Source organism: Ruegeria sp. CF2 (assembly GCF_056537385.1).
The window spans coordinates 503,578-954,833 of the sequence record NZ_JBQFRL010000001.1; the positions used below are offsets into that span (position 1 = coordinate 503,578).

The window sequence follows — 451,256 nt, forward strand, 5'->3', positions numbered from 1 at the left end:
TGCCGTGTTTCGTGAAAGGGACATTGATTGAAACTGAAAGTGGCTGTCGCGCTGTTGAGGAACTCGCTGTTGGTGACAAAGTGCGTGCTTCCAGTGGTGAACTGCTACGCATCGAGTGGATCGGAGAGAAGACCCTGCAGGCAGAAGCTTTGAAGCGAAACCCCCAGTTACGTCCGGTTTGCATTCAGAAAGGTGCATTCGGAAAAGGACTGCCTGACCGAGATTTGTACGTTTCTCCACAACATAGGATTGTCGTGGAGGGTTGGCGCGCAGAGTTGCTGTTCGGAGAGCCAAAAGTTTTCGCCGCGGCAGTTCATCTCGTTAACGATCATACAATTCGCCAAGTAAATACGTATGATCCCGTTACATACTACCATATTGCTTGCTGTCGCCACGCGATACTGTTGTCGAATGGTTTGCCAACTGAAAGTCTGTTTTTAGGTGAAATGGCGGTGATGTCCTTCGATCGGGAGGATGCCGAGGAACTCCGTGTGCTATTTCCCGAACTGCGAAACGCGGCATCCGCTTTTGAGCAAACGCGCGTACGTTGCCTAAAACGCCCCGAAGCTGCTGCGTTACGCGATACGTTCGCGCACTAAAACCGCTATTTGAAGTTTCTGCTGTCCTTGATTTGATCCCAGGCCCAGACGACTTCCTGCAGCTGTTCTTCCTGGCTGCGGTCGCCGCCGTTCATGTCCGGGTGCAGCACCTTGATCAGCTTTTTGTAGGCTTTGCGAACCTCGGCCTTGGTCCAGGTGTCCTTGGCTTCGAGGATTTCGATCGCACGACGCTCAGTAGGCGGCAGACGACGGCCTGTTGCGGCCCGACCGGGGTTCTTGGTCGCGTTTTCGCCCAGAACCTGATGCGGATCTTCGATGCCAAGCCGGGCCCAAGCCCGCGCCTCGGGATCGCCCATCGGCTTGGTTTCGCGCTCCCACACTTTGTCTTTCGACCGTTGGGCGTTCAGTTCGGCCTCGGTGGTGCCGTCGAAGAAATTCCACTTCTGGTTATATTCGCGCACGTGCTGCTGGCAGAACCAGAAAAAGTCGTCCAGCACATCCGGTGCCTTGGGCGCCCGGAACTTGCCGGCTTCCTGGCATCCTTCGTGGTCACAGACCCGGGTCGAGGTCTCGGACGCGCCCGACATGCCCCGACGCCCGCGCGGATTTTTCTTCTTGGCGCTGGACACCGACATGTCGAATCCGAAGGGATCTGATTTCACCATATGCTCATCCTCATGAACGCGTCTTTTCGACTCGGAGGCAGCAGTTTAGTCTAAGTGATCGAAAGTAGAAGAGGGGCGCGGCAAAATATTTGCCGCTGAGCGTAAAAATGACCGTGACCGACGAAATCCGCCAACGACTGCAGGCCGAGTTCAACCCGCGTGAACTGGAGGTCGTGGATGACAGTGAACGCCACCGTGGCCACGCAGGGTTTCAGGAAGGCGGCGAAAGCCACTTCAACGTCCGAATCCGCGCGGCCGCCTTTCAGGGGCAGTCCCGCGTTGCGCGTCACAGGGCCGTTCACAAGGCCCTGGGCGACATCGTTCCGCGCATCCACGCCCTGGCTTTGGACATCGGTGACTGAAGCCTTTCGCCCGACGTTGTCGATTATTGTCGGCTTTTTTCAATAATCTGCTATGTTTCCCGTGATTTGCGCGGAGGAAACTATGGAACAGATGAGCCACGCCGTTCGTACGGTGCTGTCAAAATACGCAACCTTTCAGGGGCGCGCGCCGCGCTCCGAGTTCTGGTGGTGGGTGTTGGCGCTCTTTTTGGTGCTGGTTGTCACACAGTTGATAGACGGTGCGGTGGTGGCGCCTTTGCTGGGCTTCGATGCCTTCGCTTCGGAAGCCGGTCAACCGCTGTCGTGGCTAGTCTCGTTGGGCGTGATCGTGCCGAACATCGCGGTGGGTGTGCGCCGTCTGCATGACACCGGGCGCTCCGGTTGGTGGATCCTGATCGGTTTGATTCCGCTGATCGGCACGCTGATCCTTCTGTATTTCTACATTCAACCCAGTGAGCAGGCCGAAAACGCCTACGGTGCCGCGCCGGCCTGACGCGGCCTTCGCCTAGCTGTCGGGCTTTTCTTTTTCGTCCTCGGCATCCGCTTTGGGGGCATCTTCTGACTTGGCCGGCTTCAGCGTCAGCGGCGGGTCGGCATGGTCCTGCGCGATGCGGGCCGGAGCCTCGACTTGACCGGCCGCAGCCGCATCGTCCGGGCCAGGAACCGGTCGTGCCAGTGGAGTGTCATCCTCTTCTGGCGGGGTCAGGAGTGCGGCGACGTCGTCGTTGGCGACTTCGGTTTCGACCGCACGGCGAAACACCAGAACATTGCGCCAGTTTTCCGCGGTTCCGGTAAGGCCGACCCGCTCCTCGCTGGGCAGCAGCTCGGCGCGCTGGTACTCCCAGCCTTTCGCACCCAACTCGTTCAGCAATTGCTCGATGGTGACGGCAAACCGGCCCTCGGGTGTTTTGACCCCTTTGGCTTTGGTGCCTTTCTTGGGGGCCGGGACGACCTTGTATTCGTAACGCTGCATCAATGGTTCCTGAACTGGTGTTGGCGGGCAATGTATCGTTCCGTCCGGGACGGGGAACAGAAAACTTCGCGCCCCGGCGAATTTCAGCCTCGACTGTTGCTTTCCCCCTGCGTCGCCTTTGAGGCGATCTTCAGGCACAGCTCGGTCGCCACCGCCATGTCCTGGACCGAGATCCACTCCAGCGGCCCGTGGATGCATTGCATCCCGGTAAAGATGTTGGGGCAGGGGGTGCCGAACTCGGTCAGGCGCGACCCGTCCGTGCCGCCGCGGATCGGAACCGAGACCGGCTCGATCCCCATGTCGCGGCAGGCCTCGCGCGCCAGATCCACCGGTGTCATGTCCTTTTCCAGCCAATAGCGCATGTTGCGGTACTGGTGGCTGATCTTGACGCTGATCCTAGCGCGCGGTTCGCTGGCCTGCACCGCGTCGCAGACCTTGCGCACCAACTCGCCCTTGGCTTCCAGCCCGTCCATCTCGAAATCGCGCAAGATCAGCTTGATCTCCATCTCGGACGAGCCGCCGTTCAGATCGGTCACGTGGATGAACCCTTCGCGCCCGTCCGTGACTTCGGGGGTCATGGTGGCCTGCGGCAGCGTCTGCACGATCTTGGCCGCCAGGTGGGTCGCGTTCACCATCTTGTCCTTGGCCAGGCCCGGGTGAATCGAAACGCCTTCGATCCTGATCACCGCCCGGTCGGCCGAGAAGCTCTCGTATTCGATCTCGCCCAGTTGCTGCCCATCCAGCGTATAGGCGAAGTCAGCGCCCAGATCTTTGGGAAGCGCCTCGGTCACACCGCGGCCGATTTCCTCGTCGGGGGTAAAGGCGATGCGGATGGGTCCGTGCGCGACTGTCCGATCGGCCAGCAGTTGCCGGGCCATCGTCATGATGATCGACACGCCCGCCTTGTCGTCAGCGCCCAGCAGCGTGGTGCCCGAGGCGGTGATCAGGTCGTCGCCGACCTTGCTGGCCAGATAGGGGTGCTCGGCCGGGGACAGCACCAGTGACGGATCGTCGGGAAAGGTGATGTCGCCGCCATTGTAGCCCTTGATGACCCGCGGCTTGACCCCGGTCGCGTTGAACTGGGGCGCGGTGTCTACATGTGCCAGAAAGCCGATGGTCGGCCCCGGCGCGGTGCCCGGAATGGTGGCCAGAACGACGCCATAGTCCGTCATGGTCACATCCTGCGCGCCCATTTCGGTCAACTCCTGCCGCAGCAGGTTCAGCATACCGTATTGGACTTCCGTGCTGGGGGTGGTGGGTGAGTTTTCGTCGCTCTGGCTGTCGATGGCCGCATAGCGAACCAGCCGGTCCTCCAGCTCCTGGTCAAATCTGTTCTGCATGGCACCTCACCTCTCTGGCCAAGACAAAGGCCGCAACCGGCCGCCCGAGTCAAGCGCTGCCTCGGGCCCTGAAAGCGTCAACAACTCCGGGCAAAATCCGTACAAACCGGACAAACCCAGTTGCCCGGCCTGTACAAACCGAAAGACCTTATTGGCCCAGCTTCTGCGCAACCAACTGGTTGACCGCCTTGGGGTTGGCCTTGCCGCCGGTGGCCTTCATCACCTGTCCGACGAACCAGCCGGCCAGTTTCGGGTTCACCTTGGCCTTCTCGACCTGGGCCGGGTTGGCAGCAATGATCTCGTCTAGCGCGGCCTCAATGGCACCGGTGTCGGTCACCTGTTTCATGCCACGTTCTTCGACGATCTGCGCCGGGTCGCCGCCTTCGGTATAGACGATCTCGAACAGGTCCTTGGCGATCTTGCCCGAGATGGCGTCCGAGGCGATCAGGTCGATGATCCCACCCAGCTGTGCGGGTGAAACCGGCGAGTCGGTGATGTCGCGGTCGTCTTTCTTCAGGCGGCCAAACAGCTCGTTGATGACCCAGTTCGCGGCCAGCTTGCCGTTGCGGCCCTTGGCGACCTCTTCGAAGTACACGGCCGATTCAACCTCGGCGGTCAGCACCGATGCGTCATAGTCGGTCAGGCCGAAATCGTTGATGAAGCGGGCCTTTTTCTCGTCCGGCAGCTCGGGCAGCTTGGCCGCGATGTCATCGACCCAGGCCTGCTCGATTTCCAGCGGCAGCAGGTCGGGGTCGGGAAAATAGCGATAGTCATGCGCCTCTTCCTTGGACCGCATCGAGCGCGTCTCGCCCTTGTCGGGGTCATACAGACGGGTCTCCTGCTCGACCTTGCCGCCGGCCTCGACGATGGCGATCTGGCGGCGCGCCTCGACCTCGATGGCCTGCTGGATGAACCGCATCGAGTTCATGTTCTTGATCTCGCAACGCGTGCCCAGGTGCGAAAAGTCCTGCGTTTCCATGTATTTCTCATAGTCGCCCGGACGGCAGATCGACACGTTCACGTCGGCCCGCAGGTTGCCGTTCTGCATGTTGCCGTCGCAGGTGCCCAGATAACGCATGATCTGGCGCAGCTTGGCGATATAGGCGGCGGCCTCTTCCGGGCCGCGGATGTCGGGGCGGCTGACAATCTCCATCAGGCAGACCCCGGTGCGGTTCAGGTCGACGAAGGACATGTTCGGATCCATGTCATGGATCGATTTGCCCGCGTCCTGCTCCATGTGGATGCGCTCAATGCGCACCATGCGCGCGGTGCCGTCGCCCAGTTCCACCAGAACTTCGCCTTCGCCCACGATCGGGTGATATAGCTGGCTGATCTGATAGCCCTGCGGCAGGTCGGGATAGAAATAGTTCTTGCGGTCAAAGGCCGATTTCAGGTTGATGTCGGCTTTCAGACCCAGACCGGTGCGCACGGCCTGTTCCACACAGAATTCGTTGATCACCGGCAGCATGCCCGGCATGGCCGCATCCACAAAGGCCACATTCGAGTTCGGTTCGGCTCCGAATTTGGTCGATGCGCCAGAAAACAGCTTGGCATTGGACGAGACCTGCGCATGCACCTCCATCCCGATCACCAGTTCCCAGTCGTGCTTGGCACCGGCGATGGTCTTGGGTTTGGGCAGTTCATAGGTCAAGTCGAGCATGGCGCGCCTCATTTCCGCAGAAGTTCAGGCATGGGTATTATGCCCGGCAAGGCCAAGGGGCAAGGGGCAAAGGGCGCCGAGACGCAATTCTCAGTGGCTGGTCAGTTGCAGACCTGAAGGCGTGAAGGTCACGTCGGTCCCGTTGCGCAATTCCTCGCGGAACAGATCACCGATGGCGCGCAAGGCGTCACGCTGTCCACGTGCCGCGAACCGCTCGGGTGAGTTGACGCGGACCGAGTTGTTGAACCCGTTGGCCGCGTGGGCCCAGATCAGCGGGTGCAGTTCGGTCAAATGATCGCGGATCAGCCATTGGGCGGCCTCCCTGATCTGGGACCGGACCAGATCGGCCTTGTCGTCCAGACCGAACCCATTCTGCACCGTGATCGCGCAATACGAGGCCAGCAGGTTGATCGTTTGCTGGTCCGGCATCCGTTGCACGATGTCGCGTAGACCTTCCAGAAAATACTCAACGTCCAGCCGCGCGCAGGCTTGTTCATCCAATGCAATTGCGTCGAACTGAACCCATGTGTATCCGCCAGCGCCCCACGTGTCGCGCGTGTTCGCGGCATTGCGCAGGGCTTGTACCTCAAGCTCTTCATAGCTGCCGAACCATCGCGGCAGCAAGTGGCTGCCCATCGCGCGCATGTGTCGATGGTTTCGCGGATCCAGCGAAATAAGGCGTTCGTACTGATCCGCCACCCGGGCCCGCTGGGTGCGCTGACCAGCCAGCAGGGCACAGTCGGCGGCGGCGACCACAGGGCTGTCCGGCAGCGCCTTGCGGCACTCGGGCAGGATGGCTGCAGCCCGGTCAAAATGTGCAGCACAGCGTGAACGATGCAGCGGCGGCAGCGCCGCGTCCAGAGCCGTGCCACGCCACGCCCATGCCAGATCGATGTGGGCCAGGGCGACGATGAGAGCAATTATCGGATCATCGGGATGATCTTGTTTCACACCCTCAAGCTCGGAAATACCGCCTAGCAGGTCGTACTCGGCGATCGCACCGCCGTCGGACAGCGCGTGTTCGGCGGCCAGGACAACATCCGATCGCGCGCCAAACGCCAGAAGATCGGCGATGGGCAGCCCGTCCGGGGCTGTTGTCCGTGCTTGGTCCGCGGCCCGGATCTCGGCTGACAGTTCGGCCCAACGATCCTGCCGAGCAAGATGGCGCCCGCGTTCGATCATGTCCCGCCCGATCAGGTCAGCCGCACCCAGTTCCGCAACGGGAATATTGAGACGCCCGACATCTTCCAGACAGCGGGAACCCGCGTCCGAAACCGGAGCCACGTGACTTGATATGGGATTGATACGGGCAAGACCTGCCCAGAACGACCGGAACATCGAAAACACTCGAAACTGTACAAACTTGTTAACTAACGATGAATTCTGAACCGGAATTGTGACCAGTTCAAGGATTCTAACATTAAACTTTCTGCTTCAATGGATCAGACAGGATCAATCGACGCGGATTCCGAGAATCGTTTCAGAAAACCGTGAAATGGTGCCGATCAACCCGGAATCCAGCCTGTTCCAGCGCCTGTTCCAGCTGTTTGTGCGGCGGCAGTGCCTCGTCCGGGAGGCGCAGACGTTTGCCATTGGTCAGGATGATCGACACGCGCACCGAGAAGTCCCAGCGCGTGTCGAAGCGGAAGAAGTCGATCTCGGTCAGGTCGATCTCGCCTTGCCGCGCGCCCGAATGCCAGCTCAGTTTGGCCGGGTCCAGGTTCAGCCCGGCATCGGTGTCGCGCAGCACGTCCCACAACGCGGGCAGGGTGCCCAGCGCCAGCAACCCGATCAGCCACCAGGCCGCGTCGAAAACCAGCACAAGTGCCAGCAACCCCGCATAGACAGCGGCCAGAATGGCGATGCTGCGGGGCGACCGGTTGTGACGGGTAAAGCGGAACCCGGAGCCCTCGGGCGCCGTCATGCCCCGAGGATGCGCGAGATCATCTCGGTCGTGTCGCGCGACAGATTCGGGGTTTCGGCGATGCGGGTCAGTTGGGCGCGGATCAGGTCCTGACGGTCGGCGTCATAGCGTTTCCAGGTCTGGAAGGCCGTGCACATACGCGCGGTGGTCTGCGGGTTGACCGGATCCAGCCGGATCAGCCAGTCGGCCAGCAGGGCGTAGGACTCGCCGCTGGCATGGTGGAACCCGGCGTGGTTCATTGCCAGCCCACCCATCAGCGCACGGAACCGGTTGGGGTTCTTCCAGTTGAAATCGGGATGCTCGGACAGGGCGCGGGCGATCCGCGGCGCATCGTCCGGGGCGGCCAGCGAGGCCTGAAGCCCGAACCATTTGTCCAGAACCAGCCGGTCGTGGTGCCACTGGTCGTAGAATGCCGCCAGTTCCGCCTGACCTTTGCCGGCACGCAGCAGGTAGGACAGGGCGCTGAGCTGCAGGGTCATGTTGTCGGCCTTGGCATAGACCTCGGCCGCCATGGCACCGCCGTCCAGCCGGGTGGTCAGGGCCAGCGCGGCGCTACCCAAGGCGCGCTTGCCCGCCTGCTCGGCGTCGGGCGAATAGGGGCCGTCGACCAGCGCCTCGGAATGCAGCCGGGGCAGCAGGTCCTGCTTGTGCTGGGCGGTGGCCTGGCGCAGGGTCTCGACCGCGCGCCAGATCGCCATCGGGTCGGGCGTTTCGCCCTGTTCGTGCAGCGCGGCGGCCAGTTCCGATTGGGTCGGCAGACCCAGCATCAGCGCACGATAGGCCGGGTCCAGATCGGCGTCGCGCAGAACGGCCAGCAGACCATCCAGATATTCGGAATCGGGGGCCGCTTCCTGGGTGATCATCCGCAGCAAAGTGTCTTGCGCCAGCGTCCGTCCGGCCTGCCACCGGTTGAACGGATCCGTGTCATGGGCCAGCAAAAAGGCCCGTTCGGCGTTCGGGCGGTCGTGCTCAAGGATCACCGGCGCCGAGAACCCCCGCAGGATCGAGGCGACGGGCCGCGCGGCCAGCCCCTCGAAGGTGAAGCTCTGGCGCGCTTCAGTCAGTTCCAGCACCTCGGTCCCGCGCACCTCGTCGCCATTGGGACCCAGCAGGCCCACGGCCACGGGGATCACCTGCGGCAGCTTTTCGGGCTGACCGGGAGTGGGTGGGGTGCTTTGGGACAGGGTCAGGGTATAGGTGCCGCCGGCCCATTCCTCCTCGACCTTCACCCGGGGCGTGCCGGACTGGCTGTACCAGCGCTTGAACTGGGTCAGGTCGCGGCCGGTCGTGTCCTCGAACACTTTCAGCCAGTCCTCGATCGTGCAGGCCTGCCCGTCATGGCGTTCGAAATACAGATCCAGCGCCTTGGAATAGGCCTCGTCCCCGACCAGCGTTTTCAGCATTCCGATCACCTCGGCGCCTTTCTCATAGACGGTCGCGGTGTAGAAGTTGTTGATCTCTTGAAAGCTTTCGGGGCGCACGGGGTGCGACAGCGGCCCGTTGTCCTCGGGGAACTGGCGCGCGCGCAGGTCGATCACGTCATGGATGCGCTTGACCGGGGCCGAGCGCATGTCCGAGGTGAACTGCGCGTCGCGGAACACGGTCAGCCCCTCTTTCAGACACAGCTGGAACCAGTCGCGGCAGGTGATGCGGTTGCCGGTCCAGTTGTGGAAATACTCATGCGCGATGATCGCCTCGATCCGTTCGAAATTTGCATCGGTCGAGGTTTCAGGGCTGGCCAGCACCGCCGACGAGTTGAAGATGTTCAGCCCCTTGTTCTCCATCGCGCCCATGTTGAAATCATCCACGGCGACGATGTTGAACACGTCCAGATCGTATTCGCGGCCATAGACATCCTCGTCCCATTTCATCGACCGCTTCAGGGCCTCCATGCCAAAGGCGCATTTGCCCTCGTCCCCGGGGCGGACCCACAGGTTCAGATCGACATGCCGTCCCGATCTGGTGGTGAAACTGTCGGAATGGGCAACCAACTCTCCGGCGACCAGCGCGAACAGATAGGCGGGTTTGGGCCAGGGGTCGGTCCATTCGGCCCAGCCTTCGCCCTTACCCGTCGGGTTGCCGTTGGACAGCAGCACCGGCAGCTCGCCGTTGATGCGCACGGTGAACGTGGACATCACGTCGGGCCGGTCGGGGTAATAGGTGATCTTGCGGAACCCCTCGGCCTCGCACTGGGTACAGTACATGCCGTTCGACATGTAAAGCCCTTCCAGCGTGGTGTTGTTGCCGGGGTCGATCTCGACCTCCGCCTCCCAGACGAAGGGGGCATTGGGGACGCTGGCGGTCAGGCCTTTGTCGGTGACGTCAGGAGTGATCGGGGTGCCGTCGATGCTGGCGCGGATCAGCTTCAGCTCTTCACCGTGCAAAAAGAACGTGCGGTCGGTGGCCTGCGGATTGGGCCGGAACGCGATGCGCGATGTCACGCGCGTCGCATGCGGGGCCAGGCCGAAGGTCAGGTGAACGCTGTCGACCAGAAAACCGAAGGGCGAATAGTCGGACAGGTAGATCGTGGTGGGGGCGGCGTCGCGCATCTGGGGCCTCGTGTCGGTGTGTTCCCGCGCGACGTTAGGAGGATCGCCGTGGCGCTGCAAGCAGGCGGGTCAGGGCGGCATTACCTTGCACGGTTTGAAGCTGTTTCAGGCGGAATGGAAAGGCGGATTGATGCAGCGGCAAGTTGCCTATCGGAAACAATGCCCCTAATTGAAGACTGCATACAACGGCACACGATGGGCAGGAGATTCGAGTCATGAGCGGCAGAGCTATCCGGAGCGGATTGGACGTAGATCAGGTTCTGATCGATTTCATCGAGGAACGCGCGCTTCCCGGAACGGGCGTTGAGCCCGACGCATTCTGGGCTGGTCTTTCGCGGATGGTGTCCGAGTTTGGCCCAAAAAACCGAGATCTGCTTCAAAAGCGCTCGGATATCCAGGGCAGTGTCGACGCGTGGCACCTTGCGCGCAAGGGGCAACCCATCGACATGGCCGAGTATCAGGCGTTCCTGCGCGAGATCGGCTATCTGCTGGATGAAGGCCCCGATTTCCAGATCGACACGGCGAATGTCGACCCCGAGATCGCCGCGACGCCCGGCCCGCAACTGGTGGTGCCGATCACCAATGCGCGTTTTGCCCTGAACGCGGCCAATGCCCGCTGGGGCAGCCTGTATGACGCGCTGTATGGCACCGATGCGATGGGCGACCTGCCGCAGGGGGGCGGCTATGACGAGGCCCGCGGTGCGCGGGTGATCGCCTGGGCCAAGGCGTTTTTGGACGAGGCCGCGCCGCTGACCCAAGGCAGCTGGGCCGATGTGCCCGGTCTGAAGTTCGAAGGCGGCGCATTGGTGCCGGCGCTGGCTGATCCCGGGAAATTCGTGGGCTTCGGCGGTTCGGCCGAGGCTCCGGACTTCGTGCTGCTGAAGAACAACGGTCTGCACATCCAGATCATGATCGACCCGTCCAGCACCATCGGCGCCTCGGACCCGGCGGGCATTTCCGACGTGCGCCTTGAATCGGCCCTGTCCACCATCATGGACTGCGAAGATTCGGTGGCCTGTGTTGATGCCGAGGATAAGGTCGTGGCCTACGGCAACTGGCTGGGCCTGATGAAGGGCGATCTGACCGAAGAGGTCACGAAAGGCGGCCGGACATTTACCCGCAAACTGTCCGAGGACATCGCCTTTACCCGGCCCGACGGATCGACCAGCAGCCTCAAGGGCCGGTCGCTGATGCTGGTGCGCAATGTGGGCCATCTGATGACCAACCCCGCCGTGCTGGACGCCGACGGTAACGAGATCGGTGAGGGGCTGATGGATGCGCTGTGCACCACGCTGATCGCGATGCACGACCTGCAGCGCGATGGCGGCAACTCGGTCCACGGATCGGTCTATGTGGTCAAGCCCAAGATGCACGGGCCTGAAGAGGTGGCGTTCTCGGTCCAAATCTTCGATATGGTCGAGGATATTCTGGGCCTGCCGCGCAACACCGTGAAACTGGGCATCATGGATGAGGAACGCCGGACGTCGGTAAACCTCAAGGAGTGCATCCGCGCCGCGAAATCGCGCGTGGCCTTCATCAATACCGGGTTCCTCGACCGGACGGGGGACGAAATCCACACATCGATGGAGGCCGGGCCGATGCTGCCCAAGGGCGACATGAAGAATACGCCCTGGATCCAGTCCTACGAGGATCGCAATGTCGATATCGGGCTCGCCTGCGGGCTGAAGGGCCGGGCGCAGATCGGCAAGGGTATGTGGGCCATGCCCGACCTGATGGGCGAGATGCTTGCGGCCAAGATCGGCCACCCCATGGCCGGTGCGACCTGCGCCTGGGTGCCGTCGCCCACCGCAGCGACCCTGCACGCGACCCACTACCACAAGGTGGATGTTCTGGCCCGTCAGGATGAGATAGCCGCTGGAGGCCCGCGCGGCACGCTCGATGATCTGCTGACCATCCCGCTGCTGGGCGGCCGCAACCTCAGCGACGATGAAATCACCCGCGAGATCGAGAACAACGCGCAGGGCATCCTGGGCTATGTCGTGCGCTGGGTCGATCAGGGTGTCGGCTGCTCGAAGGTGCCCGATATCAATGACGTGGGTCTGATGGAGGATCGCGCCACCTGCCGGATTTCGAGCCAGGCGCTGGCCAACTGGCTGCATCACGACGTGATCGGCGCCGATCAGGTGATGGCCGCGATGAAGAAGATGGCCGCCGTGGTCGATCGGCAGAACGCAGGCGACCCGGCCTATCGGCCCATGGCACCGGGTTTCGACGGCATCGCCTTTCAGGCCGCCTGCGATCTGGTGTTCAAGGGGCGGGTACAGCCCTCGGGCTATACCGAGCCGGTCCTGCATGCGCGGCGGCTGGAACTGAAGGCCCGTCAGGGCTAGAACCGGGGCAGACCACCGCAGACAGAGGACAAGATCATGTCGGTTTCACTCAGAAAGGCCCGCACCATCATTCGCAAAACCCTTGAGAAAGGGCGCGAGATGGACCTGAAACCCCTGTCAGTGGTAGTTCTGGACGCCGGTGGCCATGTCATCGCCTTCGAGCGCGAGGACGGCGCGGCCCCCGGCCGCTTCGCGATTGCCCATGGCAAGGCCTATGGATCGGTCATGCTGGGCATGGCAGGCACCGCCCAGATGCAGCGGGCCGAGGCGCAGGCCTATTTCATGGCTGCGGTGAATGGGGTCTATGGCGGGCAGGTCGTTCCGGTTCCGGGCGGCGTGCTGCTGCGCGACCGCAAGGGCGCTGTGATCGGGGCCGTCGGGGTCACCGGCGACACCTCGGACAACGACGCCGCTGCCGCCATGGCCGGGATCGAGGCCGCCGGGCTGACTGGCGAGACCTGATCTGTAAAAGCGCCGTTCCGCCGCGGCCGCCTGTTTCGGGAAATTCGTCCAGCGCTCTGCGGAAATCGGGAACAATATGTGCGTATCTGAACACGTCCTTGCGCCATGGTGCAGGGCGTGTTTTCTTGCACGTTACTGAAGGGGCGGATAATTTCCGACCAGTTCAAGTAAAACAGCAAGGTAGCGCAATGTCCCGACCCGTCGTTGGCATCATCGGCAATTCGTATCTGATGAACGACCAGTACCCCACCCATGCCGGGGGGACGATGAATTCGGACGCGGTCGCGAATGTTGCGAACTGTCTGCCGCTGCTGATCCCGGCCGACCCGCGTTATGTCGACGTGGCCGAACTGCTTGAGGTTTGCGACGGGTTCCTGCTGACCGGTGGCCGCCCCAACGTTCACCCCGAAGAATACGGCGAGCCGGCGACCGATGCGCATGGCGAATTCGACCGGGCGCGCGATGCGATCACCCTGCCACTGGTGCGGGCCTGCGTCGAGCGCGGCCAGCCCTTTCTGGGCATCTGCCGGGGCTTCCAAGAGGTCAACGTGGCCATGGGCGGCACTCTGTACCCGGAAATCCGCGATCTGCCTGGACGGATGAACCACCGCATGCCGCCCGATGGCACGCTCGAAGAGAAATTCGCCCTGCGCCATGTGGTCAAGCTGACCGAGGGCGGGGTGTTCCACCGCCTGTTCGGTGCCAGTGAGGTGATGACCAATACGCTGCATGGGCAGGGCATCAAGACGGTGGGCAAGGGCGTGGTGATCGACGGCCACGCGCCGGATGGCACGCCCGAGGCGATCTATATCCAGGATGCGCCCGGGTTCACCTTGTCGGTGCAATGGCACCCGGAATGGGATGCGGCGAATGACCCGGTCTCGCGGCCCCTGTTTCAGGCTTTTGGCGACGCGGTGCGGGCTTGGTCGGCAGGTGCCATGCCGACGCCGGTGCGGCAATCGGCCTGACAATCAGCTCTCGGATTTCTTCAAAAGACCGGCGCGGCAACCTCCGCGCCGGTCTTTTTCGTTTCACACCAGCAGGTTGAACTGCTTGTTGAGCGGCAGGGTCCTAGCGCGCTGGCCGGTCAGGTCAAACAGCGCGTTGCCCAGCGCCGGCATCGAAGGCGGCGTACCGGGCTCGCCCGCGCCACCCATGAAGCGGTTGGTTTCCAGCACCTGAACCTCAACCTGCGGCGCGGTGTGCATGCGCAGCGCGTCATAGTCGGGGAAGTTCATCTGTTCGACCTCGCCATCGGCGAAGGTGATCTCGCCGTAACAAGCCGCCGACAGGCCATACATCATGCCGCCGAACATCTGAGCTTTGACGTTTTCGGGGTCCAGGGCCAGCCCCATGTCGCAGGCGATCCAGGCCTTGCTGATGCGGATGGTGCCGTCTTCGTCGACCACCTCGATCACCTGCGCGACGGGGGTGCCGAAGCTGTAAGTCAGGGCCACGCCGCGGCCCACACCATCGGGGGTCTTGCCCGTCCAGCCGGACATGTTGCGCACCGCCTCAAGACACCCGGCCGAGGGCGCATGTTCGCCACCCGCCAGTTCCAGCCGGAACTCCAGCGGGTCGCGGTCGGCCGCGTGAGCCATCTCGTCGATGAAGGTTTCGTGGAAGAACCCGTTGTGGCTGTTGCCGACCGAGCGCCAGAAGCCCACCGGGATCTTCAGGTCGGCGATATGGCCGCTCACGCGATAGTTGGGCACCGCGTAGGGCTGATTGAAGAACCCTTCGACCAGCACCTTGTCGGGGCCAGCGCCGGGCATTCCGGTATAGCGCTCGACGGCTTGCTGCGTGCAGGACTGCGCGGCAACTGCACCGTCGATCAGCACTGCTTTGCCATCCTGAACCGCACCGCGCATCCGCGCCATCGCACCGGGACGGTAGTAGTCGTGACGCATATCCTCTTCGCGGCTCCAGGTCGACTGGACCGGAGTGCCGGGCATTGCCATGGCCACTTTGGTGGCTATGTCGCCGAAATCCAGCTCTCCGCGGCGACCAAAACCGCCGCCCAGATAGGTGGTGTGGATTTGGACGGCTTCGGTGTCCAGACCGGCCGTGTTGGCAACGCGGAACTGGATCAGCGTGGGGGCCTGGTTGCCGCACCACAGTTCCAACGCGTCGCCGGTGAACAGCGCGGTGGCATTCATCGGTTCCATCGTGGCGTGGGCCAGGTAGGGGACAGTGTATTCGGCCTCGATCACTGTCGCGCCTTCGGGAACGGTGCTGACATCGCCATCATCGCGCATGGTCGAGTTCGGGGCGGTGTCGAAGGCCTTGGAGATCTCGGCAAAGATGGCGTCGGTTTCGGGCGGATAGGGGGCCTCGCCCCAATCGACGTCGATGGCCTCGACCGCCTGGTTGGCAAGCCAGGTGTTGGTGGCGATCACCGCAACACCGTTGCCCAGATCGACAACCTTTTCGACACCAGGCATTGCCTTGGCGGCGCTGTCGTCGAAGCCGTTCATCTGGCCGCCCAGCTTGGGGTTCATCCGGACGCTGGCGAATTTCATGCCGGGCAGGCGCACGTCGACGCCGAACTGGGCGGTGCCGGTGGCCTTTTCCACCATGTCCAGACGCGGCAGGGTCCGACCCAGATAGCGCCACTCGGACGGGTCGCGCAGCTCTGCCTCAATCGGTTCCATCTTCGCCACGTCTGTAGCCAGTTCGGTATAGGCGATCTTGCTGTCATCAGGCGCGATGACATGGCCCGAAGCGGTCTTCAACTGAGCCCGATCCACCCCCAGTCGGTCGGCGGCGGCCTGTTTCAGCGTCTCGCGGGCCGAGGCACCAGCCGCGCGCATCCGCTCGAACCCGTCCTTCATCGAGGTCGAGCCGCCGGTGACCTGCAGGCTGAGCGCCTTGCCGATCACGCCAAGGGCCTCGCCCAGATTGTGCTGGAAGTTCGAGACGTCATAGCCCTTGTTGGGCAGGCTCTCGCCGATCAGGGCCGAGTTGTAATAAGCCGCCGCCGCAGGTCCGTGCAGAACGGTGACCTGATCCAGATCCACGTCCAGTTCCTCGGCAATCAGGGCGGCCCATGTGGTTTTGACGCCCTGGCCCATCTCGGCGCGGGGCGCAAACAGGGTCACGCCGTTCTGGTCGATCAGGATGAAGGGGTTCAGGGCCGCTTCGCCGTCGCCCGGTTTCAGCGGGTTCTTGGCGGGGCGGTTGACGTAATAGACGCCGAAAGCCACGCCACCGACGATGGCGGCTGATCCGATCAGGAAGGTGCGGCGCAGGATTTTTCCGATGCTGGCCATGGATCAGGCCTCCTTCAGCTTGGCGGCGGCGTCGTGGATCGCGGCGCGGATGCGGGGGTAGGTGCCGCAGCGGCACAGGTTGCCCTGCATCGCCTCGTCGATTTCTTCGTCAGAGGGGGCAGGGTTTTCGGCCAGCAGCGCGGCGGCCTGCATGATCTGCCCCGACTGGCAATAGCCGCATTGCGCGACCTGATGGTCGACCCAGGCCTGCTGGATCGTGGCCAAGTTGTCGGGCGTCCCCAACCCTTCGATCGTGGTGACCTCGCCCCAGACATCGGACAGGGCAACCTGGCACGAGCGGACGGCCTCGCCGTCGATCTGCACCGTGCAGGCTCCGCAGGCGGCCACACCGCAGCCGAACTTGGTTCCGGTCAGGCCCACCTCGTCGCGCAGCACCCACAGAAGGGGGACATCGTCGGGCAGATCGACCTGATGTGGCTTTCCGTTGATCGTCAGCGTGGTCGCCATGGCGTACCTCTTTTGGCTGTGGCTGGTTTCTGACATAATTGATGAGAAATGTCAGTGCGTCAATTGACAATTTCGCGCGAAACTGTCAGAGGTCAATTCATGGCGGAAAAACTGGATGATACACGGGCAAAGGCGATCCTGACTTCGGCGTTTCAGGCCTTTTCCGCCTATGGGTTCCGCAAGACCTCGATGGATGACATAGCGCGTGGCGCGGGCATGTCCCGTCCAGCGGTCTATCTGCATTACAAGAACAAAGATGCCATCGTTCGCAGCCTGACACAGGCGCATTACGCCGAAAAGATCGCGGCGGTGGCACATGCGCTGCAGGGCGACGGAGCGGTGTCCGAGATCCTGGCGCGGGCGATTGACGCGCAGATCGCCGGGATGGCGGCCATACTGGCCTCGCCGCATGGGCTGGAGATGCTGGATACCAGCAAGTCCACCGCTGCCGACATCGTGGCCGAGGGCGAGGCGGCGCTGGCGGATCTCTACGCTGAATGGCTAAAGCGCGAACTGGCGGCCGGTCGCGTGCGCCTGCCGGACGGTCCGGCCGAGACCGCGCGGACCGTCACCGCCGCGCTGAAGGGGATCAAGATGACCGCCTCGAACGCCGAGGAGTTCGAGCAGCGCATTGCCCAGTTGTCCGCGCTGATCGGCGCGGGGCTTGAGGTCAGGTAACCCGCTGCCGGACCTTGAATTCCGGTCTGTCCCACAAACGGTTCTGCATGATGTCAGTCAGGATCTCGACGGCGCGCGACACGTCGCCTTCGTCGATATACAGCGGCGTGAAGCCGAACCGCATGATGTCGGGCGCGCGGAAATCCCCGATCACGCCGCGGGCGATCAAGGCCTGCATCGCCGCGTACCCGTCGGCAAACCGGAACGAGACTTGGCTGCCACGCATCGCGGGGTCGCGGGGGCTGGCCAGTTCCAGATCGGGGCAGGTGGCCTCGACCTGCTGGATGAACTGTTCGGTCAGGGCGATGGACTTGGCGCGCACATTATCCATGTCGGCCATGTCCCAGATATCCATCGCCGCGGCCAGCGCGGTCATCTGGATCACCGGTGGCGTGCCGACGCGCATGCGCTCGATGCCTGCGCCGGGGCGATAGTCCAGATCGAAGGCAAACGGCGCCTCGTGTCCCAGCCAGCCCGACAGGGCCGGGCGCGCGGTGTCCGCCCATTTCGGAGCGACATAGATGAAGGCCGGGGCGCCCGGACCACCGTTGAGGTATTTATAGGTGCACCCGACCGCGAAATCGGCGTTGCAGCCGGCCAGGTCCACCGGGATGGCCCCGGCTGAGTGGGCCAGATCCCACACCGTGATGACGCCGCGCGCATGGGCCAGCTCGGTCAGCGCCTTCATGTCGTGCCTGCGGCCGGTGCGATAGTCGACTTCGGTCAGCATCAGCACGGCGACTTCATCGGTAATGTGCTCGGCCACGGTCTCGGGGTCCACGACCCGAAGCTCGTACTCCTCGCCCAGCGAGCGCAGCAGCCCGTCAGCCATGTAGAGATCGGAAGGGAAGTTGCCATTGTCCGACAGGACCACCTTGCGCCCCGGGTTCAGCTCCAACGCCGAGGCAACCGCCTGAAAGACCTTGATCGACAGCGTGTCGCCGACCACGACCGTACCGGGCGCGGCGCCGATCAGGCGGCCGATCCGATCGCCCAGGTCGGTCGGCATGCCCATCCACCCGGCCTTGTTCCACCCGGTGATCAGCATCTGGCCCCATTCCTCAGTCAGCATCTTCTGGACCTTTGCGGCCGCCGCCTTGGGCAGAGGGCCCAGCGAGTTGCCGTCCAGATACAGCACTCCTTCCGGCAGGTGGAACATGGCTTTGGTGGCGGCGAAATCGGTCATGATAAATCCCGGTGTTTTCTTGTGTCCGACCCGGGGTATCGGATCGGTGCCGGGCTGTCTACGCCCGCCTGTTTGTGGCCCGGGTGCACAATATTCGACCGCAAGGCCAAGATGCTTTGCCATCGGGGTCTGAAAGCGGTAGGACTTGGCCCGGAAGCGACATGTGTCGGTGCATGTCGTCGTTCAAAAGGGATGCTCATGCGCCGTATCGACGTACCGCCACTGTGGCTTTTGGGCTTCGCGGTGTTGGCCTGGTTACAGGGCCGTTATCTGTCGCTCGGCCTGTCGCTGGAAGGCGGGTTGACCGACCTGCTAAGCGGGTTGCTGATTGGTGGGGGTATCCTGCTGGCGGTTCTGGCCATCGTAGAATTCCGCCGTCACCGTACGACGGTCATTCCGCATGAAACACCCACCGCAATGGTGCAGTCGGGCATCTACAAACGCAGCCGCAATCCGATTTATCTGGGCGATGTCCTGATCCTTGCCGGGTTGATCCTGCGCTTCGATGCCGTGTTGTCGCTGGTGTTGGTTCCTGTGTTCGTCTGGGTATTGGAACGGCGGTTCATCCTGCCCGAAGAGGACCGCCTGCGCCGCACCTTCCGTGCGGATTTCGCGCGTTACGAACGCAAAACCCGTCGGTGGATCTGAAATGCGCCGACCCGTGACACAACGTAATGAATGCTGCGCTTGCGAAATAATGTTGCGCAGGATAGATCTTTGCTTAACAAACAATACCGACCACCCGCTCGGTCAGAGTGAAAATTAGGGGGACTTGCCGGTGAAAATAGGCACGCCAAAGGAAATACTGAAAGGCGAGAACCGGGTCGCGATGACTCCGGAGTCAGCCGTGCAGCTGCAGAAATTGGGCTATGAATGCGCCATCGAGAAGGGGGCTGGTGCTGCCGCCGGTTTCTCGGACGAGGCTTACGAGGCCGTCGGGGTCGAAATCGTCAAGACAGCAGCCTCTTTGTGGAAATCGTCGGACATCATCGCCAAGGTGCGCGTGCCCACCGAGACCGAAATGAAACGTCTGACCAAAGGCAAGACGCTGATCTCGTTCTTCAACCCGGCAGGGAACGAAGAAGGGATGGAATTGGCGAAAGCCAAGGGCGCCAATGTCATCGCGATGGAAATGGTGCCCCGCATCAGCCGCGCGCAGAAGATGGACGCTTTGTCTTCGATGGCCAACATCGCCGGGTACCGTGCGGTGATCGAGGCGGGCAACAACTTTGGCCGCTTCTTCACCGGCCAGGTAACGGCCGCGGGCAAGGTGCCGCCGGCCAAGGTTCTGATCGTTGGTGCCGGCGTGGCAGGTCTGGCCGCCATCGGGACGTCGACGTCGCTTGGCGCGATCACCTATGCGTTCGATGTGCGCCCCGAGGTCGCTGAACAGGTCGAGTCGATGGGCGCCGAATTCGTCTATCTGGACTTTGAAGAGGAACAGCAGGATGGGTCGGCCACCGGTGGGTATGCTTCGGTTCAGTCCGAGGAGTTCCGCAATGCGCAGCTGGCCAAGTTCCGCAAGCTTGCGCCCGAGATGGACATCGTCATCACTACGGCCCTGATCCCCAACCGCCCGGCCCCCAAGCTGTGGCTTGAGGATATGGTCAAGGCCATGAAGCCCGGATCGGTCATTGTGGACCTTGCGGCCGAGCGTGGAGGCAATGTCGAAGGCACCGTGCCGGATGAAAAGGTCGTGACCGACAATGGCGTGACAATCATCGGCTATACTGACTTCCCCAGCCGGATGGCGGCTCAGTCCTCGTCGCTGTATGCGACCAACATCCGTCACATGATGACTGACCTGACCCCGGACAAGGACGGTCAGATCAATCACAACATGGAAGATGACGTGATCCGTGGCGCGACCGTCACCTACGAAGGTGAGATCACCTTCCCACCGCCACCGCCCAAGGTGCAGGCCATCGCCGCCAAACCCAAAGCCGAGGTCAAGGAACTGACGCCCGAAGAAAAGCGCGCGCAAGAGATCGCTGCCTTCAAGGCGCAGACCAAGCAACAGGTCACCCTGCTGGGCGTGGGCGGTGCGCTGATGCTGCTGGTCGGGCTGGTGGCTCCTGCAAGCTTCATGCAGCATTTCATCGTCTTCGTGCTGGCCGTTTTCGTGGGCTTCCAGGTGATCTGGAACGTCAGCCACAGTCTGCACACACCGTTGATGGCGATCACCAACGCGATTTCCTCGATCATCATCGTGGGCGCGTTGATGCAAATCGGGTCGGGGTCTTTCCTCGTCATTCTGCTGGCGGCGCTGTCGATCTTCATGGCCGGGATCAACATCTTCGGCGGTTTCCTCGTAACCCGGCGCATGCTCGCCATGTTCCAGAAATCTTAAGGAGGCCGGGCACATGGAATTTGGCTTCACCACTGCCGCCTATGTCGTTGCGGCTGTTCTGTTCATCCTTTCGCTCGGCGGCCTGTCGAACCAGGAAAGCGCCAAGCGCGCGGTCTGGTACGGCATCGTTGGAATGGCGCTGGCGGTTTTTGCCACGCTGGTCGGCCCCGGATCGGGCCTGTGGCTGCTGTCGCTGCTGCTGATCATCGGCGGCGGTCTGATCGGTCAATACGTGGCGCAGCGCGTCCAGATGACCGAGATGCCGCAGCTTGTCGCCGCCATGCATTCGCTGGTGGGTCTGGCGGCGGTTTTCGTCGGGTACAACGCCCATTTCGAGATCAAGAATGTCGCCGAAGTCTTTGCGATCGTTGACGCGGCCAAGGATGCCGACCTGTCGGATCTGGGCGCCTTCGCGAAACTGATCGCCAAGAAAACTCCGGCCGAGCTGGCCATTCTGCATGTCGAGCTGTTCCTGGGCATCTTCATCGGTGCGATCACCTTTACCGGTTCGGTCGTGGCCTATGGAAAGCTGGCCGGCAAGGTGACCTCAGCGGCCACCAAGCTGCCGGGCGGGCATGCGCTGAACGCGTCGGCGGCTGGCCTCTCGCTGATCTGTCTGATTTGGTACACCGCTTCGGGTGGGTTCTTCCCGCTGATCCTTATGACGCTGGCGGCGCTGTTCATCGGTTATCACCTGATCATGGGCATCGGCGGTGCCGACATGCCGGTCGTTGTGTCTATGCTGAACAGCTACTCGGGCTGGGCCGCGGCTGCGATCGGTTTCTCGCTGGGCAACGACCTGCTGATCGTCGTCGGCGCGCTGGTAGGCTCGTCGGGTGCGATCCTGTCCTACATCATGTGCAAGGCGATGAACCGTCACTTTGTCAGCGTGATCCTCGGCGGCTTTGGCGGCACTTCGGGACCCCAGATGGAGGTCGAAGGCGAACAGGTGGCGATCGACGCCGACGGTGTTGCAGCAGCGTTGAACGATGCCGACAGCGTCATCATCATCCCCGGCTACGGAATGGCGGTGGCGCAGGCGCAGCAATCGGTCAGCGAACTGGTCCGTAAGCTGCGCGCGAAGGGCAAGAATGTGCGCTTTGCCATCCACCCCGTCGCGGGCCGTCTTCCGGGCCACATGAACGTGCTGCTGGCCGAGGCCAAGGTGCCCTATGACATCGTGCTGGAAATGGACGAGATCAACGACGATTTCCCGGAAACGGATGTGGCGATCGTCATCGGCTCGAACGACATCGTGAACCCTGCGGCGCAGGAGGACCCGAACAGCCCCATTGCCGGGATGCCGGTTCTGGAATGCTGGAAGGCCAAGCAGGTGATCGTCTCGAAACGCGGGCAGGGCACCGGGTATTCGGGCATCGAAAACCCGCTGTTCTACAAGGAAAACACCCGTATGTTCTATGGCGACGCCAAGCAGTCGCTGGACAAGCTGCTGCCAATGATCGACTGATCTGTGGCTCATATCCTTGGAAAAGGCGCCCGCGAGGGGCGCCTTTTTTCGTTTCAGGGTATGATGCCGTATCAACCCCAATCGGCAGGAGGTGTTCCATGCATAAGGTAAACGGCATCGGCGGCGTGTTCTTCCGCGCCCGCGATCCGAAGGCTCTGTCGCAATGGTACGAGACCCATCTGGGCGTCAATCACTATGACCCGGTTCCGTGGAAGCAGCGCGAAGGCTACACCGTGTTTGCCCCATTCGCCGAAGACACAGACTATTTCGGTGATGCCGCGCAGCAATGGATGATCAACTTCCGCGTCGACGATCTGGCGGCCATGGTCGACCAGCTGCGTGCGGCTGGAATCGAGGTGGAGACCCGTGACGAATGGAACAGCGAGATCGGAAAATTCGCCCGCCTGCACGACCCCGAGGGCAATCCGATCGAGCTCTGGCAGCCAAATCAATGAGATAGCCGGCTTGTATACCGCGGTATCCATGTAAGTATATGAAATAAAAAGATAATTGATGAAATCCTCCGGTGTCGTATAGTGCCCGGAACACAAGGAGCCGCTCATGACGCCAATCGAGGATCATCCGCTGCGCTATGCGCTGGCCAATGAATTGCACGCGCGGCCGTTCCCCGTGGCGCAGGCGCCGTGCACGGTTGTATTCCTTGCGATCAAAAAACCGGTCGCCGCGGTGGCGCGCGACCGAGCCGAAGATATGGCCCACCTGATCGACCTGTTGGACCGCCACGGGGCGCAGCATCCGCAGCCCGATGCCACTCACTATGCCGGCCAGATCGGGCGGCATTGGTTGAAGTGGGAGCACCACACGGAATTCGTGACCTATACGGCCATCACTCAGAATGTCAGCGAGCGCGCGTTCAACCCCGCCGATTTCGAGGTTTTCCCCCCCGACTGGCTGTTGGCCAGTCCGGGCCAGCGCGTGACCTCGATCATGCTGCGGGTGGTGCCGCGCCCGGATGACGGGGCCACGCAAGCCGCGCTGGCGGATTGGTTCGAACCGGAAAGCCTGGCGGTGTCGCGGGTGCTGGACGAATCGGCGATTTGCGCCAGCGATTTTCGCATCGACCCGGCGGGCCACATGCGGTTTGCCCTGTTCGTGTCCGAGGGCACCGGGCGCAGGCGCACCGGCCGGGTCATCCAGCGCCTGTGCGAGATCGAGACCTACAAGGCAATGTCCATGTTGGGCTTTGCCCGGGTTAAGGCCCTGATGCCCCAGATCGGCGAGTTGGACCGGCAACTGACCCAGTTGATGGGCGAGATGACCAAGGATACGACCCATCCCGACGATCTGCTGCCGCAATTGCTGGCCACCTCGACCGAGCTCGAGACGCTGTCGGCGCGTTCGGCCTTTCGCTTTGCCGCGACGGGGGCCTATGAGGCCATCGTGCACCAGCGGATCGAGGCGCTGCGCGAGGATCGCTTCCACGGGCGTCAGACATTCGCCGATTTCATGATGCGCCGCTATGACCCGGCCATGCGCACGGTCAAGGCAACCGAACGGCGGCTGCAGGCACTTTCGGACCGGGCCATTCGCGCCGGCGACCTGCTGCGAACGCGGGTCGATGTCGAGCGCAGCGCGCAGAACCAGGCCTTGTTGGAGAGCATGGACCGCCGGGCGGATCTGGCGCTGCGATTGCAGCACACGGTCGAAGGCCTGTCGGTGGTCGCTATCAGCTATTACGCCGTGTCGCTGGTCAGTTACCTGCTGTACCCGTTGACCAATGCGGGGATCAGCAAGGGGATGCTGACCGCAGGCGTGACGCTGCCGGTAGTGGCGCTTGTCTGGCTGGCCGTGCGCCGCATCCGCCGCAAGCTGGAATAGCGCGGCTTGCCAACCGGCGCGCGGCCTGTATTGCTGCGAGGCAGATATTTCGCAGGCAGGGCAGGTTTCATGATCGGATTGGTTTCAGCCTGGCGGGCCGTGGCCGCCATGTTCATCCTGAACGGCGCCCTGTTCGGGATCTGGGCCTCGCGCATTCCGGCCGTCCGTGACCGTCTGGGGCTGAGCCACGAGGAACTGGGCTATGGCCTGCTGTTCATGGCGGCCGGGGCGGTGTGTTCCTTTCCAGTCACCGGACGCCTGACCGACAGGTTCGGCGCGGTGACCGTGACGCGGGTGATCGCGGTCCTGTACACGGCCTCACTGATCCTTCTTGCGGCCGCCGACAGCTTCGCCATGCTGGCTGCGTTCCTGTTCATCTTCGGGGCCTTCCACGGCTCGATGGATGTGGCCATGAACGCCTGGGCCGCCGAGGTCGAGCAGGCCTATGCCAAACCGGTGATGTCCTCGTTCCACGCGATGTGGAGCCTTGGTGCCGGGTTGGGTGCGCTCAGCGGCTATGGCGCGGTTCAGCTGCAGCTTGACGTGTTGCCGCATTTCCTGCTGGCCGGCGGGGCAACCGTCGCGCTGGCGCTTGCCCTGTCCTGGGTCCGATGGACGTCGCGGCGGGTGCAGTCCGACGGCAACGCGATCTTTGCCTTGCCCAGCGGCGTTCTGGTTTTGGTCGGGCTTACCGCGATGTGCGGCGCGTTGGGCGAGGGAGCGGTGGCCGATTGGAGCGCCATCTTCCTGCGGGATGTCACGGGTGTGGCTGAAAGCGTTGCGGCCTTGGGCTATGCCGTCTTTTCGGTGGCCATGGTCGCGGTGCGTCTGCTGGGGGGCCTCGTGATCGCCCGGTTCGGCCCGGTGCCGGTGGCCCGGGTCAGCGGAGCCTGCGCGGCCGTCGGCGTATTCCTGGTGGTATCGGCCGGCGGCGCGATCGGGGCGCTGGCTGGATTCGCGATGATGGGCGTGGGCTATGCGGTGATCATGCCGCTGGCCTTCAGCCGGGCGGCGAATGATCCGCATGTCCCACCGGGGCAGGCCATCGCCAGTGTCGCCACTTTGGGGTACGGAGGTCTGCTGATCGGTCCGCCGCTTATCGGGCTTCTGGCGGGGATCCTGTCACTGCGGCTGGCCTTTGCCGTCCTGCTGCCGCTGGCGGTGGTGATCGTGGTGTTGGCCGGCGCGCTCAGGCGCGCCGACTGACTTTGGATCAGCGTCCGCGGATACGCGGATCGAGCGCATCGCGCAGGCCGTCGCCCAGGTAGTTCACGCTGAGAACGGTCAGCGAGATCGCCAGGCCGGGCCAGAACACACGCTCGGGGTATTGCTGCAGATAGTCGACGCCATCGAACAGTAGCCGGCCCCAGGTGGGGAAGTCAGGCGGGAAGCCCAGCCCCAGGAAGGACAGCGCGCTTTCCGTGATGATCGCCGTGGCGATGCCCAGCGTGGCCGACACCATGATCGGCGACAGCACGTTGGGCAGGATGTGCCGTGTGATGATCTGCGTGTTGCTGGTGCCGATCGAGCGGGCGGCCAGAACGAACTCGCGTTCCTTGATCGCCAGAACGTCGCCACGCACGATCCGCGCCGTGGGCATCCACGAGGTGATGCCGATGGCGCAGACGATCAGGATGAAGATCCCACGTTCAAGCCCGAACGCAGCGGATAGAGGTTCGCGGAACAGCAGCATCATCACCAGCAGCAGCGGCAGCAGCGGCAGGGCCAGGAACAGGTCGGTCAGGCGCATCAGCGGCCCGTCCAGCCGTTTGAAGAACCCGGCAACCACGCCGATGAACGACCCCAGGAACAGCGCCAGCAGCATCGCGGTGATGCCGACCGATACCGAGGTCTGCCCCCCAGACATCATTCGCGCCATGATGTCCCGGCCCAGCTGATCGGTGCCGAACGGATGGGCCCAGCTGGGCCCCTGGTTGCGGGCACGGATGTCGATCTGGGTCGGGTCGATGGTCCACAGGAACGGGCCAAGGTAGACGGCCGCGACGATGAAGATGAACAGCATCGCGCCGATCATGGCGCCCTTGTGGGTCTTGAACTGGTCCCACACGTCGCGCCACTGGCTGCGGGGCGGGGTGGTCAGTTCTTCCATTACATCGGCAGTCGGCAAGGCCGTCGAGGCCGGCGCCAGGCCCTCATCAGGGACCAGCGTGTCTGATTGATTGTGATCAGTCATAGCGGATCCTCGGGTCCAGAATGCCGTAAAGAACGTCCGCGATCAGGTTGAACAGGACGATCAACACGGCAAAGATGAAGGTCAGCGTCTGCACCATCGGCAAGTCATTGGCCTGAATGGCGCCGATCAGCAGCTGGCCGATGCCGTTCACCTTGAACACCTGCTCGGTGATGATCGCGCCACCAAAGATCGCCGGAATACCCAGAGCGATCACGGTAACCACCGGGATCATCGAGTTGCGCAGGACATGTACCATGACGACGGTGTATTCGCTCAGGCCCTTGGCGCGGGCGGTACGGACGTAATCCTGGTTCAGGTTGTCCAGCATCGAGGCGCGCATGAACCGGCTGAGCTGCGCGGTGATCTGCAGCGCCAGCACCATCACGGGCATGATCATCTGTTTCAGCTGAACGACGAAGCTGTCCCAGTCATTGACCACATGCGTCGTGTCATAGATCGACGGGAACCAGCCCAACTGGACCGAGAAGATCACGATCACGAGCACCCCCGAGAAGAACGGCGGAACCGAGAAGCCGACCATCGACACGAAGGTGCCCATCTGGTCGAACCACGAATACTGGCGATAGGCCGAATAGATACCGATGGGCAGGGCGATCAGGATGGCGACCACATAGGCGGTGCCTACAACCCACAGGGTCTGCGGGATACGCTGAACGACGATGTCCATGACGGGCGAGCGGGTCTGCCACGAAATCACACGCAGGTCACCTTCGGAAAAGGTAGTGCCAAAGATGTGGTCGACCAAAACCTGCGGTTCGATCCAGAAGAACTGCACGATCCATTTCCAGAACCGGACATGCATAGGCTGGCCGAGGCCAAGCGCCTCGCGCATCTTCTCTTTGACTTCAGGCGGAACGGTAAGCGGAACCTGTGCCATCGGGTCGCCGGGGGCGAGCTCGAGCAACAGGAAGATGACGAGACTGATGAACAACAGCGTCGGAACGGCCAGGATCAGTCGTCGAATGGTGAAGTTGAGCATTAAGAGGCGCCTTTATATGCGTCTTCTTGTTGGTGGAACTTGCGAAAGACCGCGCCCCGATACAGATCGGGACGCGGCTGTGCAAGGCTAGCGCTTAGGAACCGGTCTTGCGGTACCAGTCAGCGATGTTCCACAGTTCGCTGTCCCACACGTTCAGGACGACACCGCCCAGAGTGTTTGCGTGGGCCGACAGACGACCACGGTGGACCAGCGGGATCATGCCGCCGTTCTGAACCATGATGTCGTTCAGCTGCTTCGCGATTTCGGCGCGCTGCTCCAGACCGGCGGTCTGCGCCAGTTGGGCATGCAGCTTGTCGAACTCTTCGTTGCAGAAGCGGCTGATGTTTTCACCCTGCCACTGGGTCTCGGGACGCGGTGCCTTGTCGCACAGGCCGTTGCCCAGATAGCTTTGCGGGTCGGTGCCGTTGAAGGTGTTGGCGTACATTTCAACGTCCGCATAGAACTTCTGGAACGTGTCGGGCGAGCCCGGGTCACCACCGAAGAAGACCGAAGCGTTGATGTTGCGCAGTTCGGTTTCAATGCCGATCTGGCTCCACCATTCCTTGATCAGCGCCTGGAAGTCCTGACGGACGGCGTTGGTCGAGGTCTGATAGACGATCTTCAGCGGAACGCCATCCTTCTCGCGGACGCCGTCGCCGTCGGTGTCGACGATGCCGGCATCATCCAGCAGTTTCTTGGCGCCTTCGATATCCTGCGTGTCGCAGGTCATCGAGGTCGAGTTGAACGCAGCCGGAGCCGGGACCCAGTTGCAGGTCACTTTACCCGCCTGGCCATAGCCGATCTCAACCAGCAGCGGGCGGTCGATTGCCATCGACATAGCCTTGTAGACCGCCGGATCCTGCAGGAACGGGTGCGGGTGCTTGGCCGTCGAACGCTCGCCTTCCGGTAGTTCGGGCGACGGGTTGGTCTGGTTCAGCATGATGCGCTCGACCAGCGGGCCAAAGCCTGCCACCGGAGTGCCTTTGCCGCCTTCCTGCATTTGCGCGATCACTTCGGGCGCCAGCTGCAGGTTCCAGGCATAGTCGAACTCGCCGGTTTCCATCACGGCGCGACCGGCCGCGGTCGCATCGCCGCCGCCCTTGAAGGTCACGGTTGCGAAGGCCGGTTTCGCCGGGTCACGATAGTTGTCGTTGGCCTTGAAGGTGATCACGTCGTTTGGCTTGAATTCGGTGACGACAAACGGGCCGGTGCCGATCGGGTTGAAGTTCTGCTCGGTGCATTCCGGAGCTTTCGCGCCCATGCAGTCCGCGAACTGAGCTGCCTGAATGATCGGGCTTTCACCGCCGACGAACGGACCGTAGGGGAACGGGGTCGGCTTGTCGAAAGTGACTTTGACGGTCAGATCATCCACAGCTTCGACGCTGGTGACGCCTTCGAACTTGGTCACCTGCGCACAGCCACCTTCGGGGTCCATGCAGTAGTCGGCGGTGAATTTCACGTCGGCCGAGGTGAACGGCGTGCCATCCGACCAGGTTATCCCCGGAGCGATCTTCCACGTGATCGAGGTGAGGTCCTCGCTCACGCCGCCGTTTTCGACGGTCGGGATTTCGGCTGCCAGATACGGCACCATGTTGCCGTCCTGGTCGTAGCGGGCCAGAGGTTCGATCACCAGCGAGGCCGCTTCGACGTCTTTGGTGCCGCCCGACAGGAACGGGTTCAGGATCGAGGGTGCTTGCCAATAGATGATGCTGACGTTGCCGTCCGATCCGCGCTCGGCCATGGCCATCGGGGCCATCGCCGTGCTTGCAATCGCACCAAGCAAAAGGGTTTTGATTTTCATCATACACTCCTTGTTGGACACATTCGTGTCTCGATTTTCTCCGCAAGGCCTGCGGATTTGGCGTTGCCGTGCCGGGCTCAAGCCACTGAAACAAAAGACAATTGCGCAAATTTCTGCGCACTACGCCCAATTTCTCGGCACGGTTACGCGGGGTATCGAAACAGAGTTTGCAGAAATTGCAAGCCTTGCCGCAGCGAAACTGGCAATGCGTTTGACTTTTCCTGTCAGCCCGCCTTAGCGTTCGGCAAAGAAAACACTCATGCAGCCAAGGGGAGCGCTCGCGTGCTGGATCAGCCTATCGCCCAGATCAGGGAACTTCGGGTCGAATTCCAAACCAAGGATGGGCCCGTCGTCGGGGTCGAGGACGTCTCGTTCGAGGTCCGTCCGGGCGAAACCGTCTGCATCGTGGGCGAATCGGGATCGGGCAAGTCCGTATCTTCGTTGTCATTGATGCGCCTTGTTGAATTCGGCGGGGGTGAAATCGCCGGCGGACAGTTGATTTTCGACCGCAACGACGGGACCGAACTGGATCTGGCCAAGGCCGATCAGGACCTCATGAAGCAGATTCGCGGCAACGAAATCGGGATGATCTTTCAGGAACCGATGACTGCGCTGAACCCTGTTTTCACGGTCGGGCGACAGCTGACCGAAGGGCTGCGGATTCACAAGGATATGTCCAAGTCCCAGGCCGAAGCACGCGCCTTGGAACTGCTGAAACAGGTCCGCATCCCCGAACCCGAGCGGCGGCTCAAGCAGTATCCGCACGAATTGTCGGGCGGGATGCGCCAGCGGGTTGTGATCGCAATGGCCATGGCCTGCGAGCCGCGCCTGCTGATCGCCGATGAACCCACCACGGCTCTGGACGTGACGATCCAGGCCGAGATCCTCGCCTTGATGGACCGGCTGAAGCGTGAAACCGGCACGGCGGTCATGTTCATCACCCATGACATGGCCGTGGTCGCCCAGATGGCCGACAGGGTCGTCGTCATGTACCGCGGCAACAAGGTCGAAGAGGGCACCGTCACCGAGATTTTCGAGAATCCTCAGCATGACTACACCAAGGCTCTGCTGGCCGCGGTGCCCAAGCTGGGTGAGATGCGCGGAAAATCCGCCCCCGAGCCGATGAAGTTGCTGGGTGTCGAAGGACAGAAGATCGCCCCGATTCCCGGAACCGAGGATGTATTGCTGTCAGTCCGGAACCTGACCACGCGGTTCCCGGTAAAAGGCGGGATCCTGCGCCGCACCATTTCGAATGTGCACGCGGTCGAAGACGTCTCGTTCACCCTGAACAAAGGGCAGACGCTGAGCCTCGTCGGGGAGTCGGGTTGTGGAAAATCCTCGGCCGGACGCTCGATCCTGCGGTTGATCGAGCCCATGGCCGGTGAAATCAGTCTTGATGGTGTGGACATCATGAAGCTGGACCAGAAGGGCCTGCGCAAGGCCCGCCTGGACATGCAGATGATTTTTCAGGACCCCTTCGCATCGCTGAACCCGCAGATGCAGTTGGTTGATCAGGTGGCCGAACCGATGCGCAACTATGGCGTGGCGTCGGGGTCGGAACTGCAAGACCGGGTCGCACAGCTGTTCGACAAGGTGCACCTGCCACGCAGCTTCATGCGCCGGTTCCCGCACGAAATGTCGGGTGGGCAGCGGCAGCGAATTGCGATTGCCCGGGCGCTGGCCCTGAACCCGAAACTGATCATTGCGGACGAAGCCGTTTCCGCGCTGGACGTTTCTGTTCAGGCGCAGGTTCTGAACCTGATGATGGAATTGCAGTCCGAACTTGGCCTGAGCTATCTGTTTATCAGCCACGACATGGCCGTGGTTGAGCGGGTCAGCCACCACGTGGGTGTGATGTATCTGGGCCGGATCGTCGAACTGGGCCCAAGGGCGCGTGTTTTCGAGAACCCACAGCACCCCTATACGCAGGCATTGATGAAGGCGGTTCCGATCGCCGATCCCAATCAGCGCAAAACGGAAAAAGATTTGAATTTCAAACCGATCCCGTCTCCAATTCACCCAATCGGCTATGAGCCTGCGCCTTCGGAATACCGCGAGGTCGAGCCGGGCCACTTCATCCTGACGACCGACAGCGGCTACTGACCCATATGCCACAGCGCCTGACTCCGCTTGAGATCATGACCAAGCTGATCTCGTTTCCCACCGTCAGCCGCGACAGCAACCTGCCGCTGGTCGACTGGGTCGAAGACTACCTGAACGGCCACGGCATCCGCGCCCACCGATGGCCGGATCCGGATCAGCCGCACAAGGCGGCCCTGTTTGCCCATGTCGGCCCCCGGGAGGAAGGCGCGGTCGTGCTTTCCGGTCACACGGATGTGGTGCCGGTGGACGGACAACCCTGGGACAGCGACCCGTTTGTCGTGACCGAACGGGACGGCAAGTATTTCGGACGTGGCACCTGTGACATGAAGGGCTTTGACGCCCTCGCCATCTGGGCGCTGGTCGAGGCGCAGTACGCCGACGTCAAGCGCCCGCTGCAATTGGCGCTGAGCTTTGACGAGGAGGTCGGCTGCACCGGTGCGCCGCCCATGATCGTCGCCATGCAGGAGGTTCTGCCCAAGGGCTCGGCCGTGGTGGTGGGCGAGCCGTCGATGATGCAGGCTGTCACCGGCCACAAGGGCGGTTTCGGCTACGATACCCACATGGTTGGATACGAGGTGCACAGTTCGATCATGCATACTGGTGTCAATGCGATCATGTATGCCGCGCCGCTGATCGACTGGGCAAATGCCCAGAACGACATCAACATGGCGGCGGACCCCAGCGACATCGCGGCAGTCTTTGATCCTCCTTGGACAACCTGCCACGTGGGCATGATCAAGGGCGGCACTGCGCACAACATAACGGCCAAGGATTGCCGTTTCATGATGGATTTCCGGGTCGTCCCCGGCGAGCAGGCATCAGCTTGGAAAGAAGCATATCTGGAACAGGTAAGAGTGGCGGAAGAGAAGATGCAGCAAGTGCATCCTGACGCCCATATCGAGGTGAAGGCCAGCTTTGCCGTTCCGGCGTTGGTCCCGGAAACCGATGGCGAAGCCGAGACGCTGGTGCGCGCCCTTACGGGCGACAACGCAACCCATGTCGTCAGCTATGGCACCGAAGCCGGTCAGTTTCAGGAAGCCGGTTACTCGGCCGTGATCTGTGGGCCCGGAGATATCGCCCAGGCGCACCAGCCGAACGAATACATCACGATCGCTCAGTTCAACGCCGGCCATGACTTCATGCAGCGTCTGGTCTACAAACTGGCGGCGTGACCCAAAAAGAGGCACTGGAAACTCAGGATTTCAGTCAGAAGCTCGGAGAGTTGAACATGCCGGTCAAAAACAGACTTGCTGAAATGCACGCCGAGATAACCAAGTGGCGGCGGCACCTGCATGCGCATCCCGAGTTGATGTACGACGTGCATGAAACCGCCGGCTTCGTTGTCGACCGGCTCAAGGCGTTCGGTGTCGATGAAATCACGCCGGGTATAGGCAAAACCGGTGTCGTGGCCGTGATCCGAGGGCGGACGGACACGCAGGGGCGGGTGATCGGGTTGCGGGCCGACATGGATGCCTTGCCGATCAACGAGGCGACCGGACTGGACTATGCCTCGACCGTGCCGGGCAAAATGCACGCCTGCGGGCATGACGGGCACACGTCGATCTTGCTCGGCGCTGCGCAATACCTTGCTGAAACGCGCAATTTCGACGGAACGGTGGTTCTGATCTTTCAACCGGCTGAAGAAGGCGGGGCCGGCGGTCTGGCCATGTGCCGTGATGGGCTTATGGATCGCTGGGGCATTCAGGAAGTCTACGGCTTGCACAACATGCCCGGCCTGCCTGTCGGAGAGTTCGCAATCCGGCCCGGCGCGCTGCTGGCGTCGTCGGACGAGTTCGAGATTGTCGTGACCGGCAAAGGTGGCCATGCCGCCGCGCCGCATGAAGCCATCGACACAACCTTGGTGGCATCGCATATCGTGGTTGCGCTGCAATCGGTTGTATCCCGCACCGTTGATCCAATCCGACGGGTGGTGCTGACGGTGGGGACGTTTGAAACTGACAGCGTCGCCTCGAACGTGATTGCGCACACGGTCCGGCTGCAGGGCACGGTTCGCACACTGGACCCGGAATACCGTGGCATCGCCGAGGAGCGCGTGCGCCGGATCGCCGAAGACACAGCCTCGGCTTTTGGCGCGAAAGCCCGCGTGACCTGGACGCCCGGCTACCCGGTGACGGTGAATTCCGAGGCGGAAACGGCCTTCGCCGCCGAAGCCGCCGAGGCGGTGGCCGGCAAGGTCAATGACGCAACGGATCCGATCATGCCGTCGGAAGACTTCGCCTACATGCTTGAAGAACGGCCCGGAGCCTACATCTTCTTGGGGAACGGCGACACGGCCATGTGCCACCATCCCGAATACAATTTCGACGACCAGGCCATTCCGGCCGGATGCAGCTGGTTCGCCGAGCTTGTCGAACGACGAATGCCCATCGCCTGAAACAGGAAAGACAGTCATGCCGATCAAGAACCGTTTTGCCGAAATGCACCCCGAAATCACCGGTTGGCGGCGCGACATACATCAACACCCCGAAATTCTCTACGATACCCATCGGACCAGCGCATTGGTTGCGGAAAAACTGAAAGAGTTCGGTTGCGACGATGTCGTGACCGGAATTGGCCGGACCGGGGTAGTCGGCGTGATCAAGGGCAGGACCGACACCCAAGGCCGGGTGATTGGTCTGCGGGCCGATATGGATGCGCTGCCAATGCAAGAGCAGACGGGAGCGGAATATGCCTCCAAGACTGCGGGCGCCATGCATGCCTGTGGCCATGACGGTCACACTGCGATGGTTCTGGGCGCCGCCAAATATCTGGCCGAGACCCGAAACTTCGATGGGACCGCGATCGTGATCTTTCAACCGGCCGAAGAAGGCGGCAACGGTGCTGAAGCCATGTGCCAGGACGGGTTGATGGACCGCTTCGGCATCCAGGAAGTCTATGCGATGCACAACGTGCCGGGCCTGCCGACCGGGCAGTTTGCCATTCGCTCCGGGCCTCTGCTGGCGGCGGCGGACGAGTTCGACATCCATCTTGAAGGCCGCGGCGGTCATGCCGCCAAGCCGCAGGAAACCGTGGATACTACGGTCATGCTGTCGCAACTGATCGTGGCCCTGCAGACCATAGTTTCGCGTAACGCCGACCCGATCTTGCAGGCCGTTCTGTCGGTCACTGCGGTCGAGACTTCGTCGAATGCGTTCAACGTGATCCCGCAATCGGCCCGGCTGCGCGGCACTGTCCGCACCCATTCGAACGAGGTGCGCGACCTGATCGAACTGAGACTGAATGAAGTTGTGCAAGGTGTCGCGGCGACCATGGGTGGCACCGCCACGGTGACCTACTCGCGCGGCGTTCCGGTCACGATCAACGCGGAAGAGCAGACCGGATATGCAGAATCCGCGGCAATTGCCGTCGGTGGCAGCTGTGCCGAGGCACCGATGGTGATGGGGGGCGAAGACTTCTCGTTCATGTTGCAGGAACGTCCCGGGGCCTTCATAGTCTTGGGAAATGGCGACAGCGCCGGGCTTCACCACCCCGAATACGATTTCAATGACGAGATCATTCCGATCGGATGCTCGTGGTTTGCAGAGATGGTCGAACGCCGGATGCCGGTGGCCTGAGATTTTTTAAGGAGAGAAGACGAAGATGCCAGTGAAGAACCGCTTTGCCGAATTGCAGGATGAAATCACCGCCTGGCGGCGTGATATTCACGAGAATCCTGAAATTCTGTTCGATACGCATCGCACCAGTGCGCTGGTTGCGGAAAAGCTGAAAGAATTCGGCTGCGACGAGGTGGTCACGGGGATTGGCCGCACCGGAGTTGTCGGGGTGATCAAGGGCAAGGCCGACACCAAGGGGAAGGTGATCGGATTGCGGGCGGATATGGACGCTTTGCCGATCCACGAGGCGACGGGTTTGGACTATGCTTCGAAAACGCCGGGTGCGATGCATGCCTGCGGCCATGACGGCCACACCGCCATGCTGCTGGGGGCGGCCAAATACCTGTCCGAAACGCGCAATTTCGACGGAACCGTCGTTGTGATCTTCCAACCCGCCGAGGAGGGCGGCGGCGGCGGCCGCGAGATGTGCGAAGACAACCTGATGGAGCGTTGGGGCATTCAGGAAGTCTACGGAATGCACAATTGGCCCGGTAAACCTGTGGGCAGCTTCTCGATCCGGCCGGGGGCGTTCTTCGCGGCGACTGATCAGTTCGATATCACGTTCGAAGGTCGTGGCGGCCATGCCGCCAAACCGCATGAAACCGTGGACACCACTGTCATGACTGCGCAGGCCGTTCTGGCGTTGCAGACCATCGCGTCGCGCAATGCCGATCCGATCGATCAGGTCGTTGTTTCGGTCACCTCGTTCGAGACTTCGTCGAAGGCGTTCAACGTGATCCCGCAGAAAGTGCAGATCAAGGGCACCGTGCGCACGATGAGCAAAGAGATGCGCGACCTTGCTGAGCAGCGCATCAACGAAATCTGCTCGGGCGTCGCCGCGACATTCGGCGGTACTGCCGATGTCACTTATATCCGGGGCTATCCGGTCATGATCAACAGCGACGAGCAGACCGAATTCGCCGCCGAGGTCGCCCGCTCGATCTCAGGGGCCTGCGAGGAGGCACCTTTGGTCATGGGCGGCGAAGACTTCGCCTACATGCTGGAAGAGCGTCCCGGTGCCTATATCCTGGTCGGCAATGGTGATACCGCGATGGTTCACCACCCGGAATACAACTTCAACGACGAGGCGATCCCTGCCGGTTGCAGCTGGTGGGCCGAGATTGTCGAACAGCGGATGCCCGCAGCCTGATACCGTGGCGGGGGCGCAGGCTCCCGCTGCCGTTAGCGGTCAGGGTCCTGCGTCCTCCAAACCCAGCTTGTCGCATAGCGTATCCACAACCGAATCCAGCGCCGATTTCTGGGTGTTCACGCAGGTTTGCGCCGCCGCTTGCGCCGCTGCCAGCGCCGATCTGTCCGACAGCCAAAGCTCGACCGCCTTGGCCAACTCGGGTGCCGAAGCGACTTCGACCGCGCCGCCGCTGTCCACCAGCGGGGCAAATGTCTCGGCGAAATTGTAGTAACCCGGCCCGGTGATCACCGCGGCCCCGGCCTGAGCAGGTTCGAACGGGTTGTGGCCGCCGATCTCTTTCAGAGACCCGCCCAGAAACACGATCGGACACAACGCGTACCACGTTCCGGTTTCGCCCAGCGTATCGGCCACATAGACCTGCGTGTCGTGGGTAACCGGCTGCCCGGCGCTGCGCAGGGCATGGCTTTGACCCGCGGCATCGATCAAGGCGCAGACCTCGTCCCGCCGTTCCGGGTGGCGGGGGATCAGCAGCAGCAGGAGATCGGGCCTGCGGTTCAGCAATTCGGCATGGGCGGCCAGAACGGTCTCCTCCTCGCCCGCATGGGTCGAGCTGGCGATCCAGACCGGCCGCGCGCCGATCTGCGCGCGGATCTGCGTCAGCGTGTCCTGATCCACCGGCAGCGGATCGGACATGGCCTTGAGGTTGGTTCCGGGCTGCACCAGATCGGCGGGTGCGCCCATGGCGATCAGGTTTGCGGCCGTGCGGTCGTTTTGCGTCAGGAACAGGCGGAACTGGCCTAGGACAAAGCGGGCGGTGTCGGGGCGCTTCTTCCACCCGGCCACCGATTTCTCGGACAGGCGCGCGTTCAGCAGGGCCAGAGGCGTTCCACGCTGGGCGGTCTCGACGATCAGTCGTGGCCAGATCTCGCTTTCGACGAAGACGCCGGCATCGGGCCGCCAGTGATCCAGAAACCGCGCCACCGGTCCGGCGCTGTCCAGCGGGGGGTATTGGTGGCGGGTGCGCGGTGGTAGACGTTTTTCCACCAGCGCCGCCGAGGTCGGGGTGCCAGAGGTGATCAGGAACTGCGCATCCTCGATCCGTTCACTGATGCGCTTGATCAGGCTCAGAACCGACAGGCTCTCGCCCACGCTTGCCGCATGGAACCAGATCAGCCGACCGTCGGGGCGGGGCTGGCTCGCATGGCCCAGCCGCTCGCGCTGACGGACCTCGGAAACACCCGCCGTCTGCAGCTTGGCGCGAACGGTGCGCCAGGCCAATGGCATGGCGATGGACGTCAACGCGCAGTACATACGGTACAGCGTCGTGGGTTGCCCCGACTGGTCTGCCATGTCAGCCGCCCGTGTGGCTCATGTGACGGCTCATCTGGCCATCGATCTTCTGGCGGGAATAGTCGAAATCATGGCCCTTGGGCTTGAGGGTAATCGCCGCGCGGATCGCCTGTTCCAGTGGCTCTTCACTGTTGGGGTGGTCGCGCAGAGGGGTGCGCAAGTCGGCCATGTCCTCTTGCCCCAGGCACATGTACAACTCGCCCGTGCAGGTCAGGCGTACCCGGTTGCAACTTTCACAGAAATTATGGCTGAGCGGCGTGATGAAGCCGATCTTCTGCCCGGTTTCCTCCAACCGGACATAGCGCGCCGGTCCGCCCGTGCGCTCGGCCAGATCGGTGACAGTATAGTGGTTTTCGTACTCGGCCCGCACGTCTTTCAGCGACCAGTACTGGTCCAGCCGGTCCTCGTTGCCGATGTCACCCATGGGCATGACCTCGATCCAGGTCAGGTCCATGTCGCGCTCGGCGCACCAGCGGGTGATCTTGGGCAGTTCGTCCTCGTTGAACCCTTTCAGGGCCACCGCGTTGATCTTGACGCGCAACCCGGCCTTCTGCGCGGCATCGATCCCGCCCAGGACCTGTTTCAAGCGACCCCAACGGGTGATCTGGGCGAATTTGTCCTCGTCCAGCGTGTCGAGCGAGACATTCACCCGCCGCACCCCGGAGGCATACAGGTCGTCGGCGAACCGGGCGAGTTGCGAGCCATTGGTGGTCAGCGTCAGCTCTTTCAGTGCGCCGCTGTCCAGATGCCGGGTCATCGAGTCGAAGAACCCCATGATCCCACGGCGCACAAGCGGCTCGCCCCCGGTGATCCGCAGCTTTTCCACGCCCAGTCGAATGAAGGTCGAACACATCCGGTCCAGTTCTTCCAGCGTCAGCAGCTCTTTCTTGGGCAGAAAGGTCATGTTTTCAGACATGCAGTAGACACAGCGGAAATCGCAGCGGTCCGTGACGGAGACGCGGAGATAGGTGATTGCGCGGGCAAACGGGTCGATCAACGGAGCAGTCATGCCCAATAGGTAAAGCGCACCGTGCCTTGCGACAAGTCAGAACTGCGCTTGAGGGGTGGAACGCGGGCGCGGGCAGGGGTAGGCTGGCTGCATGCGATACCTGTTTGTCATTATTCCTGCGTTTCTGACCGGCTGTGATGCGGTGCGGCAAAGCCTTGATCGCGCCCCGGATGCGGAACCTGCGCAGACGACAGAAACCGCCGCTGCGCTCGAAGAGGTGGAAGCAACGCCTGTTGCGGCTGTGAACACCGGATGGGCCGGCGCCAAGACAACGATTGCCGGACTGGGCGATCCGAACAAGCCCGGACGCTGGCTTGAAACGCCGTTGGTCGAAACTGAGATCAATGGCCGGGTGGTCGTACCCAAGACGGGCGCGCAGGCCTATATCACACTTGTACCGGCGCCGTCAGGCGGCAGCCGCCTGTCGGTTGAGGCGATGCGTGCGCTATTGGTGCCGTTTGACGAACTGGTTGAACTGGACGTTTATTCCAACTGATCTTTCAGGTACTTGCCGGCCTCTTTGCGGGCAAACGGCTTCATCGCGTCACCGTACGTGGCCAGAAACGCCCGGACCCGATTGGGATCGTGTTTGGACAGGTCGCGCAGCCACCAGGCCACCGCCTTCTGGATGAACCAGTCGCGATCGGGGACATACTTGGCGGCCCAACCCAGGATGCGGTCGCGGCGCTGTAGGTCCTCGGGCTTGGGGTGGTTTTGCTTGGTCCAGGGCAGTGTGGCGACCAGTGCCGCGCGTCGGGTCCACATGTGATCCGAGGTCGTCCAGCCTTCGACCTGATCCAGCCGCGACGGATCGGCCCACAGGCGCTTTTGCATGGCCATGCTGGCATGGTCGGCCACCGCCCAAGCGTCGAAATCGGACAGCCAGCTTTGCAGCAGGTCCCAAACCGCCTGATCGGGGCGGATGCGCGCCTGCGTCAGCAGCTTGGCGGCGGCCAGCCGCGCCTCGTGAATGTTGGTCTGCCACAGCTGATCGGCCAGCGCGACCCGGGCGCCCACGTCCATCTGTTGCCGCCAGCTTTTGGTCAGATCATTCAGCACCGGGTTCGGTACCCCAAGATAGGGGCGGTCGACCTTGTGATAGGCCGCCATCTGGGCGGCCCGGTCCGGGTCGGCATGTGCCTTGATCTGGTCCAGAGGGCTGTCCGGCATGGCGGCTTACTCGACCGTGACGGATTTCGCCAGGTTGCGGGGTTGGTCCACATCGGTGCCCTTGGCGACCGCCGTGTGATAGGCCAGCAGTTGCGCGGGCACCGAATACAGGATCGGCGCGACCGAGCCGTGGGCATGTGGCATGAGGATCGTGCTCCAGACCCCGTCCTTGGCATCTGCGATCCCGTCGTCGTCCGAGACCAAAATGACCTTGCCCTTGCGCGCCATGACCTCTTGCATGTTTGAAACGGTCTTGTCGAACACTGCATCGCGCGGGGCCATCACCACCACGGGCATGTGCTTGTCGATCAGGGCGATGGGGCCGTGCTTCAGCTCGCCCGAGGCATAGCCCTCGGCGTGGATATAGCTGATTTCCTTGAGTTTCAGCGCGCCTTCGAGGGCCAGCGGGTACATCAGGCCGCGTCCCAGGAATAGAACGTCGCGCGCCTCGGACAGGCGCTGGGCGGATTTCCGGATCGCCTCCTCCTGGTCCAGCGCGGCATTCAGTAGTGTCGGCAGGCCGCGCAGCGCGGCGGCGTGATCGGCCAGCGCATCGTCGTCCAGTGTGCCCCGGTCGGCCGCGGCCTTGAGCGCCAGCATCAGCAGAACGCTCAGCTGGCAGGTGAAGGCCTTGGTCGAGGCCACGCCGATCTCGACCCCGGCATGGATGGGCAGTGCCACGTCGCTTTCCCGCGCGATCGAGCTTTCGGGGACATTGACCACCGAAACGATCTTGTCGGCCTTGCCCTCGCAATAGCGCAGCGCGGCCAGGGTGTCGGCGGTCTCGCCCGACTGGCTGACGAAGAGGGCCAGCGTGCGGTCGGTGATCGGCGGTTCACGATAGCGGAACTCGCTGGCGATATCGACCTCGACCGGCATCCGGGCCAGTTGCTCGAACCAGTATTTGGCGGTCAGACAGGCATAGAAGGCCGTGCCGCAGGCCACCATGGTCAGGCGGTCCAGCTTGGAGAAATCAAGATCAGTGTCCGGCAGAACCACCCGGTCGCCGCCGGTGGGCAGGTACGAGCGGATCGCTTCGGCCACCACCACCGGCTGTTCGGCGATTTCCTTGGCCATGAAGTGCTTGTGCCCGCCCTTGTCGGTCCGGGTCTGATCCAGCTGGATCTTGCGGATCTCGCGATTTGCGATCTCACCGGCCTCGTTGCGGATCTCGACCGAAGTGCGGGTGACCACGGCGCGGTCGCCTTCTTCCAGATAGGTGATCCGGTCGGTCAGCGGCGCCAGTGCGATGGCGTCCGAGCCCACGAACATCTCGCCATCCCCGTGCCCGATGGCCAGCGGCGAGCCCTTGCGGGCGGCGACGATCAGGTCATCCTCGCCGTCGAACAGGAAGGCCAGCGCAAAGGCACCTTGCAGCCGGTCGATGGTCTTGAAGGCGGCCTCGACCGGGCTCAGCCCCGATTTCATGTAGAATTCGGTCATCAACGCGACGGTTTCGGTGTCGGTCTCGGTCTGGAAATCGATTCCGTTCTCGGCCAGTTCGGCCCGCAGCTCGCGATAGTTCTCGACGATGCCGTTGTGGACCACGGCAACCGGTCCGGCCTGATGCGGGTGCGCGTTGCTGACCGAGGGTGCGCCATGAGTCGCCCACCGCGTGTGCCCGATGCCCGACTTGCCGGGCAGGGGGTCATGCACCAGAAGGTCACTGAGATTGACCAGCTTGCCCACCGCGCGCCGACGGCCCAGCTTACCGCCGTTTACGGTTGCGATGCCCGCGCTGTCATAGCCGCGGTATTCCAGCCGTTTCAGTGCTTCGACCAGAATGGGCGCCGCTTCGTGCTTGCCCAATACGCCAACAATTCCACACATTTACTCAGGCTCCCTTGTCCCGGCGTGCCTTTTTCGCCTTCAGCATCTCGAACAGCTTGCGGGCATAGCCCGGTTTGTTTTCCTGTTTGGCACGACCCACCGCCAGGGCGTCGGGGTCGATGTCGCGGGTCACGATGGTGCCCGTGGCCGTCATCGCGCCGCTGCCCACGGTGACCGGGGCCACCAGCATGGTGTTCGAACCGACAAAGACATTCTCGCCGATCACCGTGCGGTGCTTCATCACGCCATCATAGTTGCAGGTGATGGTGCCCGCGCCGATATTCGTGCCTGCGCCCACCGACGCATCGCCGACATAGCTGAGGTGATTGACCTTTGCGCCCTCGGCGATTTCGGCATTCTTGATCTCGACGAAATTGCCGATACGGGTGTTCTCGGCCAGTTCCGCCCCCGGGCGCAGCCGGGCATAGGGGCCGACCACGGCGCCTCGGCTGACATGGCAGCCCTCGAGGTGCGAAAACGCCCGGATCGTCGCGCCGCTTTCGACGGTGACGCCGGGGCCGAAGACCACGTTGGGTTCGATCACCGTGTCGCGACCGATCACCGTGTCGGCGGCCAAATAGACCGTCTCTGGGTCCATCACGGTGACGCCCAGATCCAGCAGTTCGGCCCGGGCGCGGGCCTGGAACACGGCATCGGCAGCAGCCAGATCGGCGCGCGAGTTCACGCCCAGCGTCTGCGCCTCGTCGCACGAAACGGCGGTGACCTTCAGGCCGCGGTCGCGCGCGATCTCGACCACGTCGGTCAGGTAGTATTCGCCCGACGCGTTGTCGTTTCCGACCGCGTCGATCAGGTCGAACAGGGTGCCCGCGTCACAGGCCAGAAGACCGGAGTTGCAGAAAGTTATGGCGCGTTCTTCATCTGACGCATCCTTGAACTCGACGATCCGTTCCAGAGCATCTCCGTTCATCACCAAACGGCCATACCGGGCCGGGTCGGCGGCCTCGAAGCCCAGGATCACCAGATCGTTGTCAGCCCGCGCGGCGATCATGCGCTCCAGCGTGTCAGGCTGCAGAAACGGGGTATCGCCGTACAGAACGACCACGTCACCGGTGAACCCGTCCAGGGCCTCGCGCGCCTGGGCAACGGCATGGGCGGTGCCCAGCTGTTGGTCCTGCACGACGATGCGGGCGTCTTCATCCTCGGCCTGCGCGACTTTGGCCACCGCCTCGGCGCCGTGGCCGGTGACGATGGCCGTGCGTTCGGGTGCCAGAACCGACCCGGCGCGCATGGCGTGCACCAGCATCGGAACCTGGGCGATCGGGTGCAGAACCTTTGGGATATCCGAATTCATCCGGGTGCCTTTTCCGGCGGCAAGGATGACAAGGGCAGTGCTCATGAATGCGTTTTCTCTTTTGTTTTGTCGCGGTCCGTTTTATCCGCTGAGGGCAAAGGCGCAAGCCGTTCGGCCATCAAACAAGATTGCCGTTTGCAACACGACATGGCGGAAAACTGCCGAGCAAGGAGACAGAATGCGCACGGTCATCTTCGATCTGGACGGGACTTTGGCCGATACGTCGGGCGATCTGCTGGCGGCGGCCAACCATTGTTTCCGGCAGATGGGGCATGGCGACGTGCTGGTGCACGGGCAGGATGCGGCGGTGGCTTTGCGCGGCGGGCGGATGATGCTGACCCACGGGCTGAAACGCGTGGGCGCCTATGACGAAGAGACCGTGAACGCCTATTACCCGGTCCTGCTCGAGGCCTATGGGCAGGCGATCGACACCCACACCACCTTCTATCCCGGCGCGCTGCAGGCGGTCGAGGCGCTGAAGGCCGCCGGATACGGTGTCGGCATCTGCACCAACAAGCCCGAGGCGCTGGCCGAGCTGCTGATGACGCGGCTGGGAGCGCGGGCGTTGTTTGGCTCGTTGGTGGGGGCGGACACGCTGCCGGTGCGCAAGCCCGACCCCGCGCCGCTGCGTGAAGCGGCGCGCCGGGCCGGCGGGCTTCCCGACCACTGCATACTGGTGGGCGACTCGGATACCGACCGTAACACGGCCCGGGCCGCAGGGGTGCCTTCGATCCTTGTGACCTTCGGCCCATCCGGCGATGACATGGCCGCGCTGCAGCCCGAGGCGCTGCTGCACCATTTCGACGATCTGCCCGCAATCGTCGCCGAGCTTGTGAGCGCGGCGGTCTGATCCCTTGACCCGCGCTGCGACTGGCCCCACAAACGACGCCATGACCGAGCGATTTTCTGGCAGTTTCACCCAGCAGGAGCCGATCCCCGACGAGGCGATCGAGGCTGCGCTGGCCGTTCTGCGTCACGGGCGGTTGCACCGCTACAACGTGGCCCCGGGAGAGCTGAGCGAAACAGCTCTGTTGGAACAGGAATTTGCCGCGCAGATAGGCGCGAAATACTGTCTGGCCGTGGCATCGGGTGGCTATGCGCTGGCCACGGCCCTGCGTGCCGTGGGGGTCCAGCCGGGGGATGCGGTTCTGACCAACGCCTTCACTCTGGCCCCGGTGCCGGGGGCGATCGCCTCGGTCAATGCGCGCCCGGTATTTGTGGGCGTGACCGAGGGGCTGACCATCGATCTGGACGATCTGGCGGCCAAGCTGGACCGCGCCAAGGTACTGATGCTCAGCCACATGCGCGGGCATCTGTGTGACATGGACCGGTTGATGCAGATGTGCGACGCCGCCGGAGTGACGGTGATCGAGGACTGCGCCCACACGATGGGCGCCGCCTGGCGCGGGCAACTGTCTGGCCGTCAGGGGGCGATCGGCTGCTATTCCTGCCAGACCTACAAACATGTGAACTCGGGCGAGGGTGGTCTGCTGGTTACAGATGACGAGATGCTGGCGGCCAAGGCCACAATGCTTTCGGGCTCGTACATGCTGTATGAACGCCACCTTGCGGCGCCGGGTCCCGAGGTGTTCGAGCGGATCAAGTACACCACGCCGAACGTGTCGGGGCGGATGGACAATCTGCGCGCGGCGATCCTGCGGCCCCAATTGCGCGATCTGGATCGGCAGGTGCGGCGCTGGAACGAACGTTATGCCGAGATCGAGTCGGGCCTGCGCGGCACGCCCGGCCTGACCATCGTCGAGCGGCCCGCCGAGGAGAGCTATGTCGGCTCGTCGATCCAGTTCCTGCTGCTGGATTGGGCGCCTGAGCAAATCGCCGAGGTTTTGCGGCGCTGCGCAGATCGCGGGGTCGAGCTGAAATGGTTCGGCGGGGCCGAGCCGACCGGGTTCACCTCGCGCTATGACAGTTGGCGCTATGCCGAGTCGGAGCGGATGCCCGAGACCGACCGGATTCTGCGCGGGATCATCGACATGCGCGTTCCGCTGACCTTCTCGCTGGACGATTGCCGCCTGATTGCCGGCATCATCCGCGCCGAGGTCGGCGCTGTTTTCCAACAGTAAATCAATCGAGTGCGCCATGCGGCGCATGCTCGAACCCTGCAAAAGCCGCCTTGGGGCGGCTTTTTCATTTGGGTCACGCGATGATTGACCGCGCGGGGAAAGGTCTGTATCAGTTTATTGAACACCTGTTCATTAACGCGAAAGAGGAGAGCGCGGATGTTCACGGCGACAATGCAATTCGATCTGGGTGAAGATGTGAACGCGCTGCGCGAGATGGTGCACCGCTGGGCGCAGGAGCGGGTCAAGCCGATGGCGGCCGAGATCGACAAGACGAACGCGTTTCCTAACGAGCTGTGGAAGGAAATGGGTGAACTCGGTCTGCTGGGCGTAACCGTTCCCGAACAGTATGGAGGCGCCGAAATGACCTATCTGGCGCATACGATCGCGGTTGAAGAAATCGCACGCGCTTCGGCATCGGTGGCGCTGTCCTACGGGGCGCATTCCAACCTCTGCGTCAACCAGATCAAGCTGAACGGCACTGAAGAGCAGAAGCAGAAATACCTGCCGCGCCTGATTTCGGGCGAACACGTAGGTGCCCTGGCAATGTCGGAACCCGGCGCGGGGTCTGATGTTGTGTCGATGAAGCTGCGGGCGGAAAAGCGCAACGACCATTACCGCCTGAACGGCAACAAATACTGGATCACCAACGGGCCGGATGCCGATACGCTGGTCGTCTATGCCAAGACCGACCCCGAGGCCGGGTCCAAGGGCATCACGGCCTTCCTGATCGAGAAAGAGATGAAAGGGTTCTCGACCTCGCCCCATTTCGACAAGCTGGGTATGCGCGGTTCGAACACGGCCGAGCTGATCTTCGAAGATGTCGAGGTGCCTTTCGAGAACGTGCTGGGCGAAGAAGGCAAGGGCGTTGCGGTTCTGATGTCGGGCCTCGACTATGAGCGCGTGGTTCTGGCCGGGATTGGCACCGGCATCATGGCTGCCTGCCTGGACGAGATCATGCCCTATCTGGCCGAGCGCAAGCAGTTCGGCAAACCGATCGGAACCTTCCAGCTGATGCAGGGCAAGATCGCCGACATGTACACCGCGATGAATTCGGCCCGGGCGTATGTCTACGAGGTCGCCAAGGCCTGTGATCGGGGCGACGTGACCCGGCAGGATGCGGCGGCGTGCTGTCTCTATGCGTCCGAGCAGGCGATGGTGCAGGCGCATCAGGCGGTTCAGGCCATGGGCGGGGCCGGGTTCCTGGCGGATGCGCCGGTCAGCCGGATCTTCCGCGATGCCAAGCTGATGGAGATCGGCGCGGGCACCAGCGAGATCCGCCGGATGCTGATCGGCCGCGAATTGATGAACGAAATGCTCTGAAGAAAAACGCCTCGCCGACGAAGTCACGGCGAGGCGTATCCGATCGAAGGATCAGAAGCGATGGACGTAGGACACGCCAACCAGCCACGGATCGATCTCGGCCTTGCCGATGTCGGCTCCGTTGAGGGTGACGTCCGAGTCGATGTCGAACCAGCGGACGTTCAGGCGAACCGCGCCCTTGTCCGTGACCATGTAGTCCAGGCCGGCCTGCAGCGACACGCCGAACGAGTCGTCGACCTTCAGATCGCCCAGCGGCGATTCCTCGTCAAAGAACACGGTGTAGTTCAAACCGGCGCCGACATAGGGTTTCCAGGCGCTGCTGGTTGCAAAGTGGTAGTTCAGCGACAGTGTGGGCGGCAGGTGCTTGACGCTGCCCGCGTCGACACTTCCGCCCAGCGTGATGTCATGGCTGAACGGCGTTGCGGCCAAAAGCTCGATGCCCAGATTGTCACGAATGAAATACTCGGCGGTGAAGATCGGGCGGGTGTCCGAGTCGACGTCGGCGCTGAAGCCGGCGAGGGATCCGTTGTCGGATTTCGGGTCGAGGTAGCCGATACCGACACCAACGGTCCAGTCTCCCTGAGACTGGGCGAATGCGGGGGCCGAAACAGCGGCCAACGCGGTGGAAAGGGTGAGAATGGCGAGTTTGCTGGTCATGTTCTTGCCTTTGGTTTTGTGTGCAAGCCGACCATGCCTGCAGGACGGGGCGGCCACTCTGATCTGCATCAAGTTTCGTTGATGTTCGATATTCAATTTGGCGCGGCAAGTCGCTTAAATTTAAGGGAAAAACGCCATGCGTCCCGCTGAGGTCATACCGGGTTTGCGGTCTGGTGGCAGCTGGGACATTCCGCCCAGGCTGAACATGGCACGTCAGTGCCTGTCGCGGCCTACTGAGCAGGTGGCGATCCTCGATCTGTCTTCCGAGGCTACGACCGAGATCACCTATGGTGAACTGGAACAAATGACCGACCGGCTGGCGCGCGGGTTGCTGGGCAGGGTGCAACCCGGCGACCGGGTCGGCGTGCTGCTCAGCCAGTCGCCGTGGAGCGCGGCGGCGCATCTGGCCATCTGGAAGATTGGGGCAATCTCGGTGCCGTTGTTCAAGCTGTTCAAACGCGATGCCCTGGCCTCGCGCCTCGGCGATGCGGGGGCCGGGTATGTGCTGACCGACGGCGAGGGCGCGGATATGCTGGGTGATCTGGCGCAGCCGCTGATCGTGTCCGAGCTTGGGGCGGACGGGCCTGCCGTGGATTTTGCTGACACCGGTCCCGAGGATCCGGCGGTGCTGATCTATACCTCGGGCACGACGGGCAAGCCCAAGGGCGCGCTGCACGGGCACCGGGTGCTGACCGGACATCTGCCGGGCGTTTCGATCAGCCACAACCACCTGCGCGCGGGTGACTGCCTGTGGACGCCGGCCGACTGGGCCTGGATCGGCGGGTTGTTCGACGTGCTGATGCCGGGGCTGGCGCTGGGCATTCCGGTTGTCGCCGCGCGGCTCGACAAGTTTACCCCGCAGGCCTGCGCGGATGTGATCGCGCGCGGCGGCGTGCGCAACGTGTTCTTTCCGCCCACGGCGCTGCGGATGCTCAAGGCCGCGGATGTGACGATCCCCGGCCTGCGGTCCGTGGCTTCGGGCGGAGAGCCGCTGGGCGCGGAAATGCTGGCGTGGGGACAGCGGGCCTTTGGCCTGACGATCAACGAATTCTATGGCCAGACCGAATGCAATATGGTGGTTTCCTCCTGCGCCGAGGATTTCCCCGCGCGCCCGGGCTGCATCGGCAAACCGGTGCCGGGGCATGAGGTCGCGGTGATAGACGCGGACGGCAACCCGACCGACGCCGAGGGTGATGTGGCCATCCGGCGCGGTTCAGCCTCGATGCTGCTGGAATACTGGAACAACCCGCAGGCCACGGCCGAGAAGTTTCGCGGTGATTGGCTGATCACCGGTGACCGCGGCGTGTGGGAGGACGACTATCTGCGCTTTGTCGGCCGCGAGGATGACGTGATCACCTCGGCCGGATATCGCATCGGCCCGGCCGAGATCGAGGATTGCCTGCTGACCCATCCGGCGGTGGCCACCGTAGGCGTGGTCGGCAAGCCTGATCCGCTGCGGACCGAGATCGTGAAGGCCTATGTGGTGTTGAAACCGGGGTCCGAGGCCTCGGAACAAGAGCTGCAGGATTGGGTCAAGGACCGTCTGGCGCATTATTCCTACCCGCGAGAGGTGGCTTTTGTGCAAGACTTGCCTTTGACCGTAACGGGAAAAGTCATTCGCAAGGAATTGAAACGTCGCGCGTCCGAGGAGATGTGCCATGGCAGATAAATCCAGCGTCCGGACCGGAATTGAGTTCAGCGCGACCGTCATCGCGGTCATCGGGGCCGTGTGGGCCGGAAAGACCTATTTCGAAACGTGGATGCACGACACGATCGACAAAGCGGTCGAAGAAAAGATCGCCGTCATCGAAAAACTGCAATTGGCCGACCTTCTGGTTTTATACGGCTACCCGGATGAGGCCATATCGGAATTGCGCAAGATCGCCGATCGGGTCGCCAGGCTGGACGCTGAAGACAAACGCAGGATCGCGTTCTACGACAACTATCTGGATGCGGTGGCCGATTCCGACGGCACCCTGAAATTCGAACCGGAAATCCGGATGCTGCACAGCGTCTTCAGCAACGAGATGCAGACCGACGGCTGGCACGACGAGAAGCTGGCCTATGTCGCAATGTTCCTGCCCGAGGCACAGGCGGATGACGGGTATTTCGACCGTCAGGTCGTGGGGCGGCTCAAGCTTGCGGTCAGCCAATACGAGGCAGACGACGACTATGAGAGCCTCGGGAGCGCCTATCGTAACCTGTCGCTGGCCTATCTGTGCCGGGGTGAACAGGACCAGGCCGTCGAGGCGATGGAAATGGCGGCCGAGATGCAGCCGTTCGAGTATTATTTCATGGTTCCGATGTGGGACCTTGAGGACTTCCTCGAAGAGCCGGAAATCAAGAAGCTGGACACCGTCTGCTCCAGCAACGTGTCGCAGGGCTATGCGCGCATCATGCAGAGCTTTGGCGTCAGCGAAAACCCCGTTCGCGAATTTCTGAGAGAGTATACCAGATGAAGCTGCGATCTTCCGCTTTGCCCTCGTCCGATGGCTTCAAGCAAAACCGAGCCGCGCACCTCGACGCGCTGGCGCAGATATCTGAGGCCGCCGAGGCCGCGCGTATGGGCGGGGGCGAGAAATCGCGCGATCGCCATGTGTCGCGGGGCAAGATGCTGCCGCGCCGGCGGGTGGCGAACTTGCTGGACCCGGGGTCTCCGTTCCTCGAAATCGGCGCGACGGCGGCGCATGGCATGTATGGTGGCGCGGCCCCCTGTGCCGGCGTGATCGCGGGGATCGGCCGGGTGCAGGGGCAAGAGGTCATGGTGGTCTGCAACGACGCGACCGTGAAGGGCGGTACCTATTATCCGATGACGGTCAAAAAGCACCTGCGCGCGCAGGAGATCGCCGAGGAAAACCATCTGCCCTGCATCTATCTGGTGGACAGCGGCGGCGCGAACCTGCCCAACCAGGATGAGGTCTTTCCCGACCGCGACCATTTCGGCCGCATCTTCTACAACCAGGCACGGATGAGCGCCAAGGGCATCCCGCAGATTGCCGTGGTGATGGGCTCGTGCACCGCGGGCGGCGCCTATGTGCCGGCCATGTCCGATGTGACGATCATCGTCAAGGAACAGGGCACGATCTTTCTGGCCGGCCCGCCGCTGGTCAAGGCGGCGACGGGCGAGGTCGTCAGCGCCGAGGACCTGGGCGGCGGCGACGTGCACACGCGCCTGTCCGGCGTGGCCGACTATCTGGCCGAGGACGACGCGCACGCGCTGGCTCTGGCCCGCCGGGCGATTGGGTCGCTGAACCGACACAGGCCGCAGACGGTGGATTGGGCCAGCCCCGAAGACCCGGCTTATGACCCCGAGGAAATTCTGGGCGTCGTCCCGGCCGATCTACGCACCCCGTATGACATCCGCGAGGTGATCGCGCGCTTGGTCGATGGCTCGCGCTTTGACGAGTTCAAGCCGCGGTTCGGTGAAACGTTGGTGACCGGCTTTGCCCATGTCAAAGGCTGCCCCGTCGGCATCGTCGCCAACAACGGCGTGCTGTTTTCCGAGGCCGCGCAGAAAGGCGCTCATTTCGTCGAACTGTGCAGCCAGCGCAAGATCCCGCTGGTCTTTCTGCAAAACATCACCGGCTTCATGGTGGGCCGCAAGTACGAGAACGAAGGCATCGCGCGCCACGGCGCCAAGATGGTGACCGCCGTGGCCACCACAAACGTGCCCAAGATCACCATGCTGGTGGGCGGCTCTTTCGGGGCCGGGAACTATGGCATGGCAGGCCGCGCCTATCAGCCGCGGTTCCTGTGGACTTGGCCGAACAGCCGCATCTCGGTCATGGGCGGCGAGCAGGCCGCCGGTGTTCTGGCAACGGTCAAGCGCGACGGGATCGAACGGCAGGGCGGCACATGGTCGGCCCAGGAAGAGGCCGAGTTCAAACGCCCGACGCTCGAGATGTTCGAGGAGCAGTCGCACCCGCTTTATGCCTCTGCCCGGCTGTGGGATGACGGCATCATCGACCCGCGCAAAAGCCGCGACGTGCTGGCCCTGTCGCTGAGCGCCGCGTTCAACGTCCCGATTGAGGACACGCGCTTTGGCGTGTTCCGGATGTAGAAGGGGCGGTTTGATGCTGGAGAGCTTGAAAGAAAGATATCCGGGGGCCGAGACCTTTCAGTTCGGCGACAACCGCGCATTGTGCGACGAATTGCTGGCTCTGGTCCGCTCGGGACGCAAGACCGCGACCTGCGGCGCGTTGCGGGACTTTGCGGCGGGTGGCGAGGCAATGCCGCAGGCAGGTCGCCGCGACATCGCCTTGGACTGGGACGGACGGCCCGCGCTGGTCATCGAAACGGTCGAGGTGACGGTCCGGCGCTATTGCGATGTGGACGAGGCATTTGCCCTGGCCGAGGGCGAAAACGACAGCCTGGAAGGCTGGCGCGAGGATCATCGCAGATATTTCGAACGAAACGGCGGCTTCGACCCGAAGATGGAGTTGGTCTGCGAACGGTTTCGCCTTGTGGAAGATCTGGCAGGGAAAGGGTAACGGCCATGTTTGACAAGATCCTGATCGCCAACCGGGGCGAGATTGCCTGCCGGGTCATCAAAACCGCGCACAAGATGGGCGTGGCCTGCGTTGCCGTGTACTCGGATGCGGACGCAGCCGCCAAACATGTGCAGATGGCGGATGAGGCCGTGCATATCGGCGGAGCGGCTCCGGCCGACAGCTATCTGAAAGGCGACGTGATCATTCAGGCCGCACTGGATACCGGCGCGCAGGCGATCCACCCCGGCTATGGGTTTCTGTCCGAGAACCCCGATTTCGTCGATGCGGTGCAGGCGGCGGGCCTGACCTTCATCGGCCCATCGGCGGAGGCGATCCGCAAGATGGGCCTCAAAGATGCGGCCAAGGCGCTGATGGAGCAAGCCGGCGTCCCGGTCGTGCCCGGCTATCACGGCGACAACCAGGACCCCGAGCATCTGGCCGGCGCGGCCGATACCATCGGCTATCCGGTTCTGATCAAGGCGGTGGCCGGCGGTGGCGGCAAGGGGATGCGGCTGGTCGAGAGGCCGGCGGATTTCGCGGCCGCTCTGGACAGTGCCCGGGGCGAGGCCCGAACCGCCTTTGGCAATGATGCCGTTCTGGTCGAGAAATTTGTTGCCAAGCCCCGCCATATCGAGGTTCAGGTCTTTGGCGACGGCACCCATGCCGTGCATCTGTTTGAGCGTGACTGCTCGCTGCAGCGCCGCCACCAGAAGGTGATCGAGGAAGCCCCCGCGCCCGGCATGACCCCTAAGATGCGCGAAGCGATGGGCCAGGCGGGCGTGCGCGCGGCCGAGGCCATCGGCTACAAGGGCGCGGGTACCGTGGAGTTCATCGTCGATGCCTCGGACGGGTTGCGCCCCGACCGGTTCTGGTTCATGGAGATGAACACCCGCCTGCAGGTCGAACACCCGGTGACCGAGGCCATCACCGGTATCGACCTGGTCGAATGGCAGTTGCGGGTTGCGGCCGGGGAAAGCCTGCCCAAGCGGCAGGCAGAGCTTTCGATCAACGGCCATGCCTTCGAAGCCCGGCTCTATGCCGAGGACGTGCCCAAGGGGTTCCTGCCCGCCACGGGCACCCTGACCCATCTGGAGTTTCCGCACGGCTGCCGCGCCGACAGCGGCGTGCGTGCGGGTGACACGATCAGCCCATGGTATGACCCGATGATCGCCAAGGTGATCGTGCACGGCCCGACCCGCGCGGTGGCGCTGGAACAACTGCACCGCACGCTGCGCCGGACGCAGGTGGCGGGAACCGTCACCAACCTGTCTTTCCTGGGCGCACTCACCCGGCACGCCGGGTTTGCGGCGGGTGATGTCGATACCGGGTTGATCGGCCGCGATCTGGACGATCTGGTGCGCGAACCGGCCGTCACCCCGGCAGTGACCGTTGCGGCGGCGATGGCCGCGACCGGGCTGGACAAACCCTCCGAGGACACCGGGTTTACCCTCTGGGCCCGGCTGCACCGGGCGCTTCAGCTGAAGCGCGACGGCGAGGTTCTGGATATGGACGTCCAGGTCGCAGGGCCGGACCGGCAGGACTGGCAGGTCGACGGTACCAGCGTGATCGCCGAACGGGTCAACGGCCGCTGGATCATCGACGGCCAGCCGATGCCTCCGGTTGCGATTGCGGGCCACGATGTCACCGTGTTCGACGCCTATGGCGTCAGCTTCGAGGTGCTGGACCCGCTGGACCGCGATGTCAGCGCCGCCGGTGATACCAACGTGGTCGAGGCGCCGATGCCCGGGCTGGTCAAGGCGGTGTTCGCCGCGCCGGGGCAGGCGGTGAAGGAAGGCGACCGGCTGGCCGTCCTCGAGGCCATGAAGATGGAGCATTCGCTGTTGGCCGCCCGCGACGGTGTCGTGGCCGAGGTTCTGGCCGAGGCCGGATCGCAGGTCGAGGCCGGCGCGGCGCTGGTCCGGCTGGAAGACGACTGAAACCCTGAACTCCCGCCCTGAACGGGGCGGGCCGGGACTGAACAGGAGGGCACCGCCATGGCGGAACGTGTCGAGATTTTCGAAGTGGGGCCGCGCGACGGGCTGCAGAACGAAAAGCGCGAAATCCCGGTTTCCGAGAAGATCGCGCTGGTCGACTGCCTTAGCCGGGCGGGGTTCAACCGGATCGAGGTGGCCAGTTTCGTGTCGCCCAAATGGGTGCCGCAGATGGCCGGCAGCGCCGAGGTTCTGGCCGGGATCACCCGCGCCCCCGGCGTGCGCTACGCTGCGCTGACCCCGAACATGCGCGGCTATGAGGATGCGCTGGCGGCCGGGGCGGATGAAATCGCGGTGTTTGCTTCGGCGTCGGAGGGGTTTTCCAAGGCCAACATCAACGCGACCATCGCCGAATCCATCGAGCGGTTCGTCCCGATCCTCGAGGCGGCGCGCCATATTGATCTGCCGGTGCGCGGCTATGTTTCCTGCGTGACCGACTGCCCTTATGACGGGCCGACGCCGCCCGCCAATGTGGCCGAGGTGGCCGACCTGCTGTTCTCGCACGGCTGTTACGAGATCTCGCTGGGCGACACGATCGGGCAGGGGACGCCCGACAGCATCGCACGGATGCTGCTGGCGGTGCGTGAATATGTGCCCGCGACCCGCCTGGCCGGCCATTTCCACGACACCAACGGACGCGCGATCGACAATATCGATGCTTCGCTTGCGCTGGGCGTCCGGGTGTTCGACGCGGCCGTGGGCGGATTGGGCGGTTGCCCCTATGCGCCGGGGGCGGCCGGGAATGTGGCCACCGAAGCCGTGGCCGCGCATCTCGAGCGGCTGGGCTATGATACCGGACTGGACGCCGCTGTGCTGAACCAAGCGGCGGAAATGGCCCGCGCGATGCGGGCGGGATAAGAGGCTGACATGTTTGAAACCATCTCGATCTCCACCGATTTGCGCGGCGTTGCTACGCTGACGCTGAGCCGGCCGGAAAAACACAACGCGATGTCGGCGCAGATGATCGCCGAGCTGAGCCAGGCCGCCGCGCAATTGGGAGAAACCAACGACGTGCGCGTCGTAGTTTTGACCGGCGCGGGCAAAAGCTTCTGCGCCGGGGGCGACCTGGGATGGATGCAGGCCCAGATGGCCGCCGACCCCGAGACCCGCTTTGTCGAGGCGCGCAAGTTGGCCGAGATGCTGAACGCTCTGAACACCCTGCCCAAGCCGTTGATCGGCGCGCTGCAGGGCAACGCCTTTGGCGGCGGTGTGGGCATGGCCGCGGTCTGCGACGTGGCCATCGGCGTGGACAGTCTGAAGATGTGTCTGACCGAAACCCGGCTGGGGCTGATCCCGGCTACCATCGGGCCCTATGTTATCGCCCGCATGGGTGAGGCCCGCGCGCGGCGCGTGTTCATGTCGGCCCGTCTGTTCGACGCGGCCGAGGCGGTAGAACTTGGCCTGTTGGCACGGGCCGTTCCGGCGGACGAGTTGGATGCCGCGATCGAAGCCGAAGTGCAGCCCTATCTGTCCTGTGCGCAGGGCGCCGTGGCCTCGGCCAAGGCGCTGGTTCGGGACCTCGGGCCGCGCATCGACGACGCGATGATCGACCACACGATCCGGGCGCTGGTCGACCGATGGGAAACCGACGAGGCGCATGAGGGAATCAGCGCTTTCTTCGACAAGCGAAAACCTTCATGGAATAGTAAGGTTTGACCGCCCGCGACCATTTGAAGCCAAGGGCTTGCGCCTAGTGCAGCGCTGGGCGTTGGCAAGCCGAATATTCGGTGCCATGCGCGCTTCTGCTCGGTTGACCCTCTGACCCCGCGCGGATAGAGAATGTCCAGTCAACACGCCAATTGACGGCGCGTCTCGTTCGGGATGCGCAGGAAAGGAGCCACTCGTGGAAGAGCTGTTGCGGGAATATCTCCCGATCCTGGTGTTTCTGGCCGTCGCCGTGGGCCTTGGAATCGTCCTGATTCTGGCCGCCGTCGTTCTGGCTGTCCGCAATCCCGACCCCGAAAAGGTCAGCGCCTATGAATGCGGGTTCAACGCGTTCGACGATGCTCGGATGAAGTTCGATGTCCGATTCTATCTGGTGTCGATCCTGTTCATCATCTTCGACCTCGAGATTGCGTTCCTGTTTCCCTGGGCCGTGGGCTTCAAGGACATCAGCGATGTCGGCTTCTGGTCGATGATGGTGTTCCTGGGCGTTCTGACCATCGGCTTTGCCTATGAATGGAAGAAGGGGGCCCTGGAATGGGAGTGATGACGGGTGCAAACACCGCGGGCGTCGACAAGGAAGTCGCCACTCAGGCCCTGAACGCCGAGCTGCAGGACAAAGGGTTCCTGCTGACCTCGTCCGAGGATATCATCAACTGGGCGCGCACCGGCTCTCTGCACTGGATGACCTTTGGTCTGGCCTGCTGCGCGGTCGAGATGATGCACACCTCGATGCCGCGCTACGACGCCGAACGGTTCGGCATCGCGCCGCGCGCATCCCCGCGCCAGTCGGACGTGATGATCGTGGCCGGTACGCTGACCAACAAGATGGCCCCGGCGCTGCGCAAGGTCTATGACCAGATGCCCGAGCCGCGCTATGTGATCTCTATGGGCTCCTGCGCCAATGGTGGTGGCTACTACCACTATTCCTATTCCGTCGTGCGTGGCTGCGACCGCATCGTTCCAGTGGACATCTATGTGCCCGGCTGCCCGCCGACGGCCGAGGCGCTGCTGTACGGTCTGCTGCAGTTGCAGCGCAAGATCCGTCGCACCGGCACCATCGTCCGCTGAGGAGGGACCGAGATGAGCGAAGCACTCAAGGAACTCGGCACGCATATCGAGCTGAAGCGCACGGACTGTGTTCTGTCATGGACCGTAGCCCATGACGAGCTGACGGTTGATGTTGCGCCCTCGAGCCTGGTGGAATTTGTCGAGTTTCTGAAAACGGATCAGAACTGCAAGTTTTCGACCTTGGTCGACATCACCGGAGTTGATTACCCCGAACGTGCCAAACGGTTCGACGTGGTTTACCACTTTCTTTCGATGTACCAGAACCAGCGCATCCGGATCCGGATTTCGGTGCGCGAGGAAGACATGGTTCCGTCGATCGTCGATGTGCACCCCTCGGCCAACTGGTTCGAGCGTGAAGTGTTCGACATGTTCGGCATCCTGTTCTCGGGCCACCCGGACCTGCGTCGCATCCTGACCGACTATGGGTTCCGCGGCTATCCGCTGCGCAAGGATTTTCCGACCACCGGGTATATCGAAGTCCGCTATGACGAAGCGCAGAAACGGGTCGTATACGAACCGGTCTCGCTGGTTCAGGAGTATCGCCAGTTTGATTTCATGAGCCCGTGGGAAGGTGCGAACTATGTTCTGCCGGGGGATGAAAAACAGGAGACCTGACAATGGGTGGCATCTGGTGGCTGATCCTTTCTGCACTGACCATCATTCCGATGGTGAAGATTTTGCCGTTTTTTGGGATCAACAAATACTGGTGCCTTCTTTGCCTGGTCCCATTCGGCACGATCGCGTTGCTGTGGTGGGTCGGGTTGAAACTGCAGGAACTGGAGCGCCGCTGAGATGGTCATGCTGCTGGGGGAACTGATTGCGTTGGGTGCGCTGGGGGTCCTGCTGGCGGGGGCCGCGGCCAAGGCGCTTGAGGCGGAAAAGGTCCGGGTTCGGGCCGAAGCGAAAAAGAAACGAGGGCGTTGATGGACGGCTCAAGATACGATGACGGCAGCACGGACGCGCTGAGCGGAGAACAGAAGATCCGCAACTTCAACATCAACTTCGGCCCGCAGCACCCTGCGGCGCACGGAGTTTTGCGTCTTGTGCTTGAGCTGGACGGCGAGATCGTCGAGCGTTGCGACCCGCATATCGGCCTGCTGCACCGCGGTACCGAAAAGCTGATGGAAAGCCGGACGTATCTGCAGAACCTGCCGTATTTCGACCGGTTGGACTATGTGGCGCCGATGAACCAGGAACATGCCTGGTGCCTGGCCATCGAAAAGCTGACCGGCGTCGAAGTTCCGCGCCGGGCCTCGTTGATCCGGGTCCTCTATTCCGAGATTGGGCGCGTTTTGAACCATCTGCTCAACGTGACCACGCAGGCGATGGACGTGGGCGCGTTGACCCCGCCGCTGTGGGGCTTTGAAGAGCGTGAAAAGCTGATGGTGTTCTACGAGCGTGCCTGCGGTGCGCGCCTGCACGCCGCCTATTTCCGCCCCGGTGGTGTGCATCAGGACCTGCCGCCCGAGTTGCTGGATGACATCGAGACCTGGAGCCACGAATTCCCCGCCGTTCTGGACGACATTGACGGACTGCTGACCGAGAACCGCATCTTCAAACAGCGCAACTGCGACATCGGCGTGGTGACCGAGGAAGATATCCAGCAATACGGCTTCTCGGGCGTGATGGTGCGCGGATCGGGCCTGGCCTGGGACCTGCGCCGCGCGCAACCCTATGAATGCTATGACGAGTTCGAGTTCCAGATCCCTGTCGGCAAGAACGGGGACTGCTATGACCGTTACCTGGTGCGGATGGAAGAAATGCGCCAGTCGGTGTCGATCATCCGGCAGGCCATCGCCAAGCTGCGCGACTGCCCGGGCGACATTCTGGCCCGCGGCAAGATCACGCCGCCGAAACGCTCGGACATGAAGACCTCGATGGAGAGCCTGATCCATCACTTCAAACTTTACACCGAAGGCTTCCACGTCCCCGCAGGCGAAGTCTACGCCGCCGTCGAAGCGCCCAAGGGCGAGTTCGGCGTCTATCTGGTGGCCGACGGCACCAACAAGCCGTACCGCGCCAAGCTGCGTGCGCCCGGGTTCCTGCACCTGCAAGCCATGGACCACGTCGCCAAGGGCCACCAACTGGCCGACGTCGCCGCCATCATTGGCACCATGGACGTCGTATTTGGAGAGATTGACCGCTAATGCTCCGCCGTCTTCATCCCGAACAACCCGAAAGCTTTGCCTTCACCGCTGCCAACCAGCAATGGGCCGAAGCGCAGATCACCAAATACCCCGAGGGCCGTCAGGCCAGCGCGGTCATCCCGCTGCTGTGGCGCGCGCAAGAGCAGGAGGGCTGGCTGAGCCGTCCGGCGATTGAAACCGTCGCTGACATGCTCGGCATGTCGTACATCCGGGTGCTCGAAGTTGCATCCTTCTACTTCATGTTCCAGCTGCAACCGGTTGGGTCCGTCGCGCATATTCAGGTCTGTGGCACCACGTCCTGCATGATCTGCGGGGCCGAGGATCTGATTGCTGTTTGCCGCGAAAAGATCGCGCCCAAGCCGCACCAACTGTCGGCGGACGGCAAGCTGAGCTGGGAAGAGGTTGAATGCCTGGGTTCCTGCACCAACGCGCCGATGGCACAGATCGGTAAAGACTATTACGAGGACCTGACCGCCGAGAGTTTTGGTCGGATCATTGATGAACTGGCCGCTGGCAAGGTTCCGGTGCCCGGTCCCCAGAATGGTCGCTTTGCGGCCGAGCCTCTGGGCGGGGTGACCAGCCTGAAGGATTATCAAGGTAGCAAGGCAAAGCACAATGCCAGTGTACAACTGGCCACGGAATTGTGCGATACCGTCAAGCGCATCGACGGAACCGAGGTTCCGATACTAACGCCATGGTTGGGCAAGGATGGCAAGGCCGCCGGAGCGAAAGCCGCACCCAAGCCGCCGAAGGTGCCAGAGCAGGGCAAACCAGCCGCCCGTCAGGCCGCGCCCAAGAAATCCGCCAAGGCCGAGCCATCTTCGCCCGAGGGTGCTGCGGCCAAGCCAGAAGCGACTGAGGCTCAGCCCGAAACGCTGAGCGGTGCGCGTGAGGGCAAGCCCGACGACCTCAAGCTGCTGAAAGGTGTGGGGCCGAAGCTCGAGCAGACGCTAAACGAGCTCGGGTTCTACCACTTCGATCAGATCGCGGCCTGGACGCCAGAACATGTGGCCTGGGTTGATGCCCGGCTGAAGTTCAAGGGCCGGATCGAACGCGACGGCTGGATCGAGCAGGCGGCCAAGCTGGCTGCTGGCGAGGAAACCGAATTTGCCAAACGTGCCAAGCAAGACGGCACCTACGAAGACTGAGAGACGGTGCCCGATAAGGGCGCCGGAGTGTGATGGACAAGGACAAGGAACAGGCCATCGCCCGCAAGGGCCGACATATCGGCGTGGTCATCGCGGTGACCATGCTGTTGTGGCTTGCCATGACCCTGTTCATCGGCCCGGCGCTGGAGCTGCCGGGACGCTTTGCGCTGCTGCTTGATTTCGCCGCGATCGCGGCGTTCATCTATGCGGGCGTCAACATATTTCAACTCTGGCGCATGCGTCAGGACAGCTGAAGGTAACACGCGATGCTGAAGGATCAGGACCGGATCTTTACCAACATCTACGGGATGCACGAGCGCACCTTGAAGGGCGCTCAGGCCCGGGGGCATTGGGACGGCACTGCTGGCCTGATGGAGAAGGGTCGCGACTGGATCATCCAGACGATGAAAGACTCAGGGTTGCGCGGGCGCGGCGGTGCGGGCTTCCCGACCGGCCTGAAATGGTCGTTCATGCCGAAGGAAAGCGATGGCCGCCCGTCCTATCTGGTCGTAAACGCCGACGAATCCGAACCGGGCACCTGCAAGGACCGCGAGATCATGCGCCACGATCCGCACACGCTGATCGAAGGCTGCCTGATTGCGTCTTTCGCGATGAATGCGCACACCTGCTACATCTACCTGCGCGGCGAGTACATTCGTGAGCGCGAGGCGCTGCAGGCTGCAATCGACGAGGCCTATGATGCGGGCCTGCTGGGCAAGAACGCCGCTGGATCGGGATGGGATTTCGACCTGTTCCTGCATCACGGGGCAGGCGCCTATATCTGTGGCGAGGAAACCGCGCTGATCGAAAGCCTGGAAGGCAAGAAGGGCATGCCGCGAATGAAGCCGCCGTTCCCGGCCGGGGCGGGTTTGTATGGCTGCCCGACCACGGTGAACAACGTGGAATCCATCGCCGTCGTGCCCACGATCCTGCGCCGCGGCGCCGACTGGTTCGCCGGTTTCGGTCGCCAGAACAACGCGGGCACCAAGTTGTTTGCAGTCTCGGGTCACGTCAATACTCCCTGTGTGGTCGAAGAGGCGATGTCGATCAGCTTTGAAGAATTGATCGAGACCCATTGCGGTGGCATCCGCGGCGGCTGGGACAATCTGTTGGCCGTGATCCCCGGTGGCTCGTCCGTGCCCTGCGTGCGGGGTGAGAACATGCGCGACGCGATCATGGATTTCGACTATCTGCGCAACGACCTGGGCTCGGGGCTTGGCACGGCGGCGGTGATCGTGATGGACAAGTCCACCGACATCATCAAGGCGATCTGGCGCCTGTCGAAATTTTACAAACACGAAAGCTGCGGCCAGTGTACGCCCTGCCGCGAAGGTACGGGCTGGATGATGCGGGTGATGGATCGCCTGGTACGCGGCGAGGCCGAACTGGAAGAGATCGACATGCTGTTCGAGGTGACCAAGCAGGTCGAAGGCCATACGATCTGTGCGCTGGGTGACGCGGCCGCATGGCCGATCCAGGGTCTGATCCGCAACTTCCGCGAAGAAATCGAAGACCGCATCAAGGCTCAGAAATCGGGCCGTATGGGTGCGATGGCGGCGGAGTGACAACGATGGAAGCCTATGCAGAGTATTCCCACGCGATTGCGTCTTTGGTGATTTTCACACTGGTCGTTTTGTTCCTGTCGCCGTTTTCGGCACTGGCGAAACAGGGCAAAGGGCTGGCTCCCGGCGCGACCCCCGACCAGGACTATGCCGACAAGGCCTATCGCCTGAACCGTGCCTATCTGAACGGCACCGAGACTTTGCCCGCGTTTCTGACCGTTACTGTGGCAGCCATTCTGTTGGGCGCTAGCCCGTTCTGGGTGAACTGGCTGGCCGCGATTGCCTTGGTCGCTCGGCTGGTGATGCTTGTCGTACACATTCAGGGCGTTGGCAAACCGCATAGCGGTATTCGTTCAGTCCTGTATGTGGTGGCCTGGGCCTGCATGTTTGTGCTTGGGATACTTGCATTGGTGGCTGCGTTCTGATGGCCGTCACACTTGTTAATATCACCGCGAACCTGCGTCGCCCGGCTGTCGGTGTGCTTGTTCTGCTGACGCTGCTTTCGGCCTGCGGGACGGCGCCAACAAGCGACCGGATCCTGTTTGACGGCAAGTCGTTTCGGGCCAAGGCAAAGCCGGTCGACAAGAAACGGTCGCCTGCGGATTTCACCGTGACGATCAAAGGTGTGTCAGCCTCGCTGGATGGCGCGCGCGAAGCTGGTCGGTACGAGGGCACCCGGTTCTGCATTCAGAATTTCGGTTCCTCCCGCATTGCGTGGAAGGTTGGTCCTGACACCGAACCGCAGAACCTGCGCATCGAAAACGACAGCCTGACATTTGCTGGAGCCTGTCAACGACCATGAGCTGCGCTATTGCATATCCTGCGCTGATCGGGCGGCCGTTATTGCATAACAGCCGTGCCGCGGGACGTCTTGGGGAACCCAAGACGAAAGGATATGTCATGAAATTTGTGAAACTTGCCGCATTTGCCTGTGCGACGGCGTTGCCCGTCTCGGCGGACGCCAAGCCGCCCTTGCGCGAAGTCAAGGAAATCGACAACGAGCTCTACTACATCGCCATCGCAAATGAGATCTCGGAATACTGCCCGTCGATCAGTGGGCGGCGAATGAAGGCAATCGGTGTGATGTGGAGCCTGCGGTCCAAGGCCAACAGCCTGGGTTATTCGGACGGCGAGATCCGGGCCTATGTCGAGTCGGATTCCGAAAAGGCGCGGATGCGGGCCAAGGGCGAGAAGTACCTCTCGCAGAACGGCGTGAGCTACGGAAAAGCTGAAACATTCTGTGCCCTGGGGCGCAAGGAAATCGAACGAAACAGCGCCATTGGCGTGTATTTGAGGGCGAACTAGACCATGTCTGACCTCCGCAAGATCGTAATCGACGACAAGGAAATCGAAGTCGATGGCGCGATGACCTTGATCCAGGCCTGCGAGCAGGCCGGGGTCGAGGTGCCGCGGTTCTGCTATCATGAACGCCTGTCGATTGCCGGCAACTGCCGCATGTGCCTGGTCGAGGTCGTGGGCGGGCCGCCCAAGCCCGCCGCCTCGTGCGCGATGCAGGTGCGCGATCTGCGCCCTGGACCGGAAGGCCAGCCGCCGGTGGTCAAGACCAACTCGCCCATGGTCAAGAAGGCCCGGGAAGGGGTCATGGAATTTCTGCTGATCAACCACCCCTTGGATTGCCCGATCTGCGACCAAGGCGGTGAATGCGATCTGCAGGACCAGGCAATGGCCTACGGTATGTCGGCCAGCCGGTTCAAAGAAGCCAAGCGGGCCGTGGATGATCTGGATCTGGGTCCGCTGGTTGGTACGGCCATGACCCGCTGCATCAGCTGCACCCGCTGTGTGCGTTTCACGACCGAGATCGCGGGTATCGACCAAATGGGCCAGACAGGCCGGGGCGAGGATGCGGAAATTACCTCCTACCTGAACCAAACGCTGGATTCGAACCTGCAAGGCAACATCATTGACCTGTGCCCGGTGGGGGCGCTGACTTCCAAGCCTTATGCCTTTACCGCACGCCCGTGGGAACTGACCAAGACCGAAACCATCGACGTGATGGACGCCTTGGGATCGAACATTCGTGTCGATACCAAGGGCCGCGAAGTGATGCGCATTCTGCCGCGCAACCATGATGGCGTGAATGAAGAGTGGATCTCGGACAAGACGCGTTTTGTCTGGGACGGTTTGCGCCGTCAACGTCTGGACACGCCTTATATCCGCGAAAACGGTCGCCTGCGCGCCGCCAGCTGGCCCGAGGCTTTGGCCACCGCCGCAGCGGCGATGAAGGGCAAGAAGGTTGCAGGTCTGATCGGCGATCTGGTTCCTGTCGAAGCCGCCTTTGCGTTGAAGCAGTTGATTGAGGGGCTGGGTGGCAAGGTCGAATGCCGAACCGACAATGCCCGCCTGCCTATCGGTAACCGTTCGGGCTATGTCGGCAATGTGACGATCGAGGAGATCGACACGGCGAAAGAGATCATTCTGATCGGCACCAACCCGCGCGACGAGGCTCCGGTGCTGAATGCGCGCATCCGCAAGGCGTGGCTGGCGGGCGCCGATGTCAAATTGATCGGCCCGGCCGTTGATCTGACTTATGATTACGAGCACCTCGGCACCAACCGCGATGCGCTGGCCAAGGCCAAGGCCAGCAGCGAAGCCGTTGTGATCGTCGGACAGGGTGCCGTGTCCGAGGCAGACGGTCTGGCCGTTTTGGCCGCCGCGCGCGCGCTGTCGGGTCGGATGCTTGTTCTGCACACTGCAGCGGCCCGCGTTGGTGCGATGGATGTGGGTGCCGCGACGGAGGGTGGCCTTGAGGCTGCAATCGGCGGCGCCGAGGTGATCTTCAACCTGGGCGCGGACGAGGTCGATATCGACGCGGGTCCGTTCGTCATCTATCAGGGCAGCCACGGTGACCGCGGTGCCCACCGCGCCGACGTCATCCTGCCAGGCGCAGCCTATACCGAGGAAAACGGTCTGTTCGTCAACACCGAGGGTCGCCCTCAATTGGCGATGCGCGCCGGATTTGCGCCGGGTGAAGCCAAGGAAAACTGGGCGATCCTGCGGGCGCTTTCGGCGGAGTTGGGCGAGAAACTTCCTTATGACACGTTGGCCCAGCTGCGGCAAAAGCTGATCGAAGCAGTGCCGCATCTGGCCGGGATCGACCAAGTGCCCGAGAACGAAGAACAGGCAATCGAGGCCGGACCTTTGGGGCAGGCCGATTTCCGGACCGTGATCAAGGATTTCTATCTGACCAACCCGATTGCAAGAGCCTCGCAGTTGATGGCCGAGCTTTCGGCGCTGGCCAAGGCGCGCGGTGACCAAAAGATTGCCGCGGAATGAGGCTTGCAACGACCATAAACCGCAAAGCGGGCGGAAGCCCGAGCTCGTTTTTCCCAGAGGAGATACGAGGGGCGTGGTCGTGTGTTTTGCCGAATGAAATGAAGGAAAAAGGTGGCGTGCGGGCAGCGGATGCTGTTTACACCAACTCGCCAAACCAATCGCAGGCGACGCGAGTCTCCGACCGGCCGGTCGGGTCGCGTGATGGCAGCGGAAAACGGAATACCCACGGTGTGAGGACCAATGGCTGAATTCTTTGACACCCCAGGCGGAATAGCCCTGATCATATTGGCGCAGGTGCTGGCCGTCGTGGCCTTCGTGATGATCTCGCTGCTGTTTCTGGTCTATGGCGACCGCAAGATCTGGGCCGCGGTCCAGATGCGTCGCGGCCCCAACGTGGTTGGCGTTTACGGCCTGCTGCAATCGGTGGCGGACGCGCTGAAATACGTCGTCAAAGAGGTGGTGATCCCTGCAGGCGCGGACCGGACTGTGTTCATCCTGGCGCCGCTGACGTCCTTCGTGCTGGCCATGATCGCCTGGGCGGTCATTCCGTTCAATGACGGCTGGGTCCTGTCCGACATCAACGTGGCTATCCTCTATGTGTTCGCGGTGTCCTCGCTCGAGGTTTATGGCGTGATCATGGGCGGTTGGGCGTCGAACTCAAAGTACCCGTTCCTGGGCTCGCTGCGCTCGGCCGCGCAGATGATTTCCTACGAGGTTTCGATCGGCCTGATCATCATCGGTGTGATCATCTCGACCGGCTCGATGAATTTTGGTGACATCGTGCGTGCTCAGGACGGCTCGTTCGGGTTCTTCAGCTGGTACTGGCTGCCGCATTTCCCGATGGTGTTCCTGTTCTTCATCTCGGCCCTGGCCGAAACCAACCGCCCGCCCTTCGACCTGCCCGAGGCGGAATCGGAACTGGTCGCCGGTTATCAGGTCGAATACTCGGCCACGCCTTTCCTGCTGTTCATGGCAGGCGAATACATCGCGATCTTCCTGATGTGCGCGCTGACCTCTCTGCTGTTCTTCGGCGGCTGGCTGTCGCCGATCCCGGGCCTGCCCGATGGCGTGCTGTGGATGGTCGCCAAGATGGCGTTCTTCTTCTTCCTCTTCGCGATGGTCAAGGCGATCACGCCCCGCTACCGCTATGACCAGCTGATGCGGCTGGGCTGGAAAGTGTTCCTGCCGTTCAGCCTGGTGTGGGTGGTATTCGTGGCCTTTGCGGCGAAGTTCGACTGGTTCTGGGGTGCATTCGCCCGTTGGAGCGTAGGAGGCTGACAATGGCAAATATCGACTATACCCGCGCGGCCAAATACTTCCTTCTGCAGGATTTCTGGGTCGGCATGAAGCTGGGGCTGAAGTACTTCTTCGCGCCCAAGGCCACCGTGAACTACCCGCACGAAAAGGGCCCGCTGTCGCCACGGTTCCGCGGTGAACACGCCCTGCGCCGTTACCCCAACGGCGAGGAGCGCTGCATCGCCTGCAAATTGTGCGAAGCTGTGTGCCCCGCGCAGGCCATCACAATCGACGCCGAACCGCGCCAGGACGGCAGCCGCCGTACCACGCGATATGACATCGACATGACCAAGTGCATCTACTGCGGCTTCTGCCAAGAGGCCTGCCCGGTCGATGCCATCGTCGAAGGACCTAATTTCGAATTCGCCACGGAAACCCGCGAAGAGCTGTTCTATGACAAGCAGAAGCTGCTGGACAACGGTGAACGCTGGGAAGCCGAGATCGCCCGCAATCTGGAACTGGACGCGCCCTACCGATGAGCGATCCGACGAAAAACCCATTCGAGCAGATGCTCAGACAGGCGCATGACATGGCCAAGGCGTTCAACCCGGCGCTGGAGAGCTATTCGCCCGTCGACGCGATGCGCGGCTTCGAGGCGCTGTGGCCGACCATGCCCAAAGAGGTCATGGAGATGATGTTCGGCAACACCGTCAATCCGGGCGGACTGGATGCCAAGACCCGCCTGTTGCTGACGCTGGCCGGGCTGACCTGTCAGGGCGCACAGGCCGACACGGCCCTGCGCCAGACGGTACGCCATGCCATCGAGGCAGGGGCCAAGAAACAAGAGATCGTGGAAACGATCGGTCAGATGTCGGTCTTTGCCGGCATCCCGGCCATGACCCGGGCGCTGGAACTGGCGCAGGAGGCCATGGGCGAAAACGAGGAAGATGACCAATGAGCGTATTTGCCTTTTACCTCTTTGCCATCAGCGCCATCACCGGCGGGCTGTTCACCGTGATCAGCCGGCAGCCGGTGCATTCGGTGCTGTGGCTGATCCTGGCCTTCCTTTCGTCGGCGGGACTGTTCGTGCTGCTGGGGGCGGAATTCGTCGCCATGCTGCTGATCATCGTCTATGTCGGCGCGGTGGCGGTGCTGTTCCTGTTCGTGGTGATGATGCTGGACGTGGACTTTGCCGAGCTCAAGGCCGAGATGGCGCGCTACATGCCTCTGGCCCTGCTGATCGGTCTGGTCATCCTGATGCAGTTCGTCATGGCCTTTGGCGCCTGGGACAGCTCACAAGGCGCGGCGGCCAACCTGGCCCAGCCGATCCCTGCCGACCGCCACAACACCGAGGCACTGGGTGTCATCCTTTACGATCAATACTTCCTTCTGTTCCAACTGGCGGGCCTGATCCTGCTGGTGGCCATGATCGGCGCCATCGTGCTGACGCTGCGCCACCGCAAAGACATCAAGCGTCAGGACATTGTCGGTCAGATGATGCGTGACCCGGCCAAGGCGATGGAGCTGAAGGATGTGAAACCGGGGCAGGGACTTTGAGACGATGATCGGACTTGAACACTATCTTACCGTCGCGGCAACGCTGTTCGTCATCGGCATCTTCGGTCTCTTCCTGAACCGCAAGAACGTCATCATCCTGCTGATGAGCATCGAACTAATGCTGTTGGCCGTGAACATCAACCTCGTGGCGTTTTCCAGTTTCCTCGGCGATCTGGTCGGGCAGGTGTTTACGCTGTTCGTGCTGACCGTGGCCGCGGCCGAGGCTGCCATCGGGTTGGCCATTCTGGTCTGCTTCTTCCGCAACCGCGGCACCATCGCGGTTGAAGACGTCAACATGATGAAGGGGTAAGGGATCATGGAAACCACAATCCTCTTTGCCCCGCTCGTGGGCGCGCTGATCTGCGGCTTTGGCTGGAAGTTCATCGGCGAAAAGGCCGCGCTGTGGACGGCCACGGGCCTGCTGTTCTTGGCCTGTTTGCTGTCGTGGATCGTGTTCTTCAGCTTTGACGGACAGACCCAGCAGATCGAGATCATGCGCTGGATCGAGAGCGGCTCGCTGTCGACCTCGTGGGCCATCCGTCTGGACCGGCTGACCGCCATAATGTTGATCGTCGTCACCACGGTTTCGGCGCTCGTGCACCTTTATTCGTTCGGCTACATGGATCACGACCCGCAGTGGCGCGAGGGCGAAAGCTACAAACCGCGCTTCTTTGCCTATCTGTCCTTCTTCACCTTCGCCATGCTGATGCTGGTGACGGCCGACAATCTGGTGCAGATGTTCTTCGGCTGGGAAGGCGTGGGGGTCGCGTCGTATCTGCTGATCGGTTTCTACTATCGCAAACCTTCGGCCAATGCGGCGGCGATGAAAGCGTTCATCGTCAACCGTGTGGGCGACTTCGGCTTTGCGCTTGGGATATTCGCGCTGTTCTTCCTGACAGACAGCATCAACTTCTCGGATATCTTTGCCGCTGCACCCCAGCTGGCGGAAACGCAACTGACCTTCCTGTGGGGCGAATGGACCGCGATAGAGGTCATCTGCGTGATGCTGTTCATCGGTGCGATGGGCAAGTCGGCGCAGCTGATCCTGCACACCTGGTTGCCGGACGCGATGGAGGGCCCGACGCCCGTGTCGGCGCTGATCCACGCGGCCACCATGGTGACGGCCGGTGTGTTCCTGGTTTGCCGCATGTCGCCGCTGATGGAGTTCGCGCCTGGAGCAACCGGCTTCGTCACCGTTCTGGGGGCTGCCACCGCTTTCTTTGCCGCGACCGTGGGCTTGGTGCAGACGGACATCAAACGCGTGATCGCCTATTCGACCTGCTCGCAGCTGGGCTACATGTTCGTGGCCGCGGGTGTGGGCATGTATTCGGCGGCGATGTTCCACCTGTTCACGCATGCCTTCTTCAAGGCGCTCTTGTTCCTGGGGGCGGGTTCGGTGATCCACGCCATGCACCACGAACAGGACATGATGAACTATGGCAACCTACGCAAGAAGATCCCCTATACCTTTTGGGCGATGATGATCGGCACGCTGGCCATCACCGGTGTCGGCATCCCGCTGACCACGATCGGCTTTGCCGGTTTCCTGTCAAAGGATGCCATCATCGAAAGCGCCTATGCCGGCGGATCGGCCTTTGGGTTCTGGGCGCTGGTGATCGCGGCCGCGATGACCTCGTTCTACAGCTGGCGTCTGATCTTCCTGACCTTCTATGGCGAGGAGCGGGGCGACAAGCACACGCATGAGCACGCGCATGAAAGCCCGATGGTCATGCTGGTGCCGCTGGGTGTTCTGTCGCTGGGCGCCGTGTTCGCGGGCATGATCTGGTACAACAACTTCTTCGGTCACGCCGATCAGGTGGGCAAGTTCTATGGCATTCCGGTGGCCGAGGCGCATGCCGAGGCCGGTGACCATGCCAAGGCCGATGACCATGGCGACAACGCGCATGCCACCGAATCCCATGGCGAAGAAGCTGCGCACGACGATAAGGCCAAGGGCGGAGATCACCACTATGCCTTTGTCGGCAAACCGGGCGAGGGCGCGCTGTACATCGCGCCGGACAACCATGTTCTGGACGACGCGCATGCGGCGCCGAAATGGGTCAAGGTCTCGCCGTTCATCGCAATGGTTCTGGGCTTTGGGCTGGCTTACCTGTTCTACATCGTGAACCCGGCGCTGCCGGGCCGCCTGGCCGAGAACCAGCGTCCGCTGTACCTGTTCCTCAAGAACAAGTGGTACTTTGACGAAATCTACGACGCGATCCTTGTCAAACCGACCGTGGCCTTGGGCCGGTTCCTGTGGAAGGGCGGTGACGGCAAGACGATCGACGGTTTCCTGAACGGAGTAGCAATGGGCGTCGTTCCCTTCTTCACCCGCCTCGCAGGCAAGGCGCAGACGGGCTACATCTTCACTTACGCCTTCTGGATGGTTCTGGGGATCGCCGCCCTGGTCACTTGGATGTCGATCGGCGGAGGCGCAAACTGATGGACAATATCCTATCCATTGTAACGTTCATTCCGGCCATTTCCGCCGGTCTGATGGCGCTGTTCCTGCACGGGAACGATGTGGCCGCACAGCGCAATGCCAAGTGGATCGCGCTGGTTGCGACCACAGTGACCTTCCTTGTTTCGATCGGGATTTACACCGAGTTCGACCCATCGAACACCGGCTTCCAGATGGTGGAAGAGGGTCAGTGGCTGCTGGGCCTGAAGTACAAGATGGGCGTGGATGGCATCAGCGTTCTGTTCGTGCTGCTGACCACCTTCATCATGCCGCTGACCATCTTGGCCAGCTGGAACGTGACCGACCGGGTCAAGGAATACATGATCGCCTTCCTGCTGCTGGAAACGCTGATGCTGGGCGTATTCATGGCGCTGGATCTGGTGCTGTTCTACCTGTTCTTCGAAGCCGGGCTGATCCCGATGTTCCTGATCATCGGGATCTGGGGCGGCAAGGACCGGATCTATGCCAGCTTCAAGTTCTTCCTCTACACCTTCCTCGGCTCGGTTCTGATGCTGGTGGCGATGGTGGCGATGTATGCGGATGCAGGCACCACGGACATTGCCGCGCTCATGACGCACCAGTTCTCGTCCGAGAGCTTCAGCGTGCTGGGTGTCCACATTGTCGGTGGTATGCAGACGCTGATGTTCCTCGCGTTCTTCGCGTCCTTCGCGGTGAAGATGCCGATGTGGCCCGTGCACACCTGGCTGCCTGACGCGCACGTTCAGGCACCGACGGCGGGCTCGGTCGTGCTGGCGGCAATTCTGCTGAAGATGGGTGGCTATGGCTTCCTGCGCTTCAGCTTGCCCATGTTCCCTGTCGGGTCGGCGGTGATGACCGATCTGGTGCTGTGGCTGTCTGCCATCGCCGTGGTCTACACCTCGTTGGTGGCGCTGGTGCAGGAGGACATGAAAAAGCTGATCGCCTATTCCTCGGTCGCGCATATGGGTTTCGTGACCATGGGCATCTTTGCGGCGAACCAGCAGGGCATCGACGGGGCGATCTTCCAGATGCTTAGCCACGGGTTCATCTCGGCCGCGCTATTCCTTTGCGTCGGCGTGGTCTACGACCGTATGCACACCCGCGACATCGAGGCCTATGGCGGCTTGGTGATCCGCATGCCGGCCTATGCGCTTGTGTTCATGCTGTTCACCATGGCCAATGTGGGTCTGCCGGGCACCAGCGGGTTCATCGGCGAATTCCTGACGCTGATGGGCACCTTCCAGGTCAACACCTGGGTGACCGCAGTGGCGGCCAGCGGCGTGATCTTCTCGGCAGCTTATGCGCTGTGGCTGTATCGCCGTGTGGTCTTTGGCGACCTGATCAAGGAAAGCCTCAAGTCGATCACCGACATGAGCACACGCGAACGCCTGATCTTTGCGCCGCTGATCGTCATGACCATCCTGCTGGGGGTTTATCCGTCGCTGGTGACCGATGTGATCGGCAATTCGACCGCCGCGCTGATTTCGAACTATGACACGGCTCTGGCCGCGGCCGAAGCCGCGACCCAGGTCGCTTCGCACTAAGGGAGCTTTGGAGACATGATCCAGGCTGATCTCACTGTAATTCTGCCGGAAATCATTCTGGCGATCTATGCGATGGCGGCGCTGATCGGAGCTGTCTACACCAGCAAAGATGCACTGGCTCCGGTTCTGGTCTGGACGACGGCCGGACTGATGGCGGCGCTGTCGTTCTGGATCGCGTCGAACGGCTCGGGGACCAATGTGGCCTTCAACGGCATGTTCATCGACGACGGGTTCGCCCGGTTTGCTAAGGTCGCAATTCTGCTATCTGCCGCAGCGGTTCTAGTCATGAGCCAGGAGTACATGGCGCGCCGGAACCTGTTGCGTTTCGAGTATCCGTTGCTGGTGGCTTTGGCAGCGGTCGGCATGATGATGATGGTCAGCGCCGGCGATCTGATGTCGCTCTATATGGGGCTCGAGCTGCAGTCGCTGTCTCTGTATGTCGTGGCGGCCCTGCGCCGTGACAGTGCCAAATCGACCGAGGCGGGATTGAAGTATTTCGTTCTGGGTGCGCTCAGTTCGGGATTGCTGCTGTTCGGCGCATCTCTGGTCTATGGGTTCACCGGCACGACGCTGTTCTCGGGCATCATCAACACGGTCCATCACGGCGATGTCTCGGTTGGGCTTCTGTTTGGCCTTGTTCTGCTGATTTCGGGCCTGGCATTCAAGATTTCGGCGGTTCCATTCCACATGTGGACACCGGACGTTTACGAGGGCTCGCCCACTCCGGTGACGGCTTTCTTTGCAACCGCACCCAAAGTTGCAGCGATGGCCTTGTTCGCGCGCGTTCTGCATGATGCGTTCGGGGGTGCAATCGCAGACTGGCAGCAGGTGATCGTGCTGCTTTCGGTCCTGTCGATGTTGCTGGGGGCTGTGGCTGCCATCGGGCAGCGCGACATCAAGCGGCTGATGGCTTATTCGTCAATCGCACATATGGGGTATGCGCTGATCGGCCTGGCCGCAGGCACCGAATTGGGTGTCAAAGCGATGCTGATGTATCTGGCGATCTATGTGACCATGAATATCGGCACCTTCGCCTTCATCCTGATGATGGAGCGCGACGGAAAGCCGGTGACAGACATCGACGCCCTGCGCCAGTATTCCAAGCGGGACCCGGGCAAGGCGCTGGCCGTGCTGATCCTGATGTTCAGCCTTGCCGGTGTGCCGCCAATGCTGGGGTTTTTCGCCAAGTTCGGCGTCTGGCAGGCCGGTGTGCAAGCTGACCTGATTGGGTTGGTCATCGTATCGGCAATCGCCTCGGTGATCGGTGCCTTCTACTATCTGCGGATCGTCTTCTACATGTATTTCGGCGACGAAAACGAAGATCCGATCGAAACCCGCTCGACCCCGGTATTGTGGGTCGCTCTGATGGGGTCGGCCGCATTGATGTTGATCGGTGTGATCTACCAGTTCGGGATCGAGGGCGCAGCGGCAGCCGCGGCGACGACGCTTGTCAACTGACCGTTTCAACAAAATCTGGAAAGGGGCTCGGCCATCAGGCCGGGCCTTTTTGGCATGAGCACCTGGCCCCAAGGATACGGTCTGCATATCCTGCAGGAAGTTGACAGCACCCTGAATGAGGCCGCGCGGATCGCACCCACTGCAACAGGTCCGGTCTGGATCATGGCGCATCATCAAACCGCCGCGCGTGGCAGGCGCGGCCGGGCGTGGTCCAACCCCCAGGGCAACCTGGCAGCAACCTTGTTGCTGCGGCCCGAGGGCAATCCAGAGCAGGCAGCCCTTCGCAGCTTTGTTGCCGCGCTGGCGCTTTTTGATGCCTGTGTTTCGGTCACCGGTCGCGCACAGGGGTTCGCATTGAAATGGCCGAATGACGTGTTGTTGAACGGCGGGAAACTGGCCGGCATCCTGTTGGAAAGCACGGGGCAGGGGCGCGACGTATCCCACCTTGCGATCGGCATCGGGGTGAACCTCGCAGACGCGCCTGATCCTGAGACAGTTGAGCAGGGAGCTCTGCGGCCCGTTTCGTTGTTGTCGGAAACCGGGGCTCAGGTGTCCGCCGAGGATTTTCTGACTGAACTCGCCGACGCTTACGCGAAGCTCGAAACCCAGTTTGTTACCTACGGGTTTGAACCGATCCGCAAAGCGTGGCTGGCCCGAGCCGCGAAGCTGGGCGAGGTGATTACCGCGCGCACAGGTGCTTCGGAAACCGTCGGGACCTTTGAAACGGTGGACGCGGGCGGCAACCTTGTCCTAAACACCGCCAAGGGCCGCGTCAGCATTCCGGCGGCAGACGTTTATTTCTGAAAGGGGCGCATATGCTTCTGGCCATTGACTGCGGCAACACGAACACCGTTTTCTCGATCTGGGATGGCGAGAAATTCCTGTGCACGCTGCGCACCTCAACCCACCATGCCCGCACGGCCGATGCCTATTTCACCTGGTACTCGACCCTGGTGAAACATTACGGGATCGAGGCTGACATCACCGACGTCATCATTGCCTCGACGGTGCCGCGGGTGGTGTTCAACCTGCGCGTCTTTGCCGACCGGTTCTTTGGATGCCGGCCGTTGGTGGTGGGCAAGCCCGATTGCGAGTTGCCGGTAGCGCCGCGCGTTGATGAAGGGACGATTCCCGGTCCGGACCGTCTGGCGAATGCGGCCGGTGCCTTTGATCGGCACGGCGGGAATGTCGTGGTGGTGGATTTCGGGACCGCCACGAATTTCGATGTGGTCGCCGCTGATGGCGCCTATGTCGGAGGAGTGATCGCCCCCGGCGTGAACCTCAGTCTCGAGGCCTTGCACCAGGGCGCTGCAGCTCTGCCGCATATCGACGTGACGCGTCCCGAGAAAGTCATCGGCACAAACACGGTTGGATGTATCCAGTCAGGTGTGTATTGGGGGTATTCCGGCCTCATCGAAGGTTTGATCGACAGGATCAAGGCGGAATACGGAATGCCCATGAAGGTCATAGGGACGGGCGGTCTTGCACCGCTGTTCGACCAGGCCGATGTGGGCTTTGATGCAATTGAAGACGATCTGACGATGCACGGGCTTACCGTGATCCATCGCTACAACAAGGATACTGGCTCGGCATGAGCAGCGAAAGACTGATCTACTTGCCGCTCGGCGGCGCGGGCGAAATCGGTATGAACGCCTATGTCTACGGCTATGGCAAACCCGGTCAGGAACGTCTGATCCTGGTCGATCTGGGCGTGACCTTTCCCGACATGGATACAACGCCGGGCGTCGATCTGATCTACGCCGACATATCGTGGTTGAAGGAACGTGCGGATCGGCTTGAGGCGATCTTCGTCACCCATGCGCACGAGGATCACGTCGGCGCCGTGGCCCATTGTCATGAGGCCCTTGGCGCGCCGGTCTACGCGCGTGCTTTCACCGCAAATATCGCCCGCCGAAAAATGGAAGATGTCGGACATCCGCCCGAAGCCGTGCGCACCGTGTCCGCCTGGCCCGAGCAGATCAAGGCAGGTCCGTTTACGGTCGGATTCCTGCCCGTTTCGCATTCGATCCCCGAGAGTGCGGCGCTGGTGATCGATACACCGGCCGGCCGTGTCGTGCATACCGGTGATTTCAAACTGGACACCAATCCGGTTGTGGGCGAACCGTTTGATCCCGATCTTTGGGCCGAAGTGGCCAAGCCTGGGGTCAAGGCGTTGGTTTGTGACAGCACCAACGTGTTTTCCTCGCATCCCGGTCGCTCGGAGTCGGAGGTTGGGCCGGCCATCACCCAATTGGTCGAGGACGCGACCGGTATGGTGGTTGCAACGACCTTTGCGTCGAATGTCGCGCGGGTCAAAACGCTGGCCGAGGCCGGGCATCGGGCGGGTCGTTCGGTGGTTCTGTTGGGCCGGGCCATGCGCCGCATGATCGAGGCTGCGACCGAAACCGGTATCCTGTCTGATTTTCCGCGCGTGATCAGCGCTGAGGAAGCCTTGGATCTGCCCCGCCAGAACCTGATGCTGATCGTCACCGGCAGCCAGGGTGAGCGCCGCGCGGCCAGCGCGCAGTTGGCGCGCGGCAAATACCGGGGGATCGAGCTGAAGGATGGCGACCTGTTCCTTTTCTCCTCGAAGACCATTCCGGGGAATGAACGCGGTGTGATCCGCATCATGAACCAACTGAGCGAAAAAGGCGTCGACGTGGTCGATGACAGCGCTGGCCTGTACCACGTTTCCGGCCACGCCAACCGCCCCGATCTTGAGCAGATGCATGCCTTGGTCGATCCTCAGATCGTCATTCCAATGCACGGTGAACACAGGCATCTGCGGGAACACGCCAAGCTGGCCGAGGCCGCAGGTCGTGCCGGAGTCCTGGCGGTCAATGGCACGATGCTGGATCTGTCGGGGAACGCGCCCGAGGTCGTGGATTATGTCGAGACCGGCCGGACCTACCTGGACGGATCCGTCAAGATTGGCGCGCTGGACGGTGTGGTGCGGGACCGCATCCGCATGGCTCTGAACGGGCACGTGACCGTAACGGTCATCCTGGACGAAGACGACGAGCCGCTGGGCGAACCTTGGTGCGATACCATGGGCCTGCCGGAAACCGGCGTGTCGCGTGCCGGATTGATCGAGGTGCTGGAAGAGGACCTGAACCAGTTCCTGATGCGGGCTGAGGTCAAAACGTTGCGGGACGATGACAAGCTGGAAGAAGCCATGCGTCGCATCGTTCGACAAAGTGCGCAGATCGAAATCGGCAAAAAGCCCGAAGTCACAGTTGTAATAAGCCGAATGAAATAAGGCGGCTCAGTCTGTTTCGGGCATCGGGTGGCCATTGAGGCGCTGGAACAGACTGGCTTCTTCGTTGTTCAGAAAGAACGGCACAGAGTCGGGGGGCGTTGTATCTGACACGCGCGCCTCGACTTCCGACAGAACAACCTCGGTGATGAACGGCAAGTCGAACTCCCGCGCCTGTTCCAGCGGAATCCACTGTAGATGTGACAGTTCATCCGAGGCCTGGCTGAAATCGTCCAGATCACCGGCGATGGCATCTGCGTCCAAAAGAAAAAATCGGGCGTCGAACCGGCGTGGACGTCCGGGCGGGGTAACCGCGCGGAACACGAACTGCAGCGCTTCGGCCGACGGAATGTAGCCTCTTTCCGCGAAGCCGGTCCAGGCATGTGGAACCGGACCCGGCCAGGTGTCGCGGACACCGAGGATAAGGCCGGTCTCCTCCCACAACTCGCGAATTGCCGCTGCCGCCAATGGCACATGCAGTCCGGCAGGGGCCTGATCGCTCAGCCTTTGTTGGCAAATCTCGGGTACCGGAGTGGCCAGCGGAACTTGCGCGTCCTCAGCATCCACGGCACCCCCCGGAAACACGAACTTGTTCGGCATGAAGGCCGCCGCGGCACCACGTTGGCCCATCAGAATCGACGGGGTTCGAAAACGGTCGCGCAAAACGATGATCGTCGCGGCGTCGCGAATTGCGGATTTGTCCACGGTCATGAGAAGCTCAGCTGCATTGACGGGTCACTTGCTGTCGTCGAACCCGTGCATCTTCCGGGCCCATTGAAAGCCGACGACCGCTCCTTTGAGCCTGGGAAGAAGGAACAGCGACAGTGCAACGCAAGCTATCGAAAAGCCGATTGCCATGGCCCACGGAGACGGGCGCAGGCCGACGTAAGTGACATGCAGCGCCGGAGCCAAAAGGTGTCCGACCAGCAGAATGGTCAAGTAGGCCGGCCCGTCATCTGCCCTGTGGTGAAACAATTCCTGACCGCAGTCTGCGCAGGTATCATTCACCTTCAGGTAGCTGTGCAACAGCTTGCCTTTGCCGCAATTGGGGCATTTGCACCGGAACCCTTTGACGATGGCGGGCCACGTGGGGCGTTCCTCCTGAGAGAGGGTGTCGATGGTTTGATCTGTCATCTTGATACTCGCGCTCGGATTTCGGGGATATTGCGCTTGTTTCATCCCGCAGAAAAGGGGGGTGCGTCGCTTTGCACCGACCCTCTCGAAAATATTGACCGGAAATGCAGGTTTCAATGCCGGAAAAAAATTTGCGGACAGCGACGGAAACTTTGCCGGGCTGCGTTTGAATGAATGTAAGCAGCGGCACAGGGCCGCGACAACAAAGGAAACGAGCAATGAAGAGCGCAAAATTTATCTCGGCCATCATTCTGTCTGCAGTTGCCGTCACCGGGACGGCTGCGCTGGCCAAAGGACCTCGCGACCGTGAACCGGTCAGCTTTCAGGAGCTGGATGCCAACGGTGACGGCCAGGTGACCAAGGCCGAGATGGAGACCCATCGCCTGCAGAAGTTCACCTCGGCCGATACCGACGGTGACGGAAAGATCAGCGTCGAAGAAATGCAGGCCGAGGCTCAGAAGAAGGCAAACGACCGCGTTTCCGACATGTTCGAGCGTCATGATGCCGACAAAGACGGCTTTCTGACTGCGGACGAGTTGCCGAAACCGCGCCGGGCTGACAAGATGTTTGACCGCCTTGATGCGGATGGAAACGGTTCGCTGTCCGAGCAGGAGTTCGCCAATGCACGGGATGGTATGGGTCGGCACCACAAGAAGGGTGACCGCCCGGACCCAGACAACAACTGACGCAGGATGAAGGACGTGCCGTCCTCTGCGCATACTGTCCGCGGCGACACGGTCGCCGCGGATGCCTGCAGCGACGACGTGTTGCTGAAACGGTTTGCCGAAGGCGACGCTCAGGCAGCACGCCTGCTGACCGATCGGTTGGGGCCGCGGTGTTATTCGGTTGCTCTGCGTATGTTGAACAACAGGGCAGAGGCCGAAGATGTAACCCAGGAAGCGATGCTTCGGCTTTGGAAGGTGGCGGCGGACTGGGTTCCGGGGCAGGCCAAGATCTCGACCTGGTTGTACCGCGTGGTCTTGAACCTGTGTGTCGATCTGCGGCGGAAGAAAACGGCAGGCACATTGGACGATGTCCCAGAGCCTGAGGACGACCAGCCCAGTGTCGTGGACCGAATGCAGCAAAACGCCCGCGTGGATGCGTTGCAAGCGGCCTTGGCACAATTGCCCGAACGGCAGCGCGAAGCTGTCATTCTCAGGCATATCGAGGAGTTGTCCAATCCGGAAATCGCGGGAATCATGAGGATTTCCGTAGAAGCGGTAGAAAGTCTTGTTGCCCGCGGAAAGCGGTCTTTGACGGCCATACTGTCAGGCCGTCAGGAAGAGTTGGGGTATGACCATGTCTGACCAAGATACAGAACTGGATCTCTTGTTTGCCGAGGCACGGCAGGCACATGTTGATCTGCCCGACGATTTGGCGGTTCGTATCCTGACGGATGCCGAGGCCATCCGGCTTGCGGCGACAAAAACAGCGAAACCCAAGTCACAAGGGTTTCTGGGCAATCTCGTTGCCGGTCTCGGGGGCTGGCAGGCGCTCAGTGGGCTTGCGGCGGCCAGCGTGGTTGGCGCATGGGTCGGTTTTGCCGCGCCGTCCTTTCTGCCGGACCCGGCGAATTACATAATGACCCAGGATGCATCCTACATGGTCGCCAATCTCGGTCTCGAGGCCGCGTTTCTGGAGGAAGCGGAATGAATGAAGACGTCAAACCCCCACGACGCTGGGTGCCTGTGCTGCTGGTCGTATCCCTTGGTCTGAACCTGCTGGTCGCTGGAGTGATCATCGGGACTGCGCTGCGGTTTCATGGTGTGCGGGACGATGTTCCTCCCGGATTTGGACCTGCCCTGTACCGCGCTCTTCCTGATCCGGAACGCAAGGCGTTGAGAGGCGATCTGGCCGACAAGCATCGGCGCGGGGCCGAGAAAAGGTCTCGTGATTTCAAGGCGCTTGGCAAGGCGCTGCGGGCCATTCCGTTCGACCGCGATGAAGTCCAGAACCTGCTGGAAGAACAAGCCCGGGCGAATGACGAAATCCAGGCGGCTCTGCAAGAGCAGTGGCTGGCTCGGGTTTCGGCCATGTCCGACGAAGAACGAAAAGCTTATGCCGACCGCTTGGAAGACGTGTTGAAGCGGCGCCCGGATCCCAAGAAACGCAAGGACTGACCCGCTTAGGCCGCGTTCTGTTTCATCCACACCTGGTTCCGGCCTGCCTGTTTTGCCGCATAAAGCGCGTTGTCCGCGCATTTAATCAGGCTTTCGGCCGACAGTGAGCCGTCTGGAAGTGGGGAGAAGGGTGGCTCGCATACCTTCAGCCCGATGCTGACCGTCACCGGAAGCCGGGCAGGAATGTCCGGCAGGACGATCGGTACGCTGCTGACGCCGCTGCAGATATCGGCCGCCTTCCTGAGCGCCTTTTCGCGGGTCGCGTTTGGCAGTCCGAACAGGAATTCCTCTCCTCCGATGCGGGCGAGGAAGCCGTCAGGTCCGAAAGCGCGCTTCATCCGTTTTCCGGCCTCGACCAAAACCCTGTCACCGGCACTGTGGCCGTAACGGTCATTGATGGATTTGAAGTGGTCCAGGTCGGCCAGCATGATCGCAAAACCCCGCTGTTTGTGCACCGAACTGTGCAGCAATTGGTCCATCGCGGTCTGTGCGAAACGACGGTTGTTCAGGCCCGTCAGCGTGTCGATCCACGATTCCTCAAGCCCACGGCGCAACGAGTCGCGCATTTGCTCGTCATGCGCCTTGCGTGCAATCAACGCCTCGACCCGAAGCGATACTTCGTCAGGGCAGAACCCTCCGAGGCAAATCGCATCGGCGCCGCGATCCAGGGCCTCGGCGGCAAGAGTGGCGTTGTCATCGGGAATGATTCCGATCAGAGCAGTCCGCCGAGTGCCGGTGCGGGATTTGAGGTCGGCCAACATGTTCAGGCCGGATGGATCGCTGTTCAATTCGACAACAATCGCGTCAGGTATGGTGCCGGACAAGACTCCGCTGAGGTTGGGCAGGGTATGGCTGCACACCGAATGCTGCGTTCGTCCGTTCAGGGCCTTGTGCCACAGCGTGCGAGTACGTGCGGTGTGGGCCAAGACGGCGATCTGACCATGCCGCGCGGGCGTGATCATTGCTGCGGGGGCTTCGGCAAATCCCACGGATTGAGGGTTGCCACTGTTCTTCAGATCCTGAGTTTCCGCACGGGCGCGCAGCAGGCTTCGCACACGCGCCAGCAACAGCGTATCTTTGAACGGATAGGCCAGAACGTCATCCAGCCCCTCGGACAGGTTCCGCAGCCGGGCGGTCCGATCGTTCTGAGGCGCAATCGCGACCACAGGGACATCCTGCAGGGCCGGAACGGACAGCATCAGTCTTTTGACGTCGCCCGCGTCTCCGTCGGGTAGTGTCTGGGCCGTCAGCACCAGATCCGGCCGGGTCCGCCGCAGCAACGCCCCAAGACCAGCCAGCTTCTCGCCCTGCACGACATGATACCACGCCGCCATCAGCTGCACCTTCAGCATGATGCGATTGGTCGAGACCCCGTCGAGGACAAGGATGGTTCCCTGCACGGACATTGTTTTCACCGTAGATTGCATGCCTTGTCAAAGTGTTTATGAGTCTGGTTAACAAACCCTTTCCAAATCTTCGAACCGGGGCCTGATCATGCCGATCTCTGCCGAATTCGCCGAAACTCTGGCCTTGAAAGCGCTTGGGTGGCTTGTTGGGAACGATGAATTGTTGCCTGTTTTCCTTGGTTCGACCGGCGCGTCGACGGATGACCTGAGGGACCGCGCCACAGAGCCCGAGTTTCTTGCTTCGGTGCTGGAATTTCTGATGCTTGACGATTCGTGGGTGTTGGCCTTTTGTGACGCAAACGCTGTCCCTTACGATCAACCGGCTCAGGCCCGAAGCGTCCTGTCAGGCGGCGCGGATGTTCATTGGACCTGAACGGGTCCGCGCAGGAGCAAGAATGCATGTCGATTGATGCGCTGGTTTTTGACAAGGACGGAACCCTGTTTGATTTCGCCGCCACCTGGGGGGCGTTCGGCAAGGCGGTGCTGCTGCGTCTGAGCGAGGGCGACAATGCGCGTGCGACCGTGCTTGGAAAGAGCATTGGCTTTGACGTTGCGACAGAGACCTATTCCGAGGACAGTATCGTGATCGCTGGCACCGTCGACGAGGTCGCCGACGCGTTGTTCCCGGACCTTGACGGCTGGTCCCGCGAGGATCTGATTCAGACCTTGAATGCGGCCTCTGCCCATGCGCCTCAGGTCGAGGCCGTTGCGCTTGCACCGTTTCTGCAATCCTTGAAAGACGCCGGCAAGAAGCTGGGTGTTGCGACCAATGACGGCGAGATGCCGGCGAAACGGCACCTGGCCTCGGTCGGAATCGAGACCTATTTCGATTTCATTGCGGGGTATGACAGTGGCCACGGGTTCAAGCCCGGGCCCGGACAGCTGTTGGCCTTTGCCCAACATGTTGGCGTCGCACAGGACCGGATCGCCATGGTCGGCGACAGTCTGCACGATCTGGAGGCCGGTCGCGCCGCCGGCATGACCACGATCGGTGTTCTGACCGGATTGGCCAGGGTTGAGGATCTTGCACCGATGGCAGATGTCGTTCTTCCCGATATCAGCCACATCCCAGGCTGGCTGAACCTTCGTTAAAGCGCCTTGCCTGAAAATCGGCGGTTCATGAGTTGAAACCGACCTTGGCTGTCGCAGACAGAGCGGCCAGAGGCCGGACTTCGGGTCTTGTTTGAGAGTAACAAACGCCGGAGGAACAGATGGCCGACACGAATACTCGCAAGCGCAGGGGTGGTGGACGCGCAGGCGCTGCAGCGCGCCGAGGTGCGGCAGTCATCGACCAGATGCCATGGAATCCGCCGATCAACATCGACCGGCCAACCGAACCGTTGGGCCCCGAGGGCGTCGAAGCCATCCATGACGGTGCCATGCGTATTCTTGAGGAAATCGGCATCGAGTTCTACAATCAAGAAGCCTTGGAGATCCTGCGTGACGCCGGATGCATCGTCAACGGCGACAACGTGCGCATGGGCCGAGACTTCGTTATGGAAATGGTCGCCAAGGCGCCGTCGACCTTTACCATCACGCCGCGCAACCCGAACCACACGATCGAGATCGGCGGCAAGACGATGTTGTTCGGAAATGTCTCGTCACCGCCGAACTACTGGGACATGGAGATCGGCAAGAAGGTACCCGGCAACCGGGAAATGTGCCGGAACCTGTTGAAGCTGACGCAGTATTTCAACTGCATCCACTTTGCCGGAGGCTACCCGGTCGAGCCGGTTGACCTGCACGCCAGCGTCCGGCACCTGGATGTCCTGTATGACAAACTCACGCTCACGGACAAGGCGATGCATGCCTATTCGTTGGGCAAAGAGCGCGTAGAGGATGTCATGGAAATGGTGCGCATCGCAGGCGGTCTCGGCCACGAGGAATTCGAGGCGTCGCCGCGCATGTACACCAACATCAACTCGACCTCGCCTCTGAAACACGACCACCCGATGATCGACGGGTGCCTGCGGCTGGCCCGGCGGGGGCAGGCCATTGTCGTCACGCCGTTCACTTTGGCTGGGGCCATGGCCCCGGTGACGATGGCCGGGGCCGTTGCGCAGTCGTTGGCCGAGGCGCTGTGTGCGATTGCCTTGTTCCAGTACGTACGACCCGGCATCCCATGTGTCATCGGGACATTCACCTCGAATGTCGACATGAAGTCCGGTGCGCCCGCGTTTGGCACGCCTGAATACATCCGGTCGACCCAGATGACCGGCCAGATGGCGCGGTTCTATGGGCTGCCCTTGCGCTCGTCCGGTGTTTGCGCGGCCAATGTACCGGACGGCCAGGCCGTCTGGGAGACGTCGAATTCACTCTGGGCGGCGGTACAGTCGGGGACCAACATGGTCTATCACGCCGCCGGATGGCTGGAGGGCGGCCTGATCGCGAGCCCGGAGAAGTTCATCATGGATTGCGAGATATTGCAGCAAATCCAAAGGTATATGCAGCCTGAGATCTGCGCCACAGGCCCAGACGAAATCGCACTGGAAGCCATCCGCGCGGTCGGGAACGATGGGCACTTCTTTGGCATCCAACACACCCAGGATCGCTATACCACCGCGTTCTATCAACCCTTCCTGAGCGATTGGAAAAACTACGAGGGCTGGGAAGTTGCGGGCGGGATCTGGACAGCCGAACGGGCGCATCTGATGTTCAAGGAGATCATCAACAGCTTTGAGGCTCCGCCCATGGATGAGGCGATCCGAGAGGAACTGGCTGACTTCGTCGCACGTCGCAAAGCCGAAGGGGGCGCGCCGACCGATTTCTGATAGCGCACCACCGGGCAGGCAGCCGGAATGGCAAGATGTCTCAGCCTGAGATTTTCGTGAATTTTCCGCATCTTTAACTGCCGCATTTGGCCTTTGTTAAGATCTTTGAGGTGGGATCGGGCATGAAACCTTTTTGAGGGCATTCATGCACGGATTGATCAACAGGGCCGTTCAATCGTTTGTATGCGCGACCTATGGGCGTGAGCGCTGGCTTCGGGCGACCGAGGCCGCTGAACTTGGGTTCGCCGAGTTCGAAGCGATGCTCGTCTACGACCGGGAAAAGTCATATCGCCTGCTGGACGTGGTCTGCGATCAATTGAACCGTTCGCGGGACGAGTTCCTGGAGGATCTCGGAACCTATCTGGTCTCACACCCAAACATGGAAGGATTGCGACGCCTTCTGCGCTTTGGTGGCGTTACCTATGTCGAGTTTCTGCAGTCTTTGGATGATCTGGCCGACCGGGTCAAACTGGCGGTCTCTGACCTTGAATTGCCTGCCCTGGAACTGCGGGAGTGCTCGCCCACCGAATTCGAATTGCGCTGCCATCCCGGGCTGGATGGGTATGCCAATGTCATGATCGGGATTTTGCGAGCAATGGCGGACGACTATGGCGCGCTCGTGATTCTGACGCATGCCGGGCAGAGGGGCGGGGTGGACGTCATCTCGATGGTTTTGGTCGAAAGCGCCTTTGCCGAGGGTCGTCACTTTGATCTGGGGGCGCGGAACTGATGATGGATCTGGATCAACTGGGCAGGATGTTGGAGACGTTGTGCCCGATGTTCACCTTGGTGGATCAGGATGGGCGTATCCTTCAGGTCGGGCCGACACTGCAAAAACTGCGCCCGGACCAGCCGATGGTCGGCAGCGGTTTTCTGGAAATTTTTGAACTGGTAAGGCCCAGAACCGTAACGACTCTGCCGGCGTTGATGGCGACGGCCGGTACCAAGCTTCATCTCAAGCTTCACGATGAACCGCGCACAGCATTGAAGGGTTTGGTGGCACCGCTGCCTGACGATGCAGGCGCGGTTATCAACCTGTCCTTCGGGATCTCGATCCTGGACGCTGTACGGGATTATGCCCTGACAAGTGCGGATTTTTCGGGAACCGACCTCGCGATTGAATTGCTCTACCTGGTCGAGGCCAAGTCTGCGGCGATGGAGGCTTCGAGATCGTTGAACCTGCGGCTTCAAGGGGCAATGCTTGCGGCCGAGGAACAGGCCTATACGGATACTCTGACCGGCCTCAAGAACCGGCGCGCGATGGACCACATTCTCGAGCATTTGGTTTCAACGAAATCCACTTTTGCGTTGATGCATCTGGACCTGGATTTCTTCAAAGCCGTGAACGACGAATTGGGGCATGCCGCGGGCGACTATGTGCTGTCCCAGGCCGCCCGGATCATGCTGGAAGAAACCCGCAGCGACGACACGGTCGCCCGGATCGGCGGCGATGAATTTGTTCTGATATTCAAAAGCCTGTCGAGCAGGGCTCAGCTTGAACGGATCGCCAATCGCCTGATTGGCCGCCTTCAGAAACCGATGGTTTTCGAGGGCGAGACCTGCGCGATTTCGGCGAGCATCGGGACCGCACTTACGTCACAGTTTCTGTCCCCGAAACCGGCTGAGATTCTGCACGCGGCGGATTTGGCCCTTTACGAGGCCAAGCGAAACGGTCGGTCGTGCCATCGCTTCTATTCCGAAGACGCGCGGGCAGCGGAGTAGACCGGTGCGTCGATAGGCTGGTTGCTTTACTACTCAGCGAAAGCCCCGTCCAATGTCCGCGCGATGTGCGACTGGATTTCGTCCAACTCGCCGACCACAGGCAGCACCGGGCCACGAAATGCGGCCTTGCCCAGCTCGGCGGGAATATCATCCAACACGTGGCCCCCGGTGCAGGCAAAGAACGGCAGGCAGATCGCATGATCCCCGGTCATTTTCGCAGCGTCACTGATCGATGGTGGTTCTTCGACAAATCCGCAGTGGATTGATTTCAGAGATATCAACCCGGCCAAACGGTCAGCGAATTCGTGGGTGACAGCTGCCGGGTTGCGGCTGCGGCCTGAGCCGTGTGCGGCAATCAGCAGATCCGTCGACGTGGTGCTCCAACCTTGCTCGTCGATCAAGGGTTGCAGGGCGCGCGCCACCAGGTTGGGTAGCTGTGGGTCAACGCCCAGCGGGTCTAGTTGCCGTACTGCACGCCCTTCAAGGCGTTTGGGAAGCGCAGAAGTCACGAACCACCCTTTCGCCATGAACAATGGATAAATCGCGCTGCCGTCCGGAATGTCATCAAGGACCTTTTCCAACGCGCCCGGCGCGGCGAGGGTCGCCGATCTGACTGTGACTCTATCCGTCAGTTTATCAATCCGAGCGGCCAGTCTGGCCAGGGATGCCTCGGCCGGGTCTGGGTCGGAGGGTTGGCCATGCGCTACGATGACGGCAGTCGGCATGCTGGAGCTTCCTTGTTCTGTTTCGGGATAGGTGTGGCGCCCTCCCGCAAAGTCAATTCGTCTTTATCCGAGCAACGTCAACCACATCCATACCGTAAGAATGGACACGCCTGTGCCAATCAACACCGAAGAGGCGGCAACTCGTTTGGCCCGGCCATACATGTTGGCGAAGATGTAGGCGTTGAAACCGGGCGCCATCGCCGCGTTCAGAACGCCCGAGCGGAAAAGATCTTGCGGCAGGGCGGTCGCTGTACCGAACAACCAGACCAGGCTTGGATGCAGAACAAGTGAAACGCAGCAAACATAGCCGATTGTCCGCAGGTCGCCTTCGGGCTTGTATTTGACCAGAACTCCACCCAGGGCGAACAGGGCGCCGGGCAATGCGGCGCGGGTCACCAGACTCAAGGCCTCGTCTGCCACTGCCGGAATGCCGACGCCCGTGAGATTGACGATGAAGCCCAGAGCGATGCCCAGGATCAGCGCGTTCTTGAACATTGCCGAAAGCACCGATCGAGCCATGCGCATACCGCCATTGCCTCGGTTGCGGATGACCTCCATCACGGTAATGCCGACGCAGTAGCAGAACGGCGAGTGGAACGCGATGATCGCATAGTTTCCGGTCAGGTTGTCGGGCCCATAGGCGCGTTCGGTGATCGGCAGGCCCAGCAGGACCGAGTTCGAGAACAGGCAGCAGAACCCGATTGCGACGCAGTCTTCCCATTCGCGCTTGAATATCAGGCGAGCGCCGAAAACCCCCGCAAGGAAACACAGAGCTGCGGCGGTATAGAAACTGCCCAGAAGGCGCGGGTCAAAGCTGGCGCTCAGATCCAGATGGGCGATGGCCAGAAACAGCAGGCAGGGGATTGCGAACCCCTGCGTGAACTTCATCAACCCGTCAATATGAACTTCTTTGAAGTAGCCCGTCAGCGTCGAGACATAACCAGCCCCAATCACAAGAAAGACCGGAAGGATGACGTCGATCAGGCTTTGCAACATGTCACGACCTCAATCCAGGCTGTTCGGTCAGAGCTGGGGGAAGCGCGTGCAATCCGATGTCCTAAAATGGCTGCCGGATCACCATGCCGTCATAGGCAGGCTCGACATGGTCCGGGGTCTCGGCATCGACGGCTGCATAGTCCAGATCGATGTGCATATTGGTCAGAACTGCCCGAGCCGGCTTTAGCTGTTCGATCCAGCCAAGGGTCTTTTCCAGGTGGGCATGGGTCGGATGCGGGTTCCGGCGCAGCGCGTCGATCACGAGGCAGTCCAATCCTTGAAGCTCGGGCCAGGCATCATCGTAGATTTCCGCAACATCAGGCAGATAGGCCAGGTTATTCATACGAAAACCAAGCGCATCGATCGATCCGTGGTTCACCTTGAACGGGCGAAACGGGATTGACCCTCCTGGACCGTCTATCGCGAACGGGCCGTCAATTGTCTTCAGGTCGAGGATCGGTGGATAGGGCGAGCCTTCGGGTTGAATGAACGCGTAGCCGAACCGCCCCAGCAATGCGTTTTGCGTGTCGCCATCCGCCCAAACGGGCACCCGCGCGCGCATGTTGAAAACGATCATGCGCAGGTCGTCGATGCCGTGCACATGATCGGCATGTGAGTGTGTGTAGACAACGGCGTCGAGGCGTCCGGTTCCGGTGTCCAGCAGTTGGCTGCGCATGTCCGGGGTCGTGTCGATCAGAACCGAGGTCGTGCCGTCCGGCCCGTCCCGTTCAACCAGCATCGAGCATCGGCGGCGGATATTGCGCGGATTTTGCGGGTCACAGTCTCCCCAATGCCCACCCAACCGGGGGACACCGCCAGAGGAGCCACAGCCCAGGATCGTGAACCGCAGCATGCTCATGCGGCAACCGGGTAGGCGGCCGCCTTCGCAAACAGTCGATCAAAATTCGCTTGGGTCTGCGCGGCGAAATCCGGGTAGTCCAGGCCGAACAGTTCGGCGCCGACCCGGGCCGTGAAAGTGGTATAGCCGGGCTCGTTCCGCTTGCCCCGGTGCGGTGGCGGGGCCAGGTATGGTGCGTCGGTCTCTACCAGAATTCGATCGACGGGCGCCGCCGCAAAGATATCCCTCAGCTTTTGGCTTTTTGGAAAGGCCGCGATGCCGGATATGGAGAGGTAGAACCCCAAATCCAACGCCGCCCGCGCCAGTTCGGCCGAGGACGAGAAGCAATGCATCACACAGGAGTAAGGTGCGTTCCGAAACTCGTCCTGCAGAATCGTCGCCATGTCCTCGTCGGCTGCACGGGCGTGAATGATCAGCGGCAGGCCTGTACTTTGGGCGGCCTGAATGTGAACCCGCAACGAGCGTTTTTGGATTTCGGCGCTGTCGGCGGTGTAGTGATAGTCCAGCCCGGTTTCGCCGATGCCGACAAATTTCGGATGTCGGGACAATGCGACAAGTTCGTCGACGCTCGCCAGTGGCTCTTCGGACGCGCTCATGGGGTGGGTGCCCGCAGCGTAGAAAACCGGGGCATGTGTTTCGGCGATCGCGCGCACGATCGGCTCATTGCGCAGTCGAGTGCAGATCGTCACCATGCGTGTCACGCCCGCTTCGGCTGCACGAGCGATGATTGCGTCCAGTTGGCCTTCGAAATCCGGGAAATCCAGATGGCAATGGCTGTCAGTGATTGCGGGAGGTTGGGGCGTGTCGCTCATCTGCTCGGACCGGCGGTTTCCTGAATCTTGAACACCGTATCTAGGACGACGGCGACAGGGTCAAGGTTCACCGCCTGCCCGTGCCGCGCACGGGCCGTGATGATGGATGCGGCCTCGGCCCAGCCCAAGGCTTGTGGGCGCGAGGATGACAGGCGCAACAGCACTTCGGCTTCGTTTGGCGCAGCTTCGGGCTGCGGAGGCGCGCCGGTCGCACCTGTCAGAGCAAGGCGAGAAAGGGCGATGTCAATCAGATTCAAAAGCAGGTCATAGCGCTCGGCTGCTCCGCGCTGCGCGGCCGCTTCGGCCAAAGCCAGCGCGCGCTGGCGGTCGAGGCGGGGCAGGGTGCCAAGTATCTGGATCAGCTCGGCATAGATCTCCATTCCGCCCAGATTGATCAGCCGTACCGCGTCGCCTACGGAACCGGCGGCCAAAGCCGCGAGGTGGTCGGATTGCGGTGGCAAGTCGGCGCCGGTCTGTGCCAGCGCCGATTTCATGTCCTCGGGCGACAGCGGTGCCAGGCGCAGGGTGCGGCACCGCGAGCGGATCGTCGGCAACAGCCGTGACGGCTGATGCGAAACCAGCAGCAGTGTCGTGCGGGCAGGAGGCTCTTCGAGCATTTTCAACAACGCGTTTGCGGCGCTGACATTCATTTCGTCCGCCGCATCCACGATAACCACGCGGCGCCCTCCGTCCGCGGAACTGAGGCCGAAGAAGCGCCCCAATTTTCGGATGTCATCGACAACGATCTCGTTGCGCAGGCGGCCCTGATCATTCAGGGATCTGGTGATCGCGGCCAGACCGGGTTCGGCCCCGGCCAGCATCCTTGCTGCAACCGGGTGGTCCGGAGCGATGTCGAGTGTCGTCGGAGCCTCGGGCGCGCCGAACAGCCCGTCATCCTGTAGCGGCGGCGTGGCCAACAGAAACCGCGCGATGCGCCATGCCAGGGTAGCTTTACCCACACCACGAGGGCCGGTGAGAAGCCACGCGTGATGCAGCCGGTCAGACGCAAATGCGGTCAGGAAGGCTTGCTCGGCCGCATCCTGTCCAAACAGCCTGGGTGTCTCGCGCGGGTGAAACGCGCCGGGCGCCTGGTCCGGTGTGGGTGTGTCGTCGCTCATTCGTGAATTACCGCAGAACCTTCAGGACGGTTTCTCTCACATCCACGGCCACGCTGTCCACGTCGCGATTGCCATCGATCACACGGAACCGGTCCTTGAACTCGTCCGCCAGCGCAAGGAAACCCGAGCGCATACGTTTCTGAAGGGCCGGGCCAAAATCCTCGAACCGCTCTTCGGTGCCTTGCCGGCCTTTGGCGCGGGATAGCCCGATTTCCGGATCCATATCGATCAGCAAGGTCAGATCTGGCTCGCGGCCGATCATCAGGCCGTGGAGTTGGTCCACCAACGCGCGCAGATCTCCGCGCGACAGGCCCTGATACACTCGGGTGCTGTCGGCGAACCTGTCGCAAATCACGATCTTACCCGCATTCAAGGCCGGCTCGATCGTGCGCTCCAAATGATCGCGTCGTGCGGCCGTGAACAGAAGAATTTCGGTTTCCGCCGACCACCTGTCGGGGTCGCCTTCGAGGACCAACCGGCGAATTTCCTCGGCCCCGGGCGAACCGCCCGGCTCACGCGTCAGAACAACGTCATGTCCGGCCGCCTCGAGGCTTTCTGCCAGCCTGCGGGCCTGGGTGGACTTGCCCGAACCGTCGATCCCCTCGAATGTCAGGAACAGACCGCGCGGACTCACATCGACTCCAGTGGAGTGTTGATCATGTCTTTCAGGACGATGCCGCCCACGGTCATCAGCCGCACCAGGAACCCGCCCATCGCCACATCCTCGGCCGCGACCAGGGGGCGCCGGATTTCCGGCAGACCTTCGGGCTGGATCACAAGTTCGGCCAGTTGTTGGCCCTTGGCGATCGGAGCGTTGATCGGGCCTTGATACACGACTTCGGCCTGCACGTTCTGATCGCCCAGAACGGGGAACAGAAGGGTGAGGTCACCGTCGGGCACAAGCCCAACCGTCTTTTGCGCGCCCATCCACACTTTGGCCTGTGCTATCGGCGTCTCGGCGTTGGCAACTGTCCTCTCGATAAAATTTCGAAACGACCAGTTAACCACGGCCTCAGCCTCCTCTGCCCGGCGAGAGATGCTGTCGAGCCCGGAAAGAACGAAGACCACCCGGCGATCGCCTTGCTTGGCCGATCCGACAAGGCCATAGCCCGCCTCTTGCGTGTGGCCGGTCTTCAGGCCATCGGCACCGATATCCAGTTTCAGCAGCGGGTTGCGGTTGTTCACGTTCGACGGGGCGCGGCCGTCAAATTCGAAGGTTTCCTCGGCAAACAGCGGATAATATTCGGGAAAATCGGTGATCAGCCTGTCGGCCAGCACAGCGAGATCATGAACCGACATCATGTGACCTGCGGCAGGCCAGCCGTTCGAGTTGGTGAAGTTCGAGTGGTTCATGCCCATCTGCCTGGCGCGTTGGGTCATGTAGCGCGCAAAGCCGGCCTCGGTACCGTCCGGGCTGAGCGCTTCGGCGATCACGACACAGGCGTCATTGCCGGACAGGACGATGATGCCTCGCAGCAGGTCCTCGACCCGGACCCGGTCCTGCGTGTTCAGGAACATGGTCGAGCCGCCATAGCTCATCGCATGTTCCGAGACCGGAAGCGTTTCATCCAGCGTCAATCGACCGTCGCGCAGGGCTTCGAATGCCACGTAGAGCGTCATCAGCTTGGACATCGATGCCGGTGGGAGCGGTTCATCGGCATTCTTCGACAACAGCACAGTGCCTGTCGTTTGATCGATCACGTAGGCCGCGCGCGCGGACGTGTCGAAGGCGTGAACCGGCAGGGCCAGCAGGGCAAGGCCCGCGGCCAGAACAGCCGATTTGAATGAGGTCAGCATTGGACCCTCCTGTTCAGTTCTTCACGATAAAGGCATCGGTAAAGCCCAGGTCTTTCATATCTCCGAGGATCGCTTTGCGTTCGGCGCGGGTTGTGGCAGGGCCGACCAGTACGCGCCAGACCGACTTGCCCGCCGACTCCAGTTCCAGAACTTCGGCCGCCAATCCGTTCGTGCGGACTTTTTCGGCCGCGGCTTTTGCGTTCGCTTCAACTCCGAACGTTCCGATCTGAACATAGGGTTTGGTCAGGTTCGACGATGCGGCTGTGGCACTGGCCGCCGCAGCCGGCGTCGGCTCGGATGCGTCAATAGCGGCCGCGGCACCTGCGATCGGGTCCAATGGCGTCTCGGTAATTTCATTGGGATCTTTCTTCTGCCACCACTTGCGTTTTTTCTGGGCGGGTGGCGGTGCGACGACAGGATCCGTCAATGCAGCGGTCGCGGACGCATCTGCCGCTTCCTCAATTGCGGGCGCAGCTTCTTCGGCAGCGGCGCTTGCGGCCGCTCCGGCCGCGGCAGCACCGGCGACCACGGCACCGGTGTTTTCAGGTGTCTTTTTCTGCCACCATTTCCGCTTGGCCGGCTTTTCTTCGGCACTTTCGTCGGGCCCGGCCGTTGTGGCTTCTTGGGCTGCGGTTGCTTCGGCGGCGTCTGCGGTTTCTTCGGTCGGGGCTGCTTCGGGTTCCGGCGCAGGCTCCGGCTCGATCGTTTCGCGGCGGAGTGCAACCACCTGCAGACGGGCAGGAGCGCCGGCAAGCATTCCCAGTTTTTCAGCCGCTGCCGAGGACACCTGAAGGGCCGGCCCGGGCAGGTTTCGTTCCCGGCGGAACAAGGCGCCCGTTACGGTCTTGTTGTTGCTTGTGTTCTTGATGGCGACCCGCTCGGGCTGAGACGCGCTGGGGTGTGCCACCCAGATGCCACCCAACGAAGGACGCCCATCCCAGAGCCCGGCCTCGGTCACTTCGAAGACCTCCGGCGCTTCAACATCGCGCTGAGAGCCGCTGGCGACTTCGGGGAACAGTTCCGTGGTGTCGCTTTGGGTCTGCCCATCGTCACTGGCTGCCTCCGAGGAAGACTTGCCTGCGTTCAAAGCTTCGTCGCATCCCGTCAGCGCAGTCATTGCAACAACCAGCACCGCCAACGGCCGCGGTCCAAAGCGTGTCTCTGTCGCTCGCTTCATATTGTGTTATCCCTTGCCTGTAGGGCCTTTGCGTGGCTGGCCCCAACCGCGGTTCGACCGGTTCTTTTGCCAGCCTCCTGCAGTCATTGCGCAAATCATAACCTGCGGGTTGTTTCAAGGAAAGACCGCGGGTCCGGCTTCGGCAAGAAATCCCTCTTTTGGACTTGCCACCAACCGATGTTCGTCCTAGACCGCTGCCTGCGCCGGGGAGGTGGCAGAGTGGTCGAATGCGGCGGTCTTGAAAACCGTTGGGCGTGAGAGCGTCCCCAGGGTTCGAATCCCTGTCTCCCCGCCACTCATACCTGTCTCACTTCAGTTGTATTTTCTGATCCGGAATTGTTACGCAATTCCCGCGCGTTGGCGCATGCGCTTTCAATCAGAGACGAAGCAAACCGTACATTCAGAGGACAATTCAGGCGCGAGTCTCAGTGTCGCATTTTAGCGGGGTCGCTTTGGGCTGGATTTCCCTGATAACCTGCAACTTACAGGGAATATTCGCAAACCGGGACTGACTTCCGTCATTTCTTCTATCAGAACTGTATGTTTCTCAGAGGTTTATGTTGCAAATTCCCTAAAAGGTGGAACAGGGAATTTCCTCGTGCGAACAGGGAATTGTTCCGCCGGATCAGGGAGGGCGAAGTCTGTATCAGGGACGCAGGAGCTGGAGATGTCAGAAGCCGAACAGGCGTTCCTGTTCGGACCATTCAAGTGGGTGGGTCACGCTGACCAGACGCTTGAGTGTGAGTTCGGGCGGCTGGCTCCCGTCGAGAATCGCCGGTTGAATCTTTGGTGAGAGAAAGGCGAGCTGAGCACGGGTGCGGATGAAGGCGTCAGGGACGCTTTCGCGGCGGGCAATCTCCATCAGTTGAACTCCGGCCTTCAGATCACGGGCCCAGCCATGGGCGCGGATCAGCATGGACCGGAGGTGGGGATCAGGTTGGGGTGCCATGTCTCCGGCGATGACCTTGGCCTCGACGCCGCGGCGGCACAGATCGAAAGATGCGGTGACGTGGGTGAGATCCGGGTGCAGATGATCGGCCGCGATGCCAAGTGCGCTTGCCAGAGTTTTGGGGTTAAATTCGAGGTCGATCTGTCCTCGTGCAAGTTTGCCTTTGGCCAGAAGAGCAGCGCCGATCTGACAGCCATGGCCTAGAAGCCGGGTTACTAAATCCGCAACTGAAGTCTGAACTGCCTCGGCTGACCCGGCCTCCGGCTGCGCCAGTACTTGGTGCGCCGCGGCGGCGTCTTGCAAATGTCTGACGATGACATCAATGACCGCGTTTTCCAGCGCTGGGCCGGGCAGTCGCCAGCCAGAGATATCCTTGCCGCCTGAGATCAGTCGATTGGAGATATAGTAGCGCAACCGTCGGCCTTTGCGCGTGGTGTGGGTCGGCGTCAACCGATCACCAGTTTCGTCATACAGCAGACCGGTGAGCCAGGCCCCGGGGTCAGTGGAGTGTTGGCGCGCATCGGAGTCGCCGCGTGCCCGCGAGCGGTTGGAGGCCTGTCGCATTTTTTCCTGCACCCGGTCCCAGATGTCCTGATCGATGATCGCCGGATGTTGTCCGTCCCAGATCTTATCCTTGTGGCGGATTTTTCCGAGATAGACCGGATTGCGCAGCAGGTAATAGATTTGACCCCGTGACAGCGGACAATCCCCCTTCACACTGCCATCTGTCCGAACAACCCGTTTTGACCGCAGGTCTTCTGCCGTTGCCCGTTCTTCTACTTTGCGCAGGCAACCAAGCTCGTCATAAAGCCCAAAGAGATGCCGGACCGTTCTGGCCTCCTCTTCATTCACCACCAGCGTTCTTGCCTTCGGATCGGGGTGGCGATCATAGCCCAGAGGCAGGTTGCCACCCATCCAAAGCCCCTTCTTCTTCGACGCTGCAATCTTGTCGCGAATACGTTCGGCGGTGACTTCCCGTTCAAACTGAGCAAAGGACAACAGCACATTCAGCGTTAACCGGCCCATGGAAGATGAGGTATTGAAGGCCTGCGTGACGGACACAAAAGAACAGTTTGCCTGTTCCAGCCGGTCGACCAGCTTAGAGAAGTCGGCAAGCGACCGGGTCAGCCGGTCAATCTTGTAGACCACCACCATGTCAATACGCCCGGCATCGATCTCTTCAAGAAGGCGCTGAAGGGCGGGTCGCTCTAGGGTGCCGCCCGACAGGCCACCGTCATCGTAGCGCCCGGACAACAGGGTCCAGCCTTCATGTCGCTGGCTTGCGACATAGGCCGCGCAGGCCTCATATTGCGCATCCAGCGAATTGAAGTCCTGATCCAGACCATCTTCTGAGGACTTGCGCGTGTAGATGGCGCATCGGATTTTACGGCGCGGGCTCATTTGGCCGCCTTGCCGGTGAGCCCAAAGAAACGCGGCCCTGACCAATGCGCGCCGGTAATCTCTCGGGCGATGGCCGAGAGTGAGCGATAGGACCGACCGTTCCAAGTGAAGCCGTCTTCTGTAACGTCGACTACATGGGTCACACTATTCCACTCGCGTAGCAGGCGCCCGCCGGGTTTTAGGGCAGGGCATGTAGGCTGGGGTTTCTTCCCAGAGCCCTTTTCCAGCGTGGCTTTGACCTGGCGGGGTAGCCTGCCATGACGGCGGGACTGCATCTCAAAGGCGATAAAGCGGCGCAGAAAGGGTTGGCTGAGCATGGCGGGGGCGGGTTGATCAAACAGTTGCTGCCAAAGCGTGACCAGATCCGATCGACCCATGGCGGCGAGATCGGCGACATCGCTCGTCTTGGTCATGACGCTTCTCCAGTTCCCGCCGCCAGATGATATGTGGATGGTCCATTTGGTTTGTCGGATGTCCGCCGTTCAATTGTGACGCCTTTTTTCCGCAGACCGCTTAGAGCTGCTCGGACCGAATGAGGCTGCCATCCCGTTGCTTTGCAGAGCGCCTCAAGGCTGGCGCCGCTCGGGCGGCGCAACAAGTGTTGCACTTTGTCAATTTTGGTTTGCTTCCGCTTGGACATGTATTGTCTCCTCTGATTTGGGGCTGGCTAGATGCCGAACCCCGGTACCGAGGAGCGCCCGAATGGCTCGGGCGTGGGTTCAGTGATGCGTGGTTGACGGCAACAGTCCAGCTCTTTCTGAAGCGATTACTTGAGGCGTGTGTTTTGAAGGGCGTTGCTGGCGTACCCCCGATTATTCGTCAACAATCTTAATTGGTTACTTTTAGTTTGGGGGGTTGCGTCTCGTATTGATGGCACCTACATTCGACCTAATCGCCCGGACTATCAGGGCGGGAAACTGCTCCCGCAGGCAGCACTCATTGGAAACACAGGTTTCCGCAGAGAGCATTCAAAGGAGCAACGTCTCGGATCGATTGGTCCGGGGAGTTGCGATTTGTGCTCTCTCCGATTTTCCAGCGCGATCCCTCCATCTCGACGTCCGCGCGGCGTCACGCAAAAGGAGGCGGTTATGCCTGCCAAAAACACACACAGCGACGTTCGGGCGTCCAATACGCCTACCTGGATGGCCGAAAAAGTTATCCAATCCCAGATCGGCCAGATCAAGCCCTACGCCAACAACAACCGCGTGCACGCGGCCAAGAATGTCGACAAACTGAAAGCATCGGTGGCCCAGTTTGGCTTTGTCACTCCGATCCTGTTGGATGGTTCGGGCACAATCATCGCGGGTCATGGCCGCTATGAGGCCGCTAAGGCCCTGGGGTTGAATTCCGTACCGACTGTTGTCGCGGATCATTTGTCAGAAGCGGAAGTGCGCGCTCTGCGCATTGCGGACAATAAGCTGGCGGAATTGTCGGACTGGAATGAAGCGGCGTTGCAGATCGAATTTGCCGAGCTGATGGACCTCAGCCTTGATGGCGAGTTGAACTTTGATCTGGACATCACAGGGTTCGAAACACCGGAGATCGACATCATTATCGACAGCGTCGGTGAGGTGACGGTATCTGTAGCGGAAACTGTTGAGACGCCGGACCCTGCGGCACCCGTAGTCACGGAGCCGGGCGACCTCTGGGTTCTCGGAGATCATCGCATTTTCTGCGGGGACGCCCTTCAAGCCCAGAGCTACGACACCTTGCTGGAAGGCGAGACCCCGCAGATAGTCTTCACCGATCCGCCTTACAACGTGCCTGTCAATGGGCATGTGCGGTCCGGCAATAGCGCCGAATACCGCGAGTTTGCCATGGCGTCGGGAGAAATGACGGATAGCGAGTTCCGCGGCTTTCTTTCAGGCGCGATCACGCAGTTGTTTGACTGCCTGCCGAACGGAGGCATCGCGATGATCTGCATGGACTGGCGTCATATCGAAGAACTGATTACGGCGGGCAAAGCAGCTGGATTGGACCTCATCAATCTCTGCGTCTGGAACAAGACGAACGGAGGCATGGGCAGCCTTTATCGCTCAAAGCATGAGCTGATTTGCATTTTCAAGAAGCCTGGTGCGCCGCACATCAACAACGTCGAGCTGGGCAAACACGGGCGCAACCGGACCAACGTCTGGGATTACGCCGGTGTGAACAGCTTTGGGGCAGGGCGCGAGGCGGATCTCGCGGATCATCCCACGGTGAAGCCGACAGCTCTGGTTGCAGATGCCATCATGGATGTGAGCCACCGCGGCGATGTCGTGCTGGACGCCTTTGGCGGGTCCGGCGCGACTCTGCTGGCAGCTGAGAAAACCGGGCGCCAAGCGCGGCTTATTGAGCTCGACCCGACTTATGTCGATGTGGCCATCCGCCGTTGGCAGGAGATGACCGGTGAGAGCGCCGTGCACGCGGTAACAGGCCAGACGTTCGATGCGCGTTTTGCGGCCAACGATACCACTTCAGAACAGGAGGTGGGTCATGTCTGACGATACAAAAGAGTATGAGGTCGGCTACGGCAAACCGCCCAAAGCGACCCAATTCAAAAAAGGCCGATCCGGCAATCCGAAAGGGCGGCCGAAAGGTGCCAAGGGGGTGAATGCCAGCTTGAAACGTGAATTGGAAACCAAGATTACGGTTCGTGAAGGCAGCCACGAAATCCGGATTTCCAAGGCTGAGGCAATTGCCAAGCGGTTCACGGCAGGCGCGTTGAAGGGCGACACGAAATTGTTGATGGCGCTGCTTAAGCTGGACACAGATCTGTTCAACGCAAGTGAATTGGACGCGCAAGAAAGCGTCCGTACGGTTGAGCCCGACGCTGTCGACTACGACATCCTCCGGGATTTCTTTTCCAGCCAACTGGACGGTGACGGTGATCTGGAAAACGAGGAGGCGGAAGATGACGACTCCTGATCCAAAAATCGTCGTGCAAGCCGCTCGCGAGGTTTGCCGGGACAATTTATTTCCCTTCGTCTGGCGTGTGTTTGGCACGCTGCACCAGGGAACTGACCGCAGCTTTGATCCGGCCTGGCATGTGCGGGCCATGTGCCATGAGTTGGACAATGTCCGTCGAGGCGAAAACAAGCGACTGATCATCAACATCCCGCCACGTTGCCTGAAATCGGTCACCGTGGCCGTTGCATATGTCGCTTATCTTCTCGGTCAAAACCCCAGCGCCAAGATCATCGTTGCCAGCTATGGGTTGGATCTGGCGCGCAAACATTCCGAAGATTGTCGTCGGATCATGTCTGCGCGCTGGTACCGGGAAATGTTCCCTGAAACGGTCTTGGCTAATAAGGGCAACACCTCAGAAGAAATCCGCACCACAAAGGGAGGCGGCCGTAAGGCTGTCTCCATTGGAAGTTCTGTCACCGGTCATGGCGCCGATTACATCATCATCGATGACCTGCTGAAAGCCGGAGATGCCGGCTCCGAAGCCGAGCTGGTCAAGGCGCAGGAGTTCATTGAGGGGACCTTGTTGTTGCGCTTCGACAATCCGGCCGAAGGGCGTGTGGTTATGGTTGCGCAACGGTTGCACGAGATGGATCCGCCGGGTTATCTGCTCGAACGCGGGACCTACCGGCATCTGAATCTGCCTGCCATCGCAGAAGGCCATGAGGTGGTTCCTCTTGGGCGTGGAAGGGTCATGCGCCGCAAACCGGGTGATCTCCTGTGCCCGTCCCGTTTGGATCAGCAAACGCTGGATACCAAGCGTCGCGAAATGGGCGCGGCCGTGTTCAATTGCCAGTATCAGCAGAACCCCATTGCTCCCGACGGGTCGCCCTTGCGCTGGGAGTGGTTTGGCACCTACGAGACCATCGAAGATCGCCGCTGGTTCCAACTGGTGGTTCAGAGCTGGGATACGGGCATGTCGGCAGACCCCCGGTCTGATTTCTCTGTCTGTACAACCTGGGGGTTCCGCGAAAATGCGTGGCATCTTATCGACGTCTGGCGCGGGCAGGTAGACTACCCAGACCTGAAAGCCAAGGCACTGCAACTTGTCGGCCGTTGGGATCCCGATCGTGTCCTGATCGAAGATGCGGCCTCCGGCAAACCTCTTTTGGACGAATTGTTTCGTGATGACCGTCGGCGCTACGAACGCATTAAACCCGACAAGGACAAGGAAACCCGGTTCCAGTCCGCTTGCGGTCCTGTCGAAGAGGGCAAGGTTTATCTGCCTGCAGATGCACCCTGGCTGCCGGTATTCAAACGGGAGCTTCAGTCCTTTCCACGCGGACGCAACGACGATCAGGTCGACAGCTTTGCCCACTTTCTGAACTGGTCCAAGGGACCGGGCTTCTACCGGGCATTGGGCCGCGACCACCGGATCAACATCGAACGTCGGGAGCGTAATCGAGAGAGGGTCAGGCGACGGTAGGATCTCGGAGTTGAGCTTGAAAACTCGTTGAATAGTACTGGGAGGGCCGAAGTCGGACCAATCCTGAGAGCGGCCCCAATGACCGCTCGCAACCACAAACCGGTCTAATCGCTAATGCCGTCGGATGACGGCTTTGAGCCCAGATTACCCATTGGCAAGTTCCGCAGAAACTGTCGCGATGGGCGGCAAGCGGGAGTTCGCTGCGGATAGCATGGAGGTCTCCTTTCCCATCGATTGCTCCCCGCGAAGGGCTCGCCGGTTCATGCATCTCTTCGGCATTACCATTGGCGACCGAGGTTCCAAGAGATTGCGGTAGTCGAGAAGTCGCAGCGGGGTCAGGCTAATCTGCAGGCGCTCCGGCAATTTGGGCCTCTTGTGCCTCCTTATTGCGCCAATCTTTCGGGGATATGCCGAAGTTCCGCGTGAAGGCTCGGGTGAGTGCCGATGTTTCGGACAAGCCGACCAATTGGGCGATCTCCTTGATCGAATGATCAGATGTGGTGAGCAGTTCGGAGGCCTTTTCCATCCGCAGCCGGTTGATCACCTTGGACGCCGTTGTTCCGTAGGAGGACAAGCGCTTGTTCAGCACCTTGGTGGTGATGCTGCACATCCGGGCGGCCTCGCTCACCGTCAGCGCCGGATCGGACAGCCTTGATCGCACGAGAATTTCGAAGCCTTCGAGGTAGTCCAGGGGCACATCGACCTGAACCGGTTCTTCGATATCATTGTCGTGGTTCACGAGGAGTTCGGGGTTGATTGGAAGCGACAGCCAGGCCGCCGGAAAGCGGATGGAGAATCCCCTGTTGTTGCACTTGATGCCCCGCACGCCATGAAACTGCTCCGGCAGCAGGGTCGGGTCGCAGAGGCGCAGAACAACCTGGGTTGGATCCCATCGGAAATCGAGAACACGGTGCAGCAGGGAGATCCAGATCCCGACGAGAAAGGCGTCCGAATGGCCCGGCGACACCTCGGGTTCGAAATTGCGACTGGTGGTGAAGTAGGCGTGTTCCTCCTCGATCAGGAGCCGGAAGGACACCGCGTTGCTTTCCTTCGAGACGATCTGGGTGAACCGGGTGAAGAAATCGCCAAGGGTCACCGACTGGCCGAGGAGCGCCCCACGCGGCAGGAACTTCAACAGGTCTGTCTGTTGTCCCGCCAAGGCGCAGATATCCGGCCGGGTGATGTCGGCGATGGAGGCCAGCGCCGCATAGACCGTGTCATGCGGGATGAACTCGGCCGGGTTCAGGACCTGTTCCTCGCTCAATCCATGCAGCCCGAGCGCAAAGGCCGGATCCGCATCGAGCCGCCGCATCATCGCTACGACGGGGCCGAGGACCGTAGCACGTACGAGGGACAAACCGTCCTTTTGTTCTCCTTGCGGCATCCACATCACCCTTTCGCTCTCCGACACGCTACGGGCGCGGGCGCCTGACGGCCAAGCAGAAATTGGCTGAAATTGACCGGATCGGGTCAGAAAAATGCACCACGGGATCAGCGGGTCAAAAGAATCTCGGGGCACATGTGCATAGTGGGAGGATCGGTCCGCAGGAAGACCGACCCCTGGGAGGACACCGAATGACAACACTCAACCTGAAGGCGTTGCTGCCGGCCATGTCAATGGCAATTGCGCTCACGACGCCTGCCATTGCGCAGGATATCCCCAACATTCCCTCGGAGGTCACGCTGTTCAAGAACGTGATGGTCTTCGACGGGGTGAATGACGGCTTGAAAGATGTCGACGTGCTCGTCGTCAAGAACAAGATTCACAAGATTGCAGAGGACATTCCCGAATCCGGCACGTGGGAAGTCGAAGTTCGAACGGGCGGAAGCAAGCGCCTGCCCGATCCTGTTGGCGGTATCGACGGCTATTCTTTCACCATCCAGACCGAACGCGGTATCGAGACCAAAGAGGTCGAGGTCAATGTGATCGACGGCGGCGGACGCACCTTGATGCCGGGACTGATCGACAGCCATGTGCATGTGAATATGTACAAGGATGGCACGATCCCGGGCCTTCAGGACACGACATGGGAGGAGATCGGCGCACGTTCTGCGGCCTTTGCGCAGGAAATGCTGGCGATGGGCTTCACAACCGTGCGCGACATGTGCGGTGCACATGGTGGACTTCGTGCGGTAATCGACGAGGGTTCGCTTCCGGGCCCGCGGATATACTCGTCCGGCGCCTGCCTCAGCCAGACCGGTGGTCATGGCGACTGGGGGATCGCCGGGCAACGCAAGAACGAAAGCAATCTTGAACGGCTGGAGATCACGCGGCTTGTCGACGGCCCTGCCGAAGTGCTCCACGGCGCGCGGCGGAACTTTGCGCTTGGGGCCAACTACCTCAAGATCATGGTCAGTGGTGGTGTGACCTCCATCAAGGACCCGATCTACCAGTCCGCCTTTACAGACGAAGAAATCGCCGCTGCCGTCGAGGTGGCCGGGGACATGGATTCCTATGTCGCCATGCATGTCTTCATGGATAGCGACCTGTCGCGCGCGCTCGATCTCGGGGTCAAAGTGGTGGATCACGGCCTGACCATAACGGAACCGACGATGCAGAAGCTGGTAGAGAAGGAAGCGTTCTTCTCGCCCAACCTGACCGCGTTGGCGCCCGAGGCGCTTGAGCATCCGATGCACCAGGACCCGACCTTCCCGCCGACGGCGAAGTTCCTCTGGTTGCGGAAAAACAGCGAGCAGTTGTTTGATCTGGTGCGGAAGTACAAGCCGAAGATGGTGTTCGATTCCGACTACGTGCTGCTGACCGGTGTGCCGTACCGGCAGTCGATGGACTTCACCAAGGCTTTCATGGCGCGTGAGTTCGGCAACCTCTGGGCCTTGCAGATGATGACCTCGAATGGCGGCGAACTGGCCGCACTGACGGGACGCGGAAACCCCTATCCCGAAGGCAAGCTCGGCGTGATCGAGGAAGGTGCCTATGCCGATATCCTCATCGTTGACGGAAACCCGCTCGAAGACATCACTGCCATCGGCGCTGTCGATACATGGTTCGATGCCGAGCCACGCGGGCAGGACGTGCCGAGCATTCGCGTCATCATGAAGGACGGCAAGTTCTACAAGAACACGTTGAACTGAACTTTCGGCGCGGCGCTGGCCCCGCCGTCAACATTGCGGAAGGGCAAACTTATGAAGCATCTTTTCAAGTCCACATTACTGGCGGGCGTGGTGTCGCTCGCTGCCGGCATGTCCTCTGCGCAGGACGAAGCGCTGCCGCAGACCCTGTTCACCAATGTCCATGTTTTTGACGGCGTGAACGAGGCGCGGATCGAAAACGCCAGCGTTCTGGTCGAAGGCAACCTGATCAAGGAAATTTCGACGGACGGGATCGAAGCGCCCAACGCAACCATGATTGACGGCGGCGGGCGCACGCTCATGCCGGGGATGCATGACCAGCACGTGCATTTGCTGGTGTTCAACCCGCTCAGTGACGGGTTGCGCCAGAACATCACGCCCTTCCATCTTGGTGGCGTTGCAACGATCCGGTCCGAGCGCATCCTGATGAACGGGTTCACGACGGTTCGTGACCTCGGCGGACCGGCAAAGTCCATCGCGCGGATCATCGATACCGGTATGTTCCCCGGCCCGAGGATCTATTCCTCGGAGGCCTTCATCACGCAGACATCGGGCCATGCCGATTTCCGCAAGCTGAACGACCGGCATCCAACCCTGTCGGGGCAAGGCCCATCGCATTGGGTCGACACGGACATGAGCTTCATCGCGGATGGCCCGGAGCAGATCCGCATGGCGGTGCGCGAGAACCTGCGGCGCGGGGCAACCCAGATCAAGGTCATGGTCAGCGGTGGGGTCACGTCCGAGTTCGACCCGCTGCATTCGCTTCAGTACCAGGCGGACGAGATCCAGATGGCGGTCAAGACCGCCGAGCAATGGGGCACCTACGTCACCTGCCACGTGTTCACCGAGCAGGCGATCCGCAACTGTATCGACAACGGTGCAAAGACCGTTGAGCACATCCCGTTCCTGACCAAGGAGGCCGCCGAGATCATGGTCGAAAAGCAGATCATGTTCGCGACGGCGGTAGCCCCGGTCTACTCGGTGACGACCGAACAGGCGGAAGCCTTCTACACGCCAGCCTCGTTCGCCAAATGGAAGAGTGTCCGTGACGCCGCCGCCAACATGATCGAGGTGATCCAGACGACACCGGGCATGATCGACCTCTACACTCTGGGCACCGATCTCATCAACAACTGGGACCAGACGCTTGAGCAGGACAAGAAGATGAACGACGAGTTCAAATACCTGCACGAGGCCAAGTTCAAACCCTTCGACATTCTGCGCATGGCCACATCGAACGGCGCCCGCATGAACCGGCTTACGGGCTTGAACAATCCGTATCAAGACGGCCCGCTCGGCGTGGTCGAGGAAGGCGCTTACGCGGATCTCCTGCTGGTCGATGGCAACCCGCTCGAAGACATCCTTCTTCTGGCCGATCCTGATCCCAACCTGAAGGTCATCATGAAGGACGGCGTGATCTACAAGAACACGCTGGACTGAGGAGAGCGCGGGGCGGTCTCCCTCGTCCGCCCCGCGTTTTTTTGCCCGACGCAATCATCCCGGAAGGACTGACCGTGAAACACCTCACTCTTGCCACTCTCATGGCCCTCTGCAGTTCGATGGCGGTTGCTCAGGAGTGCGACGTCGCGCTTCTCAACGGCCGCGTCATGGACCCGGAAACCAATCTTGATGCCGTGCGCAATGTCTGCGTGACCGGCGACAGGATCACCGCGATCACCGAAGATGCCTTGACGGGCAAGCGCGAGATCGACGTTTCCGGGCATGTAGTCGCGCCGGGATTCATCAACACCCATTCGCATTCCTTTGGCGGCTTCGATCAGAAGATGATGGCCCATGATGGCACGACGACGATCCTCGATACCGAGAGCGGCGTGGCGGATGCCGACCTGTTCTACGACAAGTACGAGGGCAATTCCTTTCTCAACTTCGGTTCCGGGATGGGGCACGAGGAGATCCGGCGTGTCGTGATGGATGGGGTTTCAGTCGAGCTGGCATCCGATCCGACCTACATCCTCAAGTCACGCGGTGCAGCCGAGGAAGAAGACGGACATGCCAGCTGGGCGCTGGATATTCCGACTGCGGATCAGCTCGTCGAAGTCATGACCATGTATGAAAAGGGTCTTCGCGCCGGGGCGATCACCGTCAACACGACGGTGGGATACATGGGATACAACACCTATCCGAAGGAGATTTTCGCGCTTCAGAAAATGGCGAAGAAGTATGACCGCTTCTTTGGCGCCCATACCCGTTTCGGTCCGACCGAGAGCCTGCCGCTCTACTATTCCCTGGGCGCAAACGAGGTGATCGCAAACGCCGTTGCGCTCGACGGGGCCCTGATCCTTTCCCACATCCAGAACCAGGGGTGGGAAGAAATCTACGAGCTTGCGCGCCGCCTGCAAATGCGCGGAATGACCATCTTCGCGGAATACTACCCGGCCATCACCGGCAATCCGAACATCGCGACACCGCAACTGCTGCCGGACAAGATCGAGGCGAACAATATCGTTCCGACCCGCGATATCTTCGATACCAGCACCGGCGAACTCTACGAGTCCGACGAGGAGTTCTTCCGGCAGCAGAAGGAGGATCCGAGCAAGCCGATTTTCATCACAGTCCGCCCCGAAGCAGACCTGGAGCGCTGGATCCACATGAAGGATATTGCGATCGCCAACGACATCGTCGGCTTCACCGTCGATGGCGAACCGCTGCCGATCGAGGCCGATTTCACGGAGTACGGGGGGCACCCGCGCAATGCCGGCACCTATGGCATCGTGTTCCGCGAGGCCCGTGAACAGGGCATCGCGCTGATGGAGATGGTGAACAACGCCTCCTACATTCCCGCGAAGTACTTTTCCAAGGTGGGCCTGAAGGCGATGCAGGAACGCGGCCGGATGCAGGAAGGCATGATCGCGGATATCACGATCTTCGACCCCGACACGATCACCGAAACATCATCGATGAAGAAGGGCATGAACGGCTCCTTCACCAAGGGAATCCCCTACGTTCTGGTGAGCGGGCAGGTCATTATCGACGACGGTGTCGCTAATATCGACCTGCGGCCCGGGCAGCCGATCCGTTACCCGGTCATCGAAGGGGGCGAGATCGATCTGGACCTCGGGGACAAGGAATTCACCTGGCACGCCGACATCGAAACGCCAGAGGATGAGCATTCCGAGTTCCCGCTCCGCCCTGCCGAGCTGGAACACTCCATTCCCGGAGCTCCGGGGCATTGAATGCACAAGAACGGTCAGGGCAGCCATGCTGTACTGACCACAACATCGAAGCAATTCCGGGTGGCAAGATGAACAGGATCCTTCTTTCGACAGCCCTTTGCGTCTCTGCGACAGTTGCAGCGGCGCAGGACACAAAAGACATGCGCACCTTCCTGTTTATCGGCGCATCCAACAGCGCCGCCTGGGAGATGCAGATCGCCAATCCCGGGGACCGCGCGGCCTCGGTGAAGGGTGGGATCGAGGCGCTCGGCGGCGAGCTTTTGAGCTACTATTGGGGGCTTGGGAACGGGAAGAACTACATCACCGTCGCCCTGCCGGACGACCCCACCTTCATCCAGGCCTTCTATGTCAGCCGTCTCGGTGACGGGTTGCTGGAGGATTACCAGATGATCGAGTTGATGAGCAGCGCCGACATGGCCGAAGCCCTCGCCCGTGTGCCGGAGATCAAGGCGCAGGACGATCTCAAGTAACCGGACTGCACACTCGGGACGATCCAGAAGGGAACATCAAATGAACTTCAGCCCTGTGTGTCGGCGGAGTCGTATTATGCAAATAGTTGCCATTGGCCTGCTGTCCGCCTTCTTTCTCTTCGCCAGTTCGATCAAGATCCTTGGCTGGCAGAAGCTCATCTTCGAAACGCAACCGGCGATGTTCGTCAAATACGGGCTGAACCGTCAGATCATGGCGCTTGTCGGTGGTGTCGAGCTTTTCGGGGCGGTGGCGATCTGGTTTCAAGGCAGCTTGCTCGGGCCGCTCGGGGCCGCTGCCCTTCTGGGCACGTCGCTTGGCGCAATCGGTTGTCATCTGATCTGGGACACTTGGAAAGACGGTGTGCCTGCCATGATCACGGCTACGCTTTCGGCCTTCGTCCTCTGGACGGGCCGGGATGTCGTACTGGCGATACTTGCATGAGCGGGCCGAAGAAGAATCAAGAGCAACAAGAGAGACCTCATATGGGACAGGCAAGGCTTCTCGGTACGGTCATCGTCGCTGGCTTCTGGTTATCAACCGGAGCCTTGGCGCAGGAAAGCCGGCCAACGTCCGCCCTGGAGGCCGCCGCAGCGGTCTCGCTCGGTGGCCCGGCATCCACGCAGGCCCAACTGGAACAAGACCGAGTGCGGCGGTTGCAGGACTCTCGCTGGCCGGGGCTGGATGCGGCATTGGACCCCTTGGAGGCATCGCGGCAACGCTTTGCCGAACGCACCGGCCTGAACCTCTCCTTCGACTACCAGGCCTATTACCAGTCCGCGACCGAGAGCCTGACCGATATCGACGAGGCCGCCTTGGGCCAGGCGCGCATTCTGGGCCAGTGGACGCTGCTCAATCGCGGCGGCGAAAATCCCGGGCAATTGGTCTTCACATTGGAGAACCGCCATCTGCTCGGCACGGACATCGCGCCAAGCGGGCTTGCCGGGGAAATCGGCTATGCGGGCGTCACCGCAACGACATTCAGTGACACCGACACGACCCTCTCCGTCGCCTACTGGTCCCAGACGCTCGCTGGCGGGAAGGCCGGTTTCGTGGCCGGCCGGATCGATCCGGGAGACTACTCGGACATCCTCGGCTACGTGAACCCACGCACGACTTTCTCCAATTTCTCGATCCTGTTCAGCCCGGTCCTGCCGATCCCCGATCCCGGCTTCGGCATTGCGGGGGGCGGTTTCCTGACCGACCAGATCTATGCCCTCGGTGTCCTGTCGGATGCAAACGGCTCGCTGACCGATGTCGAGTGGTTTCCCGGTGGCCCCGAGTTCTACAAATACGCCGAGATCGGATGGACGCCCGAACGCTCGAAGCGCTTTCTAACCAACGTTCACCTCGGGGTATTTCACGTCGATGAACGCACCGAGGCAGGCGTGCCGGAGAGCTACGGGGCGATCCTGTCTGCCAACCACACGATCAACGAGGAATTCATGATCTACGGACGCCTCGGCTGGTCGGAGGGTGAGGCGCCGATCGCCCGACGCGCAGCCAACGCTGGACTTCTATGGCGGCCGGGCCTCTATGACGACCTCTTTGGGTTTGGCGCGACCGTTGCGGACCCGGTAGATGAAACGCTCGACACCCAGACCACAATGGAGGCCTTCTATCGGTTGGACCTGTCGGACAATGTCGCCCTGACGGCGGACGTCCAGCACATGATCAACCCGGGCTTCAACGATCAGGACACGACCGTTTTCGGCTTGAGGCTGCGGATCAATCTTTGACCTGAGTAGCGGCGGATAGAATGCCGTCTGGTTGGGAGTGTCGTGCCTGCGCCGGAACGGCCCATGCAGCCATCGCGGCCAAGGAGGCGACCCCTTGGATGATTGGCATTGCGTCAGGCGAAAGTCATGACGGCAGAACAACCGTCGAATTTGGCTTGTTGCTCTGCAATGTCAGCCATTCCAATGAAGCTGTCGGATGCTCTCAAGCGGGGGCATGGCGGTTCGCTTAGATCTTTCCACAGAAGGCGGCCACGGAGGTCGCCACCGTCAGAAAGGTTGGAACCGATGACAAACACCCTCAAGAACACCGTATTCGCCGCCCTTGCCGCCTCACTCGCCCTCGCTGCCCCGATGGCCGCCAATGCCGGTGACATCGGTGAGAAAGCCCTCAAGGGCGCTGTGGCCGGCGCCGTGCTGACCGAAATCACCGGCGGCGACGCCAAGGACGGCCTGGCCCTCGGCGCAGCCGCCGGTGCGCTCGGTGGCAAGATCGCCGAAGACCGGGATCGTCAAGATCGCAAGGACGATCGCAAGAAGTGTGGCAACAAGCACAAGCGCTGATCCCGCAACGAGACAACCGGAACGGTTTACCCCTTCCAACCGACGCTGGAGAGATCCGGCATCTGCTTCAAACCCGTCAGGCCTCATGCCTGCCGGGTTTGTTGCGTCAGGGTGGTTCAGGAAGACGGAGAAACGTGAAAGTGCGGGCCTATGATCCGAGCAGTCCGGCCTCTACTCAGATCGTTCGCCCTATGCCAGGGGCGCTTCTGTTGCTGGCTGCTCCCTGAAGTCGCTGGGGGGCTGTCCGTACCATCTTCGGAATGCCGTGCTGAAGGTACTGGCGTCGCTATATCCGAGAAGATAGGCGATCTCGGTGAGCGGAAGCGTGCTGTTGAGCAGATAGTCCCGGGCCAGAGCCTTTCGCAGATTGGCGACGACCGCTGCGAAGCTCGTGCCCTCGTCGGTCAGTCGGCGGGCCAGCGTTCGGGCGCTCATCCCAAGTTCCGCCGCAATTGCGTCCTGCTGGGCCGTGCCGGCTGCAAGACGCGCCGTGATCTGCCTCTCAACAACCCGGGCCACACTGTTGGGTGTCTGCGGCATCCGAGCCAGCGTGTTCTCGCAAATGACCGAAAGCGTCCGCTGCAAGTTGTCGTCGGCCGTCAACAGCGGCACATCCATATCAGCCGCCTTGAAGGCAATGCTGTTCTCCGCGGCACCAAACAGGACATTGCAGCCAAAGAACCTGTCGAGGGCCTCGGTGCCGGTCAGCCGCTGATGCGCGAACCGAACATGCGTCGGACGGATTTGCCGATTGGAGTAGTCCCGCAGGGCGAAGACCGTGCCAACGGCTCCAAACTCGGCATATTGCCCGGTCGGAATGCTTGCTGGCACATCGTAGTGCCAGGTCAGCCGGGTGGTTTCCGGGCCTTCTTCCATGGCCGTCTTGCTCGCGTCACCGATCACGCGCTGAAAACGGGTGATGTTTCGAAGGTAACCGCCAACGGTAGGTGCCGAAACGCCGACATAGGCGAGCAACCCGGCCTTCCTGACCAGGTCCGGCGACTGTGCCAGGCGGTATCCGACAAGGTCGTCCCTGGTCAAAGCGCTCGCCTTTTCAAACAACCAGGCAGTCTTGTCGAAGGACCAGCGAGCATCCGGGTCTTCGAGTTGAGATCTGGTTATCCCGAACTCCTTTCGGATATCCCGCTCGGAAAGGCCTGTTTTCTTCAACTCACCGACAATGATCTGTCCCCAGATTGCGCTGTGTTTTGGAATCTCGGATTTCATTTCTGGTCCGTAGTCTCGGTGTCTGACGTGTTGCGCCACGTTAAGGCCCGTCTGACCTTCTTGCCAGTTGCCAAAGCCAACGTTCGAACAACGCAACGCCCGTTTCGTTCAATACCCGCAGTGCCTTTCACACACTCGCCACCAAGGTAGGCGCGACGTCGGTCGCGAGTAACTCGAGATCCGTGCGGTGTGACACACCGAGTAGCGGCGCACATCGTCCGGGTTGGGCAGCTTGCTTGTTCGCTGTGGCTTTCGAAGCCGCCATTCTCGGCGCGCTACTTAAAAGTCCGCTCTGGGCCGGAGGCGTCAGGAGGCTCCACCAAGGTGGTCACGCGGCCCGCCTCAGCGCCGCATGGCTGCTTTGAACCCAAAGCGGTGTTCTTGCTGCGAAGGATTACCTTCAGTTTAACACCCTAAAAAATCTATACCTTACGTCACCCCCTTCATCAGGTTTGCCAGATGGTTTTACAGGCGAGCCTGAGGTAGCCTTCAATAACTTCTTCGCCATCTTGAGGGTTAAGATATGATCTCCAAACGCGCATTTTTATCCGGTCTCGCATCGACCACTGCGCTGGCGCTGGTCCCGGCGCGAGTTCGTGCTCAAGCCCCAGATGCCACACTCTTCACGAACGTGCGTGTCTATGACGGGATGTCCGATGAATTGACCGAACTCACGAACGTTCTTGTCGAAGGGGAAATGATCAAGGATGTCTCGCCCGCAGCTGATGCCGCGCCAGAAGTGCCGCGCATCGATGGAGCTGGACGGACCTTGATGCCGGGGCTCCTCGACATGCATGTGCACCTCCAGTGGAACCAGGACCCTGCTGGCTTCCTGACAGCACGTCCAGATTACATTGCTGCATTGGCATTGAGCGAAAGTGAAGCCACCCTGATGCGTGGCTTTACCAGTGTCCGTGATACTGGTGGCGGCATTCTCGGTTTGGCGCGCGCCATAGACGAGGGCCTCCACCCCGGTCCGCGCATTCAGGCGTCAAACGCTGCGATTTCAATGACCGCCGGTCATGGCGATCTTCGGCCGCGATCCGTGCGTCCGAGAGCCTTCGGCGGGCCGCCGTTCACAGAAGCGGAGCGGCTTGGGATCACACTTTTCGCAGACGGGGTTCCTGAAGTTCTGGCGGCTGCACGCGAGCAGTTCCGGCAGGGTGCGCACTTCATCAAAGTCTTTTCAGGCGGCGCCGTTACTGGCCTCTACGACCCATTGGATATCAACGAGTATTCGCCGGCAGAACTCGAAGCGGCAGTAGAGGAGGCCAAACGTTGGAACACTTACGCGACCTCGCACGCATACATGGACACATCGGTTCGGGCCGCCATTGAGGCAGGTTACCAATGTATTGAACACTGCAACCTCATGACGCCTGAGTCGATGGAGTTGGCCGTGGAAAAAGGGGTCTGGCTTTCAACCCAGGTTGGCTTTTTTGCAGCAGACATTCCGGCAGGGTTCACGCCCGCCCAGGCAGAACGCCAAAAGATGGCGTTTGATGGTCTCGACGCCATGCTTCGATTAGCGCGAGAGTCCGGCGCTAAGATTGCACTCGGAACAGACTTTGTCGGATCGAGGCAAACGAAAGCAACGCAGTTGGAGGAATTGCAGCTCAGGACGCCATGGTTCAGCAACGCCGAGATTTTGCGGCAGGCAACAGGTCTGAATGGTCAGCTTTGGGACTTGACCGGCCCGCGTAATCCCTACCAGGCTGGTCCAGTCGGTGTCATCCAACCCGGAGCCTACGCAGATATTCTGCTCGTGGACGGAGACCCGATTGCCGACCTTACGGTCATGGCCTCTGCGGACAATTTTGATGTGATTATGAAGAACGGCAAAGCGCACAAGAACAATCTGGCCTGAGACATTTCCCGAGGGTCAAGATAGACACTTGAACCGCCCCGGGTTTTCCGGAGGCTGATTACTCCGTTTCAGGCGACTTTATCGAACTCGTTACGCTGTTCATAGAACTTCTCCTCGGCTTCTGCTGGCGGGATGTTTCCGATGGTCTGCAGCAGGCGGCGGTTGTTGAACCAGTCGACCCATTTCAGGGTTTCCCATTCGACGGCATCGGCGGTCAGAGGTGGTTCGGTTCGTTTGAACAGTTTCGAGCCCGGCAGTCTCAAAGCCTCTGTTGTTAGCCAATGCATCAGGGCTTGTATCGTGCGTATCCAAAGTCCATATATACGTGGCTTACGTTTTTCTTTTTCGACCTGCTGTCTCCTCAATTCGGCGTTCAGTCCCTCGATTCAGACCGACCACGCCGAGTCGCTGCAATGATGCGGGCGACAAGCATTAGGAGACTTCCACCATGGCAAATGGCACAGTAAAATGGTTCAACTCAACCAAAGGTTTTGGCTTTATCGAGCCTGAAGATGGGAAGCGCGACGTGTTCGTGCATATTTCCGCACTTGAGCGTTCCGGCATTAGCGAATTGAAGGACGGCCAGAAGGTTACCTTCGACGTCGAAGCTGGCCGTGACGGACGCGAAAGCGCTTCCAACCTGGCACTCGCATAGCCTGCTACGGGCATCCTTCTGGGGTGCCCGTTTGTTCAGAGGGTTCCCAAGAGCCGTTGGAGAAAAAGTCAGTTGCAAAAGCAGGAATTGACCCGGGCGCTCGTTCAATACCGCGTACCCGATAACAAGCGTAGTGTTTTTGAACTGACAATTACTGTTATCCCTTTTTTCGCACTATGGGGCGCAGCGTGGTTTGCGCTTTCCCTTGGTGTCTGGGTCGCTATTCCACTGGCAATCCTTAACGCTGCATTTCTGGTGCGTCTCTTCATCATCATGCATGATTGTGGTCACGGATCATTTTTTAAAAACCGTACCGTTTGCAATTGGACAGGCCGGGTCTTGGGTGTTCTCGCCCTCACACCTTATGACGTCTGGCGGCAAAGCCACGCGATTCACCACGCCTCAACCGGCAACCTCGATCGGCGCGGGATGGGCGATATCCCTACGTTGACTGTAGAGGAATACCTGAAGCGCAAGCGGGCCGGTCGTGCCGCTTACAGGTTAATCCGGAACCCCTTCTTCCTGTTCTGTATCGTGCCTGTCTACACGTTCTTTCTGCAAAATCGCTTACCCTTTGGTTTCATGCGGTCAGGCTGGCTGTATTGGGCAAGCGCAATGGGAACAAACGCCGTGATTGCGGTGGTCCTGGCCCTGATTTTTTGGACCGGAGGCCTGGATGTGCTGGTTTATGTATTCCTGCCAACCATGATCGTCGCCGCCTCGATTGGTATTTGGCTTTTCTATATTCAACACCAGTTTGAACACACGACATGGGAACGGGAAGAAGAGTGGAACCTTCAGGACGCCGCATTCCATGGAAGTTCTCATTATGCCTTACCAGGCATCCTGCTTTGGTTCTCTGCAAATATTGGCGTTCACCATGTTCACCACCTTGCCAGCCGCATACCGTTTTATCGGCTAAACGAAGTTTTGCGGGACCATTCCGAGTTGGAAAATTGCCAACGTATTACTCTATATGAGAGCCTTCACTGTGCACGATTGCATCTTTGGGACGAAAAAAGCCAGCGCTTGCTGACATTTTCCGAGGCTTTGTCGAACGCCAATAACTACTCAGTGTAGTCTGGCGCGCACCAGATATGCCTCCACAGTGTCACCGCCTAGGGCGCGAATGGCCTCCAGTCGGTGAAGGCCTTCGATCAGCACGAACCTCTTGTTGTCCGCGCGTATCTGGATCGGGGTCCTCTGGCCGTTCTTCAGGATATCTTCGGCCAGCGTCAGAACTTTTTGTTGATCAAGCGTTTTTGCCCGTTTCACAGGTACATAAATCAGGTCGAGCGGATATGGTCGTTTCTCCAACATAAGCTACGTGACCAACCTTTCGTGCATGTGTTCCGATTTAGAGCTCACTTCAAAAGCGGGGGCTGGAACGTGCGTCATAGAACCGAACGAACAGCGTCGCGCAGTTCCTGATGCATAATCCAAGTTGCGGGCTCGTCGTCACTTTCGATGTGAGAAAATGCCAGAACCTGTGCGGCTCCATCATTCTGTGCCGATCCGGCTTCGGGAAGATCCAGCTCCAGATATTCCGCAATCAATAGCCCGATTTTCTTGAAGACCTTGATAGAGGCTTCGCGCGATTTGTAGCCGGCCGCCTGAGACAAGTTACCAATGGTCAGACCGTCCTTGCCCGCGATTGTAAGTGCTTTCAGCAACCTGACCTGCGCAGGGGTGAGCCTGATCTGGCGCAATGCCTCGGCATATTCTCTTTCACTGGGAACGAGGGTTCCGGAGTTTCCCTCCAAACGGCGTTGACCGCTACGCTTCCTGTCTCGTTCTGCGAGAATTTCTTTCAAGGCTTCTATAGCCAATGCTGGTGTTTCTCCAACTGCATCGGCAATCATTGTCTGCGTTTTGGCCGGCGGTTTGGGAAATGCCCGTGCAACACTATCGCCGCTCAGAACGCCGGCCTTGATCAAGTACTTTCCAAACTCTTCCTCAATCACTCCTGATACGTCAGCGTTCCGCGACTTACGAACACTGCGGTCCTGAAATGCTCGTTGTTCCAGACCTCGAGCTGACATCTTTGAACCGGAAAGGGTAATTTGAGGGGTATTTTTGCGCATCAGAGAAACACCACTACAACTATCGCTGCGACAAACACCGCCGATGCAATAGATATCTTTATCCCATTGGACCGGCGACGCGCCTTTTCAGCCTTGATGCTCTTGCCCAGGTTTTCATCAATCGAGTCATTGTTCACGGCTTTGTCCTTCCTGATTTCTCATGCGGCATAGGTTTCCACCAACGCATTGTTATGGCACATTTTCCGTGCACGTATCGTTCTGTCTTGTGAATGGACGATTACATTCCCAACCGTCACCTCTTCGGTTCAAATGAGCGTTGGAAGGAACTTGAATCTTATCGCACCTGTTCCGGTTTGCGCGAAAACCACGTTCGCATTTCCATCCAAAAAAAGTCTCAGGGGCGAGATATGCATCCTGTGGAATTGCCACTGGTTCACAGCTGCTCTCCGCCGCCCTGTAACCTCTGAGGCACACCCATCCATCCGAGCTTCTTTTGTCGCTCAGACGACCGTTTTTTGGGACATCTATTGCAACACAATCCTGGTTTTCTTTACGAAATCCCCAGTTGCAGTGTATTTCCTGCACGCCAAACCGAGTTTCGACGTACCCATTTTGGGGCGAAATCACTTCTTCACACTCTTCTCCGGCACGCTGGAACAGCCGATTGCACGTCCACTGATCTCCGGTTGATGCCAGGTAGGCATTTTCAGGAACTCTTATTTTCTCACAGAGTTCTCCGACATTCTTAAAACCGTGATTGCATTCCCACCCGCTGCCATAGGAGCTACCCGTTAAATATGCGTTTTGGGGTACGTTTGTTCTTTGGCACGATCCATTCTTGTTTTCGAAACCTTCGTCACAAACCGATCCATCGGCATTGCCTCCGACTTGGGCAGGAAGCTGCGTTCCTGAGAGCAACACCAAGAGTGTCGGGATTAGACAAAGAATGCAGCGCGTAAACACGATTAACGACTGATTGAAACTGAGCCTGAGACCTGATCTATCGGGCATCAAGCACGCAATTTATGAGCCTTGTGCTGTTCATACGGCGCCTTCTTTCATGGGTCACGCAATGACTGGTGCATGTCAGGTGACAATTGCGAATGCTTGCGAGGAACGAGCTCATCGCGAAGACCCCAGCGAAACCCGTTCCTATGCTGGGGCACATGCTACAGTTAGTCTGAAGGCCATTGGATCATCGAAGCCGGCAGCATCGCGGCGTCGAGTAATTTTTACCAATGCACGTTTGTGGTCCTTAGCCAGAATAGAGTCAAGGAAGTTTCCCTCGTCGCAACGCTAGTACTGCCAAGGCAGGTGGTTTTGAAACAAGCACGTGACCAAGTAGCCTGGTGAACCGCCGAAAGAAGTTACTTGGCATTAATCTGTTGTTGTAGGGTTTTGGGGTCGGACCAGCAGCGAATGGCAGCTTGAGTCCGCGTCTCTCTTGTCGAGCCTGAGTGCGGCGAAAGAGCGGTACGTGATCAAGGTTCCCTCGTGGCTATGAATGACTGGCCTGACGTCATCAGCAGCAACGCATCGACATTCGTGCCGCTCCTGTGAACTGATGCTGCGCAAGCACTCGCGGCGCGAGCAAATGGTTGATCTGCTACGCTTCTCGGGAATTGCAAAGTCTAATTGCGAATGTCCGTTTTGGGCTGTCTGCGGTCCTTTGGAAAAAAATGCGGATGGCAGCGTTGTCCGCAATTCAGTCATTGAGCGTAGGTGAGCGAACGTCTGCCTTGAGCCCGAAGCGGACATTCGTAAAAAGATTTTGCAATTTCCGAGACTGGGTGTAGGTGCGTTTAAACTTCTACATGTATAAGATTGATTTTATAAATTAATATGCTGAAACTTCGCCCAAAGTTTGCATGCTACAGAGAACCCATCGAACAAACAGGCTCTCAGGCTTCTATACGGTGCCCAATTGCAGTTTACTCCCAATCACCAGCAGACGAGCGCCACGTTTTAGCGTCCGCGTCCCAAACACTGGCCGTAACGCAAGGCGTTGGGTTTATTCCGTCGCAATCGGATCCATGAATACCTGCCACAACAACGCGTTGGCGCCCAAAATCAACGACTGTCCAGCCTTGATTGAGCAAGGATTGCACCTCTTCACCAACCCAAAAATGCGACATGCATCCGCCAGTTCCGCAATAAAGAGATGCGGCGCTTGAACACGCGAAACCAGACTCATTCAGAACCCAGTCGCGTCGTAGATCTCCGTCGAGATCGACCCTCTCAACCGCACCCCAGTCTAAGTCAAACTGACCGTCGTTGAACTCCGCGCAGGCCTGTGCCGCCAGATCAACCTTCGCCTGCAAACCGGGCGGAAGTTGCGATACATCAGCCGCGACAGCTGGTGAGTTCCATACTAGACCAGAGACCAGCACAAACCTGGAAACTAAACCTTTCAATTGACGCACTATTTGGGAAGCTGTTTGGAAGGTGGCATCAATTGCACTGATCATATCTGTAGTCCCCGTATTCCAGCCAGTTTACCGAGCCTTCGCTAAAAATCAGAAACTCGGACCTGTCTTCCCCAAGCAGGGCGACGACAAATCCGGCGGGCGGCTCATAGTTTCCGAAGTAACTGTAGGCCGTCATGGCTCTGATCGACTCGCCGTTGACCGTTACTCGCGCGTCCCACTCCCCCTCTGGATTGTCCAGAATTACATATTCGATTTGGCGTTTTTTCGCTCCGCCACCACAATAGACGATGCCTTCGGGTGCTTCGTAGGAGGTCCCTTGGCTAGCATCTGAGTCGCAGGCGGAACGAAGGGACCGAATTGCTGCGCTGGAACCCTTCAAGTCAAAGATTCCGTAGCTGACATCTTGATCAATCATCGACAGATTAACCGATGCATTGGCCGCAAGCTGGTCCAGTACAAAACCATAGTCCTCTTGACTATTGAAACTGACCTCGACGGGATAGTTGTCGACGATCTGCACGGCAGCGTTTTCTGCGCCAACCTGAAATGCCCCAACCTCGGTAGTGCCGTTCTTCAAAAAACGAATGGAAAGCCCTTGCTTCTCCACAATGTCCTGGCTGTCCTCATATCCAGCTGGAGCGAAGCGGATACGGTTACACTGAAGTTCCAGGGTCATGTTTCCGGTTTGATTAAATGCATTGGGATTAGGCCCGGAGTTGAACGACCACTCCGCTGATGCTGTGGTCGCTCCTGCCATCAGTAGCATTCCAATGGAAATGGTTTTGAAGCTCATTTTTTCTCTCCATTGAGTTACGGTTCGCACTGTCATTCAGCAGAAATTCCGGCCCGTTGCCCGGACAACCAGGTCAGGAAACAGGCTCGCCGTATTCGTTTGCGCCTTCTTCCGAAGGGCGCGTCAACCACCAGATCATCAGAATGGACAGAACCAATTGAAGAATTGAGACAACAACAATACCGGTCACGCCCAGGACGGCCGCAGGTCCTCGCAATGCATCGGGGTTGTCCGTCCCTTGCTCCAATACCGAAAAGAACGCCACCCCACCCAGCATAACAAAGAGCGTTGTAATGCTGAGCGCCATCGGCAGCAGCAAATACCAGCCAGGTCGTCCTGTATCATGCAGCCTTCGCCAACCGGCGGCCAGCATAGGTATGAGAACAGCCAGTTGGAAAACAGAGGACAGGACCCGAGATCCCTGGCCTGTTTCGGGGTTGGTCCCGAATATGATCGTATCCAGCACAGCTAAAGCGGCACTCACGAGAACCACAAACAAGAAGAACCACCAGTATTCTGAGCGTATAGCCCGACCGGAGAACTGGAAGTATTTCGAGAAACACGTCTTAACGGCTTCACCAAATCCCATCTTTCAATCCCTTCATTGTTTTTGTGCGGCCTCAAATCGCTTCGCCGCTCAGGGGAACACACTCTTAGCTCCCAGTTACCTTTTTTGTTTGAACGCAGAGGCCTATCGTACGAGAGCGTAGAGAAATTTACGCGCGGAAAAAATATTGATTTATTAAAAATTAGATTCAAACATGCGAATTCGACACAACTATATTTTACCTCCGTTGTTGTCGGCCCCGGCAATCAACTCAATATCGTTCCCCCGACCAATCCGTTGGCGACAAATCTTTGAGATAGGTAAGCACCGGATCGAGCTGTGCTCAATTGGCTGAGTAGAAGCGGACGCTTCAAAAAGGAGCATCCAACTTCACTAGATTCGATGGACCCTGATGGAGAAGAAAATGACCAAAAAGACAGTGATGATTGCAGGCACAACTTTGTTTGCATTGCTTGCGGCATGTGACGAAACGAGTACGTCTAGCGCGTCCGCCGAACTCACACCCGCTCAGCAGGCGTGTTTGCGAGATGTAGCCAAAACAACGAACAATTCGCAAGTCGTTGTGCTCTCATCCGCGTTTAGCGAAGCTGGAACACAAGTCACTGTCGGTGTTGGTGAGGACCGTGCTCCTTGGAATTGCATTGCTTACAGTGATGGCGCGACAGCTGGTATCGAGTTCCTGGGCGACGAAGGCGCACTGTAATCTGGTCGCTGTGTATCTCGAAAGCACCAGTCGTGATCAAATTTGAGTACCGGTAAGCTCAGACATTCAAACCTCGTAATAGGATTGGGTTTTAACATGCTCAATCATGCTAAGGTTGTAGAAAATGCCCGTAACCAACTCGGTTGTAATTGCGATCATTTGCACTTTTTTGGCTATTGTATCAGTCCCAAAATACAGCATGGCCCAAACTTGGGACATCGCATCCCAGCACTCTGTCAGTGGCGTAACGGTGTATGATACCGATGAGCTGTTAACGTTTGCCGGTCAGTTGGCCTTTGACCGGTCGGGGCGCATCACAGCGGCGGATGTCGCATCAACGATTACGCAGATCTACCGAGAAGACGGTTACTTCTTGGCTGAGGCCTGGCCTGGACCCGATGGGCAGAGCATAGTTGTGGATGAAGGACGCATTCAAACCATCGAAATTGAAGGGGTAGATACGCGCACGTTCCAAACCTTGGAAAAGATCTTTCGCCCACTCACCACCGCATACCCGATAACTCTCAAACAATTTGAGCGGGCAGTTATGCTCGCCGAGGACATACCCGACTTGGACGTGTCGACCGAACTTGATTACCCGGATCAGGCTGGTGCTCGGCTGAGAGTATTGGGAGAGCCACTGCGAAAACAAGCCGGTAGTGCGACACTCGACAACCCTCCGCGTGAGCTGGGAGAAGCGCTCAGCTTCTATGTCGTGCAAGAGTTTTATTCGACGCTGACTGTCGGGGATTTGCTGCGATTTGAGGGGTCTGGCAACTACAATTGGGACAAAGACGACGAACACTCTTTGTGGGGCGCTGTTACCTATCGCACGCCGCTAAACAGCGATGGTCTATACGGTGAGGTTTTCTACGGAAACATAAATGCAAAACGTGACCTCTCGGGGGAGTTTGCAAGAACAGATGTTGATGGCGAGAACTTCACCGTCGCGTTGGGCTACCCCGTGATCCGCGATGTGGCCCGTTATGGATATCTTCTGCTGGATTATCGCCTTTCCGAGGCGGACTCAGTCAGTGGCGGCGTGCCATTATCCAGTGACGCAGGTGTCGTCGGCCTAACGTATCTCTATGGGCAAAACTATCCAAAAGGGCAAACTCTGGAGGCTGGGTTAACTTTATCGTTTGGCAACAATAATACGACGGACGCGAATTTTGACGACGGCGACTCCTCGTTCTGGCATCTACGGGGCGGCATTGGATACGAAAGCCCGCTAACGGGCTTGTCGCCCAACACAGCTTGGCGCACTGAGATCTGGGGCCAGTTCACAACCGACCGGCTGCCCTCGGTAGAGGAGTACTTCCTTGGTGATCGTTATGCTTTGCGCGGATATCGTTTTGACGAGGTAGATGGTGATTCCGGGATCTCCGCGATTTTCGAAGTGTCTCATTCCTACTTCCCTAGGTCCCAGAGCATACATCGCTTAACACCCTTTGCTTTTTTCGACGTGGGGTACATCTCGAACAATGACCCTGCGAGTTTTGAAGTTGAAAGTGCTACACTGGCATCGACAGGTCTGGGTTTGGACATTGAGTTTAAGCAAAACCTATTCTTGTCCGGATATGTCGGTGTTCCTTTGAGGGACGGTCCTTTGACCGACTCTGGCGATCCTGGCGCGTATCTTGCTCTGACAACAAGTTGGTGAGGATGTTATGAAACGGAACCGCATTGCTTTACTTTCCGCAGCTTGTTTGATTGCTGGACTGGCCGCTACGCAGGTCTTTGCCCGCGGAAATCACTACGGGTGGTGTCGAGGTGTAGGGAACCCACACCAGTCCGGCCAAGGATGCGGGCAGACCGGTGGGCAAGGGCCAGGCAATCAAATTACCGGCCCAACGCAGCCGGTGGCAAATCAGTTGCCACCTCGAGGAACGCCGCAAACGCCGACGTCCGTTACAGTGCCGGTCCTTGCACCGGGCGCGGTCCCGAACGCAATTCCCGGGCGGGTTCCTATCGCGACGCCAATAGCGGTTCCCGGTCAGGTTCCAACGCCGATCGTAGCGCCGACACTAGCTCCGCCATTGGTGCCAAACCCGACACCAAACCGGGTTCCGACAGCCGTTCCCAATCAGGTTCCGCCGTTGGCTACCGGACCGACTGCTGTGCCGCCGCAAGTTCCGACTGCGACTCCCAATCAAGTTCCGATAGCTGTCCCTGGCCAGGTTCCGCCTCAACCCAATGTGCCGCCCTTGGTGCCGACAGCAACACCTAACCAAATACCAGTCGCTGTCCCTGGCCAGGTTCCGCCTCAACCCAATGTGCCGCCCCTGGTGCCGACAGCAACACCTAACCAAATACCAGTCGCTGTTCCTGGTCAGGTTCCGCCTCAACCCAGCGGTCAAACTGCTGTGCCACCGCTCGTTCCAACCGCGACTCCCAACCAGGTTCCCATAGCGGTTCCTGGTCAAGTTCCACAGTTGACACCAAAACCTACGGCAACTCACGTGGCCGTCCCAGGACATCCGAAACCACAAGGCGTCGTGACAGTTATGCGCCCAAAGCCAAGGCCGACGACCGGTACTGTCCGGCCAACTGGCACAACACAGGTGACCCACCATTTGACCCACCAAAGCAATTCAAAGAAGCACGATCATGTCGCAGCAACACCTGGACGGCATGACCCGCACGAATTACCCAGGTTCCGCAACGCAGCGGCCAAGGAAAACTGGGAATGCGTTGCCAGCGGATTTGGACAGCGCCGTTACGATGCAGGGCGTGGTGTATTGCTGAACAGCGGAGCGTTGCGGCACCTCGGAAACGTGGACGCTATGGCACGAGATGTCCCTGCACGGCATCCAAAACACTCTGGATGCATTATTTCGGTTAAACGAAAGCAGCGCTGAAGCTCACTTGGTGGGTTTTGCTCGGACAATGAGATTAATCGACCAAAAGTTCCTCAATTGTCATCTGGGTCTTGTCAGAAGAACTTGTCTTGAGGCAGGCAGGACGGTTGCGTAGCTTTTGCCCATGACCAAACCTGCCTCTTTCAAGTACTTCAAAACCAGTCCCGAGGTCATCCGCCTTGCGGTGATGCTGTACATCCGTTTCCCGCTCTCGCTTCGAAATGTCGAAGATCTGTTGCACGAGCGAGGCATCGACGTGAGCCACGAAACCGTCCGATATTGGTGGAACAGGTTTGGTCCAATGTTTGCAGCTGAGATCCGACGGAAGCGTGTGCAGCAGCTGCGCGCATTCTCGAAATGGAAGTGGCACGTGGACGAGGTTTTCGTAAAGGTGAATGGCAAGCGACATTATCTGTGGCGTGCAGTAGATCACGAAGGTGAAGTGCTGGAAGCAGTTGTCACCAAGCGCCGAAACAAGGCTGCAGCACTAAAATTCCTCAGGAAATTGATGAAACGGCACGGTTGCGCCAAGGAGGTCGTCACAGATCGCTTCGCTTCCTACAAGGCTGCGCTCAGAGAAATAGGCGCGTTCGAAAAACAACAGACGGGCAGGTGGCTCAACAACCGCGCCGAGAATTCACACCTGCCGTTTCGACGACGCGAACGCACGATGCAGCGTTTCAGGCGCATGCGAAGTCTACAGAAATTCGCCTCCGTCCATTCCTCCGTCTACAATCACTTCAACCAGGAAAGATCGCTAACCATGGGGTTTCTTGTTACATACCGAAGCGGGCCTAACGAGTTCCATGCAACTTGTTGGCCGCCTCTCAGAACAATTATCTTTGACATGAATTATGATTCATGTTTCATTTTCGACGGAGGAAAACGGGAGGAGCCTTTATGTTGCGCATGCTCGCACTAACCGCTGTCGGCGCGTTGATTTCGTCTACGGCGATTGCGGAAATAAGAGTTGCCCATGTCTACGGCAAAACTGGACCTTTTGAGGCCTATGCAGCCCAGTCCCACAATGGTCTGAAGCTGGGGTTGGAATACGCCACGGATGGCACGATGGAGATCAATGGGGAGAAGATCGTCATCATCGAGAAAGACACACAGTTGAAGCCGGACATTGGCCGTGCGCAACTGGAAGAGGCTTACGGCGACGATGACGCCCATATCGCGGTTGGCCCGGTCAGTTCTGGTGTTGCTTTGGCGATGCTGCCCGTTGCCGAGGAATACGAGCGTGTATTGATCGTAGAGCCCGCGGTGGCGGACTCGATCACTGGTGAAAACTGGAACCCATATATCTTCCGTACTGGCCGCAACTCCTCTCAGGATGCGATTGCGAACGCTGTTGCTCTGGGCGGTGAGAACGTCACGGTTGCAACTCTGGCGCAGGACTACGCGTTTGGTCGCGACGGCGTGGCGGCTTTCAAGGAAGCTTTGGAAGGAACAGGTGCGACACTGGCACATGAGGAATATGTGCCGACCGACACAACGGATTTCACCGCAGCCGCAGAACGCATTTTCAATGCGATGGCTGATATCGAAGGCGAAAAGAAGTTGTTCATCATCTGGGCCGGTGGCGGCAATCCGATGAGCAAGATCAACGCGATGGAGCCTGGCCGGTTTGGGGTCGAGATCGCCACAGGCGGAAACATCCTAGCGGCTCTTAAGGCGTACAAAGAGCTGCCTGGAATGGAAGGCGCCACCTACTACTACTATGAGATCCCCAAGAACCCGGTGAACGACTGGCTTGTGAAAACGCATTTTGAGCGTTTCGACAGCCCGCCGGATTTCTTTACAGCCGGCGGCATGGCGGCAGGAATCGCCATTGTTGAAGCGATCAAAAAGGCTGGAGGCGCTGAAGACACCGAAGCGTTGATTGCTGCGATGAAGGGGCTCACTTGGGAAACTCCCAAAGGCACGATGATGTTCCGCCCAGAAGATCATCAGGCAATGCAGACCATGTACCATTTCCGCACCGAAATTCAGGACGGCAAGGACTATGGTGTGCCGGTGCTGGTCCGTGAGATCGGCATGGACGAGATGGAAATTCCCGTTCGCAATCAATAAGCTGCGGCCTCAGTTTGTCGCATGAAGCCGGGGCGGTTTGTCTTTTGCCGCCCCGGGGACATTAGGACTTCATCCAATGACCCAGATACTTTTGGAAACTGACGCACTCACTGTGCGGTTTGGTGGGCATGTGGCCGTCGATACGGTGACCTGCCGATTTCCAGCCGGAGAGCTGACGGCAATTGTCGGACCCAACGGCGCAGGGAAGACGACCTACTTTAACCTGATCTCAGGTCAGATTGCGGCGACCGCGGGAACAGTGACCTTGAATGGTCAGGACATCACCCGCCTCGGTGTCGCCGAACGCTGCCGTCGAGGCCTGGGACGTGCGTTTCAGTTGACCAACCTGTTCCCCGACCTTTCCGTTCTTGAAAACCTTCGACTGGTGATCCAGTCGCGTAAACACAAAGGCTTTGGGCTATTCTCGATGGCAGACAGCCACACCGAACTGACTGCGGAAGCCAGCGGCATTCTGGAGCGGGTTCGCCTCGATACGCAGAAAAACCAACTGGTGTCCGAACTGTCGCATGGCGATCAGAGAAAGCTGGAGGTGGCCATGCTTATTGGCCTCGACCCGCTGGTATACATGTTCGACGAACCAACAGCAGGCATGAGCGTGGATGAGGCTCCGGTGATCCTGGACCTGATTGCAGAGATCAAGGCCGATACCAGCAGAACAGTGCTGCTTGTCGAACACAAGCTCGACGTGATCCGAACTCTGGCTGACCGCATTATCGTTTTGCACAATGGCGCGTTGGCCGCTGACGGTCCACCAGCCGAAGTCATGGCCTCGGCCGTAGTGCAAGAGGCTTACATGGGTAAGGAAATGGATCATGTCTGACCCAATCCTGACGCTGAAAGGTGTCTATACCGACATCGCGCAATACCACATTCTGCAAGGTGTCGACTTTGAGGTGCCCCGTGGCGAGGTGACAATGCTTCTCGGCCGCAACGGCGTAGGCAAGACCACGACGCTGAAGACTATCATGGGGCAATGGACCGCAAAGTCGGGCGAGATACTCTATGACGGCCAAGACCTGAAGCGCCTGCCGGTCTCTGCCCGCGCCCGCGCCGGCATTGGCTTCGTGCCCGAGGACATGGGTATCTTCAGCGATCTAACGGTCGAAGAAAACATGGTTTTGGGTGCGAGCTCCGGTCCGCTTGACCTGAAACGGAAGGAGTGGCTGTTGGGCGCGTTTCCGGCACTGGGCACCTTCTGGAACAGCGAAGCGGGAAACCTGTCGGGGGGCCAAAAACAGATGCTCTCCATTGCCCGTGCTATGGCCGAAGACCGCGAACTGTATCTGATCGATGAGCCCACCAAGGGACTGGCGCCAGCCATCATTGCGACCATGGCCAACGCTCTGCGCGAACTAAAGGCACAGGGCCGCTCGATCCTTCTGGTGGAACAGAATTTTTCAGTCGCCAAAGCCCTCGGGGACAGCGCGGTTGTCATGGATGACGGGCGCGTAATCTGGACCGGGGCCATGGCGGAACTTGCAAGCAATAAAGACCTTCAGGAAAACCTGATGGGTCTAAGCATGGAGGCGCACTGAATGACCGCCGCTCCTGATCACAGGCCAACCTTCGCGGACGTGTCGCTGGGTGAGCGTCTGGACAAGGCGATGCCGTTTCTATTGATCCCGATCCTCGTGGTGCTTGGGTTCTTTGCGATCGGCGCTCCATCATCCTGGCTGACTTTGACCGTGTCGGGCCTCGCCATGGGGATGATGATTTTCATCATGGCATCCGGGCTTACGCTGGTGTTTGGCCTGATGGATGTCATCAACTTTGGCCACGGTGCATTTGTGTCCGTCGGGGCCTTCGTCGGGATCTCGGTCCTGATCGCGCTTGGCGACTGGACCGGAGCGACCTCACTGCTGCTCAACATGTCGGCAGTTTTTCTTGCGGTTGTGGCTGCCATGACTGTGACTGGTGCGTTGGGCTGGGTGTTCGAACGGGTGATCGTCAAACCCGTCTACGGCGCACACCTAAAGCAGATCCTTGTTACCGTTGGCGGCCTGATCGTGATCGAACAGTTGATCCATGTGATCTGGGGCCCGGATGAGATCTTTATCAACCGCCCCGAAATGCTGAAAGGCGCGATCACCTTTGCAGGCGCCGCGATGGAAAAATATCGCCTTCTCGCCGTGGGGATCGGAGCTGTTCTGTTCATTGCCATGCGCATGATCCTGCGCCGTACCAAGATCGGATTGATCGTTCGGGCAGGCGTCGAAAACGGCCCGATGGTCGAAGCGTTGGGATACCGACTGCGCGTGGTTTTCGTCGGCGTTTTCATCGCCGGATCAGCGCTTGCTGGCTTGGGCGGTGTGATGTGGGGCCTTTATCAAGAGGTTATCACTGCCGGCATGGGCGAACGCATGATGGTCCTTGTTTTCATCGTGGCAATTATCGGTGGTCTTGGCTCGGTCGAGGGCGCTTTCATTGGCGCGCTCCTGGTCGGGCTTTTGCAGAACTACGTGGCATTCCTCGAACCCAAACTGGCGCTTGTGTCCAACATCGCGCTGATGACTGCAATCTTGATGTGGCGGCCACAAGGCATGCTGCCTGTAGTGAAGGCCAAGTGAAATGATTGTACGTCTGATATCTGGCGACACGCCCCGTTCTCCCATTCTGACGGCGCTGCTGCTACTGATCCTGATATGCTTGGCCGGTGCGCCGTTCATTTTTGAAGGCGTGCGCGCCTTGGACACCGCTGCTCGGATCTGCATCTTTATCGTACTGGTGGCAGGCTATGACCTGCTTCTTGGCTACACCGGGATCGTGAGTTTTGCCCATACAATGTTTTTTGGCATGGGCGCGTATGGCGTCGCGCTTGCGTCCACACATATGGGGCGCGGGTTTGATGCCCTTCTGGTCGGCTCGGTTCTGGGCGCGTTGGCAGCAATCGTTCTGGCGCTGCTGATTGGCCTGTTCAGCCTCCGAGTACGTGCGATATTCTTTGCGATGATTACGCTTGCCGTTGCATCTGCCGTCGCAGTTCTTGTGTCGCAGTTTTCTGACATCACCGGTGGTGAAGACGGGCTGACCTATAAAATCCCGCGCGTTCTGACCTCTGCCAACAGGATGGGCGAGGTGATGGGGGTCAAGTTCACGGGGAAAATCCTGAACTACTACCTGATCTTCTTCAGCTCGCTGGTGCTGTTCCTGCTTCTTCTGCGTATCGTGAATTCTCCTTTTGGTCGCGTCCTGCAAGCCATACGCGAGAACGATTTTCGAGCCGAGGCAATCGGCTACCGGGTCGTATGGTATCGCACCGCAGCAACCTGCTTGTCGGCGGCCACCGCTGCGCTTGCCGGAAGCTTGTTTGCAATTTGGCTACGGTATGTTGGACCCGACACAACGCTAAGCTTTGAGATTATGCTCGACATTCTGCTGATGGTCGTCATTGGCGGCATGGGCACGATGTATGGAGCGGTGCTGGGTGCGGTGCTTTTCGTACTGGCGCAGACCTATCTGCAAAACCTCATGGGCGCGGCATCTCATGCCACCGAAGGCTTGCCACTGATCCCCGAGCTTGTTGATCCCGATCGTTGGCTGATGTGGCTAGGCATCCTGTTTATTCTCAGCGTCTATTTCTTCCCAACCGGCATCGTCGGTCGCCTGCGCGGGCAGCGTACCGCATGAGCGTTCCGCTAGTTTTTTTACACGGCTGGGCCATGAATGGTGCGGTTTTTGATGGGGTCAAAACACAGCTCGGGCCGGGTTTCGACTGTTATGCACCAGATTTGCCCGGACATGGTTCCCGGGAAATGGATGAGCCCAGCCTTGCAGGCTGTGTCGAGGTTGCGAGCGAAATCATCAATCAGTTGGATCATCCTGTTTTGGTCGGCTGGTCCATGGGGGCCGCCGTTGCATGGCAGTATCTCGTGCAGGAAGGCACCCAGAGCCTGAGCGGGCTGGTTACCATCGACATGAGCCCGCGATTGCTGCCTGACGATCAATGGGCGTTTGGACTAGGCGGCCAAAATACTGACGCTGTTCTATCCACGTCCTCGAAGATCGAATTTCAATGGCGCAGCATGGTCAACAACATTCTGCACAACATGTACGCGCCCAACGGTGTCCAGGAGGCGAATAAGGACGCGATGAGGGCGCTTCTTTTGAAGCAAGACCCAACAGCGCTGCGCCCGATTTGGGACGATTTAATTGCAATGGATGCACGGCAGAGCATCGCCGCGATCGATATTCCGTACTTGGTTTGCGCGGGGGCGCATAGCAGGCTTTATGATCCGGAAGTGGCCTATTGGATCGAACGGCATTCACCTATGGCCGAGGTGCGGGTTTTCCAGAACTCCGGGCATTCTCCGCATCTCGAAGAGCCTGACGCCTTTTGCGATGCCATCCGGCGGTTTGTCAGGACATTGGAAAGCACAAAGACTGAGCGCAGGAGGACACTGACGGAATGACGAAATCCTCTGCTTCCCAACCAAAAACCAAACGCGGGGTTGAGCGCCGCGCAAAGCTCCTTGCAGCTGCTGAGCAGGTGATCGGTGAAAAGGGTTTTGCAGCCGCTTCAATCGCCGACATTACACGTACGGCGGAAACGGCACTTGGCACGTTCTACATCTACTTTTCCAGCAAGGAAGCACTGTTTCGTGAGCTGGTCGAGGACATGGGCCGCGCCACAAGAACGCAAACGACCGAACAGATCGTCGGCGCGCCAAACCGATTGGAAGCAGAGCGTGCCGGGCTCGAGGCCTATTTGCGCGTGGTTCGTGACCGACCGTTGCAATACCGCATTGTCGAAGAGGCACGGTTCGTTGATCCCGAAGCCTACCGCACCTACTACACAGAGTTTGGCAAGGCTTACGCCGATCAACTGGAGCACGCCGTACTCAAGGGCGAGATTTCTCAAGGGGACGCGGAGGTCAGAGCCTGGGCCCTGATGGGGATTGCGAAGGCTTTGGGCGAGCGCTACGTGCTTTGGGACGACAACGTCGACATCGACCGCGTTGTCGCCGAGGCACATAAGTTGATCTGCAACGGCTTGGCCCCATGAGCAAGTTGGTCGCCTGGCACATAGAAGACCTGCCAAACTCCGAGCCCTGCTGTCTGATCCGTTTGCAAGCGCCTCGCTCAAATGCTCTGGAGCCCGGCATTCTCGACGAACTGCACCTTGCTTTCGATGCGCTGGAGCAATCCGATGTGAAAAAAGCACTGATCTCAGGCGGGCGCAATTTTTCGACCGGTGGTGATGTAGGTCGGTTTGCCGAGGCAACGCGGGTTGGGCAGGTCGAAAGCTATACTGCAAAGGTCGTACCCGTACTGCAGGCGCTGGTATTGCGCATGGTCGAGATGCCCGTAGTCTTAGCTTCGGCCGTGCGCGGTGCGGCAACTGGTGGGTCAGCCGGAATGGTGTTTGCCTCTGATCTGGTGGTTGCATCGCCAGACGCGTTTGTTCAGCCCTATTACGGGGTGGTGGGTTTTGCCCCGGATGGCGGATGGACCGCCCTTTTGCCGGACTTGATTGGCGGCGCAAACGCAAGGGGCTGGATAATGGCCAACCATCGGCAGGGTTCACAGCAGCTGAGAAGCCTTGGGCTTGTTCAGGCTGTTGATCAAGATCCCGAAACGCGCACCGCGAAGCTGCTTGCCCAGATCGAAACCGGCACGGCGCTGGCAACAAAGTCCCTGTTCTGGGACGACAAGCGCCGGGCGGTCGTCAAAACACGGCTCGAGGCCGAGACCGAGTCCTTCAGGGCCATGATTGGACGACCGGAAACTCTGACCAAGATGCAAGAATTCCTTCAGCCAAGGGATGAAAGAAATGTTTGACCAGATCCCTGACATGGCCGCGAAAAGGGCGGAGCTTTCGCCCAATGCACTTGCGTTTCATGACACTTTGTCGTCGCGCAATTGGAGCTTTGGCCAGATAAATGATGCCGCCAATGCAGTTGCGGCCGGTCTCTCTGGCCTTGGCCTTTCCGAGGGCGACCGAGTGGCCATCCTGTGCCAGAACTCTGCCGAGTTTTTCATCACCCTTTTTGCCTGCCAAAAAACAGGCATCATTCTCTGCCCCCTAAATTGGCGTCAGCCCGCGCCGGAGCTTGTCGAAACTCTGGAGCAAGTTGGTGTCTCGGTTTTGCTCACAGACGCCGAGTTCCAAAAGGTTGCAGCCGAAACGGCAAGAGGGGTCGGGGCACCGCTCCTGACGATAGAAAACGATCTTGCAGGATGGATCGAGCAAGGTGGCCCCAAGTTGGCGGCTTCGATCCCCTCTGATCGACCTTGGTATCTGCTCTTCACGTCTGGAACGACGGGCTTGCCCAAGTCCGTCATCCAAACCGCAGGAATGGCATGGGCAAACACCATTAACATCGGGCAAGCCATCGATATCGCATCGACTGACCGCTCCGCGTGTTTCTTGCCGTTGTTCCACACGGCGGGGATCAACCTATACACACTGCCCATTTTTCTATCCGGCGGTTCATCGACAATCTTTCCAAAGTTCGATGTGGACGAGATACGCGACCTAATCGCGTCCGGTCAGATCAACCAGTTCTTCGCCGTACCCGCAGTATATCAGGCATTGTCGCTTGCCCCCTGGATTGACGAACTTGATTGGCACAACATCCGTTGCGGTTGCGGCGGTGCCCCCCTCTCGGAACCGTTGATCCGATTTTTTGCGGGTCGCGGTGTGAAAGTCCTGAATGGCATGGGCATGACTGAAACTGGCCCAACTGTTTTTCTGATGGATCCCGCCCATGCCGAGCAAAAGATCGGTTCGGTCGGTAAACCGCAAAGTCTGACGCGAGTACGATTGAGCGGAGTACCCGATGGCAGGGAAGGAGTTGGCGAATTGCTCATCAAAGGCCCCGGTGTGACGCCGGGCTATTTTGCCAATCCAGAAGCTACGGCAAATACCTTCACCGAAGACAAGTGGCTCAAAACCGGAGACATCGCGCGTCGCGACACAGACGGGTACTACTACATCGTCGACCGCATCAAGGACATGTACATCTCAGGCGGCGAAAACGTCTATCCGGCTGAAGTTGAGAAGGTTTTGTATTCCCATCCCGCCGTTCTCGAGGCAGCTGTGATCGGTGTGCCCGACGATAGATGGGGAGAGGTTGGCGCCGCGTTCATTCTATTGCGACCGAAACAAACGCTTGATGCCGAAAACCTGCGTTCTTGGTGCCGCGAACGTTTGGCCGGCTACAAAATTCCCGCATATGTGAGAGTTGTCCCGGATTTCCCACGCACCGCGGCCGGCAAAATTCGCAAGCCCGCTCTGATCGAGGCTTTTGGTCATGATTGACCTCCAACAACGCTGGACCGCGACGCAAGATGACTTTGATGCCTTTGCGCGCGTGTCCGGTGACGACAACGCGATCCATGTGGACCCGGATTTCTGCGCCGACACGACATTCGGTCGGACGGTGTCTCACGGCATGCTGCTCTACGCCAAGCTCTGGGGCATGCTGAAGAAAAACGACCCATCCCTCAACACGTCTTCACAGAGTCTCATGTTTCCAAATCCGGCATTTGCCGGAGAGCCGCTGGATTTGTCCATCAAACAGGAGACGCAAGGACGCTTGATAATGCGTGCCGTTCGGGTTGCCGACGGCGCAGAATGTTTGATCGGGAAGGCAGAAATCCGATGTTGAAAGTTGGACAATCCGCTCACATCGCTCGGCGGTACACCGAAGAAGACATACGCGCCTTCACTTCGCTGAGTGGGGGCAAATCTGAAGGCGTCCCCGAGCCGCTGCTCGCCGCTCTGTTTTCTTACCTACTTGGTGTCGAGCTACCAGGTTCAGGCACCAACTACCTAAAACAAGATCTAAAGTTTAATGCTGCAGCACCACTGGACACAGTCCTGACAGCGCAAGTCTCGATTACGAAACTGCGCCCCGAAAAACATCTGGTGGATCTCTGGGCGAGCTGTACGACCCCCGACGGCACCGTGATTTGCGAGGGCCGCAGCCTGGTAAAAGCCAAAGATGTATGTGGAGCCTTTCGTGAACAGACATAGGTCTGCAACGATCCTAAAAAGAAAGAGCAGTCCTTCCCTGGCATTCACTTAACAATAGGATTGCCTATAGAACGGACGCTCCCGGCAAGCGCAGCGAATAACCGCTTGTAAGCCCAAAGCGGTGTTCTTGCTGCGAAGGATTACCTTCAGTTTAACACCCTAAAAAATCTATACCTTACGTCACCCCCTTCATCAGGTTTGCCAGATGGTTTTACAGGCGAGCCTGAGGTAGCCTTCAATAACTTCTTCGCCATCTTGAGGGTTAAGATATGATCTCCAAACGCGCATTTTTATCCGGTCTCGCATCGACCACTGCGCTGGCGCTGGTCCCGGCGCGAGTTCGTGCTCAAGCCCCAGATGCCACACTCTTCACGAACGTGCGTGTCTATGACGGGATGTCCGATGAATTGACCGAACTCACGAACGTTCTTGTCGAAGGGGAAATGATCAAGGATGTCTCGCCCGCAGCTGATGCCGCGCCAGAAGTGCCGCGCATCGATGGAGCTGGACGGACCTTGATGCCGGGGCTCCTCGACATGCATGTGCACCTCCAGTGGAACCAGGACCCTGCTGGCTTCCTGACAGCACGTCCAGATTACATTGCTGCATTGGCATTGAGCGAAAGTGAAGCCACCCTGATGCGTGGCTTTACCAGTGTCCGTGATACTGGTGGCGGCATTCTCGGTTTGGCGCGCGCCATAGACGAGGGCCTCCACCCCGGTCCGCGCATTCAGGCGTCAAACGCTGCGATTTCAATGACCGCCGGTCATGGCGATCTTCGGCCGCGATCCGTGCGTCCGAGAGCCTTCGGCGGGCCGCCGTTCACAGAAGCGGAGCGGCTTGGGATCACACTTTTCGCAGACGGGGTTCCTGAAGTTCTGGCGGCTGCACGCGAGCAGTTCCGGCAGGGTGCGCACTTCATCAAAGTCTTTTCAGGCGGCGCCGTTACTGGCCTCTACGACCCATTGGATATCAACGAGTATTCGCCGGCAGAACTCGAAGCGGCAGTAGAGGAGGCCAAACGTTGGAACACTTACGCGACCTCGCACGCATACATGGACACATCGGTTCGGGCCGCCATTGAGGCAGGTTACCAATGTATTGAACACTGCAACCTCATGACGCCTGAGTCGATGGAGTTGGCCGTGGAAAAAGGGGTCTGGCTTTCAACCCAGGTTGGCTTTTTTGCAGCAGACATTCCGGCAGGGTTCACGCCCGCCCAGGCAGAACGCCAAAAGATGGCGTTTGATGGTCTCGACGCCATGCTTCGATTAGCGCGAGAGTCCGGCGCTAAGATTGCACTCGGAACAGACTTTGTCGGATCGAGGCAAACGAAAGCAACGCAGTTGGAGGAATTGCAGCTCAGGACGCCATGGTTCAGCAACGCCGAGATTTTGCGGCAGGCAACAGGTCTGAATGGTCAGCTTTGGGACTTGACCGGCCCGCGTAATCCCTACCAGGCTGGTCCAGTCGGTGTCATCCAACCCGGAGCCTACGCAGATATTCTGCTCGTGGACGGAGACCCGATTGCCGACCTTACGGTCATGGCCTCTGCGGACAATTTTGATGTGATTATGAAGAACGGCAAAGCGCACAAGAACAATCTGGCCTGAGACATTTCCCGAGGGTCAAGATAGACACTGGTGTTGCATGCGAATGACCGAAGAGTCCGCAATGCAGTCATTGAGCGTAGGTGAGCGAATGTCTGCCTTGAGCCCATTTTGACCAACGCTGCGTAATGTTCGAATGGCAGGAATTCGAATGAAGCGGACATGGTGCAATTACTGAGCATTCGGTCTCAATGCCGTTGATAGAAACTCAAGCGGTCGCAATGCGAAATCACACTCCTAACTTGGTGGAATCCAATTGGCTTGTCTCATGGCGTCACCGAGGTCTTGCCCATATTTCGGATTTGCAAAAAGTTTCTTAAACAGTGCATCCACGCGACTGTCCGGCCACTCGCGTGACAGTTGTTCTGATAGAGACTGAGCTTGAGCCTTATTCCCCAACATCTGATGTGACGCCATTAGGTAAGCAACGGAGACAGGTCCGACAGGGCCGCCTTTCTCCGTTACTTGTTCAAAGGCTGACACAGCACCTTCATAGTCCTTCAGATGGAATTTTGCTGACCCCATCGCATTCTGAAACACATAAGCCCGTTCTAGCTCAATTTTTGAGAGTGCGTCCTCGCTAATTACTATGACTTGTTCGAATGAACCAGAATAAAGCAGGACTAGCGACACGAACTCCAACACATGTACGTCGTGTGGTGCCAAACGTTGCGCTCTTTGTGCAAATTCTATTGCCTCAGGCCAGTTTCCCTTGGCAAAGTTGACCCAGGCCATTGCGGATTGGCTCCAACCCGTTTCCGGAGCCAACTCGATGGCCCGTTTGGCTTGAGCATCGGCATAGTTCAACATGTCCTGAGCCAAGTCGGTATCGGATGTAAGTACAGCAATTGTCGCAGCGACCTGAGCAGTACCTGCATAGCCGCCGAAATAGCTGTCGTCGTTTTCAATTGCCCCCTTGAATATGGTCAGGGCCGCTTCAAGACGCGCAGGTTCCAAAGCCGGAAAGATCAGGTCTCGACCAGTATTGGCTAGATTTACAGCCTGTAGACGCATTGGGGATGCGCCAAAAATTGCGCTGCGCTCGTCACGGCTCAGGCCATCTACGGATAAATCAGTCGGAAGATCCTGCTTTGTCGAGCTCAACCAAAAAGCAACAGCAACATAGCCTAAAATGATAATCCCGATAATCCCAACACCTGGCCGAGCCCATGCGCGCGCACTGGTTTCCAGCTCTGAGAATTCGGGCTGTGCCGGTTCGAAGCCGCTTCTCAAAATCCGAGGTGCGTAACCACCCTTTGGCAGTTCAAACACCGTTTTCTCGTCCTGCCCGTCGGCAGCGTAATATTCAGCAAGCTTTCGGCGCAGGCGACCAGCATCGACCCGAACCACGTTTTCACGGCGCGACATCTCTGACAGGGTCCCACCATAAACATCCATTGCGATGGTCTTGGCACGAATATCATCGGCCCGACCATTTAGCGACTCTTCAACCACATACACCAGAAAGTCCTGCAAGCGCTGCGAGCCCGTGAAAGTCGAAGACCTGATAAGCCGCTGAAGTGCCGCCCGAACATCTTTTGCAGCAGGTGACCCGCTCTCATTCAGTGGAGAAGATGTGTCTTTGGTTAAACCCATATTTTCAGTAAGTTACGCATCTGATTACACCGTATTATGCCCCGATACACCTATTGTTAAAAGTGAATTCGTCCAACACTCCCCTAAACCAGTTGATCCATTGAACGAGCTCCGAAATGAAAGGCATCGCCCTTGATATCCTGTTTCCCAACCATCGGACCGCGATTGCGGACCTAAGGCGGGCGGACACCGTTTTCGATGAAATCTGCCGAGACTATCAGCTTCTCAGTGACGAGTACCTCTCCGTGAACACTGAGCCGAGAAGTCGGTCGTACCCGATTGCCCGCGACATCCGCGAGTCTTTGGATGGTCTTCGGGATGAAATTGCTGAATCGCTGCGGCGTGCAGGGAAGATATAATTCAAATAGGGGAAGGGAAACCGATGAGATCAATATTGAAACATGCCACAGCCATGGTGCTGATTTCTGGCGCGGGTTTTGCCCAAGAAGCGCCTATCATACACGACGGCGAGTTCGAGTTTCTCCGCGCGCAGTTTGGCGAGCAATGGGATGCTCAGGATGCGGAGATAGAAGTTAAGCTTGCCGAGATCCGTGGCGCGAATGGAGGACAACCACCCAACATTCTCTACATTCTGATTGACGATGTGAGTTTCGGTCAAATGGGCAACCGGACGATGAACTATGTCACCGGTTTCGATACGCCCAACATCAATGACTTTGCCACAGAAGGCATGTCTTTGATGCGAATGTACACGGAGCCATCCTGCACACCGACTCGAACGGCGATGTTGACCGGTCGACATCCGGTGCGCGCGGGCGTGGAAGAGGTCAAGGTCGCCCTGGTCGGCGAAGGTCTTGCGTCCGAGGAAGTCACCATCGCCGAAATCCTCAAGGAAGTAGGGTACAACACCGCGCACGTCGGGAAATGGCACCAAGGCGATATTGAACAGGCCTATCCGCACAATCAGGGCTTCGACTGGGCGGCTTTTCCCTTGCATCAGCAGGTTCAGCTGAGCTTGATGACACGTGATGCGATGGTCGCCAACAATATGCTTGGTTACCATTGGTCAGGGCAGTCCAACCAATTTCAATTGGACGAGCGGTTCAAACCCTATGGCCTTGTGACCGGCGTAGAAGGTGAAGCGGGTGGTCTGGCTCGCGAAGTCGAAATGGAGCCCGGCGAAGAATGGACCCAGGCGAAATACGAGGAAATGAACTTGCGCTATCAGCTTCAAGCATTGGAGCAGCTGGAGCGGCTGGCTTCGCAGGACGCGCCATTCTTTATGCAATACTGGCCACTCTATCCGCTGAACTTTGCTTATCCTGAGCAGGCCGTATCTCGCAACGGCGGCTTTCATGCGGACAAATTGCAGGTTCTAGACGGTTGGATCGGCGAGGTTTTGGCCAAGCTGGATGAAACCGGCAAGGCGGATAACACCGTCGTCATGATCATGGCTGACAATGGCTTGATGTATCATTATGAGGGGACTTCCGGCCTAAACCAACTGATCTATCGCGGTGGAAAGACACAGCACCTTGAAGGCGGTGTGAGAACTGATGCGTTCATCCGGTGGCCCGGTGCAATCGAAGCGGGCAGTGCGGCAGGTGACATCGTTCATGTCTCGGATTTGTTTTCTACATTTGCCCGGATCGCAGGCGCGACAGACCACATTCCACGCGACCGGGTGATTGATGGCATCGATCAGACGGCATTGTTGCTCGAGGGAGAAGGCAATTCGCGCCGCGATTACGTCTATGTGTACGAAGGGCCAGTATTGCGTTCGGTGGTGAAGCAAGAGTTCAAGATGCATCTGCCAGCCCCCGGTCAGCCAGGCGCGGCGGCCCCTGTCTTCAATGTCTATCGCGATCCCCGTGAAGAACATCCGCTTGTCGGGTATTCACTGTGGTCCGGGGCGTCTTTCCAAGACATGGTAAAGCGCCATCAGAAAACCATCGTGAAGCACCCTCACAAACAGCTCGGCAAGGGTGTCCCTTATGAAGGAATTGAAAACCTCAGGCCCGAAAGCGAATTGGCCCGAGAAGTCTTTTCAAGCTGGCAATGACGAACTTGAGACGGCGGTGCCGATACACCGCCGTCTGACTGGTCGCATGAATTTTTCCAAGGTGTACTATGACCCGCATCACCTTTCATCTGGCAGTCTTATCCTTGGCGATGCTCGTAGTGGCTTCTACCACCAAAGCTGAGGAAAACGCGTCAAATCCACTGGCGGCGGTTAACAACACGGACATTCGCTATCAGTATTTCGATCTGGAAGGGGGGGGCAGACCGTCAGGACATGTTCATCGATGGTGCATACATGCTGCGCCCCGATCTGAAGCTAAAATACGAACTACATTACAATTCAACGAATGTGACGGGACAGAGGTTCAATGGGTTCGAGAAGACCAGCTTCAAGCTGATCTACTTCCCTTCCCAAAACCCCTTGAATGACACATGGGCTGTAAAATCCGCGCTTGGTTTGGAATGGATACTTGATTTTGGCGACCCCGATGAAGGCATAGGCATCGGGTCTGATCAAATTGCTCCGTTCGGAGGCTTCGCTTTTGCAAACACAAAAAGTGGGCTGACACTGATCCCGCTGGTCCAGCATTTCGCATCTTACAATGGACCGATCGATGTCAACCAAACCGCGATGCGCCTAATTGCACTTCAGCCATTTGGTGAGGGGTATTGGATCAAAGCGGATATCAAAGCGCCCTATGATTGGGAGAATGACGCCTGGCCCGCGACCGCAGAATTCCAGATCGGAAAGAACCTCAGCCCCGGAGTAGCCCTCTATGCAGATGTGCTGATCGGGATTGGTGCTGATCGACCCTATGACCAAGCCGCCGGGATCGGTCTTAGATTCAATTATTAAGTCGCAATTTCCTTATGGCAGCAGTTACTCCCTGTACCGCATCACAAAACGCCATGGTACTTGAGGCAAGCCTAATGACTCTGCCAGCGGTCGTATCTGCTCAATCTCTACCAACATCTGGTCAAGACGAAACCGGTGGGCGTCATGGAGCGTCTTTCTATTTTTATTATCCCTCTATCCTGCGCGACTCGCAAATATCCAAGGGATGTGAAGTGTCAATCTTTCGAGTTCTGTGAAACGTCGGAAAGCGATGTCAGCTTTGAGTAGCTTGCTGTCCTTGGTGGACGGATGAGACGCGGCCGCTTTGTCCGCAAAGTAGACGTTCTAGCAAGTTACAACAAACGAACGCATTGATACCAAAGCGGACACTGCGGGTATCAGTTTCCAATAGAAAATTCGTTTCTAAAAATCAACGTTGCGCTTATGCGGGTAAGCCCGCCAAACGCAGAGACTCGCAGTCTTTTTCCAATCGTTCTAAGCCAGAGAAAAGCTGAGTTTCTGCCCAGTCCGATATGGAAAACTGAGGACGGTATTTCATCACATTCCGCGCCTCATCGCGAGCGGCCTCAACGTTATCCGTTTCCATATGTACGATAACGAGGTCGAGGTGCCCAAAACCTTCAACCCTTTGACTATACTCGGTGAATGCCTCCTTGGCTTCCTCGTATTGACCGTCGAGCCGAAGGGCCAAACCCAAAACACCAGCATACCAGCCCGGATAATGAGGGTTGAGAGTAATGGCTTGCCGCGCCACGCGGATAGCTTCTTTCGCCTGTCCATCGAACGCTAGTGTAATCGACAACCTTGCAGCGACGTCCGCGTGATTTGGATTTAGCTGAAGCGCTTCGTTGAACTTCTCGATAGCCGGTTTCAGCTTGCCATCGATTGCATCCGCGAAACCCGCAATTGCATGAGCCTCTGGGTTGTAACTGTCTATTTTCAGAGCGCGTCGAGCGCAGTCGCGCGCCTCTGCCAGCGCCGCATTTCGGTCTGCTACAAAGCCATGCCTTGCTTCCACAGTACAAATGAACCCCAAAGTGCAATATGGAGCAGAGTAACCAGGATCCAGAGAAATTGCCTGCTGAGCAAACCGGCGAGCGTCAGCCTGTGCTTCCTTTGTTATTCTGCGAGAAGCCTCCACAGCTTGCAGTTGAGCAGTCCAGGCATCCAGACTTTTGGTCCCCGAACCCCTGAAACGGGCCATCTCGCCTGCCAGCAATTCGACTTGAAGTTCAGTCGCAATTCTCAGAGCAATTTCATCCTGAACCTCGAATACGTCTTCTATCAGGCGATCAAACCGGTCTGCCCAAATATGCATGCCGGACTTCGCATCTATTAGCTGCGCGGTAATTCGCACACGACTACCGCTTTGGCGGATACTTCCCTCGAGAACAAGATCGACTCCTTGTTCCAGTCCGACCTGTTTCACATCCACGGAACGCCCCTTGTAGACGAAAGTGGAATTCCGCGCGACGACCAGTAAGTTCGGGAGTTTTGACAGGGTGGTAATTATCTCTTCGGTAATGCCATCGGAAAAAAATTCCTGATCGGGGTCGGAAGAAAGATTGTCAAAAGGTAGGACGCCGATCAGCAATGACTTCGTATGACTCGCGGGCGTCACTCGCGGTGGAGCTGAGCCAGGTGGCGACCATTGGAATACTTCGACTGGTGACGGGGCATTTTTGAAATGCCGTTCGCCAGCGCGCTGAAATCGCTCGGCGAGCCTCTCATCAAGGCTGCGATGGACGACATCGGAAATCAACACAGCCGCTTCGTCGGAAGCCTCTTGTAGCCGCGCAGCTATGTTGATCCCATCGCCGAAGATGTCATCTTCGTCGAATACGACATCTCCAAGATGCACGCCCACTCGCAGTTTAAGTGAAGACTGGGCTGACACTTGGCTTTGAAGATCGAGGGCGCATCGCACAGCGCCCGAGACCGAACTAAACTCGACGATCCATCCATCGCCCATCCTCTTTATGGTATTGCCGCGATGATCACTGACCAATGGATCGAATATCTTTCGACGCAGGACACGGAGTTCACTGAGAGTTCTGTTCTCATCCGCCTTTATCTGGCCCGAGTAGTTTACTACATCGGCCGAGAGTACTGCGGAAAGTCTGCGGTCTCCGTTCATGTCTCTTCGTAACGCATAATAGGTTTCATGGAAAAGACATCTTGTTTTGGAACCTTCTCACGAACTTCGACCGGCCGCATTGCCGCCGTCGGTCGATCCTGCAGCTTCGGTCACTGAGGGCTCCGTGCTGCGGTTAGGGGACATTCAGTGAATTTTTGCGGCGCGGGCGAAGTCGACATTCACTTTTGCAAAAAGATTACGACGGCGAGTGCGCCAATATCCGGTATCAAAAGTTTGCAGAAACAGGCTATCCCGAGCGCTCCCGCCTAAAGATGGGCGTGAACAACCGAAAGCGCGTGATTGAGAGTGTTCACTGCGAACTCTCTTTGGCTGTCCGGATCATTTAGAGGCAAACGTGCATCTTCCTGTTGTGGCTTGTCGCCCACAGGAAACTTTTCGCCTTCCAATACCGTTCCCCAAACCTGAATATCCTTGATTGCCATGGGATCCACCGTCAATGGGTTGTCATTCAAAATAGTGAAGTTCGCACGCTTGCCAGGTTCGATACTGCCAAGGTCCCGCTCAAGACGATGAGAATAGGCGGCGTTGATTGTCACTCCACGCAAGGCCTCTTCGACCGGGACCGTCTGATCCTGTCCTGCTACCCGACCGGAACTCGTCACGCGGTTCACCGCACACCACATTAGGAACAATGGATCACCGGGCGCCATCGGCATATCGGAATGCAATGACCAGGATACGCCCGCTCGATCCAGATCACCAAGACGGACCATCTGATTGGCGCGTTCAGGACCAAGACCAGTTTTACTGTATTGATCCGCAAGTGCCGTCACGTAGTAGGGATTTGCTGAAACAATCGCGCCCAGACGTTTGATACGAAGGACCTGATCGGGCGCACTCACAGCAAAGTGCACGATCACCGTTCTATGATCGAAACGCGGGTTTCTGCGCAAGTTCCGCTCTAAGGCGTTCAATACACGGTCCAACCCGGCGTCACCGTTGACGTGAATATGAACTTGGTAGCCCGCGTCCCAATAGGTTTGAAACGCGCGCTCAAAGGCCGGCAGGTCCATCATCCACTCGCCATGGTAATCGCCAAGCGGATCGTCCCTCAGTTGAATGGCAAGGGAATATATCGCACCGTCCGCAAAAAGCTTGACGCTGCCTTTGGACATACTGGTCTTGCCTCCATACCAGTCCACAAGTGCTTCTGTCTGTTCGATCACATCTTCAGCATTGTCATATTTAGCGATTAGGCTTTTTCCATCTGGAATGAAGCTCCACCGGAACGGCATTGAGGGTGCGGAGAATACAGCGTTCACCGCATCCTGAACCGGGCGTGCGAGAATGCCGCCGGGCTCGTTGCCGTAGGTCACGCCTTTCGCATGCATGTAATCGCGCATGGTCTCCAAACCAGCGCGAAACTTTTCAGGGGTCGCCACGTATGGCGCAATCAAAGGCAGAACTGCAAACAAACCCTGTTCCCAGAAGTGCCCATGCTCAAAGCTGGATTGCATCTTTTCTGTTTCGGACCAGGCGTCCATGACCTCTTCGGTAACGCCTGCGGCCTCCATTGCAGCTGAATTCAGGATGAATTCGTGGCAAGAGCGGGCCCACACAAAGATAGGTCGTTCGCTGCTGATCTGGTCAAGGTCCGACCGTGTCAGCGGACCATAAAATGCAGCGTGGTATCCCCATGTCATGACAGGGGTGTCCGGGTCTTGCTGACCATCAACAGCTTCGGACAACCGTGCAAGAAAGTCATCCTTGTCCACAACGGCGCGCGATAAACCCTGTGGCAAGTCCCAGTCCTCTATCGAAAGAATAACGGACGAAAGGCTCAAGCCGCCCAAAACTGGGTGATCATGCTGGGCGATAAAGCCGGGAACGATGATGTGGTCGGCGAATGTGTCATCAACGGTGAAGGGCTGTTCACCAATCGCCTCTTGAACTTGCTCTCTAGTGCCGGTCGCCAAAATCCGACTGTTTACAACAGCAACGGCTTCGGCGCTTGGAAGGTCGGGATCAAGTGTGACGATCTCGCGCGCCGTAAAAATCGTGACTTCATCAAGATCGAGTATCGCTCCGCCAAGATCGGTCAGCGTGCCTTCTTGCCCGAACAATGTACTCGGAGCAACGAGGATCGTCGTGCTCGTCAAGAAGGACCTAATAAATGCCCGTCTGGAGGTGTTTCCCATGGTGGATGCCTCTCCCTAATGCACTTAATTAACACAAAATACGCAGATGTTTTCATTGCGGTTAACCAAAAGACGCCCTTAAGCCGCACCAGAACACACGCTATTCAGAGTTTTGCTGACTTGGAGTCCTTCGAACCGCAGTTCTTGATGGAGGCCAATCGAAGCATTCAGCCTCTGTCTTCCCCAAGCTGTCTTTGGGTTTGATCCGGTTACTCGCTCCATTGCGACCAATGTCTGTTTTGTCCGCAGAGCAGTCATTCGTCCAAACTCTACGAGCACTGCTCGGAGCCATAATCTGACACTCGCCATCGAGTATGCTAAGCTGGATCGTGTGAGGCACACATACATTCAGAAACCGCATCTTTTGGAGGACGGATGTATGATCATGCGCATTTTTCAGGTGACAACGCGGCCGGGAAAAGAAGAGGAGTTTGGCCGCTTTTTTCGCGACACTGCGATCCCGTTGATGAAAAGCACCCCTGGAATCGTGTACCTTTTTCCGGGTGCGCCGAGAGAGGATGCGCCACGAGAGTTCAGTTTCGTTATGGTTTGGGAGAGCCTGGAGGCACTGAAGTCGTTTGTGGGCGAAGACTATCAAAGCCCGCACATCGATCCAATAGAAGCAGAACTCGTCGAGTCTCGATCCATCAAGCACTATGACTTGGTCGACGGCTAATCGCGAACGGGAGGATCAGGATGTCGAAGGGTAGGGGGGAATCGCTGCCAGAACGCGTCCTTGATCTGAACGAACCGAAGGCTGAGGACTTGGCGGCCTTGGAACTCCGGTTGCGGGAGGCGCTGGATCGGCAAAGGGCGACTGCCAAAATCCTGGAGGTCGTCAACAGCTCTATCAAAGACCCTCAGCCTGTCTTCAACTCGATTGTTGAAGCGGGTCAAACGCTTTTCCCAAAGTCGACAATCAGCATTGGATTACAGGACGGCGACAAACTGATATTGGGAGCAATTTCTGGTCCCGAACCGGCTGGCGTCGAGGCTTGGCGGCGGCGATTTCCGGCGCCACTTCATCCAGAGACAATCCATGGACATGTCATTTTGAACGGCGAGGCGATTGATTTGCCGGACGTCGCCGCATCGAAAGACAGGTTTCGCATTGGGGCTGGAAACTTCCTCGCCTCAGGGTTTCAGGCAGTCACCATGGTGCCGATTTCACAAGGAGGACAAACCGTTGGAGCTCTAGCCGTGTTGAGGCATTCAACCGGAAAACTTCAAAAAGAGCAGTTCGATATTCTCACAACATTTGCGGCACAAGCGAACATCGCCTTGGACAACTTACACTTGCTGAGCCAGATGCGTGAGGCGAATGACACTTTGACACACGTGTCCAAACAGCTTGCCAAATACATGCCACCCCAACTCTACGAGTCAATCATTGCCGGCGACCAACAAGCGGCCATCGAAAGCCGCCGCCGAAAGCTCACGATCTTCTTCTCAGACATCGTCGACTTCTCCGAAATCACAGATCATCTCGAAGCCGAGGAGCTGACTACTTTGTTGAATGAGTATCTGTCAGCAATGTCCGAAATCGCCCTGAAGCACGGCGCATATTTCGACAAGTTTATCGGTGATGCCATGATGCTGTACTTTGGCGAACCCGAAAGCCTCGGGGTAGAAGAAGATGCCGCTGCATGTGTGCGAATGGCAATAGATATGCAACGCCAGCTTGGCCACTTGCAAACGGAATGGCAGCGCAAAGGATTGATCGATCGACCATTTCGCGCTCGCATGGGCATAAACACTGGTTACTGCACTATTGGAAACTTCGGTTCGGAAGACCGGATGGACTACACTGCTATCGGACGCGAAGTGAACCTTGCTGCGAGACTTGAGGCCGAGTGTGATCCAGGAGGTCTCTTACTCGCTGCCGAAACCTATTCTTTGGTAAAAGACTGGCTTCCGGTCGAGGAACGAGAGCCTGTTCGAGTGAAGGGATTTCAGAACCCCATTCGGACGTATGCTGCGACCGCTATTTATGAAAATGCCGACCGCGATAGCCGCATTATTCACGAGGAAGATGAAGGCTTTTCTCTTACAGTTGATCGGGCTCGCATAAGCAAAGGGGCAATTCTCCGACTAAAGTCCCTTGTTTCAGATCTGGACGACTAGTCAAATTTTCGGTCACGGCAGCTCAGTCCAAAACCTGTGACCTCACATATTAAAAATGGCTGCACGACAATCGAAAGGCCAGTTTCCCGCCACGCTGCGACGCCAGGACGGGCTTCATTGAGAAATCGCGTGTGCAAAAGACCGCTTTCACGCGTGCAAGTGGGAACCAATGGCCAAGCCAACCACACTTCACAAGATGTTGAGTAGCAGGCTTGGCAGTCCAGAGAAATGAGTTGCACTAATCGCACCGTGTACTGTGCTAAAAAAGGGCGAACTCGTATCACTTACAGCATCGGAGCATTCGTCATGCGCTTTTCTCTCACCATCGCAACGCTCGTTGTCTTGGCCACTCAGTCTTTTGCGCAAGACTCCGTTCTTATCGGGGACGCCCCGCTTCCTGCCGACATTGCAATTGATGTAACGCCAGATTCTCCTTTTCGTGGAATTTGGACGGGGAGATGGGACTCTCGGAGAAGTCATATCCTCGTCGTCGAAAGCCGAGATGAGGATGGGTTGTTCAATGTTGTTTACTCGGTCGGACGTGGCCAGCATGGCCGCGGAAACTGGTTCCGGAGCAAAGCACGTTTAGACGGAAGCACGTTGGTGTTCACCGACAATGACTTCGGGGCGCGCTATTCAATTTCGGGTACGGGGCGACTGCGGGGCATCTATCCAACCGAGGACCGCGTCGCAATACTCGAGCGACAAACCCTCTCAGAAGTCCTCGCGACGGCGACCCGCCAGTGGTTTGAGGTTGGAACGCGAGACTTCCTTGCGACGGAACTCCGAGAAGACGGCGCAACGGTCGAGCTTGCTGTGGCTATCTACCGACCTCCTGGTGATGGGCCTTTCCCGTTGGCTCTCGTTCATCACGGCTCAACCGGCTCTGGAACCGATCCGCAGGCTTTTGATCGGTTCTTTTCCAACGACTGGCTTGCAGACGTTTTGAACTCACACGGTTGGATCGCTGCGTTCCCACAGCGCCGCGGTCGGGGTGGGTCCGACGGATTGTATGACGAAGGCTTTGCTGAAGATCGGAGCGAAGGCTATTCGACGGAGGCCCGGCTATCTTTGGCAGGGGCGGAACGTGCGCTGATGGATGCGAAAGCAGCGCTGCATGCGTTGCAGGAACGACCGGATGTAAAAGATGGATCGGTTCTACTGATTGGTTTCTCGCGCGGGGGCATTGTTGCCCTTATGCAGGCCGGCGACGATCCGGGAAACACCGCTGGTGTGATCAACTTCGTTGGGGGATGGATGGCAGAGGGCTCCGGTGATCCTCAAATAAATCCGACGCTCTTTCGACGTATAGGATCATTCGATGGGCCGGTGCTTTCCATCTATGGGGAAGATGACATGTTCTACAGCATCGAGCATTCCCTATCCAACCTCACCGCAATGGAAGCGATGGGTGCCAAAAATGAAACTCATATCGTGGCCGTTCCTGGCTACAACAAAGGTCATTGGGTATTGTGGTGGCCGATACTCTGGGAAGAGATCGTCAGCGACTACATCCGGCGTCTCCAGGATCAACGTTAAAACAATGAATTGGACTGCGACCCTGTTAAGTCCGCGTTTTTACCGGATGCTTCGGTGAATTTCCGTTTCTGTCTGGAAGCAAGTTTTACCGATATGATTGGAATTGCAGCTTCTGTCCGCCGAGAAGCCGGACACCGAGTCTTGCGGGAACACCGCTACGAGCCCGAAGCAGACCGTTGTCATTCTAGTGCCCGCACCTCAAAACGCACCTCAACGCATGTTTGCAAAAGGCTCATGCAATTGAGCTTTACGTGACAATTCCGTAGGAAAAGACCTCTAAGTCTTCATCAAAACCCCGCAATGAATGCCGCCCCAATTTATGCGGCTCTTCAGATACCAATCTGACAAAGTCGCCAGTTGCCAAAAGCCGCGCCCCCAGTTTTCGTGTCAAGCCTTCTAACCTGCTAACTATCGCAACTGATGTGCCAGTTACCGTAAAATCCAAGCGTTTTTCAGTGCCAACATTCCCGTATACAGCCGCGCCAGTGTGCAAACCAATCCCAAACTCAGCACGGTCTGATGGATCAAGCTCTTTGTGCCTTTGGAACGCTTCTCGCGCCGCCGACAGGGCAGCTTCGCACATGTCTTCGGGTAGTCTTCGTTGGCCATCAAAAGGAAAGATCGCAAGCAACCCATCGCCAACGAATTTCAGAACCTCTCCGCCGTGGTCGTGTACCGCCCCGCCGACGCAGTCGAAGAATTGGTTGACGGTCGCGACATATTTTTCCGGTGACAGGCGCTGGCTCAAAGCCGTAGACCCGTGTATGTCACTGAACAATAGAGCGCAGTCAATTTTGCTGACATCTCCCCGGGCTATTTGACCGTTCAATACAGAACGACCGGACACCTTGCCTAGGTAAACCTCCATCAACTCAGCTGCAAGGAACTGCTCTGACAATACACGCGCTGTACCAAGCAAAGGTAGAGACAGTCGCGACAGACCATCCACCTCACGGTCTGTGAAACCAGAACGACGCTTTGTAGCAAAAGAGACTGACGCCCCCAAAGCCCACTCGACCTTGCCGTCAAATACAACGGTACGATTGCCGAATGGTGCACTGAATACGACGTAGTCGGTGACACCTGCCTCAGCGAGTTTTTGGAATAGCGGAAATCTGTCACGGATCGCTTCGTCAGTCAGATCTGCTCGCATGAAAGGAAACTTGATCGAGCCGTTCGTAAGGTCGTCCGCCAAGTTCCAGACTTCTTTGTTGAAATGCTGTTTCGCAATCTCATTGGCCAATTTCGAGTTCTCTCCGAAGGGTGCTTTGTCGAAGAGATCAGTCGTTACCGAGCTTCGTGGAAGAACAGTCCATTCAATTCGATGGTTTGCAGCATCCCATGTTGCGTCGAGCAATCCAATTACAGGGTGCATCATCAGGCGGCCCAAGGAAACACGCGAAACCGGCACGCCACCATCGATCAGCCTGTGACTTAGCTGCTCGACTAGCCCGCCAAGGTCGGCATCAAAAAAGGCCAGCTTCTGCAACCAATCTGCAATGCGGTCGAAAACATCCGCCATAACCTACACCTCTGCCACCATCTTGTTACAGCCGGAGGCTCATGTCATTGGGTTTGTCTTCGAACTCTCATTTCTCTTGCAATGGGTTTGCAAATTCTCACACGCGTACGCTCACGATTTTCAGACGAACGTCAGGTTCGAGCCCTCCTCAGACCTTGATCGCGTGCTCAGCATAGACAACGATTGGCTTGGTCTCTCGGCTGCATTCGACGACAAAGCAAAAGCATGTTTAAGGTTGTCAGCCCGCTTCGCACAATGGAGAATCAAATGCGTCGATCGAACCTGATGCTGCAAATAACTATGGGGGTAATGGGCGGTGCTGCATCTTCCCAACCGCTCTTTGAGGATTCCAGGGCCTTCAATCCTTCCAGCGAAACGGCAATGGCGATTACCGGGCCAGTAATCTTGTCTACCAAGCGGATAGTCTTCGAGACCGGCGCTTCTCTTGATCTCGAGGTTCATGACGCCAAGAGTTCAGGTAATTGGGGCGCGTCTGGTGACGTGCCTTTTGCTCAGGTATTCCGGGTATCAGGTGGCGTCGGACCGTTGCGTCAGGGAAACACGCTTTGTGGAGACCAGCCAATCACATTTATGGCGGCCTGGAACGAAGAAAGTTCTGGGTTCGACTATCTCGGCATCGCGATGTTTACGGGTGCGGCAGCGCCTACAAGCGTTGATGACCAGACTATTTGTGCGACCTATTTCTACTCGATGGATGTTTCGGGCTAATTCAGAAGTTGTCCGAGGCTAGCCACTTCGTCCGCAAAGTAGTCACTCAGTGAAGACGCAGCGAACAGAGGATGTGAGCCCCAAGTGACCGATGCTGCGCGATCGACCGACGGCGGCTGTGCACAGAAAGTTGACTTTGCAAAGTTTCGCGCTCGTCCTTTCGAGGATGAATATCAACTGGCAAATTTCTGCCGGGGATCCGGCTGGGCTCTTTTCATTACCCATTAGATCGCCTTAAAACTATCCGACCCCTCAAACCGTCAATGTAATGTCTTGAAGAACAGCGACAGCAAAGCGAATACGAAACGGCCGTGCCTGCACGGTACTGCTCGCGCTGCGTTTGCGATGGGGCTTTTTGCTCTTGTTTCTGCCTGCGCTCAGGCCCCAAGCGGCGCGGATCTCGATCCAGAACGTCAGGCCATGGCGTTGCGCGAGGTCTCTCAAAAACAAGCTCGAGGGCAAAGGGTATGGTGCGTACCCTACGCACGTAACCTCAGCGGTATCGAAATTCGCGGAAACGCCAAGGACTGGTGGGGCAAGGCGCGCAATACTTTTGAGCGAGGCAATGAACCGGTTGTTGGTGCGGTCATGTCATTTCGAGCAACCCGAGGGATGCCGCTTGGTCACGTGGCTGTCGTATCCGATGTCGTCACTGACAGAGAAGTCATCGTGAACCACGCCAACTGGCACCGCAACAAGGTATCATTGAAGATGGGCGTCAAGGATGTATCCAAAAACAATGATTGGACATTGGTCCGAGTTGAAAGTCATCCGGGCCGGTATGGCAGCTTCTACCCGGTGAACGGGTTCATTTATCCCAATGTTGGGGAATAACTTAATTCAATTGTGAACCGCACACTGTGCGTATCCGACGGATGGGTCACAAGCGGCTCAGTAGTTCACGCGGGCCAGTGACGGAAAAAGTCCGCAAATCGGATAATTGTGGCGGTAGAGCGAGTGACCGCATCGAGCCCTCCGTGGAAGTGAAGAATTTACGCAGCGAGCGCTCGCAGCAAGATTACCCACCGCATCGCCGAAAATCACCCGCTGCATGACAGAGGAAAATGCGGACGTTCAGGCAGAACGCAGCGAGATTGCGATCCGGTATGACCGGGTCACGGACCAAAACAACCGTTCTCGAATTACTATGCAGCCAGTAAGTCGGATGCAAAATTGCAAAAGCTCGCGGCCGTTCACTCCGCCCTCTAAAATCACTTCAACCTTTAGCAATCTCTTACCAATCGAGACACCTTGAAGCTGACATGCAACGCTACCCTCGGCGAATGGCGCGAGCTTGGTGCAGCAAAAAGGCAGCTATTTGGGGCTGGCCGAGAATGCTTTGAGTTTGTTTGATGACGCTCTCTCGAAGTTTTTGAACACCGAAGCGACGACAGATTTTTTGCCGTCGCTTCGCCATTCCGCGAACTCAGTTCAGGACTTTAGGTAGGTGTCAAACCAATCAATGGTGCGGTCCCAGGCCAAGTTTGCCATTTCCTCGTCATACCGAGGCGTACTGTCGTTATGAAAGCCGTGGTTGGCATTCTCGTAGATGTAGGCCTCGTAAACCTTATTGTTGGATTGCAGCGCAGCTTCGAACTCCGGCCAACCTGCGTTGATGCGTTCATCAAGCTCTCCCATCTGAATCAGTAGCGGTGCCTGAATTCTAGCCACATCCTCGGAGGCCGGTTGGCGGCCGTAGAATGGCACGCCGGCTGCCAATTCGGGGTAGGCCACGGCAATTGCGCTGACCACACCACCGCCATAGCAGAAACCTACAGCGCCAACTTTCCCAGTACAGTCTTCCCGGTTCAACAGGTATTCGAAGCCATTGAAGAAGTCATTCATCAGCTCGACCCGGTCGACTGTCTTCTGCAACTCGCGCCCATCTGCGTCGTTGCCGGGGTATCCGCCAACCGACGTTAGGCCGTCAGGAGCCAGTGCCATAAAGCCTGCTTTCGCCAAGCGTCGCGCCACATCTTCGATGTAGGGATTCAGACCGCGGTTTTCGTGTATCACGAGCACCCCGGGCAGGGGTTCTTCCACACCAGCGGGACGAACAAGGTAGCCTCGGACACCACCCGTTCCGTTCGGAGAAGGGTAGGTTATGTAGTCTGCGTGGATATCGGGATCGTTGAACGACACCTGCTGTGCCAGCGCATAGTTCGGACTGAGCATGTTCAATAACGCGGCAGCCGTTAAGCCGCCAACCGCGAATTTTCCGGCGCGGTCCAGAAATTGGCGTTTGGTGATCTTTCCGTGCGCATAATAGTCGTACAGATCCAGCAGTTCCTGATCGAAGTCTTTTGCCGTCATGCGAGTCATGGTCAATCTCCTGATGAGGTGGCGATTCAATCCGAGGGATACTATCAGTTCCCAGGGTTATGGTTTGTTCGAAGTTCTAGGCAGGTCGGCTAAGATATTGCCGTAGCGGGTTCCTTCTTCGTGTGCTGATCGCGCAGAACGTTCTTTTGGACTTTTCCCATGGTGTTTCGTGGCAACTCTTGGACGAGTTCGTAGCGACGCGGATGTTTGAAGCGCGACAGCCTTTCCCTGATGATTGATGCAATCTGATCCGTGTCGAGTTCTACGCCTGGCTCAGCAACCAGAGCGGCAATGATCTCTTCCCCGAAGTCGTTGTCAGGGACGCCAAAGACTGCCGACTCCAGTACGCCATCGATGTCGTTTAAAACGTCTTCGATTTCCTTGGGGTAGACGTTGTAACCGCCAGTAATGATGAGGTCTTTTGAACGACCTACAATCGACAGGTAGCCATCCTCGCTGTATTTGCCCAGATCCCCGGTGATAAAGAACCCATTCTCGCGAAGTTCTGCAGCGGTTTTTTCGGGCATCTGCCAATAGCCTTGGAAAACATTAGGGCCGCGTATCTCGATCATTCCAACCGCCCCTCTGGGCAGTTGCTCACCGGTTTCAGGATCAGTGACGATCACCTCGATGCCGGGCAATGCCATGCCAACAGTTCCTGCGCGACGTTCGCCAGTATAAGGGTTCGAGGTGTTCATGTTTGTCTCGGTCATACCGTAGCGCTCCAGGATGCGGTGGCCTGTGCGCGCTTCGAACGCCTGATGGGTTTCGGCCAGCAATGGGGCAGAGCCCGACACGAACAACCGCATGTTCGCCGCCGTCTCTTTGGTGAAACCGTCATCTGCCAGCAATCGAGTGTAGAAAGTTGGGACGCCCATTAGAAGGGTTGAATGCGGTAATTCCTCCAAGACCATTCCAACGTCGAATTTTTCCATCAGCCGAACCTCGGACCCGGCGACTAGTGACGTGTTCATCGCCACGAAAAGCCCGTGCGTGTGAAAGATCGGCAACGCGTGAACCAAGCGATCGTTGTTTGTGATACCCCACAAATCCGCGAGAGCTTGCGCATTGGTCAAAAGGTTCTGGTGGCTCAACATTGCGCCCTTAGAGCGACCCGTGGTTCCCGACGTATAAAGCAAAGCCGCAAGGTCGTCCGGGGCGCGATCAACGGTTTCAAACTCGCGGGGCTGCGCGTCAGCTTGGCGGCTTAAGCTTGATATTTCACCGCCAAGGGTAAGCAGCCTTGCGCCATACCGATCCGCCAATGTTTTGATCTCAGCTTCGTCGTTGTCGTCGCAGACGATCACCGCAGGCTGGGCGTCAGATGCGAAGTAGTCCAATTCTGCCATTGTGTAAGCAGTGTTTAGCGGCAAATAGACAGCACCTGCCTGAACTGAAGCAGCATAGAGTGCAACCGTATCGGCCAACTTTGGGGCCTGCACAACGATGCGGTCGCCAGGAGAAACTCCACTTTTCCGCAAAACATGCGCGATCTGCGCAGCGCGTTTCAGAAACGCGTCATATGACACTACTTTTCCGTCATCGAGTAGCAGGAACGGAGCCTCGTTTCCCGCGTGGTGGGCAAACAAGCTGTCATAAAGTGTGTTAGTCACGCTGGATTTTCCTCTGGTCTGGGCGCAAGTACTGCGGTTGAAGCCGCGCGCACGGAACGCGAGGTTTCGATTGTGGCGTGCGTCACAAATTCTTCGTGGTGACGTTCAGTCTTTTTCAAGTCGTAGAGGTAATTGACCATTGCGCCGCCGGATTGGGATCGTCCGTTCTGTGACGGATCGGCCCCGGCATGCAGTTCGTGAAGCTCGGCTCCATTGCCCAGATGAAAGCGGGCCACTGGGTCCAGCGGCATCCCATCTTCGCGCTTGGCGTGTAACAGGTATCGGGCGGCCATCGCCCGCACGTCCTGCGGAGGGGCTGTTCCCGCAATTACGGCTTCGGCAGCATGGCCATGCTCGGAATGTCCTGTTTCGCCAGCTAACCACCGGTTCATACCGGGTATCGGAGACAAGGTCACAAATGTGTCGAGGCCCGGAAGCTCTCGCGAAAGTTCGGTCACAACCTGTTTGATCAGCAGGTTTCCAAAGCTGATTCCCGTTAGCCCCCTTTGGCAGTTTGAAATTGAGTAGAATGCGGCGATTTTGGCCTGTTCTGGTTCGATCGGTTCTCGAACTTCGGACAAAAGCACATCAATCGCGTTCGGAATTTCAGTCGTCAAAGCAACTTCGACAAAAATCAGCGGTTCATCCGGCATTGAGGGATGAAAAAATGCAAAACAGCGACGGTCGGGCGGGAAAAGCCGGCGCCGCAAGTCGTCCAGATCATGAATCTGATGGACGGCCTCATACGCGACGATCTTGTCCAGAACGCGGGCTGGTGTATCCCAACTGATTTGTTTGAGGACCAGAAAACCCCGGTTGAACCAGCTTCGCAGTAAATGCACGAAATCTACATCTGTGCGCTTGAGTTCGGGGTTGGATTTGAGAAAACGCAACAGGTCAACGCGCATTGCCACAAGCTCTTGCGTCGCGCCGGAGGGTTGATTCAGACGGCGCAGCAATTCTTGCCGTTTGGGTTCGGCCGCCTCGCTAAGCCTTTTATAAAGATCGACACTTCTACACTCGGCATAACGACGCGCCGTCTCAGACAGTTGATCCGCGTCTAACTCAAGCTGGTCATTCAAATAAACGAAGAAGTCCAGTTTTTCCGGGTCGTCCAAGGTCTGGTATCGATCCAGTATCGTTGATGCGAGTGCGAAACCTGATACTTCACCTTCCGCAGACAAGAGTGCTTCACATAGCTCCGAGATGGATCGCTTGTCATCCTTGCCCCGCTTTTTGCCGGGGCGGTCGAACAACTGATCAAGCAAATCGCCCAGAAACCAGTTCCGCTGCATTTCACGACTCCATCTGACTGCTCAGATACTCACCTGTTCGACGGTAATGATCGATCAAATGCCGCGTTGCGCTATCTGCATCGCGATCCAGTGCTGCGTCCAGTATTTCCTGATGCTCTGCGTTGATATCGCGCTTTTTGTAACTCGACCCGCCAGCCGCCAGATATCGATAGCGGATGTTCAGGTCGTAGAGCTGCGAGCAATACCGCAAGAGTAAAGGAAGCCTCGCATTATCCAACAAGGCCATGTGAAACGCCTTGTGTGCGTCTTCAAAGTCGTGTGCCCCTTTTGGGCTCGCCTTTTTCATATGGTGGTGCCGCAAAACAAGCCTGTCTTCCCAGGCTGAGTCTGCATTGGCGATGGACTTGCGCAACGCGGATTCTTCAAGACTGCATCGCAACATAAGGATTTCCTCGAAGTTGCATTTGCTTACTGGTGCAGCCCTGAATCCGCGCTGGTCAATTCGTTCCACCAACATATCCGATGTCAAAAGGCTTAGAGCTTCACGAACCGGGCTTGCGCCGGTCTCAAGGAGCCCACGGAGCTGTTCAATCTTGAGCTTTTGGCCTGGCGGCAGCTCGCCAGTCAGGATCATTTCGCGCAGCTTTCGATACGCACCATGAGTGGCGGATGTCTCTTTAACCTCGGTATCAAGCATGGCTTCCATGTCTGGCATTCCCTTCTACGTGGTGCAGTCTGCTGGGAGCTCTTAGCTGAGCGTGCTCGTTCCAGTCGATAGCCCGATTGAGATGTTCAGCGAGCCCTCGTTTATCAGCCATCGCCGAAGTACAAAGCTGCGTGCACCGCTTTTGTGCATCGGGTCATCTTCTGCCAGCTTTCGGGCGGCTTCGAGACTGTCGGCCCTATAGATGATGAGGCCAATCCCTTGCATATGCTCGCCGGTTTCATCCGACATGGGGCCTGCAAAAGCCAACTGCCCCGAATGTTCAAGCTGCGCCTGATACGCCAGGTGATCTGGCAGTGAAGCTTTTACATCTTCGGGCGCTTTGGCTGGCGTGCTCAGCGCGACGTAAAGCTCCAACGCAAGCGCACCGCGGCTTTTCGCATCTGATTTGTAGTCTGCCCAAGCAACCATTCGCGGCCTCCAAAAATATCGATATTATTTGACATATTGCAAAATAGTCGGCAAAAATCAAGCAAGCTAACATGGAAGGTGACAATGAAATACCTGGTGGGAGAGACTTCGGAAGGCACAGCGGTTTTTGCCGTGAACGGTGAAAACGCAGTGAATCTAACGGCTTTGGACCCTGCCGTCGGTTCCGATTTGATGGGTTTGATTGGCCAGCCAGGTTTGGCCGACTCGCTGGCTGAAAAAATCATCTCGGCGGAAGCTGTGCCGTTATCCTCAGTCACACCGGCGTTGCCCGTGGCGTCACCCGGCACAATCATTTGCATGGGTTTGAACTATACGGATCACATCAAAGAGGGCGGCTACGACATCCCCGAATATCCAACGCTGTTCATGCGCGGTAAGAATTCGATCATGGCGGCGGGCCAACCCATGGTGCGGCCTGCGTGTTCGGAAAAACTCGACTACGAAGCCGAGCTTATGCTGATCGTTGGAAAACGCGGCCGCCATATCTCGGAGCAGGACGCGCTGGATTATGTCTTTGGCTACACTGTATTCAACGATGGTTCGCTGCGGGACTATCAGCGCAAAACCGTTCAGTGGACGCCCGGCAAAAACTTTGATGACACGGGCGCGATCGGTCCTTTCACCGTGACGCCGGATGAGCTGCCCGAAGGAGCATCAGGTCTGAAGATCGAAAGCCGTGTGGGCGATGAAATCCTGCAAAGTTCGAACACGGCCAATATGATCTGGGGTGTCCGGCAGGTAATTGCGACGATCTCGGAATATACTACTCTGGAGCCGGGGGATCTGATTGCTCTGGGCACGCCACCTGGTGTGGGACACGCCAAAAAGCCCAATCCCCGTTGGTTGAAGCCCGGCGAAACCGTCGAGGTCGAGATTGAAGGCATTGGAGTTTGCGCCAGCCCAGTGATTGACGAAAAAGACGCCAAGTCAAAGGTCGCCGCAGCATGACCGCACCAACCGGGGCAGAGCTGGAAGCACTTCGCGCCAAGGCGCAGCAAGATCATCGTGATCTGCGCCAGCGCATTCCGCGATTGTCCGAAGATGCAATTGCCTTGATCCTTCGCGAGTCCAGGTCTCACTATGCCTGGACCGACCAGCCGGTTTCTGACGATCTGCTCGAAGAGATTTACGACATCACGATCAACGGCGCGACCAGCATGAATACGCTGCCCGCCCGCTTCGTTTTCGTGAAAAGTGCCGAAGGAAAAGAGCGGCTTGCCAAATCGTTGAAGCCGAAGAACGTGCCAAAAATGATGGATGCGCCGGTCACGGCGATCATTGCCTATGACATGGACTTCTGGAGGGAATTGCCTTTTCTTTTCCCGCACGAAGACCGACGGCCATTGTTTGAGAACAATCCCGAATATGTGGCCGATACAGCTTTTCGCAACGGAACGCTTCAGGGCGCTTACTTCATGATCGCCGCCCGAGCTGTCGGGTTGGATGTCGGCGCGATGTCCGGCTTTTCGAACAAGATCGTCGACGAGGAGTTCTTTGCAGGAACAACGCTCAAGTCGAACTTTTTGTGCAATCTGGGCTACGCAGATGAAACGGGACTGTTTCACAAGCTGCCTCGCTTCCCATTCGAAAAGGTTTGCTCTTATGCATGAGGAGGTGACCCAGTGGCCATGAAAGTGAAACCTGTCGTCACGTACCGCACGACAGCTCAATGCCCGACGCACGCGCGGACCGAGATTCCCATTCGTGATTTAGATGTTGTCGTAGACGAACCGGTCGAACGGGGCGGAACAAATCTTGGCCCGTCTCCGACCGAAACCGCAATGGCAGCGCTGATCGCCTGCACCAACGTCATCGGGCACAAGAATGCGCACCGTTTGGGAGTTGATCTTGGCACAGTGACGATAGACGCGAAATGCAGGTTGGATCGCCGTGGTGTCCTAATGGAAGAAGAGATCGATGTTCCGTTTCCGGAAATTGAACTCACCGTGAATTGTGAAACGCCCGCCAGTCAGGAGGAGCTGACACGCGTGGGTGAGGAAACGGCCAAATACTGTGCCATCGCAAAGCTGTTCGAAGCGGCAGGCACTGACCTGACCGTCAACTGGGTCAAAACAAGCAGCTAAAAGTCAACAGACCCGACTTTCTGGGAGGAGAGAAATGAAAAACTGGACCAAACGCAGCCTTGTTGCGGCTGCTGTGGCAAGCGTCATGGCGATGCCTGGTATGGCGGAAGAGACCATTTCAGCCGTTGTGATTGATGGGTACCCAGATCGGGCCCTTTGGGTGAAGGAATTCACCAATTTCTTCATTCCAGAAGTGGACAAGCGGCTGGCTGAGTCCGGTAACTACAAGATGAGCTGGCAAGAGAACTATGGCGGTTCGATCGTCAAGCCGAAGGGTGTTTTGGAAGGTGTCCAGCTTGGCCTTGGAGATATTGGGATCGTCACAACGATCTTCCATTCTTCAAAACTTCCTAGTCAGGGTATCTCGGGTTCGACCCCCTTCGTTGCATCCGACGCCCGTGCTGTGGCCAAAGCCGTGGATGAAATCGCGCGTGAGTTCCCGGCGATGCAAAATGAGTTTGCCGCGCAGAACCAGGTTTACCTGGCAACAGGTGTGGTGCTCGATACCTATCAGGTTTTCTGTACAGAGCCGGTTTCGGCTGTTTCAGATCTGGAAGGCCGCAAAGTGGCCGGAGCTGGACTGAATCTCAGATATCTTGAAGGCATCAAAGACGCGGCAGGGGTACGTGGTGGCCTGACCGATTTCTACAATATGCTTCAAACTGGCCTGGTCGATTGTGCGATGCTTTGGCCCGAGGCTGCCAAAACATTCAAGATCGCCGAAGTCGCTCCTTACATGCTCAAAGCTGACTTGGGTGCGGTGAATTCCAAGACGATAACTGTGAACTCTGACTATTGGGCAAAGTTGCCCGACGAAGTCAAAGACGTTCTTAAGGCCGTTGCCATCGACTACCGTGATCATGTGGCCGGTATTGCTATGGACCGCGCCGCGGCCTCAAGGGATGCCTATACCGAAGCCGGCGGAATGATTGTCGAAGTTTCGGACGAAGAACGAGCGGCTTGGGCCAACGCCATGCCAAATGTTGCACAGGAATGGGCAGCCACCCTGAATGAAAACGGAGAACAAGGCGACGCGATTTTGGCCGCTTACCTCGGCAAGCTGCAGGACGCGGGTTTCACCGGAGTTCGTGACTGGACGGCCAAATAACTGGCTGGCGATCCACGAAAGGGGCCTTTCATGCTGAAGACCGCAGTTGCTGGCTTGTCGCGGGTCGCCAATTCGCTTGCAATCGCCGCCAACGCATTGGGTACGCTTGTCGTCTTGGCGTTGGTGGTCATTCTGAATGTTGACGTCATTGCGCGGGGCCTGTTTTCGGCCCCACTGCGCGGAACCTATGAGATGGTGCAATTCTCGGTCGTGATGATCGTGTTCCTGCAGCTGGCCGATGTGGTCAGAGTGGATCGATTGACGCGCTCGGACGGGTTTTTGAACCTGCTACACCATCGTCGCCCCGGTCTGACAGCCAACCTGAGGCGCATCATCAACGCGATTTCCGCAATCTTCATGGCCCTGATCGCTTATGTAACCTTCCCGGAATTTCTTCACATGTGGGAGACACAAGACTACTTCGGAGTACCGGGTCTTTTCACATTGCCTTGGTGGCCGGTCAAACTGGTCATCGCGTGCGGTACTGCGCTTGCCTGCGTGATCTTCCTGCTCAAGGTCGTCACGGCGCAGGACCGCCCGCAACTTGTCCGCACCCCAGAGCATGACGAGGCCGCGGAATGACCCCGATCGAGATTGGCCTGATCTCGGTCATCGCCATCGTCTTTCTGATTTACGCGGGCGTTTACATTCCTATCGCTCTGGGCGTGGTCTCGTTCGTGTCGATCTGGCTGATGCGGGACAACTTCACGCTTGCGCTCAACCTGTTGAAAGTGGCGGTTGGCGATAGCGCGATGGAGTATAGTTTTGCGACCATCCCGCTGTTTACCTTTATGGGGCTCATCGTTTCAAAAGCTGGACTAGGCAGGGATATTTACGAGGTCATGACCATGCGATTTCGCAAGGTCAAAGGCGGTATCGGAATGGCGACCGTCGGAGCAAATGCAGTGTTTGCGGCCGTTACCGGGTCGTCCATTGCGTCCGCATCAGTGTTCACCAAAGTCTCGGTCCCGCAAATGATGGCGCAGGCTTATAACCCGCGCTTTGCGGTTGGGGTTGTAGCCGGGTCTTCGGTCCTGGGGATGATCATCCCGCCGTCGGCAATGCTGATCATCTATTCCTTCGTGGCCGAACAATCCGTTGGGGACATGTTCCTGGCGGGGGTAATTCCGGGGATTATGCTGGCAATCGCTTATGTCGGCGCGATTTGGATCATGGGGCGCTTCACCCCAGCTTTCGTCGGTGGTCGTGTTGTTGAAGACACCGAGTGGATGTCAGAACGCGAGATCGCCTCCAAGACACTGCCGACACTGTTCATCATTGCCATCGTGCTTGGTGGTATCTACACGGGTTGGTTGACGGCAGTAGAAGCAGGGGCCGCCGGGGCTTTCGTTGCGCTAATCATAGCGGTTGCCCGCAAGTCGATGTCTCCCCGCGCATTCTGGGACGCATTGCTGGAAACCGGTCACATCACGGCGGCGATCCTGTTCCTGATCACAGCCGCTTCAATCTACAGCCGCATGCTGGGACTGGCCGGGCTGCCCAATCAACTGCAGGATCTGCTCGCGGGGAATTCCGCATCCTTTTGGTCGATCATGCTGCTCTATGTTCTGTTGATGCTGTTTCTGGGAACACTGCTCGACACGGCGTCGATCATTCTAATCGTTGTTCCGTTGTTTCTACCTATGGCCGAGGCGCTGGATATGTCGCTGATCTGGTTCGGCATTATCACCGTGGTCGGAGCCGAAATCGGGCTTTTGACACCGCCTTTGGGCATATCCTGCTTCGTTATCAAATCTACGATCAACGATGACCGCATATCACTCAAAGACGTGTTCATGGGCGCACTTCCCTTTGCGTTCGTGATGCTGATCGTTCTGTTCATTCTGATCGAGTTCCCAATCCTCAGCCTTGCCCTGATTTAAGGAGGCCAAGATGCGCTCTGTCACCAAAGACAATATCACTGACGTCTTCATGGGGTACCTGTCCAAAGACTCCGATCCACGGATGCGCGAAATCATGGGCTCCCTGGTTAAACACCTGCATGATTTCGCTCGGGAAACCAACCTGACTCATGACGAATGGCGGGCCGGGATTGCGTTTCTGGAAGGCTGCGCCGCGGTGGAAACCGAGGATAGGCATGAATTTGTGCTCGCCTCGGACGTGTTGGGCCTTTCGTCATTGGTTGACATGCTGCATTCCAGCCCTGACGCGACCAGTTCGTCTGTGTTGGGGCCGTTTCACGTCTCTGGCGCACCCCCGCTGCCGATCGGTGGCGATATGAAACGTCACTACGGCGGGCCGGTCCTTCTTGCTGAAGGCGTGATCCGGGATACCGAAGGCAACGCGATTGCCGGTGCAGAGCTGGATATCTGGCAAACGGCGCCAAACGGCCTTTATGCAAGCCAGGACGAAGAGCAAGACACCTTTTCATTCCATGGTCTGATGACGGTCGGCTCAGATGGCCGTTACGCTTTCACCACAGTCAAACCAGTTGAATATACGGTGCCATCTGATGGGCCAGTCGGAGACATTCTGCGAGCCTGTGGTCGCCATCCCTGGCGACCGTCGCACCTGCATTACATCGTCAAGGCTCCCGGTTATCGCACTTTGGTGACCGAGATATTTCCCGACGATGATCCCTATCTGGATGAAGACACGGTGTTTGGCGTGCGCGACGATCTGGTGATGACATATGTTGAACGTCCAGCTTCTGAATTTCCTGATGGCATGGAGCTTTCTGGTAAGATCAATGAACCTTTCTTGCATGTGAATTTCGACGTGACGCTTGCCAAGGACTGATTGATAGATTGGAGGCTTGAGGTGCTGAAACGTATCTTCATTTTGGGCGCTGCCCTGTTTTGCAGTGCTGCCATCGCACAAGAGCGGCCCATCTTCGACGCGCATATTCATTACAGCCACGACGCCGTCGAATTGGTGCCACCAGAACAGGTGGCTAAAATCCTTCGGGATGCGGGCGTGCGGAAAGCGCTAGTTTCCAGCTCAGACGACAATGGCACTCAGCTGTTGTTGGCCGCGGCACCGGACATCGTCGTTCCAGCGTTGCGCCCGTACCGTCGTCGCGGTGAAATCAACACCTGGATGCACGATGAAACTGTAATTGATTATCTGGAAGAAAACCTGGCCAAAAACGACTACGAAGCTATCGGCGAGTTTCACGCTTACGGCGACGATATCAAAACGCCGGTCATCCAGCGTATGATTGCACTGGCCAAAGAGCGGAACCTCATTTTACACCACCACGGTGATCGCAAGGCAGTTGACTTGATCTTCGAGACTTGGCCAGAGGCGCGGGTTTTGTGGGCGCATTCTGGCTTTGACGACCCGGCCAGTGTGTCTGATGCTTTGGACACTTATCCCAGGCTTTGGGCGGACTTGGCTTTTCGGTCGGATATGGTTTCACGCGGCCGTTTAGATCCGGATTGGAAGGCCGCGTTCGAGGCGCATTCCGAACGGTTCATGGTTGGGACGGACACATTTGCGCCTGAACGTTGGTACTATGTTGGCCCGCACGCAGATTTTTCGCGTGAATGGCTGGATCTGCTGCCGGATCGGATCGCAGACAACATCGCCTATGCCAACGCTGAACGTTTGCTGGCATCAGAATGATCCGCTGGGTTGCCTGGCTTCTTGCTTCACCGGGCGCAGCAATTGCTTGTGACGCTGTGGGGCAACGCATGGGGTCGGAAGCCCCTGATGCGCCTGCGGTTTATTTGGGTGTCAGCGAAATTCCGTTGGCCCAACCGTTTTCCGTTCTGATTTCAGTCTGCAGTGAAGCAACGGCACATGAGGTGCGTGTTGATGCAATCATGCCCGCTCATCGGCACGGTTTGAATTACGTTCCCGAAGTTTCGGCATTGGGCGATGGAATGTTCCGGGTCGATGACTTGCTGTTTCACATGCCGGGACTCTGGGAGCTGCAGGCTGACGTTCACATCGGAGGGCGATCGCTGTCCTACACGTCAGAGATTACGCTCAAATGAAGTTCTGGGCTTTAACCGCGCTTTTGACGCTTCCGGTTGCGGTACACTCAGAAATTCTATTGTCCGAAGAGGAAATACAGCAAACGCTTTCCTTCGGGCCGTGGCCGCCAACATACCAGTCAGACCCCAGCAACCGCGTTTCAGGTGACACAAGAGCTATTTCGCTCGGCGCGGCTTTGTTCAACGATCCGGTGCTGTCGGTAGACGGCGCTTTTTCGTGCGCGAGTTGTCACGACCCCGAACAGGCATTTGCAACATCCGAGGCACGGGCGCTCGGCCGTGTCAGGTTGGATCGGAACACCCCATCCCTGAGAAACCTTGCGGGTCTGCGCTGGTACGGTTGGGGAGGCAAGAGCGATAGTCTCTGGGCGGCAAGTCTGCATCCGATCATCGAAGAACAAGAGATGGCTCATAGCAGCGAAAGTCTAAAGGCGGCAATCTCCGAGAGTTCTTATGCTGCTGATTTTGAGTCCATTTTTGGCAATATCCGAGATCAAGACCCGGATTTGGTGCTGGTCAACACTGCCAAGTCTTTGTCAGCCTATTTGGAGACGCTTAGAACCGAGCGGACACAATTTGACAGTTTCCGCGATGCGCTGGAACGCGGAGATCTGTTGGCGGCTGCGAACTATCCCGAAGCTGCTCAGAGAGGTCTAAAGCTCTTTCTGGGGCGCGGGAAATGTGCCCTTTGCCACAATGGCCCGGCATTTTCCAACAATGAATTTCACGACGCCGGTGTGCCTTACTTCCTAAGCGAAACCGAAGTCGATGAAGGACGGTTCGGCGGGTTGAACTTCCTATTTTCAAGCGTCTACACACTGGACGGGGAATGGAACGACGATCCCGCCAAGCAAGGTGCGTGGGCGGTTCGCAGTGTGCATAGGCGTCATTCTGATTTTGGGACTTTTCGTACGCCAAGTTTGCGGGGTGTGGTTGAAACTCCGCCCTATATGCACGACGGCAGTTTGATCGACTTGGACGCGGTGGTCCGGCACTACAGCGAGCTTGATACCGAAAGGCTGCATGCCGACGGTGAGGCCATACTCTCAGAACTGAGCTGGTCCGAGCAGGAGATCGCTGATCTCATTATGTTTTTGGAGACTTTGTCCGGCGTTACATGGCCCTGAGATACTCCAATTCGGCCAAAGCGCCGCCTGAGTTATGTGGCACGCCGAATTTGGCTGACCTCATCTCCAGGTCAGAGGATGTGGTCATTGGCCCATCCCGGTCACCTTCAGGCTAATCCGCCCCGCTGGTTCAAGCGAGGAGAGTCAACCTTGTTCCGGATCGGTTCGTGGTTGCCGAGGTAAACTGAGACTGGTTCGAATGCGCCTGACAGCGCCGCCACTCACTCCCGCCTTTCTCCGCTGATTTTTTCGCCACGGGTTTCTGTGGGTGGTACCTTGGGCTGTGCCGCTCTACCTTGATCAGAGAAGGCGCGATATGGAGACTGCGGCCGTTTATCCGAAGCGTGCAGTGTTTACCTAAATCCTCCGCCGTCCATTCATCACTCTGCAGCAATTTCAAGCAGGAGCGTCATCTTTACACACGAGTGAATTTCAAGCGTATCCGCAAGGCCGCTCTCGCCGAGCGGCCTCAACGTTGCATGGCCAAAAAAGGGCAGCGCCATGGACAATGTGGAGTCCGGTGCTCATCCGCCTACACCTCCATGCACCCTGTTCAATTGAACTTATTAAGTATGAACTCTGCTTCCATCATGTTGACTGAAAGATAGGATCGTCCATCTGGACAATGGCCAGACAGGAAACCTTTCGCGATCACTACTCAGACAACACTGCTCCATTCAGGTCAAAGTGCTTTGGGAACATTGCGCGCAGAAACCGGAAAACAATTCTCATTGCTTCGTCGCGGTCAAATGAATCCGGGTGGAGTAGGTAATCAGTCCACATGCCTTCGAGCATTGCGAGTGTGCCGTGCGTGGCGTCCCTGGCAACTTGATTAGGGTGGTCCGTGCCAGATTCTTTTGCAATTCGAGCGAAAGCGTTGAAAACCAAGTTCCGAAGCTTGGCGTCGCGGGTATCTGAAAACGCAGCGATTGCTGCTCTGTTTCGGGCTTCGCCTCGAAATGCGTACCAAATAGAGACGTTTTTCTTGTTGAGGATGGTTTCACTCAAGTCACCCCGAACAATCATCTCAATATGTTCCTGCCCGGTTTGTCCGGTCGTTTCCAACAACTCATAAATGCCATTGTAGTATTGTTCGGATGAATAGCGGGCGGCTTCGTCGACCAAGTTGTCTTTCCCACCAAAATGAAGATGAATCATGCCGCGGGACAGATTGGCGCGTTGGATGATTTCGCTGACTGAGGTCTCGGAAATCCCTTTCTCTGCCACCGAGTCGAGTACGGCCTCGATCAGAGAAAGGCGATTTCGTTCGCGTATTTCTTGTCGTCTTCCGGTCATATGATTAGGCGGCTCTATTTGTTTTCAGTCTCTTGCGGTGGCGTCTAGTGGCCGATGCGAAATTGGCCAGCCTCTATGTCGAAATAATCAGTTGACACAACTAGTGCAAAAATCCCAGATTTAAATGGACGATTGTCCATTTTGTGATCGACTGTTGTCACAGCATCGAAAACGACATTCAGCAGGGAAGCATGGCAGGAGCACTACGAAGTGAGACGGGCAAGGGCCTGGCACTTAGCGCGCCTGCGACGCTCTACGTGGGGCTGCTTGTAGCCGTACCGCTCTGTATTCTTGTCGCCTACAGTTTTTGGACCCAGACATATGTTCAGATTGACCGGACAGTGACTTGGGCGAACTACCAAGAGGCGTTTACTGACCCCTTGGTTCGACACCTAATGATCCGTTCGGTTGCAATTGCGGGTGCGGTGACCTTGGCAACGGTTTGTCTGGCCTATCCGATTGCCTACTTCATTGCTTTTCGTACGCAAAAAAAGACCCTCTGGCTGTTGTTGATCACTATTCCTTTTTGGAGCAGCTACCTTCTGCGCGTGTTCAGTTGGAAACTCATTCTTGGTTTCAACGGGGTGTTGAACTCGGCACTGATTTCATTGGGTTTGATACAAGAACCACTGACATTCCTGCTCTACAATGAGTTTGCTGTGGTCCTTACGCTCGCCCACGCCTGGGCACCGTTTGCCATCCTGCCGATCTATGTATCGCTGCAAAAGATTGACCGCAGCCTTTTGGAGGCCGCAACAGACCTTGGCTGCAGTAAGTTGGAGCGCTTTGTACGTGTGACACTGCCCCTGACGGTGCCGGGGATCATCGCGGCCTGCCTGATCATTTTCATCCCAACCGTCGGCGATTACGTCACTCCGGCCTTGGTCGGTGGATCTCAGGGAAAAATGGTCGCGAACTTGATCCAGGTGCAGTTTGGCGCCGCCAATAATTGGCCGTTGGGTGCAACTCTGTCTCTTCTCGCCATGCTTTCGGTCGGCTGCGTTGCGATCCTGTTCGTGGTGGTCGTCACCGCATTGGGTCGGAGGATCAGATGACCAGGGTATTTCGCATCTCATGGTTGCTGGTTTACGCGATCGCCTACCTGGTGTTTCTCTATCTGCCGGTTTTGCTGTTGCCGCTGTTTTCGTTCAATGACGGAACCATCGTGGCGTTCCCGCTCAAAGGTTTCACGTTGAAATGGTACGCGCAGTTGGGTCAGCAAGACACGCTGTTGCAAGCCATGGTGAATTCGCTGATCGTCGGCAGCGTGACTGCCCTGATGGCAACTTCGCTGGGTCTCTTTGCAGCTCGCGCCTATGTCCGTTATCGCTTCACGGGGCGTGAGTTGTCCGAGGGATTGGTCATGCTTCCACTGGTCATTCCCGGCATCATCGTTGCCAGTTCAATGCTGGTTCTGTTTATCAGCATCGGGCTGAAACCATCGCTGACCACCGTGATCCTTGGGCATGTGTTTGTGGCGCTGCCCTTTTCCGTGTCGATTATGAAGTCTGCGTTTGACGATTTCGACCAGTCTTTGGAGGAGGCCGCGTTCGATCTTGGTGAAAGCGTTGTTGGAACGTTTCGACGTGTTACCCTGCCAATCGTCGCGCCGGGTATCATTGCCAGCCTATTGGTCACCTTCACAGTGTCGTTTGACGAGTTCGTCTTGGCCTTTTTCCTATCCGGAAACAGCCCAACACTGCCGGTCTATATCTGGAGCCAGATCCGCTTCCCGGCAAAACTGCCCAACACGTTGGCGCTTGGGTCGCTGCTTTTGCTGTCGTCCGTTCTGCTGCTGTTGATTGCTGAATATTTCCGCCGCCGATCCATCCAGTCCTCAGATTGAAGCCAAAGGAAACAAGTAAGATGAGCGAACAGAACATCATCGAAATTCGGGGCGTAGAAAAACGCTTTGGTTCCTTTGTGGCTGTGTCTGATCTGAACCTGATCTTGAAAGAAGGTGAGTTCTTTTCGTTGCTTGGCCCTTCAGGCTGCGGCAAGACAACGGCTTTGCGCATAATCGCGGGTTTTCAGGATCACGAAGAAGGCGAGATCCGGATCGATGGCCGAACGATGGGAGAGGTGCCTGCCAACAAGCGCCCTACAAATATGGTGTTCCAAAGCTATGCGATCTTTCCGCACCTGAACGTCGGCGACAATGTTAGCTTCGGATTACGCAAGACCAGGCTTTCGCGGAAGGAAATCAAAGAGCGCGTTGCCGAGGCGCTTGAGATGGTCGAGCTTGGCGGCCTGCAGGACCGAAAAGCCAACGAATTGTCAGGAGGTCAGCGGCAACGTGTGGCACTCGCCCGGGCACTCGTTTTGCGGCCCAAGGTATTGCTATTGGATGAACCGTTGTCTGCGTTGGACAAAAACCTGCGCGAAACGATGCAGTTGGAAATGCGACGCCTTCAACAGAAGCTTGGAATTACTTTCGTCATGGTCACGCATGACCAGTACGAGGCGATGACCATGTCCGACCGCATCGGCGTCATGTTCGCCGGGCAGCTCAAGCAGGTGGATAAGCCAGAGGTCCTTTATTCCCAACCCTGCAACCGGGAAGTGGCTTCTTTCATCGGTGGAATGAACTTTCTGGATGCCGAAGTGAATTCGGAGAATTCTGAAACGCTCGAAGTCAACGTCAAGGGCTTTGGAAAGATGGAAATCGGGGTGAACCCCAACGTCCAGGTGCATGACAAGGAACTCCTTGTCGGGGTTCGGCCTGAGCAACTGGAAATCAGCTCGCAAAAGCCGGATGGCTACGATGCTCTTGTTCAGGGCGAGGTTTCGGACGTCGCCTTTTATGGCGAGAGTGTCCACTACTATGTGCGCGTCGATGGTCTGAAAGACAGCATTGCCGTCGCAGTACCAAACTACTTTCACACGGTCGACCACACGCGCGGCGATACCGTCTGGCTTGGCGTTCAAAGCGCCTCGGTGATTGACTTGGGTAAACGTGAATCTTTGGGAGGAGAACAATGATTAAAACAGCATCACTTACGGCAGCAGTAGTTGCCACCTTTACCGCGGGCCAAGCTCTGGCGAACGCCGCTGACCTGACCGTTTTTGACTGGTCCGGATATGAGGATCAGGGTTTCTACGGCGATTATGTCGAAAAGTACGGTGGGGCGCCCAGCTACACCTATTTTGGCAGCGTGGAAGAAGCGTTCACCAAGCTTCAATCCGGGTTTGAAGCCGATTTGGCTCACCCTTGCACAGATGCTCTGAGGAAATGGGTGGCGGCAGATTTGATCAAGCCAATCGACACCAGCAAGCTGGAGAATTGGGACAAGTTGATGCCCAAGATCAAAGAGGTCGATGGCATCACGATCGATGGGCAGACCTACATGGTGCCGTTTGAGTGGGGCAACACTGGCCTGATCTATCGCACCGATATGATTTCGGCAGATGATGTTTCGCTGCAATTGCTTGCAGATCCCGCCTATCAGGGCAAAGTCGCCATTCCGGACGCCGCTTCCAGTGCTTTTGCAATGGCAGCCTTGGCGACTGGAGCGTCCAGCTATACCGATATGAGTAACGAGGAATTCCAAAAAGCGGCGGACTATCTGCGCGCGGTTCATCCGAACGTGCGCTTTTATTGGTCTGATGCCGGCCAACTGGATCAGGCAATTGCCAGCGGTGAGGTCACGCTGGGTTGGGGATGGAACCAATCGGAACTGAACCTGATCTGGAACGAAACCCCAGCAGTCATGATGCGTGATGTGGACAAAGGCATCGCGACCTGGGTTTGCGGTTATGTACATCTGAAATCTGCGAACCAGTCGGATGAGCAGGTCTATGACATGCTGAACGCGCTCAGCTCCGCGGCAAGTGGGAAGTACATCATTGAAAGCTGGGGGTACGCCCACGCCAATGAAGACGCTTTTGCACAGGCAGACCCGGAGTTGATCGAAACTTACGGGTTCTCGGATGTGGACAGTTTCTTTGAAGGCAGCCTGTTTTTCGACGCCGTTAACCCCGAGTTGGAGGCCAAGATGTTGAAGGAATTCGAGCGCATCAAAGCGGGCTTCTAAAGGCGCCCTTACAACACAGCCGGGAATGGTGGGGACGTAGTAACCCTTCCATTCCCACGAGACTATTTCCGATTTTCTTGGAGGAAGCGCGGCAATGTCAGGCGCTGACGGATATTCTGTACTCTTTGAACCGGTTCAAATTGGGCCAGTGACAGCCCGAAACCGGTTCTATCAAGTGCCCCACTGCAACGGCATGGGGCACTTGCGACCGCAGGCCGAGGCCGCCATGCGGGCGATGAAGGCCGAGGGTGGTTGGGCCGTCGTCTCCAATCAGGAGACGGAAATTCACCCGACTTCTGACCTGTCCCCGTTTGCCGAAAACCGACTTTGGGATGAGCGGGATATCCCGGCGCTCCGCCTGATGACCGAGGCGGTGCATGGAAAGGGGTCTTTGGCGGCTATTGAATTGGCGCATAACGGTCACCATGCGCAAAATCATCTGAGCCGGGCCCCTTTGCTGGCGCCTTCAGAACTTGCCTTGCAAACTGCTTATCCCAAGCAAGCCAGGGCGATGGATAAGGCGGACATTCGCGAATTTCGCAAGTGGCATCGCGCAGCGGCTCGCCGCTCGCGCGAAGCCGGGTTCGACATCGTGTATGTATATGCCGGGCATCACATGACCTTGCCTCATCATTTCCTGCTGCCACAGTTCAATGATCGAACGGATGAATATGGAGGTTCATTGGAGAACCGGGTGCGGCTAACCCGCGAGCTTCTCGAAGAAACCAAGGAAGAGGTTGGAGATGATTGCGCCATTGCCCTGCGATTTGCGGTTGACGAAATGCTCGGGGCAGACGGCATGCAAGCGCAGGAAGAAGGCCGTGCTGTAGTCGAATTGCTGGCCGAGCTTCCAGACCTTTGGGATGTTAACGTGGCAGATTGGAGCAACGACTCTGCGACGACCCGGTTCGAGCCCCGCGACGGCTTTCAAACCTCATATATCGAATTCGTGAAACAGGTGACTTCCAAACCTGTTGTTGGCGTCGGGCGTCTTACCTCGCCGGATTTGATGGCGTCACTGGTCAGGAAAGGCATCCTTGATTTTATCGGCGCGGCGCGGCCATCCATCGCTGATCCGTTTCTGCCCAACAAAATCAAGGAAGGTCGCATCGAAGAAATCCGTGAGTGCATCGGGTGCAATATCTGTGTTTCATCCGACTCTCTCGGTGTCCCCATACGCTGCACACAAAACCCGACCATGGGCGAAGAGTGGCGGCGGAAATGGCATCCAGAGTTCATTGAGCGTCGGGGGAAAGAGAAAACCGCGCTCGTTGTGGGCAGCGGACCAGCCGGACTTGAATGCGCCATGCAATTGGCGCGGCGGGGATACGAGGTAACTCTGGCGGAAGCCAAGCAAGAGCTTGGCGGCCGTGTCTTGCAGGAGTCTGGTCTGACCGGGCTATCCGCTTGGAAACGCGTCACAGATCACAGAATTTATGATCTTAGGCAAAGAGGGAACGTTCAACTGTTCACCGACAGCCTGTTGTCAGCAACCGAGGTTGTCGAGCTGGGTATTCCGAACGTCTTTGTTGCAACTGGCGCAAAATGGCGCCGAGACGGGCGCGGGAAATCTGGATTTCACGGCGTATCAATAAGCGCCGGCGCTCAGGTATTTACGCCGGATGACATCATGTCAGGGACACTGCCGGGGAGCGGTCCGGTTTTGGTCTACGATGATGAACAGGCATATCTCGGTGGTGTATTGGCGGATCATCTGGCTCGGGCTGGACATGAGGTCGTCTTTGTAACCCCGGCTTCAATGGTTTCGCCGTTTACTGAACTAACGCTGGAACAAACTCGAGTACAACGCAGCCTTCTGGAGGGCGGCGTTCAACTGGTCCTGTCTCATATATTGGACAACGTGGCGCCGGGGCAGGCGACCGTGCGATGTGCGTACACGGGGCGAGAACAGACCAAAGAATGTGGTTCAGTTGTGTTGGTGACGCAGCGCGCGCGCGAAACCAACCTCTACGATGAACTGCGCAGCTTGGCCAACAACCCGCTGACTACGTTGGAATTGATCGGGGATGCAGCTAACCCCGGCTTGATCGCGGACGCAGTATATTCGGGACACATGGCTGCTCGGAGTTTCGAACGCGAGGCGGGCGAAATTGACCGCGAATTCTTCCGTCGGGAACTCGTTTCCCTTGAACTTGTATGAGGTGCGCCATGCCAAAAGATGATTTGCAAGTTATGCGCGACTTGATGGGCTCGCAACGTGAAGGGTTCGCCTTGCCTCGTCACTTCTACACCTCTCAAGCCGTATACGAGAACGATATCAGTGCGTTCTGGAACCGAAACTGGATCTGGGTCGGCCATGTTAGCCAGGTCCCTGAACCGGGTGATTATTTCCTGTTCGACTATGGTCCCGAGTCCATTATTATCGTTCGGGATCGGGAAGGCGAAGTGCGCGGGCATCTGAACGTATGCCGCCATCGTGGATCGCGGGTTTGCATCGAACGGAAAGGCAAAGCCCGCAACTTCATATGTCCGTATCACGCGTGGACTTTCGACTTGAACGGCAAACTGCGGAACGGTCGATCAATGGGATCGGATTTTGATCCGGGCCAGTATGGGTTGTTCCCGGTTCAGGTGAAGATATACCAAGGCCTTATATTCGTCTGTGCAGCCGCGAATGCACCACCTCTGGATGCCGCGTTGGAGCGACTCGCCCCACTTTCAAAGCCGTTTGACTTTGAAAATCTGAAGGTCGCACGTGAAGCCTCGTATCCGGTTCCCGCGAACTGGAAACTGGCCTTGGAAAACTATCTGGAATGCTATCACTGCGCCCCGTCTCATCAGGACTATTCGCGCAGTCACTCGTTGAAAGATCCTGCTCAAGTTCTTGAGTTCAGCGGCGCTCTTCGCGAGCGGATGGACGAAGTCGGAGTTCCCTTGGAGGAATTGGACCTGACCGGAGAAAACGCGCTCGCGCCGGGTGCAGATGTCTATTGGCGGCGCTACCCGCTGTTTCCCGGGTATTTGACGGGCAGCAAGGATGGTACGCCTTTGGCTCCCCCTCTGGGAGAGCTAAAGGGTCACGACGGCGGTGCCACCGATCTGGGGATCGGGACTTTGAACTACTTCCTCGTTTATGCAGATCACATGGTTGGCTACCGGTTCGTTCCGCGCGCCGTGCAGGAAACGGATATTCAGATCGTCTGGTATGTGCGCGGCGATGCTCGAGAGGGTCGTGACTACGATAAGGACGCGTTGACATGGCTCTGGCATGTCACGTCGCTCGATGATGAGCGGATCATCCGTCACAATCAGGAAGGCGTGAACTCCCACCATTTCGTGCCGGGACCGCTGTCCGAGATGGAGTGGAGCATTCCTGGCTTCTATCGCAACTACTTCAGCATGATCTGACAGGCTCAGAATTCGGAGAAACACCATGACAGAGTTAACGAAGCGCAGATCAAGACGGCGCGGGGGCGGGCGTGAGGCGCGCGCGGCCGTGCGAACCAGCAACGTCGCTTCGCAGGCAATCTGGCCGGGCATTCCCGGAGGAAGATACAAGCCCCTTTCAGACGCTGACATGGCCCGCATTCATGAAGCCGCCCTAAGTATTCTGGAGCGTACGGGCGTCGGTGATCCAACACAGGAAGTTCTTGATCTCGTGCTGCCCAAAGGGGCGACGGTGAACGAGCACGGCAGGCTGTGTTTTCCTCGCGCCTTGATGGAAGACCTGTTGGCCAAGGCCGCCAGCGAATTCTATGTCCATGCGCGCGGATCTCGGGCCGGTAAGGACGACATGCACTGCACCAAGGACAAGGTGTATTACGCAAATTCGGGCACGGCGGTGACCACGTTTGACGCGGAAACGCGCAGTTACCGACCATCGACGCTCAAGGATATCTACGATTTCACCCGTCTTGTAGACCGGCTCGACAACATTCACATGACCGGTGATACGGTTCTGGCTACGGATGTCCCGCAGGACTACGAGCATGACATGAGCATGCTATACGCCATTCTGGCGGGAAGCGAGAAACCGTCCTGCCTGACATTCCGCACGCGCGAACACATACAAGACGCCATTCATATGTTCGATCTGGCATCGGGCGGGGAGGGAAAGTTCCTTGAAAAGCCCTCGGTGATTTTTGGAGGCTGTCCCATCGTCTCACCGCTTCGGTTCGGGCGGGAAAACCTGGAAATCCTGATTGATACTGCGAAAATGGGCCTTGTCTGCGACCTTGCCGTTCCGCCACAAGCCGGAGCCACGTCACCTGCGCCATTGGCCGGCACGCTCGCGCAGGCGGTGGCCGAGACCCTTTCCTGCGTGGCCATTGCCAACCTGATCAACCCTGGTACGCCCGTCGTCTTTGCGGCTTGGCCGTTCATTACCGATCTGCGCACTGGATCGTTTACTGGCGGAAGTGGCGAGCAGGCTTTGATTTCAGCCGCGGCTATTCAGATGGGCAACTTCTACAACCTACCAACCAGCGTCGGATGTGGAATGACGGATTCCAAGATCCCCGATGCGCAATATGGTCTGGAAAAGGCGCTGACGTTTGCTTTGGCGGCGCATGCCGGTGCCAACCGGCTCTGCGAGTTTGGTGGAATGCTCGGCAGCCTGATGGGCTGCAGCTTTGAATCGATGGTCATCGACAACGAGGCGGCGGGTATGATCTCTCGAACACTGCGCGGGATCGAGGTGAGTGACAGTACGCTTTCGGTCGACGTCATCCATGAATGCGCAATAGATCCCGGTCATTTCCTTGGTAATGCGCAGACCTTGCAATACATGGAGACCGAGTATGTCTATCCAACCTTGATGGATCGGGAGCTTACCGACACTTGGGAGAAGGCAGGCCGTCAGGATATGTTCGAGCGGAGTAGGTCGGTTGTGAACGATATCCTCTCCAATCACTACCCGAACTACTTTGGCAGCAAGGCTGATGAAGAGGTTCGATCCAGGTTTCCGATCAAGTTGCCGCCTGAAGTAATGCGGGCTGAGTGAGCTTAGTAGGTCGCAGTAGGGGCCTGCCACTTGCAAGGTTGCGAGGCCACTCCGAAGCCATTCCTAAGTTCTCAACGCATTCTGGCGCGTCAGGTCCTCGGTCGCCAGCCGGATGCCCGTTTCAAGGATGTCGAACATCTGGTTCAACTCGTCTTCCGAAATGATCAACGGCGGAGAAAACACACACATATTGATGATTGGCCGCAGGATCAGTCCGTTCTCCTGACAATGATGATCGATCAATGCGCCAACTGATTTATCAAGATCCAGCAAGTTATCGGCTTTGGCGTCCGCAACACACTCAACGCATCCAACCAGCCCCACACCGCGGGCATCACCGACGAGCGGCAATTCAGCTAGGGCCTGAAGGCGTTCTGCGAACAGCGGCGTGATCGCGCGGACATGCTCAAGAACGCCGTCACGCTCCATGATTTCGATCGTCTTCAAACCGGCCGCCGCGCTTACTGGGTGGCCCGAATAGGTGAAGCCATTAGAAAAGGTAGCGTCCTGGGCGTGTTCGCCGCTTATTTCTGCTATCAGCCGATCAGAAATGATGCAGGCCCCCATCGGCACATACCCTGAAGTCATTCCCTTAGCGCAGGTGATGATATCCGGCTGAATACCGAAGACGGCTTCGGACGCAAACCAATGCCCAAGCCGTCCGAACCCAGTCACAACCTCGTCCGAGATATACAGGACATCGTACTTTCGGCAGATTTCCAGACAGCGCAGATGATATCCCGGTGGAGGTACGATGACACCTCCAGAGCACAAGATCGGTTCAGCGATGAAAGCTGCGACCTTGTCTGCTCCGGTCTGCAGGATCATGTTTTCCAGATCCGCTATTTTTTCGTCCAGAAAGTCGTCGACTGTCTGCTCGGGGCGACGCGTATAAGGATTCACATTCGGCAGGAAGCGCGTCAGGTGACTTGCCTGGTCCAGCCAACCTTTGTCTCGCTCTTTTCCGGACACTGAGGCCGCCAGGTAGGTCGATCCGTGATAGGCTTTCTGCCGCGATATCACGATCTTCTTTTCAGGCTTGCCCAGAAGGTTGTTGCGAAACTGCACAAACCGAAGAGCGGAATCCACGGCGGTTGAGCCACCTGTCGTGAAGAACACATGGTTCAGGTCGCCCGGCGTCCTCTTGGCGATCTCATGCGCCAACCGGGCGGGGGCTGAGTTGGCATTGTTGAAGGGCGAAAAATACGCCATCTCTTTCGCCTGCTGGGCCATGGCATCGGCAATTTCAGTGTTTCCATAGCCCAATTGCATACACCACATGCCAGCAGGGCCGTCTATTAGGCGCTTTCCGTCCTCAGTGAAGACGTGAACGCCCAGGCCGCTTTCTGCAAAGGTGCGTTCGTTTTGGCCCAAACATGACATTCCCTCCCACGGGTGCAGGAAATGTTCGTTATCCCACTCGCGAATGGACCGAAAGTCAGAGTTGGAAAGGGTCATGCAGCGTCTCGATGAAATGGAAATCACAAAATGAACAAACATTTATTCAATGTCAATTCTTGAACTCTCGCTCTGCTAAATGCGAGAAGACAAAGGGCGACCACCCAGCGGAGGACAAACAAGATTACTCTCGAGCCCGATATCCCAACCAATGCCCGTGATCTGGGTAAGCTGCAGAACCGAAAGCAGTTGATCCAAGCGGCTGCAGAGGCCATCTACAAGTACGGAATTCGCGGCACGACCTCGGCAAGAATCCAAGAGTTGTCAGGACTGTCGCAAGGGATGGTAAACCTACACTTTGGCTCCAAAGAAAAGCTTCTGCTTGCGGTGGCTGAGGAATTGTCAGTCCGCTACGCGGAGCAGTGGAAGGTCATCGCAGCCAATCCCGAGTTGGACCCGGCAGACAAGTTAATCTCTTTCATTAAGGCAGACTTCGATCCCTTGGTCCTAAATGCACGGGACGTCGCAATTTGGTTTTCCTTCCGGGCCGAAGCGCTCTCGAACCCGAAGGTATATCCTTTCATCGACTCGCGAGACAAAGGTTTCAGGGCGGCGATACTGGAGCTGTTGGAGCAAATAAAGGTTGAAGGCCAGTACGATGACGTAGACGTCAATCTTGCAACAGACGCATTGGTTGCTTTGCTGGAAGGGCTCTGGACCGACTACCACTTGCACTCAGAGATCTTCAAACCTTCGGAGGCTTTGAGGATCTGCCTGTTTGTACTGCAATCGATGTTTCCAAAACACTTTAGCAACCAAAAGATCTAAGGATGAAGGTGGCTTTTGAAAATAGGAACCTACCGAGGTCAATCCCTAATCCGTCCGTGTCTCGTGAATGAATCGCCGCAAGTCATTATTCATTGGTTGGGCCCATAAGACGCACATGAGCAATGCAAAACACCAAATAGCAGCGCGCCGATGATCAGCGAACTAGCCGAAGCTTCCAACCCGCGGCCGCGCGCGATCAGCAAGATTCCAATAACAAAGTCAGTAAAAATCCCGAGATGATAGTATGAGCTGCGCCGGCATCTTCAATCCCACCGGTTATGACCGTTTTCACAACAACGACATCAGCGTCGGCATATGTAGCAAGAAGTCTCATGGTTGGGGGCAGGACCGCCAAACTGGCACCAACCTCATTGGCTGCTCCTAACGGTGTCGGACGTTCGTCAGAACTGCCGCTATGACCGGGTCACGGACAAAGTTCTAGGATTCTTCAAACAGATCGGTCATCCGTAGGATTGCACTACACGGCCGTCGAGAGTGGGAAGGAGTACTTTTCTTCTCTTCCGAAAGTGTAGTGACTCAATTCAAGGCCTCCCTACATGCTGAGAAGGCCGTTACGGCTCACCGGTGTCCAGAAACCCTCCGGTGGAGCCTTTCTGTGTGTCTGACGGTATCGTTTCCAAGGCTACGTTGCTGGATGCTCGGGTGCGTCACCCAAAGCCAGTAGTAAAAGGATGGCCAAAAGCGGTGATCCAACCAGACCGATCAGGAACCAGATCAAACCGGATCGGTTACGCCGCCCCGCCATCGTGATCGGCAGGATATAAAGCCAGATCACGCCAAGCAGCAAGGCTAGCATAAATATCAGTTGGATAACTGGTGCGTCCATTAAATTTCGCCTTTCGTATCTTGACGCCATGTATAGCACGGCTGATCAAGTTTGACAGACGGTGGCCCGAATGCGCTCTTGGGAAAAATTAAGTCGCGACATTGGTCCCGGGCGTCCTGGCACTCTCCCGGTGGCCTCCTTGGCTATTAATCGTTATAATCCCAAGGGTTGGGGCGTTCCGGATAGCAAAGTAGATAAGTCGGGAATGCCGACAAACTTTCTGTGCGTTGGGGGAACTCTCTAAGTCTAGCCAAAATCTGCAGGTTGGCCAAAAATCAGTGGTTTTCTGCCAAGACGTTTAACTGTTGGTCACGTGACTAAAGAAAAGACCGCTTTCCGATCTGAACTGCCAATCTCGCTCAAAGCTTCACCCGCAGCACTGCTGGGCTGGGTGATAGCTAGAATAGTGGTCAGTGCGACGACGGACTCCTTGACTTTCACACTCTACTCAAAATCCTTGCAGTCGATGAGGGAGAGAGTTTGTGCAAGCTGAGGGATTTGTCAAAGGGCGGCCGATTGACCTGGCAGTATTGGACTACGGGCTGTTCAAGGTTCATTCCACTGGTCGCATCATTGGGATCTGCGGCTTTCTGATCCGGACGGATCTGGGAGAAGCCATACTCATCGACACCGGGTTTCCCGAAAAATATGCGACCGATACCGAAGCCGCGGTCAAAGAAGATCTTTTGTACGAGTTTGGCGAAGTCCTGAAATGTGAACCGGAAAATCTGCCACGCGCGCAACTGGCAAAGCTCGGTCTCATTCCATCAGACATTACGTTGCAGATTTGTACCCACACTCATATCGACCATATCGGGGCATTGGGCGACTTTCCCGGCACTCCGATACTGATCTCTTCCGTCGAGCGGGCACTGCCTCGTCCATTGTATTGGGGCGGTGTGCAGCCTTTGGAGTGGCCCGATCGGGATTACCTCTTGGTTGATGGCGACGTAGAGATTGGACCAGGTATCCTGGTATTGGCGGCACCCGGTCATGCACCTGGCCAGATCGCCCTGATGGTCGATCTTCCCTCGGGTCCGGTTTTGCTCACCAGTGACGCGATATCCCGACCGTCAGAAATCGATGAGAAATTTGCAGGGTCATGGGACGAAGAAGCCGCGATTGCCAGCGCAGACAGGTTGATGCGTCTAGCATCCGAGCGAAACGCCTTTGTGATCTATGGGCATTGTCCAAATCAATGGCCAGTTCTGAAGAAAGCACCAGAGGTCTACCGTTGACCCCAACCGGTGGTCCACCTTTCCCGAAATCGATTGATCTTCCTGAAAACTACCTGACGTCCCGCCCTTGATTCAGAATGATTACATTTCCACTGGAAACGTCACCGGCCGATGAAATGAGAAAACTGACCCAAGAGGCGACTTGCTCGGGCTGCATCGCATGACCATGCGGCATGGCGCCAACGGCTTTCTCCAAGACTTCCTCAGACAAGACATTGAACAAGGGCGTCTCGGTCATGGCTGGCGCCAGCGAGTTCACACAGATTTTTTCCTTTGCGTATCGACGGGCTAGGTCTTTCGTAAGGGTATCCATCGCCGCCTTTGATGCCCGGTAGTGCGGAGGGTCAAATACATCGAAATTGTAAGCTCCGTTTGATGAGATATTCACAATCTTTTTGACGCCCTCGCGTTCCAACATCAATCGGACAGCCTGCTGGCAACAATGGAACGCAGAGTTGAAATTGATTGCCATCTGCCTTTCCAGTTCCTCGGGCGGTATATGCGGGAAGTCGGACATGAAGCAGGTGCCAGCGTTGTTTACCAAAGCATCGAGGCCGCCATAAGCTGACTTTATGCCATCAAACGTCTGCGCGATTGCAACTGGATCCGTCAAGTCAACGCAGAATTGTGTGAAATTTGAACCTAACTCTGCCGCCAGTTCATCCAAGCCCTCCTCGTTGAGGTCCAGTCCAAGGACGTGGAACTCACATGTCCGCAATTGGCGGCAGATAGCCTGTCCCATCCCTCCCGCGGCACCAGTCACAACGGCTGTTTTCATAGTAACTCCTCGAACCCTGGCGAAACAGTGGATATCTTGAACTACAGAAGGAAACCCGCAACGCAGGTTTCTGCAAGTATGGATAGTCAATCTCTAAAAAAATTCGGTGAGCGTCTGGTTTGGGCTCGGAGTTAGACCTTGCGATGTCATTCCACCGCGCTTTGGCGCCGGATGTGCTTTTCGACGTTGCAACTGAAGCAAACGGCAGCATGGTCCGCAATGCAGACGTTCAAGCAAGTTGCAGCGAATGACCGCTTTGAGCCCATACCTACCCGGTGTGCTCCCCGCAGCGAATGTCAGCTTGTCCGGGCTGCTCCATGCTCGTGCGCGGCGTCCTCGCGCCGCTCCTCAAGTGCCTGTCGGACAATTTGGTACGAAGATGACAAGAATAGGCTCGCCATGATCGCAGCGACAATGAGGTCAGGCCAGCCCGTTGCGGTGCCCCAGACACCCAAAGCGGCAATCATCACGGCCACATTGCCGATGGCGTCGTTCCGCGAGCATAGCCAAACCGACCGCACGTTGGCGTCTCCATCCTTGTAGCTGACAAGCAAGAGTACGCTCGCAAGGTTTGTTGCGAGAGCCAGCGCACCGATGATCCCCATGATTTCGGCCTCTGGAACACCCACGTAGAACACCCGATAGACGGTCGAACCAAACACCCACGCGCCCATCAGGAAGAGGCTGATCCCCTTCGCCAAGGCTGCGTTCGTTCGAGCGCGAACAGAAGCACCGATCACGGCGAGGGAAATACCATAGGTGAGCGCGTCCCCAAGGAAGTCTAACGCGTCTGCTTGAAGTGCCTGAGACTTTGCATAGTGTCCGGCGGTCATCTCGACCACGAACATTGTCGCATTCAGCGCGATGACGATCCATAACCGGCGTTTGTATTCGTTCGACATCCCGTCAAACTTCACGTCGCTACCGCAGCATCCTGCCATTTTTGAAACCTCTTCAGAATCGCCTCGGTTCTAATGTAGTCTCTCTAGTGACTAGAGGTTCAAGAGGGTTTTCGCATGTTCTCAATTGGAGAGCTTTCGAAGCGGACGAAGGTCAAAGTGCCTACCATCCGCTACTATGAAGAAATGGGTCTCCTGGCTCCACCGGAACGTACAGCAGGCAACCAGAGGCGTTACACAAACGATGGTCTGGAACGCCTGAGCTTCATCCGTCATGCGCGTGATCTTGGCTTCTCCATCGACGCGATCTCATCTCTGATCGAGTTGCAAAACCATCCAGACCGATCATGCGAAGCCGCCACCGAGATCGCCGAAGGTCAGTTGTCCGAAGTGCGAGCCAAGATCAAACGACTCAAAGCGCTTGAGAACGAACTGAAGCGTATTGCTCAAGGATGTGATGGTCGCGGCGTGGCAGAGGACTGTTATGTCTTGGCCTCGCTCGCAGACCATGACCTATGTGGCCGGGATCACTGACCCTCGAAAGCTGACATCTATTCGGTAACTCCGAACGGCAGCTTTGTCCGCACAGCAGACGTACGTCGCAAGTCTTTTCAATGTCTACCGTGCGGACCTAATATTTCGGTGGTGTGATCTGCTCAAACGACCGCTTTGTGCGCATTGCAAATGAGCGAAAGCACCTCGGGAGGGTTGGAAATCTGGCGGCGGGTCCAAAACAGCGTGGCAATCGCTTTAAGAAGCGGACAATTATCCAGTGTGTGAGCAACGCAGTTCCCGTCAACGCTATCTGGATTTACTTACCGGACTATGAAGCTTGATTATTGCAGTTTGTGTTCGTCTCGTCTGAGTAATAGACACTTGATGCGGTGTTCTTTGGGAGAGTGGCTGTCCTCCTGAAGACCCCTGTCGCTTGTGTTTAGCAAATCAATACCAGGTTGAACGATTGACATGCATTCGCAGTTGGTATGCTATCCGCAACCATAACGTTAACAGAAATTTGCGACACGGTATCGTGAATTCAATGCGGTTAAACGGCTGCAACATGGGAGAAAATAATGAAAAATCCAATACTCGTACTGACGCTTTTGATGACGACGACGTCTTTGGCCAGTGCCGAAACTCTGCGTTGGGCGCGCTCGGGGGATGCGCTGACGCTTGACCCGCATTCGCAGAACGAAGGGCCGACGCATACCGTGCGCCACCAGATGTATGAACCTCTGATCATTCGCGATACGAGCGGTGCTTTCGAGCCTGCGCTGGCGACCGATTGGGCCCCCAGCGAGAGTGATCCGAATGTCTGGGTGTTCAATCTGCGTCAGGGCGTGAAATTCCACGACGGCGCCGATTTCACTGCAGAAGACGTGGTGTTCAGCATCAACCGTGCGAAGCAGCCGAACTCGGACATGAAAGAACTGATCAATTCGATTGTCGAGGTGCGCGCTGTCGACGACCACACGATCGAGATCGAGACGGACGGTCCGAACCCCATTCTGCCTGCGAACCTCACCGACCTGTTCATCATGGACAAAGGCTGGACCGAGGCGAATAACGCGGTCAACGTTCAGGATTTTGAAGGCGGTGAGATCACCTTTGCGACCGTCAATGTGAATGGAACCGGCCCCTACAAACTGGTCAGCCGCGAACCGGACGTTAAAACGGTGATGGAGCGGAACGAGGATTATTGGGGGCGCGATCAGTTCCCGATGGCGATCAGCGAAATCATCTATACACCGATCCAGAATGATGCGACCCGCGTTGCGGCGATGTTGTCGGGCGAGGTGAACTTCCTTCAGGATATGCCGGTGCAGGACCTGGACCGGGTGAATGCCGTCGACGGTTTGGTCGTCAAACAAGCGCCGCAAAACCGGGTGATCTTCTTTGGCATGAACCAGGGCGCGGATGACATCGAGGCGGATAACGTCGATGGCAAGAACCCACTTGCCGACGTCCGCGTTCGTCGGGCCATGTCCAAAGCGATCAATCGAGATGCCATCCAACAGGTGGTCATGCGCGGTCAGTCGCAACCCGCCGGGATGATCGCCCCGCCGTTCGTGAACGGCTGGACTGCCGAGATGGACAGTGAAAGCAGCACGGATGTTGAAGGCGCAAAGGCGCTTTTGGCCGAAGCGGGTTATCCGGACGGTTTCTCGATCCGGCTGGATTGTCCCAACGACCGGTACATCAATGACGAAGGTATCTGTCAGGCCGCTGTCGGGATGCTGGGTCAAATTGGCATCACTGTGAATCTGGATGCCAAACCGAAAGCACAACATTTCCCGCTGATCACGGACGGAAAGACCGATTTCTACATGCTGGGCTGGGGCGTTCCGACGTATGACTCGGAATACATCTTCAACTTCCTGGTCCATGGCCGTGAAAGCGACATCGGGACGTGGAACGGCACCGGGTATGACAATGATGAGTTGGATGCCAAGATCAAGTCACTGGCCTCGAACACGGATCTCGTCGCGCGAGATCAGGCTATCGCCGAGATTTGGCGGGTGGTGCAGGATGAACAGCTGTATATTCCGATCCACCATCAAGTGCTGAACTGGGGTATGGCTGAAAACCTGGACATCAACGTTGATCCCGAAGATCAGCCTATGGTCAAGCATTTTGGCCTGAAGTAAGAAACGTGGCCGGGCCTCGGGATGCGAGGCCCGCCACCAAAGAGTGGGAGCTATCATGAAACGTCTGACCACTGCCGCGCTATTCTGCGCGCTTGCCTTGCCCGTCGCAGGCGAAGAGTTCACGTTTGCCGTTACAACGGACCCGCAAACAATGGATCCTCATGCTGTCAACTCTGCCCCGGTTCTAGGTTTCTTGAACAACGTCTACGAAGGGCTTGTGCGCCGGGGCAAGGACATGACCATTGAACCGGCGCTGGCCACGAGTTGGGAAACCATCGGGGACGGAGCTGGATGGCGGTTCAAACTGCGCGAGGGCGTAACGTTTCATGATGGTTCTGAATTCAATGCGGATGACGTGATCTTCTCGTACCAGCGGGCGTCTGACGAAAACTCGGACACACGCAGCTGGTTCGCGCCCGTCAGCGAGGTGGTGAAGGTTGACGACTACACCGTCGATGTCATGACCACCGCGCCGAACCCGATTTTCCCGGACAGCATTGCCAACTGGATGATCATGGATAGCGGCTGGGCCGAGGCAAACGACGCAGCACTGCCTGACAAAGAATCGGGCAACTATGCGACCCTGAACGCCAATGGCACCGGTGCTTTCCGAGTTACCGCTCGAGAGCCGGGCCTGCGCACTGTTCTGGAGCCGTTCGACGGCTGGTGGGACACAGCAGAACACAACCTGACCCGCGCTGAATTGGTGCCAATCCAAAACCCGGCAACCGCTCTGGCGGCTTTGTTGTCCGGAGATGTCGACTTCATCAACCCGGTCCCAATTCAGGATGTGGCTCGGTTGCAAGGCAATCCGGATGTGAAGGTCATTCAGGGCGTCGAGGCGCGCGTGATCATGCTGGGGTTTGATCAGCAGGAAGGCGCGAGCGAAGCCGGGCAGGGTGGCTCGGACCTTTTCCGAGATGTGCGCGTCCGCGAGGCGGTTGCAAAGGCAGTCAACGTTCCAGCCATCCTGCAAACCATCATGCGCGGCAATGCTGAGGTGGCGAGCCAGTTGGTCAGTCCTGCGATGCGTGGCTATTCGGCTGCGAATGCGGACCCCTATGTCTACGATCCCGAGGGTGCCAAAGCTTTGCTGGCTGAGGCTGGCGCTGAGGGGGCCGAGATCAGCTTTAAGTGCCCCAACAATCGTTACCTGAACGACGAAGCTGTTTGTCAGGCGATCACCGCCATGCTGTCTCAGGCCGGGCTGAACGTGACGCTCGATGCGATGCCGGTTCAGAACTACTGGCCTGAACTGCGGGCCGACAACTTTGATATGTATCTGTTGGGTTGGTCACCCGGTACGTTCGATGCCGAGCATCCCGTGCGTTTCCTCGCTTCGACCCCGAATGAGGAAAAGAAGCTGGGATCATGGAACTTTGGCGGCTATTCGAACGCTCGCGTGGATGAATTGCTGCCGCTGATCCAGTCCGAGATTGACGAACCCAAACGTCAGGCAATGCTGGACGAGGTGGCAGGTATCCTGCACGACGAGGTGGCCTATGTACCGCTTTACGTTCAACCGCTGGTCTGGGGCGCGCGCAGCAATATCGAGCTGACACAACGGCCCGACAACTTCTTCCTTCTGCGCTGGGTAACGGTCAACTAAATGCTGTCATACATTATCAGGCGTGTGGCTCAGTCGGCGCTGGTTCTGTTCGTCGTGGGCCTGGTCGCCTTTTCCATGTTCCGCTTTGTCGGAGATCCGATCGACAACATGCTGGGGCAAGAGCGGACCATGGAAGATGTGGAACGTCTGCGGTCGCAGTTAGGGCTCGATCAGCCGTTTCCGGTGCAATATGTGAAGTTTCTGCAGGAAGCGGTACAGGGCAATTTCGGCGTCAGCTTCCGTCAAGGGCGTCCGGTCGCGGAAATCCTGGCCGAACGCGCTCCGGCAACGTTGGAACTGGCGCTGGTCTCAGCCGTATTTGCCATAGTCTTGGGCATCGCGCTGGGTGTGTTCACCGCAATCCGGCGAGACGGGTTTGCAGCGAATTTCATCATGTCAGCTTCTCTGATCGGGGTGTCCCTGCCGACGTTCCTGATCGGAATCTTGTTGATTTACATCTTCTCGGTCGAACTTGGCTGGCTGCCTAGTTTTGGACGCGGAGAAGTCGTAGATCTGGGCTGGTGGAACACCGGGTTGCTGACAAGCAGTGGACTCAAGGCGCTGATCCTGCCCGCGATTACGCTGGGTCTATACCAGATGACCCTCATCATGCGGCTGGTGCGCTCCGAGATGCTGGAAGTACTCCGGCAAGACTATATCCGCTTTGCCCGCGCCCGTGGGCTGAGTGACCGGACCATCAATTTCCGCCATGCGCTGAAGAATACTATGGTCCCGGTCATCACGATTATCGGCCTGCAACTGGGGGCCATCATCGCCTTTGCCATTATCACCGAGACGGTGTTCCAGTGGCCGGGCCTGGGCCTTCTGTTCATCAATGCAATCCAATTCGTGGATATCCCTGTCATGGCAGCATACCTGATGATGATCTCGGTCATCTTTGTCACCATCAACCTTGCGGTCGATATCCTTTACGCCTTCATCGACCCGCGCCTGAGGGTCAGCGCATGAACCGTGTGAAACGCATTCTGGACAGCGACCAGTTCTACGCCTTCCGCCGCTCGCCTGTGGCCATGGTGTCGGCGACGGTGGCATTGATCCTGATCCTGGCCACGATCCTCGCACCACTGATTGCGCCGACAAACCCGTTTGATCCGGCCAGCCTGAACCTGATGAATGGCTTCACTCCGCCGATGGAGCCCAATGCCTTTACAGGCGAAACCTTCCTGATGGGCACAGACGATCAGGGGCGCGATGTGTTCTCGACCATCCTCTACGGAATGCGGATCTCGCTATTCGTTGGGGTGGCGGCCGTTCTGTTCGCGATGGTTCTGGGGATCATTCTGGGCCTGCTATCGGGCTATTTTGGCGGTTGGACCGAAACCATCATCATGCGCACGGCGGATGTGCAGCTGACTTTCCCCTCGATCCTTCTGGCCATGCTGATCTTCGGTATCGCCAAAGGCATTACCCCGGTGGAGTATCGCGATCAGATGGCGATCTGGGTGCTGATTCTGGCCATTGGCCTGTCCGATTGGGTGCAGTTTGCTCGGGTGGTCCGGGGTGCAACGCTGGTTGAGAAGAACAAAGATTACGTCGCCGCCGCTCGCATCATCGGGCAAAGCCCGCTGACCATCATGCTGCGCCATATCCTGCCCAATGTACTGTCACCGGTGCTGGTGATCGCGACGATCTCATTGGCGCTGGCGATCATTGCCGAGGCCACGCTCAGTTTCCTTGGCGTTGGCGCGCCACCGACACAGCCTTCGCTGGGGACGCTGATCCGCATCGGGCAGGGTTTCCTGTTCTCGGGTGAGTGGTGGATCCTGTTCTTCCCGGCTTGCACCTTGCTGGCACTTGCGCTGAGTGTGAACCTGCTGGGCGACTGGCTGCGCGACGTTCTGAACCCGAGGCTGAAATGACCGATCCCGTTCTTTCGATCCGTAACCTGACAGTGGAAATCCCGACACGCCACGGTATCTTCAAGCCGGTCGAGCATGTGACCTACGACCTGCATCCTGGCGAGATCCGGGGCGTTGTCGGCGAAAGCGGTGCCGGCAAGTCCATGACCGGCAACGCCGTGATCGGCCTTTTGGATCCCCCGGCCCATGTCTCCGAAGGGGAGGTCTGGCTGAACGGTCGCCGGATTGACGAACTGGACGCCGAGGACAAACGCCGAATCCGGGGCAAAGAGATCGGGATGATCTTTCAGGACCCGCTAACCTCGCTGAACCCGTTGTTCACAGTGGGTGAGCAATTGGTCGAGACTATCCAGCTTCACCTCGGCCTGTCCGCTTCGGAGGCCAAAAAGCGCGCTATTGCGCTGCTGGATCGCGTGTCCATCCCGGACCCGGCGGACCGTTTCAACCAGTATCCGCACCAGTTCTCCGGAGGGATGCGTCAGCGGGTGGTAATCGCGCTTGCACTCTGTACCGAGCCCAGCGTTCTGATCGCGGACGAACCCACAACGGCCTTGGATGTGTCTGTCCAAGCGCAGGTGCTTGATCTGATCAAGGAACTGGCGAAAGAGCGTCAGGTCGGCGTGATCCTCGTTACCCACGACATGGGCGTTATCGCCGACACCACGGACTCGGTGACTGTGATGTATTCCGGTCATGTGGTTGAAAGCGGAACGACCGATCAAATCCTCGGCGCACCGAAACATGAGTATACCAAATCTTTGATTGCCGCCGTGCCGCGCCCGCACACCAAAGTAGAGCGTTTCCCAGTGGTCAATTATGGCGAGCGGGAAAGAACCTTCAAGATCGACGATCTGGCGGCCCATTGGGAAAAGACCGATCTGTCGAAATCCGGCAAACTGCTGGAAATCGAAAGCATTACTAAAACGTTCCTGCAAAAAGGCGGGCTACTGCCCTCGCAACGCAAGTACTTCACTGCCGTCGATCAAGTGAGTTTCGACATTCGCGACGGTGAGGTTTTCGGCCTTGTCGGCGAAAGTGGCTCTGGCAAGTCCACAGTCGCCCGGATGATTGGAACACTCTATCCCGTAGACGGTGGTCGGGTGATCTTTGATGGCGAAGACGTCACAGTGATGGAGGCAGAGGCCCTGCAAGCCTACCGCCGCCAGATCCAAATGATCTTTCAAGATCCGTTCTCCAGCCTTAACCCCCGCATGAGGGTCGGGGACCTCGTGGCCGAGCCCATCCATCATCACAAAATCCTGCCCAAGCCTGCTATTGAACCGCGCGTGCGCGAACTTCTTGACTGGGTTGGCCTGGCCAAGGACGCGTGGCGCAAGTATCCACACGAGTTCTCCGGTGGACAGCGTCAGCGCATTTGTATTGCTCGCGCCCTCGCAACTCAGCCCCGTTTTCTGATCTGCGATGAGCCGACCAGCGCCCTAGACGTATCCATTCAGGCGCAAATCCTGAACATTCTCAAAGACCTGCAGGAGCATCTGGGCCTGACCATGCTCTTTATCAGCCATGATCTTCCGGTCGTACGTCAGATGTGTGACCGGGTGGGCGTTATGCGGCATGGGAAGCTGCTTGAGGTTCAGGAGACGGACTCGTTGTTCGAAGCTCCAGAACATCCGTATACACGGGAACTTTTGGACTTGATGCCACGGCTGAAGCAATTGGCGTAACCTTAACGGTTTGGTCTTTCATAGGCTGTTTCAGAAGAAGTTGTTTGAGAGGTACATGCGCAAGCGATCAACGGTAGTTTGAACTCAAACACTGACTTGAATTGGCTCCATCGCAAAGCGTCTGGTACTTGTTGTCGACCCGATTTCGGACCCGGATGAAGCTAAATGAAATGCAATCTCGATCAATGAGGTCTGCGTCGAGGTCGCAGCCGACGGCAGCAATGCGGTTTGCGACTTCAGAATATCCCTTGAAAGACAGCTTTCCACGCCTCACCACACATCTCGACACGGCCGTACGCGAGACTTGTTAGGGACTGGGTGTCGGCCATTGGTCTCAAACCGAGCGACTACGGCGCACGCTCCCTGTGCCGGACCAAAGCACCCGAGAACTGACATCAGAAACAAGTCGGCGGCTGAATCCCGACCAATGCACTGTCCAATAGCGCGCATGAGCGCTGAGTTCCGGACCCTGCAGAGCGGAAAATATCCGCTCTGCAGTTCCTGAGTGGAATTTGCCAGCGGCTAGGAGGGGTTTGTCTGCTTGCCGCCGAACGCAAACGGCACTCCGTCTGGATCACATAGTATGGGGATTTGAGCTTGAACGGTTTCGCTCACATTCAAGGAGGCCGGACGTGCGCCTCTGGTTTCAGCAACACGGATGGGGTCGGGGACTGAAGTAACTTTGAGGCAAGGGACCCAAGATGCGTTTGAGGGAGTTGACCAAGTCGCGGCATGCTGGATTGCAACAAGACGGCCCCGAGGCCCGAGGATTGTGGCGCAATCCTGGTCCCGATCGGGAGACACCTGCCATCCGAAGAGTTCGATGTAGAACGCCTGCGGAAAGTCCTCACCGTTGCTGATATACACTTCAGGGCCAAACTGCCGTCTCGGCACGAGGAAACTGTGCCGAGACAGCGAAATCCCCACCAAAGCGCCGAGCGGATCGCGAACGAGTGCGTTGCGCCCGACGCCCGGCACCTCGAATGGCTCCCGAACTATTTTGCCTCCGAGCGTGTCGACGCGCTTGGCCGCCAGGTCCACGTCGGGGACCTCGATGTAGGCGACCCAGCCCTTCGCTTGCTCCGGAGGCGTCTCGATCAATCCCGCGCCCGCTTCGTCACCGGAGAGGGCGAGGACGAAATCCTGCTCGCCGCCACCCCATGCAAAATCCGATGCCCGCTCGACTTCAAAAGACCAGTTGGCGACGTGCTGGTAGAATGCCATTGAACGCGCCCTGTCCGGTGTGAATAGGTCATGCCATACGATTTGACCGGCTTTCGACTGTGTCATTGCCTTACTTCCTGACATCTTTGAGTTTTTTGACTCCGCGGACCATCTTCCCGAACGCCTTGTCGCGCGACCTGCGTTCCGCAAGACTCGCCGAGTTAAACGCATCTTCGGCCATGAGCTTGCGCCATCTGCGAAGCCGATCGCCATCAAGAACACCCTCATCGATAGCCTTCAAAACAGCGCATTCCGGCTCAGAATCGTGCTGACAGTTCTTGAATCGACACTGTGCGGCCAACTCCTGAATGTCGGCGAAAAGATCATTGATGCCTTCCGCTGCGTCGGTGAGCTGCAGTTCCCGCATGCCTGGAGTGTCCAGGACCAGACAGCCATTGGGCATCGCATGAAGCTCGCGCCGCGTTGTCGTATGCCGCCCCTTTGCGTCGTCCTCACGAATGGTTTGGGTTTCAATGGACTGACTCTTGAGCAGCGCATTGGCCAACGTTGATTTACCAACACCAGATGAGCCGAGAAACGCCACCGTCTTGCCGGGGTTGCACCAGGGAAGCAGTTTTGTCCGGGGCGCGTCTCCGCGGGCGTCAAGGGCGACCACGTCGATCATGTCCGATACCGCGCGGGCAGCGTCGATATAGTTCTGCGGGTCTGTCACGAGGTCGGTCTTTGTGACGACGATGACGGGTGTCATCCGTGCCTCAAAAGCCAGAGCTGCATAGCGTTCCAGCCGGGCCACCTTGAAGTCCAGATTGCAAGACGTGACGATAAAGGCCGTATCAATATTCGCCGCGATCAGTTGTTCCTGCCGGTCGGTTCCGGGCGCACGCCGCTTGATGAGGCTTGTGCGCTCAAGAACCCGACTGGATCGCGGACGTGTGGAGTCCAGCATCAGCCAGTCTCCGACAGTTGCGTCGGCTCCAGGCGGAAGTACCGTATCGATGCCGTCACCGACGACATGCAGCCCATTGCGATGCACTTCGACAACGCGAACGGGAGGTGTCGCCGACAAGTCTTCAACGCTGATCTGTTGGGCGAAAAACGGTTGCCATCCCAATGCCTGAAGAGGGCTGAGATTGGCGTGCGATCCGGCGTCGCTTGCGCGAAGCGGAAGGAAGTCGGAGTAATCCCTTGTCATAGGGTGTTCACTTTCATGTCTCTGGCCCAGGTCAGATTTGGGCGCTGATGGTAGGAAAGAGTGCGCACATCAAAACACTCCGTCGGCAACAAAGCGACGGCGGTGCTTCAGATCTTGAATATGCTCCGGGAGGCGCGCTGCCTCCCTTCCTTACCGGGACATAAAATCTCCATTTCCGATGAAGTGCACATAGGATGACGGCTGGCACAACACAACAGTTGACCGGTGAATTGGCGCACTTCGTCAGTTCTTTGTAGCGACCATTCAACACGAAGAAGACTGTGTGAACTTTACCCGCGTAGCAGCCTTTTGTGCTGGAAACAGCAGTTGACGACACCGGGTCAAAAATTCCCCAAGGTCCTCCTTGGGCCGTTACCACACATCCCAACAATCTGAATATTAGGCGGCTTCGTGCGCAATGCGCCTGTCGAATTGGACTATAAGCGACTGCTCCGAGCCCTGAACTGAAACTCGGTATCGAGTATGCTAAGCTGGATCGTGCGAGGCACACATACATTCAGAAACCGCACCTTTGGGAGGACGGATGTATGATCATGCGCATTTTTCAGGTGACAACGCGGCCGGGAAAAGAAGAGGAATTTGGCCGCTTTTTTCGCGACACTGCGATCCCGTTGATGAAAAGGACCCCTGCAATCGTGCACCTTTTTCCGGGCGCGCTGTGAGGGTGGTCTTGACCCCTGAAACTGGTCCGAACCGAGTGCGAAATTTTGGGTATATTTCTGGCAACGAGGGAGTGTAGCGATACCGAAGAAACGATTCAGCGACGAACAGATTGCCTTTCGATTGTGGACAAGGCGCTTCGTCAGCCGAAAAAAATTTCAGCCGTAGCCGGCTGACTGGCTTCGAACCGCAATTCCTCTGGAACGACACTACTTCAGGAAACCTCCTGACCTTTCTCGGAACATACTTGCATTCTTGCCTCTTGGCGTAGTCACCTATGGGTGACGAGCGGAGGAAGTCGATGAAGCCTTGGACAATCATGTTTTGTGCGTTCTGCACATTCGCTCTTGTCGCTTGTGCCCCAAAAGTTCGTACATATGAGAAAACCAATTCGGTTTCATTCTCGGCAAGGACAAACAGCACACTTGGGCAGACGGCGACCCGGCTTGGGGACCCCAAAGACGGCCGGTCCGGTGTCAAATTGATCAGCGACGGTGAACAAGCCTTGGTGTCACGGCTTCTACTCGCTGCAGCGGCTGAACAATCGATCGACGCTCAATACTACCTTTTGCATAACGACCCGACAGGTCAACTCTTTGCAGCCAGCCTTTTGCAGGCGGCGGATCGAGGCGTACGTGTTCGCCTGCTTTTGGATGACATGGACACATCCGGATACGACGCGATGACAGCCGCTTTGGACTACCACGAGAATATTGAAATCCGTCTGTTCAATCCTTTCTGGCGCGACCAAAGCCTGATCATTGCCGGGCTCACGGATTTCAAGCGGATCAATCGCAGAATGCACAATAAGTCGATGACCGCAGACAATGTGTTCACAATTGTCGGTGGCCGGAATATCGGCGCCGAGTACTTCCTGGCACGGGAGGAGATGAACTATGCGGATCTGGATGTTCTGGCAGCCGGTCCCGTCGTAAATGAAGTTTCGCAAAGCTTTGACGAGTACTGGAACAGTGAGTTCGCGGTTCCGGCCCGCGTGGTCGTCGGGCAACCTGAAGAATTTTCGCTTGGCCAAGCGCGAAGCAGATTGAATGAGCTCGTGGAGGCGGCAAAGCAGACCCAGTACGGCGAAGCTCTCAGAAAATCTGCAAGGGAGAGTTTTGCAGACGGCACGCTTTCCTTGGATTGGGTGCCCGCAAAACTCTACGCTGATCCGCCTTCCAAAGCCGCAGGGCTCGATAACTCAGATCCAATTCTTGCGTCGCAACTGCTGCCGTATTTCGAAGGTGCTGACAGGGAGGTCAATATCGTTTCGGCCTACTTCGTGCCACGCAACAACGGCGTGAAGTGGATGACCGAACTGGAAAACCGAGGTGTCGACGTCAAAGTCGTAACCAACTCGCTTGCTTCGAACGACGTAGCACCAGTCTATGCGCACTATGCCAAGAAACGCCGGGCGTTGCTGCGTGGTGGGGTCGAGCTTTATGAATTGCGGCCTGACGCTTATCAGGTCCAACGTCGTGGAATAAACTGGGCTCAATCTCGGTCAGGTCTTCATTCCAAAGCGTTCGCTGTCGATGACAGATATCTGTTTGTCGGTTCGTTCAATTGGGACCCGCGTTCAGTCAACATCAACATGGAAATGGGCATTCTCATCGACTCTCCGGCGCTGACCGCACAAACCATGGGTGCTTTGGACGATGCGCTTCCAGCATATACATATCATGTGACGCTGGAGAGTGCTGGCCAACTCAAATGGAGAACCCGGGGCGAGAACGGAGAAATCCTCGAATATGACTCTGAACCAACGGGTTCGGCTTGGGATCATATCGTGGCTGGGTTTTTTAGTATTTTGCCAATCGGCTCTCAGCTTTAGTAGCGTGGGAGAAGATCCGTTCTTCTACTGTGCTGTTGACGTTCTATCAATTGCATCGCGCTTGTGGCAGTCTTCTTCGCATTTGAAGAAAAGTGGATAAGCAGGAGGGGCACATGGAAGTTCGAACCACATCCGGGCGCGGCCGTCTATACAACAGCGTCCTGGACACGGTCGGCAACACGCCGTGCATTCGCATCAACAAAATCGCTCCGGCCAACGTGACGGTCTACGTCAAGTTTGAAGCCTTCAATCCCGCGGGCTCGGTCAAGGACCGCCTTGCGCTGAACATCATCGAAGCTGGCGAAAGGGAAGGTCGGCTGAAACCCGGGCAAACGGTCGTCGAGGCTACCTCGGGAAATACCGGGATAGGTCTTGCGATGGTATGTGCCGCAAAGGGTTATCCGCTTGTGGTCACTATGGCTGACAGCTTCTCGGTGGAACGCCGCCGGTTGATGCGGTTTCTTGGGGCCAAGGTTGTGCTCACGCCTCGCGCGCTCAAGGGTTTCGGGATGTACTCCAAGGCCAAGGAGTTGGCCGAGGCAAATGGCTGGTTTCTCGCCAGCCAATTCGAGACAAGCGCCAACGCCGACATCCACGAGGCCACGACAGCGAGGGAAATACTCAGCGATTTCGAAGGAGAGCGGCTTGATTACTGGATCACCGGTTATGGAACAGGCGGCACCGTTTCGGGCGTGTCGCGCGTGCTCAAGCGCGATCGCCCTGACACCAAGATCATCCTGACCGAGCCTGCAAACGCTGCGATTGTCGGGTCTGGCTACGTGAACACCCGCAACGAGGCCCACCAACCGACTGAGAGCCATCCGGCCTTTGAACCGCATCCCATTCAGGGTTGGACGCCCGACTTCATCCCGTACGTGCTTCAGGAAGCTCTGGACAATGCTTATTATGATGAACTGCTTCCCGTCGCCGGAGCGGACGGTATCGCCTGGTCCAGGCGTCTGGCCGCAGAGGAGGGGATTTTCACTGGAATTTCAGGGGGATCCACATTTGCCATCGCAATGGAAGTGGCTAAAAGCGCCCCGGACGGATCGGTGATGCTGGTGATGCTGCCCGACACAGGCGAACGGTATCTTTCGACACCGCTCTTTGACGGGGTTGCCGAAGATATGACGGATGAGGAACGAGCGATTTCCATGTCGACACCAACGGCGCAAATGCCGACTGAGTGAGTCCGGTCTCGTTGCTCGTCGATGCAGGTATTGCACCGTTCGATCTGCGGCGTTGATACCGTCTGAAATTCTGCCAACAGCGTGGTTGCGGCACTGCTTGGTTGGACGATCTAACGCTCCGGTTGGGTCGCGTTGCAGGCGTTGAACGGACTTTTTTGAATGCCGCGTGTCCTTATTCAAGCTGCGCCTGGTCGGACAAGTGTCGCAATGAAGTGCCGATCGAGAGTGCCAGAACGTTATCCAACGATTTCATGGTCTTAGCCGTGAGTGAACACCGGCCGTCAACTGAGCAGTGCCCACGCGCCCTTCCGCAGGGCGGAGTGGGGGATCCAGCACCTCCGCGATCTCAGGCTGGCGTGGCATCACCTTTTGGGGCGCTTGATGGGCGGCACGATCTCTCAGGAAATCGCCTGCCGCAACCGCCCATCGGATCGCTGCAACTTGGCTCTGGATCGTGCAGCCCGACAAGGGTTTGAGCACTGCGCCGCCGTTGCCGCGCAAAGCGATCTGGCTGCAATAAACGCCGGCCTGGACGCGATGTACTCTTGGTCCGGAGAGCAGAACCTCAGCCAAATTCGGCAGGAAACACTTGTGCTTTGGGGCGATCGGGATCGGACTTATCCGTGGAGCCAGACGCATATGCTTTGGCAAGAAATCCCCAAGACCTCGCTTGCGGTCGTGCCGGGTTGCGCCCATGCGGTTCATGCCGAGAAGCCTGAACTATTCCAGCGTCTGGTCTCCGACTTTCTTGAGTGATGGGCACTGCAGGCGGCAGGGCGCTCTGCAGGAAACAGCCGAGTTCGGGCTGTTGAAGGTTCATTGGCGTTTATTCAAGAGCCAAGCGGGTTTATCTTCGTGCCAGTCGCAGCGCACGGGTTTCCCGCGCAGGGCCAGAAAGACCTATGTGAACCGCTCGTGGCTTGATTTGACGGCGACACGGGGCCCACACTCAAGTCTCACGAAACGCTTTCGCAAAGTAGTCGCTGAACGGTTTGATCAGGTAGGCAATCGGTGTTCTGTCCTGCGTCCGTATGAAAGTTTCGACCGGCATTCCAGGAACCAGAGGTGTTTCCGCGGGCAGTTTTTTCTGCTCGCCGGCGTTCAGTGCGATCTCGGCCGTATAGTAGGTCTGGTTTGTCGAAGCTTCCTCGAACGCATCCGCAGAAACCAGGGTGACCCGTCCTGTCAATTCGGGCGTCTTGCGCTGATCCATGGCCGAAAAGCGCAAAACGACATCTTGTCCGACGAACATCTGGTCGACGTGAATGGGGTCGACGCGGGCACTTATGATCAGCGGACGATCCTGCGGAACGAGGTACAATACCGGTTCAGCCGGTTTCACAACCGCGCCAAGGCTGAAGATGTTCAATCCGTGTACGACCCCAGAGACCGGCGCCGTGATTTCAAGATTGGCGATACGCTCTGCGATATTCGTCGTTTCCTCGCGTAATTCCAGTTCCCGATACCGCAGGTCCCTGAGGCGGGTAATGGCATCTTCGCGGCGTTTGCTTTGCAACTTGAGGATTTGAATCTCGATTTCGGTCTTTCGCCCTTCGGATTCCGCGATACGGGCTGTCAGGTCACCCATCGTGCCGCTCAGGCGTGCTTCTTCCCGCTGCAATGACAGGACGCGGGATGCGGGGGCCAATCCGCGTTCGAACAAGGACTCCTGATCCGTCAGTTCCTTTCGTATCAGGTCCAGCTGGGTGGCAAGCGCCAGTTTTTGAGCATCAATCCCGACAATCTGGCTGTCGATCTGACCAACTCTTTTGAGTTGCTGATCGATCTCCTGCGCGATGGATTGCTTGCGCGCCACAAACAATCGTTCCTGCCCATAGACCAAGTCCGCGATGTCGATGTCCAAAGATGCGGCTTGCTGAAGTACGGGATCAAAGCGGATTTCTTCGGTTCCGTCTCTTTCCGCCTCAAGCCGGCCGCGGCGGGCCATGAGTTCGTAAAGCTCTTTTTCGGCGATCGCCAATTTGGTGGCAAGGTCATTGGATGCCAGCTTGATCAGGACGTCACCGGCCTCGACCAAGGACCCTTCGTCAACAAGTATCTCGGCGACCACGCCGCCATCGGGGTGTTCCACAACCTGTTGATTTTGATCGACTTCAATTCGACCGCTGGCAACGATTGCCCCGGCAATATTGGTCGTGAAGGACCAATATCCAAAGCCCCCAAGCAACAGCATCAGGCCCACGAGACCCACGACCACTGGTCCGCGCGCTGACCAGGAAACAGACGAGTTTGCGTCGGACCGTTCCGGTTTCATTTCAGGCCTCCCTGTCTGGCGGTTCTTGCGATTTTCTCGTGGTTGATAACGAGTTTCCGAAGAACGTCTTTCTTGGCGCCGAAGTCCCGGACGGTGCCGTTTTCAAGCATTATCAGCTTGTCGCATTCCTGGATTGCGGCCGGCCGGTGGGCCACGATCAACACGGATTTTCCGTTTGCCTTGAACTCTTCAATTGCGCGATTGACCGCGGCACTGCCTTCGACGTCGAGGTTTGAATTAGGTTCGTCCAGCACGAGCAGAACGGGGTCTCCGTACATGGCGCGGGCAAGGCCGATACGTTGCATCTGACCGCCGGACAGCTGCCCTCCGTTCGCCGACACGTAGGTGTCATAGCCATCAGCGAGCCGCAGTATCATCTCATGCGCATCTGCCTTCTTTGCGGCGGCCACGACGGCTGTATCGTCCGGCTCGGGCGCCATTCGGGCAATGTTTTCGGCAATCGTGCCGTCGAACAGCTGAAACCGTTGCGGAAGATAGCCGATGAGGCCGCCAAGTTCGGTTGAGCCGTATTGATCCAGCGCGGCGCCATCCAGCCGGATCGTGCCGCTGTGCGGACGCCATACGCCAGTCAAGGATCTGGCGAGTGTGGACTTCCCCGCGCCGGATGATCCAATCAAACCAACCGCTTCACCGGGGTTCACGTTGAACGAAACGGATTTCAGAGCGGCTTGCCGTGAGTTCGGCGGAAAGACGGTCAGGTTTTGAACCACCAACTTGGCTTTGGGTTTCGGCAGTCGCGTATTCACACGCTCGGGCGGTACGGTGCCGAGCAGTTCTGCCAGATTGTCCCAGCCTCTTTTAGCGGTCTGAACCAACTGCCATTGCGCCACAAGCTGCTCCATCGGTGCCAGCGCCCGGCCCAGCAGGATTGAGCTGGCAATCATTGCGCCTGCAGTCAGTTCCCCCTGAAGCACAAGAAATGCACCAACGCCAAGGATGGCCGACTGCAAAAACAACCGGAAAGTCTTTGTTACGTTGGCAAAGCTGCCGCTTACGTCAGCCGAGCGGATCTGCTCCTTCAGCGCCCGGTCGCGCAATTTCTTCCACCGCGTGTAGGTCGCATCGCGCATACCCATCGCCTCAACGATTTCGGCTTCGTTCCGCAACTGGTTGGACATCGCTTCGGACGAGGCGACAGCGTGGCTGGCATTCGACATGGGCCGTGCCGAAAAAAATCGGTTCAAGCCCGTCAGTGCCAAGATGACCAAGCCACCCAGCGCAGCGACAGCACCAAGCCAAGGGTGGAATATCCAGATGCCCAAGAGGAAGACGGGAGTCCAAAACACGTCGAAAAAGGCCATTGGAACCGGAGAAGACAAAAGCCGCTGAACAGCCTCAAGATCGCGCAGGCCGGTTTCCGTTTGATCGTCTGGAGCGACTGAGGCCTTGCGCTGCACCGCCTCGAATACCCGACGGTCAAGGCGTGCCTGGAAACGCGCCGCGACGCGTCCGAAAATCCTTCCCCGAGCATATTCAAGCAGGCCCAGAATGCCGTACAGGAACGCAACAAGCATCGAGAGAGCGACCAGCGTTTCCACCGATCGGCTGCCCAAAACCCGGTCGTATACTTGCAGCATGTACAATGGCCCGGTCAGCATCAGAAGGTTGGTGAAGCAACTGAGAACACCGACAAAAACGTACAGCCGCCAGCTTTCCCGACGCACTTCGCGAAGTTCCTGACGCCCCGTTTCAACTACGAATTTGGGTTTTCCCATTGGCCGTCACCTTTGCTCTCAACTGTTGATCGATACGCTGATCTGACCCGGTTGGATTTGTTTTTGGTTTCGGCCTTAGCGGGCCCAGGAACGATCTACGCGCCACCGCCGGGGACATATCGTGATTCAGAAATATTTGATCCGAACGACCTGTGCGCTCCGTACCAGCGGTAAGCCAATCGTTGGCTTGAAAAACTCAGGTGGAGGAAATTATGACGACAATTGCAGGAATTGCCGCAGGAAATCCAAGCTTTAGCATTCTTGTCGCAGCAATAGGTTTTATCGATGACCAGAAGGGGACTGACTACCTCGGTGTCCTCAGTGGAACAGCCGGTGACCCTTCTGCGACCTACACGGTTTTTGCCCCGACAAACGCGGCATTCGGGCAGCTCGCAGCTGATCTGGGTTTTGCGGGCGACGTTACTGACACCGCAGCCGTAACCGCATTTCTGACCTCTCTGAACGAAGATCCGGTCGAAACCGCAACGCTGCTTGAGACGATCGTCACCTATCATGTTGCAGCTGGCGCCCAAGGGTCGTCCGAGATTGCGTCGGCGGGTTCGGTGACCTCACTTCAGGGCGGCGTGATCGACGCGTCCGAACTGCCGACACTTGGCGATCTGGAGCCGGACCTCATCAATCCGTCGCTGGTGCAGACAGACATCCTGGCGGACAATGGCGTGGTCCACGTGATTGATCGCGTTCTGCTGCCGATCGATCTGCCAGGCAATGACGCCCCGACGATTACGGAAACCGTTCTGGCGGTAAGCGGCGCATCCGGCTTTGACGAAAACGGAGGTGATTTCGACATTCTCCGAGAAGCTCTGATCGCGGCTGATCTGGCGGGCGCCCTTAATGACCCGAATGCCGACCTTACCGCCTTCGCGCCGACCGATGACGCGTTTATCGCGCTCTCGAACTCACTGGGATACGAAGGCAGCGATGAGGGCGGAGCGTTTGCATACCTTGTTGACGCACTGCGTTTGCTCAACGGCGGAAACGATCCCATCGAGCTGTTGACGACGGTGCTGACATACCATGTCTCGGGTGAAAGCCTGCAGGCCAGCCAGGTTCTGGCGTCTGAGGAAATCGAAACGCTCCAGGGCGGAACGATTGGTGTGGATGCCGAGACCCTTACCCTAGTCGATGCCGATCCGGACGTTCAGGATCCAAGCCTCATCGAGACCGACATTCAGGCGTCTAACGGTGTGATCCATGTGTTGAACGGCGTTCTGCTGCCCGCCGATCTACTGCAATCTGACGGTTCAGGGGCAGTCGATTTCGTCATCGGAGACGACGGTCGCGAAGTTATCCGCACAGGTCGGGACAATGACCTGATCGATGCCAAAGGCGGCAACGATATCGTTTTCGCAGGAAGTGGTGACGATCTGGTTCTCGCCGGTGACGGTCGGGACAAAGTTTTCGGCGGTAAGGGTGACGACACCCTGAACGGCGAGGGTGGAAACGACATCATCTTCGGCGGCCGCGGAAACGACGAGATCGCGGGCGGCGCCGGAAACGACAAACTCATCGGCGGCTCGGGCTCTGACAGCTTCGTCTTCGAACAAGGCGGCGGTCATGACACTGTGTTCGGCTTTCGCGCAGGTCGCGACAAGATCGACCTCAGCGCCTATGGCTTCACAGGTTACGAGGAAGTCGAGGATGCGATCAGCGGCCGTTTCTTCAAGACCAAGATCGATTTGGGAGACACGGAAATCTCGTTGTTCGGCGTCCGCGCAAGCAGCCTAGACGAAGGTGATTTCATTCTCTGATAGGCAAGCCCGCCTGGACCGACCAAAACTGTTTGGGCGGGCTTTTCTTGTTGAAACGGCTTCACAATATTTTTCGGGAACAGTGTTTTGGCGTGTGTGTGGCGACAGCCCGGGCAAACGACGTTACTCGCCTTAAGTTATTATTTTTAAATACTTTAACTATTTGGGTCCGCGTGCATCCTGCAAGGCACAGGCACCCAATCAAGGTCGAAAACTTGTGATTACGGCGGTGCCGGGCGAGGTCGGGCCACGCATCGCGCGAAGCTCACCGCTGGCATCCTCAAGGCGGACCTCTCGGGCCACCATCGGCTGTATGTCAACGTTACCCCGCTCGATCAGTCCAAGCAGACGCGGGTACTTCCAGGACGGCATGCCCCGGGTGCCATAAACCGAGAGCTGTTTGGAATATATCGCGCGCATGTTCATGCGCATCCAACCTTCACCCGACGGCATCCCAATCTGTACATGACGGCCCAAGATCGCGAGGCACTCCAGCGAAGCGTTCGTCGTTGTTTCGATGCCCAGAGCTTCGATGGAAACCTGCGCTCCTCCACCGGTGATATCCAGGATCGCGGTCGCCGCATCCTCTTTGGATGCATTGACCGTCGCGTCCGCGCCGTGGAGTTTTGCGTGCTCGAGTTTCTCATCGACCACATCCACCACGACAACCCGGCATCCCAGCATTTTCGCAAGCAAGAGAACGGACAGACCAATTCCACCGGTTCCATGGACGGCAACCCATTCGCCCGCAGCAACATCTGCTCGGTCCGTCAAAGCATGCCATGCGGTGGTGACGCGGCAGCCCAGGCCGGCGGCGAGGGCAGGGGAGAGTGTGTCTGGCAAGTGAACCAAGTTATGGTCAAAGGGCACCGCAACATATTCCGCATAGGCGCCCGGTGCGCCAAATCCGGGAACGATCTGGTTGGCGCAGGTATTCGACACTCCGGTTTGACAGGCATGGCAACTGCCGCACCCTAGGATGAATGGGGCGATGAGGCGATCACCCACTTTGTGTTTCGCATTGGACCCGGCCTCGACCACGGTGCCACAGTATTCGTGCCCTAGGATGGAGCCGTTTTGAACTTTCGGGTGGGCACCGGACCAGCCGTGGTAGTCCGAGCGGCACACGCCGCAGGCGGCGACCTCCAAGACCACTCCGTTGTCGGGGCAGGTTGGGTCCGGGACCGTTTCAATCGAAAGGTCCTCGTTGAACTCTCTGACGACTGCAGCTCGCACTTCGCGCTCCCAAAATGGTTTCTTCGACCGTGAAATCCCGTCCCGTCAGAACTAGACGGGTCGGTCGCCTTTCACGGTTACACGCCGCCCCTTTCGTTCCGCGGGCCAATAGTCCCAGATGGCACGATGCATACAGCAACGATTGTCCCAAAACGCCATATCGTTGAGCGACCACCGGAACCTGATTTGATAGTTGATCTGTTCGGCATGCTCGAAAAGCATGTTGAGGATCGCCTCACTTTCCTTGTCCGACAAGCCGATAATCTTCGTTGTGAACGTTCGGTTGACGAACAGCGATTTTCGTCCTGTCTCGGGGTGAGTTCTGACGATCGGATGAATTGCTTCGGGGCAATCAATATCGGCGTCCTTTTGGCCCCGGTCGCTGTACCGGCCCTTGTATATGTGCTCGGAGCTGTGGAGGGCGGACAGGCCGCCGAGCATGCTTTTGATCGGTTCGGACAGATCATCGTAAGCCGCATACATATCGCTGAACATGGTGTCCCCGCCGCAAGGAGGGGCAATGTGGATCTGAAGCATTGTTCCCAATGGCGGCGTCTCATCACATGACACGTCCGAGTGCCAGAACTCACCGTTGGCTACCTTTGAATTTTTGGTGGCATGGATCTCGAATATCTCCGGATACCCTTCCATCGTTGGGGCTGCGGGGTGTGCGTGGAGCGGCCCGAAGCGTTTCCCAAACTCGATGTGCTGCGCAGGCGGTATCTCTTTCTGCTCTTTGAAGAACAGAACCTGATAGGTGTGAAAGGCATCGCGGATTTCGGCGAACTGTTCGTCGGGCACAGGCTGGCTCAAATCGACCCCATAGATCTCGGCCCCGAGGTTCGGGGCGAAAGGCTTGGCAACGATGGACGTGTAGGTGTTGGACTTTGGGGCAACCATGGGGACCTCGGGGCGCTGTTTCATTGAGCATGTTTCGCGCAGGGTACAGATCAAAAAATGTGAACAAAAACGAAAATGATTTGATCCATCGGTGAAAATCTCTCACCTATTGTGGACCCGGACAAAGGTGGCGAGGTCTTTGAGATGAGCATTCGAGCGTTGCGAACTCTGATCGCAATACATCGGCATGGAAGCTTTCGAGCCGCATCGGAGGCCGAGCATCTGACGCCGTCGGCGGTAAGCCATCAGATGCGGAACCTTGAAGTCATGTGGGGGCTCGACTTGTTTGACCGGTCGGCGAAGACACCCAAACTGACCAGTGCGGGGCTCATGCTTGTCGAAGAAGCGGCGGCGGTCGTCGCCGCCTATGACGGCCTGACCGACAAGGTGAGATCAGACAAGGAACTTGCCGGCGAGATCATCTTGGGTGCAGTTCCAACGACTTTGACGGGTTTGGTGCCTGCTGCGTTATCAAGGCTGAAGTCAGAACATCCTGACGTGCGTGTCAGACTTGTTCCGGGCTTGACCAATCAACTGCTGTTGCAGCTGGACCGCAAGCAGGTTCACGCAGCAATCATCTCACGCCCGGATATCCTGCCGAAGTCGCTGGAGTTCTCGGAAATCGTGACCGAGAAACTGGTCCTGCTCGTCTCGGAAAATACTCCGGACCTTTCTCCCGAAGAACTGCTCGGCGCGTTGCCGTTTATTCGGTTCACTCGCGACGCGGTTGTGGGGAGGCAGATCGAGACCTGGTTGCAAAGGATGGGCATAGAAGTCAAAGACGCCATGGAGCTTGAAGGCCTCGAGGCAATATCAAGCATGGTCGCCGCTGAACTCGGAGTCTCGATCATACCTGACAATCGTCTGGCGTCTTATGACCATTTGCGGCTCAGAAAAATTCCTCTGGAGCAGTTCGGACCCCGACGCATCGTCGGTCTTGCGAGTGTGGCAATGTCACCCCGTGCCAGAATGGTAGACGCAGTCCGGGGCGCGCTGCTGGATGCGGTGGGCACCTAGTCGGTTCTCAGGCGGAGCCGTAGCCCCTGATTGCTTTCGAGGATTGCTTTGGTGGCTGCACGTCATTGAAGCCAGAAGCCGGTAGAGTGGCGGCGATGATTTTTGCTGCACCCAAAACAAGTTTCGTCATCGACGGCCGGGCTGCTGTTCGCTCGAAAACTGTGCATTTCTTGGTAGGCCGCCAACTGGAAAAGCCCGTACAACTTGCAAAGTTTGAATTGATCGTCACACTTCTCGTATGAGCGAGTATTTTGATGAGATGTTCAACGGCGACGGATCTCTCAGAGGTCCGTACGAAGAGATCGGACGTTGGTTCAATGCGGAAGATGTCTCACGGCTGAGGGCCAAACAGCGCGAAGCCGAAGAAGTATTCAGGCTGACGGGGATTACTTTCAACGTCTACGGCAAGACCGAGGCCGAAGAACGTTTGATCCCATTTGATATCGTTCCGCGCGTGATTTCAGGGCGCGAATGGCAGCGTCTGGAACGCGGCATCGAACAGCGGGTTCGGGCGATCAATGCGTTTCTTCACGACATCTATCACCGACAGGAAATCGTGCGTGCCGGTCGCGTGCCGGCAGAGATGATTGCCAGCAACGAAGCCTTCCTGCCGCAGATGCTGGGTGTCTCACCGCCAGGGCAGGTCTACACCCATGTGGTTGGCGTCGATCTGGTGCGTACCGGGCCAGACGAGTTCTTTGTATTGGAAGACAACGCCCGTACGCCGTCCGGGGTCAGCTACATGCTCGAGAACCGGGAAACCATGCTGAAGATGTTCCCCGAGCTTTTCAGCGCCACGAATGTGCGCAATGTATCCGATTATCCCCGCAATCTGAGACGCTCGCTTGCGTCCAGTGCGCCGGCCTGCGCGGACGGCGAGCCGACCGTCGCGGTATTGACTCCGGGGATCTACAATTCAGCCTATTTTGAACATGCGTTTCTGGCCGATCAGATGGCCGTGGAACTGGTCGAGGGCCACGACCTGCGGGTTGTCGATGGGCGCGTCTGCATGCGCACCACGCGTGGTTACAAACCAATCGACGTTCTTTACCGCCGGGTTGACGACGATTTCCTGGACCCGCTGAATTTCAACCCGGACAGCGCGCTGGGCGTACCCGGCATTCTGGACGTCTATCGGGCCGGGGGCATCACGATCGCCAACGCGCCGGGCACGGGCATTGCCGATGACAAGGCAATCTATTCCTACATGCCTGAAATCGTTGAGTTCTACACGGGCGAGAAGCCTCTGCTCAAAAACGTTCCTACGTGGCGCTGCAGCGACCCGGAGTCGCTGTCCTACGTATTGGACAACCTGTCGGATCTTGTCGTCAAAGAGGTGCACGGCTCGGGCGGCTATGGAATGCTGATCGGCCCGACCGCCAGCAAGAAAGAGATTGCGGCCTTCCGTGACAAGCTCAAGTCGCGGCCGTCGAACTATATCGCGCAGCCCACGTTGTCTCTCTCGACGGTGCCGATCTTCGCCCGTTCGGGACTTGCCCCCCGGCATGTCGATCTGCGGCCGTTTGTTCTGGTGTCCCCGGATGGGATCGAGATCACTCCCGGCGGCCTGACGCGCGTTGCGCTGAAAAAAGGGTCCCTGGTCGTGAATTCAAGCCAAGGCGGCGGGACCAAAGACACCTGGGTTCTGGAGGACTGACCATGCTGGGAAAAACTGCTGGCGGGTTGTTCTGGATGTCCCGGTATCTTGAGAGGGCGGAAAACACGGCCAGACTGCTTGAAACAGGCCAGAGGATGGCGCTGACCCGGACCAAGAACTCCGATGCGGAATGGGGCTCGGTTCTGAAAACCGCCGGCGTTTTCGGCGGTTACAGCGCCAAATATGATGAGATTTCAAAAGACAATGCCGTGGATTGGATGTTGCGAGATGCCGACAATCCATCCTCGATCAAGTCGGTCATCAAGCAGGCGCGAGACAACGCGCGCCTTGTTCGAACCGCATTGACCCATGATGTCTGGAGCGCGGTGAACGCCACGTGGATGCAGATTGATCAAGCCATGAAGCGCCGCGTGAACGAGAGAGACCTGCCGGGGACGCTGGAGCTTATTCGTCAACAGGCGGCTCTGGTTCGTGGTGCGACGCTAGGGACCATGCTGCGCAACGATATTTTCGACTTCACCCGGATCGGCACCTTTGTCGAGCGGGCCGACAATACCGGGCGCATCCTGGACGTGAAGTACTATGTCCTTCTACCCACGGCCTTTTCGGTCGGTTCGTCACTGGACAACATCCAATGGGAGAGCATCCTGCGGTCCGTGGGTGCGGGTGGTGGCTATCGCATGACCCACGGCCAGAATACCCGGCCGTCGGAAATCGCTCAGTTTCTGATCCTCGATCAGCGGATGCCACGCAGCCTGCATTTCTGCTGCAGGAAAATCCAAGAGAACCTTTCTTATCTCAGCAAAGACTATGGCTTTGCGGGGCCGTCGGTTACGGCGGCCAATGCGCTGTCCGAGAAGTACCTCGACCGGCAGATTTCCGATATCTTTGACCTTGGGCTACACGAGTACATTCAGGATTTTTTGAAGGATCTCGGAGACTTGAGCCGCCAGATTGAAGTTGACTACCGGTTCTATGAGTGACCAATGAAACTGCATATTCGCCACGAGACACGATACGATTTCGACGCGCCGGTTCCCTTTGGCCTGCAGCAGCTGAGAAAAACTCCCAAATCCTTCCGCAATCAGAATATCCTCTCTTGGAGCACCGAAGTGACCGGGGGGCGCAAGGAGCTGAGCTTTGAGGACTACCATCGCAACACGGTGGAACTGATCAGTTTCGAAGCGAATACCCAAAGCATCTCATTAATCTCCGAAGGTGTTGTCGAGGTTGAAGACACGCATGGTGTGTTGGGACGTCACGAGGGCTCGACGCCGTTGTGGCTTTTTCAGCGGAGCACGCCTTTGACAACGCCGGGCAAGGGTGTTGCAGACGTGATTGCCGCTTTGCCGGATGGTGAGCCGCTTGAGCGGATGCATGCCCTGTCCGAAAGCGTTCGGGCTCAGGTCTCCTACGAAGTGGGAGGCTCGCACCCGGACTGGAGGGCAGAAGACGCTCTCAAGGCCGGGCGCGGCGTGTGCCAGGACCATGCGCATGTGTTCATCACCTGTGCGCGGAAGATCGGTGTGCCGGCCCGCTACGTCTCGGGTTACCTGATGATGAACGAAACCGAATTGCAGGATGCCACTCACGCGTGGGCCGAGGTTCATTTGGACGGGCTTGGCTGGGTTGGATTCGACGTGTCCAACGGGATTTCACCCGATGATCGATACGTGCGTGTCGCAACCGGTCTGGACTATGCCCAGGCGGCCCCGGTAATAGGAAACAGAATTGGGGCAGCGGGCGAGCAGTTGACGGTTCAATTGCAGGTCGCACAGCAGTAACGGAGAACCTGATGACCTATGCTGTGGGCATGCGGCTGAACCGCGGACTGGTTTTCATGTCGGACACGCGCACGAATGCAGGTGTCGACAACGTGTCCACTTTCAACAAGATGTTCAATTGGACCGTTGAAGGCGACCGTTCGATCACCTTGTTGACGGCCGGCAACTTGGCGACCACCCAAGCCACCATAAGCCTGCTGGAAGAACGCACAAAAGCCCCGGAAGACCGGTCGCCGTCGATCCTTGAGGTGCCGACGATGTTTCAGGTCGCCCAATTGGTTGCAGCAACGCTGAACGACGTCATCGAGGGGCATTCCCGAGCGGGCCAACAGGCAGACAGCGCCTTTCACGCAACCCTGATCCTGGGGGGGCAGATCAAAGGCGGCCCGTCGCGCCTGTTTCTGATCTATCCCGAAGGCAATTTCATCGAGGCCGGTGAGGATACCCCGTTCTTTCAGATCGGTGAGACGAAATACGGCCGCCCCATACTGGTACGTGCGTTTGATCCGGACATGAGCTTTTCCGAAACGGTAAAGCTGTTGCTGGTCAGTTTCGATTCAACGATCAAGGCCAATTTGTCCGTCGGTGCACCGCTTGATCTGCTGCTTTATGAGGAAGACAGCCTTACGGCCGGCACGCGTTCAAGGTTCGAGCCTGACGATCAGTACTTTCGGACCATATCCGAAGGGTGGGGCGATGCGCTGAAGGTCGCCCTGTCAAAGCTTCCGGCATACGAAGCCTGAGGAGCGAAATCTTGTGCTCCCGCAGGGCGCAGGTTTCAGGCTGCCAAACCCTCAGCAGCCATTTGACTCAGGGTCACTCAGATAGGCGATCATCTGGTCCAAGTCGCGGCGAATCCCGTGCAGGTCTTTGATCTTTTGATCCACATCGGCCAACTTGCTTTTTAGGTTCGCGATCACCTCGGGCCGCGGGATAGTGATTTCCGGGTCTTCCGGAAGGAAGCGCTTGATTTCCGACAGAGAAAAGCCAAGCGACTTGCTCATTGCGATGGTTTTGATACGGGAAATCATTGCGTCGGGATAGTCGCGATAACCGTTCTCTAGGCGCTCGGGCGGTGGGATCAGGCCGTGTTTTTCGTAGAACCGAATGCTTGACGCTGACACGCCCGTGGCTTCTGCCAATTTTCCGATCTTCATGCCCTTGACCTTCAACCATTATCGAAGGTTTATATCACCTGGGATCGAGAAGAAAAGGATCCCAAGATGACTGTTTCACCGCTGTTCGAACCGCTCACATTGCCAAATGGCGCGGTTCTCAGAAACCGTCTGGCAAAAGCTGCAATGGAAGAAAGTCTGGCGGCTTTCGGGCAGGTGCCAGACGAGAAAATTCACCGGCTTTTCCGCCGCTGGGCCGCGGGCGGCGCGGGCCTGTTGATCACTGGAAATGTAATGGTCTCGGCTGATGCGCTGTCCGGCCCCGCCAGCGTGGTTCTGGAAGACGGAACTGATCTTGCGCCTTTCCTGGAATGGGCCGAGGCAGGGCAGATGCGCGGCGGAGCAATCTGGATGCAGATCAATCATCCCGGTCGTCAGGTCCTGGCGAGCCTGGGAGAAGAAACGGTGTCGGCGTCCGACGTTCCGGTCGAGATCCCCGGTATGTCCAAAAATTTCAACCCGCCGCGGGCCCTGACCGAGGCCGAAATTCAAGACCTGATTGCCCGTTTTGCTCGAACAGCCGCGTTGGCCGAAGAAGCAGGATTTGACGGCGTTCAGATACATGCCGCCCACGGCTATCTTATCAGCCAGTTTCTATCGCCCTTGACCAATCGCCGTACCGACCATTGGGGCGGCTCTTTGGAGAATAGGGCGCGCTTCCTTTTTGAGGTCGTTCGCGCGATCCGGGCCAGCGTGTCCAGGAGTTTTACCGTTTCGGTGAAGCTGAACTCGGCTGATTTTCAGGAAGGTGGATTTGGGCAGGATGATGCCAAATGGGTGGTCAACCAACTTGGCGATATGGCTATTGATCTGGTCGAATTGTCCGGCGGTTCCTATGAGAGTCCGGCCATGCAGGGCAGGCAGGAGGATGGCTCCAGCACGGCCCGGCGCGAAGCCTATTTTGTAGACTTCGCGCGGGAGATCGCTGCTGACGCGAAAATGCCGATCATGGTGACCGGCGGCATTCGCTCTCGGGCTGTTGCCGAGGATGCATTGGCCAACAACCGGGGCGGGATTGGCGTCTCGGTTCTGGGAGTGGCTCGCGCGATGGCGTTTGAACCTGATCTTGTCGAAAACTGGCGGAATGGCAAATCAGAGTCGGTCAATATCCCGGAAGTGTCTTGGAAAAACAAAAGGCTGGCGGGGTTCGCCTCGATGGTGCTGGCGTATTTCCAGCTTGAACGACTGGCAAATGGCAAGCCACCGAAAGTACCTCACTCGGCATTTCTCGCGCTGATGCGAAATCAGATGCGGGCGAAGCGATGGACGAAACGATACCGTTCCTGGCGCGATGCCCGGGCATGATGTGGTCAGGGACGCCTAAAGCAGGGAGCCAACGGCGTTTGTGCGGGTAATCACCGTGTGGCGGCACCTTTGACGCTCGGTTTCCGGCGCCGACCGCAGGTGTTTCTTCCGTTGCCGCCAGAGTTGGAAATGGGCGCAACCTTACACAGGTTGCGCCCGAATTTTTGCGTGCTCGCCCTTTCTATCCAAGCAACCCTGGCAGGGTCAGCGAGATTGCGGGCACAAAGGTGATCAGCATCAGAGCGACCAGAATTGCCAGGTAAAAGGGCCATATCGTCCGAACCGCCTTTTCCATCGGCAGTTTGCCAACGGCGCAGCCGACAAACAGGCAGGAGCCAACCGGAGGGGTGCACAGTCCCAAGCCCAGATTCACCAGCAAGATCATTCCGAACTGCAGGGGATCAATGCCAAGGCTGTTGGCAACCGGCAGGAAGATCGGCGTGCAGATCAGGATCAGGGCAGCCATGTCCATGATCATGCCCAGAAGCAACAAGACCGCATTGATCATCAGCAGGATAAGGATCGGGTTTTCCGTCAGGCCTGTCAGCAGATCCACCGTTTTGTCCGGCACTCTGTAGAAGGTCAGCATGTAGGCAAAGGCGCCCGCGCAGGCGATCAGGATCATGACCATGGCCGTCGTACGTACGGCCGACGCAACCGCGATGCAGAACTTGTCCCAGGTGATACTCCGGTAGACTACGAGCGTGACGACAAAGGCATAAATTGCGCCGAACGCTCCGGATTCGGTGACCGTGAAAATGCCCGACAGGACACCTCCGACGATGATCACGGCAGTCAGCAGCCCGGGGATCGCGCTGAGAAAGCTGATGACCAGAGCCTTCCAGCCCGGAAAGGTTTCGGCCTGATATCCACGGCGCACCGCAACAAGATACGCGGCGACGGCAAGGCAGAGGCACATCAACACTCCTGGAACTACACCCGCGAGGAAAAGCTTCGAGATCGAAATGCCGCCGCCCGCCGCAATGGCGAAGATGATCATGTTGTGGCTGGGAGGGATGATGATCCCTGCGATCGACGACGTGACCGTCACATTGACCGCATAATCCGCGTCGTAGCCTTTCTCTTTCATCACCGGAACAAGGATGGAGCCCAAGGCAGAGATATCGGCAATGGCCGATCCGGAAATTCCACCAAACAACATCGAAGAAAACACATTCACGATGCCCAAGCCCCCGCGAACTGCGCCGACCGCGGCTGACGCGAACCGCACCAGACGCATGGCGATCCCGCCGTGGAACATCAGTTCGCCGGCGAAGATGAAGAACGGGATTGCCATCAACGAGAAAACGTTGATGCCCGAGATGATCCGCTGGAACCCGATCATCAGCGGCAAACCTTCGAACCAGAAGGCCGAGATGGCGGCAATGCCCAAGGCGAAGGCCACGGGTGTTCCGATCAATACACACAGGGCGAATACGCCAAGCAAAAGTAGAATTCCCATGATCCGCCTCTATTCGATGCTGTCTTTTCGCTCGTCAAAACCGACGCAGAGGCGGATCAGGTGACCAACGGAAAACACAAGGATAAGGCCCCCGCCAATGGTCAGGGGCAATGACCGCAAGCCTTCTGGAACCTGGATCAAGGGGATGAGCGACCCCCATTTGAACATCGTAAGCCGCGCCCCGAACACCAGCATCAGAGCACCGAATCCGGCCATGATCACATCCGTGCAAACGACCAGAGCCGCCCTGACTCGCCGCGGAACGGCCGAGCGCACGAGGGACACGGACAAATGCGTGTTGTCGTGCACACCGACCGCCGCGCCGATGAACGCGATCGTCATGACCAGCAGCAGGGCGACCTGCTCGACCCACGTTGGCGTTGCGTTCAGGACGTAGCGGCCAAAGACGAGCCAGCCGAATATGACGGTGACCACGACCAGCGCGACACCGGTCACGATCCGGCATGCATCGGCGATGCGGTCGAGGATCCGGACCATAGTGCGCACTGAAGACGGGGGCGGAGATGTATTGCTCATAAGCCTGAAACTCTTGATCGGATGTCCGGCCCCGCATTGGCAGGGCCGGACTGTATCAGATCCGATACGGTTCGATCACTCGGTCGCCTGGATGGTTTCAACCAACGGGCGGAGGTCAGGGTTGGTTGCGAAATAGGCCTCGTAGACCGGGGCCATCGCGGCCTGGAACGGCGCTTTGTCGGGCACTTCGTTGACTACCACACCCGCAGCCTCAACCGCCGCGCGGCTGGCCGCTTCACGTTCGGCCCACAATTGCCGCTGCAACTCGGCGGACTCTTGCGCCGCCTCTCTGACTGCGGCCTGCAGTTCGGGCGACAAGGCGTTGAATTTGTCGGTGTTGACGCAAACGCATTCAGGAATGATCAGGTGCTGGGACAGCGAGTAATAGCCGGCAACCTCGAAATGGCCGGTCGACTCGTAGGACGGCCAGTTGTTCTCGGCGCCATCGACGACCCCGGTCTTCAGGGCCTGATAGACCTCGGCGAAGGCCATGGGCGAGGGGTTGCCGCCAAGTTCGGCAATCATGCCGGTGAACAGATCGTTGTTCATGACCCGAACTTTCATGCCCTGGACATCGGCCGGGGTATTGATCGGCTTGGTGCCATTGTAGAAGGATCGGGCGCCGGCGTCATACCAGGCAAGCGGGGTCAATCCCTTGGCTGCCATACCGGCCGCGATCGCGGCACCGCCCTCGCTGTCCAGAACGCGAAACATGTGAGGGACGTCCTTGAAGATGAAGGGCAATGAAACGACATTTGCCTCGGCGACAATCGGTCCGATTGGACCCAGGTTGAAATTTCCGACCTCCAGAGCGCCAGCGCGGACCTGTTCGACCGCATCGGGCTGGCTGCCCAATGTGCCGCCGTGGAACATTTGCAGGTTGATTTCACCGCCGGTCTTTTCGGTGACCAGTTCGGCGAATTTGTCCATCGCGACAGTATTCGGGTAGCCGTCTGCGTGGATGTTCCACCCGCGCCAATCCTCGGCCAAAGATGCGCTGCCGGTCGCGACGACCATGGCTGCGGCGCCGATCAGTGTTTTTGTAAGTTTGATGTTCATGCTTTCCTCCCTAGAAGCAGACAGATGTTTTTGGTGATCGGTCGGAGCCGGCTATGAAAAGAGCAGGCCTCCGTTGATGTCGATGTTCGCGCCCGTAATGAATGCGGCGGCGTCCGAGGCCAGAAACGCGACGAGGTTTGCCACATCCTCGGACGTGCCTTCGCGTTTCAGCGGTGTGGCGCTGGCCACGTTGGTTCGGACTTCGGTCTTGGTGAAGACATTGTGGAAGTCTGTGTCGATCATGCCCGGGCAAACCGAATTGATCCGGATCTCGGGCCCCAGTTCCTTGGCCAGCCCACGTGTCATCGTCATGACCGCCCCCTTCGAGGCCGCATAGGCGACCGCGCCCGGACCACCGCCGTCACGACCCGCCTGACTGGCGAACCCGACGATCGCGCCGCCTTTTTTCATGTGCGGCAACACCGACTGAACGGCGCGGGCAAAAGAAGTGGTGTTCAGGTCCATAACGTAACGCCAGTGGTCCATGTCCATCTCTGACAGGGTCTTTCGGGCCACCAACCCTCCGGTCACGTGGACAAGAATGTCGATCCGGGGCCCGAAGGCGGCAATCGTTTCTGAGACCAGCCTGTCCACATCTGCGCCTGACGTCATGTCGCCCTGTACGGCAATCGCCTGACCGCCGGCAGCCGTAATCTCCTGGACCGCCGTCTCTGCACCCGTAGATGAGCTGTGATAGTTGATTGCGACCGACGCTCCTGCCTCGGCCAGTTTCAGAACGCAGGCACGGCCGATGTCCCGCCCCCCGCCGGTCACGATCGCAACCTTCCCTGCAAGGTCCCGGTTCAGGCCAATCTGTTCAGCGTTCAATTCGGTCATTCTCTTGTCCCTTTGGATCCCCGGTCAGCCTGCCGGCGCGCCCGTTCCGATCTTTGAGTTCGAACGGGCAAGAAGCAGTGTTGTGTATTTTAGTCGACTAGGATACTAGTATTGTCAACAACTTTGTTTGAGGATCACAAAGGGCATCGCACGGCGCGTGCCAAATCAATTGGCTGGAGATACACTGACGAGTATCGAGGGAGGGGCCTCGAGCCACGGAAAACCACCCGAGTTGGCCACGCGCAGAAAAAGGCAGGAAATGCATAGTATTACGGACAAGATCGAGCGGCGCACAACCACCGATATCGTTTATGAGAGCCTGTACGAGGCGATCGTGTCGCTTGAAATTCTGCCGGGGACGAAGCTGTCCGAAGCAGACATCGCAAAGAAATTTGAGGTGTCCAGGCAGCCCGTCCGCGATGCTTTCAACAGGCTCGAGGCGCAGGACTTGCTGCTGATCCGGCCTCAGAAAGCCACGCGGGTCCGCAGCTTTTCAATGGAACGGATCGGTCATGCACGCTTTGTTCGCCTGGCCGTCGAGTTGGAGGTGGTGCGCGCTGCGTGCCAGGTTTGGAAGCCCCAATACTCGAAGCTGCTGGAGGACAACCTCAAGCGGCAGAAAGACGTGGTTTCAAGGAACGAGGCCGAAGAGTTTCATCAACTCGACTATGACTTTCATCGGTTGATATGCGAGCTGAGCGGCAACCCGCTGGCCTTTGACACGATTCAGGAATGCAAAAGAAAGATCGACCGCCTGTGCGTTCTGAGCCTTGGGCGCGAGAGCGAGGCCGAGACTCTGGTTCGGGATCATGTGGCGCTGGCCAAGGCGCTTGCAGACCGCGACGAGACGAAAGCGAGCGAAACCATTCGCCGTCATCTGGGCCGTATCGACAAGACCATCGAAGAGGTTCACGCGAAACATGCCGAGTATTTCGAGTGAAATGAACGCCGCCACCTGACCGAGGACACTGCATCATGACCAATAGCTATCCGATTGTGTCGCCCGCCCCGGGCGTCGCGCGCCAGGTTTTGGCAGATCACGAAGACCTCATGATGGTGTCGTTCCGCTTTGAAGAGGGTGCCGAAGGCGCGTTGCACGACCACCCGCATGTGCAGTCGACATTTGTGCGGTCAGGGCGGTTCAATTTCGTCATCGGAGACCAGGAGCGAGAGCTGGGACCCGGTGACAGCCTGATCATTCCATCCGGGGTTAGCCATGGTTGTGTTTGCCTAGCGGCCGGAGAGTTGATCGACTGTTTCACGCCCAGGCGGGACGACTTTCTGTAAGGCGCATTTCGCGAGCGACCTTGCCTCGGGCTGCGATTATCTTGAAGCCTTGCGGCTGGTTAATCTGTCTTTTGGCGAGACGGGCGAGGCAGGGGGCATCTCATTGCGCCGGAAACCGGATCAACCGACAGCGGCCCCGCAACTTGGGTTAGGAATTGCGGTCCTCACGTGCTGATCCAATGCCAAGGATCAGGTCAGCGCATCGTTCGCCCAGCATCATGGCGGGTGCGTTTGTGTTGCCTGCGTTGATGTCCGGCACGGCGGACATGTCGCACACCCGCAAGCCCTCGATTCCGCGCACGCGCATTCTGGGGTCCAGCACGGCCATACCATCACCGTCCCGGCCCATTCTGGCAGTGCCCGCCGGGTGATAGTTGGTTTTCACGAACCGTTTGCAATGTGCTCGCAGCGTCTGGTCGTCGTCCGCTGTCGGAATCACGATTTCGCGGATCCTTTGCGCAAGCGGGCCCGAGGTGAATGCCTGGCGAAAGAAGCGCTGCCCTCGGATCATCTCCTGCATATCGTCTTCATGCTTCAGAAGATTCGGCGAAACCACTGGCATGGCGTCGGGGTTTGCCGAGCGAAGCCGAACCTCTCCGCGTGATTTCGGTTTGACCACGACAGTCGTGACGGTCAGGCCAAAGTCATCCTGCACCTCGTCCAGCGCGTCGCGATCCAGATAGACGATGGGAACGCAAAAGGCCTGAATGGTCGGCTCTCCATCGGGGTTCGACGGATTGACGAAAGCGCCGGCTTCTACCCCGGCCGAAGTCACCGGGCCGCTGCCGAACAGCTTGAACTGGATGCCGTTGCGCAGCATCCGCCAGCCCTCACCTTGCTTGAAATATCCGTAAGGGCCGTTGGCAAAGGCGGTGATCGGAACTTCGGGGTGGTCGATCAGGTTCTGGCCAACCCCGGGCAATGAGCAGACCACGGGAATATCGTGTTCGGCAAGATGTGCATCCGGTCCGATACCCGACAGCATTAGAATTTTCGGCGTGACGAGGGCGCCAGCCGCAAGCACAACCTCACCATCACATCGGACGGTGTGGGACCCGCGTTTGTCTCGATACTGCACGCCGACGGCCCGATCGTTTTCGATGATGACTTTGCTGACTTTTGCGCCCAACCGGATGGTCAAATTCGGGTTCGCCTCAAGTGGAGCGAGGAAAGCGTAAGCTGACGAGCTGCGCTTTCCGGCGCGATTGGTGAACTGATAGAACCCGACGCCGCGCTGCGTTGCGCCGTTGAAGTCCGTGTTGAATGGTTCGCCAAGGGCCTGCACCGACTGAACGAACCAACGGGACATGTCGTCGATATGCCCCGGATCCGAGACCTGCACCGGACCGTCGCTGCCATGCAGGTCGTTGTGCAGCCTGTTGTTGCCTTCCATCCTGCGGAAATAAGGCAGCACATCATCCCATCCCCAGCCGACCCCGTCGTTGGTCTGTCTCAGCAGGTCGTTCCATGCGTCATAGTCGGAAGGCCGACCGCGCATATAGACCTGCGCATTCACCGACGACCCGCCGCCCAGCACGTTGGCCTGCGGAATGTCATGCACGCGGCCGTCCAGGTGGTCCTGCGGTTCGGTCTGGTGGTAGGTCATGAACTTGGACCCGTTGATCATCTTGAAGATACCCGGCGGCATGTCCAGCAGCGGATGGCGATGCGAATGCCCCGCCTCCAGCACCAGAACCCTGCACTTGCCTTTGTTGACCAGCCGCGCTGCTGCCGCGGCGCCGGCCGAGCCGCCGCCGATGACGATGTGATCGAAGGTTTCCGTCATGATTTCGCCTTCAGGTCCGGCGTTTGGGCTCGCTGATCGAGTCGCGCTCGACCAGTTCGCATTCCAGCTTCACGAGTGGATGCCGCTGACCGTCCGTCGGTCCATGGAACAGCTGTTCGACGACCCAGCGTCCCATCGCCCGGGTGGGAAGGATCATCGACGTCAGGGGCGGCGACAGGTGCCGCGCGGTTTCGTCATCGTCAAATCCGATGACTGAAATGTCCTCGGGGATGGACAGGCCAAGTTCCTTGAGAGCCTCATAGCAGCCGATGGCCATGCGGTCATTCTGGCAGAAAATGGCGGTTGGCGGAGAGGGCAGGTCCATCAATTCGCGCGTGGCGGCGTAGCCTGCGCTGGGCAGCCAGTTGCCCTCGATGACCAAATCCTCGTCAAATGGAATGTCGGCGGAAGCCAGGGCGTTTCTGTACCCGGTCGTACGCCCGGCGGCGCATTCCATGAACGGCTCGCCGGTGATGGTGGCAATTCGTTTGTGCCCGGCCTTGATCAGGGCGTTGGTCGCCGTATGTCCGGCAGCGACTTCGCCGGGGATCACCGCAGGAAAAGAGAGGTCGTCGCAGAAGCAGTTCAACAGCAGAACCGGGGTGGCCGTCTGCCTGAGGATATCCGGCACGACCACCCGCCGCGTAAAAACGGTCGCGTAGATGATGCCTGCAACCTGTTGGTCGAGGAAATACCTCAGCGTTCTGGGCTCGACCTCGGGGTCGTTTTGTGTTTCGGCCAGCAACACAAGGTTTCCGGTGTCCCGAACGGCCTGTTTCACCCCGTTGAACGCGTTCACCATCTCGGGGCTCGACGCCAGATCATCCACGACGAAAGCTATGGTTCCGTCCAGCGCCGCGGGCCGGCGCGCGCTGTCCTGGGGTTTCCTGAGTTGAGAGGGCATGGCGTATCCAAGCGTGTTGGCGGCATCCAGGACCCGTTGCTTGGTATCCTCGGAGATCTTGACGGAATCATTCTTGTTGAGAACCAGCGATACTGTCGTCTGCGAACACCCGGCGACGCGCGCAATGTCGTGCATCGTCACGCGCTGCCGGCCCGCGACTCGTCCTACACCCCTGTGCTGCCCGGCTTTGTTCGCTTGATCGTTCATCGCTCAACCTTTTTGTTCGCATCCTTTTTATCGACTATGCGGAGGGTGCGCAACTAATATTAGTAAGTGATAATTAATATTAGTGTTGACGAAATAATATTATTAGTGTTTTGATCGGCGGTGCGGTCGCCATTGTGGTCTGGCCGAGCAAGTGCGGGAGGCGAAATTGCGGTCTGTAGTGGGGGAGTTGGGTCAAGTCGTTCGCCATTCGATGTTCATCGATGGCCGCTTTGCCGACTTTGACGCGGACGCGGTCGATGTCGAAAACCCTGCAAATGAAGAGATCGTAGCACAGGTTCCAGATGGTGGTGCCATGCATGCCGATGCGGCGGTCGAGGCGGCCCGCAGGGCTTTTGGCGCGTGGTCTGCGCGCCCGGCGATCGAGCGGGCGCAAATGGTCCGAAAGCTCGCCGAGGCCATCCGGGTCGACGCCGCGCGTCTGGCTGCTTTGATCACAGCCGAGCAGGGCAAGCCGATCTCGCAGGCCCGAGGTGAAGTGGATGCCGCCGCTACCTTTCTTTGCCATGCAGCTGAAGAGGCCCGGCGGATTTCGGGTGACATAGTGGCCTCGGACAACAGGTCCGAAGAAATCCAGATTCGGCGCCATCCCTATGGGGTTGTCGTTGCGCTGACGGCCTGGAACTATCCCTTGGCATTGGCGGCCAGGAAAATCGGGCCAGCGCTGGTCGCGGGCAACACCGTTGTTTTGTTGGGACATGAAATCACGCCGCTTTCCGGTCTTGCGGTTGCCGAGCTTGCGGACAAGGTAGGGTTTCCGCCCGGTGTTCTGAGTGTTCTGACGGGGAGAGGGCCGGTGGTTGGGCAGCGGTTGGTCGAACACCCCGATACGTCGCTGATCACGATGACCGGCAGCACGCGCGCCGGGAAAGAGATTTTTCGCACAGCGGCCGACCGGATCAAGGTTGTCCGGCTCGAGCTTGGGGGCAAGGCTCCGTTCATCGTGATGGAGGATGCGGATGTTGACGCCGCCGTTTCGGCCGCCATTGCCGCCCGGTTTGCCAATTGCGGCCAGATCTGCACCTGCAACGAGCGTATGTATCTGCATCGCGGCATTGCAGACCAATTCTTGGAAAAATTCGTGTCAGAAGCCCGCGCGTTGTCGATCGGGGATCCGATGGAGGACTGCGACCTGGGGCCCAAAGTCAGCAAGGTCGAAGTGACCAAGGTCGCCGAAATCATCCAACGCAGCATCGCAGAGGGTGCCACGGTGCATCTCCAAGGTGGGCCTTTGACGGACGGCGCGCACGGCAAAGGGCACTGGATGTCCCCGACCGTTCTTGAGGTCTCCGACAACGGCAATGCCGCGATGCAGGAGGAGGTCTTTGGCCCCGTGGCGACAGCCATGCGAGTCGATGATTTTGATCAGGCGATAGCCTTTGCGAATGACACGTCATTCGGGCTGTCCGCCTATCTCTTTACGGCATCGCACCGCCGACTGATGGAGGCCCCGAGCCGTTTGAAGTTCGGCGAACTGTACCTGAACCGTTCGAATGGCGAGGCCGTGCAGGGGTTTCACACTGGTTGGGGGCTGTCCGGGGTTGGGGGCGAAGACGGCGCCTATGGCTTCGATGGCTATCTGAGGAAACAGACGACTTACATGAATTGGGCATGACCTGAAAACTCGCGGTCAAAACGGAGGCGACCGCACCAATGGAGGAGGAATAACCATGAAACGCAGAACTCTTTTGATCTCGACGGTTGTCGCAGGTGCGCTGTTGGGCACCACGGCGATGGCACAGGATCTGCCGCCGCTTGAGCAGAAGGATCGCTACAAGGTCGGCTTTGCGCAGATGGAGTCGAACAATCCCTGGCGCATTGCCGAGACGAAATCGTTCCATGACACGGCCGAGGCCTGCGGCTGGGATCTTATCGCGACGGATGCGGCCGGATCTGCGGCCAAGCAGGTTGCGGATGTGGACAGCATGATCGCCCAAGGCATCGACGTCCTGTTCCTGCCCCCGCGGGAAGAAAAGCCGCTGATCCCGGCCGTTATGAAGGCCCGTGCCGCCGGCATTCCGACCTTTCTGGTGGACCGCTCGGTTGATCCAGCCGTCGCCAAGCCGGGCGAACATTTCGTGGCATTTCTTGGATCGGACTTCATTGATCAGGGCAACCGGGCCGCGCAATGGCTGATGGAGAATTTCGAGGGCGACAAAGGCATCATCGTCCAGTTGGAAGGCACGACAGGGTCCTCGCCTGCAAATGACCGCAAAAAGGGTTTCGACGACGCGATCGCAGCGGATGACCGTTTTGAGATCGTGGCTTCTCAGACCGGGGACTTTGCGCGCGACCTGGGTCGTCAGGTGATGGAAACCCTGCTGCAGGCGCATCCTGACGTGAACGTGGTCTACGCCCACAATGACGAGATGGCGATCGGCGCGATCCAGGCTCTGGAACTGGCCGGCCGCAAACCCGGCGAGGACGTGACTATCGTTTCGATCGACGGGACACGCGATGCGCTTCAAGCCATCATCGACGGCAAGATGGGCGTCACCGTCGAAAGCTCACCCTTCTTCGGCCCACTGGCCTGTGAAGTCATGAAGAAATACGCGGCTGGCGAGGCGATCCCGGAATGGGTGAAAGTCGAAGATCGCATCTTTACCAAGGACAACGCGGCCGATCACATCGACGAAGCCTATTGATTCTCCCTAGTGGGTGGTGCTGGCCTGTGGTCGGCGCCGCCTGCAAGCAATCGGAGGAAGAGATCTCATGAATGCGCTCGTCTCGATGTCGGGAATTGAAAAGTCCTTTGCCGGCGTACCGGCACTCAGCCAGGCCAGCCTGGAGATCGCACCGGGCGAGGTTCATGCGCTGATCGGTCAGAACGGTGCCGGCAAATCGACGATGATCAAGGTCCTGACCGGAGTTTACGACCGGGATGCCGGCGACGTGCATCTGGCGGGTGTGCCGAGCCGCATCTCCACTCCGCGCGAAGCGCAGGAATCCGGAATTGCCACGATCTATCAAGAGCTCAACCTGGTGCCGCTGCGGTCAGTGACCGAGAACATCATCATGGGGTACGAGCCCAAACGTCTTGGCTTTCTGGTCGACTGGCGCGAAGGCAACAGGCGCGCACGCGAGGTTCTTGCGCGCTTTGGCATAGATATCGACGTGACCGAGCCGCTGGGAAATTTCTCGACAGCGATCCAGCAGTTGGTTGCGATTGCGCGGGCTGTGTCATTGGACGCAAAGCTGGTCATCATGGACGAACCCACCTCGTCATTGGATGCCAGCGAGGTCGAGGTTCTGTTCGGTGTGGTGCGCGAGTTAAAGAAACAGGGTGTTTCCGTTCTTTATGTCTCGCATTTTCTCGATGAGCTGTTCCAGATCTGCGACCGGGTCACAACGATGCGAGACGGGCGTACCGTCAGCACGCGCAACGTGCAGGACACGACCAAACTGGAAATGATCGCGGACATGCTGGGCCGCAACAAGGACGAGATCGCGGCAGACGGGCTCACGGACTTCGCCGGCGCTAAGGCCAAGAAAGGCGATATCGTTTTGCGGGCTGTCTCTGTCTCGACAGGCCCGCGACTGACGCATTTCGACCTCACGCTCCACCGCGGGGAGATCGTTGGGCTGGGCGGGCTTCTGGGCTCTGGCCGGACAGAGGCTGCGCGCGCGTTGTTCGGTGTGGACGGGGCCCGCAGCGGCGCAATCGAGCTGCACGGTGCGGTCGGGCAACCGTCCGGACCGGGTGACGCGATCGCAAACGGGGTCGGCTTTCTGACCGAAGATCGCAAGGCCGAAGGGATCATTCCTGACATGTCCGTGCGCGAGAACATGACGCTGGCCCTGCTGCCGAAGCTGGCCAGCCGTGGTCAGATCGACTTTGCCCGCGAGCGCGAGATCGTTCAGGCCTTCATCGACGATCTGGGCATCAAGGCGGCGCATATGGACCAACCCATTCGCGAGTTGTCCGGCGGCAACCAGCAGAAGGTTCTGCTTGCCCGTTGGCTGGCGACACAGCCCGACATCCTGATACTCGACGAGCCGACCCGAGGCGTGGATGTCGGCGCCAAGCGCGAGATCCAATCTTTCATTCGGTCTTATGTCGAAAAGGGGTTCGGTGTTGTCCTCATCAGTTCGGAATTCGAAGAACTGGTGGAAGGCGCTGACCGCATCGTGGTCATGCACGAGGGGCGCTCGGTCAAGGAACTGACCAACCCCGGGATTACCGAGAATATACTGGTGCGCGCGCTTGCGCATCATGAAGAAGGAACTGGTTCATGGACCGCGCAATGAAGTTGCCGCAACGGGTCGCATCGATGCCCTTTCGCTTTCATGGCGGCATCGCCGCGTTGGTCGCCCTGCTGGTGTTCAACGCGTTTTTCACCCCCAATTTCCTGCAGTTGCAGACCCTGTTCGTGAATATCAGCCAGGTTGCCACGATCGCCATCGTGGCCATGGGCATGACGCTGGTCATCGCCACAGGTGGGATCGATCTGTCGGTTGGCGCGGTCATGGCTTTGGCCGGGGCGCTGGCCCCGCTGATCTTTCTGTCGGATCTGGGCGCCGCCAATCCGATGCTTGGCGTCACTTTGGCCATTGTCCTGCCGCTGTTCGTCGCGGGTTTATGCGGGGTATTCAACGGCGTGATGGTCGCCGTGTTGAACGTGCAGCCCATTGTCGCGACGCTCATTCTTTTCATCTCGGGTCGCGGAATTGCTCAGGTTTTGACGAACGGGAACCTGCAGACATTTTCCAACCCTTCGTTCAGTTATCTTGGAACCGGCAAGGTGCTTGGCTTGCCTTTCCAGGGTTGGTTGGCGCTGGCTATTGCCTGTGTGCTATTTTGGGTGATCACCAGAACCACTTGGGGCCGCTACCTGCTGGCGATCGGCGGCAATGAACGTGCGGCCTATCTGGCGGGTGGTCCCGTCCGGCGGGTCAAGATCGGGGCTTATGTCATCTGCGCGGTGCTTGCAGGCCTGGCCGGTCTGATCGTGGTTGCGATCAACTCGGCCTCGGACGCCGCGCGCAACGGCAATCTGATGGAGCTTGATGCCATCGCGGCGGCCGTCGTTGGCGGGGCTCTTTTGCAAGGCGGGCGGGGGCCGATCTTTGGCGCCATTCTGGGTGCCGTGATCATCCAGCTGGTCAAATATACGTTGTTGGCCAACGGGGTAGAGGACGAAGTTGCACTGATAGCCAAAGCGGTCATCATTATCCTGGCCGTCTGGGTCCAGCAGTTCCGGAGGGCTTGATCGATGTTGGATGAAACGGCTTTTGACCTGCGAAAGTACCTTCGGCGCAATTCGGCCTCGGTGACGGTGTGGATCGCACTGCTGGCTTTGATCCTGTTTGGGTTGATGCGCTACGACAACTTTGGCAGCGCCTACAATTTCTCGTCTTTCCTGAACTACAACGCGATGTTCATCGCGATTGCGCTGGGCATGTGCTTCGTGATCATGACCGGCGGGATTGATCTGTCGGTTGGATCCGTGGCGGCCTTTACGTCGGTCGTTGCGGCTTATCTCAGCCCATACGGGATTCAGGTTGCGCTGCCGGGGGCCGTGCTTGCCGGCGTGGGCTTCGGGGCGATCAACGCCTTTTGCATCATCATCCTTCGCATCCCGCCCTTCATCGCCACGCTGGCCACCATGCTGGCCGCAAAAGGCGGCGCATTGGTGATTTCGGGCGCCCAGACAATTTCGGTTGATTGGGGGTCGAACTTCACCAAGCTTGGCATGGGGCAGGCGTTCGGCTTGTTTCCATGGGCAATCGTCATCGTGGCCGCACTGACGCTGGTACTGTGGCTGGTGCTGGAAAGAACAACCATCGGGCGGACCGTCTTGGCGATCGGTGGCAGCGAGGATGCCTCGAACCTCATGGGCCTGAAGGTGAATCGCGCCAAGGCTTTCGTCTACCTGCTTTCGGGTGGCTGTGCAGGGCTGGCTGGCGTCTTTCTGGCCTCGGGTTTTGGAGCAGGACAACCCCTTGAGGGTATTGGCTGGGAATTGTCGGCCATCGCGTCCGTCGTTGTGGGCGGCACCTTGTTGACAGGTGGGATGGGGTCGATCCCTGCGACTGTGGCCGGAGCGCTTTTGCTTGGTCTGGTGTTCAATGTTCTGAACTTTGAAAACGGTCAGGGGACCATCAGTTTCAGTGCCTATTGGCAGATGGTCATACGTGGAGGCTTTCTTTTTGCGGTCATCCTTTTACAGTCTCGGGTTATTGCCAGGCAGCAGAAGGTCTTGGGTTCGTGAATCGCATAGAAAGTGTTTCAGCGCGGCTGTTCAACGTCCCGCTCGCCGAAGTCCTGGTCGATGCCAAACATGGGGATCACACGTTCTTTCAATTGATCACCGTCACCATTCAAACGTCGGATGGGGTCGAGGGAGTCGGGTACACGTATACGGGCGGCAAGGGCGGTCATGCCATCTTGGCGATGATCCAGCATGACCTTGCGCCGTTCCTCGTTGGACAAGACGCCGAACAGATCGAAAGCCTGTACGATGCCATGCAATGGCATGTGCACTACGTTGCGCGGGGCGGGATCGCCTCGTTCGCCATCTCGGCCGTGGATATTGCCCTTTGGGACATTCGTGGCAGAGCGCAGAATGCGCCGCTGTGGCAAATGTCTGGTGGAGCGTCCAAACGGTGCAAGGCCTACGCCGGCGGGATCGACCTGAATTTCTCGCTGGAGAAACTGCTGCGCCAGACCGAAGGCTACCTTGCGCGCGGGTTCAACGCGGTCAAGATCAAGGTTGGGCAACCGGATCTGGCCGACGATCTGGCGCGAGCTCGGGCGGTGCGCGAGATGCTGGGGCCGGACCGGTTCTTCATGGTCGACGCGAATTACTCCATGAGCGTCGAGCAGGCCATCGTAGCAGCCCGAGGGTTCGCCGACTGCGATATCCTGTGGTTCGAGGAACCGACAATTCCAGACGATTACAAAGGCTATGGCCGAATTGCCGAAGCCACGGGCGTTCCCCTTGCCATGGGTGAAAACCTGCACACGATTCACGAATTCGAGTACGCCTTCGAAGACGCAAAGCTGAGTTTCATCCAGCCCGATGCCTCAAACTGTGGCGGGATTACCGGCTGGTTGCGCGTGGCCGCGCTGAGCGCCCAGCACGGCATTCCGGTTTGTAGCCATGGTATGCAGGAGCTGCACGTCAGCCTTGTTTCTGCGCAACCCAATGCGGGGTGGCTGGAAGTACACTCATTCCCGATAGACCAGTACACGACCCGTCCGCTTGTCGTGGAAGACTGCCTGGCCGTGGCCCCGGATACGCCGGGGACCGGAGTGGAATTCGACTGGGACAAACTGAATGCGGAACACAGGGAGATGCATACATGACGACCCAGACGATCTCTGCGGCGTACTACAGGGGCAACAAGAGCTTTGCCGTGGAACAGTCCCAGGCGACAGCTCCGGGCCCCGGCGAGGCCGCCATTCGCGTAGCCTATTGCGGGATTTGCGGGACGGATATGCACGTCTACCACGGCAACATGGATGCCCGTGTCGGTCTGAACCGGGTAATCGGGCACGAGATGTCCGGTGTCGTCGAAGCGGTGGGCGCGGGCGTCGATACGGTAAAACCCGGCCAGAAGGTCGTGGTCCGACCGCTTGATCACTGCGGCGAATGCCCGGCCTGCAAACGGGGGCATCAGCATATCTGCCAGAACCTTAAGTTTCTCGGCCTCGATACCGATGGTGCCATGCAAGAGATCTGGACCGTTCCGGCCCACACCTTGCACGTTCTACCGGATGACTTGCGCATGGATCACGCGGCGCTGATCGAGCCGGTCGCCGTTGCTTGCCACGATGTGCGGCTGTCTGGACTGCAGCCTGGCGAGGACGTCGTCGTCATCGGCGGTGGCCCGATCGGCATCCTGGTTGCCATGGTTGCGCGGGACGCGGGCGGAAACGTCGTGATTTCCGAAGTGAATCCGAACCGTCTGGCGATCGCAGAAAAACTTGGCTTTGATACGATCAACCCAACCGAGACCGATCTGGTGTCCACAATCAACGCGCGCACGGGCGACAAAGGGGCGGATGTGGTTTTCGAGGTATCGGGAACGCAGCCCGGTGTTGATGCGATGACCGCCGTTGCCGCGACGCGGGCCCGGATCGTGATGGTCGCGATTCATGCTCAAAAGCCCCAGATCGACCTGTTCCAATTCTTCTGGCGAGAGCTGCAACTGATCGGTGCTCGGGTCTATGAGCCGGAGGACTACGAGAAGGCGATCGCAGTTGTCGCCTCGGGCGGAGTGGACGCGGATGTCGTGATCACTGACGTCAGCCCTCTGGCAGACATTCAGGCCGCGTTCGAAGCACTGGATCGCAGCCCAACCGCAATGAAAAGCCTGATCGAAGTAGGACCGCGTTCATGAGTGTTTTGCAAAGTTTCGACCTGACGGGAAAAACGGCCCTTGTGACCGGGTGCAAACGCGGCATCGGGCGCGGTATGGCCGAGGCATTGGCATCGGCCGGAGCTGATATCATCGGAGTGTCGGCCTCGCTTGAACTGTCCGGGTCAGAGGTCGAAAAAGCCGTCACGGCGATGGGGCGCAGTTTCCGGGCTTACCAATGCGACTTCTCGGACCGCTCCGCGCTGCACGGGTTCATTGATCAGTTGAGAGCCGACGGACAAACTCCTGATATCCTTGTCAACAATGCCGGTACGATCAAACGCAAACCTGCTGCCGAACATCCGGATGACTGGTGGGACGAAGTGATTGAGGTCAACCTGTCCTCGCAGTTTGTTCTGTCCCGCGAGATCGGCAAGGACATGCTGGCGCGCGGCTCGGGCAAGATCATCTTCACCGCATCGCTGCTGACGTTTCAGGGCGGCATCACCGTTCCCGGATATGCGGCCTCGAAAGGTGGGATTGGACAGCTGACCAAGGCCTTGGCCAATGAGTGGGCCGGGCAGGGTGTGAACGTGAATGCAATCGCCCCCGGCTATATCGCGACCGACAATACCCAAGCCTTGCAGGACGATCCGGTTCGGTCGAAGTCGATCCTGGAACGAACACCCCAGGGCCGTTGGGGTACGCCAGGTGATTTTGCCGGACCTGTGGTCTTCCTGGCTTCTGCAGCGTCGGACTACGTCAACGGTGAAATCCTTGTTGTCGATGGGGGTTGGATGGGGCGATAGCGCCGTTAACTCTCCATGTGACCCAAGGACTCAAGTCCCGATGTAGTGCACCTTCAATCGCCGTTTCTTGGGTGCCTCGCGATGTTCAAACAGGTACAGGCTTTGTACGCGGCCCAGCGGAAGCTGTCCCTGTTCTACCGGTATGGACACCTGCGTTTGCGTCAACAGCGCCCGCAGGTGCGATGGCGCGTTGTCGTCTTCGCTCGGGCGGTGGTGATACTTGCCTGGTGACTTGGGGACCAGTTCTTCGAAGAACGTCTCGATATCCTTGACCACCTCGGGATCGGCGTTGGCCTGTACCAACAGCGCGGCACCTGTGTGGACGCACCAAACGGTCAGCAGGCCCGAGACAAACTCATGTTCGGAAACCGCACGCTGAACAATCCCGTTGATGTCGGTCAGGGATTTGCCGGGCGTTTCAATGGACAACTCAAAAAACTCTTGCTTCATCCATCAGATCCTTTCCTTGATCTTGCGGGAATGCGCCCAGCTTTCCGCACCCCATTCGGCATTCAACTTACAGGCTTAAGTATCTGATTTGTAAAACTCTAGAGCTTTCATTCATGCAAACAGGTTTTTGAACCGGTCTATGCACAGACGAAACCCATCTTCGAAATTTCCGTTTCCGGGATGATAAACGCTTTCGAAGGAAATCACGCCATCATAGCCGTCGGATCTGAGCGCGTCCGCGATGGGTTGGAACAGAGGCGCAAGCTGACCTTCCCCCATGCGGCGCACTTCCAGCGTTGCCCGCGGTGTATCTACCTTTACGTCCTTGATGTGAATGTGCCCCAGATAGCCGCCGCGCAGTTCTTCGTAACCGTCCGGGTATGCCAGTTCATGGCACCAGCAGTTGTTTCCGGGGTCCCAAAGAACTTTCAACGCATCCTTTGCATCCAACTCGTCGATCAGTTTGCGGGCGGTATAGTTCGAATTGACCAGCGTGCCGTTTCCGGTTTCCACGACAAGCGTCACGCCCTCAGCCCTGGCCAGTTCAACCGCCGGCGCGATCAGCGGTGGCATCGAGTCCCATACCCCATGCGCGACGTTCCACTTCTCGGCGCCGTTTTTTCCCCAGAGTATCTGCTCTTTTCGTTGGGTCATGATCCGAACCAGCGGAGACCCCACGACATGCGCCATGTCGATCACGCGTTTCAAGGCGTCCATGTGTCGGGTGTGCAGCTCGTCACCGGGCCTGTTGGCAGCTGTCATCCCCGCGAAGATATGGCGCGACAGACAGGACACAGGCTTGCCCCGGTCGCGCAAGAGCGCGTCGATCTCGGCAATTTCCTGCGGGAAATGGTCCCCGACCTCGGTGTCGCCTACGAACTGAAGTTCTGCATAGTCCAGACCGAATTCGTCCATAACGTCCACGGCATGCCGCAGATCGCGGGAAATGCCGTCGCAAATTACACCTAATTTCATGTCCGGCCCCCTCAGCGATGCAATTCTGCGCCAACGATCTCTTCGATGACGCGGGTACACACCCAGTTATCGCCGTTCGGGTATTTGGTTTTTCCGGCGTGAAAGATCTGCATAGCGGACGAGGCGGTATGCATTGGAACGCCCAACGCACCGGCCAGCGCCAGAGAGATCGTCAGGTCCTTGTGCATCGTTGCGATATGGCTGCCGGTGGCTTCGAACTTGCGATCAATGATGTTTTCAAGGGCGGTGTTCACGACACCGCACCCAGCACTGGAGGATGAGAACACGTCAAGCAATGCTTGACCGCTGACACCTGCTTTGGCCGCGAGGGCCGCAGCCTCGAATGTGGCGGAAAAGATCGATCCGATAAGGGATTGCAGGCAGGCTTTCACGGTTTGCCCGTCACCGGCGTTTTCTCCGACCCGGTGTATGGTTGCCGACACTGCCTGCATGACTTCGGCATTTTGGTCCAGCACATCCGCAGCACCGGCAGCCATCATCGTCAATGTGCCGTTCTGCGCGCCGGGAAACCCACCCGAGACCGGGGTGTCGATCAGGTGGATGCCCGAGCCCTCCATGTCTAGCCCGATAGCGCGGGCTTCGGCCGGAGTAATGGTCGCCGACAGGATGACCGTTCCGCCTTCGGCCATGTTCGCAACCAGTCCGTCTTCACCCAGAATGACATCGCGGGCCTGATCTCCGTTCATCACCATGACGAACACGCTGGCGGCATGACTGCCGACCTGTCCCACGCTGTCCTTGGCCAGGCCGCCCATGTCGGAAAATGCGGTCATGCGCGTCTCGCTCAGGTCGAAACCGGAGGTTTCAAAGCCATTCTTGATCAGGTTCTTGGCAAGGCCGCTGCCCATGTCGCCAAGACCGATTACGCCTGCAGTTTTCATTTGGAGTTCTCCCGTTTTTTCGCCATTTCCGTATGGCAGACGTTTCGAAAAATGATGCCCAATCGCATCGGTTTTCGCGGGAGTTTCACGCGTCTTAAACAGACGTCGGGCGAGTCCGGAAGACACCCCGCTGCCCGTTTACGTGCCGTAAGTAAACGAAGAACGCGGCGTTCAGGCAAGCAAAGAAGTGTTCCGGCGGGAATAAACCGCCTGACCGGACGCGTTATGAGAACGCCGCCATAATGCCGCGCAGTTCCGCCAGCCCGCGCATGCGTCCGATCAGTGGATAGCCGGGAGTGCTGTGTCCGCCCAGATCGCTCAGCAGCTCTTGTCCGTGGTCGGGCCGCATTGGAATTTTCCAGTCGTCCCGCCCTTGAGATATGCGGCGGCGCTGTTCGTTCATCAACTCGCGAATGGTGCCGACCATGTCGGTGTCGCCCTCCAGATGCGGAGCCTCATAGAAATCCGGCTTCTGGCTGTCTGACCCCGCGATGCGCCGGGTGTTTCGCAAGTGAACAAAGTGAATCCGGCCGCCATGCCTGCGCACGAACTCCGGCCCATCGAATTCAGGGGAAACACCCAGCGATCCGGTACACAGGGTTGCGCCGTTCGCGGGCATATCAACCGCATCCAGTACGGCGCCGTAGTCCTCGGTACTGGACATGACCCGCGGCAGACCGAGCAGCGAGAAGGGCGGATCATCGGGATGACAGCACAAGCGCAAACCCAATTCTTGGGCGACCGGGGCGACTTCAGACAGGAAGTCGATGAGGTTTGCGCGCAGCCGGTCACGGTCTATCTCGGCATATGTCTGCAGCAAGCCGCGCACGTCCTCTACGCTCCACTGATCGTTGGCGCCGGGCAGCCCCGCGGTGACATTGTGCTGCAACTGGGCCTTGGAGACATCCGACATGCGCATGAAGCGATCCTTGGCCGCTTGGCGGACGTCGCCGGAATAGTCTTCGGACGCGCCCGGACGTTCGAGAATATGTATGTCAAAAACTGCGAAATCGGTCAGGTCGAACAGCATGGCCGTTCCGCCATGCGGCTGTGGGGCACGAAGGGCGGTGCGCGTCCAATCCAGGATCGGCATGAAGTTGTAGCAAACAACTTTGACGCCACGGACGGACAGGGCCCTGAGGCTGGACTTGTACGCCTGCAGATGCTCGGCCATGTCTGCCGACTGCGTCTTGATCGCCTCCGATACGGGCAGGCTTTCGACAACGTCCCAACTGTACCCGGCCGCGGCCAGAACGGCCTGCCGGTCGGCGATGCTCTGTTCATCCCAAGGCTGTCCGGGCGGGATGTGATGCAGCGCGGTGACGATTCCCTGAACCCCGACCTGATGGAGATCGGCCAGGGCGATCGGATCCTCGGGTCCGAACCAACGCCAGCATTGTTTCATGGCAGCCATCCTTCATACAGCGGGTGATCGGGCCTGATGGGAAGGGCAACGCGCTGCCCGGTGCGCGCCGCGTGATAAATCGCCGTAACAAGGCCGATGGACGCAGCGCCATCCTTCAGCGTAACGGCCGAATTTGCCTCGGACCGCAGCGCTTTGCCGACTTCGGCAAAAAACCCTTCGAACCCCGTTGGCTCGGCAGCGGCGGCTGCAAGAGCCGCGTCGATAGCGGCTTGATCCGCCGGGTCCCGCGCGACGAATGACCAGGGCGTTTGACCCGGGGCATAGGGTTCGGTGCCAGAAGTGGCGGTCAGTTTTTCAAAGACGAACCGCAGGCGGGTTTCGTCCGTGGCAGCGCCCAGGGTGATATTGCTTGTGCACAAGGCTCCGGAAGCCATGCCAAAGCAGATTGCGGCACAGTCTTCGGTCTCGATCGGGTTGACCCGCGTTGTGGTCATTGCAGACACCCAGGCGATATCGCCCGCGATATGTGTCAGCAGATCATGGTTGTGGATGGCATGGCCCAGAACCGCGCCGCCGCGTTCACCGGCCCATGTTCCCCGCCACGGCACCGCGTAATAGTCCGCCCCTCGGGACCAATGGGTTTCAAGCGCGGCAGTTTGGACCGCTCCGGTCAGGCCTGCGCGCTGCAGGTGGCGCAATTGGGCCAGTGATGGGCCCCACCGGTATTGAAAAACCGGAAACACATGCTTGCCAGCGTTGCGTGCGGCTGCCGTGATCCGATCCACATCCCGCATCGAGGTCGCAAGAGGCTTTTCGCAGACAACGTGTTTTCCTGCGGCCAGTGCCGCAAGCGTGGTTGGTACATGCAGATGCGGCGGCAGGCAGATGTCGATGACATCAATCGCCGGATCATCCAGAGCATCCTGAATGTTGGTCAATGCTCGAAAACCCGAGTTCTGCCGTATCTGTTCGATCCGGTCCGTGTTCTGGTCGACCACGGCGGCTACGCGAAAGGTGCCGTCAAGTTGTTCCAAAGCGTCCAGATGTTGCGCACCGATACCTGCGCCGAGGATCGCAACGTTGATCATCCGCGTTCCGCCATTTCCTGCGCGCGCAGTGCCAGTTCCATGACTGTAAAGCAGTGGGTCTGCGTCATTGCGGTTTCAGTCCGGTTGCGAATGTCATCGGCCAGGCGCGCAAAGTAGGGGAGGCCGGCGTCGGATGCGTCGATCTTTTGGCAGGTTTCTCCGTTGACGAGGATCAGATGATCTGTCCCCGTGGCTCCACCCACGTCGACGTATTTCCGCAACTCGACATAGCCTTCGGTGCCCAGGATCGTCAGACGACCATCCCCCCAGTTTGGCAAGGCATCCGGCGTAAACCAGTCAACCCGGATGTACCCGGTTCCATTCTCGCTGCGCAGATTGATCTCGCCGAAATCCTGCAATCCGGGATCGCTCGGGTTTGCGTAGTTCGCCACATAAGCGTTTGTGATTTCAGCGGTTTCCGAACCTGTGTAATGCAGAAATTGGTCAATCTGATGCGAGGCGATGTCGGTCAGAATACCGCCGTAGCGGTCGCGCTGAAAAAACCACTCCGGCCGGGTTGCCCGGTTCAATCGGTGCGGGCCAAGTCCGACCGTCTGGATCACGCGCCCGATGGCACCGGCCGCGACCAGCTCAGTGGCCCGGGTGCTGACGGGCGTTTCGAACCGCTCCGAGAAGTTCACCGACCAGATCCGACCGGTGTCTGCGACCGCTCTTTTGATCTGGTCGAGTTGTTCCAACGTCGTGCAGCCCGGCTTGTCGCTCATGACATCCATGCCGTTCTGTATCGCGCGGACCGCCAACGCCGCCCTATCTGCCGGTATAGCTGAAATCAGCGCCAGATCCGCCCCGCAGGTCAGGGCGTCTTCCAGTTGGGCCAGCCGCGGAATATCGGGAAACCTTTTTACGTATCCCGCCAGCGTCTCCGGATCGCCCTGTGTCCAATAGCCAATGCAGTCCACGCCGATTTTGCGCATGTTTTCCGTCATGCCATAGATATGGCGGTGGTCGAGACCAAGGGCGACGCAGGTCAGGCTCATGAGATGACTCGTGTTTTCTGGCCGGTTCGATTGGCGATCTGCATCGCGTCGATGACGGCGTGGGTCAAAAGGGCACTGCGTCCGGTGGCCATAGGTTTTGTTCCACTGGAAACGGCCTTGGCGAAGTCCTCGATGACCGCCTGGTGCCAGGCATGTGTGAACGCCATGGGATCGGCCCCTCCGCCTGTGGCGGCGGTTTCGCCGACCGTGGATTTCCGGCCGTCGAAAGTGGTCACGGTCAGGACACCGGACTCCAGATGCGCTTTGGCTAGGGTGCCCTGGATCGTGATGGACTCAGCAGCCCCGGGATATTCGGCGGTAGTTGCCATCAACGTTCCCACCGCGCCGTTGTCCATTTCAAAGACTGCACCCGCCCAATCCTCGGCCTCGAGATCGTGTAGAGGAGTTCTTCTCATCACGGCCTGAATGTTCGAGATCGGCCCCAGCAGCCACATCGCAAGGTCAAGCGTGTGGATCGCCTGCGAGATCATGACGCCGCCTCCGTCACGTGCGTAAGTGCCGCGACCCGGCTCGTCATAGTAGCTCTGACCACGCCACCAGGGGACACGGATCTCCACTGTGGCGATCGCGCCCAGCTCACCCTGTTCAATGACTGATTTCAGCGCCTGCGAAGCGGCGCGGGCGCGGTGCTGAAAGACGATGCCCAGCGGCACGCCCGACACCTCGCACTGCTCGACAATGGCTTTCGCGGCGCCCAGCGTTCTTTCGATAGGCTTTTCCATCAGGATCGGTTTCGACGCGGTCGAAAGAATCCGTACCAACTCTGTGCGCTGATCGGGTGGGGTTGCGATGATCGCAAAGTCGACCTTTGGGTCGTTTGCGATTTCCTCGACCGAGACGAATGCGCGGGTTTCGTTTCGCCGCGCGAACGCAGCTGCCTTGTCGGGATTGCGCCCGAGGACTCCGGCAAGACTGAGGCCTTGATCCGATGCCCGAATGGCGGCGACATGCGTGCCCGAAACCATCCCCAAACCAATCAGCGCAATATTCATTCAATCCCCCGGATCACCCGGTCAGTCTGCGGGTTCGAACGGGAAAGATGCAACCATTAAAAACTGTGTTAACAATTGACGGTAGCAGTATCGGAGGCAGAATTGACTGGCAATTTGAATGGGATGGCAGAAGACCTGTACCTGGGCATCAAGGACCTGCCGATCGTATCTCCGCATGGTCACTGCGATCCGGGGTGGTTTGCATCCGATGCGCCGTTTCCCAACCCGGCAGAGCTGCTGGTGGTTCCCGACCATTACGTGTTCCGTATGCTCTATTCGCAGGGCGTTCCCTTGTCGGAACTCGGCGTTGGGGAAGAGGGGCGAAAGAAGGATCCTCGCGCCGTTTTCCGTACCTTTGCCGAGCACTGGCATCTGTTTCTGGGAACGCCTTCCCGGATCTGGATGAACTACGTGCTGCATGAAACGCTGGGCGTGTCCGAGGAGTTGTCGTCGCGCACCGCAGATCTGATCTACGACAAGATCGCGGAAAAGTTGGCGCAAGCCGATTTTCGCCCGAGGGCTTTGTTCGACAGGTTCGGGATCGAGGTTCTGGCCACTACGGATTCGGCTCTCGACACTCTCACACAGCATCAGGAGATCCGTGCAAGCGGTTGGGGCGGGCGGGTTGTTCCGACGTTCCGCCCGGACGGGGTTTTGGATGGGGCGGACCCGGAGTTCGTGCAGAACCTGAACAAGTTGGCCGAGCTGACAGGCTGCGATCTGGACAGCTATGATGGCTATCTCAACGCACTGCGGATGCGGCGAGCTTATTTCATCCAACTGGGCTGTACCGCCACCGACCACGGTATCGAACGTGTACAGACCGAGTGGCTGGAGGACCCGGATGCGCTGTACCAGCGGTTGAGACGGCGGGAAGGGACCGAACAGGACGCCCGCCGTTTCTATGGGCATATGCTGATCGAAATGGCGCAGATGTCTGTCGATGATGGTCTGACCATGCAGATACATGCAGGCAGCAAACGCAACACGAACGACGCGGTAATGCGGAACTTCGGACGTGACAAGGGGGCCGACATTCCAATCGCGATGGATTGGGTCACGGGCCTTGAGGCGCTGTTGAACCGGGTCGGAAACTCGCCCGAACTGCGCATCATACTCTTTACATTGGACGAAGGCACCTACGCCCGTGAACTGGCCCCTATGGCGGGACATTGGCCGTGCCTTCGGATCGGGCCGCCTTGGTGGTTCCATGACAGTCCGGCCGGGATTGCGCGGTATTTTGATCAGGTCGTTGAAACGGCCGGATACTACAATCTGGCCGGATTCAATGACGACACGCGGGCTTTCCTGTCCATTCCTGCACGACACGACCTTTGGCGGCGGGGCGTGGCGATTCATTTGGCCGAGCAGGTTGCGCGTGGTTACTTCGGTCGGGACAGTGCCGAGCATCTTGCTCGGTTGCTGGCGGTCGATCTGGCGAAACAGGTTTATGGATTGCAAAGCTAGATGGGGACAATTCTTCACTTCGGCCTCGGCAACTTTGCCCGGGCGCATTTGCTGGACTACACCGATCAAGCGGGCGGATGGGACGTTGTCGGCGTCAGCCTGCGTTCATCCTCGGTTCGGGATGGATTGGCCCGACAGGGTTTCGAGTACGATCTGTGCGTACAGGGGCAGGGCGTCCGGCGCATCAAAGCTCTGCGCGACGTTCTGGTCGCGCCCGGGGATCGCGCAGCGATTTTTGATGCGATTGCGGATGCCGAGATCATCTCGGCGACCGTGACCGAGAAGGGCTATCACCTGGATGCTGCGGGTAAGCTGAACCTTCTGGACCCGGCGATTGCCGCCGATCTGGCAGGGCAGGGGCCCGCGACTCTGATCGGGTTTCTTGCCTTTGGTCTGGCGGAACGGCGCAAGCCAGTGACGGTGCTGAGCTGCGACAATCGTATGGAGAACGGAAAAACGCTCGAAACGGCCGTTTTCGATTTCGCGAAAGCAGCCGGTCTGGACGTCAATTGGGACGCCGTTCGCTTTCCCAACGCGATGGTCGACCGGATCACCCCGGCCACCACGGACGCAGTTCGCGCAATCAGCGGCGATCCCATGGCCGTTCCGACCGAGGCGTTCTCTGAGTGGGTGATCGAAGACAATTTTGCCGGACCGCATCCGGATTGGCCGGGCGTGCAACTGGTCGATGACGTGGCCCCGCACGAGATGCGAAAGCTGCGCATGTTGAATGGGGCCCATTCTCTGTTGGCGTATGCCGGGTTGGAGCGGGGCCTGACCTACGTCCACGAGGCGGTTCGAGACCCGGTTCTGCGCCCGCTGGTTTCCGAGTTGATGAAAGATGCGGGCGCAACGCTGCCGGCTGCGGTGCAAGCACAGGTTCCGGACTATGCCGAGGCTCTGTTGCGCCGCTTTGAAAACCCCGAGTTGGCGCATCGTCTGGACCAAATCGCGATGGATGGAAGCCAGAAGCTGCCCTATCGGTTTGTTCCTACACTTCGTGAGACCGGCTCTCAGGCGGTGATCGCGGGGATGCGGGCCTGGGTCTCATATTGCATGTCCGAGACCGCCAAAGGTCGGGCGCTGAACGATCCTTGCGCGTCGGAAATCGCTTTGGCTGCCAAGCAGCCAGATCCGCTAGTGCCGCTTTTGCGTCTTGTCGGAGCCGAGGATCTCGCGCCGCTTATCCGGGAATGATCGCGCCGCGGAACTGAACGACGGTGGATGCCAGATTGTGTCCAGCCATCAGGGCCTCGGCCTGTGTTTTTCCCGTCAGCAACGCCGCGAGGTACCCACCGTTGAAACTGTCGCCCGCCGCGGTCGTATCCAGCACGTTTTTGGCAGGCTCATAGGTTTGGTCAATGCTCTGACCAATGGACAGGGGGCCATTCTCTCCGCGCTTCAACGCGCCGATTCCGTGATGACCCGCAAAGCGCGCCGCCACCTGTTCGGCGCTTTCCCCGAACAGTGCCATCTCGTCGTCGATGGATGGCAGGGCGATGTCCGCACGCCGCCAAAGCCGTTGGTTGATCTGCCGGGCGTGTTCAACGCTATCCCAAAGACGTGGACGAAAGTTGCTGTCATAGACCAACCGGACTGAAGCGCCTTCGAGCCAGTCCAGAAGCGCAAGCCTTACCGAATGCGGAAGAATGGCCACGGAAATCCCCGACAAGTACAGCACGTCATAGCCGTTCAACGAGCTGAAATCGTGATTGGCAAAAAGCTGGCGGGCGGCCGCTTCACTGCGCCAATAGGTAAAGCTGCGTTCCCCATCCGCAGAGGTCGTGATCGCGTACAGGCCCGGAGAGGCGTTCGGAATGATGCGGATGCCGGATGTCCCGATGCCATGACTGGCGATGAAGTCCGCGATGCGCCCCGAGAACGGGTCGTCGCCCAAACATGTCACATACTCCACCTGCAGGTCAGGCGCTGCGCGGTGCATGTAGATGGCCGTGTTCAGCGTATCGCCCGCGACACCCACCTTTGCGCCGGTTTCCAGCATGGACAATTCAATCATTGCTTCGCCGATGCAGGCAATTCGCGTCATTTCTTTTCTCTTTTCCAGATGATGAGACCGGCAACCATGATCAGAGCAGCCCCTGCCAACGTGAATGTGTCCGGTACCGTGTCAAAGAACAGATAACCCCAGATCGCAACATAGATCAGGAACGAATAGGTAAATGGCATCAGCTGGTTCGCCGTTCCGAACCGATGCGCGTTCGTCAGCAGTTGATGCCCGCACCACCCAAAGACGCCAAGACTGATCAGGACGATCAGGCTCCAGGTGTTTTCCGGTTGGATCCAAAACCAGATGGCGAACGGCAGCAGGACCACCGTCCCAGTAAGCCCGAGGTAGAATTGCATGGTGTCCACGGCAACAACCCCCGACAGCCTGCGCGTCATGATCGAGTACAAGGCCAACGCGGTGGCATTGTAGACGATCAGCAGCATGGTCGGATGAAATGCCGAACCAAACGGCCGCACGACAACCAACACCCCTAGAAAACCGAGGATGATGGCCGCCCAACGCCATGGGCCCACGCTTTCTTTCAACACAAAGACGGACAGAAAACACACAATGACCGGGCTGGAAAACATGATTGCCGACACGACAGTCAGGGGCAAAAACCGCAGGGCATAAAAATTGAAAACGGTTGCTGAGATCAGCAGTAAGGCCCGGCTAATGACCTGCCATGGATGGTCGGTCTTGAACCGGCTGGCCTCAATCCCGCCCTTGGCGATCACGCCCACTGAGATCACGAAGTGCCCTGCATAACGCATGAAAGCCAACTGAAATGCCGACACGCCGGCCAACGCCAACCATTTGGCCCCAAGGTCCACCAGCGAAAAGAACAGCCACGCCGTCAGCATCAGCACGATGCCAAGGCGCGGCAGGTCCGCGTTGGGGTTGGCGGTGACGGCCATAGATCAGGTGTTGAAACGTTTGACGTAGTAGTCAACCATCTGGCTGACCATGTCATCCGCCTGACCGTGGTCGCGCGCGTCGTTCAGCGCGGAAAGCGCGCCCTGCGACATCACGCTGGTAACACCGGCCTCGCGCGCCATTCGATCATAATACCCAAGGTCTTTTGCCGCGTTCTTGATGGCGAAGGCCAGCTGGTTTGGATCATTCTCGACACCGTAGGCTTTGACGAAATCCATCATGCCGGAATGCAGCGGCCCTGCGGCCATAACGTCATACAGCTGCTTGCGGTCAACGCCGGTGATGTCAGCCATGGCAAAGGCTTCAGCCATCGCGTTCGCGACCGTCATTCCGAAGAAGTTGTTGATCAGCTTGATCGTATGTCCCGATCCGACAGGGCCCAGGTAAAAGACGTTTTCGCCCAAATCCTTGAGTGTCGGCTCGGCCTTGTCGAAGGCAGCCTTGTCGCCGGACGTCATGATGTTGAGCTTGCCTTCCAGCGCATGCGACGGCGTCCGGCCAAGTGGCGCGTCAAGGTAGCTTCCGCCGGCTGCGGCAACCTCCTCGGCCAGGGCGCGTGTACTGCCCGGAAGCGAGGTGCCAAAGTCGATGACGATCGCCCCGGGCTTCAGTCCCGCGATCACTCCATCAGCACCGCGCATACGGCCTTCGACCTGCTCGGACGTTCCCATGCACAGCATCACGATGTCGCTGGCCTGAGCCAGTTCCCGCGCGTTTTGCGCCTCGCGGGCGCCCCGGTCAATCGCGGCGTCCAGATGTGTGCGGTCGCGGTTTCCCAACACCGTGACCGAGTATCCCTGGTCCAACAGCCGGCTCACCATGGCTCCGCCCATGAGTCCCAGGCCGATAAACCCGATTGATGGTTTGCTCATTGGTTTCCCTTTCCGTGAATATGTCTGGTTTTCATTCTTGTGTCTGTCGCGGGCGGATTTGCAGTCTGATTGCTCATATTGCCCGGGGAATAGTCATTGGTTTTTTGACTGTGCCGATATTTTGCCCTGCCGCGCCTCAGTCAGGCCGGCGCCCGCGCTCGGGCCGTTCGCGCCTTCAGCTCCTGTTCGATGCGTGATGTGACTTCGAGCGTCCGGGCTGCATCCTCGACGTCGATCAAAGGTGGGGCGCCATCGATCACGTCAAGGAAGTGATCCAGTTGCGCCTCCAGCGGTGTGCGTGTCTGGCCCGGCCTTGGAAGTTGGTCTTTTTGGGCCGCAGTGCCCCAATCCTGTCCGCGCCACAGGGTCATGGATGGAAAACTGAAGGCGCCTCTGGTTCCCGTGATCCACATCATGTCCTGGCGGGTCGTGCCAATGTTCGGATTTTCGCCGGTTCCGGCTTCAAACCCCCAAGGGCTGGGCGCGGTGTCGGCAAAGCTGATGGTACCCGTCGCGCCGTTTTCGAATGCGATCGCGACAGCGCCGCTTTCGATCCGATCCGATCCGCGGATCGACGCGCCGGGCAGGGCGACAACCTCCGAGATTTCTCCGATCACAAAGCGCAGGACATCGATATCATGCACGAGATTGATCATCACCGGGCTGCCGTCGGAAGTCCGCCAGTTCTGTTCAAAATAGCTGTCGGGTTTACGCATGGCCCACAGCAACGAGACGTTGATGACTCGTCCGATCGTACCTTGCGCGATCACCTCCTTCAGGTACTGCAAGTTTGTGTGGTACCGCCTATGATGGCCAACCAGGCTGCGGACATTGGCCTCGCTCACGGCCGTCTTAAGGCGCAGGGCATCATCGACCGATGCGGCAACCGGCTTTTCGATCAGCATATTCCAACCGCGGGATGCGGCCAGAATGCCATGTTCGGCATGCAGGCGGGTCGGCGTCGCGATGATGACACCATCCACTGTGTCCTGCACCTCGTCCATACTGGCAAAACGCGGCGCGTCGATCTGGATCGAGCCATCCGGATCGGCCAACCCGACCAACGTGCAGCCGGGATGCTCAATGACGGCGCGGACGTGGCGGATACCGATCAATCCGCCGCCGGCTACGAGGATCCGTTTCACATCACCGCTCCGATTTGCCAGGGAACGAATTCGTAGTCACCCAAGCCCTGCGCCTCCGACTTGGTTCGCGCGCCCGAGGCGACTTGGAGCAGCCGTCGGTATATCTCCTGTCCTTTTTCTTCGACGCTGACGCCTTTGGTCAGGATGTCGCCCGCGTCCACGTCCATGTCTTCGGGCATGCGCGCCGCCAATTCGGAATTGGTGGCGATTTTCAGCGTCGGTGCCGGTTTGGACCCAAAGGCCGACCCGCGCCCCGTGGTGAAACACACAAGGTTGCACCCGGCCGCGATCTGCCCGGTCACCGAGGCCGGGTCGTATCCGGGGCTGTCCATGAAGGTGAAGCCTTTGGTGGTGATGGGTTCGGCGTATTTGAATACACCGGTCAGAGGGGTGGTTCCGCCCTTCGCCGCTGCCCCCAGCGATTTCTCGAGGATGGTCGTCAGACCCCCTTGCTTGTTGCCGGGGCTGGGGTTGTTGTCCATCGAGCCGTGATTGCGGGCGGTATAGTCCTGCCACCAATCGATCAGTCCGATCAGTTTTTCCCCAGTTGCGCGGTCAAGGGCACGGCGGGTCAAAAGATGTTCGGCTCCGTAGATTTCGGGCGTCTCCGCGAGGACACCCGTGCCATCTTGAGCGACCAACAGGTCGCAGGCATGTCCGAGCGCCGGGTTCGCCGTCACACCGGACCAAGCGTCCGATCCACCACATTGCAGCGCAACCATCAGTTCAGACGCCGGGGCTTCTCTGCGCTTTGCCTCATTGGCAATGGGCAGCATCTGGTTGATCTTGCTGATGCCCATTTCCACGGTCCGACGCAACCCGGCAACGTTTTGGATGTTCATCGTCTGGAAGGTTGGGCTCTGCTTCAACCCATATGCGTCCAGCAGCCAGTCGATCTGGTTCATTTCGCAGCCCAGACCGACCATCAGAACGGCAGCGTGGTTGGGATGTTTTGCAAACCCCCACATGACCCGTTGAAGAGCTTCGAAACCGTCGCCGGAATCTGCCATTCCGCAGCCCGTTCCGTGGACAAAGGCCACCACGCCGTCGACATTCGGATACGCGGCAAGCTTGTCCGACGTGAAGTGGTTAGCGATCATGCGGGCCGCCGTAGCAGAACAGTTCACGGTGGTCAGAACCGCAATGTAATTGCGCGTGCCGACCCGACCGCTGTCCCGATGGTAGCCCATGAACGTATCGACCGAGGTGGCGGGTCTCATAGGCCTGTGATCCGTCGCAAACTCATAGTCCACGCTGGTGTTTCGGAACTCGACATTGTGGGTGTGTACATGATCGCCGGGTTCGATCGGTTGGGTCGCGTAACCAATGATCTGGGCGTATTTTCTGACCGGATCGCCGGGTGCAAGGGTCGCCGTGGCGATCTTGTGGCCCGATGGGATGCGCGCATTGGTCGTGACGCCTTCAACCACACTGCCGGCCTCCAGCAGCCGAGTTGCAACCACCACACTATCCGTTCGATCTAAACGTACAAAAGTCATAATCAGCTTTCCTGGCGGCTGCAGCTAGGCGCAGAACGGCGAGTCCGATGTCCACCGGTGAATATCTATATGCGGCTGTCCGGACAGCCTTGCTCGCGCCGCCTCCCAATTGGATTTGCAGACACGCCAATCCCGCAGCTCGGTTTCGGGGCGCGATCTGGATCTTGCGATGAAGCTGGGGAAATGGTCTCGACCGGTGGGTTGGCCTGCCGCACTGAAGCGGATGTCGAACGACCAGCGGAACCGGTCCGTTTCGTTGACCAGCGACGCATGTGGCGTCAGCGGGTGAAACAGGATGACCCCGCCCGCCTTGACGGGCAAGGGCACGGCTCGGTCTTCGTCAATAAACCCGTCGGCAATGCCTGTCTGCGTGCGCGCGCAATGCGGCAGGATGGATTGGTCCTGTGCCTTTGGCAGCACTTGCAGGCAGCCGTTCTCGATCGTTGCATCGTTGACGGCAATCCAAACCGTGACCATGTCGGTCTGGTCCGCATCCTCCAACGCAACTGCCCGGTCTTGATGCCAGTCCGTTGCGGTTATGTGCGCCCGCACCTCGTCCTTGGACAGCTTGAGGGCAGGGGGCTTCAGCCGAACGTGCTGGATCGGATTGCTGACCAACTCTGGCCCGATCAACTGCTCGACGATGTCAAGCATGGGCTGGGCCGTCAGCAAGTCGAACACTGCGGGTCCAATATGGAACGGTGTGTCAGCCATGATCCGGTCGCCGGGCAATGAGATGTCCAGCGGCTGGAAATAGTCGCAACCGGCCTGATAGGCGGACAGAAGTTTGTCCCAGAAAGTCATTCGTGAAGGTTCGTCCTTGACCAGCCCTTTTTCGTACCAACCCTCATAGAGCCGGTGCAGGACATCCGAGTATTCGGCTTGCACCCGATCAAGGACGTCACCGGGAATTACATCCTCGACCACGAGGTATCCGTCCGTCTGGAACTTGCCAATCTGATCTTGTGTCAGCATGGGTTCGACCTCACAACAACAGCGCGATGATGCCCGGCCAGATCAGAAGAACGGAAAGTGCCAGCAGCTGGATCCCGATGAATGGCAGGAAGCCGCGGAAGATATCCGTCAGGCTGATATGCGGCGGGGCCACCGATTTCAGGTAGAACGCAGCCGGGCCGAACGGGGGCGACAGGAAGCTGACCTGCATGTTCATACAGAACACGACGCCAAACCAGATCGCGACATGGCTGGGCTGCAACTGACCGATGAGTCCGATTTCCTCGATGGGAAGGCGCAGGACGATCGGCAGAAATACCGGGATGATCAAAAGCACAATGCCGACCCAATCCATGAATGCGCCCATGAACAGCAGGATCAGCATCATCACCAGAATGACCAGCATGGTCGGCAGGTCCTGCCCGACGATCAGATCGGCCACGTATTGGGGTCCGCCAGCAATGGTGTAGGCACCCGCCAGCGCGGCGGCCCCGATCGTAACCCAGATGATGGTGCCTGTGGATTTGAGCGTCCGCATCAAGCTGTCCCAAACCAGTTCGAACGATCCTTCGCCGCGTAGGATGGCGATGATCAGAACGGCGAAGGCGCCCATGCCTGCAGCCTCGGTGATGCCTGTGATCCCGCCATAGATCGAGCCGAGTACGACGCCGATGACGACCAGCGGCGCGACGAGGCCTTTGCCCATTTCCCAGCCGATTTTTGCACGCTGTTTCCCAAAGACAAAGAAGATCAGCAGAAGGGCGACGATGGTGATGCCGGCAAACCAAGGCAGGTAGTCAGCGGTACCCAGCCGTGCGGGCTCGCCCTGGCTGGCAGCGTTCGAGCCGGAAAGCTCGAAAAACGCGGCCCGGATAAACAGAACGGTGGAAAACCCGGCGACGACGATGCTCATGAAGGCGGCAAACAGTTTGCGTTTTTCGGCCGGTTCGGGGTCGTTCGGATCCGGTTCCGGCAGCGGAGCGTGATGAGGATTCAACTGCGTGCGGATGATGATGTACAGGATGATCATCGAGGCCAGCATGAAGCCCGGAATAAAAGACGCGGTGAACAGCGATTTGATCGAGGTTTCGGTGATCAGCCCATAGATGATCAGAACGATCGAGGGCGGGATCATGGTCCCCAGCGACCCCGAGGCGCAGATCACACCGATCGCGAGGTTCTGATCGTAGCCGAGGCGCAGCATCTGGGGCAGAGCGATCAGGCCCAGCAGGACAACCTCACCACCGATGATGCCGGACATGGCCGCCATGATCACCGCCATGATCGAGGTTACGATCGCGATGCCGCCACGTGTTCTGGACAGCCAGACGTTCAGCGACGAATACATGTCGCGCGCGATCCCAGACCGCTCCAGCAGCGATGCCATGAAGATGAACAATGGCACGGATATGAGCACGTAGTCCGTTAAGAGCCCATATATCTTCTGCGCCAGAATATAGAGTGGCCCAGTCCCCGGGCGTCCGGTTAGAATCCCGTCGCCGAATGAAAACGGGTTCAAAAGAAGTGTCGGCTCGAACTTCAGAACAAGAACCAGAACCGCAAGCGAGGCCGAGGCCAGACCCAAGGGCATCCCGATCGCCAGAAGCACGATCAGGGCGACCATCAGGATGAGTGAGATCGTTCCAATATCCATCAGTCTTGTCCCACCGCTCGTTTGATCATTTCAATTTCGTCTTCGTCCGGTTCATCCGTGTGGATTTCCGGTTCTTTGTTCCAATCCGCGATCAGGTTCAGAACGGCCTGCATGGCGACCAGGGTGATCACGATCAGGACCATGGGCTGCAGTGTCGCCGGGATCGGCGGGTTGAAGGCCGAGCCGTAAAGCTCCCATTTGTAGAGTTTGTTGACGAAGACCTGCTGATAGCTGCCGTAGACCAGAAAGAAGGCGAACATCACGATCAGGATGGTCGAGATCGTGTCGAACACGCGCTGCAACCAGCGAGGAACCGCATCATACAGCAGAAAGATCCGGATATGGCTGCGTTGCTGCATGGCATAGTAGCCGGACATCAGGAACACGAAGCTGGCGAACCACAGCGTCATCTCGTTGGCCCATTCGGTCGGCTTCTCGAGGATGTAGCGCATGAAGACTTCGTACAGCATCACCACCGTCATGATGGCGATCATCATCATCGTGACCCGGCCGATGAACAGGGCGAAGCGGTCCATCGCAGTCGTACCCTCGTATTCCATCGCGGCCGGCTGGACGGTCTTGGTTCCGATCACCGCAAGGATCGGCAGCAGGATCAGCGCACCGATATCGACAATGTCGACAAATCCGCCGAAAACCCCGGTCATTTCGGGCGTCACGTCGCTGCGCAGATATATTTCCGTTACCTGGCTTTTCAGAGATTCGGACGTGTAGGGCAGCCAGTCCAACAGGAAGGCCGGCAAATGCCAGACGAGCCAACTGGCCGTCGCGACGAAGGCGAGCGGGATGAGCCACTCCAGTATTCCGCCTGAGTTTTTTTGCATCACGTAGCCCTCGTCCTTATCCGTCGATCCGGTAGTGATCGATAAACTCCAGGTCCGGCTCGACGCCCAATCCGGGGCCGGTCGGGATCGTCACGCGGCCGTTGTTGGCCTTGACCTGTTTCTGTATCTCCAGCGGAACGGTCAGCAGATCGTCGCGGAACTTGTTGTCCGTGGTGTCGAATTCCAACATCGGTTCCCACGGGTGCAGACCGCCCGGCATTGCCGGCATTGCCGCGAGCAGATGCAGGTTGGTGGCCACAGCAACCGCACTTCCCCAGACGTGATTGACGACCGGGGTGAAGTGCGCGTGGCACAGCGCAAGTACCCGCAGATACTCTGAGATTCCGCCCAACGCGCATACTTCGGGCTGAGCGATATCGACACCGCGGTTTTCGAGAAGCGCGCGCCATGCCCAGCGATTGAACACAGCCTCGCCGCCGGAGATATTGACCTTCAGCCCTGCGCGCAGTTCGCGATAGCCGTCAAGATCCTCAGGGGCCACCGGCTCTTCGAACCAATAGGCGTCAAGCTCTTCCAAGGCACGGCCCACATGAAACGCGTCCGAGGTCGTGTAGGCATGATTTGCGTCGACCATGAAGGGGAAGTCTTCGCCAACCCCGCGACGCACCGCCTCGCACAGCTGTACGTCCGGTTTGGGTCCGAACCCGGTCTTCATCTTGGTGGCGACAAACCCCATGTCCTTGATCGTTGCGGCTTCGTCCTTGAACCGGGCGGCAAGGTCGGCGATCGGCTCATCCCGCAGCATCATCCCGTAGCCGTAGCAGGGAACGCTTGTACGATGCGCGCCGCCGATGAGTTTGTGCAGCGGCAAACCGGCCACCTTGCCGACGATGTCCCAAAGGGCGATGTCCACGCCGGACAGCGCCTGTATCGGCATTCCGCCTTGCCCATGATCTCGCAGAAGGTTGTACACCTTGTGCCAGATCACGTCCTTGTCCAAAGGGTCCAGCCCCAGAACCATCGGCTGAATGACCTGTTCAACGATGGATTTGTTGGCACTTGCTACGTTGCCGGGGCCAAAACACTCTCCCCAGCCGGTCACGCCATCGTCGGTTTGAACCTCGACCAGATGGGTTGTGCGCTTGTCATAATACTGCTGCGAATACCCTAGGACTTCGGGCATCTCGTACTGCAGTACATGGCTGGTGATCTTGGTGATTTTCATGAAATGCAGGGTCCCGGGCACATTCGGAGAGGCCGTCAGCACGGCCTTTCCGATTGTCGTTGAGTGGCCGAAGCCCGATTATTGCATTGCGCCCAGATCGCGCAGGAAGTTGATGTGGCTTTCCAACAGCGCCTTGGCCTCTGGGGTCGTAGCGAACTCGGTCCACCCGACCTGAACGGCTGCGCGGTAGGCGGCCAGATCTTCCGGCGTCCACTCATACAGCTGAACGCCTTTGGCCTTCAGGTCCTTGGCGGTCTGAGCGTTCTGCACTTCGTTGATCGTCGCATTGTGCAGCGCCAGACTGTCCATCGCGACTTCCATGATCTTTTTGTGATGTGCAGGCATCGCGTCCCAAACGTCCTTGCGGCAGGCCAGGTGGTCTGCGGGCATCGAGTGGAAGCCGGGATAGTTCGTGTGACCGGCGATTTCGTACAGACCCAGACCCACGTTGTTGGTCAGGTTCGCAGCATCCGCGCCGTCGATGATGCCGGTTTCCAGAGCCGTGAAGATTTCGTTGAAGTCCATCACGATCGGCGATGCGCCCAACTCGGCAAAGACCTTGGTGGCCAGGCCCGGGGGCGAACGGAATTTCCAGTCTTTGAAGTCATCGACCTTGGCAATCGGCTTGGTAGAGGCCAGCGATTCCGGTCCCGGGATCCACCAGCCGATGAATTCCATGTCGTAGCCGTTGTACAGGTCATTGACGGCATCTCTGCCGCCACCGTGCAGCAGCCATGCCATTTGCTGATAGGGGTTCTGGTAACCGCCCAGCAGATCGCCCGCGAACTGGAAGGCCGGGTTTTTGCCGGTCTGATAGCCGCCGCCGGTCATGTCGCAGTCGAGGATGCCTGTCGCCGCGGCATCGAAGGTTTCGACCGATTTGACCACCGAGGACGAGTAGAACATCTCGACTTCGATCTCGCCGTTCGACATTTCCTGGATGTCTTCGACGTATTTTGCCGCCATCTGCCCGGACAGCGTCTCGGGCGAGAAATGGGTTTGAATTCTCAGCTTGGTCGTTTCAGCCACCGCGAAACCGGCCGCCATCGTCGTTGCTACGGCCGCAACAGCCGCTGTCTTGACTATTTTCATATTGTCCTCCCAGACGTTGAGCAGTGCGCCGGGTAGGAGATCTTGCCGCCTCCCTTGTCGACACGCTGCTAGACGTTAAGCGGTCGAATCGAATGCAACAAGTAAAATATGAAATTTTCAAGAATTTCGAGATTCTTGCAATAAATCGAAAATATGATTAGGACACTAAGTGGCCAGACCTGAAAGGTGCAAACCGGAATGAATGAAGAAGTAGATATTTATCAGCACCTTAAAATGCGTCTGATCTCGAACGGATTCGAGCATGGTGCCAAGGTTCGGGCCGAAGAGTTGCGCAAGGACTATGGGTGCTCGGCCAGCACGGTTCGCGAAGTTCTTTTTCGTTTGTCATCGGTGGGTTTGGTGGACTTTCAGGAGCAGAAGGGCTTTCGCGTCCCGAAGCGTTCGCCGAAAAAACTGATCGAGCTGACCCACATCCGCGTTTTGCTGGAGGGAGAAGGCACCGCAATGTCGATCCGCAACGGCGGGGTGGATTGGGAAGCCAGGCTGACCGCGGCGCATCACAAGCTGAGCCATATCGAAAAGCGCATTCATGCCACCGACGACCCCAGCGAGCTGATCGAGATCTGGTTTGCCTCGGAAAAGGAATTCCATCAAACGCTGATCTCGGCCTGCGGATCGGAAACGTTGAAGCAGATGCACGGCCGAATTTACGCGCAATTCCGGCAGCAGCTGATGGTGGCGGACCGGCGGTTCGAGTTCATCTCAGAGAACATCCGGCATCACGCCGACATCCTCGAGGCCGCATTGTCCGGCGATGAGCAACTGACCAAGCAGAAGATTCATGACCACCTCAAGCGCCATCTGACAGGCAAGACGATGGGCGATTAAACGCGGAAGTCATCCTCAAGATAAGCGCGGATGATGTCTTCAAAGCTCGACTCTGCGCGGAAGCCCAGCTCAAGCGCGCGGTCGGTTTGAAAGTCGCGTGGCCAGCCTTTGACAATGCGCTCTATGTCCGGGTCGGGAACATGCTTTATCAGGTTGACCGCGTCTTGACCGGCGACAGTGCGGAGAGCTTCGATCTGTTCGGCGACCGTACAACTGATGCCTGGCATGTTCAGGGCGCGCCGGTCGTTCAGCAGCGTCGCATCAAGATCGGCCGCGTGGGTCAGGAATCTTGCCGCTGCCCGAGGGCTGGCGTGCCAGTGGCGAACGGTGTCGTCGACCGGCAGAACCGCCTCGAGCCCGTTCAGGGGCTCTCGTATGATACCCGAAAAGAAGGAGGACGCGGCGGCATTTGCCTTGCCGGGCCGCACGCAGAGCGTCGGCAGCCGCAGGGAGATGCCGTCGATGTATCCTTTTCGACTGAAGTCGGAAATCATCAACTCGGACGCAGCCTTCTGCGCCCCGTAGCTGGTCAGAGGGGCGCACAGGAATTCATCGTCGATCCTTGCGGGGAAAGGGGCGCCAAAGACGGCTATGGACGAAGCGAAGACCAGCCGCGGGCGGTAGGTGCCGCTGGTGGCGTCATGCTCGTCTTTCAATGCGTTCAACAGTGCCCAGGTCGTCATCAGGTTGACGTCCCAACCGAGGTCAAAGTCAGCTTCTGCCTGACCTGAGACAATCGCGGCCAGATGAAAGATCACGTCAGGGCGCTGAGCGGCCAGAAGCTTGGCCGAGTTCGGGGCCGCGATGTCGCCAACGGTAATTTCGCCGGGTGCACCCTCGACCGGAAATGAAAGGTCGAACAATGATACACGGGCGTCCGGGCTAAAGGTCTGCTCGGCCGAAATGTGATGCGCCAGTTTCTGACCCAGCATTCCACCGCCGCCGATGATGAGGATATGCGTCACTACATGCCATTCCGTTTTCTGAGCTCGAGGTAGAGCGCAGAGTGATCCAGCTCGGCCCCATCCATTTCGTTTATCAGGTATTCGAACCGGTCGCGTACGGCTTGCGTATTGGGCAGTTCCAGGCCGAGACCGCGTGCCTCATCCAAGGTGTTGTCCAGATCCTTCAGCTGAAACTTCGAGAGCCCGCCGGGAACGAAATCCCGGTTGGACATGCGTTCTCCGTGCTGTTGCAGGATCACGCTGTCGGCAAACCCACCGCGCAGCGCGGCGCGCAAAGCAGCCGGGTCTGCGCCACCTTGTTCGGCCAGCAGGGTTGCCTCGGCAACGGCGGAAATCGTGACGGCAACGATCGTCTGATTGGCCAGTTTGCACAATTGACCGGCGCCGCTGGGGCCGACATGCACAGGCCGCCCCATGGCGGAGAGGATTGGCAGTACCTCCAGCATGACCTTCTCGTCGCCGCCCACCATGATCGCCAGCGAGCCCGCCTCGGCCCCCTTGGTGCCACCGGAGACCGGGGCATCCAGATGCCGCAGGCCGAGGGTTTCGAGTTGGGCCGACTGCGCGCGGGCATGTTCAGGCTTGGCGCTGGACATGTCGATCCAGACGGCACCAGGTTTCAGCTGGTCGTAAAAGGAAGGGTCTTCCAGCAGCGCGCCGGTTGCGTATCCGTCGGCCAGCATGGTCACGATCACATCGGCTTGGGCAACCGCGTGGGCCGGGGTGTCCGCAACCGTGGCACCTTGGTCCGCCAATGGTCGTGCCTTTTCGGCGCTGCGGTTCCAAACGGTCACGGGAAAGCCTGCCGCAAGCAGGTTTCGTGCCATCGGCGCCCCCATTAGGCCGGTGCCCAAAAGGGTCACTTTGCGCTGTTCGCTCATACTTGCTTATCCTCCTTCGGGCCGCACCACGCATGGTTATAGCCAAACCAAAATCTCTGTCATACGCTAACGGCATCAAGTTCCTGCGCCAAAGCCTGTTGCGTTTCCACGCAGAATTTTTTGGTGCTGCCCGGTCGCACTCGGGCCCGGGGTCGTGGTGTTTGATCGCAAGTAGTGAAAGGTAAATTTTACATATGTCAGAAAGACTTGTGGGGAAGCGCGTCCTTGTGACGGCTGCCGGACAGGGTATCGGGCGTGCCAGCGCAATCGCAATGGCGCGCGAAGGGGCGCAGGTGTTTGCGACGGATATCAACCTCGAAAACCTTTCTTCGATTCGGTCCGAGAATCTCGAAAATATCGAAATTTTCGAGATGAACGTCACCGATGACGCCAGCGTCTCTCAGGGGGTTGAGCGGGCAAATCCGGACGTGTTGTTCAACTGTGCGGGCTTCGTGCATCACGGGACCATCCTGGACGCCACTGATGAGGAGTGGGATTTTGCGATGGACCTCAACGTGCGGTCCATGATGCGCACAACGAAGGCTGTGCTGCCGGGGATGGTCGAACGGGGCGGCGGCTCGATCATCAACATGTCTTCCGCTCTGGGGTCGATCATCGGCGCGCCCAACCGCTTTGTCTATGGTGTGACCAAAGCAGCGGTCGTGGGGCTGACGAAATCGGTTGCGGTTGATTTCATCACGAAGGGCATTCGCTGCAACTGCATCTGCCCCGGAACGGTCGACAGCCCCAGTTGGCGCGATCGGGTCGAGGCCTTGGCCCAAGAGCTGGGCAGCAGGGAAGAGGCCATGGCGCAGTTCGTGGCCCGCCAGCCCATGGGCCGCGTCGCCAAGGCGGAAGAAATAGCGGCACTGGTCGTCTACCTGGCAAGCGATGAGAGTGCTTTCACCACAGGACATACACACATAATCGATGGGGGGTGGTCAGGCCAATGACGAAGATAACAAAGGACGATCTGCGGTCGCGGAAATGGTTCATGAACTCGGACAACCTCGAGATGACCGCGCTGTATCTGGAACGGTATCTCAATTACGGCCTGACCCGCGCCGAGCTTCAATCCGGCAAGCCAATCATCGGCATTGCGCAAACGGGTAGCGATCTCAGCCCGTGCAACCGCCACCACCTGGAATTGTCCAAACGTGTGCGCGACGGGATCATCGCGGCTGGTGGCACGTGCATCGAAATTCCGGTGCACCCGATTCAGGAAACGGGTAAGCGGCCCACTGCCTCGCTGGATCGCAATCTGGCCTATCTTTCGCTGGTCGAGAGCTTGTTTGGTTACCCGATCGACGGCGTGGTGCTAAACATCGGTTGCGACAAGACCACGCCGGCGCTGTTGATGGCGGCCGCCACCGTCAATATCCCCGCAATCGCTCTGTCGGTCGGCCCGATGCTGAACGGCTGGTGGAAGGGTGAACGCGCGGGGTCGGGAACCGTGATCTGGAAGGCTCGGGAAGACCTTGCTGCCGGTGAGATCGACACTGATGAGTTCATGGAAATCGCGGCGGCTTCGGCGCCTTCGGTTGGCTATTGCAACACGATGGGAACGGCGACCACGATGAATTCCCTGGCCGAAGCCTTGGGAATGCAACTGCCCGGGTCCGCCGCGATACCAGCCCCGTACCGGGAACGCGGACAGATCAGCTATGAAACCGGAAAGCGCATCGTCGAGATGGTGTGGGAGGATCTGCGCCCAAGCGATGTCATGACGCGGGCGGCATTTGAAAATGCGATCGTCATCAACTCGGCGATCGGTGGATCGACGAACGCGCCGATCCATTTGAATGCGATCGCCCGGCATCTTGGCGTTCCTCTCAACAACGATGACTGGCAAAGCCTGGGTCACGACGTGCCGCTGCTGGTCAACATGCAGCCGGCCGGGAAATACCTAGGAGAGGACTACCAGCGCGCCGGCGGTGTCCCTGCCGTGGTCGGTGAGTTGATTGATGCCGGATTGCTGCCCAACCCCGATGCACTGACGGTCAACGGCCAGTCGATGGGCGAGAACTGCGGGACACGCCGGTCGCTGAACGACGACGTGATCAAGCCGGTTAGGAATCCGGTCAAGCATCAGGCCGGGTTCATCAACCTTTCGGGCAACCTGTTCGAAAGCGCGATCATGAAGACATCGGTGATCTCGTCCGCTTTCCGCGATGCCTACCTGTCGAACCCGGATGACCCCAATGCCTTCGAGGGCCGAGCGGTCGTGTTTGACGGGCCTGAAGACTTTCATCACCGCATCGATGATCCGGCAGAAAACATCGACGCAGACTGTATCCTGATCATGCGCGGCGCAGGGCCCAAAGGTTACCCGGGCGCGGCCGAGGTAGTGAACATGCGGCCGCCCTCATACCTGTTGAAAAAGGGGATCGAAGCGCTGCCCTGCATCGGTGATGGGCGCCAGTCCGGCACTTCCGGAAGCCCGTCGATCCTGAACGCCTCGCCCGAGGCGGCCGAAGGCGGCGGGCTGGCGCTGGTGCGAAACGGCGACCGGCTGCGCATCGATCTGGGCAAAGGGACGGCGGATATGCTTGTTCCGCTGGAGGAGCTGCATGAACGTGCCCGCGAACTGGAAGCCGCAGGTGGCTACTCGGTCCCGCCCGACCAGTCACCCTGGCAGGAGATCTTCCGCGAGAAGGTCGATCGTCTGGATCGCGGCATGACGCTGAAGGGCGCCGACAAATTCAGGGACATCGCGCGGCAATTCCTGCCGCGGGACAATCACTAAAAGGAACCGAAATGAAACTTGTTCGCTACGGAGCCGCAGGGTCGGAAAAGCCTGCGTTGGTCGACTCAGCGGGTCAATTGCGGGATTTGTCCGCCCATGTCACCGATATCACCGGTGAAACGCTGGGCGACGCAGTGCTGGACAGGCTGCGCGCAATTGATCCCGAAAGCTTGCCGATTGTTGAAGGGGATCCGCGGATCGGAGCTTGCGTCGGCAAGATCGGCAAGTTTCTGTGCATCGGACTGAACTACTCGGACCATGCTGCCGAAACGGGCGCGGATATTCCCAAGCATCCGATCCTGTTCTTCAAGGCAAACTCCGCCATCGTGGGGCCTTATGATGACGTTGTGATGCCGCGCGGGTCCACCCATACCGATTGGGAATGCGAGTTGGGTGTGGTGATCGGGAAAACGGCGAAATACGTCTCCAAGGCTGATGCTTTGGACTATGTCGCCGGTTATTGCATCGTCAATGACGTGTCCGAGCGGCATTTCCAGACGCAGCTGACCGGACAATGGACCAAGGGCAAGTCCTGCGACACGTTCGGTCCGACCGGTCCGTGGCTGGTCACCCGCGATGAGATTCCCGATCCTCAGGCGCTGGGCATGTCCCTGGATGTGAACGGTCAGCGGATGCAGACCGGAAACACGGCCACCATGATCTTTTCCGTTGCCGAGATCATCGAGCATCTGAGCCAGTTGTTCACCCTTCATCCCGGTGACGTGATTTCGACCGGCACACCGCCCGGGGTCGGCATGGGGATCAAGCCCGATCCGGTCTATTTGAAGAAGGGCGACGTGATGGAACTGAGGATCGACGGGCTGGGCTCGCAGCGGCAGAAGGTCAGTCAGGATGACTGAGCTGTTGCAGATCGGCGGGATTACCGACCGGATGAAAGATCGGCTGTCCGCCGCGTTTGATATTCGCCAGCTGGACGATTTTGATGCCGCGCGCATCACACATGTGGTCACGAACGGACATGACGGCGTGCCGCCCGACCTGATGGCCCAACTGACAAACCTGAAGATGATCAGCGTCTATGGGGTGGGATATGATGCAGTCGATGCAACGGCTGCTGCAGCCCGCGGAGTTGTCGTAACGCACACCCCGAATGTGCTGAACAACGAGGTCGCAACCACCGCCGTTATGCTGATGCTGGCCTGCTACCGAGAGCTTGTGCGCGACCATGAATATGTCCGATCGGGCCGGTGGGAACCAGAAGGCAATGCTCCTTTGACCCGATCAGCCGACAATCAAAAGGTTGGAATTCTGGGGCTTGGCCGTATCGGCCAAGCGATTGCAGATAAACTGGCGCCGTGGTCGCCCGAAATCTCCTATCACACCCGCAGTTCCAAGGATGTGCCATACCGGTATTTCGACAATCTGGTCGACATGGCCGAACACGTGGATGTGCTGATTTGCATAACACCCGGCGGGCCGTCGACCAACAAGCTGGTCAACGCCGAGGTGATGCGGGCGTTGGGGGGCGGGGGCACGCTGATCAATGTCAGCCGAGGGTCCGTTGTTGACGAGGCGGCTTTGATTGAAGCGCTGCAAAGCGGTGCGCTTGGCTGGGCAGGGCTGGATGTTTTCGAGGATGAACCTCGCGTTCCACAGGCGTTGCGTGAATTGCCAAACGTGGTTCTGTTGCCACATGCGGGCAGTGCTACTGTCGAAACGCGTGCCGCCATGGGTGATCTGACGGTGGACAATCTGTTGCAACATCTCGAGGACGGATCGGTTCTGACCGCCGTGCCGGAATGCAAAGATCTGTGAATTGACCGCTTGGGCGCTCAGAACCCGTTGACCCGCTCGATCAGCCAATAGAGCGATATGCACCCGATGGCATAGCCTGTCACCGGGGTGGCCAAGTGGGTCACCCAACCGGCGTTCCGTGGCGCGATAAGGCGCCACATCGCAATCAGAAGCGCGAGCACTGCGATAAAGGCAAGCTGACCGGCCTCGACGCCGATGTTGAAAGCCAGCAGCGCCGCAGGGATCTCTTGCGAAGGCAGGCCGATTTCAGCCAGAGCACCGGCAAAGCCAAGCCCATGCAGCAGGCCGAAACTGAAGCAGACGATCCACGGGTATTGCTCGGATAACCGCAGCTCGCCCTCTTTGTGCCTCAGGATTTCCAGAGCAAGGAATACGATGGACAAGGCAATAACGGCTTCGACGGGGCCGGCGGGCACGTTGAGAAACCCAAGCGTCGCCATCGCCAGCGTCAGCGAATGCGCGACTGTGAACGCGGTTATCGCACCGACCAACCGCCATGGGTTCCGCACCAGAACAAAAAGCGCAAAAACGAACAACAGGTGGTCCCAGCCGCCCAAAATGTGTTCGAACCCAAGCAGAAAGTAGCTGCTGAAAACCGACCAGATCGTAGGCTCCGCCGGAACCATCAATTCGGCCTCATCAGGCGTAAATCTGAGCGTCACGGGTTCAGTGTTCAGCGGTCGAACGCGCAGCAAGACATCGTTCTGCTGGCGCTCCAACCCGTCTATGGCCACAACATGGCCCGCGATTTCGGCATCACATTCTGCAATCCAAGAAGACACCCAAGCCTGGTTTTCCGCTGTTGGCTCCGGGCCATTTTCCGGCGCGCAATGGTTGGGCAGAACCGCATCGATCTCCATGGGTTGTCCGTTCACGTCGGGAATACGCCAAAGGATTCTCCAGGTGCCCGGCGCCAGTTCGTTCAGGTCCAGATAGCCGGGGTCAAGCGCGTGTGCTCGGCCGAATTGCGGAACCATGCCCAGCCAGAAACTCAGCAGAACAAAGAAGACCGTCTTCACGAGCCGCCCTCTGCGGATTCGGGTGTCTCGACACGGTACTGGGCGGCGAGGCTTTCGTATTGAGCCTGCGCCAGATCCTGAGCCGTCGCCCTGCGCCAATCGTTCAGAACAGAATCGTAGATCTCTTCCAGTGGCGGAAGATAACTGGGCTTTGCTTCGGTCACACGGACAAGATGCTGTCCGTATCCCGAGTTGATCGGACCGACCCAGATCATCGGCTCGCTCCCGTCAAGCTGTGACGCAAACCCGCGACCAAAGGTTGTGTCGATTGCACCCTCGGCTGTCAGTGGCATCGACCGCGCCAGCAAGGACGAAACGCCAAGGCTGGACCAATCCGCGCCACCGTTCAGCGCCTGCAGAGTATCGTCGACGACGTCCGGGTCTGGGGCATCACCCAGATAGATCTGATCAAACGCGATCAGGGTAGGCATCGTGAAGCGGTCTGCGTTCTGGGCCAGATGCTCTTCTAGAACAGCCTCCTCGGGGGCGACCGAGGATGCAATTGCGGTGGTCAGAAACTCCATTTTTCGGGCAAGGCGGGCCCGGATCACCTGATCACCACGGTCCAAGCCCAGCTTTCGGGCCTCGCGCACAAGGATTTCTTCGCGGGTCCAGGAATCGATCAGGGCCTGCAGCTCGGCATCGGTGGGTTGCCGTTTCCAGCTGGCCTCGAACCGTGTTTTCAGAAGCGCGATGTCGTCGCTGTCAATTGTGATCGTTTCGGCTTCTACCGGGGGCTCGGTCTCGTCGGATACAAGATAGAACCAGCCGAAAATGGCCAGCCCGATCAGAATGAAATGGAACAGCGGTTCTTTGTAAAAGCGCATGAAAGATCTGACCTGCTGGCAATTCGATACCCGATCGTTGATCCCAACGGCCCGTCATGTCAAATCGCCGATTTCAACTTGGGTGAAGATGTTGCAGCAACGACCCCGGCCCAAGGGCGCGATCCCGCGCCCCCGGTTTCGGTCTTGGTTCATTCGCCGGCAGGCGTGTACCAGATCGGTGACGAATACGCACGTTCCTGATGGATCAACTGGGCCTCGGCCGGCAGATCGATTCCAAAACGAAGCTTGTCGTACAGCACCCAGCGCGGGGTCGGGATTTCCAGAACCCGCACGTAGTAGAATGCCCGCGCGTTGGGATCGAAGTCGGGATCCGTCCAAACGGTCACCAATTCCGATGCGCCGATCGAGTTGCTCCAGCTGGCGGTATCCAGATCGACGGTATTGCCGACTTCGGGAAGGTTGCCATTGGCATCCAGCGCACGATCGTCGGACCAGGCTACGTTGTAGACCTTTTCCTGAAGCGCGCCGTCTGCATCCAACCAGCCCTTGACGACCTGAACTCGATCAAGGTTTGCGCCGACGGGGTCACGCAGTGCGCCGATCAGGAAAGTCGGTGCGCCTTCGCCCTCGGGCGGACGCAGGTCACCGCCCATCGGCACCCCTTTGGTGTATCCCACATCGGCCACCAGACGCGTCAGCAGGTCGGACTCATCGAAATCCCATCCGCCGAAGAAACGAAGCCCGATGCGAGGCCCGGTCGTGGCGTATGTCTCGCGTCGCTTGAACGCGTCGAAAATGGCCGAGCGCGTATTCTCGGACGCCCAGACTGCGGTATAGCCCGATGCGACCAGCGTATGCCCCTCAAAGGCGCCCAGATCGCTTTCGACAAACGGGTGCAGAACGCGTGTGGCCGACGGCTCGGCGCTCACGGATTTGCCGAAATAGTTGTCTTCCTCGGCCGTTGCCAGCGACGTATGGCTGTCCGTCGCGCCGCCCATCCCGAACTTGTAGGGGTTCACGCCAAATTTCTCTTCAAGCATCAGCCCGCGCTTCAGCGCCTCGCGCGCGTATTCGCCGGCCAGCATGTCATCGGTTTTCAGCTCGGAGATATCGAGGTTCCCGACATCCCAGTTTTCATAGTCGGCAAATGGGTCGTCGGGGCTGAGATAGGGATGGGCTTCGCCGTCCCCCTTGATCTGGGTGACCTCGTAATGGGGTTCCCACTTGGCGCGGTTCTGTACGTATTCCTCATCCACCTTGCCGCCGTGATAGGTGTCTTCGGTAGGGAACATCCAGCCGTTCGACAGATTGCCGTTATGCGCGAAGGCAACGGCACGGCCTCCGGTCTTGGCCTGGTACTCCTCGAGCCACGCATAAAGTGCCTTCGGATCCGTATTCCCATAGGGCGGCTGCGTGACCGGCGGCACCATCTGCAGCGCACGGATCGGGCCATCGCGCAGCATGACGTTTCGATGCAGGTTGAATCCCTTAGGCACCGAGGTCCATTCGAAACCGATGAACGCTGTGAAATTGCCCGGGTCGTTGTGCCGTTCTGCGGCCATCACGATATGTTCCCAGGTAAACGCAAAGGCGTCCGCTCCGGGGCTGTATGATTCAAGCAGGTCTTCCGGCAGGGTCATCTGCGAGAAATTGGAAATGATGTCGAAAGCCGCTTTGGCAGCTTCGTCCCCGCCCGCAGAGTATCCTTCGTACCATTCCAGACCCTTGGGATGTGCCAAGACCCCCGGCTTTCCGGCCTGCAGGTCCGGGGCAAACCCCATCAGGTCGGTGTGATCCGTGAGAACCATCCAATCCAGTGGGCGCGCAAGCCGAACCGGTTGTCCGGTCGACGAGATGACCTGTTGGCCTTTCGCAAATCGCCAGGCGTCATCCGGCAGCAGCGTGTTCCCGAACGTTCCGGCGTCCAGTGACAACCCGGTGTGCAGGTGCGTGTCCCCCCAAAGAGGGCGCTCTGGGAATGTCCGGTTGGCATAGGGCGAGAACGGACGCTCGGCAAAGGTTCCCTCTGCAGCTTCCTTGGTCGGCACAGCGTCGGCGAGAACGCCTGCCGGGCCGAGTGTCAGCAGCATTGAACAGACGTAGAGTCGCAGCATGAGAACCTCCCAATTCAACAGCTTCGAATTCAAAGAAACGGATTTATGTCATAACATTCTGATATGACGATAGCATGCGAGTGGGGCCGACTGTCAATTCTGCCGGGTTCAGGAAGCCAGAAAAGCCTTGTAATCACGGAAAGGCGGGAGCCATCGCCGCGGGTCTGTTATAGTGCGATCCGAAGAATGCTGTGACTAAGGTGCGTCCGAGATTATGCGCGGTTTGGCCAGGCGGCTTTCCAGAAGATCTCCCGTCTCTTCGGCGATCGGGTAGGCGACAAAGGCCAGCGCCGCGTTGATTTGCTTCAATAGGCGCAGTGTCTCCTGGTGAATATTGGTTGTCTCGATGCTGGCCGGACCCCGACTTTGAAGGCGCTTCAGGTGGCGCTCCTGCAGGTATTGCTCTTCGATCCGGATGCGATCCTTTTCGGCGACCAATTGGCGGGCCGCCTCAGCGTCGCCGGTGGTTAGAATGCTCAGAGCCAACTGGCCGTTCGTTGTGATCTGATCGTGGAATTGTTCAATGTCGGTCAGACCTTCCTTGGAAAAGGTGATGCCCTCGTCAGCCATTTTTTTCGCCAGGGCCACAAGGTTGACCGCGATCCGGTCGGCGGCCTCTTCAAGGTTGTTGGCCATCGACACCAGCTCGAGTGTCTTTTTCTCCTGCTGAGGTGTCAGATCGCCTTCCCGCAGACGCGAGACGTAGATTTTGATGTCAAAATGCATGCGGTCGACATCGTTTTCCCGCAATTCGACGGTGCGGGCTAGTTCGGGGTCCCAGTTCCGGAACAGATGAATGGTTGGCACTAGCATCGCCTGAACCGTTTCAGCCATGCGCAGCAGTTCGCGCTGTGCGCAGGCCAGCGCCAGAGGCACGTGGTCCAGTGCGCTGGGGTCCAATGCGGTCACGTTGTCGGCGGTGATGCTGGAATGGCGGGGAACGAACGCGTCGGCCAACCGGATCAGCAGGTTGGTGAACGGCAGCGCAACGACCAGAAGGGCGACATTCATCGCAATGTGCAGCATCACCACCTGTTGACCGGGCGCTGTGCCGAACACGGATATGTTCAGCACCCCGGTCAGCAGCAGGGCCAGCGCCACCAAAGTGACGCAGGCCCGAGCCACCAGGTTGGCAAGGACGACCAACTTGGCCGGGCGCTCCTGCGACCAGAGCAGGGCGAATGAGATCACGGCGCCACCGAGATTGGCACCGATGACCAGTGCGGCGGCCACCGTGCCGCCAACCAGTGCTGACGCCGCGAATGTGGCAAAGGTCAGCACCGCGGCAAGGCTGGAATGCATGAGCCACGCCAGAATTGCGCCGACCACATAGGCGCTGATCAAGTCACTTTGAAAATATGCGGCAATGCTTTGAACGATTGGGCTGGCCCCGATTGGCACTGTGGCTTCGCGGATCATTCCAAGCGACAACAGCACCAGGGCAAAACCGATGGTGATGCGCCCAATTTGTTTCGTCCGCCGTCGACCGGCTTTCAAAAACACCACGACGCCGACCAGCAACGCGAATGGCATCACCGCCTGGACGGGCAAGGTCAGCACCTTTGCCATCAGGGCGGATCCCACCTCTGCCCCCAGCAGCAGCGCAAGGGCCGAGGGTGGGGCCAGCATGCCCGATACCGCGAATCCGGCTCCGATCAATGCAACTGCAGTCGAGCTTTGCATAAGCATCGCTGCCATACCGCCACCCAATGCAGCGGAGATTCGGTTTTCAGACAGGATTTTCAGGCCGCGTTTCAACTCGGGCAGGAACGCTCGTTCCACTCCGGTCCGGATCAACCGGACAGACCACAAAAGCAGGGCGACGCCGGCCGCCAGATGGGTGGCCAGCACGATCATGCGTTCAATACCTTGTTTGCGCTGCGCCGTTGCATGGCCAACATTTTGCCTTCCACAATGGGGTGAGTCCGACGATTTTCATCACCAGTTTGAGGGCAATGCAACAAAATATTTGCAAAAATGAGGTAAACGCCACAGAAATTGAATGTCGTCTAGCCGGGGCAATAGGATGTCAAAGGCCAAAACACGTCAGAAACACAGCAAGAAAGGGCGGGATCGGCTGAAAAAGTCCGATCGTCGCCAACGTATCCTGCTTGAGCTCAAGCTGCGCCCGCACGTGCGCATCAGTGATCTGGCCCGCAGTTTCGACGTATCCACCGAGACCGTCCGCAGGGATTTTGACGCGCTGGCCGAAGACGGCCTGATTGCGCGTGCGCACGGTGGCGCGTCGGCGCCGGTGCAAGGGCATTATCTCAGCCTGGACGAGCGCAATGCGGCCCGGGTTGCCGAACGCGAGCGGATCGGAAACGCCGCCGCTGGCCTTGTGCGTGAAGGTGAGACGGTCATGATCGACTCGGGCTCGACAACCGCTCAACTGGCGCGCTCATTGGCATATCGCGACATACGGTGCACTGTCATCACGAATTCTATTCCGGTGGCCGTGACACTGGGCGGCAGCGCGGCCGAGGTGATTGTTTGCCCCGGTGCTTATCTTGCCGCCGAGGCTGCCGTCGTTGGTTACGAAACGCTGGAGTTTCTGGGCCGGTTCAACGTCGATCGCTGCATGATCGGCGCGTCGGGATTGTCCGATGATGGCCCCAGCGAGCCGATCGGTGATATCGCCGCTGTCAAACGCGCGATGCTGGGCCGTTCTGCGGAACGTCATCTTCTGCTGGATGCCCAGAAGTTCAATCAGAAGCAGTTGCACAAAGTGTGCGAACTGTCGGATTTGGACACGTTGATCGTCGACACGGTCCCGCCAAGCCAGTTGGCTGTGGCGCTGAGCGTGGCAGATGTCGAACTGTTGATCGCCGATCCTGCGCCCGAGCAGGCTTTGGCCTGAACCGTTGAGGTCCAGCCCGGGCCGGAACCGGCAGCGCAGAGGGCCAGGGGGCGAAATTGCGGTCTAAAACCTTGGCGCTGCCTTATCCCTAAGAAGCGTAGTCCGGCCGGGATCATCCCGACCGGATTGCGTGGGTATCAGGCCTCTTGCAGTAACCGTTCGCTTATGTCCCACAGCTTTTCGGCTGATGCGTCATCGCAGGCATGTGCGTTGACCCCAAAATATCGGGCCGTCGGGCTGTTGGGGTCGGTCGGGGCAGCAATGTCGGCGTCCTCGCAATACACTCCTGGTTTGCCAACCAGCTTTGGCGAAGTCGCCGCCCAAACCGTTGTTGACGCGCCCTGTTCGGGCGTCTTGAAACCCTCCTTGGCCAATGCGGACGGCTCGCCATCCTCGTTCAGCCAACCCAGTGCGATCATCTCTTCTTTCGGCAGGTGCCGTTGCAGAGGGGTGAATATCCCACCGGGATGTACCGAAAACGCCAACCCGCCGGTCGCTGCCAAACGGCGGGACAGAGCGTTGGCAAACAACGCATTTGCGGTTTTTGCTTGGCCATAGGCCTGCCATTTGTCGTAGTCCGTCTTTTCGAACTGGATATCATCCCAATGCACGTCGCAAATCTTGTGTGCGGTCGAGGAAAGAGCAACGACCCGCGCGCCCGGCGTTTGCTCCAAAAGCGGCAGCAGCAATTTGGTCAGGGCAAAGTGGCCCATATGGCAGATACCGAATTGGGATTCCCAACCGGGTCCAACACGGGCCTCGGGGCACGCCATGATCCCGGCGTTGTTGATCAGCAGATCCAGGTTTTGCAGGTCGCTGGATACCGTTTCGGCAAACCGTCGGACCGAACCAAGATCCGCCAGGTCCATCGGTGCGGTTTTGACATTGCCATCCACGCTCGCCAGGCTCTCTTGCGCTTTGGCTTCCGAGCGTACCGGAACGATCACCGCGGCCCCCTTGTCGGCAAGGGCGCGGACGGTTTCGAGGCCAATACCGCTGTAGCCACCGGTTACGATTGCGGTCTTTCCGGTCAGGTCGATATCGGCCAGCACTTCGGCCGCCGTGCTTTTTGCGTGAAATCCAGAATTTGTAGGAACTTGGTCGGGAACTGCCATCAGGTATCCTTGCGAATTCGGGGGCAACATCGCCCGGTTGCATCATGGATGAACCTAACCTGTCCGCCTCGGGTGGGACACAGAGCTTCCTCCTCAAATCTTGCTCGATTCTCCGAAACCCAAGAGCAAAGCGTGCAGCTCAGGTCACGTGATCCCGGGTCAGTTCTCGGGGCGGAACGCCAAATTTCTTGGCGAACTCACGGCTAAATTGGGCCGGGCTTTCATACCCAACTGCATGTGCAACACTCGATACAGGCGTTCCCGTCTGCTGAAGCAGTTGGAAGGCCTCGGTCAGGCGCAGGTCTTTCTGGAACTGCAGCGGACTGTTGGCCGTCACCCGTTTGAAGGCGTCATAGAATACCGACGCGCTCATGCCCGAGATCGCGGCCAAGTCCGAGGCTTTGATCGTCGAGCGGTACTCTTTGCGGATATGCGCGATTGCCTTGGCGACCTGGTTGGCCTTGCTGTCCGTGCGGATGATACGGCGCAGCGCGCGCCCTTTGTCGCTGCGCAGAACCCGGAAATATACCTCGCGGACGGCGGCGGCCCCCAGCGTTTGATCTGCGATCGGATCTCGGCGCAGACGGAAAAGACGTGTAAATGAATCAATAACTTCCGCGTCGGCCTGACCGCTTTCCAAGGCCGGACCCGCATCGTCCAGCGAGGTGCCGCCCATGTCGGTGTAGACGCCCCGCAATACGCGCATGTCGATGCCGATATACAGGGCGATGTAGGGGTGTTCGGGCGAGGCATCCACAAGGCCCGAGACCATTGGCAGGGCGCTTCCCACGACAATGACGTCCCCTGCGTCATAACGGACATGCTCGGTTCCGTACTGCACCGACTTGCTGCCCTGAAGCACCAGCCCGATCATGGGCTCAACGACCGAGCATGACGGGCGTTTGGATTGGCGCGTCTGGGCCAATACCATGTCCCGCACACCACAGGGCCAAAAGCCGTCATCCAGCTGGGCCTCGGTAATCAGCGCCTTGGCGTCGTCAAGGAGTCTCTGCAGTTCCAATGGGGTCTCTCCGGCCAGTCTGCCAAGACTACAACCTGCATTTTTCCGCACAAGAGTTTTGGTCTGACATTCGGAGGATCAGGCAAGTCCGCCGGAGAAACAGCTGACTGAATTTCCAGAGGCGTGCGGTCGAACACCGTTTCTTATTCTTTGATTGGGGCCAACTGATCTGACCGGTCTAAGCACAAAGGTAACAGTGGTCGCAGCCTGATTGGTTCTAAGAGAACCCAGGCGAATTGTCCGAAGGGGCAGACCAGCTGCTATTCCGCCGCCGAAATCTCCCACGGTGGGCGATAGATGCAATCAGCCAGTGTTGCCCGGTTCAGGTCGTCAAAAAACGCTTGCTCGGCTTGCTTCAGCCGATCCTTCAAAAGGCAGCTTGGAGTCAGAGTGCACGCACTGCCATCGGCCGAGAAACACTCAACGATTGGTTGCCCAGTCTCCAGAGTGCGCACTACGTCGCCCAAGCGGATGTCCGACGCCGGGCGAGACAGGACGGCCCCGCCGCCACCGCCCCGCCGCGTTTTGAGGTATCCGGCATTGGCAAGCGCTGAAATGACCTTGGCGAGATGGGCGCGTGACACCTTGAATTCATCCGCAAGTTCGCCGGTTGAAAACGGGCGGTCCGGGCTGCCAGCCAGCCGCATCAGAATGCGGAGACCATAGTCAGTGAATGAGGTGAGGCGCATGGTCGCGTTTTCCAATCGGTATTTTCTATGCGTATTAGCAAAACAGAATGCGCAAATCAAATTCCGATTCGAGATGCTCGGGTCGTGAACCTGAAAGCACGGACCATGACGAACTTCGATATGCACGAAGCTGATCTTGAGACAGGCGCCCTGATCGATCACATCCTCACACGGTATCACGAAACACACCGGACCGACCTTGAACAGCTTCAACATCTTGCTGAACGTGTGGCATCGGTTCACCGAGACGATCCCCAAGCCCCCCGAGGGTTGGTTCGCGCGCTGGCCGAACTGGCAGCCGAAATGGAAACGCACATGGCAAAAGAGGAGATCGTCCTGTTTCCCGCCATGCGCATGGGCGGCATGGAAGGGATCGAAAACCCGATCCGGGTTATGCGCGCCGATCACGATGGCCACGCCGAGAGTATCGCACTGATCCGGCATATCACCCGTGACCTGACACCGCCCGCACATGCCTGCGGGTCTTGGCGACGGCTATACGACGGGCTGCGGAACCTTCTGACGGATCTTGACCGGCATATGATGCTTGAAAACCAGGTCCTGTTTCCACGGTTCGAACGGTAGAGGGGATCAATCATGCTTCTTGCAGGTGTCGACGCAAGTGAGGCAGGCGGAACGGATCATTTGCTGGCGACAGTGGCCGCGCGATTGCAGGAAGAAGGTCTGCGCTTGCTCGGAGCGTTGCGTGTGAACCTTTCGGATACTGGCACCCAGTTTTGTGAGACAACGCTTGGACTGCTGCCGCATGGCCCCAATATCCGGATCACGCAGGATCTGGGTTCGGGCTCAGGCGCGTGTCGCATGGACGCCGGTGCGATCGAAGACGTGGTCGGCATCGCGACCGCTCGGTTGCGAGATGACGGTTGCGATATTGTTCTGCTGAACAAGTTCGGACTCAGCGAGGCCGAGGGTCGCGGATTTCGCACCCTCATTGCCGAGGCCTTGGCGCGGGATGTTCCGGTCCTGATCGGCGTGAGCAAAACCCATCGCGCCGCCTTCGATCAGTTTGCCGGAGGAACCGCTAGACTCCTGTCGCCCGTCGAGGACGTTGTGGTCGAATGGTGCCGATGCTCCATCGCGCGAGGCCGAAACACGGCGGCACCGGGTTGAACCCGCACAAATACAACAGCCAAACGGATGAGGCAGTACATGCAGCATATGGTGAGCCCAACACAGACATCGAACAGGCCAAGACCGCCGGGACAGGTAGTTGTCTCGCGTTTGGCTTGCTTGGCGGTTCAGCCCATTCTCGCGCGGGTGGTCCGTAGGGTCGCGCAGGAACATCCTGCGCTGTTCGCCCGACTGGGCCCGTATCAAAGCGCCGATTTCCTGATCGACCCGATCGAGCTGCCGTTCGCGCTGCATCTGCGTCCGAATCCTCAAAACCTGAGCTTTCGCGCCGTGCCACGGTCGATGCTGCCTGACGCCACAGCCATTATCCGAGGGCAGTTCCTGCTGCTGTTGGAACTGGTCGATGCGGAACAGGACGGCGACGCGGCCTTTTTCTCGCGCGATTTGGAGATCACAGGAGATACCGAGGCCGTCGTCCGTTTGCGCAATGCATTGGACGACATGGACGGATCCATCGCTCAGGAGGCTGCGGACATGTTCGGCCCGCCTGGCCGCGCGATCCTGTCCCGGTTGCGCCGAAATTACCAAGAAGTAGAAGGAGCGACCGCTTCATGAGCCTCGCCGAATTGATATGCCCCGCCGGAACTCCCGCTGCCCTGCGCACGGCAGTCGATGCCGGGGCCGACGCCGTCTATTGCGGCTTTCAGGACGCCACCAACGCCCGAAATTTTCCGGGGCTGAATTTCACGCCGCAGGAATTGGAGGAGGCGGTCGCCTATGCCCATGCCAAGGGCGCCAAAGTCCTTCTGGCACTCAACACCTATCCCCCGGCAGGCAAGGTCGACCTTTGGCGGCACGCTGCCGACACCGGTGCGCGGATCGGCGTTGATGCCTTTATCGTGGCTGATATGGGCGTGGCCGACTACATCGCCCGAACCCATCCACAGGTACGCTTGCACCTGTCGGTACAGGCTGCGGCGTCGTCACCCGAGGCGATCCGTTACTACTGCGAGAATTTCGGTGTCAAACGCGTGGTCCTGCCCCGTATTCTGACCATTCCCGAGATCCGGCAGATCCGAAAAGAAATCCCCTGTGAGATCGAAACCTTCATCTTCGGAAATCACGGTCTGATGGTCGAAGGGCGCTGCAGCCTGACGAACTATCTGACCGGGCAGTCCACGAACCTCGATGGCGTCTGTTCGCCGGCGTCCGACGTGGAGTACGTGCGCGATGCCGATGGTTCGATGTCATCGAAGTTGGCTGGTTTTACCATCGACCGGTTCGGGCCAGATGAGAAGGCTGGTTATCCGACGATTTGCAAAGGCCGCTATCAGGTCGCACATCGTCCGGACGGGTACTATGCGTTCGAGGAACCGATCAGCCTGAACCTGGCCCGCCTTCTGCCTGAGTTGATCGATGCCGGGGTGCATGCGTTCAAGATCGAAGGGCGGCAAAGGTCCAAGAGTTATGTCCGGTCCGTGGTGTCGGCATTTCGGAACGCCGTCGATGATATCCGGGCAGGTCGCGATGCGGATATCGCGAACCTCGTCGCGCTGACCGAGGGTCAGAAACAGACGCAAGGCGCTTTTGCCACAAAGAAATGGCGGTGAAATAATGACGAAACTTACATTAGGTCCGATCGCATATCACTGGTCGGCTGACCAACGCCGGGATTTCTATGCGCGTGTCGCCGACGAAGCTTCGGTGGATGAGGTCTATCTGGGCGAGGTTATCTGTTCAAAACGCGCCCCCTTTCAAGAGGCTGACCTGCCGTCCATCATCGAAAGGCTCGAACGGGCGGGCAAGAAGGTGATTTTGTCCTCCTTGGCTGAAGTGATGCTGAAACGAGAGCGCAATGCCACCGAAGATCTGGCAGAAATGGATGCGCCTGAGATCGAAATCAACAACGCCGCAGGACTGTATGCACGCGGTACGCGGCCGCATCGCATCGGCCCATTCATGAATGCCTATAACGAGGCCACAATCCGCTGGATGGCGTCCAAGGGGGCGACGCATGTCTGCCTGCCCACCGAGTTGCCAGCGCCCTCGATCGCCGTCGCGGCGCGAATGGCGCGCGACATGGGCCTTGGGGTTGAAGTGCAGGTCTTTGGGCGGGCGTCGCTGGCCGTTTCGGCGCGGTGCTATCACGCGCGCTCGCACGGGCGGACAAAGGACAATTGCCAATTCGTCTGCGAAGAAGACCCCGACGGGATGCCACTGCGTACAAGGGATGAGCAGCCGATCCTGCGCATCAACGGGATCCAGACCCAATCCGAAGGGTATCTGATCCTGCTGCAGGAACTGCCCCAACTGGTTGCCGATGGTGTGAGCCATCTGCGATTGATGCCGCAGGCCGTGGACATGGTCGCCGTCGCTGAGGTTTACCGGGCGCTGTTGGATCAAAGCATGTCGACCGAGGCGGCCGAAGCCCGGTTGCGGCAGGTTTGTGCAGATACGCCGTTCAGCAATGGGTTCTATCACGGTCAAGCCGGCTATCGCAGGATAGCCCAGGCGTCCCTTGCATGATCGGAAACCATGCTGTCCTCGCCTCATCGGATAATGTTTCCTGCGGCGGGGGCGGCTGCCCTTCTGGGGGTGAGCGGCCTGTTTCTGGGGCAGGATTTCATCACCCATTGGTCGCCGTTGCCGGGGCTGTACGCCTGGCATGCGCATGAAATGCTGTTCGGCTTCGTCGGTGCGGCATTCGCGGGCTATTCGCTTACGGCGATGCGCAGCTGGCCTGGGAGCTATATTGTCACGCCGACCGGCAGTTTGTTGCTGTTCGCGCTTTGGGCGATGTCCCGATTGGCCGCCATCGGCGCGCTTGGAAGCGAACCCATGTTCATCGTCCCAACGGGCACGGCGTTCTTGCTCTTTCTCGCCGGTCGTCTCGCTTGGGCTGCACTGCGCGCGCGCGCGGTTGCCGGAGGGCTTCAGGCGCTTTTCGCCCTTTTGTTGTTCATCTGCCAGATTGCCTTTCTAACTGGGTCTGCGCCGTCCTTCTCCTCAGTTTTGCTTGTGGCACTTTTGGTGTCGGTTGTCGGTGGGCGCATGATCGCTGCTTTCACATGGAATTGGACGCACCAAAGCCCAACCGCCGCGCAAAAGTTTCGGTGCGCGAGGGCAATGGGGGACGCTTCGGCGGCAGCTCTGGCTTTGACTGCGGTGCTTTTCGGACTTGTTTCCGTCGCCGATGGTCCGCTTATCGCCGTCCTTCTTGTGATCTGCGCGGGGTGCGAGGGTGGGCGTCTGTGGCTCTGGCATTCAGCGGCAGTTCTTCAGGATGGATTGCTGGCGATGCTTCATATGGCCTTTGCGTGGTTGCCCGCTGGTCTGTCCCTGTTGGCGGCTTCGCTGTACTTCCCCGACTTGCTGGCGGCGCATGATGCGTTGCACGTTCTGACCGTCGGAGCGGTCAGCTGCGCGATCTATGCCGTAGCTGCCCGTGCGGTCGCGCGACGTCGCGACGGACTGCGCCCCAGCGCGATCGATGGTATCGGATTTGCCTTTTTGTGCCTTGCCGCGGTTTTGCGGACGTCCTCTGCAGACGTGCCCGCGGCCCTGGCTTGGGGAGCATGTTGGGCCGTGTTCCTCTGCCGGCACGTCCAAGCGTTGGGCCGCCCGCTCGAGCGACCCGTTTTCAGCGGTCGGGCCAGCAACAGGATGGATCCGAGCGTCGCCGATCAGTTGCCCTGATTGCGTGCTTCGAGCCGTTCAAGGTTCACGACGGTCGACAGCATCAGCCGGTCATGGCTCCAATCCTGAGTCTGGCGGATCGTGGCGGCACCCAAGGCCAGCAGAACAGCGAACAGCAGGGCCGAACCCATGAAGATTGCCGGCAACGGTGCCGAGAACGAGGGCGCATCGGCCAGCGCGATCACACGCTGTTTCAGAACCCGTTTGGCCTTGCCACCCGAGACCAGCGCCACGTTCAAAACCAGTGGCCGGCCTTGTGCGACGGTGCGGGCGCAATAGTCCAGCAGGCAGTCGGTATAGTCGCGCGCGTCGATCCCACGCCGGGTGACGACGGACTGGTCGCAGGCCAGTTCGCGCAATCGGCTGAACTGGTATTTCAAAACCCAGTAGGCAGGGTTCCAGAACAGCAGCGGTCGCACGGCCTCAAACGCAATCTCCCATTCGACATCCCGGGCGCGAACGTGCTGCAATTCATGCGCCAGGGCAAATCGAAGTTCACGGGGGGTGTCCAACAGATGGCTGGGCAGAACAACGTGGCGACGACGCGCCCCGCGCACGGCAAATGGAACCGTGATCCGATCGGACAAGCGAATGTCCACGTTGGCCGAACGCCGCCACAGGAAGCTTGAAACCACCGTGTCGCGGATTGCCAGCGCATCCCGGACGGTGCGGACCAGCATCCGGAGGGCGGCCAAGGCCAGCAGCACGAGCACGGCCGTCACAAGGGCGCTTTGTCCGGACAGAACCGTGTCGACCCAACGTTCGCGCGTGTTTAGCAGAGCTTCGAATTGTGTAGCCGGCATCGCGATTTCACCGCGCAAATAGGCCGCTACTGCAATATCTCCGATGGAAACGGCCTGACCCGGCCAGAAAAAACCGGCGGCTGCCGTGACCCCAAGGGCCAGAACAGGGCTGAGCATGACGCAGACGCAAAGAACCTTCAGCACGCGCAGCTGTGTCATGTAGTCGTGCCGCAGGCGCGTTCGGGCTACGGCCATGCGGGCGCCCAACCAGATGAGTGCCGAAAGAACCAGCACCACGTTCAGGTCGAGAAATACATCGAGAACCGGTTTAACCGCTGTCATTTTGCAGTCTCCTCTCTACCAGTGCTCGAATTTCCTCCAGATCAGCTTCGGTCAGGCCGGCGTCATCGACAAGACGTGCCACCAGCGAGGCCGGGGTGTCATCGAACAACGTGCGGGACAGGTTCTGCAGCGACCGCGCCTGATAGGTGTCCTTTTCAAGCAGCGGGCGGTAGATCAGGGTTTTGCCGTCCTTGCGGCTTTGGACAAATCCCTTTTCATCCAGGATACGCAGGATCGTCGCGCCCGAGGTGTAGGCCAGGTTCCGCTCGGGCGGCAGCCGGTCCAGCACGTCGCGTACCGAGCCTTCGCCAAGTGCCCAGAGCTCGTTCATGAACTCCAGTTCAACCTCGGTCAGCAGATTTCCTGTCTTTCTCTTTCGCATCGGTCTCGGTGTCACCATTTTGCCTGTTATGCTTGCCAGACAAGCATCCTTTCGCGGTTACGCAAAGCCTAAACTTTCCAGAAAACGAAAATGCCCCAGCCGATCGACAGGAAAAGCGGGGTCCAGACCGGTTGGCCGACCAGCCCCAGCCAGGCCAGAAAGATGTAGGCTGAGCCCAGCAGGGTGATGAACAGCCGGTCGCCCAACGTGGTGGTCAGGCCCAGAACGCCCCGGCGTTCGATCCCGTCACGGAACTTGACCACCTCGAGCACGCCGATCAGGGCGATGGCCGAGAAGATGCCCACGAAAACCGCCAGCGTTGCCGGGGTCCAGGCCATCCAGAAGTCGGGCCACAGCGGGTCGGTCCAGGAAAAGCCCTTGGGTTCTTCCTGACCGACATTGCCCCAGCCGGCCTTGGCTTGCGCCAGCGCCGATGACGGGGCGAGCAGGGAGAGGGAGAGAAGGAGTTTGCGCATGTCGAACCTCATACACGTCCCATCGCGAAGCCGCGCGCGATGTAGTTGCGGACAAACCAGATGACGATGGCGCCGGGGATGATGGTCAGGGTGCCGGCGGCGGCCAGCAGGCCCAGCTCGTAGCCGGCGCTGGACGCGGTGCGGGTCATCACGGCGGCGATGGGTTTGGCCTCGACCGCTGTCAGGGTCTTGGCCAGCAGCATTTCCACCCACGAGAACATGAAGCAGAAGAACGCCGCCACGCCCACGCCCGCCTTGATGTTGGGCAGGAAGATCGTGACGAAGAACCGCGGGAAGGAATAGCCGTCGACATAGGCGGTTTCATCCAGCTCTTTCGGGATGCCGCGCATGAAACCTTCCAGGATCCACACCGCCAGCGGCACGTTGAACAGCGTGTGCGCAAGTGCCACCGCCAGGTAGGTGTCGAACAGATGGATCGACGAATACAGCTGGAAGAAGGGCAGGGCGAACACCGCAGCCGGGGCCATGCGGTTGGTCAGCAGCCAGAAGAACAGCTGCTTGTCGCCCAGGAACCGATAGCGCGAGAACGCGTAGGCCGCAGGCAAGGCTACGCAGACCGAAAGCACCGTGTTGATCGTCACATAGGTGATCGAGTTGATATAGCCCCAATACCACGTCGGATCTGTGAAGATGGTGATGTAATTCTCCAGCGTAAAGGTCTGGGGAAACAGGGAAAAGCCTGAAAGGATCTCGTTCGTGGTCTTGAAGGACATCGCCACCAGCCAATAGATCGGCAGCATCAGGAACGCGATATACAGGATCGGGATGAGGGACCGCTTCTTCATTGCGCGTCATCCTTTGTCATGAGGGTGTAGAAGACCCAAGAAACCAGCAGCGTGATGGCGAAATAGATCAGGCTCATCGCGGCCGCGGGGCCAAGGTCGAACTGTCCCAGCGCGATCTTCACCAGGTCGATCGACAGCAGGGTGGTCGAGTTGCCGGGGCCGCCCCCGGTCAGAACGAAGGGTTCGGTGTAGATGTTGAAACTGTCCATGAACCGCAGCAGAACTGCGATGGTCAGAACCGTCTTCATCTTGGGCAGCTGGATATAGCGGAACACCGACCAGGGGCTTGCCCCGTCGATCTTGGCCGCCTGGTAATAGGCGTCGGGGATCGAAACCAGACCGGCATAACACAGCAGCACCACCAACGAGGTCCAGTGCCAGACATCCATCACAACGATGGTGATCCAAGCCGACAGCGGCTGTTGGGTCATGTCATAGTTGATGCCCAGCACGTCGTTCAGGAAATACCCCAGCAGGCCGATCTTGGGCAGGGTGAAGATGTTCCACATCGAGCCGACCACGTTCCACGGGATCAGCATCGGCAGGGCCATCAGGACCAGGCAGACCGGCACCCAAAAGCCCTTGCGCGGCATCGACAGGGCCACGATGATGCCCAGCGGCACCTCGATCATCAGGATCAGCGCGGTGAATAGGAACTGCCGCCCCAGCGCCGCCTGGAACCGGTCGGACCGCAGGATCTGTTCGAACCAACCCAGCCCTTCCCAGAAGAACTGGTTGTTGCCAAAGGTTTCCTGCACCGAATAGTTGACCACCGTCATCATCGGCACCAGCGCGTTGAATGCCACCAGCGCTAGCACCGGCAGGACAAAGAACCACGCTTTCTGGTTTTCCGTTCTCATCGGGCGCGCTCCTCGGTTGCGATCCAGCCGTCGCGATAGACGCGCGTCTGTTCAGGTTTGAATTGCAGAAAGACTTGGGATCCGGGCTCGGGGGCCGCGTGTTCGGTCACTGCCTTCAACGCGGTGTTGCCGACCATGGCACTGACCACAAAATGCCTGCCGATATCGGCCACTTTAGTGACATGGGCCGGAATGCCCTCGGGGCCAAAGCCCACATATTCGGGCCGGATGCCCAGATCGGTGCGGCCACCACTGCCCGCGACCGGACCTTCCAGCGCCACCTCGTACCCTTCGAACAGGGCGCGATCGCCGCGGGCCTCGCAGGGCAGTACGTTCATGCCGGGCGAGCCGATGAAATGGCCCACGAACGTGTGCTGCGGGCGCTCGAACAGCTCGACCGGAGTTCCGATCTGGACCACTTCGCCTTCCTGCATCACCACCACCTCGTCGGCGAAGGTCAGCGCTTCGGTCTGGTCGTGGGTGACATAGATCATCGTCGCCTTGACGCGCTGGTGCAGCTCTTTCAGCTTGGACCGCAGCTTCCATTTCAGATGCGGGTCGATCACGGTCAACGGCTCGTCGAACATCACCGCGTTCACGTCGTCGCGGACCAGACCGCGGCCCATCGAGATCTTCTGCTTGTTGTCCGGGCTGAGGCCGCTGGCGCGGGTGTTCAGCATGTCGGTGACATCCAGCATCTCGGCGATCTCGTCGACGCGGCGCTTGATCGTCGCCGGATCGACGCCGCGGTTCTTGAGCGGAAAGGCCAGGTTCTCGCCCACGGTCATCGTGTCGTAGATCACAGGAAACTGGAACACCTGCGCGATGTTGCGCTGATCAGGGGGCAGGGCGGTTACGTCGCGGTCGTCGAACAGGATCTGCCCCTCGGACGGGGTCAGCAGGCCCGAGATGATGTTCAGCAGCGTGGACTTGCCGCAGCCCGACGGCCCCAGCAGAGCATAGGCCCCGCCATCACGCCAGGTTACGTCGATTTCCTTCAGCGCATAGTCCTGTGGGCCTTGCGGCGATGGCATGTAGCTGTGTTTGAGGTTTGCAAGCTTGATCTGTGCCATGTCAGGCCACCCTTTTGCCGTCTTGGCCGAAATACCGGCAATGGGCCGGGTTCATGTAGAATGTGTGGTCCTCGCCCACCTGATAGGGGTGGACCCCTGCGGCCAGAGACACCCAGGCTTCCTCGCCATGTTGGAAATGCGCGCTGGAGTCGGACCCGGAGAGCTCGGTCACGATCACGCGGCCGGTCAGTTCAACGTCGGCGTCAGAAGCCTTGAGCGGAGTAACACGGTGCGGACGCACGGCGACCATGTATTCGCCATCGGCAATTCCGGACACAGTCCATCCACCTCCGCCAGCCAGGCGCGCTTGGGCACCGGCGACCGTGACGCGGGCCACGTTGATGGGCGGGTCGGAAAACACCCGCGCGGCGGCGAGGTTTTCGGGATTGCGATAGATGTCCGCCGTCGGGCCGAACTGGGTCACGCGGCCGTCTTCCATCAAGGCGGTGTAGCCGCCCAGCAGCAGCGCCTCTTCGGGTTCGGACGTGGCATAGACCACCACGGCGCCGCGCCCGGCGAACAGCTCGGGCAACTGCTCGCGCAATTCCTCGCGCAGCTTGTAGTCCAGGTTGGCTAGTGGCTCGTCCAGGAACACGGCGCGGCTGTCCTTGGCGATGGCGCGGGCCAGTGCGGTGCGTTGCTGTTGGCCGCCTGACAGTTCATGCGGACGACGGTGCAGCATCGGGCGCAGTTGCAGCAGGTCGGCGGCCTCTTCCACGCGGCCTTCGATCTCGGATCGCGCCATTCCGGCCACGCGCAGCGGCGAGGCGATATTGTCGAATACAGTCATATGCGGGTAGTTCACGAAGAACTGGTGCACGAGGCTGATCTTGCGTTTCTGAGTGTTCAGCCGGGTCACGTCCTGCCCGTCCATCAGGACCTTGCCCGAGGCAATCGGATCCAGGCCGGCCATCATCTTGATCAGAGAGGTCTTGCCCGACCCGGTCGCGCCCAGCAGCACGTTGAAATGGCCGGTCTGCAGCGTCAGGGACGTGGGTTTGATATGGGTAACGGTGCCGACCCGCTTGGTTGCGTTTTGTAGTTCGATCATGTCCGTGGGTTCCGATCCCGCAGCGCGTGGCAACGCTGTTTGGTCTTGGTTGGTAAGGGGCGCCGGTACCGGCGCCCCCCGGGGAGTAGTGGCTTACTGGGACTGCCAGCGTGCCACCAGTTCGTCGTAGTTGACGGTCTGGCCTTGCGGCTTCTCGTTCTCCAGCTTGGCTTTCGGCGCGCCCGGCTTCTCCAGCCAGAAGGCCGGATCCTGCGGTTCGTTCAGGCGCGGACCACAGCCGCCGTAGACGCCGGCGCTTTCATCCGCGGCCTGCATGCGGGCCATGGTGATGTCCATCTCTTCAGCCAGACGGTCCATCGCCTCTTGCGGGGTGAAGGCGCCCGAGTTAACGTCACCGATCTGCTGCCACCAGATTTGGGCCAGCTTCGGATAGTCGGGAACGTTGATGCCGGTCGGCGACCACGCCACGCGGTCGGGCGAGCGGTAGAACTCGACCAGGCCACCCAGCTTGGATGCGCGTTCGGTGAACGACTCGTGGTTGACCGAGCTGTCGCGGATGAAGGTCAGACCCACATGGGACTTCTTCACATCGACAGTCTTGGACGTCACGAACTGAGCGTAAAGCCACGCGGCCTGTGCCCGATCCGACGGGGTGGACTTCAGGAAAGTCCACGATCCCACGTCCTGATAGCCAACCTTCTGGCCTTCTTCCCAATAGGGGCCATGCGGGCTGGGCGCCATCCGCCACAGCGGGTTGCCCTCATCATCGACGGTATTGTTGCCTTCGGACTTGGGCTTGACCATGTCGGCGGTAAAGGCCGTGTACCAGAAGATCTGTTGGGCCACGTTGCCTTGCGACAGGGCGGGCAGCGACTGGTAAAAGTCGTAGGACGCCGCACCCGGAGGCGCATAGGCCCGCAACCACTCGTCCCATTTGCGGATCGCGTAAACGGCCGCCGGGCCGTTTGCGGCACCGCCCCGCGACACCGAGGCGCCGACCGGGTTACAGGTGCCCGCTTCCATGCGGATGCCCCATTCGTCGACGGGTACACCGTTCGGCTCGCCCTTGTCGCCGGCACCGGCCATCGACAGCCAGGCGTCGGTCATCCGCCAGCCAAGGTCAGGCGCGCGCTTGCCGTAGTCCATGTGGCCATAGATCGCGACACCGTCCACTTCCTTCACGTCATTTGTGAAGAACTCGGCGATATCCTCGTAGGCAGACCAGTTGACCGGAACGCCCAGATCATAGCCGTATTTTTCCTTGAATGCGGCCTTGTTGGCTTCGTCATCGAACCAGTCCTTGCGGAACCAGTACAGGTTGGCGAATTGCTGGTCGGGTAGCTGGTACAGCTTGCCGTCGGGACCGGTGGTAAACTGGATACCCATGAAGTCATCCAGGTCCAGCGTCGGCGAGGTTGTCGCCGCCCAATCACCCGCCATCATGTCCGACAGGGGATAGGCCAGTTGCAGGCGCGAGTGCGTGCCGATCAAGTCACTGTCGTTGACATAGCCGTCATACAGGTTCCGTCCGGTCTGCATCTGCGTCTGAACGGCCTGAACGACCTCACCTTCACCCAGGATCTGGTGGTTGACCTTGATGCCGGTGATTTCCTCGAACGCCTTCGTCAGAACTTCGGATTCATAAGAGTGGGTCGGGATACCTTCGGACAGAACGTTGATCTCCATCCCGGCATACGGTTCGGCAGCCTTGATGAACCACTGCATTTCCGCCATCTGCTCGTCTTTCGACAAGGTGGATGGTTGGAATTCGTCGTCGACCCAGCGCTGTGCTGCGGCTTCGTCGGCCCAAACAGGACCGTGCCCCGCAATGACGGCAGCCGCCGCCACTGCGGACAAAAGATGTTTCCGCATCTTTCTCCTCCCAAAATTTATGGTTCTCCGGCGCGAACCGGATGACGAACAGCATCAGCGATTTTTCGCGAGTCTGTCAAACTAAAAAATTAGTAAATGGCGAAATTGGCCTGTTCGACCCAGCGAATTCAACGACTATAGCCTTGAAAATATATGGTTTTTAACCCACTCGACGTGGCGTCATCGGCTAGGTGAAAAGAGCATGCCGATGACCCTTCACTATGGGTTTTTCAGCGTCACCGCTTGGTCGAGCTGCAAATTTCGATGCATAAAGGCGCCGCAGTGGTAGCGCGCGATTTGCGTTTCTCGGGGGTGAAAATGGCAGCCCGTAGGGGAATCGAACCCCTCTTTCCAGGTTGAAAACCTGGCGTCCTAACCGATAGACGAACGGGCCACGTCAGCATTGCCCAAGCACAAGTGGCAGCCCGTAGGGGAATCGAACCCCTCTTTCCAGGTTGAAAACCTGGCGTCCTAACCGATAGACGAACGGGCCACGCTGGCTTGTGGAGGGCCTTTTACGGATTACGCCCCCCACCCGCAAGACGAAAAACGCACCGCCAGGAAACTTTTTTGCGGGTCAAAAAAGGCAGTGGCGTCAGCGGTCAATTTGCTTCGGCCGCGTCTTCTAGGCGCAACTGCACGCTTTGCCTGCCACCCCATGTATTGACCTCGAGCCGACCGGCAAAATGGAACCGCGCGCCACCGTGATTTGACAGCCTTTCGCCCAACGGTCCGTCAAAGGCACCAAATGCAATCGCGTCCAGCCCACCGCCCATTCCGTCGGAGAGCGACAGCTTCAAATGGGTTTCTCCGACCCGCTTGGCAAAGCGAACCTGCAGGTCGGGCATTGCAAATCGAGGGGCAGGGGCCCCGGCGCCAAATGGGCCGGCCTGCTCGATCTTTTCGATCAGATCAACCGAGGCCGCCCCTGGCATCAGCGCGCCATCCAGCTTGAGGTCGGCCGGACCGGCTTGGCCCGCCCCCTGTTTTGCCAGCAACTCCGAGAGCCGCTCCATCGCCGGTTCCCACTGGTCGCGCATCACGGTCAGACCTGCGGCCATCTTGTGACCGCCGCCCTTGACCAACAAACCCTCGGCGGCCAGCCGGTGGATTGATGCGCCAAGATCGACACCCGAGACCGAACGGCCCGAGCCTTTGCCTTCGTCACCGTCGAAACCAATCACGACGGCGGGACGGTTCGACGCTTCTTTAAGGCGAGCCGCCACGATCCCTACGACGCCGGGATGCCAGCCGTCACCTGCGGCCCACACCAGCGGCGCATCCAGTCCACGTTCTTCGGCCTGCGCCAGCGCCGCGGCTCGGACCGCGTTCTCGATGTCGCGCCGTTCGGTGTTCAGGTCATCAAGGCGCCGGGACAAGGCCTCGGCCTCGGTCACCGAGTCGGTGCTGAGCAGCCGCGCGCCGAGGTCTGCCTGCCCCACCCGACCGCCGGCATTGATGCGCGGCCCAAGCAGAAAACCCAAGTGGTAACTGTTGGGCGCCGAATCCATGCGTGCCACTTCGGACAGCGCAACCAAGCCGGGGCGTTGCCGCTGCCCCATCACTTTCAAGCCCTGCTGAACTAGCGCCCTGTTGACCCCGATCAGGGGTGCGACGTCCGCCACGGTCGCCAGCGCGACCAAATCCAGCATCGCCATCAGGTCCGGACCTTGGGCGTTGGCCTCGCGCAGTTGGCGCCCGGCCTCGACCAACATCAGAAAGACAACGGTTGCAGCACACAGATGGGCCAGGTCGCCGCTTTCATCCTGGCGGTTGGGATTCACCACGGCCACGCAATCCGGCAGCGTTTCGGCGCCCAGGTGGTGATCGAGAACGATCACATCGGCCCCCTTGGCTGCGGCAATTGCTTCGTGGCTGAGCGTGCCGCAGTCCACGCAGATGATCAGATCATGCGTTTCAGCAAGCTGGCTCATGGCGGGGGCGTTGGGGCCATAGCCCTCGTCGATACGATCAGGCACATACAAGGTCGCCTGACGCCCCATCTGCCTGAGCCAAACCAGCAACAGGGCTGCCGAGCTTCCACCGTCGACGTCATAATCGGCGAAAACGGCGATGCGCTGGTTGTCCCGCACCGCTTTCAGGAACCGCGTTGCGGCGATCTCCATGTCGCGCAGGCTGCGAGGATCGGGAAGAAGGTCGCGCAGTTTTGGAGACAGAAAGCTCTCGGCCTCCATCGGCGGGACACCTCGCCGTGCCAGCACCTGGCACAGGGGGCGGGGCAGGTCGGTCTGCTGGGCCAGCATCTCGGCGGCCCGGTCCAATTCAGGCGATGGACCAATCCACCGGCGGCCCGTCAAAGACTGTTCAACACCCAGAAAGCTCAATCCACTTCTCCTGAAAAGGGCCGAATCCTGTCGGACCCGGCCCTTGAACGGTTGTGTCTGCGGGGCCCCTCAGCCTTCGACATGCGGCCAAATGGGGGTGCGGTAGGACATGCGCCGCACCGATCCGGTTTTCGAGCGCATCAGCAGGGTCGTCGTCTCGACCCAACCCGGTTCTCGCTTGATCCGCGGCAGCAGCGACCCGCCGGTGACACCGGTCGCCGCAAAGATCACATCTGCGGTGACCATCTCGTCGCGGGCATAGACTCGATCCAGATCGGTAATACCGGCTTTGGCCGCCCGACCGCGTTCGTCATCATTTCGGAACATCAGACGTCCAAAGATCTGGCCACCCATGCATTTCAGCGCGGCGGCCGCCAGAACGCCTTCGGGCGCGCCACCCTGGCCCATGTACATGTCGATGCCGGTCGTCTCGGACTCGGCACAGTGCATGACGCCTGCAACGTCACCGTCGGTGATCAGGCGGATCGCAGCGCCGGTTTCGCGCACCTCGGCGATCATCGCCTCATGGCGCGGACGTTCCAGTATGCAAACGGTAATGTCCTCGGGGGTGCATCCTTTGGCCTTGGCCAGCGCCTCGACCCTTTCCCGTGGGGACATGTCCAGTGTCACCACGTTCTCGGGGAAGCCCGGGCCGATCGCCAGCTTGTCCATGTAGACGTCCGGTGCGTGCAGCATCGAACCGCGCGGACCCATCGCGATGACGGTCAAGGCGTTGGGCATATCCTTTGCGGTCAGCGTCGTACCTTCGAGCGGGTCCAGAGCGATGTCTACGCCGGGGCCGTTGCCGGTGCCGACCTCTTCGCCGATATACAGCATCGGCGCTTCGTCGCGTTCGCCTTCACCGATGACTACCACGCCAGCGATATCCAGCAGGTTCAGCTGTTCACGCATCGCGTTGACCGCTGCCTGGTCGGCGGCTTTCTCGTCTCCGCGTCCGACCAGTGAGGCCGAGGCCAGAGCGGCCTGCTCAGCCACGCGCGCAAGTCCAAGGGACAGAAGGCGGTCGTTGAAATCGATTTTGGCAGCGCTCATGCGATGTAATCCTTTGGTAAAGCGAAGACGTCCTGACTGGCATAGCCTGCCCGTGGCGCAGGCCGCAAGGGTTCAAACCTGCTCGATACGCAGAGCTACCGGTTCGCCCGCAACCACATCCGTGGTGCGCAAGTCCTCCAACGCAACGTCCAGCGTGGCGCGTGTGGTCTTGTGCGTAACGATCAGTACCGGCGCCGTATCCTCGGCATGTGCGTATTGGCGCATCCGGTCGATCGACACGCCGGCATTGCCCAGAATGGCGGCCACCTTGGCCAGCGCACCTGGTTTGTCCAGCAATGCAAGGCGCAGATAATATGGGGCGGGCAGGCCGGTGATTGCGGGTTTGGAGTCGACCAGCGACGTGGCGGGTTGACCAAAGGTGGAAATCCGCAGGCCCCGCGCCAGGTCGCAAACATCCCCCATCACCGCACTGGCCGTCGGGCCTTCGCCCGCGCCGGGTCCCCGCAAAACGATCTGTTCGACGGCGTCGCCCTCAATGACCACCATGTTGGTGCCGCCCTCCAGCTGTCCCAAAGGCGAGTCACTGGGTACCAGGCATGGCTGCATCCGCTGTTCAAGCCCGCGCGGCGTGCGCTGCGCAACGCCAAGCAGCTTGATGCGGTAGCCCATATCGTCGGCCTGATGGATGTCGTCCAGGCTGATATGCTGAATACCCTCGATCTCGATCCCGTCGAAATTCGGCTTTGTTCCAAACGCGATCGAGGCCAACAGCGCCAACTTGTGCGCCGCGTCGATGCCGCCAACGTCAAGGTTGGGATCCGCTTCGAGATACCCCAACTGAGCGCATTCCTCGAACAGGGCGTTGTAGCCCAGACCCTGCGACTGCATTCGGGTCAGGATATAGTTGCAGGTGCCATTCATCACGCCCATGACGCGCTTTATGTCATTTCCGGCCAGCCCTTCGGTCAGGGATTTTATGACCGGAATTCCTCCGGCCACGGCGGCCTCGAACCGGATCACGCGGCCCGCGGCCTCGGCCTGTTCCGCCAATGCCTGGCCGTGAATGGCCAGCAGCGCCTTGTTTGCGGTGACCACATCCTTGCCGGTAGCCAATGCCGCCTCGACCGAGGCTTTTGCCGGGCCATTTTCACCACCCATCAGCTCGACGAACACATCGATGTCGTCGCGCTTGGCCAAGGCCACCGGGTCGGTTTCCCACGCGAAGCCGGACAGGTTCACCCCGCGATCTTTGGCGGCATCGCGCGCCGAAACCGCAACGATCTCGATCGGTCGACCAGTGCGCGCTTGCAGCAATTCGGCATGACGGCGCACGATCTTGACGACGCCCACACCCACGGTTCCCAAGCCAGCAATTCCAAGCCGCAGCGCCTGTGTCATTCCGTGGGTTCCTTTCCGCTCGAAGTCTGCCTGTTGGACGCAAGGTCCTTTGTCGGCTGCCATAGCTGGTTCAACGCGGCGGTGCAATCCGTCAGGGACAGAGTTGTTGCGCGGCGGGCCAGCGTACGGGGCTTACTGGGTCTCGGCGTTCTGGAGTGCCTGTGCCTTTTGCGACAGCCGCTCGGCCCGTTGTTCCAATTCTTCTTCCACGGCGGCGGCCTCGTTCACCGGGTCGACGGGCGGCACGTTGACCTGGGTCAACGGGATCAGCTTGGGGTAGGGCGCGGCCTTCACCGAGGCTGCTTCGCTTCCCTCCAACTCGGGAATATCTGCGCACGCGGCCAAGAGGAGCAGCGGCAGGATAACGGAAACAGCTTTCATTTCGCGACCCGAACAGTGAGGAACCTGAACGTGATGCACTTTTTGCATGAACGGTTCAAGCGGGGTTCTATATGAACGTACGTTCATATACGATGGATCCATGGCACGTACTCAAGGCTCTCATTCCGATATCACCGGGCCCCGCATTCGCGAGGCTGCCCTGGGATTGTTTGCACGGCATGGCTATGCCGCTGTTTCCATGCGTCAAATCGCGGGGGAGGTCGGAGTGCAGGCCGGCGCGCTCTACAATTACACTCCGGACAAGCAAAGCCTTCTGTTCCGCCTGATGCAGGACCACATGCAAGAGCTGCTGGCGGCCTATGAAGCGTTGGATTCACAGGCGGATGCATTGGGCGCCCTGCGGCAATTCGTGGGTTTCCACATCCGGTTTCACATGCAGCGACCGGACGAAGTGTTCATCGCCTACATGGAACTGCGAAATCTGACGCCTGAAAACTTCGCCGAAATCGAAAAGCTGCGCCGACGGTATGAGGATGCGTTACAGAGCATCCTGCTGGCCGGCCAGAAGGACGGTCTATTCTCTGTTCAGGATGCGAAGATCGCGACGCTAGCGGTGATTGCCATGCTGAATGGTGTCATGACGTGGTACAGGGCCGGTGGACGGCTTTCGCTGGACGAGGTCGAGCAGATTTATTGGGATATGGTGCGCAAGGCGGTCGCGGCCTGATTGGCCGCGCCACGTTACCGGTTGTCTGGAGTCAGTGCGCCGGCTTGATGAAAGTACCGTTGCGCAACTCCCGAAACGCCTGCTCGAGTTCGGCGCGCGTGTTCATCACGATCGGGCCATGCCAGGCTACAGGTTCATTGATCGGCGCACCCGAGATCAACAGGAATCGCACACCTTCAGGTCCGGCCTGAACTGTTATTTCGTCTCCGGTACCAAACCGCACCAGCGTCCGGTTGCCCGACATGTCGCGGATGTTCAGCTCTTGCCCGGCAACTTCCTTCTCAAGCAGAACGCCGGTCGGTTGCGAGGCGTCGGCGAAAGCGGCCCGCCCATCGAAAACATAGGCAAAAGCACGGCGATAAGTATCTATCTTGAAAGTCTTTTTCACCCCTGCAGGAATCGATACGTCTAGGTATTGCGGGTCCGCGGCGATACCATCCACGGGCCCGGTCTTGCCCCAGAACTTGCCGACGATGACCCGCACCGTGGTGCCATCATCATCGATCACTTCGGGAATGTCCTTGCCCTGAACGTCCTGGTACCGAGGCGCCGTCATCTTTTGAGCTGAGGGCAAGTTGCCCCACAGTTGAAACCCATGCATCTGCCCGGATGCGTTTCCCTTGGGCATTTCCTGATGCAGAATTCCGGACCCTGCCGTCATCCACTGGACGTCTCCGGCACCCAGTTTGCCGCTGTTGCCCAGCGAGTCGCTGTGATCGACGGTTCCTGACAATACGTAGGTGATGGTTTCAATGCCGCGGTGGGGGTGCCAGGGAAAGCCGGCCTGGTAGTCCTGCGGGTGCTCGTTGCGGAAGTCATCAAACAACAGGAAGGGATCCAGTTCGGACGGATCCTGAAATCCAAAAGCGCGGTGAAGCTTTACACCAGCGCCTTCCATCGTCGGAACGGCCTTGCGGGTCTCGAGTGTTGGTCTGAGCGACATTTGGATCTCCTGTCTCTGGACCCGTTATCTAATTTTCGCTGAAGTACGGTCAATTCGCGAGAAAGCACTGCTTCTGTGCAAAATTGCGCCGGGTGAGTCTTGGCCTGTTGCTTGTCGCTGAAAGCGGGTATGGGGGGCGGGCAAAGGCGGAGTTGGAAATGCAAGAAGACGTACTGGCAACGATTCAGGCTTCATCGGCACGGCGGTGGATGGGGGTGGGAATGCTCGTCACCGTGGGCGCGTTCGTGACATATGTCGCCCTGGCCGCACCGCCCGCGCCGGAATGGCAGCTGTTCCTGTTCGTGGTCGGAGGTGGCGCGCTTTGGCTTGCGCATCGCGTCTGGCATGCGACAGCGGACCGGATCGAGCTGACGCGCACGGAACTGAGGACAGGCAGCGGCAAGCTGATTGCCGAGGTTGGTGAAATCGAAGGGGTGGATCGGGGTGTGTTCGCCTTCAAACCGTCAAACGGCTTTCTGCTGACGACCCGTAGCAAACGGGGCAGGTCTTGGGCCCCGGGCCTTTGGTGGCGCGTCGGGCGACGTATTGGCGTCGGCGGCATGACGTCCGCCGCCGAGACCAAGTTCCTGTCAGAAATGCTTTCCGCGATGCTGGCCGAGGCCGAATAGCTCTCAGCACCCGCCCGGTGCGTCGATCTTGTCGTAGACGCGCGGGTGGGTGAATACGAAATTGTCCATGGCAAATTCGTTTTCGCCGTATCCGATGCGGAAGGGACGGCGATAGAAGTCCTTCACTTCGACCAGGATCATCTTGCCGTTGTCCGGCATGATGGGCAGCTTGTCACGGATTTCGCTTATGGTGCCATCGGTCCACGCCTCAAAGCTTTCGCCGCGAATACAGGACCACTGCACATAGTGCCGGTCATCCGGCAGGTCGAAGCGAAGGAAAGAGATGCGCATCGACACGTCGGAGCGGTCCGACATCATCTGCTGCAGCAGGTCGTACAGCGTATCCATGTAGGTCGCGTTGATGTCATTGCGTTCGCGGGAAATGACGTCGGCGATCGCATAAGACGCCTTGAGATTTCGCGAGCTCTGCTTGTACCCGTCGAAGAACGTATAGGACGCACACATGCCCCAGAAGAGCAGGGGATAAATCATCACGGCCTCGACACTGATCACGCCGGATTCCTTGCGGGAAAACCGTTTCAGATACCGGACAGCCAGCGGGAAGATTGAGCGATCAGGTCGGTTCATAGACAAACACCGTTGTTGCGTGCAATTCGTACCTACCGTTGGGCTTTTTCCGCGCGATGGTCCCCAAAACAGTTCCCCACCACAGTGGCTTGACCTCGACGCAGGCGCGGACAATCATCAGTTCGTCTGACGTGCCAGGCTCGAAGATCTGGCTGTTGCGGATCGTTGCCGGAGTATCGATGCAGTAGGGGTTGGGATCCAAAGTGTTCCCCACAAACGGGTCGACGCGGGTCAATTCTAGGATCAGGTTCTCCTCACACTTCGGGATATAGCCTGCCTTGTCGCAGACGATGTCCTTCAACAGAGTGTGGGTCCAGCCGTCCTGAACGTTGGTGGAATACTTGTCTAGGTTGTTTAGGCGAACGTCGCGGATCGTTTCGTCCAGACCACGCTCGAGATTGGCGTGGTTGAAGGCCCCGATCCCGACTTCGACGGCCGAATAGGTCGTCATGATGAAGATGGGGAACCAGAAGACGAACTCGATCGTCGCCATCCCATCTTCTTTCCGCCGGAACGTGCGGAATTTATGAAGCAAACGCTTGATCATTGGGTCAGCCTCAGATTGCGGATGGTCGATCCGATCGATGCAAATACGTCAACGATTTCGTCACCGGTCGCCTCGTAATAGGCGCCATCATCGCTTTTGCAGTCTTTCAAAAGGGCTTTACCCTGGCTGGGCGCCTCGAAGGCAATAGTGAAGACTACGATGCCATTGGCGCGAGCGGCGGCACACATTGCGCGCGCGCGCGGGTCCTTGGTGCCCGACCCGATCGAAGTGACCGCGTTGTTGTACCAGGTGTTGCCTTTCGTGCTCCCCAGCGCTTCGCGGAACAGGTCGCGGATCGCGCGACGGGTCGTGCGTTCCCAGACCTGAGCCCAGGTCAGGTTGACCGATGTCGCGGGGTCGCCATTGTTGTCCAGAACAGTGCGGGTCTCGCTTCTGCTGTAGTCAAAGTTGTAGCAGACGCCGCCGGACCGGTAGGTGCACCGATATACAGTATACTCGTCGTTGCCATAGGGATCGTCCTGCCAGATCTCGCGACCCCAGTACCAACCCTTGCTGCTGTCCCACTCGGTATAGTCGACATCGTGCCAGAAGTACTTCTCGGTCTCGTAGTCATAGGTCGAATAGGTGGACTTTTTGGCATTCCACCACAGAATAGACGTACCCTCACGGTAGGGGTCGTTTACCATGTACTGAGTGGTGTTCGCGCCGTCCGTCATCAGCACCAGAACCTTCATCGAGTCGTTGCTGGAGTAGCTGTTGGGACGGGTGGCGAACTCTGCAGGCACTTCGTCACCCGCTAGGCGTGCGATCACCGGCTGAATGCTTTCGTCAAGCAAGGCAAGGCCCCATTTCAGACCGACGTCGATCGAAGTGTTGCCGCCGGCCGTAAAGCTTTCGATGTGATCTTTGAGAACCTGCGGGTCCTTCTGCAGGACCGAGACCTCACGGTTGGCGAGTTCGTCACAGACTTCGCTGTAGACGTAGCCGTTGCTGGGGCGCCGGTCATAGGTGCTCCACGGCGTGAAGTGCAGTGTGCGTTGGCGGATCGTATCGGGGTCCAGCGCGGTGGTGTTGAACTCGCTGCTGGTGAAGTTGATGCAGTTTGCCCGGTCATTGGTGCCGGTCGTGCTGAATTCGTCCATCAGATAGTCGGGCAGCGACACCTGAGTTGCATAGGGGATGATCGAGATCGACAGTTTCCCGTCCTCGGTCTTGTCCGCCATCTCTTGCACGAAGTTCTTGGCCGCCACTTTCAAGTTGGCCAGACGATTGTAGCTGTTCATCGAGCCAGAGACGTCGAGGACCAAAGAAATCTCAACATCATCAATGGCTTCTTCGGCGACGCTGGTTGCCGCGCTCGCGATCGAGTCAACATCCCACCACTGCATGAAGTGCATGCCGACATCCATCTGGGCGCTCGCTTCGACCTTGCGGTAGCCTTCGATCGTAACGGCAGTCGCGCCGCATACGTTCGGCGTCACGATGGGTTCACCAACGAGGTACTGATCCAGGCCTTCTTTCTTAAGATAGTCGACGACCACGTCCTTGGGGCAGAGGTCCTGGTCGAGGTCCGCCGCCGCCAGAACGGCGCGATCCAGCGCGTATTGCAGGCGCGCACGTTCGCGATCGTACCGCATAACGTCCACGGCGAAGCCCGCCGCGGTGAAGATGATCATCATCAGGAAGAGGGCGAAGATGGTCATCGTCCCGCTTTCCGAGGTCACGAAAGACTCGACGGCGCCCCGGCAGCGGTCTGCCTGGCGCGGTTTCCCCGACCGTGTCGATGTCCATTCAAAATTGCGCATAACGAAATCCTTTTGCCGGCCAAAAGCAGCGAAGCCAGTTCTTCGGAACTTTAATAATTTAGATGTGGATCGTGGCGAGAATTGGGCGTGATCGTCACTATGGTGCTCTTTTTGAATGAAAATCGGCGGCAGTCTGGCCGGGAAGGGCATCTTTGTTTCGTTGCTCGGGACAATTTCTGGAAATCGTAAACGTCCGCGACTCGGCTCGGTTGGTCGAAACGCGCTGTTCATAAATTGATGAAAAAAAGTGCAAATCGCGATTGCAGCTGCTTGCCAAGGGTGCGACAAAACGTCATGACGCTCGACGTCAACCGGCATGGAGGATTTTATGACGGCCATCAAGGAACCCAGCTTTCGGGAGAGTGTAGATCTGATGTTCAACAGGGCGGCTGCCCTGATGGATCTTCCGCCCGGGCTTGAGGAAAAGATCCGGGTCTGCAATGCGACCTACACCGTTCGGTTTGGCGTGCGTCTGCGGGGGCAGATCCATACTTTCACCGGCTATCGCTCGGTTCATTCCGAGCATATGGAGCCGGTAAAAGGCGGTATCCGCTATGCGATGGCCGTGAACCAGGACGAGGTCGAGGCGCTTGCTGCGCTGATGACCTACAAGTGCGCCTTGGTCGAGGCTCCGTTTGGCGGGTCAAAGGGCGGCTTGCGCATCGACCCGCGCAAATACGAAGAGCATGAGCTGGAGCAGATCACACGCCGTTTCGCCTATGAGCTGGCCAAGCGCGACCTGATCAACCCGTCGCAGAACGTCCCGGCCCCCGATATGGGGACCGGCGAGCGCGAGATGGCTTGGATGGCTGACCAGTATGCGCGGATGAACACCACAGACATCAACGCGCGGGCCTGTGTGACCGGCAAGCCGTTGAATGCCGGCGGCATCTCGGGCCGGGTAGAGGCGACGGGGCGTGGCATCCAATACGCGCTGCGCGAGTTCTTCCGCCATCCCGAGGACGTCAAGAAAGCTGGTATGTCAGGCTCGCTGGACGGAAAGCGGGTCATCGTTCAAGGCCTCGGCAACGTGGGCTATCACGCGGCCAAGTTCCTGAGTGAGGAAGACGGCTCTCTGGTTGTGGGCATCATCGAACGTGACGGTGCGATCTATAACCCCGAGGGGATCGACGTCGAAGCGGTTCACCAGTGGATCGTCAAACATGGCGGCGTGAACGGCTACCCGGATGCGACGCACACCGCCGAGGGCACTGCTGTGCTGGAAGAGGAATGTGACATTCTGATCCCGGCCGCGCTGGAGGGCGTGATCAACCTGTCCAATGCCGAGCGCATCAAGGCGCCGTTGATCATCGAGGCCGCGAACGGTCCAGTGACCGCAGGGGCGGACGAAGTGCTGCGCAAGAAGGGCACCGTGATCATTCCAGACATGTATGCGAACGCTGGCGGTGTGACGGTATCGTATTTCGAGTGGGTCAAGAACCTCAGCCACATCCGTTTTGGCCGGATGCAGCGCCGTCAGGAAGAGGCGCGGCACGAGTTGATCGTGAAAGAGCTGGAGCGGTTGGACCGCTATCTTGGCGATGCATGGTCGATGTCTCCGGACTTCAAGGCCAAGTACCTCAAAGGCGCGGATGAGCTTGAGTTGGTGCGCTCGGGCCTGGATGACACGATGCGCATCGCCTACCAGGCCATGAGCGAGGTCTGGCACGATCGCGACGACGTCGATGACCTCCGCACCGCGGCATACATCGTGTCCATCGACCGTGTCGCCAAGAGCTATCGGGCCAAGGGCCTCTGACGTCTCGGAAACCGGGCAATCGGGCTTTGACAAAAAGTCCGGTTGCCGCACATCCTGCGCTGGAGTTCAGGCAGCGAAACCAGCGAGGATCTCATGCAAATTACCCGTTCTGTAGCTTGGGCCGCGGCGATTGGGTCCGCGACCCTGGCGCTTGCGACTGCTGCCATTGCCCAACCCCGGCAGGGATGGACGCCGACTGTGGAAGGGTTGGCTGTCTATCAGGGCAGCGCCGATCTTGAGGACGGCGGTGATTTCAGCGCATCGCGTGCATTTCTGCGGGCAGGCGGCATTTACAGCTATGGTGACGGGTCCTTTGTGGGTTTGCTGGCGAGTTTCGGTCAGTTTTCCTACGATTTCGGGTTGCCCGGAAACCAGCCGTGGGACGACATCCGCGACATTCGCCTGAGCGTTCCATTGCGTTTCACTCTGGACAACGGGGCTGCGGTGATCGTCTCGCCCCAATTGAGATGGGACTATGAGACCGGCGCCAGTGCCTCGGACGGCTTCACCTATGGTGCTTTCGCCGGCATTTCATGGGCGGTGAACCCCAATCTGCGCATCGGCCCGGCATTTGGCGTGTTCTCCGAGGTTGGAACCAATGATCTCGAAGTCTTTCCCGCGCTTCTGGTCGACTGGACCTTTGCCGAGCGCTGGCGTCTGAGCACCGGGCGCGCGTTGGGGGCCACTCAAGGCCCCGGGGTCACGCTGGAATACAAGGCTTCGGAAAGTGTCAGCGTGGGGCTTGCCGTTCGGTCCGAGAGGGTCCGCTTTCAGTTGAACGATAACGGGTTGGCACCGGGCGGCGTAGGCGAGGACAGCAGCATCCCGGTTGTTCTGTCGGTTGAATACGCGCCAAACCCCGGAGTTTCGCTGTCGGCATTTGCGGGCGCCGAGTTTGACGGCGAGTTGCGCCTGGACAACGCAGCAGGGCAAGAGGTCAGCCGGCAGGGCTATGATACCGCTCCGATCGTGGGCGTTGCCTTCCGTCTGCGGTTCTGAAGGCGAATTCGTTTGCGACCGGTTTGGTCGCGCGTTGACAAGTTCTTGTCGAAAACGGATGCGGAGCCCCGAGCCCGGATTGCTACTCCTGTTGGAAGTTGGTTTGATGCCAGCAAACCCGCAGGGAGATCTGAATGCGCTTTTCCGGCTTTCGCGTCCTGAAGGAAGGACTGACGGGCAACAAGGGTTGGACGGCGCATTGGCGTGATCCCGAGCCCAAAGCCGAGTACGACATCGTCATCATCGGCGGTGGGGGGCATGGTCTCAGCACCGCGTACTATCTGGCGAAAGAACACGGCCTGACAAATGTCGCCGTGCTGGAAAAGGGTTATATCGGCGGCGGCAATGTGGGGCGCAACACGACGATCGTGCGCGCCAACTATTTTCTGCAAGGAAATTCCGAGTTCTATTCACATTCCCTCAAGCTGTGGGAGGGGTTGGAAGAGGACCTGAACTACAACGTGATGCATTCGCAGCGGGGCATCATCAACCTGTTCCATTCGGACGGGCAGCGGGACGCGGCCGCGCGCCGGGGCAACATGATGATCAGCCAGGGCGACGATGCCATCCTGCTGGACCGCGATGCACTGCGCGAGATGCTGCCCTATCTGAACTATGACGATCTGCGCTTTCCCATCTATGGCGGTCTGTACCATCCGCGTGGCGGCACGGCCCGGCATGATGCCGTGGCCTGGGGCTATGCCCGCGGGGCGGACCAGCGCGGGGTGGATCTGATCCAGAATTGCGAGGTCACCGGCATCGACATCGAAAACGGCGCCGTGCGCGGGGTGCAGACGACGCGCGGGGCGATCCGGGCCAGGAAGGTAGGGATCGTGGTTGCGGGTCGTTCGGGGCTAGTTGCCGGCATGGGCGGGATGCGCTTGCCGATCGAAAGCCACGTGCTGCAGGCCTTCGTGACCGAAGGGCTGAAGCCTTGCATCGACCACGTCGTGACCTTCGGCATGGGGCATTTCTACATCAGCCAATCCGACAAGGGCGGGCTGGTGTTCGGCGGCGACCTGGATTTCTATGCCTCCTACGCTGCGCGGGGCAATCTGCCGACGGTCGAAAGCGTGATGGAGGCCGGAGTGGCCCTGATGCCTATGATCGGCAAGGCCCGGGTGCTGCGGTCCTGGGGCGGGATCATGGACATGTCGCCGGACGGGTCGCCGATCATCGACCGCACCCATATCGACGGGCTGTATCTGAACTGCGGCTGGAACTACGGCGGGTTCAAGGCGGTTCCGGGCTCGGGCAACGTGTTCGCCCACCTGATGGCCACCGACCGGTACCACGAGAACGCGACGGGGTTCCGGCTGGATCGCTTCCGCACCGGGCGCGGGATCATCGATGAAGAGGGCAAGGGCTCTCAGCACAATCTGCATTAGGGGCGGCCGGGATGTTTCTTTCGAAAATTTGTGAAAGCCAGGAGGCGCGGCCATGAGGATCACCTGCCCGTATTGCGGTGAGCGCGACCGCCGCGAGTTCTACTATCGCGGGGCCGCCGTCGATCTGGACCGGCCCGCCCCGGATGCCGGGCCTGACGTTTGGGACGATTTCGTCTATCTGCGCGACAACCCGGCCGGCGAGACGCGGGACCTGTGGTATCACGAGGGCGGCTGCGGCGCATGGATCGTCGTGACACGCAACACGCTGACCCACGAAATAGCGGCGACCGAGCCTGCCTCCGGGGGCAAACGATGAGGGTCGCGGGCAGGGGGCTGATCGACCGCGGCTCACCGGTCGAGTTTTCCTTCGACGGAATCCGGTATTCGGGTTTTCAGGGTGACACGCTGGCCTCGGCGCTGCTGGCCAATGGCGTGCGCCTGATGGGGCGGTCGTTCAAATATCATCGCCCGCGCGGCGTCCTGACCGCCGGCAGCGAAGAGCCGAACGCTTTGGTCACCATCGGCCGAGGCGCCGTGCAGGACCCCAATGTGCGGGCCACGGTGCAAGAGATCTATCCGGGCCTCGAGGCGCGCAGCCAGAACCGCTGGCCCAGTCTGAGCTTCGACGTGATGGCGGTGAACGATCTGGCCGCGCCCTTCCTGGGGGCGGGTTTCTACTACAAGACTTTCATGTGGCCCCGCAGCTTCTGGGAGAAGCTGTACGAACCGATGATCCGCCGCGCCGCGGGGTTGGGCGCGCTGTCCGGGCAGGCCAACGCCGACAGGTATGAAAGCGCCTATGCCTTCTGCGACCTGCTGGTGATCGGGGCTGGTCCGGCGGGTTTGATGGCCGCCTTGACGGCCGGCCGGGCCGGGGCGGATGTCATTCTGGCCGATGAAAGCAACCAGATGGGCGGGCGGCTGCTGGCCGAGACGCTCGAGGTGGATGGCAAGCCGGGTCACGTTTGGGTAGACGAGGTTCTGGCTGAACTGCGGGCGATGGAGAATGTGCGGCTGATGACCCGCACGACCGTGGCGGGTGCCTACGATCAGGGCACCTTTGCCGCGCTCGAGCGGGTCTTGCACCATACGAGCGACCGCCCCGCCGGTGCGCCGCTGGAAACCTATTGGAGGATCGCCGCCCGCCGCTCGGTTCTGGCAGCCGGGGCGCTGGAGCGTCCGGTGGCGTTTCGCGACAATGATCGGCCCGGCATCATGACCGCCGGGGCCGTTCGGGCCTATCTGAACCGCTGGGGCGTCGCCGCCGGCCGGAGCGTCACGATTTTCGGCAACACCGATGAAATCCACCGGACGGCCCGCGACCTGCTGGCCGCCGGTGTCCACGTTGCCGCCGTGATCGACAGCCGCCATGACGGGCCGGTGGCAACCGACTATCCGGTGTTGCATGGGGCGCAGGTCCGCGGCACTTCGGGGCGAAAGGGCTTGGAGTCGATCACCGTGCGCCGCGCCAGCGGAGAAGAGCGCATTCAGACCGACTGCCTGGCGATGACCGGCGGATGGAACCCCTCGGTCCACCTGACCTGCCACATGAACGGGCGCCCGACCTGGCGGCGTGACATTGCCGCCTTCGTGCCCACGCCGGGCGCCGTGCCCGGGATGCGCCCGGCCGGGGCCTGCAACGGCGCGTTCTCGACCGCGGCTTGTCTGAGCGAGGGCATTTCGGCTGCGACCGAGGCGCTGGGTGATCTGGGCCTTAAGGCGCCCAAACTCGAGCCGCCGCAGGCCGAGGATCAGCTCTATGAAATCGCGCAGCTGTGGGCGGTGCCGGGCAAGGGGCGCGCGTGGCTGGATTTCCAGAACGACGTGACCGTCAAGGATGTCAAACAGGCCGCGACCGAGAATTTCCGCTCGGTCGAGCACATGAAGCGTTATACCACGCAGGGCATGGCCACCGATCAGGGCAAGAACTCGAATGTCGCGGCGCTGGCCATTCTTGCGGATGCCACCGGGCGGGCGATCCCCGAGACCGGAACCACCACCTTCCGCCCGCCTTACGCGCCGGTCGCCATCGCCGCGCTGGGCGCGGGGGCCGAGGGGGCGGGTTTCAAGCCGCAGCGCTTCACCACCTCGCACAAGGCGTCAGTGGCGCGCGGGGCACCGATGGTCGAGGCCGGGCTGTGGTATCGGCCCAGCTATTTCCCGCAGCCGGGCGAAACCACGTGGCGCCAGTCCTGCGACCGCGAGGTGCAGATGGTGCGCACGGCGGTCGGCGTGTGCGATGTCTCGACCCTGGGCAAGATCGACATTCAGGGGCGCGACGCCGCGCGATTTCTGGATTTCGTCTATACCAACACTTTTTCGACACTGAAGGTCGGGCGCGTGCGCTATGGGCTGATGCTGCGCGAGGACGGGTTCGTCATGGATGACGGCACCACCGCGCGTCTGGGTGACAGTCATTTCCTGATGACCACCACGACCGCCGCCGCCGGTGATGTGATGAAACATCTAGAATTCGTGCGCCAAGGGCTGCGGCCCGATTGGGACGTGTCGCTGGTTTCAGTGACGGAACAATGGGCGCAATTCGCCGTGGCCGGCCCCAAATCGCGCGAGGTGCTGAACGGCGTTCTGGACACTCCGCTGGATGATGCTGCGTGGCCGTTCATGGCCTGCGGGCCGGTGTCGGTTCTGGGGGTGCCGGGGCGTCTGTTCCGGATCTCGTTCTCGGGCGAACACGCCTATGAGATCGCCGTGCCTGCGCGGTATGGGGCCAGCCTGTTCGACATCCTGACCCGACGGGCCGAGGCGCTGGGTGGCGGTCTCTATGGGATGGAGGCGCTGAACGTCCTGCGGATCGAGAAGGGGTTCATCACCCATGCAGAAATCCACGGGCGGACCACGGCATATGATATCGGGATGGGCCGGATGGTGTCGCAGAAAAAGGACTGTATCGGCAAGACCATGTCCGAACGCCCGGGGCTTGAGGAGCCGGGGCGCGAGCGGTTGGTCGGGCTCAAACCCATCGGGGAAAGCCGCCAGTTGCTGGCCGGCGCCCATCTGTACAAGGAAGAAGACGCGCCGGTGCGCACCAACGATCAGGGCTATGTGACCTCGGTCTGCTATTCGCCGACGCTGGGCAGCATGCTGGGGTTGGTGTTCCTGGCCGACGGTCCCGACCGTCATGGCGAGATCGTCAAGATGGTCGATCACCTGCGCGGCGTGACCACGCTATGCGAGGTGATGGACCCGGTGTTCTTTGATCCAGAGGGAGAGCGTGTGCGTGGATAAGCTGATTGCCCAGACCCCGTGCGACGGGCTGCTGCCGCTGACCATCGGAACGGTCTCGGTCACCGAGGTCGACCCGGGCGCGATACATGCGGTTTCGGCCTTTCAAGGGCAGGCCAAATCACTGTCCGAGGCGATGAAGGCGGCGCATGGCATGGCCCTGCCGGCCCCGAACCGCGCCACCGGGAAGTCGGGCGCGCGTGCGGTCTGGTTCGGCCCGGGTCAGACCATGTTGATCGGCCCCACGCCGGACCCGTCGCTGTCCGCCCACGCCGTGGTCGTCGACCAGTCTGATGCCTGGGCCGTGGTGCAGCTTGAGGGCGACGGGGCCGAGGATGTTCTGGCCCGTCTGGTGCCCATCGATCTGCGCCCGCAACAATTCAAGCGCGGACATACGGCGCGCACGCTGCTGTTTCACATGACGGCGTCAATCACTCGGGTTGGCGAGAAAGCCTTTCAGATCATGGTGTTCCGGTCGATGGCCACATCGTTGGTGCATGATCTGCAGAGGGCAATGGAAGGTGTGGCAGCACGCGGTTAGACTGTTGCAAAGAACTGATTCCAAGGGGACCTTATGCTGCGCATCGCACTTGCCGCCACACTGCTTGCCACACCGCTGGCTGCCGCTGAAACCAAGGAGCAAAGCTGCCGCTATCAAGCAGACGTTGTGGCGGCGGTACAAAAAGCCCGTCTTGATCGCGTGAAAGAACGGGACGTTCCGGAAGCGGTGGCCGAGGCCGGCCCAACCTGGCCCGAGAACTACAACGCTGCGATCCCGTTGATCACACCGTGGGTCTATGAGCAGAAGATGCGCGACATCCGCAAAAAAGACCTTGGCGCCGCCTGGATGGAGCTGTGCTTGCAGCAGTAATCCACAGGGCCGCGAATTGGCTGTGGACAAACGCCTGCCGCGCCCTTGGCGGGCGGCCCGGTTTCTGCCATGTATGAAGCATGTCATTGCCCCCTGGATTTCTGGATGAGCTACGCACCCGTCTGAGCCTGTCTCAGGTCGTCGGGCGCAAGGTCATGTGGGACAACCGCAAGTCCAATCCGGGCAAGGGCGACATGTGGGCACCATGCCCGTTCCATCACGAAAAAACCGCCTCGTTCCATGTGGATGACCAAAAGGGGTTCTATTACTGCTTCGGGTGCCATGCCAAGGGCGACGCGATCAGCTTTGTGAAGGAAACCGAGAACGTCTCGTTCATCGAGGCGGTCGAGATCCTGGCGCGCGAGGCCGGATTGCCGATGCCCGCGCGCGACCCCAAGGCGCAGGAAAAGCAGGACCATCGGGCGCAATTGGCCGATGTCATGGAGCAGGCGGTGCAATTCTTCCGCCTGCAACTCAAGACCGGGGCAGGGGCCGAGGCGCGCGCCTATCTGGACCGTCGCGGTCTGGACGCTCAGGCGTTGGACCGCTGGGAAATCGGGTTTGCGCCCGATGGCTGGCAGGCATTGTGGGACCATCTGCGCGGCAAGAATGTGGCCGAGGACCTGATCCTGGGCGCCGGTCTGGCCAAGCCGTCGAACAAGGGCAAAAAGCCCTATGACACCTTCCGCAACCGCATCATGTTCCCGATCCGCGATCCGCGCGGCCGGTGCATCGCGTTCGGCGGGCGGGCGATGGACCCCAATGACAACGCCAAATATCTGAACTCGCCCGAGACCGCGCTGTTCGACAAGGGGCGAAGCCTATACAACCACGGACCGGCCCGTCAGGCGGCGGGCAAGGGGCAACCGCTGATCGTGGCCGAGGGCTATATGGATGTGATCGCCCTGTCCGAGGCAGGCTTCGGCGCCGCCGTCGCGCCGCTGGGCACCGCGATCACAGAACACCAGCTGCACATGCTGTGGCGCATCTCCGACGAGCCGGTCATCGCGCTGGACGGCGACACGGCCGGCCTGCGCGCGGCGATGCGGGCCATCGACCTGGCGCTGCCGTTGCTGGTGGCCGGCAAGTCTCTGCGGTTCGCCCTGATGCCCGAGGGCAAGGATCCCGACGATCTGCTGCGCGCCGAAGGCCCGGAGGCGGTTCAGGCGGTGCTGGACGCGGCCATTCCGATGGTGCGGCTTTTGTGGCGGCGCGAGACCGAGGGCAAGGTGTTCGACAGCCCCGAGCGCAAGGCGGCCCTCGACAAGGCGCTGCGCGAAAAGATCCAACTGATCCGCGATCCTTCGATCCGGTCGCATTACGGGCAGGAAATCAAGGACCTCCGCTGGCAGCTTTTCCGCCCGCAGCGGCAAGGGGCAGGGGCTCGAAACTGGCAGCCGAAAGGCAAATGGCAACCGCCAAAACCGTCGGCAACTCCGGATGCGCGGGCCTCGTTCCTTGCGTCCTCGGAGAATGCGGATATCCAACTGCGTGAAGCGGCAATCCTGGCGATTGCAATCCTGAACCCTGAGGTGGTCGTGCAATTCGAGCACCAACTGGAAGAGATGGAATGCCTGAACCCCGATCACGCGGCCCTGCGCGATGCGATCCTGCGGCACGCGATCGACGATCCCGACAACCTCAAAGAGCACATTGTTCAGTCTTTGGGGCCGGCCCCTCTTGAAAACCTGCTGGCCCTTCGCCATGTCGCTGTAATCCCCTGTGTGCACAAACCGGGCGACGTCGAAAAGGCACAGATGACTCTGGCCGAGGAACTCGCAAAAATCAAAGCGCTCCGGGGGCTGGATGCCGAGATTGCTGAAGCCGAAGAGGAGTTGTCCGAACTGGCGGACGAAGCGTTGACGTTCCGGTTGGCCCAGGCCGCCGAAGAGCGCAACCGCGCAAGCCGCAGCCAGAACGAGGACAGGGCCATTTTCGACATTGCGGACAACGGGGCGCGAATCAATCGTGACGAGAAAGACGCGTTTCAGGCGATCATGTCCGGTATCAAGTTCGAGCGGAAACGCCGCTGAAGTGGTGTTTTCATAAAGCACTGGAAAAGAAAAACGGGTAAACGGGTGGCCGAATCACTTCTACGCGCTAATGATTCGGTCTCATCGAATCACCCATCCCTGCAGGAGCACTGAATGGCCGCCAAGGATACCAACGAGGAACGGAAGTCCGACGACCAGGAACAGGAAATCTCGCTGGACATGAGCCAGGCCCAGGTCAAGAAGATGATCGCCGAGGCTCGCGAGAAAGGCTACATCACTTACGATCAGCTCAACCAGGTCCTGCCGCCGGATCAGGTCAGTTCGGAACAGATCGAGGACGTGATGTCGATGCTGTCCGAGATGGGCATCAACATCATCGAAGACGAAGAGGCCGAAGAGGAAGAGCAGAAGGGCTCGACCGATCTGGTCACCACCGACAGCAACCGCGAGGTTGCGCTGGCCGGTGCGCAAACCGAAAAGCTGGACCGGACCGATGACCCGGTGCGCATGTATCTGCGCGAGATGGGGTCGGTAGAACTGCTGAGCCGCGAGGGCGAAATCGCCATCGCGAAACGGATCGAAGCCGGTCGCAACACCATGATCCTCGGGCTTTGCGAAAGCCCGCTGACCTTCCAGGCGATCTCGATCTGGCATGACGAACTGTTGTCCGAGGACATCCTGCTGCGCGATGTCATCGATCTGGAAGCGACGTTCGGCAATCAGATGGACGAGGATGGCGACGTAGAAGAGCCGGTGGTGGATACTTCGGCTGTCACGGCCGCCAAGCCCGCCAAGGACACGGGTCCCGAACTGGATGCCGACGGCAACCCGATTGCCAACGACGATGACGATGATGAAGACGATCAGGCGAACATGTCTTTGGCCGCGATGGAAGCGGCACTGAAAGATCAGGTTCTGACTCAGCTTGAGCGGATCTCGACGGATTTCGCAAAGCTCTCGGAGATGCAGGACAGCCGGATCTCGGCAACTCTGAACGAGGATGGGTCGTTCAGCGACAAGGATGAGCAGACCTATCAAAAGCTGCGCGCCGAGATCGTTGAACTGGTGAATGGCCTGCATCTGCACAACAACCGGATCGAAGCCCTGATCGATCAGTTGTACGGCATCAACAAAAGGGTGATGTCGCTGGACAGCGCCATGGTGAAGCTGGCCGACCAGGCCCGCATCAACCGCCGTGAGTTCATTGACGAGTATCGCGGTCGTGAACTTGATCCCAACTGGCTGTCCGACATGGCCCAAAAGCCGGGTCGCGGCTGGCAGATGTTCATCGAACGCTCGTCCGACAAGGTCGAAGAACTGCGCAACGACATGGCGCAGATCGGTCAGTATGTCGGTCTGGACATCAGCGAATTCCGCCGCATCGTGCAGCAGGTCCAGAAAGGCGAGAAAGAGGCGCGTCAGGCCAAGAAGGAAATGGTCGAGGCCAACCTGCGCCTGGTGATCTCGATCGCCAAGAAATACACCAACCGTGGCCTGCAATTCCTTGATCTCATTCAGGAAGGCAACATCGGCCTGATGAAGGCGGTGGACAAGTTCGAATACCGCCGTGGCTACAAGTTCTCGACCTATGCGACCTGGTGGATCCGTCAGGCGATCACGCGCTCGATCGCGGATCAGGCGCGCACCATCCGTATTCCGGTGCACATGATCGAGACGATCAACAAGCTGGTGCGGACCGGCCGCCAGATGCTGCACGAGATCGGCCGCGAGCCGACGCCGGAAGAACTGGCCGAAAAGCTGCAGATGCCGCTGGAAAAGGTCCGTAAGGTGATGAAGATCGCCAAGGAGCCGATTTCTCTGGAAACTCCGATCGGGGACGAGGAAGACAGCCAACTGGGCGATTTCATCGAGGACAAGAATGCCGTGCTGCCGCTGGACAGCGCCATTCAGGAAAACCTCAAGGAAACCACCACGCGTGTACTGGCCTCGCTCACCCCGCGCGAGGAGCGTGTTCTGCGGATGCGTTTCGGCATCGGCATGAACACCGACCACACGCTGGAAGAGGTTGGTCAGCAGTTCAGCGTGACGCGCGAACGTATCCGGCAGATCGAAGCCAAGGCCCTGCGCAAGCTGAAACATCCCAGCCGAAGCCGAAAGCTGCGGTCCTTCCTGGATCAGTGATCAAAAAGGCGCCTCGACCGAGGCGCCTTTTTTCATTTGAGCTGCGGTTTGGTTCACGACGGCCAAACGTGAATTCAGTTTGGCGGGAATTCGCAAGTGGTCAGAGCTTTCGCGGACCATATCGCTTGTGTCCACTCATGGGACAGGTCGGGGCGAGGCGGCAACGCTGATGACCCCCGGCCGCTTGTCAGGCAAGCATTCTGCGCCGGGACTTATCCTTGTACGCGCTGGGAGATTGCCCGGTCCAGCGTTTGAAGGCAGTCGAAAACGCCGCCTGGTCTGCGTAGCCAAGGCTGTATGAGATCTCAGATAGGCTCATGTCGTTCTTCAGAAACGTTCTGGCGAGGTCACAGCGCAGGTCGTCGACAATTTCGCGAAAGCTGGTGCCTTCCTCGGTCAGGCGCCGACCGAATGTCCGCGGGCTCATGCCCAGATCCTTGGCGACCTGTTCGGCGCGGGCGATGGCTCCCGGAAGCGATTGGGTGATCCGCCCTTCGACCCGCGACCGCAATGTCTGTTTTTCGTCACTGTTTTCACGCAGAAGACGGTCACCATATTCCATCAGGTGCTGTCGCAAGCTGGGGTCGTAGGTCGGGACAGGCACGTCGAGCGTTGATTGCGGCAAAATGATCTCGAGCTTTTCCGCGCCAAACACCACCGGGAATTTGCCGAGTTTGGAATAGTCTTCCTCTCGCGCGCCGACCTTGTGCTGAAACCGTAGTTCGATCGGTTGGATCGGGATCCCCGTCAGAGCACGCAGGCGGGCAATGCAGGCAAACATGAGGAACTCGGTTCGCCGGTGGTACCGCGAAAAGCTTGGGTCCTTCCACCTGGCCTCGATGGTTGCCGAATTTCCAGACTCATGCAGCCTCACGGCGATGGCCGGATCAATCAGCCGGTGGAAGTGGTTGGCGTTCTCCAGTACCTGCCGGAGATCCCGGGAATACTTGCTGATATAAGCGGTCAGGCTAGAAGTTGCGCTGAACTGCAAGCCCGTTCGCGCGCCGAACAGGATGTCGTTGAGTTCATCGCAAGCGTGGCGGGCAAACAAGGCCTCGCTATGGGCACTGTACAACTTTGCAGGCGGCGCGAGGTCTTGCGCACTCAGCCCGCTTTTGGCGAGGACTCGAACGACCGTATCAGTATTCCCTGCCTGATCCTGCAACGCGGACGCCAGCAGCTGAATTCTGGCGATATCGACTTGCATGCCACGCTCCGGAACCCACTGAATTGGCCGGATTATGTAGCGAATTTTGTCATTTGCATAGTTTTTGTGAGGTGACCGTTTCCACACAGGGTCAGACACGGCGCACTTACGTGCACCGGAAATGGCTTCAGATCACAAAGACGTGGCCGGGCAAAGAAAGACTCGATGGTACGGCCGTCATAGATCAGCCGCGTGCCGGGTCAGTCCCGTGGGGATCGGGCAGAGCCGAAGGATTTGGTTACACCAACCGATCTGTGGCTCCCCGGCACACATTGAATGCATGTCCCAGTTCCCCGGACGCAAGGCACCACTCGCGTGCGCACTGTTCCTGAAATCATCGTGAACGACGCTGTTCTGGGCTTGGTGAAAAACTAGGCTATGATGCGTGTCGAAATCAGGGAAGATATTTGCAATGAAACATATTCTGACATGCGCCGCGTTGGCGGCAATGGTTGCAGCCGCTCCGGTCGAGACTGACGCCGCCCCGAACGGGTACCGGACCGAGCCGATGAACAGCACCGATTTTGAGGTCATCCCCCGCGCCCGGCAGGACGTTGATGGGTATTGGTGCGCGGCGGCGGATTTTGCTCGGCGCAAACTGGGGGCCGGCTGGCAGCAGCGGATTTACGTTTTGCGCGGCTATGGGCCCAGTGTGACAACCGGGCGTCGGACCGCCGTGCAGTTTTCGATCAAACCGCCGACAGGCGGCGTGCCACAGCAACCCAGCGTAGTGGTTTCTGGATTTCAACCGGGCTACAGCATGTCGGTCCAAGGTGCGAATGCCCGGTGCAACGTGCGCCCATTCTTCAACTGACGCAAACAGGGCCACCCGGTTGATGCAGGCCGAATTCACCATCGAAACCCGAGGGCAGGGGCTGTACGAGTTCACCTCCGACATCCGTGACTGGCTGTCCTCAAGTGGGGCCGACGGATTGCTGACGCTGTTCGTCCGCCACACATCCTGTTCACTCTTGATACAGGAAAACGCGGATCCCGAGGTTCAGACGGACCTGCAGGCATTTTTCTCGCAGCTGGTTCCGCCCACAGATCATCCGTCGATGTCTTATCTGAAACATACGTATGAAGGGCCCGATGACATGCCGGCCCATATCAAGGCGGCTATGATGCCGGTCTCGCTTTCGATCCCGGTCCGACGTGGGCAACCTGCCTTGGGAACATGGCAGGGTATCTACCTGTTCGAACACCGGACCGCGCGCCATGTTCGCCGAGTTGCGGCGCATTTTGGGTGACCCTGCATATAGCGGTTGAAATTTCCGACTACCCAAACTCTAGCGGCTGCCCTATAGTTGTGGATAAGTCGGCCACAGCGCTGACAAAAAGAGGCGGAACAAGGGACGAGGAGACGGCGGATGCGCTGCCCGTTTTGCGGAAATATCGATACTCAGGTCAAGGACTCACGTCCGGCAGAAGATCACGTGGCCATCCGCAGGCGTCGGTTCTGCCCCGCATGCGGGGGCCGTTTCACCACCTATGAGCGGGTCCAGTTGCGCGACCTCGTGGTTATCAAGACAAATGGCAAACGCGAGGATTTCGATCGGGACAAACTGGAACGGTCAATCCGAATTTCGATGCAGAAGCGCCCGATTGATCCGGACCGCATCGACCAGATGATATCCGGCATCGTGCGGCGCTTGGAAAGCATGGGTGAGACCGACATTCCGTCCAACAAGATCGGCGAGATCGTCATGGAAGCTCTGGCGCGGATCGACACCGTCGCCTATGTTCGCTTTGCGAGCGTATACAAGAATTTCCAGGCGGCCGATGATTTCGAGGAGTTCGTCCACGAACTGCGCCCGCCGCAGCCATCGACTGACGAGTGACCGAAACAGACAAGCGATACATGGCGCTGGCCCTGTCCTTGGGGCGGCGCGGACAAGGATCTTGCTGGCCCAACCCCGCGGTTGGATGCGTTCTGGTGAAAAACGGCAGGATCGTCGGGCGCGGTTGGACGCAGCCCGGCGGTCGCCCTCATGCGGAAACCGAAGCTCTGGCCCAGGCCTGCGAACAGGCGCGTGGCGCGACCGCTTATGTCTCGCTGGAGCCATGTTCGCATCACGGCAAAACGCCACCTTGTGCCCAGGCTTTGATTGACGCCGGAGTGGCCCGTGTGGTTTCGGCGATCGAGGACAGCGATCCGCGCGTCGCGGGGCAGGGGTTTGCCATGTTGCGCGATGCCGGGATTGAGGTCACGACCGGGGTTCTGAGCGATCAGGCGGCAATGGATCACGCGGGCTTTTTCATGAAGACCGAGCAAGGCCGACCCTTCGTGACGCTGAAACTTGCCAGCAGCTTTGATGGACGGATCGCAACCGAGACCGGGCAGAGCAAGTGGATCACCGGCCCCGAGGCCCGCCGGGCGGTGCATGCCATGCGTGCGCGGCACGATGCGGTGATGGTCGGCGCGGGCACCGCGCGGGCCGACGATCCTTCGCTGACGGTTCGTGATCTGGGTATCGACCGGCAGCCCGTGCGTGTCGTGGTTTCACGTCACCTCGAATTGCCTTTGCTCAGCCAGTTGGCCCGAACTGCCTCGGATATTCCCGTTTGGCTATGCCATGGCCCGTCGCCCGATCCCGAGCGTGCCGCGGCGTGGCAGGGACTGGGCGCGCGGCTGATATCCTGCGCGTTGCAGGATCACCGGATCGACGCTGCAGACATACTCCACCAATTGGGGCAGGCCGGTCTGACCCGGGTGTTCTGCGAGGGGGGCTCAGCATTGGCCGCGTCCCTACTGGCAAATGATCTGGTCGACGAGTTGGTCGGTTTCAGCGCGGGCTTGGCCATCGGGGCCGAAGGCTTGCCCGCCATTGGCGCCATGGGGCTTGAGGAACTGGGCGACGCGCCTCGCTTTGCGCTGGTCGAAACCCGGGACTTGGGTGGCGATGTTCTGCATGTCTGGCGCAGGCCGGTCCGCTAGCGGCGAGCCCTAGCGCCACAGGTTCGCATGTGTTGCAAAAGCCCCCTGAAGCTTGGCCAGCAGCCGGATTTCCGGCCCAGCAGGTGAAATCGGGCCCTGCGCCAAACGGTCTGCGACAACCTCCGCCGGGCAGGCATCGCGAGTGATTGGATCAAAATACCGTGGATAGTCGATGAGCGTGGCGTAGGCCAGGCCCAGCACCGTCGGTCGCGCGCCTCGTCGTGCCGGGACCGATCCAAGGTCCGTCGTCAGACCCCAGCCGGCGTAGAACGGGGCCCCAAGCGTAGTGACCTGTATCCCGCGCAGCAGAGCTTCGAACCCGAGCAGTGAGGTCATAGTCCAGACCTCCTGAACCTCCGGCAGAACCAGTGCCGGGTCGACCTCGTAGAGGACGACATCGGCCAAACCCTCGGCGTCTGTTCGACCGTCCCGAAGCCCGGCCTCAACATCCGGATGCGGTTTGTAGATCAGAACTGCGTCGGGATTGGCCGCGCGAGCGGTGCTCAGCAGCTCGAGATTTGTGCGGACCGTGCTGGTGCCCAACCGGATCGAGGCGTCATCCTCTACCTGGCCAGGTACAAGAATCCGGTGCCCGTCCGGCAAGGGCGGGCAACTGCCGCCCGTATTGTATTTGCTTAGCCCCGCCGCGGTGAGTTGCGTCACCAGGCGGCGTATCCGTATCTCCTGATCGGGTCGCAACTCTTCGCGAGCGGTGATCAGTTCCTCCAGACGGCTGGGTCGGGTGGGGTCGTAGTAAATTCCAAGGTCGTCGGTCACCAGTGAAAGCGGCGGCACAAGGTTGGCCCCCAACCCGCGCGAGCGCAGAAAACCGTCTTCGACGCGGACCACATCTTCGGCTTCCAGATCACGATTGGCCCAGACCATATGCGGCCTGTCGGACGCCGAAGGCGGTTCTGGCACGAAACGGACTTTTTTCCACTTCCCGAAGGTTTGCTGAATATGCCTGCGTTTCCACAGGCGCATTCCAGACGCTGTCCAGCCGTGCCTGTCCTGTCGCCAGGCGCGGCTCTGGGCCTCAAGCGTATCCAGCACCGTTTCAAGTTCACACAGCTGGTCGCGATAGGGATCGTACCACGTCGGGTACAGTATCATGGCGGCAGCGAATAGTTGAGCGCGGGTCAGATTGCGCTGCCGGCGCGGCAGAGGCATCTCGTCCTGCGTCAGACCCCACCCGGCATAGAAGGGTTGCCCAAAAACCCTAGGTTTGTGACCGGCCAGAATGGCCTCAAACCCCAGTTGCGAAGACAGGGTATAGACGCCAATCGCGCCTTCCAGCAACGACCAGGGGCTGATCTGATCCGCCAACAGGGAAACACGATCAGTTTCATCATCCTCCGAGAAGAAACCGCGCCGATGGCCCTGCAGCGTTTCCGGGTGGGTCTTGATGATCACACGCGCGCCGGGGTTTTCTTCTTGGGCCATGATCAGCATTTCGAGAAACCGCGCGGGGTCGCCCCGGCTTGCCGTAACCGCCGCATCGCCCTGTATCTGATCGACAACGAGCACATAGCCCGGATCCGGGGGTGCGATATCCGGGTCGCAGGCCGAATACTTGCTCAGATGCGATTCCTTCAGCCGTGCGATCGCGCCGCGCGCCCGATCCAGCAGGGCGGTGTCATCCAGCGGGTGCGTGGCCAGCAGAGTTTCGAGGTCCGACGGCTGTGACGGATCGAAATGCATCGCACGTCGTTCCAGAAGCAGGCCCAGTGGCGGCTCGTGATCGCGCCCCGGCAGCAGGGATCGCAGGAATGCATCTTCGACCCGCAACAGCGGGATATTCCGGTCTTTCGCTACTCGGGTTCCGCGGTGCGCGGTCGGGCTTTCGCCCCAGATGCCCACCATGTCGCCCGAACGCGGAAGCCCAACGCGAATGTCGAATCCTGCCAGCGACAGGATGCGTCTGACCCTGCGTTGGGTCAGAAACCCGCCATTGTAGACATACAGGCGCGTTCGATCCTCGGCGTCCGCAGTGTCGGCGCCGGGTTTCATGCCTCAGTTTCCGGTCAGCGTGGCGACGTTTGCAACGGGTGTCAGACCGCCGGCAATCAGCGAAATCGACTTGGTCCACTGTGCATAGGGGGCTTCGGTCACGTAAATCGTGTCGTCGTCGCGGATCACGAAATCACGTGCTACAAACAGACCGTTGGGCGCCGTGAGGTTCAGCAGGTAGATCACGCGTTGTTCGCCCTGAAGGTTCGGCTGGCCCAGCACTTTGCGTGCGATATCTTCACGTTCGTCCCTCAGAACGAAGATCCCTGTGGGATCTGAGGACAGCGATTGCAAGCCGCCGACCTGCGCCAGTGCTTCCAGCGCGGACAGATCCTGACTGTCGAAGGCGACCCGGGATTGCCCACCCGTGGCCCCCAGCGCGATATACGACCGGGTGTCCTGTTCGACCAGGATGCGATCACCGCCGCGCAGTGCGATGTCGGTTTCAGGATTGCGGAACAGATCGTCATACCACACGGTGCCACGCTGATTGCCGCGGATCACCGTGACCAGCGCAATATCCGGGGCGACCGCCACGCCGCCGGCCCTGGCAAGCATCGTCGAAAGCGTGCGGGTCGGGCGCTCGATCGGGTAGATGCCAGAGGCGCCGATCGTACCGGTTACCGAGACCGTCGCACCGTCACCCGCCACGCGGCGGATCTGAACCTGCGGATCAGGCGTTTGCTCGCGCAGCTTTTCCGCAATCAGCGAGCGTAGCTGCTCGGGCGTGTTGCCCGAGGCGCGCAAGCGGCCGGCATAGGGCACGAAAATAAAGCCTTCGCTGTCGACCTGAACCTCATCGAGATTGGTCGATGGGCCGGTTTCACCAGCCAGCAGACCGTCGTCGACGTTTTCCCAGATGGTCAGGCCAAGCACGTCGCCGGGACGAATGGTGTCGGATGTTACGCTTTGTGCTGACCGGAAGGCAGGGGGAAAGCCAAACTGTGGAACCGCAGAGGTGACGTGGGCCACCCGGTCATCAACTTCGACCACGTGGGCGTTGCCGCCATTGACTGTCGAGCCCGCCAGAATTTCGGTTTTGTTCGGCCCTGCCTTGGGCAGTTGGCACGCTGTCAGTAGACCAATGGCTGCAACGAGGGAAAACCCTCGTATCCATCGAGTAGGGAAACGCTGCACTGCCGAAATACCTCGAGTTTCGTATGTAGTCTTTTGGTTTGAGGTCAAACTAGCGGTTTCATACTTCAAGTTCCAGCCAGCGAAGCACCGCGTCACTCAACGATTTTCAACTGTGGCGTGATGGTCGCGATTCCGGTCAGCGCGGCCTGATAAGGGTCGCGAGCCTGCAACATCATGTCAGCAACCCGCCGCAGCAACTGGCGCCGTCCGCCGCGCGAGTAATAGCCGCCCGGCACTTGGCTGGTTTCCAACAGGAATTGGCGGTATGCCCGATAGGCTTCCGTGTCCGGTTTTTGCGGGTGCCTGAAGAATTCGTCAATCGGTTGATGCGAGACCAGTTCAGGCTTGTCGTAGACCGACTTGCCGAAGACACGCAGAGGGATGCCGCGCCACAGAGCCTGCTGTCCGGCGGTGGAGTTGATGGTCAGGGCCGAGCTCGCGTGATCCAGAAGTCGCGCCAGCTTTCCCCCGGGCACGTATTGCACGCGATCCGAAATGCCCAGTTCGCGCGCAAGTGCTTGGACGCGTCTTCTTAGCGGCTCGCGCTGGTTCTCAAGGGGATGTTCCTTGATGACAAGGCGGTGGTGGGACGGAGCGCCCTTGGCGAACCCCTCCATCACCGGGGTGATAAAATCGGCCATGCATGAAAAGTCTGAATGCGCCTGGACCGAACTGTCGTGCCCCAGTTGCAGCAGCACCAGATGATAGGGGAACCCGCCGCGCCTTACGCGCCAGGTGGCGAGAACGCGCTGCAGTCGATGGATCGGCATGAGCGCCAAACGTTTGAAATACAGTTTGAATTCCTTTGAGACAGGCACTTCTCGGTGCGGGCGGAAATTACGGTACCCACGGTTCGCACACAGAACGAACCAGTGGTACAGTGCGCCGTAGAAAATGTGTTGCCGCATATCCCCCCAATGTGACGGGGGTGGGGGCGTTTTGGCGCCCGAGCTTTGCAACGCTTGCTGCATCTGGGCGATTTCCAGATCCATCAGGCGAGAATGTCCGTTTGACCCATTGCGTTCATAGGTGACCCACCAAGGTCGAAGGTACCCTTCCTCGAACACATGAACACGGATGCCGTGGCTTCGCGCCGTACGGATCGCGTCGGCGTGTACCGAGCGAACATCGCCATAAAGCACGATGTCGGTTACACCGCGCGACAGGATGATGTTCGTCAGGCTTTCCGGCCAGTTTTCTAGCCCGCCGCGATAGGGGATATAGCTGGCGCGATCGAACCAAAAGGCCTGGTCCCCGGCGTTGAACCCGACACGCCATACCTGCGCGCCAGCCGCGCGCAACATGCGCCCCAGGCCGCTGAAGAACGGCCCATGCGGCCCCTGCAGAAACAGGAATACGCGACTGTCGGAGTTGTCCTTCGGTTGCCTCATGCCAGATGCTCGAATTCTTGTTGCCCGTGTTTTGTTGAGCAAACTATGCCTTTTTGCGGCCAGCCGGGCAAGGCAGGGCTTGCTCCGCCCGCCACTTGGCCTTACCTCGGCGTGGATTGCATGGCACAGCTTAGGCGCAGAGGGTTAACGGAATGTTTACTGGGATCGTCACCGATATCGGCACAATCATCGAGTTGGAGCAGCAGGGCGATCTGCGTGCGCGCATTCGGACAGGCTATGATACATCCGGCATAGATATTGGTGCGTCGATCGCCAGCGACGGGGTTTGCCTGACCGTCATCGCGCTGGGTGATGACTGGTACGATGTTCAGATCAGCGCCGAGACCGTTTCCAAAACCAATCTGGACGGCTGGAAGGTGGGCTCAAGGGTCAACCTTGAACGGGCCTTGAAGGTGGGTGACGAATTGGGTGGCCATATCGTATCGGGACACGTGGATGGCGTCGCAGAGATCGTCGCGATGGCCGAAGAAGGTGACAGCACCCGCGTGACCCTGCGCGCGCCCAACGATTTGGCGCGCTTCATCGCGCCCAAGGGCTCGGTTGCTCTGAACGGCACTTCGCTTACGGTCAACGATGTCGACGGGTGCGATTTCGGGATCAACTTCATTCCCCATACCAAAGAGGTGACGACCTGGGGTGCAGCGAAGGTCGGAGATCGGGTCAATCTGGAAATCGACACGCTGGCCCGGTACGTGGCCCGTCTGGCCGAGGTTTCGTGATCGCCAGCGAAGAAATTGCGTCGCGTTAGGTACGGCCCACTTCGTTTGCGGACTGGCCTTTGCGCGCGCGCTGGTCTATCCCGCGATGCAACACCTGCTCTGTGAAAGGCTGCCCCATGAGCTTTGAAACACCCGGACCGGTCGAGGCCCAGCTGCGCGACGCGATCAGCCCGATCGAAGAGATCATCGAAGAGGCGCGCCAGGGCCGGATGTACATTCTGGTCGATCACGAGGACCGCGAAAACGAAGGCGACCTGGTGATCCCGGGGGAATTCGCCGATGCCGAGGCGATCAATTTCATGGCCACCCATGGCCGCGGGCTGATCTGCCTGCCGATGACGGCCGAGCGGATCGACCGGCTGGGCCTGCCGATGATGGCCGTGAACAACTCGTCGCGGCACGAAACCGCCTTTACCGTCTCGATCGAGGCACGCGAAGGCGTCAGCACCGGGATCTCGGCCGCCGACCGGGCGCTGACCATCGCCACCGCGATCAACGAACAGAACACCATGGCGCATCTGGCCACGCCCGGCCATGTCTTTCCGCTGCGCGCCAAGCGGGGCGGGGTGCTTGTACGCGCCGGCCACACCGAGGCCGCCGTGGACATCTCGCGTCTGGCCGGGCTGAACCCTTCGGGCGTGATCTGCGAGATCATGAAGCCCGACGGCACCATGGCCCGGCTGCCCGATCTGGTCGAATTCGCCAAGGAGCATGGGCTGAAGATCGGCACAATCAGCGACCTGATCTCGTACCGTGCGCGCCACGACAATCTGGTGGTCGAGACCGCGCGCCGGATGGTCACGTCGGAATATGGCGGTGAGTGGGAGATGCGGATCTTCACCGATCAGACCCACGGGATTGAGCATTTGGTGATGATCAAGGGCGACATCAGCACGCCCGAGCCGGTGCTGACCCGCACCCATGCGCTGCACGAGGCTTCGGACATTCTGGGTCTTGGTCCGAAGTCGCCGCAGGAACTGCCGCGCGCGATGGAAAAGATCGCCGCCGAGGGGCGCGGCGTGGTCTGCCTGTTCCGCAACCCGCGCAACTCGTTGTACGCGGCCGAGGACGAAGGCCCGCGCACCATCAAGCAAACCGGTCTGGGCGCGCAGATCCTGTCCAAGATGGGCATCAAGGAACTGGTGCTGCTGACCGACTCGCCGCAGACGAAATACCTGGGTCTGGACGCCTTTGGCCTGTCCATCGTCGGGACCCGCTCGATTCTTAAGGATGACTGAGCATGGCTGAGCAAGACAAACACGGCGTTCTGCCGACCCCGAAATTCGACGACCCGGTCAAGCTGCTGATCGTCGTGGCCCCGTTCTATCGCGCCATCGCCGACGACCTTGTTCGCGGCGCCAAGGCCGAGATCGAGGCCGCTGGCGGCCGCTGCGAGGTGGTCGAGGTGCCCGGTGCGCTCGAGATTCCGACCGCGATTGCCATGGCCGACCGCCAGTGCAACTTTGACGGCTATGTGGCGCTGGGCTGCGTGATCCGGGGCGAGACCACGCATTATGAAACCGTCTGCAACGACTCCAGCCGCGCGATCCAGTTGATGGGCCTGCAGGGGCTGTGCATCGGCAACGGAATCCTGACGGTTGAAAATGACGCGCAGGCCGAAGTGCGCGCGAATCCGGAAAAGATGAACAAAGGTGGCGGCGCGGCGGCTGCGGCCTTGCATCTGATCGCACTCAGACGTAAGTGGGGCGCTTCAAAAAAGGGTGTCGGATTCAAGCCGCCGTCCGAGTCCATCCTCGTGGCGGGCGACAGCAACGGATCAACGACAGCATGACCCAGACAGATACGCCGAAACCGGCAAACCGGAAACGTCTGATGAAATCCGCCGCGCGGCTGTATGCCGTGCAGGCGTTGTTCCAGATGGAGCAGTCGGGCCAGACGACCGAGCAGGTGGTCAACGAGTTTCTGGATCACCGGTTCGGCGCGGTCTACGAGGGCGACGAGATGCTGGAAGGCGACAGCTCGGTCTTCCGCAAGCTGGTGGATGACGCGGTGAACTATCAGGCGCCGATCGACCAGATGACCGACCGTGCGCTGGTGGCCAAGTGGCCGATCTCGCGCATCGACCCGACCCTGCGGGCGCTGTTCCGCGCGGCCGGCGCCGAGCTGAGCCAGAGCGACACGCCGCCCAAGGTGGTCATCACCGAATTCGTCGACGTGGCGCGTGCCTTCTTCCCCGAAGGAAAAGAGCCGAAATTCGTCAACGCGGTACTGGATCACATGGCCCGCGAGGCCAAGCCCGAGGCGTTCTGACGCGCCACGGGCGATTTTACCCGGCATAAAATTGCGCTAGACTCCTGTCGTGTGAAGGAGGTGCGTCATGCCGAAACTGATCCGTCTTTACATCACCCAGGTCGCGCTCGGCTTTGTGATCTCGGCTGTGTTTGTCGCGGTGCTGCTGCTTTTGAACGTGGCCAACCTGCGTCACCTCATCACCGGGTCCGACATCGGTTTCGTCGCGCTGATCATGATCTGGTTCATGAACGGGATCGTCTTTGCGGGTGTTCAGTTCGCCTATGCGATCATGAGCATGGCCGAAAAGCCCAAAGGCCCGCGCGGCGGTACCTCGGTCGCGGTCAAGTTGGAGCACGTGCGCGTTGAAGCGCGCCGGTCGTGATGGGCCAGAGCCGCTTTGCGCTTGTTTTGACCAATTTGTCGACAGGCACAGCCCTTTGCGCGTGAACACTTTCGCATCTATAGAGCCGGAACTGTCGCAATCGAGTGCTTAATTGTTCCCGTAAGAAGACTAAGGAAACCTCTCAACGGCGGGACTTCTCGAGCGTCGGATTCGAGGACAATCCTCTGATCGGAAGGCGGCGGGACCACCAGGCAACCGTGCGGTTTTGATTCCCGAGGACCTGTATGTACAGGTGGGCGCCAGGTAAACGGGCCAGGACCCGAACAGAGCCAGCTCCCTCGGAATTGCTTAAGGCCACCGGAATGCTACCAGTCACGAGAAGGGCAGAACCCGCCAAGGGCGTAAGTAGGGCGCAACACTGAGTTTCACAAGGGGCTTGCACAACAGTTTTTGGTCTGGGTCGTGAGGAAGCTGAATGTGGGGGCAAATCCTGGGCATGGGGGCCGGGTAAAATCCGGGATGATGATCAACACCTGCCAACTTGACAATTTGTTCACTAATTGTTCACACTCTGCGCATGACAGTTGAACTTCAGCCCGGACAAAGATTGGCTAGGGGTGTCTCTAGACACCTTGTGACGCACGGCTTTGTTTCGATTGAGGAATTCGTCCCGACCCGCGGGTTGCGCGTTGACGTCATGGGGTTGGGGCCCAAGGGCGAGCTTTGGGTGATCGAGTGCAAGTCCAGCCGGGCGGACTATATGTCCGATTCGAAGTGGCAGGGTTATCTGGATTGGTGCGACCGCTTCTTCTGGGCGGTGGACACGGACTTTCCCACCGAGCTGCTGCCCGCTGAAACCGGACTTATCATTGCGGATGCTTATGACGCCGAGATCGTACGCATGTCCCCCGAGACCAAGTTGGCCGGGGCAAGACGCAAAAAGATGATCCAGAAATTTGCCATGGACGCCGCGCGGCGGTTGCACGGCCTGCGTGATCCGCGGCTTTGATTTCAGCCTTTGACGGCGCGTGCGGCTTGTGCTGCGGCGCGGATCTCGTCGGCGATTTCCTCGGCTTCTTCCGGGTCGAAATCCATGGGGATTTCCAGCTCGCCCGCCTCGATGAACAGGCGTACCATTCCATGGTCGGTCGGACCGATCTGAAGGTTCGCTTCGATGTCACGTTCGGTATTGATGCCCATTCTCGCCTCCGGGGACTGAGCGTTTCTGCTAGCCTGCAACGCAATGGGAATCAAGCGGAGTGTGTGGCCGATGCTGCAAGGGGACAATGCTGAGATCCGGCCGTTTCGCGAAGATGACCGCGATTGGCTGGTCGAGCGCCACGGAACACTTTACGCGCGGGATGAAGGATTTGACGAGAGCTTCGCTCCGCTGGTGGCCCGTATTCTGGACGAATTTGTCGCCGGGCATGATCCCCAACGCGAGAGGGGATGGATCGTTGAAAGTGACGGAAAGCGCCTTGGTAGTATTTTCTGTGTCGCGCAGGATGAAACTACCGCCAAACTGCGCCTTTTTTTGCTGGAACCCGACGCGCGGGGCAGGGGACTTGGGGCGCGGCTTTTGATGACATGCATGGATTTTGCACGATCCGCGGGCTATGCGTCGATGGTGTTGTGGACCCACGAAAGCCACAGGGCTGCCTGCAAGCTGTACCAAGCGTATGGATGGCGCCTGACCAACAGCAAACCGGTTCATTCCTTCGGCGTCGATCTCATCGAACAAAGCTGGTCAATTCGACTTTAAGGCTCTTGCAATCCCCGAACGCGTTCGTTAAATCGCCCCTCACGAGTGCCGCCTTAGCTCAGTTGGTTAGAGCGCTGGATTGTGGATCCAGAGGTCCCCTGTTCAAGCCAGGGAGGCGGTACCATCTCCCCTCGACAAGACTGCTCGTCCGCCGCTTTTGACGTGCGCTGTTTTTCCGTTAGTAGGGTTGGGATTAACGAGGCCGGTCGCAAGAGATTTGCGGTGCAACTGGCGGAATTAGTTTGGTTTTTACTGGTCCCTTTTACGCCGTAACCCAAAATTCTGGGATTATTTGAGAGGGCAATCGACTCCAGATGGGACCTGTTGTCTGCTTCCGTGGTGCTTAGGGCGCTTGCGTCCGAAGGTCGGTTACACGTGTAGCGGTGCACCAGTGGGCCCAGACATTCCCCCGTACGGAATTCGACCCTCGCAGCATTGGTGCGCTTTGTGTAAGAAGAAGGTCAAAGGCAGTTCGGGAACAGGCGTAAATGTCTCAGACCATTACCGTATTCACGACGATGAAAAACGAAGGCCCCTACATGCTGGAGTGGGTCGCATTTCATCGGACTTTGGGCGTCGATCACTTTGTGATCTTCACCAATGACTGCGAGGACGGTACCGACAGAATTGCACAACGGCTTGAGCAGATGGGTTTGGCCTCCCACGTCCCAAATGCTGTGCCTGAGGGTGGAAACCCCCAGCACCAGATGCTCCGGCGGGCACGGCGACATCCCAAGGTCAAAGAAGCCGATTGGCTGATGTGCCTTGATGTCGATGAGTTTTGGAACATTCGATGCGGCGACAACAGCTTCGCGGCCTTGATTGATGCCGTTGAACAGAAGGCAGGACAATCGGTGGACGCCATTTCGTTCGCATGGCGGTTGTTTGGGACGTCGGGCAATATCAGTTTTGACGACACGCCCGTGACACGGTCATTTTGCATGGCGGATCAGGAGTTTCCCTATCATTCGGGTCGCGCATATGGTCTGAAAACGCTGTTTCGGAACAATGGCAAGTTCACTCGGTTCGGACCGCACAGACCCAAGGGCATTGAAGAGGGCAAAGAGGCCGAGGTCGCATGGTCGGACGCGGGCGGAAATCTGTTTCCGGCCGAGAATGTCGGTTGGCGCGCTTGGCGGAATTTCGACCATTCCTTCGGACGGCTCCATCATTATTCCGTTCGATCTCTGGATGGCTTTCTTATCAAGCGGGACCGGGGGCGGACCAACCACGTAAAGGTGGATCAGGGGCAATCCTACTGGTCGGACATGAATGCTAACAAGGTTCAGGACACCTCGATCCAGCCGATCGCCCAGCGTGCAGCACCGTTGCTCGACGAGCTCAAATCGGACCCCGAACTGCGCGAATTGCACGAACAGGCCTGCGTCTGGCACCGCGCCAAGATAGCCGAGATCAAGTTGCGCCCCGATTGGGTGGAGTTCCGGTCTTGGCTGGCCGACAATCTGGTGTGACGGCCATGGCGGACGATCTGACCAAAGCGCAGCTGCAACCTGATCACCCGGATCGGAAGACCGGCTATGAACGCATTCTGACCGATCCGCCTCCGCCTTGGTTTGTCGAGATTTATCCCGGCGGGGACGGGACGGGGTTTCTGCAAAAGCTCGACCGCCATTCGGTTCTATTCCACCAGCGTGACCCGGCGCGGCTGGTCATCAGTTTTGACAATATTGCAAATGCCAATGACCTGTCCTTTGCCCGCGAGCCGTGGGGCTGGAAGTTTTTCCGGGACGAGGGGTGGTCCCATCTGGGCGTGATCGCCCGCACAAAGGCATGGTATCGCGACCCCGAAATCATCGGTTATTTCGAGGACAAGGCGCGCGAGGGTTTTTTTGACAAGTTCGATCAGGTCGTGTTTGCCGGGGCGTCCATGGGAGGGTTCGCCGCGTTGACCTTCTCAGCACTGGTTCCGGGTGCGATCGTCATTGCTTTCAATCCTCAGACCACATTGGACGAGCGGCGGGTCCCTTGGGAAACTCGCTATCGATTCGGTCGTGTCCAGGACTGGGATCTGCCGCTGAGTGACGCTGTCGAAACCGTTCAGGCCGCCGCCCGGGCCTATGTGTTTTACGACCCGTTCTTTGACTTGGACAGGCAACAGGTCACACGGCTGCAGGGCGGCAATGTCGTTCTTCTCAAAACCTGGTTCGCCAACCACTTCGCCGCACCCATGCTGCGGAAACTCAATCTTTTGAAGCCGGTGATGCAGCAGGCGATGCGTGGGACCCTGGAGCCGTCCGAGTACTACAAGATGATGCGTGCCCGACGGAGACTGCCGATCTACATGCGCGGTATTGAAGCCGTGGGCGAAGAACGTCACCCAAAGCTGGTAATGGCCGCCCGCCAGCGGTTCCGGGCCATGCGCCGGGCTATGGCGGCAGGGGACGCGTCATGACGCCCAAACGGGGCGTGTTCATCGGCCAGCGCAAAGACCGCATGGGTGCCCGACTGCTGATGATGCTGACCTGCATACGCCTGGCCGAGGATTTCGGCGCGGATTATCGGGTCAACTGGTTTCCACCGGGGGCCGATGCCCCAGAACTGGACAACCCGGAAGAGCTGTTCGATCCCGAATGGATCAAATCTCACTTTCTGGATCAGAAAACCCACGATAGGCTGTCGAAGAATGCGCTGCCGGTCTGGAGCTTTTTGGGCGACGCGACGCCCGATCGGCTGATGGCGCATCTGGCCGCTGGCCGCTCGGTCTTGGTCGAAGAGGGATTCGAGGTTCTTGCCTTTCCTTGGGAGGATATTGAAGCGATCCGCCCGCGCTACCGCGAGTTCATTCACCGTATCGGGTTCACTCCGCAAATCCGGCACATCATGGAGCTTGCCGATGCAAGGCTCTCGGGGCAGGGCGTTTCTGCCTACCATATCCGGCGCGGTGACATCCTGAACGCGCTGCCCTGGAAGCACACCACCTGGCCGGCAAAGGTCGAGCCGGAAGAACTTTACGATATGCATCTTTCCAAGAGGCTGGACCGGCCCGCGATCATGTTCTCGGACCAGCCCGAGCTGATTGCGCGGTTTCAAAAGCGTTATCCGAACCTGATGCAGATGTCCGACATTGCGGACCTGTCTGGAATGACCCGAGCACAGCGCGACTTTCTCGAGCTTTTTGCCATGTCCCGGGCCGAACAGGTGATCGCTCCGTTCATCTCGGCCTTTTCCATGGCGGCTGCACGAATATCGGGGCAGCAAAGACTGGTATTCCGCGATGTCCTGACTGAGGCCGAATTGGACGAGGCGAACGAAACCGTCATCCGGCGCGTCGCGCAAGGACCCGAGACTTTTCTGAACCCGTCCGAGGCCGCCCATGTCTATGCCAAGGCCGCGCAATACCTGTGCGCCCAGGATCGGTGCCAAGAGGCTTATGATCTGGGCCAGCCGATCCTCGATGCCGGGGCGGACAACGCTTTTCTGCCCCTGTTGCAGGCGTTGAACGCGTTTTACCTGGGCAAGTGGAAGGAAAGCGAGCAGCTGGCCCGGGACGGGTTGGAAAACCCGCATCTTTGGCCCGAAGATCACGCGGTTCTGACTGCATTGCGGGGGGCCATCCTTGGCGCCAGAAAGAAACGCTGGGCTGCCGGGCGTCACTTTGCAAAAGCGTTTTGGGCCAAGCCCTTGCGACCCGATGTTGTGGTTTTGGGTTCGCGCATGCTGTACCGCGATCAACTGCCCGTTCGACTGTTTCCGCCCGTGGATTGGTCCCTGCAGCGCAGGCTGCGCCAACGTCGGTTTCCGCCGTTCAACAACCTGTACCTTGTCCAGCACAAGGTGATCGTGAGGGCGCCCTGCAATTTCGACATGATCCTGCTTGATTGGTCCGATCTTTCCCTGGACCAGCGCGCCAGGCGGCTGCAGGACAGCGGTCCGCGCCTGCAAGCTTTGTGGGCCGGGCTGACTGCGATCGACGACGTGCCGGAACAGGACCTCGCTGTGGAAAGCCTGTCATCGTTGCTGCAATGGCGCATGGGTGAGGTTGCCGTCGAGACGGCAATTGATGCCGCCCGGGACGTGGTTCTGCGGTGCCCTGACAACCCCTTGTACCACAAACGTCTTGCCGAGCTTTATGCGGATGCAGGTGACCGACGTCAGGCGCGATTGACTATGGCCGAGGCGCTGGCTTGTGACCCTGACAGCGCGTTTCTGGTTTTCGCGATGGGGCAACTCTTGGCGCGCATCGGCGCCGAAGAGCAGGCCGAGGCGCAGATCCTGCACGCGGCCGAGCTGGACGACATCACCGCCGCCATTCAAGGGGCCGCGGGTCAGGTTTGCCTGAAGCGCGGCGAAAAACAGCGGGCGCAGGTGTTTCTGCAACGGGCCAAGGCGTTGTGTCCAACCTACAAACGTTTTTCCAACCAGCTCAAAAGGGCAGAGGGGTAACATGCGGGCCTTTCACGATATCCAGCACCATTCAGGGTCATCTGTGTGCAAACACGCCCAAGGTTTCGGCTTGGTCATCGCCTGCAATGGAATTATTCTGGCGGGCAAACACTGGTCTTGCGTGCCCGCGTCCGGCCTGCATGGCACCAAAAACTGAGGCAAAAATGGTCGATCAGCCCCCCCGCTTTGTCAGCGTTACCCCGATGAAGAACGAAGGCCCGTTCGTTCTGGAATGGGTCGCGCACAATCAGGCTATTGGCATCGACCAGATGGTCGTGATGACGAATGACTGCACGGACGGGACGGATGCGCTGCTCGAGCGGCTCGACCAGCGCGGGGTTCTGATCCATGTCGACAATAACTCGAATAGACGGCGTACCAGCCCACAGCGGCGGGCCTATCGGAAGTTTTTGGAAATGGAAGTGGCCGGCCCGAAGGATTGGGTTATACCCATCGATGCCGACGAGCAGATTTTTGTCAAAACAGGTGGCAACACATTGCGGGATTTGACGGGTGCGATTCCGCAAGCGCGCATGATATCAATGACATGGCGGATATTTGGAAATAGCGGCATTATTAAGTACGAGGATGCCTTCGTTTCGGAACAATTCCGCATGGCGGCTGCCGAGGGCTCACACAAACCGCCGCAGGCTTGGGGGATGAAGACTATGTTCCAGCTAGAACTCTGGGGCGTGCTGGGTGTTCATAGACCGAAGCTACCAAGGGTGGAAACCTTTGCAGAATGCCATTGGTACAATGGGTCAGGGCAATTGATGCCTGATCGGTATTTCAACGGCAGTTGGCGGTCGGCCCGCGATTCAGTTGGCTATGATTTGGTACAGCTAAACCACTACGCGCTGAAATCGTGCGAGAGCTATCTGGTCAAGAAAATGCGCGGCCGTTCAAACCATATTGGTGATGAAATGGGGCTAGATTATTGGAACACCATGAACCTCAATCACGTCGAAGAAAAGGGTATTGATGCTATTCTGGAGCGGAAAAAGCAGTGTTTCTCGGAGTTGCTATCCGACCCAACCACAGCAGAGTTGCACCATAATTGCTGCAGTCTGCATAGGCGGATCATAAAACAAATTCGGAAGACTCCGGATATCGAACAGCTTTGGGCTCAGATGACTATTAAATAACGACTAGTGTTCTTTGCGCAATGCAGTGAAATAGGGAAAGAAACATGAGCAGTATTTCGCCACGAAGTACACCGGCGTTGCTCTGGATCGGCAATCGATTGAGCTTCTTAGACCTCCTTTGCCTAAAGTCTTTCGCCGACATAGGGCAGCCTATAACCCTTTACACGTATGGTGATGTTGGAAACCTACCCGACTATGTCATCCATGCGGATGCTCGCGAAGTGTTTGATCCTCCGGAAGTACTGCGCCAGAAAGTGGGAAGGCGACATCTTGTTGGCAGCCCAGCAATTCATGCAGACATATTCCGAATCCGTCTGCTGGGCATGACCGATCAATTTTTGGGTCGATACTAACGCGTATGCAGTTAGGCCCTTGAAACCTAACGAGAGGTATCTGTTTTCGAGAGTTGGCGGGTACGTGCCAAATGGTGTATTGTCGCTTCCAAAGTCCAGCCCTGCATTGAGAAAGTTTTCAGACTTCATTTCGCAACCGGGCTCGATACCCTCTTGGTGGGGCGAAGAAGAAGAACTTAGTATTGTAAGATCGGGTGCGCCTTTGGACTTTTGGTTCATGAAATGGGGTACATTGGGGCCCATCGCTCTTGGCTACTTTTTGTCGGAAACTGGGGAGGTTCGAAAATCGTCAAGTGCAGACGTACTTTACCCGATTCGAGCTCGCCACAAACATCGGTTTTTTGAGCCCGGATGGATCGATCTTCCATCGCACATTCAATCAATCCACCTGTACGCATCAGGACTGAGGCAGATTCTGAAAGATGATTATTGTGGCGTGCCGCCAAAAAACTCTCTGTTGGCCGAGATGTGAATCAAACACCAGATTGATCCGCTGGCCTCGGCTCTAGAGTAACGACTGCGTCATTCGATTGGAAAGTCTTGGCGGAGGCTACCCGTAGTCTTGTCGAAGATCAGGATGCGGTTGTCATCGGTCACCACGGCGAACCAATTGTTTCCGATGGTCACGGCTTGGGCCTTTGCACCGTCCGGCAGTTCGATCTGATCGGGCAGGGTGGGGGTCCGGTCGGATAGACGGATGACAATCAAGGCGAATGTCACTAGAACCCCGCCAATCATCACCGCGGTCAGCAGCATGACCATGCGGCGCAGAAGGCGCAACTGAGGCGTTTCCTGCGGTTCTTGGGGATCTGAAGGGACAGTCATGGGCACCCGGCAAATAGACTTCGTTATCGCGGACGCTCCGCCGCCCCGCCTTGATAAGGCGCTTTCGCGGGATGTTCCAGCAGATGAAAACCTGTCGCGTACCCGGCTGGCCCGGCTGATCGAAGAGGGCGCGGTTCTGGTCAACGGCAAGGTCGTGATCGACGCCAAAGCCAAAGTGCCGGAAGGCGCCGTTGTGTCCATAACCGTCTCCGAAGCGGACGAGAGTCACATCGGGGCCGAGGACATTCCGCTGGACATCGTGCATGAAGACGCTGACCTGATCGTGATCAACAAGCCCGCGGGCATGGTCGTCCACCCGGCACCGGGGTCGCCTAACGGCACTTTGGTGAACGCCCTGCTGCACCACTGTGGCGAGGAATTGTCGGGGGTAGGCGGGGTCAAGCGGCCGGGCATCGTGCACCGGATCGACAAGGATACCAGCGGGCTGCTGGTGGTTGCCAAATCGGACGCCGCCCACCAGGGGCTGGCGGCCCAGTTCGAGGCGCACAGCGTCGAGCGCTACTATCGAGCGGTCTGCTATGGCGTTCCGGATGCCAATGACCCGCGGCTGCGCGGTGTCAAAGGCGTGAGTTTTGAGCCCGGCAACGTGATGCGCATCACAACGCAACTGGCCCGGCACAAACATGATCGGCAGAAACAGGCGGTGCTTTTTCATGGCGGGCGCCATGCCGTGACGCGTGCGCGCGTCGTTGACGTGTTCGGACAACCCGGCGCGGTATCATTGATCGAGTGCTGGCTGGAAACCGGACGCACCCACCAGATTCGGGTGCACATGGCACATGCAGGCCACGGCTTGGTGGGCGACCCGGTCTATGGCGGCAAGCGTAGACTGTCGGCCCGGTCGTTTGATGCAGACGCTGCGGAGGCGGTGCGTGCGTTCCCGCGCCAAGCCCTGCACGCGGCCGTCCTGGGCTTTGTTCATCCCGTTTCCGGCGAGGAAATGCGTTTTGAGGCAGCATTGCCGCGAGATATCGAGGCACTCATCTCAGTTCTGAAACAACCTGCAAAGTCTCGTGACTAAGACTTTCTTAGCTTTCCTTTATCGTTCCTTAATCCCAGACTGTTAACACCTGCTCTTGAATGGTCCTGAACGTGGCCCCATATCCATGTTAAGGGCGTAAACATTTGTCCAAGGGACGTGATACATGGCAAATTACAAAAATCTCCCCGTGCCTACGCCAGAAGGTGGGCTGAACCGGTATCTGCAGGAAATCCGCAAATTCCCCCTGCTGGAGCCGGAAGAGGAGTACATGCTGGCCAAACGTTGGGTCGAAGAGCAGGACACCGAAGCGGCGCACAAGATGGTGACATCGCATCTGCGACTGGCCGCCAAGATCGCCATGGGCTATCGCGGCTATGGTTTGCCGCAGGCCGAGGTGATTTCCGAGGCCAATGTGGGCCTGATGCAAGCCGTCAAGCGGTTCGATCCGGAAAAAGGCTTCCGTCTGGCGACCTATGCGATGTGGTGGATCCGCGCCTCGATCCAGGAATACATCCTGAGATCCTGGTCGCTGGTGAAACTGGGCACCACCTCGGCGCAGAAAAAGCTGTTCTTCAACCTGCGCAAGGCGAAAGCACGGATTGGCGCGTTGGAGGAGGGCGACCTGCACCCGGACAATGTCAAGCAGATCGCCAATGACTTGGGTGTGACCGAAGAAGAGGTCATCAGCATGAACCGCCGCATGTCGGGTGGGGATGCGTCGCTGAATGCCACGGTCGGGTCCGAGGGCGAAGGCACCATGCAGTGGCAGGACTGGCTGGAAGACGAAGATGCCGACCAGGCCGGCGACTATGAAGCCCGCGAAGAGCTTGAGGTGCGCCGCGAGTTGCTGACCGAGGCACTGGACGTTCTGAATGACCGCGAAAAGGATATCCTGACCCAGCGCCGGTTGATGGATCAGCCCGTGACGCTCGAGGAACTGAGTACCCAGTACAATGTCAGCCGCGAACGCATCCGTCAGATCGAGGTGCGCGCCTTTGAAAAGCTGCAGAAAAAGATGCGTGAGTTGGCGCGTGAAAAGGGCATGCTGGCCACCGCCTGATCACGGCAATCCGATGAACAAGCGGCCCGGGGAACCCGGGCCGTTTTTTCTCGCCACGTCCTACTGCAGCTGTTGGCGGAATACCCGTACCATGTTTTCGCCCATGACCTTGCGGATCTGAGCTTCGGTCAGGCCCTCGTCCAACAAGGCCGAGGTCATCGCCGCCAGTTCCGATGTGTCGAATGCGGTCTCGACCGAGCCGTCATAGTCGGACCCCAGTGCCACATGGTCTTCCCCGACCGCCTCGATGGCTGCCTTGATCATTTTGGCAATTCCCGCCGGGGCGATGTCGCCGCAAGTGACGTCGGCCCAATATCCCATCCCGATGACACCGCCGGTCGCGGCGATTTCCTTCATCAGGTCATCGGGATAGTTGCGCTTGACCGGGCAGAACCCGTGAAGACCGCCATGGCTGACGATCAGCGGCTCGTCGGTCATAGCCAGCACGTCGCGCGCCACTTGCGGGCTGGAATGGGCCAGGTCGATCACCACCGGGCGCTTGGCCAATTCGGCCACCACCTGCCGCCCGAATTCGGTCAGGCCCGTGTTCCCGGTGCCGTGCAGCGAGCCGCCCAGTTCGTTGTCAAAGAAATGCTGAAGCCCGAACACCCTGTGGCCCGCCTCGAATATCGGGTCGAGATTGGCCAGATCGCCCTCCAGCGGATGGGCGCCTTCGATCCCCAGAATGCCACCCACGACCTGTTCGCCGCGCGCGCGGGCGTCGAGCACCGCATCCAGATCCGCGCGGGTCTTGATGACCTTGAGATGTCCGCTTGAGGCGGCCTCGAACCGGTGCAGTTTCTCAGCCTGATAAATCGCGCGTTCTTTCAAGCTGTCCCAGGTGCGCAGCGGCCATAGCTGACCGATGGCCAGCAGGGTGATGTTGTCGAACGCCTCGGCCGAGTTTGCCTCGTAATTCTGCCCGGCCGGTGATTTGGTCACGGCGGTGAACACCTGCAGGGCCACGTTGCCTTCGATCAGCCGGGGAATATCCACCTGGCCGCGGGTTCCGCGCTCGGTCAGGTCGCGGCTCCACAACAGCGGATCGGCGTGCAGGTCGCCCACGATCAGGGTTTCGTGCAGGGCAGCGGCAGTGTCGGACACCGGATATGGGTCGTGGTCGATCACGTTGTTGCGCGCGTTTTCGACATATGGCGGCACTACCACGAAAAATATCACGGCCCCGATGACGACCACAGCCGCCGTGAGGCCTGCCAGCCATTTCAGAAATCTTCTCACGTTAGTCCCTCCCGTTTGTCATGCGCAGATTACGGGTGTCCCGCGCACAGAAAAGCCTGACTTGGCGTCGCTTGGCTGATACAGAAGGCGCAACAGATGTTGGCGCAAACACTTCAGCGCGGAACATGGTCAAATACGGAGGAAACCATGCACAATCCGGTTCAATGGGGCATTCTGGGGGCGGCGAAATTCGCACGCCAGTTCATGGGTCCAGCGATCCATGCGGCCTCGGGCGCGCGTTTGTCTGCTTTGGCGACTTCGGATCCGGCGAAAGCCGGTCCATTCCAGGACTTCTGCCCGGACCTTACGGTCTTTGACGACTATGACGCGCTACTGGCTTCGCCCGAAATCGAGGCGGTCTATATCCCTCTGCCGAACCACCTGCATGTGGAATGGAGTCTGAAAGCGCTGGACGCTGGCAAGCACGTTCTGTGTGAAAAGCCGATGACCATGCGCGCCGAGGAGTTCGACGCTCTGATCCACAAGCGCGACCAGACCGGGCTGCTGGCGGCCGAGGCCTATATGATCGTGCACCACCCGCAGTGGCAGCATTTGCGCGACCTGATCGCCGACGGCGCCATCGGTGATCTGGTGCACGTCACGGGCGCATTCAGCTTCGACAACAGAGCCGACACCGGCAATATCCGCAACCGCGCCGAAACCGGCGGGGGCGGGCTGCGCGACATCGGCGTCTATGTCATCGGGTCGGCCCGTTTTGCGACGGGGCAGGAACCGGACGCCGTGCAATCGGCCATCCGCTGGGAGGATGGCATCGACGCGTTCACGGAAATACGTGCGCAATTTCCGGGCTTTACCTATTCAGCTTACGTCTCGATCCGCATGCATCCGCATCAGGAAATGGTCTTTCACGGCGAACGCGGCCTGATCCGCCTGACCGCGCCGTTCAACGCGCGAGTGTTTGGCGAGGCCCGGGTCGAGCTGCATCGCCCGGGGCTTGAGGTTCTGGTGCGGCGTTTCCCGGCCGACGATCACTACAAGCTGCAGGTCGAGGCGTTTTGCCGGTCCGTTCGCGCGGGCGACGAATACCCGTGTCCGCTCGAATTCTCGCGCGGGACGCAGGCGATGATCGACCGGGTGTTCGACGGCGCAACACCGCTCTGACTTGCGTGATCAGCCGCCCCGCGCCTAAACTGGTGAGCACCTGAACAGGAGGGGGCCATGGCCGGAGGCTGGGCGCGCGACGGCGCTGTAAGTGAACAGATCGAGGCTTCGATTTCAGACGAGCTGGCACGGATGCAGGCGAAAAAGCGTCCGGTCGGTGAAAGCCTGACCCATTGTGCAGAGTGCGAAGAACCGATCCCCGAGAAGCGCCGACTGGCGATCCCCGGGGTCAAGCTGTGTCTGGATTGCCAGCAAGAGCGTGATGGTGCTTTCAAGGCCCGCGGCGGTATCAATCGGCGCGGCTCCAAGGACAGCCAGCTCAAGTGAAGGGGCCCGGCAAAGACGGCGGTTCCTTTTCTCAGAGTGGTCTGTTTCTTGGGTTCCTCGCCGCATTTCTTTGGGGCACGCACAGCGTCATCGTGCGTTACTTGACTGGAGATCTAGGTGGCATGCAAATTGCCACAAGCAGGCTGTTCATAGCTGCTTTGGCCATCTATGGCATGTTGCGTGCGATGAATGCGCCGGTTTCCGTCCAGTTCCGGGATTGGAACTTCCGTCTTGCCGTGTTGGCGACCGTCATCAACTATATTCTGTTCCATATTGGGCTTGAACACACCGGTGCAGGCAGCGCGATGGTGTTGGAAAATACCGCGCCGTTCTTTGTTCTGGTTTTCTTGTATTTCTTCGCCGACACCCCTGTTGGAAGAACCGATGTTCTGGCGACCCTTCTGGCCATCTTCGGGGTCTTTCTCACGGTTTTCCGCGATTTCGAAGGCGGCGGGGACCCGGTTCTGGGGGATATGATGGAAATTGGGGCCGGGGTCAGCTGGGCCGTGTTCCTGATCGCCAGCAGCCGGGCCATGCGAGCGTCGAAATCGACGGCCGAGCGTCTGAATTTCCTGTTTGGTGTGTTCCTGTGCTCGGCCGTAATTCTGCTTCCGCTGTCCGTTTTTGCGCTGCGGATGCCATCCGGCAGCGATCTGGTGTTTTTGGTTTTGCTGGGCGTTTTCCCGACTGCGCTGGCCTATTACCTTTGGTACGAGGCCGCCGCGCGAGTGTCGACGTTGACCGCGACCCTTTTGTTCGCCACCTCGGTGGTGTTCACCTTCGTCAATTCGGCAATTTTTCTGGGGGCACCGATCACCCCAATGGCTGCGATTGGGGCTGGATTGATCGTATTCGCGGTGTTCCTCACGACCAGAAAAAACTAGGCGACAGCCGGAACAGGGTTATCGGCGGCGCCACCAGCGCCGCAGCAGGTTGACGTCCATGGCGGCAACCATGATGCCCAAGGGGATCATCCAAAACCCCAGAACCGGAAGGAAGCCGAAGACGCCTGCGACGATCAACAAAAGACCCACGAAAAACCGCAGCCCCCGCGGGACATTGCGGCGGATCCGGGCGAGAACAGGGCGCAGGCGGTCCTTGATGGCCCGCCAGCGCCCCTTGTCGGTTGGGTCTGTCACCCCTCCAGGGCCTCCAGTTCGTTTATCATTCCCGAGATCATCGACAGGCCCTTGTCCCAGAATTTCGGGTCGCTGGCATCCAACCCGAACGGGGCCAGCAGCTCTTTGTGGTGCTTGGAGCCGCCCGCGCGGAGCATCTCGAAATACTTGTCTTCGAACCCGTCCGCGCCGCTTTCATAAACCGAGTACAGCGCGTTCACCAACCCGTCGCCGAATGCATAGGCGTAGACATAGAAGGGCGAATGAACAAAGTGTGGGATATAGGCCCAGAAGGTCTCGTACCCGTCCATGAATTCAAACGCCGGGCCAAGGCTTTCGGCCTGAACGCTCATCCACAGGGCGTTGATGTCGTCCGGCGTTAGTTCCCCCTCGCGGCGGGCGGCGTGCAGCTTGCATTCAAAGTCGTAGAAGGCGATCTGGCGGATCACCGTGTTGATCATGTCCTCGACCTTGCCGGCCAGCAGAACCTTGCGCTGCTCGGGCGTTTCGGCCTGATCCAGCATCTTGCGGAAGGTCAGCATCTCGCCGAAGACGCTGGCGGTTTCAGCCAGCGTCAGGGGGGTCGAGGACAGCATCTCGCCCTGACCGGCGGCCAGCACCTGATGCACGCCGTGGCCCAACTCGTGCGCCAACGTCATCACGTCGCGCGGTTTGCCCAGGTAGTTCAGCATCACGTAAGGGTGCACATCGGTCACGGTGGGGTGCGCGAAGGCGCCCGGAGCCTTGCCCGGTTTCACTGCCGCGTCGATCCAGCCTTTCGAAAAGAACGGCGCCGCGATCTCGGCCATGCGGGGATCGAAGGCGGCATAGGCCTCCATCACCGTCTTCTCGGCGTCCTCCCACGACACGGTGCGGGTGTCTTCCATCGGCAGCGGCGCGTTGCGGTCCCAGACCTGCATCACATCCAGACCCAACCATTTGCGCTTGAGCTCGTAGTACCGGTGGCTGAGCTTGGGGTAGGCGGCCACCACCGCCTCGCGCAGGGCTTCGACCACCTCGGGTTCGACATCGTTCGCTAGGTGCCGCGCGGTCTGCGGGGTCGGCATCTTGCGCCAGCGGTCGATGATTTCCTTTTCCTTGGCCTGCGTGTTGTGGACGCGGGCAAAGGTTTTGACGTTGTCTTGGAACACGCGGGCCAGTTCGCGGGCCGCAGCCTCGCGTTTGGACCGGTCCTGTTCGGTCAGCAGGTTCAGGGTACCTTCGATGTTCAGCTCTTCGCCGTTCACGGTAAAGGTCAGCCCTGCAATGGTTTCGTCGAACAGACGTTCCCACGCGTCGCCGACCACCCCCAGATCATGCAGGAATTTCTCCAGCTCGTCCGACAGTTGATAGGGCTTCATCGCGCGGATGCGGCGGAAGACAGGCTCGTACCGGGCCAGGCCCGCGTTGGCCTTGAAATGAGCGGCCAACACGTCATCGTCGATGCGGTTGATCTCGAGCGTGAAGAACACCAGCGGTGTGGTGAACAACGTGACCTTTTCCTGCATGTCCGACAGGAACTTGGCGCGCTCGGCATCGGTGGTCAGCTGGTAATAGCGCAGCCCGGCAAAGGACATGATGCGCCCGGCGATGGCGTTGATCTTTTCGTTGCGCTGGACACAGGTCAGCAGGCCCTGCGCATCCAGATCGGCCAGCTTGCCTTCGTAATCGGCGGCGAAACCCGCGCATTCCTGTTCCAGCCACTCAAGATCGCGGGTCAGTTCCGGCGCGTCCTGCCCCTTGTACAGATCGTCCAGGTTCCATTCCGGCAGGTTGCCAAGGTTGTCGGCGCCGCCACCGGCATTTGCGTCTCGGACGGGGAAGGGAAGCTCGTGCATGGAACACCTCTATTGTCTGCGTCGGATCACATCTAGGCGCAGGGCGCGCGGATCACAAGCAGCCGAGGTGTCAGCGCGTCATCGCAAGTTCGGGTGTCTGACCGTTGGCGGCGGCCGAGAAATGCGCGGCCATCTCCTCGAATACGGGGCCGCGGACCTCGGGCGGTTCCATCATCACCTCGTGTTCGCCGTCAGGGATCTCGACCAACCGGCCGCTGGGCCAATTCGCCATCCGCGCCCGGATCGCCTTGCGGTCCACGATCTGCTCGTGGCTGCCAAGATAGGTCAGACAGGGAATGTCGGGGGCGGTCTGCGCCATCAGCCAGGCGCACTCGTCAAGCGCCTCGCGCAGCCAGATGGTGGACGGCGCGCCCAAGGCCAGTTCAGGATGCGCTTTCAACTGATCCTGCATCATCCGGTACATCCCAAGATCGCGGGTCAGCGCGTTGCCCTCGAAAGGTTGGATCAGAACATAGCTTTCCAGTGACGTGGTCGGGGGCGTCTTTTCGCCCAGCCCGATCCGCGGCCCCCAATAGGCGGTCAGACGGCTGAGCGGTTTCATGAGTGGGGTGAAGAAAATGCCCCACATCGGGCCGGTGAAGGCACAAGAGGCAAACAGGCCGGTTTCCAGAACCGCGCGCATCCCGATTGCGCCGCCCATCGAATGGCCGATCACGTGCCAAGGTTTCGGCAGGCCAAGCTGCTCGGCCAGTTTCAGCGTTTCGCGCACGTCCTGCTGATAATCGGTAAACTTGTCCACATGGCCAACGCGCGGATCTTCCAGCAACCTGTCGGCCAGACCCTGTCCGCGCCAATCCACGGCCAGTACAGCAAAGCCGCGTTGTACGAACTCACCCGCTGCATTGCCATATTTTTCAATATATTCCGTGCGGCCGGGAAAGATCATCACCGTCCCGGTCGCCTCACCCTCGGGGCGCCAGTGGCCCACGCGAATGCGTGTGCCGTCGCTTGTGGTCAACCAATGCGCGGCGCCGCCGGCGGGACCGCCGGCCACATCTTCAAAGAAACGGGCCGGCGACAAATCCATTAGGCCAGCACCGAGGCAAGCTTCATGGCAACACCCATGTCGCCGTCGACGCTCAGCTTGCCGGCCATGAACGCACCCGTGGGGTTCAGCTCACCGCTGAGGATCTGCTCGAACGTTTCCGCGTCGGCGCTCAGGGTGACTTCGGCGTCCTCGTCGCTGACCCGCGCACCGTTTTCATCCAACACGATCGAGCCGAGGTCGGCGATGGCGAATTTCGCCGACGAATCGAAATCGCCGCCCGACAGTTTTTCGTTCAGCGCGGCTGCCGCTTTTTCAAGAGTGTCGCTCATGGTCTTCCTCATTTGTTAGTGCGCCGTGAATGGACATCCGCGGTCGCAACGCTACACTGAACATTGTTATGAGCATTGCAATCAACAATCTCAAAGGTACCGTTGCGGCATTTGCCCTCCTAGTCATGTATTCCACCACTGGGATTGCGCAACAGGCCGATTTGCGTGACGAAGCCGAGCTGCTGCGGCAGCTTTCCGAAGCGTCGCCCGAGCAGGCAGCCGGTCTGGATCGGCAACTGCAGTCGCTGTGGTCGCAATCAGGGTCTGCCTCGGCTGACCTGCTGCTTGAACGCGGACGCGAAGCACTGGACGAGGGCAATGTCGAAGCCGCGTTGGACCATCTGACGGCACTGACGGACCATGCGCCCGATTTCGCAGAAGGTTGGCACGTGCGCGCCTCGGTGTTTTTTGGGCTGGAGCGGTTCGGCATGGCGGCCGCCGATCTTGAGCACGCGCTTGCGTTGAACCCGAACAATTACGAAGCCATCTACGGGCTTGGCCTGATCTTTGAGGTGCTGGGTCAGCCCGAACAGGCCTATGACGCCTATTCCCGCGCGCTGGCTATACATCCTCATCACGAAGAAGTAACCAATGCCGTGAATCGGCTGAAACCGCAGATTGCGGGCAAGGCGCTTTAAGGTCCGGGCAGGGGGCAAAGGTGAACGGGGCATCCCGAATCGTGGCCGTACTTGGCCCGACCAATACAGGCAAAACCCACTATGCCATCGAACGCATGCTGGGGCACCGGACCGGTGTCATCGGCCTGCCGCTGCGGCTGCTTGCGCGCGAGGTCTATGACAAGATCGTCGCCATCCGCGGCCCCTCGGTGGTGGCTCTTGTGACGGGCGAGGAACGCATCGTTCCGCCGCGCACGCAATACTGGGTCTGCACGGTCGAGGCGATGCCCGAGGGAATGGGCACCGATTTCGTGGCCATCGACGAAATCCAGCTGTGCGCCGACCCCGAGCGCGGTCATGTCTTTACCGACCGGCTGCTGCGGATGCGCGGCACGCACGAGACACTTTTTCTGGGTGCCGACACGATGCGCGGCCCGATCGCGGCGCTGGTGCCGCAGGCGCAGTTCGTCCGGCGCGAGCGGATGTCGCAACTGGTCTACACCGGGTCCAAGAAGATCAGCCGTATGCCGCCGCGCAGCGCGATCGTCGGGTTCTCGGTTGAGAACGTCTATGCCATTGCCGAGCTTCTGCGGCGGCAAAAGGGTGGGGCGGCCGTGGTCATGGGCGCGCTCAGCCCGCGCACGCGGAATGCGCAGGTCGAGCTGTACCAGAATGGCGAAGTCGACTATCTGGTCGCCACCGATGCCATCGGTATGGGTCTGAACCTCGATGTGAACCATGTGGCGTTTTCGTCCCTGTCCAAATTCGATGGCAGGCGTATGCGGCCGCTGGCTCCGAACGAACTGGCCCAGATCGCCGGGCGCGCCGGGCGCGGCATGTCGGATGGCACCTTTGGCGTGACGGGCGAGGCATCGCCACTGGACGAAGGCGTGGCGCAGGCCATCATGGACAGCCGATTCACGCCGATGAAAAAGCTGAACTGGCGGAATGCCGCCTTGCGGTTCGGCTCGGTCGATGCGCTGATCGACTCGCTCGAGGCCAGCCCGGACAACGAGCATTTGGTCAAAGCCCGGCCCGCAGACGACCTGAACGCGCTCAAGTCGCTGGCCCAGGTGCCCGAGGTTGCGGCCCGTGCCAGCGATGGTCCGTCGATCCGCCTGTTGTGGGATGTTTGCCGAATCCCCGATTTTCGGGGCATCAGCCATGCGGAGCATGCCAACCTGCTCGAATCGATCTTCGGACATCTGCACGAACGCGGCACGATTCCCGAGGATTATCTGGCGCGCCAGATCCGCCGGATCGACAGAACCGACGGCGATATTGATGCACTGTCCAAAAGGTTGGCATATATTCGCACGTGGACATATGTTGCGCAACGAAACGGCTGGGTGCGCGACGAATCCCATTGGCGCGCGGAAACCCGCGCTGTAGAAGACAGGGTGTCAGACGCTTTGCATGAACGTCTGACGCAAAGATTTGTGGACCGGCGTACATCTGTTCTGCTGCGCCGGCTCAAACAGAAGGAGGCCCTTTTGGCCGAAGTGAATGACAAGGGTGAAGTGACCGTCGAAGGCGAATTCGTCGGTCGTTTGGAAGGGTTCCGGTTCATCCCGGACAAAAGCGCTCAGGGAACCGAGGCGAAAGCGCTCAAATCGGCCTCACTGCAAGCACTCGCGCCGCAATTCCATCTGCGTGCCGATCGCTTCTACAATGCGCCCGATACCGAAATTGATTTTACCGATCAGGGTGGCCTGATGTGGGGCGAATATGCCGTCGGCAAACTGGTTGCCGGGGCCGAACCGCTCAAACCGATGGTCGAAGTGTTCGTGGACGAGGCCGCGGGGCCGGAGGTTGAGCAGAAGGTGCAGCGCCGCCTGCAACACTTCATCGACCGCAAGATCGCGGCGCTGTTCGAACCCTTGCTGAACCTGTCGCGCGACGAAGAACTGACCGGGCTGGCCAAGGGATTTGCCTTCCGCATGGTCGAGGCGTTGGGCATCCTGCCGCGCGCTGGTGTCGCACAAGAGGTCAAGGACCTTGACCAGGACGCCCGCGGCGCGCTGCGCAAGCACGGCATCCGTTTCGGCCAGTTCACCATCTTCATGCCGCTTTTGCTGAAACCTGCCCCGACGCGCCTGCGTCTGGTGTTGTGGGCCCTGGCAAATGGACTTCAGGAGTTTCCTGAAGCGCCGCCGCCGGGCTTGGTGACGGTGCCCGTCGCCAAGGGCGCGCCCGAGGGCTATGACACCATGTGCGGCTACCGCAATGCGGGCGAGCGTTCGATCCGTATCGACATGTTGGAGCGTCTGGCCGACATGTTGCGCGCCGAAGACAGCCGGGGCGGTTTCGAAGCCAAGGCGGACATGTTGTCGATCACCGGCATGACGCTGGAACAGTTCGCCGACCTGATGCAGGGGCTGGGCTACAAGGCCGAGCGCGGTGAACGGACCAAGATCAAGCCGGCTCAGCCGACCGAGCAACCACCGGCGGCAACTGCCGAAGCTCCGGCCGAGACCGCCGAAGCAGAGGCGCAGTCGGATGTGGCCGTCGCCACCGAGGCGCCAGCCGAGGCTACCGACAGCACCGAGGCAGAAGCCGAGGCCACGGCCGCAGACCCGGCATCGGACGAACCCGAAGTCGAGGTGTTCTACACCTTTACCTGGGGCCGTCAGGCCAATCGGGGGCCGCGTGGTGACCAACGGCAGGGTCGGGGCAAACCGGGCGGGAAGCCTCGGGATGGTCGCGGCAAGCCGCAGGGCAAGAAGGGCGGCAAGCCGCAAGGGGCCAAAACCTTCTCGTCCCGGCCGCCCAAAAAGGAAAAGGCGATTGATCCCGACAACCCGTTTGCCGCTGCGCTGATGGGTCTGAAGGACGGCAACTGATCGCTGATGGCCGACGCACCGGCCAAGCTGCGGATCGACAAGTGGCTGTGGCATGCGCGGTTTTTCAAGACCCGCAGCCTGGCCGCCAAACAGGTCAGCGGCGGGCATGTGCGCATCAACGGTGACCGGGCCCAGAAGCCGGCGCAAACCGTCGGGCCCGGTGACGTTCTGACATTCGTTCAGGGGCGCGTTATTCGCGTGGTTCAGGTCGAAATCCTGGGCGCGCGACGCGGCCCGGCGACCGAGGCGCGGACGCTGTACACGGATTTGACTGAAGAGAAGGATAATCCGCCACAAAATCCGGGTTTCGAAGGAAAAGGTCGTCCGACCAAGAAGGATCGGCGCGCGCTTGATCTTTCTCGCACCCCCAAGGGCTGATCTTCTCTTGAAGATGGGGGCAGACTGAATTAGCTAGTCGCCCAAACCTCTGACGGGAATTGGACCATGACCTACGTTGTCACCGAGAACTGTATCGCCTGCAAATACACCGACTGCGTCGAGGTATGCCCGGTGGATTGCTTCTATGAAGGTGAAAATACCCTGGTCATCCATCCGGATGAATGCATCGATTGCGGCGTGTGCGAGCCGGAATGCCCGGCGGACGCCATTCGCCCCGATACCGAGCCGGGAATGGAGCAGTGGGTCGAATTCAACCGCAAATATGCCGAACAATGGCCGGTTATCGTAACCAAGAAAGACCCGCTTCCGGGCGCCGAGGAGCGCGACGGGGAAGAGGGCAAGATGGAGAAATACTTCTCCGAGGCACCGGGCGAGGGCGGCTGAGCGATTCGGGTCGCAAAACCCGAAAGACTGCCGTAAGTTTTTGCCTTAATGCGCTGAAAAAATTCACAAATTCCGAACCGAAGGCCCCGTCCGCTTTCAGGTGTCTTAATTTTGTGATATACTCTTATGGCAAATGATGATCGAGATGGGGACGACTCCGTAAGTATGCTCACTTTGGAGTTCTGAGTTTTTGACATGTAATCAGCCTGACAGGGGTCGCGGGTGACCCCGGTTAGGTTTTTTGTCGCTTTTTTCCCGCTCTGCAACCAAGGAAACACGTGCATGACAAAGTCGAAGAAGCTTGAGTTCCGTCCGAACGACTATGTTGTCTACCCTGCACATGGGGTCGGGCAAATCATATCGATTGAAGAACAGGAAGTCGCTGGATACTCGCTCGAGCTGTTCGTCATCTCATTCGAGAAAGACAAGATGACCCTGCGGGTGCCGACCAACAAGATCACTGAATCCGGCCTGCGTTCGCTCAGCTCGCCCGATGTGATCAGCCAGGCGATGAAGACGCTGAAGGGCAAAGCCAAGGTAAAACGTGCCATGTGGTCGCGCCGGGCGCAGGAATACGAACAGAAGATCAATTCGGGTGACCTGATCTCGATCGCCGAGGTGGTGCGTGACCTGCACCGCACCGACGACCAGCGCGAGCAGAGCTATTCCGAGCGTCAGCTCTATGAAGCTGCGCTGGAGCGTCTGACGCGCGAAGTTGCGGCCGTATCCGGTTCGGACGAAATCGCAGCGGCCAAGCAGGTGGACGAAGTCCTGACCTCGCGCGCGGCCTGATCGGGCTTTAAAGCAACACCAAAGGGCCGCTCTGGTTTCAGAGCGGCCTTTTTCATGCCCGATCGCTTGGTTCGCGCCGCCTTTCCCGCTAATTTCCCAGTCATTGGAACCGTGTACGGGTCAGTCATGAAGCAGACGGTCAAGGCACTCTATATCGGCAGAGGGGCGGTTTCGGTCTGGTTCCGGTACTGTCTGATCCTGTTCGACCTTGCCTCGATCGTGTTTTTCGTGGCGACGGCGAACATTCCGCACGGCCCAGGATTGATTGCAGTCAGCTGGGCGGTGGGGCTGATCATTCTGCTGGATTTCTCGGCTCGGATGTGGATCGCGAAAGACCGCAAGAAGCTGCTGTTCAAAATCTACACGCTTGCGGATCTGGTCGTGATCGCCTCGCTGATCCTGGACCCTTTCCTGACCGGCAGCCTTGCGTTCCTGCGGATTCTACGCGCGCTACGGCTGATCCATTCCTATCACCTGTTGCATGATCTGCGCCGCGACAGTGAGTTTTTCCGAACCCACGAGGATGCGGTCATCGCGGCCGTGAACCTGCTGGTGTTCATTTTCGCAACATCCACCGCCGTACTGGTTTTCTATATCCCCGAGGACAGCCAGACCCCGTATATCGATGCGCTGTACTTCACGATGGCGACACTGACCACGACGGGATTCGGCGACATCACACTGAACTCTCCGGGCGGCAAGCTGTTTTCCGTGTTCATAATGGTGGTCGGTGTGGCGCTGTTCGTGCGGCTGGCTCAGGCCATTTTCATGCCACAGAAAGTACGCCACAAATGTCCCAATTGCGGCCTGTTTCGGCACGACCCGGATGCTGTACACTGCAAGCACTGCGGTGAGACACTGCGGATCAAAACCGGCGGTGTCGGCTAGAGCAGGGCGGAAACGGCCAACAGGAAAGCAACCTCGGACAGCTGTTGCGATGCCCCCAGGATATCACCGGTCTGACCGCCAATCTTGGTTTTGGCTATGATTGCCAGACCCACGGTTGCAGCTGCCGCACAGGCGACGGGCAGAAGGGCGGTCCAGCCCAGAAGGGTCAGAGAGAAAACGAAAGCCAGCCCGAGACCGGTTGCAACCGACAAAGGCGGAGGTGCACCGACGCTATGGCTCAGCCCGCTGCCGCGGGCGTTCGGCAGGCCCGCCATCAATGCTGGCATCACCGCACGGGAAAACACAGCCGCCGCCAATATTCCGGCCGGACTTCCTGCCGCCAATAGTGTTGCGACCGCCAAGATCCTGAGCAGTTGAATGACCAACAAGGCCAACACCCCGTAGGTGCCGATATGACTGTCCTTCATGATCTCGAGTCTGCGTTCGGGTGTATATCCGCCCCACAGCCCGTCCGCGGTGTCGGCCAGCCCGTCCTCGTGCATGGCTCCGGTCGCAGCGATCAGAACGGCGACAGCAAGGACAGCGCTGACTGTCCCGGAAAGGCCCACGGCCATCGCAGCCCAGCCTACGGCACAGCCCAAGCCGCCAACGACCAGCCCGGCCGCAGGATAGGCCCAAGCGGCGTTGGACTGTCGCTCGAAGAGCGATTTGCGCAGCACGGGCAATGGCAGCCGCGTCAAAAGAACCAGAACCAGCGGCACGTCCCATGGCGAAAAGGTTCGAGTGTCGTTTTTGTGCACTTGCGCGCCTTTCGAGGGGTTGTTGCTTTGCCTGCTTCGGTTAAACACGCAGGACCACTCCGATGCAACGAGGCTTTGAATGCTGCCTGAACTCAATGATCTGAATACCTTCCGCGACGCCCTGCGCAATGCTCCGGGGCCGGATGAGGCTGCAAGGCAAGGGGCTGCCGACCGCAACGGACAGCTGACCAAGCCGCCGGGTGCGTTGGGCCGGCTCGAGGATCTGTCGATCTGGTATGCCGGTTGGCGTGGGGATGCCCGGCCACAGATCGAGGCACCTCAGGTGATTGTATTTGCCGGCAATCACGGCGTGACGGCGCAGGGGGTCTCGGCCTTTCCGCCCGAGGTTACGGTTCAGATGGTCATGAACTTCGAGCACGGAGGCGCGGCCATCAACCAATTGGCCAAAGCGGCCGGGGCCAAGATGACGGTACACGCGCTGGACCTGGATCGGCCGACGGCCGACTTCACAATGGCCCCGGCAATGTCCGAGGACGAGCTTCTGACCGCTTTGCAGACCGGCTGGAACGCCATTGATCCCACCGCAGACCTTCTGGTCGTGGGCGAAATGGGCATTGGCAACACCACCCCTGCCGCGGCCATCGCCTGCGCGTTGTTCGGCGGAGATGCCGCTGATTGGACTGGGCGTGGAACCGGTGTGGACGATGCGGGCCTTGCCAACAAGACGCGCGTCGTTGCCGAAGGTGTTGCGCTGCACGGATCATCTGACGACGGGCTTGAGATCCTGCGGTGTTTGGGAGGGCGCGAGATCGCGGCCATGGCAGGGGCCATTGCAGCCGCCCGAATTCTGCGCATCCCGGTCATTCTGGATGGGTTCATCTGCACCTCGGCTGCGGCTTGCCTCGATCGTCTGGCGCCGGGAGCGCTGGACCATGCCGTTGCTGGCCACCAGAGTGCGGAAGGTGCGCACGCGGCCATGCTGACCAAGCTGGACAAAGCGCCCTTGCTGAGCCTCGGGCTGCGGCTGGGCGAAGGGTCTGGGGCCGCGCTGGCCATCAATATCCTGAAAAGCGCCGTTGCTTGCCATTCGGGTATGGCCACCTTTGCCGAAGCCGGTGTGTCGGACGGTTAAGCTCGGCTGACCCGGGATATCCCCGGGTCAGGCTGACTTCTTTTCGTTCTTTTCGGCCAGTTCCAGCAGGGCGGTCTCGAGGTCCTTCTCCAACTCGCGCGCGCGTTCGATGTACTTTTTGTTCTCGGCCGTCGGCATGCCGGGAACCCAGAGTTCAGCCAATTCGCGAATTGCCTGCCGATCGTGGTGATAGAAGGTCTGCTGTGCTTGCGCGGCCTCGTATTCGCTCAGACCAATGTTCTCCAGCACATAACGCCCGGCCCGCAGAGAGCTGTCGAACAGCTCACGCACGATGTCATCAGCGCCGGCCTGATACAGCTCGTACACATGGGTCCGGTCATGCGCGCGGGCGACGATGTGAAGGTCGGGGCGCTGCCGGCGGGCGTAGCCGACCAATCGGGTCACTTCCTTGCGGTTGTCCATCGCGGCCACCAAAACGGAAGCCTTTTCAAGGCCCGCAGCCCGCAGCAATTCGGGACGCGTCGGATCCCCCAAGAAGCCTTTGACGCCGAACCGACGCATCAGCTGGATCGTTTCGATATTGTGGTCCAGCACCACCGTCTTGAACCCGCTGGCGCGCACGAGCCGGTTGACGATCTGTCCGAACCGCCCAATTCCCGCAATGATGACGGGACCTTTTTCGTCTATTTCCTCGGGTTCAACCTCGGGTGAGTTGTCGCGGATGTGGCGCGAAAGGTAGTCATAGATGATGAACAGAAGCGGTGTGATCAGCATGGTCAGGGCAATGATCATCAACAGCTTCTGCGACAGGGCCGGGGGAATGACATTCTGCTTGGTCGAAAAGGCCAGCAGCACGAAGCCGAACTCACCCGCCTGAGCCAAACCCAGCGTGAACAGCCAATGGTCGCGGCCGCGCAACTTGAATGCACGACCAACGGCATACAGGATCAGGCCCTTGACCAGGATTACCAGCAGGGCCAGCCCGATCAGGTCGAACGGGTCGTTGAAAAAGTACCCGACGTCGATCCCGGCCCCGACCGTGATGAAGAACAGGCCCAGCAGCAATCCCTTGAACGGCTCAAGGTCGCTTTCCATCTCGTGCCGGAACTCGGAACTGGCAAGAACGACGCCAGCAAGGAAGGCGCCCAACGCCGGTGACAGGCCCACCAGCGTCATCAGGAACGAGATCCCGACCACGATCATCAGGGCCAATGCCGTGTACATCTCGCGCAGGCGGGTGGTGTGGATGAACCGGAACAAGGGACGGGTCAGGTAGACGCCGACCACGATCACGAATGCGATCGCGCCCAATGTCACCAGCGTCACCGCCCATCCGGGCAGGCCATCGACCAATGACAACGTATGGTGCGCGTCGCCGTGCCCGTCGCCGCCGCGCGTGATTGATCCGTCATCCTCGATGAAGATGCTGGCCGGCATGGCCAGCAGTGGTAGAAACGCCAGGATCGGAATCACGGCGATATCCTGAGTCAGAAGGACCGAGAACGTGGATCGCCCGCCGTTTGTGCGCATCAAGCCCTTTTCCGACAGCGTCTGCAGCACGATGGCGGTTGATGACAGGGACAGTGTCAGCCCCACGGCCAAGGCAACTGACCATGGTTGACCCGTGTAGAAGGTAACTGCTGCAATCACGACCGTAGAGAGCGAGATCTGCAGTCCACCAAGCCCCAACAACCGGTGCCTCATATCCCATAGTGCGCGGGGTTCCAGCTCGAGCCCGATCAGGAACAGCATCATGACGACGCCAAATTCCGCGACATGTTGCAAGTCCTTGGTTTCCGCGCCCACGAGCCCAAGGATCGGACCGATGGCGATACCGGCGGCGAGATATCCGAGGACAGACCCCAGCCCAAGCCGCGCCGACAGGGGGACGGCGATCACGGCGGCTGCCAGATAGATCGAAGCCTGGTACAGGAACTCGTTCATCTTCTTCCTTTCCTTGCCGTCAGGTCGGCAGCGGAGCGTCGCGTTTCAGCTGGTCCATCACGATCTGGCTTTGCACCCGTGCTACCGCAGGATGGGGCAGTATCACCTCGTGAAGCAAGGTGTTGAGCGCGGAAAGATCCTCGCAAAAGACATGGAGCAGATAGTCTGCCTCGCCAGTCATCGTCCAGGCGCTGGTGATTTCCGGGCGGGTTTCCACCATGCGCGCAAAACTGGATGATTGTTCGGGGCCGTGGGTGCCGAGGTGAACTTGAACGAAGCCCTGGACCTGCAGGCCAAGTTTGCGCGGGTCAAGCCGCGCCGCGTAGCCAGTGATATAGCCCTCGGCCTCCAGCCGCTGACGGCGGCGCCCGGCCTGGCTGGGGGACAGGTTCAGCATTTCGCCCAACTGATGCGCGGTCAGGTGCGCGTCTTTTTGCAGCGCGGCCAGAAGGCGAGTATCGGTTGCGTCCAGCATGTGCGGAGATTCTCACAATTTTCGGGTTCTGGTGCGGAGATTTCGCAGGCTTCTATAGTTTACATGAAAAGAATGCGCAAAAACAGCGCTGAAAAAGGCGTATTCTTGAATCAGCAAAGAATTTCCTGTTTCAAGAGGACAAGCCATGGGCCCTTTCCCGCACAACGCCCCGAAATCGGTGATCAGCGCCGAGAACCCCGCCGGTACCGATGGGTTTGAATTTGTCGAATTCGCGCATCCCGAACCGCAAGAGCTGCGTGACCTGTTCGCCAAGATGGGTTTTGAAAAGGTTGCGCACCACAAGAGCAAACCGCTGATCGAGCTGTGGCAGCAGGGCGATGTGACCTACATCCTGAACGCGGACCCCGACAGCTTTGCTGCGAAATTCGTGGAAGAGCATGGCCCCTGTGCCCCGTCGATGGGCTGGCGTGTCGTGGATGCGCAAAAGGCCTATGACCATGCGGTGTCGAAGGGGGCCGAACCCTATGATGCGGCCGACAAGACCATGGACGTGCCCGCGATCAAGGGCATCGGTGGGTCGCTGATCTATTTCATCGACCAGTATTACGAAACCTCGCCCTACAATCAGGAATTCGAGTGGCTGAAGCAGTCCAAACCGCGCGGCGTCGGTTTCTATTACCTCGATCACCTGACGCACAATGTCTTCAAGGGCAACATGGACAAGTGGTTCAAGTTCTACGGCGATCTGTTCAACTTCCGCGAAATCCGCTTCTTCGACATCCAGGGCAAATATACCGGCTTGCTCAGCCGTGCATTGACCTCGCCCTGCGGCCGTATCCGGATTCCGATCAACGAAGACCGCGGCGAGACCGGTCAGATCGTATCCTACTTGAAGAAGTACAAGGGTGAGGGCATCCAGCACATCGCCGTCGGCAGCGAGAACATCTATGACTCGACCGATGCAATCGCCGAACGAGGGCTGAAGTTCATGCCCGGTCCCAACGATGCCTATTATGATATGTCCTTCGACCGCGTGAAGGGCCATGACGAGCCGGTGGATCGCATGAAGAAGCACGGCATCCTGATCGATGGTGAAGGCGTGGTGGACGGCGGCGAGACCAAGATCCTGCTGCAGATCTTCTCGAAAACCGTGATTGGTCCGATCTTCTTCGAGTTCATCCAGCGCAAGGGTGATGACGGCTTTGGCGAGGGCAATTTCAAGGCTCTGTTCGAATCGATCGAGCGCGAACAGATTGAATCCGGAGAGATTTCTGCCGCCTGAAGAAGACCCAGCATTTGGAACCCGGCCCGCCGGGTTCCATTTTTTCGAAACGCGGCGCGCCTTACCCGCGGGGCATCTTCAACGTGACGTTGCGGCCGCCTTTCTGATAACGAAGCTCGCTGTCGCCAATCGCGACGACTTTGCCGCCGTCAATCCGATCTCCCACTTTCAGCTTCTTGTACCGACCGCTTGGTAGCCGGACCAAGGCACGCCGATTGGCCGGCGTACCGTAAACGCCGATCAGGTTCAGACGCCGCAGGTTCAGTGCATTGTCAATCGTGGCCTGGCGCGCCACCGAGGCCCGGCTGGGTATCTTTGGTGCGACGGTTGTGGGTTTGAACGACTCCGCTTCATCGTCATCCGCCTTTGCTACCGCTGCGGTCGACCCCAGAGTGGCCGAGCCGGTTGTTGCTTTTCGGGCTGCCAGAGCGGCCACGGTCGACGGACGAACGCGGGGGCGGGGGACGCGCACCACGGCCAATGCGGTTGGCGTGCGGTCCACCGCCGCACGCTCTTGGATCGACGCCGGCCTGGATTTCGGGCGAATGACCGCCAGCTCGTCCACCGTCCGGCCGCCCAACTGCCCACGCTCAAAGTTCTCAACCAGCGTTTCCGGGCGCAGGCGCGGACGCAGGCCGGCCAGCCTTGTGTTGTCGTCTGTGGCGGTCGGGTCGGTTTCGAACCTGACCGGCACCTCGGGCGGAACCGACGACGGGCGGCCGAGGAACACAAGGATTCCGTCAGGGTTCAACGTCCCCTCGGGTGTCGGAGTGACAAGGCCACGGTCATCAAGGTCAAAACGACTGCCCGCGACATTGGGCAGACCGACCGTCGCCACCGGCTCGTCGGTATCAAAGCTCTCTTCGGCAGGAAGCGCCACGGCATCCTGCGACAGCTCCGCCTGATCAACGGACGACAGGTATACGTCCTCGGGCACCTCGGGGTCTGGCACCGGCAGCGGATCGGGCGCGGTGATCGTCAGGCCAGAGGCTTCTTCGAAATCCTCGACACTTTCCGGATCGCGTTCGACCTGCTCGACGGGCGAGGGCGCAACATTCAATGCTTCCAGAATTGCCTGATCCGTCGGCGTCAATTCGGGGGGCGTGGGTGTCTCCGGCTCGACCAGGGGCGTGCTGGCTTCAAACGTCAGGTCTTCGTCGGCCATTGCCTCGGGGTCGGGCGTGTCCTCGGGCTCAGGAGCGACTTCTGCAAGTCCTTCAGCTTCGGTCTTGGTCAGCGGTGGGGCAGCGATAGAAACTGGCGCAGGTGCCGTTTCGACGACCGGCGCAGTCGCCACAGGGCTGCCAGTTTCGTCTGACCCCGACCAGATCAATGCGACAACGGTCAACGCGACGGCGCCCGCCGCAGCGGCACCAATGTAGCGAACCGGTATGCCGGAGTTTGATGCCGCAGGATTCTGTGAGGCGGTTTCAGTCGCTTCTATCGGCGATACGAATACGTCCGGCTGAGCCGGGTCAGCAATCGGATGCGCCTGAGGCGAGGGGGCCGGATCGGGTTCCGATGCCTGCGAAGCTTGAGGCGCGGGATCTGCGTCTTCGGCCGGCGCGACAGTATCAATCTCCTCGGCCGGTGGCTCGGGCGGTTGTGTGACGGATGTCGCGCGCTCAGCAAACTCGAACTCTCCGGTACCGGTCCAAGGCGCATCGGGGGCCAGTGTTGCAGCGAACCGAACAGGCACGAACCCGTAGCGACTGGCAAAGGCTCGGGCCTCTTCTACTGTCTCTTTCGCCACCGCAGCGACCAGAAGATCCGACCCATCCGCACGGAGGTCATACATCAACTCGGCAATCTCACAGCCCGTGGCCTGAGCCAATTCCGCCTCGACCACTTGCGTCACGTCGGAGTCGTCTGTGCTGGTGACCGTGAGGTAGCGCACGTGGTCCGAGGGAATCACGACCGTACAGCTGAGATCATTGGCCAGCGCGAAACCTCGACCGCGAAGCTCGTTCAACTGTTCGGAAAAATCCGGCGCGTCCAGTGATACGGTGCCGATGCCAAACCATTCGTCATCCGAATAGTGCAGCAGAGTGATCCCGTTATCCGAAAGAGACAGCGCAAAAGCGGGTTTCATTATTCAATGGTGCCGTAATTGTCTGAACCAAAGCAAACGCCCTTGCGTCCGCGCACCGAGATTAAAGCAGGAACCCGCCGAGGGAAAGGAAAAGGCAAAATCTCCCCTTGTCCGGCGAAGGCTTGCCAACCCATCTTTGATCTCAGAAAACAGGAGAGATCACATTGAAGACATTTGCTTTTTTGGCGGCGGTATTGGCGGCGACAGTTGCCGTGGCCGCCCATGCGGAAGAACGTCGCATCCAGGTTTACGGAACCGGAACAGCCGAGGCCGCGCCGGATATGGCAACCATCACGGTGGGGGTGACAAATCAAGACGCGCAGGCTTCGGCAGCAATGCAGGCGACCTCGGACGCGGTTGCCAACGTCCTGAGCCGCCTGAGTGAGATGGGGATCGAATCGCGCGACCTGCAGACCCGCGATCTGTCCCTCTCCCCGGTCTGGTCCGGGCGGGGCAACGCGGATGGCGAAGCACCGAGGATCACTGGCTTCGTTGCGTCGAACCGTGTGTTCGTGCGGGTCAGAAATCTGGATGATCTGGGGCAAATCATGGATGCGGTCATTCAGGATGGCGCGAATGATTTTGGTGGTTTGACCTTCACGGTTCAGGATCCCAAGCCGCTTGAAGCGAAGGCGCGCGCCCAAGCCGTCGCCGATGCGAGAGCCAAGGCCGAACAATTGGCTCAGGCCGCCGGTGTCACCTTGGGTTCAGTCGTGTCGATCAACGAGCAGGGCGGGGGCATTCGCCCAATGCCCCAGATGCGCGAGATGGCCATGGCCGATTCGGGCGGGGTGCCGGTCGCCGGTGGCGAGGTTTCGGTCTCGGTCACCGTGTCGATGGAGTTTGATATTTCCGAGTGATGTCAGCTTTAGCTGCGGGCCATCAGCGGTTTACGTTGTTGGCCTGCGGCATCGAAATTCTCGGGTGACAGCCAGGTTTCGAACGCCTGCCGGATGCGTGGCCAGTCCGTGTCGACGATCGAAAACCACGCCGTGTCGCGGTTGCGCCCCTTGTAATGGGTGGCTTGCCGAAATTCGCCTTCGAAGACAAAACCCAACCGTTCGGCGGCCCGGCGCGACGGGGCATTCAGCGCATCGCATTTCCATTCGTAGCGGCGATAGCCCAACTCATCGAACACGCGGCGCATCATCAGGAACATCGTCTCGGTCGCGACCGGCGTGCGCTGCATCAACGGCGAAAAGTGGATGTGTCCCACCTCGATCACGCCGGCATTGCCGTCGATACGCAGGTAGGACGCCATCCCGACGGGCTGTCCGTCTTGGTCCAGAACCGTGTGGAACAGCGGATCGTCCCCCGTGCAGGTCTGGGCCAGCCAGGCGGCGAACCCCGCTTGCGAGTCGAACGGGCCGTAGGGCAGGTAGGTCCAGTTGCGCCCGTCGGTATCGGCAACAAACGCCCGGAACAGGCCGGGCGCATGCGCATTCACATCCAAGGGCACCACGCGGCAAAACCGCCCGTGCATGGGCGCGCGGGGCGGGGCCGGGCGCGGGAACTCCCCCGCAACCGGCAGGCCCACGGGCTGGCCCAATGCGTTGATCCTGTGCCCCGGCATTTCTGACTAGGCGCAGGCCTTGGACAGCGCCTGATCGAGATCGGCGATCAGATCGTCGGCATCCTCGATCCCGATCGACACCCGCACCACGTTCGGCCCGGCGCCGGCGGCCTCTTGCTGCTCGGGGGTCAGTTGCCGGTGCGTGGTCGAGGCCGAATGGATGATCAGCGACCGCGCATCGCCCAAATTGGCGACGTGGCTGAAGATCTCGAGCGCGTTCACCAGCTTGACGCAGGCGTCATAACCGCCCTTGACCGCAAAGGTGAACAAGGCCCCGGCGCCTTTGCGGTAATGCTTCTTGACCCGGTCGTGATAGGGCGACGAGGGCAGGCCCGCATAGGTCACATAGTCCACGCGGTCGTCCTGTTCGAGCCAGGCGGCGATCTTCTCGGCGTTTTCGACATGGCGCTGCATACGCAGGCTGAGCGTCTCGATCCCCATCAGCGTGTAATGCGCCGCCTGCGGGTTCATCGTCATGCCCAGATCGCGCAGGCCCACGGCGATACCGTGGAAGGTGAAGGCCAGCGGGCCGAAGGTTTCGTGGAACTTGAGGCCGTGATAGGCAGGCTCCGGCGCGCTGAGCGAGGGAAACTTGTCATTGGCGGACCAGTCGAACTTGCCCGAATCCACGATGCAGCCGCCGGTCACCGTGCCATTGCCGGTCAGGTACTTGGTGGTCGAATGCACGACCAGCGTGGCGCCATGCTCGATCGGGCGGCACAGATAGGGGGTGGCCGAGGTGTTGTCGACGATTAGCGGAATACCGGCGGCATCGGCCACATCGGCCAGTGCGCGGATATCGGTGACATAGCCGCCCGGATTGGCGATGGATTCGCAGAACACCGCGCGGGTATCGTCGTCGATGGCGGCCTTCACCGCATCCAGATCATCGGTATCGACGAACTTGGCTGTCCAGCCAAAGCGCTTGATGGTCTGGCTGAACTGCGTGACCGTCCCGCCATACAGCCGGGTCGAGGCGACCACGTTGCAGCCCGGCCCCATCAGCGGGAACAGCGCCATGATCTGCGCCGCGTGCCCCGAAGAGCAGCATACCGCGCCAACGCCACCTTCCAGCGTCGCCACCCGTTCCTGAAGGACTGCAACGGTGGGGTTGGTCAGGCGCGAATAGATATAGCCGACCTCTTGCAGGTTGAACAAAGCGGCCGCGTGATCGGCATCGCGGAACACATAAGCCGTGGTCTGATAGATCGGGGTCTGGCGCGCGCCGGTCGCCGGATCAGGGCGGGCGCCCGCGTGAATTTGCAGCGTATCAAAGCCATAGGTGGGGCCGTCGGACATCCGTCACTCTCCTGTTGGGTATATGCGTTGCAGAATCTCTAGGCGATTGCCGGGCCCGGCACAATGTCCGCGTCAGCGCAGCCACAGCCCCTTGTTCTTTATGACCTTGCGGATGGCCTGCTCGCGCTGGGGCAGGTTGTCCCGGTCGAACATGGCGCGGATCTTGGCGCCCTTACCCTGATAGACCAGCCGTTTCAGCGGGTCATAGTTCTTGAGCACCTTCTTGACCTTGTTGGGCGCGGCGACGGTTTCCAGCACCTCGACCACCCGGTCGCTGTCGCGCGCATAGAGCAGCGGGAACAGGCGATAGTGGCAGCTGACCGAGCCATCCAGCAGGCCCGAGGGCAGAACATCGCGCCCGCCGCCAAGCGCGTGGATGACCAGCGGCAGCGCCGCCTGGTCCAGCCACGGGTCCAGGTTCTGGCCGGTCAGGGCGGGGATCTCTTCATCCCGGATGGTGCGGGCATAGTCCAGAAACCGTGCGCCGAATTGGCGGGGGCATTTGTAGAAGAAATAGCCCGCATTGAAATACAGGTACCGCCTCCAGTATTCTGCCGGTTGGGTCGGGTCGATCGAGCTTTGGAAATCCAGCCCGAACCGATCATAGAGCGCCCGCCAGATGCCATCGAACCCCGGCCCGTACAGGGTTGGCTTGGGCCAGGTGCCCTCGACCTTCTGCGACGCGCCGGGCCGGTCGAAATCGAACGGCACCGCGGCCAGGTCGCCGGTGATCAGCGTGTCGGTGTCGAAGAACACGAAGGGCTCACCCACGGGCAGGGCGGCCAGCGCTTCGATCTTGTTGCCATAGGGATAGCTTTCGCCGAACACCTCGGACGAAAAGGGCAGGATCTCAGCATCGAGCTGTTTCAGCGCCTTCAGAACATCCTCGTTGCGGATGCTCGGGTCCTGGCTCCAGCGCGGGCCGGGTTGTGGAACGCCCACGAACAGGCGGCCCGAAAATCCGGGCGCGGAATGGCGCAGCGAGGCGGCGAACAGAACGGATTCGTATTGTAGGCGGTTGTTCTGCCCGATGATCAGGATGTTGAATTTCTGCCGGTCTGCCTGCATCTGCGCCTTCCGTTCGGGGCGCTTGCCCGCCCCTTGCCGTTGGTTTCGACCTACAGCATCGCTGAACCTGCGTCAAAACCGTTGACGCCGCGTGTTTGAAATCGGGCCCGGCACGCCCATGTTGATGGAGAGGACCAGACAGGAGCGCGACATGCGGATCAATGCGGATTTCACCCAGCGGGTGGCGGTGCACTTCGACCAGACCGAATGGGTGGCCTCGCCTGCCGCAGGGGTCGAGCGCAAGATGCTGGATCGGATTGGGGACGAGGTGGCGCGCGCCACCACCATCGTGCGCTTTGCCCCCGGCAGCGCCTTTGCCGCCCACACCCATGACGGGGGCGAGGAATACCTGGTTCTGGACGGCGTTTTTCAGGACGAGACCGGAGATTTCCCGGTGGGCAGCTATGTTCGAAACCCGCCGACCTCGTCGCATACGCCCTCTGCCAGCCAAGGCGCGACGATCCTGGTCAAACTGCACCAGTTCGACCCGAACGACCGCACCACCGTGCGCCGCTCGATCAACGGTGCGGACCAAGTGCCGCTGTTCAAGGACGACTATGAAATGGTCGAAATGCGCAGTTGCCCGCCCGGTCAGGTCGTACCGATTGACGCACCCGGCGGGGCCGAGGTCTTTGTGATCGATGGCGGTTTCACCGAACAAGGCGAGGATTTCGCCCGATGGGACTGGCTGCGTCTGCCGCCCGGAACGCGCACCGAATTGCGAGCAGGACCGGATGGCGCCCGTGTCTGGATGAAATCAGGGCACCTGTCCGGTATGGTCTGAGGCCGGTTCCGCCTGAAAAACGGGCAAATGCCACCAAAAAACCGAGTCATTCGGCCCGGTTTTCGCTTTTTTGACCAATTGGCAAATTTTACCAATTGATAAAATTTTTGTTTGTGGCAAGCTGGTCTCAATAACAAACATATCTACAGGGAGTAGAGTGATGGCACAGGGCCAGATGGCACCCGGCATCGTCGCCGGGCGGCTTTCCAGCGATGAGCTGACCTCGAATTTCACCGATCTGCATCCGCCTCTGGCGCCGCACGAGGCCGCCGTGGCCGCCGATCGGTGTTATTTCTGCTATGACGCGCCGTGCGTGACGGCCTGTCCGACCGACATCGATATCCCGCTGTTCATCCGGCAGATTCAGGCCGGACAACCGGAGTCGGCGGCGAAGACGATCCTCGATCAGAATATCCTGGGCGGCATGTGCGCCCGTGTGTGTCCGACCGAAACGCTGTGCGAGGAAGCCTGCGTGCGCGAAACGGCCGAGGGCAAGCCGGTCGAGATCGGGCGCTTGCAGCGGTACGCGACCGACACGCTGATGCAGGCCGGTGTGCATCCGTTCACACGCGCGGCCCCCACCGGCAAGACCGTGGCAGTGATCGGGGCAGGGCCGGCGGGGCTGGCCTGTGCGCATCGTCTGGCGATGCTGGGCCATGACGTGGTGATCCACGAGGCGAAACCCAAACCCGGCGGGCTGAACGAGTACGGGATCGCCGCATACAAGGCGACCAATGACTTTGCCCAGGCCGAGGTGGACTGGCTGCTGAAGATCGGCGGCATCGCGATTGAAACCGGATCGGTTCTGGGCGACACGATCTCGTTGGACGGATTGTTGGAGGCCTACGACGCGGTCTTCCTGTCAATCGGCCTTGCAGGCGTCAACGCCTTGCGCGCGCAAGGGTCGGACAAGGACGGCGTCAGGAATGCTGTCGACTTCATCGCAGATGTTCGGCAAGCATCCGATTTGGCAAAACTGCCGGTAGGCCGAAATGTGGTGATTATCGGCGGTGGAATGACGGCCGTGGATGCCGCGGTGAAATCCAAGCTGCTGGGGGCCGAACATGTGACCATCGCCTATCGCCGCGGCCGCGACGCAATGGGCGCCAGCCGCTACGAACAGGATCTGGCCGCATCCCACGGCGTCCGAATTTTGTGCAACGTTCAGCCGGTGGCAATTCACGGAAACGGAGCGGCGGCCGAGATCGAATTGGAGTATACTGCCACCGTAAATGGCACGTTGACCGGCACGGGCGAAACCATTCGCCTGCCTGCGGATCAGGTTCTGAAGGCGATCGGTCAGACCTTGGATGGTGCGCCGGAAGGTTTGGAACTCGACGGCAACAAGATCGCCGTTGACGCAACCGGGCGCACCTCGGTTCCCGGGGTCTGGGCCGGCGGAGACTGTGCCGCAGGTGGCGAGGATCTGACCGTGACCGCCGTGGCCGAGGGCCGCGATGCCGCGATGGACATTCACGCCAGCCTGAGTGCCTGAGCAGGGCGTCGGCGCGTGAATATGTGTGACAGAACGAAGATGCATCTTCGCATCAGGGAGGCCGGATAAATGGCTGATTTGAAAACGAACTTTTTGGGTATCGAAAGCCCCAACCCCTATTGGCTGGCCTCGGCGCCGCCGACCGACAAGGAATACAACGTTCGCCGCGCCTTCGAGGCCGGATGGGGTGGCGTCGTGTGGAAAACGTTGGGGTCCGAAGGGCCGCCGGTGGTCAACGTGAACGGCCCCCGGTACGGGGCGATCTACGGGGCCGACCGGCGTCTGCTGGGCCTCAACAACATCGAACTGATCACCGACCGGCCGCTCGAGGTGAACCTCGAGGAGATGGCCCGCGTCAAAGCGGATTACCCGGATCGCGCCCTGATCGCCTCGATCATGGTGCCGTGCGAAGAGGAGGCGTGGAAAGCCATCCTGCCGCGCGTGGCTGAAACCGGCGCCGACGGGATCGAGCTGAACTTCGGCTGCCCGCACGGGATGAGCGAGCGCGGCATGGGCTCGGCCGTGGGGCAGGTGCCCGAATACATCGAAATGGTCACCCGCTGGTGCAAGAAATACTATGACCGCCCGGTGATCGTGAAGCTGACGCCCAACATCACCGACATTCGCAAGCCGGCGGCTGCGGCCAAGAACGGCGGGGCCGACGCGGTGTCGCTGATCAACACGATCAACTCGATCACCAGTGTCAATCTGGACACGTTCAGCCCCGAACCTTCGATCGACGGCAAGGGCAGCCACGGCGGCTATTGCGGCCCGGCGGTCAAGCCGATCGCCCTGTCGATGGTCTCCGAGATCGCCCGCGCCGAGGCGACCCAAGGCCTGCCGATCTCGGGCATCGGCGGGGTGACCACGTGGCGCGACGCGGCCGAGTTCATGGCGCTGGGCTGCGGCACGGTGCAGGTGTGCACCGCGGCGATGACCTATGGGTTCAAGATCATCGACGAACTGACGGCGGGTCTGTCGCAGTGGATGGACGAGAAGGGATACTCCAACGTCTCGGAAATCGTCGGGCGGGCCGTCCCGAACGTGACCGACTGGCAGTATCTGAACCTGAACTACGTCGCCAAGGCCAAGATCGATCAGGATCAGTGCATCAAGTGCGGCCGTTGCTATGCGGCCTGCGAGGACACCAGCCACCAAGCCATTTCCATGTCGTCCGACCGCGTGTTCGAGGTGATCGACGAGGAATGCGTGGCCTGCAACCTGTGCGTGGATGTCTGCCCGGTCGAGGGCTGCATCTCGATGGTGCCAATGGCGGCGGGTGAGGTCGATCCGCGCACCGGCAAGGTGGTTCAGCCGGACTATGCCAACTGGACGACCCACCCGAACAACCCGATGGCCAAGGCCGCCGAGTGACCGGCGTCAGATCACCAAAAGGGGCCGCGCTGCGGCCCTTTTTTCATGGGGTCAGCAGTTTTCGGTACAGGGTATCGATGAAGGGCGCAGCCCCTTCGAACGGGTCTTCGTCGCCCAGGATCGCGCGCACCTGAACATCGAAATCCGCATAGTGCTGGGTCAGCGCCCAGATCGAAAAGATCAGGTGATGTGGGTGCAGGCGGGCGATTTTGCCCTGGTCCATCCAGTGCGTCAGAACGGCCGCCTTCTGATCGACCAGCGCCTTCAGATCGTTCGACAGGGCGTCATGGATGCGGGGCGCGCCCTGCACCAACTCATTCGCGAACAGGCGGCTTTCGCGCGGCAACTCGCGGCTCATCTGCAGCTTGCGCTTGATGTACGAGAGGATCTCCTCCATCGGCTCGCCGTTTTCATCAAGGTCGTGCAGCGGCGCCAGCCAGGTGTCCAGCAGGCCGGACAGAAGCGCGGTGTGGATCGCCTCTTTGGACGGGAAATAATACAGAAGGTTCGGCTTGCTCAGCCCGGCCTCGGCCGCGATCTGATCGACGGTCGCCCCGCGAAAGCCGTGGGCCGAGAACACGTTCAGCGCGGCCTCGAGAATCGCGGCGCGGTTCTTTTTCTGAATTCGGGTCGGGGCGCGGTCTTTGGGCATGTATGCAGGGCGTCTCTTTTTCGAACAAGCAGGTGTTGAATATGCCGATTTTTGCATCGGCGCGATGCAATTTCTTGACTGATATCGAACCCGTGATAGCGTGAGTTTGACCAGATGGTCAAATCAAGACACCAAAAGCGAGCCAAATCGCAAGCAACAGGGAAGACGAACATGGCAGCTCCGGCGCAGAATCTCAGGATCAATGGCGACAGGTTGTGGGATAGCCTGATGGAGATGGCCAAGATCGGTCCGGGCGTTGCCGGCGGCAACAACCGCCAGACCCTGACCGACGAAGATGCCGAAGGCCGCGCGCTATTCCAGAAATGGTGCGAAGAGGCCGGCTGCACAATGGGTCTTGACCAGATGGGCAACATGTTCGCCATGCGCCCGGGTGCCGATCCCGATGCGCTGCCGGTCTATGTCGGCTCGCACCTGGATACGCAGCCGACGGGCGGCAAGTACGACGGGGTGCTGGGGGTTCTGGGCGCGCTCGAGATCATCCGCACCCTGAACGATCTGAGCATCAAGACCAAACACCCGATCGTGGCCACCAACTGGACCAACGAAGAGGGCACGCGCTTCGCCCCCGCCATGCTGGCCTCGGGCGTGTTCGCGGGGATGCACACCCAAGACTGGGCCTATGACCGCGAGGATGCCGAGGGCAAGAAATTTGGCGACGAGTTGCAGCGCATCGGTTGGCGCGGCGATGAAGAGGTCGGAGGCCGCAAGATGCATGCCTTCTTTGAGCTGCATATCGAACAGGGCCCGATCCTCGAGGCTGAGGGCAAGGATATCGGCGTCGTCACGCATGGCCAGGGCCTGAGCTGGACCCAAGTGACCGTGACCGGCAAGGACGCGCATACCGGATCAACCCCGATGCCGATGCGCAAGAATGCCGGGCTGGCGATGGCGCGCATTCTTGAAAAGGTGGACGAGATCGCCTGGTCGCACGCGCCCCATGCCGTGGGGGCTGCCGGGCATATCGACGTCTATCCGAACTCGCGCAACGTGATCCCGGGCAAGGTGGTGTTCACGGTCGATTTCCGCTCGCCCGAGTTGGACGTCATCAAGGACATGGAGAACCGGCTGCGCGTCGCAGCCGAGGACATCGTGGATGAGATGGGCCTGCAGGTCGCGTTCGAGAAGGTCGGCGGGTTCGACCCGGTGAAATTCGACGAGACCTGCGTCGCCGCCGTGCGCAATGCAGCCGAGCGGCTGGGCTATTCGCATACCAACATCATTTCGGGCGCGGGGCACGATGCCTGCTGGATCAACCGCGTGGCGCCGACCGCGATGGTGATGTGCCCCTGCGTGGATGGCCTGAGCCACAACGAGGCCGAGGAAATCAGCAAGGAATGGGCAACCGCCGGGGCGGATGTCCTGTTCCACGCGGTCGTCGAAACCGCCGAGATCGTGGAGTAGCCGGGGCCGCGCGCCCCCAATCCGCTGGAAAACCAATAGAGGCGCAACAGACGCGCCCGCAGGGAGTTGAACATGAGCACAGTCATCAAGAACGGAACCGTCGTTACCGCGGATCTGACCTACAAGGCCGACGTCAAGATCGAGGGTGGCGTGATCACCGAAATCGGGCCGGATCTGAAGGGGGATGAGCAACTGGATGCGACCGGCTGTTACGTCATGCCCGGCGGGATCGATCCGCACACGCATCTGGAAATGCCGTTCATGGGAACCTATTCCAGCGATGATTTCGAAAGCGGCACCCGCGCGGCGCTGGCCGGCGGCACGACCATGGTGGTGGACTTCGCGCTGCCGAACCCGGGCGAAAGCCTGCTGGATGCGCTCAAACGCTGGGACAACAAGTCGACCCGCGCCAATTGCGACTATTCCTTCCACATGGCCGTGACCTGGTGGGGCGAGCAGGTGTTCGATGACATGAAGACCGTCATCGAACAGCGCGGCATCAACACGTTCAAGCATTTCATGGCCTACAAAGGCGCCCTGATGGTGAATGACGACGAGCTCTTCGCCTCGTTCAAGCGGCTGGCCGAGCTGGGCGGGATCGCGATGGTCCATGCCGAAAACGGCGACGTGGTGGCCGAGTTGCAGGCCAAGCTGCTTGCCGAAGGCAATACCGGCCCCGAGGCCCATGCCTATTCGCGCCCGCCGCAGGTCGAGGGCGAGGCCACCAACCGCGCCATCATGATCGCCGACATGGCCGGTGTGCCGCTCTATGTCGTGCACACCTCGTGCGAAGAGGCGCATGAAGCCATCCGCCGGGCCCGGATGCAGGGCAAGCGCGTCTGGGGCGAGCCGCTGATCCAGCACCTGACGCTGGACGACAGCGAATATGCGCATCCCGATTGGGACCACGCCGCGCGTCGGGTGATGAGCCCGCCGTTCCGCAACAAACAGCACCAGGACAGCCTTTGGGCGGGGTTGCAGTCGGGCTCGCTGAGCGTGGTCGCCACTGATCACTGCGCCTTCACGACCGAGCAGAAGCGGTTTGGTGTGGGTGATTTCACCAAGATCCCCAACGGAACGGGCGGCCTGGAGGATCGGATGCCGATGCTGTGGACCCACGGCGTGGCGACCGGGCGGCTGACGCCGAACGAATTCGTGGCCGTGACGTCAACAAACATCGCCAAGATATTGAATTGCTATCCGAAAAAGGGTGCAGTTCTGGTGGGCGCAGATGCCGATCTGGTGGTGTGGGACCCGGACAAGACCAAGACCATAAGCGCGGCGACGCAGCAGTCGGCGATCGACTACAACGTGTTCGAGGGGCACGAGGTCAAAGGCCTGCCGCGCTTTACTCTGACCCGGGGACAGGTCGCGGTGCATGATGGCGAGATCCGAACGCAGGAAGGCCACGGTAAATTCGTCGCGCGCGAGGCCAACACCACGGTGAACAAGGCGCTGAGCACCTGGAAAGAGCTGACCGCCCCGCGCCCGGTAGAGCGGTCAGGCATACCGGCGACGGGGGTGTGATGCGCGAAGGTTACCGAACGGGCGAAAAAGCCAAAACTTCAAGGCAGTAGGATGACATCGGAAAGCAATACCCAGCCCGTGATCGAGGCAAAGAATCTCGACCTGACCTTCCAGACCAATGACGGACCAGTGCACGCCCTCAAGGACGTGAACCTGGCGATCGACAAGGGCGAATTCGTCAGTTTCATCGGCCCTTCGGGCTGCGGCAAGACAACCTTTCTGCGCTGTGTCGCTGCGCTGGAGACACCTACGGGCGGCACGCTGACCGTCAACGGCATGACCCCGGACGAGGCTCGCCGAAACCGGGCCTATGGCTATGTGTTTCAGGCGGCGGGCCTGTACCCGTGGCGGACCATCGCCAAGAACATCAAACTGCCGCTCGAGATCATGGGATATTCGGCGCAGGAGCAGGAAGAACGTGTGAATAACGTTCTGGAACTTGTTGATCTTGCAGGTTTTGGTGGAAAATTCCCCTGGCAGCTTTCGGGTGGGATGCAGCAACGGGCCAGCATCGCCCGGGCACTGGCCTTCGACGCCGATATTCTGTTGATGGATGAGCCTTTCGGCGCACTGGACGAGATCGTGCGCGATCACCTCAACGAACAGCTTCTGGCGCTGTGGGCGCGCACCGGCAAGACGATTGGGTTTGTCACCCACTCGATCCCCGAGGCGGTGTATCTGAGCACCAAGATCGTGGTGATGAGCCCGCGCCCCGGGCGGATTACCGATGTTATCGACAGCCCGCTGCCTAGGGAACGGCCGCTGGACATCCGCGACACGCCCGAATTCATAGAGGTCGCGCATCGCGTGCGCGAAGGGCTGCGCGCCGGGCACGGGGACGATGTGTGATGGGCAGGGATGACATCAGACGCGCGACCGAGGCGGATGTGCCGGCCTGCGCGGCGGTGGTCTCGGCCTGGGTCCGCCAGACCGAGTGGATGACGGATGAATTGCCCCAGCAGGAATTGGTGTCGCTGATCGTGCAGGCCTTCCCGGACCGCGAGATGTGGGTCGTGGGCGAACCCGTCGATTGCTACATGTCGGTAGATCCCGCGGCGCAGAAGGTCGGGGCGCTGTATTGCCTGCGGACCAGGCAGGGCATCGGCAAGCGCCTGCTGGACCGGGCAAAACAGGGGCGCAGCTTTCTGTGGCTGACGGCCCATCAACCGAATGTCGCCGCGCAACGGTTCTATCGCCGAGAGGGTTTTGTCGAAACCGGGACCGAGGCCGCAACGCCGCCCGAGACCGTCCCCGTGGTGCGGATGGAGTGGCACGCATGAAGCAGCTTGTTGCCGTTCTGACCGTTCTGTTGGCCATCGTCGTCATCTGGTACGCGGCCTGCATTCCGATGAACATCAAGGGCGTTCTGACCGAACAGGAACGGGCCGGGGCCGAAGTGGTTCCGCCCTCGGCCAAAGACCGCCGCGACATGGGGGAAATCGGCCTGGCGCTGCGCAACAGCTTTGCCATTCCGGCGACCTGGGCGCAGGACCGGCCGCGTCTGCCCGCGCCGCATCAGGTGGGCATCGAGCTGTTGGAGACCACGGTTCAGAAGAAGATCACCTCGAAACGGTCGCTGGTCTATCACGGCTGGGTGACGCTCAGCGCGACGATTCTTGGCTTTGCCATCGGCACGGGGCTGGGCATCCTGCTGGCGGTGGGGATCGTGCACAGCCGGGTGATGGACCTGTCGGTCATGCCCTGGGCCATCGTCAGCCAGACCATTCCCATCATCGCGTTGGCGCCGATGATCATCGTGGTGCTGTATTCGATCGGCATTCAGGGGATCATCCCCAAGGCGGTGATCTCGGCCTATCTGAGCTTCTTCCCGGTGGTCGTGGGCATGGTCAAGGGCCTGCGCAGTCCTGACGCGATGCAGTTGGACCTGCTGCGCACCTATAATGCAAGCAACGGGCAGGCGTTCTGGAAACTGCGCCTGCCGGCCTCGATGCCCTATCTGTTCGCCTCTCTCAAGATCGGGATCGCCGCGTCGCTGGTGGGGGCCATCGTCGGCGAACTGCCGACCGGCGCCGTGGCGGGGCTGGGCGCGCGTCTGCTGGCCGGCAGCTACTACGGCCAGACGGTGCAGATCTGGTCGGCGCTGTTTGCCGCGGCCATTCTTGCGGCCTGCCTGGTGGGCCTGCTGGGCCTGATCGAGCGGGCGGTGTTGAAACGCATGGGGATGGCGCAATGATGATGGTCGGTCTTGCAATCCTTTTGTGGCTGGCCGGTTGGTGGCTAAACACCCGCCTTGCCAGCGGAACCTATGCCGACGCGGGGGCGGTGCGCATTCTTGCGCCGCTGATCTTCGGCCTGACCGTCATCGGGGTGTGGGAATTGCTGGTGCGCGGGCTCGAGGTGCCTCTGGTCATCCTGCCCGCGCCTTCGGTGATCTGGGACCGGTTCTGGGACAGCCTGCCGATCCTGTGGGCCGATTTCGTGCAGACCATCATCAAAGGCGCGCTCAGCGGCTATGTCATCGGGTGCGGCGCCGCCTTCCTGATGGCAATCGCCGTGGACCGGTGGGACTTCCTGCGCCTGGGCCTGCTGCCGGTGGGCAATTTCGTGGCCGCGTTGCCGATCGTGGGCACCGCGCCGATCCTAGTGATGTGGTTCGGGTTCGACTGGCACTCGAAGGCTGCCGTTGTGGTGGTGATGGTCTTCTTCCCGATGCTGGTCAACACGGTGGCCGGCCTGCGCGAGGCCACTGCAATGCAGCGTGACCTTATGGAGACCTATGCCGCAACCTATTGGCAAAGCTTTCTGAAGCTGCGGCTGCCTGCGGCCATGCCGTTCATTTTCAATGGGTTGAAAATTTCCACCACGCTGGCCCTGATCGGCGCTATCGTGGCAGAGTTCTTCGGCTCGCCCACTTTGGGCATGGGGTTCCGGATTTCGACCAGTGTCGGGCAATTGTCGCTGGACATGGTCTGGGCGGAAATCGTGGTCGCGGCACTGGCCGGGACCGCCTTCTACGGTCTGGTCGCCATGATCGAGAAACTGGTGACCTTCTGGCACCCGTCACAACGCAGTTAGGCGGAACAACAATTCAACAGACCCCGAAAACGGGGCAGCACTAGCAACTAGGAGAAGATGAAGATGAACAAGCTACTAACCGGGGCCATAGCCGCCCTAGGATTCGCCGCAAGTTCGGCCTTGGCCGCGGACGAGGTGACGCTGCAGTTGAAATGGGTCACGCAGGCCCAGTTCGCGGGCTACTACGTCGCCAAGGATAAAGGATTCTACGAAGAAGAGGGGCTGGACGTCACCATCCTGCCCGGCGGCCCCGACATCGCGCCCACGCAGGTGATCGCGGGCGGTGGCGCTGACGTCACCGTGGAATGGATGCCCGCCGCGTTGGCCGCGCGCGAAAAGGGCCTGCCGCTGGTCAACATTGCACAGCCCTTCAAAAGCTCGGGCATGATGCTGACCTGCTGGAAGGACGCGGGCATTTCCTCACCTGAAGATCTGAAGAACCGCACGCTTGGCGTCTGGTTCTTCGGCAATGAGTTCCCGTTCATGAGCTGGATGAGCCAGTTGGGCATCGACACCGGCGGCAAGAGCGAGAATGGAGTCGAGGTTCTGAAGCAGGGCTTCAACGTCGACCCGCTGCTGCAGCGCCAGGCCGACTGCATCAGCACCATGACCTACAATGAATACTGGCAGGTGATTGACGCCGGCGTCAGCCCCGACGAGTTGGTGACCTTCAAGTATGAAGATCAGGGCGTGGCCACGCTGGAAGATGGCCTTTACGTGCTTGAAGAAAACCTCAGCGACCCGGCCTTCGTCGACAAGATGGAACGCTTCGTGCGCGCTTCGATGAAAGGCTGGAAATACGCCGAGGAGAACCCGGACGAAGCCGCTGAAATCGTGTTGGAAAACGATGCGACCGGTGCCCAGACCGAGGAACACCAGAAGCGCATGATGGGCGAAATCGCCAAGCTGACCGCAGGTTCGAACGGCACGCTGGACCCGGCTGATTTTGAGCGCACGGTGAACACGCTGCTGGCCGGCGGCTCGGACCCGGTGATCACCAAAAAGCCGGAAGGCGCGTGGACCAGCCAGATCACGGATGCAGCCCTGAACTGATTGGTTGTAACATGACAACAATTCAGCGCGGCCCCTGTGGGCCGCGTTTGTTTTTGCGGATGTCGGAATTTAACTGTCTTCAGAAGCAGTTTCCTCTATTATTCCTGTAAGATTTTGCGATCCCTACGAAATTCGGTGGATGCGGGAATAAAATGCAGGATTTTGCATCACAATTCAGCCAAGCGGGCCACCTGATCCTGACAGGGGATCCGGACCTTTGGGCGATCGTGATGCTGTCGCTGCAAGTTTCGGTGCTGGCTGTGTTGATTTCAGCCGTGATCGGGATGCCGGTTGGCGCGGCCTTGGCGGTGGCCCGCTTTCCCGGACGGCGCGCGTTGATCATTCTGATGAACGCTCTGATGGGCTTTCCCCCGGTTGTCGTCGGCCTGCTGGTCTACCTGATGCTGTCCCGTTCGGGTCCGCTGGGCGTGCTGGAGCTTTTGTATACGCCGACCGCCATGATCATAGCCCAAACTGTGCTGGTGACCCCGATCGTCGCGGCGCTGACTCGGCAGGTGATCGAGATGCTGGCCGAGGAATATTCGGAACAGTTGCGCTCGTTGGGAGTGTCGCGGCTGGCATCGGTACCGGTGCTTTTGTGGGACGCGCGTCTGGCGTTGGTGACTGCCTTGCTGGCCGGGTTCGGACGAGCCATCGCCGAAGTCGGCGCGGTGATCATCGTCGGCGGCAACATCAACCACGTGACGCGGGTCATGACGACGACGATTGCGTTGGAGACCTCGAAGGGAAATCTGGCCTTGGCGCTGGCCTTGGGGACGATCCTGATCGGAATTGCCGTGGCCGTGAATGCGGCAGTCAGCGCCCTGACGCTTCGGGCCGAGCAGGAGGGGTTGCGCCATGCGTGATCTGATGCCGGACATGCCCAATTGTCTGCAGGCCGATGGTCTGCGAGTGGAACGCAATGGCAAGCTGTTGCTGGATGTCCCGCAGCTGATGATGGATGGTCCCGGGCCGACTTTGATCCTTGGGCCGAACGGTGCTGGCAAAAGCCTGCTGCTGCGTTGCCTGCATGGTTTGATCAAGGCCGATGCGGGGCAGGTTCTGCAGGATGGCGGAGTTCTGAATGCGGCCCACAAGGCCCGGCAGGCGATGGTGTTCCAGCAACCGGTTCTGCTGCGCCGTTCGGTGTCTGCCAATCTGGACTTTGTTTTGAAACGGCTGGGGCTCGGCAGGGCTGCTCGGAAAAACCGGATCCAGGAGCTTCTGGCCGAAGGAGGGCTTGAGACCAAGGCCCGGCAGTCGGCGCGCTCGCTGTCGGGTGGCGAGGCACAGCGTCTGGCCATCCTTCGCGCGCTTGCGCTTGGCCCCGAGACCCTGTTCTTGGACGAGCCCACCAGCGCCCTCGATCCCGCGGCGACCCAAATGATCGAGGCGATGATCCTGCGCGCCTCGGCCCGGGGGGTGCGGATCGTGATGGTCACCCACGACGTTGGGCAAGCCCGTCGGTTGGCGGCGGATATCGTGATGATGCAGGGCGGACGCGTGGTCGAGCATGGCGCCGCCAAACAGGTGCTGGAAGCGCCACAATGCCAGGCATCGCGCCAGTATCTGGCGGGCTGGCTGGTCACATAACAACAACCGGAGGCAATCCATGTTTCGCGCAGCAATCAAAAGCGCAATGATCCTGTTCGGGCTGTTCGCAGGTCCGGCAGCGGCCGAAGAACCATTCATTGTCGTGCAGTCCACGACATCGACGCAGAATTCCGGCCTTCTGGACTTTATCCTTCCGGGGTTCGAGGCGGAGAGCGGGATCGATGTCCGTGTTGTGGCCGTGGGGACGGGGCAGGCGATCCGAAACGCGATCAACGGCGACGGTGACGTTCTGCTGGTGCATGCCAAGCCAGCGGAAGAGCAATTCGTAGCAGACGGCTGGGGTGTCGAGCGGCGGGACGTGATGTACAACGATTTTGTCTTGGTAGGCCCGAAATCGGACCCGGCCAAGATCAAAGGTGGCGACGACGCAGTGGCCGCGTTGGCAGCGATCGCGCAGGCCAAAGCTCCGTTCGCGTCGCGCGCGGATGACAGCGGGACCCACAAGGCGGAGAAGGCTCTTTGGAGTCTGTCCGGAACCGACCCGACCTTGTCTTCGGGCGAGTGGTACCGCGAGACCGGATCGGGCATGGGTGCAACGCTCAACCTGGCTGCGGGCATGGATGCCTATGCCTTGACCGACAGGGCCACATGGCTGTCGTTCGGCAACAAGGGAAACCTTGAGGTTCTGGTCGAAAGCGATCCACGGCTGTTCAATCAATACGGAGTGATCCTCGTGAACCCCGAAAAGCATCCGCGGGTCCGGGCGGCCGCGGGAAAAAGGTTCATCGACTGGCTCACTGGCCCCGACGGTCAGGAAGCGATCGCAGCGTACAAATTGAACGGTGAGCAGCTCTTTTTTCCGAACGCGCGGCAATAGGGCCAGTCAGTCACTTGCGCCGTTGTGATGGATCTGTCCCAAGCCGGACAGATCGTATCCGCCCAATTCATCTGCGCGACGCCTGAATTTGTCCGTTCCCAAAAAAGTCAGCAGTTTCTGCATCGGCGGATCGAAACAGGACCGCCGCCAGATGGCGAGGTCGAGACGTTCGGAATGGGTCGGAATGAAGCCCAACCCGTAGAGGCGCGCCAAGGCTCCGATGCCGAATCCTGCCTCGGCCTTCCGGTCATGCAGAGCGATTGCCAGTTCCTCTTCGGTGCGGGCGCAAGTCGGCAGGGCGTCAAGATCGGCGCGGCTCAGACCGCAGCTTCGCAACTGGGCATCGAACAAGTGCTGACTGGCGGCACTGTCCTGGCGCAGCACGACACGGCGGCCTTTCAGATCACCAAAATCGGAAATTCCCTGAACCTCGGGGGCCAGCAACAGGCCGCGCTGGCGGCTTGCGACCTGGTACAGAACCACCGGCGCCTCTCCCAGCGCATCGCGGACGGAATCGACGTTGAACCCGCCCGGTTCATGGATGTGCAGTACCGCGGCTTGTGCGTCACGTCGCGCAAGGCGGTTCAGCCCATCGAATGAGCCGTCGTAATAGGTGGCCAACCCCGAGCCGCTTTCGCGGAGGGCCCAATCCAAAAGAGGGTCATGGCTACCAGCCACGATGTCGGGCAGGGGCGGTTTGACCGTGTTCGGCCCGGTACGCGACGCATTGAGCCAGGACAGTACTTCAGCCCGGGGAAAGAGAAGTTTGCCCATCGCTTTCACGCAGGGTACTTCGCCCGAAGACGCCAGATCATAGGCCTTGCGTTCGCCAATGCGCAGCAGGTCCGCCAACTCTCGTGTGGTCAGGAATTCGGACATTCAGTCTAGTCGCACTGAGGAGCCGGTCTGTGTCTCGGCCGCTGAGTGTCCGAGTTGCTTCAATACCATCGGTGCGGCGGCAGTAATGACGACCATTGCGGCGGCAGCTGCAAGAAAGGCTTTCATCTTATCCTCCGGCTTAGTCTGCGGGCGCTGTCGCGCTGCGCAGAAATTCAATCAGGTCGGTGCGGTCCTGCGCCTGCGCGATCCGCTGCATCGGCATCTTCGATCCTGGAATGTAGTGGTCCGGTCCCTGATCGAAAAGAGCGTTTATCGTCTGTTCGTTCCAAATGATATCAGACCCTTGCAGCGTTTCCGAGTAGATGTAGCCAGGCAGTGTCCCGGCCTGACGCCCGAATACGCCATGCAGGGTCGGTCCGGCCCGGCGCTGATCGTCCGGCGTCAGGCTGTGGCAGATCGAGCATTTCCGGGCGAACTGCCGTTCTCCGTTTTGCATTTCTTCGGGGTCCTTCAGGAAACTCGGCTCTTGGCTGGCCATCCGTTCCTGTGACCCCAGCGCGGCCACCGGCCAGCTGTACATGGCCTGATCCAGCCCGCCTGCGTGCAGGTTCTCTCCATCGGGGGAAAAGGCCAGTGCCCAGACCGGGCCGCGTAGCGTTGCCCGGAAATCCTGCGCAATCCGCCAGTTCTGCGTGTCGATGACCATGATGTAGCCCTCACCATCGCCCACCGCCAGCAGTGACCGATCCGGGCTGAGGGCGAGCGCAAGGATCGGGCGGCGGTCCAACGTGAAATCACGCTCGGCCCCGGTGGTCAGGTCCAGAATGCGGGTTACGCCATCGACCGCGCCATATGCGATCCAACCGTCTTGCGCGTTCAGGACCAGTTCGTTGATGCCGAAACCATGCTCGACCAGTCGCGCGGTTTCGGCCCCGGTCGTCACGTCCCAGACCCGCAAGCTGCCGTCGACCCCGGCGGAGTACAGCGACCGTCCGTCCGGCGCGAAGGCCACCGCGTTGACGCCGCTGCCCGTCGGGCCCAGCAGCTTGGCCGCACCGCCTTGGGTTGGCCACAGGCCGATGGTCCCATCCCAACTGGCAGTCGCCACAAGGGTCTTTGAGGCAGCAAGGCCGACGACCTTGCCCTTGTGCTGACCAACGACCTGTCCACCGGGCCAACGGCGCAGGGTAAAGTCGTCGCCGGCCGAATAGATCGCGGTGCCGTTGAAAACCACCGCGTTCACGGCAGCCTCGTGACCTTCCAGCCAGTCCGGCTGCTGCCCGGACCAAAGGCCCACGGAATTGTCGAAACTGGCGGTGGCAATGCGCCCGTCCGGGGCTGCGGCGATGTCCATGATCGGCCCGCCATGGCCCTTGAGCGTGTAGAAATCCGCCGCCAACGGCAGCGGCAGCAGGGCCAGCGCCAAAGCCAGCCCGCGCATCTATTCGGCAGGCGAGGCCGCGCCGTCGCTGGCCTCCTGTGCCTTTACCTCTTCCAGCCACAGCGAATGGTGCTCGCGCGCCCATTGCTCTTCGACCTCGCCGGTGCCCATGGCGTCAAACGCGCCCTCCATGCCGACCGAGCCGAGGTAGATATGGGCCAGAATGATGGCGATGAAGGCATAGGCGACCATGACGTGCCAGATCTGGGCATATTGCATCTCTTCCTGCGGAGACATCTGCGTGGGCAGGTCCAAGCCCATCAGTTGGGGCAACCCGGTCGCGTTGGCGATCGAAAACGTCTTGGCGAACATCGGAAGCTCGAATGGGAACAGCAGCGACAGACCCGACAGGCTGATCGAGACGCCAAGCAGAATGCACAGCCAGAAAATGATCTTTTGACCGGCGTTGAATTTCTTGGCCGGGGGGTGGCTGCCTTTGGTGAACAATCCGCCGCCCGCCGCCAACCATTTCAGGTCGGTCCGGTTGGGGATGTTGTGGGCGATCCAGTTCACGGTGATGATGACCAATCCCAGCATGAAGGCCCAGGCCAGATTGTTGTGCAACCACTTGCAGCCTTGCGCGATGGTGGCGAACCCTTCCTTGCCGAACAGTGGGATCAGGAAATCCCGGCCATAGAGCGTCAGCAGACCGGTCAATCCAAGTATCAGGAACGAGCCGGCAAACAGCCAGTGCCCGAACCTTTCAAATCCTGAAAACCGGGTGACCGTGCGGCCTGTTTTCTCGCCGTCGATGCGGATGCGGCCGCGGATCAGGAAAAACAGAAGCAGAACGACCAGCATCCCGCCCAGAATGTAGGTTCCGTATTCACGCAGCGGACCGGTGCGGAAAGTCCACCACCACATGCCGCCATCCTGGATCAACACGCCGGCAGCCGGCCCTTTGGTCGACACGGTGACATCCGCCGAGCCATAACGGATGGCGCGATAAACATCACTGTCCGAGGCGACGCCGCGCGTGCCCAACTGACCCAGCAGCCCTTCGGCATTGCCTTGCCCGGTATTCTCGGAGCGATAGCTGTTGTCGACCTTCTCGCCGCGTTGCCGGGCCAGAATATCCTCGAGCGTCGTGGCGCCACCGGTCTGCGCGCGCGGGGCAGCGGTTGGTTCGTCTGTGCCGGTCGTGTCCTGTGCAAGCGCGCCGTGCGCGATCCCAAGTGTCAACGTCAAAGCCAGAAAAATGCGCAGCATCGGAACCTCGGTATCAATCCAAAATCGGGTGACCCACCTGCGCGGGTCACCCGTGTTGTCAGGCTGAGGTCTCAGCCGTCCTTCTGGTCGTAGGCCGTGCCCCAACCCCAGGCGCCCGAGCCGAACCCGCGAGCCACGACGCGTTCGCGGTAGATGGCCGAGACCACGTCACCGTCACCGGCGAGCAGGGCTTTGGTCGAACACATCTCGGCGCAGATGGGCAGTTTGCCCTCGGCGATCCGGTTGCGGCCGTATTTGGCGAACTCTGCGGTCGAGTGCGTTTCCTCGGGACCGCCGGCGCAGAAGGTACATTTGTCCATCTTGCCGCGCGATCCGAAGTTGCCGGCCTGCGGGTATTGCGGCGCGCCGAACGGGCACGCATAGAAGCAATAGCCGCAGCCGATGCACAGGTCCTTGGAGTGCAGGACGACGCCTTCTTCGTTCTGATAGAAGCAGTCGACCGGGCACACCGCCATGCAAGGCGCATCCGAACAATGCATGCAGGCAACCGAGATCGAGCGTTCACCCGGTTTGCCGTCATTGATCGTCACCACCCGGCGGCGGTTGATGCCCCACGGGACCTCGTGTTCGTTCTTGCACGCGGTCACGCAGGCGTTGCACTCGATGCAGCGTTCAGCGTCGCAGAGAAACTTTGCTCTAGCCATTGTCGTCCTCCTTACGCTGCCCAGATCTTGCAGAGAGTCGCTTTGGTCTCCTGCATCTGGGTCACTGTATCATAGCCATAGGTCTGGGCGGTGTTGGTGCTTTCACCCAGCACGTACGGGTCGGCGCCTTTCGGGTATTTCTCCCTAAGGTCCGCGCCCTGGAAATGGCCGCCAAAGTGGAACGGCATGAAGGCCACGCCGGCACCGACCCTTTCGGTCAGCATCGCCATCACCTTGACCTTGCCGCCCTCGGGACCTTCGACCCAGACCTGCGATCCGTCGCGAATGCCAAGGTTGTTGGCGTCACGCGGATTGATCTCGACGAACATGTCCTGCTGCAGCTCGGCCAGCCACGGGTTCGACCGTGTCTCGTCGCCGCCACCTTCATATTCGACCAGACGACCTGACGTTAGGATTATCGGGTAATCCTTTGAAAAGTCGTTCTTCTGGATCGAAGCATACAAGGTCGGAAGGCGATAGGCCTGGCGGTCCTCGTAGGTGGGATAGTCAGCCACCAGATCGCGCCGCGGCGTGTACAGCGGCTCGCGGTGCAGCGGGATCGGATCCGGGAAGGTCCAGACCACGGTGCGGGCCTTGGCGTTGCCGAAGGGCGCACAGCCATGCTTGATGGCCACCCGCTGGATGCCGCCCGACAGGTCGGTCTTCCAGTTGGTCTTGGGCCCGGCCACTGCTTCGATGGCCGCGCGTTCCTCGGCCGTCAGGTCGCCATCCCAGCCCAGATCCATCAGCATCTGCATCGTGAACTCGGGGTATCCGTCCTGGATTTCCGAGCCGACGCTGTAGACCCCTTCGGCCAGCAGGTTCTGACCGTCACGCTCGACGCCGAAACGTGCGCGGAAGGTCAGGCCGCCCTCGGCCACCGGTTTGGACATGTCATAGAGGTTTGGCGTTCCCGGATGCCCCATCTCGGCGGTGCCCCAGCAGGGCCACGGCAAACCGTAGTATTCGCCATCATTCGGACCGCCCACCGCCTGCAGCGTGGTTCTGTCGAACGTGTGCTGGTTGGCCATATGGCTTTTGATCCGCTCTGGCGACTGACCGGTATAGCCGATTGTCCACAGCCCCGCGTTGAACTCGCGCGTGATGCTTTCGACATTCGGGGTTTCGGGGTCCTCCATCTCGATATTGCGGAAGAACCGGTCCGCCCAGCCGAACTTGTTGGCGAACTTGGCCATGATGACCTCGTCCGGCAGGCTTTCGAACAGCGGATCGACCACCTTGTCGCGCCACTGCAGCGAACGGTTCGAGGCCGTGACCGAGCCACGGGTTTCGAACTGTGTGCAGGCCGGCAGCAGATAGACGCCATCGGTCCGGTCATGCAGGACCGCGGAAACGGTGGGATACGGGTCGATCACGACCAGCATGTCCAACTTTTCCATCGCCGTCTTCATTTCGACCATCCGGGTCTGCGAGTTGGGCGCGTGGCCCCACAGAACCATGGCGCGGACGTTGTTGGGCTGATCCATGTTCTCGGGATCTTCCAGAACACCGTCGATCCAGCGCGAAACCGGGATGCCCCGTTCGTTCTGCAGCGACTTGTCCTTGCCGTCCTTGTCCTTGACCATTGCGAACTGGCCAGCCAGCCACTCCGGCTCCTCGCCCCAGACGCGGGCCCAATGACCCCATGCGCCTGCGGACAGGCCGTAATAGCCGGGCAGGGTGTGGGACAGAACGCCCAGATCGGTGGCGCCCTGCACGTTGTCATGGCCGCGGAAGATGTTGGTGCCGCCGCCCGAGGTGCCCATGTTGCCCAACGCCAGCTGCAGCACGCAGTAGGCGCGCGTGTTGTTGTTGCCGTTGGTGTGCTGGGTGCCGCCCATGCACCAGATCACGGTGCCGGGACGGTTGTTGGCCAACGTCCGCGCCACGCGCTTGAGCTGCGATCCCGGCACGCCGGTGACGCGCTCGGTCTCTTCGGGGGTCCAGTTGGCGACCTCCTCGCGGATCTGGTCCATGCCCCAGACACGGGTGCGGATGAACTCTTTGTCTTCCCAGCTGTTGTCGAAGATGTGCCACAGGATACCCCAGATCAGCGCCACGTCGGTGCCGGGGCGGAAGCGGACATATTCGTCGGCATGGGCCGCGGTGCGCGTAAAGCGCGGATCGCAGACGATCAGCGGGGCGTTGTTCTGCTCTTTCGCGCGCAGGACGTGCAGCAGCGAGACGGGGTGCGCCTCGGCCGGGTTGCCGCCGATGATGAAGATCGCCTTGGAATTGTGGATGTCATTGTAGCTGTTGGTCATGGCGCCGTAGCCCCATGTATTCGCAACACCCGCAACGGTGGTCGAGTGGCAGATCCGCGCCTGGTGGTCCACGTTGTTGGTGCCCCAGTAGGCCGCGAACTTGCGGAACAGATAGGCCTGTTCGTTGTTGTGCTTGGCCGAACCCAGCCAATAGACGCTGTCAGGTCCGCTTTCCTCGCGGATGCTCATCATGCCGTCGCCGATCTCGTCGATCGCCTGTTCCCAGCTGATGCGCTTCCACTCGCCACCCTCTTTCTTCATCGGGTATTTCAGGCGGCGTTCGCCGTGGGCGTGTTCACGGACAGCGGCCCCCTTGGCACAGTGAGCGCCCAGGTTGAACGGGCTGTCCCAACCGGGTTCCTGCCCGATCCAGACGCCGTTCTGCACTTCGGCAACCACGGTACAGCCGACCGAGCAATGCGTGCAGACGGATTTGATGTTCTCCACAGCCGTGTTGGCTGCGGTCTGGGCGCTGGCGGGCGACACGGTTCCACCCGTGGCGCTGATCGCGGCCAGGCCGCCGATCGTCAGGCCCGAGCCACGCAGGAACGCGCGGCGATCGACGCTCTTTTCGCCGATTTGGGACAGGATACTTGTCCGCTGGGGGCGTCTCGCAACCCCGTTGGTCTTTTTCCTAAGCATTTCCTTCCTCCCTTGCTGGCCATGTTGACCATGGCTGGCTTGGTGTTTCGAAATCGACGTCAGGGCCAATCGCAACCGTCAGCCGAGTGTGACCACGTCCGGACCTGCGCCGGGCGTCGCCGGGGCGGCCTAGAAGCGCGCGCTGTCGAAATAGGCGCGGGTATGCGCCGTGTCCTGAATGCGGGTCTCGTCCGAGGGTTGCTCGGCCGCTTCGGCTTCGGTTCCCAGGCTGGCCGCTGCAACGGCTGCCGGGGCCGCGGTGCCCGCCAGTTTCAGGAAGTCGCGGCGGCTGGCGCCGGTCTCCTTGGTCTTGCTCATGGGATCCTCCTTTCCCATTTGCGGTTCAGCGCCCGCCGGGGCGCCAGCGAATGACGGCCGCCTAGTGCGTCGTCATGCGGAAGGCCTCGCGTTCGATCTCCATGAAGACCCGGCCGGCTGTGCCGACCGAGGCATAGAGAACCGAATGTTCGGCTGCTTCCAGGTCCGAGAAGAAGTGCTCGGCCCAGGGGCCGATGTGCTTGTTCCAGAACGTCTTTTGATCTCCCAACGTGGCCGGGCCGCCGAAACGGCCGACGATCATGCCGCCCATCATCTCCATCAGCGAGGCGATGTTGTCTTCGGGTTCGAACACGTTTGACGCCCGGGTGATGCCCCGCGCGGCCATGTCGTTGCGCAGCTGCGCCAGCGGTTTCTCGTTCAGGAAACCGGTCAGGTAGAAGCTGGCATAAGGCAGCAGTTCTCCGCGCCCCAGCCCGATGAACAATGCGTTGAACTCGCGCTCGGCCGCTTCGGGCTTGGTCACCTTGGCCACGCGGGCCATGGCCTGAATGGCCTGGCCCAGATCGGTCTCGTCCCCCGACAACGCCGCGATCTGGCTCAGCAGGGTCTGGTCGGGCGGTGTGGCCAGAAGCAGGCCCAGAAAGTTGTAGAAATCCGCGCGCAGACGGTCCTCGGGGGAAATCTCGAACGTCTGCGGGTCGCGAATGTTCATCGTGTCATCCTTCGAATTCAAATTTCATGCGCCGCGGGGCCGGGGGGCGTTCGTCCTCATCCGGTTGGATGGCGTCTGCCACTTCGACAGGGGGCGCCGGCTCGGCTTCAGGCTCGGGCGTTTCGGTTTCCGGCTCGGCTTCGGCCTCGACCGGGTGTTCCTCGGCTTCCTTCTGCTCGGCCAACGCCTCGATATGGCGCAACATGCCTTTGCCCACCTGATAGGCCGTCTGCAGGTTTTCGACCACGCAGGCGGCGTCGGTGTAATCCTCGCCGTAATCGACCAGCCCATCCACATTCGCCAGCACCGGGTTCAACCGCCACAAGCGCCGCAAGGCGCGGCGGCGCAGACGGTCCGGCACGGCCTTGGCCATGAAGCCCGAAACGTCGTCGCCCGCCTGCAGCAGGTCCGGGTCGGGCAGGTCAAGCTCGGCCAAAATCTCGGCGTCGGTCTTTTCTTCCAGTTCGGCCTGCTGTGCGGCGATCTCCTGCGCGGTCAGGGCCTCTTGTTCGGCATGTGCTTCGGCCTGCACGGCGGCCTTGCGGCGAGACCAGAAATCCTGTCGGGCGCTCATTGCAGGGCCCTCCGGGGGGCGCGGTAGACATCCGAGGTCTGCCGGATGCGCGCATCGCCCTTGCCGTCTTCCACAAGATCCACCCGTTTCTTGTCGCGGCGGCGTTTGACGAACACCTCATCGCGGTGATGGGCCAGAGTGAAATCGCGCACCCAAGCAATCAGGCCTTCGGTCATCGGGATCTTTTCCACGATCTCTTCGCCGGTATCGGCATAGTCCTGCCCTTCATAAGGTGAAGCGGTGATCAGAAACGCGTTCAGCGGGCGGTCACCTTCGGCATCGTCACGCAGGACAAGATACAGCGATGGCTGGCTGTCCGAGAGATTGGCCATATAGGCCTCGGTTTCATCGGACCAGAGTTTCAAGGGCAGGGTGGCGGCGTGGTATTCGACCGCATCGCCCTCGCGCCGCAGTTCGACCCAGTCAGCCGGTGGGGCGCCGGGCAGCACCGCGACCGCGCGCCAATTCCACCGGGCCCAGCGCGTGACCCCCGGTGTCTTGCGCACGACGACGCCAACCGGCATTTCGATCTGTTTTGCGGCCTCGGCCACTTTGATCCTCCCCGGAAAAGCTCTCCCCTGCTTTCCCTCAGGTTCACTATGGTACACAAATGGGCCACGTGCCAAGTCCGCAGCGGCCTGAAATGGTCGTGATCTGGAAAAAAATCGTCGCAAATGGGTCGCGGCGACGATCAGCCGACTTTGGCGGGCGAGGCAGAGTTTCTGACCAGAACCGGCCGCCACACGTTGCATGGGCGGCGTTTGGGTCTAAGGTTAGGGGCAAGGAAGAGATGCGGGGGGAACATGGTCACCAAATTGGTCTTGTGCGATTGCGCCGGAAGTCAGGCCCAGGACGGGCAGGGGATATCGGACGCCTGCGGTGCTGAATGCAGCAGGGTCCACACGGCGCTGTGCACCTCCGAACTGACCGCTGCGGCCAAGCTGATGCAGTCGGATGACCAGATCGTCATCGCCTGCGGTCAAGAAGCCCAAGTGTTTCAAGAACTGGCCGAGGAACTGGGCGTGGATCACCCCGGCTTTGTCGATCTGCGCGACCGGGCCGGCTGGTCCGAGCAAGGGCGGTCGGCGATGCCCAAGATGGCGGCGCTGGCGGCCGAGGCTCTGTTGCAACAGCCGATCACGCCCAGCGTGGATGTCATCAGCGAAGGCACCGCCTGCATCATCGGGCCGGGTGAGGTTGCGTTTGACCTTGCACAGCGACTGTCGGACACGATGGCGGTGACGGTGGTCGTCACCGATGAGGCGCAGCCTGACAGCCGGGCCTATGACGTGGTGCGCGCGCGGGTCCGGTCGGTCTCGGGGGCGCTGGGCGGGTTCAACCTGCGGTTGGATGCGTTGCAGCAGATTGATCCGGCAGGGCGCGGTGCGTTTGCCTGGACCCCGCCGCGCGACGGTGCGGCGTCGGCCTGCGATGTGCTGATCGACCTGGCGGGGGGTACGCCCTTCGTGACGGCCCCCGACAAGCGCGAAGGTTACCTGCGCGCCGATCCGCGCGATGCGGTGGCGGTTGCCCGGTTGGCCTTTGACGCGGCGCAGCTGGTCGGGACCTTCGAAAAGCCGCTGTATGTCCGGCTCGAAGAGACCCTGTGCGCCCATTCGCGGGCCGACCAGGTGGGCTGTTCCAACTGTCTGGATATCTGCCCCACCGGGGCCATAACCCCGGCCGGAGACCACGTGGCCATAGACCCGATGGTCTGCGCGGGCTGCGGTGAATGCGCGGCCCTGTGCCCTTCGACCGCGATCAGCTACGAGGATCCGCCGGTGGCGGCCCTGCTGGCGCGGATGCAGACCCTGGCGGCGACCTTTCGTCAGGCCGGAGGGCGTGCCCCGCGCCTGTTGGTGCATGACGCCCACGGGGCCGAGATGATCCGGCTGACCGCGCGGTTCGGGCGCGGGCTGCCTGCCGATGTGATTCCGCTGGAACTGGGTGTGGTGTCCGGCTTTGGACATGCCGAGATGCTGGCTGCCTTGGCTCATGGCTTTGCGCGGGTGGACATCCTGCTGGCCCCGACGACCGAGCGGGATGCGTTGCAGCGCGAACTGCCGCTGGCGCTGGCCATCGCCGGAGCGGACGTCGTTGGAGTGATCGACGACTCCGATCCCGATGTGCTGGCCGATCTGCTCTACACGCAGGACGTGCCGCAGCCACTGGCCCAGCCAGTTCTGCCGCTGGGCAACCGGCGCCAGATTACGCGGCTGGCGGCGCAGGCGCTGCGCCCTGATGCGTCCGAGTCGCTGCCTCTGCCGGAACACGCGCCCTATGGCGCGGTGGCGGTGGACACCGAGGCCTGCACCCTGTGCCTGAGCTGCGTGTCGCTGTGCCCGTCAGGCGCATTGATCGACAACCCCGACATGCCACAGCTGAACTTTCAGCAGGATGCCTGCCTGCAATGCGGGCTGTGCAAGACCATCTGTCCCGAAAGCGCGATCACCCTAGTGCCAGAACTGGACCTGAGCGACCGCGCGTTGTCGCCGCGTGTCCTGAACGAAGAAGAGCCCTTTGCCTGCATCGAATGCGGTGCTCTGTTCGGGGTGAAATCTACGGTCGAGCGGATCATGGAAAAGCTGGCCGGCAGCCACCCAATGTTCGCCTCGTCCGAGCAGGCGAAGATGATCCAGATGTGTGACGATTGCCGTGTCCAGGCGCAGTTCCACAGCGAGAATAATCCGTTTACCTCCAAGCCCAAGCCCAAGGTCGTTACCACCGATGACTACTTCAGCAAGCGCAAGGATCACTGAAGCTTGAGCGGCGCCCCCAGATCGGCCGCGCGGATGACCGAGACATACGCGAGGATCGCATCAAGCTCGTCTTGCGTCAGCATCAGCGGGTGAATGGGCGGGGGGCGTTCGGGGTCGAAAGGCGCAGTGATCCCTTCGATCTGGGTAAAGGACGGATGTGGGTTCAAGGCGAAGAACGCCTGGAACCGGTTCGACCAGTCCGGCATCGCGCGCAGCACCGCAAAGGACGGCGTGGAGCCCAACCCGTTCATCCTGTTCTGCGGGCCAATCACATGGCAGCGCCCGCAATGGGTCAGCGACAGCTTTTCACCCAGCAAGGCGTCGCCTTCGATGGTATCCGACTCGGGCGCAGCGACCGTTTGGAAACTGGCCGAGAACGGGCCGCCCTCGGTCGGTGCAAAGCTTTCGACGGTGCGCTTGCCCACATCGGACATCAGCCAATCCTGAAAACGGGCCTGCCGCGTCTCGTCCTGAATGCGCAGGTGATAGATGTCGCCGCCGCGCTGAAACACCGGCTGCCCCGGCGGTCCGACCGCAAGAACCATCGCGCCCGCATCATCCGCGACAACGCGGATTCCGGTCTTGAGCGAGAAGCGCGGAAGAATATGTTTCAAAAGACCCGAGCGTGCGACATCTTCCGGCGCGGCCAGACCAATCTCCTCCTGCGACCAAGAGGGGCTGGCGAAGAGCGTCAGGCTCAGGCACAAAAGAACAAAGCGCATGGCCCAGCCTAACGGTGACAGGGCGAATGCGTCAAATGAACGAACAAGACGGAGACAACGGCGATGAGCGGCGATTACAACATGTCGATGCGCAAATTCCTCAAACAGGTTGGCGTGACCAGCCAGCAGGCCATCGAAGACGCGCTGCGCAAGGCGGGCGATCCGGCAGGCAAAAGCTTTGAGGCCAAGATGGTCCTGACGATTGACGGCCTAGACGTCGAACATGTCGTGACCGGCCAGATCAAGGACGGCGACGCATGAGCATCCGCGACGCTGTTCTGGCGAACCTGAAGAAGATCACCGACCCGGTTTCGGGGCAGGACATCGTCAGCGCGGGCGTGGTCCGCGCGCTGAATGTCGAGGGCGATACCGTGCGCTTCGTTCTCGAAATCGACCCTAAGAATGCCGACAAGATGGAACCGGTGCGCGCCACCGCCGAAAAGGCGGCGCAGATGGTCGACGGGGTTTCCAAGGTCTCGGCCATGCTGACCGCGCATTCCGACAAGGCGCCGCCGGATTTGAAACCCAAGCCCAAACCCTCGCAGACCGGGCCGCAGGCGGTGCCGGGGGTGGACCGGATCATCGCCGTGGCCTCGGGCAAGGGCGGGGTCGGAAAGTCGACCGTTTCGGCCAACCTGGCCTGTGCGCTGGCGGCCGAAGGGCGGCGCGTTGGATTGCTGGATGCCGATGTCTACGGCCCTTCGCAGCCACGCATGCTGGGCGTGTCCGGGCGGCCCGCCAGCCCCGATGGCAAAACCATCCTGCCACTGCGCAATCACGGCGTCACCATGATGTCGATGGGGTTGATGACCAATGAAGGTCAGGCGGTGGTCTGGCGTGGCCCGATGCTGATGGGCGCGCTGCAGCAGATGATGAGCCAGGTGCAATGGGGCGCGTTGGACGTGCTGATCGTCGATCTGCCGCCCGGCACCGGTGACGTGCAGCTGACGCTGAGCCAGAAGTTCAAGGTGGACGGGGCGATCGTCGTCTCGACCCCGCAGGACGTGGCCCTGATCGACGCGCGCAAGGGCATCGACATGTTCCGCCAGTTGAAGACGCCGATCGTCGGCATGATCGAGAACATGTCCACGCATATCTGCTCGAACTGCGGGCACGAGGAACATGTGTTCGGTCATGGAGGCGTCGCCGCCGAAGCCGCCGAACTGGGTGTGCCGTTGCTGGGGGAAATCCCTCTGCATCTGGATATCCGCGTGGCCGCCGATGGCGGGGCACCGATCGTGGTTAGCAAACCCGACAGCCCGCAGGCCGAGGCCTTCCGCAAGATCGCCCGCGATCTGATCGCCGCGGGCAAGGCATGACGCAGCCGGTCTTTCCCCCATTGCTGTCCGGGCACCCGGTGCAGGGTGGGGAAGACCCGTTCGACCATGCGCAGGCCATGGCGGCGCTGGGCTGCGATGCGGGCAGCGTCGTCTACAACATCCAGGCGGATCGCCTGCGCGCGGCCATCGTATTTGCGCCCGAGGTGCCCTTGCAGGACGCCATGGCCATGCTGCCGCTGTGCGCCGTCGGGTTCCAGAACGCGCTGGGCGCGCTGGCTCCGCCCGAGGTGGCGGTTCATCTGGGATGGGACGGGCCGATTTTTGTCAACGGGGCCCGCTGTGGCCGGTTTCGTGTGGCCGCGTCGACCTCGGATCCGGAAACCTATCCCGACTGGCTGGTCGTCGGCTGGGAACTGGCCTTGCTGCAAACCGGGGACGAGCCCGGCAAGTCGCCCGATGTGACGGCCCTGTATGACGAAGGCTGCGCGGAAGTGTCCCCGGTGCAGCTGGTCGAAAGCTGGTCGCGTCACATGCTGACCTGGCTGAACCGCTGGTCCGAGGATGGCAACGCGCCGTTGCACGGGGAATGGATGGGCTTGCTGCAGGGCGTCGGAGAGCCCTATGGTGATCGCGGCGTGTTTCTCGGGGCCGATGAGCGGTTCGGCATGCTGTTGCGGAACGGTGCGGATACGCAGCTTGTTCCCTTGACCCGTCTGTTGGAGGACGCCCATTGAACCTGGCCCGCGCCATTCATTTCGACGCAAGCGACCTGAACGTCTTTCACTCACCCGCCCGAACGGGCGAGTGGTGCATCTCGGGCGGGTTCGAGTTTTCGAACTGGGGCGAGGCAGACCTGGCCGGCAAGGCGCGTCAAGCCTTTGCCAACGGGTGGCTGGGGCTTGAAACCTTCGGGCGCGTGACCTTCGTGGCGGTGACGCAGATCGAACCGGCCGAGATGGAGCGGCTGGCCACCAACCTGGCCGAGCATTTCGTGCGCCTTTACGGCGCGCCCTCGGTCGAGGCGGCGCTGGACGTGGCCCGGGCCGAGCTGGCCCATATGTCCGAGATGTGTGACGATCATGCCCCCAACACCCTGCTGACCGTTGCCCGCAGCCTGACCGAGTCCGGCGTTCACGAGGCGTTTCGCGTGATCACGCCGCAAGAGGCCGAGTTGGAGGCCTTTGCCGTGCACGGGTCATTGGACGAGTAATTACAAAAGGTCGGCAAAACCGCCGAACTGTCCGCGCTTGAAGATCAAGCCTTTGCCGGTGCGGTACATGACCTGTTCGACCTCTCCCACGAGAATCAGATGATCCCCGGCCTCGTGGCGGGCAGACATTGTGCAGTCAAATCGGGCCAGACACTGGCTCAGCTGCGGCCGACCTTTGTGATCCGGGGACCAGTCTGCATGCGAGAAATCGAGGCCATTGCGGGCAAAACGAAGGGCTAGATCCTGCTGATCCTCGGCCACGACATGGATCGAGTAATGTTGCGCTGCTTGAAAGGCCCCGTAACGGTTCGACTCTTTTGCCAGACACCACAGGACCAATGGTGGATCCAGCGACACTGATGCAAACGAGTTGACGGTGATGGCCGAGGGACCGTCCGGGGTGCTGGTCGTGACGACCGTCACACCAGTGCCAAAGCACCCGAGAGCCTCGCGGAAGGCCATGCTTTGATCGGGTCCGGGTTTGAATGTTCTTTCGGTCATCGCGCGCTCGTTTGGTGGCCGGGCACGGGGTGCCATGCCGCAGCAGAATTGTCCACGAAAAGCTGTATCGCGATCAATAGGCTGATTCAGTTCAGGTCTTCCAGCAGCCGACCGTGCTTGCGGGTTTCTGCGATCACGTCGCCGAATGTCTGCATACCGCGTGCAGCCAGCATCGGCAGCATCCGCACCAATGCTTCAGCCGTCGCAACCGCATCCCCCAAAGCCGTGTGGCGGAGCGTCTCGGGGATTTCCACGCCCAGTCTTTCGCACAAAGCGTCGAGCGTATGGGTTTCGCTGGCTCCGAAAAGGACCGCTGACAGCAGAACCGTGTCCAGGATGGGGTGATCCCAAGTCACTTCCATGCGCTTGGCATGACGGCGCAGAAACGCCATGTCGAAAGGTGCGTTATGGGCCACGATCACGGCATCACGGGCGAAGTGGTGGAACATGCGCCCGGCTTGCGCGATGTCGGGTGCGTCCTGCACCATACGGTCACTGACCTTGTGAACCTTGGTCGAAGCGGGTGGGATCGGAATGCCCGGATTGACCAGCGTGTCCAGCCGCTCGCCCTCGACGATGCGCCCCTTGACGACACGGACGGCGCCGATCTGCACGATCTCGTCCTTGTGCGGCAGCAAACCGGTGGTTTCGGTGTCGAAGACCACAAAGCACAGTTGCGATAGCGGGCGGTTTTCGAACGCCTCGTCGCCTGGGGTGTCCAGAAGATCGAAATCATAGACCAGAGGGCGCGCGGCCTCTGGCGGAATGCGGGCGACGCTGTCCTCGAAGATCAGCATGTAGCCCGGCGCGTCGCCCAGCGGTTTCATGCGCGCGGTATAGGTCTGCCGCCCGTCCACGCTGGCTAGAGTGCAGTACACATCCATGCCGGTTTTCGACAGCTTTTCGTAAGCGTCCAGCAAGGGTTTGCGTTCGAGATAGTCGAACAGCGAGGCGTTCAGGCGGGGATGGGCAATCTGCGCCAGAACCTCGGCGGCCTGCGCGTCGTACAGAACGATCTGGTGGTTTGGCCCCGCCAGCAGCATCGCGACCGGGATCTCGGACAGAAGCGCGGTCAGACGTTCTTTCTCTGACGCCAGATGCGCGGTTTCGGCGGCAACGGCTTCGGCGGTGGACAGGGCGGTGGTGGCCAGTCGTTCGGCAAGGCTGGCGGCGGCGGGGGCCAGATCACCCAGATAGCGTGCCGCCTGCAGGTCAAGATCGGTATCCACCCCCGCATGTGCACGTGCGCGCAACTGCGCCGACAAGCGTTCGATCGGTTTGGCCACGTTGTCGTCGAACAGCAGCCAGACACCGGCGACCAGCCCCAGCAAGCCAAACGAGATCAGCAGGCCGCTGAACACGAAGGCGCTGGTTATGTCCGCGGGGTCGGCCCGGCGCAGGCCAAGCCAAAGGGCGATCAGGGTGATGGCGATGCCTCCCGCGGCAAGCAAGCAAAAGAACAGAAAAATTCTCAGGCGCAGGCTCAGGCGGGTCAGCATGGTCAGGCCTCACAAGTGGCTGAGACCACCGGATCATCCGCGCCAACCGGCACCCAATCGGCACCGACCAGACGCCCGTCATCCGAGAACTCGGCCCCATCCGCCAGACTTGCACGGCTGTGCTCGGCGCAGTTCACAGCGATCGGCATCTTGGATACCGGCGCCCAGCGGCCAAAGAAGTACAGGTCGATCAGGCGCTGATCCGGCACCTGCGCATTGGTCCGCAACGAGGCCGTATCGACGGCCGCGAACCGGTCGACATACGGCACCGCATAGGTCCAGGGGCGATAGAGCGCGCGGCTTTCGACCTCCTGCACGACGGTCAGGCCCTCGGGCAGGGCATCCCGGGTGCGGTCGTACCAGGAATACTCGCTGATGATCGTGACCGCGATCATGCCCAAACCGGCCGCAACCGGAGCCGACCATTTCGGCAGGCGGCCACCGGTCAGCCGGTTCAGCCCCATCACGAGGCCCGCGATGGCAAAACCAGCAAAGATCGTGCCGATCAGCTCAAGAAACATCTTCCTCCTCCGTTCTTATTGGCCGGAGCCTTACCCCAGCATTCCCTTGCCGTGCCCGACCGCGGATTGCATCGTCTTTACCACGACAAACGCGTCCCGAAGATGACTTCGCTCAAAGTCCGACAATTCAGACGGCGCAAGATAGTTGTCTGGCTTGTCGCCATTCCTGATCTGTTTGACCTGATGGTTCAACCGGGTTTCCGCGATCAGGTCGTAGGCATCCATCAGGTCGCGCGCGCCCGACGGGCTGAGCACCCCTGCGGCCTCGGCGGCCGTGAGGCGCGCGCGGGTGTTCACCTCGGTCAATTCACCCTGCAGGCTGTAGACGCGGCCCAGATCGACCACGGGAACCACGCCGTTGTGCTTGAGGTCCAGCGTGTTGCGATGCTCGCCCGAGCGGATCGTGGCGATCCCGCGCAGCAGGCCCAGCGGCGGCGTGTGCTTCAGCGAATTCGAGATCAAGTGCGCCACGAAGATCGAGTTCGCCCGGGCCGCGCGCAGGGTTTCGGCCTGCAGGTCTGAAAACAGCTCGAACCGGCCACCGATGGGGCGCAGGTCGAACATGACCGAGGCCAGCATCTGCGCCTCGGGGTTGGGCTTGGCGATCCAGCCATTGAAATAGTCGCGCCAGACCCGGACCGGCTGCCGCCAGCGCGAGTTGGTCGCCATCATGTCGCCGGGGCAATAGAAATACCCGCAAGCGTTCAGCCCGTCGGACACGAATTTGGCCAGCGCCTCGAAATAGGGCAGGTCGGCATCGGTGACGCTGTCATCCAGCATCAGGCAATTGTCCTGATCGGACACGCCCGTCTGCTCTTGCCGGCCTTGCGAGCCGCAGGCCAGCCAAAGATAGGGGACGGGCGCCGGGCCCAGTTTCTGCTCGGCCAGCGCCAGCAGCCGGCGCGTCGCGGCGTCGGCGATGTCGGTGATCAGGCGGGTGACGATCTCGTGCCGGTTGCCCGCCGCCACCAGTTGCACCAGCAGGTTCGGGATCTCGGCCGTGACCGCGGCCATCTCGGTCGCCGACCCGGCCTGCGCGATGCGGCCGACCAGCTCGGCCGAGCTGACGGCCTGGAACCGGGTCAGGTCGGTCTGGGTGACCATTCCGACCAGACGCCCGCCCTCGGTGATGGGGATATGACCGATACCGCGTTCCAGCATCGCGTGCAGCACGTCCGAGCCGATGTCGCCGGGCGACAGGGTCAGCGGGTCCGGGGTCATGATCTGTGACACCGGGGTCGTCGGGGGCAGGGCGCCCGCCACGACCTTGCCCGACAGGTCCCGAACCGTGGCAATGCCGCGCAACGCGCCGCGCTCAGTGATGCAGACCGATGAAATGCCCCGGTCGCGCATCAGGCGCGCGGCTTCCTGAACGGTCGTGTCCGGGGTGCATGTGGCCGGCTTGCGCGCCATCAGGGTCTCGACACGGGTGGTGGCCAGTGATTGCTGTTCAGGCCGTGCAGGGCGGGCCCGATTGAAGAATTTGGCGACGACGACGTGACGCTGGAGCAGGTCTGAAAACAGATCGGTGGGGATGATCAGCAGAACCGACGGCGCGTCAGCCGTTGCCGTGGTCACCGCGCGCCCGTCGCGCATCAGACCACGCTCGCCGAACGAGTTGCGCAGGCCCAGATGGGATACGACCGCGCCGTTTTCGTCGGTGATCTCGACCTGGCCTTCGTAGATGATGAACAGTCCGGGCAACTGCGCGCCGCGGTGATAGATGACGGTGCCCTTTGGGATTGCGCGCGCTTCGATCCGGGCGGCGATGTCGGCCAGTTCCTCGACCGGCAGCGCGTCATAGGGGTGCACGGATTTCAGGAACCGGGTGATCTGTTCAGGTGAAAGCGCCATGGGGCCGCCTGTCCGCTTGAATGAAAAGCCCCGCCCGGGGTTTAGCCGGGCGGGAAAAGTTGGTCGAGGGAAACGGCCCGTGATGCATCATCGCGGACCGCATCCGGCTCAGTGATCCTGAGCCGCGCCCGCACCACGGGGAATGCGCACGCTTTCGACCAGATCCTTGATCTCCTGCGGGGTTTCCTTGGTCATGCCGGCCACCACATAGGCGACGCCGAAGTTTACCATGGCGCCGATCGCACCGAACGAGGTCGATTTGATCGGACCCAGCAGCGGGTCTGCATCGGTGAACGAGTTGGTGCCAGGAATGAACAGCCAGCCCTTGTGCAGGAAGATGTAGACCAGGGTGACGGTCAGACCAGCCAGCATGCCCGCGACCGCGCCGGTGTTGTTGATGCGGGTCGAGAAGATCCCCATCATCAGCGCCGGGAAGATCGAGGCCGCCGCCAGACCGAAGGCCAACGCCACGGTTTGCGCCGCAAAGCCCGGAGGGTTGAGGCCCAGATAGGTGGCAACCACGATGGCCACGGCCATTGCGATCCGCGCCGCCAGAAGTTCGCCCTTTTCCGAGATGCTCGGGTTGATCGAGCCCTTGATCAGGTCGTGCGACACTGCCGACGAGATTGCCAGCAGCAGGCCCGCAGCGGTCGACAGCGCAGCCGCAAGACCGCCGGCCGCGACCAGACCGATCACCCAACCCGGCAGGTTGGCGATTTCGGGGTTGGCCAGAACCAGGATATCGCGGTTGAACTTGGTCAACTCGTTGCCGACCCAGCCTTTTTCTTCGGCAAGCGCCTGCATGTCGGCGTTCTGATCGTTGTAGTACTGGATCTTGCCGTCGCCGTTCTTGTCTTCCCAGTCCAGCAGGCCGGTTTTCTGCCAGGTGGCCATCCAGTCATAGCGCGCGTCGTTGTCGATCTGCTCCAGCGATACAGCGCCGCCTTCGATGCCGCCGTTGGGCCACATCATGTCGGTGATGTTCAGACGGGCCATGGCGCCAACCGCAGGGGCGGTCAGGTACAGCAATGCGATGAACACCAGCGCCCAACCGGCCGACCAACGGGCGTCCGACACTTTGGGAACGGTGAAGAAGCGCATGATGACGTGGGGCAGACCGGCGGTACCGATCATCAGCGACAGGGTGAACAGAACCATGTTCAGCGTGTTCGCGTGATGGGCGGTGTATTCGGCAAAGCCCAACTCGGCCACGATGGCATCCAGCTTGGTCAGCAGCGGCTCACCGCCGGCGGTGTCGCCGAACAGGCCCAGGGCCGGGATCGGGTTGCCGGTCAGCTGCAGCGAGATGAAGATCGCCGGAATGGTGTAGGCGGTGATCAGCACGCAGTACTGAGCGACTTGGGTATAGGTCACACCCTTCATGCCGCCGAACACCGCATAGGCGAACACGACGCCCGCGCCGATCAGCAGACCGGTGGTGTTCGACACCTCCAGGAACCGTCCAAAAGCCACGCCCACGCCGGTCATCTGGCCGATCACATAGGTGACCGAGGCCACGATCAGACAGATCACCGCCACTACGCGCGCGGTCTGGCTGTAGAAGCGATCGCCGATGAACTCGGACACGGTGAACTTGCCGAACTTGCGCAGATAGGGCGCAAGCAGCAGCGCCAGCAGCACATAGCCGCCGGTCCAGCCCATCAGGAACGAGCTGTTGTCATAGCCGGTAAAGGCAATCAGGCCCGCCATCGAGATGAACGAGGCCGCCGACATCCAGTCGGCCGCCGTGGCCATACCGTTGGTGACCGGGTGAACGCCGCGACCGGCGGCGTAGAATTCCGACGTGGACCCCGCGCGGGCCCAGATCGCGATGCCGATGTAGAGCGCAAAGGACGCGCCCACAAACAGCAGGTTGATGGTAAACTGATCCATTGTCCCCTGGCTCCCTTATTCTTCGTCCACGCCGTATTCGGCATCCAGTTTGTTCATGCGCCAGGCGTAGAAGAAGATCAGCGCCAGAAAGACCAGGATCGAACCTTGCTGCGCGAACCAGAAGCCCAGATCGGTGCCGCCGACGGCGACGCTCGACAGCAGCGGGCGCAGCAGAATGCCGAACCCGAACGACACCAGCGCCCAGATGACCAGGCTGATGTAGATGAGACGCAGGTTTGCCTGCCAATAGCCCTTGCCGGCTTCGGCAGTCTGCGCGGAGTTTGTTGAATGATCCGCCATTGCGGTTTCCTCCTTGCTTCCTCCTGGGTGGTCCGTTGCCCTTGTCCTCCGAAACGCCGGGCCACCCTTCGATTGGGCCTGACCGCCGGGGGCGGCGGCAGGCAAAGCTCCTCTGGTCCGCCAGGGCGGTGCCAGTGAAGAAACGTAATTCGGGGGCTTGCCTTTCCCCTCTAGCGCATCGCCTCCCCCACGATGCCTTCCAGACCGCGGGCGATCTCGTCGATCTGACCCATGGCATTCAGCCGCTTCAACACGCCCTGACGTTGGTAATAGTCGATCAGGGGCGCGGTCTGTTCGTGATAGGCCGCCAGCCGCGAGGCGACGGTTTCCGCGTTGTCATCGGCACGCCGGCTGAAGGCAGTGCCTCCGCACCTGTCGCAGACGCCTTCGACCTTGGGCTGCTTGAACTGGTCGTGATAGCCCTCGCCGCAATTGGCGCAGGTATAGCGGCCGGCGATCCGGGCCACCATCTCGGCGTCTTCCACGTCGAGGCTGATGGCCGCGTTCACCTTCTGACAGTTTTCCGACAGCAGCTTGTCCAGCGCCTCGGCCTGAACCGTGGTGCGCGGAAAGCCGTCAAGGATGACGCCGCGCGCGCAGTCGGGCTCGGCCAGGCGGTCGCGCAGGATCGCGATGACGATGTCGTCACTGACCAGGCCACCGGCCTCCATCACCGCCTTGGCGGCCTTGCCGGCCTCGGTTCCGGCGGCCACGGCGGCGCGCAGCAGGTCGCCGGTGCTCAGTTGCACCAGACCGAATTTTTCCTCGAGCATGCGCGCCTGCGTGCCCTTCCCGGCGCCCGGAGGGCCGAGAAGGATCAGGACAGCGGGCTTTGTGATTGTTTCAGCCTGCATCACGCCCTCACTTGTTGGCCCGGTTGGCGATCAGATCTTCGACGACGGACGGGTCGGCCAGGGTCGAGGTATCGCCCAGCGAGCCGAAGTCGTTCTCGGCGATCTTGCGCAGAATGCGGCGCATGATCTTGCCCGAACGGGTCTTGGGCAGGCCCGGAGCCCACTGGATCACGTCGGGGCTGGCGATCGGTCCGATTTCTGTCCGGACCCATGTGCGCAGCTCTTTCAGCAATTCATCCGAGGGCTCTCGGTCATTCATCAGGGTGACGTAGCAATAGATGCCTTGGCCCTTGATTTCATGGGGATAACCAACGACGGCCGCTTCGGCGACGGCGGCGTGAGCCACCAGTGCGCTTTCGACTTCGGCGGTACCCATGCGGTGGCCAGACACGTTGATGACGTCATCGACGCGGCCGGTGATCCAGTAATCGCCATCTTCGTCGCGGCGGCAGCCGTCACCGGTGAAGTAATACCCCTTGTAGTCCGAGAAATAGGTCTTCTCGAACCGCTCATGATCGCCCCAGACGGTACGCATCTGGCCGGGCCAGCTGTCCTTGATGCACAGCACGCCTTCGACTCCGTTCCCGGTAATCTCGACGCCCGACTGCGGATCCAGCACGACGGGTTGAACGCCAAAGAAGGGTTTCATCGCCGAACCGGGCTTGGTCGCATGCGCGCCGGGCAGGGGGGTCATCATGTGGCCGCCGGTCTCGGTCTGCCACCAGGTGTCGACGATCGGGCATTTCCCCTTGCCGACCACCTCATTGTACCAGTTCCAGGCCTCGGGGTTGATGGGCTCGCCCACCGTTCCAAGGATGCGCAGGCTGGACAGGTCGCATTTCTCGACGAACTCGTTGCCCTGACCCATCAGCGCGCGGATCGCGGTGGGGGCGGTGTAGAACTGGTTGACCTTGTGCTTCTCGCAAACCTGCCAGAACCGCGAGGCGTCGGGATAGGTCGGCACGCCTTCGAACATCAGTGTGGTCGCGCCATTGGCCAGCGGGCCATAGACGATATAGCTGTGGCCGGTGACCCAGCCCACGTCCGCCGTACACCAGTAGATGTCGCCGTCATGATAGTCGAAGGTGATTTCGTGGGTCATCGCGGCATAAACCAGGTAGCCGCCGGTGGTGTGCACCACGCCTTTCGGCTGTCCGGTCGAGCCCGAGGTGTAAAGGATGAACAGCGGATCTTCGGCGTTCATCTCGGCCGGCGCACAATAATCGTCGGCCTCCAGCGCCATTTCGTTGTAGTCGTAGTCGCGCCCGTCGATCCAGGTGGTCTGGCCACCAGTACGCTTGACCACCAGACACTTTACCGTGTCCTTGCAGTGCAGCAGGGCGGCGTCGGCGTTCGATTTCAGCGGAGTCTTGCGGCCGCCGCGCGGGGCCTCGTCGGCGGTGATTATGACCTTGGCGTCGCAACCGTTGACCCGAGCGGCCAGCGCGTCGGGCGAGAAGCCGGCAAACACGATCGAGTGGATCGCGCCGATGCGGGCACAGGCGAGCATGGCATACGCGGCCTCGGGGATCATCGGCAGATAGATGACGACCCGGTCGCCTTTGCGCACGCCCATCGATTCCAGAATGTTCGCCATGCGGCAGGTGCGGCGGTGCAGCTCGGCATAGGTGATGTGCTGGGCTTCGTCGTTCGGATCATCCGGTTCCCAGATGATCGCGGTCTGATCGCCGCGGGTCTTCAGGTGACGGTCCAGGCAGTTGGCCGAGACGTTCAGCGTGCCGTCGGCATACCAGTTGATCTTGACCGAGCCGAAATCGTAGTTGACGTCCTTGACCTGGGTGTAGGGCTTGATCCAGTCGATCCGCTTGCCATGCTCACCCCAGAATTTCACGGGGTCGTTGACAGATGCCTCGTACATCTGGGTGTATTTTTCGGCATCGACATGAGCGCGAGCAACGGTTTCTGCGGATGGCGGAAATACCTTGGCTTCTGCCTGGGCAGCGGTGGTCATTCTGAGGCTCCTCCCTCTGACTGGACTTCGGGTGGACCGAGTTTGCCCAATTGATTGGCATTGTCGATCCGTTTCCTCCCCGGTCGGGATAATACGCCTTCGAGAAAAGAAAGAAATAAATTGCCGTAATCCTTGGATTTGTTTGTAAACAACTTTCCGTTTATCGGGGTATTTTGTAAATTCGACCGAGTTGAGTTTGCGATAACACGATAAAAAACAATTATTTACAGATCTAATGATTGTTAACGGTCTAGAGTGACACCTTTTCTCCTGTGGGTCGACCGTGTCGGCGGGGCTTTCTGAGCCGTGCAGAAATCAGCGCTTTCACGGGTGCAACATCCGGGCGGCGGGGCTTGGCACATGTCGATGTTGGCGCTAGCTTGACTCGCAAGCGCCCCGGGAGGGGGTGCACCAATGGGAGAGATCATTATGAAGAAGATGTTGAGCGGAGCGGCCATCGCCGCCCTTGGCGTTGCTTTTGTCACCGAGGCGGCTGCGACCGAGTGGAATGCCTCGGTCTGGGGCAAGCGCCGCGCCTTCACCGAACATGTTGAGAAACTGGCCGAACTGGTCAGCGAGAAAACCGATGGCGCGTTCACCATCAACGTCAGCTATGGCGGCCTTTCCAAGCCCAAGGAAAACCTGGACGGCATCGAAATCGGCGCTTTTGAGATGGCCCAGTTCTGCGCTGGTTACCATCGCGACAAGAACCGCGCGATCACCGTCCTGGAACTGCCGTTCCTGGGTGTGAATACACTGGATGAGGAAGTGGCAGTCAGCCACGCGGTCTATGATCACCCTGCGGTCAAGGAAGAGATGGCTCAGTGGAATGCTCGTATCCTCATGACCTCGCCGATGCCGCAATACAATCTGGTCGGGACAGGCGAGCCGCGCGACGAACTGGCCGAGTTTGAAGGTATGCGCGTTCGTGCGACCGGGGGCCTTGGTCAGGCGTTCGAGGCCGTTGGTGCCGTTCCGACATCGGTTCCGGCGACCGAAGCCTATAATGCGATGCAGTCCGGTGTCGTGGACACAGTCGCATTTGCTCAGCACGCACACCTGTCGTTCGGCACCATCAATGAGGCCGACTGGTGGACCGCGAACCTGAACCCCGGCACGGTGAACTGCCCGGTGGTCGTGAACATCGACGCCTATGAAGCACTGCCGCCCGAGCACCGTGAGGCGCTGGACAGCTCGATCGACGAGGCGATTGACCACTACCTGACCAACTACGGTGAGCTGCTGAAAAAGTGGGATGGCGTGCTCGAAGAAAAGGGCGTTCAGAAAGTCATGATCGATGACTCGGTTCTGGACGAGTTCCGTGCCAAGGCGGCCGACCCGATCCGCGACCAGTGGATTGCCGACATGTCCGCCCAAGGCCTGCCGGCGCAGGATCTTTATGACCTGGTGCAGGCAACGCTGAAGCAGCAGCGCGGCGGTAACTGATAAAAAACAGCCGGGGGCTGAAACGCCCCCGGAATCATCTGGAACAGGGGACAACCGGATGGCAGGACACGCCACGGTATTGGAGGACGGCAGCCTCCTGAGCCGTCTCGACCGGCAATTGCTGCGACTTGAACGATTTCTGGCCCTTCTCAGTGGCATCGCCGTCTTCGGTTTGATGGTGTTGGCTGTTGTGTCCGTCAGCGGACGCAACGCGATCAACGCCCCATTACCGGGCTATGTCGACTGGATCGAGCAGGCCATGCCTCTGATCGCGTTTCTTGGCATTTCCTACGTGCAGCGAGACGGCGGGCACATCCGCATGGACATCGTGATTGCACGGCTGCACGGGCGCGCAATGTGGTTGTTCGAGCTGATTTCGGTCGTGTTGATCCTGGTCCTGATGTTGGCGTTGGTCTGGGGCAGCTGGTCCCATTTCGATCGATCGTTTGATTTCGGCGCACCGATGTGGAGCCGTGACAGCTCGATCGACATCGGTATTCCGATCTGGCCCGCCAAGCTGTTGGCGCCAGTTGCCTTCTCCGTCTTGTGTCTGCGGTTGTGTCTCCAGATCTGGGGGTATGGTCGTGCGTTCCTGTTGGGGCTGGAAACTCCGGTTGCGGTGCCGCTGATCCAGGACGCCGCCGCGCAGGCCGCGGCCGAAGCCGAGCAGTTTGAGAGGCAGGACTGACAAATGGACACGATTGAAATCGGCCTGTGGGTCACGGGCGGCCTGCTGGTTCTTGTCGTCGCGGGCATGCGCGTTGCGTTTGCCGCAGGCCTCGCAGGGCTGGTAGGGCTGGTCTGGATATTCTGGGCCAAGTTCGGATACGACCCGGATCAGTTTGGCAAGGCTTTGACCGTTGCCGTCAAGACGGCGGGGCAGGTGCCGCATTCCAAAGTGGCCTCGCACACGCTCAGCCTGATCCCAACTTTCATCCTGATCGGATACCTGGCCTATTACGCGGGATTGACCCGGGCGTTGTTCGAAGCGGCCAAGCGCTGGGTCGCCTGGGTGCCGGGTGGTTTGGCAGTGTCCACGGTTTTCGCGACGGCCGGCTTTGCAGCCGTGTCAGGCGCGTCGGTGGCTACGTCGGCCGTCTTTGCCCGCATTGCCATCCCCGAGATGCTGGACGTCGGCTACAACAAAAGGTTTGCCGCAGGAGTCGTGGCCGCAGGCGGTACTTTGGCGTCGCTGATCCCACCTTCCGCGATCCTCGTGATCTATGCGATCATCGTCGAGCAGGACGTGGGCAAGCTGCTGCTCGCCGGGTTCATCCCAGGTGCGTTTTCGGCGGTGATCTACGGACTGCTGATCATCGGTATAGCGGTTTTCTTCAAAAACGTGGGTCCTCCGGTGCGGGGCTTTACATGGAAACAACGCTTTGCCGCGTTGCCCGGTGCGCTGCCGATCTTCGCGGTAATCCTGATCATCATCTGTTTTGTCTACAACCCATTCGGTGACAAGGCGTGGGGAACGCCGACCGAAGGCGGCGCAATCGGTGCATTCATCGTGTTCTGCTTTGCTCTGTTTCACGGCATGCGCTGGACCGAGCTGAAGTCGGCGCTGTTGGAAACCGCCAAACTGACGGCGATGATCTTCTCGATCATCTGGGGTGTCTTGATCTACGTGCGCTTTCTGGGTTTCGCCGACCTGCCTGGGGCGTTCTCGGATTGGATCACTTCCCTCCATATGTCACCCATGCTGATCCTGATCTGTATCCTGTTGGCCTATGCCGTGCTTGGCATGTTCATGGATGCAATCGGGATGCTGCTGCTGACTCTGCCGGTGGTCTATCCTGCCGTCATGGCCCTGAACGGGGGCGAGGCGGTAAGCGCGGCCGACAGCACATTCGGCATGTCCGGACCCATGTGTGCGATCTGGTTTGGTATTCTGGTGGTCAAGATGGCCGAGTTCTGTCTGATCACGCCGCCAATCGGCCTGAACTGCTTCGTGGTCGCTGGCGTGCGCCCGGACTTGAGCGTTCAGGATGTGTTCAAGGGCGTGGCCCCGTTCTTCGTCGCTGATGCGGTGACAATTGCGCTGCTGGTCGCGTTCCCGGCGATCGTTCTGTATCTGCCATCGCTTGCCGGCTGAGGTTTTGGGCAATCCGGGCACGGACAGTGATGCATGGTTCTGCCGCGCGCATGGAAAATTCGGGCGGCACGAAGTCTCGGTGCCGCAGTGGACCCAATACCTCAGTCCCACAATGGCTGAACGGGAGCAGCGCCCCCATCCGGCCTAACCGCAAAACGGGGCGATACGGCTCACTTGGCCCGCATGAGCATGCCAAACAGGTCGCGCGGATCGTCCGGGTCGGCCAGCATGTCCAGGGGCTCGAAGAACTCGGTTCCCTCGATCGCGTGCTTGACGTAGCGCAGAGCCGAGAAGTCCTCGATCGCGAAACCGACGCTGTCGAACAGAGTGATCTGCCGGTCGTCACGGCGACCTTCGGCCCGGCCGGTGATGACCTGCCACATCTCGGTGACCGGGTGGTCAGGGTCCAGAGCCTGGATTTCACCTTCGATCCGGGTCTGCTCGGGGTATTCCACGAAAATGTCAGACCGCAGAAGTATGTCGCGATGCAATTCGGTCTTGCCGGGGCAGTCGCCTCCGATCGCGTTGATATGCACGCCCGGACCGACCATGTTGTCAGTCAGGATGGTGGCATATTTCTTGTCGGCGGTGCAGGTGGTGATGATCTGCGCGCCCTCGATCGCCTCTTCAGCCGAGCGGCACGAAACCACGTTCAACCCGGTCCCCTGCAAGTTGGCCGCGCATTTCGCGGTGGCGGCGGGATCGATGTCAAAAAGGCGAACGGTATCGATCCCGCACATGGCCTTGAAGGCCAGGCACTGGAATTCGGACTGCGCGCCATTGCCGATCATCGCCATCGTGGACGCATTCTTGGGGGCCAGGTACTTGCCGACAAGCGCCGAAGTGGCCGCGGTGCGCAGCGCCGTCAACATCGTCATCTCGGTCAACAGGGTCGGATACCCGGTGTACACGTCCGCAAGCAGGCCGAACGCGGTGACGGTCTGCAAGCCCTCGGACGTGTTCTTGGGGTGGCCGTTCACATATTTGAACCCATAGGCCTCGCCATCCGAGGTCGGCATCAGTTCGATCACGCCATGCGGGGAATGGGCCGGGATGCGCGGGGTCTTGTCGAAGCTCTCCCAGCGTTTGAAGTCGTCCTCGATCTGGGCGGCGATCTCGGTGATCATTCTTTCGACACCGATGTGGTGGATCAGCCGCATCATGTTGTCGACGGATACGAAGGGAACAAGCGCCTTGTCGGAAGGTTGCATGGGGTCTCTCCTAGCGGCGTGACAGGTGGATGCCTGCGATCATGCAGCGCACCGACCCGCCGGCGGTTTCGATGGTGGGGACGGACAACGGCAGGGGCGTCGCGCTGTCCTGGATGATGTCGATCTGATCCGGCCGCAGCGCGGCCAAAGCCCGGCTGGACAACGCCAGAACCAGCCCGTCGCGGCCCGTCAGTTCGATGGCGTTGCCGGCAAATTCAGCGATCTGTGCGTGGGTCAGGTCGATCACCGTGCGGCCGGACTCCTCGAGCCGCGCCTTCACGGTCGCGCGCCGCTCGGGGTCGGTGATCATGTCCAGACAGATCAGGGCGTAATGCGTGCCGATCCCCATCAGCACATTGGTGTGATAGACATCGCGGCCTTGCGCGTCGCGGGCCTCGAAGGCGATGGGCTCGTAGTTGAAATGGGTGCAGAACCGTTCCAGCAGCACCGGGTCGGCGCGGTTGGATTTGACGGTATAGGCAATGCGCCCGACGTGATCGAGCACCATCGCACCGGTGCCCTCCAGCGCGAGGTTGTCCTGCTCGAACCCGGAATAGTCGATCACGTCCTGTACGCGATAGTCGCGTTTCAGCATCTTGATCACATCCATCCGCCGTTCGCGCCGGCGCGAGGGGACGAACATCGGATAGATCGCCACGTGTCCGCCCGGATGGGTCGAGAACCAGTTGTTCGGAAACACGCTGTCGGGCGTGTCGTTGTCACCGAAATCGTCGAACACATGCACGGTCACGCCGGCGTTGCGCAGTTGCTCGACCGCGCGGTCATGCTCGTCGCGGGCTGCGGCCGAGGTCGCCTCGGCCGAGCGGTTGGCCAGCGTCTGGAACGCATTGTCGTCACGGGTCTCGGGGTTCGAGGCAAAGGCGTGTGGCCGGATCATGACCACCGCCGAAGGGGCCTGAAGGGAATGCATCAGAAGCTCCGGGTAATGCGGTCGAAGATGCGGCGCCCAAGCAGCGAGGCGGCCAGATCGACCATCAGTTTCGCGGTACGGCCGCGCTCATCCAGGAAAGGATTCAGCTCGACCAGGTCCAGCGAGCAGACCAGCCCGCTTTCGTGCAGCAGTTCCATGGCCAGATGCGCTTCGCGTTCGGTCGCGCCGCCGGGAACGGTGGTGCCGACGGCCGGCGCGATGGCGGGGTCAAGGAAATCCACGTCCAGAGAGACATGCAGAATACCGTTCGCGGCACGGACGCGTTCCAGAAAGGCCATCAGCGGGGCCTTGATGCCGTGTTCGTCGATGCTGCGCATGTCGGCCAGCATGGCGCGGTCTTTCTCCAGCGCCGCGCGCTCGGCCGGATCGACCGAGCGCAGGCCGATCATGCCGACGCGGTCAGTGGGTATCGGAGCATCCAAAGCGGGGAAAGCGTCGAACCCGGGCTGACCGGTGAAATAGGCGACCGGCGTGCCATGCAGGTTGCCGCTGCCGGTGCTGTTGGGCGTGTGGAAATCGCTGTGCGCGTCCAGCCAAAGCACGAATAGTGGGCGCCCGATCTGCTGCGCATGGGCGGCCATGCCAGAGACCGTGCCCATCGACAGGGCGTGGTCCCCGCCCATGAAGATCGGCAGACCTTGTTGGGCCGCCTGTTGCGCGACCCGGATCAAAGCCCGCGTCCAACCTACGCATTCGGGTAGGGCAAAGAGGTGATCATGTTGCGGCATGTCGACTGTGTCCGGGCGGGTGTCGCCAAAGTCTGTGACCGTGTGCCCGAGGTCTGACAGCGCCTCGGCGATTCCGGCCACCCGGTACGCGTCGGGTCCCATCCGGCAACCCTGTCGCCGCTTGCCGACGTCCATGCCGGCACCAACGAGAATGACTGATTTGGTATCCATACGTTCATTTAGCGGTGCAATGCGGGTTGCGTGAAGGAGGCAAAATGCTCAAAATGAAATCTGAGAATCCAAAATGGAAACACGGAATGGACGATCTGGACAGCCGCTTGCTCAGCGCCCTTCACCGAGATGCTCGCGCGTCCCTGTCAGAGCTTGCAGAAGTGCTGGGTGTAACGCGGACGACCGTGCGCAGCCGGCTGCAGCGGCTCAAGCAATCGGGTGAGATTGTGGGCTTTACTGTCCTGACCCGTCGGGACGTCGCGCAAAGCCCGGTGCGCGGGCTGATGATGCTGGAAATCGAAGGGCGCGGGACCGAGCGCATCATGGCCCGGATCGCGGCGATGCGGCAGGTGCGGGCGGTGCATTCCACCAATGGCGGATGGGACCTGATCGCCGAGATCGGGACCGAGACGCTGGCCGAACTGGACGAGGTTCTGTTCCAGATCCGCCGCATCGAAGGCGTGACCCGCTCCGAGACCAATCTGCTTCTGTCCACCCGAAAAGGCCGCTTTTGAACCGCCCGCCATTCACCAGCGCGGCATAGCTTTGAATACCAAACGATTTGTGCAAGAGTTTTCCCGCAGGCTTGATCAAGCCCATGGGCAGGGAAATCAATATGAGCACAGCAGACCCAGGCGAAAACTCGCGGGCGGAAATCCTGATTGCCCGGGTGACCGGTCTGTTGGAGCAGCCGATCGTCAGGTTGGCGATACCTGTTGTGATAACGCTGATCGCGTTGACGGTGCTGCACGACCTGTCGAGCCATGTGAAATGGTCGGACGTTCAATCTGACATTGCCGGAACACCCTGGCGGGTGATGTTCCTTGCCGTGTTCTGGACGGCTTTCAGTTTTCTGTCTCTGTCCTTCTATGACGTCTTCGCCGTGCAGAGCGTGGCGGGGGGAACGGTCCCCCTTCGCATCGCGGCCATGGCTGGTGCCAGCGGCTATGCGGTGTCGAATTGCCTTGGTTTTTCGTACATCACGGGCACGGCGATCCGCTATCGGATCTATGCGTCGCTGGGGTTGGATCTGGGACGGGTCGCGGGCGTGATCGCCACATCATGGGTGGCCTTCTGGATGGGTCTCATCCTGATCCTCGGCGGAATGATGACGCTTCATCCGGACGGGATCGCCCAAGCGCTGCCGATCAGTGGAACGCTTGAAACGGTCATCGGGGTTGCCCTGCTGGTCGGTCTACTGGTGCTGTTTGTATGGCTGGCCAAAGGCGGGCGTCGGCTTTCCTTTGGCGGGGTGGGATTTGACCTGCCCGGAGGCAAGTTGGCCAGCCTTTTGACGCTGGCGGCAATCGGGGATCTGTTCGGCGCGTCGATGGCTCTTTATGTTCTGATGCCCGACGATCTGGGCGTCGGTTATCCCTATTTCTTCACCATCTATATCTGCGCAATCGCAGTTGGGATTCTCAGCCACGCCCCGGGCGGAATCGGTGTGTTCGAGGCCACGTTGATCGCCGGGCTGGGGGCCTCGGGCCGGTCGGACGTGATTGCCGCCTTGCTGCTCTACCGGGTTGTCTACACGTTTTTGCCATTTGCCATCGCAAGCCTGTCGATCGCCGTCGCTTCGGCGCTGGCACATCGGCATCACATCAGCGGCGCGGCCACTTGGTTTTATCGGGCCGTCCGGCCAATCGTGCCGATGGTGGCTGCCGGTATCGCGGCAGTGGCCGGTGTGGTTCTTCTGGTGTCCGGCACCTTGCCTGCCAGCTCGACGAAGCTGGGGATCCTGCGCGAGTTTCTGCCCTTGTCCTTCGTCGAGGCATCGCATCTGGCCGGAAGCGCCATTGGCGTTCTGCTCCTGCTTGTGGCGCGGGGGCTGTACCGCAAGCTGTACCGGGCATGGATCGTTGCCATGATCCTGATGCTGGCCGGGTTCTTTGCGTCACTGGCCAAGGGGCTGGATACGCATGAGGCCATCGGAATGCTTGCAGCCATCGGTTTGTTGGCGCTGTTTCGGGGGGCTTTCTACCGGGTCAGCGGCGCCTCTATCTTCCGACTGAACATTCCCTGGCTGGTCAGTCTGATCGCGTTGCTGGCGGTGATCTTCTGGATCGGGTTGTTTGCCTATTCCCATGTCGAATACGAGAATGCGTTGTGGTGGGAGTTTGCATGGAATGGCGATGCCTCGCGGTTCCTACGCTCCAGCATGGTGGTGGCGGTCATCGTCGGGGTGGTGGCCGTGAACTCGTTGTTCGGACGCACGATCCCCGCACGTCAGCGCACCGAGATCCCTGCGGCGGTCGAACGTCTGGCGCTGGCCAGCGAAGACACAGAGGCGCAGATCAGCCTGACCGGCGACAAGCAGTTCCTGATCGCGCCAGATGAAAGCGCCTTTCTGGCCTATGCCGATTCCGGCAACGCATTGATCAGCAAGGGCGAGCCTGTCGGCGATGAGGCCGCCGGCCAGCAACTGATTTGGCAGTTGCGCGAAATGGCCGATGCCGAAGGCAAGCTCTGCGCTTTTTACAGCGTGTCCACCAAGTATCTGCCTACGTTTCTGGACCTCGGGCTGTCGATCCTCAAGATCGGTGAAGTCGCCCGCGTTCCGCTGAAGGACTTCACGCTGGACGGAAAATCCCGCAAGCGGTTCCGTCAGGCCCGGAACCGGGCCGAGCGTGAAGGGTATGTCTTCGAGATCATTCCCAAAGAACAGCTTGCACCGGTCCTGCCCGAGCTGCGCCAGATCTCGGATCACTGGCTGGAAGGCAAGGCGGGCGCGGAAAAGGGTTTTGCCCTGGGCGGGTTCGACGAGCAGTATTTGTCCTATTTCGATCATGCGGTTCTGAAGAACGGCGAGACTGGCAGCATCGTGGCTTTTGCCAACCTGTTTCAGGGCGGCAACAAGTCGGAATTGTCGCTGGATCTGATGCGGTACGAGCCCGACTGCCCCAGCTTTGTCATGGATGCTCTGTTCGCCGAGATGATGAACTGGGGCGCCGGCCAAGGGTTCCATTGGTTCTCATTGGGGGCCGCGCCGTTTTCCGGGATCGAGAACCGGCAACTCGCCTCGCTCTGGAACCGGATCGGCGGCTTCGTCTACGAGCACGGCGAGCAGTTCTATCACTTCGAGGGGCTGCGCGCCTTCAAGCAAAAGTTCGACCCGGAGTGGAGCCCCAACTATCTTGCCAGCCCAGGCGGTCTGGCCGCGCCGCGCATCCTGTACGAGGTGAACATCCTGATCTCTGGCGGCCTGACGGGCCTAACGAAATAGCGCCTAGTTCAGACTTGCGCGTGTTGGGTCCTGCTGCAGCAGGTCCCCCCAATCGGTGCGATAGGACATCTCGGCCAGTACGGTTTCCGGCAGAAACTCCTGATTCTGACGGATCTGCCAGCCCCCGCCCAGACCCTTGTAGACCGCGACCAGATTCGACGACACCTGCTGGCGCGCCTCGATCAGGTTGGCTTGCGAGCGCAGTAGCGCGGTCTGCGTGTTCAGCACGCGGGAATAGTCTGCGATGCCGTCGCGATACTGGCTGACGGCAATGTCGGCGGCCTTGCGCGCTGCGTCGACGCTGCGTTGGTAGAACGTCACCTGCTTGCGCGCCTGGGCATAGGCAACCATGGCGCTTTCGACCTCGGAATAGGCGGTCAGCACGGTGTTCTGATAGTTGGCGATCAGCGCCTGATAGGCGGCGTCCTGCGCGCGCACGTTGTTCTTGATCCGCCCATAGTTCAGAACGTTCCAGACCACGCCGGCGCTGGCCAGACCTGTGGTGCTGTTCGAGCTGAACAGGTCGCGCCCGCCCGACGCCTGCAGGCCGATCGAGCCCGACAGGATGAACTGCGGATACAGGTCCGCCATGGCAATGCCCACTTGCGCCGATTGCGTGGCTGCGGCCAGTTCGGCCGCGCGAACGTCGGGGCGGCGGCGCAGCAGTTCGGCCGGAACGCCGACTGCGACGTCCGATCTTGCTGACGGAATCCGCCCGGACGTTCCCAGCAGACCGGTCATGCGTGACGGTGTCGTGCCCAGCAGAACCGCCAGCGCGTTCTTTGCCTGCTGCAGATCGCTTTCCAGCGTCGGCACCAGCGCCTTGGTGTTGTTCAACAGGGCGGTGGATTCCTGCACATCCAATTCCGTCGTCACACCATTGTTGAACCGCAACTGGGTCAGATCATTGGCTTCCTGCTGCAGCTTGATGTTCTCGCGTGCGACGGCCAGCGACTCCTGCAGCGCGCGGATGTTGATGTACAGCGCGGCCACATCGCCCGTCAGCGTCACCAGCGCATCGTCATAGTTGGCGACCTGTAGCGCCAGGTTCGATCGCGCCGCCTGCACGCCGCGCCGCTGCGCGCCCCAGACGTCCAGTTCCCACTGGGCGTCAAACCCCACCTGTGAGGTCGAAAACTCGGTATCCAGCGGAATGATCCGGTTGATATCGGCAATGGGACCGAGGTTGTCGCTGATCCGGCGCCGCTCCAACGCGCCGCCCACGGCCTGCGATTGCGGATAGAGCTCGCCGAAGGCGATGCCCAGTTGCGCGCGGGCCTGCAACACGCGCGCGCCTGCGACTTGAAGGGTCAGGTTCTGGGCGTAGGCCTCGGCCACCAGCTTGTTCAGGGTCGGATCATTGAAGCTCTGCCACCATTTGACCACGGGGGCGCTGCGTGATGTCAGCCCGCTGGCTTGGCTGGCGCTGGGGCTGTTGGCCTCCATCCACTGTTTCACGACCGGCGAGTTGGGGCGCACGAAATCCGGCCCGACCGGGGTGCATGCAAACAGCAACGCGGCGCTCAGCGCGGTGCCAACTAACATGCGGCGGCGGTTTCGTGGCCTGCGCGGATGGTCCGGGTTCATGTGTGTCATGCTCAGATATCCAACGGTCGGATGAAGTTGGCGAAGGAATAGAGGCGGATGTTGATGCGGCGCAGAAACTCGAAGCTTGTGCCTTGCCCGGTATAGATGGCCACGGCCGCGTGCCCGCCAGCGGGGAAAGTATGCCCTTCGGGGACGTCGACTGAAATCTGCACCGCGATGCGCCCGGGAATTTTAGGCAGCTCGAACCCCGGCAGGCGGCCAGAGGGCAGGTATTGCCCTTGCCGTGTGGCCCACCAGATGGCCTCGACCTTTCCGGTCAAAATTTCACCCGGATAAAGATCCAGCGCGACTTCGACGGGCTGACCGGGTTCGACGAATTTCAGGTTCTGCTGGCGGTATGTGGCCAGGATATAGGGCGAATCCTCGGTCACGAAGCTGGCGATGGCCCCAAGTCGGATATCACCGACCACAAGGCCGGGACGGGCCTGTTGCGAGACGATCATGCCGTTTTCAGGGGCGTAGATCGTTGTATTGTCGAGGAAATACTGTGCTTCGGCCAGCTGCGCCTTGGCCTGAAGGATACCGGTGTTCACTCCGTCGATCTGTGATTCCTGCGCAAGTTGCGCCTTTCTTAGATTGGCCTCAGCCTGTTTGACCGCAGCCTGATCTTCGGTCACTTGTTCGTTCCAGCGATCCAGTTCGTCCTGACGCGCACCCCCGGCAGGCACCAGGTTTTCATAGCGCGCCTTCTGCGTCATCGCATAAGCCAGCTGGGCATTGGCACGCTCCACCGCCTCGGTCGAGGCGATCACGTCCTGTTCAAGGATTTTGGCGTTCTGCTCGGCAGCCACCAGTTGGGCCTGCGCGTTCTCGACGGCCAGCTTGAACACCGTGTCATCAAACCGGTACAGCGGATCGCCCTTGGTGATGGGCGTGTTGGGTTCGACCAAGACCTCGGTCAGGATGGTCGGTTGGGTCAGTTTCGGGACGATCTGGATGGTGGACCGCACCACGTGGCTGTCGATCGAGAAGGGTTGGAAGAACCGGAGCGCGACGAGGAAGATCAACAGCAGATGGGCGCCGACCCAGAACGACACGATCCCCCAGACAATGTTGAACTTGAGCCATTGTGCTTTGAAGAAAATGAACCAGACAAAAATGATGTAGAAAAGCGTGATGCCGAGGGCGACGAACATAGTGGTGGATTTCCTTCGGCGTCAGGTTTTCTGTGGGTCGTCTGCAGCAGGGGCCCGGTACTCGTCCTTGACCTGCCCGCCAAGGCGCTCGATCTCCTTGCGGATCGCTTCGCGCTCGCCCTCGGGCAAGCGGCGGATGTCCACGGTCATGCCATCATGGTAGGCCCAGATAAAGGCGTGCACCCAAGGGATGATCGCCAGAAACCCCATCCATCCCATCAGTTTGACCGCCTCGGCATGGGGGTGGTTCCGTTTGATTGCGATCCGGCCGGGCAGGCCCATGATGAACAGAAACAAGGCCATGACCGCCGCCAGCAGCAGGATCAGCGCGACGAATGTCAGGTAGTCATAATAGCCCAGCGGCTGCCCCAGTAGTCCCATCGTCGCGCCTCCTGTCTGGACGGTTGCCCCATCCTCAGTTGTTGGTGTCCAGTTCGTCAATCAATTTGTAGCTGGTCGGCGGGTCGGCGCAGATGCCCGGACCGCATTCCAACAGCGTCGAACCGGCGTTCAGCACCGCAAGACCCAGCATGATGAAGAACGCCACCTTTGCCAATGTGCTGCCGCCAAAACGTGGTTCCGCGCGCGTGTCCGAAACATACTGCTTCTCGAACATCAGCATGATCGCGGTGCCCAACAGGATCAGGAAAAAGCAGATGGCAGCCCAGGTATAGTAGTGCAGGCCCAACACCGGAGAGCCATAGTGCCCGGTTCCCGGCACTATGTGCAGAAGGATCTGCCGCACCGACACGCTGCCGCCGTAGAGGGCCGCAATCAGCATGATCGCATAGTGTTGGGGCCGCGGGCCATAAAGCAGGTTCAGGCCCAGACCAACACCAACCGCAACGAAGCCAACTCGCTGCAACAGGCAGAGCGGGCAGGGCAGTTCGTACAGCCGGAGCTGGTAGACATAGGCCAGCAGCAGAACAAGGCTGACGGCCAGCATTCCTAGGGCATTCAGAGTACGGGACAGTTCAGGTGTCATGATCGTCCCTTTCTACAACTGAATTGTCAGTTGGCTGGTGGCGTGAAACTTGAGCCAATAGACGCTCAACGCCAGCGTGAGAAAGAAAACCACGTTCCCGGCCTTTGTCCGTCCAAAGTAATTCAGCGCCATAACGGCTGTAAGTAACGCAAATAAAAGCGCGATCATGGCTCGGTCCTCCCCTCCCGTGCAACGATTGCAATGGTGGTGATACTGTCAGGCCCGCTGCCATCTGGCAAGTTTTGGGATCGTCCGTTCGCCTTAAGTGCGAGCGAACCCTAGCCGCACACCACCAATTGGGTCTGCCATTCGCGGCAGCGCGCCGCCAATTCGGATGTGACGGGTGCGTCTGTGTAGAACGTGTCGATTTCGGACAATGACGTGATGCGGGCCGGGGCCGACCGCTGGAACTTCGAGTGATCGGCAACAAGGCTGGTATGCCGCGCCTGCGCGATGATTGTCTGGCTGACGTTCACTTCCTGAAAATCGAAATCCAGCAGATCGCCTTCGCTATCCAACGCAGAACAGCCTATGACCGCGTAGTCGAACTTGAACTGACGAATGGTCGAGACAGTCAGGTTTCCGATCAGGCCCCCATCTGATCGGCGCAGAACACCACCAGCGACCACGATCTCGCATTCAGGGTTTTCGACCAGAATGTTGGCCACGTTCATATTGTTGGTCACGACCATCAGGTTCTTGTGGGTCAGAAGTTGCCGCGCCACGGCCTCGGTCGAGGTGCCGATATTCATGAACACCGATGCTCCGTCCGGTATGTCGGCGGCACACCGTTTGGCAATGCGTTTCTTGGCTTCGTCGTTCAATCCGCGGCGGTCTTCGTAACCGATATTCGAAACGCCCGACCTCAGAACCGCGCCGCCGTGAACGCGGTCCAGCATCCCGGCATCGGACAGTTCCGACAGGTCCCGACGAATGGTCTGGACGGTGACATTGAACCGCTCGGCCAGATCCTCGACCGCGACACGCCCGTTTTGCTTGGCAAGGCTCAGGATGTCGGATTGGCGAAAGGACAGGGACATATTCGGCTCCGCGGGTGTGGCTCCATTCGTTTTTGTTCTTTTTGGGCATCGAGCGCAAGCCTGATGTTTTCTTGACTGGGGGCCGAAGAAGAAAGAAGTGAACGACGATCAAGTTGTACCAGATGCGACAAAGCGAACAAAAACGAAAATCTGAATTGACTAAACGAGTGCCGGTCGCGTTAATGCGCGCGACCCTTTTGCGAATGGAATCATCAGACCATGGAACAGTCGGACACCCAGATCACCGATCTTTTCATCATCGGTGGCGGCATCAATGGCTGCGGCATCGCGCGCGACGCCGCAGGGCGCGGGTTGAGCGTCACGCTCGCCGAGATGAACGATCTGGCCTCGGCCACCTCGTCAGCCTCGACCAAGCTGTTTCACGGAGGGCTGCGCTATCTGGAGTATTTCGAGTTCCGTCTGGTCCGCGAGGCCCTGATCGAACGTGAAACGCTTTTGCGTGCCATGCCGCATATCAGTTGGCCGATGCGGTTCGTTCTGCCGTATCACCCGGACATGCGGTTTGACTCTGAAACGCCCACGTCGCGCTTGTTGGGGACGGTCATGCCGTGGATGAAGGGGCGGCGGCCTGCCTGGCTGATCCGTTTGGGGCTGTTCATGTATGACAACCTGGGCGGCCGGAAGATCCTGCCGGGAACCAGTTCATTGAACCTGCGCACGGCGCCCGAGGGTGCGCCGCTGCAGGACAAGTTCGAAACCGCGTATGAGTATTCCGATTGCTGGGTCGAGGATTCAAGGCTGGTGATCTTGAACGCACGCGATGCAGAGGCGCGCGGCGCGCGGATCTTGGTGGGCACCAAGGTTCTGTCGGCCGAACGCAGCGAAGATGTTTGGCAGATCACCGTGCAGGACTGCGAAAGCGGTGAAACCCGTGAACTGCGCGCGCGGATGCTGATCAATGCGGGCGGGCCGTGGGTTGGAGACATCATTCGGACCAAGATCCGTTCGAACTCACGCGAGGGCGTGCGGCTGGTGCGGGGCAGCCATATCGTGACGCCGCGTCTCTACGACCATGACAAATGTTACTTCTTCCAAGGTGAGGACGGGCGCATCATCTTCGCCATTCCCTATGAGCAGGACTTTACTCTGATCGGGACCACTGATCAGGACCACCCCGATCCGTCCGAGCCGCCCGTCTGCACCGAGGCCGAGCAGGACTATCTGTGCGCCTTCGCGTCCAAATACTTCAAGAAGCCGGTCTCGCGTGACGACATTGTCTGGACCTATTCCGGCGTGCGCCCGCTGTATGATGATGGCGCCCAAAGCGCCACGGCAGCGACGCGGGACTACACATTGAAAGTGGACGCCGAGGGCGGCGCGCCGGTCCTCAACGTGTTTGGCGGCAAGATCACAACCTATCGCCGCCTTGCCGAAAGCGCGATGGAGAAGGTGGCCGAGCACTTCCCAGACCTCTCTGGCCCTTGGACTGCGGGAGTTGCTCTGCCGGGTGGGGATTTCCCGGTCGACGGGGTAGAGGCACTGGTTGCCGGATTGAAGGCTGACTACGGATTCCTCACCGACAAATGGGCGCACCGTCTGGTACATGCGTACGGCACCGAAGCACGCATTATCCTCGGGAACGCAGTCCAGGCCGATGATCTGGGCGTCGATTTTGGCGCGACCCTGACCGAGCGTGAGCTCGAATGGCTGATCGACAAGGAATATGCCCGTACAGCGCAGGATGTGATCTGGCGTCGAAACAAACTGGGACTGCGCCTGAAACCCGAGCAGGTTGAGCAGATCGAGGCCTGGATGCAGAAGCGTCGTCAGCAACAACGGAAAACCGCTTAATTACCCACCAAAGAAAAACGCCCCGCGGATGTCGCGGGGCGTTTCTTTTTTCTCGGTCAGGCCGCCTTTTCGGAGGGGTCGGGATCCTTGTTCGTGCCCTTGATCCACTCTCGCATGCTCTGCATCACCGCATAGAGGACCGGCACCAGGATCACCCCGAACAGGGTCGCGGCGAGCATCCCGCCAAATACGGCCACACCAATCGCCTTCTGGCTGGCGGCCCCAGCGCCGCTGGCTGCCAGCAGGGGCACAACGCCCAGCAGGAACGACAGCGCGGTCATCATGACGGCCCGGAAACGCTGATGCGCAGCCTCGGCGGCGGCGTCCTTGACGGACAGGCCCTTGGCCCTCTGCTCCATCGCGAATTCCACGATCAAGATGCCGTTCTTTGACGCAAGCCCCACCAGCATGATCATACCGATCTGCGTGTACAGGTTGATGTCACTGCCCACGATCGCCACAGCCGCAACCGCTCCGAACAAGGCCACGATCACCGACAGCAGGATCGAGACCGGCATCGTCCAACTTTCGTATTGCCCGACCAGGAACAAATACCCGAACAAAATAGCCAGCCCCAGGATCACCACGACCAGCCCGCCGGATGCCAGCTGTTGCTGGGCGGTTCCAGTCCATTCAAAGGCATATCCCGGGGGCAGGGCGGTCTCCGACTCTTCTGTCATCACGGTGATTGCGTCACCGGTCGACAGACCTTCTGCCGGAACCGCCGTCACCGTCGCGGAACGGAACAGGTTGTGGCGTTTCAACAGAACCGGGCCAAGCACGTTTTCGACGTCGATGAGCGTTCCCAGCGGGACCATCTCACCGGTGTTCGAGCGGACGTACAGGTTTGAGATGTCCTCGACATTGTCACGATACGACCCTTCGGCTTGGATCATCACGCGATAGACGCGGCCGAACAGATTGAAGTCGTTCACATAGTACGAGCCAAGCTGAGCCTGCATGGTCTGGAAGATTTCGGCGACCGATACGTTCAGAGTTTTTGCCTTTTCCCGATCCAGATCCACGAACAGCTGCGGGACGTTGGCCCGGAAAGTCGTGTAGGCTTGGCCGATTTCAGGCCGCTGGTTGGCCGCGTAGACAAAGGATCCCACGGCCGAGGCCAGATCCTGCGGCGAGCCGCCTCCGGTTTGCTGAACCTCCATTTCGACGCCCGCCGACATGCCAAGACCTTGGATCGGCGGCGGGTTGAATGCGACGATCGAGGCGGCGGATTCGCCGTTTGCGATGGCCAGTACTTTCTGCAGGATGGCGTCCGCCGTCAGATCCTCGTCTTGCCGTTCATCCCAGTTGTCGAGGTTGACGAACACAGCCGCGCCGTTGGTGATGGTTCCGTTCAGTAGTGAGAAACCGTTGATCAGAACGGTATTCGCCACGCCCGGAATCTCGCGGATCTGGTCATCGACACGTTTGGATACCGCCTCGGTTCTCTCCAGTGTGGCCGCGTCGGGCAATTGGATGTCCACGAACAGATAGCCGTTGTCTTCAAGCGGCAGGAACCCGCTGGAGGTGTTCGACATGATCGTTACGCCGCCAAAGGCAAACCCCGCGATGATCCCAAGCGAGACCACGGGGATGATCAGCAGCTTGCGCACGATGGACACATAGCCTGCGCGCATCGTCCCGATGAAATTCTCGAACACCGCCAGCAGACCTTTGGGCGGACCCGAGCGCGCCTGAAGGACCAAACCGCACAGCGCCGGCGACAAGGTCAGCGCATTGATGGACGAGATGACGACGGCGGTCGAGATTGTTACCGCGAACTGTGAGTACAGCCGCCCCGAGATACCGGGCATGAAGGTCACGGGCACGAACACGGCCAGAAGAACCAGAGTTGTCGCGATGACCGGTCCAGTAATCTGCCCCATGGCTTTGCGGGTCGCTTCGGCCGGCGGCAGGCCTTCCTCGGCGATGATCCGCTCCACGTTTTCGACGACCACAATAGCGTCGTCTACCACGATCCCGATGGCCAGCACGAGTGCGAAAAGCGAGATTGTGTTGAGCGACATCCCGAACAGCAGCAGGAACGCGAATGTCCCGATCAATGAGACCGGAATCGCCACCGCCGGAATGATGGTCGCCCGCCAACTGCCCAAGAAGATGAACACGACCGAAATCACCAGGATGAAGGTCAGAACCAGCGTCGATACCACGTCGTTGAGGGATTGTTCGACGAAATCGGTGGTGTTGAACGGAACGTCGTATTCGACATCCGTCGGAAAGGCGCGCGACAGGCGCTCCAGTTCTGTCTGAACCCGATCGGACACCGCCAGCGCATTGGCGCCCGGCGCTTGATAGATGCCGATGACGGTGGCAGGTACGGCTTGATATAAACCGGAGGCGGCATAGTACTGAGCGCCCAGTTCGACCCGCGCGATGTCGCGGACCCGTACGATAGAGCCGGCGTCGCCGGTGCGGATCACGATATCGCCGAATTCCTTGGCAGACGTGAGGCGTCCCTTGGTCTTGATCGTGTATTGGAACGTCTGGCCTTCGGGCACCGGCGGGGCACCGATCGAGCCAGCGGAAACCTCGATGTTCTGTTCGCGAATGGCCGAGATCACGTCACCCGGCGTGATGGAAAGGGCGGCCATCTTGTCGGGGTCCATCCAGATCCGCATCGCGTATTCCAGGTTGGTCAGAACGTCGGCCTTGCCCACGCCCTGCACCCGCGCCAGCGCATCCTTGAGGTTGATCGACGCGTAGTTCGACAGAAACACGCTGTCATAGGTGCCGTTGGGCGAGGTCAGCGTGACCAGCAACAGCATGTTCGTCGACGCTTTCTGCGTCACCACCCCCGACGAGGTAACTTCGGTCGGGAGCGAGGACATGGCCTGTGCCACACGGTTCTGCACGTTGACCGACGCGATGTCGGGGTCGGTGCCCACCTCGAAGGTGATGTTCAGCGAATACGAGCCGTTGTCCGAGGATGTGGACGTCATGTAGATCATGTCATCCACGCCGTTGACTTGCGCTTCGATCGGCGCGGCAACCGTGTTTTCAACGGTTTCGGCGTTGGCGCCGGTGTAGGTCGTCGTGACGCTGACCACCGGCGGCGTAATGTCTGGGAATTGGGCAACCGGCAGGACCATGTAGCCAATCGCACCCATGATTGTCAGCACAAGCGAGATCACAAGTGCCAGCTTGGGCCGGCTGATGAACAGGGCGGAAAACATCAATTATTCTCCCGGCTGTTCAGAGGCGACAACGGCGTCAACGGCAACACCCGGGCGCACCCTTTGCAGCCCTTCCACGATGACGCTTTCGCCATCACGCAGACCTTCCTTGACGATCACGGCAGAGCCGACCGTTTCGCCGGTCGTGATGTAGCGCTGTTCGACCATCTGCTTGTCGTTGACCACCAGGACGAACTCTCCGCGTTGATCCCGCTGCAGGGCAGCTTGAGGGATCAGCACTTCAAGCGTGGGTTCAAGCGCTTCGATGTGAACGTTCAGAAAGGCGCCATCCACGATCAGACGTTTGTCGTTTGCAAACTCGGCGCGCAAGGTGATCGCGCCGGTCAACGGATCGATCCGGTTGTCCACGAACACGATCTTGCCGGTTTCCTCCAGCTCAGTACCATTGGGCAGCGTAAGCCGGACAATCGGGCTCTTGTTGCTTTCAGCGAGGGTGGAGGCCGTCTCACCAACCGTCTGAAGAACGGAGGTGAACTGCTTTTCATTCAACGAGAAATTCACGTAGATCGGCGCTTCGCTGATCAGGTTGACCAGCGGTTCGGTGTTGGGGCCGACCACGTCGCCGACGCTGGTGCTGATCCGACCGATCCGACCGGAAAACGGGGCGTGTATCTGTGTGTAGTCCAGATCAAGCTGCGCCTGTTGAATGGCTGCGTTGGCCGCTTTGACTTCGGCTTCGGCCACCAGCTCGTTCGCGCGGGCAATGTCGCGCTCGGATTCCGGCGTTGCGTCGCGCCTGTACAGTTCTTCCTTGCGGGCCAGGTCGACCTTGGCCAGTTCCAGATTGGCTTCGGCCCGATCAAGATCCGCTTTTCGGGCGTCCAGCGTGGCCTGGTACAGGTCGGGCTCAATGGTAAACAGCAGATCACCCTCGTTGACCAACGAGCCTTCTTCGACATTCCGGCTTTCCAGGAAGCCGCTGACTCGTGCGATGATGTCCACGTTGTCCGTGGCTTCGGCCCGCCCGATAAAAACAGCCTCCTCGGTGATTTCCTGTGTGTATGCGGCCGCAATCGAAACCTTGGGCGGCGGTGCATCCGACTGATCCTGGGCAAATGCGACCGGTGTAAACGCAAGGCATGCCAGCAGTGTCGCGCAAAGGCCGAGACGCGAGAGCGTTCGATTGCTGGTCGTGTGGGTAAGCGTCTTTTCAACGGTCATTGCGAGTGCCTCATTCAAACCGGGATTTGGGTCGAGCCGGACCGTTCCTGAAGCCCGAGTCGACTAAACTCCAAGTCAGGATGGAGGCATTGTTGAAAATTCTCAAGTATTTGAATTTTAAACGCTCGAACCCTGTCCGAGGATGTCTCGGCCGTCGAACCAATTTCGTCCGACGATTTCATCGGATCGGTCGGGTCAGTTGGCTGAAAAAAAGGGGGCCGCCGGCCCCCTTGCTGTATTCAGCTCCGCACTCCGGCAAAGCGTGTTTGCCAATCTTCGCGCTGTTCGTCGGTGATCTTGGCGAACAGAACGTCCGGCACCGTGAACGCGTGTCCGGCGGGCAGGGCGCTCAGCGCGGCCTCCACGTCCTCGGGCCAGCTGGTATCGAGCGTGTTCATCGCGCTCAGCATTCTGGCCGAAGTTTCAGGGATGAACGGCGCGCTGAGTACTGCATAAAGCCGGATCAGGTTCAGGCCCAGCCGCACCTGCGCGGCGGCTTGTTCCGGGTCTTCCTTGAAGGTGGACCAAGGCGCGGCGGCCTGCAGGTATTCGTTGCCCGCAACCCAGATCGCACGCAGTTCCTGCGCCGATTTGCGGACCTCCATCGCCTCCATGTGCGCCTCGTAGGCGCGAATGCGCTTGGTCAGTTCCTCGATCAGCGCCTGTTCGCGTTCACCGTATTCGCCACCGGACGGAACCTCTTCACCGAATTTCGAGCGGCAGAACTTGGTGATCCGGCTGACGAAATTGCCCAACACGTCCGCCAGGTCCTTGTTGACCGATTGCTGGAAGTTCTCCCAGGTGAATTCGCTGTCGCTGCTTTCGGGCGCATGGCTCAGCAGCCACCAGCGCCAGTAGTCGGCGGGCAGGATGTCCAGCGCCTGGTCCATGAAGACGCCGCGGCCCTGGCTGGTCGAGAACTGTCCGCCGTCATAGTTCAGATAGTTGAACGACTTCAGGTGATCGACCAGCTTCCACGGCTCACCCGAGCCGAGGATGGTGGCCGGGAAGGACAGGGTGTGGAACGGCACGTTGTCCTTGCCCATGAACTGCACGTAACGCACGTCGTCGGCGCCCTTGTCGGTGCGCCACCAGCGTTCCCATTCCGCATCCGACTTGCCGTGGGCGTCGGCCCATTCCTTGGCGCAGGCGATGTATTCGATCGGCGCGTCGAACCAGACGTAGAAGACCTTGCCCTCCATGCCGGGCCAGTCCTCGTCGCCCTTCTTGACCGGGATGCCCCAGTCCAGGTCACGGGTGATGCCGCGGTCCTGCAGGCCGTCGCCGTCATGCAGCCATTTCTTGGCGATCGAGGTGGTCAGCACCGGCCAGTCAGTCTTGCCGTCGATCCAGGCGTCCAGCTGATCCTTCATCGCCGACTGGCGCAGATACAGGTGCTTGGTCTCGCGCACCTCAAGGTCGGTCGAGCCGGAAATCGCGCTGCGCGGGTCGATCAGGTCGGTCGGATCCAGCTGCTTGGTGCAGTTTTCGCACTGGTCGCCGCGCGCCTTTTCGTAGCCGCAGTTGGGGCAGGTGCCCTCGATATAGCGGTCGGGTAGGAAACGGCCGTCGGCGTTGGAATAGACCTGCTTTTCGGTCACTTCGCGGATCAGCCCGGCCTCGGCCAGCTTGCCGGCGAAATGCTGGGTCAGCTTGTGGTTCTGCGGGCTGGACGACCGGCCGAAGTGATCGAAGCTGAGGCCAAAGCGTTTGGCGATGTCGGCCTGCACCTCGTGCATCTCGGCGCAGTATTCGGCCACCGGCTTACCCGCCTTGGCGGCGGCCAGTTCGGCCGGGGTGCCGTGTTCGTCGGTGGCACACAAGAACATGACCTCGTTTCCGCGGCCGCGCTGGTAGCGCGCGAACAGATCCGCCGGCAGCTGCGAGCCGATCAGGTTGCCAAGGTGCTTGATCCCGTTGATGTAGGGAATTGCCGAGGTAATGAGAATCCGAGCCATGTTTGGTTTCCGCCTAACTGTCTGCGCGCGCTCTATCAAACCGGATCGGGAAATCCCAGCCCCAGAATGCTATCGCCCTTCGCGCGAGCGTTTCAGCAGGCGGCCGATGGTGAAGGACGTGCGCGGCGCGTAGACGTAGTTGGTGCGTTCCTCGGGCGTCGGGCGCGAGCGCATCCGGGCCAGTCCAAACACGATCAGAACCGCGTGGCCCAATGCCACGAAGGCAAACAGCGCGCCGGGGCCGAATTGCTCGATCAGCGTCGAGGAAACATAGGGCGAGGCGATAGCCCCCAGCGCATACCAGAACATCAGCGCCGCCGAAAGTTCCACCCGCTGCTCGGTGGTAGCGAAGTCGTTGGCATGCGCGGATGAGATCGAGAAGATCGGAAAGGTCGTTATTCCGAACAACCCGGCAGCCAGCATGACGCCGACGGTGCCCGTGCCGCTGGCGGCCATGGTGATACTGCAACTGACAACGGCGGCAATCGACATCCAGATCAGCACCCAGCGCCGGTCGTACTTGTCGGCCAGCCACCCGACCGGATACTGCGCCAGCGCGCCGCCCAGTACAAAGGCGGCCAGAAAGAATGCGATCTGATCGACGCCCAGCCCAACCTCTTGTCCGTAGACGGGACCAACCATCCGGAACGAAGCAGAGCTGATGGCCGAGACGATCACTCCAGCCACCGCCAAGGGCGAGCAATGCCAGGCCAGCTTGGGCCGCAAACGCGGTGCGTCCGGAGTTTCGGGCTGGCTGGCGCGCGTCAGGGTCAGCGGCAGCAACGAGGCACAGCACAGGATGGCCAGCAGGTTGTAAGAGACATATGAGGCAGGCGGCAGAACGGCGATGATCAACTGCGCGCTGAGAGAGGCTCCCATATCGGCCAACCGATATGTGCCCATGGCGCGGCCGCGGGTTTCGTTGGTGACTTTGGCGTTCAGCCAGGCCTCGATGACGGTATAACAACCCGCCACGCAGGTGCCCGAGGCAATGCGCAGCGCGGCCCAGGCATAGGGGTTTTCGGTCAGCGTGTGGCCAATCAGACCCATCGCGCCCAGAGCCGTGCAGACCGCAAAGGCGCGCGAGTGCCCGATGGATCCCATCAGCCTTGGCGCCCACCAGCATCCCGCAAAAAAACCCAAGAAGTGAGCCGAGCCCAAAAGGCCGATCTGTTCAGTTGAAAACCCCAGCGTCAGGCCGGATATAGCGTCCAGCGGACCCACGCCGCCCGTGGAAAGCTGCAATAGAATGACCGAAAGAAAAAGGGCGGCGAATGAGATGATGGTACGCATGGGTCCAGTAGATGTCCGAATGGCGTATGACGATGCGCGCGGCTATTCGACTTTGTGGTGTCGTTTTCCGCCAGTTTCAGGGTTTTCTGCGAATTTCGGTTCGTATGTTCAATCCCACAGTTTCGTCGACCAGGTCCGCATAGCCGGTGGCGCCGAAATCGTTCCGGTTCAACGCGCCGGTCAAATGGATGAACAGCCGGTTCAGATCGTCCTTTGCGGAACCCGGCGGGCGATAGAGCGCGGCATCAAGAGTGATCGGGCGGGTCACGTCGCGCACCGTCAAATCGCCGGTGACGGTTGCCCCGTCGGAAATGCGTCCGCCAGGGCCAAGGCTGACGGCCGTCGAGACGAAGTGGATTGATGGAAACTGCGCAGCGTCCAACACGGATCGGCTTAGCATCGGGCCGCGTGCAAACGGCAGTTTCGTGCGTGCCTCGGCGACATTCAGGACGACGTCGACCATGCTGTTGCGCAGGTTTTTCGTGTCCACCAGAACGTCAGCGGTCTGGATCGGCATGGTGCCGGTCTGGGCCGAGCCAGCCAGACCGAATGTGAATTCGATCAATGTACCTTGTGTTTCAAGTATATACGGAACCGGGGCGGCCACGGCGTGCCGCACCAAGGGCAGCGATGCCAGCCCCGCCAGTACCAGAGTTCGGCGGGTCAGGCGGCTCATGCCGGAACCCGCCCCTGGCGCGGCCGCGAGCGCATCAACAGTGTTGCAATAATGGCGATGTTCAGCCCGTTCCACAGGATGCCGTTCACGAAGGCCAGTTCATACTGCCCGGTCACGTCATAGATCCAGCCGGACATCCAACCACCCAGCGCCATGCCCATGATCGTCATCATCATGACGAAACCGACGCGCGCGCCGGCTTCTTGCGGGGGCATGTATTCTCGGACGACCAGCGCATAGCTGGGCACGATGCCGCCCTGCGCCAGTCCGAACAACAGGCTGATGACATAGAGCGACACCATTCCGTCATAAGGCAGGAACAGGAACAGGGCGATGCATTGCAGGATCGACCCGATCAGCAACGTGTGAACGCCGCCCAGCTTGTCTGCGACCAGCCCCGAGATGATCCGGCTGACGACACCGCCCATCAGCATGAGCGACAGCATCTCGGCCCCGACCGCCGGGCCATAGCCCAACCCTACGCAGTAGGAGACGATGTGGACCTGCGGCATCGACATGGCGACGCAGCAGCCGATTCCGGCGAGGCCCAGCACATATTGCAGGGTCCGCGGCGACAGGCCGACGCTGCGCGCGTTGATCTGCGCGGCGGCTGCGGCGGTGCCATGCGCCTCGGCCGGGACCTGCCGGCGCAGCAGCAGCGACAGCGGGATGACCACGATCAGGGTGATGACCGCCAATGTCAGATAGACCTGCTGCCACCCGTCGCGGGCAAGGATACCGGACAGGAGCGTGGGCCAGATCGCTCCGGACAGATAGTTTCCGCTGGCCACCAGCGCCACGGCGATCCCTCGTCGGCGCAGGAACCAGTGCGAGATGTCGGCGATCAGCGGGCCGAACCCGACGGCGGTGCCCAGGCCCAGCAGCAGATGCGCCACCGACAGCATCGTGATCGTCGGCGCCCATGTCGCCAGCAGATAGCTGAGCGCGCTGAGGCCTGCGGCACCGATCAGCGCTTTGGTCACGCCCAGCCGGTCCACCACCTGACCCAGCCACATGTTGCCAAGCGCAAATCCGATCATGGCCAGCGTATAGGGCATCGAGGCCTCGGCCCGGCTGGCGCCGAACTGGGTCTCGATCGCGGGCATCACCACGATCACCGCCCACATGCCCACATTTGCCACCGCCGCGATGGCCAGCGTGACCAGAAGGCGAAGCCAGGAATAGCGGCTGTCGTGGATCGGGTGAGTCATTTCGGCACGCTAGGGGGCGGGATGCGGTTTGACCAGTCACAACTTGCGTGATCCATGCCCGGTCGGTCAGGCGCAGGTTTCCTCGGCGCCGATCCGTTGCAGGTGCAGCCCGGTGCGCGGCGCGGTCTGGGTGGCGTGCCAGCTGACCGGGGGCAGGGCGCGGGCGCGGCGGCGGGTCAGGGTCCAGCGGCGGGTCTGGCCCGTGTGCGCCGGGGCCATGTGCCAGCGCGTCTCGATGCCCTGCGCGCCGCCGTCGCCCGGGGTCAGCAGCAGCCCCAGCGGGGCCTGACCCATCGTGCCCCCCTGTTCGGCGGCCAGATGCATCCGGCGCACCGGCGTCAGGCCCGGTGCCCCCGGCAGGTCGCCGATCACCAGCGGAACCGCCCCGCTGCGCAGCGCCTCTTCGATGCACCACAGCAGGTCCTCGGCCCGGGTGGGGCGGACGAACAGGAACCGGGCAGGATCGGCAAAGGGCATCATGCCGTCGGGGTTCAGCTGATCGGCCTCCCACGCGGGCGAGATCCACAGAACCGGCCCCTGCGCCTGACCGGCCAGCCACATGGCAAAGCTGCGCCGCGCGGGGCCGCAGGCCTCGTGCACGCGGGCCAGTTGCAGCGAAATCTCATCATGCAGGGTCAGCCCCGGCGCCGCGCGCGCCGGTTTGCGGCCAAGAAGATGCGTGGACATGGCCGAATGCTAGCATGTTCGCACTTTGTTCTCAATGCCGAAAGCCGCCGTTCAGCGCGACAGGATCATCCGGCCGTCAGAAAACTGGATGTTGGAAAAACGGTGCAGGTAATCCATGCCCAGCAGGGACTGGTCAAGATCTCCTCCGTTGATCCATGCCGGAACATTTCGGTCTGTGATGGGCCCCAACGCCAGACTGTCGAGGCGCACAGGCGCAGTCTGGACCACCCCATTTGCGGTCGAGGCACGCCCGTGAAAGGTCAGCTGATCGGTATCGAACCCGACGCGCTCCGCATCCTGCGGGCTCAGCACGATCTGACTGGCTCCGGTATCAACCAGGAAAGTCACCGGTTTGCCATTCACCAGCATCGGCAAGTAATAATGTCCGTCGAACGAGCGGGGCACTTCGATCACATCTCCGGTCACGGACATCTGCGGAGATACGCCAACGGTCGAGCGGATATCGCCCCAAAGGCCGACAACGGCAATGATCCCGATGAAGATGAAGACCCAGGCCATGGCCATCTGCAGGGTCTTGCCCAACGACTGCCGATTGTGAGTGAAGAACCACATCAGCAGTGCGGCTCCCAGCAGAACCAGATAGGCCAACCGTCCAAAATCGTTACCATCCATGCGGGCACCCGAAACCTTCTTTCATAAGGTCAATATGGGGCTTCAGGACGCGAACCCAAAGGCCTTGAGCCCGTCAAGAATGAACTGAACCGACAGCGCGGCCAGCAACATGCCCAGAAGGCGGGTCAGCACGGTCAGGCCGGTCTTGCCCAGAATGCGCGCGATCAGGCCGCTGGACAGGAAGAACAGCAATACAACCGCCATCACGGCAAGCATCACGCCGACAGCGGCAGCGATGCCCTGAATGCCGGGGTGCTCACCGGCCAGAAGGATGATCGTTGCGATCGATCCGGGACCGGCCACCAGAGGAATGGCCAGCGGAAAGACCGAGGGGTCAGGGTGCTCTTCCTCTTCCGCACGGTCCTCGCGCCGCTTGTTGCGCCGCTCGAACAGCATGTCGAGCGCGGTCAGAAACAGCAATGCGCCGCCAGCGACCTTGAAGGCCTCCATCGAGATGCCGACAAAGCCGAGAACCGCCTCTCCGAAAGCAGCGAAGGCGATAAGGATGCCCGAAGCGGTCAGGCACGTGCGATAGGCGACGCGGCGACGGGTGGCCGGGTCCATTCCTTGTGTCAGCGCGACGAAGATCGGTGCGGTGCCAAAGGGATCGATCACAACGAACAGGGTTGTGAACGCGGTTATGAAGAATGCCATTTCGATCATGCGGCGGCCTCTGCGCTTTCCAGCCGCTCGGCGGCGGCGACCCACAGCGCCTCGGCGCGGGACATGGCCTCGACCACCTCGGCGAATTTTCGGTTCCAGGTTTCCAGATCAGCGATCCGGTCATCTTCGTACAAGGCCGGGTCGGACAATTTGGCCGAGAGCTTTTCGTGCATGTCCGTCAATTTCTCCAGCCGTTCCTCGCATTTCCTCAGGTCAGCTCGCAGCGCCAGTATGGTGTCGCGAGAGGCACGTTTGGGTTTGGCGGCCGGTTTTTCCCGCGCCGGCGGCTTGTCGCGGGCCAGCAGCATCTGGCGATAGGCTTCCAGGTCGCCGTCAAAGGGTTTGACCGTGCCGTCCGAGACCAACCACAGCCGATCGGCCACCAGCCCCAGCAGGTGCATGTCGTGGCTGACCAGAACCACCGCGCCGGAATAGGCGGTCAGCGCCTCGACCAGGGCCTCGCGGCTTTCGATGTCCAGATGGTTGGTCGGCTCGTCGAGGATCAGCATGTGCGGCGCTTCGATCGTGGCGATCAGTAGCGACAGGCGCGCTTTCTGGCCGCCTGAAAGCCGGCCCACCTCGGTTTCGGCTTGATCCGCGCCCAGCCCGAACCCGGCCAGACGCGCGCGCAGCTGGGCCGGGGTCTCGGTCGGGCGCAGGCGCCGCAGGTGATCAAGCGGTGTCTCGTCCACATGCAACTCATCCACCTGATGCTGGGCGAAATACCCGATGCGCAGCTTGCCGCTGCGGGTCATCTTGCCGGCCATCAGGGGCAACCGGTCCGACAGCAGCTTGGACAGGGTCGATTTTCCCTGACCGTTCTTCCCCAACAGCGCGATCCGGTCGTCCTGATCGATGCGCAGGTTCAGACGGCGCAGCACCTCGGTGTCGCCATAGCCGGTGACGCCGCCCTCAATCTGAATGATCGGGGGCGACAGTTCCTCGGGCTCGGGGAACGAGAAGGCGCGCAAGGCGGCCTCCTGCGGGGTCGAGATCAACTGGATCCGTTCGATCATCTTCAGCCGCGATTGTGCCTGAACGGCCTTGGACGCCTTGTAGCGGAACCGGTCAACGAAGCTTTGCAGATGGGCGATGCGGGCCTTGGCCTTGGCGTTTTCGGCCTCGGCCTGGGCCAGACGTTCGGCGCGACGTTCGGCGAACTTGTCATAAGGGACCGCGTAATAGGTCAGCTGGCGGTCTTCCAGATGCAGGATCGAGCCGACCGCCCGGTTCAGCAGGCCCCGGTCGTGGCTGATGACGATGACCGTATGCGGATATTTCGCCAGATAGCTTTCCAGCCACAGCGCGCCTTCAAGGTCCAGATAGTTGGTCGGTTCGTCCAGCAGCAGCAGGTCGGGCTGTGAGAAAAGAACCGCCGCCAGAGCGACCCGCATCCGCCAGCCACCCGAGAAATCGGAACAGGGCCGCTGCTGATCTGCATCGTCAAAGCCCAACCCCTTGAGGATCGTGGCCGCGCGGGCCTCGGCCGACCAGGCGTCGATATCGGCCAGCCGGGTCTGAATCTCGGCAATCCGGTCGGGGTCGGTGGCCTGCTGCGCCTCGGCCATCAGGGCGCTGCGCTCGGTATCGGCGGCGAGGACCGTGTCGATCAGCGACACATTGGACGAGGGTACCTCTTGTGACACGCCGCCGATCCGCGCGCGGCGGGGCAGGGTGATGCTGCCCGATTCCAGCGCCAACTCGCCCCGGATCAGGCGGAACAGAGTGGTCTTGCCGGTGCCGTTGCGGCCGACCAGACCCACCTTGTGGCCTTCGGGAATGGTCGCGCTGGCGCCCTCGAACAGAGGGCGGCCTTCGACCGAATAGGTGATGTTTTCGATCCGTAGCATGGGCCGCTCTTAGCAGAGCGATACTGGCACCGCCAGACGCAAGCCATGTGCAAACCACATGCGCTGTGCTAGCGCTTTTGCAGATGAACGAAATTCGGATGTTGAGATGCGGGCGGCACAAACTCCACCCTCTTTGGTGCCCCTTGTTCTGGCGACCGGTCTGTCCGTGCTGTCGTTGAACATGTTCCTTCCGTCGCTTGCGAACATGGCGGTCGATTTTCGGGCGGATTATGCGCTGGTGAACCTGTCAATCGCGGCCTATCTGGCCGTGTCCGCCGTGCTGCAACTGATCCTTGGGCCAATGTCCGACCGGTTCGGGCGCAGGCCGGTTCTTTTGACCTGCATGGCGGTCTTTGTAACGGCGTCACTTGGCTGTGTTCTGGCGGAGTCGATCTGGACCTTTCTGGGGTTCCGTCTGATGCAGGCCGCCGTGGTTGGGGGCTCGGTGCTGTCTGCCGCGTCGATCCGCGACCAGTTTCCGCCCAACGAGGCCGCGAGCAAGCTGGGATATGTCGCCATGGCAATGGCTTTGGCGCCGATGCTGGGCCCGATGCTGGGCGGCACTTTGGACATGCTGTTCGGGTGGCGGGCCGGGTTCGTCTTTTACACGGTTGCAGGGGCGGCGCTGCTGACGCTGCTCTGGGCGGATATGGGCGAGACCAACCACAACCGGTCCGCCACTTTCGCCGCACAGATACGCGAATACCCGCACCTGTTCCGTGCCCGGCGGTTCTGGGGCTATGCGTTGTGCGCGGCATTCTCGATCGGGGGGTTCTACAGTTTCATCACCGGAGCGCCCCTGGTGGCCGCCGCCTGGTTCGATCTGAGCCCCGCGACACTGGGCCTGGGGATCGGGATCATCACCGGCGGTTTCATGGTCGGCAATTTCGTGACCGGTCGGATCGCCGCGCGGACTCGGCTGACGACGATGATTCTGGCCGGACGCATCATCGCCTCGGTTGGGCCGTTCTGCGGGCTGTTGCTGTTTCTAGGGGGGATGGGGTCGGTCTGGGTGTTTTTTGGATCAGCCATCTTTGTTGGTTTTGGAAACGGTTTGACGAACGCCAACGCGTCTGCGGGCGTCATGTCGGTTCGACCGCAACTGGCCGGCAGCGCGGCGGGCCTGTCGGGCGCTTTGATCGTCGCGCTCGGTGCGGTCATCACTTCAATCACCGGAGCCGCGGTCAGCCCTGAAAACGGCCCGTATCTGGTTCTGTCGATGATGGCAGGCAGCAGCTTTCTGGGCCTTTTGGCCGTTCTGTATGTCCGTTGGGTGGATGCACGGGACCCGCTTCCCGACGCAATCTGACGCCCAAAGGCGCGATCGCGCCATCATTCCACTTTTCACGGGCGAAATACCGTGTTAGGCGGCGCGCGATGAATTTCGCGCGGCCCAGCCCGCGCCGTCAGACCAAGGAGAGGCCCGATATGGCACTGGAACGCACTTTTTCGATCATCAAGCCCGATGCAACCCGCCGCAACCTGACCGGCAAGATCAACGCCAAGTTCGAGGAAGCCGGCCTGCGCATCGTCGCGCAGAAGCGCATCCACATGACCAAGGAACAAGCCGGCAAGTTCTACGAAGTTCATGCCGAGCGTCCGTTCTATGACGAACTGTGCGAGTTCATGTCGTCGGCACCGGTTGTCGTTCAGGTTCTGGAGGGCGAAAACGCCATCGCCAAGAACCGCGAAGTCATGGGTGCAACCAACCCCGCCGATGCGGCACCGGGCACCATCCGCGCCGAGTTCGCCGAGTCCGTCGGTGAGAACTCGGTTCACGGCTCGGACGCGCCGGAAACCGCAGCGGTTGAGATCGCATATTTCTTCTCGGGCATCGAACTGGTCGGCTAAGCCGCACCACGATACCTGTCGAGATTGCCGCGTCCGATTTCGGGCGCGGTTTTTTGTTGATCAGACGGATTTCAGATCGTCGGGGCCGACACGTATACCGATGGCATCCAGATCCGCGATGATGCGGGACGCCGGAGCCCGGTTCGTTGATGATTTCAAAGCATCGAACCTTGCGCGCAAGGCTTTCTTTTCTTCGCCTTTGCAATCGTTCCAGGGGCGGCCTTGCAAGCCCATGACCAACACGTAATAGCCGATGAAATGGGGCCGGGTTCCGGCCTGTATCAGCCGGGCATAAGCTGCATCGGCACCAAGCTCGCGCAACTCTTCGGCCGAGTGGATGCCCGCACGGGCACAGGCCTCTTCGAAAGCAGGTCCAAGGTTGCGGATGGAAGACACAGGTTTGGGCATGTTTCTTTCTTAGCTTTGCCGGGGCGTGCTGTCACTGCCCGCGGGAACGTTGTGCGACGATTTCCGTTGCGCTAGGCATTGAGCGACGGGTCCGTGCAGGAGGGGGAAGGAATTGACAAGCGACATCAGCAATCTGGACCTGATGAACCCGCCTGAGGGCTTCATCGACAATCCCTTCCCGTTTTATGATGCGCTGCTGTCTTCGACGCCGGTTCTGGCGCAGCCCGATGGCTCGGTTCTATTGTCGCGGCACGCTGATCTGGACCGGATCTATCGGGACACGACCCTGTACTCGTCCGACAAAAAGGCCGTGTTCGGACCAAAGTTCGGTCCGGGATCACCATTGTTCGAGCATCACACCACCTCGCTTGTGTTCTCGGATCCGCCATTGCACACGCGGGTTCGCAAAATCATGACTTCGGCCCTGACCCCGCGCGCCATCGCCCGGATGGAGCCCGGTTTGATCCAGACCGTCGATCGTTTGCTAGATCGTCTGGAAGACAAGCGGCAAGTGGATCTGATCGAAGACTATGCCGCCACCATCCCGATCCAGATCATCGGAAACCTTCTGGACGTACCGGTGGACGAGCGCGAACCGCTGCGCGACTGGTCACTCGCCATTCTTGGGGCGCTCGAACCGGCATTAACTACCAAGCAACTCGAAGACGGCCACGCGGCCGTTCGGGACTTCAAGGAGTATCTGGCCGATCTGGTGGCCCGGCGCAGGGCCACGCCCGGCGACCCCGAAACCGACGTCCTGACGCGGTTGATCCGCGGTGAAGGGGCCGACGAAAAGTTGAGTGAAATCGAGTTGCTTCAGAATTGCATCTTCATTCTGAATGCGGGTCATGAGACCACGACGAACCTGATCGGAAACGGGTTGGCCTTGCTGCATGACCACCCGGAGCAGCGTCAGCGGCTTATGGATGATCCAAGCCTGATCAATACGGCGGTCGAAGAGGTTTTGCGGTTCCGTTCACCCAACCAGTTCGGCAACCGGGAAACGACGGCTGACATCGTGATTGACGGGTGTCCGATTGCCAAGGGCACCAACCTTCATCTGTGTATCGGCGCTGCAAACAGGGATCCGGCCGTGTTCCCAGACCCGGGTTTGTTCGACATTTCGCGCAAACCGAACCGTCACCTTGCCTTTGCCGGTGGGCCGCACGTTTGCGCAGGTCTTACACTTGCGCGCCTTGAAGGGCGGGTCGCCCTGTCGCGGTTCGTGACACGGTTCCCAGATTTCCAACTGTCCGATGAACGTGTCAGAGGTGGGCGTATGCGGTTCCGCGGATATGCTTCCTTGCCCGCGTCCCTTTGATCGACAAAAGGGGTGGGGCGTTAACCTAGGGTTTTTGCGCCAGCTTCAGAACTGCCTTCAGCCCGGGATCCGCATTCTGGGCACTGAAGCCCCCGCCATGCATGCGGGTGATGGCCGCCACCAAAGCCAGTCCGAGGCCTGAGTTTCGGTCCGACCGCGCGGGATCGAGCGTGACGAAGGGCAGTTGAAGCTGCGACAGCATCTCGGCCGGCACGCCCGGGCCGCGGTCGCGGACACTCAGCAGGGCAAACGGGCCGTCTTCGCGCAGTTCGATGGAAATTGCAGTTCCTTCAGGAGCATAGCGCATGGCGTTTTCCAGAAGGTTCGACAGGGCCTGCGACAGCAAAGGGCGGTGCCCCATGATCGGAGCTGCCCGACCCGTGACCTCGAGGCGCACATCCTTGTCGGCCGCGACCGGTTCGTACAACTCCACGGCATCGTTGACCAAGCGCTCAAGGTCCACAGGTTCAAACTGCTCCCGCCCCAGCCCGGCCTCGGCGCGTGAGATCTCGGTCAGCTGCCCGAGAACCCGCAACACGTGATCGATTTCGGCCGTTGCCCGGGCGATGTCGACCTCACGATCCAGGTCGCTTTTGCCTGGCTCGGCCAAGGCGACCACCCGCTGCTTCAACCGGGACAGAGGTGACCGCAGATCATGCGCGATCGAATTTGACGTGGTGCGCAAGTTGCTAACCAACTCTTCGATCCGGTCCAGCATGTTGTTCAATGTGCCTGCCATCTGGTCGAACTCGTCGCCGGTGCCACGCTGTGGCATTCGTTGGGACAGGTCGCCGGACACGATGGTTTCTGCGGTGTCGGCGATATCCTTCAGCCGCGAAAACACCAGACGGGTCAAAAGCCAACCGGTCAGAATGCTCAGCGCAAGGGCCGCGCCCAGGGCCAGCGCCACCGAATGAAACAGCACCCGGTCGAACTGCTGACGGGCGAGGGCGTCGCGGCCCACCAACAGCCGTTCGCCGCCGGGCAGCAAGATCGATGCGGCGGAGATCGGGACCAGCTGATCCGTCTCGGTTCTGCGCAGTTCCAGATCCACCCACCCACTGCCAGCGGCGATGCCTTCGGGCCATCGCTTGAGGTTGCCGGCCAAGGTTTTTCCCGAGCGGTCAGCCAACAGATAAAGCGCATCACGCTCGGACGCGGTCGGAAGCCGGCGTTCGATGGCCACCATCAGGCCGACTAGCCCCAGGCGTTCGTACTCGTCCGCCAGCCCGGTCAGTTCGGCGGACACGACAGATCGGGTTTCGCCTTCGATCGTGCGGTTGGCGGTGATATAGACCAGCAACAATACGGCCGCGGTCAGCAGAGTACTGAGCACCATGCTCGCCAGCACCAACCGTGTCCTGGAGTCCTTGAACGACAAGGGCGACTTAACCATCAGAAACCATGTAACCGGCCCCGCGCACGGTTTCGATCAGTGGTGGTTCACCACCTTCATCCAATTGCCGACGCAGTTTGGAAATGTGAACGTCGACGACGTTTGTGTTCGGGTCGAAATGATAGTCCCAGACACCTTCGAGAAGCATCGTCCTCGACACCACCCGGTTTTTCCGCCGAAGGAAGAATTCCAGAATCTGGAACTCTCTGGGCGTCAGGGTGATCTCGCGACCGTTGCGCGTGACCTTTCGGGTCAGCAGATCCATTTCAAGGTCGCGGCACTTGAGAGTCGGGGTTTCCTCGGATTCCTGAGGTCGGCGCAACAGAGCTTCGATCCGGGCATGAAGTTCCTGAAATGAGAAGGGCTTGACCAGATAGTCGTCGGCGCCCGCATGCAGCCCTTTCACCCGCTCGTCCACGGCGCTCATGGCTGTCAGCATCAGAACCGGTGTCTTGACCCCGGCGGCGCGCATCGACTTGATCAGGGCCAGCCCGTCCAGCCCGGGCAGCATCCTGTCCAGAACGACCGCGTCAAATCCGCCGTCGGTCGCGTGGTACAAACCTTCGCGGCCGTCTTCGGCACATTCGACGACATAACCTTCCTCGCCAAATCCCTTGGCGATGAAGTCCCGCGTGTCTTCATCATCCTCAACGATCAACAGACGTCTGCTCATGGTCGGATTTCCTTTCACTCAGGATATAATCACGTATGGACAGGTAAAAAAACTGCCGGGTGCGAAATCCGCACCCGGCAATCCCGACAGCACGTGGACAAATCGTGTCCGTCAGGAGATGCGCGCACCGGATATCCCCATCATGCGGTGCGCGCGGGACGCAGGTCAGGCGATCTCGACGGCGACGAAGATCTGATTGCCGCCGCGGTTGATCAGCATCAGCGCCGGATCGGTCTTCTGATCTTCGAGCGCGGATTTGAGCGCCTCGGGTGTTTCCACATCCTGGTTGCCCAGCTTCACGATCACGTCGCCCTGCCGCAGACCGGCCTTAGCCGCCGGGCTGTCCGGCTTGAGCGAAGTCACGACCACACCGTGCACGTTCTCGGGAACTCCGATCTGCGCACGAGTCGCTTCGGACAGCGGTGCTACGGTGACACCCAGCGTCTTGCCCGCCACGGCGTCATCGGTCGTTTCCGCGTTTGCCGCCATTTGGGCCGAATGCTGCCCGATCGTGACGTTCAGGGTCTCTTCCTTGCCATTGCGCAGGACGGTGACCTTGCTGTCGGTTCCGACGGCTGTGGTGCCAACAAGCACCGGCAGTTCACTGCTCGAGTCGACCTGTTCGCCATTGAAGGCGATGATCACGTCGCCCTGTTGCAGCACGCCTTGAGCGGGGCTGTCCGGCAGAACCTCGGACACCAGTGCGCCGACAGTGCCATCGACACCCATCGCTGCTGCCAGCTCGGGGCTGATGTTCTGGATCGAGACACCCAGCCAGCCACGGCTGACCTGGCCATCGTCACGCAGGTCCGCAGCGATGTGTTCGACGATGTTCGAAGTCACGGCAAAGCCCAGTCCGACCGAACCGCCACTGGGCGAATAGATGGCCGAGTTCACCCCGACGACTTCGCCGTCCATGTTGAACAGGGGACCGCCCGAGTTGCCTTTGTTGATGGCCGCATCGGTCTGAATGAATTCAGCGTAGGGGCCTTCCGAGATATTGCGTCCCTTGGCGGACACGATGCCGGTCGTGACGGTCGAACTCAGGCCGAACGGGTTGCCGATGGCGACCACGTCTTCACCCACGCGGATGTCGTCGCTATCCCCCAGCGGGACCGGCTGAAGCGCCTCATCCGCGTCGATCTTGAGCAGCGCGATATCGGTCAGGGGATCGGTCCCCACAACTTCAGCCTCGTACGAGCGATCGTCGTTCAGGCGCACGGTGATCTTGCTGGCTTTGTCGACGACGTGGTGGTTGGTGATGATATAACCATCTTCATCCAGTACGAACCCGGACCCGAGGCCCTGACTGGGGCCACGGCGCGGGGCGTCAAAGCCTTCGGGAATCCCGAAACGTTTGAAGAACTCACCAAAAGGCTGGCCTTCGAAGTCAAACTCCTGGCCGCTCGCTGGCGACGGGGCCGCGTCAATCGAGGCAATGACGGTTACCACGGACGGTGAAACGGTCTCGACCAGATCCGCCAGGGCTTCGTCGGCCTGCGACGGAATGGCGGTCGCGGCCAGCAACGCCGCGCTCAGCGCGGTGGCGCCAAACAGCCCTGAGGTGCGAGGAAGAATAAGGGGGGATTTGCGGATGCTCATGTTGACTAGGTCTCCTTGGTTCGGCGCTTGTTGATGTGCGCTTTGCAGGGAACATGAGCCGCCAGTCTTTGCGTTTTCTGACTGATCAATTAATAAATCTTAATTTTGCCACATTGCAGGCGTCTGGTAGCGCTCGCAATCCCGGGAATCGGCCGTGGGAGTTGCCGGTCGAATCGGTGGATTGTTGCCGAAATGAGGGTCAAATTCGCAAAAGCATTGAATTGAATCAAATTTGTTAACAGTCCGGCGGCGGTTTTTGACCGAATTTTTGGGGACACTCACAGGTTGCGCCACCGCCCTTTCAGAAGGTGGTATTTTTCTAATAGGTCTTTGCAAAAATGTCATTTTGATCGTTTAGCGCTAAAAAATTCTTGTCGTAGGTCAGCAATGGTAAAGCGCACGAACAACCTTGGGTAGATTTTCGTGACGCGCGTTGTTGCGGAAATACCATCACGAATCCGGCAAAATTAACCGATTCAACCAATTTTACGTTGTTTGCACTGAACTTATCGGTGACGATGAACGTGCCCAAGTGAAAGGGGGGCCTGACAGCATCAAGGGGGTGCTTGAAGGCAGATCTCAGTCACCGGAAGCGCTGAGCGGCATGTTAACGAGGGGGTCTTGTTTCGGTTCGGCAGCACATTGGTCCGATGTCTTGACGACATCCGGGCCGCGTTTTCGGGATTGGTGAAAGTGGTAGTCCTGTTTTGGGCAACCGGCCCGGTCGTTCTCGACCGGGCCGCGTTACGTTTGGGATCTTTGCTTTTTGCGCCATTCGGCCCACGCTTGGGGCGTATCCAGATCCAGAATAGCGTTCTGACCCGGCAAAGGCTGCAGGTGCACCTGGTCCAGATGCGCGCGTACGATGGCTTGTGCGCCGCCATCTCCGCTCAAATGCGCCAGATCAGCAAGGAGACTTCGGTCGAAGATCACAGGATGGCCTGGTACGCCGTTCGACGACGCTCCGCGCCAGATCAGCTTGTCAGGATGTTCGGTGACCGACCGGAGGACCGCGCGCAGATCGTCTGATGTCAGCTCTGGCAGATCGGCCAGCAGGATCATCGCTGCCCGGACTGATACCGGCAGCTGCGCGACCGCTCTGCGCAAACTGGCATTCATGCCTTCATCCGCATCGGGAACGGAAACAACCTCCAAGTCCATCCCGCTCAGGGCGGTGTATCGCGGGTGAGGCGCCGGCGGCAGGGCGACGATGACCGGCCCGACAGCTCGTGCGTTTTCGGCCGAGCGCCGGATCAGTGGTTGACCGTCGACAATTTGCATCAGTTTGTCCACTCCGCCCATACGGCGAGAGCTACCGGCGGCCAGCAAGATGACAGGGATATCCTCCATGCCGGCCACCTTGCCGCCAACCGGAACGGCTGTCACCCCCGCATACGCGCACCGTCAGGGTCAAATAGTGGACTGGTCAGTACGCGCGCCTTGCGCATCTGGCCCAGGATTTCAATGTCGACCGCCAAGCCGTCGGCCGCCAGTCCCGTTGGCAGGAAGCCCATGGCAACTGATTTCTGTGCGAAATGCGAGTACCCGCCGGATGTACAAAACCCAACCACTGCGCCGTCATGCCAGATGGGTTCGTAGGCGTTCACATCTGCGTCCTCGGCTTCGACCTCAAAAGCCACAAGCTTGCGGGCTGTTCCTTCATCCCGCTCGGCCTCGGCGACAGCGCGCCCGATGAAATCGACGTTCTTGGAGAACGAGATGAAGCGGTCCAGCCCGGTTTCAGCGGCTGTGTAGTCGGGTGAGAACTCGCGCATCCACGAGCCGAAGAACTTGTCGAGCCGCAGGTTCATCATCGCGCGCATGCCGAAGGGGGTGATGCCGTGCGGTTGCCCGGCCTGCCACAGCGTCCACCACAGCTGGCGTTGCGCCATCGGATCGCAGTAGATCTCGAACCCCAGATCGCCGGTATAGCTGACCCGCTGCACGATGCAGTCGGTCATGCCGACGACCATCCGGCGCACGTCCATGAAGCGCATGTCACTGAAATCGGCGCGGGTGCAAGCGGCCAGAACCTCGCGGGCTTTGGGGCCGGCAACCTGGAAGCCGTTGCGTTTGTCGCTGATATTCTCGACGGTTACGCCGTCTTGCTGATGTTGCTGGAACCAGCGCATGTGGAAGTTCTGCGCGCCGTAAGAGGCGGTGAGCTGGAATTCTTCCTCGCCCAGGCAGGACACGGTGAAATCCCCGATCAGCTTGCCCTTGGGCGACAGCATCGGGGTCAGCGACAGGCGACCCGGGGCGGGGATGCGCCCGGCCATGATCCAATCCAGCCAGTCGCGGGCGCGGGGGCCTTTCACGAGGTATTTGCCGAAATTGTGCACCTCGTTGATGCCCACGCCCTTGCGCACGGCGCGCACTTCGCGGCCCGTTGCCCCGAAGGCGTCCGAGCGGCGGAAGGACGGGGTTTCATAGCCCGGCTCGCCCTCTTGCGCGAAATAGTTCGGCACTTCCAGACCATATTGCTGGCCCCAGACGGCGCCCAGATCGCTGAAGATGTCATACATCGGCGTGGTGCGGTTGGGACGGGCGGCGGGCAGTTCCTCGTTGGGGTAGGCGACCGAGAAACGTTTTTGATAGTTCTCGATTACCTTGGGGCGGGTGTAGCCCGGGGTGATCCAGTCGCCGAACCGGGCCACGTCCATGGCGAAGACGTCGCGCTCGGGCTCGCCCTCGATCATCCATTGCGCCAGCGTCAGGCCGACGCCGCCGCCCTGGCTGAACCCGGCCATCACGCCGCAGGCCGACCAGTAGTTGCGCACACCCGGCACCGGCCCGACCAGCGGGTTGCCGTCGGGGGCAAAGGTGAAGGGGCCGTGGATCACCGATTTCACCCCGGCCTCGGCCAGCACCGGGAAGCGGCGATAGGCGAACTCGATCGAGTCGGTGATCTTGTCGAAATCGTCGGGCAGCAGTTCGTGCCCGAACTCCCAGGGCGTTCCGTCCACGGCCCAGGGCTTGCAGGGCTGTTCGTAGAACCCGATGCACAGGCCGCGCCCTTCTTGCCGCAGATAGCTTTCACCGGCCGGGTCCATCACGTGCGGATGCTCGCCGCCCGCGTCGATGATCGCCTCGATTTCGGGGATGGTGTCGGTGACAAGGTATTGATGCTCCATCGGGTGCAGAGGGAAGTAGATGCCCGCCATCGCGCCCACTTCGCGCGCCCAGAGGCCGCCGGCGTTGACGATATGCTCGGCGTGGATGGTGCCCTTGTCGGTGACCACGTCCCAAGTGCCGTCGGGGCGCTGGTTGGTCTCGCGCACCATGCAGTGGGTCTCGATCGTGGCCCCGCCCATCCGTGCGGCCTTGGCATAGGCGTGGGTCGTGCCCGAGGGATCAAGGTGCCCGTCCAGCGGATCATAGAGCGCGCCGATGATGCCGTCGGTGTTGGTGATGGGGGCGATCTTCTTGATCTCGTCGGGGCCCACGATTCCGGTTTCCAGCCCCATGAAGCGATGCTTGGCGCGTTCGGCCAGCAGCATGTCGAACCGGTCCTGGTTGCCGGCCAGCGTGATGCCGCCCACATGGTGCAGCCCACAGGACATGCCGGTGATCTCTTCCAGTTCCTTGTACAGCCTGATGGTATAGCCCTGCAGCGCGGCCATGTTGGTGTCGCCGTTCAGCGTGTGGAACCCGCCCGCCGCGTGCCAGGTCGATCCGCTGGTCAGCTCCGACCGTTCCAGCAGCATCACATCCGACCAGCCCAGCTTGGTCAGGTGATACAGCACCGAACACCCGACAACTCCACCGCCGATCACGGCAACCTGACACGTGGTTTTCATCCGCACCTCCTTGCGTCTGGCCCGAAGGTGCAGGGGTGCCGCGCCGGTATCTGTCACGAAAACGACCGAGTTTGTCGTTTCCGCCGGCCGTCCGTCAGAGCGGCCGCACCTTCAACCAGGTAATCCGGTTGCCCTCGCGTTCGACGACCTCGAACCGGAATCCGTGGAACGAGAACACCTGACCGACGGTCGGAATCATCTGCGCTTCGTGGATGACCAGCCCGGCAATGGTGTTGGCTTCGTCATCGGGCAGGGACCAGTCCATCGCACGGTTCAGGTCGCGGATAGTCATCGAGCCTTCGACCAGATACTGACCGTCTTCGGTTCGCGTAACCGTCACATCTTCGTCCACGTCGAATTCGTCGGCAATCTCGCCGACGATTTCTTCGAGGATGTCCTCGAGCGTGATCAACCCGCGCAGCGAGCCGTATTCATCTACCACCAGCGCAAAATGGCTGTGCATGCGCAGGAATTCCCGCATCTGATCGTCCAGCGTGGTGGTCTCCGGTACGAAATAGGGGTCATTTGCTACCTTGAGGATGTCAAATGACTTCAGTCTTTCCGCCCCGCCATCGCTACCGCCTGCCTTTGCGTACATGGCACGGAACAGATCCTTGGCGTGCACGACGCCCACGATGTTTTCGGGCTGGCCACGGAACACCGGCAGGCGCGTGTGACGGCTTTCGAGGCATTGTTTCAGGATCGATTCAGGGTCTGCGTCCGCGTCGATCATCTCGATATTCGAGCGGTGCAGCATGATTTCCTCTACCGTGCGGTCGCCGAGGTCAAGCGCGCCCAGGATGCGGTCGCGGTCCTCTTTTTCGACGACCCCCTCGGAATGGCCCAGTTGCAGAGCACCGGCGATCTCCTCGCGTACGGCAAGGATGTTGCTGTCGGGGTCGATCTGAACCCCGAACAGGCGCAGTACACCGCGCACCAGCAGGCGAACGGCAGCCACCACCGGCGAAAACACCGTAACGACGACACCGATCACCGGGGCGACCGCTGCTGCGGCTTTTTCGGCATTGGTAATCGCGTAGGTCTTGGGCAGCACCTCAGCAAAGACCAGAACAAGCAGGGTCATGACCAAGGTGGCCAGTGCCACGCCGCTTTCTCCGAAAAGTCGGGTGAACAAAGCCGTGGCCAGCGAGGCTGCAAGGATGTTGACGAGGTTGTTGCCCAGCAGAACCGAGCCGATCAGACGTTCGTTGTCGTCAGTGATCTCCAGCGCCTTTTGCGCGCCGCGCGATCCTTTGTCGGCTTGCGCCCGCAGTTTACCCCGCGAAGACGCCGTCAGCGCTGTTTCAGACCCCGAGAAGAAGCCGGAGAGTACCAGCAGAAGCAGAATTGAGGCCGTAGTCAGCCAGAAGGCGCCATCGAGAAGAGAAGGGTCAGAGTCCATCGGTCCGTTTCAGGTATTGTTGATGCAATGGTTATGGGGGCGCAGATGCGCGCGATCAAGGGTTTGGCCCTAGTCTCGACCGTCATCCTTGGCAAGCGGGTGATGCTGCAACACCAGTTCCGACAGGCGCTCGTCCAGGACATGCGTATAGATTTCTGTCGTCGCGACGTCGGCGTGACCAAGCAGGGTCTGGATCGAACGCAAATCGGCCCCATTGGCCAAAAGATGCGTCGCAAAGGCATGGCGCAGCGTGTGTGGCGTGACTTTGTCAGGAGATACACCACCTTGCACGGCCAGTTCCTTTATCAGTGCAAAGAACCGGTGTCGGGTCAGGTGCCCTGATTTTCCGCGCGAAGGAAACAGGAACCGGGACCGCTGGCCTCCGTTGGCGGCGGCTGCATCTTCGGCTTCGTCCCGGATCGTCAGCCATGCCGCCAAAGCATCGCGCGCAGGCGGTGACAAGGGCACCATGCGCTCCTTTCCACCTTTGCCGAGAACCAGCAGCATGCGTGGGTCGCCCCGGGCGGATGAAACCGGCAGGGAAACAAGTTCGGTCACACGCATCCCGGTCGCATACAGAATTTCCATCAGGCAGGTGTTGCGCACCTTGTCTGCCGTACTGCGCCCTGTTTGCCTGGCGGCCTCAAGCAGGCGGTCGACTTCTGCCACGTCCAGCGTCTTGGGTAGCCTTTTCTGGCGTCCCGGGCCTTTGATCTGGATGGCCGGATTGGTCGAACGCCAGCCTTCTTCAAACGCGAAACGGTACAATTGCTTGATGGCAGAGAGGCGGCGGGCGCGGGTCGCGCGCGAAAGGCCTTGTGCGTCACAGTCAATCAGGTAGGCCTCGATCATATCCTGGTCGGCGGCTTCGAACTCGGCATTTCGCCGACCGAGCCACGCGGCAAAGTCCTTCAAGTCTCGCCCATAGGCCAGCAAAGTGTTGGTTGCCGCCCCAAGTTCTGCGGCCTGCGCCTCGAGAAACGCGGAAATCCACAAGTCTTGTGTCGCCGGAGCGGACACTGTCAGGCCCCCTTCAGAACAAGCAACTGCAAGGCGGCACGGCGCGCCGTGTCTTCCAGGCCGACATGCCGGAACACCGCGATGGCCGCAGTCAGGTCAACCAGATTGCCGCGCGCGCCATGCGCGAACATCTGCATGGCCTCAAGAATTGCCTCACCCAGACGGTTTGCTTCCAACATCGCGCGGATATCGGACGGGATCGGTGCCGACCATGCAAACCCTTCGGCAATGGCGTCAGCCATCGGTGAGGGCGAGTTCGAACGCTCGGGTTGGCCCGATGCCAAAGCAGCCAGAAAGGCATTGGCCTCGGGTCCGTCGGGGGCAGATCGTGCGGCATCCTCGTACAACTCGGACAACAGCAGGATGCGCCAGCGCAGATTCTCGGTGGTCGGGTCGGGCAACTTGATCGGCATCAGGCGCTCGGCGAACAGTTCGGCAAAGGGCACTTCGAGCCCGACCGAACCCATTTCTGCCCAAACTTTCGGCAGGGTCTTGGATATTGCCTCGGGGCTTCCGGTCTCCAGCGCCGTTTCGAAACGCTGAACAGCCGAGACGCGATCCCAGACCGCGCCCGAAGCCGCAGGCGCGCGCTCGGTATAGAGGCCCAGCAGATGGTTCGGCGTAAGCGCGCCGATGCGGGTCAGACGCTCGGCCGCTTCGATCTGGGCCTTCCAACCGGCAACATCGCGCAGGTCGGCATTGGCAAAGGATCGCGGCAACGAGGCGGTCGGAAGTCGCTCGCCGATCGCTTCGAACAGGCGAAACGTCAGCGGGTCAGGGTCTTCGGGCTGCGGCAAATAGGCGGCGCCTTCGAACATCTCTGGGCTTAGGAAGCGATCCAGCAGATCGAGTTGCTCGGGCGGCAGTAATTCGAGCGCATGCGCCGCTTCGAGTGTCAGTGCGGCCGAAGCCCAGTCACCTCTGCGAGCCTTGCAGAAGACCTGCGCGGAATAATCCCGCGACAAATGCGGTTGCGCGATCAGCGCAGTGCAGCTGCGGTCTTCGTCGCCGGTCAATAGAGTTGCGTCAAACCATCGTTTGAACCGCTCAGGCGTATCGGTGGGGCCGGCTAGCTGCACCAAGGATTGCGTCGGATCGGCGGCACCCAGCTGCATCAGACGATCCAGCCGCGCCAGCAGAAGTTGGTCTGGCTCATTGGAATTCGCCGGGGCGCGGGCCTCGGTCAGCAAAAGTGTGAACAACAGCCGCTGCATGGCAGGGTTCGATTTGACCGGCACGCGCGCGATGAGTTCGGCCAGCCGGGCCGGATCGCTGGGCAGCCACAGATCAACCGGCAGACCGGTCGCTGACCCATCCACCAATCCCAACGGCGGCGACAGCGCCTCGAGCGGAGACACCTGGATGTCGGGCTGCAGGCCCGTATCGGTAACCGGCGGCTCGAGCAATACGGTCCCCGGCAACAGGTCAGGGGCCGCCTCCAGCCAGTCGATCGCGGATAGCGGCTGTTCGGTTTGTGCGGCGGCTTGGCCGGTCAGTGCAAGCGCCAGCACGACGGCCCTAGTTGACATCCAGAATTACCGGTTCGCTGATTTCGCTTTGCGGGGCCGAGAAGTCGGCGCCGAAGAATGGGCCAAGATACGCATAGGCCACCAAGCCGATGAAAAGCAGGCAAATTAGGTACAACAGGAATTTGATCAGACGGCCCATGGCTCAACGCTGCCTCAATTTTCGATTTTGGCCAAGTTATAACTGGCATTTTTCCCAAGATCACGTCATTCACAGGGAAATGAGCGAAATTAAGCATAACGTGGCGCCGGCCGGACAACGGCAGGTCTTTGACCTGCACAAAACGGTGGTTCTGGTCGGCATGATGGGCGCTGGCAAGACGGCCGTGGGGCGCGCTCTGGCCGCGCGCCTTGGTGTTCCATTCCTCGACAGTGACAGCGAGATCGAATCGGCTGCCAACATGACCATCCCCGAGATCTTTGAACGGGACGGCGAGCCGTTCTTTCGCACCAAAGAAAGCCAGGTCATCGGCCGTCTGCTGGACGAGAAAAAGGGTATCCTGTCGACCGGCGGTGGCGCTTTTCTGAGCGAAGAAAACCGGACGATGATCTCGGACCGTGGGGTTTCCGTATGGCTGTGCGCGGATCTGGATGTGTTGTGGAACCGGGTGCGCCACAAAGACACGCGACCCTTGCTGCGTACGCCTGATCCGTATGCAACGCTGCGTGACCTGTACGAGGCCCGCGTGCCGTTGTACGCACAGGCTGATCTGGTGGTGAATTCGGACGGCGACACCGCGATCGAGGATATGGTTGACCGGGTTCTGGAAAAGCTGATGACGCGCCCGGATGTATTGGAAGTCAAATAGATGCATCAGACAGTTAACGTTGATCTGGCCGAGCGGTCCTATGACGTGGAAATCGGGCCGGACCTGTTGGCTCAGGCCGGTGCGCGGATCAAACCCATGCTGCACCGTCCGCGTGTAGCGGTTCTGACCGATGAAACCGTGGCCGGTTTGCATTTGGATGCTTTGCGCAGCGGCCTGGCGTCCGCCGGGGTGGAAATGACCGCATTGGCTCTGCCCGCAGGTGAGGCGACCAAAAGCTGGCCGCATTTCGAGCGCGCCGTCGAATGGCTGCTGGCCGAAAAGATCGAACGGCGCGATATCGTCGTAGCCTTCGGCGGTGGAGTAATCGGAGATCTGGGGGGCTTTGCCGCCGCAGTGCTGCGTCGCGGTGTGCGCTTTGTGCAGATCCCAACCTCGCTTCTGGCGCAGGTCGACAGTTCCGTAGGGGGCAAAACCGGTATCAATGCTCCGCAAGGCAAAAACCTGATCGGTGCGTTTCATCAACCTTCGTTGGTTCTGGCTGATACCTCAGTGCTTGGCACGCTGACGGCGCGTGATTTTCTGGCTGGATACGGTGAAGTCGTAAAATATGGCCTTCTGGGGGATGCCAATTTCTTCGAATGGTTGGAGCGCAACGGCCCCGCGCTGTCGGCCGGGGACATGGCGACCCGGGTTCAGGCGGTCACCCGTTCGGTTCAGATGAAGGCCGACATCGTGGCCCGCGACGAGACTGAACAAGGCGACCGGGCGCTGTTGAACCTCGGGCATACGTTCTGCCACGCGCTTGAGGCGGCGACGGGCTATTCCGACCGGCTGCTGCATGGCGAGGGTGTTGGCATTGGCTGTGCCCTGGCGTTCGAACTGTCGGCCCGCATGGGTCTGTGTTCCCAGGAAGACCCAAGCCGCGTCCGCGCTCACCTGAAGGCGATGGGCATGAAGACCGATCTGTCTGATATTCCGGGTGATCTGCCGAGCGCCGAAGATCTGGTCGAGCTTATGGCTCAGGACAAGAAGGTCGTTGACGGCCAGCTGCGTTTCATCCTGGCGCGTGGGATCGGGCAGGCCTTCGTCACGTCGGACGTGCCACGCGATGCCGTTCTGTCCGTTCTGCAGGATGCATTGGCAACGTGCTGATAAGCGGAGTCAGCGGCCCCGTATCACCATCAATTCGCCAATGTTTTCGCGGGTGATGTATCCGACCATCTGACCGGTCTTGGTGCAGACCGCCACGGCCGGTGCGCCACCATGGAGACCATCCAGAACGGCTTCGAGCCCACTGGTCAGGGCCACCCGGGGGATTTGCTCTTCCATGACCGAGGTCGCGGGTTCCGACCGGGGGTGATCGCCAGCTAGCGCGGCAAACAGCCGATTGCGGGTCACAAAGCCCAACAGCTGCCCGTCTGCGCCCAAAACCGGAAACTCGTGCTGCGTTGTCTGGATCACGGCCTGGGCTGCCGTTGCCAACGTGTCTTGGGGGGTAAGTGCGTGGAACTCGGTAATCATCGCGTCGCGAGCCAGCACGCGGCGCGCCACCGAGCGCATTGCTACATCCTGACTTTCGGCATTTGCCGCGATGAAGACGAAAACCGCGATCAGAACCAGGATCGGGTTACCGGTGCTGAGCCCCAGAAACCCGAACCCGACGGCCACGGCCTGGCCCGCAAAGGCCGCGGCCCGTGTGGCCTTGACCCTGTCCATCTTCAGGCAGAGCAGGGCGCGGAACACGCGGCCGCCGTCCATCGGAAACGCGGGGATCAGGTTGAACACCGCGAGGAACAGATTGACGTAGGCCAGCCGGCTCAGCAGGTCGACGCGGGTCGAGTCGATTTGCGCCAGCGTTTCAACCTGCATTCCCGCGCCCAGAAGGACCAGGATGCCCCAGATGACGACGTTGACCGCGGGACCAGCCAATGCAACGGCAACTTCTTGCATCGGCTTTTCCGGCATCCTCTCGAGGCGGGCCAAGCCGCCGATGGGCAGCAGAGTGATGTCAGGAGTTCGAATGCCATACCTGCGGGCCATCAGCGCATGACCGAACTCATGAGCAACCACACAGGCAAACAACGCCAGAACAAAAATGATGTTGTCGATGGCTGCCGGCCACCCTCCGTCAGAGTAGGCGGCAAAGCCGACCCAAGCCAGCAGCAGGAAGAAGGTGACATGGACCCTCAGTTCCGATCCAAGCAATCGGCCGACGGCGAAGGACCATGTCATGACGTGCCTCGCTGGAGATTAGAACGGGATTTCGTCGTCGTCGATGCCGCCTGATGCCGGTGCCGGTGCGCTAGACTGTGCGGCGTAGGGCTCGGAGTATCCGCCGCTGTCCTGTCCGCCTCCGTAACCGCTGCTTTGGCCGCCACCGTATCCGCCGCCCTCGTTGCGACTGTCCAACAGGGTCAGTTCACCACGGTAAGGGCGCAGAACGACTTCGGTGGAATAGCGATCCTGACCGGACTGATCCTGCCACTTGCGCGTTTCCAGTTGGCCTTCGATGTAGACCTTTGACCCTTTGCGCAAATACTGCTCGGCGATGCGGACGAGCGGTTCGGAAAAAATAGCGACTGTGTGCCACTCGGTCCGTTCGCGGCGTTCACCGGTATTGCGGTCTTTCCAGTTCTCTGAGGTCGCGATCCGGAGGTTGCAGACCTTGCCACCGTTCTGAAACGACCGCACTTCGGGATCGCGCCCGAGATTGCCGACCAGAATGACTTTGTTGACTGAACCTGCCATGGATTTCCCCGTTTTTTGACTAGCTTGATGGCGCCCGAATCTGACGCTGAGTTCACCTGAAACCCTATACGTCCTGCGCCCGGGTTGGAACACGGTTGATGCCCGGAATGCCACCCGGAAAATCAGTGTTTCCTTAACCAAGCTTTCATTTCTGCCTGAAATACCTATAATCCGATTGATTGCTGAACGAGCGGGATTGCTTGAATGCGTTGTCTGTTAAGTGGTTTTTCAATTGCATGCCTCGTTCTGGCGTCGACGCCGCTGAGCGCGGATGTCCTGTCGACCAAGAATCGCAAAGATATCTTTTTGAAGCAGGCCAAGATTTTGGACACGCGGGCCGCCAGCCAGTATCGCGACTCTGAACGGCTGAAACCGAAGACGCCGGACGGCAGTTTCAAGAAGCGCTATTCCGGCAAGTACCGTGGTGAATACCTTGCCATGGCGCGCCAGGCAGCGCGCAAGCACAATGTCCCGGAAGAACTGTTCCTGCGTCTGGTTCAACAGGAAAGCGGTTGGAACCCTCACGCCAAGTCGCACAAGGGCGCTTTGGGCCTCGCGCAGCTGATGCCCCAAACTGCCAGGCTGCTGAACGTGAACCCGCATGACCCGAAGCAAAACCTTGAAGGCGGTGCGCGCTATCTCTCGTGGCAATACCGCAAATTCAAGTCTTGGCGCCTCGCGCTGGCAGCTTACAACGCCGGCCCGCAAGCGGTGGAAAAGCATGGTGGCGTGCCGCCCTATGCCGAGACGCAGAATTACGTCAAAGTCATCTGGGGCGGTTGATACTCAAGTCGCAAGAAAAAAACCGGCCCAGGGCCGGTTTTTCTTTGGGCGATCACTCAGCCGCTATTTTGATAACCGGCTCCATCTTCGCCAGTGTTTCGGTGGACAGATGACACTTGACCTGGTGCCCGTCAGCCAGCGTCTGGACCGGCGGAACCTCTTTTTCGCACAATCCGCCCGCAACCTCGGACTTCCACCGGCACCGGGTTTGGAACGGACATCCGGGCGGCGGGTTCATCGCCGAAGGAATGTCGCCCTCAAGGACGATGTGTTTCTTTTCGACCGAGGTATCAGCGATTGGAACCGCGCTCAGCAGCGCCTCGGTATAGGGGTGATAGGGCGGCGAGAATACTTGATCGGTCGTGCCCAGTTCGACCACGTGGCCCAGATACATCACCATGACGCGGTCGCTGAGGTAGCGCACGATCGACAGGTCGTGGCTGATGAACAGCAGTGTCGTCTTGTGTTCGCGCTGGATCTCCATCAACAGATCGGTCACGGCTGCCTGCACCGACACATCCAATGCCGAGACCGGCTCGTCCGCGACGACGATCCGGGCGTCCCCGGCAAAGGCACGGGCTATCCCGACGCGCTGTTTCTGGCCGCCTGACAGTTGGCGCGGCATACGGTCGGCAAACGCGCGCGGAAGCTTCACCAAGTCCAGCAACTCGAGCATCCGTTGCTTGCGTTCGGCCTCCGAGTTTCCGACGCCGAAGATTTCCAGCGCGCGGATGATCTGACGTCCGACTGTCATCGACGGGTTCAGCGTATCGAACGGATTTTGAAAGACCATCTGAACTTCGCCGACGGTCTTGGCATCCCGTTCTTCGATCGGCAAATGCTCGATATTGCGGTTGTCCAGCAGGATCTGCCCGTCGGTCGCCGTCTCCAATCCCATGAGAACCTTGGCAAACGTGGATTTGCCGCAGCCGGACTCGCCAACGATTGCCAATGTTTCCGATTCATGTGCGTCGAAGCTGAGGGTTTCGTTGGCCTTGACCACTTTCTTTTCGCCCCCACCGAACAGAGCGTTTGCGGCCACCTCGTAATATTTCTTGAGGTTGTCCATCTTCAGAACGGTCTTGCCGATCGGCGCTTTTTCTTTTTGCTCGGCAACCGTGATGGGTGCGTTCCAGTCGATTTCCTGGAACTTCAAGCAGCGCGTATGGTGGCGGTCATTGCCGGGGACCGGGAACATCTGAATGTCCTGCGCGTCACAACGCCCTTCCTCGAAATAGTCGCATCGCGGGCCGAAATTGCAGCCGGGTGGGCGTTCGTGCGGCAACGGGAAGTTGCCGGGGATTGCAACCAGCGGGCGCGAATTCTTGTCCGCGCCGGGCAGGGGGATCGAGCGGAACAGCGCTTGGGTATAGGGGTGCTGCATCTCGTCAAAGACATCGTGGATCGAGCCACGTTCGACCGCCTCGCCGGAATACATCACGCACAAGCGGTCACAGGTCTCTAGAACCAGGCCCAGATTGTGCGAAATGAACAGCATCGAGGTGCCGTATTTCTTGCCCAGATCCTTGACCAGTTCCACCACGGCGGCCTCGACGGTCACGTCCAGCGCGGTTGTCGGTTCGTCCAGGATCAGAAGCGACGGCTTGGACATCAGGGCCATCGCGATCACGATGCGCTGTTGCTGGCCACCGGAGAGCTGATGCGGAAAGCTGTTCAGCATCCGCTCGGGGTCCGGCAGGCGCACATCGGTCACCACTTCCAGAGCACGAGCATAGGCCTCCTCTTTGCTGACCCCTTCGTGGATCATCGGCACTTCCATCAGCTGTTTGCCGATCTTCATCGCCGGGTTCAAAGAAGCCATCGGCTCTTGATAGATCATCGCGATCTCATTGCCGCGAATGTCCCGAAGTTCTTCCTTGCTCATCTCGCTAAGGTCGCGGCCCTTGAATTTGATCGAGCCGCCAACGATCCGACCATTTTTGCCAAGATCCTGCATGACACCTAGGGCGACCGTCGACTTGCCGCAGCCGGATTCACCGACCAACCCGACAGCCTCGCCGGGCTGCACACTGACCGAAAAATCCATAACGGCCGGTATTTCCCGCAAGCGGGTAAAGAACGAAATCGAGAGCTTGTCGATTTCGAGGATCGGCCCGTCATAATCCGCCAGTTTGTTCATCTTGCTTGCTCCTCGCCAGCACTCGGGGGATCCCCTTCATCCGGCTAAAAATATCCTGGTGGGGGCCGGGGGCAGTCCCCCGGCCGCTTTCACATCAGTCCTTCAGGCTTTCTTCTCGCAGGCCATCCGCCAGCAGGTTCAATCCCAGAACCAGTGACAACAGCGCCAGTGCCGGCGGCAGTGCAGGGTGCAGGTAGATCGACAGCAGCTTGCGTCCTTCGTTGATCGTGGACCCCCAATCCGGGCTTTCCGGCGGCAGGCCCAGTCCAAAGAACCCCAAGGTCCCCAAGAGGATGGTCGTGTAGCCGATGCGCAGGCAGAAATCGACGATCAGCGGCCCGCGGGCGTTGGGCAGGATTTCCCAAAGCATGATATACCAGGGACCTTCGCCGCGCGTCTGCGCCGCGGCCACGTAGTCGCGCGTTTTGATGTCCATGGCCAAGCCGCGCACGATGCGGAACACCGTGGGCGAGTTGACGAAGACAACCGATACGAACACGACCAGGATGCCGCCCGGAATGTCGAACAGATCCAGATAGGTCGGCAGACCCCAGATGCTGTAATCGTCCGTGCGGATGACGTATCCCCCGGTCGAGATCAGCGACAGGTACAGCCAGATCGCGATACCCAAGACGCCGGTCAGTAGCGGCGTGCGGAATTTCGGCCGAGTGTAGTAGCGCGAATTCAAAAGGACGCCGATGAAAAGGATCGGGAACACGAACAGGACTGCGGCCATATAGTTCGGCACGCCGGTCGCGACGATTTCCGGTGTGACCAGCAGGTAGAACAGCAGGATTACCGGGAACGCCAGGATCAGATTGGCGAGGAACGACAGAAACGTGTCCAGCCGTCCGCCATAGTATCCGGCGGGCAAGCCCAGCGTGATCCCGACCATGAAGGCAAACATTGTGGCCAGCGGAGCAATCTGCACGACGATCCACGCACCCTTGACCATGCGACTGAATACGTCGCGGGCAAGGTTGTCGCCGCCCAGCAGATACCAGGCGAACTCACCGTCCTCGGCATTGGGCAGGGGGGTGCCGGGCACCTTGTTCTTCATGCCGGAAACCTGGACCAATGGATCGTGTGTCACGATCAGGTCCAAAGCCCCGAAGATGCCGGTGAAAACCCAGAACATGACCAGTCCAAAACCGATCATGCCGATCGGGCTGTCGAACAGCTTGCCGTACAGGCCAAGGCGCCGTTTGAAGGCAACCGACATCGCGAAAAGAATGATCAGCGACAGCCAGACCGGCAGAAATTGCTGCGAGATCGCGCCGATAATCCCGGCCCCGGTGCCCAGGAATATTCCCAGCAGCAGGTAGGCGACCACCGTCGCGATGCTGGCCAGGAAAGAATACCACAGCGCGGATTGCGTCAGGTTCCTGAGGCCGCCGCCCGAACTGACGGTGCCATCCGCATTTACGCTGACTTGCGTCTCGGGCAGCAGAATGCTTGCCAGGATCCAGGCAACGACGGATACGACCAGCGCAGCCAGGGCGATCATCATGATCGGGTTCAGAAAGGCGATAGAGCCAGTCCAGCTCAGAGGTTCCATGGTCTATCCTCCCTTATGAAATGCGGATGCGCGGGTTGAGGTAGACATAGCCGATATCCGAGATCAGCTGAGTCACGAGCACAACAAAGACCGACACGACCGAGATCGCCAGCAGAAGCTGGATGTCGTTGTTCCCCGCAGCCTGCACCAGTGCCCAACCGAAACCCTTGTAGTTGAACAGGGTCTCGACGATCACGACGCCGTTCAGCAACCAGGGAAACTGCAGCATGATAACGGTGAAGGGCGCGATCAGCGCGTTGCGCAGGGCGTGCTTCAGAACGATATTCCCGAAGGACACACCTTTCAGGCGCGCAGTCCGGATGTATTGCGCGGTCATCACTTCGGTCATCGAGGCTCGGGTCATCCGTGCAATGTAGCCCATGCCGTAAAGGGCAATGGTCAGGACCGGCAGGAAGAAATTCTCGAAGGTCGGGTTCTCCATGGCCTGTGTGGCGGTGCCCTTGAACCATTTCAGACCCACGGTTGACGAGGTGAAGATGGCGATGAAGATCACGCCCGACACGTATTCCGGCGTGGCTGTCGTGATGATCGAAAACGTGGACAGGGACCGGTCCAGGGCAGACCCCTCGCGCATGCCGGCTAGCACACCAACCAATAGGGCGGTCGGGATCATTAGCACCAGCACCCAGAACATCAGGTAGCCGGTGTTGCCCAGACGCTTGCTGACGATCGTTCCGACTTCGTCCTTGAAGACGGTTGAATAGCCCCAGTCGCCCTGAAGAACGCCGCAGTAGCGCGGTGTCGTTTCCGGAGTAGAGCCGGGACGGGTGCAACTTCCTACGAACTGACCATCCGGTAGCGTGTTGGTGAAACCGGGCACCACCCCAAGCCATTGGCCGTACTTGACCAGCGTGGGCTGCATGTATCCGCGGTTCTCAAGCCAGGTGACGACCTGTTCATCGGACATACGCTGGTTGCCCTGCGTCTTGGCCAGTTTTTCCAGGTTTGGATAGAGGTTGGTCAGGAAGAAGACAACGAAGGTCAGGCAGAGTGCCGTCAACAGCATCACGCCCAATCGTCGAAGGATGAAGAGTCCCATGTTGGCCCCTGTTGTTCGGGTTCTCCGCAGATCAGTGGACCATTTTCTGGCCTCGGACGTCCGACCCCGCGTCGGTGTGTCTGCGGCTGGAAAGGGGCGCCCGCATTCGGGCGCCCCTTGAAAGGTTCAGGTCGGGATCAGGCCGCCCAACCCCATTTGTAGTGATGGTGTTCGAACGACACATGCATGTCGGTTCCGACCAGACCGTCCTTCATGTGACGGTACAGCGACCGCCAATAGGGCTGGATGGTGACGCCTTCTTCCTGGATCATTGCTTCGCCCTTGGCCACGATTTCGCGGCGCTTGTCGGCATCGGCAATGGCCAGAGCTTCGGTCAGAAGGGCGTCAAACTCGGCATTGGACCAGCCGAATTCGTTCCAGGCCTCGCCGGTGCGGTAGGCCAGTGCCCAGATCTGAACGCCCAGCGGACGGTGGTTCCAGTTGGTCGAGCTGTAGGGATATTTTGCCCAGTCGTTCCAGAACGTGTTGCCCGGCAGAACCGTCCGCTTGACCTTGATGCCCGCGTCGCGCAGCTGGGCTGCCACGGCATCGGTGGTGTTGCGGCGCCAGTCGTCGTCGATCGAGATCAGCTCGTGCTCGAAATCGGCCATGCCGGCCTCTTCCATCAGCTTGCGCGCGCCTTCCGGGTCAACTTTCTGCGGCGGCAGTTCGTAGTAATCCGGGTGGATCGGACCAACGTGGTGGTTTTCCGCAGGAGAGCCGCGACCACCATAGCCAAGCTCGAGGCAGACCGAGTTGTCCACCGCCATCTGCAGTGCCTGACGCACACGTTTGTCGGCATAGACCTTCTTGCCGTCCACTTCCGCAAGCTGGTTCGGGCGGATCACGATGGTGTTCATCGTGACAACCTCGGACTTCACGTAGCCCAGGCTGTCCATCACGTCGATGAATTCACCAACCGATTCATACAGCATGTCGACTTCGTCCGATTCCAGAGCCGCCAGCCATGCCGACGGATCGGTGCCGTAGTCGATGTACTCAATGCGATCCAGGGCCGGACGACCGAATACGGCTTCGCCCCACCAGGTGTGGTTTTCGTTGCGCACAAGCGCGGCTTTCACACCCACTTCCAGCTCTTCGATCAGGTAGGGGCCCGTGCCGACATTGTTTGTCAGGTCCGTTTCGCTGAACGAGCTGTGGATGATCGCGGCCGGATAGTCTGCCATGCCCGGGATCAACGAGATGTCCGAGTTCGGCAGGTTCAGCTTGACGGTGTGCGAGTCCACAACTTCGATCGCGCCTTCGATTGCCTGGCCGGTATCTGCGTCGACCAGCGTGGCAAAACGGCCCGCCATCGAGTTCGTTTCCGAGCTCTTGTCGCACCAGCGCGCGATGTTGCGTGCCACGTCTTCGGCGGTGAAATCGTCGCCGTTGTTCCACTTGACGCCCTGACGGACCTTCAGCGTGTAGACGGTCGCATCGTCGTTGACTTCCCAGCCCTCCAGCAGCATGCCGCGGAATGTGCCGTCCGAGTTGTACTCGACCAGGTATTCCAGCGTGCCACGGGTGACGTTGGCGATCTGCGACCAGTCATAGGTGCGCGGATCCTTCAGCGCGCGAACTTCCTGCTGAACGCGCAGGGTGCCACCTTCTTTCTTGGCGTCTTCGCCCGCGGCCTTGGCGGGTGCGGTCAGGCCGACCATGCCGTATGCGGCCGCGGCAGTGACACCAAGGCTGGTCGTGCGCGTCAGAAACTCGCGGCGGCTCAGCTTGCCGTCCCGATATTCCTGGGCGTGCATTTCGGCAGCCCAGTGCATCGGTGCTCCGGTCAATGTCTTGGTTTTCATGGATGTCTCCCTGTGAGATTATTATGGGTATTTGTTGGTCCCCGTCGAAGCCAGACAGCGCCGAGCAAGGTCATTTTGGATGTGGTTTTTCGAATTCTGTGCATCCCCATGGGTTCATTCGGCACCAGATTCCAATTTAGGTCAATGTTCGAAATCGTCATCAAGTGCACAAAAACGACATTTGCAGAGAAACCTTAGCCGTGGCCGCCCGGGCTGGTATCGGCAAGTCTGATTCTGGAACTTGTGATTCCCTTTTCCGGCGGGTTTCGGTCGAAAACCCCTTATGTGGCTGAAAATAAAAGATTTCGGACGAGGTTTTGGTGCGATGTCAGTGATCCACTCAGCCTTGGCTCGGATCGACGTTGTGCCATTGCTTCATCCGGGCACGGCACCACGTGCGCTGGCGTTTGGCGTACTGGCGTGTCGCAATCGTTGCTCTTTCGCGGGCGTCCGCCAAGGTCATTCGCCCCTCGATATGGGCCATCAACTCAGGTACTCCGATGGCCTTGCACGAGGGCAGGTTCGGGTCGTACCTGTTGCGCATCGCCGCAACTTCGTCCAGGGCACCCGCCTGCAACATCTGGTCAAAGCGCGAATTGATGCGCGTGATCAGCCAGTCTCGCTCAGGAGTCACCACGATCGGAAACGCTTGATCCAGGGGAAGCAGCGGTGGCGGCGTGTCGTCCTGCCAATCCGCCAGGGTCCGGCCCGTGGCTTGCTCGACCTCCCAGGCCCGTTGCACACGGGCGCGGTTGCGCGTGTCGATCCGGTCCCGTGTCCTTGGATCAATCCCGGCCAGAAGCTCGGGCAGGGGAATTGCGTCCGCAGTCTTGCGCAACTCGGGCGGCGTTGCCGGGATGTCTGCCATACCTTCCGTCAGCGTCGAAAAGTAGAGACCTGTTCCGCCCACGATGATCGGACGCAGCGGCCCTGACAAATAAGTCCGCACCTCGCGCAGCCAGTGGCCGGCCGAATAGTCTTGATCAAAAGCGACATGGCCATAGAGAGCATGTGGAGCCCGAGCCTCTTCGTCGATCGAGGGTCGGGCGGAAATGATGCGCCAGCAGTTATAAACCTGGCTGGCATCCGCATTGACGATGATCCCGCCCGAGTGTTCGGCAATCTCCAGTGCAAGGGCTGATTTGCCCGATGCGGTCGGCCCCATGATGAGGACCGGCAGATCGTCGGGGATGGGCGGCAGACTGTTCAGCAAATTGCGCGCTGTGTTTTCAGCCATGAGTGTTTGCCCTGTTCCTTGACCATCCGCATTGAACCCGCGGTGGTTTTGCTTCATTTTGCGCCGGAAAACAAACCCGTGCCAGCCCGGAGCGCAAGATGAGCCTTTCTTCCACCAACACAACCGCCGAAACCCCTAAAACGACATACAAACGCGTCATGTTGAAAATCTCGGGCGAGGCGCTGATGGGGGATCAGGGATTCGGGCTGCATCCGCCGACGGTCCAGCGCATCGCGCAGGAAGTGAAGTCGGTGCATGATCTCGGGGTCGAGATCTGCATGGTCATCGGCGGAGGGAATATCTTTCGTGGCCTGTCCGGTTCGGCCCAGGGGATGGAACGGACCACGGCCGACTACATGGGCATGTTGGCAACCGTGATGAACGCGCTGGCCATGCAATCCGCGCTTGAAGGCCTAGGCGTCTTCACCCGGGTGATCTCGGCCATCCGCATGGACGAGGTGTGCGAGCCCTATATTCGCCGCCGCGCTGTGCGCCACTTGGAAAAGAAACGGGTGTGCATCTTTGCGGCTGGAACCGGCAACCCGTATTTCACCACCGATACCGCAGCGACGTTGCGTGCCAACGAAATGACCTGCGAGGCCATCTTCATGGGCAAGAACGGGGTCGACGGCGTCTACGACAAGGACCCCAAGGCACATTCGGACGCTGTCCGCTATGACTCGGTGACCTATGACGACGTTCTCGCCAAGCGTTTGAAGGTCATGGATGCTTCGGCTATCGCTCTGGCGCGCGACAACAATCTGCCGCTGATCGTATTCGGACTGGACGAGCCCGGCGGGTTCCGCGGAATTCTGGCAGGTGAGGGGACCTATACCAAGGTTCAAGGCTAGCCAAAGGCCCGACCCAACAGCCCACATTAATTTGCCTGACGCCCGACTCGGTTCGGACGTTAGGTAACCCAACGCCTTCCGGTCTGCTGAAAATGCTCGGTGTGACCGGTTTGCGTGTCGCTTTTGCCCGCCGGAAAGTCTCTGGCGGCTGACCGAAAAAGCGATCTTTCCCCGATCAAAAGCGCATTAAAATGAGAGGAGAGAGAATGTCCGACAATTCAGATGCCGACTACGAGGTCGGCCAGGACAATATCCAGATCATGGGGCTGGATATTCATAATCCGGTTTTTGCCGTGTCTGGCCTGACCATCATCGCCTTCGTCTTCTTTTCGCTGGTTTTCCGCGAGCAGGCTGCCGATTTCTTCGGCTGGTTGCGCCCCGCGCTGACCAACCAGTTCGACTGGGTATTCATGCTTTCGGCCAACATCTTCGTCGTGTTTTCGTTGCTGCTGATCGTGACGCCGCTGGGCAAGATCAGGTTGGGCGGCGACGATGCGAAACCGGACTACAGCTATGCTGGTTGGTTCTCGATGCTGTTCGCCGCTGGCATGGGGATCGGGCTTGTTTTCTGGGGCGTGGCCGAGCCGATCTCGCACTATGGCGCATCACTTGGTGGTGTCGCCGTGGGAGAGGACGGCCTGCGCACCGACTGGGCTCCGTTGGGCGCCGGGCTGGAGGATCCCGACGCATCGCGGAAGCTGGCGATGGCAGCCACGATCTTTCATTGGGGCATGCACCCCTGGGCGATCTATGCGGTCGTTGCACTGGCCTTGGCATTCTTCAGCTTCAATCGCGGGCTGCCCCTGACGATGCGTTCGGTCTTTTATCCGCTGTTCGGCGAGGCCACTTGGGGCCCGCTGGGGCATGTCATCGATGTACTTGCGGTCTTTGCGACCATCTTCGGCCTGGCGACCTCGCTCGGCCTGGGGGCGACACAGGCGCTGGCCGGTTTGAACTATCTGTTTGATGTCCCGGTGACAGACGGGATGAAAGTGCTGCTGATCGGCTTGATCACGGTTTTCGCCCTGATTTCGGTGATCGCCGGACTGGACAAGGGGGTCAAACGCCTGTCCGAGGCCAACATGGTGCTGGCGGCGCTGCTTTTGTTGCTGGTCCTGATCGTGGGGCCGACCATGGTGATCCTGACCGGTTTCTTCGACAGCATGATCGAATATGTCGTTGCGCTGCCGGGCCTGTCCAATTGGATCGGTCGCGAAGACACGAACTTCATGCAGGGCTGGACCACCTTCTACTGGGCTTGGTGGATCTCCTGGTCACCGTTCGTCGGCATGTTCATCGCACGTATCTCGCGCGGGCGCACCATCCGCGAGTTCGTGACCTGTGTCATCCTGATCCCGACGCTTGTCGGCGCCCTTTGGATGAGCGTTTTCGGCGGAGCTGCTCTGGATCAGGTCATGTCCGGCAATGGGCAGGCTCTGACCGATGCGGCGCTGGAGCTGAAGATGTTCAAGATGTTCGAGGCCTTCCCGATGGCTGGACTGCTGTCGTTCGTCGGTATCGTTCTGGTGGTTGTGTTCTTCGTCACAAGCTCGGATTCGGGTTCGCTGGTGATCGACACCATCACGGCGGGCGGCAAGACCGACGCTCCGACGGCTCAGCGCGTATTTTGGTGCGTGCTGGAAGGGGCCATCGCGGTCGTACTGCTGCTGGGCGGTGGGCTCGGCGCATTGCAGGCCGCGGCCATTGCCACCGGCTTTCCCTTTGCGATCGTGTTGGTTTTGATGTGCGTGTCCATCTTCATCGGTCTGATGAACGAACGCCGACGCAACTGAGCGTACTGCCACTGACAGAGGGCCCCGGTTACATCACCGGGGCCTTTCATTTATTTCGGACTGCCTTCGAAGAAGCCGACCGAATTGCCATCGGGATCGACCGCATAGAAGAACCGACCGGCCGGGATTTGGATCGGATCCGAGACAACCTGACCCCCGGCAACCTTGACCCTGGCCATGATCTCTTCAGCCGTGCCCTTTGCGGCCAGATGAAGGGTCGGGCCGGTACCATCTTTTGCTGGCTTTCCCGGATACAGATGCAAGGCAACGCCCGTTGCCGGGTCAGCGGGGCGGAACATGGCCATGGGGTTCGGGCCGGATGTGTCGACCGCAAGTTCTGCCCCTGTGGCGTGGGCATAGAATTCTACCGCCTTGTCCAAGTCGGAAACAGGCAGTTCGCCCCACACCAGAAAATCCTTTGGAAGATAACTCATCTGAAACCTCTCTTGTCTTGAGTGCCGTGAGTTTGGCATGTGCTGATGACAGAAGCTGGCATCAGACGCCCGGCTTGACCGCGCGGGGTTGGCCGGGCTAACTGACGGCGTTTGGTCCCGTCATCCTCGTGCGGGCGGCCGAACTGCCGCGGCGATACCCGTGGCTGGCTGGAAGACCTGCCATGTATCGGAGTTGTCCGGTGTCATGCGCGGGCGGAACTTCGGAACATTGGGCATGACAACAGAAGGATTGTGCGATGGGCACTCTGGATATTGACTTCGTTCGGGCGCAGTTTCCGGCTTTTTCCGAACCCAGCCTGAAAGGGCAGGCATTTTTTGAGAACGCGGGCGGCTCCTATACCTGCAAACCCGTTCTGGATCGGCTGACCCGCTACTATACCCAGCGCAAGGTACAGCCATATGCGCCCTACGAGGCCAGCCGTCTGGCGGGCGAAGAGATGGATGAGGCACGTGTCCGGATGGCGGCTCTGCTGGGCGTGGACACCGACGAACTCAGCTTTGGCCCTTCGACCACGCAGAACACCTACGTACTGGCGCAGGCCTTTCGGCAGTGGATGAAACCGGGTGAAGCGATCGTGGTAACCAACCAGGACCATGAAGCCAACTCGGGGCCCTGGCGGCGCCTTGCCGAGGACGGCATCGAGGTTCGCGAATGGGAAATCGACCCGGAAACCGGTTCGTTGAATCCGTCCGATCTGGAAAATCTGCTGGACGACAAGGTGCGGCTGGTTTGCTTTCCCCACTGTTCCAACGTTATCGCCGAGATCAACCCGGTCACCGAAATCACGGCGATCGCGCATGCGGCCGGGGCATTTGTCTGCGTGGATGGTGTGTCCTACGCACCGCACGGCTTCCCGAACGTGGGGGACCTTGGGCCGGATATCTACCTGTTCTCGTCCTACAAGACCTACGGACCGCATCAGGGCTGCATGGTGATCCGGCGCACGCTGGGCGAGCTGCTGCCCAATCAGGGGCATTTCTTCAACGGAGACGTGCTGTACAAGCGGTTCACACCGGCCGGCCCGGACCACGCTCAGATTGCCGCCAGCGCCGGCATGGCCGACTATGTCGAACAACTCTGCGACCACCACGGCGGCCCATCTTCGGGGGCTTCCGCGCGTGGTGCTTTTGTCCACGACCTGATGCGTGCGCACGAAGTTGAGCTTCTGCAGCCGGTTCTGGACGCGCTCAAGGATCGCAACGCGGTGCGCCTGATCGGCCCGTCCGATGCCGAACGCCGGGCTCCGACCGTGGCCTTGGCCGTCAACCGCGACGCGGAAAGCGTGGCGGCTGATCTGTCCAAACACGGCATCATGGCCGGCGGTGGTGATTTTTATGCGGTTCGCCCGCTGACCGCCATGGGTGTCGATCTGGAGCAAGGTGTTCTACGGGTAAGTTTCACCCACTACACCTCGCGAAACGAGATCGACCAATTGCTCGAAGCATTTGACCGGGTTTTGTGATCCGGTAACAGTTCCGCCCCGTAGACATATGAAAACGGGGCGGAAATGGACAAAGAGCAGTCACCAATCATTTTGTGGTTCCGGCGTGATCTGCGCCTGAGTGACCATCCGGCTTTGGCTGCGGCCGCGCAGACAGGGCGACCTGTGATTCCTGTTTTCCTGCGCGATCAGCTGGTCGATGACTTGGGCGCGGCTCCGAAATGGCGGCTGGGCCTCGGCCTTGCCGCATTGTCTGACGGCCTCGAGCGCAAGGGCAGCAAGCTGATCCTGCGAAGCGGCCCGGCGCTGGCCGCGCTTGAAGACCTGATACGGGAAACGGGGGCAACTGATGTTTATTGGTCGCGGGCCTATGATCCCGAATCCATCGGGCGTGACACTCAGATAAAGGCTGCGTTGTCCGCGCAGGGCGTAACCGCCAAGTCTTTTGCCGAGCATCTTTTGTTCGAGCCATGGACGGTCGCCACACAGGCGGGTCAGCCCTTTCGTGTTTTTACGCCCATGTGGCGGGCTGTGCGAGGGAGAGAGGTCGACGCTCCCAAGCCTGCACCGTCGTGGATCGCGGCACCCCGATCATGGCCGCAGTCGGACGTGCTTGAGGCCTGGAACCTTGGCGCGGATATGCGTCGTGGCGCGGCGGTCGTTCGGGCTCATGTCGAACCGGGCGAGGCCGCCGCATTTGCGCAGCTGGACGAATTCACCGAACGGCTCGACGCGTATCCAGCAAAACGCGACGATCTGGGCGATGACGGCACATCGGGACTGTCCGAGTACCTTTCGTTGGGCGAGATCAGCCCGGCAACCATCTGGCACCGGGTCCAGAGCGCAGGGTTTTCCGGTTCATCCGGGGCCGAGGGCTTCTTGCGCCAACTTGTCTGGCGCGAGTTCGCATATCACCTGATGTACCACACGCCGCATCTACTGAGCGCGAATTGGAAGCCGGAATGGGATGCGTTTCCGTGGAACACCGACACGGACACCCCCGAAGTTCGAGCCTGGACAATGGCGCGAACGGGGATACCGGTGATAGATGCGGGCCTGCGGCAGATGTATGTCACCGGCCGGATGCACAACCGCGTCCGAATGATCGTCGCCAGCTACCTGACCAAGCACCTGATGACGCACTGGAAGATCGGCATGGATTGGTTTGCGGACTGTCTGGTCGATTGGGATCCGGCAGCGAATGCCATGGGGTGGCAGTGGGTTGCCGGGTCGGGGCCGGATGCCTCGCCGTTCTTTCGTATCTTCAACCCGCAGACCCAAGCCGAGAAGTTTGACCCCACGGGCGCCTATGTCCGCCGGTGGCTGGCCGAAGGACAAAAGAACCCACCCGAGACGGCGCTTGCCTATTTCGATGCGGTGCCGGTGTCATGGGGACTGTCTCCGACGGATGCCTATCCTGATCCGGTCGTTGATCTGAAGGTTGGGCGACAGCGGGCGCTTGCCGCCTACGAAGGCCGAAAACACCAGTAAGGAATTGAAAACTTGCCAGAAACGGAATCCCGTCCTAGCCTGCTCCGACCACCGCACAGGGGAGAGCGGATGATCCTGACGTCGACAGAGGGGCAGAAAAGCCTGCCCAGATATTTTTCGCAGGTCTTCAAGATGCTGCAGCGAATGGAGTCCGGACGGCTGGACATCGCGCTGCCGGACGGGCGCATTTTTCGCAACGAAGGCGCCAAGCCCGGACCTGTCGCCCGCGTTGATATTCACGACCCGGATGTATTCGCGCGGCTGATCCGTGAAGGCGAGCTCGGATTTTCCGACGCCTACCTTGAGGGTGGGTGGAGCACACCTGACCTGCGCGCCTTCATGGATCTTGTCCATCTGGGCACCGAGACGGTGTATGATGATTTCACTGGCAAGTTTTTGGTTCAGGCCTATGAGCGCCTGCGGTTCTGGCTGCACCGGAACAACCGAAAGCAAGCCAAAAAGAACATTTCGTACCACTACGATCTGGGCAATGATTTCTACAGCCTTTGGCTGGACGAGACGATGACCTACTCCAGCGCGCTGTTCGAAACCGGTCAGGAAAGTCTGGAAAAGGCTCAGACGGCCAAATATGCCAGCCTGGTGGACGAGATGGGAGCAAAGCCGGGCGACCACATCCTTGAAATTGGCTGCGGTTGGGGTGGCTTTGCTGAATACGCCGCTAAAGAAAGAGACCTGAGGGTCACAGGCCTGACCATCAGTCAAGAACAGTTGAAGTATGCGACGCAACGCATAGAAAAAGCTGGGCTTTCCGACAAGGTGACCTTCAAGCTACAGGACTATCGCGACGAGCGTGGGCAGTATGACGGCATTGCGTCGATCGAGATGTTCGAGGCCGTTGGGCAAAAGTACTGGCCGGTCTATTTTCAAACGGTCCGCGACCGGCTGAAGCCCGGCGCACGGGCCACGCTTCAGATCATAACAGTGGCCGACCGCCGCTGGGACGTCTACAAGAACGGCGTTGATTTTATTCAGAAATATATCTTTCCGGGCGGCATGTTACCGGCTCCGACGGTGCTGAGGCAGGAAATCCAGCAGGCCGGTTTGGATGTGGTCAAGTCGAAGGAGTTTGGCCCAAGCTATGACCTGACCTTGCGGCGCTGGTACGACACGTTCAACGACAAATGGGACCAGGTGGCTGCGATGGGCTTTGATGAGCGTTTCCGCCGCATGTGGAATTATTATTTGACCGCCTGCGGCGCAGCCTTTGACACGGGCAATTGCGATGTGACACAGATCACCGTAGCAAAACCCAACTAACACACGGAAATATCGGAATGCCGACAGCCTCACGTCTTGTTGCCGCGCTCAGTCTTATGGTGGTGGCTTTCCTTGTGTCTGGCATGATCATCGACAACGGCGAAGAGGGAAAGGACTACGGCTACTTTACCTATGTGAACCTGGTCCTTGGATTTTTGTGTGGTTGGGTCATCATGGGCAAACGGGCGGGCCGCGGCTGGACTGCAGCCGTGAACAATGGCCTGACCGGAGTGGTTTCTCTGGTGTTTTGGGGCCTGTTCGTCCAGGGCACGTACGAGATGTTCCGGCTTGCGATGCGTCACCGCTATGACGGGCCATTCGAGGCATTGCTGGCCATCTTCCAGATCGGAGTGGATTTCGGCAAGCAACTGATCTCGCCCGAGATCATCGCGACCTTGGCGATTGGTGCGCTGCTGTCCGGCCTGTTTACCGAAGGCGCCTCGCGGCGCTGGAACTGACGCCCTAGTCACGAGCCTACGATGACCAATCTGTTTTTCTACGGCACATTGCGGTATTTGCCGCTTCTTGAACTTGTTTTAGGTCGCTCGGGACAGGATCTTGCGGCCGAGCCGGCGATGCTGCCGGACCATGCGGTTCACGCGGTGCAGGACCAGGCCTTTCCGATGATCCTTGAGGCGCCCGGCGCAGCGGCACGGGGTATCTTGGTGCAGAACCTAACTGCGCAAGACATCGAACGGTTGGCCTTCTACGAAGGTGGGTTCGACTATGACCTGCACGTCAAAGAGGTCGTCCTTGAGAGCGGACCGAGCGTTTCCGCCCAAGTCTTCTTTCCCGCCCCGGGGCTATGGACGCCAGCCGATCCCTGGTCGTTGGAACAGTGGGTGTCCGAGTGGGGCGCGATGACCCTCTTGGCTGCGGATGAGGTCATGGGGTATTTCGGCAAGGTCGATGCCTCTCGGATCGCGCGCAGCTTTCCTGCCATTCGTACCCGGGCGTGGGCCAAGCTTGAAGCGCAGCAACGAAAAACCGGGGATGGACGAAGCGCCCGCGTTGATGTGATCGTTCACCGCCACACGCGCGCATACATCGACTATTTCGGGATGGAAGAGATCGAACTGCAGCACCGCCGATACGATGGGTCGATGGGGCTGGTTCTGAATCGGAACGGTTTGATGCAGGGCGCTGCGGTCGTGGTGCTGCCGTATGATCCCCTGCGCGATACGGTCCTTTTGGTTGAGCAGTTCCGAACCCCGGTATTCTTGATCGACGACCCCGAGCCGTGGATGTGGGAGCCGGTCGCCGGCATGATCGATCCCGGAGAAACCCCTGAACAGGCGGCCCACCGGGAAGCCATGGAGGAGGCGCAGGTGTCGTTCTCGCTGCTCGAATATGCAGGCGGCGCCTATTCTTCGAGCGGATCGTCCACCGAATTCATCCACCTGTATGTTGGGATTGGAGACCTGACCGCCTCGATCAACAATGGTGGCTTAGCAACCGAGGGGGAGGACATTCGCAGCAGGATTCTGCCATATGCCGAATTCATGGATTTGGTTGACCGGCATGTCTTCAAGGACCTTCCTCTATTGTCCTTGGCGCATTGGTTGGCGCGCAACCGCGATCGGCTGCGGGGATGACTATCCCGCCTTGTGGTCGGCGCAGGGCACCTGTACATCTGCGAAAACGCCAATTTACAAGAGGGTGCCATGCGCATTGCACGAGACCTTGCTGACGCCGTAGGAAAAACTCCGTTGATCCGGCTGCGCCGTGTCAGCGAAGAAACCGGGTGCGAAATCCTTGGGAAGGCCGAGTTCATGAACCCCGGTCAGTCGGTCAAGGATCGCGCGGCGCTGTTCATCATTCGCGACGCCATTGCACGCGGCGATCTCAAGCCCGGCGGGACGATTGTCGAGGGGACGGCGGGCAACACGGGCATCGGTCTGGCGCTGGTCGGCGCGTCGATGGGGTTCAAAACCGTGATCGTCATCCCGGAAACCCAATCCGAAGAGAAGAAGGACATGCTGCGCCTTGCCGGGGCTCAACTGGTTCAAGTTCCCGCTGCACCTTACCGGAATCCCAACAATTTTGTGCATTACTCGCGGCGGCTGGCCGAGCAGCTGACCAAGACCGAACCCAATGGTGCGATTTGGGCAAACCAGTTCGACAACGTCGCGAACCGTCAGGCACATGTCGAGACCACTGGGCCGGAAATCTGGGAGCAGACTGACGGCAAGGTCGATGGATTCATCTGCGCGGTCGGATCGGGCGGAACGCTGGCCGGTGTGGCCGAGGCTTTGCAGCCCAAGGGCGTCAAGATCGGTATCGCCGATCCGATGGGTGCTGGTCTCTATTCCTATTACACGACGGGTGAAATCGCGATGGAGGGTGGCTCGATCGCCGAGGGGATCGGCCAGGTCCGCATCACCAAAAACCTTGAAGGTTTCAAGCCCGACCACGCCTACCAGATTACGGACAACGAAGCGTTGCCCTATATCTTCGATCTTCTGCGCGAAGAGGGATTGGTCATGGGTGGATCCACCGCAATCAACATTGCCGGCGCCGTGAGACTGGCCAAGGAAATGGGTCCGGGTCACACCATCGTCACCGTGTTGTGCGACTATGGCACGCGCTACCAGTCGAAACTGTTCAACCCCGACTTCCTGCGTGAAAAAGAGCTGCCGGTTCCAGAGTGGATGACCGAGGCTCCGCGCAGCATACCGGGTGTTTTTGAGGACGTATGATGCTGCGGCAGTTTCTGGTTTTACTGGCATTTGCGTTTGTGGTCGCCATTGGGGTCGCAGGCGGAGCCTCGGCGCAGCTGACCGACCGCCAGAGCGAGTACTACCAGGGATGGCTCAGCACCGCCGAGCGTGCCGAGAAGGTGATCGAAGCCAATCGGGCATCGAATGCCTCGATGGAGAAATTGCGCACTGAAATAAGTGGTTATCGGGACGACTTCAATCGCGCCCGAAGTGCGAACACGGATCGCATTCAAACGCTGGAAAGCCAGCTCAAGGCATTGGGGCCCAAACCCGATGACGGATCTTCGGAACCCGAAGACATCGCCAGCTTGCGAGAGAACCTCGAGCAGCAACTCAACAGCCTGAAGGTGCCGCGGATCATCTCGGAAGAGGCCTACAGCCGTGCCAACGGCCTGATCAGCGAAATTGACAAGATCATCCGTGAACGGCAGCGGAAAGAGTTTCTTGAGCGCGGGCCATCGCCGCTCAACCCGGCGCATTGGGCGCCTGCCTGGGTGGACGTAACCGAAGCTGGCCGTGCATTGATGAACGAGACCAAGGCCAACATGCGTTCGGCCGTTGTCCGTGAAAAGCTGAAAGAGAGCGGACTTGCCATCGGTATTCTGCTCGCGGTGGCCGCGATCCTGCTGCTGTTCGGGCGATCATGGTCTGAGAAAGCCGGAGACTATCTGCGGCGGTTCGGAGGCTCCGGGCGTGGCGTATGGACATTCGTCGTGTCGCTGTTCCGGATCATCCTGCCGTGGTTCGGGGTTGCCATTATCGTGCAGGCCGTGGTCATGACCGGAGTGCCGGGGTTGCGCGGCACATTGCTGATCCAGGAAATTCCGTATTGGGCCGCGATCATCCTGTTTTACGACTGGATCGGCCGTCAGGTCTATTTGATGGGCGAAGAACGGGGTTTCAAAGTCCTGTCGGCAAATACGATCAAGGAACTGCGGGTTTATCTGGATCTGCTGGCACTGATGCTGATCCTGCATGAACTGGGCCAATTGTTCGAACGGATCGAAAACACCTCTGAGGCTACTCGCGCCGTTGTCAGCTTTCCGGTCATACTCGTGACAGCCCTGTTGCTGCTGCGGATCCGCCAAATCCGCCGCCCCGAAGGATCTGAGGACGAGACTGAGCAGAGCCAGTCAGCACGGGCGGCCGGGTTCAGCCAGCTGGTCGAACTGCTCCGTCGGGCGCTGTTTTTCCTGGGAATCGCAAGCGTTGTCCTGGCTGCCATTGGCTATACCAATGCCGCCGAAGCGATCGTGTTCCCATCGGTCAAAACGCTGGTCCTGATAACGGCCATCGTCATCTTCCAGCGGTTCATCAGCTCGATCTATGGCTGGCTGACGGGGCAGGGCGACGCGGCCAGCGACTCGTTGTTCTCGGTGCTGGTCGGGTTCGTTCTGGCCATTCTGTCGTTACCCATTCTGGCGCTGTACTGGGGGGCGCGCGACTCGGACCTGCGCGAGGCGTGGTCCCGGCTTCTGATGGGTTTTGACATCGGCGGCGTGACGGTCTCGCCCAGCAACTTCCTGACTTTCGTGGCCGTGTTTGCGATCGGTTACATGCTGACCCGACTGCTGCAGAGCGGTTTGCGTAACTCGTTGCTTCCAAAAACCAGCATCGATCCGGGTGGGCAGAACGCGATCGTCGCAGGAACGGGCTATGTGGGAATTTTCCTTGCGGCGCTGGCCGCGATCATTGTCGCGGGCTTTGATCTGTCGTCACTGGCGATCGTCGCGGGTGCGTTGTCTGTGGGTATCGGTTTCGGATTGCAGACAATCGTGTCGAACTTTGTATCGGGCATCATCCTGTTGGTCGAACGGCCGGTCGCCAAAGGGGACTGGATCGATGTCAACGGGATGATGGGTTATGTACGCGACATCTCAGTACGCTCGACGCGGGTGGAAACCTTTGACCGGACCGATGTGATCGTTCCGAACTCGGACCTGATCAGCGGTGTGGTGACCAACTATACCCGCGGCAATACCATCGGACGGGTCATCGTCCCCGTTGGCGTCGCCTATGGGACCGACACCCGAAAGGTCGAGAAGATCCTAAGCGAAATCGCGAATGCACATCCGATGGTTTTGGCCAACCCGGCACCCAACGTCGTGTTCCAGGGGTTTGGCGCGGACTCGCTGGATTTCGAAATCAGAGCGATCCTGCGCGACGTGAATTGGGTGCTGTCCGTAAAGTCGGACATGAACCACGAAATCAACCGGCGCTTCACCGAAGAAGGGATCGAGATTCCATTCGCACAGCGCGATCTCTGGCTGCGGAACCCCGAGGTTCTGGTGCAACCGGCCAACACGGCAGCGAAGCCCCAACAGTCGGATCAACAGGAACCTGTGAAGACCGACGACGCAAGTTCGGCGCCGATGGGCCTGAACGAGGCGGACATGGACGGAGACAACGGCGAAGAGCTGTAGTCAGAGGACTACAGCACCATCTCGCCGGCTGGCCGAGACCGAAGCGACCCCGCTCAATCGTTTGGGGTAGGGGAGCTTCGGGCAACTTGCGTATCCCTTGGATTTCCGCGCAATCGGCCCTTGCAAATCCCTGTTCGTTGGTCCAAATATCGCCGGCACGGAGAGGTGGCCGAGTGGTCGAAGGCGCACGCCTGGAAAGTGTGTAGGCGGGAAACCGTCTCCAGGGTTCGAATCCCTGTCTCTCCGCCATTCACCTTGAATACCCACAGTTTTTGCGTACCGCGCGGGATCGGCCGTTCTTTGACCCGGGCATGTTGGGCGAACATGTGTTGTGCGCTGGGATCCGTACTGCCGGGCGGTGAGGGGTGGTACCGGGACTGTTACGTATCGGGGAACTGCACGGCCAGTTCTGTGCTTTTGGGAACGGCTTGGCAGGTCAGAACTTCACCGCGTGCGATGTCGTTCTGATCGAGGGCCATGTGCGCCCGCATTTGTACCTGACCCTCTGTCTGAATTGCGCGGCATGCGCCGCAGACGCCTGACTGGCAGCTGAAGGGCGGCGCCAGTCCCGCTGCAATGGCGGCCTCCAGGATTGTTTGCCCGGCCTCGAT

The 451,256-nt window shown here is 59.8% G+C and carries 422 protein-coding genes, 5 tRNA genes and 4 pseudogenes (2 of these 431 only partly in view); 243 read left to right on the forward strand and 188 right to left on the reverse strand.

Annotation, left to right across the window (positions count from 1 at the left end; genetic code table 11):
- Window positions 1-599: the 3' portion of a Hint domain-containing protein gene (locus ACR0IR_RS02475; protein WP_170364547.1), read on the forward strand. It extends 304 nt beyond the left edge of the window; the window shows 599 of its 903 coding nt (coding positions 305-903); its start codon lies off the left edge, out of view; its stop codon occupies window positions 597-599.
- 5 nt (window positions 600-604) lie between these two features.
- On the opposite strand, the gene ACR0IR_RS02480 is transcribed toward ACR0IR_RS02475, so the two are convergent.
- Window positions 605-1,225 (reverse strand): J domain-containing protein, encoded by a 621-nt coding sequence (locus tag ACR0IR_RS02480; RefSeq protein WP_093964862.1) that lies wholly within the window; start codon window positions 1,223-1,225, stop codon window positions 605-607.
- Between the two features lie 107 nt (window positions 1,226-1,332).
- On the opposite strand from ACR0IR_RS02480, the gene ACR0IR_RS02485 reads away from it, so the two are divergent.
- The gene (locus tag ACR0IR_RS02485) at window positions 1,333-1,587 is read left to right on the forward strand and encodes a BolA family protein (RefSeq protein WP_093964863.1); all 255 of its coding nucleotides are present in this window, start codon (window positions 1,333-1,335) and stop codon (window positions 1,585-1,587) included.
- 82 nt (window positions 1,588-1,669) lie between these two features.
- Window positions 1,670-2,059, forward strand: a complete 390-nt coding sequence (locus ACR0IR_RS02490; protein ID WP_170340933.1) for a DUF805 domain-containing protein — start codon at window positions 1,670-1,672, stop codon at window positions 2,057-2,059.
- A gap of 12 nt (window positions 2,060-2,071) precedes the next feature.
- Here ACR0IR_RS02490 and ACR0IR_RS02495 read toward each other — a convergent pair whose 3' ends face one another.
- From ACR0IR_RS02495 to pepN, 6 genes are all read right to left on the reverse strand, one after another.
- Window positions 2,072-2,539, reverse strand: coding sequence for a DUF4177 domain-containing protein (locus ACR0IR_RS02495; protein WP_170364546.1), 468 nt, complete (start codon window positions 2,537-2,539; stop codon window positions 2,072-2,074).
- Between the two features lie 83 nt (window positions 2,540-2,622).
- A complete protein-coding gene (gene pepT / locus ACR0IR_RS02500; RefSeq protein ID WP_170364545.1) occupies window positions 2,623-3,879 on the reverse strand; it encodes a peptidase T in 1,257 nt (418 codons plus the stop codon).
- 148 nt (window positions 3,880-4,027) lie between these two features.
- The gene (gatB, locus tag ACR0IR_RS02505) at window positions 4,028-5,539 is read right to left on the reverse strand and encodes an Asp-tRNA(Asn)/Glu-tRNA(Gln) amidotransferase subunit GatB (RefSeq protein WP_093964867.1); all 1,512 of its coding nucleotides are present in this window, start codon (window positions 5,537-5,539) and stop codon (window positions 4,028-4,030) included.
- A gap of 90 nt (window positions 5,540-5,629) precedes the next feature.
- On the reverse strand, window positions 5,630-6,877 hold the full coding sequence (locus tag ACR0IR_RS02510) for a hypothetical protein (protein ID WP_170364543.1): 1,248 nt from the start codon (window positions 6,875-6,877) through the stop codon (window positions 5,630-5,632).
- A 142-nt stretch (window positions 6,878-7,019) separates the two neighbouring features.
- Window positions 7,020-7,463, reverse strand: a complete 444-nt coding sequence (locus tag ACR0IR_RS02515; protein ID WP_170364542.1) for a hypothetical protein — start codon at window positions 7,461-7,463, stop codon at window positions 7,020-7,022.
- Window positions 7,460-10,012: an aminopeptidase N gene (pepN, locus tag ACR0IR_RS02520; RefSeq protein ID WP_170364541.1), complete on the reverse strand. Its 2,553-nt coding sequence runs from the start codon at window positions 10,010-10,012 to the stop codon at window positions 7,460-7,462. Before pepN ends, ACR0IR_RS02515 begins: the two co-directional genes overlap by 4 nt.
- A gap of 215 nt (window positions 10,013-10,227) precedes the next feature.
- Here pepN and ACR0IR_RS02525 point away from each other — a divergent pair, with 215 nt between their 5' ends.
- The 3 genes from ACR0IR_RS02525 (at window position 10,228) to ACR0IR_RS02535 (ending at window position 13,793) form a co-directional block, all read left to right on the forward strand.
- Window positions 10,228-12,363: a malate synthase G gene (locus tag ACR0IR_RS02525; RefSeq protein ID WP_170364539.1), complete on the forward strand. Its 2,136-nt coding sequence runs from the start codon at window positions 10,228-10,230 to the stop codon at window positions 12,361-12,363.
- Between the two features lie 36 nt (window positions 12,364-12,399).
- Window positions 12,400-12,825 (forward strand): GlcG/HbpS family heme-binding protein, encoded by a 426-nt coding sequence (locus ACR0IR_RS02530; protein ID WP_093964871.1) that lies wholly within the window; start codon window positions 12,400-12,402, stop codon window positions 12,823-12,825.
- Between the two features lie 188 nt (window positions 12,826-13,013).
- A complete protein-coding gene (locus tag ACR0IR_RS02535) occupies window positions 13,014-13,793 on the forward strand; it encodes a gamma-glutamyl-gamma-aminobutyrate hydrolase family protein (RefSeq protein WP_170364538.1) in 780 nt (259 codons plus the stop codon).
- Window positions 13,794-13,856: 63 nt separating this feature from the next.
- Here ACR0IR_RS02535 and ACR0IR_RS02540 read toward each other — a convergent pair whose 3' ends face one another.
- Window positions 13,857-16,097 carry a xanthine dehydrogenase family protein molybdopterin-binding subunit gene (locus ACR0IR_RS02540; RefSeq protein ID WP_170364536.1) on the reverse strand — a complete coding sequence of 747 codons (2,241 nt, stop codon included), beginning with the start codon at window positions 16,095-16,097 and terminating at the stop codon, window positions 13,857-13,859.
- 3 nt (window positions 16,098-16,100) lie between these two features.
- Window positions 16,101-16,565 carry a (2Fe-2S)-binding protein gene (locus ACR0IR_RS02545; RefSeq protein WP_170357311.1) on the reverse strand — a complete coding sequence of 155 codons (465 nt, stop codon included), beginning with the start codon at window positions 16,563-16,565 and terminating at the stop codon, window positions 16,101-16,103.
- A gap of 99 nt (window positions 16,566-16,664) precedes the next feature.
- Here ACR0IR_RS02545 and ACR0IR_RS02550 point away from each other — a divergent pair, with 99 nt between their 5' ends.
- Window positions 16,665-17,243, forward strand: coding sequence for a TetR/AcrR family transcriptional regulator (locus ACR0IR_RS02550; protein WP_170364535.1), 579 nt, complete (start codon window positions 16,665-16,667; stop codon window positions 17,241-17,243).
- Here ACR0IR_RS02550 and kynU read toward each other — a convergent pair.
- Window positions 17,236-18,429: a kynureninase gene (gene kynU, locus ACR0IR_RS02555; protein ID WP_170357313.1), complete on the reverse strand. Its 1,194-nt coding sequence runs from the start codon at window positions 18,427-18,429 to the stop codon at window positions 17,236-17,238. The genes ACR0IR_RS02550 and kynU overlap by 8 nt on opposite strands.
- Window positions 18,430-18,627: 198 nt before the next feature.
- Between kynU and ACR0IR_RS02560 the strand changes: the two genes are divergently transcribed.
- From ACR0IR_RS02560 to ACR0IR_RS02585, 6 genes are all read left to right on the forward strand, one after another.
- Window positions 18,628-19,077 (forward strand): methyltransferase family protein, encoded by a 450-nt coding sequence (locus tag ACR0IR_RS02560; protein ID WP_093964875.1) that lies wholly within the window; start codon window positions 18,628-18,630, stop codon window positions 19,075-19,077.
- 130 nt (window positions 19,078-19,207) lie between these two features.
- The gene (locus ACR0IR_RS02565; protein WP_170364533.1) at window positions 19,208-20,779 is read left to right on the forward strand and encodes a Re/Si-specific NAD(P)(+) transhydrogenase subunit alpha; all 1,572 of its coding nucleotides are present in this window, start codon (window positions 19,208-19,210) and stop codon (window positions 20,777-20,779) included.
- A gap of 13 nt (window positions 20,780-20,792) precedes the next feature.
- On the forward strand, window positions 20,793-22,247 hold the full coding sequence (locus ACR0IR_RS02570) for an NAD(P)(+) transhydrogenase (Re/Si-specific) subunit beta (RefSeq protein WP_170364531.1): 1,455 nt from the start codon (window positions 20,793-20,795) through the stop codon (window positions 22,245-22,247).
- A 98-nt stretch (window positions 22,248-22,345) separates the two neighbouring features.
- Complete coding sequence (locus ACR0IR_RS02575) at window positions 22,346-22,702, forward strand: VOC family protein (RefSeq protein ID WP_170364530.1); 357 nt, start codon at window positions 22,346-22,348, stop codon at window positions 22,700-22,702.
- Window positions 22,703-22,808: 106 nt separating this feature from the next.
- Window positions 22,809-24,086 carry a DUF3422 family protein gene (locus ACR0IR_RS02580; protein WP_170364528.1) on the forward strand — a complete coding sequence of 426 codons (1,278 nt, stop codon included), beginning with the start codon at window positions 22,809-22,811 and terminating at the stop codon, window positions 24,084-24,086.
- Between the two features lie 69 nt (window positions 24,087-24,155).
- Window positions 24,156-25,292, forward strand: a complete 1,137-nt coding sequence (locus ACR0IR_RS02585) for an MFS transporter (protein ID WP_170364526.1) — start codon at window positions 24,156-24,158, stop codon at window positions 25,290-25,292.
- A gap of 7 nt (window positions 25,293-25,299) precedes the next feature.
- Here ACR0IR_RS02585 and ACR0IR_RS02590 read toward each other — a convergent pair whose 3' ends face one another.
- The 3 genes from ACR0IR_RS02590 to ACR0IR_RS02600 all read right to left on the reverse strand — a co-directional run bounded on the left by ACR0IR_RS02590 (window position 25,300) and on the right by ACR0IR_RS02600 (window position 29,081).
- Window positions 25,300-26,280: an ABC transporter permease gene (locus tag ACR0IR_RS02590; protein WP_093964881.1), complete on the reverse strand. Its 981-nt coding sequence runs from the start codon at window positions 26,278-26,280 to the stop codon at window positions 25,300-25,302.
- A complete protein-coding gene (locus ACR0IR_RS02595) occupies window positions 26,273-27,280 on the reverse strand; it encodes an ABC transporter permease (RefSeq protein WP_170340351.1) in 1,008 nt (335 codons plus the stop codon). Before ACR0IR_RS02595 ends, ACR0IR_RS02590 begins: the two co-directional genes overlap by 8 nt.
- A gap of 94 nt (window positions 27,281-27,374) precedes the next feature.
- On the reverse strand, window positions 27,375-29,081 hold the full coding sequence (locus ACR0IR_RS02600; protein ID WP_093965071.1) for a peptide ABC transporter substrate-binding protein: 1,707 nt from the start codon (window positions 29,079-29,081) through the stop codon (window positions 27,375-27,377).
- A 282-nt stretch (window positions 29,082-29,363) separates the two neighbouring features.
- On the opposite strand from ACR0IR_RS02600, the gene ACR0IR_RS02605 reads away from it, so the two are divergent.
- Genes ACR0IR_RS02605 through ACR0IR_RS02625 form a run of 5 tightly spaced genes read left to right on the forward strand, consistent with a single transcriptional unit; the run spans window position 29,364 to window position 35,948 of the window.
- Entirely contained in the window at window positions 29,364-31,184 is a 1,821-nt protein-coding gene (locus ACR0IR_RS02605; RefSeq protein ID WP_480632784.1) for an ABC transporter ATP-binding protein, read from the forward strand.
- Window positions 31,185-31,189: 5 nt separating this feature from the next.
- Complete coding sequence (gene argE / locus ACR0IR_RS02610; RefSeq protein WP_170364522.1) at window positions 31,190-32,356, forward strand: acetylornithine deacetylase; 1,167 nt, start codon at window positions 31,190-31,192, stop codon at window positions 32,354-32,356.
- 56 nt (window positions 32,357-32,412) lie between these two features.
- Window positions 32,413-33,579, forward strand: a complete 1,167-nt coding sequence (locus ACR0IR_RS02615) for a M20 aminoacylase family protein (RefSeq protein WP_170357322.1) — start codon at window positions 32,413-32,415, stop codon at window positions 33,577-33,579.
- Between the two features lie 16 nt (window positions 33,580-33,595).
- Complete coding sequence (locus ACR0IR_RS02620) at window positions 33,596-34,759, forward strand: M20 aminoacylase family protein (RefSeq protein WP_170340969.1); 1,164 nt, start codon at window positions 33,596-33,598, stop codon at window positions 34,757-34,759.
- Window positions 34,760-34,784: 25 nt separating this feature from the next.
- A complete protein-coding gene (locus ACR0IR_RS02625; protein WP_170364520.1) occupies window positions 34,785-35,948 on the forward strand; it encodes a M20 aminoacylase family protein in 1,164 nt (387 codons plus the stop codon).
- Between the two features lie 39 nt (window positions 35,949-35,987).
- On the opposite strand, the gene ACR0IR_RS02630 is transcribed toward ACR0IR_RS02625, so the two are convergent.
- Both ACR0IR_RS02630 and moaA read right to left on the reverse strand, forming a co-directional pair.
- Window positions 35,988-37,298: a 3-deoxy-D-manno-octulosonic acid transferase gene (locus tag ACR0IR_RS02630; RefSeq protein WP_170364518.1), complete on the reverse strand. Its 1,311-nt coding sequence runs from the start codon at window positions 37,296-37,298 to the stop codon at window positions 35,988-35,990.
- A 1-nt stretch (window position 37,299) separates the two neighbouring features.
- Window positions 37,300-38,307 (reverse strand): GTP 3',8-cyclase MoaA, encoded by a 1,008-nt coding sequence (gene moaA, locus ACR0IR_RS02635; protein WP_170364515.1) that lies wholly within the window; start codon window positions 38,305-38,307, stop codon window positions 37,300-37,302.
- Window positions 38,308-38,398: 91 nt separating this feature from the next.
- On the opposite strand from moaA, the gene ACR0IR_RS02640 reads away from it, so the two are divergent.
- The gene (locus ACR0IR_RS02640) at window positions 38,399-38,803 is read left to right on the forward strand and encodes a hypothetical protein (protein ID WP_170364513.1); all 405 of its coding nucleotides are present in this window, start codon (window positions 38,399-38,401) and stop codon (window positions 38,801-38,803) included.
- Here the strand turns inward: ACR0IR_RS02640 and ACR0IR_RS02645 are convergent.
- From ACR0IR_RS02645 to glmU, 3 genes are read right to left on the reverse strand one after another with little or no spacing between them, the layout of a single operon-like run.
- Window positions 38,791-39,477 (reverse strand): DNA alkylation repair protein, encoded by a 687-nt coding sequence (locus ACR0IR_RS02645; protein WP_170364511.1) that lies wholly within the window; start codon window positions 39,475-39,477, stop codon window positions 38,791-38,793. The genes ACR0IR_RS02640 and ACR0IR_RS02645 overlap by 13 nt on opposite strands.
- A gap of 6 nt (window positions 39,478-39,483) precedes the next feature.
- Window positions 39,484-41,307 (reverse strand): glutamine--fructose-6-phosphate transaminase (isomerizing), encoded by a 1,824-nt coding sequence (gene glmS / locus ACR0IR_RS02650; protein ID WP_170364509.1) that lies wholly within the window; start codon window positions 41,305-41,307, stop codon window positions 39,484-39,486.
- A gap of 4 nt (window positions 41,308-41,311) precedes the next feature.
- Complete coding sequence (gene glmU, locus ACR0IR_RS02655) at window positions 41,312-42,664, reverse strand: bifunctional UDP-N-acetylglucosamine diphosphorylase/glucosamine-1-phosphate N-acetyltransferase GlmU (RefSeq protein ID WP_170364507.1); 1,353 nt, start codon at window positions 42,662-42,664, stop codon at window positions 41,312-41,314.
- Between the two features lie 133 nt (window positions 42,665-42,797).
- Here glmU and ACR0IR_RS02660 point away from each other — a divergent pair, with 133 nt between their 5' ends.
- The 3 genes from ACR0IR_RS02660 (at window position 42,798) to ACR0IR_RS02670 (ending at window position 46,020) form a co-directional block, all read left to right on the forward strand.
- Complete coding sequence (locus tag ACR0IR_RS02660; RefSeq protein ID WP_170364505.1) at window positions 42,798-43,469, forward strand: HAD-IA family hydrolase; 672 nt, start codon at window positions 42,798-42,800, stop codon at window positions 43,467-43,469.
- A 40-nt stretch (window positions 43,470-43,509) separates the two neighbouring features.
- Window positions 43,510-44,700 carry a DegT/DnrJ/EryC1/StrS family aminotransferase gene (locus ACR0IR_RS02665; protein WP_170364503.1) on the forward strand — a complete coding sequence of 397 codons (1,191 nt, stop codon included), beginning with the start codon at window positions 43,510-43,512 and terminating at the stop codon, window positions 44,698-44,700.
- Window positions 44,701-44,856: 156 nt separating this feature from the next.
- Window positions 44,857-46,020 (forward strand): isovaleryl-CoA dehydrogenase, encoded by a 1,164-nt coding sequence (locus ACR0IR_RS02670; protein WP_170340987.1) that lies wholly within the window; start codon window positions 44,857-44,859, stop codon window positions 46,018-46,020.
- A gap of 51 nt (window positions 46,021-46,071) precedes the next feature.
- Here the strand turns inward: ACR0IR_RS02670 and ACR0IR_RS02675 are convergent, their stop codons facing one another.
- On the reverse strand, window positions 46,072-46,677 hold the full coding sequence (locus tag ACR0IR_RS02675) for an OmpW/AlkL family protein (RefSeq protein WP_170357333.1): 606 nt from the start codon (window positions 46,675-46,677) through the stop codon (window positions 46,072-46,074).
- 136 nt (window positions 46,678-46,813) lie between these two features.
- Between ACR0IR_RS02675 and ACR0IR_RS02680 the strand changes: the two genes are divergently transcribed.
- The 31 genes from ACR0IR_RS02680 (at window position 46,814) to ACR0IR_RS02830 (ending at window position 75,536) form a co-directional block, all read left to right on the forward strand.
- Window positions 46,814-48,346, forward strand: a complete 1,533-nt coding sequence (locus ACR0IR_RS02680; RefSeq protein WP_170364501.1) for an AMP-binding protein — start codon at window positions 46,814-46,816, stop codon at window positions 48,344-48,346.
- Window positions 48,336-49,136 carry a hypothetical protein gene (locus ACR0IR_RS02685; protein ID WP_170340378.1) on the forward strand — a complete coding sequence of 267 codons (801 nt, stop codon included), beginning with the start codon at window positions 48,336-48,338 and terminating at the stop codon, window positions 49,134-49,136. The genes ACR0IR_RS02680 and ACR0IR_RS02685 overlap by 11 nt, the downstream gene beginning before the upstream one ends.
- Window positions 49,133-50,737 carry a carboxyl transferase domain-containing protein gene (locus ACR0IR_RS02690; RefSeq protein ID WP_170364500.1) on the forward strand — a complete coding sequence of 535 codons (1,605 nt, stop codon included), beginning with the start codon at window positions 49,133-49,135 and terminating at the stop codon, window positions 50,735-50,737. Before ACR0IR_RS02685 ends, ACR0IR_RS02690 begins: the two co-directional genes overlap by 4 nt.
- Window positions 50,738-50,750: 13 nt before the next feature.
- Entirely contained in the window at window positions 50,751-51,167 is a 417-nt protein-coding gene (locus ACR0IR_RS02695; RefSeq protein ID WP_170364498.1) for an ASCH domain-containing protein, read from the forward strand.
- A 5-nt stretch (window positions 51,168-51,172) separates the two neighbouring features.
- Window positions 51,173-53,104: an acetyl/propionyl/methylcrotonyl-CoA carboxylase subunit alpha gene (locus ACR0IR_RS02700; protein ID WP_170364496.1), complete on the forward strand. Its 1,932-nt coding sequence runs from the start codon at window positions 51,173-51,175 to the stop codon at window positions 53,102-53,104.
- A gap of 57 nt (window positions 53,105-53,161) precedes the next feature.
- A complete protein-coding gene (locus ACR0IR_RS02705) occupies window positions 53,162-54,016 on the forward strand; it encodes a hydroxymethylglutaryl-CoA lyase (RefSeq protein ID WP_170364494.1) in 855 nt (284 codons plus the stop codon).
- Between the two features lie 9 nt (window positions 54,017-54,025).
- Window positions 54,026-54,814: a crotonase/enoyl-CoA hydratase family protein gene (locus ACR0IR_RS02710; protein ID WP_170364492.1), complete on the forward strand. Its 789-nt coding sequence runs from the start codon at window positions 54,026-54,028 to the stop codon at window positions 54,812-54,814.
- A gap of 187 nt (window positions 54,815-55,001) precedes the next feature.
- Window positions 55,002-55,367 (forward strand): NADH-quinone oxidoreductase subunit A, encoded by a 366-nt coding sequence (locus tag ACR0IR_RS02715; protein WP_093964903.1) that lies wholly within the window; start codon window positions 55,002-55,004, stop codon window positions 55,365-55,367.
- Window positions 55,358-55,891, forward strand: coding sequence for a NuoB/complex I 20 kDa subunit family protein (locus ACR0IR_RS02720; RefSeq protein WP_093964904.1), 534 nt, complete (start codon window positions 55,358-55,360; stop codon window positions 55,889-55,891). Before ACR0IR_RS02715 ends, ACR0IR_RS02720 begins: the two co-directional genes overlap by 10 nt.
- Window positions 55,892-55,903: 12 nt before the next feature.
- Window positions 55,904-56,506 (forward strand): NADH-quinone oxidoreductase subunit C, encoded by a 603-nt coding sequence (locus ACR0IR_RS02725; RefSeq protein ID WP_170341004.1) that lies wholly within the window; start codon window positions 55,904-55,906, stop codon window positions 56,504-56,506.
- Window positions 56,507-56,508: 2 nt separating this feature from the next.
- Window positions 56,509-56,682 (forward strand): hypothetical protein, encoded by a 174-nt coding sequence (locus ACR0IR_RS02730; protein WP_010442775.1) that lies wholly within the window; start codon window positions 56,509-56,511, stop codon window positions 56,680-56,682.
- Window positions 56,683-56,689: 7 nt separating this feature from the next.
- Window positions 56,690-56,815 carry a hypothetical protein gene (locus ACR0IR_RS02735; protein WP_261391884.1) on the forward strand — a complete coding sequence of 42 codons (126 nt, stop codon included), beginning with the start codon at window positions 56,690-56,692 and terminating at the stop codon, window positions 56,813-56,815.
- A complete protein-coding gene (locus tag ACR0IR_RS02740) occupies window positions 56,815-58,038 on the forward strand; it encodes an NADH-quinone oxidoreductase subunit D (RefSeq protein ID WP_170340391.1) in 1,224 nt (407 codons plus the stop codon). The genes ACR0IR_RS02735 and ACR0IR_RS02740 overlap by 1 nt, the downstream gene beginning before the upstream one ends.
- The gene (locus ACR0IR_RS02745; protein ID WP_170364490.1) at window positions 58,038-59,186 is read left to right on the forward strand and encodes an NADH-quinone oxidoreductase subunit E; all 1,149 of its coding nucleotides are present in this window, start codon (window positions 58,038-58,040) and stop codon (window positions 59,184-59,186) included. The genes ACR0IR_RS02740 and ACR0IR_RS02745 overlap by 1 nt, the downstream gene beginning before the upstream one ends.
- Window positions 59,187-59,218: 32 nt before the next feature.
- A complete protein-coding gene (locus ACR0IR_RS02750) occupies window positions 59,219-59,440 on the forward strand; it encodes a DUF5337 domain-containing protein (protein WP_170364488.1) in 222 nt (73 codons plus the stop codon).
- 12 nt (window positions 59,441-59,452) lie between these two features.
- Window positions 59,453-60,751 carry an NADH-quinone oxidoreductase subunit NuoF gene (nuoF, locus tag ACR0IR_RS02755; RefSeq protein WP_093964909.1) on the forward strand — a complete coding sequence of 433 codons (1,299 nt, stop codon included), beginning with the start codon at window positions 59,453-59,455 and terminating at the stop codon, window positions 60,749-60,751.
- A 5-nt stretch (window positions 60,752-60,756) separates the two neighbouring features.
- On the forward strand, window positions 60,757-61,173 hold the full coding sequence (locus ACR0IR_RS02760) for an MAPEG family protein (protein WP_093964910.1): 417 nt from the start codon (window positions 60,757-60,759) through the stop codon (window positions 61,171-61,173).
- On the forward strand, window positions 61,173-61,550 hold the full coding sequence (locus tag ACR0IR_RS02765; protein ID WP_170364487.1) for a hypothetical protein: 378 nt from the start codon (window positions 61,173-61,175) through the stop codon (window positions 61,548-61,550). The genes ACR0IR_RS02760 and ACR0IR_RS02765 overlap by 1 nt, the downstream gene beginning before the upstream one ends.
- Before the next feature lie 98 nt (window positions 61,551-61,648).
- Entirely contained in the window at window positions 61,649-62,053 is a 405-nt protein-coding gene (locus ACR0IR_RS02770; RefSeq protein WP_170364485.1) for a DUF5333 domain-containing protein, read from the forward strand.
- 3 nt (window positions 62,054-62,056) lie between these two features.
- A complete protein-coding gene (gene nuoG / locus ACR0IR_RS02775) occupies window positions 62,057-64,042 on the forward strand; it encodes an NADH-quinone oxidoreductase subunit NuoG (RefSeq protein WP_170364483.1) in 1,986 nt (661 codons plus the stop codon).
- Window positions 64,043-64,282: 240 nt separating this feature from the next.
- On the forward strand, window positions 64,283-65,320 hold the full coding sequence (gene nuoH / locus ACR0IR_RS02780) for an NADH-quinone oxidoreductase subunit NuoH (RefSeq protein WP_170364482.1): 1,038 nt from the start codon (window positions 64,283-64,285) through the stop codon (window positions 65,318-65,320).
- A gap of 2 nt (window positions 65,321-65,322) precedes the next feature.
- Window positions 65,323-65,817: an NADH-quinone oxidoreductase subunit NuoI gene (nuoI, locus tag ACR0IR_RS02785; protein WP_170341017.1), complete on the forward strand. Its 495-nt coding sequence runs from the start codon at window positions 65,323-65,325 to the stop codon at window positions 65,815-65,817.
- A complete protein-coding gene (locus tag ACR0IR_RS02790) occupies window positions 65,814-66,236 on the forward strand; it encodes a carboxymuconolactone decarboxylase family protein (protein ID WP_170341019.1) in 423 nt (140 codons plus the stop codon). The genes nuoI and ACR0IR_RS02790 overlap by 4 nt, the downstream gene beginning before the upstream one ends.
- Window positions 66,233-66,835 (forward strand): NADH-quinone oxidoreductase subunit J, encoded by a 603-nt coding sequence (locus ACR0IR_RS02795; RefSeq protein ID WP_170364480.1) that lies wholly within the window; start codon window positions 66,233-66,235, stop codon window positions 66,833-66,835. The genes ACR0IR_RS02790 and ACR0IR_RS02795 overlap by 4 nt, the downstream gene beginning before the upstream one ends.
- Before the next feature lie 4 nt (window positions 66,836-66,839).
- Window positions 66,840-67,145, forward strand: a complete 306-nt coding sequence (gene nuoK / locus ACR0IR_RS02800) for an NADH-quinone oxidoreductase subunit NuoK (RefSeq protein WP_005984024.1) — start codon at window positions 66,840-66,842, stop codon at window positions 67,143-67,145.
- A gap of 6 nt (window positions 67,146-67,151) precedes the next feature.
- Window positions 67,152-69,278: an NADH-quinone oxidoreductase subunit L gene (nuoL, locus tag ACR0IR_RS02805; protein WP_170364478.1), complete on the forward strand. Its 2,127-nt coding sequence runs from the start codon at window positions 67,152-67,154 to the stop codon at window positions 69,276-69,278.
- A complete protein-coding gene (locus ACR0IR_RS02810) occupies window positions 69,278-70,819 on the forward strand; it encodes an NADH-quinone oxidoreductase subunit M (protein WP_170364476.1) in 1,542 nt (513 codons plus the stop codon). The genes nuoL and ACR0IR_RS02810 overlap by 1 nt, the downstream gene beginning before the upstream one ends.
- Before the next feature lie 15 nt (window positions 70,820-70,834).
- Window positions 70,835-72,277 (forward strand): NADH-quinone oxidoreductase subunit NuoN, encoded by a 1,443-nt coding sequence (gene nuoN, locus ACR0IR_RS02815; RefSeq protein WP_170364473.1) that lies wholly within the window; start codon window positions 70,835-70,837, stop codon window positions 72,275-72,277.
- Window positions 72,278-72,331: 54 nt separating this feature from the next.
- Window positions 72,332-73,081 (forward strand): biotin--[acetyl-CoA-carboxylase] ligase, encoded by a 750-nt coding sequence (locus ACR0IR_RS02820; RefSeq protein WP_170364471.1) that lies wholly within the window; start codon window positions 72,332-72,334, stop codon window positions 73,079-73,081.
- Between the two features lie 11 nt (window positions 73,082-73,092).
- Window positions 73,093-73,872, forward strand: coding sequence for a type III pantothenate kinase (locus ACR0IR_RS02825; protein WP_093964922.1), 780 nt, complete (start codon window positions 73,093-73,095; stop codon window positions 73,870-73,872).
- On the forward strand, window positions 73,869-75,536 hold the full coding sequence (locus ACR0IR_RS02830; protein ID WP_170364469.1) for a ribonuclease J: 1,668 nt from the start codon (window positions 73,869-73,871) through the stop codon (window positions 75,534-75,536). The genes ACR0IR_RS02825 and ACR0IR_RS02830 overlap by 4 nt, the downstream gene beginning before the upstream one ends.
- 6 nt (window positions 75,537-75,542) lie before the next feature.
- On the opposite strand, the gene ACR0IR_RS02835 is transcribed toward ACR0IR_RS02830, so the two are convergent.
- Window positions 75,543-76,244 (reverse strand): NUDIX hydrolase, encoded by a 702-nt coding sequence (locus tag ACR0IR_RS02835; RefSeq protein WP_170364467.1) that lies wholly within the window; start codon window positions 76,242-76,244, stop codon window positions 75,543-75,545.
- Between the two features lie 24 nt (window positions 76,245-76,268).
- Window positions 76,269-76,667: a DUF983 domain-containing protein gene (locus tag ACR0IR_RS02840; RefSeq protein ID WP_170364465.1), complete on the reverse strand. Its 399-nt coding sequence runs from the start codon at window positions 76,665-76,667 to the stop codon at window positions 76,269-76,271.
- Window positions 76,668-76,885: 218 nt separating this feature from the next.
- On the opposite strand from ACR0IR_RS02840, the gene ACR0IR_RS02845 reads away from it, so the two are divergent.
- Genes ACR0IR_RS02845 through ACR0IR_RS02860 form a run of 4 tightly spaced genes read left to right on the forward strand, consistent with a single transcriptional unit; the run spans window position 76,886 to window position 78,787 of the window.
- Window positions 76,886-77,353 (forward strand): EF-hand domain-containing protein, encoded by a 468-nt coding sequence (locus ACR0IR_RS02845; protein ID WP_170364463.1) that lies wholly within the window; start codon window positions 76,886-76,888, stop codon window positions 77,351-77,353.
- A gap of 6 nt (window positions 77,354-77,359) precedes the next feature.
- A complete protein-coding gene (locus ACR0IR_RS02850; RefSeq protein ID WP_093964927.1) occupies window positions 77,360-77,974 on the forward strand; it encodes an RNA polymerase sigma factor in 615 nt (204 codons plus the stop codon).
- The gene (locus ACR0IR_RS02855) at window positions 77,967-78,320 is read left to right on the forward strand and encodes a hypothetical protein (protein ID WP_254429904.1); all 354 of its coding nucleotides are present in this window, start codon (window positions 77,967-77,969) and stop codon (window positions 78,318-78,320) included. The genes ACR0IR_RS02850 and ACR0IR_RS02855 overlap by 8 nt, the downstream gene beginning before the upstream one ends.
- Window positions 78,317-78,787 (forward strand): periplasmic heavy metal sensor, encoded by a 471-nt coding sequence (locus tag ACR0IR_RS02860; RefSeq protein ID WP_170341035.1) that lies wholly within the window; start codon window positions 78,317-78,319, stop codon window positions 78,785-78,787. The genes ACR0IR_RS02855 and ACR0IR_RS02860 overlap by 4 nt, the downstream gene beginning before the upstream one ends.
- Before the next feature lie 5 nt (window positions 78,788-78,792).
- On the opposite strand, the gene ACR0IR_RS02865 is transcribed toward ACR0IR_RS02860, so the two are convergent.
- Window positions 78,793-80,193, reverse strand: coding sequence for a diguanylate cyclase (locus tag ACR0IR_RS02865; RefSeq protein WP_170364462.1), 1,401 nt, complete (start codon window positions 80,191-80,193; stop codon window positions 78,793-78,795).
- 88 nt (window positions 80,194-80,281) lie between these two features.
- On the opposite strand from ACR0IR_RS02865, the gene ACR0IR_RS02870 reads away from it, so the two are divergent.
- The 5 genes from ACR0IR_RS02870 (at window position 80,282) to ACR0IR_RS02890 (ending at window position 84,686) form a co-directional block, all read left to right on the forward strand.
- Complete coding sequence (locus ACR0IR_RS02870; RefSeq protein WP_093964931.1) at window positions 80,282-80,566, forward strand: DUF3572 domain-containing protein; 285 nt, start codon at window positions 80,282-80,284, stop codon at window positions 80,564-80,566.
- Between the two features lie 26 nt (window positions 80,567-80,592).
- Window positions 80,593-81,285 (forward strand): HAD family hydrolase, encoded by a 693-nt coding sequence (locus tag ACR0IR_RS02875; protein ID WP_170364460.1) that lies wholly within the window; start codon window positions 80,593-80,595, stop codon window positions 81,283-81,285.
- 119 nt (window positions 81,286-81,404) lie between these two features.
- Window positions 81,405-82,964, forward strand: coding sequence for a trimethylamine methyltransferase family protein (locus tag ACR0IR_RS02880; protein WP_170364458.1), 1,560 nt, complete (start codon window positions 81,405-81,407; stop codon window positions 82,962-82,964).
- 145 nt (window positions 82,965-83,109) lie between these two features.
- Window positions 83,110-83,694 (forward strand): heme NO-binding domain-containing protein, encoded by a 585-nt coding sequence (locus ACR0IR_RS02885; RefSeq protein WP_170364456.1) that lies wholly within the window; start codon window positions 83,110-83,112, stop codon window positions 83,692-83,694.
- Window positions 83,694-84,686, forward strand: a complete 993-nt coding sequence (locus ACR0IR_RS02890) for a GGDEF domain-containing protein (RefSeq protein WP_170364455.1) — start codon at window positions 83,694-83,696, stop codon at window positions 84,684-84,686. The genes ACR0IR_RS02885 and ACR0IR_RS02890 overlap by 1 nt, the downstream gene beginning before the upstream one ends.
- Window positions 84,687-84,715: 29 nt before the next feature.
- On the opposite strand, the gene ACR0IR_RS02895 is transcribed toward ACR0IR_RS02890, so the two are convergent.
- The 8 genes from ACR0IR_RS02895 to ACR0IR_RS02930 form a co-directional block, all read right to left on the reverse strand.
- Complete coding sequence (locus ACR0IR_RS02895) at window positions 84,716-85,411, reverse strand: CbiX/SirB N-terminal domain-containing protein (RefSeq protein ID WP_170364453.1); 696 nt, start codon at window positions 85,409-85,411, stop codon at window positions 84,716-84,718.
- A gap of 63 nt (window positions 85,412-85,474) precedes the next feature.
- Window positions 85,475-86,407 (reverse strand): AEC family transporter, encoded by a 933-nt coding sequence (locus ACR0IR_RS02900; protein WP_170341050.1) that lies wholly within the window; start codon window positions 86,405-86,407, stop codon window positions 85,475-85,477.
- 61 nt (window positions 86,408-86,468) lie between these two features.
- Entirely contained in the window at window positions 86,469-87,266 is a 798-nt protein-coding gene (locus ACR0IR_RS02905) for an MBL fold metallo-hydrolase (protein ID WP_170364451.1), read from the reverse strand.
- A complete protein-coding gene (locus ACR0IR_RS02910) occupies window positions 87,263-88,078 on the reverse strand; it encodes a TatD family hydrolase (RefSeq protein ID WP_170364449.1) in 816 nt (271 codons plus the stop codon). The genes ACR0IR_RS02905 and ACR0IR_RS02910 overlap by 4 nt, the downstream gene beginning before the upstream one ends.
- Window positions 88,075-89,196 carry a DNA polymerase III subunit delta' gene (locus tag ACR0IR_RS02915; RefSeq protein WP_170364448.1) on the reverse strand — a complete coding sequence of 374 codons (1,122 nt, stop codon included), beginning with the start codon at window positions 89,194-89,196 and terminating at the stop codon, window positions 88,075-88,077. The genes ACR0IR_RS02910 and ACR0IR_RS02915 overlap by 4 nt, the downstream gene beginning before the upstream one ends.
- A 7-nt stretch (window positions 89,197-89,203) precedes the next feature.
- Window positions 89,204-89,830: a dTMP kinase gene (tmk, locus tag ACR0IR_RS02920; protein ID WP_170364446.1), complete on the reverse strand. Its 627-nt coding sequence runs from the start codon at window positions 89,828-89,830 to the stop codon at window positions 89,204-89,206.
- Entirely contained in the window at window positions 89,827-90,993 is a 1,167-nt protein-coding gene (locus tag ACR0IR_RS02925; protein ID WP_170364444.1) for a D-alanyl-D-alanine carboxypeptidase family protein, read from the reverse strand. Before ACR0IR_RS02925 ends, tmk begins: the two co-directional genes overlap by 4 nt.
- A 13-nt stretch (window positions 90,994-91,006) precedes the next feature.
- A complete protein-coding gene (locus ACR0IR_RS02930; protein WP_170364442.1) occupies window positions 91,007-92,170 on the reverse strand; it encodes an SPOR domain-containing protein in 1,164 nt (387 codons plus the stop codon).
- A gap of 205 nt (window positions 92,171-92,375) precedes the next feature.
- On the opposite strand from ACR0IR_RS02930, the gene ACR0IR_RS02935 reads away from it, so the two are divergent.
- Window positions 92,376-92,465, forward strand: a tRNA-Ser gene (locus tag ACR0IR_RS02935).
- 375 nt (window positions 92,466-92,840) lie between these two features.
- On the opposite strand, the gene ACR0IR_RS02940 is transcribed toward ACR0IR_RS02935, so the two are convergent.
- From ACR0IR_RS02940 to ACR0IR_RS02950, 3 genes are read right to left on the reverse strand one after another with little or no spacing between them, the layout of a single operon-like run.
- Window positions 92,841-94,520, reverse strand: a complete 1,680-nt coding sequence (locus ACR0IR_RS02940; protein ID WP_480778958.1) for a recombinase family protein — start codon at window positions 94,518-94,520, stop codon at window positions 92,841-92,843.
- The gene (locus ACR0IR_RS02945) at window positions 94,517-94,933 is read right to left on the reverse strand and encodes a DUF2924 domain-containing protein (RefSeq protein ID WP_170364440.1); all 417 of its coding nucleotides are present in this window, start codon (window positions 94,931-94,933) and stop codon (window positions 94,517-94,519) included. Before ACR0IR_RS02945 ends, ACR0IR_RS02940 begins: the two co-directional genes overlap by 4 nt.
- The gene (locus ACR0IR_RS02950; RefSeq protein ID WP_093964945.1) at window positions 94,930-95,160 is read right to left on the reverse strand and encodes a DUF3489 domain-containing protein; all 231 of its coding nucleotides are present in this window, start codon (window positions 95,158-95,160) and stop codon (window positions 94,930-94,932) included. The genes ACR0IR_RS02945 and ACR0IR_RS02950 overlap by 4 nt, the downstream gene beginning before the upstream one ends.
- A 448-nt stretch (window positions 95,161-95,608) precedes the next feature.
- On the opposite strand from ACR0IR_RS02950, the gene ACR0IR_RS02955 reads away from it, so the two are divergent.
- Genes ACR0IR_RS02955 through terL form a run of 3 tightly spaced genes read left to right on the forward strand, consistent with a single transcriptional unit; the run spans window position 95,609 to window position 98,892 of the window.
- Window positions 95,609-97,003, forward strand: coding sequence for a site-specific DNA-methyltransferase (locus tag ACR0IR_RS02955; RefSeq protein ID WP_480778959.1), 1,395 nt, complete (start codon window positions 95,609-95,611; stop codon window positions 97,001-97,003).
- A complete protein-coding gene (locus tag ACR0IR_RS02960) occupies window positions 96,996-97,427 on the forward strand; it encodes a DUF5681 domain-containing protein (protein ID WP_093964947.1) in 432 nt (143 codons plus the stop codon). The genes ACR0IR_RS02955 and ACR0IR_RS02960 overlap by 8 nt, the downstream gene beginning before the upstream one ends.
- A complete protein-coding gene (gene terL / locus ACR0IR_RS02965; protein WP_480778960.1) occupies window positions 97,381-98,892 on the forward strand; it encodes a phage terminase large subunit in 1,512 nt (503 codons plus the stop codon). The genes ACR0IR_RS02960 and terL overlap by 47 nt, the downstream gene beginning before the upstream one ends.
- A gap of 340 nt (window positions 98,893-99,232) precedes the next feature.
- On the opposite strand, the gene ACR0IR_RS02970 is transcribed toward terL, so the two are convergent.
- A complete protein-coding gene (locus tag ACR0IR_RS02970; protein ID WP_170357385.1) occupies window positions 99,233-100,276 on the reverse strand; it encodes a helix-turn-helix domain-containing protein in 1,044 nt (347 codons plus the stop codon).
- A gap of 191 nt (window positions 100,277-100,467) precedes the next feature.
- On the opposite strand from ACR0IR_RS02970, the gene ACR0IR_RS02975 reads away from it, so the two are divergent.
- The 7 genes from ACR0IR_RS02975 to ACR0IR_RS03005 all read left to right on the forward strand — a co-directional run bounded on the left by ACR0IR_RS02975 (window position 100,468) and on the right by ACR0IR_RS03005 (window position 107,944).
- Entirely contained in the window at window positions 100,468-101,985 is a 1,518-nt protein-coding gene (locus tag ACR0IR_RS02975; RefSeq protein ID WP_170343540.1) for a metal-dependent hydrolase family protein, read from the forward strand.
- Window positions 101,986-102,036: 51 nt separating this feature from the next.
- Window positions 102,037-103,422: a metal-dependent hydrolase family protein gene (locus ACR0IR_RS02980; RefSeq protein ID WP_170342821.1), complete on the forward strand. Its 1,386-nt coding sequence runs from the start codon at window positions 102,037-102,039 to the stop codon at window positions 103,420-103,422.
- Between the two features lie 74 nt (window positions 103,423-103,496).
- Window positions 103,497-105,176, forward strand: coding sequence for an amidohydrolase family protein (locus tag ACR0IR_RS02985; RefSeq protein WP_170392031.1), 1,680 nt, complete (start codon window positions 103,497-103,499; stop codon window positions 105,174-105,176).
- A 140-nt stretch (window positions 105,177-105,316) separates the two neighbouring features.
- Window positions 105,317-105,646 carry a hypothetical protein gene (locus ACR0IR_RS02990; protein ID WP_170357382.1) on the forward strand — a complete coding sequence of 110 codons (330 nt, stop codon included), beginning with the start codon at window positions 105,317-105,319 and terminating at the stop codon, window positions 105,644-105,646.
- A 76-nt stretch (window positions 105,647-105,722) separates the two neighbouring features.
- Window positions 105,723-106,088 carry a DoxX family protein gene (locus ACR0IR_RS02995; protein WP_170364432.1) on the forward strand — a complete coding sequence of 122 codons (366 nt, stop codon included), beginning with the start codon at window positions 105,723-105,725 and terminating at the stop codon, window positions 106,086-106,088.
- Window positions 106,089-106,129: 41 nt separating this feature from the next.
- Window positions 106,130-107,383, forward strand: a complete 1,254-nt coding sequence (locus ACR0IR_RS03000; protein WP_170365936.1) for a carbohydrate porin — start codon at window positions 106,130-106,132, stop codon at window positions 107,381-107,383.
- A gap of 285 nt (window positions 107,384-107,668) precedes the next feature.
- Window positions 107,669-107,944, forward strand: a complete 276-nt coding sequence (locus ACR0IR_RS03005; protein ID WP_170364428.1) for a hypothetical protein — start codon at window positions 107,669-107,671, stop codon at window positions 107,942-107,944.
- Window positions 107,945-108,133: 189 nt separating this feature from the next.
- On the opposite strand, the gene ACR0IR_RS03010 is transcribed toward ACR0IR_RS03005, so the two are convergent.
- Window positions 108,134-109,171, reverse strand: a complete 1,038-nt coding sequence (locus ACR0IR_RS03010; RefSeq protein ID WP_170342831.1) for an AraC family transcriptional regulator — start codon at window positions 109,169-109,171, stop codon at window positions 108,134-108,136.
- Between the two features lie 523 nt (window positions 109,172-109,694).
- On the opposite strand from ACR0IR_RS03010, the gene ACR0IR_RS03015 reads away from it, so the two are divergent.
- Entirely contained in the window at window positions 109,695-111,038 is a 1,344-nt protein-coding gene (locus ACR0IR_RS03015; protein WP_170363823.1) for a metal-dependent hydrolase family protein, read from the forward strand.
- A 68-nt stretch (window positions 111,039-111,106) separates the two neighbouring features.
- Here ACR0IR_RS03015 and ACR0IR_RS03020 read toward each other — a convergent pair.
- Window positions 111,107-111,247, reverse strand: a pseudogene (locus tag ACR0IR_RS03020) (IS3 family transposase); the annotation flags it as partial.
- A 239-nt stretch (window positions 111,248-111,486) separates the two neighbouring features.
- Between ACR0IR_RS03020 and ACR0IR_RS03025 the strand changes: the two are divergent.
- Together ACR0IR_RS03025 and ACR0IR_RS03030 are read left to right on the forward strand one after the other, a co-directional pair.
- A complete protein-coding gene (locus tag ACR0IR_RS03025) occupies window positions 111,487-111,693 on the forward strand; it encodes a cold-shock protein (RefSeq protein WP_170357379.1) in 207 nt (68 codons plus the stop codon).
- 72 nt (window positions 111,694-111,765) lie between these two features.
- Window positions 111,766-112,773 carry a fatty acid desaturase gene (locus ACR0IR_RS03030; RefSeq protein WP_170363838.1) on the forward strand — a complete coding sequence of 336 codons (1,008 nt, stop codon included), beginning with the start codon at window positions 111,766-111,768 and terminating at the stop codon, window positions 112,771-112,773.
- On the opposite strand, the gene ACR0IR_RS03035 is transcribed toward ACR0IR_RS03030, so the two are convergent.
- From ACR0IR_RS03035 to ACR0IR_RS03060, 6 genes are all read right to left on the reverse strand, one after another.
- Window positions 112,765-113,013 (reverse strand): ParB N-terminal domain-containing protein, encoded by a 249-nt coding sequence (locus ACR0IR_RS03035; RefSeq protein ID WP_170363837.1) that lies wholly within the window; start codon window positions 113,011-113,013, stop codon window positions 112,765-112,767. The two genes, ACR0IR_RS03030 and ACR0IR_RS03035, sit on opposite strands and share 9 nt — an antisense overlap.
- A gap of 74 nt (window positions 113,014-113,087) precedes the next feature.
- Window positions 113,088-113,777, reverse strand: a complete 690-nt coding sequence (locus ACR0IR_RS03040; protein ID WP_170363836.1) for a hypothetical protein — start codon at window positions 113,775-113,777, stop codon at window positions 113,088-113,090.
- A complete protein-coding gene (locus ACR0IR_RS03045; RefSeq protein WP_170337404.1) occupies window positions 113,777-113,914 on the reverse strand; it encodes a hypothetical protein in 138 nt (45 codons plus the stop codon). The genes ACR0IR_RS03040 and ACR0IR_RS03045 overlap by 1 nt, the downstream gene beginning before the upstream one ends.
- Window positions 113,915-115,669: 1,755 nt before the next feature.
- Window positions 115,670-116,206 carry a hypothetical protein gene (locus ACR0IR_RS03050; RefSeq protein ID WP_170343553.1) on the reverse strand — a complete coding sequence of 179 codons (537 nt, stop codon included), beginning with the start codon at window positions 116,204-116,206 and terminating at the stop codon, window positions 115,670-115,672.
- Complete coding sequence (locus ACR0IR_RS03055) at window positions 116,190-116,960, reverse strand: hypothetical protein (RefSeq protein ID WP_170343554.1); 771 nt, start codon at window positions 116,958-116,960, stop codon at window positions 116,190-116,192. Before ACR0IR_RS03055 ends, ACR0IR_RS03050 begins: the two co-directional genes overlap by 17 nt.
- Window positions 116,961-117,033: 73 nt before the next feature.
- Entirely contained in the window at window positions 117,034-117,549 is a 516-nt protein-coding gene (locus ACR0IR_RS03060) for a DUF805 domain-containing protein (protein WP_170363834.1), read from the reverse strand.
- 382 nt (window positions 117,550-117,931) lie between these two features.
- Between ACR0IR_RS03060 and ACR0IR_RS03065 the strand changes: the two genes are divergently transcribed.
- The 15 genes and pseudogenes from ACR0IR_RS03065 (at window position 117,932) to ACR0IR_RS03135 (ending at window position 132,780) form a co-directional block, all read left to right on the forward strand.
- Entirely contained in the window at window positions 117,932-118,231 is a 300-nt protein-coding gene (locus ACR0IR_RS03065; protein ID WP_170343556.1) for a hypothetical protein, read from the forward strand.
- Window positions 118,232-118,355: 124 nt separating this feature from the next.
- Window positions 118,356-119,894: a ShlB/FhaC/HecB family hemolysin secretion/activation protein gene (locus tag ACR0IR_RS03070; RefSeq protein WP_170363833.1), complete on the forward strand. Its 1,539-nt coding sequence runs from the start codon at window positions 118,356-118,358 to the stop codon at window positions 119,892-119,894.
- 1,322 nt (window positions 119,895-121,216) lie between these two features.
- Window positions 121,217-121,855 (forward strand): annotated as a pseudogene (locus ACR0IR_RS03075) (IS6 family transposase); the annotation flags it as partial.
- A gap of 137 nt (window positions 121,856-121,992) precedes the next feature.
- Window positions 121,993-123,168 carry a substrate-binding domain-containing protein gene (locus ACR0IR_RS03080; protein ID WP_170363887.1) on the forward strand — a complete coding sequence of 392 codons (1,176 nt, stop codon included), beginning with the start codon at window positions 121,993-121,995 and terminating at the stop codon, window positions 123,166-123,168.
- A gap of 76 nt (window positions 123,169-123,244) precedes the next feature.
- Entirely contained in the window at window positions 123,245-124,009 is a 765-nt protein-coding gene (locus ACR0IR_RS03085; RefSeq protein ID WP_170363832.1) for an ABC transporter ATP-binding protein, read from the forward strand.
- On the forward strand, window positions 124,002-124,724 hold the full coding sequence (locus tag ACR0IR_RS03090; protein ID WP_170363831.1) for an ABC transporter ATP-binding protein: 723 nt from the start codon (window positions 124,002-124,004) through the stop codon (window positions 124,722-124,724). The genes ACR0IR_RS03085 and ACR0IR_RS03090 overlap by 8 nt, the downstream gene beginning before the upstream one ends.
- Window positions 124,725-125,756, forward strand: a complete 1,032-nt coding sequence (locus ACR0IR_RS03095) for a branched-chain amino acid ABC transporter permease (RefSeq protein ID WP_170363830.1) — start codon at window positions 124,725-124,727, stop codon at window positions 125,754-125,756.
- A gap of 1 nt (window position 125,757) precedes the next feature.
- Window positions 125,758-126,816 carry a branched-chain amino acid ABC transporter permease gene (locus ACR0IR_RS03100; protein WP_170363829.1) on the forward strand — a complete coding sequence of 353 codons (1,059 nt, stop codon included), beginning with the start codon at window positions 125,758-125,760 and terminating at the stop codon, window positions 126,814-126,816.
- Window positions 126,813-127,598 carry an alpha/beta fold hydrolase gene (locus tag ACR0IR_RS03105; protein WP_170363828.1) on the forward strand — a complete coding sequence of 262 codons (786 nt, stop codon included), beginning with the start codon at window positions 126,813-126,815 and terminating at the stop codon, window positions 127,596-127,598. Before ACR0IR_RS03100 ends, ACR0IR_RS03105 begins: the two co-directional genes overlap by 4 nt.
- Window positions 127,595-128,191 (forward strand): TetR/AcrR family transcriptional regulator, encoded by a 597-nt coding sequence (locus ACR0IR_RS03110; RefSeq protein ID WP_170363827.1) that lies wholly within the window; start codon window positions 127,595-127,597, stop codon window positions 128,189-128,191. The genes ACR0IR_RS03105 and ACR0IR_RS03110 overlap by 4 nt, the downstream gene beginning before the upstream one ends.
- A complete protein-coding gene (locus ACR0IR_RS03115; RefSeq protein WP_170363826.1) occupies window positions 128,188-128,967 on the forward strand; it encodes an enoyl-CoA hydratase/isomerase family protein in 780 nt (259 codons plus the stop codon). The genes ACR0IR_RS03110 and ACR0IR_RS03115 overlap by 4 nt, the downstream gene beginning before the upstream one ends.
- Complete coding sequence (locus tag ACR0IR_RS03120) at window positions 128,960-130,450, forward strand: AMP-binding protein (protein WP_170363825.1); 1,491 nt, start codon at window positions 128,960-128,962, stop codon at window positions 130,448-130,450. Before ACR0IR_RS03115 ends, ACR0IR_RS03120 begins: the two co-directional genes overlap by 8 nt.
- Window positions 130,443-130,799 (forward strand): MaoC family dehydratase, encoded by a 357-nt coding sequence (locus ACR0IR_RS03125; RefSeq protein ID WP_170363824.1) that lies wholly within the window; start codon window positions 130,443-130,445, stop codon window positions 130,797-130,799. The genes ACR0IR_RS03120 and ACR0IR_RS03125 overlap by 8 nt, the downstream gene beginning before the upstream one ends.
- Window positions 130,766-131,167 carry a hotdog family protein gene (locus ACR0IR_RS03130; protein ID WP_244952389.1) on the forward strand — a complete coding sequence of 134 codons (402 nt, stop codon included), beginning with the start codon at window positions 130,766-130,768 and terminating at the stop codon, window positions 131,165-131,167. Before ACR0IR_RS03125 ends, ACR0IR_RS03130 begins: the two co-directional genes overlap by 34 nt.
- Window positions 131,168-131,436: 269 nt before the next feature.
- Window positions 131,437-132,780 (forward strand): metal-dependent hydrolase family protein, encoded by a 1,344-nt coding sequence (locus ACR0IR_RS03135; RefSeq protein ID WP_170363823.1) that lies wholly within the window; start codon window positions 131,437-131,439, stop codon window positions 132,778-132,780.
- A gap of 234 nt (window positions 132,781-133,014) precedes the next feature.
- On the opposite strand, the gene ACR0IR_RS03140 is transcribed toward ACR0IR_RS03135, so the two are convergent.
- Window positions 133,015-134,238, reverse strand: coding sequence for a tetratricopeptide repeat protein (locus ACR0IR_RS03140; RefSeq protein ID WP_170594822.1), 1,224 nt, complete (start codon window positions 134,236-134,238; stop codon window positions 133,015-133,017).
- Between the two features lie 251 nt (window positions 134,239-134,489).
- Here ACR0IR_RS03140 and ACR0IR_RS03145 point away from each other — a divergent pair, with 251 nt between their 5' ends.
- The 3 genes from ACR0IR_RS03145 to ACR0IR_RS03155 all read left to right on the forward strand — a co-directional run bounded on the left by ACR0IR_RS03145 (window position 134,490) and on the right by ACR0IR_RS03155 (window position 137,212).
- A complete protein-coding gene (locus ACR0IR_RS03145) occupies window positions 134,490-134,732 on the forward strand; it encodes a hypothetical protein (RefSeq protein ID WP_170363821.1) in 243 nt (80 codons plus the stop codon).
- Window positions 134,733-134,767: 35 nt separating this feature from the next.
- Window positions 134,768-136,396 (forward strand): sulfatase-like hydrolase/transferase, encoded by a 1,629-nt coding sequence (locus ACR0IR_RS03150; protein WP_244952390.1) that lies wholly within the window; start codon window positions 134,768-134,770, stop codon window positions 136,394-136,396.
- A gap of 234 nt (window positions 136,397-136,630) precedes the next feature.
- Window positions 136,631-137,212: a hypothetical protein gene (locus ACR0IR_RS03155; protein WP_170363819.1), complete on the forward strand. Its 582-nt coding sequence runs from the start codon at window positions 136,631-136,633 to the stop codon at window positions 137,210-137,212.
- A gap of 421 nt (window positions 137,213-137,633) precedes the next feature.
- On the opposite strand, the gene ACR0IR_RS03160 is transcribed toward ACR0IR_RS03155, so the two are convergent.
- Both ACR0IR_RS03160 and ACR0IR_RS03165 read right to left on the reverse strand, forming a co-directional pair.
- Complete coding sequence (locus ACR0IR_RS03160; protein WP_170363818.1) at window positions 137,634-139,349, reverse strand: adenylate/guanylate cyclase domain-containing protein; 1,716 nt, start codon at window positions 139,347-139,349, stop codon at window positions 137,634-137,636.
- Window positions 139,350-139,615: 266 nt separating this feature from the next.
- Window positions 139,616-141,508, reverse strand: a complete 1,893-nt coding sequence (locus ACR0IR_RS03165) for an amidohydrolase (protein ID WP_480778961.1) — start codon at window positions 141,506-141,508, stop codon at window positions 139,616-139,618.
- 379 nt (window positions 141,509-141,887) lie between these two features.
- Between ACR0IR_RS03165 and ACR0IR_RS03170 the strand changes: the two genes are divergently transcribed.
- From ACR0IR_RS03170 to ACR0IR_RS03180, 3 genes are all read left to right on the forward strand, one after another.
- Entirely contained in the window at window positions 141,888-142,184 is a 297-nt protein-coding gene (locus tag ACR0IR_RS03170) for a putative quinol monooxygenase (protein ID WP_170363816.1), read from the forward strand.
- Between the two features lie 20 nt (window positions 142,185-142,204).
- A complete protein-coding gene (locus ACR0IR_RS03175; protein WP_170363815.1) occupies window positions 142,205-143,632 on the forward strand; it encodes an adenylate/guanylate cyclase domain-containing protein in 1,428 nt (475 codons plus the stop codon).
- A 306-nt stretch (window positions 143,633-143,938) separates the two neighbouring features.
- On the forward strand, window positions 143,939-145,171 hold the full coding sequence (locus ACR0IR_RS03180) for an alpha/beta hydrolase family protein (RefSeq protein WP_170363814.1): 1,233 nt from the start codon (window positions 143,939-143,941) through the stop codon (window positions 145,169-145,171).
- Window positions 145,172-145,418: 247 nt separating this feature from the next.
- On the opposite strand, the gene ACR0IR_RS03185 is transcribed toward ACR0IR_RS03180, so the two are convergent.
- Entirely contained in the window at window positions 145,419-146,693 is a 1,275-nt protein-coding gene (locus tag ACR0IR_RS03185) for an adenylate/guanylate cyclase domain-containing protein (RefSeq protein ID WP_170363813.1), read from the reverse strand.
- A gap of 267 nt (window positions 146,694-146,960) precedes the next feature.
- Between ACR0IR_RS03185 and ACR0IR_RS03190 the strand changes: the two genes are divergently transcribed.
- Complete coding sequence (locus tag ACR0IR_RS03190) at window positions 146,961-147,422, forward strand: hypothetical protein (protein ID WP_170363812.1); 462 nt, start codon at window positions 146,961-146,963, stop codon at window positions 147,420-147,422.
- Window positions 147,423-147,767: 345 nt separating this feature from the next.
- Window positions 147,768-148,256, forward strand: coding sequence for a CHAP domain-containing protein (locus tag ACR0IR_RS03195; protein ID WP_170340103.1), 489 nt, complete (start codon window positions 147,768-147,770; stop codon window positions 148,254-148,256).
- Window positions 148,257-148,853: 597 nt separating this feature from the next.
- Here the strand turns inward: ACR0IR_RS03195 and yghX are convergent.
- From yghX to ACR0IR_RS03220, 5 genes are all read right to left on the reverse strand, one after another.
- On the reverse strand, window positions 148,854-149,744 hold the full coding sequence (gene yghX, locus ACR0IR_RS03200; RefSeq protein ID WP_170363811.1) for a YghX family hydrolase: 891 nt from the start codon (window positions 149,742-149,744) through the stop codon (window positions 148,854-148,856).
- Between the two features lie 89 nt (window positions 149,745-149,833).
- Window positions 149,834-151,357: a malonate--CoA ligase gene (locus ACR0IR_RS03205; protein WP_170363810.1), complete on the reverse strand. Its 1,524-nt coding sequence runs from the start codon at window positions 151,355-151,357 to the stop codon at window positions 149,834-149,836.
- Window positions 151,354-152,652: a malonyl-CoA decarboxylase gene (locus tag ACR0IR_RS03210; RefSeq protein ID WP_170363809.1), complete on the reverse strand. Its 1,299-nt coding sequence runs from the start codon at window positions 152,650-152,652 to the stop codon at window positions 151,354-151,356. Before ACR0IR_RS03210 ends, ACR0IR_RS03205 begins: the two co-directional genes overlap by 4 nt.
- Before the next feature lies 1 nt (window position 152,653).
- Window positions 152,654-153,319, reverse strand: coding sequence for a GntR family transcriptional regulator (locus ACR0IR_RS03215; protein ID WP_170363808.1), 666 nt, complete (start codon window positions 153,317-153,319; stop codon window positions 152,654-152,656).
- A gap of 42 nt (window positions 153,320-153,361) precedes the next feature.
- The gene (locus tag ACR0IR_RS03220) at window positions 153,362-153,748 is read right to left on the reverse strand and encodes a YciI family protein (RefSeq protein WP_170363807.1); all 387 of its coding nucleotides are present in this window, start codon (window positions 153,746-153,748) and stop codon (window positions 153,362-153,364) included.
- Between the two features lie 84 nt (window positions 153,749-153,832).
- On the opposite strand from ACR0IR_RS03220, the gene ACR0IR_RS03225 reads away from it, so the two are divergent.
- The 10 genes from ACR0IR_RS03225 to ACR0IR_RS03270 all read left to right on the forward strand — a co-directional run bounded on the left by ACR0IR_RS03225 (window position 153,833) and on the right by ACR0IR_RS03270 (window position 162,050).
- Window positions 153,833-154,717 (forward strand): fumarylacetoacetate hydrolase family protein, encoded by an 885-nt coding sequence (locus tag ACR0IR_RS03225; protein ID WP_170363806.1) that lies wholly within the window; start codon window positions 153,833-153,835, stop codon window positions 154,715-154,717.
- On the forward strand, window positions 154,714-155,379 hold the full coding sequence (locus tag ACR0IR_RS03230) for a malonic semialdehyde reductase (protein WP_170363805.1): 666 nt from the start codon (window positions 154,714-154,716) through the stop codon (window positions 155,377-155,379). Before ACR0IR_RS03225 ends, ACR0IR_RS03230 begins: the two co-directional genes overlap by 4 nt.
- An 18-nt stretch (window positions 155,380-155,397) precedes the next feature.
- Window positions 155,398-155,853, forward strand: a complete 456-nt coding sequence (locus ACR0IR_RS03235; RefSeq protein ID WP_170339947.1) for an OsmC family protein — start codon at window positions 155,398-155,400, stop codon at window positions 155,851-155,853.
- Between the two features lie 34 nt (window positions 155,854-155,887).
- Window positions 155,888-156,961 (forward strand): C4-dicarboxylate TRAP transporter substrate-binding protein, encoded by a 1,074-nt coding sequence (locus tag ACR0IR_RS03240; protein ID WP_170363804.1) that lies wholly within the window; start codon window positions 155,888-155,890, stop codon window positions 156,959-156,961.
- 30 nt (window positions 156,962-156,991) lie between these two features.
- Window positions 156,992-157,543, forward strand: coding sequence for a TRAP transporter small permease subunit (locus ACR0IR_RS03245; protein ID WP_170363803.1), 552 nt, complete (start codon window positions 156,992-156,994; stop codon window positions 157,541-157,543).
- On the forward strand, window positions 157,540-158,844 hold the full coding sequence (locus ACR0IR_RS03250) for a TRAP transporter large permease (protein WP_170363802.1): 1,305 nt from the start codon (window positions 157,540-157,542) through the stop codon (window positions 158,842-158,844). Before ACR0IR_RS03245 ends, ACR0IR_RS03250 begins: the two co-directional genes overlap by 4 nt.
- Window positions 158,845-158,854: 10 nt before the next feature.
- The gene (locus tag ACR0IR_RS03255) at window positions 158,855-159,721 is read left to right on the forward strand and encodes a dioxygenase family protein (RefSeq protein WP_170363801.1); all 867 of its coding nucleotides are present in this window, start codon (window positions 158,855-158,857) and stop codon (window positions 159,719-159,721) included.
- A 21-nt stretch (window positions 159,722-159,742) separates the two neighbouring features.
- Window positions 159,743-160,549: an amidohydrolase family protein gene (locus tag ACR0IR_RS03260; RefSeq protein WP_170363800.1), complete on the forward strand. Its 807-nt coding sequence runs from the start codon at window positions 159,743-159,745 to the stop codon at window positions 160,547-160,549.
- Window positions 160,550-160,749: 200 nt separating this feature from the next.
- On the forward strand, window positions 160,750-160,923 hold the full coding sequence (locus ACR0IR_RS03265) for a hypothetical protein (RefSeq protein ID WP_170363799.1): 174 nt from the start codon (window positions 160,750-160,752) through the stop codon (window positions 160,921-160,923).
- Entirely contained in the window at window positions 160,920-162,050 is a 1,131-nt protein-coding gene (locus ACR0IR_RS03270; RefSeq protein ID WP_170363798.1) for a cytochrome-c peroxidase, read from the forward strand. Before ACR0IR_RS03265 ends, ACR0IR_RS03270 begins: the two co-directional genes overlap by 4 nt.
- A gap of 654 nt (window positions 162,051-162,704) precedes the next feature.
- Here ACR0IR_RS03270 and ACR0IR_RS03275 read toward each other — a convergent pair.
- Entirely contained in the window at window positions 162,705-163,346 is a 642-nt protein-coding gene (locus ACR0IR_RS03275; RefSeq protein WP_170363797.1) for a TetR family transcriptional regulator C-terminal domain-containing protein, read from the reverse strand.
- Between the two features lie 191 nt (window positions 163,347-163,537).
- Here ACR0IR_RS03275 and ACR0IR_RS03280 point away from each other — a divergent pair, with 191 nt between their 5' ends.
- The 7 genes from ACR0IR_RS03280 (at window position 163,538) to ACR0IR_RS03310 (ending at window position 172,343) form a co-directional block, all read left to right on the forward strand.
- A complete protein-coding gene (locus ACR0IR_RS03280) occupies window positions 163,538-164,401 on the forward strand; it encodes an ABC transporter permease (RefSeq protein ID WP_170363796.1) in 864 nt (287 codons plus the stop codon).
- Window positions 164,398-165,192 (forward strand): ABC transporter permease, encoded by a 795-nt coding sequence (locus ACR0IR_RS03285; protein ID WP_170357403.1) that lies wholly within the window; start codon window positions 164,398-164,400, stop codon window positions 165,190-165,192. The genes ACR0IR_RS03280 and ACR0IR_RS03285 overlap by 4 nt, the downstream gene beginning before the upstream one ends.
- A gap of 20 nt (window positions 165,193-165,212) precedes the next feature.
- On the forward strand, window positions 165,213-166,328 hold the full coding sequence (locus ACR0IR_RS03290) for an ABC transporter ATP-binding protein (protein WP_170363795.1): 1,116 nt from the start codon (window positions 165,213-165,215) through the stop codon (window positions 166,326-166,328).
- Entirely contained in the window at window positions 166,325-167,380 is a 1,056-nt protein-coding gene (locus ACR0IR_RS03295; protein ID WP_170363794.1) for an ABC transporter substrate-binding protein, read from the forward strand. Before ACR0IR_RS03290 ends, ACR0IR_RS03295 begins: the two co-directional genes overlap by 4 nt.
- A gap of 94 nt (window positions 167,381-167,474) precedes the next feature.
- Complete coding sequence (locus tag ACR0IR_RS03300) at window positions 167,475-169,541, forward strand: oxidoreductase (protein ID WP_170363793.1); 2,067 nt, start codon at window positions 167,475-167,477, stop codon at window positions 169,539-169,541.
- 8 nt (window positions 169,542-169,549) lie between these two features.
- Entirely contained in the window at window positions 169,550-170,749 is a 1,200-nt protein-coding gene (locus ACR0IR_RS03305) for an aromatic ring-hydroxylating oxygenase subunit alpha (RefSeq protein ID WP_170363792.1), read from the forward strand.
- A 25-nt stretch (window positions 170,750-170,774) separates the two neighbouring features.
- Complete coding sequence (locus ACR0IR_RS03310) at window positions 170,775-172,343, forward strand: trimethylamine methyltransferase family protein (protein WP_170363791.1); 1,569 nt, start codon at window positions 170,775-170,777, stop codon at window positions 172,341-172,343.
- 63 nt (window positions 172,344-172,406) lie between these two features.
- On the opposite strand, the gene ACR0IR_RS03315 is transcribed toward ACR0IR_RS03310, so the two are convergent.
- Window positions 172,407-173,801 (reverse strand): aminotransferase, encoded by a 1,395-nt coding sequence (locus ACR0IR_RS03315; protein WP_170363790.1) that lies wholly within the window; start codon window positions 173,799-173,801, stop codon window positions 172,407-172,409.
- Window positions 173,802-173,990: 189 nt separating this feature from the next.
- Between ACR0IR_RS03315 and ACR0IR_RS03320 the strand changes: the two genes are divergently transcribed.
- Entirely contained in the window at window positions 173,991-174,569 is a 579-nt protein-coding gene (locus tag ACR0IR_RS03320) for a TetR/AcrR family transcriptional regulator (protein ID WP_254441529.1), read from the forward strand.
- A 643-nt stretch (window positions 174,570-175,212) separates the two neighbouring features.
- On the opposite strand, the gene ACR0IR_RS03325 is transcribed toward ACR0IR_RS03320, so the two are convergent.
- Window positions 175,213-175,416, reverse strand: a complete 204-nt coding sequence (locus ACR0IR_RS03325) for a hypothetical protein (protein WP_170339910.1) — start codon at window positions 175,414-175,416, stop codon at window positions 175,213-175,215.
- A 482-nt stretch (window positions 175,417-175,898) separates the two neighbouring features.
- Here ACR0IR_RS03325 and ACR0IR_RS03330 point away from each other — a divergent pair, with 482 nt between their 5' ends.
- Entirely contained in the window at window positions 175,899-176,654 is a 756-nt protein-coding gene (locus ACR0IR_RS03330; RefSeq protein WP_170363789.1) for an N-acyl homoserine lactonase family protein, read from the forward strand.
- A 49-nt stretch (window positions 176,655-176,703) separates the two neighbouring features.
- On the opposite strand, the gene ACR0IR_RS03335 is transcribed toward ACR0IR_RS03330, so the two are convergent.
- Complete coding sequence (locus ACR0IR_RS03335; RefSeq protein WP_170363788.1) at window positions 176,704-177,432, reverse strand: SDR family NAD(P)-dependent oxidoreductase; 729 nt, start codon at window positions 177,430-177,432, stop codon at window positions 176,704-176,706.
- Window positions 177,433-177,728: 296 nt separating this feature from the next.
- Window positions 177,729-178,373, reverse strand: coding sequence for a cation efflux transmembrane domain-containing protein (locus ACR0IR_RS03340; RefSeq protein WP_170363787.1), 645 nt, complete (start codon window positions 178,371-178,373; stop codon window positions 177,729-177,731).
- A gap of 75 nt (window positions 178,374-178,448) precedes the next feature.
- Between ACR0IR_RS03340 and ACR0IR_RS03345 the strand changes: the two genes are divergently transcribed.
- The 7 genes and pseudogenes from ACR0IR_RS03345 to ACR0IR_RS03375 form a co-directional block, all read left to right on the forward strand.
- Complete coding sequence (locus ACR0IR_RS03345; protein WP_170363786.1) at window positions 178,449-178,865, forward strand: MerR family transcriptional regulator; 417 nt, start codon at window positions 178,449-178,451, stop codon at window positions 178,863-178,865.
- A gap of 539 nt (window positions 178,866-179,404) precedes the next feature.
- On the forward strand, window positions 179,405-180,979 hold the full coding sequence (locus ACR0IR_RS03350; RefSeq protein WP_170357425.1) for an ABC transporter substrate-binding protein: 1,575 nt from the start codon (window positions 179,405-179,407) through the stop codon (window positions 180,977-180,979).
- 55 nt (window positions 180,980-181,034) lie between these two features.
- A complete protein-coding gene (locus ACR0IR_RS03355; protein ID WP_170363785.1) occupies window positions 181,035-182,588 on the forward strand; it encodes an ABC transporter substrate-binding protein in 1,554 nt (517 codons plus the stop codon).
- The gene (locus ACR0IR_RS03360; protein ID WP_170357427.1) at window positions 182,589-183,557 is read left to right on the forward strand and encodes an ABC transporter permease; all 969 of its coding nucleotides are present in this window, start codon (window positions 182,589-182,591) and stop codon (window positions 183,555-183,557) included.
- A complete protein-coding gene (locus ACR0IR_RS03365) occupies window positions 183,554-184,468 on the forward strand; it encodes an ABC transporter permease (protein ID WP_093964993.1) in 915 nt (304 codons plus the stop codon). The genes ACR0IR_RS03360 and ACR0IR_RS03365 overlap by 4 nt, the downstream gene beginning before the upstream one ends.
- Window positions 184,465-186,153, forward strand: coding sequence for an ABC transporter ATP-binding protein (locus ACR0IR_RS03370; protein ID WP_170363884.1), 1,689 nt, complete (start codon window positions 184,465-184,467; stop codon window positions 186,151-186,153). Before ACR0IR_RS03365 ends, ACR0IR_RS03370 begins: the two co-directional genes overlap by 4 nt.
- A 261-nt stretch (window positions 186,154-186,414) precedes the next feature.
- Window positions 186,415-186,540 (forward strand): annotated as a pseudogene (locus tag ACR0IR_RS03375) (integrase); the annotation flags it as partial.
- A gap of 135 nt (window positions 186,541-186,675) precedes the next feature.
- On the opposite strand, the gene ACR0IR_RS03380 reads toward ACR0IR_RS03375, so the two are convergent.
- Together ACR0IR_RS03380 and rsgA are read right to left on the reverse strand one after the other, a co-directional pair.
- Complete coding sequence (locus ACR0IR_RS03380; protein ID WP_170363784.1) at window positions 186,676-187,461, reverse strand: VOC family protein; 786 nt, start codon at window positions 187,459-187,461, stop codon at window positions 186,676-186,678.
- Window positions 187,448-188,530, reverse strand: a complete 1,083-nt coding sequence (rsgA, locus tag ACR0IR_RS03385; protein ID WP_170363783.1) for a ribosome small subunit-dependent GTPase A — start codon at window positions 188,528-188,530, stop codon at window positions 187,448-187,450. Before rsgA ends, ACR0IR_RS03380 begins: the two co-directional genes overlap by 14 nt.
- A 548-nt stretch (window positions 188,531-189,078) precedes the next feature.
- On the opposite strand from rsgA, the gene ACR0IR_RS03390 reads away from it, so the two are divergent.
- From ACR0IR_RS03390 to ACR0IR_RS03405, 4 genes are all read left to right on the forward strand, one after another.
- A complete protein-coding gene (locus tag ACR0IR_RS03390) occupies window positions 189,079-189,213 on the forward strand; it encodes a hypothetical protein (protein ID WP_480778962.1) in 135 nt (44 codons plus the stop codon).
- Between the two features lie 299 nt (window positions 189,214-189,512).
- Window positions 189,513-191,045, forward strand: a complete 1,533-nt coding sequence (locus ACR0IR_RS03395; protein WP_170363782.1) for a phospholipase D family protein — start codon at window positions 189,513-189,515, stop codon at window positions 191,043-191,045.
- Window positions 191,046-191,158: 113 nt separating this feature from the next.
- Window positions 191,159-192,235, forward strand: a complete 1,077-nt coding sequence (locus tag ACR0IR_RS03400; protein WP_170363781.1) for a PLP-dependent cysteine synthase family protein — start codon at window positions 191,159-191,161, stop codon at window positions 192,233-192,235.
- Window positions 192,236-192,616: 381 nt separating this feature from the next.
- Window positions 192,617-192,991, forward strand: a complete 375-nt coding sequence (locus ACR0IR_RS03405) for an alpha/beta fold hydrolase (RefSeq protein WP_170363780.1) — start codon at window positions 192,617-192,619, stop codon at window positions 192,989-192,991.
- A 193-nt stretch (window positions 192,992-193,184) separates the two neighbouring features.
- Here the strand turns inward: ACR0IR_RS03405 and ACR0IR_RS03410 are convergent, their stop codons facing one another.
- Together ACR0IR_RS03410 and ACR0IR_RS03415 are read right to left on the reverse strand one after the other, a co-directional pair.
- Window positions 193,185-194,510 carry an HlyD family type I secretion periplasmic adaptor subunit gene (locus ACR0IR_RS03410; RefSeq protein WP_170363779.1) on the reverse strand — a complete coding sequence of 442 codons (1,326 nt, stop codon included), beginning with the start codon at window positions 194,508-194,510 and terminating at the stop codon, window positions 193,185-193,187.
- Window positions 194,507-196,246 (reverse strand): type I secretion system permease/ATPase, encoded by a 1,740-nt coding sequence (locus tag ACR0IR_RS03415; protein WP_170363778.1) that lies wholly within the window; start codon window positions 196,244-196,246, stop codon window positions 194,507-194,509. The genes ACR0IR_RS03410 and ACR0IR_RS03415 overlap by 4 nt, the downstream gene beginning before the upstream one ends.
- Before the next feature lie 212 nt (window positions 196,247-196,458).
- Here ACR0IR_RS03415 and ACR0IR_RS03420 point away from each other — a divergent pair, with 212 nt between their 5' ends.
- Window positions 196,459-198,018 (forward strand): fasciclin domain-containing protein, encoded by a 1,560-nt coding sequence (locus ACR0IR_RS03420; RefSeq protein ID WP_480778963.1) that lies wholly within the window; start codon window positions 196,459-196,461, stop codon window positions 198,016-198,018.
- Window positions 198,019-198,219: 201 nt separating this feature from the next.
- Here the strand turns inward: ACR0IR_RS03420 and ACR0IR_RS03425 are convergent, their stop codons facing one another.
- Entirely contained in the window at window positions 198,220-199,254 is a 1,035-nt protein-coding gene (locus ACR0IR_RS03425) for a zinc-binding dehydrogenase (RefSeq protein WP_170339278.1), read from the reverse strand.
- Window positions 199,255-199,305: 51 nt separating this feature from the next.
- Complete coding sequence (locus ACR0IR_RS03430; RefSeq protein ID WP_217358572.1) at window positions 199,306-200,178, reverse strand: TauD/TfdA dioxygenase family protein; 873 nt, start codon at window positions 200,176-200,178, stop codon at window positions 199,306-199,308.
- A 120-nt stretch (window positions 200,179-200,298) separates the two neighbouring features.
- Between ACR0IR_RS03430 and ACR0IR_RS03435 the strand changes: the two genes are divergently transcribed.
- From ACR0IR_RS03435 to ACR0IR_RS03460, 6 genes are all read left to right on the forward strand, one after another.
- The gene (locus tag ACR0IR_RS03435) at window positions 200,299-201,171 is read left to right on the forward strand and encodes a LysR family transcriptional regulator (protein WP_170368239.1); all 873 of its coding nucleotides are present in this window, start codon (window positions 200,299-200,301) and stop codon (window positions 201,169-201,171) included.
- Between the two features lie 86 nt (window positions 201,172-201,257).
- Window positions 201,258-201,413: a hypothetical protein gene (locus ACR0IR_RS03440; RefSeq protein ID WP_170368240.1), complete on the forward strand. Its 156-nt coding sequence runs from the start codon at window positions 201,258-201,260 to the stop codon at window positions 201,411-201,413.
- On the forward strand, window positions 201,410-202,828 hold the full coding sequence (locus ACR0IR_RS03445) for a circularly permuted type 2 ATP-grasp protein (protein WP_170363774.1): 1,419 nt from the start codon (window positions 201,410-201,412) through the stop codon (window positions 202,826-202,828). The genes ACR0IR_RS03440 and ACR0IR_RS03445 overlap by 4 nt, the downstream gene beginning before the upstream one ends.
- 2 nt (window positions 202,829-202,830) lie before the next feature.
- Window positions 202,831-203,772 (forward strand): alpha-E domain-containing protein, encoded by a 942-nt coding sequence (locus tag ACR0IR_RS03450; protein WP_170363773.1) that lies wholly within the window; start codon window positions 202,831-202,833, stop codon window positions 203,770-203,772.
- A 3-nt stretch (window positions 203,773-203,775) separates the two neighbouring features.
- On the forward strand, window positions 203,776-204,573 hold the full coding sequence (locus tag ACR0IR_RS03455) for a transglutaminase family protein (protein ID WP_170363772.1): 798 nt from the start codon (window positions 203,776-203,778) through the stop codon (window positions 204,571-204,573).
- Between the two features lie 11 nt (window positions 204,574-204,584).
- Window positions 204,585-205,316 (forward strand): proteasome-type protease, encoded by a 732-nt coding sequence (locus ACR0IR_RS03460; protein ID WP_170363771.1) that lies wholly within the window; start codon window positions 204,585-204,587, stop codon window positions 205,314-205,316.
- A 51-nt stretch (window positions 205,317-205,367) separates the two neighbouring features.
- Here ACR0IR_RS03460 and ACR0IR_RS03465 read toward each other — a convergent pair whose 3' ends face one another.
- Entirely contained in the window at window positions 205,368-205,745 is a 378-nt protein-coding gene (locus ACR0IR_RS03465; RefSeq protein ID WP_170363770.1) for a MerR family transcriptional regulator, read from the reverse strand.
- A 51-nt stretch (window positions 205,746-205,796) separates the two neighbouring features.
- Here ACR0IR_RS03465 and ACR0IR_RS03470 point away from each other — a divergent pair, with 51 nt between their 5' ends.
- On the forward strand, window positions 205,797-207,053 hold the full coding sequence (locus tag ACR0IR_RS03470) for an NADH:flavin oxidoreductase/NADH oxidase family protein (RefSeq protein ID WP_480778964.1): 1,257 nt from the start codon (window positions 205,797-205,799) through the stop codon (window positions 207,051-207,053).
- A 181-nt stretch (window positions 207,054-207,234) separates the two neighbouring features.
- Here the strand turns inward: ACR0IR_RS03470 and ACR0IR_RS03475 are convergent, their stop codons facing one another.
- The 4 genes from ACR0IR_RS03475 to ACR0IR_RS03490 form a co-directional block, all read right to left on the reverse strand.
- Window positions 207,235-208,515, reverse strand: a complete 1,281-nt coding sequence (locus ACR0IR_RS03475; RefSeq protein ID WP_170339264.1) for a TRAP transporter large permease — start codon at window positions 208,513-208,515, stop codon at window positions 207,235-207,237.
- Between the two features lie 9 nt (window positions 208,516-208,524).
- Window positions 208,525-209,013 (reverse strand): TRAP transporter small permease, encoded by a 489-nt coding sequence (locus ACR0IR_RS03480; RefSeq protein WP_254441527.1) that lies wholly within the window; start codon window positions 209,011-209,013, stop codon window positions 208,525-208,527.
- A 114-nt stretch (window positions 209,014-209,127) separates the two neighbouring features.
- The gene (locus ACR0IR_RS03485; protein ID WP_170363767.1) at window positions 209,128-210,111 is read right to left on the reverse strand and encodes a TRAP transporter substrate-binding protein; all 984 of its coding nucleotides are present in this window, start codon (window positions 210,109-210,111) and stop codon (window positions 209,128-209,130) included.
- A 51-nt stretch (window positions 210,112-210,162) separates the two neighbouring features.
- Window positions 210,163-210,948 carry an SDR family NAD(P)-dependent oxidoreductase gene (locus ACR0IR_RS03490; protein WP_170339865.1) on the reverse strand — a complete coding sequence of 262 codons (786 nt, stop codon included), beginning with the start codon at window positions 210,946-210,948 and terminating at the stop codon, window positions 210,163-210,165.
- A 259-nt stretch (window positions 210,949-211,207) separates the two neighbouring features.
- Between ACR0IR_RS03490 and ACR0IR_RS03495 the strand changes: the two genes are divergently transcribed.
- Entirely contained in the window at window positions 211,208-211,888 is a 681-nt protein-coding gene (locus tag ACR0IR_RS03495; RefSeq protein WP_170363766.1) for a GntR family transcriptional regulator, read from the forward strand.
- Window positions 211,889-211,923: 35 nt separating this feature from the next.
- The gene (locus ACR0IR_RS03500) at window positions 211,924-212,235 is read left to right on the forward strand and encodes a cupin domain-containing protein (protein WP_170363765.1); all 312 of its coding nucleotides are present in this window, start codon (window positions 211,924-211,926) and stop codon (window positions 212,233-212,235) included.
- 148 nt (window positions 212,236-212,383) lie between these two features.
- Here the strand turns inward: ACR0IR_RS03500 and ACR0IR_RS03505 are convergent, their stop codons facing one another.
- Both ACR0IR_RS03505 and ACR0IR_RS03510 read right to left on the reverse strand, forming a co-directional pair.
- Complete coding sequence (locus tag ACR0IR_RS03505; protein ID WP_170363764.1) at window positions 212,384-214,021, reverse strand: GMC family oxidoreductase; 1,638 nt, start codon at window positions 214,019-214,021, stop codon at window positions 212,384-212,386.
- Window positions 214,022-214,031: 10 nt separating this feature from the next.
- On the reverse strand, window positions 214,032-215,132 hold the full coding sequence (locus ACR0IR_RS03510; RefSeq protein ID WP_244952396.1) for a LacI family DNA-binding transcriptional regulator: 1,101 nt from the start codon (window positions 215,130-215,132) through the stop codon (window positions 214,032-214,034).
- Window positions 215,133-215,298: 166 nt separating this feature from the next.
- Between ACR0IR_RS03510 and ACR0IR_RS03515 the strand changes: the two genes are divergently transcribed.
- The 8 genes from ACR0IR_RS03515 to ACR0IR_RS03550 all read left to right on the forward strand — a co-directional run bounded on the left by ACR0IR_RS03515 (window position 215,299) and on the right by ACR0IR_RS03550 (window position 224,263).
- Complete coding sequence (locus tag ACR0IR_RS03515) at window positions 215,299-216,765, forward strand: aldehyde dehydrogenase family protein (protein ID WP_217357082.1); 1,467 nt, start codon at window positions 215,299-215,301, stop codon at window positions 216,763-216,765.
- A gap of 55 nt (window positions 216,766-216,820) precedes the next feature.
- The gene (locus tag ACR0IR_RS03520) at window positions 216,821-217,795 is read left to right on the forward strand and encodes an ABC transporter substrate-binding protein (RefSeq protein WP_170363761.1); all 975 of its coding nucleotides are present in this window, start codon (window positions 216,821-216,823) and stop codon (window positions 217,793-217,795) included.
- Between the two features lie 67 nt (window positions 217,796-217,862).
- Window positions 217,863-219,398, forward strand: coding sequence for a sugar ABC transporter ATP-binding protein (locus ACR0IR_RS03525; RefSeq protein WP_244952397.1), 1,536 nt, complete (start codon window positions 217,863-217,865; stop codon window positions 219,396-219,398).
- Window positions 219,383-220,360: an ABC transporter permease gene (locus ACR0IR_RS03530; RefSeq protein WP_170363760.1), complete on the forward strand. Its 978-nt coding sequence runs from the start codon at window positions 219,383-219,385 to the stop codon at window positions 220,358-220,360. The genes ACR0IR_RS03525 and ACR0IR_RS03530 overlap by 16 nt, the downstream gene beginning before the upstream one ends.
- A gap of 3 nt (window positions 220,361-220,363) precedes the next feature.
- Window positions 220,364-221,362 (forward strand): ABC transporter permease, encoded by a 999-nt coding sequence (locus ACR0IR_RS03535; RefSeq protein WP_170363759.1) that lies wholly within the window; start codon window positions 220,364-220,366, stop codon window positions 221,360-221,362.
- Window positions 221,359-222,459 carry a mandelate racemase/muconate lactonizing enzyme family protein gene (locus ACR0IR_RS03540; protein WP_170363758.1) on the forward strand — a complete coding sequence of 367 codons (1,101 nt, stop codon included), beginning with the start codon at window positions 221,359-221,361 and terminating at the stop codon, window positions 222,457-222,459. Before ACR0IR_RS03535 ends, ACR0IR_RS03540 begins: the two co-directional genes overlap by 4 nt.
- A complete protein-coding gene (locus ACR0IR_RS03545; RefSeq protein ID WP_170363757.1) occupies window positions 222,456-223,496 on the forward strand; it encodes a zinc-dependent alcohol dehydrogenase in 1,041 nt (346 codons plus the stop codon). Before ACR0IR_RS03540 ends, ACR0IR_RS03545 begins: the two co-directional genes overlap by 4 nt.
- Entirely contained in the window at window positions 223,493-224,263 is a 771-nt protein-coding gene (locus ACR0IR_RS03550) for an SDR family oxidoreductase (RefSeq protein WP_093961700.1), read from the forward strand. The genes ACR0IR_RS03545 and ACR0IR_RS03550 overlap by 4 nt, the downstream gene beginning before the upstream one ends.
- Before the next feature lie 30 nt (window positions 224,264-224,293).
- On the opposite strand, the gene ACR0IR_RS03555 is transcribed toward ACR0IR_RS03550, so the two are convergent.
- From ACR0IR_RS03555 to ACR0IR_RS03585, 7 genes are all read right to left on the reverse strand, one after another.
- Window positions 224,294-224,713 carry a secondary thiamine-phosphate synthase enzyme YjbQ gene (locus ACR0IR_RS03555; protein ID WP_480778965.1) on the reverse strand — a complete coding sequence of 140 codons (420 nt, stop codon included), beginning with the start codon at window positions 224,711-224,713 and terminating at the stop codon, window positions 224,294-224,296.
- A gap of 111 nt (window positions 224,714-224,824) precedes the next feature.
- A complete protein-coding gene (locus ACR0IR_RS03560) occupies window positions 224,825-225,688 on the reverse strand; it encodes a sugar phosphate isomerase/epimerase family protein (RefSeq protein ID WP_170363755.1) in 864 nt (287 codons plus the stop codon).
- 11 nt (window positions 225,689-225,699) lie between these two features.
- Window positions 225,700-226,590 (reverse strand): NAD(P)-dependent oxidoreductase, encoded by an 891-nt coding sequence (locus ACR0IR_RS03565; protein WP_170339833.1) that lies wholly within the window; start codon window positions 226,588-226,590, stop codon window positions 225,700-225,702.
- A 223-nt stretch (window positions 226,591-226,813) separates the two neighbouring features.
- Window positions 226,814-227,995, reverse strand: a complete 1,182-nt coding sequence (gene uxuA, locus ACR0IR_RS03570) for a mannonate dehydratase (protein ID WP_170363754.1) — start codon at window positions 227,993-227,995, stop codon at window positions 226,814-226,816.
- Entirely contained in the window at window positions 227,992-229,044 is a 1,053-nt protein-coding gene (locus ACR0IR_RS03575) for a Gfo/Idh/MocA family protein (RefSeq protein WP_170363753.1), read from the reverse strand. The genes uxuA and ACR0IR_RS03575 overlap by 4 nt, the downstream gene beginning before the upstream one ends.
- Entirely contained in the window at window positions 229,041-230,042 is a 1,002-nt protein-coding gene (locus ACR0IR_RS03580) for a Gfo/Idh/MocA family protein (RefSeq protein ID WP_170363752.1), read from the reverse strand. The genes ACR0IR_RS03575 and ACR0IR_RS03580 overlap by 4 nt, the downstream gene beginning before the upstream one ends.
- Entirely contained in the window at window positions 230,039-231,055 is a 1,017-nt protein-coding gene (locus tag ACR0IR_RS03585) for a Gfo/Idh/MocA family protein (RefSeq protein ID WP_170363751.1), read from the reverse strand. The genes ACR0IR_RS03580 and ACR0IR_RS03585 overlap by 4 nt, the downstream gene beginning before the upstream one ends.
- A 123-nt stretch (window positions 231,056-231,178) precedes the next feature.
- Between ACR0IR_RS03585 and uxaC the strand changes: the two genes are divergently transcribed.
- Window positions 231,179-232,522 carry a glucuronate isomerase gene (gene uxaC / locus ACR0IR_RS03590; protein WP_170363750.1) on the forward strand — a complete coding sequence of 448 codons (1,344 nt, stop codon included), beginning with the start codon at window positions 231,179-231,181 and terminating at the stop codon, window positions 232,520-232,522.
- On the forward strand, window positions 232,523-233,719 hold the full coding sequence (locus ACR0IR_RS03595) for a mannitol dehydrogenase family protein (protein ID WP_170363749.1): 1,197 nt from the start codon (window positions 232,523-232,525) through the stop codon (window positions 233,717-233,719).
- Here ACR0IR_RS03595 and ACR0IR_RS03600 read toward each other — a convergent pair.
- The 10 genes and pseudogenes from ACR0IR_RS03600 to ACR0IR_RS03645 all read right to left on the reverse strand — a co-directional run bounded on the left by ACR0IR_RS03600 (window position 233,706) and on the right by ACR0IR_RS03645 (window position 244,710).
- Window positions 233,706-234,569, reverse strand: coding sequence for a sugar kinase (locus ACR0IR_RS03600; protein WP_170363748.1), 864 nt, complete (start codon window positions 234,567-234,569; stop codon window positions 233,706-233,708). The two genes, ACR0IR_RS03595 and ACR0IR_RS03600, sit on opposite strands and share 14 nt — an antisense overlap.
- Window positions 234,566-235,447 carry a DMT family transporter gene (locus ACR0IR_RS03605; protein ID WP_170363747.1) on the reverse strand — a complete coding sequence of 294 codons (882 nt, stop codon included), beginning with the start codon at window positions 235,445-235,447 and terminating at the stop codon, window positions 234,566-234,568. The genes ACR0IR_RS03600 and ACR0IR_RS03605 overlap by 4 nt, the downstream gene beginning before the upstream one ends.
- A gap of 3 nt (window positions 235,448-235,450) precedes the next feature.
- Window positions 235,451-236,359: pseudogene (locus ACR0IR_RS03610) on the reverse strand (NAD(P)-dependent oxidoreductase); the annotation flags it as partial.
- Window positions 236,360-236,478: 119 nt separating this feature from the next.
- Window positions 236,479-237,483: a Gfo/Idh/MocA family protein gene (locus ACR0IR_RS03615; protein WP_170363746.1), complete on the reverse strand. Its 1,005-nt coding sequence runs from the start codon at window positions 237,481-237,483 to the stop codon at window positions 236,479-236,481.
- The gene (locus tag ACR0IR_RS03620) at window positions 237,480-238,982 is read right to left on the reverse strand and encodes a UxaA family hydrolase (protein WP_170363745.1); all 1,503 of its coding nucleotides are present in this window, start codon (window positions 238,980-238,982) and stop codon (window positions 237,480-237,482) included. Before ACR0IR_RS03620 ends, ACR0IR_RS03615 begins: the two co-directional genes overlap by 4 nt.
- A gap of 24 nt (window positions 238,983-239,006) precedes the next feature.
- A complete protein-coding gene (locus tag ACR0IR_RS03625; RefSeq protein ID WP_170363744.1) occupies window positions 239,007-239,957 on the reverse strand; it encodes a phytanoyl-CoA dioxygenase family protein in 951 nt (316 codons plus the stop codon).
- A 10-nt stretch (window positions 239,958-239,967) separates the two neighbouring features.
- A complete protein-coding gene (locus ACR0IR_RS03630; RefSeq protein ID WP_170363743.1) occupies window positions 239,968-241,590 on the reverse strand; it encodes a TRAP transporter large permease in 1,623 nt (540 codons plus the stop codon).
- Entirely contained in the window at window positions 241,590-242,432 is an 843-nt protein-coding gene (locus ACR0IR_RS03635; RefSeq protein WP_174819626.1) for a TRAP transporter small permease subunit, read from the reverse strand. The genes ACR0IR_RS03630 and ACR0IR_RS03635 overlap by 1 nt, the downstream gene beginning before the upstream one ends.
- A 16-nt stretch (window positions 242,433-242,448) precedes the next feature.
- Entirely contained in the window at window positions 242,449-243,618 is a 1,170-nt protein-coding gene (locus ACR0IR_RS03640; protein WP_480778966.1) for a mandelate racemase/muconate lactonizing enzyme family protein, read from the reverse strand.
- 78 nt (window positions 243,619-243,696) lie between these two features.
- Window positions 243,697-244,710, reverse strand: a complete 1,014-nt coding sequence (locus ACR0IR_RS03645; protein ID WP_170357472.1) for a TRAP transporter substrate-binding protein — start codon at window positions 244,708-244,710, stop codon at window positions 243,697-243,699.
- Between the two features lie 198 nt (window positions 244,711-244,908).
- Here ACR0IR_RS03645 and ACR0IR_RS03650 point away from each other — a divergent pair, with 198 nt between their 5' ends.
- Window positions 244,909-245,559: a GntR family transcriptional regulator gene (locus ACR0IR_RS03650; RefSeq protein WP_170357473.1), complete on the forward strand. Its 651-nt coding sequence runs from the start codon at window positions 244,909-244,911 to the stop codon at window positions 245,557-245,559.
- Here ACR0IR_RS03650 and denD read toward each other — a convergent pair.
- Together denD and ACR0IR_RS03660 are read right to left on the reverse strand one after the other, a co-directional pair.
- A complete protein-coding gene (gene denD / locus ACR0IR_RS03655) occupies window positions 245,556-246,524 on the reverse strand; it encodes a D-erythronate dehydrogenase (protein ID WP_480778967.1) in 969 nt (322 codons plus the stop codon). The two genes, ACR0IR_RS03650 and denD, sit on opposite strands and share 4 nt — an antisense overlap.
- The gene (locus tag ACR0IR_RS03660) at window positions 246,524-247,405 is read right to left on the reverse strand and encodes an NAD(P)-dependent oxidoreductase (protein ID WP_170363739.1); all 882 of its coding nucleotides are present in this window, start codon (window positions 247,403-247,405) and stop codon (window positions 246,524-246,526) included. Before ACR0IR_RS03660 ends, denD begins: the two co-directional genes overlap by 1 nt.
- A gap of 194 nt (window positions 247,406-247,599) precedes the next feature.
- On the opposite strand from ACR0IR_RS03660, the gene ACR0IR_RS03665 reads away from it, so the two are divergent.
- Genes ACR0IR_RS03665 through ACR0IR_RS03680 form a run of 4 tightly spaced genes read left to right on the forward strand, consistent with a single transcriptional unit; the run spans window position 247,600 to window position 251,927 of the window.
- On the forward strand, window positions 247,600-248,358 hold the full coding sequence (locus ACR0IR_RS03665; RefSeq protein WP_170363738.1) for an SDR family oxidoreductase: 759 nt from the start codon (window positions 247,600-247,602) through the stop codon (window positions 248,356-248,358).
- The gene (locus ACR0IR_RS03670) at window positions 248,355-250,151 is read left to right on the forward strand and encodes an IlvD/Edd family dehydratase (protein ID WP_170363737.1); all 1,797 of its coding nucleotides are present in this window, start codon (window positions 248,355-248,357) and stop codon (window positions 250,149-250,151) included. Before ACR0IR_RS03665 ends, ACR0IR_RS03670 begins: the two co-directional genes overlap by 4 nt.
- Window positions 250,152-250,162: 11 nt before the next feature.
- A complete protein-coding gene (locus ACR0IR_RS03675) occupies window positions 250,163-251,011 on the forward strand; it encodes a fumarylacetoacetate hydrolase family protein (RefSeq protein ID WP_170363736.1) in 849 nt (282 codons plus the stop codon).
- Entirely contained in the window at window positions 251,004-251,927 is a 924-nt protein-coding gene (locus ACR0IR_RS03680) for a 2-hydroxyacid dehydrogenase (protein WP_480778968.1), read from the forward strand. Before ACR0IR_RS03675 ends, ACR0IR_RS03680 begins: the two co-directional genes overlap by 8 nt.
- Window positions 251,928-251,944: 17 nt before the next feature.
- Here ACR0IR_RS03680 and ACR0IR_RS03685 read toward each other — a convergent pair whose 3' ends face one another.
- From ACR0IR_RS03685 to ACR0IR_RS03700, 4 genes are all read right to left on the reverse strand, one after another.
- Window positions 251,945-252,946: a HupE/UreJ family protein gene (locus ACR0IR_RS03685; RefSeq protein WP_367647659.1), complete on the reverse strand. Its 1,002-nt coding sequence runs from the start codon at window positions 252,944-252,946 to the stop codon at window positions 251,945-251,947.
- Window positions 252,943-253,773, reverse strand: a complete 831-nt coding sequence (locus tag ACR0IR_RS03690) for a peptidyl-prolyl cis-trans isomerase (protein ID WP_170363734.1) — start codon at window positions 253,771-253,773, stop codon at window positions 252,943-252,945. Before ACR0IR_RS03690 ends, ACR0IR_RS03685 begins: the two co-directional genes overlap by 4 nt.
- A gap of 149 nt (window positions 253,774-253,922) precedes the next feature.
- Window positions 253,923-255,848: a DUF3604 domain-containing protein gene (locus ACR0IR_RS03695; RefSeq protein ID WP_254441526.1), complete on the reverse strand. Its 1,926-nt coding sequence runs from the start codon at window positions 255,846-255,848 to the stop codon at window positions 253,923-253,925.
- A 195-nt stretch (window positions 255,849-256,043) separates the two neighbouring features.
- Window positions 256,044-257,705 carry a Na/Pi cotransporter family protein gene (locus ACR0IR_RS03700; RefSeq protein ID WP_170363733.1) on the reverse strand — a complete coding sequence of 554 codons (1,662 nt, stop codon included), beginning with the start codon at window positions 257,703-257,705 and terminating at the stop codon, window positions 256,044-256,046.
- Window positions 257,706-257,874: 169 nt separating this feature from the next.
- On the opposite strand from ACR0IR_RS03700, the gene ACR0IR_RS03705 reads away from it, so the two are divergent.
- Window positions 257,875-258,708, forward strand: a complete 834-nt coding sequence (locus tag ACR0IR_RS03705; RefSeq protein ID WP_170363732.1) for a DeoR/GlpR family DNA-binding transcription regulator — start codon at window positions 257,875-257,877, stop codon at window positions 258,706-258,708.
- Window positions 258,709-258,845: 137 nt separating this feature from the next.
- On the opposite strand, the gene ACR0IR_RS03710 is transcribed toward ACR0IR_RS03705, so the two are convergent.
- From ACR0IR_RS03710 to ACR0IR_RS03720, 3 genes are all read right to left on the reverse strand, one after another.
- Window positions 258,846-259,823 carry an oxidoreductase gene (locus tag ACR0IR_RS03710; RefSeq protein WP_170363731.1) on the reverse strand — a complete coding sequence of 326 codons (978 nt, stop codon included), beginning with the start codon at window positions 259,821-259,823 and terminating at the stop codon, window positions 258,846-258,848.
- A gap of 139 nt (window positions 259,824-259,962) precedes the next feature.
- Window positions 259,963-260,844 carry an AraC family transcriptional regulator gene (locus ACR0IR_RS03715; protein ID WP_170363730.1) on the reverse strand — a complete coding sequence of 294 codons (882 nt, stop codon included), beginning with the start codon at window positions 260,842-260,844 and terminating at the stop codon, window positions 259,963-259,965.
- Window positions 260,845-261,104: 260 nt separating this feature from the next.
- Window positions 261,105-261,533 carry an RrF2 family transcriptional regulator gene (locus tag ACR0IR_RS03720; protein WP_170339775.1) on the reverse strand — a complete coding sequence of 143 codons (429 nt, stop codon included), beginning with the start codon at window positions 261,531-261,533 and terminating at the stop codon, window positions 261,105-261,107.
- A gap of 105 nt (window positions 261,534-261,638) precedes the next feature.
- On the opposite strand from ACR0IR_RS03720, the gene ACR0IR_RS03725 reads away from it, so the two are divergent.
- From ACR0IR_RS03725 to ACR0IR_RS03750, 6 genes are all read left to right on the forward strand, one after another.
- A complete protein-coding gene (locus ACR0IR_RS03725) occupies window positions 261,639-262,118 on the forward strand; it encodes a hemerythrin domain-containing protein (RefSeq protein ID WP_254441525.1) in 480 nt (159 codons plus the stop codon).
- A gap of 12 nt (window positions 262,119-262,130) precedes the next feature.
- Window positions 262,131-262,664 carry a DUF2478 domain-containing protein gene (locus ACR0IR_RS03730; protein ID WP_170363729.1) on the forward strand — a complete coding sequence of 178 codons (534 nt, stop codon included), beginning with the start codon at window positions 262,131-262,133 and terminating at the stop codon, window positions 262,662-262,664.
- Between the two features lie 120 nt (window positions 262,665-262,784).
- Window positions 262,785-263,240 carry a ubiquinone anaerobic biosynthesis accessory factor UbiT gene (gene ubiT / locus ACR0IR_RS03735; protein ID WP_480778969.1) on the forward strand — a complete coding sequence of 152 codons (456 nt, stop codon included), beginning with the start codon at window positions 262,785-262,787 and terminating at the stop codon, window positions 263,238-263,240.
- Window positions 263,237-264,235, forward strand: a complete 999-nt coding sequence (ubiU, locus tag ACR0IR_RS03740) for a ubiquinone anaerobic biosynthesis protein UbiU (protein WP_170363728.1) — start codon at window positions 263,237-263,239, stop codon at window positions 264,233-264,235. Before ubiT ends, ubiU begins: the two co-directional genes overlap by 4 nt.
- Before the next feature lie 4 nt (window positions 264,236-264,239).
- Window positions 264,240-265,151 carry a ubiquinone anaerobic biosynthesis protein UbiV gene (gene ubiV, locus ACR0IR_RS03745; RefSeq protein WP_170363727.1) on the forward strand — a complete coding sequence of 304 codons (912 nt, stop codon included), beginning with the start codon at window positions 264,240-264,242 and terminating at the stop codon, window positions 265,149-265,151.
- A 9-nt stretch (window positions 265,152-265,160) separates the two neighbouring features.
- Window positions 265,161-266,321: an NnrS family protein gene (locus ACR0IR_RS03750; RefSeq protein WP_170363726.1), complete on the forward strand. Its 1,161-nt coding sequence runs from the start codon at window positions 265,161-265,163 to the stop codon at window positions 266,319-266,321.
- Here ACR0IR_RS03750 and ACR0IR_RS03755 read toward each other — a convergent pair.
- The 14 genes from ACR0IR_RS03755 to ACR0IR_RS03820 form a co-directional block, all read right to left on the reverse strand.
- On the reverse strand, window positions 266,309-267,406 hold the full coding sequence (locus ACR0IR_RS03755) for a M56 family metallopeptidase (protein WP_170363725.1): 1,098 nt from the start codon (window positions 267,404-267,406) through the stop codon (window positions 266,309-266,311). The genes ACR0IR_RS03750 and ACR0IR_RS03755 overlap by 13 nt on opposite strands.
- Window positions 267,393-267,788: a BlaI/MecI/CopY family transcriptional regulator gene (locus ACR0IR_RS03760; RefSeq protein WP_005983946.1), complete on the reverse strand. Its 396-nt coding sequence runs from the start codon at window positions 267,786-267,788 to the stop codon at window positions 267,393-267,395. The genes ACR0IR_RS03755 and ACR0IR_RS03760 overlap by 14 nt, the downstream gene beginning before the upstream one ends.
- Window positions 267,789-267,856: 68 nt before the next feature.
- On the reverse strand, window positions 267,857-268,126 hold the full coding sequence (locus tag ACR0IR_RS03765; RefSeq protein ID WP_370797609.1) for a DUF2160 domain-containing protein: 270 nt from the start codon (window positions 268,124-268,126) through the stop codon (window positions 267,857-267,859).
- Window positions 268,127-268,272: 146 nt separating this feature from the next.
- On the reverse strand, window positions 268,273-269,070 hold the full coding sequence (locus tag ACR0IR_RS03770; RefSeq protein WP_170339760.1) for a carbohydrate ABC transporter permease: 798 nt from the start codon (window positions 269,068-269,070) through the stop codon (window positions 268,273-268,275).
- Entirely contained in the window at window positions 269,067-269,930 is an 864-nt protein-coding gene (locus ACR0IR_RS03775; protein WP_005983941.1) for a carbohydrate ABC transporter permease, read from the reverse strand. The genes ACR0IR_RS03770 and ACR0IR_RS03775 overlap by 4 nt, the downstream gene beginning before the upstream one ends.
- On the reverse strand, window positions 269,927-271,003 hold the full coding sequence (locus ACR0IR_RS03780) for an ABC transporter ATP-binding protein (protein ID WP_170363724.1): 1,077 nt from the start codon (window positions 271,001-271,003) through the stop codon (window positions 269,927-269,929). Before ACR0IR_RS03780 ends, ACR0IR_RS03775 begins: the two co-directional genes overlap by 4 nt.
- Window position 271,004: 1 nt before the next feature.
- Window positions 271,005-272,054: an ABC transporter ATP-binding protein gene (locus tag ACR0IR_RS03785; RefSeq protein WP_170363723.1), complete on the reverse strand. Its 1,050-nt coding sequence runs from the start codon at window positions 272,052-272,054 to the stop codon at window positions 271,005-271,007.
- A gap of 93 nt (window positions 272,055-272,147) precedes the next feature.
- Window positions 272,148-273,887, reverse strand: a complete 1,740-nt coding sequence (locus ACR0IR_RS03790) for an ABC transporter substrate-binding protein (protein WP_170357493.1) — start codon at window positions 273,885-273,887, stop codon at window positions 272,148-272,150.
- A 319-nt stretch (window positions 273,888-274,206) separates the two neighbouring features.
- Window positions 274,207-274,281 (reverse strand) — tRNA-Glu (locus ACR0IR_RS03795).
- Between the two features lie 24 nt (window positions 274,282-274,305).
- Window positions 274,306-274,380: transfer RNA gene (locus ACR0IR_RS03800), tRNA-Glu, on the reverse strand.
- 109 nt (window positions 274,381-274,489) lie between these two features.
- Window positions 274,490-276,232 (reverse strand): single-stranded-DNA-specific exonuclease RecJ, encoded by a 1,743-nt coding sequence (recJ, locus tag ACR0IR_RS03805; protein ID WP_170363722.1) that lies wholly within the window; start codon window positions 276,230-276,232, stop codon window positions 274,490-274,492.
- A gap of 69 nt (window positions 276,233-276,301) precedes the next feature.
- Complete coding sequence (gene glpX, locus ACR0IR_RS03810) at window positions 276,302-277,285, reverse strand: class II fructose-bisphosphatase (protein WP_093961740.1); 984 nt, start codon at window positions 277,283-277,285, stop codon at window positions 276,302-276,304.
- A 72-nt stretch (window positions 277,286-277,357) separates the two neighbouring features.
- The gene (locus tag ACR0IR_RS03815; RefSeq protein ID WP_170363721.1) at window positions 277,358-278,644 is read right to left on the reverse strand and encodes a homoserine dehydrogenase; all 1,287 of its coding nucleotides are present in this window, start codon (window positions 278,642-278,644) and stop codon (window positions 277,358-277,360) included.
- Window positions 278,645-278,776: 132 nt separating this feature from the next.
- Complete coding sequence (locus ACR0IR_RS03820; RefSeq protein WP_170339166.1) at window positions 278,777-279,025, reverse strand: hypothetical protein; 249 nt, start codon at window positions 279,023-279,025, stop codon at window positions 278,777-278,779.
- Between the two features lie 100 nt (window positions 279,026-279,125).
- Between ACR0IR_RS03820 and ACR0IR_RS03825 the strand changes: the two genes are divergently transcribed.
- Window positions 279,126-279,713 carry a TetR/AcrR family transcriptional regulator gene (locus ACR0IR_RS03825; protein ID WP_170363720.1) on the forward strand — a complete coding sequence of 196 codons (588 nt, stop codon included), beginning with the start codon at window positions 279,126-279,128 and terminating at the stop codon, window positions 279,711-279,713.
- A gap of 31 nt (window positions 279,714-279,744) precedes the next feature.
- Here the strand turns inward: ACR0IR_RS03825 and ACR0IR_RS03830 are convergent, their stop codons facing one another.
- Window positions 279,745-280,656: a pirin family protein gene (locus tag ACR0IR_RS03830; protein ID WP_170363719.1), complete on the reverse strand. Its 912-nt coding sequence runs from the start codon at window positions 280,654-280,656 to the stop codon at window positions 279,745-279,747.
- 158 nt (window positions 280,657-280,814) lie between these two features.
- Here ACR0IR_RS03830 and ACR0IR_RS03835 point away from each other — a divergent pair, with 158 nt between their 5' ends.
- Window positions 280,815-281,285 carry a hypothetical protein gene (locus ACR0IR_RS03835; protein ID WP_170363718.1) on the forward strand — a complete coding sequence of 157 codons (471 nt, stop codon included), beginning with the start codon at window positions 280,815-280,817 and terminating at the stop codon, window positions 281,283-281,285.
- Between the two features lie 3 nt (window positions 281,286-281,288).
- Here ACR0IR_RS03835 and ACR0IR_RS03840 read toward each other — a convergent pair whose 3' ends face one another.
- Genes ACR0IR_RS03840 through ACR0IR_RS03850 form a run of 3 tightly spaced genes read right to left on the reverse strand, consistent with a single transcriptional unit; the run spans window position 281,289 to window position 284,084 of the window.
- A complete protein-coding gene (locus tag ACR0IR_RS03840) occupies window positions 281,289-281,873 on the reverse strand; it encodes a TadE/TadG family type IV pilus assembly protein (RefSeq protein WP_170357497.1) in 585 nt (194 codons plus the stop codon).
- Window positions 281,860-282,366 carry a TadE/TadG family type IV pilus assembly protein gene (locus ACR0IR_RS03845; RefSeq protein ID WP_254441524.1) on the reverse strand — a complete coding sequence of 169 codons (507 nt, stop codon included), beginning with the start codon at window positions 282,364-282,366 and terminating at the stop codon, window positions 281,860-281,862. The genes ACR0IR_RS03840 and ACR0IR_RS03845 overlap by 14 nt, the downstream gene beginning before the upstream one ends.
- A 50-nt stretch (window positions 282,367-282,416) precedes the next feature.
- Window positions 282,417-284,084: a pilus assembly protein TadG-related protein gene (locus ACR0IR_RS03850; RefSeq protein ID WP_254441523.1), complete on the reverse strand. Its 1,668-nt coding sequence runs from the start codon at window positions 284,082-284,084 to the stop codon at window positions 282,417-282,419.
- Window positions 284,085-284,514: 430 nt separating this feature from the next.
- On the opposite strand from ACR0IR_RS03850, the gene ACR0IR_RS03855 reads away from it, so the two are divergent.
- The 9 genes from ACR0IR_RS03855 (at window position 284,515) to rpoD (ending at window position 296,582) form a co-directional block, all read left to right on the forward strand.
- Window positions 284,515-285,945: a Glu/Leu/Phe/Val family dehydrogenase gene (locus tag ACR0IR_RS03855; RefSeq protein WP_093961747.1), complete on the forward strand. Its 1,431-nt coding sequence runs from the start codon at window positions 284,515-284,517 to the stop codon at window positions 285,943-285,945.
- A 93-nt stretch (window positions 285,946-286,038) separates the two neighbouring features.
- Window positions 286,039-286,944 carry a hypothetical protein gene (locus ACR0IR_RS03860; RefSeq protein WP_254438843.1) on the forward strand — a complete coding sequence of 302 codons (906 nt, stop codon included), beginning with the start codon at window positions 286,039-286,041 and terminating at the stop codon, window positions 286,942-286,944.
- A 134-nt stretch (window positions 286,945-287,078) separates the two neighbouring features.
- Window positions 287,079-288,332: a sarcosine oxidase subunit beta family protein gene (locus ACR0IR_RS03865; protein ID WP_170363715.1), complete on the forward strand. Its 1,254-nt coding sequence runs from the start codon at window positions 287,079-287,081 to the stop codon at window positions 288,330-288,332.
- 52 nt (window positions 288,333-288,384) lie between these two features.
- Window positions 288,385-288,648, forward strand: a complete 264-nt coding sequence (locus ACR0IR_RS03870; RefSeq protein WP_170363714.1) for a sarcosine oxidase subunit delta — start codon at window positions 288,385-288,387, stop codon at window positions 288,646-288,648.
- Complete coding sequence (locus tag ACR0IR_RS03875; protein ID WP_170363713.1) at window positions 288,645-291,578, forward strand: sarcosine oxidase subunit alpha family protein; 2,934 nt, start codon at window positions 288,645-288,647, stop codon at window positions 291,576-291,578. The genes ACR0IR_RS03870 and ACR0IR_RS03875 overlap by 4 nt, the downstream gene beginning before the upstream one ends.
- The gene (locus ACR0IR_RS03880) at window positions 291,571-292,116 is read left to right on the forward strand and encodes a sarcosine oxidase subunit gamma (RefSeq protein WP_170363712.1); all 546 of its coding nucleotides are present in this window, start codon (window positions 291,571-291,573) and stop codon (window positions 292,114-292,116) included. The genes ACR0IR_RS03875 and ACR0IR_RS03880 overlap by 8 nt, the downstream gene beginning before the upstream one ends.
- A gap of 33 nt (window positions 292,117-292,149) precedes the next feature.
- On the forward strand, window positions 292,150-292,446 hold the full coding sequence (locus ACR0IR_RS03885) for a hypothetical protein (RefSeq protein ID WP_170357503.1): 297 nt from the start codon (window positions 292,150-292,152) through the stop codon (window positions 292,444-292,446).
- Between the two features lie 80 nt (window positions 292,447-292,526).
- Window positions 292,527-294,479 (forward strand): DNA primase, encoded by a 1,953-nt coding sequence (dnaG, locus tag ACR0IR_RS03890; protein ID WP_170363711.1) that lies wholly within the window; start codon window positions 292,527-292,529, stop codon window positions 294,477-294,479.
- A gap of 114 nt (window positions 294,480-294,593) precedes the next feature.
- The gene (gene rpoD, locus ACR0IR_RS03895) at window positions 294,594-296,582 is read left to right on the forward strand and encodes an RNA polymerase sigma factor RpoD (protein WP_170357505.1); all 1,989 of its coding nucleotides are present in this window, start codon (window positions 294,594-294,596) and stop codon (window positions 296,580-296,582) included.
- A gap of 187 nt (window positions 296,583-296,769) precedes the next feature.
- Here rpoD and ACR0IR_RS03900 read toward each other — a convergent pair whose 3' ends face one another.
- Complete coding sequence (locus ACR0IR_RS03900) at window positions 296,770-297,747, reverse strand: helix-turn-helix domain-containing protein (protein ID WP_480753025.1); 978 nt, start codon at window positions 297,745-297,747, stop codon at window positions 296,770-296,772.
- Between the two features lie 454 nt (window positions 297,748-298,201).
- Between ACR0IR_RS03900 and ACR0IR_RS03905 the strand changes: the two genes are divergently transcribed.
- From ACR0IR_RS03905 to ribD, 4 genes are all read left to right on the forward strand, one after another.
- Window positions 298,202-298,603, forward strand: coding sequence for a hypothetical protein (locus ACR0IR_RS03905; protein WP_170363710.1), 402 nt, complete (start codon window positions 298,202-298,204; stop codon window positions 298,601-298,603).
- A 22-nt stretch (window positions 298,604-298,625) separates the two neighbouring features.
- Window positions 298,626-299,039: a secondary thiamine-phosphate synthase enzyme YjbQ gene (locus ACR0IR_RS03910; protein WP_170363709.1), complete on the forward strand. Its 414-nt coding sequence runs from the start codon at window positions 298,626-298,628 to the stop codon at window positions 299,037-299,039.
- A 120-nt stretch (window positions 299,040-299,159) separates the two neighbouring features.
- The gene (gene nrdR, locus ACR0IR_RS03915) at window positions 299,160-299,630 is read left to right on the forward strand and encodes a transcriptional regulator NrdR (RefSeq protein WP_039534475.1); all 471 of its coding nucleotides are present in this window, start codon (window positions 299,160-299,162) and stop codon (window positions 299,628-299,630) included.
- Window positions 299,627-300,727 (forward strand): bifunctional diaminohydroxyphosphoribosylaminopyrimidine deaminase/5-amino-6-(5-phosphoribosylamino)uracil reductase RibD, encoded by a 1,101-nt coding sequence (gene ribD / locus ACR0IR_RS03920; RefSeq protein WP_170363708.1) that lies wholly within the window; start codon window positions 299,627-299,629, stop codon window positions 300,725-300,727. The genes nrdR and ribD overlap by 4 nt, the downstream gene beginning before the upstream one ends.
- A 9-nt stretch (window positions 300,728-300,736) precedes the next feature.
- Here ribD and ACR0IR_RS03925 read toward each other — a convergent pair whose 3' ends face one another.
- The 3 genes from ACR0IR_RS03925 to ACR0IR_RS03935 form a co-directional block, all read right to left on the reverse strand.
- On the reverse strand, window positions 300,737-302,737 hold the full coding sequence (locus tag ACR0IR_RS03925) for a capsular polysaccharide biosynthesis protein (protein ID WP_170363707.1): 2,001 nt from the start codon (window positions 302,735-302,737) through the stop codon (window positions 300,737-300,739).
- A gap of 3 nt (window positions 302,738-302,740) precedes the next feature.
- Entirely contained in the window at window positions 302,741-303,874 is a 1,134-nt protein-coding gene (locus ACR0IR_RS03930; RefSeq protein WP_170363706.1) for a polysaccharide biosynthesis/export family protein, read from the reverse strand.
- 92 nt (window positions 303,875-303,966) lie between these two features.
- Entirely contained in the window at window positions 303,967-305,265 is a 1,299-nt protein-coding gene (locus ACR0IR_RS03935) for a capsule biosynthesis protein (RefSeq protein WP_170363705.1), read from the reverse strand.
- A gap of 152 nt (window positions 305,266-305,417) precedes the next feature.
- Here ACR0IR_RS03935 and ACR0IR_RS03940 point away from each other — a divergent pair, with 152 nt between their 5' ends.
- The 6 genes from ACR0IR_RS03940 to ACR0IR_RS03965 all read left to right on the forward strand — a co-directional run bounded on the left by ACR0IR_RS03940 (window position 305,418) and on the right by ACR0IR_RS03965 (window position 309,610).
- Window positions 305,418-306,005, forward strand: a complete 588-nt coding sequence (locus ACR0IR_RS03940; RefSeq protein WP_170339710.1) for a riboflavin synthase — start codon at window positions 305,418-305,420, stop codon at window positions 306,003-306,005.
- 116 nt (window positions 306,006-306,121) lie between these two features.
- Window positions 306,122-307,243, forward strand: coding sequence for a 3,4-dihydroxy-2-butanone-4-phosphate synthase (gene ribB / locus ACR0IR_RS03945; protein WP_170339708.1), 1,122 nt, complete (start codon window positions 306,122-306,124; stop codon window positions 307,241-307,243).
- Window positions 307,244-307,245: 2 nt separating this feature from the next.
- On the forward strand, window positions 307,246-307,797 hold the full coding sequence (locus tag ACR0IR_RS03950; RefSeq protein WP_170363704.1) for a 6,7-dimethyl-8-ribityllumazine synthase: 552 nt from the start codon (window positions 307,246-307,248) through the stop codon (window positions 307,795-307,797).
- Window positions 307,794-308,276, forward strand: a complete 483-nt coding sequence (nusB, locus tag ACR0IR_RS03955) for a transcription antitermination factor NusB (RefSeq protein WP_170363703.1) — start codon at window positions 307,794-307,796, stop codon at window positions 308,274-308,276. Before ACR0IR_RS03950 ends, nusB begins: the two co-directional genes overlap by 4 nt.
- A 67-nt stretch (window positions 308,277-308,343) precedes the next feature.
- On the forward strand, window positions 308,344-308,640 hold the full coding sequence (locus ACR0IR_RS03960) for a hypothetical protein (RefSeq protein ID WP_170363702.1): 297 nt from the start codon (window positions 308,344-308,346) through the stop codon (window positions 308,638-308,640).
- A gap of 538 nt (window positions 308,641-309,178) precedes the next feature.
- Window positions 309,179-309,610: an MmcB family DNA repair protein gene (locus ACR0IR_RS03965; protein ID WP_170339701.1), complete on the forward strand. Its 432-nt coding sequence runs from the start codon at window positions 309,179-309,181 to the stop codon at window positions 309,608-309,610.
- A 2-nt stretch (window positions 309,611-309,612) separates the two neighbouring features.
- Here ACR0IR_RS03965 and ACR0IR_RS03970 read toward each other — a convergent pair whose 3' ends face one another.
- On the reverse strand, window positions 309,613-309,801 hold the full coding sequence (locus ACR0IR_RS03970) for a DUF6324 family protein (RefSeq protein ID WP_093961768.1): 189 nt from the start codon (window positions 309,799-309,801) through the stop codon (window positions 309,613-309,615).
- Window positions 309,802-309,871: 70 nt separating this feature from the next.
- Here ACR0IR_RS03970 and ACR0IR_RS03975 point away from each other — a divergent pair, with 70 nt between their 5' ends.
- The 7 genes from ACR0IR_RS03975 (at window position 309,872) to ACR0IR_RS04005 (ending at window position 316,265) form a co-directional block, all read left to right on the forward strand.
- Window positions 309,872-310,363 carry a GNAT family N-acetyltransferase gene (locus ACR0IR_RS03975; RefSeq protein ID WP_170363701.1) on the forward strand — a complete coding sequence of 164 codons (492 nt, stop codon included), beginning with the start codon at window positions 309,872-309,874 and terminating at the stop codon, window positions 310,361-310,363.
- Between the two features lie 47 nt (window positions 310,364-310,410).
- A tRNA-His gene (locus ACR0IR_RS03980) sits at window positions 310,411-310,487 on the forward strand.
- 364 nt (window positions 310,488-310,851) lie between these two features.
- On the forward strand, window positions 310,852-311,835 hold the full coding sequence (locus tag ACR0IR_RS03985) for a glycosyltransferase family 2 protein (protein ID WP_170363700.1): 984 nt from the start codon (window positions 310,852-310,854) through the stop codon (window positions 311,833-311,835).
- Between the two features lie 5 nt (window positions 311,836-311,840).
- On the forward strand, window positions 311,841-312,776 hold the full coding sequence (locus ACR0IR_RS03990) for a hypothetical protein (RefSeq protein ID WP_170363699.1): 936 nt from the start codon (window positions 311,841-311,843) through the stop codon (window positions 312,774-312,776).
- Complete coding sequence (locus tag ACR0IR_RS03995; protein WP_170363698.1) at window positions 312,773-314,767, forward strand: hypothetical protein; 1,995 nt, start codon at window positions 312,773-312,775, stop codon at window positions 314,765-314,767. Before ACR0IR_RS03990 ends, ACR0IR_RS03995 begins: the two co-directional genes overlap by 4 nt.
- Before the next feature lie 164 nt (window positions 314,768-314,931).
- The gene (locus ACR0IR_RS04000; RefSeq protein WP_170363877.1) at window positions 314,932-315,912 is read left to right on the forward strand and encodes a glycosyltransferase family 2 protein; all 981 of its coding nucleotides are present in this window, start codon (window positions 314,932-314,934) and stop codon (window positions 315,910-315,912) included.
- A 44-nt stretch (window positions 315,913-315,956) separates the two neighbouring features.
- A complete protein-coding gene (locus tag ACR0IR_RS04005) occupies window positions 315,957-316,265 on the forward strand; it encodes a hypothetical protein (protein ID WP_170363697.1) in 309 nt (102 codons plus the stop codon).
- Window positions 316,266-316,787: 522 nt separating this feature from the next.
- Here ACR0IR_RS04005 and ACR0IR_RS04010 read toward each other — a convergent pair.
- Entirely contained in the window at window positions 316,788-317,090 is a 303-nt protein-coding gene (locus ACR0IR_RS04010) for a DUF6476 family protein (RefSeq protein WP_170363696.1), read from the reverse strand.
- Here ACR0IR_RS04010 and ACR0IR_RS04015 point away from each other — a divergent pair.
- On the forward strand, window positions 317,089-318,132 hold the full coding sequence (locus tag ACR0IR_RS04015; protein WP_170363695.1) for an RluA family pseudouridine synthase: 1,044 nt from the start codon (window positions 317,089-317,091) through the stop codon (window positions 318,130-318,132). The genes ACR0IR_RS04010 and ACR0IR_RS04015 overlap by 2 nt on opposite strands.
- A 124-nt stretch (window positions 318,133-318,256) precedes the next feature.
- On the forward strand, window positions 318,257-319,153 hold the full coding sequence (rpoH, locus tag ACR0IR_RS04020; protein WP_170363694.1) for an RNA polymerase sigma factor RpoH: 897 nt from the start codon (window positions 318,257-318,259) through the stop codon (window positions 319,151-319,153).
- A 60-nt stretch (window positions 319,154-319,213) separates the two neighbouring features.
- Here the strand turns inward: rpoH and ACR0IR_RS04025 are convergent, their stop codons facing one another.
- Window positions 319,214-320,392, reverse strand: a complete 1,179-nt coding sequence (locus ACR0IR_RS04025) for a dipeptidase (protein ID WP_170363693.1) — start codon at window positions 320,390-320,392, stop codon at window positions 319,214-319,216.
- A 147-nt stretch (window positions 320,393-320,539) separates the two neighbouring features.
- Here ACR0IR_RS04025 and ACR0IR_RS04030 point away from each other — a divergent pair, with 147 nt between their 5' ends.
- Genes ACR0IR_RS04030 through ACR0IR_RS04040 form a run of 3 tightly spaced genes read left to right on the forward strand, consistent with a single transcriptional unit; the run spans window position 320,540 to window position 322,725 of the window.
- Window positions 320,540-321,514: a Gfo/Idh/MocA family protein gene (locus ACR0IR_RS04030; protein WP_170363692.1), complete on the forward strand. Its 975-nt coding sequence runs from the start codon at window positions 320,540-320,542 to the stop codon at window positions 321,512-321,514.
- Between the two features lie 57 nt (window positions 321,515-321,571).
- A complete protein-coding gene (locus ACR0IR_RS04035) occupies window positions 321,572-321,841 on the forward strand; it encodes a DksA/TraR family C4-type zinc finger protein (protein ID WP_093961778.1) in 270 nt (89 codons plus the stop codon).
- Window positions 321,838-322,725, forward strand: coding sequence for a DMT family transporter (locus tag ACR0IR_RS04040; RefSeq protein ID WP_480778970.1), 888 nt, complete (start codon window positions 321,838-321,840; stop codon window positions 322,723-322,725). The genes ACR0IR_RS04035 and ACR0IR_RS04040 overlap by 4 nt, the downstream gene beginning before the upstream one ends.
- Window positions 322,726-322,743: 18 nt before the next feature.
- On the opposite strand, the gene ACR0IR_RS04045 is transcribed toward ACR0IR_RS04040, so the two are convergent.
- From ACR0IR_RS04045 to ACR0IR_RS04060, 4 genes are all read right to left on the reverse strand, one after another.
- On the reverse strand, window positions 322,744-322,980 hold the full coding sequence (locus tag ACR0IR_RS04045) for a hypothetical protein (RefSeq protein ID WP_480778971.1): 237 nt from the start codon (window positions 322,978-322,980) through the stop codon (window positions 322,744-322,746).
- Window positions 322,977-324,797, reverse strand: a complete 1,821-nt coding sequence (locus tag ACR0IR_RS04050; RefSeq protein ID WP_480778972.1) for a M3 family oligoendopeptidase — start codon at window positions 324,795-324,797, stop codon at window positions 322,977-322,979. Before ACR0IR_RS04050 ends, ACR0IR_RS04045 begins: the two co-directional genes overlap by 4 nt.
- A gap of 70 nt (window positions 324,798-324,867) precedes the next feature.
- A complete protein-coding gene (locus ACR0IR_RS04055; RefSeq protein WP_170339667.1) occupies window positions 324,868-325,845 on the reverse strand; it encodes an alpha/beta hydrolase in 978 nt (325 codons plus the stop codon).
- A complete protein-coding gene (locus ACR0IR_RS04060; RefSeq protein WP_093961784.1) occupies window positions 325,845-326,135 on the reverse strand; it encodes an SCP2 sterol-binding domain-containing protein in 291 nt (96 codons plus the stop codon). The genes ACR0IR_RS04055 and ACR0IR_RS04060 overlap by 1 nt, the downstream gene beginning before the upstream one ends.
- Window positions 326,136-326,203: 68 nt before the next feature.
- Between ACR0IR_RS04060 and ACR0IR_RS04065 the strand changes: the two genes are divergently transcribed.
- From ACR0IR_RS04065 to ACR0IR_RS04090, 6 genes are all read left to right on the forward strand, one after another.
- Window positions 326,204-326,773, forward strand: coding sequence for a tetratricopeptide repeat protein (locus ACR0IR_RS04065; RefSeq protein ID WP_254439758.1), 570 nt, complete (start codon window positions 326,204-326,206; stop codon window positions 326,771-326,773).
- Between the two features lie 20 nt (window positions 326,774-326,793).
- Window positions 326,794-329,595: a helicase-related protein gene (locus ACR0IR_RS04070; protein ID WP_170363687.1), complete on the forward strand. Its 2,802-nt coding sequence runs from the start codon at window positions 326,794-326,796 to the stop codon at window positions 329,593-329,595.
- 6 nt (window positions 329,596-329,601) lie between these two features.
- On the forward strand, window positions 329,602-329,973 hold the full coding sequence (locus tag ACR0IR_RS04075) for an RNA-binding S4 domain-containing protein (protein WP_170363686.1): 372 nt from the start codon (window positions 329,602-329,604) through the stop codon (window positions 329,971-329,973).
- A gap of 66 nt (window positions 329,974-330,039) precedes the next feature.
- On the forward strand, window positions 330,040-330,378 hold the full coding sequence (fdxA, locus tag ACR0IR_RS04080; protein ID WP_093961788.1) for a ferredoxin FdxA: 339 nt from the start codon (window positions 330,040-330,042) through the stop codon (window positions 330,376-330,378).
- Between the two features lie 282 nt (window positions 330,379-330,660).
- A complete protein-coding gene (locus ACR0IR_RS04085) occupies window positions 330,661-331,170 on the forward strand; it encodes a CarD family transcriptional regulator (protein ID WP_093961789.1) in 510 nt (169 codons plus the stop codon).
- A 126-nt stretch (window positions 331,171-331,296) separates the two neighbouring features.
- Entirely contained in the window at window positions 331,297-332,058 is a 762-nt protein-coding gene (locus ACR0IR_RS04090; protein WP_170357534.1) for an ion channel, read from the forward strand.
- Here the strand turns inward: ACR0IR_RS04090 and cobS are convergent.
- A complete protein-coding gene (gene cobS / locus ACR0IR_RS04095) occupies window positions 332,055-332,819 on the reverse strand; it encodes an adenosylcobinamide-GDP ribazoletransferase (RefSeq protein ID WP_480778973.1) in 765 nt (254 codons plus the stop codon). The two genes, ACR0IR_RS04090 and cobS, sit on opposite strands and share 4 nt — an antisense overlap.
- A 79-nt stretch (window positions 332,820-332,898) precedes the next feature.
- On the opposite strand from cobS, the gene cobT reads away from it, so the two are divergent.
- Window positions 332,899-333,912 carry a nicotinate-nucleotide--dimethylbenzimidazole phosphoribosyltransferase gene (gene cobT, locus ACR0IR_RS04100; RefSeq protein ID WP_480778974.1) on the forward strand — a complete coding sequence of 338 codons (1,014 nt, stop codon included), beginning with the start codon at window positions 332,899-332,901 and terminating at the stop codon, window positions 333,910-333,912.
- Between the two features lie 27 nt (window positions 333,913-333,939).
- Here the strand turns inward: cobT and ACR0IR_RS04105 are convergent, their stop codons facing one another.
- Window positions 333,940-335,817: a monovalent cation:proton antiporter-2 (CPA2) family protein gene (locus tag ACR0IR_RS04105; protein WP_170339088.1), complete on the reverse strand. Its 1,878-nt coding sequence runs from the start codon at window positions 335,815-335,817 to the stop codon at window positions 333,940-333,942.
- Window positions 335,818-335,836: 19 nt separating this feature from the next.
- A complete protein-coding gene (locus tag ACR0IR_RS04110; RefSeq protein ID WP_170363683.1) occupies window positions 335,837-336,292 on the reverse strand; it encodes an Lrp/AsnC family transcriptional regulator in 456 nt (151 codons plus the stop codon).
- A 145-nt stretch (window positions 336,293-336,437) separates the two neighbouring features.
- Between ACR0IR_RS04110 and hppD the strand changes: the two genes are divergently transcribed.
- Window positions 336,438-337,535 (forward strand): 4-hydroxyphenylpyruvate dioxygenase, encoded by a 1,098-nt coding sequence (gene hppD / locus ACR0IR_RS04115; RefSeq protein ID WP_170363682.1) that lies wholly within the window; start codon window positions 336,438-336,440, stop codon window positions 337,533-337,535.
- A 61-nt stretch (window positions 337,536-337,596) separates the two neighbouring features.
- Here hppD and ACR0IR_RS04120 read toward each other — a convergent pair whose 3' ends face one another.
- A complete protein-coding gene (locus ACR0IR_RS04120) occupies window positions 337,597-339,627 on the reverse strand; it encodes a hypothetical protein (protein ID WP_170363681.1) in 2,031 nt (676 codons plus the stop codon).
- A gap of 164 nt (window positions 339,628-339,791) precedes the next feature.
- On the opposite strand from ACR0IR_RS04120, the gene ACR0IR_RS04125 reads away from it, so the two are divergent.
- The gene (locus ACR0IR_RS04125; protein ID WP_170363680.1) at window positions 339,792-340,487 is read left to right on the forward strand and encodes an SIMPL domain-containing protein; all 696 of its coding nucleotides are present in this window, start codon (window positions 339,792-339,794) and stop codon (window positions 340,485-340,487) included.
- A gap of 8 nt (window positions 340,488-340,495) precedes the next feature.
- On the opposite strand, the gene ACR0IR_RS04130 is transcribed toward ACR0IR_RS04125, so the two are convergent.
- From ACR0IR_RS04130 to ACR0IR_RS04140, 3 genes are all read right to left on the reverse strand, one after another.
- Window positions 340,496-341,200, reverse strand: coding sequence for a GNAT family N-acetyltransferase (locus tag ACR0IR_RS04130; protein ID WP_170363679.1), 705 nt, complete (start codon window positions 341,198-341,200; stop codon window positions 340,496-340,498).
- A gap of 6 nt (window positions 341,201-341,206) precedes the next feature.
- Window positions 341,207-342,499, reverse strand: a complete 1,293-nt coding sequence (locus ACR0IR_RS04135; RefSeq protein WP_170363678.1) for an O-acetylhomoserine aminocarboxypropyltransferase/cysteine synthase family protein — start codon at window positions 342,497-342,499, stop codon at window positions 341,207-341,209.
- A gap of 72 nt (window positions 342,500-342,571) precedes the next feature.
- The gene (locus ACR0IR_RS04140) at window positions 342,572-343,567 is read right to left on the reverse strand and encodes a hypothetical protein (RefSeq protein ID WP_480778975.1); all 996 of its coding nucleotides are present in this window, start codon (window positions 343,565-343,567) and stop codon (window positions 342,572-342,574) included.
- Between the two features lie 151 nt (window positions 343,568-343,718).
- Between ACR0IR_RS04140 and ACR0IR_RS04145 the strand changes: the two genes are divergently transcribed.
- The 3 genes from ACR0IR_RS04145 to preA all read left to right on the forward strand — a co-directional run bounded on the left by ACR0IR_RS04145 (window position 343,719) and on the right by preA (window position 347,220).
- The gene (locus tag ACR0IR_RS04145) at window positions 343,719-344,351 is read left to right on the forward strand and encodes a cupin domain-containing protein (RefSeq protein ID WP_170363676.1); all 633 of its coding nucleotides are present in this window, start codon (window positions 343,719-343,721) and stop codon (window positions 344,349-344,351) included.
- A gap of 160 nt (window positions 344,352-344,511) precedes the next feature.
- Complete coding sequence (locus tag ACR0IR_RS04150) at window positions 344,512-345,846, forward strand: NAD(P)-dependent oxidoreductase (RefSeq protein WP_170363675.1); 1,335 nt, start codon at window positions 344,512-344,514, stop codon at window positions 345,844-345,846.
- A gap of 69 nt (window positions 345,847-345,915) precedes the next feature.
- Window positions 345,916-347,220: an NAD-dependent dihydropyrimidine dehydrogenase subunit PreA gene (gene preA, locus ACR0IR_RS04155; protein WP_170357546.1), complete on the forward strand. Its 1,305-nt coding sequence runs from the start codon at window positions 345,916-345,918 to the stop codon at window positions 347,218-347,220.
- Window positions 347,221-347,263: 43 nt separating this feature from the next.
- Here the strand turns inward: preA and ACR0IR_RS04160 are convergent, their stop codons facing one another.
- On the reverse strand, window positions 347,264-347,872 hold the full coding sequence (locus ACR0IR_RS04160; RefSeq protein ID WP_093961802.1) for a TetR family transcriptional regulator C-terminal domain-containing protein: 609 nt from the start codon (window positions 347,870-347,872) through the stop codon (window positions 347,264-347,266).
- A 171-nt stretch (window positions 347,873-348,043) separates the two neighbouring features.
- Between ACR0IR_RS04160 and ACR0IR_RS04165 the strand changes: the two genes are divergently transcribed.
- From ACR0IR_RS04165 to ACR0IR_RS04210, 10 genes are all read left to right on the forward strand, one after another.
- The gene (locus tag ACR0IR_RS04165) at window positions 348,044-349,294 is read left to right on the forward strand and encodes a Zn-dependent hydrolase (protein WP_170363674.1); all 1,251 of its coding nucleotides are present in this window, start codon (window positions 348,044-348,046) and stop codon (window positions 349,292-349,294) included.
- 72 nt (window positions 349,295-349,366) lie between these two features.
- Entirely contained in the window at window positions 349,367-350,821 is a 1,455-nt protein-coding gene (gene hydA / locus ACR0IR_RS04170; protein ID WP_170363673.1) for a dihydropyrimidinase, read from the forward strand.
- A 51-nt stretch (window positions 350,822-350,872) separates the two neighbouring features.
- Window positions 350,873-351,670 (forward strand): ABC transporter ATP-binding protein, encoded by a 798-nt coding sequence (locus tag ACR0IR_RS04175; protein WP_170339630.1) that lies wholly within the window; start codon window positions 350,873-350,875, stop codon window positions 351,668-351,670.
- Window positions 351,670-352,101: a GNAT family N-acetyltransferase gene (locus ACR0IR_RS04180; protein ID WP_170363672.1), complete on the forward strand. Its 432-nt coding sequence runs from the start codon at window positions 351,670-351,672 to the stop codon at window positions 352,099-352,101. Before ACR0IR_RS04175 ends, ACR0IR_RS04180 begins: the two co-directional genes overlap by 1 nt.
- Window positions 352,098-353,015, forward strand: coding sequence for an ABC transporter permease (locus tag ACR0IR_RS04185; RefSeq protein WP_170363671.1), 918 nt, complete (start codon window positions 352,098-352,100; stop codon window positions 353,013-353,015). The genes ACR0IR_RS04180 and ACR0IR_RS04185 overlap by 4 nt, the downstream gene beginning before the upstream one ends.
- Complete coding sequence (locus tag ACR0IR_RS04190; protein ID WP_170363670.1) at window positions 353,012-353,857, forward strand: ABC transporter permease; 846 nt, start codon at window positions 353,012-353,014, stop codon at window positions 353,855-353,857. The genes ACR0IR_RS04185 and ACR0IR_RS04190 overlap by 4 nt, the downstream gene beginning before the upstream one ends.
- Window positions 353,858-353,920: 63 nt before the next feature.
- Window positions 353,921-354,910: an ABC transporter substrate-binding protein gene (locus ACR0IR_RS04195; RefSeq protein WP_170363669.1), complete on the forward strand. Its 990-nt coding sequence runs from the start codon at window positions 353,921-353,923 to the stop codon at window positions 354,908-354,910.
- Window positions 354,911-355,062: 152 nt separating this feature from the next.
- The gene (locus ACR0IR_RS04200; RefSeq protein WP_170339062.1) at window positions 355,063-355,776 is read left to right on the forward strand and encodes an ABC transporter permease; all 714 of its coding nucleotides are present in this window, start codon (window positions 355,063-355,065) and stop codon (window positions 355,774-355,776) included.
- The gene (locus ACR0IR_RS04205) at window positions 355,769-356,503 is read left to right on the forward strand and encodes an ATP-binding cassette domain-containing protein (RefSeq protein WP_093961811.1); all 735 of its coding nucleotides are present in this window, start codon (window positions 355,769-355,771) and stop codon (window positions 356,501-356,503) included. Before ACR0IR_RS04200 ends, ACR0IR_RS04205 begins: the two co-directional genes overlap by 8 nt.
- 19 nt (window positions 356,504-356,522) lie before the next feature.
- Window positions 356,523-357,341: an ABC transporter substrate-binding protein gene (locus tag ACR0IR_RS04210; RefSeq protein ID WP_170363668.1), complete on the forward strand. Its 819-nt coding sequence runs from the start codon at window positions 356,523-356,525 to the stop codon at window positions 357,339-357,341.
- 6 nt (window positions 357,342-357,347) lie between these two features.
- Here the strand turns inward: ACR0IR_RS04210 and ACR0IR_RS04215 are convergent, their stop codons facing one another.
- The 9 genes from ACR0IR_RS04215 to ACR0IR_RS04255 form a co-directional block, all read right to left on the reverse strand.
- Window positions 357,348-358,220 carry a helix-turn-helix transcriptional regulator gene (locus ACR0IR_RS04215; RefSeq protein ID WP_170363667.1) on the reverse strand — a complete coding sequence of 291 codons (873 nt, stop codon included), beginning with the start codon at window positions 358,218-358,220 and terminating at the stop codon, window positions 357,348-357,350.
- Window positions 358,221-358,359: 139 nt separating this feature from the next.
- On the reverse strand, window positions 358,360-359,622 hold the full coding sequence (locus ACR0IR_RS04220) for a c-type cytochrome (RefSeq protein ID WP_170363666.1): 1,263 nt from the start codon (window positions 359,620-359,622) through the stop codon (window positions 358,360-358,362).
- Window positions 359,623-360,831: a formate dehydrogenase subunit gamma gene (locus ACR0IR_RS04225; RefSeq protein WP_170363665.1), complete on the reverse strand. Its 1,209-nt coding sequence runs from the start codon at window positions 360,829-360,831 to the stop codon at window positions 359,623-359,625. It lies immediately after the preceding gene.
- A gap of 71 nt (window positions 360,832-360,902) precedes the next feature.
- Entirely contained in the window at window positions 360,903-361,496 is a 594-nt protein-coding gene (gene fdh3B / locus ACR0IR_RS04230; RefSeq protein WP_005983764.1) for a formate dehydrogenase FDH3 subunit beta, read from the reverse strand.
- 11 nt (window positions 361,497-361,507) lie between these two features.
- On the reverse strand, window positions 361,508-364,402 hold the full coding sequence (locus ACR0IR_RS04235; RefSeq protein ID WP_170363664.1) for a formate dehydrogenase subunit alpha: 2,895 nt from the start codon (window positions 364,400-364,402) through the stop codon (window positions 361,508-361,510).
- 129 nt (window positions 364,403-364,531) lie between these two features.
- On the reverse strand, window positions 364,532-364,720 hold the full coding sequence (locus ACR0IR_RS04240) for a twin-arginine translocation signal domain-containing protein (RefSeq protein WP_005983760.1): 189 nt from the start codon (window positions 364,718-364,720) through the stop codon (window positions 364,532-364,534).
- Between the two features lie 61 nt (window positions 364,721-364,781).
- Window positions 364,782-365,393 (reverse strand): TorD/DmsD family molecular chaperone, encoded by a 612-nt coding sequence (locus ACR0IR_RS04245; protein ID WP_170363663.1) that lies wholly within the window; start codon window positions 365,391-365,393, stop codon window positions 364,782-364,784.
- A 4-nt stretch (window positions 365,394-365,397) separates the two neighbouring features.
- Entirely contained in the window at window positions 365,398-365,967 is a 570-nt protein-coding gene (locus ACR0IR_RS04250) for a DUF3306 domain-containing protein (RefSeq protein ID WP_170363662.1), read from the reverse strand.
- The gene (locus ACR0IR_RS04255; protein ID WP_170363661.1) at window positions 365,964-366,518 is read right to left on the reverse strand and encodes a DUF3305 domain-containing protein; all 555 of its coding nucleotides are present in this window, start codon (window positions 366,516-366,518) and stop codon (window positions 365,964-365,966) included. The genes ACR0IR_RS04250 and ACR0IR_RS04255 overlap by 4 nt, the downstream gene beginning before the upstream one ends.
- A 252-nt stretch (window positions 366,519-366,770) precedes the next feature.
- On the opposite strand from ACR0IR_RS04255, the gene ACR0IR_RS04260 reads away from it, so the two are divergent.
- Complete coding sequence (locus ACR0IR_RS04260; protein WP_170363660.1) at window positions 366,771-368,726, forward strand: 4Fe-4S binding protein; 1,956 nt, start codon at window positions 366,771-366,773, stop codon at window positions 368,724-368,726.
- Here ACR0IR_RS04260 and ACR0IR_RS04265 read toward each other — a convergent pair.
- On the reverse strand, window positions 368,720-369,448 hold the full coding sequence (locus ACR0IR_RS04265) for a c-type cytochrome (protein ID WP_170363659.1): 729 nt from the start codon (window positions 369,446-369,448) through the stop codon (window positions 368,720-368,722). The two genes, ACR0IR_RS04260 and ACR0IR_RS04265, sit on opposite strands and share 7 nt — an antisense overlap.
- A gap of 63 nt (window positions 369,449-369,511) precedes the next feature.
- Between ACR0IR_RS04265 and ACR0IR_RS04270 the strand changes: the two genes are divergently transcribed.
- The 4 genes from ACR0IR_RS04270 to ACR0IR_RS04285 are packed head-to-tail and all read left to right on the forward strand — an operon-like array spanning window position 369,512 to window position 371,938.
- On the forward strand, window positions 369,512-369,709 hold the full coding sequence (locus ACR0IR_RS04270; RefSeq protein ID WP_005983748.1) for a DUF6494 family protein: 198 nt from the start codon (window positions 369,512-369,514) through the stop codon (window positions 369,707-369,709).
- A complete protein-coding gene (locus ACR0IR_RS04275; RefSeq protein ID WP_170363658.1) occupies window positions 369,706-370,767 on the forward strand; it encodes an Mrp/NBP35 family ATP-binding protein in 1,062 nt (353 codons plus the stop codon). The genes ACR0IR_RS04270 and ACR0IR_RS04275 overlap by 4 nt, the downstream gene beginning before the upstream one ends.
- Window positions 370,764-371,462: a biotin/lipoate--protein ligase family protein gene (locus ACR0IR_RS04280; protein WP_170363657.1), complete on the forward strand. Its 699-nt coding sequence runs from the start codon at window positions 370,764-370,766 to the stop codon at window positions 371,460-371,462. Before ACR0IR_RS04275 ends, ACR0IR_RS04280 begins: the two co-directional genes overlap by 4 nt.
- Window positions 371,459-371,938, forward strand: a complete 480-nt coding sequence (locus ACR0IR_RS04285) for a DUF6505 family protein (protein WP_170363656.1) — start codon at window positions 371,459-371,461, stop codon at window positions 371,936-371,938. The genes ACR0IR_RS04280 and ACR0IR_RS04285 overlap by 4 nt, the downstream gene beginning before the upstream one ends.
- On the opposite strand, the gene ACR0IR_RS04290 is transcribed toward ACR0IR_RS04285, so the two are convergent.
- From ACR0IR_RS04290 to acs, 8 genes are all read right to left on the reverse strand, one after another.
- On the reverse strand, window positions 371,939-372,439 hold the full coding sequence (locus tag ACR0IR_RS04290; protein ID WP_480778976.1) for a flavin reductase family protein: 501 nt from the start codon (window positions 372,437-372,439) through the stop codon (window positions 371,939-371,941).
- An 86-nt stretch (window positions 372,440-372,525) separates the two neighbouring features.
- Window positions 372,526-373,938 carry a 3'-5' exonuclease gene (locus ACR0IR_RS04295; RefSeq protein ID WP_170363654.1) on the reverse strand — a complete coding sequence of 471 codons (1,413 nt, stop codon included), beginning with the start codon at window positions 373,936-373,938 and terminating at the stop codon, window positions 372,526-372,528.
- Between the two features lie 2 nt (window positions 373,939-373,940).
- On the reverse strand, window positions 373,941-374,459 hold the full coding sequence (locus tag ACR0IR_RS04300; protein ID WP_170357569.1) for a hypothetical protein: 519 nt from the start codon (window positions 374,457-374,459) through the stop codon (window positions 373,941-373,943).
- Between the two features lie 30 nt (window positions 374,460-374,489).
- Entirely contained in the window at window positions 374,490-376,313 is a 1,824-nt protein-coding gene (locus ACR0IR_RS04305; protein WP_170363653.1) for a DUF294 nucleotidyltransferase-like domain-containing protein, read from the reverse strand.
- 108 nt (window positions 376,314-376,421) lie between these two features.
- Window positions 376,422-378,206, reverse strand: coding sequence for a sodium:solute symporter family protein (locus ACR0IR_RS04310; protein ID WP_170363652.1), 1,785 nt, complete (start codon window positions 378,204-378,206; stop codon window positions 376,422-376,424).
- Window positions 378,207-378,221: 15 nt separating this feature from the next.
- The gene (locus tag ACR0IR_RS04315; protein WP_170363651.1) at window positions 378,222-378,506 is read right to left on the reverse strand and encodes a DUF4212 domain-containing protein; all 285 of its coding nucleotides are present in this window, start codon (window positions 378,504-378,506) and stop codon (window positions 378,222-378,224) included.
- 170 nt (window positions 378,507-378,676) lie between these two features.
- A complete protein-coding gene (locus ACR0IR_RS04320; RefSeq protein ID WP_170363650.1) occupies window positions 378,677-379,360 on the reverse strand; it encodes an adenylate kinase in 684 nt (227 codons plus the stop codon).
- 7 nt (window positions 379,361-379,367) lie between these two features.
- Window positions 379,368-381,332 carry an acetate--CoA ligase gene (acs, locus tag ACR0IR_RS04325; RefSeq protein WP_170363649.1) on the reverse strand — a complete coding sequence of 655 codons (1,965 nt, stop codon included), beginning with the start codon at window positions 381,330-381,332 and terminating at the stop codon, window positions 379,368-379,370.
- A 429-nt stretch (window positions 381,333-381,761) separates the two neighbouring features.
- Here acs and ACR0IR_RS04330 point away from each other — a divergent pair, with 429 nt between their 5' ends.
- From ACR0IR_RS04330 to ACR0IR_RS04340, 3 genes are read left to right on the forward strand one after another with little or no spacing between them, the layout of a single operon-like run.
- Complete coding sequence (locus ACR0IR_RS04330) at window positions 381,762-382,778, forward strand: C4-dicarboxylate TRAP transporter substrate-binding protein (protein ID WP_170363876.1); 1,017 nt, start codon at window positions 381,762-381,764, stop codon at window positions 382,776-382,778.
- Window positions 382,779-382,836: 58 nt separating this feature from the next.
- On the forward strand, window positions 382,837-383,466 hold the full coding sequence (locus tag ACR0IR_RS04335; RefSeq protein WP_170363648.1) for a TRAP transporter small permease subunit: 630 nt from the start codon (window positions 382,837-382,839) through the stop codon (window positions 383,464-383,466).
- Window positions 383,467-383,469: 3 nt separating this feature from the next.
- The gene (locus ACR0IR_RS04340; RefSeq protein ID WP_170363647.1) at window positions 383,470-384,873 is read left to right on the forward strand and encodes a TRAP transporter large permease; all 1,404 of its coding nucleotides are present in this window, start codon (window positions 383,470-383,472) and stop codon (window positions 384,871-384,873) included.
- Window positions 384,874-385,043: 170 nt separating this feature from the next.
- Here ACR0IR_RS04340 and ACR0IR_RS04345 read toward each other — a convergent pair whose 3' ends face one another.
- Genes ACR0IR_RS04345 through rocF form a run of 3 tightly spaced genes read right to left on the reverse strand, consistent with a single transcriptional unit; the run spans window position 385,044 to window position 387,935 of the window.
- Window positions 385,044-386,084 carry an ornithine cyclodeaminase gene (locus tag ACR0IR_RS04345; RefSeq protein WP_170363646.1) on the reverse strand — a complete coding sequence of 347 codons (1,041 nt, stop codon included), beginning with the start codon at window positions 386,082-386,084 and terminating at the stop codon, window positions 385,044-385,046.
- 10 nt (window positions 386,085-386,094) lie between these two features.
- The gene (gene ctlX / locus ACR0IR_RS04350) at window positions 386,095-387,015 is read right to left on the reverse strand and encodes a citrulline utilization hydrolase CtlX (RefSeq protein ID WP_170363645.1); all 921 of its coding nucleotides are present in this window, start codon (window positions 387,013-387,015) and stop codon (window positions 386,095-386,097) included.
- Window positions 387,015-387,935: an arginase gene (gene rocF, locus ACR0IR_RS04355; protein ID WP_170363644.1), complete on the reverse strand. Its 921-nt coding sequence runs from the start codon at window positions 387,933-387,935 to the stop codon at window positions 387,015-387,017. Before rocF ends, ctlX begins: the two co-directional genes overlap by 1 nt.
- Before the next feature lie 86 nt (window positions 387,936-388,021).
- Here rocF and ACR0IR_RS04360 point away from each other — a divergent pair, with 86 nt between their 5' ends.
- Both ACR0IR_RS04360 and mprF read left to right on the forward strand, forming a co-directional pair.
- Window positions 388,022-388,450: an Lrp/AsnC family transcriptional regulator gene (locus tag ACR0IR_RS04360; RefSeq protein WP_093961837.1), complete on the forward strand. Its 429-nt coding sequence runs from the start codon at window positions 388,022-388,024 to the stop codon at window positions 388,448-388,450.
- Window positions 388,451-388,551: 101 nt separating this feature from the next.
- Entirely contained in the window at window positions 388,552-391,161 is a 2,610-nt protein-coding gene (mprF, locus tag ACR0IR_RS04365) for a bifunctional lysylphosphatidylglycerol flippase/synthetase MprF (RefSeq protein WP_170363643.1), read from the forward strand.
- A 3-nt stretch (window positions 391,162-391,164) separates the two neighbouring features.
- Here the strand turns inward: mprF and ACR0IR_RS04370 are convergent, their stop codons facing one another.
- The 6 genes from ACR0IR_RS04370 to ACR0IR_RS04395 all read right to left on the reverse strand — a co-directional run bounded on the left by ACR0IR_RS04370 (window position 391,165) and on the right by ACR0IR_RS04395 (window position 395,930).
- Window positions 391,165-392,757: an efflux transporter outer membrane subunit gene (locus ACR0IR_RS04370; RefSeq protein ID WP_170363642.1), complete on the reverse strand. Its 1,593-nt coding sequence runs from the start codon at window positions 392,755-392,757 to the stop codon at window positions 391,165-391,167.
- Window positions 392,758-392,759: 2 nt separating this feature from the next.
- On the reverse strand, window positions 392,760-393,905 hold the full coding sequence (locus ACR0IR_RS04375; RefSeq protein ID WP_170363641.1) for an HlyD family secretion protein: 1,146 nt from the start codon (window positions 393,903-393,905) through the stop codon (window positions 392,760-392,762).
- Between the two features lie 21 nt (window positions 393,906-393,926).
- Window positions 393,927-394,286 carry a DUF3302 domain-containing protein gene (locus tag ACR0IR_RS04380; RefSeq protein ID WP_093961840.1) on the reverse strand — a complete coding sequence of 120 codons (360 nt, stop codon included), beginning with the start codon at window positions 394,284-394,286 and terminating at the stop codon, window positions 393,927-393,929.
- A 34-nt stretch (window positions 394,287-394,320) separates the two neighbouring features.
- Window positions 394,321-394,890, reverse strand: a complete 570-nt coding sequence (locus ACR0IR_RS04385; protein ID WP_170363640.1) for a disulfide bond formation protein B — start codon at window positions 394,888-394,890, stop codon at window positions 394,321-394,323.
- Window positions 394,891-394,902: 12 nt separating this feature from the next.
- Window positions 394,903-395,058: a DUF5993 family protein gene (locus ACR0IR_RS04390; RefSeq protein ID WP_170339565.1), complete on the reverse strand. Its 156-nt coding sequence runs from the start codon at window positions 395,056-395,058 to the stop codon at window positions 394,903-394,905.
- 110 nt (window positions 395,059-395,168) lie between these two features.
- Complete coding sequence (locus ACR0IR_RS04395) at window positions 395,169-395,930, reverse strand: DeoR/GlpR family DNA-binding transcription regulator (protein WP_170363639.1); 762 nt, start codon at window positions 395,928-395,930, stop codon at window positions 395,169-395,171.
- A gap of 219 nt (window positions 395,931-396,149) precedes the next feature.
- Between ACR0IR_RS04395 and glpD the strand changes: the two genes are divergently transcribed.
- Window positions 396,150-397,742 carry a glycerol-3-phosphate dehydrogenase gene (glpD, locus tag ACR0IR_RS04400; protein ID WP_480778977.1) on the forward strand — a complete coding sequence of 531 codons (1,593 nt, stop codon included), beginning with the start codon at window positions 396,150-396,152 and terminating at the stop codon, window positions 397,740-397,742.
- 56 nt (window positions 397,743-397,798) lie between these two features.
- Here glpD and ACR0IR_RS04405 read toward each other — a convergent pair whose 3' ends face one another.
- The 10 genes from ACR0IR_RS04405 to ACR0IR_RS04450 all read right to left on the reverse strand — a co-directional run bounded on the left by ACR0IR_RS04405 (window position 397,799) and on the right by ACR0IR_RS04450 (window position 411,089).
- Entirely contained in the window at window positions 397,799-400,936 is a 3,138-nt protein-coding gene (locus ACR0IR_RS04405) for an efflux RND transporter permease subunit (protein ID WP_170363637.1), read from the reverse strand.
- Between the two features lie 3 nt (window positions 400,937-400,939).
- Complete coding sequence (locus tag ACR0IR_RS04410; protein ID WP_170363636.1) at window positions 400,940-402,118, reverse strand: efflux RND transporter periplasmic adaptor subunit; 1,179 nt, start codon at window positions 402,116-402,118, stop codon at window positions 400,940-400,942.
- A 239-nt stretch (window positions 402,119-402,357) separates the two neighbouring features.
- Window positions 402,358-404,076, reverse strand: coding sequence for a methionine--tRNA ligase (metG, locus tag ACR0IR_RS04415; protein ID WP_170357585.1), 1,719 nt, complete (start codon window positions 404,074-404,076; stop codon window positions 402,358-402,360).
- A gap of 69 nt (window positions 404,077-404,145) precedes the next feature.
- Window positions 404,146-405,369: an MFS transporter gene (locus ACR0IR_RS04420; protein WP_170363635.1), complete on the reverse strand. Its 1,224-nt coding sequence runs from the start codon at window positions 405,367-405,369 to the stop codon at window positions 404,146-404,148.
- A 76-nt stretch (window positions 405,370-405,445) separates the two neighbouring features.
- A complete protein-coding gene (locus ACR0IR_RS04425; RefSeq protein WP_170363634.1) occupies window positions 405,446-406,045 on the reverse strand; it encodes a YceI family protein in 600 nt (199 codons plus the stop codon).
- Window positions 406,042-407,256, reverse strand: a complete 1,215-nt coding sequence (locus ACR0IR_RS04430) for an MFS transporter (protein ID WP_170339548.1) — start codon at window positions 407,254-407,256, stop codon at window positions 406,042-406,044. The genes ACR0IR_RS04425 and ACR0IR_RS04430 overlap by 4 nt, the downstream gene beginning before the upstream one ends.
- A 66-nt stretch (window positions 407,257-407,322) precedes the next feature.
- Entirely contained in the window at window positions 407,323-407,943 is a 621-nt protein-coding gene (locus ACR0IR_RS04435) for an ImuA family protein (RefSeq protein WP_170363633.1), read from the reverse strand.
- A 51-nt stretch (window positions 407,944-407,994) separates the two neighbouring features.
- Window positions 407,995-408,576: a retropepsin-like aspartic protease family protein gene (locus tag ACR0IR_RS04440; RefSeq protein ID WP_093961849.1), complete on the reverse strand. Its 582-nt coding sequence runs from the start codon at window positions 408,574-408,576 to the stop codon at window positions 407,995-407,997.
- A gap of 42 nt (window positions 408,577-408,618) precedes the next feature.
- Window positions 408,619-409,239, reverse strand: a complete 621-nt coding sequence (locus ACR0IR_RS04445) for a MarC family protein (protein WP_093961850.1) — start codon at window positions 409,237-409,239, stop codon at window positions 408,619-408,621.
- Entirely contained in the window at window positions 409,236-411,089 is a 1,854-nt protein-coding gene (locus ACR0IR_RS04450; RefSeq protein ID WP_170363632.1) for an ABC-F family ATP-binding cassette domain-containing protein, read from the reverse strand. The genes ACR0IR_RS04445 and ACR0IR_RS04450 overlap by 4 nt, the downstream gene beginning before the upstream one ends.
- Window positions 411,090-411,195: 106 nt before the next feature.
- On the opposite strand from ACR0IR_RS04450, the gene ACR0IR_RS04455 reads away from it, so the two are divergent.
- Both ACR0IR_RS04455 and ndk read left to right on the forward strand, forming a co-directional pair.
- The gene (locus ACR0IR_RS04455; protein ID WP_170363631.1) at window positions 411,196-412,398 is read left to right on the forward strand and encodes a multidrug effflux MFS transporter; all 1,203 of its coding nucleotides are present in this window, start codon (window positions 411,196-411,198) and stop codon (window positions 412,396-412,398) included.
- 119 nt (window positions 412,399-412,517) lie between these two features.
- Window positions 412,518-412,940, forward strand: a complete 423-nt coding sequence (gene ndk, locus ACR0IR_RS04460) for a nucleoside-diphosphate kinase (protein WP_027237357.1) — start codon at window positions 412,518-412,520, stop codon at window positions 412,938-412,940.
- Window positions 412,941-413,000: 60 nt separating this feature from the next.
- Here the strand turns inward: ndk and ACR0IR_RS04465 are convergent, their stop codons facing one another.
- Window positions 413,001-413,348, reverse strand: coding sequence for a TfoX/Sxy family protein (locus tag ACR0IR_RS04465; protein ID WP_170363630.1), 348 nt, complete (start codon window positions 413,346-413,348; stop codon window positions 413,001-413,003).
- 142 nt (window positions 413,349-413,490) lie between these two features.
- Between ACR0IR_RS04465 and ACR0IR_RS04470 the strand changes: the two genes are divergently transcribed.
- Complete coding sequence (locus ACR0IR_RS04470; RefSeq protein WP_170363875.1) at window positions 413,491-414,669, forward strand: cytochrome P450; 1,179 nt, start codon at window positions 413,491-413,493, stop codon at window positions 414,667-414,669.
- A 25-nt stretch (window positions 414,670-414,694) separates the two neighbouring features.
- Here the strand turns inward: ACR0IR_RS04470 and ACR0IR_RS04475 are convergent, their stop codons facing one another.
- The 9 genes from ACR0IR_RS04475 to ACR0IR_RS04515 form a co-directional block, all read right to left on the reverse strand.
- Window positions 414,695-416,020: a sensor histidine kinase gene (locus ACR0IR_RS04475; protein WP_367647656.1), complete on the reverse strand. Its 1,326-nt coding sequence runs from the start codon at window positions 416,018-416,020 to the stop codon at window positions 414,695-414,697.
- A 37-nt stretch (window positions 416,021-416,057) separates the two neighbouring features.
- A complete protein-coding gene (locus tag ACR0IR_RS04480; protein WP_093961855.1) occupies window positions 416,058-416,738 on the reverse strand; it encodes a response regulator transcription factor in 681 nt (226 codons plus the stop codon).
- 165 nt (window positions 416,739-416,903) lie between these two features.
- Complete coding sequence (locus tag ACR0IR_RS04485) at window positions 416,904-418,340, reverse strand: DegQ family serine endoprotease (protein WP_170363628.1); 1,437 nt, start codon at window positions 418,338-418,340, stop codon at window positions 416,904-416,906.
- Between the two features lie 744 nt (window positions 418,341-419,084).
- Window positions 419,085-419,690, reverse strand: a complete 606-nt coding sequence (locus ACR0IR_RS04490; protein WP_170363627.1) for a nucleotidyltransferase family protein — start codon at window positions 419,688-419,690, stop codon at window positions 419,085-419,087.
- Window positions 419,691-419,722: 32 nt separating this feature from the next.
- Window positions 419,723-422,140: a GcvT family protein gene (locus tag ACR0IR_RS04495; protein WP_170363626.1), complete on the reverse strand. Its 2,418-nt coding sequence runs from the start codon at window positions 422,138-422,140 to the stop codon at window positions 419,723-419,725.
- A gap of 94 nt (window positions 422,141-422,234) precedes the next feature.
- The gene (locus ACR0IR_RS04500; protein WP_170339536.1) at window positions 422,235-423,542 is read right to left on the reverse strand and encodes an HlyC/CorC family transporter; all 1,308 of its coding nucleotides are present in this window, start codon (window positions 423,540-423,542) and stop codon (window positions 422,235-422,237) included.
- 69 nt (window positions 423,543-423,611) lie between these two features.
- Complete coding sequence (locus ACR0IR_RS04505; RefSeq protein ID WP_170357594.1) at window positions 423,612-424,562, reverse strand: site-specific tyrosine recombinase XerD; 951 nt, start codon at window positions 424,560-424,562, stop codon at window positions 423,612-423,614.
- Between the two features lie 2 nt (window positions 424,563-424,564).
- Window positions 424,565-426,091, reverse strand: a complete 1,527-nt coding sequence (locus ACR0IR_RS04510; RefSeq protein ID WP_480778978.1) for a hypothetical protein — start codon at window positions 426,089-426,091, stop codon at window positions 424,565-424,567.
- Entirely contained in the window at window positions 426,081-426,230 is a 150-nt protein-coding gene (locus ACR0IR_RS04515) for a hypothetical protein (RefSeq protein WP_170338962.1), read from the reverse strand. Before ACR0IR_RS04515 ends, ACR0IR_RS04510 begins: the two co-directional genes overlap by 11 nt.
- A 79-nt stretch (window positions 426,231-426,309) precedes the next feature.
- Here ACR0IR_RS04515 and ACR0IR_RS04520 point away from each other — a divergent pair, with 79 nt between their 5' ends.
- Window positions 426,310-426,897 (forward strand): shikimate kinase, encoded by a 588-nt coding sequence (locus ACR0IR_RS04520; RefSeq protein WP_170363624.1) that lies wholly within the window; start codon window positions 426,310-426,312, stop codon window positions 426,895-426,897.
- Entirely contained in the window at window positions 426,898-428,010 is a 1,113-nt protein-coding gene (aroB, locus tag ACR0IR_RS04525; protein WP_170363623.1) for a 3-dehydroquinate synthase, read from the forward strand.
- Between the two features lie 9 nt (window positions 428,011-428,019).
- Here aroB and ACR0IR_RS04530 read toward each other — a convergent pair whose 3' ends face one another.
- Together ACR0IR_RS04530 and ssb are read right to left on the reverse strand one after the other, a co-directional pair.
- The gene (locus tag ACR0IR_RS04530; RefSeq protein WP_170363622.1) at window positions 428,020-429,090 is read right to left on the reverse strand and encodes a site-2 protease family protein; all 1,071 of its coding nucleotides are present in this window, start codon (window positions 429,088-429,090) and stop codon (window positions 428,020-428,022) included.
- Between the two features lie 18 nt (window positions 429,091-429,108).
- Window positions 429,109-429,606, reverse strand: a complete 498-nt coding sequence (gene ssb, locus ACR0IR_RS04535) for a single-stranded DNA-binding protein (protein WP_170338954.1) — start codon at window positions 429,604-429,606, stop codon at window positions 429,109-429,111.
- Window positions 429,607-429,810: 204 nt separating this feature from the next.
- Between ssb and ACR0IR_RS04540 the strand changes: the two genes are divergently transcribed.
- A complete protein-coding gene (locus tag ACR0IR_RS04540; RefSeq protein WP_093961864.1) occupies window positions 429,811-430,389 on the forward strand; it encodes a lytic transglycosylase domain-containing protein in 579 nt (192 codons plus the stop codon).
- A 52-nt stretch (window positions 430,390-430,441) separates the two neighbouring features.
- Here ACR0IR_RS04540 and ACR0IR_RS04545 read toward each other — a convergent pair whose 3' ends face one another.
- The 5 genes from ACR0IR_RS04545 to miaA form a co-directional block, all read right to left on the reverse strand.
- Window positions 430,442-432,529, reverse strand: a complete 2,088-nt coding sequence (locus tag ACR0IR_RS04545) for a dipeptide ABC transporter ATP-binding protein (protein ID WP_093961865.1) — start codon at window positions 432,527-432,529, stop codon at window positions 430,442-430,444.
- 94 nt (window positions 432,530-432,623) lie between these two features.
- Entirely contained in the window at window positions 432,624-434,087 is a 1,464-nt protein-coding gene (locus ACR0IR_RS04550) for an ABC transporter permease (protein ID WP_170363621.1), read from the reverse strand.
- Window positions 434,088-434,100: 13 nt separating this feature from the next.
- Complete coding sequence (locus ACR0IR_RS04555) at window positions 434,101-435,147, reverse strand: ABC transporter permease (protein WP_093961867.1); 1,047 nt, start codon at window positions 435,145-435,147, stop codon at window positions 434,101-434,103.
- 137 nt (window positions 435,148-435,284) lie between these two features.
- On the reverse strand, window positions 435,285-436,955 hold the full coding sequence (locus ACR0IR_RS04560) for an ABC transporter substrate-binding protein (protein ID WP_170339516.1): 1,671 nt from the start codon (window positions 436,953-436,955) through the stop codon (window positions 435,285-435,287).
- A gap of 340 nt (window positions 436,956-437,295) precedes the next feature.
- Window positions 437,296-438,192 (reverse strand): tRNA (adenosine(37)-N6)-dimethylallyltransferase MiaA, encoded by an 897-nt coding sequence (miaA, locus tag ACR0IR_RS04565; protein WP_480778979.1) that lies wholly within the window; start codon window positions 438,190-438,192, stop codon window positions 437,296-437,298.
- A gap of 98 nt (window positions 438,193-438,290) precedes the next feature.
- Here miaA and pyrH point away from each other — a divergent pair, with 98 nt between their 5' ends.
- Both pyrH and ACR0IR_RS04575 read left to right on the forward strand, forming a co-directional pair.
- Window positions 438,291-439,043, forward strand: coding sequence for a UMP kinase (gene pyrH / locus ACR0IR_RS04570; protein WP_170338945.1), 753 nt, complete (start codon window positions 438,291-438,293; stop codon window positions 439,041-439,043).
- A 206-nt stretch (window positions 439,044-439,249) separates the two neighbouring features.
- Window positions 439,250-440,836: a BCCT family transporter gene (locus ACR0IR_RS04575; protein ID WP_170363619.1), complete on the forward strand. Its 1,587-nt coding sequence runs from the start codon at window positions 439,250-439,252 to the stop codon at window positions 440,834-440,836.
- 50 nt (window positions 440,837-440,886) lie between these two features.
- Here ACR0IR_RS04575 and ACR0IR_RS04580 read toward each other — a convergent pair whose 3' ends face one another.
- Window positions 440,887-441,270, reverse strand: coding sequence for a VOC family protein (locus ACR0IR_RS04580; protein ID WP_170363618.1), 384 nt, complete (start codon window positions 441,268-441,270; stop codon window positions 440,887-440,889).
- Window positions 441,271-441,527: 257 nt separating this feature from the next.
- On the opposite strand from ACR0IR_RS04580, the gene ACR0IR_RS04585 reads away from it, so the two are divergent.
- The 8 genes from ACR0IR_RS04585 to ACR0IR_RS04620 all read left to right on the forward strand — a co-directional run bounded on the left by ACR0IR_RS04585 (window position 441,528) and on the right by ACR0IR_RS04620 (window position 450,894).
- Entirely contained in the window at window positions 441,528-442,754 is a 1,227-nt protein-coding gene (locus ACR0IR_RS04585) for an aminotransferase class V-fold PLP-dependent enzyme (protein WP_170363617.1), read from the forward strand.
- 45 nt (window positions 442,755-442,799) lie between these two features.
- The gene (locus tag ACR0IR_RS04590; RefSeq protein ID WP_480778980.1) at window positions 442,800-444,224 is read left to right on the forward strand and encodes a cryptochrome/photolyase family protein; all 1,425 of its coding nucleotides are present in this window, start codon (window positions 442,800-442,802) and stop codon (window positions 444,222-444,224) included.
- A 69-nt stretch (window positions 444,225-444,293) separates the two neighbouring features.
- Window positions 444,294-445,502 carry an SAM-dependent methyltransferase gene (locus ACR0IR_RS04595; protein ID WP_170363615.1) on the forward strand — a complete coding sequence of 403 codons (1,209 nt, stop codon included), beginning with the start codon at window positions 444,294-444,296 and terminating at the stop codon, window positions 445,500-445,502.
- 17 nt (window positions 445,503-445,519) lie between these two features.
- Window positions 445,520-445,960: a TrgA family protein gene (locus tag ACR0IR_RS04600; RefSeq protein WP_093961876.1), complete on the forward strand. Its 441-nt coding sequence runs from the start codon at window positions 445,520-445,522 to the stop codon at window positions 445,958-445,960.
- A 21-nt stretch (window positions 445,961-445,981) separates the two neighbouring features.
- Complete coding sequence (locus ACR0IR_RS04605) at window positions 445,982-447,097, forward strand: NUDIX domain-containing protein (RefSeq protein ID WP_170363614.1); 1,116 nt, start codon at window positions 445,982-445,984, stop codon at window positions 447,095-447,097.
- Window positions 447,098-447,166: 69 nt separating this feature from the next.
- Window positions 447,167-448,201, forward strand: a complete 1,035-nt coding sequence (locus tag ACR0IR_RS04610) for a cysteine synthase A (RefSeq protein ID WP_170363613.1) — start codon at window positions 447,167-447,169, stop codon at window positions 448,199-448,201.
- Window positions 448,201-450,645: a DUF3772 domain-containing protein gene (locus ACR0IR_RS04615; protein ID WP_170363612.1), complete on the forward strand. Its 2,445-nt coding sequence runs from the start codon at window positions 448,201-448,203 to the stop codon at window positions 450,643-450,645. The genes ACR0IR_RS04610 and ACR0IR_RS04615 overlap by 1 nt, the downstream gene beginning before the upstream one ends.
- 159 nt (window positions 450,646-450,804) lie before the next feature.
- Window positions 450,805-450,894, forward strand: a tRNA-Ser gene (locus ACR0IR_RS04620).
- A 131-nt stretch (window positions 450,895-451,025) separates the two neighbouring features.
- Here ACR0IR_RS04620 and ACR0IR_RS04625 read toward each other — a convergent pair.
- Window positions 451,026-451,256: the 3' end of a 2Fe-2S iron-sulfur cluster-binding protein gene (locus ACR0IR_RS04625; RefSeq protein ID WP_170363611.1), read on the reverse strand. It continues 831 nt past the right edge of the window; only the last 231 of its 1,062 coding nucleotides appear in the window; its start codon lies off the right edge, out of view — the gene reads right to left on this strand; the stop codon is at window positions 451,026-451,028.

Excerpts from the sequence above, each read along its gene's own strand:
- ACR0IR_RS02480 (WP_093964862.1), bottom strand. The coding sequence starts at position 1,225 with ATGGTGAAATCAGATCCCTTCGGATTCGACATGTCGGTGTCCAGCGCC.
- ACR0IR_RS02485 (WP_093964863.1), top strand. The coding sequence starts at position 1,333 with ATGACCGTGACCGACGAAATCCGCCAACGACTGCAGGCCGAGTTCAAC.
- ACR0IR_RS02490 (WP_170340933.1), top strand. The coding sequence starts at position 1,670 with ATGGAACAGATGAGCCACGCCGTTCGTACGGTGCTGTCAAAATACGCA.
- ACR0IR_RS02495 (WP_170364546.1), bottom strand. The coding sequence starts at position 2,539 with ATGCAGCGTTACGAATACAAGGTCGTCCCGGCCCCCAAGAAAGGCACC.
- pepT (WP_170364545.1), bottom strand. The coding sequence starts at position 3,879 with ATGCAGAACAGATTTGACCAGGAGCTGGAGGACCGGCTGGTTCGCTAT.
- gatB (WP_093964867.1), bottom strand. The coding sequence starts at position 5,539 with ATGCTCGACTTGACCTATGAACTGCCCAAACCCAAGACCATCGCCGGT.
- ACR0IR_RS02510 (WP_170364543.1), bottom strand. The coding sequence starts at position 6,877 with ATGTTCCGGTCGTTCTGGGCAGGTCTTGCCCGTATCAATCCCATATCA.
- ACR0IR_RS02515 (WP_170364542.1), bottom strand. The coding sequence starts at position 7,463 with ATGACGGCGCCCGAGGGCTCCGGGTTCCGCTTTACCCGTCACAACCGG.
- pepN (WP_170364541.1), bottom strand. The coding sequence starts at position 10,012 with ATGCGCGACGCCGCCCCCACCACGATCTACCTGTCCGACTATTCGCCC.
- ACR0IR_RS02525 (WP_170364539.1), top strand. The coding sequence starts at position 10,228 with ATGAGCGGCAGAGCTATCCGGAGCGGATTGGACGTAGATCAGGTTCTG.
- ACR0IR_RS02530 (WP_093964871.1), top strand. The coding sequence starts at position 12,400 with ATGTCGGTTTCACTCAGAAAGGCCCGCACCATCATTCGCAAAACCCTT.
- ACR0IR_RS02535 (WP_170364538.1), top strand. The coding sequence starts at position 13,014 with ATGTCCCGACCCGTCGTTGGCATCATCGGCAATTCGTATCTGATGAAC.
- ACR0IR_RS02540 (WP_170364536.1), bottom strand. The coding sequence starts at position 16,097 with ATGGCCAGCATCGGAAAAATCCTGCGCCGCACCTTCCTGATCGGATCA.
- ACR0IR_RS02545 (WP_170357311.1), bottom strand. The coding sequence starts at position 16,565 with ATGGCGACCACGCTGACGATCAACGGAAAGCCACATCAGGTCGATCTG.
- ACR0IR_RS02550 (WP_170364535.1), top strand. The coding sequence starts at position 16,665 with ATGGCGGAAAAACTGGATGATACACGGGCAAAGGCGATCCTGACTTCG.
- kynU (WP_170357313.1), bottom strand. The coding sequence starts at position 18,429 with ATGACCGATTTCGCCGCCACCAAAGCCATGTTCCACCTGCCGGAAGGA.
- ACR0IR_RS02560 (WP_093964875.1), top strand. The coding sequence starts at position 18,628 with ATGCGCCGTATCGACGTACCGCCACTGTGGCTTTTGGGCTTCGCGGTG.
- ACR0IR_RS02570 (WP_170364531.1), top strand. The coding sequence starts at position 20,793 with ATGGAATTTGGCTTCACCACTGCCGCCTATGTCGTTGCGGCTGTTCTG.
- ACR0IR_RS02575 (WP_170364530.1), top strand. The coding sequence starts at position 22,346 with ATGCATAAGGTAAACGGCATCGGCGGCGTGTTCTTCCGCGCCCGCGAT.
- ACR0IR_RS02580 (WP_170364528.1), top strand. The coding sequence starts at position 22,809 with ATGACGCCAATCGAGGATCATCCGCTGCGCTATGCGCTGGCCAATGAA.
- ACR0IR_RS02585 (WP_170364526.1), top strand. The coding sequence starts at position 24,156 with ATGATCGGATTGGTTTCAGCCTGGCGGGCCGTGGCCGCCATGTTCATC.
- ACR0IR_RS02590 (WP_093964881.1), bottom strand. The coding sequence starts at position 26,280 with ATGACTGATCACAATCAATCAGACACGCTGGTCCCTGATGAGGGCCTG.
- ACR0IR_RS02595 (WP_170340351.1), bottom strand. The coding sequence starts at position 27,280 with ATGCTCAACTTCACCATTCGACGACTGATCCTGGCCGTTCCGACGCTG.
- ACR0IR_RS02600 (WP_093965071.1), bottom strand. The coding sequence starts at position 29,081 with ATGAAAATCAAAACCCTTTTGCTTGGTGCGATTGCAAGCACGGCGATG.
- argE (WP_170364522.1), top strand. The coding sequence starts at position 31,190 with ATGCCACAGCGCCTGACTCCGCTTGAGATCATGACCAAGCTGATCTCG.
- ACR0IR_RS02615 (WP_170357322.1), top strand. The coding sequence starts at position 32,413 with ATGCCGGTCAAAAACAGACTTGCTGAAATGCACGCCGAGATAACCAAG.
- ACR0IR_RS02620 (WP_170340969.1), top strand. The coding sequence starts at position 33,596 with ATGCCGATCAAGAACCGTTTTGCCGAAATGCACCCCGAAATCACCGGT.
- ACR0IR_RS02625 (WP_170364520.1), top strand. The coding sequence starts at position 34,785 with ATGCCAGTGAAGAACCGCTTTGCCGAATTGCAGGATGAAATCACCGCC.
- ACR0IR_RS02630 (WP_170364518.1), bottom strand. The coding sequence starts at position 37,298 with ATGGCAGACCAGTCGGGGCAACCCACGACGCTGTACCGTATGTACTGC.
- moaA (WP_170364515.1), bottom strand. The coding sequence starts at position 38,307 with ATGACTGCTCCGTTGATCGACCCGTTTGCCCGCGCAATCACCTATCTC.
- ACR0IR_RS02640 (WP_170364513.1), top strand. The coding sequence starts at position 38,399 with ATGCGATACCTGTTTGTCATTATTCCTGCGTTTCTGACCGGCTGTGAT.
- ACR0IR_RS02645 (WP_170364511.1), bottom strand. The coding sequence starts at position 39,477 with ATGCCGGACAGCCCTCTGGACCAGATCAAGGCACATGCCGACCCGGAC.
- glmS (WP_170364509.1), bottom strand. The coding sequence starts at position 41,307 with ATGTGTGGAATTGTTGGCGTATTGGGCAAGCACGAAGCGGCGCCCATT.
- glmU (WP_170364507.1), bottom strand. The coding sequence starts at position 42,664 with ATGAGCACTGCCCTTGTCATCCTTGCCGCCGGAAAAGGCACCCGGATG.
- ACR0IR_RS02660 (WP_170364505.1), top strand. The coding sequence starts at position 42,798 with ATGCGCACGGTCATCTTCGATCTGGACGGGACTTTGGCCGATACGTCG.
- ACR0IR_RS02665 (WP_170364503.1), top strand. The coding sequence starts at position 43,510 with ATGACCGAGCGATTTTCTGGCAGTTTCACCCAGCAGGAGCCGATCCCC.
- ACR0IR_RS02670 (WP_170340987.1), top strand. The coding sequence starts at position 44,857 with ATGTTCACGGCGACAATGCAATTCGATCTGGGTGAAGATGTGAACGCG.
- ACR0IR_RS02675 (WP_170357333.1), bottom strand. The coding sequence starts at position 46,677 with ATGACCAGCAAACTCGCCATTCTCACCCTTTCCACCGCGTTGGCCGCT.
- ACR0IR_RS02680 (WP_170364501.1), top strand. The coding sequence starts at position 46,814 with ATGCGTCCCGCTGAGGTCATACCGGGTTTGCGGTCTGGTGGCAGCTGG.
- ACR0IR_RS02685 (WP_170340378.1), top strand. The coding sequence starts at position 48,336 with ATGGCAGATAAATCCAGCGTCCGGACCGGAATTGAGTTCAGCGCGACC.
- ACR0IR_RS02690 (WP_170364500.1), top strand. The coding sequence starts at position 49,133 with ATGAAGCTGCGATCTTCCGCTTTGCCCTCGTCCGATGGCTTCAAGCAA.
- ACR0IR_RS02695 (WP_170364498.1), top strand. The coding sequence starts at position 50,751 with ATGCTGGAGAGCTTGAAAGAAAGATATCCGGGGGCCGAGACCTTTCAG.
- ACR0IR_RS02700 (WP_170364496.1), top strand. The coding sequence starts at position 51,173 with ATGTTTGACAAGATCCTGATCGCCAACCGGGGCGAGATTGCCTGCCGG.
- ACR0IR_RS02705 (WP_170364494.1), top strand. The coding sequence starts at position 53,162 with ATGGCGGAACGTGTCGAGATTTTCGAAGTGGGGCCGCGCGACGGGCTG.
- ACR0IR_RS02710 (WP_170364492.1), top strand. The coding sequence starts at position 54,026 with ATGTTTGAAACCATCTCGATCTCCACCGATTTGCGCGGCGTTGCTACG.
- ACR0IR_RS02720 (WP_093964904.1), top strand. The coding sequence starts at position 55,358 with ATGGGAGTGATGACGGGTGCAAACACCGCGGGCGTCGACAAGGAAGTC.
- ACR0IR_RS02725 (WP_170341004.1), top strand. The coding sequence starts at position 55,904 with ATGAGCGAAGCACTCAAGGAACTCGGCACGCATATCGAGCTGAAGCGC.
- ACR0IR_RS02730 (WP_010442775.1), top strand. The coding sequence starts at position 56,509 with ATGGGTGGCATCTGGTGGCTGATCCTTTCTGCACTGACCATCATTCCG.
- ACR0IR_RS02735 (WP_261391884.1), top strand. The coding sequence starts at position 56,690 with ATGCTGCTGGGGGAACTGATTGCGTTGGGTGCGCTGGGGGTCCTGCTG.
- ACR0IR_RS02740 (WP_170340391.1), top strand. The coding sequence starts at position 56,815 with ATGGACGGCTCAAGATACGATGACGGCAGCACGGACGCGCTGAGCGGA.
- ACR0IR_RS02745 (WP_170364490.1), top strand. The coding sequence starts at position 58,038 with ATGCTCCGCCGTCTTCATCCCGAACAACCCGAAAGCTTTGCCTTCACC.
- ACR0IR_RS02750 (WP_170364488.1), top strand. The coding sequence starts at position 59,219 with ATGGACAAGGACAAGGAACAGGCCATCGCCCGCAAGGGCCGACATATC.
- nuoF (WP_093964909.1), top strand. The coding sequence starts at position 59,453 with ATGCTGAAGGATCAGGACCGGATCTTTACCAACATCTACGGGATGCAC.
- ACR0IR_RS02760 (WP_093964910.1), top strand. The coding sequence starts at position 60,757 with ATGGAAGCCTATGCAGAGTATTCCCACGCGATTGCGTCTTTGGTGATT.
- ACR0IR_RS02765 (WP_170364487.1), top strand. The coding sequence starts at position 61,173 with ATGGCCGTCACACTTGTTAATATCACCGCGAACCTGCGTCGCCCGGCT.
- ACR0IR_RS02770 (WP_170364485.1), top strand. The coding sequence starts at position 61,649 with ATGAAATTTGTGAAACTTGCCGCATTTGCCTGTGCGACGGCGTTGCCC.
- nuoG (WP_170364483.1), top strand. The coding sequence starts at position 62,057 with ATGTCTGACCTCCGCAAGATCGTAATCGACGACAAGGAAATCGAAGTC.
- nuoH (WP_170364482.1), top strand. The coding sequence starts at position 64,283 with ATGGCTGAATTCTTTGACACCCCAGGCGGAATAGCCCTGATCATATTG.
- nuoI (WP_170341017.1), top strand. The coding sequence starts at position 65,323 with ATGGCAAATATCGACTATACCCGCGCGGCCAAATACTTCCTTCTGCAG.
- ACR0IR_RS02790 (WP_170341019.1), top strand. The coding sequence starts at position 65,814 with ATGAGCGATCCGACGAAAAACCCATTCGAGCAGATGCTCAGACAGGCG.
- ACR0IR_RS02795 (WP_170364480.1), top strand. The coding sequence starts at position 66,233 with ATGAGCGTATTTGCCTTTTACCTCTTTGCCATCAGCGCCATCACCGGC.
- nuoK (WP_005984024.1), top strand. The coding sequence starts at position 66,840 with ATGATCGGACTTGAACACTATCTTACCGTCGCGGCAACGCTGTTCGTC.
- nuoL (WP_170364478.1), top strand. The coding sequence starts at position 67,152 with ATGGAAACCACAATCCTCTTTGCCCCGCTCGTGGGCGCGCTGATCTGC.
- ACR0IR_RS02810 (WP_170364476.1), top strand. The coding sequence starts at position 69,278 with ATGGACAATATCCTATCCATTGTAACGTTCATTCCGGCCATTTCCGCC.
- nuoN (WP_170364473.1), top strand. The coding sequence starts at position 70,835 with ATGATCCAGGCTGATCTCACTGTAATTCTGCCGGAAATCATTCTGGCG.
- ACR0IR_RS02820 (WP_170364471.1), top strand. The coding sequence starts at position 72,332 with ATGAGCACCTGGCCCCAAGGATACGGTCTGCATATCCTGCAGGAAGTT.
- ACR0IR_RS02825 (WP_093964922.1), top strand. The coding sequence starts at position 73,093 with ATGCTTCTGGCCATTGACTGCGGCAACACGAACACCGTTTTCTCGATC.
- ACR0IR_RS02830 (WP_170364469.1), top strand. The coding sequence starts at position 73,869 with ATGAGCAGCGAAAGACTGATCTACTTGCCGCTCGGCGGCGCGGGCGAA.
- ACR0IR_RS02835 (WP_170364467.1), bottom strand. The coding sequence starts at position 76,244 with ATGACCGTGGACAAATCCGCAATTCGCGACGCCGCGACGATCATCGTT.
- ACR0IR_RS02840 (WP_170364465.1), bottom strand. The coding sequence starts at position 76,667 with ATGACAGATCAAACCATCGACACCCTCTCTCAGGAGGAACGCCCCACG.
- ACR0IR_RS02845 (WP_170364463.1), top strand. The coding sequence starts at position 76,886 with ATGAAGAGCGCAAAATTTATCTCGGCCATCATTCTGTCTGCAGTTGCC.
- ACR0IR_RS02850 (WP_093964927.1), top strand. The coding sequence starts at position 77,360 with ATGAAGGACGTGCCGTCCTCTGCGCATACTGTCCGCGGCGACACGGTC.
- ACR0IR_RS02855 (WP_254429904.1), top strand. The coding sequence starts at position 77,967 with ATGTCTGACCAAGATACAGAACTGGATCTCTTGTTTGCCGAGGCACGG.
- ACR0IR_RS02860 (WP_170341035.1), top strand. The coding sequence starts at position 78,317 with ATGAATGAAGACGTCAAACCCCCACGACGCTGGGTGCCTGTGCTGCTG.
- ACR0IR_RS02865 (WP_170364462.1), bottom strand. The coding sequence starts at position 80,193 with ATGTCCGTGCAGGGAACCATCCTTGTCCTCGACGGGGTCTCGACCAAT.
- ACR0IR_RS02870 (WP_093964931.1), top strand. The coding sequence starts at position 80,282 with ATGCCGATCTCTGCCGAATTCGCCGAAACTCTGGCCTTGAAAGCGCTT.
- ACR0IR_RS02875 (WP_170364460.1), top strand. The coding sequence starts at position 80,593 with ATGTCGATTGATGCGCTGGTTTTTGACAAGGACGGAACCCTGTTTGAT.
- ACR0IR_RS02880 (WP_170364458.1), top strand. The coding sequence starts at position 81,405 with ATGGCCGACACGAATACTCGCAAGCGCAGGGGTGGTGGACGCGCAGGC.
- ACR0IR_RS02885 (WP_170364456.1), top strand. The coding sequence starts at position 83,110 with ATGCACGGATTGATCAACAGGGCCGTTCAATCGTTTGTATGCGCGACC.
- ACR0IR_RS02890 (WP_170364455.1), top strand. The coding sequence starts at position 83,694 with ATGATGGATCTGGATCAACTGGGCAGGATGTTGGAGACGTTGTGCCCG.
- ACR0IR_RS02895 (WP_170364453.1), bottom strand. The coding sequence starts at position 85,411 with ATGCCGACTGCCGTCATCGTAGCGCATGGCCAACCCTCCGACCCAGAC.
- ACR0IR_RS02900 (WP_170341050.1), bottom strand. The coding sequence starts at position 86,407 with ATGTTGCAAAGCCTGATCGACGTCATCCTTCCGGTCTTTCTTGTGATT.
- ACR0IR_RS02905 (WP_170364451.1), bottom strand. The coding sequence starts at position 87,266 with ATGAGCATGCTGCGGTTCACGATCCTGGGCTGTGGCTCCTCTGGCGGT.
- ACR0IR_RS02910 (WP_170364449.1), bottom strand. The coding sequence starts at position 88,078 with ATGAGCGACACGCCCCAACCTCCCGCAATCACTGACAGCCATTGCCAT.
- ACR0IR_RS02915 (WP_170364448.1), bottom strand. The coding sequence starts at position 89,196 with ATGAGCGACGACACACCCACACCGGACCAGGCGCCCGGCGCGTTTCAC.
- ACR0IR_RS02925 (WP_170364444.1), bottom strand. The coding sequence starts at position 90,993 with ATGCTGACCTCATTCAAATCGGCTGTTCTGGCCGCGGGCCTTGCCCTG.
- ACR0IR_RS02930 (WP_170364442.1), bottom strand. The coding sequence starts at position 92,170 with ATGAAGCGAGCGACAGAGACACGCTTTGGACCGCGGCCGTTGGCGGTG.
- ACR0IR_RS02940 (WP_480778958.1), bottom strand. The coding sequence starts at position 94,520 with ATGAGCCCGCGCCGTAAAATCCGATGCGCCATCTACACGCGCAAGTCC.
- ACR0IR_RS02945 (WP_170364440.1), bottom strand. The coding sequence starts at position 94,933 with ATGACCAAGACGAGCGATGTCGCCGATCTCGCCGCCATGGGTCGATCG.
- ACR0IR_RS02950 (WP_093964945.1), bottom strand. The coding sequence starts at position 95,160 with ATGTCCAAGCGGAAGCAAACCAAAATTGACAAAGTGCAACACTTGTTG.
- ACR0IR_RS02955 (WP_480778959.1), top strand. The coding sequence starts at position 95,609 with ATGCCTGCCAAAAACACACACAGCGACGTTCGGGCGTCCAATACGCCT.
- ACR0IR_RS02960 (WP_093964947.1), top strand. The coding sequence starts at position 96,996 with ATGTCTGACGATACAAAAGAGTATGAGGTCGGCTACGGCAAACCGCCC.
- ACR0IR_RS02970 (WP_170357385.1), bottom strand. The coding sequence starts at position 100,276 with ATGCCGCAAGGAGAACAAAAGGACGGTTTGTCCCTCGTACGTGCTACG.
- ACR0IR_RS02975 (WP_170343540.1), top strand. The coding sequence starts at position 100,468 with ATGACAACACTCAACCTGAAGGCGTTGCTGCCGGCCATGTCAATGGCA.
- ACR0IR_RS02980 (WP_170342821.1), top strand. The coding sequence starts at position 102,037 with ATGAAGCATCTTTTCAAGTCCACATTACTGGCGGGCGTGGTGTCGCTC.
- ACR0IR_RS02990 (WP_170357382.1), top strand. The coding sequence starts at position 105,317 with ATGCGCACCTTCCTGTTTATCGGCGCATCCAACAGCGCCGCCTGGGAG.
- ACR0IR_RS02995 (WP_170364432.1), top strand. The coding sequence starts at position 105,723 with ATGCAAATAGTTGCCATTGGCCTGCTGTCCGCCTTCTTTCTCTTCGCC.
- ACR0IR_RS03000 (WP_170365936.1), top strand. The coding sequence starts at position 106,130 with ATGGGACAGGCAAGGCTTCTCGGTACGGTCATCGTCGCTGGCTTCTGG.
- ACR0IR_RS03005 (WP_170364428.1), top strand. The coding sequence starts at position 107,669 with ATGACAAACACCCTCAAGAACACCGTATTCGCCGCCCTTGCCGCCTCA.
- ACR0IR_RS03010 (WP_170342831.1), bottom strand. The coding sequence starts at position 109,171 with ATGAAATCCGAGATTCCAAAACACAGCGCAATCTGGGGACAGATCATT.
- ACR0IR_RS03015 (WP_170363823.1), top strand. The coding sequence starts at position 109,695 with ATGATCTCCAAACGCGCATTTTTATCCGGTCTCGCATCGACCACTGCG.
- ACR0IR_RS03025 (WP_170357379.1), top strand. The coding sequence starts at position 111,487 with ATGGCAAATGGCACAGTAAAATGGTTCAACTCAACCAAAGGTTTTGGC.
- ACR0IR_RS03035 (WP_170363837.1), bottom strand. The coding sequence starts at position 113,013 with ATGTTGGAGAAACGACCATATCCGCTCGACCTGATTTATGTACCTGTG.
- ACR0IR_RS03040 (WP_170363836.1), bottom strand. The coding sequence starts at position 113,777 with ATGCGCAAAAATACCCCTCAAATTACCCTTTCCGGTTCAAAGATGTCA.
- ACR0IR_RS03050 (WP_170343553.1), bottom strand. The coding sequence starts at position 116,206 with ATGATCAGTGCAATTGATGCCACCTTCCAAACAGCTTCCCAAATAGTG.
- ACR0IR_RS03055 (WP_170343554.1), bottom strand. The coding sequence starts at position 116,960 with ATGAGCTTCAAAACCATTTCCATTGGAATGCTACTGATGGCAGGAGCG.
- ACR0IR_RS03060 (WP_170363834.1), bottom strand. The coding sequence starts at position 117,549 with ATGGGATTTGGTGAAGCCGTTAAGACGTGTTTCTCGAAATACTTCCAG.
- ACR0IR_RS03065 (WP_170343556.1), top strand. The coding sequence starts at position 117,932 with ATGACCAAAAAGACAGTGATGATTGCAGGCACAACTTTGTTTGCATTG.
- ACR0IR_RS03070 (WP_170363833.1), top strand. The coding sequence starts at position 118,356 with ATGCCCGTAACCAACTCGGTTGTAATTGCGATCATTTGCACTTTTTTG.
- ACR0IR_RS03080 (WP_170363887.1), top strand. The coding sequence starts at position 121,993 with ATGTTGCGCATGCTCGCACTAACCGCTGTCGGCGCGTTGATTTCGTCT.
- ACR0IR_RS03085 (WP_170363832.1), top strand. The coding sequence starts at position 123,245 with ATGACCCAGATACTTTTGGAAACTGACGCACTCACTGTGCGGTTTGGT.
- ACR0IR_RS03090 (WP_170363831.1), top strand. The coding sequence starts at position 124,002 with ATGTCTGACCCAATCCTGACGCTGAAAGGTGTCTATACCGACATCGCG.
- ACR0IR_RS03095 (WP_170363830.1), top strand. The coding sequence starts at position 124,725 with ATGACCGCCGCTCCTGATCACAGGCCAACCTTCGCGGACGTGTCGCTG.
- ACR0IR_RS03100 (WP_170363829.1), top strand. The coding sequence starts at position 125,758 with ATGATTGTACGTCTGATATCTGGCGACACGCCCCGTTCTCCCATTCTG.
- ACR0IR_RS03105 (WP_170363828.1), top strand. The coding sequence starts at position 126,813 with ATGAGCGTTCCGCTAGTTTTTTTACACGGCTGGGCCATGAATGGTGCG.
- ACR0IR_RS03110 (WP_170363827.1), top strand. The coding sequence starts at position 127,595 with ATGACGAAATCCTCTGCTTCCCAACCAAAAACCAAACGCGGGGTTGAG.
- ACR0IR_RS03115 (WP_170363826.1), top strand. The coding sequence starts at position 128,188 with ATGAGCAAGTTGGTCGCCTGGCACATAGAAGACCTGCCAAACTCCGAG.
- ACR0IR_RS03120 (WP_170363825.1), top strand. The coding sequence starts at position 128,960 with ATGTTTGACCAGATCCCTGACATGGCCGCGAAAAGGGCGGAGCTTTCG.
- ACR0IR_RS03125 (WP_170363824.1), top strand. The coding sequence starts at position 130,443 with ATGATTGACCTCCAACAACGCTGGACCGCGACGCAAGATGACTTTGAT.
- ACR0IR_RS03130 (WP_244952389.1), top strand. The coding sequence starts at position 130,766 with ATGTTTGATCGGGAAGGCAGAAATCCGATGTTGAAAGTTGGACAATCC.
- ACR0IR_RS03135 (WP_170363823.1), top strand. The coding sequence starts at position 131,437 with ATGATCTCCAAACGCGCATTTTTATCCGGTCTCGCATCGACCACTGCG.
- ACR0IR_RS03145 (WP_170363821.1), top strand. The coding sequence starts at position 134,490 with ATGAAAGGCATCGCCCTTGATATCCTGTTTCCCAACCATCGGACCGCG.
- ACR0IR_RS03155 (WP_170363819.1), top strand. The coding sequence starts at position 136,631 with ATGTTCATCGATGGTGCATACATGCTGCGCCCCGATCTGAAGCTAAAA.
- ACR0IR_RS03160 (WP_170363818.1), bottom strand. The coding sequence starts at position 139,349 with ATGAACGGAGACCGCAGACTTTCCGCAGTACTCTCGGCCGATGTAGTA.
- ACR0IR_RS03165 (WP_480778961.1), bottom strand. The coding sequence starts at position 141,508 with ATGGGAAACACCTCCAGACGGGCATTTATTAGGTCCTTCTTGACGAGC.
- ACR0IR_RS03170 (WP_170363816.1), top strand. The coding sequence starts at position 141,888 with ATGATCATGCGCATTTTTCAGGTGACAACGCGGCCGGGAAAAGAAGAG.
- ACR0IR_RS03175 (WP_170363815.1), top strand. The coding sequence starts at position 142,205 with ATGTCGAAGGGTAGGGGGGAATCGCTGCCAGAACGCGTCCTTGATCTG.
- ACR0IR_RS03180 (WP_170363814.1), top strand. The coding sequence starts at position 143,939 with ATGCGCTTTTCTCTCACCATCGCAACGCTCGTTGTCTTGGCCACTCAG.
- ACR0IR_RS03185 (WP_170363813.1), bottom strand. The coding sequence starts at position 146,693 with ATGGCGGATGTTTTCGACCGCATTGCAGATTGGTTGCAGAAGCTGGCC.
- ACR0IR_RS03190 (WP_170363812.1), top strand. The coding sequence starts at position 146,961 with ATGCGTCGATCGAACCTGATGCTGCAAATAACTATGGGGGTAATGGGC.
- ACR0IR_RS03195 (WP_170340103.1), top strand. The coding sequence starts at position 147,768 with ATGGGGCTTTTTGCTCTTGTTTCTGCCTGCGCTCAGGCCCCAAGCGGC.
- yghX (WP_170363811.1), bottom strand. The coding sequence starts at position 149,744 with ATGACTCGCATGACGGCAAAAGACTTCGATCAGGAACTGCTGGATCTG.
- ACR0IR_RS03210 (WP_170363809.1), bottom strand. The coding sequence starts at position 152,652 with ATGCAGCGGAACTGGTTTCTGGGCGATTTGCTTGATCAGTTGTTCGAC.
- ACR0IR_RS03215 (WP_170363808.1), bottom strand. The coding sequence starts at position 153,319 with ATGGAAGCCATGCTTGATACCGAGGTTAAAGAGACATCCGCCACTCAT.
- ACR0IR_RS03220 (WP_170363807.1), bottom strand. The coding sequence starts at position 153,748 with ATGGTTGCTTGGGCAGACTACAAATCAGATGCGAAAAGCCGCGGTGCG.
- ACR0IR_RS03225 (WP_170363806.1), top strand. The coding sequence starts at position 153,833 with ATGAAATACCTGGTGGGAGAGACTTCGGAAGGCACAGCGGTTTTTGCC.
- ACR0IR_RS03230 (WP_170363805.1), top strand. The coding sequence starts at position 154,714 with ATGACCGCACCAACCGGGGCAGAGCTGGAAGCACTTCGCGCCAAGGCG.
- ACR0IR_RS03235 (WP_170339947.1), top strand. The coding sequence starts at position 155,398 with ATGAAAGTGAAACCTGTCGTCACGTACCGCACGACAGCTCAATGCCCG.
- ACR0IR_RS03240 (WP_170363804.1), top strand. The coding sequence starts at position 155,888 with ATGAAAAACTGGACCAAACGCAGCCTTGTTGCGGCTGCTGTGGCAAGC.
- ACR0IR_RS03245 (WP_170363803.1), top strand. The coding sequence starts at position 156,992 with ATGCTGAAGACCGCAGTTGCTGGCTTGTCGCGGGTCGCCAATTCGCTT.
- ACR0IR_RS03250 (WP_170363802.1), top strand. The coding sequence starts at position 157,540 with ATGACCCCGATCGAGATTGGCCTGATCTCGGTCATCGCCATCGTCTTT.
- ACR0IR_RS03255 (WP_170363801.1), top strand. The coding sequence starts at position 158,855 with ATGCGCTCTGTCACCAAAGACAATATCACTGACGTCTTCATGGGGTAC.
- ACR0IR_RS03265 (WP_170363799.1), top strand. The coding sequence starts at position 160,750 with ATGCCCGCTCATCGGCACGGTTTGAATTACGTTCCCGAAGTTTCGGCA.
- ACR0IR_RS03270 (WP_170363798.1), top strand. The coding sequence starts at position 160,920 with ATGAAGTTCTGGGCTTTAACCGCGCTTTTGACGCTTCCGGTTGCGGTA.
- ACR0IR_RS03275 (WP_170363797.1), bottom strand. The coding sequence starts at position 163,346 with ATGACCGGAAGACGACAAGAAATACGCGAACGAAATCGCCTTTCTCTG.
- ACR0IR_RS03280 (WP_170363796.1), top strand. The coding sequence starts at position 163,538 with ATGGCAGGAGCACTACGAAGTGAGACGGGCAAGGGCCTGGCACTTAGC.
- ACR0IR_RS03285 (WP_170357403.1), top strand. The coding sequence starts at position 164,398 with ATGACCAGGGTATTTCGCATCTCATGGTTGCTGGTTTACGCGATCGCC.
- ACR0IR_RS03290 (WP_170363795.1), top strand. The coding sequence starts at position 165,213 with ATGAGCGAACAGAACATCATCGAAATTCGGGGCGTAGAAAAACGCTTT.
- ACR0IR_RS03295 (WP_170363794.1), top strand. The coding sequence starts at position 166,325 with ATGATTAAAACAGCATCACTTACGGCAGCAGTAGTTGCCACCTTTACC.
- ACR0IR_RS03300 (WP_170363793.1), top strand. The coding sequence starts at position 167,475 with ATGTCAGGCGCTGACGGATATTCTGTACTCTTTGAACCGGTTCAAATT.
- ACR0IR_RS03305 (WP_170363792.1), top strand. The coding sequence starts at position 169,550 with ATGCCAAAAGATGATTTGCAAGTTATGCGCGACTTGATGGGCTCGCAA.
- ACR0IR_RS03310 (WP_170363791.1), top strand. The coding sequence starts at position 170,775 with ATGACAGAGTTAACGAAGCGCAGATCAAGACGGCGCGGGGGCGGGCGT.
- ACR0IR_RS03315 (WP_170363790.1), bottom strand. The coding sequence starts at position 173,801 with ATGACCCTTTCCAACTCTGACTTTCGGTCCATTCGCGAGTGGGATAAC.
- ACR0IR_RS03325 (WP_170339910.1), bottom strand. The coding sequence starts at position 175,416 with ATGGACGCACCAGTTATCCAACTGATATTTATGCTAGCCTTGCTGCTT.
- ACR0IR_RS03335 (WP_170363788.1), bottom strand. The coding sequence starts at position 177,432 with ATGAAAACAGCCGTTGTGACTGGTGCCGCGGGAGGGATGGGACAGGCT.
- ACR0IR_RS03340 (WP_170363787.1), bottom strand. The coding sequence starts at position 178,373 with ATGGCAGGATGCTGCGGTAGCGACGTGAAGTTTGACGGGATGTCGAAC.
- ACR0IR_RS03345 (WP_170363786.1), top strand. The coding sequence starts at position 178,449 with ATGTTCTCAATTGGAGAGCTTTCGAAGCGGACGAAGGTCAAAGTGCCT.
- ACR0IR_RS03350 (WP_170357425.1), top strand. The coding sequence starts at position 179,405 with ATGAAAAATCCAATACTCGTACTGACGCTTTTGATGACGACGACGTCT.
- ACR0IR_RS03355 (WP_170363785.1), top strand. The coding sequence starts at position 181,035 with ATGAAACGTCTGACCACTGCCGCGCTATTCTGCGCGCTTGCCTTGCCC.
- ACR0IR_RS03360 (WP_170357427.1), top strand. The coding sequence starts at position 182,589 with ATGCTGTCATACATTATCAGGCGTGTGGCTCAGTCGGCGCTGGTTCTG.
- ACR0IR_RS03365 (WP_093964993.1), top strand. The coding sequence starts at position 183,554 with ATGAACCGTGTGAAACGCATTCTGGACAGCGACCAGTTCTACGCCTTC.
- ACR0IR_RS03370 (WP_170363884.1), top strand. The coding sequence starts at position 184,465 with ATGACCGATCCCGTTCTTTCGATCCGTAACCTGACAGTGGAAATCCCG.
- ACR0IR_RS03380 (WP_170363784.1), bottom strand. The coding sequence starts at position 187,461 with ATGTCAGGAAGTAAGGCAATGACACAGTCGAAAGCCGGTCAAATCGTA.
- rsgA (WP_170363783.1), bottom strand. The coding sequence starts at position 188,530 with ATGACAAGGGATTACTCCGACTTCCTTCCGCTTCGCGCAAGCGACGCC.
- ACR0IR_RS03390 (WP_480778962.1), top strand. The coding sequence starts at position 189,079 with ATGATCATGCGCATTTTTCAGGTGACAACGCGGCCGGGAAAAGAAGAG.
- ACR0IR_RS03395 (WP_170363782.1), top strand. The coding sequence starts at position 189,513 with ATGAAGCCTTGGACAATCATGTTTTGTGCGTTCTGCACATTCGCTCTT.
- ACR0IR_RS03400 (WP_170363781.1), top strand. The coding sequence starts at position 191,159 with ATGGAAGTTCGAACCACATCCGGGCGCGGCCGTCTATACAACAGCGTC.
- ACR0IR_RS03405 (WP_170363780.1), top strand. The coding sequence starts at position 192,617 with ATGGGCGGCACGATCTCTCAGGAAATCGCCTGCCGCAACCGCCCATCG.
- ACR0IR_RS03410 (WP_170363779.1), bottom strand. The coding sequence starts at position 194,510 with ATGAAACCGGAACGGTCCGACGCAAACTCGTCTGTTTCCTGGTCAGCG.
- ACR0IR_RS03415 (WP_170363778.1), bottom strand. The coding sequence starts at position 196,246 with ATGGGAAAACCCAAATTCGTAGTTGAAACGGGGCGTCAGGAACTTCGC.
- ACR0IR_RS03420 (WP_480778963.1), top strand. The coding sequence starts at position 196,459 with ATGACGACAATTGCAGGAATTGCCGCAGGAAATCCAAGCTTTAGCATT.
- ACR0IR_RS03430 (WP_217358572.1), bottom strand. The coding sequence starts at position 200,178 with ATGAAACAGCGCCCCGAGGTCCCCATGGTTGCCCCAAAGTCCAACACC.
- ACR0IR_RS03435 (WP_170368239.1), top strand. The coding sequence starts at position 200,299 with ATGAGCATTCGAGCGTTGCGAACTCTGATCGCAATACATCGGCATGGA.
- ACR0IR_RS03445 (WP_170363774.1), top strand. The coding sequence starts at position 201,410 with ATGAGCGAGTATTTTGATGAGATGTTCAACGGCGACGGATCTCTCAGA.
- ACR0IR_RS03450 (WP_170363773.1), top strand. The coding sequence starts at position 202,831 with ATGCTGGGAAAAACTGCTGGCGGGTTGTTCTGGATGTCCCGGTATCTT.
- ACR0IR_RS03455 (WP_170363772.1), top strand. The coding sequence starts at position 203,776 with ATGAAACTGCATATTCGCCACGAGACACGATACGATTTCGACGCGCCG.
- ACR0IR_RS03460 (WP_170363771.1), top strand. The coding sequence starts at position 204,585 with ATGACCTATGCTGTGGGCATGCGGCTGAACCGCGGACTGGTTTTCATG.
- ACR0IR_RS03470 (WP_480778964.1), top strand. The coding sequence starts at position 205,797 with ATGACTGTTTCACCGCTGTTCGAACCGCTCACATTGCCAAATGGCGCG.
- ACR0IR_RS03475 (WP_170339264.1), bottom strand. The coding sequence starts at position 208,515 with ATGGGAATTCTACTTTTGCTTGGCGTATTCGCCCTGTGTGTATTGATC.
- ACR0IR_RS03480 (WP_254441527.1), bottom strand. The coding sequence starts at position 209,013 with ATGGTCCGGATCCTCGACCGCATCGCCGATGCATGCCGGATCGTGACC.
- ACR0IR_RS03485 (WP_170363767.1), bottom strand. The coding sequence starts at position 210,111 with ATGAACATCAAACTTACAAAAACACTGATCGGCGCCGCAGCCATGGTC.
- ACR0IR_RS03490 (WP_170339865.1), bottom strand. The coding sequence starts at position 210,948 with ATGACCGAATTGAACGCTGAACAGATTGGCCTGAACCGGGACCTTGCA.
- ACR0IR_RS03495 (WP_170363766.1), top strand. The coding sequence starts at position 211,208 with ATGCATAGTATTACGGACAAGATCGAGCGGCGCACAACCACCGATATC.
- ACR0IR_RS03500 (WP_170363765.1), top strand. The coding sequence starts at position 211,924 with ATGACCAATAGCTATCCGATTGTGTCGCCCGCCCCGGGCGTCGCGCGC.
- ACR0IR_RS03505 (WP_170363764.1), bottom strand. The coding sequence starts at position 214,021 with ATGACGGAAACCTTCGATCACATCGTCATCGGCGGCGGCTCGGCCGGC.
- ACR0IR_RS03510 (WP_244952396.1), bottom strand. The coding sequence starts at position 215,132 with ATGAACGATCAAGCGAACAAAGCCGGGCAGCACAGGGGTGTAGGACGA.
- ACR0IR_RS03520 (WP_170363761.1), top strand. The coding sequence starts at position 216,821 with ATGAAACGCAGAACTCTTTTGATCTCGACGGTTGTCGCAGGTGCGCTG.
- ACR0IR_RS03525 (WP_244952397.1), top strand. The coding sequence starts at position 217,863 with ATGAATGCGCTCGTCTCGATGTCGGGAATTGAAAAGTCCTTTGCCGGC.
- ACR0IR_RS03530 (WP_170363760.1), top strand. The coding sequence starts at position 219,383 with ATGGACCGCGCAATGAAGTTGCCGCAACGGGTCGCATCGATGCCCTTT.
- ACR0IR_RS03535 (WP_170363759.1), top strand. The coding sequence starts at position 220,364 with ATGTTGGATGAAACGGCTTTTGACCTGCGAAAGTACCTTCGGCGCAAT.
- ACR0IR_RS03545 (WP_170363757.1), top strand. The coding sequence starts at position 222,456 with ATGACGACCCAGACGATCTCTGCGGCGTACTACAGGGGCAACAAGAGC.
- ACR0IR_RS03550 (WP_093961700.1), top strand. The coding sequence starts at position 223,493 with ATGAGTGTTTTGCAAAGTTTCGACCTGACGGGAAAAACGGCCCTTGTG.
- ACR0IR_RS03555 (WP_480778965.1), bottom strand. The coding sequence starts at position 224,713 with ATGAAGCAAGAGTTTTTTGAGTTGTCCATTGAAACGCCCGGCAAATCC.
- ACR0IR_RS03560 (WP_170363755.1), bottom strand. The coding sequence starts at position 225,688 with ATGAAATTAGGTGTAATTTGCGACGGCATTTCCCGCGATCTGCGGCAT.
- ACR0IR_RS03565 (WP_170339833.1), bottom strand. The coding sequence starts at position 226,590 with ATGAAAACTGCAGGCGTAATCGGTCTTGGCGACATGGGCAGCGGCCTT.
- uxuA (WP_170363754.1), bottom strand. The coding sequence starts at position 227,995 with ATGAAACAATGCTGGCGTTGGTTCGGACCCGAGGATCCGATCGCCCTG.
- ACR0IR_RS03575 (WP_170363753.1), bottom strand. The coding sequence starts at position 229,044 with ATGATCAACGTTGCGATCCTCGGCGCAGGTATCGGTGCGCAACATCTG.
- ACR0IR_RS03580 (WP_170363752.1), bottom strand. The coding sequence starts at position 230,042 with ATGAGCCTGACCTGCGTCGCCCTTGGTCTCGACCACCGCCATATCTAT.
- ACR0IR_RS03585 (WP_170363751.1), bottom strand. The coding sequence starts at position 231,055 with ATGAATATTGCGCTGATTGGTTTGGGGATGGTTTCGGGCACGCATGTC.
- uxaC (WP_170363750.1), top strand. The coding sequence starts at position 231,179 with ATGGCAGAAGACCTGTACCTGGGCATCAAGGACCTGCCGATCGTATCT.
- ACR0IR_RS03595 (WP_170363749.1), top strand. The coding sequence starts at position 232,523 with ATGGGGACAATTCTTCACTTCGGCCTCGGCAACTTTGCCCGGGCGCAT.
- ACR0IR_RS03600 (WP_170363748.1), bottom strand. The coding sequence starts at position 234,569 with ATGACGCGAATTGCCTGCATCGGCGAAGCAATGATTGAATTGTCCATG.
- ACR0IR_RS03605 (WP_170363747.1), bottom strand. The coding sequence starts at position 235,447 with ATGGCCGTCACCGCCAACCCCAACGCGGACCTGCCGCGCCTTGGCATC.
- ACR0IR_RS03620 (WP_170363745.1), bottom strand. The coding sequence starts at position 238,982 with ATGACTTTTGTACGTTTAGATCGAACGGATAGTGTGGTGGTTGCAACT.
- ACR0IR_RS03625 (WP_170363744.1), bottom strand. The coding sequence starts at position 239,957 with ATGCTGACACAAGATCAGATTGGCAAGTTCCAGACGGACGGATACCTC.
- ACR0IR_RS03630 (WP_170363743.1), bottom strand. The coding sequence starts at position 241,590 with ATGGATATTGGAACGATCTCACTCATCCTGATGGTCGCCCTGATCGTG.
- ACR0IR_RS03635 (WP_174819626.1), bottom strand. The coding sequence starts at position 242,432 with ATGCAAAAAAACTCAGGCGGAATACTGGAGTGGCTCATCCCGCTCGCC.
- ACR0IR_RS03640 (WP_480778966.1), bottom strand. The coding sequence starts at position 243,618 with ATGAAAATCACCAAGATCACCAGCCATGTACTGCAGTACGAGATGCCC.
- ACR0IR_RS03645 (WP_170357472.1), bottom strand. The coding sequence starts at position 244,710 with ATGAAAATAGTCAAGACAGCGGCTGTTGCGGCCGTAGCAACGACGATG.
- ACR0IR_RS03650 (WP_170357473.1), top strand. The coding sequence starts at position 244,909 with ATGAATGAAGAAGTAGATATTTATCAGCACCTTAAAATGCGTCTGATC.
- ACR0IR_RS03660 (WP_170363739.1), bottom strand. The coding sequence starts at position 247,405 with ATGAGCGAACAGCGCAAAGTGACCCTTTTGGGCACCGGCCTAATGGGG.
- ACR0IR_RS03665 (WP_170363738.1), top strand. The coding sequence starts at position 247,600 with ATGTCAGAAAGACTTGTGGGGAAGCGCGTCCTTGTGACGGCTGCCGGA.
- ACR0IR_RS03670 (WP_170363737.1), top strand. The coding sequence starts at position 248,355 with ATGACGAAGATAACAAAGGACGATCTGCGGTCGCGGAAATGGTTCATG.
- ACR0IR_RS03675 (WP_170363736.1), top strand. The coding sequence starts at position 250,163 with ATGAAACTTGTTCGCTACGGAGCCGCAGGGTCGGAAAAGCCTGCGTTG.
- ACR0IR_RS03680 (WP_480778968.1), top strand. The coding sequence starts at position 251,004 with ATGACTGAGCTGTTGCAGATCGGCGGGATTACCGACCGGATGAAAGAT.
- ACR0IR_RS03690 (WP_170363734.1), bottom strand. The coding sequence starts at position 253,773 with ATGCGCTTTTACAAAGAACCGCTGTTCCATTTCATTCTGATCGGGCTG.
- ACR0IR_RS03695 (WP_254441526.1), bottom strand. The coding sequence starts at position 255,848 with ATGCTGCGACTCTACGTCTGTTCAATGCTGCTGACACTCGGCCCGGCA.
- ACR0IR_RS03700 (WP_170363733.1), bottom strand. The coding sequence starts at position 257,705 with ATGATCGTGCTGGCCACCCATCTGGCGGCCGGCGTCGCCCTGCTTTTG.
- ACR0IR_RS03705 (WP_170363732.1), top strand. The coding sequence starts at position 257,875 with ATGTCAAAGGCCAAAACACGTCAGAAACACAGCAAGAAAGGGCGGGAT.
- ACR0IR_RS03710 (WP_170363731.1), bottom strand. The coding sequence starts at position 259,823 with ATGGCAGTTCCCGACCAAGTTCCTACAAATTCTGGATTTCACGCAAAA.
- ACR0IR_RS03720 (WP_170339775.1), bottom strand. The coding sequence starts at position 261,533 with ATGCGCCTCACCTCATTCACTGACTATGGTCTCCGCATTCTGATGCGG.
- ACR0IR_RS03725 (WP_254441525.1), top strand. The coding sequence starts at position 261,639 with ATGACGAACTTCGATATGCACGAAGCTGATCTTGAGACAGGCGCCCTG.
- ACR0IR_RS03730 (WP_170363729.1), top strand. The coding sequence starts at position 262,131 with ATGCTTCTTGCAGGTGTCGACGCAAGTGAGGCAGGCGGAACGGATCAT.
- ubiU (WP_170363728.1), top strand. The coding sequence starts at position 263,237 with ATGAGCCTCGCCGAATTGATATGCCCCGCCGGAACTCCCGCTGCCCTG.
- ubiV (WP_170363727.1), top strand. The coding sequence starts at position 264,240 with ATGACGAAACTTACATTAGGTCCGATCGCATATCACTGGTCGGCTGAC.
- ACR0IR_RS03750 (WP_170363726.1), top strand. The coding sequence starts at position 265,161 with ATGCTGTCCTCGCCTCATCGGATAATGTTTCCTGCGGCGGGGGCGGCT.
- ACR0IR_RS03755 (WP_170363725.1), bottom strand. The coding sequence starts at position 267,406 with ATGACAGCGGTTAAACCGGTTCTCGATGTATTTCTCGACCTGAACGTG.
- ACR0IR_RS03760 (WP_005983946.1), bottom strand. The coding sequence starts at position 267,788 with ATGCGAAAGAGAAAGACAGGAAATCTGCTGACCGAGGTTGAACTGGAG.
- ACR0IR_RS03765 (WP_370797609.1), bottom strand. The coding sequence starts at position 268,126 with ATGGCCTGGACCCCGGCAACGCTGGCGGTTTTCGTGGGCATCTTCTCG.
- ACR0IR_RS03770 (WP_170339760.1), bottom strand. The coding sequence starts at position 269,070 with ATGAAGAAGCGGTCCCTCATCCCGATCCTGTATATCGCGTTCCTGATG.
- ACR0IR_RS03775 (WP_005983941.1), bottom strand. The coding sequence starts at position 269,930 with ATGAGAACGGAAAACCAGAAAGCGTGGTTCTTTGTCCTGCCGGTGCTA.
- ACR0IR_RS03780 (WP_170363724.1), bottom strand. The coding sequence starts at position 271,003 with ATGGCACAGATCAAGCTTGCAAACCTCAAACACAGCTACATGCCATCG.
- ACR0IR_RS03785 (WP_170363723.1), bottom strand. The coding sequence starts at position 272,054 with ATGATCGAACTACAAAACGCAACCAAGCGGGTCGGCACCGTTACCCAT.
- ACR0IR_RS03790 (WP_170357493.1), bottom strand. The coding sequence starts at position 273,887 with ATGCGGAAACATCTTTTGTCCGCAGTGGCGGCGGCTGCCGTCATTGCG.
- glpX (WP_093961740.1), bottom strand. The coding sequence starts at position 277,285 with ATGAGCGCTGCCAAAATCGATTTCAACGACCGCCTTCTGTCCCTTGGA.
- ACR0IR_RS03815 (WP_170363721.1), bottom strand. The coding sequence starts at position 278,644 with ATGACACAGGCGCTGCGGCTTGGAATTGCTGGCTTGGGAACCGTGGGT.
- ACR0IR_RS03820 (WP_170339166.1), bottom strand. The coding sequence starts at position 279,025 with ATGAAAGCTGTTTCCGTTATCCTGCCGCTGCTCCTCTTGGCCGCGTGC.
- ACR0IR_RS03825 (WP_170363720.1), top strand. The coding sequence starts at position 279,126 with ATGGCACGTACTCAAGGCTCTCATTCCGATATCACCGGGCCCCGCATT.
- ACR0IR_RS03830 (WP_170363719.1), bottom strand. The coding sequence starts at position 280,656 with ATGTCGCTCAGACCAACACTCGAGACCCGCAAGGCCGTTCCGACGATG.
- ACR0IR_RS03835 (WP_170363718.1), top strand. The coding sequence starts at position 280,815 with ATGCAAGAAGACGTACTGGCAACGATTCAGGCTTCATCGGCACGGCGG.
- ACR0IR_RS03840 (WP_170357497.1), bottom strand. The coding sequence starts at position 281,873 with ATGAACCGACCTGATCGCTCAATCTTCCCGCTGGCTGTCCGGTATCTG.
- ACR0IR_RS03845 (WP_254441524.1), bottom strand. The coding sequence starts at position 282,366 with ATGGCGACGATCGAGTTCGTCTTCTGGTTCCCCATCTTCATCATGACG.
- ACR0IR_RS03850 (WP_254441523.1), bottom strand. The coding sequence starts at position 284,084 with ATGACCATCTTCGCCCTCTTCCTGATGATGATCATCTTCACCGCGGCG.
- ACR0IR_RS03855 (WP_093961747.1), top strand. The coding sequence starts at position 284,515 with ATGACGGCCATCAAGGAACCCAGCTTTCGGGAGAGTGTAGATCTGATG.
- ACR0IR_RS03860 (WP_254438843.1), top strand. The coding sequence starts at position 286,039 with ATGCAAATTACCCGTTCTGTAGCTTGGGCCGCGGCGATTGGGTCCGCG.
- ACR0IR_RS03865 (WP_170363715.1), top strand. The coding sequence starts at position 287,079 with ATGCGCTTTTCCGGCTTTCGCGTCCTGAAGGAAGGACTGACGGGCAAC.
- ACR0IR_RS03870 (WP_170363714.1), top strand. The coding sequence starts at position 288,385 with ATGAGGATCACCTGCCCGTATTGCGGTGAGCGCGACCGCCGCGAGTTC.
- ACR0IR_RS03875 (WP_170363713.1), top strand. The coding sequence starts at position 288,645 with ATGAGGGTCGCGGGCAGGGGGCTGATCGACCGCGGCTCACCGGTCGAG.
- ACR0IR_RS03885 (WP_170357503.1), top strand. The coding sequence starts at position 292,150 with ATGCTGCGCATCGCACTTGCCGCCACACTGCTTGCCACACCGCTGGCT.
- dnaG (WP_170363711.1), top strand. The coding sequence starts at position 292,527 with ATGTCATTGCCCCCTGGATTTCTGGATGAGCTACGCACCCGTCTGAGC.
- rpoD (WP_170357505.1), top strand. The coding sequence starts at position 294,594 with ATGGCCGCCAAGGATACCAACGAGGAACGGAAGTCCGACGACCAGGAA.
- ACR0IR_RS03905 (WP_170363710.1), top strand. The coding sequence starts at position 298,202 with ATGAAACATATTCTGACATGCGCCGCGTTGGCGGCAATGGTTGCAGCC.
- ACR0IR_RS03910 (WP_170363709.1), top strand. The coding sequence starts at position 298,626 with ATGCAGGCCGAATTCACCATCGAAACCCGAGGGCAGGGGCTGTACGAG.
- nrdR (WP_039534475.1), top strand. The coding sequence starts at position 299,160 with ATGCGCTGCCCGTTTTGCGGAAATATCGATACTCAGGTCAAGGACTCA.
- ACR0IR_RS03925 (WP_170363707.1), bottom strand. The coding sequence starts at position 302,737 with ATGAAACCCGGCGCCGACACTGCGGACGCCGAGGATCGAACGCGCCTG.
- ACR0IR_RS03935 (WP_170363705.1), bottom strand. The coding sequence starts at position 305,265 with ATGAGGCAACCGAAGGACAACTCCGACAGTCGCGTATTCCTGTTTCTG.
- ACR0IR_RS03940 (WP_170339710.1), top strand. The coding sequence starts at position 305,418 with ATGTTTACTGGGATCGTCACCGATATCGGCACAATCATCGAGTTGGAG.
- ribB (WP_170339708.1), top strand. The coding sequence starts at position 306,122 with ATGAGCTTTGAAACACCCGGACCGGTCGAGGCCCAGCTGCGCGACGCG.
- ACR0IR_RS03950 (WP_170363704.1), top strand. The coding sequence starts at position 307,246 with ATGGCTGAGCAAGACAAACACGGCGTTCTGCCGACCCCGAAATTCGAC.
- nusB (WP_170363703.1), top strand. The coding sequence starts at position 307,794 with ATGACCCAGACAGATACGCCGAAACCGGCAAACCGGAAACGTCTGATG.
- ACR0IR_RS03960 (WP_170363702.1), top strand. The coding sequence starts at position 308,344 with ATGCCGAAACTGATCCGTCTTTACATCACCCAGGTCGCGCTCGGCTTT.
- ACR0IR_RS03965 (WP_170339701.1), top strand. The coding sequence starts at position 309,179 with ATGACAGTTGAACTTCAGCCCGGACAAAGATTGGCTAGGGGTGTCTCT.
- ACR0IR_RS03970 (WP_093961768.1), bottom strand. The coding sequence starts at position 309,801 with ATGGGCATCAATACCGAACGTGACATCGAAGCGAACCTTCAGATCGGT.
- ACR0IR_RS03975 (WP_170363701.1), top strand. The coding sequence starts at position 309,872 with ATGCTGCAAGGGGACAATGCTGAGATCCGGCCGTTTCGCGAAGATGAC.
- ACR0IR_RS03985 (WP_170363700.1), top strand. The coding sequence starts at position 310,852 with ATGTCTCAGACCATTACCGTATTCACGACGATGAAAAACGAAGGCCCC.
- ACR0IR_RS03990 (WP_170363699.1), top strand. The coding sequence starts at position 311,841 with ATGGCGGACGATCTGACCAAAGCGCAGCTGCAACCTGATCACCCGGAT.
- ACR0IR_RS03995 (WP_170363698.1), top strand. The coding sequence starts at position 312,773 with ATGACGCCCAAACGGGGCGTGTTCATCGGCCAGCGCAAAGACCGCATG.
- ACR0IR_RS04000 (WP_170363877.1), top strand. The coding sequence starts at position 314,932 with ATGGTCGATCAGCCCCCCCGCTTTGTCAGCGTTACCCCGATGAAGAAC.
- ACR0IR_RS04005 (WP_170363697.1), top strand. The coding sequence starts at position 315,957 with ATGAGCAGTATTTCGCCACGAAGTACACCGGCGTTGCTCTGGATCGGC.
- ACR0IR_RS04015 (WP_170363695.1), top strand. The coding sequence starts at position 317,089 with ATGGGCACCCGGCAAATAGACTTCGTTATCGCGGACGCTCCGCCGCCC.
- ACR0IR_RS04010 (WP_170363696.1), bottom strand. The coding sequence starts at position 317,090 with ATGACTGTCCCTTCAGATCCCCAAGAACCGCAGGAAACGCCTCAGTTG.
- rpoH (WP_170363694.1), top strand. The coding sequence starts at position 318,257 with ATGGCAAATTACAAAAATCTCCCCGTGCCTACGCCAGAAGGTGGGCTG.
- ACR0IR_RS04030 (WP_170363692.1), top strand. The coding sequence starts at position 320,540 with ATGCACAATCCGGTTCAATGGGGCATTCTGGGGGCGGCGAAATTCGCA.
- ACR0IR_RS04035 (WP_093961778.1), top strand. The coding sequence starts at position 321,572 with ATGGCCGGAGGCTGGGCGCGCGACGGCGCTGTAAGTGAACAGATCGAG.
- ACR0IR_RS04050 (WP_480778972.1), bottom strand. The coding sequence starts at position 324,797 with ATGCACGAGCTTCCCTTCCCCGTCCGAGACGCAAATGCCGGTGGCGGC.
- ACR0IR_RS04055 (WP_170339667.1), bottom strand. The coding sequence starts at position 325,845 with ATGGATTTGTCGCCGGCCCGTTTCTTTGAAGATGTGGCCGGCGGTCCC.
- ACR0IR_RS04060 (WP_093961784.1), bottom strand. The coding sequence starts at position 326,135 with ATGAGCGACACTCTTGAAAAAGCGGCAGCCGCGCTGAACGAAAAACTG.
- ACR0IR_RS04065 (WP_254439758.1), top strand. The coding sequence starts at position 326,204 with ATGAGCATTGCAATCAACAATCTCAAAGGTACCGTTGCGGCATTTGCC.
- ACR0IR_RS04075 (WP_170363686.1), top strand. The coding sequence starts at position 329,602 with ATGGCCGACGCACCGGCCAAGCTGCGGATCGACAAGTGGCTGTGGCAT.
- fdxA (WP_093961788.1), top strand. The coding sequence starts at position 330,040 with ATGACCTACGTTGTCACCGAGAACTGTATCGCCTGCAAATACACCGAC.
- ACR0IR_RS04085 (WP_093961789.1), top strand. The coding sequence starts at position 330,661 with ATGACAAAGTCGAAGAAGCTTGAGTTCCGTCCGAACGACTATGTTGTC.
- ACR0IR_RS04090 (WP_170357534.1), top strand. The coding sequence starts at position 331,297 with ATGAAGCAGACGGTCAAGGCACTCTATATCGGCAGAGGGGCGGTTTCG.
- cobT (WP_480778974.1), top strand. The coding sequence starts at position 332,899 with ATGCTGCCTGAACTCAATGATCTGAATACCTTCCGCGACGCCCTGCGC.
- ACR0IR_RS04105 (WP_170339088.1), bottom strand. The coding sequence starts at position 335,817 with ATGAACGAGTTCCTGTACCAGGCTTCGATCTATCTGGCAGCCGCCGTG.
- ACR0IR_RS04110 (WP_170363683.1), bottom strand. The coding sequence starts at position 336,292 with ATGCTGGACGCAACCGATACTCGCCTTCTGGCCGCGCTGCAAAAAGAC.
- hppD (WP_170363682.1), top strand. The coding sequence starts at position 336,438 with ATGGGCCCTTTCCCGCACAACGCCCCGAAATCGGTGATCAGCGCCGAG.
- ACR0IR_RS04120 (WP_170363681.1), bottom strand. The coding sequence starts at position 339,627 with ATGAAACCCGCTTTTGCGCTGTCTCTTTCGGATAACGGGATCACTCTG.
- ACR0IR_RS04130 (WP_170363679.1), bottom strand. The coding sequence starts at position 341,200 with ATGCCGGGGCACAGGATCAACGCATTGGGCCAGCCCGTGGGCCTGCCG.
- ACR0IR_RS04135 (WP_170363678.1), bottom strand. The coding sequence starts at position 342,499 with ATGTCCGACGGCCCCACCTATGGCTTTGATACGCTGCAAATTCACGCG.
- ACR0IR_RS04140 (WP_480778975.1), bottom strand. The coding sequence starts at position 343,567 with ATGCAGGCAGACCGGCAGAAATTCAACATCCTGATCATCGGGCAGAAC.
- ACR0IR_RS04145 (WP_170363676.1), top strand. The coding sequence starts at position 343,719 with ATGCGGATCAATGCGGATTTCACCCAGCGGGTGGCGGTGCACTTCGAC.
- ACR0IR_RS04150 (WP_170363675.1), top strand. The coding sequence starts at position 344,512 with ATGGCACAGGGCCAGATGGCACCCGGCATCGTCGCCGGGCGGCTTTCC.
- preA (WP_170357546.1), top strand. The coding sequence starts at position 345,916 with ATGGCTGATTTGAAAACGAACTTTTTGGGTATCGAAAGCCCCAACCCC.
- ACR0IR_RS04160 (WP_093961802.1), bottom strand. The coding sequence starts at position 347,872 with ATGCCCAAAGACCGCGCCCCGACCCGAATTCAGAAAAAGAACCGCGCC.
- ACR0IR_RS04165 (WP_170363674.1), top strand. The coding sequence starts at position 348,044 with ATGGCAGCTCCGGCGCAGAATCTCAGGATCAATGGCGACAGGTTGTGG.
- hydA (WP_170363673.1), top strand. The coding sequence starts at position 349,367 with ATGAGCACAGTCATCAAGAACGGAACCGTCGTTACCGCGGATCTGACC.
- ACR0IR_RS04175 (WP_170339630.1), top strand. The coding sequence starts at position 350,873 with ATGACATCGGAAAGCAATACCCAGCCCGTGATCGAGGCAAAGAATCTC.
- ACR0IR_RS04180 (WP_170363672.1), top strand. The coding sequence starts at position 351,670 with ATGGGCAGGGATGACATCAGACGCGCGACCGAGGCGGATGTGCCGGCC.
- ACR0IR_RS04185 (WP_170363671.1), top strand. The coding sequence starts at position 352,098 with ATGAAGCAGCTTGTTGCCGTTCTGACCGTTCTGTTGGCCATCGTCGTC.
- ACR0IR_RS04190 (WP_170363670.1), top strand. The coding sequence starts at position 353,012 with ATGATGATGGTCGGTCTTGCAATCCTTTTGTGGCTGGCCGGTTGGTGG.
- ACR0IR_RS04195 (WP_170363669.1), top strand. The coding sequence starts at position 353,921 with ATGAACAAGCTACTAACCGGGGCCATAGCCGCCCTAGGATTCGCCGCA.
- ACR0IR_RS04200 (WP_170339062.1), top strand. The coding sequence starts at position 355,063 with ATGCAGGATTTTGCATCACAATTCAGCCAAGCGGGCCACCTGATCCTG.
- ACR0IR_RS04205 (WP_093961811.1), top strand. The coding sequence starts at position 355,769 with ATGCGTGATCTGATGCCGGACATGCCCAATTGTCTGCAGGCCGATGGT.
- ACR0IR_RS04210 (WP_170363668.1), top strand. The coding sequence starts at position 356,523 with ATGTTTCGCGCAGCAATCAAAAGCGCAATGATCCTGTTCGGGCTGTTC.
- ACR0IR_RS04215 (WP_170363667.1), bottom strand. The coding sequence starts at position 358,220 with ATGTCCGAATTCCTGACCACACGAGAGTTGGCGGACCTGCTGCGCATT.
- ACR0IR_RS04220 (WP_170363666.1), bottom strand. The coding sequence starts at position 359,622 with ATGCGCGGGCTGGCTTTGGCGCTGGCCCTGCTGCCGCTGCCGTTGGCG.
- ACR0IR_RS04225 (WP_170363665.1), bottom strand. The coding sequence starts at position 360,831 with ATGCTGCGCATTTTTCTGGCTTTGACGTTGACACTTGGGATCGCGCAC.
- fdh3B (WP_005983764.1), bottom strand. The coding sequence starts at position 361,496 with ATGGCTAGAGCAAAGTTTCTCTGCGACGCTGAACGCTGCATCGAGTGC.
- ACR0IR_RS04235 (WP_170363664.1), bottom strand. The coding sequence starts at position 364,402 with ATGCTTAGGAAAAAGACCAACGGGGTTGCGAGACGCCCCCAGCGGACA.
- ACR0IR_RS04240 (WP_005983760.1), bottom strand. The coding sequence starts at position 364,720 with ATGAGCAAGACCAAGGAGACCGGCGCCAGCCGCCGCGACTTCCTGAAA.
- ACR0IR_RS04245 (WP_170363663.1), bottom strand. The coding sequence starts at position 365,393 with ATGAACATTCGCGACCCGCAGACGTTCGAGATTTCCCCCGAGGACCGT.
- ACR0IR_RS04250 (WP_170363662.1), bottom strand. The coding sequence starts at position 365,967 with ATGAGCGCCCGACAGGATTTCTGGTCTCGCCGCAAGGCCGCCGTGCAG.
- ACR0IR_RS04260 (WP_170363660.1), top strand. The coding sequence starts at position 366,771 with ATGGTCACCAAATTGGTCTTGTGCGATTGCGCCGGAAGTCAGGCCCAG.
- ACR0IR_RS04265 (WP_170363659.1), bottom strand. The coding sequence starts at position 369,448 with ATGCGCTTTGTTCTTTTGTGCCTGAGCCTGACGCTCTTCGCCAGCCCC.
- ACR0IR_RS04270 (WP_005983748.1), top strand. The coding sequence starts at position 369,512 with ATGAGCGGCGATTACAACATGTCGATGCGCAAATTCCTCAAACAGGTT.
- ACR0IR_RS04275 (WP_170363658.1), top strand. The coding sequence starts at position 369,706 with ATGAGCATCCGCGACGCTGTTCTGGCGAACCTGAAGAAGATCACCGAC.
- ACR0IR_RS04280 (WP_170363657.1), top strand. The coding sequence starts at position 370,764 with ATGACGCAGCCGGTCTTTCCCCCATTGCTGTCCGGGCACCCGGTGCAG.
- ACR0IR_RS04290 (WP_480778976.1), bottom strand. The coding sequence starts at position 372,439 with ATGACCGAAAGAACATTCAAACCCGGACCCGATCAAAGCATGGCCTTC.
- ACR0IR_RS04295 (WP_170363654.1), bottom strand. The coding sequence starts at position 373,938 with ATGCTGACCCGCCTGAGCCTGCGCCTGAGAATTTTTCTGTTCTTTTGC.
- ACR0IR_RS04300 (WP_170357569.1), bottom strand. The coding sequence starts at position 374,459 with ATGTTTCTTGAGCTGATCGGCACGATCTTTGCTGGTTTTGCCATCGCG.
- ACR0IR_RS04305 (WP_170363653.1), bottom strand. The coding sequence starts at position 376,313 with ATGGCGCTTTCACCTGAACAGATCACCCGGTTCCTGAAATCCGTGCAC.
- ACR0IR_RS04310 (WP_170363652.1), bottom strand. The coding sequence starts at position 378,206 with ATGGATCAGTTTACCATCAACCTGCTGTTTGTGGGCGCGTCCTTTGCG.
- ACR0IR_RS04315 (WP_170363651.1), bottom strand. The coding sequence starts at position 378,506 with ATGGCGGATCATTCAACAAACTCCGCGCAGACTGCCGAAGCCGGCAAG.
- ACR0IR_RS04320 (WP_170363650.1), bottom strand. The coding sequence starts at position 379,360 with ATGCAGGCTGAAACAATCACAAAGCCCGCTGTCCTGATCCTTCTCGGC.
- acs (WP_170363649.1), bottom strand. The coding sequence starts at position 381,332 with ATGACCACCGCTGCCCAGGCAGAAGCCAAGGTATTTCCGCCATCCGCA.
- ACR0IR_RS04330 (WP_170363876.1), top strand. The coding sequence starts at position 381,762 with ATGAAGAAGATGTTGAGCGGAGCGGCCATCGCCGCCCTTGGCGTTGCT.
- ACR0IR_RS04335 (WP_170363648.1), top strand. The coding sequence starts at position 382,837 with ATGGCAGGACACGCCACGGTATTGGAGGACGGCAGCCTCCTGAGCCGT.
- ACR0IR_RS04340 (WP_170363647.1), top strand. The coding sequence starts at position 383,470 with ATGGACACGATTGAAATCGGCCTGTGGGTCACGGGCGGCCTGCTGGTT.
- ACR0IR_RS04345 (WP_170363646.1), bottom strand. The coding sequence starts at position 386,084 with ATGCAACCTTCCGACAAGGCGCTTGTTCCCTTCGTATCCGTCGACAAC.
- ctlX (WP_170363645.1), bottom strand. The coding sequence starts at position 387,015 with ATGCATTCCCTTCAGGCCCCTTCGGCGGTGGTCATGATCCGGCCACAC.
- rocF (WP_170363644.1), bottom strand. The coding sequence starts at position 387,935 with ATGGATACCAAATCAGTCATTCTCGTTGGTGCCGGCATGGACGTCGGC.
- ACR0IR_RS04360 (WP_093961837.1), top strand. The coding sequence starts at position 388,022 with ATGGACGATCTGGACAGCCGCTTGCTCAGCGCCCTTCACCGAGATGCT.
- mprF (WP_170363643.1), top strand. The coding sequence starts at position 388,552 with ATGAGCACAGCAGACCCAGGCGAAAACTCGCGGGCGGAAATCCTGATT.
- ACR0IR_RS04370 (WP_170363642.1), bottom strand. The coding sequence starts at position 392,757 with ATGACACACATGAACCCGGACCATCCGCGCAGGCCACGAAACCGCCGC.
- ACR0IR_RS04375 (WP_170363641.1), bottom strand. The coding sequence starts at position 393,905 with ATGTTCGTCGCCCTCGGCATCACGCTTTTCTACATCATTTTTGTCTGG.
- ACR0IR_RS04380 (WP_093961840.1), bottom strand. The coding sequence starts at position 394,286 with ATGGGACTACTGGGGCAGCCGCTGGGCTATTATGACTACCTGACATTC.
- ACR0IR_RS04385 (WP_170363640.1), bottom strand. The coding sequence starts at position 394,890 with ATGACACCTGAACTGTCCCGTACTCTGAATGCCCTAGGAATGCTGGCC.
- ACR0IR_RS04390 (WP_170339565.1), bottom strand. The coding sequence starts at position 395,058 with ATGATCGCGCTTTTATTTGCGTTACTTACAGCCGTTATGGCGCTGAAT.
- ACR0IR_RS04395 (WP_170363639.1), bottom strand. The coding sequence starts at position 395,930 with ATGTCCCTGTCCTTTCGCCAATCCGACATCCTGAGCCTTGCCAAGCAA.
- glpD (WP_480778977.1), top strand. The coding sequence starts at position 396,150 with ATGGAACAGTCGGACACCCAGATCACCGATCTTTTCATCATCGGTGGC.
- ACR0IR_RS04405 (WP_170363637.1), bottom strand. The coding sequence starts at position 400,936 with ATGTTTTCCGCCCTGTTCATCAGCCGGCCCAAGCTGGCACTTGTGATC.
- ACR0IR_RS04410 (WP_170363636.1), bottom strand. The coding sequence starts at position 402,118 with ATGACCGTTGAAAAGACGCTTACCCACACGACCAGCAATCGAACGCTC.
- metG (WP_170357585.1), bottom strand. The coding sequence starts at position 404,076 with ATGGCTCGGATTCTCATTACCTCGGCAATTCCCTACATCAACGGGATC.
- ACR0IR_RS04420 (WP_170363635.1), bottom strand. The coding sequence starts at position 405,369 with ATGCGTACCATCATCTCATTCGCCGCCCTTTTTCTTTCGGTCATTCTA.
- ACR0IR_RS04425 (WP_170363634.1), bottom strand. The coding sequence starts at position 406,045 with ATGAGCCGCCTGACCCGCCGAACTCTGGTACTGGCGGGGCTGGCATCG.
- ACR0IR_RS04430 (WP_170339548.1), bottom strand. The coding sequence starts at position 407,256 with ATGACTCACCCGATCCACGACAGCCGCTATTCCTGGCTTCGCCTTCTG.
- ACR0IR_RS04435 (WP_170363633.1), bottom strand. The coding sequence starts at position 407,943 with ATGTCCACGCATCTTCTTGGCCGCAAACCGGCGCGCGCGGCGCCGGGG.
- ACR0IR_RS04440 (WP_093961849.1), bottom strand. The coding sequence starts at position 408,576 with ATGGATGGTAACGATTTTGGACGGTTGGCCTATCTGGTTCTGCTGGGA.
- ACR0IR_RS04445 (WP_093961850.1), bottom strand. The coding sequence starts at position 409,239 with ATGATCGAAATGGCATTCTTCATAACCGCGTTCACAACCCTGTTCGTT.
- ACR0IR_RS04450 (WP_170363632.1), bottom strand. The coding sequence starts at position 411,089 with ATGCTACGGATCGAAAACATCACCTATTCGGTCGAAGGCCGCCCTCTG.
- ACR0IR_RS04455 (WP_170363631.1), top strand. The coding sequence starts at position 411,196 with ATGCGGGCGGCACAAACTCCACCCTCTTTGGTGCCCCTTGTTCTGGCG.
- ndk (WP_027237357.1), top strand. The coding sequence starts at position 412,518 with ATGGCACTGGAACGCACTTTTTCGATCATCAAGCCCGATGCAACCCGC.
- ACR0IR_RS04465 (WP_170363630.1), bottom strand. The coding sequence starts at position 413,348 with ATGCCCAAACCTGTGTCTTCCATCCGCAACCTTGGACCTGCTTTCGAA.
- ACR0IR_RS04470 (WP_170363875.1), top strand. The coding sequence starts at position 413,491 with ATGAACCCGCCTGAGGGCTTCATCGACAATCCCTTCCCGTTTTATGAT.
- ACR0IR_RS04480 (WP_093961855.1), bottom strand. The coding sequence starts at position 416,738 with ATGAGCAGACGTCTGTTGATCGTTGAGGATGATGAAGACACGCGGGAC.
- ACR0IR_RS04485 (WP_170363628.1), bottom strand. The coding sequence starts at position 418,340 with ATGAGCATCCGCAAATCCCCCCTTATTCTTCCTCGCACCTCAGGGCTG.
- ACR0IR_RS04490 (WP_170363627.1), bottom strand. The coding sequence starts at position 419,690 with ATGGAGGATATCCCTGTCATCTTGCTGGCCGCCGGTAGCTCTCGCCGT.
- ACR0IR_RS04495 (WP_170363626.1), bottom strand. The coding sequence starts at position 422,140 with ATGAAAACCACGTGTCAGGTTGCCGTGATCGGCGGTGGAGTTGTCGGG.
- ACR0IR_RS04500 (WP_170339536.1), bottom strand. The coding sequence starts at position 423,542 with ATGGACTCTGACCCTTCTCTTCTCGATGGCGCCTTCTGGCTGACTACG.
- ACR0IR_RS04510 (WP_480778978.1), bottom strand. The coding sequence starts at position 426,091 with ATGTCAACTAGGGCCGTCGTGCTGGCGCTTGCACTGACCGGCCAAGCC.
- ACR0IR_RS04515 (WP_170338962.1), bottom strand. The coding sequence starts at position 426,230 with ATGGGCCGTCTGATCAAATTCCTGTTGTACCTAATTTGCCTGCTTTTC.
- ACR0IR_RS04520 (WP_170363624.1), top strand. The coding sequence starts at position 426,310 with ATGAGCGAAATTAAGCATAACGTGGCGCCGGCCGGACAACGGCAGGTC.
- aroB (WP_170363623.1), top strand. The coding sequence starts at position 426,898 with ATGCATCAGACAGTTAACGTTGATCTGGCCGAGCGGTCCTATGACGTG.
- ACR0IR_RS04530 (WP_170363622.1), bottom strand. The coding sequence starts at position 429,090 with ATGACATGGTCCTTCGCCGTCGGCCGATTGCTTGGATCGGAACTGAGG.
- ssb (WP_170338954.1), bottom strand. The coding sequence starts at position 429,606 with ATGGCAGGTTCAGTCAACAAAGTCATTCTGGTCGGCAATCTCGGGCGC.
- ACR0IR_RS04540 (WP_093961864.1), top strand. The coding sequence starts at position 429,811 with ATGCGTTGTCTGTTAAGTGGTTTTTCAATTGCATGCCTCGTTCTGGCG.
- ACR0IR_RS04545 (WP_093961865.1), bottom strand. The coding sequence starts at position 432,529 with ATGAACAAACTGGCGGATTATGACGGGCCGATCCTCGAAATCGACAAG.
- ACR0IR_RS04550 (WP_170363621.1), bottom strand. The coding sequence starts at position 434,087 with ATGGAACCTCTGAGCTGGACTGGCTCTATCGCCTTTCTGAACCCGATC.
- ACR0IR_RS04555 (WP_093961867.1), bottom strand. The coding sequence starts at position 435,147 with ATGGGACTCTTCATCCTTCGACGATTGGGCGTGATGCTGTTGACGGCA.
- ACR0IR_RS04560 (WP_170339516.1), bottom strand. The coding sequence starts at position 436,955 with ATGAAAACCAAGACATTGACCGGAGCACCGATGCACTGGGCTGCCGAA.
- miaA (WP_480778979.1), bottom strand. The coding sequence starts at position 438,192 with ATGGCTGAAAACACAGCGCGCAATTTGCTGAACAGTCTGCCGCCCATC.
- pyrH (WP_170338945.1), top strand. The coding sequence starts at position 438,291 with ATGAGCCTTTCTTCCACCAACACAACCGCCGAAACCCCTAAAACGACA.
- ACR0IR_RS04575 (WP_170363619.1), top strand. The coding sequence starts at position 439,250 with ATGTCCGACAATTCAGATGCCGACTACGAGGTCGGCCAGGACAATATC.
- ACR0IR_RS04580 (WP_170363618.1), bottom strand. The coding sequence starts at position 441,270 with ATGAGTTATCTTCCAAAGGATTTTCTGGTGTGGGGCGAACTGCCTGTT.
- ACR0IR_RS04585 (WP_170363617.1), top strand. The coding sequence starts at position 441,528 with ATGGGCACTCTGGATATTGACTTCGTTCGGGCGCAGTTTCCGGCTTTT.
- ACR0IR_RS04590 (WP_480778980.1), top strand. The coding sequence starts at position 442,800 with ATGGACAAAGAGCAGTCACCAATCATTTTGTGGTTCCGGCGTGATCTG.
- ACR0IR_RS04595 (WP_170363615.1), top strand. The coding sequence starts at position 444,294 with ATGATCCTGACGTCGACAGAGGGGCAGAAAAGCCTGCCCAGATATTTT.
- ACR0IR_RS04600 (WP_093961876.1), top strand. The coding sequence starts at position 445,520 with ATGCCGACAGCCTCACGTCTTGTTGCCGCGCTCAGTCTTATGGTGGTG.
- ACR0IR_RS04605 (WP_170363614.1), top strand. The coding sequence starts at position 445,982 with ATGACCAATCTGTTTTTCTACGGCACATTGCGGTATTTGCCGCTTCTT.
- ACR0IR_RS04610 (WP_170363613.1), top strand. The coding sequence starts at position 447,167 with ATGCGCATTGCACGAGACCTTGCTGACGCCGTAGGAAAAACTCCGTTG.
- ACR0IR_RS04615 (WP_170363612.1), top strand. The coding sequence starts at position 448,201 with ATGCTGCGGCAGTTTCTGGTTTTACTGGCATTTGCGTTTGTGGTCGCC.